Here is a 461,373-nt window from a genome sequence, read left to right as displayed (position 1 = left end):
AGGTATTCATTGCGCTGCCCATCTTGTAAGCGTTATCAGTATCGACCCTGCCCTGATCCGATTCGTTCAACGGTAATAACGATCGAGCGAGGCCAACTTATGAACGGGCTTACAGGCGGGCTTGAAACAGAGCGTGGATCTTGCCGATGACCTGATCGATGTCGAAGGGCTTTTCAATCACCTCATCAAACAAATCCGGCCGCTCGGTCCCCATATAGGCCTGCGCGCCACTCATGAGCATGATCGGCGTCGCCATATGCACCTGACGGGACTTGATCGTCTGGGCAAGTTCCAGACCGGTCATGCCCGGCATCATGAAATCGGTGATGATCAGGTCGGGGCGCTCGCGGTCAAGAATGGCCAGCGCTTTGCTTCCGCTGCCGGCGACGACCGTATGAAAGCCTTCGTCCTCCAGCGCAAAGCTGAGGATGTCGGCAATCAGGTATTCGTCGTCGATGATCAGAATGGTCGGCATCAGAGGGTCACATCCCACGACGTCGCGAGGGTCTGGCGCCTGGTCAGGCAACTCAACGGCTCTGGCCACCCCCACGTTGCGAATCGCATATCTCACACCTTCTTCATGGTGATTCCAGCGTTGCTCATCACGACTTCAAGTGGCGAGGGATCGTAGGCATTGTCTCTGATCTTCAGAATAGAAACCTGCCGCTGAAGTTCAGTCCGATGCTGCACGAATTGGACGAGCAGCAGGTTATCCACCACGCCGGAGACATCCGGTGTCGGGAGGTTTGCACGCTCGTCGAACAACCGATGGGCTTCCCATGCCGCCATCACCGTAACGCCCCGGCCGCGAAGTTCGCTGAGCAAGGTGTCCAGAACGTCCAGCACCCTACTCTGATCGGCGGCCGTGCGGCTCAGGGCATTCAGGCTGTCGATGAACACACGCTTGATCTGCAGTCGCTCTACCCGGTCGAGCAAGTCGTAACAGACCCGATCAATCAGACCCGCCGAGGCCGGCGTCCAGACGATGTGCAGCGCCCCCGACGCTTCCAGCCCGGCGAAGTCCTTTCCGAGAGAACGCGCTTTGCTCATGGCCCGCTGCGGCGACTCGTGAAAGCCGAAGTACAGCCCGGGCTCCTGTGCCGAGCAGCCGCCCAGAAACTGAATGCCCAGGGACGTCTTTCCCGCGCCAGAAGGGCCCATGATCAGGGTCACCGAAGAGCGGACCAGACCGCCACCGATGTGGGCGTCCAGCCCGTCGATGCCGCTGCTCAGTAGGGAATGGGGATGTTCGGGCATGGCGCCGGTGCGGGTGAGCATGCATTCCAGGCGCGGGTAAATGGAAATGCCCTGCTCGTTGATCTCGAATTCATGGGCGCCAGGGATCGCGCCACTGCCTCGGGTCTTGCGCATCTTGATGCGCCGCACCGTGCGCGAGCCGACCATGTCTTCGCCCATCTCGATCACGCCGTCGACCATCGTGTGCTCGGGACTGCCATCGTCGAGTTGCGAACTGGTGAGGAACAGCACCGTGCAACCGGCGAATGCGGCATGCCCCTGCAGCTCGGAGATGAACTGCTTGGTGTCCAGCGGCGTTTCTGCCTTGGAGCGCGCGTTGAGCAGCCCGTCCAGTATCAGCAGGCTGGAATGCTGGCGGCTGATCTCGCGGCGCAGCAACTTGACCACTTCGTGCAGCCCGTCGTTTTCGAGTGTGTCGAACGCGCTGACGAACTGGATACTCTGGCCTACCGCACCGCGATCAAAGAAGCTCAGGGTCGAGAGGAAATGAAACAGCCGGTCGTGGGGTTCGGCGAGCAATGTTGCGAACAGCACGCGGCCGTTTTGCCGGACGTGGTTGAACCCCACTTGGTTGGCGAGAATCGTCTTGCCCGACCCCGGCCGTCCTTGAATGATGTATGACGCGCCCGCAACAAGGCCTCCTTTGAGCACTGCGTCGAAGCCCTTGATCCCGCTTTCAAGGCGTTTTAGCTGATTCAAATCTGCTCCCTCTCCTGATGTGCATCAGGCCTGAAAATACGCATTGCTCACGCGCGAAGGCCAATACAGTGGCGGGTAATCGCGGATCAGTCCAGCCCGTCGCAACGTTGCGGATTGCGCGGCGTGCAGTTGCTGAGCAGGTATCCCATTCGGTCCCCTCGGCAGCGACAAAAAAAAGCCCGCTTTCGCGGGCAAAATCGATGGAGTTATAGCGAGATGGAACCGTCCAGCCAGCGGATGGTTCTGCGAAACCACCCACAGAAACCCCGAGCGTTAATGAAGTCTCTCAACCCCTTTGACGGATTTGGGCAGCAGTCCCGCCTTGAATTGCTGAACAAACAACGCCGTTCTGAACCCGCGCCCCAGCGTTGCCGCTTCTGCTTCAAAACGGGTTACACATGACGTGAAGTCCAGCTCGGCGTTGTCGTTGAACAACTCGCTGGGTTCGTTGAGGGTTGAATCTTCCAATGGCTTGTTCATCAGAGACCTCCATGCTGTACCTGGCATTGATGACACTGTCGGGCTGGGCCGCTACGTACCGGCCCAGCCCGTCTCGGTTTACTCGGCTTTGCCCTGAGCCAGGCCCGACCCGAGGTCAGCACCGGTCATAGGGTCGGCTTCCAGATCGGACTTCAGCCGCTCTTTCATCATGGTCAGCGTCACCGAATCGTCCTCGCTCAACGTGACAGAAGCGGTACCGTCGCCTCCATCGACTGCCGGCTTTGGATTCTCGACGTATTCGAAATCAGCGTCGCTGTTCCACGGCCCACGCACGTTCGGCTCGCCGTTGGACATGCTGAAGTAAGTCCGGGAGAACTCTGGCATGCCTGGCAGCTTGCCTTGGGGGAAGTTCGGCTGAATCGAATGCAGCGCTTTCTCGAAGGAAATCTGATGCGCGATTTCACGGGTCATCAGGAAGCCCAGGGCGTCCTTGATGCCTGGATCGGTGGTCACGTTCATCAGGCGCTCGTAGACGATCTTCGCCCGTGCTTCGGCGGCGATGTTCGAACGGAAGTCCGCCGTCGGTTCACCGATGGTATCGATGTAGGCGGCTGTCCATGGCACGCCCGCGGAGTTGACCAGCGGAGCGCCACCGCCGTACAGCAAGCTGGTGATGTGCGAATCATTGCCGGCACCGTTGATGTCACGGTACAGCTCGCCTTCGGCTTGCACGCCTTCGGCCAGTTTGCCTTTGGCGCCTTTGTTGAGCATCACGATGATCGAGCCAATGATCTCAAGGTGGCTCAATTCCTCGGTGGCGATGTCCAGCAACAGGTCCTTGCGACCTGGATCCTCTTCAGCCAACGCTTGAGTGAAGTAACGAGTGGCCGCGGCCAGCTCGCCCTGGGCGCCACCGAACTGCTCCAGAAGCAGATTGGCCAGACCCGGGTTAGGCTCGGCGACGCGAACCGTGTATTGGAGACGTTTATTGTGCAGGAACATAGTGTTACTCCCTTCTCAGGCTATTTTGATATCAGGATGTTTAACGACAAGTTCAGCTTTTTTAGTACGGCGATCGGTCAACTAAGCAGAACGCACAGATATAAAGAGAGATCGGGGGTGGTGTAATTCAGGAAAGCGAAAATAGGCCCGACCAATGGTGTGGCGCTTAAAGTTTAATAACGGCGGGCGTGTCCCGACAGGTGGTCTGTTATTTAGACGACAGCCGAACGAATTGAATTTCGCGACCCTAAGCGATCTGAATGGAGAGTTGTCAGCAGTTGGATCGACGGCATTGCACCGTCGATGACCATGGGGATTTTTCGTGAGGACATGGCGCGGGTCGCGCAGGTGGATTATCAGCTGATAACGGCGGCTCTCGGTCCACTGGCGATCAGGGCCGCACCACAGGCGGTCTTCATGCCGTCCAGCGCAACCGGGACTCCATCCACGGCGTACGTGCTGCTGCCTTCGGCGATGGGGAAAATTCCCTTGCATAACGGGCAGCTGACGTTGTGCCCTACCCCAGCGATGGGCTTGCCGTTGAGGTTAGTCTGCGGGAAGGCTTCAAGCACCACGCCGCCGTGGGTGGTGAGGTCGCCTAGGCGGATGATGTCTTTCATAGTTGTGAAGTCTCTCGGTTAGTTTAATTCAGTCACTATCTGTTTACGGTGATTGCTTATAAGCGGCTGGGAACTGCTCACTCTTTGGAAGTGCATTCGGGTGTAGGAGCTTGTTTGCTGGCGAACGCGCTGTATCAGGCAACAGAATTGTTGTGCCATTTGACGGCCCGCACGACTCAACTGGAAATTGGCGCACATCGAACTTTGGCAGTTGAAATTACCAACTGCCATACGGAATGCCGTGTTGGTCTATCCAGGCTTGCGCCGCTGGATTTGGTGGTCGGTAAAATAGTGCTTTTCCGTCTTGGTTGGGGCCTAGGGGCTCGACTTTAGCTTGATAACGGCCGACTTCTTTGTATCCCAGACAAGATCCACCCACCCAGACTTTAACAATTCCCCCCGGCGCCATTCCAAGGGTGATCGCGTCGCGATAGTCCTCCTCCCATTTGCCTGCCCATAAGCAAAAGGCTTGCTCTGGCTTGATCATCTGATCGCGCACCCACTGCGGTATCTGAATACTGATCTTGTAGGCTTGCGGCTCGACCAGGGATTGCCAACGCAGAAAGATTCGCTCAGGAAGATCGACGTTGTTGATGGGTTTCGACTTGCCCGCGCCATTTCCCCAGCCCTCCGGCTGACCGGTGTAACTCGCGACCCCACCATGCACACGAAAAAAAACCAGACCCCGCTGATCGATCACATCAACCGTCTCCACCCACACCTCCATATGTTGGGGAGCCGCCAGACCGACATACCATGCTGGATATGGCAGCCTGGGGGGCGATGACATTGAGGGGCTCATTGCGCAGGCAGTCAGACTGATCAGTAACCCAGCCACTAAGAGCAGTCGCTTCATTCTGGGTACCCTTCTTGCGGGCGGTTGAGATGCACAGTCCTACGGTTCAGCGGTGCTGGCTTGCTAAGTAAGAAGGGGCCTCGTGGGTTCCAGTGTGCGGATATGTGGATGTAACGCGCTCGCAGCAACACCTCTTGAGCGGGCTCAAGGCTTACGAGTCGGTACGTCATTACCCGTTGCAAGATTCGCTTGGCAATAGGCACGAGCTCGTCAGGTATCACAAGTTCAGGCCGCTCCTCCAATCCCTTGAATGGAACTCCGTGACGTATCCCCAGCTGACGCATGACACGCAGTGCAATCAGGCTAAGTTCGCCATGCACCGGGCGTTCAAGGATTACGGTTATCCAGTAGTCCTGCGTGACCGGCTCAACTTTGCCGCGAGGGTTAGTTGCTGCAGGCCAGGCTTTCACCGCAATGTAGCCATCGCGGGCCACGCCTGATTCGCGCAATACGTTGGCGTCCGCTTCTGCACGGGCCCAGGCGGCGTGGGATTCAACCCTTTGACCGATTGGAACGCTGGCCTTGCAGGGCTGCGTCATCCACAGCTTTTCTCGCGCGCGTGGCAGGTAGCCCCCGCCGACATCGGAGTGAGCGCCGCACTGGATTCTGAGACGTTCATTTGTGCGGTGGCGCGATGGGTGCGGGGCCGCAGCAGCATTACCAGCTGCCATAGGGAATGCCGTGCTGGTCGATGTAGGCTTTGTTTTCAGGTTCGAGTGGGATGTACTTGCCCTTGCTCGCCCCACGATAGGGTCCGAGCGGTTCGATTTCAGCCTGAAAGCGGCCGACCTCCTTATGCTCTAAACACCCCGATCCGACCCAGACCTTTGCGATGCCTCCGGGCGCCATGCCCAGGCTTATGGTGTCCCGATATAGAGTGACAACTTCCTGATCCCAGCTACAAAACTCCCGCTGTGGCTTGATCATTTCATCGCGTACCCATTGGGGTATTTTGATCAAAACTTTATAGGTTTGTGGTTCAACTAAGGATTGCCAGCGCAGAAAAATTTGATCTGGTAAATCGACGTTATTGATGGGCTTGGACTTGCCTCCTCCTTCGTGCCAGCCATCCGGCTGACCCGTGTAGCTGGCGACGCCACCGTGCACGCGAAAAAAAGCAAGGCCGCGCTGATCCAGCACATCAACCGTCTCCACCCACACCTCCATATTTTGGGGCGCTGCCAACCCTACGTACCACGCCGGATACGGCAGCTCGGGCCTCGCTGGAAGTGGAGAGTTCGCTGCGCAGGCACTCAGGCTGATTAGCAATCCCAGTGCATACGCCAAGCGCCTCATTCGGGATAACCTTCTTGCGGACGATTGAGGTGCACGTTCCTACGATTCAGCGGTGCCGGTTTGCTAAGTAAGAAGGGACCTTCAGGGTCCAGTGCGCTGATATGTGGATGTAACGCGATCGTAGCAATGCCTCTTGCGCAGGTTCCAGGCGTACGAGCCGGTCCGTCATTACCTGCTGCAAGATTCGCTTAGCGATAGGCATAAGCTCCTCTGGCACTGCGAGTTCAGGCCGCGCTTCCAGACCCTTGAAGGGAACGCCGTGACGTATCCCCAGTTCACGCATAACACGCAGTGCAATCAAGCTCAGTTCGCCATGTACAGGGCGTTCGAGCAGTACGGTTATCCAGTAGTACTCCATGGCCGACGCAGCTTTGCCGCGAGAGTTAGTTGCTGCAGGCCAGGCTTTCACCGCAACGTAGCCATCGCGAGCCACGCCTGATTCGCGCAATACCTTGGCGTCCGCCTCCGCACGGGCCCAAGCGGCATGGGACTCAACTCTTTGACCCGACGGAACGCTGGCCTTGCAGGGCTGCGTCATCCACAACTTTTCTCGTGCTCGTGGGAGATAGCCCCCGCCGACATCCGAATGCGCGCCCGGCAGTCCGATTTGGAGGTGCGTGTGGTGGACGTTATTAAGAGAAAAGTCGGCGCGGTACTCGTCGAGCGCTTGAAGGTGAATGACCTGCCGCGCGCAGTCGGGTGGCAGATAGAGATTGACGCCCTGATTCAGGTCGTTGCCAGGACTGAAGTCCCCATGTAGAGGGTCTGAGATGGCCGCAACCGTATCGAACAGGCCAATCAGATTGATGCAAACATCAGCGGCGTTATCAAAGCTTTTCAGCAGACCGCCCCTCCCCCTTGCGAACATCTCGCTGAATATCCCGCGTCCGGGTTTAAGGACTTCGTTTGCGCAATGTCGTGCAGCAGCAGCTCCACGGCTGAAACCAAAGACGTCAAATTCGACTTTGCTTATCGCCACACTAGGATTTTTGGTAATGAATGCACGCAGGCGCTGCCTGATTGAGTCGGGTGCTTGTCTCACCCGCGCCACCACCCCAGTTTCACCCTGCCCGAGTCCTTGGCCGATCAGTCTGTCATCTTTGCCGCCACTACGTGTGCCGATGCCTTCCATGTAGACGGATAGGTAGGCGATCTTTTGGTCTTTATTAAGCGGCGTGGTGCTGTTATCCGGATACAAGTCATACAAATACGCCACATTGCTCGGCGCATTCCCATAACTGTTGTTCGGCGCGCTGTTAAACGCACTCCCGTCAAACTCCCCAAACCCATACTGCTTGCACGTCGCCGCAATGCTCTCAAGCTCCTCACGGCTGAAGCTGTCCAGATCCGATTGTCGGCACTGTGCGGTCGCCGCCGCATTGCTCTGGTTATTACCGGTCCCGTCAAAGAACAGCCCGATGCGCAGGGTGATGCCTTCGGTGATTTCTTCTTCCTCTTCTTCTTCCTCAAGTTCAGGTGCGGGACGCGGTGTCAGCCATTCCTCGGGCTCCGGAAAGTCGATCGCGATGTTTCCAGGCAACATCGTGTGGACGGGCATGGTCTTGCCGTCCTTGTCGGTCACGCCGTTGAATACTTCTCCGTCCTGCGTGGTGATCCGGTACCGGACGAAGCGCGCAGCGGCCTTTTGCGCATCGACCAGGGTGTACCCCGCCCCGTAGCCATAAGGTATTGGCGTCACCGGAGTCGTAAGCGTGGTGGCACCGGCCTTCAGCACGTAAGCGGCCCGGTGATAGATATTCCCCGGCGCGCCCAGCTCGATCTCGCCATCCTTGATGCGGATGAATGCGTCGCCGCAATTCAGGAGGAGCTCTTCCGGGGCGCTGATTTCGATCCGGCCGGCCAGGCTTTCAATCTTGATGTCGTTGTTGGCCAGTGCGTGCAGTGCGCCTGTTTGCGCGTGCACTTGCAGGTCGCCCTGAACCGCTTTGAGTTGCAGACCCTTGGTGACGGCGCACAGGCTGATTGCACCTTCGGCAGTGCCGGTGATGTTGCGTCCTGCGCTGATGTCGGTTGAGCGTGACGAGGTGATGGCGACACTTTCGCGACCGGAGGACAGGCAGATGGCCTCGGGGCTGACCATGCCGATGCCGGCCGGCGCGTGGAGTAGCAGCCCGGGCTCGGTGAGGTGAGTCAGCGCATCGTTCAGTTGAGTTTGGCCGTTCGTATCGGCGGGAATGGCGCCCGCACTCTTTGCATCCTGGGCCATGGTGCGGGCCAAGGAAAGCGCGGTTTCAAGCTGGTCGATCGCCGCGTCCATGTCGAGCTGCTGACCGTGGGCTTTGGTCTGTTCATCCGCACTGATCAACAGCCCAGTCCCAGCCCGAATCGCGCCCCAGCCATCCGTGCGCAACTCAAACCCTTCGCCGCGCCTATCCTTCTCGTTGTCGACCAGATGCCCAAGGTTTAGCTGGCTCTTGCCGCTGTGCTCGGTGCTGAGTTTGATGTGTTCCTGGCCGCGGTCGTCTTCCATGCGCAGCTTGTTGTTGGCAGGGGTGCGCAGGACGTTGCGTTTGTAATCGCTGCGCAGCAGCGTCACATGGTCAGAATGGCGATTGTCATGAAGGGCGTGAGCGATGTACGGCCGGTCCGGGTCGTCCTGCTCGAAGGCAATCGCCACCTCGGTGCCACAGATCAGCGGCAGGTGCAGGCCATGGGTATCGCCGGCATAAGGCCGGGCAAGTCTGAGCCAAAGGCTTTCCTCACCCAGCTTCCAGCTGTCGCGGTCAAACAGAAAGCTGACCTTGTAGCGGCCTTCGCGGTCGATGTGGCTGTAGGGATCGTTGGCCAGCGAGCTGGTGACCCGCGCCGGGACGGTCCCGGCAATTTGCGGTTTTGCCAGCAACGGCGGCCGAAAACACACGCTCTCGGAATAGGGTATCGCTTCAAAGCTCAACTCAAAGCTGCGATCCCGTGCGGCCCGCAGCTGCAGTCGAGTGATCACCGCACCCGGTTCAAACGCCTGCGGCGCCCCATCGGAAATCGCCAGCACCTGGGCCAGTCCCAAAGACGCACTGCTGCTAATCCCGGTCAGCCGAGTCTGGTTATTGAGATACCGTTCATGCCGCAACCGGGCAAAGAAAAACCCGCTTTCACCCTCTAAATCTTCATCCTGATCGAGCTTGTCACCCAGCGCTTTGTACGGCTCGGCATAGTGATAAGCCTCCCCATAAGTCGTGGTATCACCGCGAGTCTGATCCACATCCCCATCCAGCCACGCACCGGCGTCACGATGGTGGTAGGCACGAAAGTGAACGCTCTGCTCCACCACCTCATGACTGACCTGCAGCCCCCAAACCCCATCCTGGCCGCTGCTGCCCAACCCCGACTGCGGCCGAAACGGCAAGCTCACACGCGGCCGAACGTAATGCCGCTGATCATCATGAAACTCGACGACCGCAATCCCCAATCGCTCGTCATTGGTAAATCGATACCAGATCCCCACTTCCGCCAGCAGCCGCGAAATAAACGCCAGATCACTCTCGCCGTACTGCATCACCTGCTCACGCTTCGGATACTCCCGCACCAGCGAAAACAGAAAATCCTGCCCCTCAAAATCATGCCGTGTGCGCAGAATGCTCTCGATAATCTGCGGCACGGACTGGTGCTGATAAATCCGAAACTGCCGCCCACGGGCCAGCAACGCCAGGCGCGGCTGCAACGTCACTTCATAACGCGCTTCGTCAGCAGAACCCGACAGCCGCTTGAACCCGGTGATCACACCATGCAGCGTTCGCAACGGTTTAACCGAAGGTACGGGCAACCCAGGAATCGCAATCGGCAACGTATGTGTCGCAGCATGCAGGCTGAACTGAGCGGTCTTGCCCAGCATCCGCTCGGCGCCGATGTCCCGCTCGACGGAGGTAAATTCCACGAGATACAGAAACGGCTGACTCAGCCGCTCCTCGCCCTCGAACGCAAGTACATCGAGCGCTACAGGAAAGCGATGAATAACCAGTTTGTGGCGACTGTGGTCGAAGAAAGGCGGCAACACGGTGAGCATGAATGAGCGTCCCTGGCAGGAAAAATCCCCCCTGAGCAGCGCGTAAAGATCTGATCAACTCGTCCATGAGAGAGGGCTGAGGCCGGCGAAGATGAGGCATTTCAAAGTGTGACTCCAGAGGGCGAGACACGAAGGAGACGGTTCCAGCGGCATTTACGGACTAATCCTACAATCCGTAAATCGACAGCAAACCCGCCCGCCAATCTCTGGCACAATCCCCTCTTTTTTTCGAGCAGGACAGGCCAGCACATGGATCTGAATAACGTTTTTCAGCGCTTGAACACCGGCAGCAAAAAGTGGAGCCAGTACCCCGAGGACGTGCTGCCAATGTGGGTGGCGGACATGGATTTCCCGGTGGCCGCGCCCATTGTGCAGGCGCTGAAGAACCGTCTGGAACATCCGCTGCTGGGCTATTCCGTGCCCCAGCAGGCGCTGCGTGAAACCCTGGTCAAGCATCTCGCCGACTGTTACGGCTGGCAGATCGAGGCGCAGGATCTGGTGTTTCTGCCCGGGGTCGAGCCCGGCGTGAACATGGCGCTCCACGCACTGGTCTCGCCGTCCAGCGCGGTGCTGGTGCAGACGCCCAACTACTCGCCGCTTCTGCACGCGCCGGCCAACTGGAAGCTGCCGCGCATCGATCTGCCCTTCCATGCCAACGCCCAGGGCGAATACCCCACCGACATTGCGACGCTGGAACGCGCCCTGCCTGACCATGGCGCACTGCTGCTGAGCAATCCGCACAACCCGCTGGGCAAGGTCTTCGAACGCGACGAACTGCTCGCCATCGGCGAAGCCTGCGTACGACGGGATGCGCTGATCATTTCCGATGAAATCCACGCCGGCCTGCTGTTCGACGGCCGTCAGCACACGCCGATCGCTTCCCTGAGCCCGGAGATCGCAGCACGCAGCGTGACGCTGATGTCGGCGAGCAAAGCGTGGAACATTGCCGGTCTGAAAACCGCGTTCGCCGTGGTGCAGAACGCCGAACTTCGCCAGCGTTTCAATGCCGGGCGGCTGGGGCTGGTCGACAGCGTGAACGCCCTGGGCCTGGAGGCGACTGAAGTGGCCTATCGCGAGGGCGGCCCGTGGCTGGCACAGGTAGTGGCGTATCTGCAGGACAACCGTGATTACCTCGCCGAGGCGATCAACACCCGTTTTCCGGGGATCACGATGCATTTGCCCCAGAGCACGTATCTGGCGTGGCTGGATTGCTCGGGCCTGGGACTAAAAAATCCACAGCAGTTCTTCCTCGAACACGCCAAAGTCGCGCTCAGCGACGGGCTGGAATTCGGCGACGACTGCGGCCAGTTCGTGCGCCTGAACTTCGGCTGCCCACGGTCGATGCTGAAAGAAGGCCTGGCGCGTATGGAACGCAGCCTGCGCGACATCTGACACCTTCCCGGCTAAAGCCGGTCCTACATGGCCTTGCTCAGAAATACTTCAGCCAGGCGATGTCTCGACGCCGCGCCTTGAGCGCGGCAAACCAGTTCACCGCCGGCCATAGCACAACGGTCAGCACCGCAGCGCAGCCCCACAGGCCCAGTACCGAGGTGAAACCGAAGTACTGGCCTTGGGTGGTGCCCCAGATCGCCACCGCGCCGACATACAGCAGCTTCAGCACGTACAAGTGGAGCAGGTAGAAAAACATCGGCGCCGCGCCAAAGGTCACCAGCGGTCGCAGCCATGCCCGCCCCTGTTGACGCTCAAGCCAGGCCAGCACCAGCAAGCCAACCCCCAGGGTCAGACTGATAAACAGCAACGACGGCGGGTACTTAGTGACGTTGAGGACGCTCATCAGCGTCTGCGCGGTGGTGTCACCCTCCACCCACGGCTTCTCGCCATAGCCGTTGATGCCGCGCAACGCGAGAAACAGCGTCAACGCGCCAAAACCCCAGGCAATCAGGTTGATCTCGCGCTGTTCTCCATTCGCGCCTCGCCCAAACCACGGCCCGGCGGCGTAACCCACGGCGATCACGCCGATCCACGGCAGCAGCGGGTAGGAGGTGCGCAGGCGCAAACTGTCGCCGACCTCGATCCAGCCGCGGTCATGGAGAATCGCCCACGGGATGTGCAAAGCCGAGCCCGCGGCAAAATGCACGTTGTCCAGCAGGTTGTGCCCGGCGATGATTGCCAGCCCCAGCGCCGCCAATACGCCGCGCAGCAATGCGACCATCGCTGACAGCGCGATCATGCTCAGGCCAATCGCCCAGATGACCTGTAAATAGATCACCGTCGGCGGAAACTGGAACGTCCAGGCGAAATTCACCAGCGTCAGTTCCAGCGCGATCAGCACCAGCCCGCGCTTGAACAGAAAGCCCGCCACCGCGCCCTTGCCCGCATGCCGTTCGCCGTACAGCCAGGCGGAAAGCCCCGTCAGAAACACGAACAGCGGCGCGCAGAAATGCGCGAGGGTGCGGCTGATGAACAGGTCAACGCTGGTGTGAGCGACGTCCATCGGATCGCTGACCTGATGGTGCAGAAAGAAGGTCTCGCGCACGTGATCCAGCAGCATGAAGATGATGATCAGCCCACGCAGGGCATCGATCGATTGCAGGCGGCCAGGATGGGCGATGGACGTGGCGGGAGATTGCAGAGGGACAGACAGGGTTTGCATACGCGGTGGACTCTCGAAGCGCGATAACCGACAGGCCCGTGATCGACCTGAAAACCGGGTTATAACATAACACTTCGGAGCGCCCTGTGCGCAACCTGAATCACGCGCAGGGTCTGGCTTGGGAAGCGCTAAACCCTCCCGTCACCGGACAAGAGCACCCTGCCCCGTCCGATGAAGTCCGCTCCCTGGTGAATCAATAGCCCAAGGACAACCCCGTGCTACGACGCGGATCGTTGGCCCCGTAAAACCGGTTATTGCCCACCGGCTTGCCGCCCAGCGAAGGTGCGCCAACGAGGATCGCGGCCAGGTGGTTGGCGTCCTGGGGACCGGCAAACGTGTGACCCCAGCTTTCCAGGATCTTCCGTGTGTCAGGGCTGACGGCGAAGGCTTCCAGGTTGGTGGTTTCCGGCATCCACTGCTGGTGGAAGCGTGGCGCATCGACCGCTTCCTGAATATTCATGCCGTAGTCGATGACGTTGAGCATGGTCAGCAAGGTCGCGGTGATGATGCGGCTACCGCCAGGCGTGCCGACGACCATTACCGTCTTGCCGTCCTTGGTGACGATGGTCGGACTCATCGATGACAACGGCGACTTGCCCGGTGCGATGGCGTTGGCTTCGCCCTGAATCAGGCCGTACATGTTCGGCACGCCGACCTTGGAGGTGAAGTCGTCCATCTCGTCGTTGAGGATCACGCCGGTGCTGCTCGCCATCACGCCAGCGCCGAACCAGTCGTTGAGGGTGTAAGTGACGGATACGGCGTTGCCCCATTTGTCGACGATGGAATAGTGCGTGGTGTTGTTGCCTTCGTGGGGCGCGACGCCGGGTTTGATGTTCTGGGAGATCCCGGCTTTCTGCGGTTCGATGGCGGCGCGCAGCTTGGCCGCGTAGTCGCGGTCGAGCAGATGGCTGATCGGGTTTTTGACGAAATCCGGATCGCCCAGGTAGCTGTTGCGGTCGACGTAGGCGTGACGCATGGCCTCGATCTGGTAATGCAGCCCCTGGGCGGAGTGATAGCCCAGTTCCTGCATCGGGTAGCCTTCGAGGATGTTCATGATCTCGCAAATCACTACCCCGCCGGAGCTCGGCGGCGGCGCCGAGACCACGTGGTAGCCGCGGTAATCACACTCGATCGGCGCCAGTTCCCGGGTCGCGTATTTGTCGAGATCCGCCTGGGTGATGATGCCCTTCCCTGCCTGGCTCGAATCGACGATCGCCTTGGCCACCCAGCCTTTGTAGAAGCCGTCGCGGCCTTTGGCGGAGATTTCCTTGAGGGTTTTGGCCAGGTCTTTCTGCACCAGGGTGTCACCCACTTGCAGCGGCTGGCCCTTGTTCAGAAAGATCGTGCCCAGGTCCTTCGCATCTGCCTTGAACTCGTCGGTGGCGGTGCCGAGCAAGTCGACATCGCCTTGCTCCAGGACGAAACCGCTTTCAGCGAGTTTGATCGCCGGCGCAATGACTTCAACGCGTTTTTGGGTGCCGTATTTGCTGAGCGCCATTTCCATCCCGGACACCGTGCCGGGCACGCCGACGGCCAGGTGCCCCTTGGCACTCAGGTCCGGCACGACGTTGCCGTCCTTGTCCAGGTACATGTTGGCGGTGGCCGCGAGGGGCGCTTTTTCGCGGAAGTCGAGGAAGGTCTTGCGCCCGTCTGCCAGCTGGATGGTCATGAAACCACCGCCGCCCAAGTTGCCGGCGGCCGGATAGACCACGGCCAGCGCGTAGCCCACGGCAACGGCCGCATCCACTGCATTGCCACCGGACTTGAGCACGTCGACACCGACATGGGTCGCCAGGTGCTGGGCGGTAACGACCATGCCGTTTTCAGCGGCGGCCGGGGCCACGGAAGCGGCGTGAGCGCAGGACAGACCAAGGATAAGCGCCGTCGCAACGAGCGGCTGGGCAAAGGGTTCGAACTTCATGGGCGTTTCTCTTTTTCTTGTGAGGGAGGAGCAGCGGTGGGCAGAAGGCGCCCCGCACTAAACTAGCGCATGGGGGGAAAGTTGCCAGTGGGGGTTAAAAACCCGGCATGGAGAATGCCGGGCCCGGTCCGTGTTTAGGCGGACGGCAGAACTGGGTTTGCTTCAGAACCAGCGATCGTTGCGCTTGCGGCCCTTGGTCAGGGACGGCAGGATCAGGCCCAGCAGCAAGCCGGCGCCGGCGATGCTGCCGCCGTACACCATGTAGCGCATCAGCACCTGATTGTTCTCGTCACCCAGCTTTGCCTGGGTGGTGCGCAAATCCGACTGGGCGCTGGCCAACTGCGCGTTCAGGTCCTTGGTCCGGGCTTCGAGCTCGTCGACCAGCTTCTTGCGCGATTCCAGGGTTTCCTGCATGCCCTGAACCTTGGTCTTCCAGTCATCGTCGATGGTCTTGAGTTGCGCGCTGAGGTCCGCGGCTTTCTGGGTCAATTGCGGCAAGCGCTCGGCCTGACCGGGTACTTCCTGCAGGTCAGCGGTGGGAATCCACACGTTGTCGCCGGCGCTGCCACGCACTTGGCTGTAATCGCCCTGGGTGTTGATCAGCTCGACCTTCTGGCCGGATTTCAGCGTGCCGACGATGCGGTAGCCATCGGTGGGGCCGCTGCGCACGTAGGTGCTGAGGTTATCGCTGACCCAGCGATCCTTGCTCGTGGTTTCGGCCAGTGCGAAGGGGCTGGCGCAGCTCGCGGTTAAGACGGCAGTCAGCAGGCCGGCGTTGAGCAAACGGCGTCGAACGCCCGACACGGGGGTAAAGCGAAGGGAGGCATCGGAGGCAGAAATAGGCATGGATAATCTTCGACAAATTGAAAAGAAGGCCGATGGGCGGGCCGCATGCAAGGGAATCACGCCTGATCGGACAGCGACGAACAACGCGCTGCAACGGCTGGAAAAGGCATCTGGCGCGGGCGAAATTCAGCCGGACGCCGAAGGCCGTGACCCGGGCGTACTGCGCGCGCAGTGGTCAACAGACCGTTGAAAAGAGGTCAGGTTCACTGGGGAGGGATGACATTCGTCCGGGAAAGGTCCCACAACGCTTGTCGAAGTGACTGATACAACTGTGGGAGCGGGTCCGCTGGCGAATGCTTCATCAGGCGACGATGTCGACTGATGGAGAGCTATTCGCGAGCAAGCTCGCTCCCACAGGTTTTCCGCTGAGAGACTACTCGGCGAGTGCACCGCGGCTACCCGCGCACAACGCCAGAGCAGGAGGTGTCAGACCTCTTGGTGCAACTGCTCCACGGTCGGCTTGAGGATCACCACACCCAAAGGCGGCAGGTTCAGGGACAGCGAGAACGCCTGGCCATGACTCTTGATCTCGTCGGTGCGCACGCCGCCGCCGTTGCCGAAGTTGGAACCGGCATAGATCCCCGCGTCGCTGTTGAACAGCTCGGCCCACTTGCCGCTGAACGGAACACCGACCCGATAGGCCTCACGCGGCACAGGCGTCAGGTTGGCGACCACCAGCAACGGCTCGCCCTCCTTGCTCCAGCGCAGGTAGGCATAGACGCTGTTGCCGGCATCGTCACCGATGACCCACTGGAAACCCTGGGGCTGGCAGTCTTGCTCGTACAGTGCCTTTTCGGTCCGATACAAACGGTTGAGGTCGCTGACCAGCGTGTGCACACCCTTGTGCTCGGCGTACTGCAGGAAATGCCAGTCCAGCTCGGTGTCGTGGTTCCACTCGCGCCACTGGCCGAACTCGCAGCCCATGAACAGCAGCTTCTTGCCCGGGTGGGTCCACATGAACGACAGGTACGCGCGCAGGTTGGCGAATTTCTGCCAGCGGTCGCCGGGCATCTTGTCGATCAGCGAATGCTTGCCGTGGACCACTTCGTCGTGGGAAATCGGCAGCACGAAACGCTCGGACCAGGCGTACACCAGACCGAAACTGAGACGATCATGGTGATGCTGGCGATTGATCGGGTCCTGCTCGACGTACTTGAGCGTGTCGTGCATCCAGCCCATGTTCCACTTGTAGGAGAAACCCAGCCCGCCCTGTTGGGTCGGCTGGGAAACGCCAGGCCACGAGGTGGATTCCTCGGCGATGACCAGCGCCCCGGGCGCTTCGATCGCGACCACGTCATTGAGGTGACGCAGGAAGTCGATGGCTTCCAGGTTCTCGCGGCCGCCGTAACGGTTCGGCACCCACTCCCCGGCGTTGCGGGAATAGTCGCGGTACAGCATCGACGCCACCGCATCCACGCGCAACGCATCGACGTGGAAGTTCTTCAGCCAGTGCAGCCCGGACGCGATCATGAAACCGTGGACTTCGGTGCGACCCAGGTTGTAGATCAGCGTGTTCCAGTCCTGATGGAAGCCCTCATGGGGGTTGGCGTATTCGTAGAGCGCAGTACCGTCGAATTGAGCCAGACCGTGTGCGTCGGTCGGGAAGTGGGCAGGCACCCAGTCAAGAATCACGCCGATGTCGTTGCGGTGGCACGCGTCAACGAATGCGGCGAAATCCTCCGGTTTGCCGTAACGCGCACTTGGGGCGAATTGCGACAACACCTGATAACCCCACGACCCGCCGAAGGGGTGTTCCATGATCGGCATCAGTTCGATGTGGGTGAAGCCCGTTTCCTTGATGTAAGGAATCAGATGCTCGGCCAGCTCGCGCCAGTTGTAAGGGCGATCGGGCTCATCATCGCCACCGTGGTGCCACTTCCACGACCCAGCGTGCAGCTCGTAGATCGACAGCGGCTGGTGGATGTCATGCTTCTCGCCCCGCGACTGCATCCAGTCGCTGTCCTGCCATTCGAAGGCAAGCGGCGCAGCGACTTTCGACGCCGTGGCCGGCGGCAGCTGGGTCGCCAGGGCCATCGGGTCGGCTTTCAGCGGCAAGACGCCGTGCTGGCCGAGGATCTCGTACTTGTAGGCCTCGCCCGGGCCAATGCGCGGGATGAAGATTTCCCACACCCCGGTCGGGTGACGCAGGCGCATCGGATGACGACGGCCGTCCCAGCTGTTGAAGTCACCTACCACCGAGACGCGGCGGGCGTTCGGTGCCCACACCGAGAAACGCACACCGTCCACGCCGTCGACGTTCTTCACCTGTGCGCCCAGCGCGCTGCTCAGGTCACGGTGGTTACCCTCGGCGAACAGGTACAAATCCATCTCGCCCAGTTGCTCGCCGAAGCTATACGGGTCTTCGGTGATTTGCTCACCGGTGGCCCAGGAAATTTTCAGCAGATAGGGTTCACGCACCGCAAAGTGCCCGGCAAAGAAGCCCGGCTTGTCGGTCATGCTCAGTTCGCCAAGATCACGTTCGCCATCGCGAGCGAGCACGCGCACCGCCAGCGCATTGGGCAGATAGGCGCGGATCACCTGGCCTTCAGCGCCATCGCTGTGGGGGCCCAGCATCGAGAACGGGTCGCGGTGCTCCGCGCGGATCAACGCGTCCATGTCAACGGCGCTTGGCAATGCTGCGTGGTTGCCATTACCGAATTGGTCAGAGGCACTCATTTTCATTCTCCATCAGACAGGTCTAGAAGCCCGCGCAAGCCTTGAAGCGGAACCGACAACCAAGTCGGCCGATTCTCGGCCTCGTAGGCCACTTCATAAGCGGCTTTTTCCAGGGTGAACAGCGCCAGCGCGGCCGCCTCACCTTTGGCATCTTTCCAGTCGTGACCCACCTCGACGGTGGCCTTGCGGTAGCCCTCCAGGAAGGCTTCCCGCGCCTGCAGCAAATACGTCTCGGCCACTTGCTGGCGGGCGGTGTCGGCCTGCACCGAGGTGTCGGCACTCTGCGCGTTGCGCATGGCCATCGCCGCAGCGTAGTCGAACGAACGCAGCACGCCGCTGACATCTTTGAACGGGCTGTACTTGGCCCGACGCTCCTGCAGGGGACGCGCCGGCTCGCCTTCGAAGTCGATCAGGTAAGCATCGCCCTTCACCACCAGCATCTGGCCGAGGTGCAGGTCGCCATGGACACGCATTCTCAACCCGCCGACCGACTGCTTCGCCAGGGTTTTGACCTGAGCCAGCAGCGCTTTGCGCTTGCCCAGCAGTTCGGTGATGAGCTGCTGATCCTGGGCTTCCAGAGAGTCACGGTGCTGTTCGAGCAGCTGCAAGGCACGCTCGATCTGCGCCGAAACGCTCTTCGCCGAGGCCTCGCTGTCCTTGACGCTGGTCACTTCGGTCTTGAAGTCCGGGTTGTCCGTCGGCGCGCCGAGGATCACGTGCATCTCGCCCAGACGCTGGCCCAGCAAGCCGGCGAAGTCTTTCAGCTCGATCAGCGCGTTGGCTTGCTGCTCCAGCGCCGATTGACCATGGGCCATGTGATCACGCACGGCGCGTTCGAGGTTGTTCTGCGTCCATTCCCACGCATCGCCCTGATTGCTCAGGTAACCCTGTGCGATCATCAGCAGGTTCTTCTCGCCCTGCCCGTCGACGCGCACGACTGCGCCCAACAGCGGCGAGATGTGCGGGTAACCGGCTTCGGTGAGGTACGCACCCATTTCCAGCTCGGGGTGAGTACCGGCCGCGACACGGCGGATCATCTTCAAGACGAGTTTTTTGCCGACCACCACCGAGCTGTTGGACTGCTCGGCCGAGAGGTAGCGCACTTCGGCGTCTTCGTTCAGGCCCAGCGGTGCCAGTTGCGAGGTGCTCTGGAATTGCAGCTCGCCATCCGGCGTCGCCAGCACACTGTTTTCCTGCATGCCGCGGATGACGCTGCGAATGAACGGCTCAAGGGTGAACGCATCGGTGATCAAGCCGACCTGACGGCCGCGACGTACGCGGGACAGGGCCAGCTGTTGCGGCAAGGCGCTGCTGATGTCGTCTTCCGGCAACAGGCCGAATGGCAACTGGTAGCGCACCGTTTCGCCGCCGGAAGTGACTTCGATTTCGCTCAACAACACCGGACGCACCGTGGTGCCGAAGCGCACGGCGTAGGCGATGTGGATGTTGTCGATGGCCGTACCTTTGCCAGCGAACCAGCGGCGTTTCGGCAGATAGACCGACAGTGACTGCTGCTCCATGGTCTGGCGCAGGGGTTCTTCGAGCAGTTCTTCCAGGCGCTGCTTGAGCACCAGGGTCGGGAAGTCCGGCATGCTCTGGGCCGGTTCAACGTGCCAACTGGGCATTTGATTCTCCGCGGCCAGCAAGAACCAGTAGAAGCCATAGGGAGGCAACGTCAGCAGGTAATTGAGCTGGCCAATAGGTGGGAAGGCGCTGCCGCCAAGCATCTCGACCGGAACGGTACCGGCGTACGGGGCCAGTTCAAGCTCGGCGGCCTGGGAGGCGGCCGAGACGTTGGCGACGCAGAGGATGATTTCGGTTTTGCCGTCCGGGCCGGTGTACTCGCGGGTGTAGGCCAGGATGCGGCGGTTGCTCGGCGAGAGCATTTTCAGGGTGCCGCGGCCGAAGGCTTTCTGCTGCCGACGCACGGCAAGCATGCGGCGGGTCCAGTTCAGCAACGAGTGCGGGTCATGGTCCTGCGCCTCGACGTTGACCGACTGATAACCGTACAGCGGGTCCATGATCGGCGGCAGCACCAGGCTCGCCGGGTTGGCGCGGGAAAAGCCGCCGTTGCGGTCGATCGACCACTGCATCGGCGTGCGCACACCGTCACGGTCGCCGAGGTAAATGTTGTCGCCCATGCCGATTTCGTCGCCGTAATACAGGGTCGGCGTGCCGGGCATGGACAGCAGCATGCTGTTGAGCAGTTCGACGCGGCGGCGGTCACGTTCCAGCAACGGCGCCAGGCGACGACGGATGCCCAGATTGATCCGCGCGCGACGGTCCGAAGCGTAGTAATTCCACAGGTAATCACGCTCGCGGTCGGTGACCATCTCCAGCGTCAGTTCATCGTGGTTACGCAGGAAGATCGCCCACTGGCAGTTTTCCGGGATTTCCGGGGTCTGGCGCAGGATGTCGGTAATCGGAAAACGGTCTTCCTGGGCCACCGCCATGTACATGCGCGGCATCAGCGGAAAGTGAAACGCCATGTGGCATTCGTCGCCGTCCTTGCCCTTGCGATCACCGAAGTACAGCTGAGTGTCTTCCGGCCACTGGTTGGCTTCGGCCAGCAGCATGCGATCGGGGTAATTGGCATCGATTTCAGCGCGAATCTGCTTGAGGACCTGGTGGGTCTCCGGCAGGTTCTCGTTGTTGGTGCCGTCGCGCTCGATCAGGTACGGAATCGCGTCCAGACGCAGGCCGTCGATGCCCATGTCCAGCCAGTAGCGCATGACCTCGATGACCGCCTTCATCACCTGCGGGTTGTCGAAGTTCAAGTCCGGCTGGTGGGAGTAGAAACGGTGCCAGAAGTACTGCTCGGCGACCGGGTCCCAGGTCCAGTTGGACTTCTCGGTGTCGAGAAAGATAATCCGGGTGCCGTCGTATTTCTGCGGGTCATCGGACCAGACGTAGAAATCCCGCGCCTTGGAGCCTTTTTTGGCATGCCGCGCGCGCTGGAACCACGCGTGCTGGTCCGAGGTGTGGTTGATGACCAGTTCGGTGATCACCCGCAGGCCGCGGTTGTGCGCCTCGGCGATGAATTTCTTGGCATCGGCCATGGTGCCGTAGTCGCTGTGCACACCCCGATATTCGGAGATGTCATAGCCATCGTCGCGGCGGGGCGACGGGTAGAACGGCAGCAGCCAGATGGTGTTGACGCCCAGCTCGGCAATGTAATCGAGCTTGGCGATCAGCCCCGGGAAGTCACCGATGCCATCGTCGTTGGAATCGAAAAACGACTTAACGTGGACCTGGTAAATCACCGCATCCTTGTACCAGAGCGGGTCTTCGATAAAGGCAGCGTTGCGGGGTTTCTTTGCCATGACCACATCCTTTGAATTATTGGTTTGTGGCTTTGATGCGCCAGATGCCGAACGGCTGGTAAGACGGGTCCAGACGCATGAACTGGGTCTTGCCGTACCAGGTCCAGGAATGCCCGGTCATCAAGTCTTCCCCCAACGTCGCGGCGTCATCCGACAGGCCCATTTCCCACAGCGGCAGTTCGAAATGCGCTTCCTGCGCGTTGCGCGGGTCAAGGTTCACGGCCACCAGAATGAAGTTGCTGCCATCCGCCGTGCGTTTGCCGAAGTACAGGATGTTGTCGTTGTACGCGGTGTAGATCTTCAGGCCCAGGTGCGTCTGCAGCGCCGGGTTCTGGCGACGGATGCGGTTGAGCTGAGCGATCTCGGCAATGATGTTGCCAGGCGCGGTGAAGTCCCGGGGACGGATCTCGTACTTCTCGGAATCCAGGTATTCCTCTTTGCCCGGTACCGGCGCCGATTCACACAGCTCAAAGCCCGAGTACATGCCCCACAGGCCCGAACCCATGGTCGCCAGCGCCGCGCGGATCAGGAAACCGGGGCGCCCTGAATCGTGCAGGAACGGCGGATTGATGTCCGGCGTGTTGACGAAGAAGTTCGGCCGGTAGCATTCACGCCACGGCGACTCGTTGAGCTGGGTGAAATACTCGCTCAGCTCGGCCTTGTTATTGCGCCAGGTGAAATAGGTGTAGCTCTGGGAATAACCGACCTTGCCCAGGCGCGCCATCATCGCCGGCTTGGTGAAAGCTTCGGCGAGGAACATGACTTCCGGGTGCTGGCTGCGCACGTCGGCAATCATCCACTGCCAGAACGGCAGCGGTTTGGTGTGCGGGTTGTCGACGCGGAAGATCTTCACGCCCTCTTTCACCCAGCCGAGGATCACGTCACGCAACTCGGTCCACAGGCCTGGAATGGCGTCCGGCGCGTAGAAATCGACGTTGACGATGTCCTGGTATTTCTTCGGCGGGTTTTCCGCATAGCGGATGGTGCCGTCCGGACGCCACGAGAACCAGCCCGGGTGCTCCTTGAGCCACAGGTGATCCTGGGAGCACTGGATGGCGAAATCGAGGGCGATTTCCAGGCCATGCTCGGCTGCAGCGGCGACCAGCTCGCGGAAGTCTTCACGGGTGCCCAGTTGCGGGTGAATGGCGTCATGCCCGCCTTCAGCGCTGCCGATGGCGTAAGGGCTGCCCACATCATCCGGGCCTGCGGTGAGGGAGTTGTTCGGGCCTTTGCGGTGCGCACGGCCAATCGGGTGGATCGGCGGGAAGTACAGCACGTCGAAGCCCATGTCGCGGATCATCGGCAGGCGCGTGTGAACGTCCTTGAAGGTGCCGTGGCGCTTTTTGTCATCGGTGATCGAACGCGGAAACAGCTCGTACCAGCTGGCGAACTGGGCCAGCTCACGTTCAACGTCCAGAGGGAATTCCAGGCTGCGGCTGAGGAACGCGTGGTTGTCCGCCTTGGCCATCACGGCGGCGGTTTCGCTGTTCAGCAGCAGTGCGACTTTGGCCTCGTTTTCGGTGGCCTCGCCCAGGCGCTTGATCAGGCTGTCGAGCTGACCGCGCAATTCCAGGGTGCTGCGCTCGGCGGCGTGCACCAGGTGCAGGCGCCCTTCTTCCAGCTCCAGGTCGATCGTCACGCCCGCGGCGTACTTCTTTTCCAGCTCGTAGCGGTAGCTACCGAACTGATCGATCCAGGCTTCGAGGCGGTAGATATAGCGGGTGAAGGTCGGCGGGGTGAATTCGCCAATCCAGCTGTCGTTGCCCAGCTCGCGCATGGGCACGGACTGCCATTCTTCATCGTCAGCGGCCCGGTAGACGATACGTACGGCCATCTTGTCGTGGCCGTCCGCGTAGATTTTGCTGGTGACCGTGACCGGCTGACCGACAACGGCCTTGGCAGCCAGCTGACCGTTATCGATCACCGGTTGGGTGTCCTCGATCACGATCCGCGGCAGCTGCAAGGCTTGGGTCAGGGGGATAGGGTGGATAGAGTGGAGAACATCGTTGGCCAGGGAATCCGGGCCGTACGGCTGATCAGCAGTATCATTCATCGAGCATCACTCCTCACGCCCAGGGACGCCCGCTGTGGGGCGCCCATTGCTTCAGCGTCTTTGTCCATAACATAAGAGAGAGCCACGGGATCAACGCATCCGGACGTGGCAGCATAGGTTCCGAACGCCAGCCTCGGGCAAAAGTTCAAAGAGCTTGCGTGACGGTTGATCAACTCAGCGCACGGCACGCGGACTGGTTATGCTCAGCACCGGGAAGGCAGCAGCGCAACGGTTGCAGTGAATCATTGGCAACGGGGAGCGGTCGTAACCTGGGAGTGCTGCGGCGTTGATGAACAGCCGCTCGACACGCTTGCCTCGATAACCAAAGGAAGGTAACACCATGAGCATTCCCGTTCCCGCAGAAACGCCCGATCCGAACATCGATGACCCCGAGCTGCCGGTGCCCAAGCCGGAGGAGCCGCCTTCCCCGCTCATGCCCCCGGTGATCGAACCGCCGGCCGGTGACCCGCCGAGCAGCGAGCCGCCGGCGATTCTGGATGAGAAGTTTCCTGAATGATTGAATGCCCTCCCCGGGGAAGCCGGTCCCTGCTGATGCGACACGTTTTGTGGGACCGGCTTTAGCCGGGAAGCTTTTAGCGGGCCAGCTGCGATTTTGAGGGTGCGCCGACTGGTCTCTTCCCGGCTGAAGCCGGTCCTACTGCGCGTGCTTTCCGTAGCACCGACTGCGCATGTTTTCCGTAGGACCGGCTGCGCATGTTTTCCGTAGCACCGACTGCGCATGTTTCCCGTAGGACCGGCTTCAGCCGGGAACGCGTTAGCAGCCACACCATCGAAGTTGCCGAATGACCCCAGGCTCACGGCTCCTGCGCTTCGCCACCTGTGCTGCGGGCCGGGTCTTTGGCGCGTTCTTCCGGCGATTCAAAGCGCCTGACAATCCGCGGCATAAGACTGAAAATCCCCAGCGCCAGCAAGGTACTCAGTACGGCCGTCATTTCCCTGCCCATCCCGGCGGCGATACCAATGGCCGCCGTCATCCATAACCCCGCCGCCGTAGTCAGGCCCTTCACTTGCGTCGCGTTGAGCGCATCGCCCTTGAGGATGGTCCCGGCGCCGAGAAAGCCGATCCCCGCCACAATGCCCTGCACCACCCGACTAAGTGCAGCGTCGTCGGCACCGGCCATACGCGGCACCAGCACAAACAGCGCAGCGCCCATGCACACCAGCATGTGAGTTCGAACCCCGGCCGCCTTGCCTTTGTGTTCCCGCTCGAAGCCCAGAATCCCGCCCAGCAGCGCCGCAATCACCAGGCGTATGGTCACGCGGGTGATCTGCCCGGCATCGGTGATGTCAGAGAACTCGGCCTGCAGTGTTTCCACCACTTCTTCCCACCAGGCATTCATCAGTGCATTCCCCTCATTCAGCGTCAGTGCCGTATGGACCGCAGCAGGGGCCGAGAGTGCGGGAGGAGCCCGACGACCCTCACCCCTGATCCGGTTCTCGGGTGCATATCTGCATCTGTACTAATTCGCAGACGACGCGCATATTCCGCCTGCACCGGGTCACCCGCCCTTCCCGCCAGCCACCCACTGGCGGCTGCGCCCCAGACGCCCCTCAGCACGAGCCCCGCCATGAAGCGTTATGAAAAGTTTGCCGATGACATTGCCGAGCTGATCCGCACCGGGGTGCTTGCTGCGGGGCAGCGTGTGCCGTCGGTGCGCTACGCCAGCCAAACCCACGGCATCAGTCCGTCGACGGTGTTCCAGGCCTACTACTTGCTGGAACGTCGAGGCCTGATCCGGGCGCGGCCGCGTTCCGGCTACTTCGTCAACGACAGCATTCGCCTGCAAGGCCTGAGTGACAACGCCATCGAGCAGGATGCGCGCCCCGCGCCACAGCTGAGCGAATCCACCGAAGTCGACGTCAGCGAACTGGTGTTCTCGGTGCTGGAATCGATCAAGGACCCGAACACCGTGCCATTCGGCTCCGCCTTCCCCAGCGCCGCGCTGTTCCCGTTGCAGCGCCTGGCCCGCTCCCTCGCCAGTGCCACCCGCGACATGGACCCGCGCATGGTCGTCAGCGACCTCTCGCCCGGCAATCCAGCCCTGCGCCGGCAGATCGCCCTGCGTTACATGGTCGCCGGGCAGATGCTGCCCATGGACGAGCTGCTGATCACCAACGGGGCCCTTGAAGCCCTGAACCTGTGCCTGCAAGCGGTGACCGAGCCCGGTGATCTGGTGGCCATCGAGGCACCGGCGTTCTACGCCTGCCTGCAGGTGCTCGAACGGCTGAAGCTCAAGGCGGTGGAAATCCCGGTGCACCCGCAACAGGGCATTGACCTGGCGGTGCTTGAGCAGGCGCTCGAGCGTTACCCGATCAAGGCCTGCTGGAGCATGACCAGCTTCCAGAACCCCACCGGCGCGACGGTGCCTGAGGCGCGCAAACGGGAGCTGGTGCAGCTGCTGCGCAAGCATGAGGTGCCGCTGATCGAGGATGACGTGTACGCCGAGCTGTATTACGGCCAGCACGCGCCGAAACCGGCGAAGGCGTTCGACACCGAAGGCCTGGTCCTGCATTGCGGCTCGTTCGCCAAGAGCCTGGCGCCCGGGTATCGGGTGGGCTGGGTCGCTGCCGGGCGTTATGCGCAGAAGGTCGAGCGGCTGAAGATCATGACCTCGCTGTGCGCCTCGATGCCGGCCCAGGCCGCCATCGCCGATTACCTGCAACACGGTGGCTACGACCGGCACCTGCGCAAGTTGCGCCACAGCCTGGAAGATCAGCAGCGTGCCATGCTCGGCGCCATCGCCCGGTATTTCCCCGCGCAGACCCGCGTCAGCCAGCCCACCGGCGGGTACTTCCTGTGGGTGGAGCTGCCGGAACAGATCGATTCGCTGAAAGTGTTCCAGGCCGCCCTTGCCCAGGGCATCAGCATCGCCCCCGGCCCGATGTTTTCGCCAACGCGGCGCTTCCAGCCCTTCATCCGCCTGAACTACGGCAGCCCGTGGGGTGAAACGCCCGAGCGGGCGATGGAGACACTGGGGAAGATCATTCGCTCGATGATGGGTTAAAAAGTGCCGGGCGAAGGGGCAGCGCTGCAAATCTTAAGTGCCAGGACTGGCCCCTTCCCGGCTAAAGCCGGTCCTACAAAGGACCGCGTGCAGTCAGCGGAATTGACTGTGAACGCGGATGTAGGACCGGCTTCAGCCGGGAAGACGGCGGCACATTCAGCGGTGACTACCGACCGCCGCCCAGATCAATGAACGACCCCGTCGAATAGGACGCCTTGTCCGACAGCAGCCACAGAATCGCTTCCGCCACTTCATCGGCCAGTCCGCCACGGCCCATGGGGATGGTCGGTTCCAGCTTGCTGACGCGGTGAGGGTCGCCGCTCAGGGCGTGGAATTCGGTGAAGATGTAACCGGGGCGCACGGCGTTGACCCGCACCCCCTCGCCCGCCACTTCCTTGGCCAGCCCGACGGTGAAGGTGTCCAGGGCGCCCTTGGACGCCGCGTAGTCGACGTATTCACCGGGTGATCCGAGCCGTGCCGCCACGGACGAGACATTGACGATGCTGCCGCCGCGCCCGCCATGACGGGGCAACATGCGCAGCAGCGCGTGCTTGCTGCAGAGCATGGGCCCGACTACGTTGCTCATCATGATCTTCAGCAGACGAAACTCGGACATCGTGTCCAGCCGCGAAGCCTCGCCCACCGTGCCGGCGTTGTTGACCAGCGCAGTGATTCGGCCCATGTCGGCATCGACCCGGGCAAAAAGACGAATGATCTCATCCTCGTTGCTGACGTCCGCCTGTACCGCAATGGCATGCCCGCCCGCCTCGCGAATCTGCCCGCACAACCGCTCGGCCGAAGCGTGATCGGACAGATAGTTGATGCACACGCGATATCCCTGCGCTGCGGCCAGCACCGCCGTGGCGGCCCCGATACCCCGGGAGCCGCCGGTGATGAGGAGATTTTTATCCATAAACGTTCCCAGTCGATCAATGCGTGGAGGTGGGGTGGGTGTTAACACTCAATCGGTGATTTCGCGGACACGACGCCGGGCAGCTTCAATGTCAGCCATGAAACCCTCGGCCGGCAATGGAGAACCCAGCAGGTTGCCCTGCAACGCGTCGCAGCCCAGCCGCGTCAGGAAACTCTGTTGGCTGGCGGTCTCGACCCCTTCGGCAACGATGCGCAGGTTCAGCGCCTGACCCAGCGCAACGATCGCCGACACGATGGCCGCATCGTCGCTGTCGGGCTCCAGGTCGCGCACGAAACCGCGGTCGATTTTCAATTCGTTGGCCGGCAGGCGTTTGAGGTACATCAGGCTGGAGTAGCCGGTGCCGAAGTCGTCGATGGACAGGTCCACGTCCATGTCCGAGAGCTTGCGCAGCACGGTCATGCTCGCGTCGGCATCGCTCATGGCGGTGGTTTCGGTGATTTCCAGGGTCAGGCAGTTGGCCGGCAGCCCGTGGGTCGTCAACGCATCCGCGACCGCTTCGATCAGCCCGACATGGCTGAATTGCAATGCCGACAGGTTCACGGCAACGCGCCAGTCAGTGTTGCCGGCGTCGTACCAGCACTTCATCTGCCGGCAGGCCTCGCTCATCACCCATTCGCCGACCGGAATGATCAAGCCGGTTTTTTCCGCCAGACCCATGAAGGTATCCGGCATCAGCAGCCCGAGCTGCGGATGGTTCCAGCGCAGCAGTGCTTCGGCACCGACCGGCCGGTGGGAGCTTGTGCTGAACTTGGGCTGATAATGCAGGCAGAATTGCCCGTCACGCAGCGCAAGACGCAGGTCCTGTTGCAACTGCAGCTTGTTGCGCGCATTGGTGTTCATCGACGCGTCGAAGAAGCTGTAGCCGTTCTTGCCGGCGTTCTTGGCGTGGTACATCGCGGCGTCGGCGTTCATCAGCAATTCCTGCTGGGTTCGGCCGTTCCCCGGGTACAGGCTGATGCCGATGCTCACTGTCACCTGCAGATCGTGTTCCTGCACGCTGAACGGCTGGTTCACCAGCGAGACCTGACGCGACGCCACGCTGACCGCCTCTTCGCCATCGTCGAGTTCGACCAGCAACACGAATTCATCGCCGCCGATGCGCGCCAGGGTGTCATGGCGATGGAAGTTCTCGCGCAATCGGAAGGCCACGGCCCGCAAGAGCTGGTCGCCGACGTGATGGCCGAACGCATCGTTCACCGGTTTGAAGCCATCCAGATCCAGAAACATCAGGGCGAACATGCCGCCCTCGGCATCGACCTTGCGCATGGCCTGATCGATACGATCGGCCAGCAACATGCGGTTGGGGAGCCCGGTCAGGTTGTCGTGCAGGGCCAGTTGCGTGAGCTCGCGGTTGGCCTCTTTCAACGACAGTGACAGTTGGGCGGTACGCGCCGCCATGCGCGCGTCCAGCACCGACGTCAGCAAGGTGATGCCCAGCACCGCCAGACTGGTGACCAGGACCACCTTGTCCAGACCGTCGGTGCGCAGGCCATTGGAAAGCGCGCCGCAGAAACTGCCCTGTGGAAAGTTGGCGGCGGTCATGGCGGTGTAGTGCATGCCCAGGATCGCAAACCCCATGACCACCGCCGCGCCCCCGCGTGCCAGGCGAACGTAAGGGGTTTCCTTGCGCAGCCGCACGGCGATGCTCAGCGCGACGGCGGACGCGGTGACGGCAATGACCAACGACAACCCGAACAAGGTGGGGTCGTAGTCTATGCCCGGCTGCATGCGCATCGCCGCCATGCCGGTGTAATGCATGGCGCAGCTGCCCAGGCCCATGACCAGTGCGCCGAACAGCATATTCGACAACGGGACGCGGTCGTGACTGACCAGCCACAAGGCAAAACCCGAGGAGAAAATGGTCATCAGCAACGAGAGCAGTGTCAGCGGTATGTCGTACGCCAGCTCGATGGGCAGCGTGAACGCAAGCATGCCGATGAAGTGCATCGACCAGATGCCGATGCCCATGGAGAGCGCGCCGCCGCACACCCACAGCATCCTCGCCCGACCGCGGGCCGACGCAATGCGACCGGCCAGATCAAGGGTCGTGTAAGACGCGAGAATCGCTACGAGGACTGAAATCAGAACCAGCGAATTGGTGTAATGGCCGATCAACATGGCTGGCTCTTGGCTCAACGGAGTGCGGCCTTTCAGCCCTGATCAATTCGGCCGCGATTGTACCGAAATTCCTGTGAAAGTCCCGTCACTCCGTTGCGAAGGTGGCACATCGCTATTTAATTCACATCAGCGGTCGGAGACTTCGGCGCCCGCTTTCAGCCCGGTGGCAGCGTCCCAACCGCCGCCCAATGCCGCGATCAATTGGGCGCTGGCAACCAACCGGCTTTCCAGCACATTCAGCACACTGCGTTCGTTGCTCAGTGCGGTGGTCTGCACGTTGACCACGTCCAGGTAGCCGATCAGCCCGGCCTTGTACTGGTTGTTGGTCAGGCGCAGGGAGTCGCGCGCCGATTGCAGCGCCTCGTCGCGCACCCCGGATTCCTGCTCATAAACGCGCAACTGCGCCATGTAGTCTTCGACTTCCTTGAAGCCGTCGAGCACGGTCTGGCGGTACTGGGCGACGGTCTGGTCGTAGACCGCTTCGGTGCGGTCCACTTCGGCCGCACGCTGGCCACCGTCGAAGAGGGTCATCGCCAATTGCGGGCCGACCGACCAGAAGCGGTTGGGCAGGGAAATCCAGTTGCTGACGGTGCTGCTGCTGTAACCGCCGCTCATGCTCAGGGTCAGGTCCGGGTAATACGCGGCCTTGGCCACGCCGATATTGGCGTTGGCGGTCATCACCGATCGCTCGGCTGCGGCGATGTCCGGGCGGCGTTCGAGCAATTGCGACGGCAGCTGCGCCGGAATCTGCGGCACCGCCGGAATCGAGGTGGTCGCCGCGAGGCTGAAGTCCGCCGGCGCCTGCCCCATCAGCACGGCAATCGCGTTTTCGAACTGGGCGCGCTGCCATTGAAGGTCGATCAGGTCGGCCTGGGTGCTCTTGAGTTGCGTCTGCGCCTGGGCCGTGGCATCGCGGCCGGAAATCCCGGCGCGGTATTGGTTCTGGGTCATGGTGAGCGAGCGCTGATAGGCGTCGACGGTCGCTTCGAGCAAACGCTTCTGCTCATCGATCACCCGCAGTTGCAGGTAGTTCTGCACCAGCTGCGATTGCAGGCTCAGGCGCATCGACGCCAGGTCGGCGAGGCTGGCCTGGGCGCTGGCCTTGTCGGCTTCCAGCCCGCGGCGCAACTTGCCCCACACGTCGGCCTCCCAGCTCACGCCCAGTTGCGCGTTGTAGGTGTCGCGAATGCCGCTGCTGGAACTGCTCAGGCTGGAACTGCTGCTGCCGGTGCCCTGGCTCGAGCGGTTCTTGCTGGTGGTCAGGTCCAGCGTCGGGAAAAACGCGCCCCGCGCACTGCGCACCAGGGCGGCGGCCTGCCGGTACTGCGCCTCGTACTGCGCCACGGTCTGGTTGGACGTATTGAGTGTTTCCACCAGCGCGTTGAGCTGGGCGTCGCCGTAGATTTCCCACCACGCGCCGCGCGCCATCGCATCGCTCGGGTTGGCCTGGGTCCAGCCTTCGGCCTGCTTGAAGTGCGCCGGGGTCGGCATGTCCGGTGTCTTGTAATCCGGGCCGACGGCGCAGGCACTGAGCAGCAGCGCGCACAAGGCAACGCCGAAGGTCCTGTGAAACGGCAACGTCCGCTGTGGGCCAGGCGCTTTCATCGAGTCGTTCATAGCGGAGTGTCCAGGGCAGCATCCGTCTGCACACCGCGCCATTGGTTGAAACGATGGCGCAGACGGTCGAGATAAAGGTAAACCACGGGCGTGGTGTACAGCGTGAGGATCTGGCTGAGGATCAGGCCGCCGATGATGGTCAGGCCCAGTGGCCGACGCATTTCCGCCCCTTCGGCGCTGCTCAGCAGCAACGGCACGGCGCCGAGAATCGCCGCCAGCGTGGTCATCAGGATCGGTCGCAGGCGCTGCAGACAGGCGTTGCGAATGGATTCCACCGGGGTCATGCCGCCCTGGCGCTCAAGCTGCAGGGCGAGGTCGATCATCAGAATCGCGTTCTTTTTCACCACGCCGATCAGCAGGAACAGCCCCAACAGCGAGATCAGGCTGAATTGCCCGCCGGTGAGGTAGATGCTCAACAGCGCGCCGACCCCCGCCGAGGGCAGCGTCGACAAAATGGTCAGTGGGTGGATGTAGCTTTCGTAGAGAATGCCCAGCACCAGGTACACCGCCACCAGCGCGCCAAGGATCATCCACGGCTGGCTCTTCTGGGTGGCGGCGAAAGCGTCGGAGGTCCCGGCCATCTTGGCGATCACGTCCTCGCGCAGGCCCACCGCCGCGACGGCGCGTTCAATGGCGGCGTTGGCCTGGTCGAGGGTGACGCCGTCGGACAGGTCAAAGGAGATGTTTTCCGAGGCGAACTGACCGTCGTGGCTGACCCGGTCGTCTTCCAGGCTGCGCTCGTAACGGGCAATGGTCGACAGCGGCACCCGCGCGCCGTCGGCAGTGATCACCTGGACCTGCTCCAGGGTGGTCGGGTCGAGGGCATATTTCGGGTTGACCTCCATGACCACCTGATACTGGTTCAACGGGTCATAGATGGTCGACACCTGACGCTGGCTGTAGGCGTTGTTCAACACGGTGGTGACCATGTTCATGTCGATGCCCAGGCGCTTGGCCGCATCGCGGTCGACGATCAGCGTCACCTGCTGGGTGCCGCCGCCATCGTTAGCGTCGATGGCAGTCAGCTCCTTGAGCGACTTCAGTGCCGCGACGACCTTCGGATACCACAGGCGCAGGGTTTCCAGGTCGCCACTTTGCAGGATGTACTGGTATTGCGAGGTGGTCTGCTCGCGGCCGCCGCCTAGTTGCAGGTCCTGATCCGGCTGGAGGAACAGGCGCCCGCCCGGCACCAGCGGCATTTCCTTGCGCAGCCGCTCGACCACTTCCATGGCGCCGATGTTGCGTTCCTTGATCGGCTTCAGGCGCACGATGATGAACGCGTTGCCGGTGCCGCCGTTGCCGCCAATGAAGCCTGCGACGCTCTCCACGGCCGGGTCCTTGAGGATCGCCGAGCGAAACGTGTCCATCTTCGGCTGCATCACGGAAAACGACAGGCCGTCATCCCCCCGTACAAACCCCATCAATTGGCCGGTGTCCTGCTGCGGCAGGAAGGTCTTGGGCACCACGACGTACAGGGCGATGTTGCCGACGATGGTCAGCAGCAGCGTCAGCAGGGTCAGGCGCCGATGGCGCAGCACCCAGCGCAGGCTGCGGTCATAACCGGCAACCATGCGGTCATTGACCCGCTGACTCCAGCGCTGCAGGCGGTTTTCCGAGCCCGGCACATGGGGCTTGAGCCAGCGCGCGCACAGCATCGGCGTCAGGGTCAGCGAAACCACCAGGGAAACGACGATGGACACCGACAAGGTGATGGAAAACTCGCGGAACAGACTCTCCACCAGCCCGCCCATGAACAGGATCGAGATGAACACCGCGACCAGCGACACGTTCATCGACAGCAGCGTAAAGCCGACTTCCTTTGCGCCGAGATAAGCCGCCTCCATGGGGGGCACGCCGTCGTCGATGTGCCGGGAAATGTTCTCCAGCACCACGATGGCATCGTCGACCACCAGGCCGGTGGCGAGAATCAGCGCCATCAGCGACAGGTTGTTCAGCGAGAACCCGTACAGGTACATGATCGCGAAGGTGCCCACCAGCGACACCGGCACGGCCAGGGTCGGGATCAGCGAGGCACGGAAATTCCCGAGAAACAGGAACACCACCAGAATCACCAGCACCACGGCGATCAGCAGGGTCATTTCGGCTTCGTGCAGGGTGGCCTTGATCACCGGCGAGCGGTCCATGGCCAGGTCGAGCTTGACGCTGGCGGGCAGCACGGCCTGCAACGCTGGCAACTGCGCCTTGATCGCCGCTACGGTTTCGATGATGTTGGCGCCGGCCTGGCGGTTGATCACCAGCAGCACGGCGGCCTTGTCATTGAAGAAGCCGCTGTTGTAGCGGTCTTCCACCGAATCCTTGACCTTGGCCACATCTTTGAGCCGCAACGCCGCGCCGTTGGCGTAATGGATGATCAGCGATTCGTAATCCTTGGCCTTCTCCAGCTGGTCGTTGGCCTGCACCTGCCAGTTGTGCTCGCTGTTCTCCACCGAGCCTTTCGGGCGGCGCACATTGGAATTGGAAATGGTCGTGCGCACTTCGTCCAGCGACACGCCGTACTGGGACAGCAGCTTGGGCTCCAGCTCCACGCGCACGGCGGGCAGCGAGCTGCCGCCGATCTGCACTTCGCCGACGCCGTTCACCTGGGACAGGCTCTGGGAAAGGATCGTCGACGCCATGTCGTACAGCTCGCCCTTCTCCAGCACGTCGGAGGTCAGCGACAGCACCATGATCGGCGCCTGGGACGGGTTGACCTTCTTGTAGGTCGGCATGCTGCGCATCCCGCTGGGCAGCAGGCTGCGCGACGCATTGATGGCCGCCTGCACTTCCCGGGCAGCACCGTTGATGTCGCGGTCCATGTCGAACTGCAGAATGATCCGCGTCGAGCCCTGACTCGATCGGCTGCTCATGGTATTGACCCCGGCGATCACCCCGAGGGAGCGCTCCAGCGGCGTCGCCACGCTCGACGCCATGATTTCCGGGCTGGCGCCGGGCAACGAAGCGCTGACCACGATCACCGGAAAATCCATGTTCGGCAGCGGCGACACCGGCAGCAGACCGAAGCTCATCCCGCCCAGCAGCATGATTGCCAGGCTCAAGAGCATGGTCGCTACGGGGCGTTTGATGAAGGGCCCGGACAGATTCATGGGCGGGAGCTCCAAGCGGCGAGCTTCAAGCTGCAAGTGAATCTGCGGCGAACTCCACTCTTGTAGCTTGCCGCTTGAAGCTTGTGGCTGCCGGTCATAGCGCCGCCTCGGTCTTGGGCTGCCGCGCAAACCGGCGCCCCAACCGATCAAAGTACAAATAGATGACCGGCGTGGTGAACAGCGTCAGGACCTGGCTAACCAGCAAGCCGCCGACCATCACCAGACCCAGGGGCTGGCGCAGCTCGGCCCCGGAGCCCGAGGCGAACATCAGCGGGATCGCGCCGAACAGTGCCGCCAGGGTAGTCATCAGAATCGGGCGGAAACGCAGCAGGGCCGCTTCGTAGATCGCGGTCTCCGGGTCGATGCCGCGGTTGCGTTCGGCGTCGAGGGCGAAGTCGATCATCATGATCGCGTTCTTCTTGACGATGCCGATCAGCAGGATGATGCCGATGATGGCGATCATGCCCAGGTCATTGCCGCTGAGGATCAGCGCCAGCAGCGCACCGATGGCCGCCGACGGCAGGGTCGACAGAATGGTGATCGGGTGGATGTAGCTCTCATAGAGCACGCCCAGCACGATGTACATGGTGATCACCGCCGCCAGCACCAGCAGCAGCGTGCTGGACAGCGAGGCCTGGAAGGCTTCGGCTGCGCCCTGGAATTCCGTCTGCACGCCGATCGGCATGCCGATGTCTTTCTGCACCTGCTCGATGACTTCCACGGCCTTGCCCAGCGCGACGCCCGGCGCCAGGTTGAACGACATCATCACCGCCGGAAACTGGCCGATGTGGGCAATCGCCAACTGCGCCTGACGTTGTTCGACCCGGGCCAGGCTCGACAGCTTGACCTGCCCGCCGTCGGTGGTCTTGACGTGAATCTGTTCCAGCGCCTCGGGCCCCAGCTCACTGCGCGAGTCGGCCTGCAACACCACCCGGTACTGGCTGGCCTGGGTGTAGATGGTGGAAATCTGCCGCTGGCCGAAGGCGTCATAGAGCGCGTCGGTGATGTTGGCGACGGTCACGCCCAGCCGACTGGCGGCATCGCGGTCGATGTTGAGAAGCACCTGCAGACCCTTGTCCTGCAAGTCGCTGGCGACATCGGTCAACTCCGGCCGCTGAGCCAGCGCCTCCACCAGTTTGCCGCTCCACAGATTGAGCAGGTCGGCGTCCGGCGAGGACATGCTGAACTGGTACTGGGTGCGGCTGACCCGGTCCTCGATGGTGAGGTCCTGCACCGGCTGCATGAACAGGCGGATGTCTGACAGCTGATCGACTTCGGGCTGCAGGCGCTGGATCACTTCGGACGCCGTCACATCCCGCTCGCTGTGGGGTTTGAGGTTGATCAGCATGCGACCGCTGTTGAGGGTCGCATTGTCGCCGTCGACGCCGATGTACGAAGACAGACTGGCGACCGAAGGGTCCTTCAGGATGATTTTCGCCAGGGCCTGCTGGCGCTGGCTCATGGAAGCGAACGACACCGACTGGGGCGCTTCGGAAATGCCCTGAATCACACCGGTGTCCTGCACCGGAAAGAAGCCCTTGGGCACGGCCAGATACAGCAATACCGTGATTCCAAGGGTGGCGATGGCGACCAGCAGTGTCAGCGGCTGATGCTTGAGCACCCACTGCAACTTGCGCCCGTAGGCGGCCACCAGCCAGTCGATCCACGCGCCGCTGGCCCGGTAGAACCGGCCCTGCTCTTCTTCTTTCGGCTCACGCTTGAGCAAGCGCGCGCACATCATTGGCGTCAGGGTGAGGGACACCACGAGGGAAATCAGGATCGCCACGGCCAGGGTAATGGCGAACTCGCGGAACAACCGCCCGACCACGTCGGCCATGAACAGCAGCGGAATAAGCACGGCAATCAGTGAGATGGTCAGCGAGATCAGCGTGAAACCAATCTGCCGGGCGCCCTTGAGCGCCGCCTGCAACGGCGTCTCGCCCTCCTCCAGGTGCCGGGAAATATTCTCCAGCATGACGATGGCGTCATCGACCACGAAACCGGTGGCAATGGTCATCGCCATCAAGGTCAGGTTATTGACCGAAAAGCCGGCCAGGTACATCACACCAAAGGTGCCGATCAGCGACAGCGGCACGGCCACCGAGGGAATGATCGTCGCGCTGAAGCGTCGCAGAAACAGGAAGGTCACCAGCACCACCAGCACGATGGAAATCATCAGCTCGTGCTGCACGTCGCTGACCGACGCGCGGATGGTCTGGGTGCGGTCGGTGAGCACGGTGACGTCAAGCCCGGCGGGCAGCTTCTCGGTGATGCTGGGCAGCAGCGCCTTGATCCGGTCGACCACGTCGATCACGTTGGCGCCTGGCTGACGCTGGATGTTCAGCAGCACGGCCTGGTTCTCATTGGCCCACGCGGCAAGGCGATCGTTTTCGGCGCCGTCGACGATCTCGGCGACATCCTTGAGCCGCAGCGGGCCGCCGTTGTTGTAAGCCAGAATCAGGTTGGCGTACTCCTCGGGGGACTTGAGCTGGTCATTGCCGTCGAGCATCGACACCCGCGTCGGGCCGTCGAAATTACCCTTGGGCGTGTTGACGTTGGAGGCGCTGACCAGCGTGCGGACGTCCGCGAGGTTCAGGCCGTTGGCCGCCAGTGCGTCGGCGTTGACCTTGATCCGCACCGCCTGACGCTGGCCGCCGGCGATGGTGACCATGCCCACCCCGCTGATCTGCGCGATCTTCTGCGCCATGCGCGTGTCGACCAGATCATTGAGTTTGGGCAGCAGCATGGTTTTCGACGTAATGGCCAGGGTCAGCACCGGCGTGTCGGCCGGGTTGACCTTGTTATACGTCGGGGGCGCCGGCAGGTCGCTCGGCAGCAGGTTGGTTGCGCCGTTGATAGCCGCCTGCACCTCCTGCTCGGCGACGTCCATGTTGATGTCGAGGCTGAAACGCAGGGTGATGACCGAGGCCCCGCCGGAACTGGTCGAGGCCATCTGGGTCAGGCCCGGCATCTGCCCGAACTGGCGCTCAAGGGGCGCGGTCACGGCACTGGTCATCACTTGCGGACTCGCGCCCGGGTACAGCGTCATCACCCGAATGGTCGGGTAATCCACCTGCGGCAGCGCCGACACCGGCAGCAGCGTGTACGCGATCAGACCGGCCAGCACGATGGCGAGCATGCTCAGCGTGGTGGCGACCGGCCTGAGGATGAACAGGCGTGACAGGTTCATACGTTGCCTTTCTTCGCGGTCTCGGTGCCCGCTGACTCACCGGGCTCCTTCGAGGGCTTGCCCTGCAACTGCTGACCCGGCGAGGCCGGCACGTCCTTGCTGTCGTTGACCACGTCCACCGCACTGCCGTCTTTCAGGCGGTCGGTGCCTTCGAGCACCACACGGTCGCCGGCCGTCAGACCTTCGGTAATCACCGTGGAGTTCTCGTCGCTTGGCCCGGTCTTGAGGGCGCGAATGCGCACGGTCTTGTCGCCGTCCATCACGTACACGAAGGTGCCGTTGACGCCGAACTGCACCGCGGCCGACGGCACCAGCACCACGTTTTTCAGGGTATTGGCCAGAAGGCGTGCGTTCACGAACTGATTGGGGAACAGCGCTTCGTTGTCGTTACCAAACCGCGCTTTGAACTTCAACGTGCCGGTGGTGATGTCGATCTGGTTATCGATGCTGGCGAGCACGCCGGTGGCCTGGAGCTTCAGGTCGCCACGGTCCCACGCCTCGACCGGCAACTTGCCGCCGCTGCGGTAACGGCTCAGCACCTCGGCGAGGTCTTTTTCCGGAAGCGTGAAGTTGACAGTGATCGGTTTGGTCTGGGTGATCACCGCCAGGGCGGTGGTGTCGTTGGCGGCGACCAGATTGCCGACGTCCAGCTGGCGCAGGCCGATGCGGCCCGAGATCGGCGCACGGATCTGCGAGAACTCCAGGTTGAGCTTCGCGTCGCCCACGGCTGCCTGATTGGTCTTGATCGTCCCCTGGTACTGGCCGACCAGGGATTCGGCGGTGTCCAGGGTTTGCTTGGCGATGCTGTCTTCTTTGTACAGGCCCCGATAACGCTGTACGTCGAGTTGAGCATTCTTGAGCAGCGCCTGGTTCTGCATCAGCGTGCCTTCCGCCTGTTGCAGCGCGATCTGGTAGCTGCGCGGGTCGATCACCGCCAGCAAATCGCCGGCCTTGACCTGTTGGCCTTCCTGGAAATTGATCTTCATCAATTCGCCTGCCACGCGGCTGCGCACGTTGATCGTGTTCAGCGCGGTCACAGTGCCAAGGGCTTTGTAGTAGATGGGGAAGTCGCCGGTGTTCGCGACTGCGACCCGCACCGGTACCGGGGCGGTGGAGCCGCCGAACCCGGGACGCTTGGCCACCGCCTTGCCGTTGCCGCCGCTGCGGCTTGCGCTGGCCTGGGCCTGATCGCCTTTCTGCGCCGTGGCGTTTGGTTGCGACGCGGATCCCGGCCAGAAGCGCCAGCACAGGCCAGCGACGATCAATAGAACCAACAGGCTTATCAGCCAGCGACGGGAATTACGGGGGCCAGACAATTGCATGGATAAATCAACCAGTGTGCGCGTGAGCGTCTTCGGGAGGCTGAACAATAAGCATAGAGTCCGGCAAGGCAAAGGGGCTTTACCGGCAATTTACCTAGTGCTTACTTGGAATAAGGTGCTGACGTACCCATAAAAAACGGCCTGAGGGTGTCAGGCCGCCTGGATGTTGCCGGGTAATGCCGTCGACTGATGGCAATACGCCGCTTGCCAGCTTACTTCAATACGGCCAGCGCCGCGTCGTAGTTCGGCTCCTGGCCGATTTCCGGTACCAGTTCGCTGTGCAGCACCGTGTCGTTTTCGTCCAGCACCACGACAGCACGGGTGGTCAGCCCCACCATCGGCCCGTCGGCGATGGCAACGCCGTAGTCCTGCATGAACTGCGCGCCGCGCATGGTCGACAGGTTCTTCACGTTTTCCAGACCTTCGGCGCCGCAGAAACGCGCCTGGGCAAACGGCAGGTCGGCGGAGATGCACAGCACAACGGCGTTATTCAGCTCGTTGACCTGGGCATTGAACGTGCGGATGGAGGTGGCGCAGGTCGGGGTGTCTACGCTTGGGAAGATGTTCAGCACCTTGCGCTTGCCGGCGAAGGTTTCCAGGGTTGCGTCGGACAGATCGGCCGCCACCAGTTTGAAGGCCGGCGCCTTGCTGCCGACGGTCGGCAGTTCGCCGCTGATCTGTACCGGAGAGCCTCTACGAGTCACTTGTGGCATGAGCTGAGTCCTTGTTTGAGTGGCATTCAAGGGCGGAAGTTAACCATGAAAAAGCGTGGCAACCTACCGCCAGAAACGATTTTATTGTCAGGAAACGGGGTGCATTACCGGTTTGTCCATCAGCCCCGGGCGGGCGCAGACGTCCACTACCCAGTCGACGAATACCCTCACCCGCCGCGACGTCTGCCGGTGTGCCAGGTACAGCGCAGTTAGGGGCAATAGCGGTTGTTCGACATCGCCCAGCACCTCGATCAGCTCGCCGCGGCGCAACGATTCGGCGACGTGGTAGTACGGCGTCTGCACCAGTCCGTACCCTGCGCTGCACGCCGCGAGGTAGCCATCGGCGCTGTTGGTCGCCAGAGCCTTGGGCAGGTCGGGCGCGTGAACTCGGCCATCAATGACGAACTCAAGCCCATAGCGTTTGTGGGTGGTGGAAGAGAAGTATTCGATGATCTGGTGGTGCTGCAGATCGGCCAGGGAGAGCGGCGTGCCCCTGCGCTGCAGATACCCGGGACTGGCGCACACCACCTGGCGCATGTGAGCCAGCGGTCGGGCCGCCAGGGAGTGATCGAGGGGCTGTCCGCCGCGAATCACGCAGTCGTAGCCCTCCCGGATAAGGTCCACGGGACGATCGTTCATGCCCACTTCCATTGCCAACCGGGGATAACGCTCGGTGAACTCCGGCAGCAGCGGCATGATGATCAATCGGCCGATGCCCGACGGCATGTCGACTCGCAGCACGCCTTCCGGGTCCCGGGCCACCGAAGAGAACAACGATTCGGCCGCTTCAAGCTCGTTCAGCACGCTGACGCAGCGGTGGTAATAGGCCTGACCGTCCGGCGTCGGCGTCACCTGCCGCGTGGTGCGCATCAACAACTGCACGCCCAACCGTGCCTCCAGCTGCTTGATCAGAATGGTCACCGACGCCCGGGGCATGTGCAGGCTGTCGGCGGCCCTGGCGAAACCGCCCAGCTCGACAATGCGCGTGAAGGCCCGCATCGCGTTGAATTTATCCATGGCTTGTCACGGTTCCGCTGAGAGATTGTTTAGAAATTACCAATAGTGAAAGCACTTTTAGCCGGTTTATCCCGACGCTGTCGAGGCGCAAGAATGGTGGTCCTCTTGATCGACAAGGCACCCATCATGCAAACGCGTCAACTTGGCAAAAACGGCCCGCATGTCTCGGCCCTGGGCCTGGGCTGCATGGGCATGACCGACTTCTATACAACGGGCGGCAACGCCGACGAAGCCATCGCCACCCTGCACCGGGCGCTGGAGATGGGCGTCACCCTGCTGGACACCGCCGATATGTACGGCCCCCACACCAATGAGGAACTGCTGGGCAAGGCGCTGGCTGGCAAGCGGGATCAGGCGTTCATCGCCAGCAAGTTCGGCATCGTGCGTACGCCAGGCGACGCCGGCGCGCGCGGGGTCAATGGCAGCCCCGAATACATCCGCGCCGCGATCGATGGCACGTTGCAGCGTCTGAAAATCGACACCCTGGATCTGTATTACCAGCACCGCATTGATCCCGGCGTGGCGATCGAAGAGTCCGTTGGCGCCATGGCCGAGCTGGTCAAGGCAGGCAAGGTGCGCTTTCTCGGCTTGAGCGAGGCGTCGGCAAGCACCCTCGAACGCGCGCACAAGGTTCATCCCATTGCCGCCCTGCAGACCGAATATTCACTGTGGAGCCGCGAGCCGGAAGAAAACGGCGCGCTCGACACGTGCCGCCGGCTGGGCATTGCGTTTGTGCCGTACAGCCCGTTGGGGCGCGGTTTTCTGACCGGCGCACTGAAGAGCCCGGACGACTTCGCCGCCGATGACTATCGCCGCAGCAGTCCGAGGTTCCAGGGCGAGAACTTCGCCAAAAACCTGCTGCTGGTGAAGAAGGTGGAACAACTGGCGGCAGAAAAAGGCATTACCGCCGGCCAGCTGGCGTTGGCCTGGGTCCTCGCCCAGGGCAATGACGTGATTCCGATTCCCGGCACCAAGCAGCGCAAATACCTGGAAGAGAACGTCGCTGCGCTGGACGTGACCCTCAGCGCAGCAGATTTGCAGGCGCTGAAAGACCTGTTCCCGGTTAACGCTGTCGCAGGCGGCCGTTATCCCGATGCGGCGATGAAGCTGGTCAACGGGTAAGCGGGTAACGCTCTCCAATCATCGCTGCGTCTTCGATAAACCCCGGCCTTTTGGCGGCAACACTCCGCCGCCAGCAGGCCCTGTCCCGCCCCGTTTCGCCGGGTTGTCAGAAGTCCCGCTTGTAGAAGATGTCCAGCGAACTCGCCACACCGCCCGCGACCTCCAGGTACACCTTCTTGCTCAGCAGGTAGCGCAAGGTCAGGGTGTTGGCCGGCTCGAACACCCCCACGCCGTAACGCAGGCTGAGCTTGTCGGTGATCTTGCCGCTGGCGACCACCGCCGTCTTGTCGCCGCTGCCCGAGGTGTCCAGATCGAAATCCTGAATCCCCAGCCCGGACGCCAGCTTGCCCGCCGTCGACGAACCGCCCGCCAGGCCCAATGCCAGCGCCGCCTGGGCGACCATGTTGCTATCTTCGCCGTTGGTGCTCAGCGGACGGCCCAGCACCAGATACGAGAGCGCCTGCTCCTGACTCATGGCCGGTTCGGAGAACACCGTGGTGGTCGGCTGTTCGGCGCTGCCGCTCAGGCGAATGCCGGCGATCACGTCGTCGGTCTGGCGGATGGCTTCGATGTCCAGATACGGCTGGTCGACCGGTCCTGCGAACAGCAGGCGCGCCTTGCGAATGGTCAGGCGCTGGCCGTAAGCGCGGTAGCGGCCGTCGTTGAGGTTCAGCTCGCCGCGGGTGTCCATGTTGTCGCCGATGTGCACGTGGCCGACCAGATTCGCAGTCAAACCGAAGCCGCTGAAACTCAAAGTCTCCTGGCCCACTTCGACGTTCACATCCATGGCGATGGCCAAGGGGGTCTTGCCCTGTTCGGTCTGCTGGCCCACGATCACGGTGTCATCAGAGACTTTCACCGTTGAAGGCGGCAGCTGGCGCACCGTGATCTCGCCTTTCGGGATCAGCACCTTGCCGGATACCGCGAGCCTGTCGCCCTGCAGGGTAATCTTCAGGTCCGGCGCCGCTTCCAGCTTGGCGTACGGTTCAACGGTGATCAGCAGGTGCGTGCCCTTCAGGTCAACGTCGACATCCAGCGCATTGGCCCAGGCCACATGCCCGCCAATGCTGCCTTGACCCGTCGTGCCGCTGCGCCAGTTGCCGGTCAGATCAACGCGCTCGCCGGCAATCAGGGCCTGCACATTGAGCTTTTCAAGACTCACCGGCAATTCGGGACCGGAGACTTCGGCGTCGTTGAGCGTCACGTTGCCGTTGACCTGAGGCGCCAGCAGGCCGCCCGAGATCCGCCCGCTGCCGTTGAGCTTGCCGTTGAGCTTTTCCACCATGGGTACAAACGGCCGCGCGACCGACACGTCCAGGCCGCTGAGGGTGAAGTCGCCGGTCACGGGCTTGTTCCTGGCGATCGGATCGATGCTCAGCCGCGCCAGCAGTTCACCGAGCTTGCCGCCACGAAAATTGAGGCTGGTGTCGACTTTCTTCGGGGTCAGGCTGCTGGTCAGCTTCAGCGTGTCGTAGGGGAAGTCCAGCCACTGGTTCTTGTCCTTGATCCGCAGCGTCCCGCCACTGGCGTCAATGACCACCTGGCCATTGGGGCCGGCAGCGGGAACGTCCAGCTGGATGTCGGCATTCAACGCACCCTTCCAGGCGAAATCCTTGGGCAGCCACTGCGCCAGACTTTCCAGCGGGAAGCGCTTGAGGTGGTAGCGCAGGCGCGGTTCGGGCATCAGGCGCTGATCTTCGCCGCACAGGCTCGCAGGCCCCGACACCCAGCAATGGGCACCGAAGTTGACCTTGCCGTCGGCCAGGCGCTCCAGCTTGGCCGGCTGTTGCAGCTTCCAGTCCTGCCCGCCGCTCTGGATGTCGCCGCTGGCAAGACGCCCGCGCCAATTACCTTTGTCCAGATTGCCATCCAGCGCCAGGGCCAGTTTGAGCAGCGGCCCTTTGAGATCGAGTTTGACTTGCTGACGCTTGATGTCGCCCTGGCCATTAACCGTCAGCGCGCCCAGCGCCGTGTCGCCGGCCTGAATGCCGGAGGTCTTCAGGTCAAGGGTGGCGCGCTGGGCGCTGTCGAGCCTGGCGGCCAAGGTCAAGCTCTGCAGCGTGTTCGCCTGGAACGCCAGTTGCGTGCCTTGCAAGGCCAGTTGCCCCTGGGGCGCCTGTACCGTACCGGCGACGTCGAGGCGCCCTTTCATCTGGCCTTGCAGGCCAGGCCATAGCTGACCCAGTCGCGCCAGGTTGATGTCCAGCTGGCCGGCGATTTTCTGCTGAAGGCTTCCTGTGCCCTGAATCCGGTTGTCGCCCAGGCGGATGTCCAGGGCGTTGAGGTTCCATTTGTTGTCGGCGCCATCGGCCTTGGCCTGCAGCACAGCGGGCTGACCGCGCAGGCGCCCCTTCAGGTCCAGATCGGCGTTCAGGGTGAGTTGCTCGTTGCGCATTGAACCCTTGCTGCGCAGCGGACCCGCCAGGGAGCCCGGCAATTCCGCGACCCAGTAAGCGGGATCGATGGCGCTGAGATCCAGTGCCGTGTCCCAGGCGATGCCGTCGGCAAATTGCAGATTCAGGTGACCGCTGGCCTTGCCCTGCCCGGCTGCCAGCTCAAGTTGAGGCAGGAAGATCTCCTGCAAATCGCCGCTGAAGGGGCTCTGCAACGTGAATGGACCCGCCGGGCCCTTGAAGTCGCCGGCGAAATGGCCGAGGTATTTGCCGTCGGTGTAGGACACTTCCCCGGTGAACGTATGCACGCTGACCTGGGGCTCGTCGATCAACGGGTACAGGCGATGCCAGGGAAAGTCGAGCCAGTCGATTTTCGCGTCGGCGCGCAGGCCCTGTTGCCAGTCCAGTTTGCCGCTCGCCTTGAGGCGCTGGTTGTCGCTGGCGGTCAGATCAAGCGCCGTAATGTCCGCGCCCTTGGCGTCGACCCGGCCTTGTAATGCCAGCGCCACCGGGCCTTTTTCCGCCGGAAGGCTGGCGTTGCCGGTGATGGCGTAGCCTTGAGCAAGATCGCCCTTGGCGTTGAGCATCAGATGATCGAGCTGCAACGTGTCCGGCAGATCAGCGCTGGGCTTGAAGTTGTCGCTGGTGATGGCGATGTCCGCCGGCAGGTTCTCCACCAGCGGTTGCAACTGCCCGACGAGCGTGGCGTCGATGTAGCCCTTGCTCTGCGCGTTGAGGGTCAAAGTCTTGAGCAGGTCCCCTTGAATGTTCAGCGCCAGTGACAACGGCTGACCACTGACGTCGGGTAGCTTCAGCTGTCCTTCGGCGGTCAACGGCCAGTTACCCTCGGGTTTGAGCAGGCCCGACAGATCAAGGGCGATGTCATCACGACCGGCGTGCAGCGAATCGATCTTCAACCCCTCAGCGGTCCAGTGCGCCGCCAGCTTCACGTCGCGAACCTGTTCGGTGCCGTCCAGATGAAGACTGCCGATCTGCACGCGCCCTAGTTGCAGGGCCAGCGGCAGCTTGAGGTCCGGCAGCGTGATCGGCCCGCTGGCTGCCTCGTCGCTGGAGGGCGGAAACTGCAGCCTGATGTCGCCCGTCTGCAGGTTGTCGATGCACAGCGTCATGCGCGCGAGGCACGCGGGTGACCAGTCGAAAACCGGTGCGTCGACTTCGACTTTGCTCTGGCCTTGCTGCCAGATCAGGTGATCCGCCTGCCACGCGCCGCCCAGACGACCGGAAAACCCTTCGACCGTCAGGCCCGGCACCCACCCGAGGGCCCAACGGCTGCCGCTTTGCGTACCGAGGAGGATGGCCGCCGTCAGCACCATCAAAATGATCAGCGACAGCAGCGTAATCGCCGTGATTGCCGCGGTGCGTTTCAACAAAGCCAGCTTCGTCACAGTTCAGGTCCCATCGAGAAGTGCAGACGAATACCGCCGTCTTCATCCAGCGCGTGGGCGAGGTCGAGGCGCAGCGGCCCCACCGGCGACACCCAGCGCACGCCAATGCCGACGCCGGTTTTCAGGCTCGGCAGGTCCAGTGAATTGAACGAGTTGCCCTGATCGACGAACGCCGCCACCCGCCATTTTTCGGCGATCGAGTATTGGTACTCGGCGCTTCCGGCGATCATGTAACGGCCGCCGATCTTGTCACCGTCGGAGTTCTCCGGGGACAGCGATTGGTAGTCATAGCCGCGCACGCTCTGGTCGCCACCGGCAAAAAAGCGCAGGGATGGCGGGATCGACTTGTAGCCGTTGCTGGCGCTGCCGCCAACCTGCACACGCCCGAGGAAGCGGTGGTTCTGCGCCACGGTGGTCAGCCCTTTGAGCATCACCGTGCCGTGCAGCAGGTTGGCGTCAGAACCCAGCCCTTCCTTGGCGACCTGGGTGTCGAACCGCAGCCGGTAGCCGTTGTGCGGGTCGATGCGGTTGTCGCTGCGCAGGTACGAATAGCTGACGCCGGGCATGAGCAAGGTGCTGAGGCCTTCGTCGTTGCCCAGCCGGTATTCTTCGCGCTGCCACTTCAGCGATATCACGCGCTCCCAGCCGCTGGGCAGTTTGCTGTGCCATTCGGGCCCAACGGTCAGCAGTTTGCTGAGGCTGTCGGTGTCGGCGATTTCTTCATATTGATAGCCACCGGCAAATCGCAATTTGTCGGTCAGGGGCGGGTCCAGCGGGATGTCGTAGAACAGGCCGACGTTCTGCCGAGGGGCGGAGATTTCCGCCTCGGCGCCATAACTGTGGCCCTGGGGATTGACCCAGTGGCGCGTCCAGTTGGCCTTTACCCGTGGGCCGACGTCGGTCGAATAGCCGACCCCGAGCCCCATGGTCCGCGGCTTGCGGGTCTGCAACTGCACGTCGACCGGAATGACCTGGGCCTGGGCATCGGTGGGCGATGCGTTGACCCGAACGCCTTCGAAATAGCCGCTCGACTGCATGGCCTGATTGAGTTCGGCGATCAGTTCGGAGTCGTAGGGCGTGTCTTGTTTGAACGGCACCATGCGCCGCAGCAAGTCTTCATCGAATGGCGCGTCGCCGCTGAAGGTCACTTTGCCAAGGGAGAAACGCGGCCCGCTGTCATAGACCAGTTCGATGTCGGCGACACCGGCGCGCGGGTCGACGGAAAGGCGCTGGGTCACGAACCGGCCCTTGAAAAAGCCGTAGCGCGCCGCCTGGGTTTCGATCAGGTGCTTGGCGTCCTCGTAGACACCATGGTTGAGCACCGCGCCGGGCTTCAGGGCGTCACCCTTCGGCACCCGGAAGCTTTTAAGCTGGGTCGCCTGCCCGGTCACGCGGATGGACACGTTGCGCAGGTGCACAGGCTCGCCGGCCTGAACCTTCAACAGCAGTTGCAGGTTGTTGTCGACGTGGCGGACTTCGCTGTCAATCTGCGCCTGATAATAGCCAAGGGCCTGAGCGGCCTTTTGCGCCTGCTCGACGGCCCCGACGCTGAAGCGTTCGAGCGCTGGCTCGTCGCGCTCGCCGAGGCTGCCCACATACCCTTCGATGTTGGACTTGAGCGCGGCATTGGACGGCTTGACCCGGACTTCCAGCTGCGCATCGGCAAACGCCGCGCAACTGGACAACATCAGGAGAAAGCCACTGGTGTATCGATGGGGAAACTTCATAGGCGCGAATGCTACACGAGCGACGCGGGCTGCTGGAACCCGCGGAAATGGAGAAGCGTGCGCGGCTCAGGCCACAGAACCCAATGAAACCTGCGGATTTGGGTGGAAAAAGATGTGTTCGCGGACAGGTCCTACTGCCACCTCACCGATTTCCTCATAACCCTGTCGGTTATAGAACTCCAGATAATCGACATTGCCGGTGTCGAGGACGATGCCCTGGGAATTTCTGTCCTGGGCACACCAGTCATGCAACGCCAGGAGCAACCGCTCGCCGTAGTGCCGCCCCTGGAAGTCGGGATGGACGCCGAACAACGGCAGGACATGCACCGCTTCCGAAGGCACGCAGGCCAGCACGGCGTGGTAGTACTCCAGATAGCGCTGGGTGCAGCGCAGGCCGGTGGTCATCAACATGCGAATGCGCCAGGCCCAGCTTTCGGTGATGCCCAGCCGCCGCTGCGGAGGCGCAATCAGGGCAACGCTGACCAGGCGGTCCGCCACGAACAGCCCCAACGCCGGCAGGTCCTGCAGATAGTGCTGTTTGACCAGCGCCCGAATGGTCGCCTTGACCCGATGGTCGTAGCCGGAGCGGCAGGATTCGAAGAGGTAGGCAAAACTCGGCTCCTGGCGGTAGGCGAGGTACAACAGCGCGCGGGTTTCGCGGGAGTAGCCGCTGTCGAGCTGACGGATCTCCGCCGTTTCGCTAGGCAGTTCAGGCATGGTGTGCGTCCTTTGATGAGCCCCGGGGCGGCCGCTCGGGTGCTTGACTTCAAGGCTTCGAGTCGCCGCCCGCCAGCGCAGTTCCCGCGACGTGGCCGCCGATCAGAAATGCACACAGCGCAACCGCCGTCGCACACAGCGCCTCTGACGCTGGCCGTGGCCGGGCAGGTCGGCTAGCATCGCCGTTTGTATTTGTAAGGAGCTGCTAGGAGCGCCGCCCATGAAAATTGTGTCTTTTAATATCAACGGCCTTCGCGCCCGACCGCATCAACTGGCGGCGTTGATCGAGAAACATCAGCCCGACGTCATTGGCCTGCAGGAAACCAAGGTGTCCGACGAGCAGTTTCCCCAGGCCGATATCGAAGCGCTGGGTTACCACGTGCACTTCCACGGTCAGAAAGGTCACTACGGCGTCGCCCTGCTCTCGCGTCAGCCGGCGCTGGCGATCCACAAGGGCTTCGACAACGACGACGAAGAGGCCCAGCGCCGTTTCATCTGGGGCGCATTCGCTGATCGCAACGGCAATCCGGTGACGGTCATGAACGGCTATTTCCCACAAGGCGAAAGCCGTGATCACCCGACCAAGTTCCCGGCCAAGCTGCGCTTCTATGCAGATCTGCAGAACCTGCTGGAAACGAAATTCAGCAACGACCAGCCGCTGGTGGTGATGGGCGACGTCAACATCTCCCCGGAGGACAGCGACATCGGCATTGGCGCCGACAACGCCAAGCGCTGGTTGAAAACCGGCAAGTGCAGCTTCCTTCCGGAAGAGCGCGAGTGGCTCGGCAAGCTGAAGAACTGGGGCCTGGTGGACAGCTTCCGTCACTTGTACCCGGAAGTGGTCGATCAGTTCAGCTGGTTCGACTATCGCAGCCGCGGCTTTGAAGACGAGCCCAAGCGTGGCCTGCGCATCGACCTGATCCTCACGTCCCATGGCCTGCAACCGCGCATCAAGGCGGCGGGCGTGGACTACCATTTGCGGTCGATGGACAAGCCTTCCGACCACGCGCCGATCTGGCTTGAGCTGGAATAACCGAACCATCACAGGTGAGCCGCGCGGCGCCCTGCCCGCGGCTTCATCGTCCGAGGCGCTATAAGCCGCGGGCTGTCATCTGCGCGTCATTGGCCTGTCTTATTCTCCGGCCACCTCCACTCCTATAAAGATGCCGCACATGCTGCGCACCGGTGTTTTCATTTTCCTCGCTTCACTCTTCGCTTTTTCGGTAAATACACACGCCGCTGCCCTGCCCGCGCCCAGTGACGGCTCGCCGGCCTTGCGCATTCAGGGATCGAACACGATTGGCGCGCAACTGGGGCCGGCGCTGGTCAAAGGCCTGCTGGCGCAGCAAGGCGCACAGTCCATTCAGGAACAAGCGGGCGCGCACCCCAACGAGCGGCGTATCACCGCCCAGTTGCCGTCCGGCCAGAATGTCAGCATCGACATTGCGGCACACGGATCGAGCACAGGGTTCGCGGCCCTGAAGGACGGCTTGGCAGATGTAGCAGCCTCCTCGCGCCCCATCAAAAACAGTGAAGCCATGGAGCTGGCAGCCTTGGGCGACTTGCGCAGCCATCAGGTCGAGCAGGTCATCGCCATCGACGGCGTTGCGGTGATTCTCCATCCCGGCAACCCGCTGCGGGAGCTGAGCACAGTGCAACTGGCGAAAATCTTTGCCGGGGAGGTCCGCGATTGGGAGCAATTGGGCGGCACTGCCGGGGCCATTCATTTATATGCGCGGGATCAGCAGTCGGGCACCTTCGACACCTTCAACGAGCTGGTGCTGGCCAAGTCAGGCAAGACGTTGTCGAAGGAGGCCCGGCGGTTCGAGTCCAGCGAGGAATTGTCCGATCAGGTCAGCCAGGACCGCCAGGGCATCGGTTTCATCGGCCTGCCCTACGTCCGGCAGGCCAAGGCCGTGGCGATCATCGATGGCGAGTCCAAACCGATGCTGCCCACGGTCAGCCTGATCGCCACCGAAGACTATCCGCTGTCACGCCGTCTGTATTTCTACCTGCCGCCTGAGGCGAAGCAGCGCTGGGCCAAGGCGCTGGTGCGGTTCGCCCAGAGTCCGCAGGGACAGTCCATCGTGGCGCAAAACGGGTTTGTGGCGCAGACGGTGCAGGCGGTAAAAGTGCGGGCGACGACGCAGATGCCGCTGGCGTATCAAAATCTGGCGCGGGAGGCCGAGCGGCTGTCGGTGAATTTCCGTTTCGCCCAGGGCAGCGCGACCCTCGACACCAAGGCCATGCTTGATCTCAAGCGCGTGGTCGACTACCTGAAGGCCCATGACAAGCTGGATCAGAAGGTCACGCTGGTGGGATTTGGCGATGCCAAGAGCGACCCGGCGCGAGCGCAGTTGCTGTCCAGACTGCGCGCGATGGCAGTGCGCCGGGAGTTGCTGAAACATCAGGTGGTGCTGCGTGAAGTGCGCGGCTTCGGCGACGAAATGCCGGTGGCGACCAATGACGGCGATGAAGGCCGGATCAAGAACCGCCGGGTGGAGGTGTGGGTGGAGTGATGCGGTTCAAGCCCGCCAGCACTGTACGGCTTACTGGCGACGTCGTGGTCGGTCACCGATGTTCGCTGCGCATCATCTCCTTGGGCACGTACTTGCCAATCTCGAATTTGCCGATCGCCGCGCGGTGGACTTCGTCCGGGCCGTCGGCCAGGCGCAGGGTGCGCTGCATGGCGTACATGTAGGCCAGCGGGAAATCGCCGGACACCCCCGCACCGCCATGCATCTGGATCGCCCTGTCGATCACCCGCAGAGCGACGTTCGGCGCGACCACTTTGATCTGCGCGATCTCGCTCTTCGCCACCTTGTTGCCTACGGTGTCCATCATGTAGGCCGCTTTCAGGGTCAGCAGCCGGGCCATGTCGATTTCCATGCGCGAGTCGGCGATCTTGTCGATATTGCCCCCCAGTCGCGCCAGCGGCCGGCCAAACGCAGTGCGCTGCACCGAGCGTTTGCACATCAGTTCCAGCGCGCGCTCCGCCATCCCGACCGAGCGCATGCAATGGTGAATTCTGCCCGGGCCAAGGCGACCCTGGGCGATCTCGAAACCACGTCCTTCACCCAGCAGGACGTTTTCGTAAGGCACGCGCACGTTTTCGAACAGCACTTCGGCGTGACCGTGGGGCGCATCGTCGTAGCCGAACACCGGCAGCGGCCGCAGGATTTTTACCCCTGGCGTGTCAGTCGGCACCAGGATCATCGAATGCTGCTGATGACGCGGGCCGTCCGGGTTGCTCAGGCCCATGAACACCATGATCTTGCAGCGCGGGTCGCAGGCGCCGGAGGTCCACCATTTGCGGCCGTTGATGACCCACTCATCGCCATCACGCACTGCGGTCGCGGCCATATTGGTGGCATCCGAGGACGCCACATCGGGTTCGGTCATCGCAAACGCCGAGCGAATCTCGCCGCGCAGCAAAGGTTCCAGCCACCGTTCCTTCTGCGCCTCACTGGCGTAGCGCACCAGCACCTCCATGTTGCCGGTGTCCGGCGCCGAACAGTTGAACGGCTCCGGGCCGAGCAGCGAGCGGCCCATGATCTCCGCCAGCGGCGCGTACTCGAGATTCGACAGCCCTGCCCCGCATTCGGATTCCGGCAGGAACAGGTTCCACAGCCCCTCGGCCTTTGCCTTCGCCTTGAGCGCCTCCATGATCGCCGTCGGCTGCCAGCGGTCGCCTTCAGCCACTTGGCGCTCGAACACGGGCTCGGCGGGGTACACGTGAGTGTCCATGAAGGCCGTCACGCGCTCGCGCAGTGCCTGAACCTTGGGGGAGTAAGCGAAATCCATGGGGCGGCTGCCTTCTATGAGGTGTTGTCAGGTCGTGAGCCGATGCTAGATCAGCGCCCCCCATTTATCTAACCTATTCTCGGCGTGTATAAACATTCATAACCGATATATGATTCGGCGCATTCCAAACAACAAGAACTGCACGAGGCGCACAGCAATGAACCTGAGCAAGGTCGATCTCAATCTCTTTATTGTGTTTGACGCCATCTACACCGAAGCCAATCTGACCCGCGCCGGTCAGATCGTCGGCATCACCCAGCCTGCGGTGTCCAACGCCCTGTCGCGCCTTCGCGAAACCTTCAACGATCCACTGTTCGTGCGCACCGCCCAGGGCATGGTGCCCACCCCGATGGCGCAGAACATCATCGGCCCGGTGCGCAACGCCCTGTCGCTGCTGCGGGTGTCGGTGCAGGAGAGCCGGATTTTCAATCCGCTGCAGGCCAACAAGAATTACCGCATCAGCATGACCGACCTCACCGAAGCGGTGATTCTGCCGGCACTGTTCCAACGGCTGCGGCGCCTGGCGCCCGCCGTAACCATCGAAAGCTTTCTGTCCAAGCGCCGGGAGACGACCAAGGAACTCGCGGCGGGCCGACTGGATTTCGCCGTAGATGCGCCGTTGAATACCGACCCCCAGGTGCGCCACGTCAAGTTGATGGAAGACCGCTACGTGTGCGCCATGCGCCGTGGCCACCCGCTGGCGAACAAGGAGGCCATCAGCCTGGATGACTACCTCGGCGTCGCGCACATTCATATTTCCAGCCGGCGCAGTGGCTTGGGTTATGTGGATCTGGCGCTCGGAAAAATGGGTATCCAGCGTAAGGTGGCGTTGCGTTCGCAGCATTACCTGATGGCCTCGCAGGTGTTGCAGCAAACCGACATGGTGATGACCGTTCCCGAGCGCTTCGCCCGGCGCAATGACCTGCATTTCGTGTACCTGCCGGTCAACGACGTGCCGACCGTCGAAACCCACCTCTACTGGCACGAAAGCACCGATCAGGACCCCGCCAACCGCTGGATGCGTGAGCAGATCATCGAGCTCTGCCAACTCGTTACCGCCCAGGAACGTAAATTGGGCAAGGCCCTTGAAGCAGTGAAGTGAAGGTTCAGCGGCGCCTGCGGTCAACGTAGGACCGGCTTTAGCCGGGAAGAGGCCCTTGCGGACACCATCCATTTTGCGGTGTCGCTGCTGGCCCTTTCCCGGCTGAAGCCGGTCCTACATTCAAAACGCCATCCTACGATTGGCAAAAGCTGTCCAGTGTTTGATAACACCCTTGACGTTAACGTAAAGCCCCACTTACGTTACGCCCAGGCCTTCCGTATCGAGCACTGCCATGACCGCCACCACCTACAGCATTTCCGACCTCGCCCGCGAGCTGGACATCACCACCCGCACCATCCGTTTCTACGAAGAACAAGGCATGCTCAGCCCCGAACGCCGGGGGATGGAGCGGGTATATTCGGCCCGTGACAAGGTCACCCTCAAACTGATTCTGCGCGGCAAACGCATCGGCTTTTCCCTCGCTGAGTGCCGCGACCTCATCGGTCTGTACGACCCCGACGGCGGCAACCACAAACAATTGAGCACCATGCTGGAAAAAATCGCCGAGCGTCGCGCGCAGCTGGATCAGCAGCTTCTGGACATTCAACACATGCAACTGGAGCTCGACACAGCAGAAGAACGCTGCAAGGCCGCACTGGAAATATCCAGCTGATTCAGTCCCATAGAACAACAACCTAAAGCCAAATCTTTCAGGAACGATGCCGCTATGTCTCTCCCTCAACGTGTGCGTCTGGTTGAAGTCGGCCCTCGGGATGGCCTGCAGAACGAATCCCGCCCGGTCAGCGTCAGCGACAAGCTGCAACTGGTGCACGACCTCGCCGATGCGGGCGTCAGCTATATCGAAGCGGGCAGTTTCGTGTCGCCGAAATGGGTGCCGCAGATGGCCGGCTCCGCTGAACTGTTCGCCGGCATCCAGCCGAAGGAAGGCGTGACCTACGCCGCGCTGGCACCCAACCTGCGCGGATTCGAAGACGCGCTGGCAGCGGGCGTGAAAGAGGTCGCGGTATTCGCCGCCGCCTCGGAATCGTTCTCCCAGCGCAACATCAACTGCTCGATCAGCGAGAGCCTGGACCGGTTTGTGCCGATCATGGAAGCCGCGCGATTGCACGGCATCAGCGTTCGCGGCTACGTGTCGTGCGTGCTGGGTTGCCCCTATGAAGGTGACATTTCACCGAAGCAAGTGGCGTCAGTCGCCAACGAGCTGTTCGCCATGGGCTGCTACGAGGTCTCCCTGGGCGACACCATCGGCACTGGCACGCCGGGCGCCACCCGCACGCTGTTCGACGTGGTCGCCGGACAGATCCCCCGGCGCAAGCTGGCCGGGCATTTCCACGACACCTACGGCCAGGCGCTGGCCAATCTCTACGCCAGCCTGCTGGAAGGCATTCACGTGTTCGACAGCTCCGTGGCCGGCCTCGGCGGGTGCCCCTATGCCAAAGGCGCGACCGGCAACGTGGCCAGCGAGGACGTGGTTTACCTGCTGAACGGCCTCGGCATTGAGACGGGTATCGATCTGGACAAGCTGATTGCAGCCGGTCAGCGCATCAGCGACACCCTCGGTCGGGCAAATGGGTCACGGGTGGCGAAGGCACGTCTGTCGGCCTGATGTGCGACAACTTGTCACACAGTGTTACCCTGCCCGCCATCGTGTTCAGGGAAACGGGTAACACGGAAACACCTGGCGACAGATTCAGTAGTGAATCAAGGCCGGTGAAATCCGCAAAGCCCCGCAAACCGGGAACTCTGAAAAGTTGGCATGGCTTCTGCTATGTCTTACGTACAACAAAAATAACAAATGCAATGACCCAATAAAAACAAGACGTATCGGCTCTGACATAACAAGAACAACACGGACAGAGACGCAGCTAACTGATTTTTTTGGAGTGGATCGCTCTACTTGAGGCTCTGGCCTCACGACCGGACTGAGAACAATAAAACTGCGTTCAGGCAGCTACCAGACGAGTCGGATCGAAAGATCGAAGCGGATCAGCGCTCAAAAAAATACGTTTGCTCTTGGCCCCGCTTGGGGGTCGCTCAGAAAAGAAAAAGAAGCTGGCTGCCAAAAACAACAACAGGCCACTTACTAATAAAAACGAGCATGCAATCGAACTTGAAGGGGAGCCCAGGCTCCCCTTCGTGCTATTCGTCATTCGTAAACCTCCCCTCCCGATTATCCCCAGCGACAGCACTTCATCGTCGTTGACATCACCACGACTGCAGGCTTACGTTAACGTAAAGGTGACGCAGTTTCTTTTCCCCCTGTCAGCCCTCCAATAACAACACGGGATGCAGTCCATGAATTACCCCACGCTCAATTTCGGCCTCGGCGAAACCCTCGACATGCTGCGCGACCAGGTGCGGGCCTTCGTGGCCGCCGAGCTTGCCCCGCGTGCCGCACAGATCGACAAAGACAACCTCTTTCCCGCCGACATGTGGCGCAAGTTCGGCGACATGGGCCTGCTGGGCATCACCGTCGATGAGCAGTACGGCGGCGCAGGCCTGGGCTACCTGGCCCATGTCATCGCCATGGAAGAAATCAGCCGGGGTTCTGCCTCCGCGGCGCTGTCCTACGGCGCCCATTCCAATCTCTGCGTCAACCAGATCAACCGCAACGGCACCCCCGAACAGAAAGCCCGCTACCTGCCCAAGCTGATCAGCGGCGAGCACGTGGGTGCCCTGGCGATGAGCGAACCCAACGCCGGCTCCGACGTGGTCTCGATGAAGCTGCGCGCCGACCGTCGGGGCGACCGCTTCGTGCTCAACGGCAGCAAGACCTGGATCACCAACGGCCCTGACGCCAACACTTACGTGATCTACGCCAAGACCGACCTGGAAAAAGGCGCCCACGGCATCAGCGCGTTCATCGTCGAACGCGACTGGCACGGCTTCTCCCGAGGCAACAAGTTCGACAAGCTCGGCATGCGCGGCTCCAATACCTGCGAGCTGTTCTTCGATGACGTCGAAGTGCCGGAAGAAAACCTGCTCGGCGCGCTCAACGGCGGCGTGAAGGTGCTGATGAGCGGCCTGGATTACGAGCGCGTCGTGCTCTCGGGCGGGCCGGTCGGGATCATGCAGGCGTGCATGGACGTCGTCCTGCCTTACATTCACGACCGCAAACAATTCGGCCAGAGCATCGGCGAGTTCCAGCTGATCCAGGGCAAGGTTGCCGACATGTACACCCAGCTCAACGCCAGCCGCGCCTACCTGTACGCCGTGGCCCAGGCCTGCGAGCGCGGCGAGACCACGCGCAAGGACGCCGCCGGGGTGATCCTCTACGCCGCCGAGCGCGCCACGCAATTTGCCTTGGACACCATCCAGATTCTCGGCGGCAACGGCTACATCAACGAATTCCCCGCCGGACGACTGCTGCGCGACGCCAAGCTCTACGAGATCGGCGCCGGGACCAGCGAAATCCGCCGCATGCTGATCGGGCGTGAGCTGTTCAACGAAACCCGCTGACAGCGCCGGAGGCCCCATGACCACTCTGCACACCCAGATCAACCCGCGCTCGCCGGAATTCGCCACCAACAGCGAGGCCATGCGCAAGCAACTTGACGCCCTGCACGGCCTGCTCGACCACGTACAGCGCGGCGGCGGTGCCAAGGCGCAGGAACGCCACACCTCCCGGGGCAAACTGCTGCCCCGGGAGCGGATCAACCGCCTGCTGGATCTCGGCTCGCCCTTCCTCGAACTCAGCCAGCTCGCCGCCCATGACGTGTACGGCGAAGACGTCCCGGCTGCAGGGCTAATCGCCGGCATTGGCCGGGTCGAAGGCGTCGAATGCATGATCATCGCCAACGACGCCACGGTGAAAGGCGGCACCTACTACCCGCTGACCGTGAAAAAACACCTGCGCGCCCAGACCATCGCCCAACAGAATCGCTTGCCGTGCATTTACCTGGTGGACTCCGGCGGCGCCAACCTGCCCCGCCAGGACGAGGTGTTCCCAGATCGCGAGCACTTCGGCAGGATCTTCTTCAATCAGGCCAACCTGAGCGCCGAGGGCATCGCCCAGATCGCCGTGGTCATGGGTTCCTGCACTGCGGGCGGCGCCTATGTGCCGGCCATGGCCGACGAAACCATCATGGTCCGCGAACAAGCAACCATCTTTCTCGCCGGGCCGCCGCTGGTGAAAGCCGCAACAGGCGAAGTGGTCAGCGCCGAAGACCTCGGCGGGGCCGATGTGCACTGCAAAATCTCCGGTGTGGCCGATCATTACGCCGACAGCGACGACCACGCACTGGCGCTGGCACGGCGCTGCGTGGCCAACCTGAACTGGCGCAAGCTCGGCCAGTTGCAGACCCGCCCGCCTCAGGCGCCGTTATATGGGGATGACGAGCTGTACGGCGTGATCCCGGCAGACGCCAAGCAGCCGTTCGACGTGCGCGAAGTCATCGCGCGGCTGGTGGACGGTTCGGTGTTCGATGAATTCAAGGCGCTGTTCGGCACCACGCTGGTGTGCGGCTTCGCCCATCTGCACGGCTACCCGATCGCCATCCTCGCCAACAACGGCATTCTCTTCGCCGAAGCCGCGCAGAAAGGCGCGCACTTCATCGAACTGGCCTGCCAGCGCGGCATTCCGCTGTTGTTCCTGCAGAACATCACCGGCTTCATGGTCGGCCAGAAGTACGAGGCCGGGGGCATCGCCAAGCACGGCGCCAAGTTGGTGACTGCCGTGGCGTGCGCGAACGTGCCGAAGTTTACGGTGATCATCGGCGGCAGTTTTGGCGCGGGCAACTACGGCATGTGCGGCCGCGCTTATGACCCGCGCTTTCTGTGGATGTGGCCCAACGCGCGCATTGGCGTCATGGGCGGCGAACAGGCCGCCGGCGTGCTGGTGCAGGTCAAACGTGAACAGGCCGAACGCAGCGGCCAGACCTTCAGTGCCGAGGAAGAAGCGGCATTGCGCCAGCCGATCCTCGATCAGTACGAGCATCAGGGCCACCCCTGGTATTCCAGCGCCCGGCTGTGGGACGACGGTGTCATCGACCCCGCCCAGACCCGCGACATTCTCGGCCTTGCCATCAGCGCCTCGCTCAACGCTGCCATCGAACCGACCCGCTTCGGCGTGTTCCGGATGTGACCCGAGAGACTCGCCCCATGAATGATTTCGCCACACTCGACATCGTCCTCGACCCTCGTGGGTTCGCCACGCTCTGGCTCAATCGGCCGGAGAAAAACAACGCCTTCAACGCGCAGATGATTCGCGAGCTGATCATTGCTCTGGATCAGCTGCAGAAGGACGACAGCCTTCGCTTTCTGCTGTTGCGCGGACGCGGCCGACACTTCAGCGCCGGTGCCGACCTGGCCTGGATGCAGGAGTCGGCCAACCTCGACTACAACACCAACCTGGGCGATGCCCGCGAGCTGGGTGAGTTGATGTACAACCTCGCCAAGTTCAAGGCGCCGACCCTCGCCGTCGTGCAAGGCGCGGCCTATGGCGGCGCACTGGGCCTGATCAGTTGCTGCGACATGGCCATCGGCGCCGATGACGCGCAGTTCTGCCTCTCGGAAGTGAAGATCGGCCTTGCTCCGGCGGTGATCAGCCCGTTCGTGGTGCAGGCGATTGGCGAACGTCACGCGCGACGCTACGCGCTGACCGCCGAACGTTTCGACGGTACCCGGGCGCGGGAAATCGGCCTGCTGGCCGAGTGTTACCCCGCTGCCGAGCTGGAACAGCACCTGGAACACTGGATCGCCAACCTGATGCTCAACAGCCCCCAGGCCATGCGCGTCAGCAAAGACCTGCTGCGCGAAGTCGCCGACGGTGAGCTGACCCCTGCCCTGCGCCGCTATTGCGAGAACGCCATCGCGCGCATCCGCGTCAGCGCCGAAGGCCAGGAAGGTCTGCGCGCGTTTCTGCAGAAGCGCGAACCCGCCTGGCGCGGCGAACCCCGCACGCTATCCCAACCGCTGCAAGGCCCGCGGCCCCCACAAGGAGAGTCGCACTGATGAGCGTCCCGCACATGCAACCACTGAATTCGGTGCTGATCGCCAACCGTGGCGAAATCGCCTGCCGCGTCATGCGCACGGCCAAGGCCATGGGCCTGACCACCGTCGCCGTCCACAGCGCCACCGACAGCAACGCGCGGCACGTCCGTGAGGCGGACATCGCGGTGAACCTCGGGGGCAGCAAGCCCAGCGAAAGCTATCTGCAAATCGACAAGCTGATCGAAGCAGCCAAAGCCAGCGGCGCCCAGGCCATCCATCCCGGTTATGGGTTTCTCTCGGAAAACGCAGGTTTTGCCCGCGCGGTGGAACAGGCCGGCCTGATTTTCCTTGGCCCGCCCGCCTCGGCCATTGACGCCATGGGCAGCAAATCAGCGGCCAAGTCGCTGATGGAAACCGCTGGCGTGCCACTGGTGCCCGGCTACCACGGCGAGGCCCAAGACGCCGCGACCTTCCGCGAAGCGTCCGCCCGCATCGGCTACCCGGTGCTGCTCAAGGCCACCGCCGGCGGTGGCGGCAAGGGCATGAAGGTGGTCGAGCGCGACGAGGATCTGGCCGAGGCGCTGGCGTCCGCGCAACGTGAGGCGCAGTCGTCGTTTGGCGACTCGCGCATGCTCGTCGAAAAGTACGTGCTCAAGCCGCGCCACGTGGAGATTCAAGTATTCGCTGACCAGCACGGCCACTGCCTGTACCTCAACGAGCGCGACTGCTCGATTCAGCGCCGGCACCAGAAAGTCGTCGAAGAAGCCCCGGCGCCGGGCCTGACACCGCACATGCGTCAGGCCATGGGCGAAGCGGCGGTGCGCGCGGCACAGGCGATCGGCTACGTCGGCGCCGGCACGGTGGAGTTTCTGCTGGACGCCCGGGGCGATTTCTTCTTCATGGAAATGAACACGCGCCTGCAGGTCGAGCACCCGGTGACCGAGGCAATTACCGGGCTGGACCTGGTGGCCTGGCAGATTCGCGTGGCCCAGGGCGAGCCGCTGCCGATCACCCAGGCGGAAGTGCCGCTGAACGGCCACGCGATTGAAGTGCGGCTGTATGCGGAAGATCCGGCCAACGACTTTTTGCCCGCCACCGGGACGCTGACGCTGTATCGCGAATCATCTGCGGGGCGGGGGCGTCGCGTCGACAGCGGCGTGGCAGAAGGCGACGAGGTCTCGCCGTTCTACGACCCGATGCTCGGCAAACTGATTGCCTGGGGCCAGACCCGCGAAGAAGCGCGCTTGCGATTGCTGGCGATGCTCGACGAATTTGCCATCGGCGGTTTGCGTACCAACCTCGGGTTTTTGCGCCGCATCATCGCCCACCCGGCCTTCGCCGACGCCGAGCTGGACACCGGTTTTATCCCTCGCTATCAAGACGAGCTGCTGCCAGCGGCCGAGGGTTTGACAGAGGAATTCTGGCAGCTGGCGGCACAGGCATACCTGAGCACCGCGCCAGTGACGGTCAGAGCCGACGACGCCCATTCGCCCTGGTCGGCCCGCACCGGGCTGCGCCTGGGCGGCCCGAGCGAAGTGACGTTGCACCTAGCGTGTGGCACAGAGAACCGAAGCATTGTGCTGCGTGGTGACTCGCAGCAGGGCGTTCGGCTGAATGGCGAGCACCTGCTGATCGAGCGGGATGGCGTGCGCCGGCAGACCCTTGCGATCCGCCGGGCTGACACGCTTTACCTGCAATGGCAGGGCGATGTGCATGGGATCCGCCCGGTTGACCCGATTGCCGACGTGGATTCAAACCACGGCCACCACGGCGGCCTCACCGCCCCCATGAACGGCAGCATCGTTCGGGTGTTGGTCGGCGTGGGCGAACAGGTGCAGGTCGGCACTCCGCTTGTGGTCCTGGAAGCGATGAAAATGGAACACAGCATCCGCGCGAACACCGCCGGCACCGTGACAGCGCTGTATTGCAGCGAAGGTGAGATGGTCAAGGAAGGGACAGTGCTGGTGGAACTGGAAGCTGTGGTACAGGCCGAATGATCGGCTGCTGGCCGGCTGCAGTTATGTAGGACCGCGTGCAGCCGGGAAAGCGCCAGCAGTCACGCCGCGCCATTGAGGGTGGACAAACTGGCCTCTTCCCGGCTAAAGCCGGTCCTACTAAGCGATGCATCCAGTGCGATAAAAGGAGGCCTGACCGGCCTCCTCCCTGTCTTTACGCCGCTACTTCATACAACTTCAGCACTTCAACCTCACCACTGACCAGGCTCTGGCGCATCCGTGCCGCCTGCAGTGCCGCCGCTTTCATCGCGCTTTCCTTGACGTGACCATAGCCGCGAATCCGCTCCGGCAGGCGCGCCAGATTCAGCGCGGTGTGCCGATTGCCGGCACTCAGGTGGCCAAGGATCAGCTCGATGTCGCCCACATACGCATCAATCAACTCGCGCTCCTGTCGACGCTCAACGCTGCGGCCGAACGGATCGAGCACCGTGCCGCGCAGGAATTTGAATCGCGCCAAAACATCGAACGCCTTCAGCATCCACGGCCCGAAACTGCGTTTGCGCGGCACGCCGTTCTTCGGGTCACGCTTGGCCAGCCAGGACGGCGCCAGATGAAACTCGATGCGGTAATCGCCTTCGAACTGCGCTTGCAGCTGACGGGTGAAATCGCCGTTGCTGTACAGCCGCGCCACTTCGTACTCGTCCTTGTAGGCCAGCAGCTTGAAGTAGTTAAACGCCACCGCCTCGGTCAACGCAGGCGGCTGGCCCGGAAACAGCCGCGCTTCGGCCTCCCGCACACGGTTCACCAGCGTCAGGTACCGCTCGCTGAGCGCACCATTCTGATAGGCGATCAAACCGTGAACATTGCGCGTGACACGCTCCTCCAGGGTCAGGTGCTCAGGGTCCGGCGTTGGCTGGGTCTGCGGATTGGCGGCCGCTTGCACCGCCGGGAGGTCAAACGCGGCACGACGCCCCCACAGGAACGCTTGCTGGTTCAGATTGACCGCCACGCCGGTGAGCTCGATGGCTTTTTCGATGGCTGCAGAGGTCAGCGGAATCAGTCCCAGCTGGAAGGCATAGCCCAGCATGAAGAGGTTGCTGGCGATGCTGTCACCCATCAGTTTGGTCGCCAGATCCGTCGCTTGCACGAAATGCGTTTTATCAGCGCCGACGGCTTCGCGGATGGTCTGCATCATCGCTTCGGCCGGAAATTCAGCGTCGGGATTGCGGGTGAATTCAGCCGTTGGCGTTTGCTGGCTATTGATCACTGCATGGCTTTTCGCGCTGTTGAGCTTGGCGATGGCATCAGGGCCCGACGCCACCAACAGGTCACAGCCCAGCAGCAGATGCGCCTCACCGGCCGCGATGCGCACGGCGAACAGATCTTCCTGGCGCGCGGCGATACGAATGTGGCTGACCACCGGGCCAAACTTCTGTGCCAGACCGGCCTGGTCGAGCACGCTGCACCCCTTGCCTTCCAGATTGGCCGCGTAACCCAGCATCGCGCCGACAGTGGTCACGCCCGTTCCGCCCACACCCGGCAGCAGAATGTTGTATGGCTGATCGAGGCTCGGCAGCGTCGGCTGCGGCAGCTCCGCGAAGGCCTGGGCCTGCTTGGGCAACTGTGGCTTGCGCAGTTTGCCGCCGTGCACCGTCACGAAGCTGGGGCAAAAGCCCTCGACGCAGCTGAAATCCTTGTTGCACGCGCTCTGATCGATTTCGCGCTTGCGCCCTTCCGGTGTTTCCTTCGGCAGCACCGACAGGCAACCCGATTTGACGCCGCAATCGCCACAGCCTTCGCACACGGCCGGGTTGATGATGGCGCGCTTGTCCAGATCGACCATCGTGCCGCGTTTGCGGCGACGGCGTTTTTCCGTGGCGCAGGTCTGGTCGTAGATGATCACCGACACGCCCTTGAACTCACGCAGTTCGCGCTGCACGGCGTCCAGGTCGCTGCGGTGGTGGAAGGTGGTGATCGGTGCAAACTGCTCGCTGCTCGGGTATTTCTCCGGCTCATCCGAGACCAGCGCAATGCGCTGAACGCCTTCGTTGAACACCTGCCGGCTGAGCTGATCCACCCGCAACACGCCATCGATGGGCTGGCCACCGGTCATGGCGACGGCGTCGTTATAGAGAATCTTGTAGGTGATATTGACCTTCGACGCGACGGCCGCCCGCAGCGCCAGGTGCCCGGAGTGGAAGTACGTGCCGTCGCCAAGGTTCTGGAACACGTGGGGCGTTTCAGTGAAAGGCGCCTGGCCGATCCAGGTCACGCCCTCACCGCCCATCTGGGTGAACGTCTCGGTTTCCCGGTCCATCCAGATGGTCATGTAATGGCAGCCGATACCGGCCAGGGCGCGACTGCCCTCGGGTACGCGGGTCGAGGTGTTGTGGGGGCAGCCGGAGCAGAAATGCGGGGTGCGCTGGGTGTTGAACAGCGGCGCGGCGAGGGCTTTTTCCTTGTCGGCCAGAAACTGCAGGCGTGCCTCGATTTTCGGGCTGCTGTAGATCGGCGCAAGGCGCTTGGCGATGACGCGGGCGATCATTGCCGGCGTCAGTTCAGCCAGGTTGGGCAACAGCGAGCGGCCTTCTTCATCGAACTCACCGACCACGCGAGGGCGCTGATCCACCGGCCAGTTGTACAGCTGACCGGTGAGCTGATCCTCGATCACGCTGCGTTTTTCCTCGACCACCAGGATTTCGTCCAGCCCTTCCGCAAAGCCGTGCACTGACACCGGCTCCAGCGGCCAGCTCATGCCGACCTTGAGCACGCGTATGCCCACCGACGCGCACAGGTCCTCGTCGATACCCAGTTCTTCCAGGGCCTGACGCACGTCGAGGTACGACTTGCCGGTGGTGATGATGCCCAGGCGCGGCTGTGGGGAATCTATCACCACCTTGTTGAGATTGTTGGCCCGGGCGAATGCGCGGGCGGCGTAGATTTTGTAGGTATTAAGCCGGGCTTCCTGAGCCAGCGGCGGGTCGGGCCAGCGAATGTGCAGGCCGCCTTCGGGAATCTGGAAGTCTTCGGGAATCTGGGTCTGGATGCGCAGCGGATCGACTTCGACCACGGCTGAGGAATCGACGTTTTCGGCGATGGTTTTCATCGCCACCCAGCACCCGCTGTAGCGCGACAGCTCCCAGCCGATGATGCCGTAGTCGAGGATTTCCTGGACGTTGCTGGGGTTGAGCACCGGGATCATCGAGGCGATGAACGCGTGTTCGCTCTGGTGCGCGATGGTCGACGATTTGCAGCCATGGTCGTCGCCCGCGAGGATCAGCACGCCGCCCTTTTCGGCGACGCCGGCCGAGTTGCCGTGCTTGAACACGTCGCCGCAGCGGTCAACGCCCGGGCCCTTGCCGTACCAGAGGGCGAAGACGCCATCGTACTTGCCGTGGGGGAACAGATTGACTTGCTGACTGCCCCAGACCGCCGTCGCGGCGAGTTCTTCGTTGACGCCCGGCTGGAAATGAATGGCGTTCTGCTGGAGATAATCCTTGGCGTCCCAAAGGCTCTTGTCGAGGTTGCCCAACGGCGAGCCGCGATAGCCCGAGATAAACCCGGCGGTGTTGAGCCCGCGGGCTTCATCGCGCTGCTTCTGCAGCATCGGCAGGCGGGTCAGCGCCTGGGTTCCGGTCAGGTACAGATTGCCGGTTGCGAGTCGGTACTTATCGTCCAGACGAATATCAGCCAGGGACATTCAGGCACTCCTTTGTTTTTATTAGTGCGTTTTGAATGCGGCGCCAGTGGCGTGTGCAGCCTTGCCAGCGCCTCGCCGTCAGGACGGTTCAGCCCGACGGTCACAGACAAAATACTGCCTGCGCGGCAGAGGCTTTTTCTTCCTAAATCGACGCGAATCTGCTCATATCGTGCATGCCCGTTCCCGTTCAAGAATAAAAAAGGGTCAATTCATGCAGGTCAAGCTCAGCCCCATCGATCGCAAGATCCTCCGTCTGTTGCAGCACGACGCCAATCTGTCCGCCGCCGAGATCGCCGAGCGCGTCGAACTCTCGCAATCGCCCTGCTGGCGGCGCATCAATCGTCTGGAAGAAGAAGGCATCATCGAGCGTAAAGTCGCCCTGCTCAACCCGGCCAAACTCGGGCTGACCATGACCGTGTTCGTCGACGTCAAGCTGTCCGGGCACGGGCGCAAGTACCTGACGGAGTTCGAGGAGGCGATCACCGGGTTTCGAGAGGTGCTGGAGTGCTACACCATGGCCGGCGACATGGATTTCCTGCTCAAGGTGGTGGTGCAGGACATCGCCAGCTACGAGCGTTTTCTGCGCGACCACCTGCTGCAAAGCCCCCATGTGCAGGAAGCGCATTCGAACATCGCGATGAGTGTGGTGAAGCGTACGACAGAATTGCCCATCGACTAGGCTGCCGATTTGCTGAGCTGCAGGCTGACGGAGAGGCGAAGGCAAAAACCGCCCACGGGAAAAACTCTTTTCACAGGGGCGCGAAAAAAGCATTGACTCTCAAATGGGAATGATTATTATTGAGCGCAACCAGTCGCGAGACTGGCTGGTAACCCAGAAGCCTTAGGTCGGCTTCCGGATTATCTCCTCATCAGGCTAATCACGGTTTTTGACCCGGCTTATTGCCGGGTCTTTTTTTTATGCCCTTTTCGGGTCTGGGTTCGGTCGGGTGTTGCGTCTTCAGGCTAATGAAGAGGGTTCGACAGTGATCTGTCTTTTCGATGGCGCGCATCATAGCAAATGGAGCGAGCAATGCACCGTTGCCGCTGTCAAAAACTGACACATTCAGTAAAAAACACCCGTTAAAGATCCGAACGCACTCCCGTTGTTTTCCGCGACCGCCGCTATTCAAACAGTGAGCAATACGCCATGACTCAGCCGTTCGATTCGTTGATGACCGCCTCCACCGTGCCGCCTGCCCTGGGCGCGAGCGCTGAAACCGACCTGTACCGACGCCGTCTTCAGCGGTTGCCGCGCAGGGTTCAGCAGGTGTTTCTGCTGAGCCGCCTCGACGACTTTTCCTACACCGACATCGCCCAACTGCTTGATATCGACGCCACCGCCGTCGAACGCTGCATGACCGCAGCGCTCGAACGTTGTGTCAGCGAATCCGCCGAACATGACCCGGCCCGAGCCATTTTGCTTCAGGCCCTGCGCTGGTACGTGCACCTGCAAAGCCCCCAGGCCACCGCCAGTCAGCGCATCGAATTCCGTCACTGGCTCGACGCCGATCCCCGACACCTGGCAGCCTTTCAAAACAGTGAGCAGTTCTGGCGCACGCTTCATGCACCCGCTGCGATTCTGGGCGCCAGTGGCTGGCATCGGCGCAAGCCCCGCGCCTATGTCGGCTGGTTGCTGATGACGGTGCTGCTGTGCGGTCTGCTGGTGACTGCCGAGGCGTACAGCTGAGTCAGGCTCCGACCCTTTGGCGAACGATTCTGTCGCCGTGCCCCCGCTGGTTGCGTGTAAAGTAATTGTCATAACAGCCCAGTGAGGGAATCAGGCGCGGCCTGCATTACCTCCCGATGGCCTCGTAATGGCAGATCATGCAATCAGGACGCTCCCGTGACTCAAACCGCCCTTAATATCTCCGCCGATTTCGACAGCGGCAACATCGTCGTGCTCGACGCCAGCAACCCGAAAGCGGTGCAACTGGCGATTCGCCCTGACACCAAGAGCGCGCACTTCCAGTGGTTCCATTTCAAGGTCGACGGCCTGCAGATCGGCGAGCCCCACGGTTTCAGCCTGACCAATGCTGGCGCGTCGAGCTACAACGGCGCCTGGACCGGCTACAACGCAGTTGCCTCCTACGATCAGAAAACCTGGTTCCGCGTGCCGAGCCAGTTCGACGGCCGTGCGCTGAACTTCGAGCTGACGCCCAGCGAATCCCAGGTGTGGTTTGCCTACTTCGAACCCTACAGCCGCGAGCGCCACGACTGGCTGGTGAATGAAGCGCTGGACAAGGCCGGCACCGAGCTGCTGGCCACCGGCAAGAGCGTCGAAGGCCGGGACATCCCGCTGCTGCGCAAGGGCGACGGCGCGGCGGGCAAGCGCAATATCTGGATCATCGCCCAACAGCACCCCGGCGAGCACATGGCCGAGTGGTTCATGGAAGGCATCATCGAGCGGCTACAGGAAAACGACCCTGAGTTGCAGGCGTTGCTGGCGTCGGCGAACCTGTACCTGGTGCCGCACATGAACCCGGACGGCTCGTTCCACGGCCATCTGCGCACCAACGCCCAAGGCAAGGACCTCAACCGCGCCTGGCAGGACACGACCCCCGAGCTCAGCCCGGAAGTGTTCTTCGTCAAAACCCAGATGGAAAAATACGGCGTGGACATGTTCCTCGACGTCCACGGCGATGAAGAAATCCCCTATGTCTTCACCGCCGCCTGCGAAGGCAATCCGGGGTACACCGACCAGCAAGCCCGATTGGAAGCGGATTTCCGCGCCCGGTTGGGCGGCTTGACCCGGGACTTCCAGAGCAAATACGGCTATCCGAAATCGGCGCCGGGCCAGGCCAACATGAACCTGGCGTGCAACAGCGTCGGTGAGCGTTACAAGTGCCTGTCGCTGACGCTGGAAATGCCGTTCAAAGACAACGATGACGCACCGGATGTCATCACCGGCTGGTCGGGCCAGCGCTCGAAACAGCTCGCCCGCGATGTGCTGACCACGCTGGGGCAGATGGTGTCAGTGCTGCGCTGAGGCGTGAGCTGACTTTTATTACGGTCCAGAAACGCCATCGCCAGCGGGTTCGCGCCTGCTGGCGATGGCGTCAATCGCGGTGACGACAAGCATTAATCCCGCGATTTCCCCCTCAGCATGCTGTCCAGCACCTCATCCCTCCGCACCCATCCGTGAAACAGTGCGGCAGCCAGATGCGCGAGAATCGTCAGGAAGAACAGGTACGCCAGGTAGGCGTGGGCCTTGCGCAGCAGCGCGAAGGTGTCCGGGTTGGCGGCAACGATGGACGGCAGGCGCACTGAACTGCCGAGCATGACCGGATCCCCGGCGGCGGAAATCATCGCCCAGCCAATCAGCGGCATCGCCAGCATCAGCGCATACAGCACGTAATGCGACAGCTTCGCCGCCAGCGCCTGCACGGCCGGCAAGTCAGCCGGTAACGGCGGCGTCACCGTGGTCACACGCACAATGATCCTGACGATGACCAGCAGCAGAATCGCAATGCCCAAAGGCTTATGCAGGTTCAGGAGCCATTCATGGCGCTCGGACACCGACGCGACCATGCCGGCGCCGATGAACAGCATGGCGATGACCATCAGCGCCATCACCCAGTGCAGCAGGCGCGCCAGTGGGGCGAAATGCTTGACGGGCGTGCTCATGGCTGTTTCTCCAGGGCGGGTTCGGCTTTCAACTGATCGACTTCACTGGTGCGGCGCATGTAGGACGCGGCGTAGGCCGCCGATCGCGCGGCGAGCAACGGGTCATCCGAGCCTTCGATGCCACTGGGCAAAATCAGCGGGTCGTAATTGATGTCGCGGCAGTCGCCGTTCAACTGCGAGCTGTCGGCGTTGACCACCAAGGTCCCGGCGTCCACGGTCTTGTGCTCGCCGGACCAGGCTTTGGATGCGTCGTTGGTCGGGTCCTGGGGGTTGGCCAGGGTCAGCACCAGCTTCCAGCGTTGTGGGCCGCTGGCCAGTCTGTCGTTGAGGTCCTTGTTCAGGTACTCCTTGGCGTCGGGCGCAGGCGATGCATCGGTCGCCTCCGGCACCAGACTCCAGCGCACCGGCTGACGCTTGCCATCGGCGTTCACCAGCACGAAGGCGTTGACGCTGTTGTAGGTCTCGGTGACGAAACTGGCCGACGGCTTGGCGGTCTTGACCCACGCCAGAAACGGCTGGGCTTCCGGGTGCGCGGCGAAGAACGCCGGGGGTTTCGCCGGGTCGGGCTTGCCGGTCTTGGGGTCAGGTCCGGTGGCGATTTGCAGATCGATGAAGGCCTCAGGCGTGCCGACCGGGAACACCGGCATGCTGTTCATGCCCGTGCGCCATTGCTGGCCGTTGGGCTGGGTGAACTGCACGGCGAAACTGCGCAATGGCGCGGCGCTGTCGGGGGAATACGGATTGCCCGTGGGCACGGCCAGACGGCCGATCACCGGGGTGCGCCCGCTGGCGAAGACTTCGGCTTTGGAGAGGCTGGCAGCGGCGCCGTTGCTCTCGAACACGCCGGCGACGCAGATGCCTTTCGGGTGGTTGCGACGGTAACCGGGATGCACACCGTTGTTACGTTCGAAGACGTCAACCACCCGCGCCGGTGTCAGTCGCTGTGGGTCGAGGCTGCCATTGACGTAGGCAAACGCGCCGGCGGCGATCAGCACGATCAGGCCAATGCCGGCCAGACGCGCCAGTTTTTCGGGATTACTCAGCGGGGGTTTACGGGGATACGGTAGCTCACGGTCAATCATCGATAACACTCCGGGCTTCTCGCCTCTGGGGACAGCAACATGCTTGGCACGCTTTGTTTATAGCCGGGTGCTCGAATTTTGCCAGGCCCAAGTCTTTGAGCGCCTGATTGCCGGAGCACGGCCAAAATCGGAGTGTGATCATGCTGGCCCCTTCCCGGCTGAAGCCGGTCCTACGAAGGCAGCTCATCCAGCCAGTGAGACCGCATGCGAACTCGACTGTAGGACTGGCTTTAGCCGGGAAAGCGCCGGATGGCGCGCTGCGAAACCGACGTTGTACCGCTATCAGCCGTTCAGCTTCGACGGATCACTCTGCAACAGGACCTTGGCATGAATCCCGGCCAGGGTGTCTTTCAGGGTCGACGTGCCACGGCCCTGCTTCGCCTCTTTGTCCTGTTGCAAAGCCTGCTGCAGCACGCTGAGGAAATTCTGGGTCTTGGAGGTGGAGATCGGCGTGTGAGTGTCTTTTTCCAGGCGGCCCATCACGTACTTGGCAATGCGCGTCGACTGGCTGGCCGACTGGCTCAACGTCGCATCGACCAGTTCGCCTTTCTTGTAGCCAATGCTGGTTTTGCTACTGGCCTGATCGCTGACCTGGTAATACAGGTAGTTCTGGCTCGCGGGATCGGTGCTCAACGCCAGCTTCTGCCCGCCTGGCAGGGGCTTGTGATAACTGGCGGTGAGCTGAGATTGCTGGTCCTGAACGATGGTCCGGTTCAACTGGTCGCGTCCCTTGGATTGGGTGGTTTGCGACAGGGTGTAGGCGAAGGTGTCCAGTTCGCCGGGGCGTGCCAGGTTGCCTTCGACGTTCTTCTCGCTGACCGAGGCGCTGAAGTCGCCGAGGCCGGTCAACAGGCCGTGATCGGTGTCCGTCAGTTCGATCGAGCTCACCGTCTTCGCCGCCGTGGAGACGCGGGTGTCCGGGTAATTGGAGTGCAGCGTTTTGAACGCGTCCTCGAACATCGACAGCAGTTGCGCGTCGCCGTCACCGCGTTTGCGCGCCGACTCGATCTGGCTGACATAGCCGTCCAGCGCTTTCGCCTGCTGAGCACTGTCGCCCCGAATGGCCGCGTTTTTCAGGTCCACCGACAGCTCAAGATTCCCCAGCGCGCCACTCATGCGCACCGAACGCTGGTCGGCATCGGCGCGTAGTTCAAGGGTCTGGGCGCTGCCGTCTTCGAGTTTAAAACTGGTTTTCAAATCAACGGAAGCAAAGGCCTTCGAGTCGAAATGGGTCAAGGCGTCGAGCTTCAGGGTCGGCGGTTTGGCCGTCAGGCCGTCGATGGCCGACTGAAAACCGTCCGCCATGGCATTCAGCGCGTTGAGCTCGTCGTCGCTGAGGTCGCCCCCGCTCACCTGGGCCTGCACCGCCAGACCGTCGTCCTGACTGGAAAGGCTCAGCTCGATGGTTTTACCGCTGGCGGTTTTCAGCGTCAGGCTGATGCTGTTGGCCGGATTGCTGTGCAGGCGGTCCTGGGCGGCAGCGAGCTCTGCAGGCTCCAATGCTTTGCCGGTCGTCGAGCGCAGCACCGATTGGGAAATGTTCTGGCCGGTCTGCGCCAATTGACTGAGCAGCGTCGCGCCCAGGCCCTGGAAGCGACCGGCTGTGGCGGAAGTGCTGAAATTGCCCATCATCGCCAGCGAGACCTTGTCCTGCCGGGTGTACTCCCAGGCGGGCGGTACGTTGGCATCAGGCATCAGGCCACGGACGTTGTAGACCAACGGGGCGCTGACCTTGTCGTCCTGGCCGAGCATGACGACGGACGACGGCGTGGCGCTGGTGGTGGCAGCAGCGGCGTTGTCATTCAGCGCGACGGTGGCCGCCGGTTTGACCACTGGCATCAACTGGGCGGATGAGGTGACCGAAGCAATCGCTGACATGGCACTTCCCTGTTCAAGTGAGTAATAGACTTCCTGAACAGGGTGTCGGCGCGGGCTTTTGTAACTTGAGCGATACAAACATGGGGCAGTCCGTTAAAAGCGATTACGGCAAGCGCTGCCCTTTCACTATTTTGTTTCCGCTGGTGGGATCTGCGCCGTAACTCGGCCACAATACGCCCCGATCCCAGGCGCCAGGGCTTTATGCCTTTCGGTTCGCCGCACAACCCGCCACCCCAGGACTGAGCAATGCCCCAAGAGCGAATCGCTGCACTTCGGCTTCCCAAACCCATCCAGGGTGCGATTGACGATCTGGTGCGCGCGTTGAATGCCGCCACCACCAAGGAAGACCTCGAACGCGAGGCCTCCATGGAAATCAGTTTCATCCTCAGCCTGGAGACCAGCCGACGTCTTCGCCCGGCCGATGTAGAAACGCTGTACATGATCTTCGACGACGCCGTGCAAGAACGCCTCAGCCAATTGGGTCACGGCTGATCTGCACGCGCGCCGGATTTTTCCAGCGCATAAGCATCCAATGCCGAGACGGCCCCACGGCCCGCACTTCGAATGCTTTCAGCAAAGGACCCCCCATGACGTTTTACATCTTCCTCATCGCTTGCGCCGCGGCGGCCAGCACCGGCATCATTTTCAAACCGGGCAGCTGGTATGAATCGCTGCAAAAGCCACGCTTCACCCCGCCCAACTGGCTGTTTCCGGTGGCCTGGACGACGATTTATCTGCTGCTGGCCTGGGCCGGTTATCGCCTGACCCTGATCCCCGGCAGCGAAACCGTGCTGGCGTTATGGGCCGCTCAGATTGCCTTGAATACCCTGTGGACGCCGGTGTTCTTCGGCGCCCACCGCATCATGGCGGGCCTGATCATCATTTCGCTGCTGTGGTTGGTGGTAGCCGCCATGGTCGTGCTGGGGATCCAGCTGGACCTCATCACCGGGCTGATCCTGTTCCCGTACCTGGTCTGGCTGACCGTCGCTTCGGCGCTGAATTTTTCGATTCTGCGTCATAACCGGTAACGCGGCTCAGGCGGCCCTGGCCCGGCCGGCCTGCTGAATCAGCAGACCGGCCAGCGCCGACACCGCCAGCAAGACTACAACCCCGCCGTAGACATTGGTGGTGGTCACCAAGCCCGCCGTTTTGATCGACGCGCCGGCCAGCAGCGCCGGAATGCAGAACGCCAGATAACTCAAGGCCAGAAAGGCCGCCATCAATGCGCCCCGCTCGTGGGCGTGAGCCAGGGGCAGCAACAGCCGCAGGGCGCCGAGAAAACTCGCACCGAAGCCGATCCCCGCCACCACCGCGCCGGTGAAGAACAGCCACAACCAGCCCAGATTCACTGCCGCCAGAATCACTGAAACCCCGATTGCCAGAAAACTGCAGCCCACCAACAAGGCCAGCCGAGGCGCGCGCAAACGCAGGTTATGAATCGAAATCGCACCACTGATGGTCAGCGCTGCCACGGCAAAGCCGCCGTTGAGCACCGAGGTCGAGCCGGTCGCGGCAGTCAGCAGTGACGGTGCGAGGGACAGGAAAAATCCGCCCAGCGCCCAGGCGGCGATGTCCGCCGGCAGCACCAACAGCAATGTCCCCCTGGCCTGTGCAGGTACGGCGAGCCGCGGTCGCAGGGTTTTCAGCACGCCCGGCTGCGGGGTCACCGTTTCAGCGACCCGCAACAGATACACCGCCTGACCCGCGAACGCCGCGAGGAGCAAGCCATAGGCCAGGCCCATGGGCAGCGGCGCGTACTGCACCAGCGCACTGGTGCCGAGCGCCCCCAGTGCCATGCCGAACATCGGTGTGATGCTGTTGAGCAACGGCCCCTGCTGCGCATCGCTGTCGAGCATCGCGGCACCCAACGCGCTGGTGGCAATGCCGGTCGCCACGCCCTGCAGCACCCGCGCGACAATCAGCCAACTGACGTCGGTGGCGGCGATGAACAGCAGCATCGCGACGATCTCCAGCAGCAGCCCGATGAATATCACCGGGCGGCGGCCGAGGTAATCCGACAGCGAGCCGAACACCAGCAGCGTCGCCAGCAGGCTCATGGCGTAAACGGCAAAAATCACCGTCAACAATACCGATGAGAAGCCCCACGCCTGTTGATAGAGGTGGTAAAGCGGCGTGGGCGCGCTGGACGCGGCGAAGAAACACAGCAGCACGAAAGCCAGAAAACCCAAGTGGCTCCGCCCCCGACCATCGACTTGCGGGTTCTGCAAAGAATCAGACACGAGTACACTCTCCCGAAAAAGCACGCCACAAAAGCTATTAATTAGCTTTAGGAGTGTGCGAGCAACGTCTGCTTAAAGCAAATACTTTGTGTTAGGGTCCGCAGCATGGCTATCAAAGAAGGCATTCGCACCGGCGGCCGCAGTGCCCGGGTGCAGACATCGATTCACGCAGCCGTTCGCGATCTGCTCCAGGAGCAGGAGCGTTCAGCCCTCAGCGTGCCCATGATTGCAGCCCGTGCCGGTGTCACGCCGTCCACCATTTACCGGCGCTGGGGCGACCTGACCTCACTGCTGGCCGATGCCGCTGTCGAGCGTCTGCGCCCCGACGAGCCGGTGGATTGCGGCAACCTGCGCGATGACCTGCGCACCTGGGTCGAGGTCTACCTCGAAGAGACCAACTCGGCCCCCGGCCGCGAGATGATGCGCGACGTGGTTTCCAGCAGCGCGACCCTGTGCTCGGGCAAGTGCCTGAATATGGTTCGCGATCAGCTGCAGATCATCATCGACCGCGCCCGGGACCGCGGCGAACAAAGTCCTTCGGCGGATGAACTGGTGGATGCCGTTGTCGCGCCGATGGTCTACCGCATTCTGTACGCCGAATCGGCGCCGTCCCTCGATCGCATGCACCAATTGCTGGATCGCTGCCTGAGCTGAGCCTCTGCCCATGGTGCTTGCGGCCAAGCGAGCACAGGGCGCAACGACTGGGTATCATGGGCGCCCATTGACCACAGGCGCCCTTCCCCCCATGCACACCCTTGCAGACCTGCGTGCCGGCAAACTGGCAGGCATCACGCGGCTCAATCTCAGCGCCGACCTCGGCGAATTCCCTGAGGAGATTTTCAGCCTCGCCGATTCCCTGGAAGTGCTGGACCTCAGCGGCAACCGTCTGACCGAATTGCCCGCCGACCTGCACCGGCTCAAGCGCCTGAAAATCCTATTCTGCTCCAACAACCCGTTTACCCGCCTGCCGGAATGCCTGGGCCAGTGCGAGAAGCTGTTCTTCGTCGGTTTCAAGGCCTGCAAGATCGCTCATGTCCCGACCATCGCATTGCCGCCCTCGCTGCGCTCACTGGTGCTGACCGACAACCGCATCGAGACTCTGCCTGAAGCCATCGGCGACTGTGCGCAGCTGCAGAAGCTGATGCTCGCGGGCAACCGGCTGCGGCAATTGCCGGCATCACTGGCCCGCTGTCAGCGCCTGGAGCTGGTACGGATCGCGGTCAACGATTTCCATGAACTGCCGCGCTGGCTGCTGGAAATGCCCGCGCTGGCCTGGTTGGCGTTTGCCGGCAACCCGCTGAACGACATCCACACCGAAGAGCCGATCCGGCAGATTCCGTGGCCGCAACTGGCGCTGCAACAGGTGCTGGGCGAAGGCGCCTCCGGAGTGATTCAACAGGCGCAGTGGCGCGCGGATGCCGACGCGTCGGCGCTGGACGTTGCCGTGAAGCTGTACAAAGGCGATGTCACCAGCGACGGCTCGCCGTTGAACGAGATGCAGGCCTGCATTGCGGCCGGGCGGCATGCTCACCTGATTCCTGTGCTCGGGGAGATTCAGGATCACCCGCAGGGCGCTCGCGGTCTGGTGATGGAGCTGATTTCGCCGTCATTCGTGACCCTTGCGCGTCCTCCGACCCTGGAATCCTGCACCCGTGACACCTATGGCGGCACCCGGCTGAGCGTTTCGACCGTGAAGCGCATGGCTGCCGGGATCGCCGCGGCGTGCGCACATTTGCACGCCCACGGCATCAACCACGGCGATCTGTACGCCCACAACATCCTCTGGAACGAGGGTGGGGACAGCCTCCTGGGGGATTTCGGCGCAGCGGCGTTCTATCCGGATGAAGAAACGGGACAAAGGCTGGAACGCATTGAAGTCCGGGCGTTTGGGGTATTGCTGGGGGAGTTGCTGGACTGCTGCGAAGCAAACGATGGGGGGACTGCCGGCCTGCGGGAACTGGAGCAGCGCTGCGTGCAGGCGGATGTGATGCAGCGGCCCGGATTTGCGGAGGTTGAGCGGCAGTTCTGAACGCTGGCGTTTTGCAGTGCGGCCTCTGACGCCTTCCCGGCTAAAGCCGGTCCTACGATGTGCTCGCGATGATTCAGTAGGACCAGCTTCAGCCGGAAATAGAGCTGAAAACCTTACCCCGCCAAACCCACGTAAACGTTTTGCACGTCATCGTGGCTGTCGATCGCTTCGAGGAAGGCTTCGACCTCGGCCATCTGCTCTTCGCTCAGGCCTTCAACCGGGTTTTTCGGGCGGTAGCCGATCTTGGCGGACTCGACGGTGAAGCCGAACTCAGGCAGCGCCTTGCACACGGCGTCGAGGTCGGTGGTGTCGGTGTAAAACGTTGCAACGCCTTCGTCGCCCTGTTCAACGTCTTGAGCACCGGCTTCGATGGCGGCTTCGTCGGCGTCTGCATCGTCTTTGGCGGCGACAGCGTCAATCATGCCCAGGTGGTCGAAATCCCAGGTGATCGAACCCTCGGCACCCAGCTGGCCCTTGCGGAACAGCACGCGGATCTCGGACACGGTACGGTTGATGTTGTCAGTCAGGCACTCGACGATGACCGGGACTTTGTGCGGGGCGAAGCCTTCGTAGGTCAATTTTTCGAAGTGCACGTGCTCGCCGAGCAAACCGGCGCCTTTCTTGATGGCGCGTTCCAGGGTCTCGCGGGGCATGGAGGCTTTCTTGGCCTGCTCGACCACCAGTCGCAGGCGCGCGTTCATGTCGGGGTCAGGGCCGGAGCGCGCGGCAATCATGATTTCCTTGGACAGCTTGCCGAAAATACGCCCCTTGGCGTTGGCTGCCGCTTCTTTGTGTTTGACCTTCCACTGTGCGCCCATGATTGCTCTCTTGTTCCGGTGGCGATGAATCGCTCGGATCCGACGTGTCTTGCACGCCGGGCCCATGACGATAAACGCTGAAAATAGGGTGATCGATAATGACAGGCCGGGGGGTGAACCGCGGCGACCGGCGCATTTTATACACGCTGGCGCCAGAAGACACCCCTGAGACGCGCCGGCGCCCTGACCTGGATCAGCGATGCTTGAACACCGGCTCGCGCTTCTCGATGAACGCCGCCATGCCTTCCTTCTGGTCCTCGCTGGCAAACGCCGCATGGAACACCCGGCGTTCGAAACGAATCCCTTCGGCCAGGCTGACTTCAAAGGCGCGGTTGACGCTTTCCTTGACCATCATGGCTGCCGGCAGCGACTTCGCCGCGATACCGGCCGCGACGTTCATTGCCTCATCCAGCAGTTGGTCCTGCGGCACGATGCGCGCCACCAACCCGGCCCGCTCCGCTTCGACGGCGTCGATCAGGCGCCCGGTCAGGCACATTTCCATGGCCTTGGCCTTGCCCACCGCCCGGGTCAGACGCTGGGTGCCGCCCATGCCCGGCAGCACGCCCAGCTTGATTTCCGGCTGACCGAAGCGCGCGTTGTCGGCCGCCAGAATGAAGTCGCACATTAGCGCCAGTTCGCAGCCGCCACCGAGGGCAAACCCCGAGACGGCGGCGATGATCGGTTTGCGGCGATTGGCCACCCGATCGCTGTCGCTAAACAGGTCATCCAGATAGATCTGCGGGTATTTCAGCTCGGCCATCTCCTTGATATCAGCCCCGGCGGCGAACGCTTTTGCCGAGCCGGTCAGAACAATGCAGCCGATGCCGTGATCGCCCTCCAGCTCGTCGAGGGCGTGGTTGAGTTCGCTGATGAGCTGCGCATTCAAGGCGTTCAGCGCCTGTGGGCGATTGAGGGTCAAGAGGGCAACCCGACCTCGAACCTCTTTGAGGATAGTCATGTAATTCATTGTTTTATCGACCTTTTCTTATCGTGAAATGCAGTCAGCCGCTATCGTAGATTTAACATGCGAAACGCAGCACAAGACATTGATATTAAAGAATAAGCTCCACGGCCATCGCAGTCGCCTCGCCGCCACCGATGCAGATCGCCGCAACCCCTCGCTTCAGTCCACGCTGCTTCAACGCCGACAGCAACGTCACCAGAATCCTCGCCCCTGATGCGCCAATGGGATGGCCCAATGCGCAGGCGCCGCCATGCACGTTGACCTTGTGATGGGGCAGTTCCAAGCGGGCCATGGTGACAAGCGCGACGACCGCGAACGCTTCGTTGATCTCGAACAGGTCCACGTCTGCCAGGGACCAGCCGGTCTTGCTCATCAGCTTGTCGATGGCGCCTACCGGTGCGGTCGGAAACAACCGCGGCTCATTGGCATAAGCGGCGTGGCCATGGATGACCGCCAACGGCGTGATCCCACGTCGTTGTGCTTCGGACTGGCGCATCAGGGTCAGGGCTGCAGCGCCGTCGGAGATCGAGCTTGAGTTGGCTGCTGTCACGGTGCCGCCTTCGCGGAACGCCGGTTTGAGCAGCGGGATCTTGTCCAGCTTCGCTTTGGGTGGCTGCTCGTCCTGGCGAATGGTTTTGCGCTCCTTGCCCACCGTGACCTCCACCGGGACGATTTCAGCGTCGAACCCGCCGCGCGTCATGGCTTCCTGCGCCCGGGTCAGCGAGGCGACCGCAAAACCGTCCTGGGCTTCCCGACTGAAATTTTCCAGCCCGGCGCACTCCTCGGCGAAGGTGCCCATCAGTCGACCACGGTCGTAGGCATCTTCAAGGCCGTCGAGAAACATGTGGTCGATGATCTGGCCGTGGCCCATGCGGTAACCGCTGCGGGCCTTCTCCAGCAGATACGGCGCGTTGGACATGCTCTCCATCCCACCGGCGATGACCACGTCGGCGCTGCCGGCCAGCAGCATGTCGTGGCCAAGGATGGCCGCCTGCATGCCCGACCCGCACATCTTGTTCAAGGTGGTGCAGGTGGTGGCGTCGCTGAGCCCCGCGCCCAATGCCGCCTGACGCGCAGGCGCCTGGCCCAGCCCGGCCGGCAACACACAACCGAAGAGCACTTCATCGACCTGCGCTGCATCAATGCCCGCGCGCTCAACCGCGGCGCGGATGGCAGCGGCGCCCAATTGCGGCGCAGTCAGGCTTTTGAGATCACCCTGAAAGGCGCCCATGGGCGTGCGCGCAGCACTCACGATTACCACAGGGTCGTCGTTCAACGTCTGACGTTTGTTCAAAGACATGATGGAATTTCCTCGATTAGCGAGCCGCCATGCGCAAGGCGCCGTCCAGACGGATCACCTCGCCGTTGAGCATGCTGTTTTCGATGATGTGGCGTGCCAGCGCGGCGTATTCCTCGGGCTTGCCCAGGCGTGGCGGGAATGGCACGCCGGCGGACAGGCTCTCGCGCACCTGGGGGGTCATGCCGGCCATCATCGGCGTTTCGAAAATGCCCGGAGCGATGGTCATGACGCGGATGCCGTAACGCGCCAGTTCGCGGGCGGCGGGCAGGGTCAGGCTGACAATGGCGCCCTTGGAGGCCGCATACGCCGCCTGGCCGATCTGGCCGTCATAGGCGGCGACCGATGCGGTGTTGATGATGACGCCACGCTCGCCGCCGGCGTCGGCCGTGCTTTCGGCGATGGCCACGGCAGCGAGGCGCAGCAGGTTGAAGCTGCCGATGAGGTTGACGTTGATCACCCGGCTGAAACTGTCGAGGCCGTGGGGGCCTTCTTTGCCAAGGATTTTCTCGGCGCCGACGATGCCGGCGCAGTTGATGACGCCATTGATCTGGCCAAACGCACTCAGCGCCGCATCCACTGCGGCCTGAACGTCGCTCTCCCGGGTGATGTCGCTGACGCTGGCCCGGGCCTTGCCGCCCAGTTTTTCCACGTGCGCCGCGAGCGCCTCGGCGTTGACGTCCACCAGCATCACGCTGGCCCCGGCGTCGATGAGCATCTGTGCGCTGGCCGCACCCAGCCCGGACGCGCCGCCACTGACCAGGAATACCTTGCCGTCGATCTGCATGATTGTGTCGTCCTTACACTTTTATTGTTGGAGGGGCGAAATACTCCGCTCTGCCGCGTGGATGGGCAATAGTCAAAGCGCGCAGAACGCGTGGTGGTTTTGGCCAGTGGCGATCAGCGCAGACTGGCGTCGCGGCATCGTTCGGGTCTTCAGGCCGGCGTGGCGTTGAACTCGCCCGTCACGGCAGCAGGTAACGCATCACCGAATCACAGATCATCGCTTTCTGCCGCGCCTTGACCCCTTCGTCCTCCAGGTCGATCTGGAAAATCTCGGCAAACGTGTGACGGTTGGACACGCGGTAGAAACAGAACGAGCTCATCAGCATGTGCAGGTCAACGGCCTGTACGCCTGGCCGGAAAACACCGGCCTGCTCACCGCGCCGCAAGGTTTCGTCCAGCGCCTGCAAGATGTTCCGGCTCAGCTCGCGGATGGTCGCGGACTGTTTGACGTTGGCGCCGTTGTGGATGTTTTCGATGCAGACGATGCGCACGAAATCGACGTTGCGGTCGTGGTGATCGAAGGTGAATTCCACCAGCCGCCTGATCGCTGCTTGCGGTGCGAGCACCTCCAGGTCAAGGCTGCTTTCCGTGGTGCGGATGTCGCCGTAAAGTTTCTCGAGCACCTCGGTGTACAGCTGCTCTTTGCTGTTGAAGTAGTAATAGATCATCCGCTTGGAGGTTTGCGTGCGCTCGGCAATCGCATCGACGCGGGCGCCGGAGAGGCCTTGGGCGACGAACTCGGCGACGGCCGCCAGAAGGATGCCGTCACGGGTTTTTTCCGGATTGTTCTTGCGGGACTTGCGCGGCGACTGAGCGCGTTCATCTGGGCGCGCTTCGGCGAGGCTGTCGTCAACGGTTTTCATGCGGGGCTCACGACCACGGTGGAATCGCGGGATTATGGCCCGCACCGGTGCGTTACGGAAGCGGCTCGTCACCAGGCGCCATGGGCGATCACGCCCGTCCCGAGCCGCTGCGGGCCCGGGCCATCGCCGCCAGGCGTACCGCGGCGTTCGCCTCGCCATTACCCGCATAGCCGTTGCTGCGCTGGAGGATTTCAAAGAAGAAACGCGCGTCGAACGCTTGGGTGTAGGCGTGAAACAGCTCGCCACCGTGGGCGTCACGGTCGTACAGCACGTGGTGCTGCGCCAGTTTGTCGAGGAACCCGTTGTCGAAACCGAAGCGCGCTCCCAGGTCGTCGTAGTAGTTCTGGGGAATATCCAGCCATTGCACGCCTGCCGCTTCGGCGCGGGCGACCTGGACAAAGATGTCGTCGCAGGCAAAGGCGACGTGATCAACGCCTGCGCCGCCGTGGCTCGCCAACCCGCGGGCGATGGCCGTGTCGCCATGATCCGGGGTGTTCAGCGACAGGCGCACGGTGCCGCAACGGCTGCGCAGCGCCCGGGTTTTCACCAGCCCGTAAGGGTCGGGCAGCAGCGCATCGGCATCGGCCTCGAAATCCAGCACGGCTTTGTAGAACAGCACCGCGCTGTCGAGCCTGTCGGCAGGCAAGGCCATGGCAACGTGATCGATGCGCTGCAAACCGCTTGGCGTGAAGGGTGGCGGGCTCAGGGTGAAGTCGCTGTCCCAGCTCGATTGCCCCGGTGCGGCGGCCTCGATCAGATACATCAGGCTGCCGTCCGGCGCGCGCACTGCCGGGACCGCTCGACCATCAGGGCCCACCGGGCCGCCATGGGTATCGGCATTGAGCTGACTCGCCCGCTCCAGCGCAGCAGCGCTGTCGTTCACCCGCAACGCCATGGCGCGCAGCGACGCGCCGGGAGTTTCGAGGGCGGAGTTCATGAAAGAAGGGGCAGCGAAAGAAGCCGCAACGGAAGGCATCGGAGGTGAGGAGAAGCGCTCGGCGTTCAACAGGATCTTGATATCGCCCTGCCCCAGCAGGGTCACGGCTTTGCTGCGGTGCTGACCCAAGGTGCCGAACCCCAGGCCATGCAGCCAGCTGGCCAGCCGCCCACCCTGGGCATCATCCACGGCGAACTCGAGAAACGCCACGCCGTTGCAGGCGCTGGGTGCCGGCGGATGGAACAACAATGACGGTGCAGCGGGTTGAGACTGCTGCTCCAGCAGCGCGCGGGTTTGCTCCTCCAGGTGCAGCAACGAACGCAGGCCATCGGCGGCGTTGGCCCGAGTGGGTGCGGCGCGAAACACGTCATTGAAAATCTCCAGCGACAGCGGGCCGGTGTAACCGCTGCGCAGGACCGCCGCGAGGAAACCCGCGCAATCGAATTCGCCCTGCCCCGGGAAACACCGGAAATGCCGACTCCACTCCAGCACGCCCATGTTCAGCAGCGGCGCGTCGGCCATTTGCACGAAGAAGATCTTGTCGCCGGGAATCTGCGCAATCCCGCTCGGATCCCCCTTGAGCGACAGCGTGTGGAAACTGTCGAGCAGCACGCCGAGGGCCGGATGGTCGACCTGTCGGACCAGATCCCAGACCTGCTGCCAGGTGTTGACGTGACGTCCCCATGCCAGGCCCTCATAGCCCACCCGCAGTTGACGCGCACCTGCCCGCTCGGCGATCGACCCAAGGTCATCGAGCAGAACGTTTCGCTCGCCCAGTGAGTCGCTGGCGGTGTTGCTGCAGACCAGCATCAGGTCAGTGCCGAGTGCCTGCATCAGGTCGAATTTGCGTTCGGCGCGGTCGAGGTTGCGCTGCAGGTGCTCGCGGCGACAGCCTTCGAAGTCACTGAACGGTTGAAACAGGGTGATAGCGATGCCCAGATCTGCGCACAGCTGCCGCACCTGACGCGGGCTGCCGTTGTGATTGAGCAAGTCGTTTTCAAAGATTTCTACGCCATCGAAACCTGCTGCAGCAATGGCTTCGAGCTTTTCCGGCAGGGTGCCGCTCAAGGAAACAGTGGCGATCGAGCGCTGCATGCGGGGGGAATCTCCTGAATAATCACATGGCCACCTGGCGTCGATGAGGCTCGAACCTGGCGGGCGTTCGTGGGATTATTCGCGCCGTTGGACATGACATCAAATGAAATGAACCATACGGTTAGTTGTATGACGCTTTGCAGGGCCACTGCCCTGGCCGCGCGGACACCACCATAACAATTTCAAAACAGGCTTGATGCTTATGCGTTCCCCTTCTGCTTCGCCTGCCCCGGTCGCCTCCCGCCCTGCGCCGCCCCATGCCGGCATGAACGACAAGATTCGCGGCGCCCTGGCCGTCGGCAAAACCCGTTGGGGCATGCTGGCACTGGTGTTCTTCGCCACCACCCTGAACTACATCGACCGCGCGGCACTGGGCGTCATGCAGCCGATTCTGGCGGAGCAGATGAGCTGGACGGCGATGGATTACGCCAACATCAACTTCTGGTTTCAGGTCGGTTACGCCATCGGTTTTCTGCTGCAGGGGCGTTTCATTGATCGGGTCGGCGTCAAGCGCGCGTTCTTCCTCGCGGTGCTGCTGTGGAGTCTCGCCACGGGCGCCCACGGTCTGGCGACATCAGCGGCGGGCTTCATGGTCTGCCGGTTTATTCTGGGCCTGACCGAAGCCGCCAATTACCCGGCCTGCGTCAAGGTCACCCGGGTGTGGTTCCCGGCCGGAGAACGCGCCGTGGCCACCGGTATTTTCAACGCCGGCACCAATGTCGGCGCCATGGTCACGCCTGCGTTGTTGCCGCTGATCCTGACCGTGTGGGGCTGGCAGGCGGCGTTTATCTGCATGGGCTCGCTGGGGCTGGCCTGGGTCATCACCTGGCGGCTGAAGTATTTCAATCCCCACGACCATCCGACGGTACGTGCCAGTGAGCGCGCCTACATCCACAGCGATGCCGACCCTGAAACGGAGCCTGAAGGGGAAAAGGTACCGCTCTCGCGCATCCTGAAAATGCGCGGCACTTGGGCCTTTGCCCTCGCCTACGCCCTCACCGCGCCGGTGTTCTGGTTTTACCTGTACTGGCTGCCGCCGTTTCTGAATCAGCAATACAACCTCGGCATCAGCGTGACGCAGATGGGCATCCCGCTGATGCTGATCTGGCTGACCGCCGACTTCGGCAGTGTCGGGGGCGGGATCCTGTCTTCGTGGCTGATCGGCCGGGGCATGCGGCCGATGACCGCACGCTTTCTGTCGATGCTGGTGTTCGCGCTGACGATCATTGGCGTGGTGTTCGCCGCCAACGCCAGCGGTCTGTGGGTGGCCGTCACGGCGATCGCCCTGGCGGTGGGTGCGCATCAGGCCTGGACGGCGAACATCTGGAGCCTGGTCATGGATTACACGCCCCGGCACATGATCAGCACGGTGTTCGGCTTCGGCGGCATGTGCGCGGCCATCGGCGGCATGTTCATGACGCAGATCGTCGGCGCGGTCCTCACCGCGACGCACAATAACTACAGCGTGCTGTTCACCCTGATCCCGGTGATGTACTTCATTGCGTTGATCTGGATGTATTTCATGGCGCCGCGCAGGTCATGAACCCGCCGTCGTCAACCGCCCTTCTTGCGCTGCTGCCACGCCGCCGCCAGGCCGCTGAGGCAGATGATCGCGATGCCGGCCTGGGCGACAAGGGATGGCGAATGGTTGAACACGATGTAGCCCCACAAGCCGGCGAAGACGATCTGACAGTACCCGAACGGCGCCAGCATGGCCGGTGCAGCGAAGCGGAAGGCCTGGGTCAGCATCAGGTGCGCGACCATGCCGCAGGTGCCCAGCGCCAGCATGAACGGAATGTGCTTCCACTCCGGTGACTGCCAGAAGAACGGCACGATGGCGCTCATCAACAGGCTGTTGAACAGACCGGCGAAGAAGTTACTGGTGGTCGGGCTGTCGTGGGCCGCGACCAGACGGGTCAGCAACTGGTAGCAGGCGAAGCAGAACGCCGAGCCCAGCGGCAGTAACACCGCCGGCCGAAACAGCTCGCCGCCGGGGTGCACGATCACCAGTACCCCGCTGAAACCCACCAGCACCGCGATCCATTGACCGCGACTGACCGTCTCTCTGAGCAGCGGCACCGACAAGGCCGTGACCAGCAGCGGCGCGAGAAAGTTGACCGCCGTCGCTTCGGCGATCGGGATGAACATCAGGCCACTGGTGAACAACAAGCTTGTGCCCAGCAGGCACACCGCGCGCAACGCCTGCAGCCCCGGGCGCTTGGTACGCAGCACGCGCAGGCCCGCCGAGGGCATGAAAATGCACGCCATCAGCCCGGTGTGCACCACATAGCGCACCCAGACCACCATCATGATCGGGTAGATGCCGGAGAGGTATTTGGACAGCGTGTCATGGCTGGAAAACAGAAAGGTCGCAAACAGAATCAGTGCGATGCCCTTCAATGGCTGGTTGACGCCGGAGAGCGGCGTGCTGGTGGTGCTCATCTGCGTTCCTTTGGCCGTGCGTGAATGCGGGTCTGTCCCTTGCCGTGTCGAGCGCCGGCTTTCGTTCGAGGCGTCCAGCGTCAGCAAGAATATAGAAGGCGTCGCCGGAGCACCAAGCAAACATGACCGCCCGGGTGTTTTTCTGACCGTCTGGATCAGGCCTTTCCGCTTGCCCGGATTTGCCGCAGACTGCCGCTCTCGTTGACTCGGAACGGACGCTCAGTGGACCGCATTCAGGAAATGACCCTTTTCGCCGCCGTTGCCGAAGGCCCCAGCTTCGCGGCGGTGTCGCGCAACCTGAACGTGTCCACGGCCACCGTCACCCGGGCCGTCGCGCAGCTGGAAGCACGGCTCGGCACCTTGCTGATCGTGCGCACCACCCGGCAGCTGCGCCTGACCGAAGCCGGCGTGCGTTTCGCCGACGACTGCCGGCGCTTGCTGGCCGATCTGCAGGAGGCCGAGAGCGCCGCCGCCGGCATTCATGGGACGCCGCGTGGGTTGCTGACCGTTACCGCGCCGCAAGTGTTCGGCGACCTGCACGTCACGCCGGTCATGACCGAGTACCTGAACCAGCATCCCCAAGTGCAGATCCGCGGCCTGTTAATGGACCGAATCGCCGGGCAGCTGGAAGAAGGCATCGACGTCTCGGTGCGCATCGGCGAGTTGCCCGACTCCACGATGACCGCCATTCAGGTCGGCAGCGTCCGGCGCATGGTCTGCGCCTCCCCCGCTTACCTCAAGGCCCATGGCACTCCCCGGCATCCCCACGAGCTCATTGAGCGCGAAACCGTTTCCGTGATGATTACCGGCCGCAGCCCCGCGTGGACCTTCCGCATCGACGGCCAGCACCAGGACGTGAAGGTGCAATCGCGGTTGGCAATGACCTCGTTCACGGCGTCCACTCATGCCGCCCTTGATGGCTGGGGCCTGACTCAGGTGCCGTCCTACCAGATTCGCCGACACCTGCAGGCGGGCACGTTGCGCGCCGTGCTCGAAGGCTTCGAGGTCACGCCGATGCCGGTTTACGTGGTCTACGTCGAAGGCCGAAGAGGCTCATCCAAAGTGCGCTCGTTCGTTGATTTCTGCGTTCAGCGTCTGCGCGCGGACCTGGCGTACAGCGCCGGGCGAGTTTGAGTGCGGGCACGGGTCCGCAGCCCAGCCTCGGCCCACCGGCCGAAATAGGGTTAGAGTAGTCACGCTGGCTCCGCCGTCCCTCGCCTGACCGGCAACGGAATCGGGGCGCTTTCCATCAATTGTCTGAAGGAAGATCCGCGTGAATCCATCGTCTCACCCAGCGAACATTGCCCAATTGATCGTCGACGCCATGGGCGCCGGTCAGAAAATCACCGACATCCGCCCTGAGTACGCGCCCGTCGATGCGGCCAGTGCCTACGCGCTGCAACGCGAGATTCTGCGCCTACGCGAGACCTCAGTGGGCGGCTGGAAGGTCGGCGCCAAATCGCCGACCGGGCCTATCAATGGCGCGCTGCTGCCGGATGACGGTATTTTTGCCAGCGGCAGCCAGGTGGAGTGCATCGACTATCCGTCGCCGATTCTGGAACTGGAGATCGCCTTTCGGCTGGGTCGCGAATTCGCACCTCGCGATGAGGCGTATTCGGATGACGAAGTGCTGGGCAGCATCCAGACGATGGGTGCGACCATTGAAGTGGTGTCGAGCCGCTTTGCCGCCTGGCCGAAGATCGAACCGCTGCTGGCGTTGGGCGACCTGCTCAACCACGGCGCGCTGATTGTTGGCGAATTTGTTGATTACGATGCCAGCTTCCCGTTCGTCGAGCCTGCGCTGAGCTTTACCTATGGCGACGAAGACATCGTGCCGGGGGACGGGGCGAATCCGGCCGGTGACCCTCGGCGCTTGCTGCCGTGGCTGGTCAATCACCACACCCAGAACGGGATGAGCGTGACGCCGGAGATGGTGATCACGACCGGTTCCTATACCGGGATGTACAAGACCCGCGGGCCGGGTCTGGCGGTGGGCGAGATTCGCGGGCTGCCGGTGGTGTCGGTGGAGTTGATTTAAGTTCCTGGGTCGCCAATGGCAGGACCGGCTTCAGCCGGGAAGACGTCTGTGCATTCAACCTGGCTTTAGCGCCAGTTACGGCCCCTTCCCGGCGGAAACCGGTCCTACCAGGAATTTGCGTTACGGCACATCGTTGCGTCGGGCGCGGAGGTGTAGGACCGGCTTCAGCCGGGAAGCGTTTGATTGAGGCGCCCAGGGAATCACGGCTCACCCCTGCCGCCAATACCCCGGTCGGTTGTACACCTCTTTGAGAAACGCGATGAAAAACCGCACCTTCGCCGGCAGGTAATGCTGCTGCGGGTAAACGCCCTGGATGTCGTAACTGGGCAAGGCGAATTCATCCAGCACGGTGACCAGCGCGCCGCTCTCCACTGCGTTCTGAATCTCCCACGTCGAGCGCCAGCTCAGGCCCAGCCCGCGCTTGGCCCAGTCATACAACAGCTCACCATCGTTGCAATACAGATTGCCCGCGACCTTGATCGCCACCGGCCTGCCCTCGCGCTGGAAGGTCCAGCCGCGATGCTGCCCGCCCTGCAGGTTGAACGACAGGCAATTGTGCTGCGCCAGGTCCTCAAGCACCCGGGGGAATCCGTGCTCCGCGAAATAGGCCGGTGAGCCACAGACCACGCGTTTGTTGGCGTACAGCTTGATGGCGACGTAGTTGGGGTCGAGCACCTCGCCGATGCGGATGCTCATGTCATAACCCTCACGCACCAGATCCACCACGTTGTCAGTCAGGTTGAAGGACAGCTGCAAATCCGGAAACCGCGCCTGAAATTCCGGCGCATGGGGCGCGACGTGCTGACGGCCAAACCCCGCCGGCGCCGAAACCACCAAGTGGCCCCGCACGCTGCTTTCGTTCTCGCTGATGCTGGCGTCCAGTTCCTCGAATGATTGGAGCACCAGCTTGGCGTTCTCCAGGTACGACTCGCCCGCATCGGTCAGGGTCAGGCCCCGGGTCGAGCGATGAATCAGCTTCACGCCCAGCCGATCCTCCAGCGCACTCAGCCGCCGGCCCATGATCACCGGCGTCACGCCCTCCACCAGCGCAGCGGCGGCGAAACTGCCACGGGTGGCCACCAGGACGTAGCTGCGCAATTCCGTGTAACGATCCATTCGATACTCCAGATACCGATAGAGCGGATAAAAACAGCCATTCACAAAGCATCGGATTCAAATCAGGCTGCTTACGTACAAAAACTATCGAGTTCAGGAGACTAACAAATGACCGTCATGAGAGCCATCGAAGCCGCCGTTCTGGTGATGCGTCGCGAAGGCGTCGACACCGCCTTCGGAATTCCCGGCGCCGCGATCAACCCGCTGTACGCCGCCTTCAAGAAACTCGGCAGCATTGACCACGTGCTGGCGCGCCACGTCGAAGGCGCTTCGCACATGGCCGAGGGTTACACCCGTGCCATCGCCGGCAACATCGGCGTGTGCATCGGTACGTCGGGCCCGGCCGGCACCGACATGATCACCGGTCTCTATTCAGCCTCCGCCGACTCGATTCCGATTCTCTGCATCACCGGCCAGGCACCCCGTGCACGGATGCACAAGGAAGACTTCCAGGCCGTGGACATCGCCAGCATCGCAGCCCCGGTGGCCAAATGGGCAACCACCGTCATGGAACCCGGTCAGGTGCCGTATGTGTTCCAGAAAGCCTTCCAGTTGATGCGCAGCGGCCGGCCCGGCCCGGTATTGATCGACCTGCCCTTCGACGTGCAGATGGCCGAGATCGAATTCGACATCGACGCTTACGAACCGCTGCCGGTGGTCAAACCCCAGGCCAGCCGCAAGCAGATCGAAAAAGCCCTGGCGATGCTCAACGCGTCGGAGCGTCCGCTGATCGTGGCCGGTGGCGGCATCATCAACGCCGATGCGTCGGACGCGCTGGTGGAATTCGCCGAGCTGACCGGCATTCCGGTGATCCCGACGCTGATGGGCTGGGGCACGATCCCCGACGATCACCCGCAGATGGCCGGCATGGTCGGGCTGCAGACCTCCCACCGCTATGGCAACGCGACGCTGCTGGCGTCCGATCTGGTCCTGGGCATCGGCAACCGCTGGGCCAACCGCCACACCGGCACCGTCTCGGTGTACAGCGAAGGGCGTACCTTCATCCACGTTGACATCGAGCCGACGCAGATCGGCCGCGTGCTGACGCCGGATCTGGGCATCGTTTCCGACGCCGGCGCAGCGCTGGCGATGTTCATAGAAGTGGCGCGCGAGTGGCACACCGCCGGCAAACTGAAGGACCGCAGCCACTGGCTCGCCAGCTGCCAGCAACGCAAGCGCACGCTGCAGCGCAAGACCCATTACGAGAACATCCCGGTCAAGCCCCAGCGCGTGTACGAGGAGATGAATCAGTACTTCGGCAAGGACACCTGCTACATCAGCACCATCGGCCTGTCGCAGATTGCCGGCGCGCAATTCCTCCACGTCTACAAGCCGCGTCACTGGATCAATTGCGGACAAGCCGGCCCCCTGGGCTGGACCCTTCCGGCGGCGCTGGGCGTGGTCAAGGCTGACCCGAGCCGCCAGGTTGTCGCGCTGTCAGGGGACTACGACTTTCAGTTCATGATCGAAGAACTGGCCGTGGGTGCGCAGTTCAAGCTGCCGTACATCCATGTGGTGGTGAACAACTCCTACCTGGGCCTCATTCGTCAGGCCCAGCGCAACTTCGACATCGACTACTGCGTTCAGCTGGCGTTCGACAACATCAACGCGCCTGAGCTGGAAGGCTATGGCGTCGATCATGTTGCGGTTGCCGAAGGCCTGGGCTGCAAGGCGATCCGCGTGCTTGACCCGGCGCAGCTGCAGGCCGCCTTCGCCGAAGCGTCGAGCCTGATGCAGCAGCACCGCGTGCCGGTGGTGGTGGAGATCATTCTCGAGCGCGTCACCAACATTGCGATGGGCACCGAGATCAACGCCATCAACGAATTCGAGTCCCTGGCCGAAACCCGCGCCGACGCCCCTACCGCCATCAGCCTGCTGGATTGACCGCACCCGGTTATTCAAGAAACAGAGCCCAGCACTAGAAGGAGTACGTCATGCCACGTTTATGCGCCAACCTGTCGATGCTGTTCACCGAACTTGAGTTTCTGCACCGCTTCGAAGCCGCCGCCGGCGCCGGTTTCAGCGGTGTCGAGTACCTGTTTCCCTATGACTTCAGTTCTGCGCAGATCAAAGCCGAGCTGGACCGCAACCGACTCACCCAAGTGCTGTTCAACCTGCCGGCCGGCGACTGGGCCAAGGGTGAGCGCGGCATCGCCTGTCACCCCGATCGGGTCGAGGAGTTTTACGCCGGCGTTGACCTGGCGATCGCCTACGCCAAGGTCCTCGGCAACACCCAGATCAACTGCCTGGCGGGGATCAAGCCCCAGGGGTTCGACGACGGGCTGATCGAGAAGACTTTCGTCGACAACCTCAAGTACGCCGCCGACCGCCTGCAAGCCCAGGGCATCGATCTGGTCATGGAAATGATCAACACCCTGGACATTCCGGGGTTCTACCTGAACACCACCGCCCAGGCCCTGGCGATTCGCGAGAAGGTCGGCAGCCGCAATCTGTCGCTGCAATATGACATCTACCACATGCAAATCATGGAGGGCGACCTGGCCCGCACCCTCGAAAACCACCTGCCGGCGATCCGCCACGTGCAACTGGCGGACAACCCCGGTCGGCATGAGCCCGGCACCGGCGAGATCAACTACGGCTTTCTGTTCAAGCACCTGGACCGGCTCGGCTATCGCGGCTGGATCGGCTGTGAATACACGCCGCTGACCACCACCGAAGCGGGGCTTGGTTGGCTGAAAACCCATAATTTGATCTGAAGTCAGCGGCAAGCTTCAAGCTTCAAGCTTCACGCATTGCCAGCCGGACGAACGCAGTCAGGCTTCTAGCTTGCGGCTTGAAGCTTGCCGCTTGCTCCCCAACAACAACCAGAGGCACCTTCTATGGCTAACATCGGATTCATCGGCACCGGCATCATGGGCTTGCCCATGGCAGAAAACCTGCAGAAGGCAGGTCATCAATTGATCCTTTCCCGGCATTTCAGTGCCCCGCCCGCGTCACTGGTGGACGGCGGCGCAACGGTGCTGGCCAACCCGCGGGAAGTGGCGCAAGAGGCGGAATTCGTCATCGTCATGCTGCCGGACACACCGCAGGTGAATGACGTGCTGTTCGGCGAAAACGGACTGAGCGAAGGCACCGGAGCCGGCAAGGTGGTCATCGACATGAGCTCGATCTCACCTTCGGCGACCAAAGCGTTTGCCGAGAAAATCAATGTCACCGGCGCGCAGTACCTCGACGCGCCGGTGTCCGGCGGCGAAGTCGGCGCCAGGGCGGCCACGCTGAGTATCATGGTCGGCGGCGAGCAGGCGACCTTCGAACGCGCCCTGCCCCTGTTTCAGGCCATGGGCAAGAACATCACCCTGGTCGGTGGCAACGGTGACGGTCAGACCGCCAAGGTCGCCAACCAGATCATCGTCGCGCTGAACATTCAGGCGGTGGCTGAAGCCCTGCTGTTTGCGTCGAAAAACGGCGCTGATCCGGCCAAGGTGCGCGACGCATTGGTGGGGGGCTTTGCCTCGTCGAAGATTCTGGAAGTCCATGGCGAGCGGATGATCAAAGGCACGTTCAACCCGGGTTTCAGGATTGCGTTGCATCAGAAGGACCTGAACCTGGCCCTGGAAGGCGCGCGGGAATTGGGGCTGAACCTGCCCAACACTGCCAATGCCCAGCAAGTGTTCAGCACCTGCGCGGCGCTGGGTGGGAGTGGCTGGGATCACTCGGGGCTGATCAAGGGCCTGGAGCACATGGCGAATTTTTCGATTCGGGGTGATCACAGGCCTGACTGACTGACTGGCATCGAGAGGTGTGTTGGCCATACCGGCCCCTTCCCGGCTAAAGCCGGTCCTACGACGCACACGCCGCTGACTCTCGTAGGACCGGCTTTAGCCGGGAAGAGGCCCGCCCTGCCGACACCTGTCTCGGCGAATGACACAACCAAAAAAGCCAGGCGTCCTCTCGGACAGCCTGGCTTTCTTCATATAGCGGAGATTCGAATCACCCCGCCACCCGATCAGAAAATATTGATCGGATAATCCGCAATCAAACGAAATTCCTTCACGTCGCCATCGGGCTGATCGCCGTTGGCGGTGTGCCAGGCCTGACGCATGCGCAAGGACAAGTCCTTGGCCGGGCCGGACTGTACGACATACTTCGCCTCCAGGTTGGTTTCGTGGTGGTCGCCGTCATCGCCATAACCGGTGTACGTGCTGTTCGACGGAACGTGGGACCCATCGATGTCATCACCGTGGATATAACGAACCATGAAGCTCAAACCCGGCGCACCGTAACTTGCCATATTCAGATCGTAGCGCGCCTGCCAGGACTTTTCACCCGGCCCGTTGAAGTCCGAGTACTGCACCGAGTTGGCCAACAGTATCGAATCGCCAGTGTCGCCCCCGCCGTTATTACCAAAGGCCACATAGTCGAATGGCGTGTCGCCATGCACTTTCTGATACGCCAGCGTCACGGTATGAGCGGTCAGGAATGAATAGGCAGCCGCCAGCGACCAGGTCGTGTTGTTGATATCCCCCGCCTTGGCGGCACCGCTGTCGTTGGTGCGGTAGATATTGAAATCGACGTTCAACGACTGCTGATCAGAGATCGGCAAGGTGTAGTTGGCATTGGCGTAGTACTGATGCCAGACGTCCTTGAGGTCCGATCCGTAAAGGCTGACCGAAAGATTATCGCTGAGCGCATATTTACCGCCCGCGTAATCAATGCTGCTGGCTTCAACGTTGGCATACGCCGCCCAGATGCCGTGATCATTGTTGGTCGTGACCGGGCCGTTGCTGCTGGTGAAATGACCGGCATCGAGGTCCAGATTGGCGATATCACTGCTCAGCAGGTTAAAACCGGTCGCGGTTTGCGGGAACAGGCGTGACCCCCCTGCGGCAAACACCGGCGCCTCGGGCTGCAGGTTGCCGTAGCGCAATTCGGTCTTCGAGATGCGCATCTTCAGCGCACCGCCGGCGGTGCCGAATTCATCCTGCGGATTACCGTGGCTGTCCACGGGCAGGTTGCCGGTGCCGGTGGTCCCGCCACCGCCATCGAGCTTCAGGCCCCAATAACCGTAGGCGTCAACGCCAAAACCAACGGTGCCCTGGGTGAAGCCGGAACTGAAATTACCCAGCACGCCCTGGGTCCAGTCCTTGCTGTCGTCCTTGCCGTTCTTGTTGTCCCGATTGAAATAGTAGTTCTTGAGATGAACAGTCAGACTGCTGTCGTCGACGAAGCCCTTGGCCTCCGATTGATCACTGACAACCGCTGCCGTTGCCAATTGACTGACACCCAGCGAAACCGCCAGCGTCATCAGATTCCATTTTACGAAAGTCATTGTTGTCCCCTGTCTCGATTAAAGCCCAGCGCGGGCGCCGCCTGGATGCGGGTCGCTGTTTGAAATTCATACGGTTCAGCGCTGGAGCGGGCGTTGCGGCAGATGGAAACGAAACACACATGCCAGTGACTGGACGGCTGTTCCAGCCAAAGGAGCACATTGATTATTGTTGATGCACATTCTACACACGGTAAAACACGCACTTGAAGGCCGAAAATCTTGTAGCACTATCCAACCGGCGGGGTTCCCAACCAGTCTTGATAGTCACTATCAACCTTCGTAATAGTCGAAAACTTTGAACGGATGTTACCGTCGTCGGCGATGAAGAACACGACTCGATTGCCGGATGACTCCGCAGCGTCAGGCAATCGAATCATGCTCCGCTTCATCATTCCTTTGGTAAGACTTTTAGCCACCTCACGCCAGTGCGGTGGCTTTTTTTATTCCTGGCGGGTCGAGCGTTCAAACAATTCGCCGGGAACATGAAGCGGTCGAAAAATTCCCTCTGAAAGTACCAACGGACACTATTGATTCGATAGGTAAATTCTCTAGGCAACGTCGTAGAAAGTCCGATATAAAGCGCACCAAGTAATGGCGTTCCAATATCATTAACGCCCCCTATTTCAGGTGCCTTTTATGTTCAAAAATCTTTCGATCGCCAAGCGCCTGGGATTGGGCTTCGGGCTTGTTCTCGCGCTGATGATTCTGGTCACGCTGGTTGGCGTTAACCGGGTCCGGCTAATGGAATCCGCACTGACCGACGTCAGTGAGGACGCCACCATCAAACAGCGCTACGCGATCAATTTCCGGGGCAGCGTCCATGACCGCGCCATTGCCCTGCGCGACGCCGTGCTGGTGCGCAACGACGCCGGGCTGGCCACGCATTTGCGTGACATCGAGCGCCTCGACGGCCTTTATCAGGCCTCCGCGGCGCCCATGGACCGCATCTACCAGACCAAGGGCGCGTCGCCCCGTGAGCAAGAGCTGCTGGCCAACATCAAAGCGGCCGAACGCACCTCCCTGAGCGCCACTGAAAAACTGCTGAAGCTGCGCCAGCAAGGTGAAATCGACCAGGCCCAGACGCTGCTGATGGAGCAAGTGTCGGGCGCCTACAAGGACTGGCTCGCCCGCATCAACGCACTGATTGACCTCGAAGAAGCGGCCATCAGTGGACACATCACTTCGGTACGGGCCACCGCCTCGCAATTCGCTTCGCTGATGTTGCTGGCGACCGGCATCGCCGTGGTGTTGGGCATCATTGCCTCGCTGCTGATCATCCGCAGCCTCAAATCGACCCTGGGCGCAGAACCCCATCAAGTGGCGGCTTCGATCCGTCGTCTGGCGGCCGGCGAACTGACCGACAAGATCGAAACGGCCTATCCCGACAGCGTCATGGGCGCGCTCAAGGCGACCAATGTGCACCTGTCGGCCACCATCACCGAAGTGCGTTCGGCTGCGGCGGCGTTGAACCACTCTTCCGCACAGCTGCTATCCAGTTCCGACAGCAACAGCGAGCAGATGCGCCTCCAGGCCAGCGAAACCCAGCATATGGCCGCTGCAGTCAATCAGATGGCGACCACCGTAAAAGAAGTGGCGAGCTACGCCAATCAGGCCGCCAATGCTACCCAGACCGCCGATGACGAGGTCGAGAACGGCAAACGCGTGGTCGAAGGCACCGCCCAGGCGATGGACCAACTGGCGCGCAAGCTGGAAAGCGCCGCTGACTCGGTCGGCCAGGTGTCCAGCGACAGCCGCGCCATCGAGAACGTGGTGGCGGTGATCAACTCCATCGCCGAACGCACCAACCTGCTGGCGCTCAACGCTGCCATCGAGGCCGCCCGCGCCGGTGAAGCAGGCCGCGGGTTTGCCGTGGTCGCCGACGAGGTTCGCTCCCTGGCCAACCGCACCCAGGAATCGACCCAGGAAATCCGCGACATGGTCGGTCAATTGCAAAACGGGGCGGTGAAGACCGCCGACCTGATGCGCGAAAGCCGCGAGATGGCCCAGCGCACGGTCGAGCAGACCCACGAAGCGCAAACCGCGCTGGTCAGGATCCGCCACGAAGTGGGCGCGCTCAACGACATGAACGCGCAGATCGCCAGCGCCGCCGCGCAGCAACAGGCGGTGGCCGACGACGTCAGCGTCAACATCAACCGCATCCACGATGCGGCGCTGGAAACCGCCGTCGGCTCCAATCAGGTGGCCCGGTCCAGCCGCGAGCTGTCGACCCTGGCCGACGTGCTCACCGACCGCGTGAGCTTCTTCAAGGTCTGACCGCCCAGGGCTGCGTCGCGCAGGCGGCGCAGCCATTTGCTGCATGATCACTGCATCACTCGGCTCCCTTGCCTGCCCCCCTACAGCGTCTCGATCCTGACGGCGCACCCGGCTTAATCGCTGGAGTCCTTCTGCACTTTCTGGTCTAGTAGCGATCCGGTCATCCCGAGTCGACCGTCGTCGATTCCGTCATCCATTCGCTGCAACTGCCACCAAGCAAAGGTCCCGCCGATGTCTGCCCAACGTTTCAAACACGCCCTCTCCTGCCTGTCCCTGCTGGCCTGTCTGACCTCCACTGCAGCCTTCGCCCACGCCCATCTTGAAAGCCAGCAGCCCGCTGCCGACAGCGAAGTGAGCGCGCCCAAAGAGCTGCGCCTGGTCTTCTCCGAAGGCGTCGAAGCCACATTCACCAAAGTGGTCATCAGCCTGGACGCCCCCGATACGCCGACTGAAATCATCCAGACGCGTAACGTCGAAACCGATCCCAATAACCAGAAAGTTCTGATCGTGACCCCCGCCGTGCCGATGGTCCCGGGCACATACAAGGTGGAATGGCACGCCGTGTCGGTGGACACCCACAAGAGCGAAGGCACCTACCGATTTCAGGTGACGCCATAACCCCATGCACGAAGGACTGATCCTGTGCCGGTTCATCCACTTCGGCGCAGTGCTGTTGCTATTCGGGGCCGGCGCGTTCCGCTGCCTGTTGTTTGGCCGGCATTTGCTGCCTTTTGAGGTAAGCCCGGCGGAACCTCGCCTGAGTCGACCGCTCGGCTGGCTCGCGGCCATCGCGCTGGTGAGCGCGATGGCCTGGTTGATGCTGACGGCTGCTTACCTGAGCAGCGACTGGAGCGGCGCGATCAATCCGTCCACCGTCGGGCTGGTGCTGGGCAATACCTGGTTCGGTCATGTGTGGGTCGTTCATCTGCTGCTGAACGTGCTGGTTGTCAGCCTCAATCGCCGGGTGAACCCGGGCGCGCTGCTGGTCCTCAACACGCTGTTGCTGCTGACCCTGGCGCCGGTGGGTCACGGCGCCATGTTCGACGGTCTGAAAGGCCAGCTGCTGATCCTCAACCAAATGCTGCACCTGCTCGGCGTCGGCACCTGGCTCGGCGGTCTGTTGATGCTGGCCCTGCTGCTGAGGGCTGATGGTGGTGTCGATCTGGCCTTGGTGTTGCGGCGTTTCAGCGGCATCGGCTACGGGCTGGTGGCGGTGATCATCGCCACGGGCCTGATCAACGTTCGTGCCCTCAGCGGCGGGTTCTGGCCTGAACCGGCGTTTGCCGGGTTCGGCCTGGTGCTGGCCGTTAAAGTCACGATGGTTGCGGGGATGCTGGTGCTGGCAGCGCTGAACCGGCAGTTGGCCCAGGCCGCTGATTTGCCGATGGCGCGGCTGCGGCTGAGCGTATTGCTGGAAGGCCTGTTTGGTGCGGGTGCGCTGGCGGCGGTGTCGTTGCTCGGCACCTTGCCGCCGATGCTGGGCTGATTGAACAGGTTGGCCTGAAGGCAAAAGTTTGAACGCAAGACTCGGAGTGTCGCCTTCCATCACTGCGGCTAACGTACAGTCCAGTGAACCGTCAGAGAGCCGCCGAAATGAGCCGCCAGCCGAGTAATCCGTCCACCCAACCCGTCGAGCTCGACCCGCGCTGGAACGCCGTGGTGTCCCGGGACGTCAGCGCCGACGGGCAGTTCGTCTACGGCGTGCGCACGACGGGGGTGTACTGCCGCCCGAGCAGCAGCGCACGCTTGCCACGCCCGGAAAACGTGGTGTTCTTTGACAGTGCCACCGAGGCCGAAGCCGCCGGGTTTCGCCCCAGCAAGCGCGCCGCCGCCGACCGCACCGGCCTTGCTGAGCAGCACGCCGCCGTGGTCGCTGGCGCCTGTCGTCTGATCGCCGACGCGGAGTTGTTGCCGACCCTCGCCGAGCTCGCTGCCCACGCGTCCATGAGCCCCTGGCATTTCCACCGCGTCTTCAAAGCCGTCACCGGCCTGACACCCAAGGGCTACGCCAACGCCTACCGCGCCGACAAGGTACGCCACAAGCTGACCGACAGCGGGCGTATCACCGACGCCCTGTACGACGCCGGTTTCAATTCCAACAGCCGTTTCTACGAGGCCAGCGCCGGACTGCTGGGCATGCGCCCCACCGACTACCGCAAGGGCGGCGCGGCGCTGGAGATCCGTTTTGCCGTCGGCGAGTGCTTTCTCGGTGCGATTCTGGTGGCTCAGAGCGCCAAGGGCGTGTGCGCTATTCTGCTCGGCGATGACCCCAATCGACTGGTGCAAGACCTGCAGGATCAGTTCCACAGCGCCACGCTGATCGGCGGCGACGCGGAGTTCGAGCGGCTGATGGCGGAGGTGGTGGGGTTTATCGAAGCGCCGAAGCTGGGCCTGAACCTGCCGCTGGATTTGCAAGGCACCGCTTTTCAGCAGCGAGTCTGGCAGGCCCTGGCGCAGATCCCGCCGGGCACGACCGCCAGCTACGCGCAGATCGCCCAACGGATCGGCGCGCCGACCGCCAGCCGCGCGGTCGCCTTGGCCTGCGGGGCAAACCGCATTGCCGTGGCGATTCCCTGTCACCGCGTGGTGCGCAGCGATGGCGCGTTGTCGGGCTATCGCTGGGGGGTGGAGCGCAAGCAGGCGTTGCTCACTCGTGAGGGTCAAGAAAAGGAATCACAGTATTCACGCTGAGCTGTTTTGATCGGTTTCAGCGCAGCTCAAACGTCAGTTTCGCTGCTTTCGTAATGCTATCGATCCTCGCGGGTGTGCCACAGACGCAGCAAATAGATTGTGGAATTCGCTATCTCGTAGCGCATCTCGTAACAGCCGATCTGGATTCTGCGCACATCCCTCGGCTCGAATTCTTCCAAGCGTTCGCCTATGCGTGGGTTGGCGAGTAACGTAGTCGGTGCTGTCGTGAGTTGCTGCACGGTTCGTGCGGCGGCTGGCTGATTGACCGCTGCAAGAAACTCATACAGTCGGGCAATGTCGGAAAGCGCTTTGCTTGTCCACTTCAATTCCATCAGCGCGGGACCGGCAACGGCGTGTCGGTGCCAAGGCTATCAGCCCAGGCCTGAACGGCTTGGTGATCAATTACCCGGCCAGCATCAACGTCAGCCAATGCCTCGCGAGTCAGGCGACTCCGCTCTTCTTCCTGATCTATCCAGGCGGAAAGAGCCTGTTTGACGATCCAGTTTTTGGAGCGTTCCAGACGCTCTGCCATCAAATCGACTTTCTGTGCCAACGCCTCAGGAACGTGAGCCGTCACCGATCGGGTCTTTGCGGGGTTTGCCATGTTGGGAGAGTCCTGATTAAAGAGTGATTCAAAGTTAATCATAGTGAGTCATTAAAAGTCGTCAAGAGTAGAGTCAGGTGTCGGAATGCCCTGTACGCCATCCGCTAGAAGCTTCCCGGCTAAAGCCGGTCCTACAAAAGAAGCCAGGCATACAAAAGAAGCCGGGCATGCAAAAGGCGCCCGGCATGCAAACGCCGGTAACAGCTTCTCGCTTGAGAAACCCTGACAGCGGCGTAAGGTCCCTGCACCGGATCTCACAAGGAGCATGGACGTGCCTTCGACTCTTCAAGCAGCGATAACCGACAACGCCCCCTCATTCTGGTTGATCGCCGACCAGCTCAATGCACGCAACGAAACCGAACGACTGGACTACATCCGCTCGGGCTTCCCGCCCGGCTGGGTCAAGGTGCTGCGCAATGCCTTCCGCCTCAGCAACAGTCAGCTCGAAGCCTTGCTGGCGACCTCGGTCTCGACCCTGGAACGCCGCCAGCGTCAGCAACGACCGCTGGACATCGTCGGCTCCGAGCGCCTTGATCGGGTTGCCGCCCTCGCCACCCACGCCGCCGAACTCTTCGAAGACCAGAACACCGCCCGCCGCTGGATGGTTGCCTCCAACCGCGCACTCAACGGCCAGACACCCATCGCCCTCTGCGAAACCGAGATCGGCGCGCGCCAGGCACGTCGCGTGCTCAGCGCACTGCAGCATGGCGGGGTCGTCTGATGCAGGCCTGGAGGATCAGCAAGGACAGTGCCGCGAACGATCTGTCCGGCCTGGGCGCCGCGCAGTTCGGCGGGCGCTGGAATCACGCCGACCAGCCGGCCGTTTACCTGGCGCTGAGCGCGTCAGGCTGCGCCCTGGACACGCTCATTCAATGTGCGAGCCTGCCGCAGCCGGGCTTTCAGCTCGTTCACTTGCAGTTGCCGGATGACCCGGGGCTGTATTGGCAGCCTACCCTCGCCCAGCTGCCGCCCGGTTGGGACGTCACGCCGGCGGACCGCCCCAGCATGGATTTCGGCAGCGCCTGGCTGGAGCGGCGCGAGCAACTTGGTCTGATCGTGCCGTCCGCGACCATCACCCATACGCGCAACCTGCTGCTCAATCCTCGGCACCCCGCCATGGCGCAGGTCAGGGTGCTCGAGGTGCGCCCCTTCACCTGCGGCTGATCAGCGCTGGGTATCGACCACGATGCGCCCGCGCACCTGACCGTCCATGAGCCGGTGCGCGGCCTCAATCACCTCACCCAAGCCGATCTCGCGGCTGATCAGCGGCAGCAGCGACACATCAAGATCCCGGGCCAGACGCGCCCAGGCGTCGATGCGGTCCTGGCGCGGGCGCATGACGCTGTCGATGCCTGCGAGGGTCACGCCGCGCAGAATGAAGGGCGCCACCGACGCCGGAAAGTCCATCCCCTGGGCCAGACCGCAGGTCGCCACCGTGCCCCAATAGCAGGTGCTGGCGCAGATGTTGGCGAGGGTGTGGCTGCCCACCGAATCGATCGCCCCGGCCCAGCGCTCCTTCGCCAACGGGCGGCCGGGCTCGGCAAGGGTGGCGCGGTCGATGATTTCTGCGGCGCCGAGAGAGGTCAGGTAATCGCTCTCGCTCAAGCGGCCGGTAGAGGCCACGACGCGATAACCGAGTTTTGCCAGCAGCGCGATGGCGAAACTGCCGACACCGCCGTTGGCGCCAGTCACCAGCACATCGCCCTTGTCCGGCGTGACGCCGTTTTTCTCCAGCGCCATGATCGCCAGCATCGCCGTATAGCCCGCCGTGCCGATGGCCATGGCCTGTGCCGGCGTGAAGCCGCTTGGCAGCGGGATCAGCCATTTGCCCTGCAAGCGCGCCCTCTGCGCCAGCCCGCCCCAGTGCCCTTCGCCGACGCCCCAGCCATTGAGCAGCACCTGATCGCCCGGCTTGAAGTCCGGGTCGCTGCTGTCCTCGACCGTGCCGGCCAGGTCCACCCCGGGCACCATCGGGAACTGCCGCACGATCGGGCCCTTGCCGGTGATCGCCAGGCCGTCTTTGTAATTCAGCGTGCTGTGACTGACGCGCACGGTGACGTCGCCTTCGGGCAACTGACTGTCGTCGATGTCCGTCAGCTCGGCGCGGTAACCGTTGTCGTCTTTATTGATCAGGATGCCTTTGAACATGCCGCACACTCCTATTTAGACCGCTCGTCTATAACCAGACCTGAAGACATCAGCGCGGCAATCCGCGCAGAAATCCGATGATGAAGGTGTTGAGCGGCTGCTCGTTCTGCACCAGTCGAGCCCGCAGCACGGCGCCCTCCCAGCCGATCCAGAAATACGCCGCCAGCTCTGAACAATCGGTGCGCGCCGGCAGTTCGCCCGCCGCGATCGCCGCTTTGAAGCACACTGTCAGGCGCGCCTGCCAGTCGAGGAAAACCTTCTCCAGCGCCTCACGGAAGCCCGCTGGCAGAACGCTCACTTCCTGGCCCATGTTGCCCACAAGGCAGCCCCGCCGAAAATCGTGGCGGGCGATATTGACCTTCGATTCCTGAACGAAGCCGGCCAGCCGTTCCAGCGGCGAGAGCGATTCATCCAGCAGCCAGCGGTCCAGGCGCCGGGCGAAATAGCCGGCGTAGCTGTCGAGCACTGCGAGGCCGAACACCTCTTTGCTGGCGAAGTAATGATAGAAGGAGCCTTTGGGCACACCGACCCGCTTGAGGATGCCGTCGATGCCCGTGGCCATGAAGCCCTGCTCGGTCAGTAGATCAACGCCGCAGCGGATAAGCGCCTCGCGGGTGTCGAAGTCGTCGGGGCGTGCCACTTTCGGTGGACGGCCGGGGCGTCTGGGTTTTGCAATGATGTCGTTCATGGGGTTGCATATTAGACCGGGCGTCTATTAAATCAACCGCAACTTTGCATGCGCCGCTGTTCAGCGGCCTTTTCGCTACGGAGACTCTGCCGATGATCGCCTGGCCCGACACCCGCCTGCTCAAACTGCTGGACATCGAACTGCCCATCCTGCAAGCGCCCATGGCCGGTGCATCCGGCTCGGCGATGGCCGTCGCGGTGGGCAAAGCCGGCGGCCTGCCCTCGCTGCCCTGCGCCATGCTCACCCGCGCGCAGATTAGAGAGGAAGTCGCGCGGATACGCGCGGGCACCCATGCGCCGCTCAACCTGAATTTCTTCTGCCACTCGACCCCGCCCGCCGACCCGCAGGCCGATGCAGACTGGAAACACCTGCTCAAGCCCTACTACGACGAACTGGGCGCCGACTTCGATGCGCCAACGCCCACGTCCAACCGGGCACCCTTCGACGAGGCCGCTTGCGCGCTGGTGGAGGAATTGAAACCTGAAGTGGTCAGCTTCCACTTCGGTCTGCCCGATCCCGCCTTGCTGGCGCGGGTAAAGGCCACCGGTGCGAAGGTGCTCTCCTCGGCGACCACCGTAGAAGAAGCGGTGTGGCTCGAGGCACGGGGTTGCGACGCGATCATCGCCATGGGCTACGAGGCCGGCGGCCATCGCGGGATGTTCCTCAGCGATCAGTTGCACACCCAGGTCGGGACCATGGCGCTGGTGCCGCAGATCGTCGATGCCGTGACGGTTCCGGTCATCGCCGCCGGCGGCATTGCCGACAGTCGCGGGATTGCCGCCGCGTTCATGCTTGGCGCCTCCGCCGTGCTAGTGGGCACCGCCTACCTGTTCACCCCGGAAGCCAAGGCCTCGGCGCTGCATCAGGCGGCATTGAGCCGCGCTCAGGACAGCCAGACCGCCATCACCAACATTTTCACCGGTCGTCCGGCCCGGGGCATCGTCAATCGCATCATGAGAGAGATCGGACCCATGGCCGCTGCCGCGCCGGCCTTCCCCACCGCGGGCGGCGCACTGATGCCCCTGCGCAGCAAAGCCGAAGCCCGTGGCGACGACGGCTTCATGAATCTTTGGGCGGGTCAGGCGGTGGGCATCAAGCACTCGCTGTCCGCAGAAGAACTCACCCGGACGCTGGCCATCGGCGCCCTTGAGCGGCTGGCCGGGCGCTGAGCCGATGATACAGACGTCGATTTAAAACGGAGCACGGCACGATCCGGCTTCCGCGCGGAGGATAGTCGCTATATATTTCGCTGCATAGCGTTTGACCGGCGTCCGGTTGGCGTTCCTCCTCATTACGTTTGCTAGCCCGGAGCCTCTACATGCGCGCAGTTTCAAACCGCTTCACCCTGACTGCATTGGTCATCGCCTGTGCCGCGCTGTCATCGGGCACAGCGTTCGCCGATGAGGTCCAAGTGGCCGTTGCCGCCAACTTCACGGCGCCGATCCAGGCCATCGCCCAGGACTTCGAAAAAGACACCGGTCACAAGTTGGTCGCTTCTTTCGGCGCGACCGGCCAGTTCTACACCCAGATCAAAAATGGCGCGCCGTTCGAAGTGTTTCTCGCCGCCGATGACACCACCCCGGCCAAACTGGAGAGCGAAAACGAGACGGTGAAAGGCTCGCGCTTTACCTACGCGGTGGGCACTTTGGCGCTGTGGTCGGCCAAAGACGGCTATGTGGACGACAAGGGTCAAGTGCTCAAGGACGGCAAATTCGAACACCTGTCCATTGCCAACCCGAAAGCCGCGCCCTATGGCCTCGCTGCCACCCAGACCCTGGACAAACTGGGCCTGACTGACTCGACCAAAAGCAAGATCGTCGAAGGCCAGAGCATCGCCCAGGCCTATCAGTTCGTGCAGACCGGCAACGCGGAACTGGGTTTCGTCGCCCTCTCCCAGGTGTTCAAGGACGGCAAGCTGACCGGCGGCTCGGCGTGGATCGTGCCCGCCAACCTCCATGAACCCATCAAGCAGGACGCGGTGATCCTCAACAAGGGCAAAGACAACGCCGCCGCCAAGGCGCTGATGGACTACCTCAAAGGCCCGAAAGCCGCCGCCATCATCAAATCCTACGGGTACCAGCTGTAAATGCTGCTGGGCAGTGCCGACCTCGCGGCCATCTGGCTGACGCTGAAACTGGCGTCCCTGACCACTGTGATTCTGCTGATCGTCGGCACGCCCATCGCGCTGTGGCTGGCGCGCACCCGCTCATGGCTGAAAGGCCCCATCGGCGCGATCGTGGCCCTGCCTCTGGTGCTGCCACCCACGGTGATCGGCTTTTATCTGCTGCTGTTGCTCGGGCCGAACGGCGCGGTCGGGGAGCTGACCCAGAGCCTGGGGCTCGGCACGTTGACCTTCAGTTTCAGCGGGTTGGTGATCGGCTCGGTGCTGTATTCCCTGCCGTTCGTGGTGCAGCCCTTGCAGAACGCCTTCGTCGCCATCGGTCCTCGCCCCCTTGAAGTGGCGGCCACGCTGCGCGCTAGTCCCTGGGACACGTTCTTCTCGGTGATCCTGCCGCTGGCGCGCCCCGGCTTTATCACCGGGGCGATTCTGGGCTTCGCCCACACCGTGGGTGAGTTTGGCGTGGTGCTGATGATCGGCGGCAATATCCCGGAGAGAACCCGCGTCGTGTCCACGCAAATCTACAACCATGTCGAAGCCATGGAATACGCCCAGGCCCATTGGCTGGCTGGGGCGATGCTGGTGTTTTCCTTTGTGGTGCTGCTGGTGCTGTATTCCAGCGGCAAGGCGCGTTCGGCGTGGAGCGGCGCATGAGTGCGAAGATTGAAGTGCGGCTGCAGGTGAATTACGCCGAGTTCGTTCTCGACGTCGACCTCCACTTGCCCGGTCGCGGCGTCTCGGCGCTGTATGGCCATTCCGGCTCCGGCAAAACCACCTGCCTGCGTTGCATCGCCGGGCTGGAAAAGGCGGCCGACGGCTATATCCGCGTCAACGGCGAGGTCTGGCAGGACAGCGCCAACAACGTCTTTCTGCCCCCGCACAAACGTCCATTGGGCTACGTGTTTCAGGAAGCCAGCCTTTTTCCGCACCTCGATGTCGAGGGCAATCTGCGCTTTGGCCTCAAGCGCATCCCCGAGCGCGACAGGCGTATTACGTTGCAGCAGGCGACCTCGCTGCTGGGCATCGATCATTTGCTCCAGCGCGCGCCCGATAGGCTGTCCGGCGGCGAGCGTCAACGGGTCGGGATCGCCCGCGCGTTGCTGACCAGCCCGCGCCTGTTGCTGATGGACGAACCCCTGGCGGCGCTGGATGCCCAACGCAAAAACGAAATCCTGCCGTACCTCGAACGCCTCCACGACGAGCTGGATATTCCGGTGATTTACGTGAGTCACGCTCAGGATGAAGTGGCGCGTCTGGCTGATCATCTGGTGCTGCTCAGCGATGGGAAAGCGCTGGCCAGCGGCCCCATCGGCGAAACACTGGCGCGGCTGGATCTGCCGCTGGCGATGGGCGACGACGCGGGCGTGGTGATCGAGGGAAGCGTGCAGGCGTACGATGCGGCCTATCAACTCATCACCGTCCGTTTGCCGCGCAGCGAACTGAGTATCCGCGTCGCCCATTCCGCGTTGCTGCCCGGCAAACCCCTGCGCCTTAAAGTACAGGCGCGGGATGTGAGCCTGAGCCTGCAACCCGATGCTCAAAGCAGCATTCTCAATCGCCTGCCGGTGACCGTCATCGAAGAGATCGCCGCCGACAACACCGCCCATGTGCTGGTCCGCCTGGATGCCGACGGCTCGCCGCTGCTGGCGCGGATCACCCGCTACTCCAGGGATCAGCTGCAGCTGGCGCCTGGGCAGACGCTGTGGGCGCAGATCAAATCAGTCGCGCTGCTGGCGTAGGCGAGCAATCACCCGTCCCATTCATCAGGTATGCAATTAGTCGGCACGACTGCGCAGCGCCACGGTCAATGCAAAAAGACCCGCATTCAGGACTGCCTTTCATGCCGGACACAATCCACAGCGAAGACCTGCCCAAAGATCTGCATTACGTCGACGACAGCCAGCCCGGATTTACCCGCAAGATTCTGCGCGGCAAGTTCGCCTACTTCGACACCGACGGCCAGCGCATCCGCGACGAGGACGTGATCAAACGCATCAACGCGCTGGTGATCCCACCGGCGTACACCGACGTGTGGATCTGTGCCGACCGCCAGGGCCATCTGCAAGCCACCGGCCGCGACGCTCGCGGACGCAAGCAGTACCGCTATCACCCGCGCTGGCGCGAAATCCGCGACGAGAACAAATACTCGCGGATGATCGCCTTCGGCCAGGCGCTGCCCAAAGTGCGCAAGCAGCTGGAAGCGCAGCTGGCCAAACCCGGCATGGGCCGCGAGAAGGTCATGGCGGCGGTGCTGTCGTTGCTCGACCAGACGCTGATCCGTATCGGCAACAGTCAGTACGCCCGGGATAACCGGTCCTACGGCCTGACCACGCTGCGCAACAAACACGTCGACGTGAAGGGCAGCAAGATCTACTTCGAGTTTCGTGGCAAGAGCGGCGTCGAGCACCGGCTCAGCGTCACTGACCGACGCTTGGCGACCATCATCAAGCGCTGCATGGAATTGCCCGGCCAGAACCTGTTCCAGTACCTGGATGACGACGGCCAGCGGCATACCGTTTCCTCCCACGACATTAACCAGTACTTGCACACCCTCACCGGCGCCGACTTCACCGCCAAGGACTACCGCACCTGGGCCGGCAGCGCGATGGCACTGGCGACCCTGCGCAAGCTGCACTGGGAGCCGGAGGCGGACGCGAAGAAACACGTCGTGTCCATGGTTAAGGAGGTCGCGCGGCTGCTGGGCAATACCCCAGCGGTCTGCCGCAAGTGCTACATCCACCCGGCCGTGCTGGAAGCCTTCGCGATGGGCGAACTGTCCAAGCTGCCGCGCATTCGCCAGCGCAAGGGCCTGCGTCTGGAGGAAGTGGCGCTGGCCGGCTTCCTCCAGGGCCTGCAGGCCGCCGAGGTCATTCGTGAAGCATCTGAAGAACTGACAGGAGAAACAGCATGACCACCCACAACGCTCATATTCCCGGCGAAAAACTCAATGACCCGGACGCACGCCCGGCTGACGTGGCCGATGATCGGGAGCGCACCGATGACGTGCGTGAAGACGAGCCGCTGACCGGCGGTGATCACGACGACGCCGGGCACACCCCCAAAGTGCCCCTCGCCGAGTAAACCGCTCCCGCTTTCCAGGATTCAAAGGCCTCACCCATGACCACACCGCCGCACCTGCCAGACGACGACCGCCCTTCTTCCTTCACCGTCGATGCCGACCGCCCCGGATTTGTCCGGGTGCGCGGCGCCCGCGAGCACAACCTCAAGAACGTGGACGTCGATATCCCCCGCGACGCACTGGTGGTGTTCACCGGCGTGTCGGGGTCGGGCAAATCATCGCTGGCCTTCTCCACCCTCTACGCCGAAGCCCAACGCCGCTATTTCGAATCCGTCGCGCCCTACGCCCGACGCCTCATCGATCAGGTGGGCGTGCCCGACGTTGACTCCATCGAAGGCCTACCGCCTGCCGTCGCGCTGCAGCAGCAACGAGGGACGCCGAGCACGCGCTCATCGGTCGGCAGCGTGACCACCCTGTCCAGCCTGATCCGCATGCTCTATTCCCGCGCCGGCACCTATCCGCCGGGGCAACCGATGCTCTATGCCGAAGATTTTTCGCCGAACCTGCCCCAGGGCGCCTGCCCCGAGTGTCACGGCCTGGGCCGGGTCTATGAGATTCCTGAAGAGCTGATGGTCCCGGACGACTCTTTGACCATCCGCCAACGCGCGATCGCCGCATGGCCCCTGGCGTGGGGTGGCCAGAACCAGCGCGACATCCTCGTGACCCTGGGTTACGACGTCGACACCCCGTGGCGTGACCTGCCGAAAAAGGATCGTGACTGGATTCTGTTCACCGACGAACAGCCCAACGTGCCGGTATATGGAGGCCTGACCCCGGAAGAAACCCGTCTGGCGATCAAGCGCAAACTCGAACCCAGTTATCAGGGCACCTTCACCGGTGCCCGCCGCTACGTGCAGCACACCTTTGCCACCACCCAGAGCGCGTTGATGAAAAAACGCGTGTCGCGTTTCATGCGCGGCAGCCCCTGCCCGTTGTGCGATGGCAAACGCCTGAAGCGCGAGGCCCTGTCGGTGACGTTTGCCGGCCTCGATATCGGCGAATTGGCGCAGATGCCGCTGCTGCGGCTGGCTGAAGTGTTGCGTCCGGTGGCTGCGGGCATTTTTGAAAATGAAGATCGCGGCAGCGCTGTGCTGGATCGCGAGCAGATGGCCAAGGCGAAAAAGAAGCGGGTCACTGCAGGCGGCTCGGCCCACGACGCAGCCCCCGATGTGCGCGCGACACCGAACCTGTCTGTCGAGAAGCGCCTCGCCGCCCAACGCATCGCGCAGGACTTGCTGGCGCGGGTCAGCACCCTCACCGAACTGGGGCTCGGCTACCTGGCGCTGGACCGCAGCACGCCGTCGCTGTCATCCGGTGAACTGCAGCGCCTGCGCCTGGCGACGCAATTGGGCTCGCAACTGTTCGGCGTGATCTACGTGCTGGACGAGCCGTCGGCGGGCCTGCACCCGGCCGACAGCGAAGCGCTGTTCACGGCGTTGCAGCAGCTGAAGGCTTCCGGCAACTCGCTGTTCGTCGTCGAGCATGACCTGGAAACCATGCGCCGCGCCGACTGGCTGATCGACGTCGGCCCTGCTGCCGGCGAGCATGGCGGGCACGTGCTGTACAGCGGTCCTCCCGCAGGTTTGGCCGAGATCGAATCCTCGCAAACGGGCCGTCATCTGTTCGCCGAGCATTCCGCACTGAGTTCGGCAAGAAGGCAGCCGACCGACTGGCTGCGCCTGGAAGGCATTACCCGCAACAATCTCAATTCACTGAGCGCTGAATTTCCGCTGGGCTGCTTCACCTCGGTGACCGGCATCTCCGGTTCGGGCAAATCCAGCCTGGTCAGCCAGGCATTGCTGGAGCTGGTGGGCGCCGAATTGGGACGCCCGGTTGTGGAGGCCGAGGCGGAAGAATCCAGCCTGGAAGACGATGCGCCGCAACCCACCGGCGGGCACATCGCCGGCGGAATGAGCGCGGTCAAGCGGCTGGTGCAGGTTGACCAGAAACCCATCGGCCGCACCCCGCGTTCCAACCTGGCGACCTACACCGGGCTGTTCGACAACGTACGCAAACTGTTCGCCGCGACACCCGACGCGCAGAAGGCCGGCTACGACGCCGGGCAGTTCTCGTTCAACGTCGCCAAGGGCCGTTGCCCGGTGTGCGAAGGCGAAGGGTTTGTCAGCGTTGAATTGCTGTTCATGCCCAGCGTCTACGCGCCCTGCCCGACCTGCCATGGTGCGCGCTACAACCCGGACACCTTGGCGATCAAGTGGAATGGGTTGAGTATCGCCGACGTGTTGCAGCTGACGGTTGAACAGGCGGTGGATGTATTCGTCGATCAGCCAGGGATTCTCCGCTCGCTGACGGTGCTGCGTGACATTGGTCTGGGCTATTTGCGTCTGGGTCAGCCTGCGACTGAGTTGTCCGGCGGTGAGGCTCAGCGCATCAAACTGGCGACGGAGCTACAGCGCAGTCAACGCGGCGCCACCTTGTATGTGCTCGATGAGCCGACCACGGGCCTGCACCCCACCGATGTGGATCGGCTGCTGACGCAGTTGAATGCGTTGGTGGATGCAGGGCACAGCGTGGTGGTGGTTGAGCATGAAATGCGCGTGGTGGCGCAGAGTGACTGGGTGATCGACATCGGCCCGGGCGCTGGGGACAAGGGCGGGAATGTTGTGGCGTGTGGGACGCCTGAGCAGGTTGCCGACGTGGAAGAGAGCCGGACGGCGCCGTTTTTGCGCAAGGTATTGAGGGGGTAAGACCAATAGGCACTTGAGTGTTGACCTCAAGTGCTTATTTTTTTATCGGTATCCCGAGCAGGGGTCAAGCCGTCATATCCTTGTTCTTCAATACGTTGAGTAACTTCCGCTTCCTCAGTTTATCTTTTTCTTCGTCCGCGCAGTCCGCTGTTTGCAAGGGGTCTTAGCGAATTGAGGAAAGATTTCCCACCCTGCCTTCTGCTGGATTGACCGCCTCTGCTGTAAGAGAAAAGCATCTGCATACAGTTCTAGGAATACTGTCTGATATAGACTGACGGATTTTTTGAGCTCGGGCTGTATTTTGTCAGCTCGAAAACAATTACAGTCTGTCGATTTCATCGAACTTCACCGCGCCCTCGCCGCCACTAACTTCTGACGTTCGCTATAACCGATGAGTAAGCGCACATACTAGTTTTGATATCTGGCAACACCGCATTAGATAAGACTCAAGCAAGTCAACTCACCCGGGGGCCTCCAGAAGAGGCCCGCAACATGGACGTGTCTACTCTGCTGAACATGCGCACGCTTGGGAAATATAACTATTCTGAGCTTTACGATTTTGAAGGAATCTTTTCTATCAATAACTTAGCTAACTCTTGAAAATTCACCGGATAATTATCTGAAGATGCCGCTACCCCATCTGCCTGCATACCAAATATCTTAGACGCCACCTCTGACTTGATCTTGTTCTGCTCATCGCTTGGCAAGGAAGCAAGATAAGGGGTCATCGCTCTCAAATCCAAAGATATCCGTCTGTTAGAATGTTGTTGAGCCCGGTGTCTCGATGATTCCCTAGCAAGATAGGCTGCGGGTATCGACAGCGCTAACGCAGCAAATGCTTTCAGCAACAACTGCCTCCAATCTAGCTCTCCACTCAACGTCTGATACAGGGCAATGCACACAACTAGCCCCGATGTTGCCATACAGACCAAAGACCACCCACGCATCCTGTCAGCACTTGCTCCTTCCTTTTCCGCAGTGTTTGCATAATCAATGAGTAACACCTTCGACGCGTTTTGGCCCAATAGGTCATTAATTTGCGCATCCACATCATTGCTGCGTTTCGCAGCATCATCCGAAATTTTGGCAGCTTTATTTATCTCCTCCGTCACACTTTTTTTGATAGAGTCCACATAATCGCGCACTGTTTCTAGATCACGAGTGAGATTCAAAAGACTTTCGGAAAAATTGTTGGACTCATTAGAGCTTTTCTTTCTAATATCGCTAATATCTGAGTACCCTTTCTCAATAGATCTCTGGAAGTTCTCGATGTCAGATCGGAGCTTTGCTTCCATTTCTATAACAGCTTTTTCCGAGGTACTGAGAACCTCATGAACTGGATAGCTATCAGCGCCGCCTGTTGCCAGTGTATAAGGTAAAGAGAACTCCGCATCTGTGTCAATTCGCTTAGAAAATTCAGAAGCTGCAGTCAGAATTTGAGTCGCCAAGTCAAGGACTTCTACAGAGTCAGTTCTTTCTGAAAGACCACGCCCTAAACCCTCCGCATGGATGGCTATGGCTTTAGCGCTGGAGACAGCCGACTCAATATCTCTCTGTGCTGCATGCTGTACATAATATTTATAATTTGTTTCTACACCGTTTAGATTTTCACGATCATACCGCGCGATGCTCTTGCCTTTTATTTCGTCCAACAACCTGCCCAATAAGCCTTGGATTTTATTTATGTACTGCTCGCAAATTACTAATGGATCTTTCATTTTAATACCTGTCACGCGCGGATCCGAGGATGTTGATTGATTTGAGGGCCTAAAGCCCCACTCACGCCATACCATAGCATTTCGCCATAAAGCACGCGAAGGACTCTGAGAGTGCAGGTCTTCTGAAGCAGTTTCAATTATGCGCGTAACCGCGAATGTTGTGTCTGACCACCCCCCAAATGTCGAACTAGTCAGCTTTCATGACGAAGCGTTCGGGATACTTACGGTTGACCGAACGCAAAACTGGGCTAATACCCTCGAAGGCGAGATCCTTGACCAGCGGTTGCTGATTGACTACGCCCATGATGACCTGCCCGGCTCTGGCGTCTATCCGCTTGTCCATGATCAGCAAATCACCAAATAGCATGCCCACCCCTTCCATGCTGTCGTACTCAACGTTCCCAAGGTAAGGGAAACGCGTGCGGACCCTCAGGAGCTCATCCAGCAAAATGTCCAAGTGGTCAGCCGCCATGTCGCCACACAAAGCGGCACCACCGAGACTGGAAGTAGGACGCCTCCTCGACCTGCTCGATGCCGGAACAACCCGCTCCTGGGTACCCATGCTCGTCACGCTGGCATCCAAAAGCGTCGGCAGAGCGTCTCGCGCGTGGCCGACGCGGTTCAAGATGAAGGCTTCCGGGGTAATGCGGCCAAGGACGGAGCATTGAGCATCGACGATCTGCACGTCACCTTTGGACGGCGGGATCTTTCTGAGTAGATCTTTCGTTACGGCAACGCCCATCTGGCGGCGCGGTACGCGGGAAGACTTCACTTGCTGATGTTGTATATGCTCACTGTTAACTACGCGCTTCAATTGCGGTCAACACCGGTGCAGCCTGTCGCAGAAGCTTTACGTGCGAGTTTTCGGCATTCAAGTACGAACTCACTCGCCAGCTGCATGCGGCCGACAGGGCTCTATGGTGTGACGGAAACTGCGAGCGCCGGCGCCATCAGCTCCATTGTATGGCTAAGTCGTTCAAGCGTTGGGCAGGTCGACAGTCAGCCGAGTGGTTCACTCAAACAGAAATGCGGGTAACGGCTTCTTGGGATCGCCAAAGGGTCGAGCGCTGGCACACCGCGCCGTCCCGCCGCGTTTGTATATGCACGGAGCCTACCGCCGTCTGTGGCAGTCATGAGCACTTGGAAAGATTCCTCGTCCACATTTGTGGAGTCCTGCCTCGCAGTGATCAGGCGATGTAGTTCGGCTGCTTGCAACCCGCATATTTCTTGCTCCTCGACGAGCACTCAGCAAACGAATACGTGGCGATAATGCTCCTCGGCATTTTCAATGGACCCCATTTGTTCAGATGTGAACGTGAACTGGTATTCACCGGTGTTTTTCGGCTCGCTGCCGTATTTGAGAATGAGGCTTACGTAGGATTGTCTAAGAAGGCGCGGCGATGACCAGCCATCCTCCGCAATGATGCTAGGAAGGCTACGGGCGTGCCAAAGGCTGACTTCCAGATGAGGGATCTTCGCGCCAAAGCAGGCACGGACAAGGCAGAAAGCAGTGGTGACATCCTGCAAGCGAAAGACCAGCTGGGACACACCACCGTCGCCATGACGGAGCATTACATCAGGAAGCGGAGGGGCAAGAAAATCACGCCAACGAAGTGAATTGCGGAAAGAATTCTCGATTGCGGAAATTTAGCGACAAAAAAGGCGCTTCGGATTGCTCCGTAAGCGCCTGATTTTGAATGGTACCCCGAGCCGGAGTCGAACCGGCACATCCTTTCGGACGACGGATTTTAAGTCCAGAGTTAAAACTATAGCTTTCAATAGGTTAGGCTATTTTCCGTTCCTCAATATGCGTTTTTCTTCGTCCGTGCAGCCTTTTGTTTTCAAGGTGTGCAATTGAATTGCGGAACGATGTCTATCTCCTATCTCCTATCTCCTATCTCCACATCCAGCGACCAGATCCACCTTTTCTCAAGGTCAGGCGACGAACCGTAGGCAGTTGGTAGGGCGTTCGGTAAGATTGACGCACCCTCGGTCACGCCTGGAGCGAAATGAACGTCTTCACGGAATTCCCGATACTCCGCAAATTTGAGACCTACTAACCCTATGCATCTACACAGTCTGACGTTGACGAATGTTCGGCAATTCGACCGACGGACATTCGAATTTGAACCCGGCTTCAACTTGCTCGTAGGTGAGAATGGGGCCGGCAAGACAACGATCCTTCGCGGCTTGCTCGCGGCTTTGGGCAGCACACAGCAACTGGGGCGGCGCCCAAGGCTGGAAGACGATGATGTTCGACTGCGTTCAAGTCAGGCTGAAGTGAGCGCGGTGATTTGGTCCGCAAAGAACAAGGTTGAGGAGTTTAAGTTTCAGAAGACGCTTTGGGAGCGTGCTCGTCGCTCAGCTCGGCGAGGGACTCTGCCATTGATTCTGCTCTACTCATCCAACGAAGCGATTTGTTCCGCGATGAAAATAAAACGGAAAAATCCGGTCCGGGAGGTCAAAACTGATCAGTTCCGCAGCAATGAAGAGTTCCTGTACGAAACCGAGAGAGATTTATCTCAGGGGCCAACTGTAGCAAATGAGCGCAAGTTTGGAAACAGCCGGTCAGTCAGAGATTTTGTTAGCAAAGTACTTTCTACATTCTCTCCTGACATGAATACCTTCTATTGGCACTTCGAACCCTATGATTGCTCCTTCGTTTCCTTCGATGGGGTTGAAAAGGGTCCGGCCCTAGATGAGGCAACTCTCAAGCAGGCTAGACTTTTTGCTATGCGTAAATTCCAGGAGGGCTGGGCACGGAAGCGAAACCGACATTTTGATTGGCCAGACCAGGCAAAGATAATTCTTAACACAGAGACTCAGGAGCGCACACGCAACGACATTAATCTGCCCAATTTGCGTGAGATTTGGCAAGGTATGCGAACCTCAGAAGCCACTCGGGAGCTCCTGCGATCATATGCATTGGAGGTTAAGCTTACTCCGCGGATCATGATAAAACGCGAAATCGGCACGATGAGTCTAAAGCAGCTTTCCGACGGTGAACAGCGGCTTTTTTCATTGTTCGTTGACATTGCTAGGCAGCTATCGGTGAGCCACCCCAGCGATGAATTCGGAGAAGGCGAGGCGATTATCCTTATTGATGAAATCGACGTTCATCTTCATCCTAAGTGGCAACGCCGTATCGTCCCAGCTCTGGAAGACCTGTTTTCCAACTGCCAGTTCATTGCTACCACTCACTCGCCGTTTGTCATTCAAGCAGCCAGTCGCCAGCGGATTACATTCATCGAACCGCATTCCTCAGCTGGACTCTTGGGAGGAGGAAATAGCCTCGAAGATATTGCAGAGAATATTCAAGGAGTACCCCAACCTCAACGTAGTGTTCGGGCTGAAACATTAAGCATTGCGGCGAAACGGTACTTTGAACTTCTTGAGATGCGAGCGGATGATGTGGACCAGGTAAATCCAGCTGAGTTGCGCGCGGCTGAGAAGTCATACCGGGAGGCGAGCGAACCATTCACCTCGGACACTGCCTTGCATGCCTTGCTTAAGATCCTCGCGATGGAAGGTAAAGCTCGGTGAGGCCTATAAAACGGGGCACCGCACCTAATTCATATGGCAAGTATCAGGAGGCGATTGGTGATCTAGAAGACAGCTTTGGCTGCTATTGTAGTTATTGCGAACGTCGCTTCCCTGCACTTCTAGCTGTAGAGCATGTATCACCAAAGAGTGCCGACGTTGCGCGCGAGACTGATTGGTCCAACTTTCTTCTTGGTTGCGTTAACTGCAATTCAACGAAGCATGATAAACCAACAAATGATCAGGACTTTCTTTGGCCGGACAAAGACAACACCCTAGCAGCTATCGAATACAGAGCAGGGGGAATAGTGGAACCTTCACTAACTTTAGATGCTAAGATTGCACCAAAAGCGGCTGCTTTGATAGATCTTGTAGGATTGGATCGCCATCCGGGCCAGCCTGCCGAAAAACAGCCTGCCGGCCGAGATAAGCGCTATTTGGAACGGGAGGAGAAGTGGCAGCTTGCTCAGCTCATGCGCGACAGTTTGAAGCGTAACGACAATGGGGATTTTCGAGATTTGTTGGTCATCGCGGCTAAGGAGTCGGGATTCTTCAGTATCTGGATTGCTGCCTTTCATGATGATTCAGATATGCGCCGTCGGCTAGTCGAAGCTCACGTCGGAACTGCTCGAGACTGTTTCGAGAGTGACTGGACTCTCAAAGCTAGAGCTGGCGGCCATGTTTAAGGACCATTAATGTCCGCAATGAGACCTTCTGCGGCGAGATGCTCAAGCAATCTCGCCCACGGAACGTGCGTTCGTCATCGACAGAAGACCCGTAAATAAAAAGGTGCAGCTAACCAAGCTCATCTCCAATACCGAAGTATAAGGGAAATGAAGGTAGGTGGAATAAAGAATCGCGCGACGTACGCGGAGATGGCATGGCTGTTAAAACGGATCCCGAGACAGTCGTTGCCATATCTATCGATAACCCTAGAGCGCTTCCGCCGGGAAACTTACTGTCGGAGCAGGACGTGCAGGGCTGCTTTCAAATTATGAAGCATCCCATCAGAATATTCCAAACTCTTGCTGGGTAACTATCCATCGGGTGTGGCTAGCATTTACCTACCACAGCATTTTTTGAACTTTATCCCGGAGCCGCATGAACAGCGATCATTACGGCCTTGAGCAGTATTTTTTTTGCCTTGGGACTGTAGGAATTCACTCGCCACTAGCTTGCGCTGAGTTAATGATGGCGTTTCGAAGAAATTCCATAGCTTGTTCAACCGTTGATAGTGCGCCTGCATCTCCTCCGTCCAGACCTCGCAAGGCATTAGTATAAAGTCCTCAGCGACAGTGCGAGAGTATTTCGGCGGCTCTACGCCAATGCCTACTATTTTTGTGAAGCCTGGGAATTTATTTTTAGCGGCGCCGCATGCTATTTCTAAAATCGCCTGGCGCTTTTCTCTGACATCGGGCGAATTTATGAAACTGTCAGGGACCTTTATTTGCAAGAACAAATACGCAGTAGTTTTAGTGATAGAGGACATCATCGTTACTTTTCTAGCGCCACCTTCCATTGCAGGGAACGTTTCTATCGCCTCCAGCAAGCGTTGGGCCAAGCATCTGCGCATGAAGCGGGGCTCTTGTACCATTTCGTATATCGCGCTAGGCCCTCGTAGCAAGTCAGCATTGCCCATTAGCTTTTCGTCAATGAAATACTGACAGGTCCTTTGTATTAGCTCGTCCCACATATACGAAACTACATTAGCGGCCTTCGTCGCAGCGTACGTATCGGACTCAATATAGCCCTTCCACTCCCCCTCACTGATCATCACCCCATTCACATCTGGATCGTCGCTTCCTATAAAATGGCGCTGCCTATTCTCATCGAGGTTTCTATAGTAGTGTGCGAGAAGATCCTCTTCGCCGCAGTAACTAAGTACCTTGAGCTTACTGATAGCTGCGGCCTTTTCGTCCAAATAATTAGCAAAATCCGTTACGGTATCCAGCTCTCCGAGTATTATTTCAAGGTTATGGCTATCCAAAATATTTACGGGTCTTTTCTTATCCAGGACCAATGAAAAAGGTTGAGCTGAACCGGCGGGCGCCTTTTCGGTAATATCTGTATAAGTTATCCCCAGACTTCCGTAAATATTTTCAGATGAGGCATTAATGCAAGCATCCCTAGCGCCGTGAGCAACTATTATCTTGTGGAAGATTGCCTTTTCCAAATCGATATTTAAGGGGAAAATTCGAGTCCTTTTTCCATCGAAAAATATTGGCTTACCACTTTTGATATAACGCTCGACTCCATGGGCTGTGACAATCTGCTTATCAATGACTTTCGACTTCCACCGCTCCCAAAGAATCAGGGGGTCCTTATCCGTCGTATGAGGCAAAACGTTATGTCGATCGAAGAATATAAAGACATGAACCCCAAAGACTGCGATAGAGTCACACATCTCCTTCCCATCATCTTTGTATGGGTTTGGGTAAGTCCAAAGCTTAAGGAAAGAATTTTGACAAAACTGAGAAAGCAACCGCTCGGACTCAGTGACTCCACCCGCCATAGACATAATACCGCCTCCACATTCGATAGTTACAGCCATTCCCTCAGAATGTCTGAATACTGGCATTTTCGCACCTCATCTTTTCCCACCGTATTTTTAGCTACCGTACACTCGAGGCCGACGTCCTGGTCGCGGTATAATTTCCCAGTCCGCTAATGCCAGCGAACTAAGGTCATTGGTCCGAGAAACCGATTCGTCGTACCCTGTTTCACAGCCGCGAAATGCATCACTTAGTATGAATCGGTACGAGGACTCCGACCCTGCGGTGGTCAGTTACATCGAAGCGTAATCATGATGGCAACGATTAGGCGGTCTGCCAGTTTCGCTGCAAAAGTGTTTGGCAGACAGATATCGTGCCGCATCGGCGCCCTCTTGCTTTTCCCGCAATTCCCCCTGATCGCTGAAATTGACCGGTCCAAACTTTTGCGTCGCCCAATTATGAATCGCGCCCTCACGTCTCGCTGGGTAGATCGCCGCCGGTTTGTTGTAAAACAATTCCCCGATCCCCGGCGTGCATGATCAATTCCTCGCGTGATCAGGAATGCTGTGCGTGACCACGCCCCAGATATCGAAGTCGTCTCCTTCCATGATGAAGCGGTCGGGGTATTTTCGGTTTGCCGAGCGCAGCACCGTGTGACAGCTCACAAAAGTGAGGTATTTGACCAGCGGCTGCTGATTAACCACGCCGATGATGACCCGCCCTGCCTTGGCATCGATCCCCTTGTCCACGATCAGCAGATCACCACAGAAGATGCCCGCACCCTCCATGCTGTCGCCTTCAACCTTCACCAGGTAAGTGCCCGGCGCGCGAATGTTCAGGAACTCGTCCAGAGAGAGGTCTAGGTGATCAGGCGCCATGTCGTTATTCAAAGCGGCACCACCACGACTGAAAGTAGAACGCCTCCTGGATCTGCTCGATGCCGGAAATAATCAGGCCCTGGGTACCCATGCTCGTCACGCTGGCATCGAGAAGCCTTGGCAAAGCATCCCGCGCGTGCCCGACGCTGTTCAAAATGAAGGCTTCCCGCGTAATTCGGCCTAGGGCGGAGCATTGAGACTCAACGATCTGCACGTCGCCTTTGAAAGGCGGAGTTTTGCTGAGCTGGTCTTTGGGTACGGCGACGCCCATCTGGCGGCGCGGAGTGATGAGGACGTACATGTGAAGGCTTCGCTTTTTTTATACTGTATATACGTACAGCTAACTAAGCGGGACGATTGCGGTCAACACTGTATAAGCCGATTTACGACAGGTGACCTCATGTGCGGACGCTACTCGATCTACTAGCCGATGAACCATTGTCTCGGGACGCTTGCGACAGAGCAGTTGGTCATTAATGGGTACGACATGCGGCTGATCGAGCGTTACAACGTCGCGCCGACGACTGGCGTCGAGATCATCAGAGCGAACGAGGAAGGCTTGAGCGTGGACAAGGTGCGTTGGGGATGGTCGACATTCTCGACCGCCGCCTAGTGAAGTAAAGCCCAATGCACGTCCGGGAATGGGTAGGTCCGAAGTCCATGCCTGAGCGAGCGGACGAGATAGCGAAAGATTGCTGCACGCCAACCGAGCAATTCCCGTAGCACGAGGTGGGAAGGAGGTTGGGAATATCCGGCACCGAGGCCCCCAACTTAGCAACGTTGGCTAACACCAGGACCGCGGTTTCCAACAAGGGTGCTGGCGTGGTACGGTCGATCTCTGGCGGCGCCCGAGAAGGATCACATGAGCGAACTAGTTGAGGGCTGTCCAAGATGTGGCGCGCAAGCAATCACGTTTGATGTGAAAGCAGCGCACCAAACGGGTTTTTTATATGGTTGGCAGTTGAATGCTGAGGTATTTGCGGCCTGTCGTAATTGTCACAAGTCAACTACGTTCTTTTTAGTTCAGAAAAATGACCACATGGAGCTCAAGATCGATGAGAAAGTTCTAGTCGGCTTGAGCGTCACATTAAACAATGTTTTTTTAATTCAGGGCTTTGTCTCTTCCAAAGACAGGGTCGCCAACCCTCCCCCAGATTACCTGCCCCCCAACATAGATAAAGCGTATAGGGAGGGAGCTCTCTGTAGCTCAATTCGTTGCTACAACGCGGCAGCGACGATGTTCCGATTATGCTTGGATCTCGCCACAAGACCAATGCTCCCCGCTCAAGACGTCAATGGTATGAACAACAGGATCCGAAGAAGTTTAGGATTGCGGCTCGAATGGTTGTTCCGTAACAACGTGCTCCCTGCAGCACTGGAAGAACTTTCACACTGCGTTAAAAACGAAGGCAATGACGGTGCCCACGAAGGAACTCTCGAGGAACAAGATGCAGCCGACCTTAACGATTTCGCGCATCTTATGCTTGAGAGAATTTACACAGAGCCACGACGTATTGCCATTGCAAAAGAGCGGATGGACCAGCGGAAAAACAAATCTCCTTAACAAGAAAACTCACCGGAGAAGGTTTTCGTAACTCCGCTCGCACGCTAGTCCAGCTATTCGGGCAGCGTCATAAGCCCCTGCCAGCTCTCCCGCTCTTTTGTCAGCCCGCTTGAACAAGTCGGAGAGCACCATTGCGGCGCGGGTGTCCTCAAAAAGCGTGACTCAGCGCTTGGCGAGATCTCGTCCGGCACGCTTGGTCGGGTCGTGGGCTTCGCACTTCTGCCGGGGCACTTCAATGCCGAATTCTTCTCGGACGGCGGCTGATACCTGCGAGGGGGTGTCGAAGCACGCCAGGGCCTGAACGATAAAGGCCTTCACCTCGTTGTTCAGGGTCGCCATAGGCTGGATTCCGTCTGGGGTCTGTCAGGGGTCTGTCAGGGGTCAGGCAGACTTGAGTAGACAGGTTCCGCAGGCCCTCGAAATATTCAGTTTGCCCACCTCGGCGGGTTTGTTTGCTGCATCGATCTGAGCCTGAACCTCAGTGCTCGCACCATAGCGGCGGACCACACCGACGAACTCTTCGACGTCGTGACCCTGGAGCTTCAGCTTGTGCCCGCCTTCCTGAGTGAATGCAGGCTCGCCGTATTTGTCGGTGGCGTGAGCCAGGTGATACAGCTCATGCTCGGTCAAGGCGCAGAACCCGGTGTCGCTGCAGGTCGAGCAGTAGTCCGCGGCCAGGGTGATGATGAAAGCCGGCACATCGCCGAACCAGTCACGCATCTGTTGCTCCATGCGTGCCTTCTGCCAACCACCGGCGCGGAAGGCGACCTGTTCGGCCTGGCCCAGCACGCGACGACCCGCCTTTTCGAAGCTGGTCGACGCCCACATGACTGCAATGTCAGCGTCGATGAGGTGGGCGTGGTCTGGGTTGTGGATGCTGTCGGTGTCGGCGAGGATCTCCATCTCAACCCAATCCCAGACCCCGGGTGCTGGCGCAAGCTTTATGGTCAAGTCGCGCAGCTCAACCAATGGTCTTGGCGGCAGCGGTCTATCCATGATATTTCGCACTTGAAATAGTGGCTGAATGCCGGTATCTGTGCCTGCTTTTACAGCAGCTTCAGGGTCAAAAGGATTGTATGAAGAAGCCACAAGCAGATTTTGAATACATGCGGGACCTTATCGAGGACTTCTTCAAGCGCCCGGCCATCCGATCGTCCCTCAAGGTCATCGACGAAGCAGGCATAACTGGGTGGGAAGTCTGGTTTCAGATTGAGTTCGCCAGGTTTTTGGCAGCACACGATTCAGAGCCCGACTGGGGCCGTGAATGTGCTATCGAGTTTGATTATCGGCGCGAGAAAAACCGAAATTTTCTCAAGGCCGACTTCATCATCAGGAAGAAGCATTGGGCTGTTGACCGATGGATCGCGCTTGAGGTTAAGCAACACGTCAATGCAGGCAACTGCATTAACAACATGGTGACCGACCTCGCCAAGGTTGCCAAAATGCGTAAGTCCGAGCTGGATATGCGGTCAATCTGGGCCTTGGGTATCTTTTTAGATGACGAGAAAGATATTCCGGAAATGATTAGAGAGAGGTTGATAAACGCCGGCCAGACCTACCACGAAGAGAGAATGGTTACGAAAACAATTTCCCGAACAAGCTTTAGCTATGCCCTGTTTTAGCAGTCCAGCTTACCGTCAGCGGAGTGTCTCCCTAACCTGAGGCCTCGATTTCTTGGTGATAGATTCGGCTATCTCGGATGCTTGCGGCAGTGATCAATCTGACACGGCTGGGTACTCACGCGCGGATCGCGAAGGCAGTGTTCACAGTCCAGCTTGAAGCAGATCCACTTTTTCACTGCTGGCCAGTGCATGACCATAAACATATGATGCAGCCCAGCCAAGCAGAGGGATACGTGAAACGTCAGCCCGGCATTGGTCGCGCCGATGAACAATGTCTGGTTGCGCGTCATCACGACAAACCCGCTGATAGCGATCGCAGAATAGATGATCTTGCCGATGATCCCGTCGCGCACCTTTCCGCTCAACACGCACCAGGTAGCCCACAGCGCGATTAGCCCGCACGCGATGGAGTTGATCAGTTCGAGGTTCATGGTGGATTACCTCCCCCAAACCGCTGACGAATCAGCGCCCAAAGGTCAGCGGCTTTAATGGCTCGGTTGGTCGCCGCCATAAGCGACCCGCCGAACGCGCCGAGCAGAAACGCCACACCCGCTACATCGCTGGGGTCGACCACGCTGAGCTGGTCGCACACGATACTGGTGAGGTAAAACGCGCAAGCGATCCCGGTGACGAGAAAGATCACCCACGACCACAGATCCTTGAGGTCATCCTTGTGCCACCAGCTGGCGACGATTGCGCCCATCAGCCCTGCGATAAGCCAGTCGAGATTGTCGAGCAGGCGGTGTAAAAACTTCATGCGCTCGACTCCATACAGGCATGCATAGCGACATCAGATTTCTGTTCTGGCACCACAAATTTGATATGTAATCCGTTCACCCGATAGGATGCGCTTCCCGCAATAAGCCTCACGGACGAAATAAATGAAAGCCATTCTCATCGCTGCCACAGCCGCGGTTTCTATTGCTGCGGCATCTGCCCAAGCTGCCGACTTCTCACCTGCTGAATTATGCAAAGCCACAATATCGGTAGAGATGGGACGCAAAACAAAATCCATGAAGACGGTGAATGCAGATCCACCTGAAATTTCCTACAAGCGGCCTGACGGCGACAGCTTCAAATATCGCTGCAAGATTGATGGCGACCAAGTGGTATGGCGTACGTTCCTCACCGACACTCGCGAGTGGGGCCGCTGGCGCGAAAACTACGCTGCGGGCGACGCGATGACCACCTACAGCATTGACGGCGGAAATCTGAAAATAACTAACGATCAAGCGAACCCAGCTTCCTTCAAGAAGAGCGACTTCTAACAGGCTCGGGCACAAAAAGCCCGCTCGAATGGCGGGCTTCTGGAGCAACTTGCCTTAGGCAAAATACTCAATGTGACAAAATCAGGAGCCCGGCACTACGCCGGGCTTTTTTCGAATGTCTCTTCGGCATCGGAACTCGTGCTCGCGGGGCCGCACAGACTGAGCCGCTGCGCCCGCTTCGCCTCAATTTGGCGAACAATGGATTCTCTGTGCTGCAAGCTGTGCTTCTGGAAGGCTGTTCGAGGTAAAACCAATCGGATCGGCATTGGCAACAACTCAAAAATCTTTTCAACCGCCATCAGAAAAACCTCGTCGTCCTGAAGTCGGTCGTGGGTGACGGTCAGCAGCCCGTCAACGACGACCCGCTCAATCTCGGTCCAGTGCTGTTCAACGTATCCGATCGTCGCGGACGCGCCCCCACCCACTCCTTCCAAAACGGCGTCTTTAGCAGACACGACCTTTTCTCCAACGGCTTCACCGAACGCTTTTGCTTTGTCTGCGAGAAATCCGAACATGATCCTGTCTTCCCTGAATTGGATATCAGGAGTTATCGGCATGTTTACCAGAATCTTGATTTCGACGACGCAGGCCAAGGGCGGCTCGGATAAAACCGGTAGCAAGCGTCCATGGTGCCTTGGCATTGCAAACCTGAGCATCTCGGACCGGCTGTAACGGAGCTGCTGAATTCCGCGTCATGACTTGCTCAACCTTTCCCAAAAAAAAGGCCAAAAAAAAACTGCTTAAGGCAGGTTTTTGGAGCAAATTGCCGTAGGCAAAATACTCAACGTAACAAAGTGATGCCCTCAGCCGCACATGAAGTCAAGTGGCCGCCTTCATCGAATAGGTCATCGCCCCTACCGGGCTCAACGCCATGCGATCCAGGTCCTCGCAGCAATCAAAAGCCAACCTCACAAAGCACTCTCAATCGCGGTCCCAGTTGCACGATTCAAGTCGCACCCCATACTCCGCCATCAGCCAACCTCGGAACCCCTCCGGTTTGATCAGTGGGTCTTCGTTTGCCGACTGCCCGCCCTGGTGCATGTAGCGGTACCTGGACATCACGCCCTTCACCACGTACTCCAGTTTCTCGCGCTTAGCCGCGGTCATGCGCTTGGACTTCGAGACCACCAAGCCAAACCCGACCACCTCCGCAGCCTCGCGGATATCGTCGTCCCGATTAGCCGCATACATGTATTCTCCGAACACTCGGACCTGCGGATGGAGCTTGGCGATCGCCGATTGGATGTGCCCGGCCAGCGCGCTGTGGATGGCGGGGTTCGCTGTGGGGCCGCGTTTCGTGCTCTGGACGACAACCCCGAGCTGCACCACGTCCGAACTCTGTCCCGGCGCCGGGTTGTAGGTGCAGTCATGCCAGGCCTGACGTGCGGAAAAAATCTTCATGCTGCTCCCCTCTTCAGTGCTCTGGTCAGTTCTCGGTAATGCGCAGTCAGCGCCTTCAGGTCACTGACCGTGTATTTCTTGGGCGCGTGCGGACCTTCCAGCCACGCGACCTTCTCCGCGCCGATGCGCTGCACTAGGCTGATTCGGTAGTTTACGATGTCGCCGGACTTGTGCGTGTTGCAGGGCGAGGGCTGCAGGTGGCAGTGCAGGGGCTCGAAGCGCAGCTCAGGCGCGCTTGCAACGGTGCGGTAGTGACCCGCGTCGTTCTTGCCCTGATGGAAGCGGCCGCAACTGATGCAAGGCTGTCCGGCGTCATCACCGCACACGACGCAGCGACTACACTGCATTACGTCGACCCGCCGTACATGCGCGACACCAGGTACAAAGGCGCATCGACTGGGCGTTATTACCGGCATGAGATGGACGACAAAGAACACCGGAAGCTGCTCGGCGTTTTGCTCGAGCTAGAAGGAATGGTCGTGCTGTCCGGTTACCCAAGCGAGCTGTACAGCGAGCTGCTTGCTGACTGGAGCCACCACAGCACGTCGGCGCGGATATTGGCAGGGCGCGGCACGGCAAGCCGCACGGAATGCATCTGGCTGAACCCGGTCTGTGCGGAGTGAGTGAGTCAGATCGGCTTGGATTTGGGAGCAACTAGCTGACCTGTGCCGGTTCTCGAATCGGCTCCCCGGCGAAACTGGCCGGTAAACAAACCGACTCGATATCTAGTCGCGAATCCTCCTCGCGATATCCAGCATCGGGACGTTGACACAACCCAGCCCCTTCGTCGCAGCCATGATGATCGAATTTGGTGAACTTGAGTCGAGCTCAACCAGCAGCAGACTTGCTACATTTTCCCGAGGCGCTTGGCATCACCGTTTTACCTTTCTTGATCTGATAAATCGGTAGTCGCCGCGCGGATTATGGGTCGCCTGCCGATCCCGCAATGGAGGGGGACGTATGAGGAAGGCTGACGCGGCAGAATTCGTAATTACACCGAAGTTTGCGCGTCAGGTCTGGGCTCGGTCACGCCGAGATATTGCGCGCGATCCTGCGACGAGGTGGATCACCAGACCTCGTCATTCGAAGTGAACGTCCTTAGCCTCATAGTCTTGTAAGATCGAATGCGACTCGGAGGGACAGTCGGAATGGCCAGCCATGCCTTTCCAAAACTCTTCACTGAACCATCCATCCAATCTGAAATACCGGCAGACAAACACTAAATCCATCCGATCCCAGGTAGATCCGGACCTGACATCATAATGATCTTCGAGCTGATAGAAGGAAATCGTCTTGCCTTCTCGCTCAAGATCATCAAGAAACTCAGCAAGCTCATCCACCTGCGTTTTGCGGATTTTGAAGCAAGCCTCATGGGCATCATGCCAGTCGCAACCATGGCTCCCGACCGGAAAAAGATTCTTGTCCCACGCAAAAGCATAGGCAGGAGATACCGTTCTGTTTGCTGAATCATTTGCAAAAAGCGATAGGATTTGAAACTTCTGGATGTTGTAAAGCATCTGCTCAACGGTTGACATCTACATCTCCCTGACCCGGCCCCATGCCGGTCATCACGTATAGCCCACCACTAGCCAATTCGCCACTGAACTATCGGAGGCTTTCGCATGGAACATTGCCATGAGCAAGTTCATAACGCATCAGCACTCCGAGTAGGTAAACGAGATAGCAGGATCCCACGAGCCAAAGACGGCGGTTCTACTCCCTCGCTTCGATGCTGCGCCCTGCTTTCAAGGAGTCGGCGCACACAGCAAAGTCTCGGTCACAGATAGCTACAGCTTGAGATGCGTCTATACCAACGGAACGCCGTCTGTCAATGGCTGTTCATGACGGTGCACTGTGCCAACTAATTAGCGTCGAAAGATGAATTAAAGGCGTTCAATTAGACGGACTATATTTAGACATGAGGCTAGCCCTTATTCGGTGAAACACCTCATTTGACAAGCTGACGAAATCATCCTCTTCCAGAGGATCCAGGCAAGACATCCAGCTCTTGGGGCTATCAACATGCGGCCAGAGCTGTAACAGCTGGCCGGATTTGAAACTTATAGGATAATTCACTCCCTCATACATCACAGCTTGAAAGACTGCTCGACCGAGCCGGACGGTATATATCTGGACTGCAACATGAGCTGCTACGTATCGAGAGGGGTTCCTGTCAATGACGTGATGACTCGTACATTTAGACTCACCCACATCCTTCATTACTCCCACACCTATATACCAATTAGGAGGAAGTGTAAGCCTATTCATCAGAAACTGTCGGTGAGCCAAAGGAATAGAGCGCCTCGTCCGGTCAGGATCTGTAAACTCGTTCATCATGGCCATAAGTAAAATTGCGATCGCCGCTGCTTTAGCATCTGCCTTAGTAAATATAAAGTCTTTCCCGAGGATGAGATTTTTCATCACTGGTATTGATTTCTGCTCGTGTCGCGAAATCCAGCCGCCATTGCAGAAAACGCATACATTCCGAATCTTGACCTGTCCAAACTGGGCATTGTGATTCTTTTCAAAGGGCGTGCCGAGTCTGACAATTGCCTCTTCCTGACCAAGTGCAAACCCGATCGATGTACTGGATACAGTCTGTTTGTACGCCGAAGGTGGCAGATGCTCTGAAATCCAGTCAGGGATCACATGCTGCTTAGAAAGTTTAGGGCCAGAGCAGAATATACATTCACCTTGTTTTTGTATTTTTGGCAGCTTCTTCTGGGGCATTATTTCTCTCACTTTATATAGTCATCTACATGCAAGGATTTTACATGTCTTCACATCAGATGAAACAACCCTTCGAGTTCAAAACCCAATACGGCCTCAGCTTCGACCCGCAAGACGATGAGATCGTCGTAGACTTCTTCTGCTGCGGTGGCGGCGCCGGTGGCTGACGTTCTCAAGATGGACGAGCGAGACATCACCGGTGGCTACCTGTCGATTCGGCAGAATAAAACGGCGGCAATGCAGCGTATGGAGGTAGCCGGACAGCTGGAGGAGGTGTTGACGCGGATATCTGCTCGCAAAGCTGCGCTAAAGGTCAGGTCGACAAAGTTGATCGTCACCGTTGAAGGCGCGGCAATGACCACCGCCATTCTCCGCAAGCGTTTCGATGATGCCAGGGAGGCTGCGGGCGTGCCGAAAGCTGACTTCCAGATGAGGGATCTTCGCGCCAAAGCAGGCACGGACAAGGCAGAAAGCAGTGGTGACATCCTGCAGGCAAAAGACCAGCTGGGACACACCACCGTCGTCATGACGGAGCATTACATCAGGAAGCGGAAAGGCAAGAAAATCACCTCCACAAAGTGAATTGCGGAAAGAATTCTCGATTGCGGAAATCTGGAGAGAAAAAAGGCGCTTCGGATTACTCCGTAAGCGCCTGATTCTGAATGGTGCCCCGAGCCGGAGTCGAACCGGCACATCCTTTCGGACGACGGATTTTAAGTCCGGTGTGTCTACCAATTTCACCATCAGGGCGGTAGCACATATCAACCGCGACCTTCGCGCTTCGTATCGCGAGGCCAGCTGACAAGAGTGGGGAATATATACACCCGCAGCCCTTGAGGCAAGTTCAAAGCTTTCGGATTCAATTGGTTACGTTTGTTTACCGTCGCAACCTCGATGCCTTGTCTATGCTCTCTGCCTGCGAAGGGTGAAACGCTGGCGCAGCTGTCTTGCCCTTCTTTTGACAAACTGAATGAGGTGTCTATGAAATCCGCTTTGTGGCTTGGCCTGATTGGAGCATTTACGGTGAGCGCTCAAGCGGCGTCGCTCAATGTCCCCATGAACCTGGTGAGCGCTGATGGCGCCCCACAGCCCGTTGGCAAGGTGACCATCAACGAGACCGCTTACGGGCTGGTGTTCACCCCAGATCTGAAATCTTTACCCGCCGGGATTCACGGTTTTCATGTTCACGAAAAGGCGAGTTGCGATTCGGGCGTGAAAGACGGCAAAAAGGTCGCGGCATTGGCAGCAGGCGGCCACTTCGACCCAGCGAAAACTGGCAAGCATCTGGGGCCCTATGGCGAAGGCCACTTAGGTGACCTGCCAGCGGTCTACGTCAACGCCGATGGAGTGGCCAATTACCCTGTGCTCGCACCACGCCTGAAGAACATTGCCGACATCAAAGGCCACGCGCTCATGATCCATGTGGGCGGCGACAACCATTCGGATATGCCAATGCCATTGGGCGGCGGCGGTGATCGGATGGCGTGCGGTGTTATCTGACGGCGCGCAAACCTGCCCAGGCTCAGATGAACCGGTGACAGAGATGAGTGGCTTGGTATCTGAGCTCTCGCTTCATCGCGTGTTGCGGAAGCGATAGCCAGAATTGCGGAAGTGATTCATTAAATGCCCTCCACAAAAAAGCCCGTAAGACGTTGATCTTACGGGCTTTAATATTGGAGGCCGAGGTCGGAATCGAACCGGCGTAAGCGGATTTGCAATCCGCGGCATAACCATTTTGCTACTCGGCCTCAAACGCTCAACGATCCAACCACTACCGCTAAACGCATACAAACTGGAGCGGGAAACGAGACTCGAACTCGCGACCCCGACCTTGGCAAGGTCGTGCTCTACCAACTGAGCTATTCCCGCTTTGTGTGGGCGCCATTCTATACACTCAAATGACCCCGTCAACCCCTTGATTTAAAAAAACTTATTTTTCATCTGTGGTCGTGCGCAGATGCGGCCATGCGGCGCGAAGGTATTGCACCATCGACCACAGCGTAAGGCCCGCAGCGATCATCAACAGCACGTAACCCAACACCACCCAGAAGGTAAACGCAGGGGGGTTGGCCAGCAGGATGACCAGCGCGAGCATCTGCGCAGCGGTTTTCCATTTGCCCAGGTTCGAGACGGCGACTTGGGCTCGTGCCCCCAGCTCCGCCATCCACTCGCGCAGCGCCGAGATAACGATCTCTCGACCGATGATCACGGCGGCCGGCAAGGTCAGCCAGAGGTTGGCGTGGGCCTGCACCAGCAACACCAGCGCAACGGCCACCATCAGTTTGTCAGCCACCGGGTCGAGAAAGGCCCCGAACGGTGTGCTTTGCTCCAGGCGTCTTGCCAGATATCCATCCAGCCAGTCGGTCGCGGCTGCCAGGGCGAACACCGAACTGGCGGCCATGTAGCTCCAGTGGTACGGCAGATAGAACAACAGAATGAAGATCGGAATCAGCAGGACACGTAATACGGTGATCAGATTAGGGATATTCATCGGCACAACTGGCTACGAGGTGAGCGAGCATTCTACTCGCTGTGCAGGTTTGCATAAATCGACTCTGCGAGCTTTTTGCTGATTCCCGGCGCCTTGGCGATTTCTTCGATGCTGGCACGGGACAATTCCTGAAGGCCGCCGAAGTGCTTGAGCAGGTCGCGGCGCCGGGTCGGGCCCACCCCTGCGACGCCTTCCAGGGTTGACGTTCGACGGGTTTTACCGCGTCGCGCACGGTGCCCGGTGATGGCAAATCGGTGGGCTTCGTCGCGGATCTGCTGGATCAGGTGCAGCGCCGGAGAGTCTCCCTTGAGGGTGAACTCATGGGCCGCATCGTTCAAGTACAACGTCTCGAAACCGGCCTTGCGCGTAGCGCCCTTGGCGACGCCCAGCAGAATCAGGTCGGGGATGGCCAGTTCGTTCATGACGTCGCGGGCCATGCTCAACTGGCCCTTGCCCCCGTCCACCAGCAAGATGTCCGGCAATTTGCCCTCGCCGTCCTTGATTCGGCTGAAGCGACGTGTCAGTGCCTGGTGCATCGCGGCGTAGTCGTCCCCCGCCGTGATGCCTTCAATGTTGTAGCGGCGGTAATCGGACTTGATCGGGCCCTCGGGACCGAACACCACGCACGACGCCACCGTCGCTTCGCCACTGGAATGGCTGATGTCGTAGCATTCCAGGCGCTGCGGTGGTTCATCCAGCTTGAGCACTTGCGCCAAGGCTTCAAAGCGCGCCGTAACGTGCTGACGGTTGGCGAGCCGCGCCATCAGTGCCTGCTCGGCATTGGTCACGGCCAGTTGCTGCCAGCGCGCACGGGTGCCACGCACCCGATGGCTTATGATGATTTCGCGGCCGCGTGAAGCATCGATCGCGTCGATCAGCGCGGGGAAATCCTCGCTGACCACGTTAACGATGACCTCCCCCGGCAGTTCGCGCTCGCCCCCGCCCAAAAAGTATTGGGCCAGGAAGGCCGACATGACTTCGCCCACCTCCTCCTCGATCCCGACCTGGGGGAAGAAATTCTTGCTGCCCAATACCCGCCCGCCACGCACGCTGATCAAGTGCACGCAAGCGCCGCCCGGATTGACGAACGCCGCCACCACGTCAACGTCGCCGGTGCCGCCGTCCATGCTCTGCTGGTCCTGCACGCGACGCAGCAGACCAATCTGATCACGCAGCTCGGCGGCGTGCTCGAAATCGAGGTTCATCGCCGACTTTTCCATCAGCGCGTTGAGCTCGTCAGTGAGGGCATTGCTGCGCCCCTCGAGGAACATCACCGAGTGACGCACATCCTCGTTGTAGATCTGCGGCTCGACCAAGTTCACACAGGGCGCCTTGCAGCGCTTGATCTGATATTGCAGGCAAGGCCGGGTGCGGTTCTTGTAGAAGCTGTCTTCGCACTGACGAACGTGGAAGGTTTTCTGCAGAATGCTCAGGCTTTCGCGGATCGCACCGGCGCTGGGGTAAGGCCCGAAATAGCGGCCCTTGGCCTTCTTGGCGCCGCGATGAATGCTCAGCCGGGGAAATTCGCCGTCGGACAGGTGCACATACGGGTAGGACTTGTCGTCGCGCAACAGGATGTTGTACGGCGGACGCGACTCCTTGATCAGGGTTTGTTCCAGCAGCAGCGCCTCGGTTTCATTGGCGGTGATGGTGGTTTCAACCTGAGCGATCCGCGCGACCAGCGCACCGGTTTTCGGGGCATGGCCGGTCTTGCGGAAATAGCTGGCGAGGCGCTTCTTTAAATTCTTGGCCTTGCCGACGTACAGCAGCTTGCCGTCGATATCGAACATCCGATAGACGCCGGGGCGGCCACTGCAGGTGGACAGAAAAGCACTGGGATCAAACGGTTGGGTCATTTATGCGCTGGCGTCGACCATGCCATGACGGACGGCCAGCAGGGCCAGCTCCACGTCACTGCTAATCGACAGCTTCTCGAATATGCGGTACCGGTAGGTATTCACGGTTTTGGGGGACAGGCAAAGCTTGTCGGAAATCGTCTGCACTTTCTGGCAGCCGACAATCATAAGGGCAATCTGGATTTCCCGCTCGGACAACAGGTCGAACGGCGAATTGCTGGTCTGGGGCTGGAAGGATTTGAGCGCCAGTTGCTGGGCGATCTGCGGGCTGATGTAGCGCTGCCCGGCGAACACCAGGCGAATGGCCTGAACCATCTCGGTCAGACCGGCGCCTTTGGTCATGTATCCCGCCGCGCCCGCTTGCAGCAGGCGCGTCGGGAACGGGTCTTCTTCGCACACCGTGACCGCCACCACCTTCATGTCGGGATGGCTGCGGATGAGTTTGCGCGTGGCTTCCAGCCCGCCGATGCCAGGCATCTTGACGTCCATCAGCACGACGTCGGGTTTCAGCTCGCGGGCCTTCTGCAACGACTCTTCGCCGGACTCGGCCTGTCCCACCACCTGCAAGCCTTCGATGTCGGCCAACATGCGCGTGATACCTGTCCGAACCAGATCATGGTCATCGACAACCAGCACCCTAATCAAGCAGACACCTCACCGAACAATGCGTGGCGACGACCCGCCACGTTAGCGAAAAGAAAGTAAGCGACCTGCTCTGGAGCACTGCGAGTGCATGTGTACCAGATGATCTACAAAGAGGTTCACACGCTATCATCATCGACCGCAAAACTTGATAAAAATCTTCAAACGCCCGACCGCTGCATCGCCCGGATTGCCTTATAACTTCCTGTCCGGGGCGTAACTGCTCTGATATTCCGCCAGGGTCGTGGTTAACCGGCAGATGGCATCCTGTTCCTCCTTTCCCAGGCTGCGGTAACTCCCCACCATCCATTCTTCGTTTTCGCTCAGGCCGACAATGGGCACCGGAGTGCGGGAACCTGTCAGCACGTACAACACGTCGACACCGCGAGGGGCGACGCGGGCGAGATAATCGGCCTTGGGGGTGCGTTCACCGTTTTCGTACTTGCCCTGCGCGTTGGCTTCCACGCCACCGATCTCACCGAATGCGCGTTGTGAAAGCCCCAAGCGCTCGCGCTCTTCCCTAATTCGGGCACCTATTCCACTCATTTGGATGCATAGCCTTGTTGACATCACTCTTTTGAGTGATAGAATCGAAATAATTTGAACGAACTTGAACGGTTTTGAACTATGCCCGGAATCCGTACCGCCGCACAAGCCAAGGCTTGGCTGGAACAGCAAGGCAAATCGGTTCAAGAGTTTGCCAGGGAGCACAACGTGGACCCGGCGACGACCTATCAAGTGTTGTCCGGGCGAAAGAAGGGCCGCCGGGGCGAGTCCCACAGAGTCGCGGTGCTGCTGGGAATGAAGATCGGCGTGATACCGACCGCCGGATCGTCGGAAGTACCCGAAGACTGATTCATTTTTTTGGCCGTGTTGTGGGTTGCTTAAAAGCGTGTTGTCCCCAATCAGCCTGATTGTAATTTCCAATTGAAGAACCCGATCGGTCTGAAGTAAGCTCGGCGGCATTCCTCGGAGTCAGACCATGTTGCGTTCCCTTTCCTTACAGTTGTTCAGCGCCGCCGACGGTTCACGTCAGGCTGAGCGTGCGGCTGCCTGGAATGCGACGGCGTCTACCGCTCCTGCTTCTTATTTTTATGGGTATTGGTTTAGCCACTGGCGCGCCTGATACCCAAACGGCGCCCTGAACTTCGGGACGCCCACCAGAGATCACTCTCACCCCCGGTCGGCTTCCCGACCGGGGGTTTTGTTTTTCTGGGCCACACATTTCTGACTGATTGATTCAAGGAGCTGCACATGAACCACCACCACTATTACCGCCACGACACCGACTTCGCCTGGCGATTTAGCAACCTCCGTTCGGGACAGCCTGCCGCCTCCGATCGGTCACTGACAGGTGGCATCGCCCTGCTCACAGCCAACCCGGCCAATTGTCGAACACCCCAGTAGGTCCGCGCGGGCAAACCCGCCGACCAGGAAGCCAGCACATGAATTCGCCCGTCGTCAGCAACACCCTCATCGACTTGCCCTCCGGCGTCGTCACTCTGAATGACAGCCGCCCTGCCCCGACACGCTTGCCCACGCCCCTCCAGCTGAAACATCAGCTGCCGCTGGACGCTGCCCTGACCGCCCAGGTCGCCGCCCACCGCCAGTCGATTCGCGCCATTCTCAACGGTGAAGATTCGCGCCTGCTGGTCGTTGTCGGCCCGTGCTCGATCCACGATCCCCACGCCGCTGTGGAGTACGCCGAACGCCTGGCACATCTCGCCGCCGAGGTCAGCGACCAGATGCTGCTGGTGATGCGCGCCTACGTCGAGAAGCCGCGCACTACCGTCGGCTGGAAAGGCCTGGCGTACGATCCCGCGCTGGACGGCAGTGACAACATGGCCGAGGGCCTTGCCCTGTCGCGGCAGTTGATGCGAGAGATGGTCCGGCTCGGCTTGCCGATCGCCACGGAGTTGCTGCAGCCGATGGCGGCGGGTTACTTCGATGATGTGTTGAGCTGGGTGGCCATTGGCGCAAGAACCACCGAATCGCAGATCCATCGGGAAATGGCCAGCGGCCTCGGCGTGCCCACGGGTTTCAAGAACGGCACCGACGGCGGTATCTCCATGGCCTGCGACGCCATTCGCTCGGCGGCCCACGCCCACCGGCATTTCGGTATGGACCCACAGGGCCACCCGGCGATTATTGAGACGTCGGGCAATCCCGACACCCACATCGTGCTGCGCGGCGGCCACGGCGGGCCCAACTATGACGCCGCCAGCGTTGCAGCGGTGAATGCCAGCCTGGCGAAGCACCGCATGGCCGCGCGCATCATGGTCGATTGCAGTCACGCCAACAGCGGCAAGGATCCGCTGCGTCAGCCCGCCGTTTTCAACGACGTACTGCAGCAACGGCTGGCCGGTGACCGGACACTGATCGGCATGATGCTTGAGAGTCACCTGTTCGAAGGCTGCCAGCCATTGAGTGCTCCCCTCAAATACGGCGTGTCGGTGACGGACGCGTGCCTGGCCTGGGAGTCAACGGAACGCCTGCTGCGCGATGGCGTGAACAAACTGCGCTACAGGTAACATCTGCAAACGGGAAGCCGGTAGCAGCCATGCGTCCGGCTTCCCCCAGAAGCGTCGTCGCCGTCAACTGCGGCCCGTGGCAGCGAAGACGCCCCTCGTGGGAAAGCGCCCCGCGCCTTCGGCGTATTTGCAACGCAACGCCCGCGCCTTTTCCAGCCTCTGCGGGACACAAGGTCTGGAGCGATGAAACGCTCGCCACGACCTGCACTAACCGGCGCATGGCCATACTCCGCTGCGCCCTCCGCCCATGACCTTCGCTGGTTAAGCTCGATCCTTCTTTTATATCGAAGGAATGATCGACATGTACAAGGAAGTCACCACCAAATACCCCATCTTGCTGGTCCACGGGCTGTTTGGCTTTGACCGGATCGGCAAGGTTGAAATGTTCCACGCCATCCCCCAGGCGCTGGAGAAAGCCGGATGCAGGGTCCACGTGCCGGCGCTGTCCGGCGTCCACGATAACGAAATTCACGGGGAGCAGTTGATTGATCAGATCGAACGCTTCCTCCGCCGCACCGGTTACCTGAAGGTCAACTTGATCGGGCACAGCCAGGGCGCGCTGACCTCCCGCTATGCCGCTGCGATGCGTCCGGATATCGTGGCGTCGGTCACTTCCGTGAGCGGCCCCAATCACGGATCGGAGGTGGCCGACCGGGTACGTCGGGCGCTGACGCCCGGGCAGATGCCTGAAGCGGTGGCGTCGCGGCTGACCGCAGGTTTTGCCCACTTCCTGGCGCTGCTGAGCGGTAACTCGGACCTTCCACAGGATCCGGTTCAGGCACTGGATGCGCTGACGACCGAGGGCGTCGCGGCCTTTAACCGCAGGTATTCCCAAGGACTGCCCGCAACATGGGGCGGCGAAGGCGCCGAACGGGTCAACGGCGTTCATTATTACTCGTGGAGCGGGTGCATCGACGGCTCGCTGTTTTCCGAGGGCCGCAATGCGCTGGACCCGCTGCACCTGGCGCTGCGCAGTTATGCACTGCTGTTCGAAAAGGAGGCTGCGTCCAATGACGGCCTGGTCGGCCGCTTCAGCTCTCATCTGGGCAAGGTCATCCGCTCCGACTATCCGATGGACCACGTGGATTCGATCAACCAGAGTGCCGGTCTGGTCCGCAAGCAGGTGGACCCGGTGAAGCTGTACGTGGATCACGCCGCTCTGCTGTTCCGCAAGGGGCTTTGACCGGCGATGTCGTCTGTCACGGGCCGTCAAAGGCGCCTGAACTTTCTCGGGAAACGAGGCCCTTATTCCGGTACGCTTCGTTTCTTTTTTTCACAGGAGTCACCCAAAATGGCCAAAGCCACTGCCCGCCACATCCTCGTTTCCAGCGAAGACAAGTGCAACGAACTCAAAACGCAGATCGAAGGCGGCGCTGATTTTGCTGAAGTCGCAAAATCCAATTCCAGCTGCCCGTCCAGCCGTCAAGGCGGCGACCTCGGCTCCTTCGGCCCGGGTCAAATGGTCAAGGAATTCGACACCGTGGTGTTCAGCGCGCCGCTGAACGTTGTTCAGGGCCCGGTGAAAACCCAGTTCGGTTATCACCTGCTGGAAGTGACCAGCCGCCAGGACTGATCCTCCGCGCTGCCGCACCAACGGCCCGCCCTTGAAAGCGGGCCGTTTGTTTATCCGATGCCCGCTCGGCAATGCATTGTCCGGTTACAAAGACGCCGGCTTTGCGGTACCTTGCCTGCGGGGCAATCAATAAAAAACCGGACCGGCCACCCCGCGCCGTCATGACCTTCAACCCAGATATTGCTCGCCGATGTCAGTCAGGATTCGTGCAATGCGTTTTGTTTTGTCATCGCTGATGGTCGCAACACTCGTCCTCGTTTCTGGTTTTCAGGTTTTATCCGCCGCCCCTCAACACGCATTGACCGTTTACGGCGAGGCGCCGCGTTATCCGGCGAACTTCGGGCATTTCGATTACGTGAATGCCGACGCCCCCAAAGGCGGAAGCATGCGCCGCTCGGCCCAGGAAATCGGTCAGTTCGATCACATCATGCCGTACCTCGACAAAGGCACCGGCGTGGCCCAGGTCAACGGCTTGCTGTACTCGCCCCTGGCGGTCAGGTCGCTGGACGAGCCCTACACCGTTTATGGCCTGATCGCAGAGAAAATGGAGCGCGCCCCCGACGGCCTGTCATTGCGTTTCTACCTGAGCCCCAAGGCTAAGTTTTCCGACGGCTCGGCCATCACCGCCGAGGACGTGCGCTTCACCTACAACCTGCTGATGACCCAGGGCAGCCTGTCGTACCGCACCGAGTTTCAAGACGTCAAAGGCGTCGAAGTCGAGTCGCCGACGCAGATCCGCTTTGATTTCAAAAGCAGTGAGAGCCGCACTTTGCCCCTGGATCTGGCCTCGCTGCCGGTGTTTCCCGAGCATTGGTGGAAAGACCGCGACTTCGCCAACGGCGGCGGCTTCGAGATTCCGGTGGGCAGCGGCCCGTATCGCATCGGCAAGGTCGACCCCGGGCGCAGCATCACCTTCGAACGCAACCCGGACTGGTGGGGCAAGGACCTGCCGGTCAATCGCGGCCTGTACAACTTCGATCACTTCAGCGTCGAGTATTTCGGCGACACCGACGTCGCCCGCCAAGTGCTGCGCGGTGGCGGTTATGACTACAACCGCGAATATTCCGCCACGGGTTACTCCATCGGCTACGACAGCCCGGCGTTGACCGAAGGCCGCTTGCAGCGGGCGCACCTGGCCAAGGGCGCGGTGCAGAGCTCTCAGGGTTTCATCTTCAATTTGGACCGTCCGAAATTTCAGGATCGCCGCGTGCGTCAGGCGCTGGCGATGCTGTGGGACTTCGAGTGGACCAACAAGCAGATGATGCGCAACGTTTATGTGCGTCAGAACAGCTACTTCTCCAACAGTGATCTGGCGGCGACGGCGTTGCCCACCGCGTCCGAGCTGAAGATCCTTGAACCGCTGCGCGGTCAGGTGCCGCCGGAAGTATTCACCACCGTCTTCCAGACCCCGAAAACCGATGGCAGCGGCTTCATTCGCGACAAACAGCTGCAAGCCCTGGCGTTGCTCGAAGAAGCAGGCTGGATGCCCCGGGGTGACAAGCTGGTCAACGCCCAGGGCGAACCGTTGAGTTTTACCTTCCTCAACGGGCAGAGCGGCTTCGAGAAAATCCTGTTGCCGTATAAACGCAATCTGGCGCAGATCGGCATCGACTTCGAAATCCGCCGCATCGACTCGGCGCAGTACCTGAACCGGGTCATGGCCCGGGATTACGACATGATCGTCACCGGCTACGGCGTTTCGACCTCCCCGGGCATGGAGCTGTACAACAACTTCGGCTCGAAGGTCGCCAACGATCCGGGGTCCAGCAACTACATGGTCTTGCGCGACCCGGCCGTTGACACCCTGATCGAGGGCCTGGCCAAAGCCGACAGCAAGCCGGCGATGGTGGATTACGCCCATGCCCTGGACCGGGTGCTGCAGTGGGGCTTCTACTGGATTCCCAACTATTACCCGCCCGGCTCGTCCACGGTGTGGTGGAACCGTTTCGGCATTCCCAAGGTGCAGGCCAGCAACAGCGAAGCCATCGATACCTGGTGGGAAGTGAGCCCCCAGGCACTGACCAACGAACAGTTCGCCCAGCAACGGGGCGCTTCGGCCATTCCCTCGGAGGTCAAGTAATGCTCGGCTACCTGATGAGGCGCCTGCTGCTGATCATTCCGACGCTGCTGTGCATTCTGCTGGTCAACTTTTTCATCGTGCAGGCCGCGCCCGGCGGCCCCGTCGAGCAAGCCATCGCCAAGCTTCAGGGCGTGGCCGGCGGCACTATTGGCGCCGGCCACACCGAAACCATGAACGCCGGGCAGTCCCGGGCCAGTCGCGGGCTCGACCCCAAGCTGATCAAGGAAATCGAGCACCAGTACGGTTTTGACAAGCCCCTGCATGAGCGCCTGTGGCTGATGCTGAAGAACTACGCGCAACTGGATTTCGGCAACAGCTTCTTTCGCGGCGCCAAGGTCACGGACCTGATCCTGCAAAAGATGCCTGTCTCCATCTCGCTGGGCCTCTGGGCGACGCTGATCACCTACCTGGTGTCGATCCCCCTGGGCATCCGCAAGGCGGTCAAGCACGGCAGTCACTTTGATATCTGGAGCAGCACGGCCATCATCATCGGTTACGCGATGCCGGCCTTTCTGTTCGCCATGCTGCTGGTGGTGCTGTTTGCCGGCGGCACGTCGCTGAGCTGGTTCCCGGTCCGCGGGCTGGTGTCCGAGAACTTTGATCAACTGAGCACCCTGGGCAAGATCGCCGACTACTTCTGGCACCTGGTGTTACCGGTCACGTCGCTGGTCATTGGCGGTTTTGCAACGCTGACCATTCTGACCAAAAACTCCTTCCTGAACGAAGTCACCCGCCAGTACGTGGTGACCGCCCGGGCCAAGGGGCTGAGTGAGCGACGGGTCCTCTACGGCCACGTGTTCCGCAACGCCATGTTGCTGATCGTGGCGGGCATTCCCCAGGCGTTTATCAGTGTGTTCTTTGCCGGTTCGTTGATGATCGAAGTGATCTTCTCCCTCGATGGCCTCGGCCGCATGAGCTACGAAGCCGCGGTGTCGCGGGATTACCCGGTGGTGTTCGGCTCGCTGTTCATCTTCACGCTGTTCGGGTTGCTGATAAAGCTGGTCGGGGACATCTGCTACACCCTGGTCGACCCCCGGATCGACTTCAGCGCGAGGAATGCGTGATGCGCAGACTGTCTCCGGTGGCACGCCGTCGCTTCGAGCGCTTTCGCAATAACCGCCGGGGCTGGTGGTCGCTGTGGCTGTTTTGCGGTCTGTTCGTGCTCAGCCTGTGCGGCGAGCTGATTGCCAACGACAAACCCCTGGTGCTGAGTTATCAGCATGAGCTGTACTTCCCCGCCTTCAAGCGCCACACCGAGCAGGAATTCGGCGGCCAACTGCCCTTTCAGCCGGACTACCGCAGCGACTACGTGCGCCAGCTGATCAGCAAGGGCGATGGCTGGATGCTGTTTCCGCCGATTCCGTTCAGCGATGACACACCCAACTATGACCTGAACAAACCGGCGCCGAGCCCGCCCTCTTCGATCAACTGGCTGGGCACCGACGATCAGGCCCGGGACGTGCTGGCCCGGGTCATTTTCGGCGCGCGGGTATCGATTCTGTTTGCCCTGGCGCTGACCTTCATCAGTGCGCTGATCGGCATCGCCGCCGGTGCATTGCAGGGCTATTACGGCGGCTGGGTGGATTTGATCGGACAGCGCCTGCTGGAAGTCTGGTCCGGGCTGCCGGTGCTGTACCTGCTGATCATTCTGTCGGGCTTCGTCGAACCAAACTTCTGGTGGCTGCTGGGGATCATGGCGCTGTTTTCATGGCTGGCGCTGGTAGACGTGGTGCGCGCCGAATTCCTGCGCGGGCGCAATCTGGAATACGTCAAAGCGGCGCGGGCGCTGGGGCTGAGTGATCGCAAGGTGATCCTGCGGCACATTCTGCCCAACGCGATGAACGCCACCCTGAGCTATCTGCCGTTCATCCTCACCGGGGCGATTTCCACGCTGACCGCGCTCGACTTCCTCGGCTTCGGCATGCCCGCCGGCAGCGCGTCACTGGGCGAGCTGATTGCCCAGGGCAAACAGAACCTGCAAGCGCCATGGCTCGGTTTCACGGCATTTTTCACACTGGCGCTGATACTGTCGCTGCTGGTGTTTATTGGCGAGGCCCTGCGGGATGCCTTCGACCCGAGGTCCTGAGATGTCCGAAAACCTGATCGAAATCCGCGACCTTTCGGTGTCGTTCAACGGGCACACCGTGGTCAAGCACCTGAGCCTGGACATCCCGGCCGGCGAGTGCCTGGCACTGGTCGGCGAGTCGGGCTCGGGCAAATCGGTGACCGCCCATTCGATCCTGCAACTGCTGCCCCAGGCCGGCACGCTGAGCACCGGCAGCATTCGCTACCGCGGCAAAGAGTTGCTCGGCGCCGATGGCAACGTCATGCGCGAGCTGCGCGGCAATCAGATCGCGATGATCTTTCAGGAGCCAATGACCTCGCTGAACCCTCTGCACACGGTGTCCCGGCAGATCGGCGAGACCTTATTGCTGCACAAGGGCATGGCAGGCAAGGCGGCCCAGGCAAGGATCATCGAGCTGCTGGAGCTGGTCGGCATTCAGCACCCGAAAAAGCGCCTGAAGGCTTACCCCCACGAATTGTCCGGCGGTCAGCGCCAGCGGGTGATGATCGCCATGGCGCTGGCCTGCGAGCCGGAACTGCTGATTGCCGATGAGCCCACCACGGCGCTGGATGTGACGGTGCAGCGCAAGATCCTGCTGCTGCTCAAACAGCTCCAGCAACGGCTGAACATGTCGCTGTTGCTGATCAGCCACGACCTGAATCTGGTCCACAGCATCGCCCAGCGGGTGTGCGTGATGCGCGCCGGGGAAATCGTCGAGCAGTCCAACTGCCAGTCGCTGTTCAAAAACCCGCAACATGCCTACAGCCGCTTGCTGCTGGACGCCGAACCGGCAGGCGAGCCGTTACCCCGGGACACCCGCGAGAAGGTGCTGGAGGTCGATAACCTGCGCGTCTGGTTCTCCCTCGGCGGCGGGATTTTCAACCGGCACCACGAATACCTGAAAGCGGTCGATGACATCAGCCTCAGCATCGAGCGCGGCAAAACCTTAGGGATCGTTGGCGAATCCGGCTCGGGCAAGTCGACACTCGGTCAGGCCATCCTGCGCTTGCTCGAGTCCCGTGGCAGTATCCGCTTCAAGGGTCACGCGCTGGACAGCCTGAATCAAAAGCAGATGCGCCCATGGCGCAAGCAGATGCAGGTGGTTTTCCAGGACCCTTACGGCAGCCTCAGCCCGCGCATGTCGGTGGCACAGATCATCAGCGAAGGGCTGGAAGTCCACAGCGACCTGGACCATGCCAGCTGTGAGGCCGAAGTGATCCGCGCGCTGGAAGAAGTCGGCATCGACCCGTCCAGCCGGCACCGCTACCCTCATGAATTTTCCGGCGGGCAGCGGCAGCGGATCGCCATTGCCCGCGCGCTGGTGCTCAAACCTGCCCTGATACTGCTCGACGAACCGACGTCTGCGCTGGACCGCACCGTGCAGAAGCAGGTCGTCGCGTTGTTGCGGCAATTGCAGGAGCGGCATGGCCTGACCTATCTGTTTATCAGCCACGACCTGGCCGTGGTCAAGGCGCTGGCCCATGACCTGATCGTGGTCAAGGACGGCAAAGTGGTCGAGCGCGGCGCGAGCCACGACGTGTTCGATGCGCCGCAGCACCCTTACACCCGGGAATTGCTGGCGGCGGCGCACCCCGGTTTCAATTGAAGCTCGCCCCAAACAGTAGTCTGTGCGGCCAGATGCCGAGGAACAGGATGGATGGAACCGCACATGAACGACAACGAAAGCCTGAAGGATTACCGGCGCGTTCGGCGGCTGGCGATCCGCTCGCTGTTTGAGATCATCGAGCAGTCCAGCGAGGGCACGGTCATCGTCGACCGCGACGCGCGCATCGTCTGGATCAACGAGCGCTACGCCCGCCGCTTTGGCCTGGAGGACCCGAGCCGCGCGGTGGGCCAGCCCTGTGAGCAGGTGATTCCCGGCAGCCTGCTGCGTCAGGTGGCGAGCAACGGCCAACCGATTCTGCTGGACATGATGGACACGGCGAAGGACCCGCTGGTGGTCATGCGCCTGCCGATCCATGACGACGGCGGCGCGGTGATCGGCGCCATCGGCTTCGCACTGTTCGATGAGCTACAGGCCCTGTCGCCGCTGCTCAAGCGCTATTCGAGCATGCAGCAGGAGCTGGCCTCGACCCGCTCGCTGCTGCGCGCCCGGCAAGCTAAATACACCTTTACCCACTTTATCGGCACCAGCGCCGCCAGCCTGGAAGTCAAACGCCGCGCCCGTCGCAGTGCCAGTACCGATTCCCCGGTGTTGCTGCTCGGTGAGACCGGCACCGGCAAGGAGCTTCTGGCCCACGCCGTGCACAACAGCTCGCCACGGGCGCACAAACCTTTCATCAGCATCAACAGCGCGGCGATTCCCGAGGCGTTGCTGGAGGCGGAATTCTTCGGCACGGCCCCGGGCGCGTTTACCGGCGCCGATCGCAAGGGGCGCCACGGCAAATTGCACCTGGCCGAGGGCGGCACGCTGTTTCTCGACGAAATCGGCGACATGCCCCTGCCATTGCAAAGCAAGTTGCTGCGGGTGCTGCAGGAAAAAGAATACGAGCCGGTGGGCTCCAACGCGATGATCAAAAGCGATGTGCGCGTGATCGCCGCGACCTCCACCGACCTTGAAGCGGCAATCAAGCGCGGCGAGTTTCGCGCCGACCTGTATTACCGGCTGAGCGTACTGCCCATAAAAGTGCCACCGTTGCGCGAACGTCTGGATGACATCCCAGCGCTGGCCGAGGCGATTCTTGAGGACCTTCACAGCCATCACGAACTGGCCCCCGCGGCCTTGGTGGCCCTCGCGCAGCACGCCTGGCCAGGCAATATCCGCGAGCTGCGCAACGTGCTCGAACGTGCCGCGCTGCTCAGCGACGATCTGCAGCTCAGCCCCGGCGACATTCGCGCCGCCATCGGTACGCTGGTGCCGGTCGCCAGCCCGCCGGTGGCAGCGTGGTCCGCGTCCAATGACCAGACCTACAGCGAGGCGCGCCAGCATTTCGACCGTGAGCTGATTCAGGCAAAGCTGGCCCAGTGCGCGGGGAACGTGGTGCTCGCGGCACGGCAGCTAGGGTTGGGCCGTTCGACGCTGTACAAGAAGATGGCCGCGCTGGGCATTGCCGAGTCTCAATAAAGAGACTGGCTGTCTACCTTACGGGATAACGGGCACAGGTTCCCGCACCAGAGCGGCTGCCACCCCGACACGATCGCTTTGGCGGTCCCCGTTCCGGCCTTAACCATCCCATTATCGGGACGCACAGGACCGCCGCCACCACCCATTTCAGCTAAACCTCATAATAATCAGCCACTTAGCGCGATGGCATGAATGTAGCTATACCTCCTGTTGCGCGGCCTCGCCGCACCCAAAACAAAAACAACAGGAGACACTCGATGAGTGTGATCATCGCTTTAGCGGCGCTTACGCTGCTGATGCTGGCTGCCTACCGGGGTTACAGCGTCATCCTCTTTGCCCCCATCGCGGCCCTCGGCGCCGTACTGCTCACCGACCCCTCTGCCGTGGCGCCCGCCTTCACCGGCGTGTTCATGGACAAGATGGTCGGCTTCGTCAAACTCTACTTTCCGGTGTTTCTGCTCGGTGCCGTGTTCGGCAAGCTGATCGAGCTGTCGGGCTTTTCGCGCTCCATCGTGGCCGCCGCCATTCGCTTGCTCGGCACCCGCCAGGCGATGCTGGTGATCGTGCTGGTCTGCGCACTGCTGACTTACGGCGGCGTGTCGCTGTTCGTCGTGGTGTTTGCGGTGTACCCGTTCGCTGCCGAGATGTTCCGCCAGAGCAACATTCCCAAACGGCTGATTCCGGCGACCATCGCCCTGGGTGCGTTTTCGTTCACCATGGACGCCCTGCCCGGCACGCCGCAGATCCAGAACATCATCCCGTCGACCTTCTTCAACACCACGGCGTGGGCGGCGCCGTGGCTGGGGCTGATTGGCACGGCGTTCGTGTTCAGCGTCGGCATGCTGTTTCTGCAGCGCCAGCGCAACAAGGCCCAGCGTGCCGGCGAAGGCTACGGCACCGAGCTGCGCAACGAGCCAGACACCCCGGCCGATATCGCGCTGCCCAACCCGTGGATCGCGCTGGCGCCGCTGTTGCTGGTCGGGATCATGAACCTGCTGTTTACCCAGTGGATTCCCCAGTGGTACGGCAAGACTCACACCCTGGCACTGCCGGGCATGGCCACGCCTGTGCAGACCGACATCGCCAAGATCACCGCGATCTGGGCCGTGGAAGCGGCGTTGCTGGTGGGCATTGTGTTTGTGCTGCTGTTCGCCTTCAGGACGGTGAAATCCAAGCTGGCCGAGGGGAGCAAGGGTGCAGTCAGTGGCGCACTGCTGGCGGCGATGAACACGGCGTCGGAATACGGTTTCGGCGCTGTGATTGCTTCGTTGCCCGGATTCCTCGTGCTGGCCGACGGACTGAAGAGCATTCCCAACCCGCTGGTCAACGAAGCGATTACCGTGACGCTGCTGGCCGGGATCACCGGGTCGGCGTCCGGGGGCATGAGCATTGCCCTGGCGGCGATGTCCGACAGCTTTATCGCGGCGGCCCATGCGGCGAACATTCCGCTGGAGGTGTTGCACCGCGTCGCGGCCATGGCCAGCGGCGGCATGGACACCCTGCCGCACAACGGCGCGGTCATCACCCTGCTGGCGGTCACCGGCCTGACCCACCGCGAGGCCTACAAGGACATCTTCGGCATCACGATTATCAAGACGCTGGCAGTGTTCGTGGTGATCGGCGTTTTCTATGCAACCGGCATCGTATGAGGAATTGAACATGAGTCTGCAAGGCAAAACCGCACTGGTCACCGGCTCTACCAGCGGCATCGGCCTGGGCATCGCGCTGACGCTGGCCAAGGCCGGCGCACATCTGGTGCTCAACGGCTTCGGCGATGCGTCGGCGGTGATCGAGCAGGTCAAGCAGTACGGCGGTAAGGTCGGCCACCACCCGGCGGACGTCAGCGATGTCGCGCAGATCGCCGACATGATCGCCTACGCCGAGCGCGAATTCGGCGGCGTCGACATTCTGGTCAACAACGCGGGGATTCAGCACGTCAACGCGGTGGAGGATTTCCCTGTCGAGAGCTGGGACAAGATTATCGCCATCAACCTGTCGTCGGTCTTTCACAGCACACGGTTGTGCCTGCCAGGCATGCGTGCCAAGGGTTGGGGTCGGATCGTGAACATTGCCTCGGTGCATGGCCTTGTCGGTTCGACGGGCAAGGCGGCGTATGTGGCGGCCAAGCACGGCGTCATTGGCTTGACCAAGGTGGTCGGGCTGGAAACCGCTGCAAGCAATGTCACCTGTAACGCCATCTGCCCGGGCTGGGTGCTGACGCCGCTGGTGCAGAAGCAGATCGATGATCGGGCTGCGCAGACGGGTGATGTGGAGCAGGCCAAGCATGACCTGCTGGCGGAAAAGCAGCCATCGCTGGAATTCGTGACGCCTTCGCAGTTGGGGGAACTGACGTTGTTTCTGTGCAGCGAAGCCGGGGCGCAGGTGCGTGGCGCGGCGTGGAATATCGATGGAGGGTGGCTGGCGCGATAAGGGCGGCAAGCCCTGTAGCACCGGCTTTAGCCGGGAAGACGTCGGTCGCTACACCTCAAATGTGTGGTGTTCATACCGACCTCTTCCCGGCTAAAGCCGGTCCTGCAAGGGAAGGCGTCAGTGATGACACCGCAAAATCCTCGCCGAGGAAACCTCAATTCCCCGGCTCGTCCCGCTCGTCCACCAGCCCCCAATCCTTCACATTCACCTGCGCGGCAGGCTGGGGCGCACGGGGGGAGCTGGCGATGGTCGATGGCCCGTCCTCGCTGTGCAGTTTCAACCGCAGTCGCACGTTGTTGGCCGAATCCGCGTTCTTCAGGGCTTCGTCTTCAGTGATTGCGCCCTCCACCGCCAGGTCATACAGCGCGTTGTCGAAGGTCTGCATGCCGAGGTTGGTGGACTTCTCCATGATGCCCTTAAGCTCGGTCAACTCGTTGCGGTGGATCAGGTCGCGAATCGTCGGCGTGCCCAGCATCACCTCCACCGCCGCGCGGCGCTTACCGTCAGTGGTCTTGACCAACCGCTGGGAGACGAACGCCTTGAGGTTGTTGCCCAGGTCATGGAGCAACTGCGGCCGGCGCTCTTCGGGGAAGAAGTTGATGATGCGGTCCAGCGCCTGGTTGGCGTTGTTGGCGTGCAGCGTCGAGATGGCCAGGTGGCCGGTGTCGGCAAAGGCCAGCGCGTGCTCCATGGTTTCGCGGTCGCGGATCTCGCCGATGAGGATCACGTCCGGCGCCTGACGCAGGGTGTTCTTCAACGCCGCATGAAAGCTGCGCGTGTCGACGCCCACTTCCCGCTGATTGATGATCGAGCGCTTGTGTTTGTGGATGAACTCCACCGGGTCTTCGATGGTAATGATGTGGCCGCTGGCGTGACGGTTGCGGTGGTCGATCAGTGCGGCCAGCGAGGTCGATTTACCCGAACCAGTGGCGCCGACGAACAGCACCAGGCCGTGCTTTTCCATGATCACATCGAGCAGGACCGGCGGCAGATGCAGGTCTTCGAATTTGGGGATGTCGAGTTTGATGTTGCGCGCCACAATCGACACTTCGTTGCGCTGCTTGAAGATGTTGATCCGGAATCGACCTACACCGGACAGGGAAAACGCCAGGTTCATTTCCAGGTCGCGTTCGAAATCCGCGCGCTGCTCGGCGTCCATGATGCCGTTGGCAATCACCGCGACGTCACCGGGCTTGAACGCTTCGGTGCCCAGCGGCTTGAGCACGCCATTGAACTTGGCGCAGGGGGGCGCGCCGGTGGACAGGTAAAGGTCCGATCCATCCTGGGTGGCAAGCACCTTCAACAACGCCGGAAAATCCATAAGGCAACACCGTACATGAGGTTTGAGGAGACTGCAGGCCTACAGGTTGTGGACCTTCGACCGGTTTTAACGTTCGGGCTGTTTGCTGGCCGGGGCAAGGCCCTTGAACAGCCGGGTCAGGGCCGTGTGAAGAGCCGGGTCAGGCCTGTCTCAGCGCCGAGCCACACGTTCGTCCGGTCAAGGTGTGGGAAATTACCCGAAATCGCGCAGCAAAGGCATAATGCGCGGCTTTTTTATCGAGACGTCCGGTACCCCATGAAAGCCCAAGCCCGCCACATTCTGGTCAAGACCGCTGAAGAAGCCGAGCAACTGAAGCAGCGCATTGCCAAGGGCGAAGCGTTTGACGTACTGGCGAAGAAGTATTCGACGTGCCCGAGCGGCAAGCGCGGCGGGGATCTGGGTGAAGTGCGACCGGGCCAGATGGTCGGCGCGATTGACCAGGTGATTTTCAAAAAACCGTTGCGGACCGTGCATGGTCCGGTCAAAAGCAAATTCGGGTATCACCTGGTGCAGGTGTTTTATCGGGATTGAGGGTTGGGGCCGGAATGTGTAGTGGTCGTTCTGGCCCCCTTGCCTTAGCAGGACTGGCTTTAGCCGGGAACAGGCCGGATTGAGCACTCTCGATTTTGCGGTGTGTCGCCTGGCCCCTTCCCGGCTGAAGCCGGCCTACAGGGTGTGCGCGGCCCTACGCAGGGTTCTCGGCCCTGCCTCAAATCGGCATCACACTGCGCGGGATCAACGCCCCCGGGTGCTGAATCACCAGGCTCGCCAACTGATGCCCGGCGTTGGCCGCATCTTTCGGACCGCCGCCGCGCAAACGCCGACCCAGATAGGCCGCGCTGAAGGAATCCCCCGCCGCCGTGGTGTCGATGACTTTCTGCACGGTGTGCGCAGGCACTTCATAACGCCGGTCGTCGACGCTCACGAGACAGCTCTGCGCCCCGCGCTTGACCACCACTTCGCTGACACCCAGGTCGCGGTAGGTCTGCAAAATTTCCTCGCCGTCGGCGTAATCGAACAGCGCCTGCTCGTCCTCCTCGGTCAGCAGGGCCAGATCCACTTCGTGCATGACCGCGCGATACGCCTGCCGCGCTTGCTCGACACTGCGCCAGAGGCGCGGGCGGTAGTTGTTGTCGAACACCACCCGCGCGCCACGGTCCCGGGCATCGCCGAGGGTCGACAGCAGCCGCGCCCGACCCGTCTCCCCCAGCACCGCCAGGGTGATGCCGCTGAAATACAGCACGTCGTAATCCGGCAGCGCGGCCAGCACCGGCTCCGCCGCCGGCGTGGTGAAGCATTCGCGCACTGCCGCCTCGTTGCGCCAGTACAGGAAACGCCGCTCGCCGTTGGCGTCGGTTTGAATGCAATACAGCCCCGGCAGCCGCCCCGGCAGACGCTGGACCCGACTCAGGCCAATGCCCTCCTCCGTCCAGACCTGGCACATGGCGTCGCTGAAACTGTCATCGCCCAGCGCCGTGACGTAATCCACCTGCGCCGCCGAACCCAGCAGCCGCGACAGGTACACCGCCGTATTCAGCGTGTCGCCGCCGAAGCTCTGCTTGAGCGTGCCGTTGGCGTGCTGTTGCAACTCGATCATGCATTCGCCGATCAGGGCGACGCGCGGGTAGCTGTGACTGACCATTTCACTCATTGCAGACTCCTGTCAGAAGCAGGTATCAAAGGATTCGATGACGCGCAGGTCATCGCCGACCAGGCACCCCGTGCGCCATTTGTCGAAGGTCAGGCACGGGTGCGAGGTGCCGAACGAAACGATATCGCCGACCTTCAACTCGCAGCCCGGCGCGACGGTCATGAACGCATGCTGATCCATCACCGCCGTGACGGTGCAGGCGCTGACGTCCTCGCCAGTCGCCGGCACCGCCCCTGGCGCATAGCGCTTGATCGGGTTGGGCATGCCGGCGTCGAACGCCACGTCGCGCTTGCCCATGGCAATCACCGCAAAACCCGGCTCAGGCATCGACTGCACATGGGCCCAGACTTCCATCGCCGGCCGTAAGCCTTCGCTGAGGTCGTGGCGTCGGTCGAGCACGCAGCACTGCGCGTCTTTGTAGATGCCGTGGTCGTGGACCACGTAACTGCCGGGGCGCAGCACGCTGAGGAAACGCTCGCGCACCTGTTGCTTGTCGAATTCCTCGGCAATCAGGTCGTACCAGGCCGAACCCGAGGCTGTGACGATCGGGCGATCGAGGGCAAACGCGCCCTTGTCCTGCAGGGTCACGGCCAGCCGCACCAGCGATGTGGCGAACGCGCGAATGCCGCTCACCGCCTGGTCGCCATGGATCACGCCTTCGTAGCCCTCGATGCCGGTCAGCTTCAGCGCCGGTTGCGCCGCAATGGCGTCGGCCAGGGCCATGACCTCGGCTTCGCTGCGGCAGCCGCAACGCCCACCGACCACGCCGTACTCGATCATCACATTGAGGGTCAGGGCCTTGGCGGCGAAGAACTCGCCCAGCGCCTTGACGTTGTCCGGGTGGTCGACCATGCAGTGAAAGTCGAACATCCCGTCCGTGAGCATCTCGGCGATGAGCGCCATGTTCGGCGCGCCGACCAACTGGTTAGCCATCAGCACCCGACGCACGCCGTGGGCATAGGCCGCGCGGGTCTGCACCGCCGTGGCGAGGGTCATGCCCCAGGCGCCGTGCTGCAACTGCCGCAGAAACAGCGCCGGCACCATGCTGGTCTTGCCGTGGGGCGCCAGTTCGGCGCCGCTGTCGCTGACGAACTTCTGCATCCAGCGCAGGTTGTGCTCCAGCGCCGTGTCGTGGATGACCAGCGCGGGCAGGCTGACGTCCCGCACCAGGTGGTCGCCGGGTTGCGTGGCGCCTTTTTCAATCGCGGCAATGCTCATCTCTGTTCTCCTGAATTTTTTGTTCGTGTGTGCGGCGACGCTATTCGATGACGCGCCGGGCCAGCCCGTTGGCGCTGTCGATCAACACGCACCGGTAATGATCGTAGTGGGCCGTGGCGTCGGCCCGCGGGGCGACGATGCACAGGGTCGCGATGCAGATGCCCTGTTTGTCCCGCACGGGTGCGGCGAAGCAATGGGTGAAGGTGTCGGCGATGCTGTCGAAGGAAAAGAAGCCGTCGTCGTGGGCCTTGCGGATCTCGGCCAGAAACGTCTCGACCGGCAGGCGCATGCCGTCCGGGAGGATGAAGTCCTCGTCGTCGATCAGGTCGATGATCGCCTGATCCGTGAGGTGCCCGAGCAGCAGGCGTCCCGACGCGGTCCACGGGATCGGCGCGTCCTCCCCGATGTCGGACGAAATACGAAAATGCCGCGCGCCCTCCTTCATCAGCGCGACGGTGTATTTGCGACCGTTGAGCAGGCACATCTGCGCGGTTTCCCGGGTCTGCTCGACGATTTCACCCAGGCTGACCTCGGCCTCGCGGGTGAAATCGAAATGGCGCAGATGCGCCTGCCCGAGGAAATACAACTGCCGCCCCAGGTACACGTGGCCGTCCTTGCCGACGGTCTCGAGGATCCTTCGTTCCAGCAGCGAACTGACCAACTCGTACACCGTCGATTTCGGGCTGCCGATGCCGCTGGCGATCTCGTTGGGCCGCATCGGCGTGCCGGTTTCCTTGAGGAAATCGAGAATATCGAACGCTCGGTCTAAACCACGGGCCCGGCGTTTGATGTCTTCGGTCATAAGAGCAACTCCAAGCTAAACGGCGCGGATGCAAAAGCGCCTTCAGCCTTTAAAAATGGGGTAGGCAATTGAGCTGCAAGCTTCAAGAGGCAAGTGTTGCATCAGCGCGATCCCGACTTGCAGCTTGCAGCTTGCAGCTTGCCCCTGCTCCCTACTTCTTCTTGTAGGCAATGCAATCGATCTCGACCTTGCAGTCGACCATCATGCTGGCCTGCACGCAGGCGCGGGCCGGGGCGTGTTCCGGGGAGAAGTACTCGCCGAAGACCTTATTGAAGCTCCAGAAATCACGCGGGTCTTCCAGCCACACGCCGACACGCACCACGTCTTCCAGGCCGTAACCGGCCTCGGTCAGGATCGCCACCAGGTTCTGCAGGGTCTTGTGGGTCTGCTCGACGATCCCGCCGTTGATGATCTCACCGTTTTCGGCCGGCACCTGCCCCGACACATGCAGCCAGCCATCGGCTTCAACGGCGCGGGCGAAAGGACGTGGCTGGCCGCCACCCGCGGTACTGCCGGCACCGTAACGAGTAATGCTCATGAAAATCTCCTTTGAGTGAGCGTCTTAAAAACGAATGTTCTTGAGGAATTCAGCCAGACGCGCTGACTTGGGTTGTTCGAATAATGCCTTGGGTGGGCCCTGCTCTTCGATGCGGCCCTGATTCATGAACACGATCTGATCGGACACCTCGTAGGCGAAGCGCATCTCGTGGGTCACCAGCAGCATGGTCATGCCCTCTTCCGCCAGGCCCTTGATCACGCTGAGCACCTCACCGACCAACTCCGGGTCCAGGGCTGAGGTGACTTCATCGAACAGCATCAGGCTCGGGTTCATCGCAATGGCCCGGGCAATCGCCACGCGCTGCTGCTGACCGCCGGAGAGCTGGCCGGGAAAGTGATTGCGCCGCTCCAGCAGGCCAACGCGGTCCAGCCACTTTTCGGCCAGGGCGATGGCTTGGTCCTTGGGCAGCTTCTTCACTTTGAGCAAGCCGAGGGTGACGTTCTGCAGCGCGGTCAGGTGCGGAAACAGGTTGAACTGCTGAAACGCCATCCCGGTCATCGCGCGGTGCCGGGCGATGAGCTTTTCCGGGTGGCGCACGCGCTTGCCACTGACGTCGCTGTAGCCGATGTCCTGACCTTCGAGACGAATGTGCCCGCCCTGAAACTCTTCCAGCAGATTGACGCAACGCAGCAGCGTGGTTTTGCCCGAGCCGCTGGAGCCGATCAGCGTGACCACGTTGCCCTTGTTCATTTTCAGGTCAACGCCCTTGAGCACTTCAACCGGGCCATAGGATTTGTGCAGCCCTTCGATGCTCAACAGAGCCGGGGCGGCAGGTGCAGTTTGAGTCTGTGTCATGGCAAGGCCACCCGTTTTTCGATTTGCCGCCCAAGAAGCTCGATGGCGTAGTTGATGACGAAGAAGAGAAAGCCGGCGAACAGGTAAAACTCAAGGGTCATGAAATTGCGCGCGATGACCTGCTGGGTGCTGAGCAACAGCTCGGCCACGCCGATCACCGAGAGCAGGGTCGAGGCCTTGACGATCTCCGTCGACGAATTGACCCAAGTCGGCAAGATCTGCCGCAATGCCTGGGGCAGCAACACATAGCTGAGGGACTGGGGGAACGTCAGGCCGATGGCCTTGCCGGCTTCCAGCTGCCCGCGCGGGATGGCCTGCAGGGCACCGCGCACGATCTCGGCGACGTGGGAGCCGCAAAACAGCGTCAACCCCAGCGCACCGGCCTGAAACGCGCCGATCTGCCAGCCCAACGCCCGCGCCATGTAAAAGCAGGCCAGCACCAGCACAAACACGGGCGTGCCGCGAATCAGATCCACGTAGGCGCGAAACGGCAGGCGCGCCCACCATTTGCCGTAGGTCAGGATCAGCCCGGCAAATACGCCGATCACCGTCCCGAACACGATCGCCAGGCCCGCGCACTGCACGCTAGTGAGAAACCCGGCCCACAGCGTCTCCCGCGCGACCCACAATTCATGCAACCAACTGGGTTGTTCGTACATGGTCCGGGCCTCCTAGCGGCGAATCGCCAATCGCTGCTCGAGGTAACGCAGCAGCATGGCAATGAGGTAACAGGCGGCGACGTACAGCGCCGTGGTCACCAGCCAGGTTTCAATCACCCGGTAGCTCTCGACGTTGATCTTGCGCGCGTAATAGGTCAGTTCCGGCACCGCGATGGCAGCGGCCAGCGACGTGTCCTTGAACAGCGAAATGAAGTTGTTCGACAGCGCCGGCAGCACGTTGCGCAACATCACCGGGACGACGATGTACGCGCGCACCTGCCATTCGCCGAGGCCGATCGCCAGCCCCGCTTCGCGCTGGCCCTTGTGGATGCTCAGCAGGCCAGCGCGGAACACTTCGGTCAGATACGCCCCGGCATACAGCGACAGGGTGACGATGAACGACGGGATCTTGTCCAGACGAATGCCCAGGCTGGGCATGGCAAAGTAAATCAACAGGATCAGCACCAGAATCGGCGTGTTGCGCACCACGGTCACGTAAATCGACGCGACGATCCGCAGGGCGCGGTAGCGGGACAGCATCGCGAATGCTGCCAGCATGCCGATGACGCAACCGATGGCGATGGAAATCAGGGCCAGTTCCAGGCCGAGCCCCAGCCCCGCCAGCAGACTGGGGAAATCCCGCCAGACCGCTGCAAAATTCAGCTGATAATTCATGGTCAGCAGTACCTGGGGCGGGACGGCATCACGGCCGTCCCCGCCCCCTTCAGTGGGCGACGCGAGCGGCGTGGGTTATTTGTATTCCATCGGGAAACCGATCGCCGGGGTCGGCAGGTCCACGCCGAACCACTTCTTGAACGACTCGGCGTACATCGGGAATTCAACGCCGGTCATGGCTTCATGCAGGGCGGTATTGACGAAGTTCAGCCAGTCCTGATCGCCACGTTTGACGGCGCACGCGTAGGTTTGCGGGCTCCAGGCGAATGCGGGCGAACGATAGCGACCGGGGTTCTGCACCATCAGGTATTTCACCGACGACTGATCGGTGGCCGCCGCATCGGCGCGACCGGAGTTGATGGCCTGGTACATCAGGTCGACGCTGTCGTACTGGTCGACCTTCGCCTTGGGCAGCGCCTGATGCACCAGCTCTTCGGCGTAGACGTTCTGCAGCACGGCAACGGTGACGCCATCACCCGCGCCTTTCAGGTCGTCGATTTCCTTGTACTTGCTGTTGGTCGGCAGCAGCAGCGCCACGCCTTCGCGGTAATAAGGCAGCGTGAACGCCACCTGCTGGGCGCGGCTGGCAGTCACCGTGATGAACTGGCAGCTCATGTCGACTTTGTCCGTCAGCAGGTTCGGGATTCGCGCGTCGGAGGACTGCACGACAAACTCGACCTTGCTCGGATCATTAAACAAGCCCTTGGCGACGATGCGCGCGATGTCGATATCAAAACCCTGCAACTTGCCGTCCGCACCCTGAAAGTGCCAAGGGGCATTGGTGCTCCCGGTACCCACGATGAGATGGCCGCGCTGCAGGACGTTGTCCAGCTTGCTGTCGGCGGCATAGGCCGTCGTTGCCAACGTTGCTGCCGTTATCAGGGCCAATGCACAAGCTTTCAAAGAAAGGGATCCGCGCCGCATGAGAGAAACTCCGCCGGTTGTATTTATTCCGCTATAGCGGAACCTTGTTTGCCACAACGGAATAGACAGCAGAAAGTGTGCCACAGAGTCAGGCGGTAAAAGAAGCGGCGAGAATCACCGGTGTTTTCAATCACATGGGTTGAAATCCAGGTGCGTGCAGGTCGAAACGCCACGCGGGCTGACCAGACTCCGCGCTACGGATCACCCCACACAGTGCGCACAGGGCCCCATCGGCGTGCACTCCGCGCCAATAACGCGCATCACGGTTCGCGTGCCAAGACCGTTCATCGCGCCAAGGGCACGATCCGCCCGCCAAAGAACCCAATCAGCGCGTTGGTTAAGTAGTGGCATTTTGGTTCATGTTGGCACCCCGCCCATCAGGCTGAACAGGACACCGTCTGGCTGGTTATCCCGACACACCCCTCAATCGAGCTATGGTTTTCTTAATACCGGCCGATTCAGGAGGATGAAGGGAACATTGGCACCGTTACTGCTTCAAACGTCTTTATGAAGCTTTTATGACAGCCGCGTGAATACCCAGGGACGGCGGCACTTTTACGGGTTGTACGGTGGAGGAACCCCAATGAAACAGCGAGCCACAGTCATCTGCCGCAGGGACAACCAGATCCTTTACGTGCGCAAATCCAACGCCCGGTGGAACCTTCCCGGCGGCAAGGTCGAAGCCGATGAATCGCCTGCGCAGGCCGCTGCGCGCGAATTACGTGAAGAGACCGGTCTGATCCTGGAAGACCTGGCGTACATCACTCGCTATGAGGGCGGTGCCGTGTTGCATCACGTGTTCGAAGTGTCGGTGACGATGATCGCCACCCCTGCCCCCCACAACGAAATTGCCGACTGCAAGTGGTTCACCAGCAAAGAGCTGGGCGACCAGAAAGTCAGCCCAGCGGCGAAGTCCATCGTGAAGGCTTTTCTGACCAACGCCATTTATTAAGTGTTGTTGAGAGGCGTTCACAGGTTTTTCACATCGGGGGCGATACTCTTCACTTGCTCCTCCAAGACTGACTTTAAGCCCGCACCCCCCATCGCGGGCTTTTTCTTGCCCAAAATTCCTCCCGCCCCCCTCCTTTTCTCCCTGCCTGATCTATAAACATTCTGACGACCGGGCTTAATTTCGGCATCCGAACGCCGACAGTTAAGTGAGCATATCCAAGGAGCGGCAGATGTTTAATTCCAAAATCAAAAAGCAAATGTCCACTCTGAGCTCGGAGCTGGTCGCGCTGAAAAATTTTCACGACGCCCTCATGCAGCAAATGCTGTCGCTGACCGTGGATGCCGACCTGCGCATCACGGACGCAAACAGCAAATTCTGCGCAGCCATCGGTTACTCCCATGACGAGCTGGTTGGCCAGCCCATGGCGGCGTTCATTCCGACCTACGTCGCAACCATGCCGTGCTTCCGCGACTTCAAATTAGCGGCCGTCAACGGCACTGCGGTCACTGACGACTACCGCTTCATCAGCAAAGGCGGTTCGCTGATCTGGATTCACGCCACGTGGTCGCCGCTGAAGGATGATCAGGGCCGTGTGGCCGCCCTCAAATGTCTGGCCACCAACGTCACCGCCGAAGTCAACAAGGCCCGGGAAAACGAGTCGTTCATCAACGCCCTGCTGCGCTCGACAGCGGTCATCGAATTCGACCTCGGCGGTCACGTGCTGAAGGCTAACCAGTCCTTCCTCCAGGAAATGGGCTACAGCCAGGATCAGATTCTCGGCAAGCACCACAGCCTGTTCTGTGACCCGAAATTCGCCGCCACCGAAGACTACAAAGCGTTCTGGAAACGCCTGAACAACGGCGACTTCGTGGCCGACCGGTTCAAACGCATCAACAGCCGTGGCGAGGACGTGTGGCTGGAAGCGACCTACAACCCGGTCCACGACACCCAGGGCAAGCTTTACAAGGTGGTGAAATTCGCCACTGTCATTACCGATCAGGTACGTCGCGAAGCCGAAATCAGCGTCGCGGCCGGCACGGCCTTCGAGATCTCCCAGCGCACCGACGTCTCGGCGCAGCGCGGGGCAGCGGTGATCAACAACACCGTGGAAACCATGAACGGCATCGCCGACCAGATGCTCTCTGCCTCCCATGGCATGGAAGCGCTGGGCAAGCAGTCGTTGCTGATCAGCACCATCGTGCAAACCATCGGCGGCATCGCCCAACAGACCAACTTGCTCGCCCTCAACGCCGCCATCGAAGCCGCCCGTGCCGGCGAACAGGGCCGGGGGTTCGCCGTGGTGGCCGATGAAGTGCGTCAGCTGGCCGGACGCACCAGCACGGCGACCGAAGAGATTGTCGCGGTGGTGCAGCAGAACCAGAAACTGGTGGATGATGTGGTCAAGGACATGGGCAGCACCCGCGCCCAGGCGGAGCAAGGCCTGTCGCTGGCCAACCAGGCCGGCAGCGTGATCGTTGAGATCCAGGAAGGCGCGCGTCAGGTGGTGGGTGCCGTCCAGCGGTTCAACCACCAGCTCTGACAGCGGCCGCACCCGCCTTTAACTCGGGGTCCCCCATGACAAATGGTCGCAGCGCGCCGAGCGGGAGATACGCTTGCCCTACAAAATGCTAATCTGCGCCACATATGTGGCCCCATCCGGGTATGCCACCCCACGTTGACATGGAGCCGACAATGGCTTTGGATTCCCTGCTCTGCCCGGATTTGCTGACCATCGCAGAGCGTTCGGCGATCGCCGAGGTTGAAGCGACGACGAATATCCTCAGGCTCGTGACGCGGCTCACCGGCATGCGCTTTGCCGGTATTGCCAAGTTCACCGACTCCGAGTGGGTCGCCTGCGCGGTTTATGACGAGATTCACATCGGCATCCAGGAAGGCGAAGTGCTGGAGCTGGAAACCACGCTGTGCAACGAACTGATCGCAAACCCGAAAGCGCTGATCATCCCCAGCATCAGCCAGAGCGAGCGCTATGCGGGTCGCCCGGTGGTCAAGCAATACGCCATCGAGAGCTACATCGGCGTGCCGATCAGCCTGCCCGACGGCCAGCTGTTCGGCGCCTTGTGCCTGCTCGATTCCAAAGCCAGCACCTTCGAAAGCCCGGACCTCGTCGAAACCCTGGGCCTGTTCTCCCGGCTGATCGGCTGCATCGTGTTCTCGCATTACTCCACGGTGAACAAGGTCAGGACGCAGGTCGAGCACGCTTAAGCATGTAAGTGGTTTTTGACGATCCCCGACGCCGGTCAACAGGAGCGGAATTGGCGCTAGGTCCACTCCAGCGCTGTTGAACGTTCAACGTTCACTCCGGTTGCGCGAGCATCGCCATGCGCCCAATTTAAGTCATTGCAAGCAGTACCTATTTAGGTACACTGCGCCGATGAACGACATTCCGCTGATACTACAAGTACGTTTTTTCTGCACGGATGCGGGCAACGAGCCGGTTCGTGCATGGCTTTCCGAGTTACCGCGCGAAGATCGCAAATCCGTCGGGACAGATATCAAAACCGTTCAGATCGGCTGGCCCATCGGCATGCCAGTGGTTCGCAAAATGGGTAATGATCTTTGGGAAGTCAGAACCCACATGAAAGACACCATCGCCCGAGTGCTCTTCACCGTTGAAGGGAGCACCATGGTATTGCTCCACGGATTCATAAAGAAAAGCGACAAAACTCCTGCGTCTGACTTGGACACTGCCAAGAAACGCAAAGCAGCACTAAAGAGGACAAGGTGATGAACCAGCATATCGGTTCTGATTTCGACGATTTCCTTGCAGAGCAAGGTCTTGTGGAAGAGGTGTCTGCCGCCGCCCTGAAGCGTGTCATCGCTTGGCAGATAGCAGAAACCATGAAACTTCAGCGCGTGACGAAGACCGTACTTGCCGAGCGTATGCACACCAGCCGAACAGCCGTAGATCGTGCGCTGGATCAGGACGACCCAGGCATGACACTCGCCACGCTTGCCAGCGCCGCTCGGGCGCTTGGTCAGAGGGTGGAGGTCAGGTTAGTTCCAGAAACAACGATTGAGAGAGCCTAGCTGTCGCATAACGCTCACCGGCGAGCGGCGGTAGGTGGATAACCAAGACGGTGTTACACTGCCGCGCCTTGAATTCGCATGCGCCGCTTGAGCCTTTCACGGGGTCGCGGCGCGCGCCCCAGACCTGTGCGTCTTCCGGCGCACAGCAAGCGTGGTCGATGCAGGTCGGTCACCCGCTGAACCCGTATCGGACGCTGCTCCCGTTCACCCATCTTCATCAGGTCATGTCGCCGTCATCGGTGACGTGCAGGCTGCTGGTTGGATCACGAGCAATCGCCACCAGGCGTCGAAGGCCATCGCCAATCAGCCCCTTGTAAACAATCCAGGATAAGCAATTGATTTCCACAGCTAACATCACCATGCAGTTTGGCGCCAAGCCGCTGTTCGAGAACGTTTCGGTCAAATTCGGCGGTGGCAACCGCTATGGCCTCATCGGCGCCAATGGCTGTGGCAAGTCCACCTTCATGAAGATCCTCGGCGGCGATCTGGAGCCGTCCGGCGGCCAGGTGATGCTCGAGCCGAACGTGCGCCTGGGTAAATTGCGTCAGGACCAGTTCGCCTACGAAGACTTCTCTGTCATCGACACCGTGATCATGGGTCACGAAGAGCTGTGGAAGGTCAAGGCCGAGCGCGATCGCATCTATTCGCTGCCGGAAATGACCGAAGAAGACGGCATGGCCGTGGCCGAGCTGGAAACCGAATTTGCTGAAATGGACGGCTACACCGCCGAATCCCGCGCCGGCGAGCTGTTGCTCGGTCTGGGCATCGGCATCGAGCAGCACTTCGGCCCGATGAGCGAGGTCTCCCCTGGCTGGAAACTGCGCGTATTGCTGGCCCAGGCGCTGTTCTCCGACCCTGAAGTGCTGTTGCTCGACGAACCAACCAACCACCTGGACATCAACACGATTCGCTGGCTGGAAAACATCCTGACCCAGCGCTCCAGCCTGATGATCATCATTTCTCACGACCGTCACTTCCTCAACAGCGTGTGCACCCACATGGCTGACCTGGATTACGGCGAGCTGCGTCTGTTCCCGGGCAACTACGACGAGTACATGACCGTGGCGACCCAGTCCCGCGAGCAGTTGCTGTCGGACAACGCCAAGAAGAAAGCCCAGATTTCCGAGCTGCAGTCGTTCGTCAGCCGCTTCTCGGCCAACGCCTCGAAAGCCAAGCAGGCCACCTCCCGTGCCAAGGCGATCGACAAGATCCAGCTGGCCGAGGTCAAGCCTTCGAGTCGCGTCAGCCCGTTCATCCGCTTTGATCAGAACAAGAAGCTGCACCGTCAGGCGGTCATCATTGACCAAATGGCCAAAGGCTTCGACGGCAAGCCACTGTTCAAGAACTTCAGCTTCCAGGTTGAAGCCGGCGAACGCGTTGCGATCATCGGCCCGAACGGGATCGGTAAAACCACCCTGCTGCGCACCTTGGTCAATGAACTGACCCCGGATGCCGGCACGATCAAGTGGACCGATGCGGCAGAGCTGGGTTACTACGCCCAGGACCACGCCCACGACTTCGAAGACGATGTCACCCTCTTCGACTGGATGGGCCAATGGACTCAAGGTGAACAAGTCATTCGTGGCACCCTGGGCCGGATGCTGTTCTCCAACGACGAGATCCTCAAGTCGGTCAAGGTGATCTCCGGTGGTGAGCAAGGCCGCATGCTGTTCGGCAAACTGATCCTGCAGAAGCCGAACGTGCTGATCATGGACGAGCCGACCAACCACCTGGACATGGAGTCGATCGAGGCGCTGAACCTGGCGCTGGAGAACTACCCGGGCACGCTGATCTTCGTCAGCCACGACCGCGAGTTCGTGTCGTCCCTGGCCACCCGCATCATCGAGTTGAGTCCAAGTGGCGTGACCGACTTCAGCGGCACCTACGACGATTACCTGCGCAGCCAGGGCGTCGCGTTCTGATCAGGGCAATCCGCTGACAGAGTGAAGCTGACACCAAGGAGCCCCGTCCACCGTGACGGGGCTTTTTTGTGACAGTGGGACCGGCGTTGGCCGGGAGGACGCCAAGCCAGGCGCCGCCAATCCTGCGGTGTGACCTCCGACGCGTTCCCGGCTAAAGCCGGTCCTACGAAGGCAAATGCGAACACTCGTAGGACCGGCTTTAGCCGGGAACGGGCAAGTCCGGCCGCCGTCTGACCCCGGATAAAAACCGTTAGCCAGCTTTCATTTCCCGACCCCACGGGCGATGATGCGGCACTCCCACCGCTCCAGCGAAGAGTCCCCATGTCTGCCGCCCAGCCGCCTGTTTCGCCTGTCAACACGCCTGCCAGCGACGCCAGTTCGATGGCGATCACCCTGCAAATCATCTCCATCGTCGTCTACACCTTCATTGCCTTCCTGTGCATCGGTCTGCCCATCGCGGTGATGCCCGGTTACGTGCACAACCAGCTGGGTTTCAGCGCGGTGGTCGCGGGGCTGGTGATCGGTGCGCAGTACCTGGCGACGCTGTTGAGTCGCCCGGTGGCCGGGCGTATCTGCGACACCATCGGCACCAAGCGCGCCATCGTTTACGGGCTGTCCGGCATCGCGTTGAGCGGCGTGCTGACCCTGGCGGCGATCCTCCTGGAGCGTTTCGCAGACGTCAGCCTGACAATCCTGATCATCGCCCGCCTGTTTCTCGGCGCGTCCCAGGGCTTGATCGGCGTGGGCACCATCAGCTGGTGCATCGGCCAGGTCGGTTCGGAGCACACCGCCCGCTCGATTTCCTGGAATGGCATTGCGTCATACGGCGCCATCGCCATTGGCGCTCCCCTTGGCGTGGTGATGGTAGGCGCGCTGGGCTTTGCCAGCCTGGGGTTGGTGCTGTTCGTCCTGGCGGCCGGGGCGTTGCTGTTGATCCGCAACAAAACGGCGATCCCGGTGGTGCGCGGCGAGCGCCTGCCGTTCTTCTCGGTGTTCGGCCGGGTGGCGCCGTTTGGCCTGAGCCTGACCCTGTCCTCCATCGGCTACGGCACGCTGACGACGTTCATCACGTTGTTTTACGTGGCCCGTGGCTGGGAAGGCGCGGCCTGGTGCCTGACGGTGTTCGGCATCTGTTTCATCGTCGCGCGTTTGCTGTTCATCAACGCGATCAACCGCTTTGGCGGCTTTCGCTCGGCGATCGTCTGTATCACCGTGGAAACCCTGGGTCTGTTGCTGCTCTGGCTGGCACCCGACACCACCTTCGCCCTGATCGGCGCAGGGCTGACCGGTTTTGGTCTGTCGCTGGTCTATCCCGCGCTGGGCGTCGAAGCCATCAAGCAGGTGCCCAACAGCAGTCGCGGTGCCGGGCTCAGCGCTTACGCGGTGTTCTTCGACCTGGCGCTGGCCATTGCCGGACCGCTGATGGGTGCCGTGGCGCTGGGCATGGGCTATAGCTGGATTTTCTTCTTTGCGGCGTTGTTGTCGGTGGCGGCATTGACACTGGCAGTGGTGCTGTCACGCAGGGCGCCGATCGATACGCGGGTGTAGAGGACGCGCGGTATAAAGGCTTCCCGGCTAAAGCCGGTCCTACAGAGGGAAGCAGCCGGCGATCATGCCACAAAATGGCTGTTGAAATCCCCCGGCTAGAGCCGGTCCCACCTAAAAGCTGAACTGCCGCCTCGCGCCCCGGTCGGAATAGCACATCCCCCGAACAGGAGTGAGGGCGTGACCCACGACCCCTCTGGCTCGAACGCTACCCCTCCGGACCCGGCCACGTTGCGCGAAGTCCACAAACTGCGCGTGCTGACCGTGAACACCCACAAGGGCTTCACTGCACTGAACCGGCGTTTCATCCTGCCGGAATTGCGTGAGGCCGTGCGCAGCACCGGTGCCGATCTGGTGTTTCTCCAGGAAGTCCTCGGCGGCCATGACCGCCATGCCGCCAAGTACGAAGACTGGCCCGACACGCCGCACTACGAATTTCTCGCCGACAGCATGTGGACGGACTTCGCCTATGGCCGCAACGCGGTCTACCCCGACGGTCATCACGGCAACGCGCTGCTGTCCAAATACCCGATTCTGCATTACCGCAATCTGGACATTTCCATCACCGGGCCGGAGCGCCGCGGCCTCTTGCATTGCGTGCTGCAGGTGCCGGGGCATGCGGAAGTCCATGCGATTTGTGTGCACCTCAGCCTGTTGGAGAGCCATCGGCAATTGCAGCTGAACCTGCTCTGCGACCTGCTCGACTCCCTGCCCGAGGACGCCCCGGTGGTCATCGCCGGCGATTTCAACGACTGGCAGCTGCAGGGCAACAAGCGCCTGCAGCGCTGCGGCTACCTCCACGAAGCCTTCGAGCGCAGTCAGGGGCGGTTGGCGAAAACGTACCCCGCGCGCTTTCCGATCCTGCGCCTTGACCGTATCTATTTGCGCAACGCCACCAGCCACCACCCGAAAATCCTCGGCACGCGGCCGTGGACGCATTTGTCCGATCACCTGCCGCTGGCGGTCGAAGTGCATCTGTAATGAGCTACGCCGTCATTTATCCGGATCAATCAGGGGAACCGTGGCGTCGCGATCAAACTGGGAGCCCGGGTCTTCGTTACCCGGATCCATATCGGCATCGAGTTCCGTTTCCGGCTCATCGGGCTGATGCCCAGGGTGCGGTGCAAGCGGCGCAGCATCGGGGGAGTGAGATTGCATGGCAGTTTCCTCGTTTCGGTAGGTTTGCTGAAGACTCTATTCAATGCGTGGAGCTTAGCAGGCGCCTCAGGTGCAACAAGACCGGTCGACACTATCAAGAACACCTATGGCAATCAGCAGTCAGTAAACAAGCCTCGCCGCTTTCGTCGCGCTGTTCCTTATCGGGCGAAGACGGCGTCATGAGCCGCGCATCCAGACACGCCTCACCGCACAGGAAAAAATCCCCATGAGTCTGCACGACAAGATCATCGGCCGCCTCGGCTTTGGCTCCGCGCCCTTGGGCAATATGTTTCGGACCATTGACGAAGACGAAGCGGCAGCCACCGTCCAATCCGCCTGGGACCAGGGCATCCGCTATTTCGACACCGCACCCATCTACGGCGCCGGCCTGTCCGAGCAGCGGGTGGGCAAGGCACTGGCGGGCATCCCCCGCGACCAATACACCTTGAGCACCAAAGTCGGCCGGCTGATTTCCGATGAGATCGACACCGAAACGCGCAGTGGTCCGTTCGCCGAAGGCCTGAAAAACAAGATTGTCACCGACTACTCCGCCGACGCCACGTTGCGTTCCATTGAAGCGAGCCTGATACGGCTGAACACTGACCGACTGGATATCGTGTTTGTCCACGACGTCGCTCAGGACGCCCATGGCGATGCCTGGATCGAGCATTTCAACATCGCTCGCACCGGCGCTTTCCGCGCCCTCACCCGCCTGCGCGAAGAAGGCGTGATCAAGGCCTGGGGCCTGGGCGTCAACCGCGTCGAGCCGTGCGAACTGACCCTGGACCTGGAAGAAGCCCAGCCCGATGGCTTTCTGCTCGCCGGTCGTTATTCCCTGCTCGACCATGACCAGCCGCTGCAACGGCTGTTCGACAAGGCCCGCCAGCACAACGCCGAGTTCGTCGTCGGCGGGCCTTACAGCTCCGGCGTGCTGGTGGGCGGCAAGCATTTCGAATACCAGGAAGCGTCCCAGGCGATGCTCGACAAAGTGGCGCACATCCAGGAAATCGCTCGGCAGTATCAGGTCGACATCAAGTCCGCAGCGCTGCAGTTCGTTCTCGCCAACCCCCTGGTGGCGGCGGTGATTCCGGGCGCGAGCCGGCCGTCGCGGATCATCGAAGACGTTACTGCGCTCAACGCACAGGTGCCGGATGGTTTCTGGCAAGCCATGCGCGATCAGGGCTTCATTGCCCTGCAGGCGCCAGTCCCCGGCAAAGACTGATATCGTGCCCAATGACGCCGGGCCAGACGCCCGGCTTTGTTCCCTGCGCGAGATCTGTCCATGCGAATTCTGATCGTCAACGTCAACACCACTGAATCCATGACCGAGACCATCGCCGAGCAGGCCCGCAGCGTGGCCTCGCCCGGCACCGAGATCATTGGTCTGACCCCACGCTTCGGCGCCGAGTCGGTGGAAGGCAATTTTGAAAGTTACCTGGCGGCCATCGCAGTGATGGACCGGGTCATGTCCTACGAAGGGCCTTATGACGCGGTGATTCAGGCCGGTTATGGCGAGCATGGCCGCGAAGGTTTGCAGGAGCTGCTCGACGTGCCGGTGGTCGACATCACCGAAGCGGCGGCCAGCCTGGCGATGCTGCTGGGGCATAAATACGCGGTGGTCACCACGCTGGACCGCACCGTGCCGCTGATCGAAGACCGCCTGAAGCTGGCAGGGGTGTACGAGCGCTGCGCCTCGGTGCGGGCCAGCGGCATGAGCGTGCTGGAGCTGGAGGAATCGCCGGAGCGTGCGGTCGAGGCCATCGTCGAGCAGGCCATCGAAGCGGTGAACCGGGACAAGGCCGAGGTGATCTGCCTGGGCTGTGGCGGCATGGCCGGGCTGGATCAACTCATCCGCGAACGCGCGGGCGTGCCGGTGGTCGATGGCGTTACCGCAGCGGTGGCGCTGGCGGAATCGCTGGTGCGTCTGGGGTTGAAGACTTCGAAAGTGCGGACCTACGCCACGCCACGGCCGAAGAAGATCATCGGTTGGCCGTTTAAGCTCTAAGCCGGTGGTGTTGAGCTCACGCCGATGGCGCTGCAAACACATACCTTGTGGGAGCGAGCTTGCTCGCGAAGACGGCATTCCAGCCGCTGAACATTTAGCGAAAGGTCGGGCCTCTTCGCGAGCAAGCTCACTCCTACAGGTATTAGCCTCTGGCGCACCACCACTGCATTCGCCTCCACCCGCCGAATCGTTTAGTATCCCCGCCGCCGGTTTCCACTCGGAATTAATAGGGAATCCCGGGCGCGTCATCGCGCTTAAACGGAACTGTCCCCGCAACTGTAGGCGCCGAGCCCTGCTTCCTGTTTGCCACTGGGTCACCCCGGGAAGGCCGAAGCATGGCAATGAAGCGCCAGTCAGGAGACCTGCCGGCCAGCATATTCATTCACCGGCGGGGTGTCCGGGGAAGGACTCCCGTTCGTGCGTCGTTTCGCGCACGCTGTGCGCGCCCCCACTTTCAGGGCGCCTGCCGGGATGGACTTTCCAGCGCCTGCTTCGCCAAGCAATCAGGCTTTCTGGAGATCGCTGTTCATGCCGCTGCGCCGCCTCGCCGCCCTGTTCGTCACGCTGACCTTGCCCACCGCCGCGCTCGCGGCGTCGACGGCCTACCCCTTGACCGTGGACAACTGTGGCGAAGCGCTGACGTTCAACCACGCGCCGCAGAAAACCGTGACCATCGGCCAGGCCGCCACCGAAATGCTCTATGCCCTTGGCCTGGGCCCGAAGGTCGTGGGCACGTCACTGTGGTTCAACCCCGTCCTGCCCCAGTACCAAACCCTCAACGACGGCATCGAGCGCCTGGCCGACAATGCGCCGAGCTTCGAATCGGTGATCGGCAAACGCCCGGATTTCGTCCCGGTGCAGTTTGAGTGGATGGTCGGCCCACAGGGCGCGGTCGGCACCCGCGAGCAGTTTCGCGATTTAGGCATTCCCACCTACATCCTGCCCTCCGATTGCGAGGGCAAGAACAACCGGGTCGGCGCCGACGGCACGCGCCTCGAAGCCTTCCGCATCGAAACGCTGTACAAAAGCCTCGGTCAGCTGGCGCAGATCTTCGATGTGCAAGACCGTGGCGAGCACCTGATCGCGGATTATCAGGGGCGGCTGGCCAAAGCTGTGGCGCAGGCAAAAGCCCATGCCAACCCACCCGTCTCGGCGGTGTTCTGGTTTTCCAGCCCTGACATCAACGTCGATCCGTACGTGGCCGGGCGCAAGGGCATTCCCAACTTCATGCTCGACACCCTCGGCATGCGCAACGTCATCGACTCCGATGAGGAATGGCCGACCGTGGGCTGGGAAACCATCGCCAAGGCCAACCCGACCGTGCTGGTCATCGCGCGCATGGACCGCCGCCGCTTCCCGGCTGACGATCACGAGAAGAAGCTGGCCTTCCTCCGCTCTGATCCGGTCACCCGCAATATGGATGCAGTGAAAAACAATCGCATCGTGATCATGGACGCCAGCGCCATGGAGTCCAGCGTGCGGCTGTTTGACGGTATCGAACAGCTGGCCGGGGCCACTCTCGCGCCATGACGTCTGTCGGCATGCTCCGGTCGAGCGTCGTCCGCATCTTCGGGCATGGCGCCTGGGCCATCGCACTACTGGCGTTGGCGTTGGCGGTGCTCGCGGGCGTGGCGATCGGCGAGACGTCGATCAGCCTGCCGGTGATCGTTCAGGTGCTGGCGAACAAGCTGTGGGCCGCGGGTTTTCCCCTCGACCCGATCGACGAGGGCATCGTCTGGAATTACCGCCTGACCCGGGCCATCGTTGCCGCCACCTGCGGTGCAGGGCTGGCGGTGTCGGGCGTAGTTTTGCAATCGCTGCTGCGCAACCCCTTGGCCGACCCCTACTTGCTGGGCATTTCTGCCGGTGCTTCAACAGGCGCGGTCTTGGTGGCGATCATCGGCATCGGTGCCGGGACGATCTCCCTGTCCACCGGCGCCTTTGCCGGGGCGATTGCCGCCTTTGCGCTGGTCGCCCTGCTCGCCCGCTCCTCTCGGGGGCAGACCGCTGCCGGCCAGATCATCCTGGCAGGCATCGCCGGGTCCCAGCTGTTCAACGCCCTGACGTCCTTCCTGATCACCAAGTCGGCCAATGCCGAGCAGGCCCGCGGGATCATGTTCTGGCTGCTGGGCAATCTCAGCGGCGTGCGCTGGTCGTCGGTGGCGCTGTCGGTGCCGGTCGTGGTCCTCGGTTTGCTGGTGTGCCTGTGGCATCGGCGCGCGCTGGATGCGTTCACGTTTGGCAGCGATTCGGCCGCGTCCCTGGGCATTCCGGTGCGCCGGGTGCAGGCGGTGCTGATCCTCACCGCCGCACTGATGACGGCGGTGATGGTGTCGATTGTCGGCTCCATCGGCTTCGTCGGTCTGGTGATTCCCCATGCGGTGCGCCTGGTGGCGGGCGTGCGTCATGCACGGTTGCTGCCCTTGAGCGCCCTGATCGGCGCGCTGTTCATGATTGCCGCCGATGTGCTGTCGCGCACCTTGATCAAGGGTCAGGTGTTGCCGATCGGGGTCATCACGGCGCTGGTGGGCGCGCCGGTGTTTGCCATGATTCTGGTCCGTGGGAACCGTGCTAGATGAACGCCCGCCAGGAGGTGTCCGGCGCCATGCTGGAAGGCAGTGACCTGAGTTACTCGGTCAAGGGCGCGCTACTGCTCAGCGGGGTGAGCCTGGCGATTCGGCCGGGGGAAAACCTGGGGGTCGTCGGGCCGAATGGCTCGGGCAAGTCGACGCTGCTGAAGTTGCTGGCGGGGATTCAAAAGCCGTCCCAGGGCGACGTTCGCCTGGGTGGGCAGCGCTTGTCGGCGTTGAACCGGCGAGACATTGCGCGGCAGGTGGCGGTGGTGGAGCAGCATGCGCAGACGGGTGATTCGATCAGTCTGTTGCAGGCGGTTGAGCTGGGCCGTACGCCGTGGCTGTCGGCGCTGGCGCCGTGGGGTGAGGTTGATGACCGGATCGTGGCGCAGGCGTTGGCGGATGTGAGTTTGCAGCATCTGGCGCATCGGGCGTGGCATACGTTGTCGGGCGGGGAGCAGCAGCGCGGGCATATTGCGCGGGCGCTGGCGCAGCGGCCGCAGGTGTTGTTGCTGGATGAGCCGACGAATCATTTGGATATTCAGCAGCAGTTGTCGATTTTGCGGTTGGTTCAGCAGTTGCCGGTGACGACGGTGGTGGCGTTGCATGATTTGAATCAGGCGTTGGGGTGTGATCGTCTGGCCGTGATGGACGGGGGGCGTTTGGTGGCGCTGGGTTCGCCGTTTGATGTGTTGTCGCCGGAGCTGTTGAGTGACGTGTTTGGGGTGCGGGGGCATTGGTTGGTTGATCCGTTTGACGGGGCTCGTCTGCTAAGGCTGAGGGCGCCAGAATCACAAGCGTCTGCCTAGGGGCAGACTGTTTCGCCTTCGGCGAGTTACTTTTAAAAAGCACTAAAAGTAACCAAAAGTGCCTGCTCTCGGCTTGGCCCGACTTCGTCGGGTTCCCTCACTCCGACGACGCTCCGTGGGCCCGCGCCGAACGGACATCCATGTCCTGACGGCGCTCTCGCCGCATCCATGCGGCTCGGCCCACTCCGCGTCGTCTACGTTCGGCCTGCACCAAAGTCGCGATTGGCGGTGTCTGGACCTTCTGCGCAGGAAGATCAAAAGCAGATCAAAAGCAAAGCAAAAGCTTCCCGGCTGAAGGCGGTCCTACGGGCGCGTGCGGTCTGTTAGTGGGACCGGCTTTAGCCGGGAAGAGGCCGGTGACGGCAACGGAAATTTCGCTGCCCAACGCTGATCGTTCCCACGCTCTGCGTGGGGATACATCCGGCACTGGAGGATCTTCGGGTTTTTCCAAAGGGGACTTTCCAAAGGGGACTGATTTATTTACAACGCTTCACCGTAAATTAATCTGTCCCCGGTCTGTCTGTGTCTGGTCTCGCTTCCGACCCGCCCTGGTAATGACTCCCTCCAACCTCAATACCGTGGCTTCACCGCCTTCCACTCCGGTTTGTATTTCTGCATTTGCCGCACGTCGTCACGCTGGCGAATGCCGCACGTTAGATATTGGTCGTTGAGTTTGCCCAGCTGGTCGTAGTCCAGCTCCAGTCCCAACCCGGGCTCGCGGGTGAGGTGGACGCAGCCGTCGATGATGGGGAGTTTGCCGCCTTTGATGACCTCTTCGTCCGGTTCTTGCCACGGGTAGTGGGTGTCGCAGGCGAAGTCGAGGTTGGGGACGGCGGCGGCGACGTGGGTCATGGCCATGAGGCTAATGCCCAGGTGGGAGTTGGAGTGCATGGAGACGCCGAGGCCGAAGGTGTCGCACATTTTTGCCAGCGCCTGGGTGTCGCGCAGGCCGCCCCAGTAATGGTGGTCGGCGAGGACGATCTGCACGCTGTTCAGCGCGACGCTGCGGCGGAATTCGTCGAAGTCGGTGACGACCATGTTGGTCGCCAGCGGCAGGCCGGTACGTTTATGCAGTTCGGCCATGCCGTCCAGCCCGGGCGTCGGGTCTTCGTAGTATTGCAGGTCGTCGCCGAGCAGTTCGGCCATGCGGATCGAGGTGTCCAGGGACCAGTTACCGTTCGGGTCGATGCGAAGCGGATAGCCGGGAAAGGCCTTTTTCAGCGCCTTGATGCACGACACTTCGTGTTCCGGGTCCAGCGCGCCGGCTTTCAGCTTGATGCTCTTGAAGCCGTAGGCGTCGATCATCCGCCGCGCCTGGGCGACGATCTGTTCTTCACTTAGCGCTTCTCCCCAGCTGTCTGGCGCGTAGGGCGAATCGGCGTGTTGGGCGTATTTGAAGAACAGGTACGCGCTGAACAGCACGCGGTCGCGAACGGCACCGCCCAGCAGGTCAACCAGCGGCAGATTCATTGAACGTGCCTGCACATCGAGAAACGCCACTTCGAACGCCGAATAGGCATTGCTCACCGCTTTGCTGGCGTGAGAACCCGGCGCCAGCTCGGCACCCGCCATTGAAGCAGGTTTGTTAGCCGCCACCGTAGCGTTGACCACCGCCCGCAAGTGGTTGAGGTTGAACGGGTCCATGCCGATCAACTGGCTTTGCAACTGCTGTTGAATCGCCAGGGCCGGCGCATCGCCGTAGCTTTCGCCGAGGCCGAGGTAGCCGTTGTCGGTTTCGACTTCGATGATCGAGCGCAGGGCGAAGGGCTCGTGGATGCCGCTGGCGTTGAGCAACGGCGGATCGCGGAAGGCAATCGGGGTGACGGTGACGCGTGTGATTTTCAAATGACTTCTCCCGGTCAATCAGGGTTCGAGGCTAGGGTTTAAGACTGGTATGGGGGCTGAGCGCGCTGGCTGCAGGCCGTGGCGCAGCGTCTTCAAGCTTTGGGCGGTGTGGGTCGCTCTTCGGCGTGGTGCGGACGAAGAAGATCACCACGGCCGCTACCAGCGAGGTCAGCGCCAGGCCGTACATGCCGCCTTGAATAGAGCCGGTTTTCTGCTCCAGAAAGCCGAACGCGGTGGGCGCCACGAAGCCGCCGAGGTTGCCGATGGAATTGATCAGCGCGATCACGGCCGCAGCGATGCGCGCGTCCAGATAGCCTTGGGGAATGGGCCAGAACAGCGCCGACGCCGCCTTGAAACCGATGGCCGCAAAGCAGATGGCGACGAAGGCGAAGATCGGCCCGCCGACGGTGGACATGAACATCCCGCACGCGGCAATCACCAGGGTGACCGCGACCCACGCCTGTTGATGCTTGAAGCGTGCGGCCAGCGCCGCGAAGCCATACATGGCGATGATCGAGATGATCCACGGGATCGAGTTGAACAGGCCGACTTCGAAATCGCTGAGGCTGCCCATCTTCTTGATCATGCTCGGCAGCCAGAAGGTCGCGCCGTAGATGGTCAGGGCCACGGAGAAGTAGATGAAGCAAAACAGCATGATCTGCCGGTCGGCGAGCAGCTTGAAGATCGACGGCTTGACCACTTGCGCCGCCTCCCGGACGCGCTGTTCGGCGTCGATGGCACTGATCAGTGCGCCCTTCTCTTCTTCGCTCAGCCACTTGGCGTCGCGGATATGGGACTGCAGCCAGAACCAGACGAAGCCGCACAAGGCGATGGAAGCAAAGCCTTCGATGATGAACATCCACTGCCAGCCGTGCAGGTTCAGACCGCTGACGCCGAGCAACGCGCCGGACACCGGCCCGGAAATCACCGACGCAATGGCCGAGCCGCTGAGAAAGATGGCCATGGCCTTGCCGCGTTCGCTGGAAGGCAGCCATTGGGTGAAGTAATAAATGATGCCGGGAAAGAACCCCGCTTCCGCCGCGCCGAGGATGAAGCGCAACACGTAGAAACTGGTTTCGCCACGGACGAAGGCCATGGCCATTGCCGCAGCGCCCCAGGTGAACATGATGCGCGTCAGCCAGGCGCGGGCGCCGAAGCGTTGCAGGAGCATGTTCGAGGGGACTTCGAACAGCGCGTAGCCGACGAAAAACAGACCGGCGCCGAGCCCGTAGGCGGCGGCGCCGATGCCCAGGTCGGTTTCCATGTGGCTGCGTACGAAGCCGATGTTGACCCGGTCGATGTAGTTGACGATGAACATGATCACGAACAACGGCAACACATGACGCTTCACCTTCGTGGCCGCACGGGCCAGCACGGTGGAATCGGCGCTGCTGAGGGGTGCAGGGGTGGGAACGGTGCGGTTCAAGGTGCGACTCCCGGTCTTTGTATTTTTTGTGGGATAGCGTGGAATGAACCGATCATGGACCGAGGCATTGTTCCCGTCTAATCTAGATTGACTGTTGATTGATACCTGGATTAGATCAATGTTCGAGCTCGCCCAGCTGCGCTGCTTCACCACCGTTGCCACCGAACTCAACTTCCGCCGGGCGGCCGAGCGGCTGAACATGACCCAGCCGCCCCTCAGTCGGCAGATCCAGTTGCTTGAGCATTCGCTGGGGGTTCAGCTGTTCAACCGCAACACCCGCAGCGTTGCGTTGACCGCGGCGGGCCGGGCGTTTTTCATCGAAGCGCAGACGCTGCTGGAGCGGGCGCATCAGGCGGCCATCGCGGCGCGGCGCTTTGCCGAAGGCGATATTGGCTCGGTAACCATCAGTTTCGTCGGCAGCGCGGTGTACGAGTTTCTGCCACGGGTCATCGCCGAAGCGCGGCAGAACCAGCCCCACGTGAAAATCTCCCTGACTGAACTCAACACGTACCAGCAACACGAAGCCCTGCGCGCCCGGCGCATCGACCTGGGTATCGTGCGGGCGCCGCTGCTGCAGCCCGGTTACGAGACCGAATGCCTGGTCCGCGAGCCGTTCGTGCTGGCGGTGCCCAGCAGTCATCCGCTGGCGAACGCACGGAACATCAGCGTGCAGGACCTCGACGCCCAGCCCTTCCTCATGTACTCGCACTCGGCCTACCCGCCGTTTAACGAACTGCTCACCGGCATGTTTCGCTCGGCGCAAGTGGCGCCCGAGTACGTGCAGTGGCTGGGTTCGTCGCTGACCATCCTGGCGCTGGTGAACGCCGGCATGGGCCTGGCGTTGGTGCCACGCTGCGCCACCAACGTGGTGTTCAAGGGCGTGACGTTCCGCGACATCGATCTGGGTGAAGGGGTGCAGAGCGAGCTGCATCTGGTGTGGCGCTCGGACAACGACAACCCGGCGTGTCAGATGCTGCTGGAAGCGATTCGCGCCGCGGTGAAAGCCGAAGGGCGCACCGCGCAGTAGGACCGGCTAGAACGCCGACTTGTGGGACCGGCTTTAGCCGGGAAAGCGTCAGTGGGCACCCCGCAGAAGTGGTGCCCGCATCTGTTTCAACATTCAGGTGCGCTGGGCGACCGCCGACGCGTCCAGCGGCGCGGCATCCTCCGGCGTCGTGGAAAACGGCTCGATCTTGCCGACAATGAACAAATAGCTGAACGCCCCCAACAGGGCAAACGCCCCGGCGGTCATCAGCGGCGCGGTGAACGAGCCGTTGCCGATCACCAGCATGAAGCCGGTGAAGGTGGTGATGAAGATCCCGGCGGTGTTCGACGCGAAGTTCTGGATGCCGCCGATCGACGCTACGTGGGCAGGCGACGGCGCCACATCAGCCGGCAGGCACCAGATGCTCGCGCCGGCGAACGCCAGGCTGGCATAGGCCAGACTGAAAAAGCCGAGCATCGCCCAGGTGCTGTCAACGAACACCGACAGCGAAATGCTTGACGACATCAGCATGCCGCCGACGATGCAGGTCTTGCGCGCGGCGGTCAGGCTCCAGCCCCGGCGGTACAGCGCGTCGGACGTCAGTCCGCCGATCCAGCCACCGACGATGGACGCCACCGCCGGGATGGTGCCCAGCGTACCGAGGGATTTCAGCGAGAAACCGCGCTCGGTGACCAGGTAGGTCGGGAACCAGGTGATGAAGAAATAGATCACGAAGTTCAGGCAGAAGAAGCCCAGCATCATCCCCCACAGGGTGCGGTGGCGAAACAGCGAGGCCCATTTCACTTTCGGCCGCGCGGCGAGGGTTGCCGCCTTGCCTGCCTCATGCTGCGCGATGGCCGCAACGGCTTGGGGCTCTTTGTAGATCAGAAACCAGCCCACGACCCAGATCAGGCCCACCGCGCCGGTGATGATGAACGACGCGCGCCAGCCCCACAGCTCGATGATCAGCGCCACCAGCGGGATCGACAGCGCCGAGCCGACCCGCGAACCGCTGTCGAAGATGCTGGTGGCAAAGCCGCGCTCCTTGACGTCGAACCACTGGCTGACGATTTTCGCGCAGGACGGATACGCCCCCGCCTCGCCCACGCCGAGCATCAGCCGGCAACCGAACATCGACGCCAGGCTGCTGGCCGCCGCCGTGGCCGCCGTGAACAGCGACCACCAGGCCACCGCGAGGGGCAGCGCGATGCGCGCGCCGACCTTGTCGACGAACCAGCCAAACGGCATTTGCATGAGTGCGTAGGTCCAGAAGAAGCCGCTGAGCAGCAGGCCCATTTGCCCTGAGCCCAAGGCGAGTTCTTTCTGGATGTAAGGGGCGGCAACCGCGAGGTTGGCCCTGTCGATGTAGTTGATGGCCACCGCGAGGAAGCACAGAAAAATTACCAACCAGCGCCCTTTCTGCATGGCGAGTCCTCCTAATTATTTTTATGAGTAAGACGTCGTTTGAGCTTCGCATAGCGCCCTGGCCTTGATTCAAACGCTGCTCACCGAGGGATAAAGCACCCGTCGAGAACCGCGGAATTGGCCTGACCAAATATCCGAATGCAGCGGATACTAGACCCGGAAACCAAGTTATGGAAATTGAAAAGGCGATTTATTTGCGGTTTTGTAGCTGGACGGTCGGTATTTGCATAATTTGGCCTGACCAATCTATTCTGCTGCGCAAGCCACCTCGGGCCGCTGGCGGCGAGGCACTGGCGGTCTTGAGCGGACTGCCCCCATAACAACAAGGACTGCGCAATGAAGATGACCTTCCGTTGGTACGGCGACAGCGATCCCGTCACCCTGCCCTACATCCGCCAGATCCCCGGCATGACCGGCGTGGTCTCGGCCATCTACGACATCCCGGTGGGCGAGGTCTGGCCGCTGGACAAGATCGCCGCCCTCAAGGCCACGGTGAATGCCCACGGCCTGGAGCTGGAGGTCATCGAGAGCGTGCCGGTCCACGAAGACATCAAGCGTGGCCTACCTTCCCGCGATCAACTGATCGACAATTACGGCCAGACCTTGCGCAACCTGGCGGCCTGCGGGATCAAGGTGGTCTGCTACAACTTCATGCCGGTGTTCGACTGGACCCGCTCGACCCTGGCCATGGAGCTGCCCGACGGTTCGACCACCCTGGCGTTCGACGTGGCGGTGATCGAGCAGGCGAACCTGGACAACGGCATCAGCCTGCCTGGCTGGGACGTCAGCTATGAGCCGGAGGTCCTGCGCGCGTTGATCAACGAATACGCCCATGTCGACGAAGCCACCCTGCGCGAACGGCTCGCATACTTTCTGGAGCGCATCATCCCGGTTGCAAAAGACGCCGGCATCAAGATGGCCCTGCACCCGGACGACCCGCCGCGCTCGATGTTCGGCATGCCGCGGGTGGTGAAGAATCGCGAAGACCTGGCGCACATCCTGGCCATGGTCGATGACCCGGCCAACGGCTTGACCCTGTGTTCAGGCTCCCTCGGCGCCGATCTGGGCAATGACATCCCCTCGCTGGTGCGAGAATTCGGCGGTCAGGGTCGCATTCACTTCGCCCATCTGCGCAATGTGAAGGTCAACGAAGCCGGTGATTTTTTTGAGACCGCACACCGCTCCGAAGACGGCTCGCTGGACATGGCCGAGATCGTCAAGGCTTACGTCGAGACCGGCTTCGAGGGCTATTACCGCCCCGACCACGGACGGATGATCTGGGGCGAAACCGGCAAGCCGGGCTACGGCCTGTACGACCGGGCGCTGGGTGCGGTGTACCTGAATGGCTTGTGGGAAGGGATCCGCAAAACGATGGCGTGAGGCTGAGGATTTTTGAACAGCACCGCCTTGCGGCGGGCGCCTGTTAACGCAGCTCCGCATCCATGCCATCGAGCCAGCGCGCTTCGGAGCGGCGCAGGTGTTCGCGCATGGCGGTCTGGGCGCCAATCAGGTCGCGGGTCTGGACGGCGTGCAGAATGGCTTCGTGTTCGGCCACGGCCATGGCCCAGGTTTCGGTGGTTTCGGAGTGTTCGCTGACATGGGCGGTCAGCGGGCTGTACCGCTCTTCGAACAATGAGGTGATGATGCGCACCAGGGTCGAGTTGCCGCTCATTTTCGCCAGCCGCTGATGGAACTTGCGGTCGTCATCCAGCGCCGGCACGCCTTTGAGCGCCCCCTCGCGCATCTTGTCGATGCAACCTTGCAGGTAGCGAAAATCAGCCTTGCTGCCGTGCAGACAGGCCAGCATCACGCTCTCACCTTCGATCAGTGCTCTGGCCTGCATCAGCTCGGACGGGCTCTCGCCCAGCGTGCGGGTTTTGCCTTTGACCCCGAGCAGGTGCTCACAGACGTAGATGCCGGAACCCATGCGGATTTCGACGCTGCCTTCGATTTCCAAGGCGATCAGGGCTTCGCGAAGGGATGGCCGGGAGACGCCGAGCAACTGCGCCAGATCGCGCTCGGGGGGCAGGCGCGCGCCAGGGGCGATGCCATGCTTGCGAATGTGCTCGCGCAATCGGTCGGCGGTGATCTGGTACAAGCGGCGTTCGGGGGCAGGGCTTGGCGCGGTCATCAATCACGTTCCATCAAGATGCGCCGGAGGATATCACAGGCGTCGGGGCGCCTTGTGGCGGGACCATGGACGCGGTCATCACTGGATGCACGCGATCTTTTAGTGGGACCGGCTTCAGCCGGGAAGAAGCCGGTGCGTTCACGCTCAATCTTGCGGTATGCCCACTGACGCCTTCCCGGCTGAAGCCGGGCCTACAGCTGCATGCGGTCAGTAGGACCGGCTTTAGTCGGGAAGAGGCCGGTGCGTTCACCCTCGATTTTGCGGTGTGCTAATTGACGCCTTCCCGGCTGAAGCCGGTCCCACTATGGAATCTTGGTGTGTCAGGCGGAAATCAATCGGCCAACGCGCCCTTGAGCAGCGGCTGCTCCAATCCCACAATCCCCCGTCCCATTTCAACCACCGGCAAGAACCTGCGGCGTTTCTTCTCTTCGTGGTTTTGCGCGATGTCGGCAATCCGGTGCTGCAAGAACGGGTTGAGAAAACGGTCGCGGACGCTGGCCAGATAGTTGTGCGCCTGATCCCCTTGGCCCTTCGCCGCAAACACGGGTAGCACCTCCCGCTCCCACAGATCCTCCAGGCTCCCGCGCAGCAGCGGGTCGTTCATGGCCTCAAACACCGTCTCGCCCTCAGGCCGGCCATCTTTCGACCAACGTTCGGCCAGCCAGGTGTGCCCCAAATTCAGCATGAACAGCTTGAACTGCTCGTACTGCTCCAGCTCATCCGTCACCACCACACAAGGATGCCTACACGGCACCACCAGCCCAGGCTGACGCTCAATCGCCCAGATCGCGTACGGCTCGGCAATGGCGCCCACCGGCTGGATGGGCTGCGAGACGATGCGATCCACCAGGGAATTCGCCCAGCGGCAGGTGTCGCGCAGGTAGTGCGCAAACCCGGCGTCGATGCCCCACGCCACCGCCAGTTGAATGATCAGGTCGCGCAGCACATCGCCATTGCGTGACACCAGCTCACAGGGAAACAGCGACAGCGGCGCATCAGGATTCTCCAGCCAGCGGTCATGGAGCAACACCAGCAGTTTCGCCGGAAAACTCCGGGGCGTCGGCGCATCGGCGGCCAGGCAAGACGCCGTGTCCGCCGCCTCCAGCACATAGCCTTTGTCGCCAGTGTTAGAGATCACCACCTGCACGTCGTGCCGAATCGCCTGACGAATCACCGGCCAGTCAGGGCCGGCTTGCAGCGCGCCGGCAATGGAAGTGGACCAAAACTCCTCGTTCACCGTGCGACCGTTTTCTGCGCCCTGAATGCGCACCGGATAACCCGTACCACCGGCCAGCGCCTGCACCCGCTGCGCGCTGTCGGCGCTGCCAGTGGTTTGCACGACGGTGATTCTGCCCAGCGCTTGGCCCTTCTCCAGGGCCTGGGAAATGAACAGATCGGCATGGGCCTGAAGAAAACGGCTGGTGCCGAACTGCAGGATGGGGGTGAACGGGGTTGCCTGCATGCCCGCGCCTCCTAGCATTCGACGATGGCTTTGACGACCCGCTGCGCAGGGTCGAGCAGCGTAGTGAAGCGCTCGGTCACTTCGCTCAGGGCCATGCGGTGGGTATTGAGCGCGGCGTCCGGGATCAAGCCGTCGCGCAGGCATTGCTCGACGTAGCGGAAGTCTTCGACGGTGGCGTTGCGACTGCCCATGAGCGTCGCTTCGCGCTTGTGAAATTCAGGGTCGGAGAAGCTGATGGTGTCGCGGACGATGGACACCAGCACGTATTTGCCGCCGTGGGCGATGAATTCGAAACCGCGCTCCATGGCCTTGGCGTTGCCGGTGGCGTCGTACACCACATCGAAGAATTCACCCTCGGTCAGTTGCTCCAGTTGCTGCTTGTCGTCTTCGCCGATCAGCACGGCCGAGTCAATCTGCAGGTGCTGCTTGCAGAAGGTCAGGCGGTCCTCACGGGTGTCGAGCACCGTGACTTTCGCGCCCCGCAGACGGGAGAAAATTGCCACCGCCATGCCAATCGGGCCGGTGCCGACCACCAGCGCGCGCTGGCCGGCTTGCACGTCCGAACGACGCACCGCATGGGCGCCAATGGACAGAAATTCGATCATGGCCGCCTGATCCAGCGTGACCCCGTCCGCCTTGAGCACGAAGCCGTGGGGCAGGCTCAGGTATTCGGTGAATGCGCCGTCGCGATGGACGCCCAGCACTTGAATGCGCACGCAGCAATTGGTCTTGCCCTGGCGGCAGGCAACGCAGTCGCCACAGGACAAGTACGGCATCACATAGACCACGTCGCCCGGCTCAAGCCCGCTGCCCGCCTCGCTTTGCTCGACGATGCCGGAAAATTCGTGGCCCATGACCCGGGGGTATTCGAGGAACGGCTGGTTGCCGTTGAAGATATGCAGATCAGTGCCACAGACCCCGACCCGCTTGATGCGGACCAGCGTCTCGCCGGGTGCCCGTTCGGGTTTCGGACGGTCAAGGGCCAGCAGGGAACCGGGTTTTTCGCAGACGACGGTGAGCATCTTCTCTCTCCAGACCAGGCACGCCGGCATCGCTGAAACGGCCAGAGCCGCAGGTTACCGGGCAGTGATCTTGTTGTTGTGAGGTGGCGGATGGATTCTGGAAGCGCGGGCCGCAGGTGCAGTGGCTGCAGCCATGACAAGCGCGGCGCTGCAGGAAAAAATGACACAGCCGCCTGACCATTGGCAAGACCAATTAATCTATTTAGGTATTGGCCTTACCAAATCAGCCATTTGAGTTTTCAGCGCGATCACCAGCGCTACGGCTGTAAATCCCAATAGCCCATGGTTATGATCGGAGCCCATGACTTCCCCATTGCCGATCCGCTCGCCCTGCCCGCCCGGCGCCTGTAAATGCGACCGCGACCGACTGTTGGAGCTGGAGGGCGCGGACGTGCGCATCCTTCGCCTGACCCGTCAGGAAGAGAAACGTCTGCTTGAGCGTCTGGAAAATATCGCCACGCTGGAAGATCTGCAGCGCCTGCAAACGCGGATGTTCGACCAGTTGGGCATCCGCCTGGACATCGGCCCCGGCTTCAATGAAGTGCGCAGCATGCGCGGCATGGTCATCGACATCGCCGAACTGCCCGGCATGTGCCGCAAGACCCGCGCCGCCATTCCTGCCGCCATCCGCCGCGGCCTGGAAAAGAACCCCGAAATCGCCTGGCGCCTGCTCGACGCCCACGACTTGTTTCGGGATGCGTGAATGCGGTGAGGACCTGGTATTAGAAATACCAGACTCAGCGCGGCCTTACTCCTCCCAGTCCGCCTTGTCGATCTTCAACCCGTGCAGACCGTTGTACGCCGCCCGTTTGGGCTGCTCCCAGCCTTGCAGCAACGCCGCATCAATGTCGTAGATTTCTACACCCAGCGGCCTGCAAACGGTCAGCGGGTCCTGGGCATCCGGGCCCCACATCGGGAGGGAAAGGTCGCCGCCGGGACACGTCGACAGCGCGCAGAGCAGGTCGATTTCGGCGAAGAATTCCAGGTAATCCCCCTGTTTGGCCGGGCAGGCTTTCATGAAGTACAGGTCGTCGTGATTCAAGCCGGTGCACTGGAAGATATTCAGCACGTCGTGCACGTCAAATTCAGTCAGGCCATGGGGCAACACGGCGCGGGTCAGATTCGAATGGCAGTGGTGGTGAAAGTCTTCGCCGGTGAGCATCTTGTTCACGTAGGGATCGCAGCGGGTGCCGAGCAGGTCATGGAGCCGACCGCCGTGCTCGTCGATGCCGTAACTGGCGAGGCTGTCGTCGGTGATGGTGACCATCGGCCGCAGGAACGGCAGGTTCGACCACAACCGGTCGTGGGTCGTGACATGGGCGCCCTGCAATTGCCGGGTGCGCGCCGCCCACAGGCGCTCGCGGGGATCATCGGCGCTCCAGACGTTGAAGTCGCCCACTTGCGGGCCCACCGGGGTGGTAACGCGGAACACCTGACCGGCCTTGACCTTCCACGCCCGCCCGGTGCGGATCGGCACTTCGAACTGCTCGACCAAGGTGCGACTGTCCTGCGCCTCGCGGATGCGTTGATAAAACGCCGTGTCGACTTGCAGCGCCGAGCCTTTGCTGACCTGATAAGCAGCGGGATAGTCTTTGAACATGGGTGCTCCTGGCGAATGATGGGGGTCGGACACACTGGCCACAGCACAGCCCGTGCCAAATGCGTTGAGTCGTTGAACACGCAAAACCACGACGATTATTTGGAATTTAATTTCCATCTGTACAAGCAATAGAACTGCGATTAGCATTGCGACAGCCTCACCGAGGCCCCGAATCGACCTCAACAAGACCTCATCGAGAGGCTTCAGGGGATTCACATGCTCGACCGCGCCAGACGTTTTTCCATCAAGCAGATCGCGACTCAAGCCGGCGTGAGCAAGGCGACGGTCGATCGCGTGCTGCATCAGCGCGGCAGCGTGCATTACCAGACCCACCGCCGCATCCATCAAGCCCTCGAAGAACTCGAAGCCCAGGAAAAGTCCGGGCCTGCGGTGGGCCGCACCTTTCATATCGACGTCATCCTGCACACGCCCAAGCGTTTCAGCGATGCCGTGCAAGAGGCGGTTCTCGCCCAGCTCGGCAGTCTGGCGCCGTTTCGTATCTTTCCGCGCTTTCACCTCCATCAGGCCATCGGCCCGCAGCAGATGCACGACCTGATTCTGCGTTGCGTCGGCAAAGGCAGTCAGGGCCTGGTCATCAAGGCCGCGGACGAGTTGCCGATCAACGAAGCGGTGAATCAGGCAACGGCGGCGGGTGTGCCGGTGGTGACGTTTGTTTCCGACCTGCCCCAGAGTGAGCGCATCGGTTACATCGGCATGGACAATCGCACGGCCGGGCAAACGGCGGCGTATCTGATGTCGCGCTGGCTGGCCGACGAGGCGCAAGACGTGGCCGTGGTGATCAGCAGCGAGCTGTTTCGTGGCGAGGAAGAGCGCGAGATGGGTTTTCGCACCTGGCTGCGCAGCCGTGCCGCCCATCTGCGCGTCGTTGACGTCACCGGAGGGTTCGGCGTGCATGAGCCGACCTTTGAAAAAGTGACCCGGGCGCTGCAGGACAATCCGTCGATCAAAGCCATTTATAGCGTCGGCGGCGGTAACCGCGCCATCGTCGAAGCCTTCGCCGCCCTGGACCGCCCCCTGGAGGTGTTCATCGGCCACGACCTCGATCAGGAAAACCGGCAACTGCTGGCGGAAGAAAAGATTGCCGCGATCATCGATCACAACCTGCACGTGGATGCCCGCAATGCGTTTCTGCACATCCTGCAGTTCCATCGCCTGTGGAAGGCGGTGCCGATTCCCGTGTCCCACGTGCAGGTCGTCACGCCGTTCAACCTGACGCACTGATGTGCAGCCGCACCCGTTACGCCGATCACCCCATAACAACAATCCCGGAGATCCACCCATGCTACGCATTGCTGTCCTCGGCGCAGGCCGTATCGCCAACATCCACGCGGCCAACGTGGCCGCCAATCCCGACGTGAAACTGGTGCTGATCGCGGACCCATGGCGCGAAGGCGTCGACGCCCTGGCCGGCAAGCTGGGTTGCGCCGCGGCCTACGATTGCGCCGAGGCCATTGCCCGTGACGATGTGGACGCGATTGTCATCGGCACGCCGACCGACACCCACATCGACCTGATGCTGCGGGCGGTGAAACTGGGCAAACCGGTACTGTGCGAAAAGCCCATTGATCTGGATTTCGCCAAAGCCGCCCGCGCAGTGGAAGAGATCGAGCGCCTGAACGGCAAGGTGATGCTTGGGTTCAACCGCCGTTTTGACCCGGACACCCTGCAGATGCGCAAAGCCATTGCCCGTGGGGACGTCGGTGAGGTCCGCCAGGTGGTGATCACCAGCCGCGATCCAGGGCTGGCGCCGGTGGAATACCTGACCCACTCCGGCGGCATCTTTCGCGACATGACCATCCATGATTTCGACACCGCACGGACGTTGCTCGGCGAAGAACCCATCGAAGTCATCGCCATCGCCAGCCGCCTCGTGGAGCCCGCACTGGCGCAGATCGACGACTACGACAGCGTGATGGTGCTGCTGCGCACCGCCTCCGGTAAACAGTGCCACATCAACTGCTGCCGCGAGGCCGTGTACGGCTATGACCAGCGCCTGGAAGTGTTCGGCTCCAAGGGCATGATCCTCAACGACAACCATCGCCCGAGCACCGTGCGCAGCTACAGCGCCACGCAGACCGAAGTGCGCGAGCCGCTGGAGAACTTCTTCCTCGAGCGCTACGCCGCTTCCTACCGCATCGAGCTGAACCAGTTCATTGACGCGGTGCGCGGCAACCAGACCCTGCCGACCAACGCCCGGGATGGCTTGAGAGCGCTGCATCTGGCCAACTGCGCCATCGAGTCGATCAAGACCGGGCGAGCGGTGAAAGTGGACATGTGAATCCTGCGGTGCCCATCGCCCGTACTTGGGTGCGGGCATGATGAACGCCCGGCGGATCACTTGAAATCGCGACTGCGCACGTCGAGCCCGGTGAGCATCGGCGTGAGGTCGAACAATCGCTGGGCGATGACGTGGCGTACGCCCTTCTGGAATTCGAACTTGCCGAACACCTGCATCAACTGCGACCCTACCAGCACTTTGCGCTGACGCTCGGCCAGATCACGCCAGACCACCACGTTGATCATGCCGTGTTCGTCTTCCAGAGTGACAAATGTCACGCCGCTGGCGGTGCCGGGCCGTTGTCTACCGACGACAAGCCCGGCGACGCTGAAGCTGCGGCCGTGTTCTTCATCCAGCAAATCCTTTGAACTGCGAAAACGCTTCGCCGCCAGCTTATGGCGCAGCAGGGCCAGCGGGTGCGGGCCGAGTGTGGTGCCGAGGGTGTCGTAATCGGCAGCAAGGTCCTGGGCGACACTGGGCAGCGGCAGCGCGACCTGGGCCTCTTCGCCAAAACAGTCGTCGCCGAACAACGGACGCTGCATCTCGACGCCGGCGATCTCCCAGCGCGCCCGGTGCCGGTGACCCACCAGACCCCGCAGCGCACCGGAATCGGCCAGTGCAGCACGGGCGCGATTGTCCAGCTCGGCGCGGATGCACAGGTCGGCCACGTCCTTGAAAGCACGTAAGCCGCGCGCCTGTTCAATACGCCTGGCGTCCTCCTCGCGAAAGCCGCGGATCATGCGCAGGCCCATGCGGATCGCCAGGTTCTGGTTGTATTCCCGCCCGGCCACCGGTTCCAGTGAACAGCCCCAGTCGCTGTATCGCACGTCCACCGGGTGCACGTCGATCTGGTGGCGCCGGGCGTCCTGCAGCAATTGATCCGGGCTGTAAAAGCCCATGGGCCAGCTGTTGATCAGCGCGCAGGTAAAGGCCGCCGGCTCGTGGCATTTGAGCCAGCAACTGGCGTAGGTCAGCAAGGCGAAGCTGGCGGCGTGGGATTCCGGGAAGCCGTAACTGCCGAAGCCCTTGATCTGCTCGAAAATCCGCTGGATGAACTCGTCGGGGTAGCCCTTTTCCTTCATGCGCTCGCTGAGGCGAATGCGATGGGGCTCGAGACCGCCATGGCGTTTCCAGGCCGCCATGGAACGGCGCAACTGGTCCGCCTCCCCGGGCGAGTAATCCGCGGCGACAATCGCCAGTTGCATGACCTGCTCTTGAAACAGTGGCACGCCCAACGTGCGCTCGAACACCGCTTTCAGTTCTTCGGACGGGTACGTCACGGCCTCTTCGCCGTTCTTGCGGCGCAAGTACGGATGCACCATGCCGCCCTGAATGGGCCCGGGGCGGACGATGGCCACCTCAATCACCAGGTCATAGAAGGTGTTGGGCTTCAGGCGCGGGAGCATGGACATCTGCGCCCGGGACTCGATCTGGAACACGCCGATGGTGTCGGCGCGGGTGATCATGTCGTAGGTCGGTTTGTCCTCGGCGGGGATGGTCGCGAGGGTCAGGTCGTAACCGCGGTAACCCCTGACCAGGTCGAAGGTCCGGCGCAGCGCGCTAAGCATGCCCAAGGCCAGAATATCGACCTTGAGCAGGCCCACCAGATCGAGGTCATCCTTGTCCCACTGAATGATGGTGCGGTCCACCATGGCGGCGTTTTCCACGGGCACCAGGGTTTCCAGCGGATGCTCGGAAATCACAAAACCGCCGGGGTGCTGGGACAGATGCCGGGGGAAGCCGATCAGTTCGCCGGTCAACGTCAGCACACGTCGCAGAATCGGGCTGTCAGGCTCGAAACCGCATTCCCGGAGCCGTTCGGCGGGCGGCATGTTGTCGCTCCAGCGGCTGAAACAATCGGCCAACGCATTGATCTGGTCGGGCGGCAAACCGAGGACCCGCGCCACATCCCGGACGGCCCCCGCACCGTGGTAGGTACTGGCAACGGCGGTGAGCGCCGCCCTGCCCCGGCCGTATCGACGGAAGAGGTATTGCAGCACTTCCTCGCGCCGTTCGTGCTCGAAATCCACGTCGATGTCCGGGGGCTCGTCGCGCTCTTCGGAGATGAAACGCTCGAACAGCAGGTTGCTTTTTGACGGGTCCAGCTCGGTGATGCCCAGGGCGAAACACACTGTGGAGTTAGCCGCCGAGCCACGGCCCTGGCAGAGGATGTGCTGACCGCGGGCGAAGCTGACGATGTCGTGCACCGTGAGGAAGTAACTCTCGTACCGCTTGGCCGCGATGACCTTCAGCTCTTTTTCGATGTTGCTGCGGGCGACCTCCGGCACGCCTTGAGGCCAGCGCCGACTGGCGCCCTGCTCGGTCAGGTGCCGCAACCAGCTGCTGGGGGACTGGTCAGGCGGCACCAGTTCATGGGGGTATTCGTAGCGCAATTCACTGAGGTCGAAGGTGCAGCGCCGGGCGATATTCACGGTTTCAATCAGCAGGCTCGCCGGGTAAACCTCGCTCAGTGACGACAACGGCCGCAGATGCCGCTCGCCATTGGCAAACAGTCGATGCCCCGCCTCCGCCACCGTGGTGTGGTGGCGGACGGCGCTCATGGTGTCCTGCAACGCCCGACGACCGCGGGCGTGCATGTGCACGTCTCCACTGGCGACGGCAGGAATCGCCATGGCACGCGCCATACCGAGCAAGGTGTTGAGGCGCTTTCGGTCATCCGGACCGCAATGCAGTTCGACGCTCAGCCACAGATTCTGCTGAAAGATCCCCCGCAGCCATTCGCCTTGCTCCCGTCGGGTCGGGATGTCCTGATCAAGATCCGGCAGCCACAGCGCCAGAAGCCCTGGGACCGGCTGCTGAAAGTCCGCGTGCAGCAGCCGGTATTCGCCTTTCTTGCTGCGGCGCCGCCCCTGGGTGATCAAGCGACACAAGGCCTGGTAGCCGGCGAGATTCTCCACCAGCAAGACGATTTTCGGCCCGTTCTCGATGGTGATTTCGCTGCCGATGATCAGTGGCAGCTCACATTCCTTTGCGGCCTGCCACCCACGCACGATGCCCGCCAGGGTGCATTCATCGGTGATCGCCAGCGCTTGATACCCATGCAGCTTTGCCCGCTCGAACAGCTCCTTTGCACTCGACGCCCCGCGCTGAAAGCTGAAATTCGACAGGCAATGCAGCTCGGCGTATCCCCCGCTCATGCGAACCAGCCGTGCAGCAACAGACTGCTGTCGCCGACGCTGCGGTACGCCCAGCCGCGCTGGCCGTTGCGGGTTTCGACGAGGTAATAGTCGCGGCGTACGTCGCCACCGTCCCACCAGCCCGACTCGATGCGCTCCGGCCCCGCCAGCACACGCAGGCCGGGCTCGGTCAGTAACTCGGGCTCCGGCAATAGCCAGCCGGGGCGCGGCACTTTGTGGAGCAGCGCCGGCGGTTTGCCCGGGCACGCGGGCAACGAAGCACACTCGGGGCGATGGTCGGCTTGAAAGCCCAGACCGGCGACCGCTTCGTCCCCAAGCCGTGCGCGCAGGCGCTCGCGCAGCTGCTCCCAGGGCATGGTCTGCTGCGGACGGTCGTCGAACAGCTCGCGGTGGGTCGGCACGAACGCCGGCAGGTCCTTGGCCTGCAATCGCAACGCGCGGACCGGAGACGGCACTTCAATTTGTTCCAGACGACCCCGTGCCAGCTCGAACAGCATGTTGGCTTCGCGCTCGGCACTGAGCAGGCCGACGGGAATCTGCGTATCCGGCGCAACGCTGCCGACGCTTGGCACATGCTCCAGATGAATCACGAAACGTTGCACGCCGCTGTCGCGCCCGGCCAGAAACACCGCCAGATCGGCAATCATGCGCTTGAGCGGGAACAGCAGCGCCTGATGGGATTCGACGTCGAAGTTGAGCTCGATGCGGGTATCGAAACGGTCAGGCGGCACATAACACTCCAGCCCCATGGGCCTGCGCCCGAACAGCGTATCGAGGTGTTGCAGCACGGCCGCCGGAAAACGCCGGGCCAGGGTGTCACGGGGCAAGCCATGAACCTGGCGCACGCGATGCAGGCCCATGCGCGCCAGTGCAGTGGCGACTTCGGCTGGCAGGCCGATGCGGTTGACCGGCATCTGTGCCAGCACCTCCTGCAGCGTGTCGGCATCGGTCACGGCCAGACCGTCATGGGCGTTGGCGAGCATGCGGGCCGCCAGCGGATTGGGCGCCGCGACGATGCGATGGGTGAAGCCCAGCTCGGTCAGCTCCTGACGCAGTCGCGCCTCGAACACCGGCCACGGACCGAACAGGCCGAAGCTGGATTCCACCTCCATCAACAGCACGCGCGGGTACTTGAGGCTGACATGGGAACTGAAACGGTAGGCCCAGGCCGCGAGCAAACGGTGCCAGCGCTCGGTTTCGTCCGGGTCGTATTCGACGGTGGCGAATTCCCGGGTCATGGCGTGGGCTGCGGTCAGAGACTGGCCGGCACGCAAGCCCATCGCGCGGGCGGCCGGGTTGACCGTCTGCAGCACCCGGCGCTGGGCCGTGCCGCTGATCAGCGCCAGCGGTTCTTCAGGGTTTTCGCGACGGCGCATGACGCCGTCCAGCGCCAGCTGCGGCAGGAGGACACAGGCCCAGAGCATGGCAACCTCAAGCGTCAGCGATGAACGGAACGGGGGAAGAAGGCGCCAGCCCGCCGCGACACTTGAGCACCCGCAACTGACTGGGGCGCGCGTCGATGGCAATGCGCAGCGCGGCCGGAGACGGATTGGCTGCCGCCTCATGCCCACGGCAGGCAAAGGCCAGGGTTTCACCGGTTTCGGCGGCCACCTGCAACCGACGCAAGGCACGGTCGTCGACCTTGGTCGGCCAGCACAGCACTGCGCCGCAACTGCCCGAACGCAGGCATTGCTCCACCGCCCACAGGGCATCGCGCTCGTTGGCGTGAATAATCGACAACTGCCTCAGGTCGATGCCCGCCATCTGCCACGCCTGGGCATAGGGCAAAAAAGGAGGCGCAACCAGCACGATGCGCTCGCCGCTGTCCGCCAGTCGCGCCAGGGTCGGCCACATCAGACGCAACTCGCCACTGCCGTTGGCCGCCACCAGCACTTCAGTCATTGCTGCAGGCGGCCAGCCTCCCATGGGCAACGCCGCATCGAGGGCGGCATGGCCGGTAGGCTGGACGGCAACCGAGGCAACCTGCTGACGCCCCTTCCAGACGCGTCGCTCGTCCAGCAGCGCGTCGAGGCTGACCACCGCGCCCATCATTCCCGGCGCACCAGGCCACAGAACACGCCTTCGATGGCGAAGTCCTGGTCGGGCCGCACGATAATCGGTTGATACGCAGGGTTACGCGGTAGCAAGCGAAGCTGATCATCGCCGCGCTCAAGGCGCTTGATGGTCACTTCGCCGTCGAGCCGGGCGACGATGATCTGACCGTCGCGGGCCTCGGCGCTTTGCAGGATGCCCACCAGATCACCGTCGAAGATGCCGTCGTCGATCATTGAGTCCCCGCTCACCCGCAACAGGTAATCCGGGACGCGCATGAAGGTGCGGCTGTCGAGCGTGAAGGTGTCGTGATTGTCGAGGTCGGGCCCGATGGGCGCGCCGGCGGCCACCCGACCGAGTACGGGAATGTCGAGCATCTGCGGCCGTGGCCCAGTGTCCAGCAGGCGGATGCCGCGGGCCTGATTGGCGACGACTTCGATCAAGCCGGCGTCGGTCAGGGCCACGATGTGCTTGCGCGCGACACTGCGGGAAGCAAAACCGAAGGCTTCGGAAATTTCAGCCAGGCTGGGAGGCTGGCCATTCTGGGCGATGCGATCTCGTATGAACGTGAGGATGGCAGCGCGTTTGGGGGATAGGGTCGTCATGGAGCACATTTGTACTCTTTTCGACTAATCCTGACCAGCGCCTCCTGTCGATCCCTTGGCAATTTTTGTAACAGAGCGGCGAATCCAGAAAATCGCCACCCTTGTTTCATTTATTGCGATGGGTGCTATCTAGCGCTCAAACAACGCCTGGATCTGCGGGTAGGTCAGGCTGCCTTCGGTGACCGCTTCCGATCGCCCTTCCTGCAGAAAGCCCCGCGCCAGTTGCTCGGCCTGTCCCCATAAGGTCTGCGTGATGGTGGACCCGGCGCTCAAACGGCGCACGCCCAGCTGCGCCAGCGCGTCGGCGGCGGGCAGCCCCTGTCGCGCCAACAGATTGATGGGCAGGTCGATGCCTGCAACGACGGTCTTGATGTGCTCGACATCCACCAATGCCGCCACGAACAGGCCGTCTGCACCCGCTTCCCTGTAAAGCTGGCCGCGCTTCAGTGTTTCCTCCAGACGCAACTCTTCAGCGACCAGACTCGCCAGGTAAACGTCGGTGCGGGCGTTGATAAAGACGTCCAGCCCGTTGCGGGCCGCCATGCTTTTGATCGCCTCGATCTTGCGGGCCAGCAGCGCCGGCGCGTCGGAAGCGTCCTCGATATTGATGCCGATCGCGCCGACGTCCAGCACCCGCTTGACGTTTTCCGCCACGGTTTGCGGGTCGTCCGAGTAGCCGTTTTCCATGTCCACCGACAGCGGCACGTTGATCAGCCGCGCGATGCTGGCCGCGACGGTTACCGCGATGTCCACCGGAAACACACGGCCATCGGCATAGCCCTGGGCCCAGGCGACCCCGGCGCTGGTGGTCGCGATGGCGGTGGCGCCGAGGCTTTCGAACAGCCGAGCGCTGCCCGCATCCCAGGCATTGGGCAGGCGCAAAACGGTGGACTGGTGGTGCAGTGAGCGAAACGTCTGAGCGGAACCGGGCATGATCATCTCCATTGATTCGGTTTCTGTGCGGGTTTTTACTGACAGGGTGTGCGTGTGTGTATGTGTGGGGGCCAGTCTAGAACAGTGACGCCTGGGTCAAAGCCGCCGCCGTAATGCCCTTGCCACGCGACGCGGGCTGATACCCCTCAAGCGTCAGTAGCAGGTGCTTGGCGTCGAGGCCACCGGCAAAACCGGTGAGCGCGCCGGAGCTGCCGATCACCCGGTGGCACGGGGCGATGATGGAAATCGGGTTCTTGCCATTGGCGGCACCGACGGCGCGCACGGCGGCGGGGTTGCCGATCTGCAGGGCAATGTCGAGATAACTGCGGGTTTCGCCGAAAGGAATATTCAACAAGGCCTGCCAGACTTTCTGCTGAAATGCGGTGCCATGGAATTCGAGCTCAAGGTCGAAGCGCTGTCGGCGACCGGCAAAGTATTCGCCGAGCTGGCGCTCGGTCCGGTCAAGGATATCGCTGCCGGCATCTTCGCTCATCGGCCCGAGCAGCACGCGGTTGGGGCGGTCGTTTTCCCAGAGCACGGCGGCCAGACGCGGGCCCTTGGCGATCAACTTCAACTGACCGACCGGGGAATCGATGAAGCGGTAGGTGAAAATCATCGTCTGGCTCCTGCTCTGACTTGTGGCCTGGCTTGCGGTATTGCGCGTGTTGCGGATTTCGCACTGGATCGTGGTGCGCCTTGGTCATCCGCAATGACCCGACATGATCCGTGATCATGCGGCATGACCCAGACCGTCCGGGCGCCGGGTCGAATGCCGACATACTACTCGCGCGCCCGGTTCGAACCACCCGCTTCTTGCGCTCGAACTCACAGGTCAGCCGCCCTTCTGCTTGCCCGCCGCGTCCGCCGCGGAATTCCAGATGTGAATCGCGGCGTAGGCGCGCCAGGGTTTCCAGGCTTCGGCCCGCGCCTTGTGCTGCGGCAGGCGCAGCAGGGTCGGCTCCTGCAGGGTAATCAGATTCATCAGCACCAGATCGGCGGCAGGCCAGGCGTCCGGGTCACGCCAGGCGCGCATGGCGATGTATTCCACGGTCCAGGGGCCGATGCCGGGCATGGCCAGCAACTGTCGCCGTAAATCGCCAATGCCGCCATGACGAACGTCAAGGCACAGCTCGCCACTGGCCACCGCCGCCGCGAGACGCTGCAGGGTCTCGACGCGCTTGCCGGGCATGCCGATCTTGTCCAGGTTGGCCTGCGCCAGGGCCTCAGGCGTCGGGAAGCGCCAGGCCAATTGTTCATGCTGCCCATCGTGGACCTGAACCCCGGCGCGCTGCACGAGGCGACCGACAATCGTCGTCGCACCCTTGACGCTGACCTGCTGCCCGACAATCGTGCGCACCGCCAGCTCGAACCCGGAAAACGCCCCCGGCACGCGCAGCCCCGGGCGACGCTGCACCAGCGAGGCCAGCCACGGGTCTTGCGAGAGGGCCTTGTCGATGATGGGCGGTTCGGCGTACAGATCGAACATGTGCGATACCGGCACGATCAGCTCATCAATGTGCTGGCTGACCTCGCCATGGACGGTCGCCAGCAATTGCTGCCCGTCCGGCGCCAGTGCGACCGACAAGGCACCTTGGCTGCCCTTGAAGTCGATAGTGCGCATGTACACCCCATCGACCACCGCCTCCACGCCCGCCGTCATCCGCGCCGCAAAGAAATCGAGCATGCGCTGCCAGTCGAACGGCGGGTTGAAGGGGATCAGGCGCGAGGCGTGGGGCTGGAGAGGTCGAAGCATGGGGGAATCGCCGGCAGTCAGGTCGGCTGACGCTAGCCTAATCGATGAAGGCGTACAAATTTTTTGGGCTCGAACACATCAGGCGGTGTCGACCCCAGGACCGGATCGCGCCCCGACTGTAGGACCGGCTTCAGCCGGTAACATGTCAGGTGTCACACCGCAGAATTGAGAGTGGATACACCGGCCTCTTCCCGGCTGAAGCCGGTCCTACAAGGGATCGCGTCCTACGAGGGGATCCCATGCATTCCCGTCAGCTCGGGCAGCCCACTGCGCCGCCGTTGAGGTTCTGCTTGTAGTTTTCGTACTGCAGCGTGGCTTTGCCGTCGTTCCACTTGAGCGTCAGCACCAGCACGGAATCGAAGTCCTCGGCCACCCAGTCGTCGACCAGTCTGAGTTTCTCGCCCGACGCCTCCTCGGCGACTTTGTTGATCAGCTCCGGCAGGTAACCGTGGGACCAAGCCGTGTAGATAGTGGCGTCGTGGTATTTGTCGCGCATCAACTCATCGGCCAGATCACCGGTGTCGTTGGCAGCGAAGTCGATGTTCACCGGCAGGCCCAGCTTGATCGCGCTGGGGCCAACGGTCATGAGCGGGCGAAGGTAACTGTAGGAATGATCATGTTCGCCCTCTTCTACATGGCGGCTGGGGTTCGCCGCGAAGATGAAGTCGGCCTTGCCGAAGGTGTTCGGCAGCACTGTGGACAGGTCGATAGCGCGATTAAGACCCTGACAATTGAGCTGACCCAGGCCGGTTTCGGGCTTCTCGGCGTGGCGTAGAAACACCAGCGTCTGAGTGCCGTTCTTGGACTCGGCGTGCACGCCTTTACCGGCGGCGAACCAGAAAATGGCGGACGCGATCAGCAGGGTCGGCAACAGAAAATAGGTCATGCGCTGCATTGCGCGGGACAACAGAGGAGGCGTTGAAAGGCTCATATCGGCATGGAATTCTGATGGTTCGTGATGGGCGTGACGCCCGATGCAACGTCCTTGTCAGCGTGTGGCTCGGCGCAGTATGGCGAGCGAATGTTTCCGTATAACGAATGCCCATCAGATGAGTAAATGCTCAAGAGGTTGCACGCAACCACCTGATTTCCCGAATTAATCGCCGAACGGTCAAATGGCGTTGTTTTGAGTCAACGGTGTGTAGCCGCTGCGGACCACCGCGCTGAGCAGTACAGCGACCTCTGCGGAGGTGCCAATTACCTTTGTTCGCCCAGCAACAGTCAATCAACAGACTGTTGTTTCAGAAACCACGCTGCCTCTGTTCTGCCCCGCAAATACGGCAAAACGGCGGCCTCTGGCCAATGGCACAAAGCCTGCAATATTCCAATCAAGCAGACCGATTCGCTCCGACTGCTGATTTCGTCATAAGCAGCCGTGCGCAGCTTCCGCCCCTTGATTGGACACTTACCCATGACCGCATTTTCCCGTCTGCCCACTTCCTTCAAACTGCTCGCCGTTGCTCTTGCCCTGACGCTACTGCCGCACGCCCAGGCTGCCGAGGCGCCACCTGCCGAGGTGCATCTCGATTACGCCTACTACTCGCCGGTCAGTCTGGTGCTCAAGCATTTTGGCTGGCTGGAAAAGGCGCTGCCACAGAGCAACGTCAGCTGGGTGTTCAGCCAGGGCAGCAACCGCTCGCTGGAGTACCTCAACAGCGGTGGCGTCGACTTCGCTTCCTCCGCCAGTCTTTCAGCGGTACTGGCGCGGGCCAATGGCAGCCCGATCAAATCGGTTTATGTCTACAGCCGCGCCGAATGGACCGCCCTGGTGGTGCGCAAGGACTCGACGCTGCAGAGCGTTGCCGATCTCAAGGGCAAGAAAATCGCCGCCACCAAAGGCACCGACCCTTACCTGTTCACCCTGCGCGCCTTGCAGCAGGCGAAGCTGACCAAGGACGACGTCGAACTCTTGCATCTGCAGCACCCGGATGGCCGCATTGCGCTGGAGAAAGGCGACGTCGATGCCTGGGCGGGGCTCGATCCGCACATGGCGGCAAGCGAAATTCAGTCCGGCTCGCGCTTGCTGTACCGCAACAAGGACTTCAACAGCTTTGGCGTCGTCAGCGTGACCGAGCGCTATGCGAAGGAGCACCCGGAAGCGATCAAAACCGTCCTTGGCGCGTACGAAAAAGCCCGGGAGTGGTCGCTGAAACATCCGGACGAGCTGGCGCAATTGCTCGCCACCGAGTCAGGCCTGCCGCTGGATGTCGCCAAACTGCAATTGACCCGCACTGACCTCGGCAGCCCCCTGCTGACCGACAAGGACGTCACCGCCTCGAAGGCCGCCGCGCCGATTCTGGTTTCCGAAGGGCTGGTGCGCAAAGGCACGAACGTCGACCAGGTCATCGACCAATTGATCGACCCTAGTTTCGGCAACGCGATCGACGTCCAGCCATGAGCAACACGCGGGGCAGCCAAGCCAGTGGCAGCAGTATCGGAAACAGCGCCAGCCCCAGGGCTCAGGCGTTGAAGGACGAGGCATCTGACGCGCCACCGGTTGTGCGGCAAGCCCATGGGAATTGGCGGACCCGCTTGAAGGGCCTTGCCGTGCCGGTGGCTATTTTGCTCTTGCTGGAAGTCGCCGTACGGGTGGGCTGGGTGCAGTCCTACCAGATGCCGGCCCCCAGCGAGATTGCAACGACCCTGACTGATCTGGCCGACGGCGCGCTGTGGAAACACATCGGCGCCAGCCTGACGCGGGTGCTGTCGGGGTTCGCGATCGGCGCGGGGCTGGGGCTGGTGTTTGCGGCGTGGGTCGGACTCAGCCGCGAGGCGGAAGCGTATCTGGAGCCGACGTTCGCCGGCCTGCGCTCCATCCCGAGCCTGGCCTGGGTGCCACTGTTGCTGTTGTGGCTGGGGATCGGCGAGACCTCCAAGATTGTGTTGATTGCCATTGGGGCGTTTTTCCCGGTGTACCTGAACGGCGTTGCGGCCATTCGCAATATCGATCGCAAGCTGGTGGAGGTGGGGACGTTGTATCGCTTCAGTCGGCGGCAGATGATCGTGCATGTGTTTTTGCCCGCCGCGCTGCCCGGTTTGTTCACCGGTTTGCGTTCGGGGTTGAGTCTGGCGTGGATGTTTCTGGTGGCGGCGGAATTGATCGCCGCGACGAAAGGGTTGGGTTATTTGCTGAGTGACGGGCGCGAGACGTCACGGCCCGATATTGTGCTGGCGGCGATCATTGTGTTGGCGGTGTTGGGCAAGCTGACCGATGGGGTGTTGGCGATGCTGGAACGGCGGTTCCTGGCCTGGCGGGATGCTTTTACAGGTTGAGATCAAGATCAAAATCTAAAGCGTCGGCCTAACGGCCTCGGTTTCGCCTTCGGCGAGTTACTTGGAAAAGCACCCCAAGTAACCAAGGGTGCTTGCTCTCGGTTGGGCCCTTCGTTCCTCAGGGTTCCTTCACTCCGGTCTCGCTCCGTGGGCCCGCTGCCATCCGCCATCCATGGCGGGGGGCAGCTCTCGCCGCATCCATGCGGCTCGGCCCACTCCACGAGACCTCCGTTCAGCCTGCACCAAAGTCGCGTTATGCGGTGCCTGAACTATCTCGGTTGAAGATCAAGATCAACAGCTTCCCGGCTGAAGCCGGTCCTACGTTTGGACCGCATACTCTCGCGCAATGAACGTGCCCACGCTCCGCGTGGGTATGCATCCCAGGACGCTCTGCGTCCATTCCCGGCTAAAGCCGGTCCCACTAAAGGCACCGCATACAACCTGTGGAATCGCCTCCAACGGTAGGACCGGCTTCAGCCGGGAAGCCCTTGATCTGCTTTTGATGTGCTTTTGATCTTCGTACACAAAATGCCCAGACACCGCGAATCGCGACTTGGGTGCAGGCTGAACGGAGGTCTCGTGGAGTGGGCCGAGCCGCATGGATGCGGCGAGAGCGCCGTCAGGACATGGATGTCCGTTCGGCGCGGGCCCACGGAGCGAGACCGGAGTGAAGGAACCCTGAGGAACGAAGGGCCAAACCGAGAGCAAGCACCCTTGGTTACTTGGGGTGCTTTTCCAAGTAACTCGCCGAAGGCGAAAAGTCTGCCCCCAGGCAGACGCTCTAGATCTAAAAACCACCAAAGGCGAAATATCTGCCGTTAGGCAGATGCCTTTAACAGCGTATTGACGCCAACCCCGAATCTGGTGTCTCCTGAAACCGGTTTCAGAGCCAAAGAGCTCTCCCCATAAGCCTGCTGATAAATCCAATAAGGTCCAGGCCGTGAACAGCATCTCCACCCCGACGCGCACCCGCGTCACCATGAACGACGTCGCCGACCTCGCCGGCGTCTCCAAGGCCAGCGTCTCGCGCTTCATCGGCGATGACCGCCAACTGCTGTCCGACGCCATCGCCAAACGCATCGAACAGGCCATCGACACCCTCGGCTATCGCCCCAACCAAATGGCCCGCGGCCTCAAACGCGGCCGCACCCGCCTGATCGGCATGCTCGTCGCCGACATCCGCAACCCCTACTCCATCGCCGTCATGCACGGCGTCGAAACCGCCTGCCGCAAGCACGGCTACAGCCTCGTCGTCTGCAACACCGACCGCGACGACGAACAGGAACGCCTGCACCTCGCGGCACTGCGCTCCTACAACATCGAAGGCCTGATCGTGAACACCCTCGGCCATCACCTCGACGAACTGCGCGAACTGCACCGCGAACTGCCGATGGTGCTGGTGGACCGCAAAGTCGATGAACTGCACAGCGATCTCGTCGGCCTCGACAACGTCGCGGCAGTCCGGCAAGCGCTGGATCATCTGCATGAAGCCGGATACCGCGACGTACTCATGGTCACCGAACCCCAGGACGGCACCAGTTCGCGGATCGAGCGGGTCGACGCCTTCAAACACCAAATCACTCAGCGCGCCGGCATGCGTGGCCAGGTCTGCGAAACCGGCGAACCACTGCGCGACCGATTGCGCGACTTCCTCGCGCAGCAAGGCCCCGGCCCAAAGGCCCTGTTCACTGCCAACGGCGTCGCCACCCTGATCACCACCCGTCAACTGCATGAGCTGGGCTGCCACCTGTTCAACGACATCGGCCTGATCGCCCTCGACGAGCTGGACTGGTACCCACTCGTCGGCAGCGGCATCACCTCCCTGGCGCAGCCCACCCACGAAATGGGCATCACCGCCTTCGAGTGCCTGCTGAACCGACTGCGTGGCGACCAGGAGCCGGTGCGGCTGTACGACTTCCCTGCACAGTTGGTCGCCCGCGGCTCGACCCGACGACAGACCTGACCGACCCAAACAGATACCGCAGGTCAACCCCTGCACGCCGACGCGAACTTTTACTCGGTTCGCTCGTTCGAACAAAAATGTAACCGGTTTCAGAGGACAATAATAATGACCCTACCATCCGTTGCCATCAGCCTCGGCGCCTTCGGTGCCGATCATGTACGCGGCCAAGGCCAGGCCAGTTTCATCCCGTTGCTGGTCAACGCTGGCGTCACGCGCATCGAGCTGCGGGAAGAGCTGTTCAGCCCCAGCGTCGACGACCAAGACCTCCCTGCCCTCGCCCGCGCCATCCAGACTCAAGGCCTGGAATGCCTGTACTCCGCTCCCCTTGAGTTGTGGCTCGAAGGCGACAGTCAGCCGAACCCCGGACTCATCCCGACCCTCGAACGCGCCACGGCGTGCGGTGCGTTCTGGCTCAAAGTATCGCTGGGGCATTTTGGCGAGCACTGCGACGTGGCGGCGCTGGCCTATCGTCTTGCACCCTTTGACGTTCACTTGCTGGTGGAAAACGATCAGACCGAGCAAGGCGGCCGCATCGAGCCCTTCGTTCGGTTCTTCGCGCAGATCACCGCGCTGCAAATGCCCATCGGCATGACCTTCGACATCGGCAACTGGCGCTGGCAGGAACAGTCCGCCCGCGACGCCGCACAGCAGCTGGGGCGTTACGTCGAGTACCTGCACTGCAAGGCAATCACCCGGAACGGGGCAGACAAGCTCATCGCCGTACCGCCAGCGCCGGCCGATCTGCAAGCGTGGGAACAGCTCATCCAGTACATGCCGGTAAACCTGCCCCGCGCCGTCGAATACCCGCTGCAAGGCGATGACCTGCTGCAAGTGACCCGCGATCAGGTTGCCCTGCTCGCCCGCCTTGGCCAGTCGCAGCCCACTCACTCCAACGCGAAGGAAACGGAGGCGCTGAGTCATGTCTGAGATCGATATTCTCTCGTTCGGTGAGACCATGACCATGCTGGTGGCCGCGCAAACCGGTGACCTGGCGCAGGTTCGCCACTTCGAGAAACGCATCGCCGGCGCCGACAGCAATGTGGCGATCGGGCTGTCTCGACTGGGCTTCAAAGTGGCGTGGCTAAGCCGGGTCGGCAACGATTCCATGGGCCGCTTCGTCACCGACAGCCTGCAACAGGAAGGCGTCGATTGCGGCCACGTCACCGTGGACGCCGCGCACCCCACCGGCTTTCAGTTCAAATCCCTGGAGCTGGAAGGCGCGGACCCTGTGGTCGAGTACTTCCGCCGCGGCTCGGCGGCCAGCCATCTGTCAGTCAACGACATCGTCCCCGAGCTGCTCAAGGCCCGGCATCTGCACGCCACGGGCATCCCGGCGGCGCTGTCCGACACCTGTCGGGAGCTTTCCCACGTGCTGATGACGCAAATGCGCGAGGCCGGCCGCAGCGTGTCGTTCGACCCCAATCTGCGGCCTTCGCTGTGGTCGAGCCAGGCGACGATGATCCGCGAAGTCAACCACCTTGCCAGCCACGCCCACTGGGTCATGCCGGGGCTGGCCGAGGGTGAATTGCTCACCGGTTTCGACACCCCGGCGGACATCGCCCGTTTCTACCTGGACATGGGCGTCGAGGCGGTGATCATCAAACTCGGCGCCAAGGGTGCGTATTACCGCACCCAACTCAATGAGGCGTTCCTGCCCGGAGTAACGGTGCCAAAGGTGGTCGACACCGTGGGCGCAGGCGACGGTTTTGCCGTCGGCGTGATCAGCGCGCTGCTCGAAAACCTCGGCTTCGAACAAGCCACTGCCCGGGGCAACTGGGTCGGCAGCCAGGCCGTGCAAAGCCGTGGCGACATGGAAGGCCTGCCCACCCGCGCCGCCCTCGATGCCGCCAACGTCTCGGCAGGCGCGCGACGACAGAGCGCCTGAACCTCGCGTTTACACATACCGAATCTCCATCACCTGCTGCGACAAAAACAACATGCTCAGGGAGCCTGAAATGGACAAGCTGCTCGAATCCGTGAAACACGCCGGCCTCAAACGTCGCTGGCTATTGATCATGCCCATCGTCTTCATCACCTACAGCCTGGCGTACCTGGACCGCGCCAACTATGGCTTCGCCGCTGCTTCGGGGATGGCCGAAGACCTGAATATCACCCCGGGCATGTCGTCCCTGCTGGGTGCGTTGTTTTTCCTCGGTTACTTCTTCTTCCAGGTGCCCGGCGCCATCTATGCGCAGAAGAAAAGCGTCAAGAAACTCATCTTCGTCAGCCTGATTCTGTGGGGCGGCCTGGCCACCCTGACCGGCATCGTCTCCAACGCCTACATGCTGATCGGCATCCGCTTCATGCTCGGTGTGGTCGAAGCGGCCGTCATGCCGGCGATGCTGGTGTACCTCTGCTACTGGTTCACCAAGGCCGAACGCTCGCGGGCCAATACCGTGCTGATTCTCGGCAACCCGGTGACGATGCTGTGGATGTCGGTGGTGTCCGGCTATCTGGTGGCGCACTTCAGCTGGCGCTGGATGTTCATCGTTGAAGGCCTGCCGGCGGTGATCTGGGCGTTTATCTGGTGGCGTCTGGTGGACGAGCGTCCGGCCCAGGCCAAGTGGCTGACCGCTGAAGAAAAGACCGAACTGCAAGCGCGCCTCGACGCCGAACAGGTCGGCATCAAGCCGGTGAAGAACTACGCCGAAGCCTTCCGCTCGCCACGCGTGCTGCTGCTGGCCGCGCAGTATTTCTGCTGGAGCATCGGCGTTTACGGCTTTGTGCTGTGGCTGCCGACGATCATCAAGAAAGGCATGCAGATGGACATGGTCGAAGCCGGCTGGCTTTCTGCCTTGCCGTATCTGGCGGCGGTGATCGGCATGGTGCTGGTGTCGTGGGCGTCCGATAAAACCCAGAAGCGCAAAGCGTTTGTCTGGCCGCCGCTGCTGCTGGCCGCCGTTGCGTTCTACGGCTCGTATGCGCTGGGCACCGAGCATTTCTGGTGGTCGTACTCGCTGCTGGTCATTGCCGGTGCCTGCATGTACGCGCCCTACGGTCCGTTCTTCGCCATCGTCCCGGAAATCCTCCCGGCCAACGTCGCGGGCGGCGCCATGGCCTTGATCAACAGCCTCGGCGCGCTGGGTTCCTTCGCCGGTTCCTACCTCGTCGGCTACCTCAACGGCGTCACCGGCACCTTGAGCGCGTCGTACCTGTTCATGAGCGGCGCGCTGCTGGTGTCGGTGGTGCTGACGCTGCTGCTCAAGCCGGACAGCAAGCCCCGGCCGCTGAGCGACAAGCCTGGCGTCGGTCCTGCGCCTGCCCATTCCTGATCCGGAGCCCTTCGATGACTCACCATGTTGTGCTGTACAAAAAACTCTCGGCGCCTTTGATGGAGCGCCTGCAAGCCCAGGCCGAGGTCACGCTGATCGACGATCCGAAATCCAGCGACGGCCTGGCCCGCCTGCGCGACGCCCTGCCCCGCGCCGATGCCCTGCTCGGCGCGAGCGTGAAGCTGGATGCCGAGCTGCTGGACCTGGCGCCGAAGCTCAAGGCGGTGTCCAGCGTCTCGGTGGGCGTCGACAACTACGACATCGAGTACCTGACCCGGCGCGGCATTCTGCTCACCAACACCCCGGACGTGCTGACTGAAACCACCGCTGACACCGGTTTCGCGCTGATCATGGCCACGGCCCGTCGGGTGGTGGAGCTGGCCAATATGGTTCGCGACGGCCAGTGGAAACAGAACGTCGGACCGAAGCATTTCGGCTCAGATGTGCATGGCAAGACGTTGGGGATCATCGGTATGGGCCGGATTGGCGAAGCGGTCGCGCAACGGGGCCATTTCGGTTTCGGGATGCCGGTGATCTATCACAGTCACTCACCGAAGCCGGCGGTGGAAGCGCGCTTTGAGGCCCGCTATCGCAGCCTGGAGGACCTGTTGCGCGAAGCTGATTTTGTCTGCCTGACCGTGCCGCTGACCGCTGAAACCGAGGGACTGATTGGCACGGAACAATTTGCGCAGATGCGCCCGGAGACGATCTTCATCAACATCGCCCGGGGCAAAGTGGTGGACGAGCAGGCGATGATTGCCGCGCTGCAGAACGGCCAGATCCGCGCGGCAGGTCTGGACGTCTTTGAACAGGAGCCCGTGAGCCCGGACTCGCCGCTACTGAGGATGGACAACGTGGTGGCAACCCCCCACATGGGCTCGGCGACCCACGAGACCCGCGAGGCCATGGCCCGCTGTGCCGTGGACAACCTGCTGGCGGCCCTGGCAGGCGAGCGACCGAAGGATCTGGTCAATCCTGCTGCGTGGCATGGCTGACATCTACCCGGTGGGATCAGGTAATGCTCGCGAACTTAGCCCGTGCGCAGAAACGCGGCGTTGCGACCCTATTCGCGAGCAAGCTCGCTCCCACACGATTCCGCCGGTCCTTGAGACCTGTGACCTTCACCAAATCAGCCGCTTAGACCACAAACTTCGCCACCATTGCTTTCAGGTCCACCGCCAGTCGTGACAGTTCCTGGCTGGCCGCGCTGGTCTGGTTCGCGCCGGCCGCCGTCTGCGCTGCGAGGTCGCGGATGTTGACCAGATTGCGGTCGACTTCCCTCGACACCTGCGCCTGTTCTTCCGATGCGCTGGCGATCACCAGGTTGCGTTCGTTGATCTGCGCAATGGCTTCGGTGATCAGCTCCAGTGCATCACCCGCCGAACTGGCCAGGCTGAGCGTGGTGCGGGTGCTCTCGGTGTTGCGCGACATGGATTGCACGGCGTCGCCGGTGCGGGTCTGAATGCCGGCGACCATCTGTTCGATTTCCGTGGTCGATTGCGCGGTGCGGTGGGCCAGCGCGCGGACTTCGTCGGCGACCACGGCAAACCCGCGACCCGCCTCCCCCGCACGCGCGGCCTCGATGGCCGCGTTGAGGGCCAGCAGGTTGGTCTGCTCGGCAATCGAGCGAATCACGTCCAGCACCTTACCGATGTCACGCCCCTGGGCAGCAAGCCCCTCGACCAGCCCGGAGGTGGCCTGTATCTGCTGGGCCATGTCCTGAATCGACCTAACCGTCTCGATGACCCGTTCACGCCCTTGACGCGCGGTCTGGTTGGACTGCTGTGACGCTTCGGACGTCGACACCGCGTTGCGCGCGACCTCCTCGACGGCGGCCGTCATCTCGTTGACCGCCGTTGCCGCCTGCTCGATCTCGTTGTTCTGCTGTTGCAAACCGCGCGAGGACTCTTCTGTCACCGCGCTCAGTTCCTCGGCCGCCGAGGCCAGTTGCGTGGACGAGCCGGAAATCAGCTCGATGGTCTGGCGCAGATTGCGCTGCATTGTTGCCAGGGCGCGCAACAGCAGGGTCGCTTCGTCCTTGCCGTCGACTTCGATGGACCGGGTCAGATCGCCCGATGAAATTTCTTCTGCGGCACGAACCGCTCGGCTCATCGGGTTGACGATACTTCGGGTGAGCACCCACGCCAACAGGATGGTGAGCAGGACGGCGACCGCTGACACCGCAATCATGCTCAGGTTGGCGCTTTCATATTCCTGTCTGGAAATCTCTCCCGCTTCCGTGGCGCTCTTCGTGTTGATGGCGATCAACTGATTGATCTGCGCACCCATGAGATCAGTGGCTTCCTTCATGCGGGTGTTGATCAACGCGCGCATGTCATCAACCTTGTCTTGATGGGACAAATCCAGCACGTTGGCCTGAATGCCAAGGAACGTCGCCAGCGTGGCTTCAAACTGGTTGTAAAGCGCCAGCTCATCCGCCTCGGCCGGCAGTGCGGCGTAGGCTTTTTTGGCAGCCTGCAACTTACCGATCAGTTCAGCGATCCGTGCATCGGTTTCACGCAGCGACGCCGGTTCCCGGTTGACCAGCGTGCGAAACGAGGTGATGCGCAAGCGCAGGCTGTTCTCCAGCATCCCGGTTAAATGGCCGATACTCGGCAGTTGGTTGGACTCCATGTCAATGGTGGCCTGGCGAATCTGCGCCATCCGGTGGACCGAGAAAACGCTCAAGCCAATGACCAGCGCGGCAATGAAAGCGAATCCCAGGAATGCGCGAGGCGCAATGTTCATGTTTCTTATCGACATGGATGATCTCTCTGGAAGGCTGATACTGCATGGCGTCTTTTATTGTCACTCGTCCTGTTATCGGCAGCCCCTTAACTTTCATGCGAAGGCTTTAAACGTTTAGAGAGATATATTTATGGTAGCCAACTTTGTACGAGAGTTTTTAGATAGCTATAACGATTCAGCCTTTGTTTAAACATGCGCCTGGATATAAGCGTCACATGACAAAGATCAACTAAAGATGAAATTTCCCATCGGCCGGGATTTATTTACCGACACGGTCTAAACGCGGTGCTACCTTTACCTGACCCTTGGTCTGGGTGCCGGGCTTGGCCAAGCGACGTGTCGATCGCTACCGAAGCCTGGACAGACCTGCCGTTTTCCTACCCTGCGGAGCTTGTGAAGTGCTCGATTGAACGAGGTGGGTCCATGAACAAAGTCACGTTCCCGAACGCCTGCCAGCTGATGCGCTGGCATTTTCATCCGGTGGGCTTCGAAGCCAACATGGATGCACCCGGCAGTATGGTGGCCCGCCTGTTCGACAGGGCCAGCGGCGAGACGGTGATCGCCATCGCCGCCATCCCCTGCGCCACCGTGATGAATGCGACGGATGTCGAGCGCATCATCGAGGCCATCGAACTGGAGATCGAAACCTTCATTCCGAGACGCTCGCTGTACATCAATCGGGCCTGAAGGCCTGGGCGTCATGCTCTATTCGACTGAAGTGCCGAGTGACGTGCTCAACGAAGTGCTGAGTGAAGCAGCGCCTCGGCGATCATCGAAAAACGGCTTGTCCCCTGCAACCCTCGCCGACGCGCGCGGGATGCTTGCATCGTCGTTACCCGCGGGGTCGATAAACCAGTAGCAGTGACGAACCGCGCGGGTGATGGCGACATAGGCCAGACGCAACACTTCATCTTTCTGCGCGTTGTCGAACGCTTCCAGATCCCCTTCCCGGCCCAGCCCCGCCAGCTGATAGACCTGATTCTTGTACGGCGACTGCGTCAGATGCTGACAATCGCCGAGCAGAAACACCGCGTCGGCCTGCAGGCCCTTGGCGCTGTGGTAGGTCAGTTGCTTCAGGCGACGTTCCTGGGGCGGCAACCGGTAATCGGCATCGGCGAGGGCCTGCAAGGCTTCCGGCAAGCGGCTGCGTTCACTGCCTTTGCGGTACAGCAGCAGCACCGAGTCGCCGGCATTGTAATGTTCCGTCAGGCTGGCGAGCAGCCGGTCATCGTCGCGGTCCAGTACGGTCACCGGCAGCAGCGCCTGCTCGGCGCCGCTCGCGCGGGCCTTCTTGCCGCTGATGGCCGGCGCGGCGCGTACGATGTGTTCGGCGGCGTCGATGATGTGCTGGTGGCTGCGGAAGTTGTCGCTGAGCATGACCTTGGTGGTCGCGGGGGAGGAAAACTCCTTGGCAAACTCCATGAAGAATTTCGGCGAACTGCCGCGCCAGCCGTAGATCGATTGCCAGTCATCGCCCACGCACAGCAGCGATGAACGCTGGGCGCCACGCCCGACATGCAGCGCCGGGCCACGACTGCGGATCTCGCGCAGGCTGGCGCGGATCCACGAGACGATCTGCGGCGAGACGTCCTGGAACTCATCGATCATCAAATGCGACAGCGGTCGCAGCCCCGCGTCGCTGACCAGCTTGAGGTTTTCGGGCGAGTTTTCACCGAACAGCGAGAACATCCGGTTGTAGGTCATTACCGGCGGCGATTGATCCAGCAGGTGATTCTCGAAGGCCTTCCAGAACAGGCTGAGCGCCTCGAAGAAAAACCGGTCGGGGTCCTTATCCGAGAAGCTCATCTGCGCCACGGCGTCCGGCACGTCCAGCCCGAGGTTCTCGATGAAGCTGGCAGCGGCGACAAAACAGTCCAGCAGCGGCGCCGTGCTCAGCTCGCCTTTGACCTTGTAATCGAAGCCCGGCCCCGCCACGGCCGCGCCGGACAACGACTGCATCATGCCCCGCGAGGCCTGGTAGTTTTCCAGCCAGATGACCGGCTTGCGGCAAAACGCCTGAAACAGCGTGCGCTTGATCACCCACTCGGCCCACACCGGCAGCTTGGCGTCCGGGCGGCGCAGGTGCTGGTCTTCGCTGGGGTCGAAACCGAGGACGATCCAGGCATCCAGCTCGGCGGCATACCCGTGGACGTGGAAGGTCAGGCCGCTGACTTCGACGGTCTGGCGCATCGGCTCGACGCCCTGGATCGGCCAGGCGCCAGCGCGAATCCACAGGTCTTCAATGACGTCGCACAGTTCCTCGTCGCGCTTGGACGACAGGCCCATCACGGTGATGCGCTTCTGCACGTCCGGGTGATCGCGGTCCAGCTCCTTGAGTTGCAGGGACTGCCGGTACAGGGGCGCCATGACGTCACGAAAGCGTGAATTGGCGGCGTACAGATCGCGGTAACACAGGTTCAACTGCTGGCGCTGGGCGTCATTAATACGCAGGTCGAATGGGTTGCTGTCGGCGCTGTCGTCGAAGAGCTGGCCGGACTGGCTGCTGAGGTTCTCGAAGGCCTGCAACTGCTCGAAACCCGGCAGGCTGCGCACCAGCGGCAGGATGCGCGAATGGAACGTGCGCACCACCTCGCGGGCCTGACGCAGGGTCAGGTCATGGCCCCACAGCGCCATGATCTCGATGAGTTTGTGGATGAAATCCTTGCGCGACTCGCGGGTGAAGGTGACCACGGTCATGGCGTCCAGCTCGAAGCCCAGGTAGTGATTGAGCAGCAGCACGCGCAACACCAGCGAGGTCGATTTGCCTGCCCCGGCACCGGCAATCACGTAGGTCGACGGCGTGTCGCTGAAAATCATCTTCCACTGGGCGGCGGTCGGTTGCGCGTGAGCGGGCAGCTTCTCGGCGACGTCAGCCTTGATGCGCTTTTTCAACTCGTTGGTCAGTGGCAGGCGCCAGTCGTCGAACAGGTGATCGTCAACCCGCGGACCGCGGTGCTCAAGGGGCCGGGTGTCGCGAATCACCAGCACCTGCCGGCCTTCTTCGATGCCATCCAGATGCCCCTCGGCGTAACCCTCGTTCATGCCCTCGGCATGGCCGTTGAGGTAGCCATCGGCGTGGCCCTGGTGCCACGACGGCACGTGCTGCGCCTGCATGCGCGACAGACCGCCGCCCATCATGCGGGCCATGAGCCGTTTGAAGAACGGCAGGCGTTCGGGGGTGTTGAGGTCAGGCGGCAGTGAGTTGGGCTCGTTGGGTAGCTCGGCGGAAAAATCGTGCGGCACGCGGGCTCCGGGTATCGGGTTATCGACAGGGCACCTATGGTCGCCCCATTCGTCTTTCAGAACCAGTGAAATGCTTTGCCGTCAGGGAGTTAGCCGATAAAGGGCAACGGGTTTATAGCGTGTAAGAACGGCTAAATATCTAATTAACCGATTGCATTCATGCAGAACTTACGCTTTTTATCGATAATTAGCTGATAGATCATGGCCCCATCGACTAACAAGTCATCACCAGCGGCGCCCTGCCACAGGCCCGGCCCTGCTACGGAGGAAGTGATCATGCTGCAACTTCGACCTTTCAAATCCCTTGGCGGCGCCGACCACGGCTGGCTGAACGCCCATCACCATTTTTCGTTCGCCAGTTACTACGACGAGAGCCGCATGAACTGGGGCCAGCTGCGGGTGTGGAACGATGATGTGATCGAAGCCGGGACGGGCTTCCCGCGTCACCCGCACCGGGACATGGAGATCATCACGTATGTTCGTGAGGGCGCCATTACTCACGAGGACAGCCTGGGCAACCGTGGCCGTACCGAGGGGGGTGATGTGCAGGTGATGAGTGCCGGCACGGGGGTGGCGCACAGTGAATACAATCTGGAGTCGAAGGAGACGCGGATTTTCCAGATCTGGATCATGCCGGACGAGGTCGGTGCTCCGCCGTCCTGGGGCGCCAAGCCATTCCCGAAAGGCGACCGCGAGGGCTTTGTGACGCTGGCGAGCGGCAAGGCGGACGATGATATCGAGCTGCGGATTCGGGCCAATGCCCGGTTGGTGGCGGCGAATCTGAAGGCCGGGGAGTCGGCTGAGTATGTGCTGGATGCTGGCCGCCGGGCGTATCTGGTGCCTGCGACGGGTGTTATTGAGGTCAATGGTCTCCGTGCCGAAGCGCGAGATGGTGTGGCGGTTGAGGATGAGCGTGTGTTGCGGGTGACGGCCCTCGAAGACAGCGAAATCGTCCTCGTGGATGTCGCTTGAAAAGCGGTAGATCAAGATCAAGGGCGTCTGCCTAAGGGCAGACTGTTTCGCCTTCGGCGAGTTACTTGGAAAAGCACCCCAAGTAACCAAGGGTGCTTGCTCCTGGTTGGGCTCCTCCTTCGTCGGAGTACCCTCACTCCGGTCCCGCTCCGTGGGCCCGCGCCGAACGGACATCCCTGTCCTGACGGCGCTCTCGCCGCATCCATGCGGCTCGACCCACTCCGCGAAACCTGCGTTCAGCCTGCACCCAAGTCGCGATTGGCGGTGTTTGGGATTTTTGTGTAAGAAGATCAAGAGCAGATCAAGGGCAGATGCAGGTCAAAAGCTTCCCGGCTGAAGCCGGTCATACAGGACACCGCGTGTATTCAGTGGAACCGGCTTTAGCCGGGAATGGACGCGGAGCGTCCCGAGATGCATGCCCACGCGGAGCGTGGGCACGATCAACAAAGCAACGCGTGCAATCGATGGAATTGGCGCGGACTGTAGGACCGGCTTTAGCCGGGAAGCTTTTGATCTGTACTTGATCTTGATTTGATCTTCTTCCGCGATGGCTCAAACACCACAAATCGCGACTTGGGTGCAGGCCGAACGCAGACGGCGCGCAGTGGGCCGAGCGGCATGGATGCCGCGAGAGCGCTGCTAGGACATGGATGTCCGTTCGGCGCGGGCCCACGGAGCGTCGTCGGAGTGAGGGAACTCCGACGAAGGAGGAGCCCAACCGGGAGCACTAGCCCTTGGTTACTTGGGGCTTTATCAAGTAACTCGCCGAAGGCGAAACGTCTGCCCTTAGGCAGACGCTCTTGATCTTCGTACGCCACAGCGCAGGTTTAACCGGGGACAGATTTATTTACGGTGGAGCGCTGTAAATAAATCAGTCCCCTACACACTTTCAAGGCGCTATAGCGCCGTCAACGAGCACTTGCGCCTCAGCCACCAGACGCTTGAGGTGATCCTCGCCCTTGAAGCTCTCGGCATAGATCTTGTAAATATCCTCAGTCCCCGACGGCCGCGCAGCAAACCAGCCATTCTCGGTAATGACCTTCAGGCCACCGATCGCCTGATCATTGCCCGGCGCCTTGCTCAGGATGCTTTCGATCTTCTCCCCCGCCAGCTCCGTCGATGTCACCTGCTCCGGCGACAGCTTGCTCAACAGCGCCTTCTGCTCGAAGTTCGCCTTCGCCTCAAAGCGGGTCGAGACCGGCTCGCCCAACTCATCGGTCAACGCCTTGTACATCTCGCTCGGATCGCGCCCTTTGCGCGCGCGGATTTCCGCGGCCAGCAATGCCGGAATCAAACCATCCTTGTCCGTCGTCCAGACCGTCCCGTCGCGGCGCAGGAACGACGCACCGGCGCTTTCTTCACCGCCAAAGCCCAGCGAACCCTCGTACAAACCTTCGGCGAAGAACTTGAAGCCCACCGGCACTTCATACAGGCGGCGGCCCAGACGCTGGGTCACGCGATCAATCATCCCGCTACTGACCACGGTCTTGCCGACGGCCGCGTCTGCGCGCCAATCGGGACGGTTCTGGAACAGGTAATCGATGGACACCGCCAGGTAATTGTTCGGCGCCAGCAAGCCACCGGTTGGCGTCACGATGCCGTGGCGGTCATGGTCCGGGTCGCAGGCGAAGGCCACCTGGAAGCGATCTTTCAGGCCGATCAGGCTCTGCATGGCGAAATTGGACGACGGGTCCATGCGGATCTTGCCGTCCCAGTCCACGCTCATGAAGCGGAAGGTCGGATCAACGAATTTGTTCACCACGTCCAGATTCAGGCCGTAATGCTCACCGATCGCCGACCAGTAACGCACGCCCGCGCCACCCAGGGGATCAACGCCCAAGCGCAGGTTGGCGCCACGAATGGCGTCCATGTCGATGACGTTTTTCAGGTCCGCCACGTAGGTGTTGATGTAGTCATGGCGATGGGTGGTGTCGGCGCGCAGGGCTTTTTCGTGGGTGATGCGCTGGACGTTGACGATGCGCTCGGCCAGCAATTCGTTGGCTTTGTTCTCGATCCACTTGGTGATGTGCGAGTCAGCCGGGCCGCCGTTGGTGGGGTTGTACTTGAAGCCGCCGCTTTCCGGCGGGTTGTGCGAAGGGGTGATGACGATGCCGTCGGCCAGACCGGTCGTGCGCCCGCGGTTGTAGCAGATGATGGCGTGGGAAATCGCCGGCGTCGGGGTGTATTCGTCGCCCTCGGAAATCATCACGTTGACGCCGTTGGCCGCCAGCACTTCCAGCGCCGAAGCGGCCGCCGGGGTCGACAGGGCGTGGGTGTCGGCGCCGAGGAACAGCGGGCCGTCGATGCCGTTGGCCTGACGGTACAGGCAGATCGCCTGACTGATGGCCAGCACGTGCCACTCGTTGAAGCTCAATTCGAAAGAGCTGCCGCGGTGCCCGGAGGTACCGAAGGCAACACGCTGGGTCGCCACCGACGCATCGGGCTGGCCGGTGTAATAGGCCGTCACCAGACGAGGAAGATCGACCAGCAATTCTGCAGGCGCCAATTTGCCCGCGAATGGACTGATACTCATGCGAAACCTCCGTGGATGAAAAATAGGGAAATGACAAAAAGAAATGGTCCCGACGAGGCGGGAAACAACCATAACCGCCGCCTGAAACGCCATTAGCGCGGCAGTTTACTGGCAGTTGGACCGTGGCGCTCGGCTATTGATCCGTAACGTCCTGAGACAATTAACAGAGGCTGATCAGAGTTGCCACCACGCCGGCAACAGCTGCTGAATCTTGCGCTCGGCGAAGCGATCGTCGATCAGCACCACCACGCCGCGATCGTCCAGACCCCGAATCACCCGGCCGGCGGCCTGTACCACTTTCTGCATGCCGGGGTAGAGATAGGTGTAGTCGTAACCGGCGCCAAACAACAGACTCATCCGCTGCTTGAGTTGCTCGTTGACCGGGTTGATCTGCGCCAGGCCCAAGGTGGCAATGAACGCGCCGATCAACCGCGCCCCCGGCAGGTCGATGCCCTCGCCGAACGTGCCGCCCAGCACCGCAAAACCGATGCCCTGACTGGCTGGCGTAAAGCGCTCGAGAAACGCCTGCCGTTCCGCCTCGGCCATACCCCGGGACTGTTTCCACACCGGCACATCAGGGTGGCTGCGTTCCATCAGCTCGGCGACTTGCTGGAGGTAATCGAAGCTGCTGAAAAACGCCAGATAATTGCCGGGCCGCGCCTCGAACTGCCGCGCCATCAGCTCGACGATAGGCGCCAGCGAGGCCTGCCGATGGGAGTAGCGGGTGGAAATGCGGCTGACGATTTCCACGTCCAGCTGCGAGCGCTGAAACGGCGACTCGACGTCGACCCACGCCGTGGTGTCGGGCAGGCCCAGCAAGTCACGGTAGAAATGCCGTGGATTGAGGGTCGCGGAGAACAGCACCGCACTGATCGCAGCGGTCAGGCGCGGACGCACGAAACCGGCCGGCACAACGTTGCGCAGGCACAGGCGCGACAGCGACTTGCTGCCCAGCTCACGCTTGCTGATGTCGAACAGGAAGTGTTCGTCAAACAGCTCGGCAATACGACCGAACTGGATCGCCTCGAAATAGAAGCTCTGCAGCTCGCCGTTGGCCGCGTGGGGGTGCTCATTGAAGTAGTCGCCGAACGCTGTGATGCACAGATTGAGGCTGTTCAGAAACTTGGCGGGCGTGGCGGCGTAGGCCTGATACGGCGCGACTTGCTCCTTGTGCAGGGCGTTCCAGTCACGATTGAGCCGCTGCAGGGCTTTTTTCACCGGCTCCGGCGCGCTCTGTCGCACCTGATTCATGCTGTGCTGATCCAGGGTCGCGCTGTACATCGACCGCGTCCGCTCCACCATGTTATGGGCCTCGTCCACCAGCACCGCGACCCGCCACTGATTGAACTGACTGAGCCCGAACAGCATGCCGCTGAGGTCGAAATAGTAGTTGTAGTCGGCGATCACCACGTCCGACCAGCGCGCCAGCTCCTGGCTCAGGTAATACGGGCAAACCTGATGGCCCAGCGCAACCTCACGCACGCCTGCCTGATCGAGCCACGGCTTGATCATCGCCTCGCTCCGCGCCGCCGGCAGTCGGTCGTAAAAACCTTTGGCGAGGGGGCATGAATCCCCATTGCACGCCTTGTCCGGGTATTCGCAGGCCTTGTCCCGCGCGACCATTTCCAGCACGCGGAGGTTCAGCTCCGGCGCACTTCGGCCAATCACGCTCAGCGCATCCAGCGCCAGCTTGCGGCCCGGGGTCTTGGCGGTCAGGAAAAACACCTTGTCCAGCTTGCGCGTCGGCGCGGCCTTGAGCATCGGAAACACCGTGCCGATGGTCTTGCCGATGCCGGTGGGCGCCTGGGCCATCAAACAGCGCCCGGTGCTCACCGCCTTGTACACCGACTCGGCCAACGCCCGCTGCCCGGTACGGAAATCGGCGTGGGGAAACTTCAGAACGCTGAGCCCATGGTCGCGGGCATCGCGGTGGGCCAGCTCCTGCCGCGCCCACTGCAGAAAGATGCCTGCCTGAGCTTCGAAAAATGCCTGCAACTCGGCCGCGGTGAAACACTGCTGAATGAGGGTTTCCTGCTCACTGATGATGTTGAAGTACACCAGCGCCAGATTGACCTCGGCCAGCTGCAACTGCTGGCAGAGCAGCCAGCCATATACCTTCGCCTGGGCCCAGTGCAGCTGCCGATGGTTCGCGGGCATGCTGCTCAGGTCGCCGCGATAGGTCTTGATCTCCTCGAGCTGGTTCAGCGCAGCGTCGTAACCATCCGCCCTGCCCCGAATCTTCAGCTCATGAAACACCCCCCTCAACGCCACTTCGGTCTGATACTGCGGCCCACGCCGCGCCGCCACCGTCCGATGCCCGGCAATCCCCTCCTGCGCCGTGGGCGACGGCGTAAACCGCAAATCCAAATCCCCCGCCTTCGCCGTAAACTCACACAACTCCCGCACTGCGACCCGATACCCCGTTTCCGGATCGACAGCCGCCACCGCCACAGGCTCGACAGAAACTGCGCGGGTATCGGGGGAAATGCTGGAAATGGAAGTCACTGAAAAGGCTGGCCGTCGATCGGAACACTGGACGGACGTACAGATAACAGCTCAATGCGGTCGAGGCAAACGGAAATGGATTGGCGGACAGGTTTCAGCGCAGAGCGCCAGGGGATACATTCCCACGCAGAGCGTGGGAACGATCAACCAAGCCGGTTTCAGGATCAAAATCGATGCTGTATGAACTGGCCTCTTCCCGGCTAAAGCCAGTCCTACAAAGGCATCGCATGCGTACAGTGGGATTTGCGGCGACCTCGACCGTAGGACCGGCTTCAGCCGGGAAGCTCTTGATCTGCGCAACGCTTTTGATCTTGATCTTCCTACGCAAAACGCCCAAACGACACCAAACGCGACTTTGGTGCAGGCCGAACGTAGACGACGCGCAGTGGGCCGAGCCGCATGGATGCGGCGAGAGCGCCGTCAGGACATGGATGTCCGTTCGGCGCGGGCCCACGGAGCGTCGTCGGAGTGAGGGTATTCCAACGAAGGAGGAACCCAACCGAGAGCAAGCACCCTTGGTTACTTGGGGATGGTGCGACTTTCGACTTTTCCAAGTAACTCGCCGAAGGCGAAACAGTCTGCCCCCAGGCAGACGCTCTTGATCTTAAGGATCTTGATCTGAAAGGGACCTATCCCATCCGCTCTTGCACCAGCGCATTACGAATAATCACCAGCATCGACTCAATATTCTGATCCCAATCCACCGTCGCGCTGACCCGCACACACTGCTGATGCAACCCCCGCACACTGAACAACTCCCCCGGCGCCACCACGATCCGCTGCTCCAGCAACCGATTGAACACCCGCGCTGTATCCACCCGATGCACACTCTCCAGCCAGATCGACGCCCCACCCAGAGGACGCACAAACGCCACCTCATCCCCCAGATATTGCTCCACCCCACTCACCAACTCCCCGACCCGCCGCTCAAGACAACCCCGCAACTCACCCATGTGTCGATCCAGCTGCCCCGACGCGTACAACCGCGCAATCGCCTTCTGCCGAACCGGCGGCAAACGGAACGAACGCAACACCCACTGCTGATGCAACAGCGCCCGCGAATGCCGACTCAACAGATACCCGAACGGCGCCTCCAGTCCGATCATCTTGTCGAACGCCCCCAGCACAAGCAGCCGCTGCGGATCAATCAAATCCCGAAACGGCGAACGGCCCTCCTCGAAACATAAGCCGCCATGGGTATCGTTCTCCAGCACCCACAATCCCTGCAGGTTCAACCCCTCCGCCATCCGCACACGCTGGGCGGAAGGCATCAATTGCCCGCGAACCGGGTCCATCCGCGACGACACAATCGCCATTTTCACGCCTTCCTGCTGGATCAGCGCACCCAGCTCATCGACGTCGATGCCCCCTTGCGCGTCGGTGCAGACTTCAATCACCCGAATCCCGTAGGCCTGCAGTGTGCGCAGAATGCTCCAGCCGCACGGCGACTCCACCAGCACGGCGCAATCACGCAGTTGCAACGCTTCAATGACCGTCTTCAGCACGCCGGTCTTGTCAGGCCCGATGAACACGTTGTCCGGGTGCCAGCAATGCTCGGTGGAAGAGGTGTAGTGGCCCGCCAGGGCCGTGCGCAGCTCGACATCGCCGAAGGGCTGAAAACGCGGGTCGGGCTGGCAAGGGTAGTGACGCATGAGGTCGCGCTCAACGCTTAGCAGCGCACCGTGAAGCGACACCAACAGCGTCGGCTCATCGGCGCCGAAGACGAACATGTCCGGGCGCCGGGCGCTGGCATGGAAACGCGTGAACACGTCATCGCCTTCCAGCGGCATATCGTTACAGGGATTGGGCAGCGCGAAATAGCCGGACTTGGGCACGGAACAGATTCGTCCTTCCTTTTCGAGCAGGCTGTAGGCGTTCTGCACCGTGGAAATCGAAACGCGCAGCCTTCGCGCCAGCAGCCGCAACGAAGGCAGACGTACAGCCGGCCCGGACGACATTTCGTTGGTCAGCCTGAGCAGGTAGCGGTACACCCTCTGGTAGGCAAAGTCGGTCTTGTTGTGATTCATCGAACACCCCATCCATGCGCCAGGCGCAGGGTCATTGAGAAAGAACCCCGTCGACCGCCCGAGGCTCGTCGCATCACTTCGCATCAGTTCATAAAACAGCCTTCAGCGCCCCGAGATCAGTTCCGTGGTCCGTGCGCCGGTGAGCGGATCGACCGTCGCCACCCGGCGTTTGTCAGGGTCGCTGGCGCGTACCCGGGTGATGATCGACTGGTCGTCGTTGAAGTCCACGTGGCGCTTGGCGTACAGCGATTGCAGTCCCTTCAGACTGAGGCCGCTGACTTCCACCAGCCAGTGCGGCACCAGGTCCGGGACGATCTCACCGGCGAGGGTCTTGTGCAGATCGCTGAGCCCTACCAGCATGCCGGGGTGATACCGACGCAGGAAATCCTCGAGCCGGGCGCCGGCGTCGACGAAGGGCGAGAACAGCAGGCACACCCATTGCGTCTCGCCCAGGCCAAATGCCTCCTGACCGTAGCCTTCGGCCAGCTGACGGCGGTCGTCGATTTTTTCCGGGCTGTCGTAGGCGGCCAGCGCCTGGGCGATCAATCGAGCGGGCATGCGTTTGCGGCGCATCATGGCGCCCGCCAGCTGCAGGTACTCGGCGATGCCCTCGCTGTACGCCCTCCCCTCAATGAATTCGGCCTTTAGCCCGCGCAGGTGGGCCATCAGCAGCGGGTTGGCGCAGTCCGATTCGCTGAAGCTGAACGCCAGGTCATCAAAGCGGAAGCCCAGAAAGTCAGTGAGCAGCCCCCAGTGTTCCTCCGTGCGAAAGCCGATGAGGTCCGCGGCAGTCAGCAACGTCGGGGCGATGTTGCGGTGCGGGTATACCGGTGGCCGGCCGTAGCCCGTCCCGTCTGCCGCCTCGCCGTACAGCTCCTCGTAATAGGCGCGCCCGACCCTGTCGATGACGCTCAATGCTCCGCTGAAACCCAAGGTGTGCCAGGGGTCGACTTTTCGACCGCCATGGCGCGCCAGACGCATGATCCAGGTCGCGTACTGTTTCTGCTCCTTGAGCGAGTCGCCGCTGATTACCGCGTGGACGCCGTCACCCCAGCTGGCAGCGCGGACCAGGAAATCCGCCATGCCCAGATAACAGCTGTTGCAGAAGGTGGTTCGCGCATCGCCAGCGGTCAGGTGGCCGCCCAGCAGCAGGTCGGAGCGATTCTGTTCACGACCCGCCGTCGAAAAGGGCAAATCGGGCTCGAAGATCTGCACGTACTGATGATCGATCACCAGCAGCTCGACCCTCGGGTCGTCGTGGAGAAACAGCGCCGAATAGCAGCGGTCGATGTTGCCCATTACCGCCGAGGTAATGCCCGCATGACGCATGTTGGCAACCTGCAGCCTGAACGTTGCCGGCCCGCGTGCGGCGATGGTCAGTTGCGCAGCACGCAACATGGCCACGGTATAGGCGCTGTCTTTGCCGCCGCTAAATGCCACCAACACTTTATAGCCGCCAATCCTGTCAATTCCGCCTGCGGCGACAATCAAACGCTGGATCAACAACTGCAGCGCTGTTCGTTCGTTGCGATTCAAATAACCTGAAAGACGCTGCAGCACTTGCTGATAGACATAGTTCATGGCTTGTTCGTGCATTGAACTCATGGCTTCACTACCCGACTGATCTGCCTGGCGACACTGTTGGCCATAAGAAGCTTGATATCCCTGCAGGAGGCTGGCCCAACCGTTATGGCCGCGGCGGACCGATTACCAGGCAAAGCAGAGGGCGGCAGGTCAATAGGCATCGACTCGTTCCTTGAGCATTTAATTATTGAAACTATTATCGACGCCTACAGAACAATTACAAGCCAGTCACTGCCGACACGTGAATGTTCTCCTTTCGACAAATCCGAATCGGAATTAAACAGGACTGTTTAAAGCTGTGTTTAGTAAAACGGGCAATGTATTGATTCGACTGCATTTAAAATACTTGTCAACGCCACGCATGACGCGCGTTGATCAATATATTAAACACTCCATAAACAAAAAGCCTTCCAGAAGATTCGGGAAGGCTTGAGTGATACAACATGACCCGTGACTGACAGGGCGGATACCTTCAAATCGGTCTCCGACACCTCAATCCCGACGCCGGATCAAAAGCGTCGAGCATTCAATGAGCGCGATGGTCTGCACTCAGGATGGATCGACCTCAACCACCACACGACCGCCTACCGGGCAACCGTCCATCAAACGGTGGGCCTCGACCAGTTGATCGAAGGGAAACACTTTGGTGATCTGCGGCACCAGCATGCCATCCGCTGTCATCTGGTTGATGTCGCGCAACGCCCGCTTGATCGCCTCTTCGTCCTGCTTGATGCCCAACTCCGGCTTGCCGGTGAAGTTGCCCACGCAGTGCACGAAGAACTGAATGTTCTTCTGAAACGCTGCACACGCCGGGAACGGCGTCTGGTTGCCGCCTTGCAGGCCATAGAGAATCAGACTGCCACGTGGCGCCAGCACATCACCCAGGATCGACATCTGCGGACCACCCAGACCGTCGAGGACAATGTCCACGCCGCGGTTGTCGGTGTAGCGGTTGATCGTCAGAAGCAAATCCTCTTCTTCGGTGACGATCACCTTGTCCGCGCCCATTTTCAGCAGGTATTCGCGGCACGCGTCGGTCTTGGTCGCCGCGATCACCTTGACGCCGAGCGCCTTGCCCAGCTGCAGGAACGCAGGCCCCGCGCAATGGCTGGCATCGGTCACCAGCGCCGTTTGCCCGGGTTTGGCCCGTGCCAGTTCAACGAACGCAAAGTACGCCACCAGCATCGGCGTGTAGTGAACGGCCGCCTGATTGGGCGTCAACACGTCCGGGTAATGGGTCACGGAAGTGCGCGGCAACAGGATCAGCTCGCCATAGACCGGGTACACATTGACGTCAGCCGAAGGGAAGCTGGCCACCTTGTCGCCCACTTTCAGGTCGGTCACGCCATCGCCGATGGCAGTAATGACGCCCGCCATTTCGGAACCCAGACCGGCCGGCAGGCGAGCCTGGGATGAAGCCAGATTTTGTCGCCACAGCACGTCGTACCAGGTGACGCCGATCGCCTGGACGCGCACTTGCACCTCACCGGGTGCAGGCAACGCGACCGGCAGCTCTTCTACTTTGAGCACCTCGGCCGGACCGAACTGATGAAAACGGATCGTGCGGGACATTTCGAACCTCGCCTTATGAACCTTGATGCCCTGAACTCTATCCGGACGCCGCCGGTAACACTATCAGTGGCTATTAATAGTCAACATGCCTGCTGTCGATTCTGATGGGGCAAGCGGTCGCCGAATCTGTAGCAGCCGTCCCGGGCCTGCAGGGCGCACATTGTTGGGTGCTCACGGCGACATTGCAACCCGGTGGCCCAATATCGATGAATCCCGGGCGCCACGCTGGCTGCATCGACGCAGATTACAAAGGGCCAGTACATAGGGATTGGTGTGTTTCTGCCCGTCAAGGTTTCATCGGCGCCTATCGGCGGCAGCGCACGAAGCGCATTTCCAGACACGCCGGAAAATTCAACGATGCAGACAACCGGTATTTACCCGTAATATCCCTGCCTGAGTTGAACACGTGGCGTGCGTCTGGGCCGCCGCTGCTGTTTTGAACCTGTATCGACCCATGTCCCCGAGACCCCCGTCATGAATCGCAACGACCTGCGTCGCGTCGACCTCAATCTGCTCATCGTTTTCGAAACACTGATGCATGAACGCAGCGTCACCCGCGCGGCCGAGAAGCTGTTCCTCGGTCAGCCGGCGATCAGTGCGGCGTTGTCGCGGTTGCGCGGGCTGTTCGACGATCCGCTGTTCGTGCGCACCGGCCGCAGCATGGAACCCACCGCGCGGGCCATCGAGATCTTTGGTCTGCTGTCCCCTGCCCTGGACTCCATTTCCACCGCCGTCAGCCGCGCCGCCGACTTCGACCCGGCCACCAGCACCGCCGTGTTCCGCATCGGCCTGTCCGATGAAGTCGAGTTCGCCCTGCTGCCCTCACTGCTCAAGCGCCTGCGCTCGGAGGCCCCGGGCATCGTGCTGGTGGTGCGTCGCACCAACTACATCCTGATGCCCGCACTGCTGTCCTCCGGCGAAATCTCCATCGGCGTCAGCTACACCGACGACCTCCCCGCCAACGCCAAGCGCAAAGTGCTGCGCCGCAGCAAACCCAAACTGCTGCGCGCCGACACCATGCCGGGGCCGATCACCCTGGACGACTTCTGCGCCCGCCCTCACGCACTGGTGTCGTTTGCCGGCGACCTGGGCGGTTTCATCGACGAACACCTGGAAAAAATCGGCCGCAAACGCCACGTCGTGCTGGCGGTTCCGCAGTTCAACGGGCTGGCGACGCTGATTGCCGGGACTGACATTGTGGCGACCGTGCCGGATTACGCGGCTGCCGTGCTGACGGCTGCGGGTGGTGTGCGCTCGGAGGAGTTGCCGATTGAATCGCGTACGTTCGAGCTGCACATGGCTTGGCGCGGGTCGCAGGACAATGATCCGGGGGAGAGATGGTTGCGGTCGCGGATTCAGATGTTTTTTGGGGATCCGGACAGCCTTTGAAATGTATCGCTTTCGTCGAGAGCAGCTGAATTGATATGAAGATTAGCTAGCGTCATCAATTTCGCCCAAACGTATTATCGGTTTGGGTTGCAAGCCCGGCCTCGTTAACATTTTCGAGGTCAGGTTAAGGGTTTCGACTGCAGGTCGCATCAGCCAGTCCATCCTCCCAACGGCAACTCAACGCCGCTCCCCGCTTCGCCCCAAAACGCCTCCGCCGCCTGACTCAGTTGCGCCTTCGGCCGGGTCAGGTGAATCTCCAGCGGAATGTCCCAGCTCTCGTCCAACGCTCTAACCAGTCGCCCTTCCAGCACTTCCTGCTCAGTCAGGCTCTTCGGCAGCCACGCCACGCCTTTGCTCTCCAGCGCCATAGACATCAGCACCGCCGCAAGGTGGCTGCTGAACAGGGGTTTGAGGTGAAGGTAATCTTCCTTGCCCCGCAGCCTGTGGGCAACGATACGTCCCAGCCCGGATTCGTGGGTGTACGCCAGATACGGCAACGCCGCCGGCGCGGTACCGAATCGGGTCGATGTGCTCGCCAAAGGCACCAGCACGTCCTCGCCCACCTTCTTGCTGATGAACTGATCAGGCGCCAGCAGCGGCGGCACGTCGGGGTGGCGATGGCAGAGCATGAACTGCACCTGACCGTGGATCAGCATCTGCTCGCAGACGGCCATGCTGTCGGAATGCAGCTGCACGGCTTCGATGAGCGCGGCGTTTTCCGAGCTTCGCAGCCACTTGGGAAAGAAGGTGAACGACAGGGAATGAGTCGCCGCGAATTTCAGTGACCGCGCTGCCATCCCGGCCACTTCCTGGGCCTCGTTGCGCATCCGGTACAGGTGACGGGCCGCCTCCTGAGCACTGGGCAGAATTTGCCTTCCCGCCTCGGTGAGTGTTGCGCCTTGGGGTGTGCGCACGAACAACTCCACCCCCATCCAGCTCTCCAGCGAGCGGACGCGGCGGCTGAAGGCCGGCTGGGTCACGTGTCGGGCTTCAGCGGCGCGGACAAAGCTGCCGTACTCCGCCAGCGCTGAAAGGTCTTCGAGCCAGACGAGTTCCAAGGGGCCATGCCTCCTGTGCATAGGGTGCGGCATTAATAGCATTGGGCGGGCGACGTCGCAAAGCCTAACGTGGGGCCACGAACAACAGCACGAAAAACAAGAGTAACCTGCCATGCGCATCGTCGACATTCGTGAGAAAACCGTCTCCATCGCCTCGCCCATCGCCAACGCCTACATCGATTTTTCCAAGATGACCTGCTCGGTCGTTGCGGTGATCACTGATGTGATTCGTGACGGTAAACCTGTCATCGGCTACGGCTTCAATTCCAACGGTCGCTACGGCCAGGGCGCGCTGATGCGTGACCGCTTTCTGGCGCGCATCACCGAAGCGGACCCCGACACCCTTGTCGATCACGAGAACAATAACCTGGACCCGTTCGCCATCTGGAAAGCCCTGATGACCAACGAAAAGCCGGGCGGCCACGGTGAACGCTCGGTCGCGGTGGGCACCATCGACATGGCCGTGTGGGATGCGGTCGCCAAGATCGAAGGCAAACCCCTGTATCGCCTGCTGGCTGACCGTTACCGTAACGGCGTGGCCGATCACAAAGTCTGGGTCTATGCCGCGGGCGGCTATTACTACCCCGGCAAAGACCAGACCAAGCTCAAAGCAGAGATGCAGAGCTACCTGAATCGCGGTTATGACGTCGTCAAAATGAAGATCGGTGCCGTGCCGCTGGACGATGACATCCGTCGCATCGAAGCGGTGCTTGAGGTGGTGGGTGACGGGCGTCGTCTGGCGGTCGATGCCAACGGCCGTTTTGATCTGGAAACCGGCATTGCGTATGCCGAAGCCATCAAGCCGTACAACCTTTTCTGGTACGAAGAAGTCGGTGACCCGCTGGACTACGCCCTCCAGGCCGAGCTCGCCAATCATTACGAATTGCCCATGGCGACGGGTGAAAACCTGTTCTCCCACCAGGACGCGCGCAACCTGCTGCGCCACGGAGGTATGCGCCCTGATCGCGACTTTCTGCAGTTCGACTGCGCGTTGTCCTACGGACTGGTGGAATACATGCGCACCCTGAAAGTGATGGAAGACATGGGCTGGTCGTCACGCCGAGTGGTGCCCCACGGTGGTCACCAGATGTCGCTGAACATCGCCGCCGGCCTGCACTTGGGCGGGAATGAGTCGTACCCGGACGTCTTCCAGCCCTTCGGCGGTTTCGCCGACGGGATCAAGGTGGAAAACAGCTACGTCGGCCTACCGGATATTCCTGGCGTTGGCTTTGAAGCGAAGTCCGCCTTGTACGCCGTGATGCGCGAGTTGGGTGAGGGCTGAACGACGATGGTGTCGGCACTCCGCTCACCGAATTCGATGCCGCCGCCCAGAGGACGAAACAGCGTTTGCTGCTTCACTGGATCAGGGAACGCGTTGACGAGAATCCTGCCTTGGTGATGGAAGACGCAGATGGCGAGGTGGCGACATGTGTGCTCCAGTATGTGAATGCTGAATTCGGATGCAGGACCGGCATTAGCCCGGAAGGCATCGGGCGTCACGCTGCAAATGTACGGGTGTTCATGCCGGCCACTTCCCGGCTGAAGCCGGCCCCACTCACAGCACCGCGTATCCCGGTAGTCGGGGCAGTCAACTGCATTCAAAAACCGATGGTCGCGGACAGCAGATAGGTCCTGGGAGTTGCCAGTGTCAAGCCGGGCTCGCTGTCATCCGACGCGCCGGCGGAGGCCCAGTAACGCTTGTCCATGACGTTTTCGACATTGGCGCGCAGCGTGATGTCCTTCTGGTCGACTTTGAAGGCATAACGCGCACCTACATCGAACCGCTCGGACGAATCGATGCTTTTGCTGTTGGCCTGGTCCAGATACTGCGAACTGGTGTAGATGCCCCGTCCGGTAAGGGTCAGGCCCTTGACCTGCGGCACGTCCCACTCGGCACTCAGGTTGACGTTGTATTCGGGCGTGGCAGGTGCCCGGTTGCCATCGAACTGACCGTTGACGGTGTGGGTGAGTTCGCTGTCGATGTACATCACCCCGCCCAGCAGGCGGAAGCCCTTGAGGGGTTCGCCGAACATCGTCAGCTCGACACCGTCATTCTGACGCTTGCCATTGGGGCCGAAGACCCGCGACGTGGCGTTGGTCTCGTAAGCCGGCTGCTTGATACGGAACACACTGGCGGTGAACGCATACGATCCCAGGTCATACTTGGCACCGACTTCGACCTGACGACTGACGAACGGCGGGAATATCTCGTCCTCATTAATCGAGGTAGACGGCGCGATTTTGCCCTGGCTCAGGCCTTCCATGTAGTTGGCGTACACCGACAAGTCATCAGTCACCTTGTACAGAATGCCACCTGACGGCGAAACCTTCTCCTCGTCGTAGGCGGTGTCACCCCTGACGTTGTCAGTCCAGTCATCAACCTTGACCCGCTGCCAGCGGGCACCGAGTGTCAGCAGCAGGCGGTCATCGAAAAAACCCAGTGTGTCGGTCAAGGCCAGGCCGCTGAAACGGTTTTCGGTATAGACCTTGGCGTCGGATCGAGTCGGGTTGACGGGAGTCGGCGTCTCGACCGGGTCGTACAGGTTGCTGGGCGAGGACGCATAGCGCGCGCCGCCGTTCTCGAAGTCCATGTAGAAATAGCTGGCAGCCAGATTGACCTCGTGGCTGACCGGACCGGTGTGGAACCAGTTGCGCACCCCGGCGTTGGCCGTCCGGACATTTTCGTCACGGGTAAAGTCGCGGGGCTGCACGCTGAAGTCGCCCGCATTGTTGGTCACCGACACCGCGTGGCGCAGGAACTCATGGTTGCTTTTGCGCGCACCGACGCCGCCGTAGAGCATGACCGAATCATTGACGTCGTACTCGGCATTCACCGCCCCGAAGGTGTCACGGGTGCGCGCCTTGCTCCAGGCCTGCGCATAGTTGTCGCGCACATCGCTGGCGTTGGGCACTTTGGCATTGGCACCGACCTGCACGCGCTCCTGGGGTGCGTCGGTGTCACGTTCGGTGTGACCGATATCGGTCGACAGGCGCAAGCGCTCGCCCCGGAAGTCCAGCCCCAGCACCGCCATCTCGCGGTCGACGCTCTGGTGGTCCCACTCGGTATCGCCAGACTGTTTGACGCCGTTGAAGCGGATACCGAATTTGTCGTCTTCACCGAACCGGCGAGCCACGTCCACAGCGGTGCCGACTTGTCCCTTGGAGGCATAGCTGGTAGTGAATTCGGTGATAGGTTTGTCGGTTGCCCGTTTCGGCACCACGTTGATGCCCCCGCCGACGCTGCCACGGGGCGAGATGCCGTTGATCATCTGGCTGGGGCCTTTAAGGATGTCGACCCGCTCGGCCATCTCCATGTCGATGGTGTAGGTGGGCAGGATGCCGTAAAGACCGTTGTAGGAAACGTCACTGTTGAACAGGCTGAGACCACGAATGGTGAACTGTTCGTACCGTCCGCCCGCCGGGTTGGTGGAGCGCACCGACGGGTCACTGGCAATCAGGTCGCCCAACGTGCGGGCCTGCTGGTTTTTCACCGCCTCCTGGGTGTAGGTGGTCATGCTGAACGGCGTTTCCATGAAATCCCGCGAGCCGAGCATGCCTTGCGAGCCTTTGCGCGCCACCTGACCGCCTGCATATTCCTGACCGTCTGTGGAGCCTACGTCGCCGACAATCGACGTCGGCGCCAGTTGCAGGCTCGTGCTTTGAACGGCAGGAATCAGCGTGTACGCCTGATCGCCGACGGACACCAGTTGCAGGCCAGTGCCCTGCAACAGTCGCGTGAAGCCTTCTTCGACTGCGAAGTCGCCCGACAGCCCGGCGCTGTTACGTCCGTTCACCAGCGCAGGGTCTACCGACAGGTTGACGCCGGCCTGTCCGGCAAACCGGGTGAGCGCGGCACTCAGCGTGCCAGCAGGCACTTCGTAGGCGCGCCTGTTCGCGGTGTCGGCCCAGCTGGTCGAGATGAACAGAGGACTGGAATTCAGGGTCAGCAACAGACTGAAATGCAACAGCGGGCGCAAACGGTGGGGAGACACTGCGGACATAAAGGAAAGCTCTCGTCATTTTTTTTCACTACCTGGAATGACCGGCGGGACGAAAAAAAGGGACAGGCTTCACGCACTATTTTTTGCGGGTGTGTTTTTTCGGGGCGCCAGGGTGACCCAGTAGCGGGTGCGCATATGAATGTCTACCGGCAGACTGGCTGCCAGCAGCGACAGAACCCGGTCAGTGTTATCGAGCTTGAAACTGCCGGTGACCCGTAATGCTTCAAGCTCGGGCTCCCAACGCAGCAGGCCGGGGCGGTATCGACCGAGCTCTCGCAGAAAATCGCCCAACGGCTGATTCTGCGCAGTCAGCACGCCGTCTCGCCAGCCGGGCAGCATGGCGTCGAACGCGGTGACCGGCCCTGCGCCGTCTGCGCGCAGGCTGATCTGCTGTTGCGCCTGCAAAACCAGCGCAGGGCCCTGCAACGGATGGACCTGCACCGAACCGCGGACCACCGAGACCCGGCAGCCGTTCGGGTCAAGACGCACGCAGACCTCACCCTGACTGACCCTGACACGACCGTAGGGACCGTCGATGGACAACGGCGCGCTACCCGGCACGTTGAGTGCGATTTCCCCGCGTATCAGCGTGATCTGCCGGGCACCGAGATCGACGTTGACGGCGCTGTCGGTGTTCAGTTGCAGGACACTGCCATCGGCCAGTGTCAGTCGCTGGTGTTCACCAATGGCGGTGTGCAGGTCGGCGCGCCAGACCTCCAGCGGTAACTGACGCGCCAGCAGCCAAACCGCCGGAGCCAGTGCGACAACGCCCAATGCCCTTTTCAGCGCGGCACGTCGAGCCGGGTCGGGACGGTCCAGCGTCGCCATTGCCAGATTGGCCGGCAAGGTCGAAAAACGCTGGCGCAGTTGCTGAGCCTTTTGCCAGGCGCGCTCGTTGTCGACCGCACTGTCGCGCCAGTGCTGCAGCATGAGGTGATCTTCTTCACTGGCACTGCCGGACTCGAGCAGCGCCAGCCATCGTGCAGCGCTGCGAATCACCTCGCGCTCTTCGTTCGAAGGTGACGACCGAATCACCAATCCACCAGCAGGCAGTGCTCATAGGCTTGCGCCATGTAGCGTTTGACGGTGCGCTCCGACACTTCAAGGCGCTGCGCAATGTCGCGGTAGCCCAGGCCTTCGAGCTGACTCCAGAGAAATGCCCGACGTACCGCCGCCGGCAGACCGTCCAGCAACTCGTCGAGTGCTTGCAGGGTTTCCAGCAGCAGCCAGCGCTGTTCGGGAGACGGCACGCTGTCCTCAGGCAACCGGGCCAACGCCTCCAGATAGGCCTGCTCAAGACTGCGCCGCGTGTAGAAATTGCTGAGCAGGCGCTTGCCCACGGTCAGCAAAAATGCCCGTGGTTCCCGCATATCGGCGATCTGTTGCGAGCTGGACAGCACCCGTAAAAAGGTGTCCTGGCTCAGGTCCGCCGCATCCCAGGCATTGCCCATTCGCTTGCGCAGCCAGTTTTCAAGCCAGCCGTGATGGTCGCGGTACAGGGAATGCAGGGTCTGCGGAGGGAGCGTCGCTGTGTCAATCATGACAGGAGCCTTGAGCGATGGATGCGCCAAATGCGAATGATTCTAATCAGTGCGCTATGCCGAGTCCATGCTCTTTTATTAAAAGGCCCGAGCAAGCGCCTCAGCGCATCACCGCTTGATGACGCCGAAACACAGGCGTTCTCACGCCTTCAGCTTGCGCGCCAGGAAATCGCGAATGTACTGCGCTATCTCGGGCGCATGGGTCTCCAGCGCAAAGTGTCCGGCGTCCAGAAGATGGACCTCGGCGTTGGGGATGTCCTTGCGAAACGCCAGCGCACCCGGCGGGATGAAGGCCGGGTCGTGCTCGCCCCATACGGCGAGCAACGGCGGTTGGTGCGTGCGCAGATACGCCTGGAACGCGGGATAGGCGGCGACGTTGGTGCGGTAGTCGAGAATCAGGTCCAGCTGGATGTCCTCCGCGCCGGGCCGGGCCATGTAAAAAATGTCCAGGTTGTAGCCGTCGGGCGAGAGCTTCTCGGGATCGGCACCGGTGCCGTATTGCCAATCACGAATGGTCTTCGGCGACAGCGACGGGCGACAGGCTTCGCGGTTGGCCGCCGAAGGATCACGCCAATAGGCTTGCCACGGATCCCACTGATCGCTGAAGCCTTCAAGGTAGGCGTTGCCGTTCTGGCTGATGATGGCCGTCACCTTTTCCGGGTTGGCGGCGGCGAGGCGCAGGCCGGTGGGCGCCCCGTAGTCGAACAGGTACAGCGCGTACTGAGTCAGCCCCAGCGCCTCGGTGAACCCTTCGACCACCTTGTAGAGGTTGTCGAAGGTGTAATCGAACTGGCCCCGCGGCGGCGCTTGGGTGTTGCCGAAACCGGGCAAATCCGGCGCGATCAGGCGGTACTGGCTGGCCAGCAACGGCATCAAGGTGCGGAACATGTGGCTTGCGCTCGGGAAGCCGTGGAGCAGCAAAAGCACAGGAGCGTCTTTGGCGCCGACTTCGCGGTAGAACACCTCGACGTTGCCGACCTTTTGCGTGTGGAACCTGACATCGAATGCACCATCGACCTCGATGCTGCCCTGCTGAGCGGATGGGAGTGAGCTGGCGGATGCAGCGCCCACGAATGAAGCAGCGACCGCGGACGCTGCGCCCACCGCGGACGCTTGCAAGATGCCGCGGCGACTGACGCCAGGCTTGATGTTCGAGGAGGTGGCCGAATCGATGGTAGTCATTGGGAGACCTGCATGAGTGGATTCATGCTGAAGCCTATTGCCGGCAGTGACCGTCGTGAATCACCAGAAAACTCAACTCACCATTGCGGTTTTTGCAACGTTGCCAGGCCTCATGTGAGCAGCGATAGCAACTCGGACCCGCTCAGAGCCCGCGTGCATTCAGTAGGACCGGCTTTAGCCGGGAATGCATCAGTGGTCACGCTGCAAATGTGTGGTGTTGATGCCGGCCTCTTCCCGGCTGAAGCCGATCCCACTAAAGGCACCGTGGCATCCCGGTACGACCGGCTTGGAATTTCATTGGGGCTTAGGGTGGATCAACGCAATAAGCCCTCAAATAATGGAGGTATAGAAAGACGCTGCAGGGCGGTGCAGCCTATCAATTGCAGACCTTTTATGACGCCGAACATCATTACCACTGATAGTTACCTTCGTGTCATTCGATTCGTGCAATAACACCCCCGAGAACATTATCCGCCCATCTCAATAACATCGGCGGATTCTCCCATGCTTCAGTCTTTAACTCCTTTGCGCTATCCCCTCGCCGCGTTGACCCTTGTGGTCATCAGCGCGTGCGGCCGGACGCCTGAAGCGACGGTTGCGCCGGCGGCGGCGAAAGTCAACGTGGCCAAGGTGATCGAGCAACCGGTCAACGAGTGGGACGAAGTCACCGCCCGCCTGGAATCGCCGGAGACCGTTCAGGTTCGTCCGCGTGTTTCCGGCCAGATCGATTCGGTTGCCTTCACTGATGGCGCGTTGGTGAAGAAAGGCGACCTGCTGTTCCAGATCGACCCCCGCCCGTTCGAAGCGGAAGTGCATCGTCTGGAAGCGCAACTGCAGCAGTCCAAGGCCGCTGCCCAGCGCAGTACCAATGAAGCCCAGCGTGGCGAACGTCTGCGCATCAACAATGCGATCTCCGCCGAACTCGCCGACTCACGCACCACCACCGCCCAGGAATCCAAAGCCGCCGTTGCCGCCATCCAGGCACAGCTTGATCTGGCGCGCCTGAACCTGAGTTTCACCCGCGTTACGGCACCCATCACCGGCCGCGTCAGCCGTGCGGAAATCACCGCCGGCAACATCGTGACCGCCGATCAGACCATCCTCACCAGCCTGGTCTCCACCGACAAGGTCTACGCCTACTTCGACGCCGACGAGCGCGTGTTCCTCAAATACAACCAGCTGGCCCGCGACGGCAAGCGCGGCGCAACGACGCCGGTGTACATGGGCCTGTCCAACGAAGCGGAAAACCCGCACCTGGGTCAGATGAACTTCGTCGACAACCAGGTCAATCCGCGCACCGGCACCATCCGTGGCCGGGCCGTGTTCGACAACAGCAAGGGCGAATACACCCCGGGCCTGTACGCACGCCTGAAGCTGGTTGGCAGCGGCACCTACTCGGCCATGCTGATCAAGGACGAAGCGGTCGGCACCGACCTGGGCAAGAAATTCGTGCTGGTGGTCGACAAGGACAACAAGGCGATCTACCGCAGCGTTGATCTGGGGCCGAAGCTTGAAGGCTTGCGCATCGTGCGCAGCGGTCTGAGCAAAGACGACCGCATCGTCGTCACCGGCCTGCAGCGCGTGCGTCCGGGTTCACCGGTTGACCCCCAGGACACGCCGATGGCCAGCGACGAAACACTCACCGCACTGCAACAACAACGCCAGGCGCTCGAAGCCAGCAACGCACCCAAGGCCCAGCCCAAGCTGGACGCCAAGGTCGCTGCTTCCGCCACGCCACGCGGTTAAGGGACACACACGATGAATTTCTCCAAGTTCTTTATCACGCGGCCGATCTTCGCGGCGGTGCTCTCGCTGCTGATCCTGATCGCCGGCGCGATCTCGCTGTTCCAGCTGCCGATCAGTGAATACCCGGAAGTCGTGCCGCCGACCGTTGTCGTGCGCGCCAACTTCCCCGGCGCCAACCCGAAAGTGATCGGCGAAACCGTCGCTGCGCCACTGGAACAGGCGATCACCGGCGTCGAGAACATGCTCTACATGTCCTCCCAGGCCACGGCCGACGGCAAGCTGACCCTGACCATCACCTTTGCGCTGGGGACCAACCTCGACACCGCGCAAGTGCAGGTGCAGAACCGGGTCACCCGGACCGAGCCGAAGCTGCCGGAAGAAGTAACGCGCATCGGTATCACCGTGGACAAGGCCTCGCCTGACCTGACGATGGTGGTCCACCTGACCTCGCCGGATCAGCGTTACGACATGCTGTACCTGTCCAACTACGCGGTCCTCAACATCAAGGACGAGCTGGCGCGCCTGAACGGTGTCGGCGACGTGCAGCTGTTCGGCATGGGCGACTACTCGCTGCGTGTCTGGCTCGACCCGAACAAAACCGCTTCGCGCAACATCACGGCGACCGACGTGGTCAACGCCATTCGCGAGCAGAACCGCCAGGTGGCCGCCGGTCAACTGGGCGCACCGCCCTCCCCGAGCCCCACCAGCTTCCAGATGTCGATCAACACCCAGGGCCGTCTGGTTTCTGAGGAAGAGTTCGAGAACATCATCGTGCGCGCCGGCGACAACGGCGAAATCACCCGGGTCAAAGATATCGCTCGCGTCGAACTGGGCTCCAGCCAGTACGCCTTGCGCTCGTTGCTGAACAACCAGCCGGCGGTGGCGATCCCGATCTTCCAGCGCCCGGGCTCCAACGCCATCGACATTTCCAACGAAGTGCGCGGCGAGATGGAACAGCTGAAGAAAAACTTCCCGGAAGGCATGGACTACAGCATCGTCTATGATCCTACGATCTTCGTGCGCGGCTCCATCGAGGCGGTGGTTCACACGCTCTTCGAAGCGCTGATCCTCGTCGTACTCGTGGTGATTCTGTTCCTGCAGACCTGGCGCGCTTCGATCATCCCGCTGGCCGCCGTGCCGGTGTCGCTGATCGGTACCTTCGCGGTCATGCACCTGTTCGGCTTCTCCCTCAACGCGCTGTCGCTGTTTGGGCTGGTACTGGCGATCGGTATCGTCGTGGACGACGCCATCGTGGTGGTGGAGAACGTCGAGCGGAACATCGAGCTGGGTCATGAACCGATGGAGGCCACACAGATCGCCATGCGTGAAGTGACCGGCCCGATCATCGCCACGGCCCTGGTGCTGTGTGCGGTGTTCATTCCGGCGGCGTTCATCTCCGGGCTGACCGGGCAATTCTATAAACAGTTTGCGCTGACGATTGCCATCTCGACGGTGATCTCGGCCTTTAACTCCCTGACCCTGTCACCTGCCCTGGCGGCCGTGCTGCTGCGCGCTCACGATGCACCGAAGGATGGCTTCTCGCGCTTCCTCGACAAGCTGTTCGGCGCCTGGCTGTTCCGGCCATTCAACCGATTCTTCGTCAAGGCCAGTAACGGTTATGTGAGCACGGTGGGTCGGGTGATCCGCGTCAGCGGTGTGGCGCTGGTGGTGTACGCCGGCCTGATCGTCATGACCTGGCTGGGTTTCTCCACCACGCCAACCGGTTTCGTGCCGGCGCAGGATAAACAGTACCTGGTGGCGTTCGCGCAATTGCCGGACGCCGCGAGCCTGGACCGCACCGAAGACGTGATCAAGCGCATGTCCGACATCGCGCTGAAGCAACCGGGCGTTGAAAGCGCCGTGGCCTTCCCGGGCTTGTCCATCAACGGTTTCACCAACAGCCCGAACTCCGGCATCGTGTTCGTCACGCTCAAACCGTTCGAAGATCGCACGGCAGCCGACCAGTCGGCCGGTGCCATCGCCGGCGCCCTCAACGGCAAATATGCGGGGATTCAGGAAGCCTACATGGCGATCTTCCCGCCGCCGCCGGTACAAGGCCTGGGCACGATCGGCGGTTTCCGCCTGCAGATCGAAGACCGTGGCAACCTGGGTTACGACGAGCTGTACAAAGAGACGATGAACATCATCGGCAAGAGCCGCAGCGTGCCGGAACTGGCGGCGCTGTTCACCAGCTACACGGTGAACGTGCCCCAGGTCGATGCCGCCATCGACCGCGAGAAGGCCAAGACCCTCGGCGTGCCGATCAGCGACATCTTCGACACCCTGCAGGTCTACCTCGGCTCGCTGTACGCCAACGACTTCAACCGTTTCGGCCGGACCTATCAGGTCAACGTGCAGGCTGAGCAGCAGTTCCGTCAGGACGCTGAACAGATCGGTCAGCTGAAAGTGCGCAACAACCGTGGCGAAATGATCCCGTTGGCGACACTGCTGAAAGTCACCAACACCTCGGGCCCGGACCGCGTCATGCACTACAACGGCTTCATCACCGCCGAGATCAACGGCGCAGCCGGTCCGGGTTTCAGCTCGGGTCAGGCGCAGGTGGCGATGGAAAAACTGCTCAAGGAAGAACTGCCCAACGGCATGACCTACGAGTGGACCGACCTGACCTACCAACAGATCCTGTCGGGCAACACCGCGTTGCTGGTCTTCCCGCTCTGCGTGCTGCTGGCGTTCCTGGTACTGGCCGCGCTGTATGAAAGCTGGAGCCTGCCGCTGGCGGTGATCCTGATCGTCCCGATGACCCTGCTGTCGGCCATTGCCGGTGTGATCATCGCCGGGAGCGACAACAACATCTTCACCCAGATCGGCCTGATCGTACTGGTGGGCCTGGCGTGCAAGAACGCGATTCTGATCGTCGAGTTCGCCAAGGATGAGCAGGACAAGGGCAAGACCCCGCTGGAAGCTGTGCTTGAAGCCTGCCGCCTGCGTCTGCGGCCGATCCTGATGACCTCCTTCGCGTTCATCATGGGTGTGGTGCCGCTGGTGCTGTCCAGCGGCGCCGGTGCCGAGATGCGTCATGCCATGGGCGTGGCGGTGTTCTCCGGGATGCTCGGTGTGACCTTCTTCGGTCTGCTGTTGACGCCGGTCTTCTATGTACTGATCCGTAACTACGTTGGACGCAAAGAGGCGCGCAAGGCGGCCAAGGCACAACGCATTCAGACCACCGCCCCGGAGGCTCATTGATGAAGGCTGCAAAACTCTTCCTGCCGAGCCTGTTGGTGCTGGCGCTGGCGGCCTGCGCCGTCGGCCCGGACTACAAGAAGCCGGAAACCGCGGCGGCCAACATCCAGGCCGCCACCCAGCGGGCCTATGACCGCAGCCACATCGAGACCATCTGGTGGCAGCAGTTCGACGACCCGACGCTGAACAAGCTGGTCGCCGAATCGCTGCAGGGCAACCGCGAGTTACGCGTCGCCTTCGCCCGCCTGAAGGCGTCCCGTGCGATTCGGGACGACATCAGCAACGACGCCATGCCGGTGGTGACCAGCCGCGCGAGCAGCCAGGTCGGCCGCGGTCAGGTGCCCGGGCAGACTGAACAGCGCATCAATCAGGAACGTTACGACCTGGGCCTGGACATGGCCTGGGAACTGGACCTGTTCGGCCGTATCCAGCGCGAGCTGGAAGCCAGCGATGCCGACCAGCAGGCTGCCGAAGCAAACCTCTACCAGCTGCAGGTGACGATGATTGCCGAGCTGGTCGACGCCTACGGCCAACTGCGTGGCGCCCAACTGCGCGAGAACATCGCCCGGGACAACCTGAAAAACCAGCAGGAATCCCGCCGCGTGACTGCCCAACTGCGAGATGAAGGCGTGGGCAACGAGCTCGACGTGGTGCGTTCCGACGCGCGCCTGGCGGCAGTGGAAGCGACCATTCCGCAGCTTCAGGCGGAACAGGTGCGCGAACGCAACCGCATCGCCACCCTCCTCGGCGAACGGCCGGACGCCATGACCGTCACGCTGGCCCCGGCCAAACTGCCGGCGATCTCCAAGGCGCTGCCGATCGGTGACCCGACCAAGCTGCTGGAAAACCGTCCGGACGTGCGCAGTGCCGAACGGCAACTGGCGGCGCAAACCGCGCGGATTGGCGTGCAGACCGCCGACCTGTTCCCACGGGTCAGCCTCAGCGGTTTCCTCGGCTTCACGGCCAGCCGCGGTTCGCAGATTGGTTCCGGCGCAGCTCAAGCGTGGGGCCTTGGCCCAAGCATCACCTGGGCGGCGTTTGACCTGGGCAGCGTGAGGGCGCGGATTCGCGGCGCCAACGCCGATGCCGAAGGCGCACTGGCCAATTACGAGCAGCAAGTGCTGTTGGCCCTGGAAGAAACCGAAAACGCGTTCAGCGACTACGACAAGCGTCAGCGGCGTCTGGTGTCGCTGGTGCGGCAGAGTGAAGCCAGCCGATCGGCGGCCAATCTGGCGAACATTCAGTACCGCGAAGGCACGGCCGACTTCCTCGTGCTGCTGGACGCCGAACGTGAGCGTCTGGCCGCCGAAGACAGCCAGGCCCTGGCCGAAATCGATCTGTATCGCGGCATCGTGGCCATCTACAAGGCTCTCGGCGGTGGCTGGCAGCCGAACGCCTGAGGTCACGGGATGAACGGCGGGATCGCTCAACCGGCAGCAGATCTGCAGCGCTGATCTGCCGCTCTCGAAGGCCCCGGACCCACCAGGTTCGGGGCTTTTTTCTGGACCGTGGATAAACACCGCACGAGCGCGCGAGGAAGGCACCCTTCCCTACAGGGTTTGACACTCGGCGGTCTCTCCCCGAAGCTGCTGCACACGCACACACGGAAACCGATATGTCTGAGTCGTCTTCCCGGCGCACACCTGCCCAGCTCAAGGCTCGACGTCGCTGGCAGGTGGCAATTGCGCTGGCGCTGTTGCTGCTGATCATCGCCATGGCGATGCTGGTGCGAAACTGGCACGCGCCGCCGGCCGCACCCCAGGTCAATCACAGCTACGCCGAAGCACTGGAGCAGGCCCACGGCGGCAAGCCCGGCGCCGCGCGCGTGCTGTATCAGCAATTCACCCGCACCGACCTGTCGGACATTCGCCGCGCCGGCCTGCTCGCCGAATTGGTGAATTACCCCAGCGCCCAGGCGATGAAAATTCTGCGCGGCGATCTCAAGCGCCCCGCTGCGCTGGTTCAACAGGCGGCCATTCAGACCGTGACCGCCATGCTGCCGGAAGATCAACGCACCACGCTGATCGGCCCCCTGCTGGACGATGCCGATGATCAGGTGCGCTTCAGCGCGGTGCGCGCCTTGCTACCGCTGAGCCCGGATGAGCTGGGCCTGTATTACGGCGCGCTGCAGGAAGCCGCTCAACAGTATGAACAGGCACTGAGCGCCGAACCGCCAAGCGGGCAACGTCAGCTCGCGCTCGCCCAGCTGTACCTCAACAACGGCACCCCGCAAAAGGCGATCGATGCGCTGGAACTGGCCGCAAAGCTGGAACCGGACAACCTGGAGGCGGGGCTGGCACTGGTTCAGGTGCTCGACCGTCAGGGTCAGGCCGATCGTTCACGCCAGTTGCTCGCCCAGTGGCTGGAAAAACAGCCCCAGTCGGCCCTGGCGCAACACGCACTCGGCCAATGGCTGCTGCGGCATAAACAGAATGAGTACGCGCTGCTTCCGCTGACCCGGGCCATTGAGCTGGAACCGGACAACACCGGTTACCGTTATGACCTCGCCGTGGCGCTTCACGATCTTGATCAGCTCGAAGCGGCGCAGCGGCAGCTGGAAGACATTCTCCAGCGCGCACCCGCCGATCGCCGCGCGAGGATTCTGCTGATTCGTTACTGGACGGAGGCCGGGCAGCTACAGAAAGTGCAGGTGCTGCTGGCTGAACTGGAGCAGCTCAACGCCGATGATCCTGCCCTGCAGCAGGGGCTTTAGCACGTCATTACGCGCCCCCGACAGGCGGAAGTACGCTGTCCATCCCATCCAGGAAACGATTCATATTGATGAGTGCGTCGCGCCGGCTTGATCGGGTTAACCTTGTCCGTGATCCGGCACGTCAGGGCTTCAAGCGACGAACGCGTGCTTGCAGCAGCGTGCACTACTCAGAAGAGAATCCCCATCATGGCAGTGCAGAAACCAACGCCGATCATCGTCTTCGACGTGAACGAAACCTTACTCGACATCACCACCCTTGAGCCGCTGTTTGAGCGGGTGTTCGGTGATCGAGCCCTGTTGCGCGAGTGGTTCGCCAACCTGATCCTCTATTCGCAAACGATGACCCTGTGCGGCCGTTACACCCCGTTTGGCAAACTGGCCGCAGGCACGCTGCGCATGCTCGCGTCTATCCATAAGGTCGCCCTGGCCGCCAGTGATATCGATGACTTGCAGGCACGGATGGGTAACATGCCAGCACACCCTGATGTGCTGCCGGCACTCAACGGCTTGCGTGACGCCGGCTTTCGGCTGGTGACGCTGAGTAACTCGGCCAGCGGTGCATCCCCTTCGGCCCTTGAGCGCGCCGGGTTAGCGACATTCTTCGAGCGCAGCTTCAGCGTAGAGACCGTTAAAAAATTCAAACCTGCTGCGCAGACCTACCAGATGGTTTCCCGGGAGCTGAATGTCGAACTGGCGGACCTGCTTGTGGTGGCGTGTCATTTTTGGGACACGGCGGGCGCCCAGGCGGCAGGGTGCCTCGGCGCCCTGCTGACCCGGCCGTACAACGCACCGCTCCTGATAGACGAAATGCCGCTTCCCGACCTGATGGCCCCCGACTTGGGCGGCCTGGCCGAGCAGATCATTCAACGCTGGGGCGGGCCGGCGTAGCCCGAGGCCTCATTGGCTGACGTGGGTTGCTCTGTGCAGGTACGCGGCTGTTTGCCGCCGCGTTTGAGATGGCACAGTTTCCAATGGCGCTAAAGTATAAGAAATTACTTACAACGTTTAGCGCCCATTATTGTTTTTTTGTCAGACCCGCTTATCGTCGCCCGGATGTTTCACTTAACAATCAGTCATCCGCTATTTTACAACGCGTAAAAAACGTGCATTATTTACTCGCGCCACAACTGAACTACCCCGTCGCGAGACCAACGTTCATTCCCATGAAGTTAATGTCGACGGCTGATCCTGATGCCAGGGACACGGTAGAAAGTGGTGAAAACTAAAGCAGCAGACCCGGATGCGCGTCGTGCTGCTTGCATTGTTGCTTGCATTGAGCTGACAACAGCCATTAATTGCCGGAGTATCATTTTGTCCAGACTTGCCGAATTTCGCGCAGCAGAAAAAGCCCTTCAGGAGCAGCTGGCCCAGCTGGAGTATCTGAAGAACGACGTCGGATTGAAGAAGGAAATCGAGTTCGAGCAGCAGCTCCAGGCCCTGATGAGCACGTACGACAAGACCTTGCGGGACATCATCGCCATTCTCGACCCTCACACTGGCGCGTCCAATGCCACGCCAGCGGCCCCGAAACGCCGTCGTCCGCGGGTGGTCAAGGTCTATCAGAACCCCCACACGGGCGAAGTCATCGAGACCAAGGGCGGCAACCATCGCGGTTTGAAAAACTGGAAATTACAATACGGCGCTGAATCCGTTGACTCCTGGTTGCGCGGTCGCTAATCCCCTGCTCCCTAGAACATTGGCCTGCAACATTGGTCTGCAACATCGAGAGGAAGCTCTGCCCGCGGGGCTTCTCTGCAAGTGCAGGGAAAAGGACATGAAACAAGTGCTTTAAACGCACATGATCGCGACCCGCGCCCTGCGTATTTTAAATAATGCGTGCGAGTGCGGGATGGGTGTTGAATATTGAACCTGACAATTAGCTGAACAGATTCGTATTAATGGCATATATCGCTTTCAATACTCGGCAGGCTTATAGCATGCTCAACCGTTGAGTCTCTTAAGCGTTATTAATCCCGTCAAACAGCACTGAGTGAGTGTTAAAGCTGGCCATGAGCCTTCATGCAGCCACAGATGAATTTTCCCTCTGCAGCTGAATGGCTCGTGAGCTTCACATTTTTTTCACACCGGTTTGTAGAGGATAGAGGCTGCTAAAGGATTAGCGCCCCAATGCCCGCTTCGGCGGGCTTCTTTATGCCCGCGATTTGTCCAGACCCCGCCTTGATCTACGGCGCCGCTCCCAGGCGCAGACCATTCCTGATCTGCAACACCTCCTCTTTATGGGCCGCGTAGCCTTCCGCCGAGCCGGCATACGACAACGACCACGCCAACTCGGGATTGGCCGCCGCCACCAGCGTCTGGGTCATGACGTGATTGCCGTTCTGGGTGATGGTGCACGTGGTTTCCATGGCTGGAATGTCGCTCAGCGTGCTGTCCTTCATCCGCGTGCAGACACTCTGAAAACCGCCGCGGGCAAAATTGACCTGAACCGCCTTGCGCATGGCCAGCAGCACGCCCTGTACGTTGACCGAATGGCCGGGCTGCAGCTGCGTCTGGGTCAGCTCCACGACCATGGCCGGATCACCGTTCTGATCGTTTTTGACCGCACGCTGTCGTAGTTGCACGGCGGGCTGGCCTTCGCTTGCCGGCGGCTGGGGCAAGGCTTCAACGTCCCAGCCTTCGGGCCAGATGATCATGGCGTCAGTTGAAGACGCGACGCCCGGAATCATCAGCACGAAACAGAAAGCAACGCGGGCGCATGAGCGCAATAAGAGATGCATGGGCGGTACCTGAAGGTCGAGCCGCAAAGTGTGGGCTGGTCATGCAGTGTCTACAAGCCGGAGGCCGCGTTTTATGCGCCTTCGGTTTGGCGCGTCAGCCATGAGCCCGTATCATTACGCAACATTTTAGCGTTAACCCGGAGACAACCATGAGTCTGCACGACCTGAACACTTTCCCCGGCGTCACGGCCACCCCGGACGCCTCGACCGCACAATTCGTGTTCAACCACACCATGTTACGGGTCAAGGACGCCACCGCTTCCCTGGACTTCTATACCCGCGTGCTGGGCTTCAGCCTGGTGGAAAAGCGCCACTTCGCGGAAGCCGAATTCAGCCTTTACTTCTTGGCGCTGGTCGACAAAGCACAGATCCCGCAGGACGACGCCGAGCGTAACGTCTGGATGAAAGGCATTCCCGGTGTCCTCGAGCTGACCCACAACCACGGCACCGAGAAAGACCCTGAGTTTTCCTATCACAACGGCAACACCGACCCGCGCGGCTTCGGTCATATCTGCATCTCGGTGCCGGACATACACGCCGCCTGTGCGCGCTTCGAAGAACTGGGCGTGGACTTTCAGAAACGCCTGACCGACGGCCGCATGAAAAGCCTGGCCTTCATCAAGGACCCGGATGGCTACTGGGTCGAAATCATCCAGCCAACGCCGGTAACGGGCGAGTAATCACGCTCGATCAGTGGGACCGGCCTTGATAGGGACAGGACTGGCGTTGACGCCGACCGCGGGACAGGCGTTAACGCCGACCGTAGGACCGGCTTTAGCCGGGAAGTCGTTAGACGTCACACCGCAAAAGTGTGGGTGTTCACGCTGGCCTCTTCCCGGCTAAAACCGGTCCTGCAATGGAAACCCGGCCAGCGTCACGCCGCTTCTATCACCTGATCCGTATCACCCAGATCCGCATAAATCTGCGCGTTCGACGGTTCAGGGGTAAACGTCAGCGCAATGTTCTGGCACTGCTGCTTAAGCTGTTGCAGCTTCAGCGGCCGGCTCAGGAAATAGCCCTGGGCTTCTTCGCAGCCGAAATCACGGACCAGGCTCATGCAGCGAAAGGTTTCGACGCCTTCCGCGACGGTGCGATAACCCAGTTCACTGGCCAGGTGCAGCACGGACCGGGCGATGATGCGGTTGCGCGGGTTGCTCTCCAGGTCCGTCACCAGGGATTTGTCCAGCTTGAGGATATTGGCCGGGATCTCGTGCAGATAGGCAAAGTTGCTGTAGCCCGCGCCGAAATCGTCGATGGCCACGTCAACGCCCAGCTCTCGAATGCGGGTGAGCTGCGCGATGACGCGTTTGTCGGCACGAATCCACTCGCCTTCGGTGATCTCGACTTCCAGCCGTGCGGGTGCAACGCCGTGTTTTTCGCAGGCGCTCTGCAACGTCAGGGCGATGTCCAGGTCGGAGAAGTCCAGCGGCGACAGGTTGAGCGACAGCCGCACTTCATCGTCGATCCAGCCGCTGAGGTCGGTCAGCGCCCGGTCGATGACCCAGCGGGTCACGGTGCTGATCCTGCCGGCGCCCTCGATCAACGGAATGAACTCATCCGGCCCGATCTTGCCGAGCATCGGATGGGTCCAGCGAATCAGCGCCTCGACGCTGAGCAGGCGGCCATCCTGCAAGCTGAAACGTGGCTGGTACTCCAGGAAGATGTCGCCACTGACCAGCGCCTCGGCGAGTTCATTGAGCAGGGTCAAGGCGCGACGCTGGGCGCAATCCTCCGCCTCGTCATACGCCGCCCACGGCACCTGCCGATAGACGGCCCTGCCCGCCGCGTGGGTCGCTTTGCCCATGAGCGCAGCGGCGGAGTTCTGACCATCGTCACAGCACGCCAGCCCCACGGCCACCTGCTGATGGGTGAAAGGCTCGGTGATCACCGCCAACAGCATGCGAACCAGGTCATCCCGGCGAGAGCGCTCGCAGCTCATCTGCAGGCAGAAATCCAGGTCGCTGACGTGATACAGCTCGGCAATCCCATCCAGACGGCGACGCAGGCAGTTGGCCATATCGCGGCGCGTCTGTTGTGCATCCAGGTTGCTGTTCACGCTGACATCCGCAGCGCTCGCCATCGGCTGGGTGCGGATCACCACCATCAGCCGCACCTGACTCCCGGTCACCGCAACGTCCTGAGTGTCCAGCAAGAATTGCTGCAAATTCGGCAGGCGGCTGACCGGGTGGCGGTAGCGCATCGCCTGGCATTGTTCGACCTGGCCCATGACCAGTTGCGCAAAATCTTCGAGGACAGCCACTTCGTCGGGCTGCAGCGTGCGCGGGACAGTGTCGATCAGGCAAAAGCTGCCGAGCACATCACCGTGGTGATTGCACAGCGGGGCTCCGGCGTAGAAACGGATGCCATCAGGCTGGGTGACCAGCGCGTTGTCGACAAAGCGCGGATCCAGGCGAGCGTCATTGACCACCATGACTTCGGCGTTCTGGATGGTGTAGCGGCAGAATGACTGCTCTATGGGCGTCTGACTCGCGTCAAACCCCACACGGCCCGGAAACCACTGCCGATCTTTTTCCACCAGGGACACCAGCACCGTCGGCACGCGAAAGTGCGCGGCAGCCAGGCGGCACAGGCGGTCGAAATCCTCGCTGTGAGCGGTTTCGAGCCATTGCAAAGCGTGAACCGCGGACAGGCGCTTCTGCTCAATTTCCAGCGAACAGTTCATGGCGTGCGCCCTCCGTTCTAAAAATACGGGTTAGATGATATCTCATGGCCATCATTGCCCGCTCAGGATCATGACGGGTGGTCGATGACCGACGATCACCGGCAAAACAGACTTCGGCTGAGCTGAGAAAGACTGATATCACAAAGACATCACATAATCGGTTCAGTTCCAAAGCTGTACAAATATATATTGTTGTATAAGTTTTTATAAAGTTAATACGATACCGGCCGACAGATGGACTGGAGCGAGGCGCAATCAACCATAGCGCCTTCTCCTCCCAGAGACGTCGTCACCGCACTCCGACCCGAGAAAAAGGACCGTTCTCACCGACAACAACCCAATCGCCCCGCTTCGGGGCTTTGAGAACAGTATGAATATTCTTTCCCCTGCCGTGTACCTGACCAACCGACTGCGCTTTCCTGCCAAATTCGCACTGCTCGCCATCATCGTTTTGCTCCCCCTGGGGCTGTTGGGCGCGCGCCTGCTGCATCAGCTCAACGCCAGCATTGATAACATCCACTCCGAAGAAGTCGGCCAGCGTTACCTGATGGACGTCACCCCCGTACTGCGCCTGTCGATGCTGCAGCGGGCATTGACCAACCGCCTGCTCAGCGGGGATGAGACAGCCCAGGCTGACCTCGCCGCCAATCAGACCAAACTCCTGGATGCCTACACCAAGCTGGAAGCCACGGACCGCCAGTTCACCGTCGAGCTGGAAACAGCCGACCGCGTGCAGCGCCTGCGCTCCGGCGCAGAAGGGCTGATCAGCCAGACTAAAGCCGGTGCCGATCAAGCGACCCTGTTCGATGCATGGAGCGATCAGATGACCCAGACGCTGAACTTCATCTACTTCATCTCCGCCACCTCCGGGATGGTGCTGGACGAAGACTACGCCTCGCTGTTCCTGATCGATCAGAGCACCCTGCGACTGCCACGCCAGATCAACGTCGTCGGCCAGTTGCGCGGTCTGGCCAGTGGTCTGCATGAAGGGCAACCGCTGACCGACGCCACCCGAGGCACGATCAAATCGCTGCTCAAGCAAGAAACCCAGATTCGCCAGGAGCTGCTGCAGAGCCTCAACCTGCTGCGCCGTAAGGAAACAGCCCTCGCCGATCGCATCCAGTCCCCCGTCAGCAGCGGGCTGTCCAGCCTGGACAGCTTTCGCAGTGACCTGCAAACCTTGATCACCTCACCACAGAACACCATCACCGGGATGCAGGGCCTGCCGACCAAAGGCAACGCCGTGGTGGCCGAGCTGTATAAGGCGCAGGACGCCTTGCAGGCAGCGCTGTCGGCGGTGCTGGAACAACGGGTTCACGACAAGTCGGCCGAACGCACCGCCATGCTGGCGATGTTCGCCATCGCCGGTCTGCTGCTGATTTATGCGTTCAGCGGTATCTATAGCGCGATGCGCCAAGCCATGGAAGCCATGTTGAGCGCCACCCGTCGTATCGCCCAAGGCGACCTCACCGCCCGTGTCAACGTGGCGGGCAAAGACGAAATGGCCGACATCGGCACCGGCTTGAATCACATGGTCCAGGCGTTTGGTGAATCCCTTGCCCAGGTCGAGCGCAGTTCGCGCTCGGTATCCGACGCCGCGACCCGCCTGAGTGCGTCCATCGACCGCGCCAAAGTGTCGATGAACGCCCAGCAAGGCGAAACCGAACAGGTTGCCACCGCCATCAACGAAATGACCGCCAGTGTCGCCGACGTCGCCCAGAACACCGAAGGCGCGGCGCGTGCAGCGGAACAGGCCAGCCAGGCATCCGGCAAAGGCCTGGGCGTCATGCAGCAGACCCGCCAGACCATCGAAGCACTGGCCGGCGAAGTCGACCTCAGCGCGCAAAAGGTCGCGGCCCTCGCGCTGCACAGCCAGGAGATCGGCGGGGTCATTGAAGTGATCCGCAACATCGCCGACCAGACCAACCTGCTTGCCCTCAATGCCGCCATCGAAGCCGCCCGCGCCGGTGAGCAGGGCCGTGGCTTTGCTGTGGTCGCGGATGAAGTGAGAACCCTGGCTTCACGCACGCAGAACTCCACCGCGGAAATCCAGCGGATCATCCAGCAGCTGCAACTGGCGACCAACGCGGCCGTTGACCAGATGAAAGCGGGCAAGGACCGGGCGCAGGATTGCCTGAGCTCGGCCGATCAGACGTCCTCTAGCCTGAACGCGATCAACGAAGGCGTCGAGTCGATCGTCGGCATGAACACCCAGATTGCCAGCGCTGCCGTGCAGCAGCACGCCGTGTCCGAAGACATCAACCGCAACGTCACCGAGATCCGCAACGGCACCTTCGTGTTGATGGAAGGCATCGAGGACAACGCGGTAACGGCGGACGAACTGTCGCTGCTGGCCGGCGAACTGCGCACCGTGGTCGGCCGTTTCAAGCTCTGAGAACAGGGCGCGCGGCGTAAATCCCGCGCGCCCTGCCCTGTCATCGCTCAAGGCATCTGGGCTCCCGCCACCCCTACGTACACCGAATACAACGACGTATTGGCGGTGATGAACAGGCGGTTGCGCCGCGGGCCGCCGAAGGTCAGGTTGGCGACCTTCTCCGGCAGGCGGATCTTGCCCAGTAACGTCCCGTCGGCGGCGAAGCACTGAACGCCGTCGCCGGCACTGGTCCAGACATTGCCCTGCACATCCACGCGCATGCCGTCCGGCACGCCCGGCTCAATCACCGCAAAAACCCTCGACTGCCCCAGCTCCCGCCCATTGATCACCTCGAACGCGCGGATGTGGTGGGGGCCATCGGGGTCGTGGGAGCGACCGGAATCGGCGATGTACAGGGTCCGCCCGTCCGGGGAGAAGGCCAGGCCGTTGGGCTGCACGAAATCATTGGCCATGCAGGCGATCTCGCCGCTGTCCGGGTCGATGCGATACACATGGCGGCCCGGCTGCTCTTCGTCGGCCTGATAGCCCTCGTAATCGGTGAGGATGCCGTAGCTGGGATCGGTGAACCACACCGCGCCATCGCGATGCACCACCACGTCATTCGGCGAGTTCAGACGCTTACCTTCGAATCGCTCGGCCAGCACCGTGATCGACCCGTCCGGTTCGGTGCGGGTGACGCTGCGGGTGCCGTGCTCGCAGGTAATCAGCCGGCCCAGCAGGTCGCGGGTGTTGCCGTTGGCAAAATTCGACGGCGTGCGGAAAGTCGACACCCCCTGCTCCGGGGTCCAGCGCAGCATGCGCTGGTTGGGAATGTCGCTCCACAGCAGGTACCCGCCGTCGTTGAACCACACCGGCCCTTCGGCCCAGCGGCATTGGTCGTACAGGCGTTCGAGCTGGGTGTTGGGCAGAATCAGGCGATGGAAACGCTTGTCATGGCATTCGTAGAGGTCGTCGGACACGGGGTCGATCCTTAATTCAGGCGCGGGCATTTTTGCGTCCGCTGACAGCGGTAATCACCGCGATGATGATCAGGCCGGTGAGGATCAGCCGCACCCCGGCACTGGCGCCGAAGGTGTTGAGCATGCTCACCAGCAGGTAGAGAAACAGCGACGCGCCCCAGATGCCCGGCACGTTGGAAAACCCGCCGGCCACCGAGGTCCCGCCGATCACCACCACGGCGATGGACGCCAGCAGGTATTCCTCGCCCATGCCCAGCGACGCGCCCCCGGAAAACCCGGCCAGGGTCAGGCCGCACAAGCTGCCGAACAGCGCGCAGAGCACGTAGGTGGCGAAGCGCATGCGGCCGACCCGAATCCCCGCCAGTTCAGCGGCGCGGGCGTTCTGCCCGATGGCCAGCACCGAACGGCCGTAACGGGTGCGGGTCAGCACGTACCCCATCAGCACCGCCGCGGCGATCACCACGAGGGCCAGATAAGGCACGCCGAACACACGGCCGGTGGCGAAGGTGTAGAAACTGTCAGGCGGCGGGACCCGCACGCTGCGGCCATAGGCAATGGCCAGGGATTGCAGGATGAAGCTGGCCGACAGCGTCGCGATGATCGGCGGAATGCGCAGCAGGCGGATCAACGCGAAATTGCCACAACCCACCAGCACGCCGATGCCCAGCACGCCGATCACGCCCAGCCAGATGTTCGCGTCCTGGCCGTCCATCAGTTTCATGCCCAGCGCACCGCTGAGGGCGATGTTGGCCGGGATCGACAGGTCGATGTTGCCCGGCCCGGTGCTGATGACGAACATCTGGCCGATGCCGACAATTGCGAAGAACGTCGAGAACGCCAGCGCGCCAGACAGCAAAGCGCCTGCGCCCTGCCCGCCGGTGAACACCAGGGTCGCCACCCAGATCAATAACGCCGCGAGAAATGACCAGAGCCACGGCTTGCCGCGCAGCGCTGCAAGGGATGAAGTGCTCATAGCGGACGTACCTCCAGACGATTGACCGCCGCACGCAGCGCCAGCACGAAAATCAGAATCGCGCCCTGGGCGCCGATCTGCCAGTCAGGCGAGATGCGGATGAACGACAGCAGCGAACCGGCCAGCACCAGGGTCAGCGCGCCGAGCACAGCGCCCATGGGTGACACGCGCCCGCCAACGAATTCGCCGCCGCCAAGAATCACTCCGGCGATGGACAGCAGGGTATAACGCAGGGCGACGTTGGCGTCGGCCGAGGTGGTCAGCCCCACCAGAAACAGCCCCGACAGCACACCGAAGCTGCCGGCCATGGCGTACATCGCCACTTTGATGCGAAGCAGCGACCAGCCGGCCTTGGCGATCGCCAGCGGATTGCCGCCGGCGCCGCGCAGCACCACGCCGACGGTGGAGCGCATCAGGAAAAAGTGCATCGCCAGCCCGAGCACAATGCAGACGATGATCGCCAGCGGAATCAGCGGCGGCTTGATCCGCACCAGCGCCTGCAGCCATTGCGGCGCCGTGCCGCCGGGCGACGGCAGCAGCAGAATCGCGCCGCCGACCCAGATGAACGACATGCCCAGGGTGACGACAATCGACGGCAGGTTGCGGCTGTGGATCAACGCGCCGAGCAAGGCGTACACGCCCACGCACCCGGCCAGCGCCAGCCAGCCGAGGAACGGGTGCTGATCGAGCAGCGTCACCGCCACGCAGGCGACGAAGCTGATGAAACTGCCCATGGACAGGTCGAGGTCGTTGACGCTGATGATCAGCATCTGCGCGATGGTTGCCAAGGCGATCGGCACCGCCAGGTTGAGCATCAGGTTCAGGCCCATGTAGCTCATGGCCCGGGGCTGCATGATGAAGATGGTCGCCAGCAACACCACCAGCGACACCGCCGGCAAGGCGGCGCGGAGCATGCGGGCACGGCGCGCGGCGTTGTTGCGCGTCGCGACGGGGGCGCGGGCAACGGAATTCAACGGGGCATTCATGGGGTTTCCTCGGCGAAGGAGCTGCGCAGGATGCGCTCCTCGCTCAATTCACTGCGCGGCATGTCGAGCACGGCCTGGCCGTCGCGGAAGACATACACGTGGTCGCAATAGGTCAGCTCTTCCAGCTCGGTGGTGTACCAAATGAACGTGCGGCCGCGGGCCGCCTCCTCCATCAGAATCGAATACACCTCGCGCTTGGTGCCGACGTCGACGCCGCGCATGGGGTCGTCCATCAGGATGATCTGGCTGTCGGACGCCAGGGCCCGGGCAAACAACGCCTTTTGCTGGTTACCGCCGGACAGCGACAGGATCGGATTGCGCATGTCAGGGGTGCGGATGCCCATGCGCTTCATCCAGTCGTCGGCCATGGTTTGCTCGGCATCGGGGTCCAGCAGCACGCCGCGCTTGAGCTGGTTGAGTGAGCCGATGGTGATGTTTTCGCCGATGGACCACAGCGCAAACACGCCGTCGGTCTGGCGGTCGCCGGCGACGAAACTGGCGCCGGTACCGTGCTTGACGCAGTCGCGCAGCACCTGGGTCAGTAACTGGCTCTGGCCGTGCCCGGCCAGCCCGGACAGCCCGACGATCTCGCCGGCAAACGCCTGCACCGAGCGGCCATCGGCCTGACGCGCCGGGCGCTGTTGCACGCGGGGAATGCCCTGCTCACGTCGGGAGGCGAAAGCTTGTACTGCCTGCTGCTGTTCGCGGGCCGTGCCGCCCATGACTTCCACCAGCGAATCATGGGTGAAGTCTCGGGCCGCACGGGTTTCAACGATCCTGCCGTCACGCATCACCGCGATGCGGTCACAGGTGCCGAGCATTTCGCCGAGGATGTGACTGATCAGCACGATGCTGCCGCCGCCCTCGACGAACCGCCGCACATGGCGCAACAGCTGCTCGGCGACACGGGCGTCGAGGGATGAGGTGGGTTCGTCGAGGATAATCAAATCGAGGCGCTCATCGACATTGATGAACGCCCGGGCGATCTCCACCATCTGCCGCTTGCCGATGGACAGGTCAGCGACGATGTCATCGGCTTCGATGCCGTGGCCGGGGAAAATCTGCTCCAGCATCGCTTCGATCAGCGCACCGGCCCGACGCCGCCAGCCGAAGCCGCGCAGGGCCGGTGACATCAGCCGGGTGTTCTCAGCCACGTTGAGGTTCGGGCACAGCGACAGCTCCTGAAACACGCAGCGAATGCCGTGCTGCCGCGCCACTTGCACCGAATAGCCTTCGCGCAGGTCGCGACCTTCGATCAACAGCTGCCCGCAGTCGGCGGCCAGGGTACCGGCGAGCACTTGCATCAGGGTCGACTTGCCCGCGCCATTATGGCCGATCAGGCCCAGGCATTCGCCGGCGCGCACGCTCAGGTCGACGTCACTCAGGGCGCGCACGGCGCCGAACGATTTGCCGGCGCCCGCGAAGGCCACCCGCACAGGTCCATTTGCGTTCATGGTCGGAATTCCTTGGCGGGCCGCAGGCAGCGCGGCCTGCTTTGCTTACATGGACAGGCTCACAGGGGAAAGCTCACTGGGACGCGGCGGGCTTGAGCCTGGCGACGTCGTCGACGCTGTAGGTCTCGCTGACGATCCCGCCCTTGGGCAGGTCCTTCAGGCTGGCATCGAGGGTCTGCTGAGTGACGGTGACCGCAGGCGACAATAGGTCATGGGGCATCTGCTTGCCGTCGAGCAACTGCTGCGCGACATAGAACGCCAGGCTGGAAATACTCGGTCCGCTGCTGATGGAGAAGCTCTGATAGCCCTGGGCGTCGCTTTGCTTTTTCCACCAGCTCAGCTCTTCTTCGCGGTTGCCAAAGATGATCGCCGGCAACGGACGGCCTGCCGCGACAAAGGCCTGGGCAATGCCGACGCCTTCGCCGCCCTGGGTCACCACGGCGTCGACTTTCGGCAGGCTGGGCAGCACGCCGGAAACGGCTTTCTGCGCCACGGTCGGTGACCAGTTGCCGTTCACCTCGCCGACTACTTTCAGGTTCGGGTGTTTCTGCGCGCCGGCGGTGATGCCGGAGTGAATGCGCTCGTCCACCGACACGCCTGCCAGCCCGCGCACTTCCAGCACATTGGCGCCCTGAGGGAAGCGCCCGGCGAGGTAGTCCATCTGCTCGATGCCGGTCTGCTTGAAGTCCATGGAGATGCGGTACGCGCAGGGTTCGGAAACGGTGCCGTCGAAGGACACGACAATGATCCCGGCGTCACAGGCCTGCTTCACCGCGCCGTTGAGGGCGGTTGGCGACGAGGCATTGATCACGATGGCGTCATAACCCTGAAGGATCAGGTTCTGGATTTGCGCGGCCTGCTCGGTGGCCTGGTTTTCCGCCGTGGTGAAACTGTCAGCCGACGCGATCAGGCCATCCTTGACGGCTTTGTCGGTGGTCTGCTGCCAGCTGGCGAGCATCAGTTGGCGCCAGGAGTTGCCGGCGTAGTTGTTGGAGAGCGCGATCTTCTTGTCGGCCGTATCGGCGTGGGAGGCGACGGGCAGAGCCATCAGGGGCGCCACAGCCAGTGCGGCACACAGCAATGAACGGCGTAGCGGATGACGACGACTTTTCATAGTTGAACCCTTGTTATTTTTATGGGGGCTGCAGGGTGGCCGACGGCGTCGGTCGCACCTTATTACGAACAGTACGCGGCGAGTCTGCACTGGCCGGTGAAGAGCGTCAGTGGTCAATCGTGCAGACCTGATGCGGGATCCCGCAAGCGACCTGCAGGATCCAGCGTTCTTTTTGCTGCACAGGGGCCATAATGCCCGGACTGCATCCCTGTTCGTTTACAAAAAGTGTTCTATCCAGACAATAAAAACAGGTTGGAGCCCATGGCACAGCGACCGCACACCCTTGCCGAAGACGTACTGCATCATTTTCTCGGTATTTCCCGCGCCCTCGCCGGCCAGCTGGATTTCCAGTCGATGATCGACGCCGTCTCTCGGGAAATCAGCCCGATTCTGCCCCACGACCACCTCGACGTGTGCCTGTTCGTGCTCAATGGCCGCGAGCACATCACCTATGAAAGCGGCGTGCACACCCTGTGGGGCGATGTCGCCCAGCCGATGCCGGTGCACACCAGCCCGATCCGCGCCGTGCTGTTGGGCGAGCAGGCGTTTCTGTTGACCCACGACGCCATGAACGACGCACGCTTCGCCTTCCCCGGCGCCGTCAACCACCCGATTTTCGACGCCCGCCTGCGCAGCCGCTTGCACGTGCCTCTGCGCGCGCGGGGCGAAATCATCGGCGCGCTGAGCTGCTCGAAACACACCGAGCATTTCTACACCCTGGACGACGTGCGCCACACCCAGCACGTCGCCGATCTCCTGGCCTCCTACGTGTACGCCCTGCGCCAGACCGAGCAGGCCAAGCAACTGGCAATCGCCGAAGCCCAAGTGCGTGCGCGGGAGGAAGGTCTGCGCCAGGGCGCGCTGCGTCTGACCGAAGAGCTGGAGCGCGAACGGCAGCGGGTGGGCATGGACTTGCATGACCAGACCCTCGCCGACATGACCCGCCTGCACCGGCGCATTGCCCGCCTGCAAACCCTGCCCAGCGTGCCGGGCGAGGACTTGCGCGGGATTGCCCGGGCCCTCAAGGACAGCATGCAGGAGCTGCGACAGCTCATTGATGCGGTCAAGCCGACGGTGCTGCAGCTGTTCGGCTTTGAAGAAGGCGTTGAAGACCTGTTGCGGCGCAGCGTGCGCGACAGCGGCCTGAGCATCGAAACGCGCCTGCAGGACAGCACCGACGGCATGGGCGACCGCTTGCCGGAGTCGGTGAAAGTCGCGGTGTTCCGCATCATTCAGGAAGCGGTGAATAACGCGATCAGGCACGCGATGCCGGACAGTATCGTCATCCACATCAGCCACACAGGCAGCCTGTTGCAACTGACGATTGACGATGACGGCCTTGGGTTGGACGTGGGCAGTGGTTTCAAAAGCGGCGGCATTCAGAACATGCAGGTGCGCGCGCAACTGATGGCGGCGCAGTTGTTTATCGAAAGCGGGCCCGACGGGCGAGGCACCCGGGTAAGGGTGTGCCTGCCGCTGGCTGATCTCGCCATCGTTGATGAGGCGGCAGCTGTTTGCGCGCCTGCGTTTTTAACGGAGACGCCATGCAAGTCCTGCTGATTGAAGACGACCCGGTGCACCGGGCGTTCCTGCGCGAAGTGATCGAAGTGGCCCTGCCGGAATGCACGCGCTTGCTGGAGGCCGAAGACGGCCGGATCGGCGAGCAAATGTTCAGTCAGAGCCCGGTGGACGCGGTGGTGATGGACCTGCAGATGCCCTGCCGCACCGGCGTCGAAGCGGCCAAGACCATTTGGCGGCAGCAGCCGGACACGTCGATTCTGTTCTGGTCGAATTACTCCGACGAGGCCTACGTGCGGGGCATCGCGCGGATCGTGCCCCAGGGCGCGGCCTACGGTTACATCCTCAAGACCGCTTCGGAAGAACGCTTGCGTCTGGCGTTGCGGGGATTGTTCATCGAGCAGCAGTGCGTGATCGACCGCGAGATTCGCGGCGTGCAACTCAAGGCCCACGATCAGTTGTCCGGGCTGAGTGATGGCGAATACGAGGTGCTGCAAGACATCGCCCTCGGCCTGACCGACCGCACCATCGCCACCCGCCGCAACCTGTCGCTGCGCAGCGTGCAGAACCGGCTCCAGCAGCTGTACGAAAAGCTCGGCGTCTATCAGCCCGATGCGGCGGGTGAGCGCAGCACCGCCTTCAACCTCCGCGCCCGCGCCGTCAACGTCGCCCTGCTCCGCCGCCTGCTCAACCGCACCGCGCTGGAACAGGCCGAGGCCGAACTGCAACTGTGGCTGAAGAACCCGGCGCGGCATCGGGTTGGAGGGGACTGATTTATTTACAGCGCTTCACCGTAAATTAATCTGTCCCCGGAGTGCGCGGTGCGGCTGAGAGAAGATCAAGGGCGTCTGCCTGGGGGCAGACTGTTTCGCCTTCGGCGAGTTACTTGGAAAAGCACCCCAAGTAACCAAGGGTGCTTGCTCTCGGTTGGGCCCTTCCTTCGTCAGGGTTCCTTCACTCCGGTCTCGCTCCGTGGGCCCGCGCCGAACGGACATCCATGTCCTGACGGCGCTCTCGCCGCATCCATGCGGCTCGACCCACTCCACGAGACCTCCGTTCAGCCTGCACCAAAGTCGCGTTTTGCGGTGCTTGAACTACCGCGGAGAAGATCAAAAGCAGATCAAAGGCTTCCCGGCTGAAGCCGGTCCCACTAACGGTGCGCGTTGATCGTTCCCACGCTCCGCGTGGGAATGCATCCTGTGACGCTCCGCGTCACCTCCCCCGGCCTGAATGCGCGTTGTCTTCGGGACGCGGAACGTCCCGGGCTGCGTTACCACGCGGAGCGTGGGAACGATCATGTCGGCGCCTGAGCTGGCCTCTTCCCGGCTGAAGCCGGTCCCACTAAAAGCACCGCGTATACCCGGTAGGACCGGCTTTAGCCGGGAAGCTTTTGATCCACCTAACGCGCTGTTGATCTTGATCTTCATACGCAAAAAGTCCAGTCACCGCCAATCGCGACTTGGGTGCAGGCTGAACGCAGGTCTCGTGGAGTGGGCCGAGCCGCATGGATGCGGCGAGAGCTGCCCCCCGCCATGGATGGCGGATGGCAGCGGGCCCACGGAGCGAGACCGAAGTGAAGGAACCCTGACGAAGGAAGGGCCAAACCAGGAGCAAGCACCCTTGGTTACTTGGGGTGCTTTTCCAAGTAACTCGCCGAAGGCGAAACAGTCTGCCCCCAGGCAGACGCTCTTGACCTCGGGGAACGCAAGATCAACCGCGCTTGTCGATTAAAGCGAGACCGCGACGCCTCGCTCAACTGAACGATGTCACTCAGGAGCATTGCCCATGTGCAGGAACCACACGCGTAACCCCATTCTTTGCCTCATCCCGCCCTACCTGCTCGACCAGATAGCCCGCAACGGCAACAAAGCCCAGCGGGAAGCGGCCCTGCGCACCCGGGCCAAAGACAACACCTTTCGCTCCCTGCGCCTCAGCGCACAACCCGACCGACGCCTCGTGCACCTGGCCGCAGCCCCCCTCACCGGCAAACGCCGTTCGATCTACACCGCCGACGGCGGCGAAACCCTGCCCGGCACCCTTGTACGCGGCGAAGGCCAACCCGCCAGCGGCGACATTGCCGTCGACGAAGCCTACGACGGCCTCGGCGCCACCTTCGACTTCTTCTTCGACGTGTTCGACCGCAACTCCATCGACGATGCCGGCATGGCCCTCGACGCCACCGTGCACTTCGGCAAAGGCTACAACAACGCCTTCTGGAACTCCGCCCAGATGGTCTTCGGCGACGGCGATCAGTCACTGTTCAACCGCTTCACCATCGCCCTCGACGTGATCGGCCACGAACTGGCCCACGGCGTCACCGAAGACGAAGCCGGGCTCGTCTACTTCAACCAGGCCGGCGCGCTGAACGAGTCCATGTCTGACGTATTCGGCTCGCTGATCAAGCAGTACGCCCTGAAACAAACCGCCAAACAAGCCAGCTGGCTGATCGGTGAAGGGCTGTTCACCGACCAGATCACCGGCACCGCCCTGCGCTCGATGAAAGCCCCCGGCACCGCCTTCGATGACGCGGTGCTGGGCAAGGACCCGCAACCCGGCCACATGGACGACTTCGTCCACACCTACGACGACAACGGTGGCGTGCACATCAACTCGGGCATTCCCAACCACGCGTTCTATCAAGTGGCGACGCGCATCGGCGGTCATGCCTGGGAAAAGGCCGGGCGCATCTGGTATGACGCGCTGCGCGATTCACGTCTGCGCCCCAATGCCGGCTTCGTGCGGTTTGCGCGGATCACCCATGACGTTGCCGGCCGGCTGTACGGTGTAGGCGAAGCGGCCCAAATCGCGGTACAAGAAGGCTGGGCGGCCGTGGGCATTAACGCGCAATGATCCGCCATGACGAGGAACCACCCACATGCGTATCTCATTCAGCGAAAGCGGCGGGGTCGCCTTTTTTCCCGGGCTGAACAAGCCCAACACCATCGAAGTGGACGCCCTGCCCGAACCCGACCAGCGAGAGCTGCGGCAGTTGGTCGACGCGTCCGAGTTCTTCGCGTTGCCGGAAGGTCGGCGCCCGGCCCGTGCGTTGCGCGGCATGCAGCATTACACGCTGACCATCAGCGAAGGCGACCGGGAGCGCACCGTCTGCGTCCCCGCGCCGGTGGAGTCCGGTCCGTTGCAAGGCCTGATGCAGTGCGTCAGGCGCCACGTGTCCGGATAGCCCCCTGACCGCCTGGACCCCTGACTGCGCGCCGGGCAGAACGCTCTGCTCGGCGCTTCACTCCCTTCCCTGCCATCATTTGCCGCCATTCAGGAATCCCTTGCCCTACCTTCACTCGCCCCCTGCCCCTCACGCCCAGGCAAAGCCGATGCCCGGCAAACCGTCCTTGTCACCCGAGACCTGCCCATGATGCCTGTCCGCCGTCTGTGCCTGGTCCTCGGCGACCAGTTGTCGTTCGACCTGGCTTCCCTCGCCGAACTGGACCCCGCACGCGATGCCGTGCTGATGGTCGAGGTCATGGAAGAAGCGACCCATGTCCCCCATCACCCGCAAAAAATCGCCCTGATCTTCAGCGCCATGCGCCATTTCGCCCAGGCGCTGCAGGAGCGCGGCATCATCGTCCAGTACGTGACGCTGGACGATGCGCTGAACACCGGCTCGGTGCCGACCGAATTGCAGCGCTGGTACGCGTCATTGCAAGCCGAGGAAGTCCACGTCACCGAGTGCGGTGACTGGCGTCTGGAGCACTCGGTCAGAGCATGCGGCCTGCCGCTGGTCTGGCACAGCGACACGCGCTTTCTGTGCTCACGCGAAGCGTTCGCCCAATGGGCCAGCGGCAAGGTTCAGCTGCGCATGGAGTTCTTCTACCGCGAAATGCGCCGCAAGCAGGGGCTGCTGCTCAACAGCGACGGTACGCCGGTGGGCGGTGCCTGGAACTTCGACGCCGAAAACCGCAAGGCGCTGCCGAAGAAGGTCTCCGCGCCCTACCCAGCGCGTTTCGCCCCGGACGCCATCACCCGCGACGTGCTGGAACTGGTGGGTGAACGGTTCTCCGGCCACTACGGCTCGCTGGACAATTTCGACTACCCGGTGACCCACGCCGACGCCCAGGCCCTGTGGCAGTACTTCCTCGATTACGGATTGGCGGCGTTTGGCGACTATCAGGACGCCATGGCCATCGATGAGCCTTTCCTCTTCCACGCGCGCATCAGCGCGGCGCTGAACATCGGCTTGCTCGACCTGCGCCAGCTGTGCAGCGACGTGGAGTCGGCGTACTGGTCGGGCGGCGTCGCGCTGAACGCCGCCGAGGGGTTCATCCGCCAACTGATCGGCTGGCGGGAGTACGTGCGTGGGGTTTACTGGCTGAAGATGCCGGACTACGCCGACGGCAACGCATTCGGCAACACCCGCGCGCTGCCAGAGTTCTACTGGACCGGCCAGACCAAAATGAACTGCATGAGCCAGGCCATCGGCCAGAGTCTTGAACACGCCTACGCCCATCACATTCAGCGGTTGATGGTCACCGGCAACTTCGCCTTGCTGGCCGGCATCGCGCCCACGCAAATTTGCGAGTGGTACCTGGCGATCTACATGGACGCCTTCGAATGGGTGGAGCTGCCCAACACCCTCGGCATGGTCATGCACGCCGATGGCGGCTATTTGGGTTCCAAGCCCTATTGCGCCAGCGGCCAGTACATCAAGCGCATGTCCGACTACTGCGGCACCTGCGCCTACAAGGTCAAGGAAAGCACCACGGAAGACGCTTGCCCGTTCAATTCGCTGTACTGGCATTTCGTGATGCGCCACAGCAACCTGCTGCGTGCCAATCAGCGCATGGGCATGGTCTACAAGAATCTTGATCGGATGACCGAGGCGAAGCAGGACGCGCTGTGGCAAAGGGGCGAGTCGCTGCTGGGCAAACTCGACGCCGGAGAGGCGATTTGAAGAAGAGCGAGCTGCCCGTGAAAACCTGCGTGGTCTGCGGACTGCCGTTCACCTGGCGGAAAAAATGGGCGCGCTGCTGGGATGAGGTGCGTTACTGCTCGGAGCGCTGCCGGCGGGGCAAGCGCTCCGAGTCGTGAAAGGGTTCAATCGGCGTCAGTGGGCCCACCTGGGGTGCCCCGCCTGATCAGTGGACCTGTGCGCGACTGGCTCGGCCGATCAGTCTGATCAACAATTGCTGCTTGGGGCCGGCCGTGGTCTCGCGTGCCACCTTGATCAAGTATTCCTGGGGAACGAGCCCGCCCGCTTCGGCCAGGGCTTCGTAAATGGCAAACAGCCGCGAATCGATCGTCGTCTCCTGGGCACATTCGATCAGATAGGCGATTCCGGGATTGGCTTGTTCGTTCACAGTGGATCCTCCTTGTGGGTCAGTTACTTCAAAGGAGAGGCACGCGCGACGGGAGTTCCCACTTTCTGGAAGGGCCTCACCCGAACGGTGGTGCCCGCCCGCCGACAGTCCTGAATATCAGTTTTCGCTTGCCAAAATCCGGTTGCGCCCTTAAACAGAGCGTGCCGTTTCAGCCGCCGCGACGACTTGCCGCGCCCGTTTTGCCTTTTGCGCCTCGCAATCCGGCGACGGGAAAGGCCTGCTGAATCGCCCAGACACCTGCAAATCATGGAGACGCCAGGTAAACCCGATGACAGGAAATACGTCAGACACACTCCCCCGCACCCGTCGCGCACCCAAGGGTGAAAAGCGCCGCGAAGAACTTCTCGACGCCGCGCTGCAACTGTTTTCGCTGGAGGGCTACACCGGTTCCTCCATTGCCCGCATCGCCGACATCGCCGGCATCTCGGTGGCGGGCGTGCTGCACCACTTTCCGAACAAGGTCGCCTTGCTGATGGGCGTGCTCGCGCGCCGCGACGAGGTCAACCACAAGGTGATCAGCAGCCTGCACAGCGAGCCGACGCTGCAGGGCTTCGTCAGCGGCCTGCGGCAGATCAACCGTTCCAGCGCGACGGCGCCCGGCGTGATTCGCGCGTTCAGCATGCTCAATGCCGAAAGCCTGGTGGAGAGTCATCCGGGGTGGGAGTGGTTTCAGTCTCGCTACGTGACGATTCACGGGCGCATGCGGGCACGGCTCGACCATCTGGTGGCCACCGGCGAGGTGCGTGGGGATGTGGACCTGGATGCGCTCATCCACCAGATACTGGCGATGATGGACGGGTTGCAGCTGCAGTGGCTGCGCTTCCCGGACAAAGTGGATCTGGTGCAGCGTTTCGACAGTTACATGGCCCAGGTCGAGCGCGCTATCCGCGCCTAAAAAAAATGAGGCGATCCGGGCTGGCCGGATCGCCTCACTCTCTGTCACTCGAGCTCAAGTTGCCACGCGGGTTCAGGCCTCAGCCAGCACCGGGATCAGATCCCGACACCGGCCAGTGTTTCAGCCCTTTCCCGTTGTGATCACTCAGTACTCGGTGTTGCCGTCGTAGTCGCTGTTGCCATCGGCTGCGTCGGTGCCTTCGGCCTGATCAAGCACACCGCCGGTCTTCACCGCTGGCAGGGTCACTTTGACCGAGTTCAGCGCCGAACGTGGCAGCGGGTTGCTGGTGGTGGTCGACAGTTCCTGGCGGAACGAGTTGACCAGCTTGGCGTTCAGACGGATGTCGTCCGAGGCCGCGCCCAGGCTGATGTTGAAGGTGTCGGCATCGATCACCCACTGCTTGCTTGCCTCGTCGAAGTACGCCAGCGAACGATCGTTGAGTTCGATGGTGACGTGACGGGTTTCGCCCGGCTGCAGGAAGACCTTCTTGTAGCCTTTCAGCTCTTTGACGGCGCGCTCGACGGTCGGGTTCTGCTGGCCGACGTACAGCTCGGCGACTTCGGAACCGGCACGCTTGCCGCTGTTGGTCAGGTCGAACGAGACCTTGATCGGCGTGTTGCCCACTGCAACGCCCGGGGTGACCGAGATGTTGTTGTAGGTGAACTGGGTGTACGACAGGCCGTGACCGAACGCGAACAGCGGTTTGGTGTTGGTCTTGTCGTAGCCACGGTAGCCGAGCATGGTCAGGTCGTGGGCGTAGGTGATTTCCTTGACCTTGGTGCGTGTGTTGTCGAAGGCCGGGAAATCCTTATACAGCGGATTGTCTTCGATGTTGCGCTCGATACTGATCGGCAGCTTGCCCGACGGGTTGACCTTGCCGAACAGGATCTCGGCCAGGGCCTGACCACCGTTCTGACCTGGGTAGAACGCGTGAAGCGCAGCCGGAACCTGGTCGATCCAGTCGCTCATTTTCAGCGCGGTACCGCCGTGCATGGTCACCACGGTGTTCGGGTTGGCCTTGGCGATGTTCTGGATCAGTTCGTTCTGGTATTCAGGCAGATCGAAGCTGTGGTCGAAACCTTCACCTTCGTATTCAGCGCTGTTACCGACGGCAACCACGACCGCGTCGTATTGCGACAGGTCGGAAGGTGCGGTCAGCGAAGCGGTCGACATCTGCACGCCCACCAGGCCGCCCATGGTCGACAGGTAGCCGTCACGGCGCGAGTACTCAAGCTTCACGTCGTAGGCCTTGCCGGCTTCCAGCTTGATCTTGCCGGAAACAGGGATGGTCGGCGGAATGCTCTTGTTGGTGATGTTCTCACCGTCGCCGTTGTCGATGACCTTCTCGCCGTTGACCCACAGACGCACAGCGCCGTCGGCACGGATTTTGAAGACCTGGTCGCCGCTGATGGTCGGGGTGACCTGACCGCTCCAGCGAATCGAGGTGTTGGCGGTGTCGCCGTTGCTCGGCACGCTGTCGGTGGACCAGTCCAGGTTGACGTAAGTGTCAATCTGGGTGGCCGAAGGATCGCCGGACCAAGTGGCGTTGTTGAAGTACTCGGTCTTCATGCCCGCAACGCTGTTGCCTTTGCTGTCGGTGGTGGTCCAGTGCATCGCTGTCGGGTCGAGGGACAGGCTGTCGAGGAACTCCACCTGAGCACCCGGTGCGATCTGGCGCAGACCGCTCAGCTCGCTGATGTAACGGGTGGCGTCAACGTGAGCACTGCCGAAACCGGTCGGCGGCGCGTACTTGGCCAGGTCGCCAACGACGGCGATGCGCTTGACCTTGTTCTTGTCCAGCGGCAGCACGTCGCCCTGGTTTTTCAGCAGCACGATACCTTCGCGAGCGATGTTCAGGGCGACCTTGTTGCTGGTAGCGCTGTTCATGTTGTGCGTGGTCAGCGGTGCGAACTTGTCGAACTGGTACAGGTAGATGTTCTTCAGGATGCGGCGGACCTTGTCGTCGATGGTCGCCATGTCCAGCTCGCCACTGTCCAGGTAAGGCTTGAGCACCTTGCTGTTCATCTGGCCGCCCATCATGTCCAGGTCGGTGCCGGCTTGTGCCGCTGGCAGACCGTGGACGACGGCGTTGTAGTCACTCTGTACCAGACCCTTGAAGCCCCATTCCTTTTTCAGGATGTCGGCGATCAGGTGCTTGTTCTCGCATGCGTACTCGCCGTTCACTTTCTGGAACGAGCACATCATCATCGCCACGGTGCTGTTCTTGGTGGCGGATTCGAACGGCGGCAGGGTCATCTCGCGCAGGACGCGCTCAGGCATGACCTGATTCAGGATGAAGCGGTTGGTTTCCTGGTCGTTACCGGCGTAGTGCTTGGCTTCCGCCCAGACGCGACGCTGCTGGATACCGTTGATCACCGCAGGACCCAGGCTGGCGCCGAGGAACGGGTCTTCACCGGAGAGGTATTCGAAGGCACGGCCGCTCCACGGCATGCGGTACAGGTTCATGCCCGGGCCGGTGACGAACTGGTAGCCGCCGCTGGCGGTGTCGTAGCCCAGGGCGCGGCCGAAATCGATGGCGCGGCGCGGGTTGAAGGTGGACGCCAGGTTCGGGCCGGACGGATAAACCACGCCCGGATCGTTGCCTTCGCTGGTGTAACGGATGCCTGCGCCGCCGTCAGCGCCGTGGATCTGTGGCACGCCGTACTGGCTGAGCGGTTTGACGTCCCAGCCGCCGATGCCGCCGATGTAGGCCAGCTTTTCTTCCTGAGTCATGTTCGCCAGGGTTTTTTCTGCGGCTTTGTCCGCGCGCAGTTCCTTGGCAGCGAGTTGCTCTTGGGTGGTGGTGTCGGCTGCGTTGGCGTGGCAGATGGCCAGACTCAACAAAGCCAGTGCCGAGTGGGCACCGAAAGTTTTACGGTTTCGCATAGGGGACGCTCTCCAAGTACCACCCGCGCTCATTTGTCGCAGTTGACACGCCACAAGCCTTTGTTTTCAGGCAATACGCTGCCTATACCGATATTTCTCGAAAGAACATCGGCGAACGGAAAGTGGCGTTATAACAGGACGATGAGTAAGGGCAATATGATCTTCTGTAACTTATGTTAATGGCGATGAGCCACCCAACTGCACGAGCATTGCCCGAGACGTTTAAATTAAGGCAATTGTTTTCAATTGATGTCAAACAAAATAATCAATCTCGAACAAACTCGACATTTTTTGATACATCATCTGAACTCTTGCTAAACCTACAGGTCTGTAGGTTTAGCAATTTTCACCGCTCACCCCCTGAAACCCCGTAAATGCTGGGGTTCGCTCTCCGAGCGAGTGATGAACCTGCGCTGCGAGCCAGCGTTTCGATCATTTCAAACACATGACAAACATTGGAGAAACAACACATGAAACTGCCAGTACTGGGCGCCATCGCCGCACTGACCCTGTCGTTCGCAACTGCAACTATGGCCGCTGATTCCGACACTCAGGAAACTATCTCCGGCGCAGCAGATTCTACCGTCATGACCCAGACGCAAGATGCAAAAGCCGTGAAAAAAGCCACCAAACAGAATCAGGCTGATGAAAACAAGCGTGGCCGTCCGTCCGCTAACACTTCATCTGCGACAAACTAACGCACTGCCGTTCAGTTGCTGTTAAGCAGCATACTGTTATGCACGTTATGTAATTGATCCCCCCGAGGTCTCGTCAGAGGCCTCTCTTATTTGAACCGGTGCTGTGTCCATTCCTCTGTCCCCTATCAATAGCCAGCAACTCACCGCGCACTCGGCCGAAGCGCTGTGTGCCTGGCTGTTGGCCAATGCCGGGCTCAAGACAGGTGATCTTGAACGGGCACAGCGACTGGCCCAGGAATCGGAAGGCAGTTCGCTGACCGAATTGCTGACCCGCTTGGGGCTGGTGTCCGAACTAGACTTGGCCAAGGCGTGGGCCTCAACGCTGCAGGCGCCGCTGCTGCTGGCGGAAAACGTGACGCTGTCCGGCGAGCCGTTGCCAGAGTTGAGCGAACGCTTTCTGCGCCACTATCGCCTGCTGCCCATCGGCGCCCACGCCGATGGGGTGCACGTGCTGGCCGCCAACCCGGGCAATGCCTATGGGCTGGACGCCGTGGCCTACGCCTGCCAGGCGCCGGTGTACGTGTCGGTCGGTGCCGGCAGCGAGGTCGACGGGCTGATCGAGCGATATTACGGCCAGGGCCGCTCAGCCATGGGCTCGCTGATCGAAACCCTCGACGAGCACGACGGCGCCAAAGAAGACATCGAGCACCTCAAGGACCTCGCGTCCGAGGCGCCGGTGATTCGGCTGGTCAACCTGATCCTGCAGCGGGCCGTCGAGCAACGTGCTTCCGACATTCATATCGAGCCCTTCGAGAGCCAGCTGAAAGTGCGCTACCGCATCGACGGCGTCCTCCACGAAGCGGAAGCACCGCCCTCCAGTTCTTCAGCTGCCATTATTTCGCGACTGAAGATCATGGCGCGGCTGGACATTGCCGAGCGGCGCCTGCCCCAGGACGGCCGCATCATGCTGCGCATCCAGGGTAAAGAGCTGGATTTGCGGGTGAGCACGGTGCCCACCAGTTTCGGCGAGTCAGTGGTGATGCGTCTGCTGGATCGGCAGACCGTCAGCTTTGACTTCCCCAGCCTGGGCATGGACGGCGAGCGCCTGCAGAACTTCCTCGACGTGCTGGAAAACCCCCACGGCATCCTGCTGGTCACCGGCCCCACCGGTTCCGGCAAGACCACTACGCTGTACACCGCGCTGTCACGGCTCAACACCGCCGAGCGCAAGATCATCACCGTGGAAGATCCGGTCGAGTATCAGCTCGAGGGCATCAACCAGATTCAGGTCAAGCCGGCCATCGGCCTGGACTTCGCCGGCGCCCTGCGCTCCATCGTCCGGCAAGACCCGGACGTGATCATGATCGGCGAGATGCGTGACCTGGAAACCTGCCGCATCGCCATCCAGTCGTCCCTGACCGGTCACCTCGTGTTGTCGACCCTGCACACCAATAGTGCCGCCGCGAGTATCACGCGGCTGCTGGACATGGGCGTCGAAAGCTACCTGATCGCCTCCACCGTCAAAGGCATTCTGGCCCAGCGGCTGGTGCGCAGGCTCGATCCGCTCACGCGCATCGCCTTCGAAGCACCGCCGGAACTGGTCGCCGAGCACGGCCTGGACCGCTTCACCGATCAGCGTCCCATCACCCTGTATCGCCCCGCCAGCGAATTGCCCGGCGGCGGTTATCACGGCCGCAGCGCCATCACCGAATTGCTGGTAATGAACGAAGAACTGCGCGGCCTGCTGATGCGTCAGGCCGATGCCTCGACGCTGGAACAGGCGGCCCGCCGTGGTGGCCTGCGCACCCTGTATGAAGAAGGCCTGCGCCAGGCGGTGGCCGGCGTGACCTCCCTTGAAGAGGTGCTGCGCGTTACGCGTGGCGACTGACCATGGCCCATTTCAAATACCGCGCCCTGGATGCCGACGGCGTCGCCCAACACGGCACCCTCGAAGCCGCCGATCAGACCGCGGCAACAGCCGTCCTGCACAAACGCGGCCTGTTGCTGCTCAGCCTTGAGGCCAGTACCAACAGCGGCCTGCGTGCGGCCATGCGCCGGGGCGCCATGAACGGCGCGGCGCTGGTGAGTTTCACCCAGCAACTGGCGACCCTGCTCGGCGCCGGCCAGCCGCTGGAACGCGCCCTGACCATCCTCCTCAAGCAGACCCACGAGCCCAAGCGCCAGGCGCTGCTCGAACGCATTCGCGAACAGGTCAAGGCCGGTAAACCCTTGAGCCAGGCGCTGGAAGAAGAGCACGGCCAGTTTTCCAGCCTGTACATCAGCATGGTTCGCGCAGGCGAGGCCGGCGGCTCTCTGGAAAACACCCTGCGTCAGCTCAGCGAGTACCTGGAGCGCAGCCAGATGCTGCGCGGCGAAGTCATCAATGCGCTGATCTACCCGATCTTTCTGGTGGTCGGCGTGCTCGGTTCGCTGGCCCTGCTGCTGGCCTACGTGGTGCCGCAGTTCGTGCCGATCTTTCGTGACCTGGGCGTGCCGATTCCCTTCATAACCCAGGCGATCCTGTGGCTGGGGGAGTTCCTCAGCGCTTACGGGTTGCTGCTGCTCGGTGCGATCGTCGGGCTGATCTGGACGGTTGCCGTGCTGCGCCGCGATCCCCAACGGCGCCAGCGTCATGACCGACGCCTGCTGTTTATAAAAGTCATCGGCCCGCTGTTGCAGCGGATCGAAGCCGCGCGTCTGGCGCGCACCCTCGGCACGCTGCTGAGCAACGGCGTCGCGCTGTTGCAGGCGATGACCATCGTCCGTCAGGTGTGCGGCAACTACGCCCTGCGCGCCCAGGTCGAGCAGGCCACCGAGTGGGTCAAGGGTGGCGGCACGCTGGCCCAGGCATTCGGCGAGCAACCGCTGCTGCCGGAACTGGCCCTGCAGATGATCGAAGTCGGCGAACAGGCCGGCAACCTCGACGGCATGCTGCTCAAGGTTGCCGACGTCTTCGACGTCGAAGCCAAGCGCGGCATCGACCGTCTGCTCGCGGCGCTGGTGCCGAGCCTGACCGTTGTCATGGCGGTGATGGTGGCGGTGATCATGCTCGCCATCATGCTGCCGCTGATGAGCCTTACCAGTAACATTTGAGGAAATACACATGTCCCGATTCAACGCTGCCCAAGGCCGTCGCCAGGGCGGTTTCACCCTGCTGGAAATGCTCGCCGTGATCGTGCTGCTGGGCATTGTCGCCACCATCGTCGTGCGTCAGGTCGGCGGCAACGTCGACAAGGGCAAGTACGGCGCAGGCAAGGCGCAACTCGCCAGCCTCGGCATGAAGGTCGAAAGCTACGGCCTGGACGTCGGCACGCCGCCGGCCAATCTGCAGCAACTGGTCACCAAGCCGGCCAACGCCACTGGCTGGGCCGGCCCGTACGCCAAGCCTTCGGACCTGAAAGATCCGTTCGGCCACGCGTTCGGCTACCGCTACCCGGGCGAGCACGGCAGCTTTGACCTGATCTTCTTTGGTCAGGACGGCCAGCCTGGCGGTGACGGCTACAAGGCCGACATCGGTAACTGGGAATAACATGCGCGCCCTGCCCCGCGCCCGCGGCTTCACCCTGTTCGAATTGCTGGTGGTGATCGTTCTGATCGGCATCAGCGTCGGCCTGGTGAGCTTTGGCGTGGGTCGGGGCTTGCACGCGGCCGGTGAGCGTCGGGCGTTGAGCGAAGTGGTGCAATCCCTGCGCGCGGCGCGGGTGCAGGCGATCGTCAGCGGGCAACCGGCGCAGACACGCTTTGACCTGCGCCACGGGCGCCTTCAGGGCCCGCACCTGAAGCCGGTGCAACTGCCCGACGACATGCGCGTGCAATTGCAGACCGCCGACGGCCTGGGCCCGGCGTTCGAGTTCTACCCCGACGGCGGCTCCAGCGGTGGCCATCTGCTGCTGGCCCGGGGCGACAAACACTGGCGCGTCGACATCAACTGGCTGACCGGCGACGTTCAGTTGCGCACGCTCAATTGACGCGTCAGCGCGGTTTCACATTGCTGGAGATGCTTGCTGCCCTGGCGGTGCTGGCGGTGTGCAGCAGCGTGCTGGTGGTGGCGTTCGGGCAGAGCGCCCGGGCCTTGCAGCAGGCGCAACGCAGCGACCGGCTGAGTCTGGCCGCGCGTTCGCTGATTGATGAGGCCAGCGCCGGCCGCTTGCAGCCGGGGCGGACCGAGGGGCGCTGGAGCGGCGTGACCTGGCAGATGGATGTCAGCGCACTGCCCCGCGGCAATGCACCGGCGACGGCCTGGCGCCTGGACCTTGAGGTGAGCGACGGCGCGCGGCGCGCCCATTACAGCAGCCTGCAAGTGCGCAGCTCAGACTCGGGTGCCGGGCAATGAGGCGCCGTTCAATGACGTGCCAATGCCAGGGTTTCACCTTGCTCGAAGTGCTGGTGGTGTTGAGCCTGCTCGGCGTGCTGCTGACCATGGTTGGCGCCGCGATCACCGGTGCCAACCGCGCCATGGCCAAGGCCGAGCGCTACAGCACGCGGCTCGATGAAATACGGTCGACCCAGAATTTTCTGCGCCACGCCATCGGCCAGGCGCTGCCACTGGCGGCCGGCGGGTCCGAGCCCGGCCAGGCGCCGGTGTTCGAGGGCGATGCCCAGGCCATGCGTTTCTATGGGCCGCTGCCCGCCACCCTGGGCGGCGGTTTGTACCGGCACAGCGTAACGCTGGCGGCCGGTCAGCGTTTGCAGATCAGTCTGGAGCGGTTGAGGGGCCAGGCCTTGCTGCCGGCCGAAGAGCCCCAAGTGCTGTTGCACGACGTGCGCTCGCTGCAACTGAGTTATCGCGGCGTGTCGCCCACCGGTGAATCGACTGCATGGCTGGATCACTGGCCTTGGCCGGGGCGCCTGCCGATCAGCGTGCGCATCGACGCGCAACTGGGCGGCCCCGTGCCGTGGCCATTACAGAGCATCAACCTGCGCCTGGACCTGTCCGGCGAGGCGCACACGTTATGAATGAACGTCGGCAAAAAGGCGTCGCGTTGCTGCTGGTGTTGTGGGTGCTGGCGCTGCTCAGTACCCTGCTGGCCGGTTTGCTCGGCTGGGTGCATTTGCAGAACCGCCAGGCCCTGTGGCAACGCCAGCACACCCAAGGGGTGCTCGCCGCTGAAGCCGGCATCGGCATGGCGGTGCTGGCGCAGCTGGACCGCGACCCGGTGCGGCACTGGAAAGCCGACAACCAGCCCCATGAATTGCGTTTCGATGACGCCGCGCTGGCGGTGAGCCTGGGCAGCGAGACCGGCAAGCTCGACCTCAACGCGGCGCCGGCGGAATCCTTTACCCGCCTGCTGGTGGCGTGCGGCGCGAATCCGGATCTGGCGCGGCAGGTGGCGCAGGGCCTGGAACAGCGTCGTGGCGGTGGCCGGGCACCGCTGCGAATGGTCGAAGAAGTGCGCGAACTGCCGGGCATCGGCCAGCCGCTGTACCAGTGCGCCAGCCCGCACGTCACGTTATGGAGCGGCCTGAGCGCGCCGGATCCGCGCATGACGTCGCCCTGGCTGCGGCAAGCGCTGGGGCTGCCCCAGGCCGGGCCCGCAACCGAAGACGCAGGACCGGTCATCAGTATTCGAAGCCAGGCGACATTGCCCGGCGGTTACACCACGACGCTCAACGTCACGTTGTTATTGAACCCATCGAAGGAGGGAGCGCGACCGTATCGCGTTCTGCGTTGGCAAGAATGAAGCAATCACTTTTACAGCAACTGGCGCCCTTGCAGGCCCGGGTGCGCAGTCAGTGGCGCGACAGCCCGGCGCAGCATCTGTGGCAGGCGTGGCTGGACGAGTTGCAGGCGATGCTGCCCGCCAGCGTCCGCGCGCGGCTGATACCCCAGGTGCGCGAGCGGCTGATCGACTGGCCCCTGCCCGAGCACATTGCCCACGAGACCGGCGAGCGGCTGATCCTGATGCTCCCTGCCGGCATGGTGCTGGCGCAACCGTTGCAATTGCCGCTGGCAGCGCTGCGCGACCTGCACAGCGTGGTCGGTTTCGAGCTGGACAAGTACACGCCCTACCCCCGCGAGCAGATGCATTACGTCGCCCGCGTCACCAGCAAAGGCAAAACCCTGGCGCAGGTGCTGCTGGTGGCGGTGCTGCGCGAGCGTTTGCAGCCGATCATCGACAGCTGCAAGGACCGTGGCCTGTCGCTCTATGCCGTGGATGCGCGCAACGCCAAGGGCGAACGGCTGAATGTCGATCTGCTGCCGGCCGAGCTGAAGCCAGCGACCGCAGGTTCCGCACGCCTGCCGCGCTTCCTTGCCGTGGTCTGTGGCGCCTTGCTGCTGACCTGCATGGTGCTCTGGCTGGATGCGCGCACGGTGCAGGTCGAAGCGATGCAACAGCACGTCGACGAGCAACGCAGCCAGGTGCAAGCCGTACAGAACCTGCGCCGCGAACTGATCAACACCCAAGGCGCCGCACGCTACCTGGCCCAGCAAAAGGCCGCGCAACCCACCACCTCCAGCGTGCTCGCTGACCTCACCGGTTGCCTGGGCGCTGACACGTGGGTCGAGCAGCTGGAGATTTCCGACGGCGGCAGCGTGTCGATCACCGGCCAGAGCGCCAAGGCCAGTGCCCTCATCAGCCGCATGAAAGACTGCCGCACCCTGACCGACGCGCAGTTCCAGGGGATCATTCAGCCCGATGCGCAGACCGGCAAAGAGCGCTTCTCCCTGCGCGCCCAGCTGCCCAAGGAGGCCGCCGATGCGCCGTGAACTGACCGCGCGCGAACGTCGCGGTGCCGCGCTGATCGCCCTGGCCCTTGTGCTGTGGGCGGCCTGGTGGCTGCTGGTGCAGAGCTGGTTTCTTGATCCGTTGAGCGACCTTCGGGAACAGGCCGAGACCCTGCGCCATCAAGAGCAACGCTATGCCGGCGCACTCGCTCAACGCGACAGCCTTGAGCAGCAGTTGCAGGCCGCCCGCCGCGACCCGTCGAGCCGCAGCAGTCTGTTGCCCGGCGAAGACCCCAGCGCCGTGGCCGCCGACCTGATGCAGCGCAGTCTCGATCTGGTCAAGGCCCACGCCGATCAGGGCCCCGGTTGCCAGGTCACCCAGCGCATGCCGATCACCCCCGAGCGCGACAGTGCCGAGCCCTATCGTCAGGTCAAGGTCAGCCTGACCCTGGACTGCGCCATGGAGCCGCTGGTGGGTTTGCTCCACGAGCTGGAATACGGCCAGCCGTTCCTGTTCATCGACAACCTGAGCATTCGCCGCGCCACCTCGGCCCCGGCCAGTGGTGGCGCCGGCCGCTTGCAGGTGCATCTGCTGTTGCGCGGGTATCTGCAACAGGCCGCGCCGCACAAGGCGCTGCCGTCCAAAGCCCCCGCCGTCGAGCCAGGGACCGACTCCCGGCAGCAGCCTGATCCCGCCGAGCAGGCCGATCTGGATGATCAACCCCAACCACTGACACCGTCCGAGGAGCCTGACGCATGAAGTTCGACTCCCTTACCCTCGCGCTCGGCGCTGTCACGGTCGCCCTCGCCGCCGTTGCCGTCAGCCTGAGCATGGGCGCCGGTCAGGAGATCGACTGGTTGCCGGCCGGCGAAGCCCGTGAAGCGGCACCAACCGCCGGGCCCGCGGCGTTGCCCTCGCTGCCGGCTCAAGCGCTCACGCTGACCTGGCAGCAGTCGATGTTCAGCCCGGACCGCAAGCCTGATCTGGTTACCGGCAAATCCCAGGCCTCGTCCCTGGACGGCATCAGCCTGAGCGGCGTGATCATCGATGGCGCTTCACAGTGGGTGCTGCTGCAACTGCCGCAGAAGCGCCGCCTCAAGCTGGCCGTCGGCAGCACGCTGGACAATGGCTGGACCCTGGATTCGGTCACGCCGCAACACGCCACTTTCAGCCATCAGGGCCAGACCCGCGAACTGCGACTGCCCCTGCTGCGCCTTCCGCCGCCGTCGAAAGTCCCCCCTATTACTCTTCCAAACGTACCCACACCATGAACAATCGCACCCCTGAGTTTTCCCGTCTGCGCAGCCCGTTGTTGTGCCTGGCCACCGCCGTGGCCCTGGCTGGATGCGCGTCCACCCCGGAACGTTTTGAAAACGATCCGGCCCTGATGCAGGAAGCACTCAATGGCACCGGCTCGCAGCGAGGCCCGGTCAGCGATCCGGTTGAAGCGCCGAGCCCGAACAATCCTGGCGCCAGGCCTGCGCCTGCGCGCCAGCAGATCATTCGTGGCAACCAGACCTTCGTGCGCGGTGCCGGTCCGGCCCAGAGTGGCGCGGGTGGAAGAGGCGCGTCGGCGGCGGCTGGTGATATCACCTTCAACTTCGCCAATCAGCCCATCGAAGCGGTGATCAACACCGTGCTGGGGGATTTGCTGCACGAGAACTACAGCATCAATCAGGGCGTGAAAGGCGACGTCAGCTTCTCCACCTCGCAACCGGTGAACAAGCAGCAGGCGCTGTCGATTCTCGAAACGCTGCTGTCGTGGACCGACAACGCGATGATCCGCCAGGGCGACCGTTACGTGATCCTCCCGGCCAACCAGGCCGTGGCCGGCAAGCTGGTGCCGGAGATGCCGGTGGCGCGCCCGGCTACCGGGCTGTCGGCGCGGTTGTTCCCGCTGCACTTTATCTCGGCCACCGAGATGCAGAAGCTGCTCAAACCCTTTGCCCGTGACAACGCGTTCTTGCTGGTCGATCCGGCGCGCAACGTCTTGAGCCTCGCCGGTACGCCGGATGAACTGGCCAACTATCAGGACACCATCGACACCTTCGACGTCGACTGGCTCAAGGGCATGTCTATCGCCGTGTATGGCTTGCAGCGCGCCAGCGTCAGCGAACTGATGCCGGAGCTGCAGAAGATGTTCGGCCCGGACAGCGGCATGCCGTTGGCCGGCATGGTCAAGTTTCTGCCCATCGAGCGGACCAATTCGGTGGTGGCGATTTCTTCCCAGCCGCGTTACTTGAGCGAAGTCGGTGACTGGATTCACACCATCGACGAAGGCGGCGGCAACGAGCCGCAGATGTACGTCTACGACGTGCGCAACATGAAAGCCACGGACCTGGCCAAATACCTGCGGCAGATTTACGGCAACGGCCAGATCAAGGACGACAGCGCGGCCAAGGTCGCGCCGGGCCTGCGCACCCGTTCGCTGTCCTCGCTCAACGGCAGTGGCACCGGCAGCAGCGGCGGATTGAGCGGCAGTGGTCAGGGCCTGAATGGCAGCTCCGGGATGGGCGGCGGCCTGGGCTCGGGCATGGGTGGCGCCAATGGCGGTTTGCAGAACGGCACTCAGCAAGGTGAAGAAGAGCAGGACGGCGAAACCTCCGAGGACAGCGCCGACAGCAGCGGACAGAGCGACAGTTCGGACGCCGCCTCGAGTGGCTCTGGCGCCAGCAAGCGCCTGGACGACAGCACGCGCATCACCGCGCAGCAGAGCAGCAACCAGTTGCTGATCCGCACGCGTCCGGCCCAGTGGGCCGAGATCGAGTCGGCCATCAAGCGACTGGACAACGCGCCGATGCAGGTGCAGATCGAAACGCGGATTCTGGAAGTGAACCTGACCGGCGAGCTGGACCTCGGCGTGCAGTGGTACCTCGGTCGTCTGGCCGGCAATTCCGCCAGCACTACTGTCGCGAACACCGCCGGCAGTCAGGGCGCTCTGGGCGGCGGCGGTGCTGGGCTCGGTGCCACCGATTCGCTGTTCTATTCCTTCGTCAGCAACAACCTGCAGATCGCCCTTCACGCGCTGGAACAGAGTGGCCGCACGCAAGTGCTGTCGGCGCCTTCGCTGGTGGTGATGAACAACCAGCAGGCGCAGATTCAGGTTGGTGACAACATCCCGATCAGCCAGACCACGGTCAACACCTCGACCACCACCGCCACCCTGAGCAGCGTTGAATACGTGCAGACCGGGGTCATCCTCGACGTCGTGCCGCGCATCAATCCGGGCGGCCTGGTGTACATGGACATTCAGCAGCAGGTCAGCGACGCCAACGACACGGCCACTGACGCCAACGGCAACCCACGGATCTCGACGCGTTCGGTGTCGACCCAGGTGGCGGTGCAGAGTGGTCAGACCGTGTTGCTTGGCGGCCTGATCAAACAGGACAACGCCGACACCGTGTCTGCCGTGCCGTACCTGAGCAGCATCCCCGGCCTGCGCTGGCTGTTCGGCAACACCGTCAAGAGCAAGAAACGCACCGAGCTGGTCGTGCTGATCACCCCACGGGTCATCACCAGCAACAGCCAGGCGCGGCAAGTGACCGATGATTATCGTCAGCAACTGCAGTTGATCAAGCCGACGCCGCCGATGAGCACCCGGTAGTTTATTGATTGTGGTTTATCGTTCCCACGCTCCGCGTGGGAACGATCCGATCAAATCCACCGAGGGCACCTTGGCGCCGTCGCTTCTGCCTCGGGGGCCTGAAATTGCTTTACTCCCGCGCGTGAAACTCTCGGCCTCGGGCGAAGACCAAGACAGTACCCATGACTGGCGGGTTTGAGCCCGAGAGAGCGCACGCAATTGGACAGCAAGGACGGTTTGCATTTTCACGACGACGAACTGGCGCAGGCGCGGCGGTTCAACAAGAAGCTGGCCTGGCTGCCGCGGTTTCGTATCCGCAATCGCTTCACGCCCCTTTTGATCCAATCACTGTTGCGCGTTGGCCAGCTCAATGGCGCGGCCAAGCTGGCCCGCCATGGCTTGCACGCTGAAACCACCACGGCGAGTGTCGACGGTCATCGCGTGCCGGTGCGGATCATTCGGCCCAGGGGCAAGGCCAAAGGTGTGGTGCTGGACATTCATGGTGGCGGCTGGGTCATCGGCAATGCGCAGATGAATGACGACCTCAATATGGCGATGGTGCGGGCGTGCGAAGTGGCGGTGGTCTCGGTTGACTATCGGCTCGCTGGCTCAACGCCGGTGGAAGGGCTGATGGAGGATTGCCTCGTCGCCGCGCGCTGGTTGCTGGGTGATGGCTGCCCGGAATTCGCCGGGCTGCCGGTGATCGTCGTCGGAGAATCGGCGGGCGGGCATCTGGCCGGGACGACGCTGCTGCAGCTCAAGGCCTGGCCCGAGTTGTTCAAGCGCGTGTGCGGCGCCCTGCTCTACTACGGCGTCTACGACCTGACCGGTACGCCGAGCGTGCGCACGGCAGGCCCCGATACGCTGGTGCTGGACGGCCCGGGAATGGTCGAGGCCCTGCGCATGCTCACGCCCGACATCAGCGACGCCCAGCGTCAGGCGCCGCCTTTGTCGCCGTTATATGGGGATTTCTCCGGTTTCCCGCCCGCGTTGATGTGGGTCGGCGAGTTGGACCCGCTGCGCGATGACACCCTGCAACTGGCGGATCGCTGGGGCAAAACCGCAGGGGTCGAAGTGCACCTGCTGCCGGAAGCGCCCCACGGCTTCATCCACTTCCCCACCCTGATGGCCGACCGTGTGCTGGAGCATAGCCGCGCCTGGATTCGTCAGCGCATTCAATCTACGGCGGGTTGACCGAATTCGACTGACTGCACGCCGCTTTCTAGCGGGACCTGGCCGTGACGCGGACCTGTGGGACCGGCTTTAGCCGGGAAGGCGTCAGCAGCCACAACGCAAAATTGAGGGTGTTCACACCGCCCTCTTCCCGGCTGAAGCCGGTCCCACCAAAAGCAATCGCAGGGCCCTCCCGCTAAACCCGATCGAACCCCTCGTGCCGTCTCGGGTCTGCTGATCAATCGCTTTCCCGGAGAACCTTCGATGTCCCCGCATCACACCCTCGTCCTGCTCGCACGAGCGGGATATGCCGCACGCGGCGTTATGTACCTGATCATCGGCATTTTCGCCTTGCTCGCCGCCCGCGATTCGTCACGCCCCAAGGACAGCCACAGCAGCCTCGAAGCCCTGTTCAGCCAGCCCTTCGGTCACTTTCTGGTCGGGCTGGTGGTGGCAGGTCTGCTGGCATTCGCGGCCTGGCGGGTGTTGCAAGCCACTCGCGACGTCGACCATCACGGCAGGGAGTTCAAGGGCCTGGTCATTCGCGGCGGCCTGCTCGCCGGCGGTCTGGTCAACGGTGCGCTGGCGTTCTTTGCCCTGGGCCTGTTGATCGACGGCCTGCGCAGTTCCGGCGGTGGTGGCGGAGGTCAAACCGAAGACCTGCTGGCCTACCTGCTGTCGTGGAAACACTCCAATCTGGTCGTCTACCTGGTTGCGCTGGTGCCGTTCGGCGTCGGCATTGCGCATTTCTTCAAGGGCTGGAAAGCGTCCTTCGAGAAGTATTTCGAGGCCGACGATGAAGTCATGAAATACGTGACCCCGGTGTCCCGCTTCGGCCTGATCGCGCGCGGCGTGGCGTTCGTCGAAATCGGCGTGCTGCTGGCCATCAGCGGCTCGAGCTATCAGGCGATGCACCCGCCCGGGCTGAAAGATGCACTCAATGCGCTGCAAAACCTGCCGGCAGGCGGCGTGGTGTTGATGGTCATGGCGCTGGGTCTGATCGCGTTTTCGGCGTACAGCTTTGCCGAAGCCGCCTGGCGCCGGATCAACATGGACGTGCCCGGCATGGCCCAGGCCTGAGCGTCCGCGGGATCAGGCGGTTCAGAGCACCTGCAGATTGACTGATTGCGGAGTCATCGATCCACGGTGATCGGAACCCCAGCCTGTTTTTCCTCGCGCCCTCGCTCCCTAGCATGGCTCCACTCATTACGGTGGAGCTTTCCCCATGCACGACTTGCCCGTTGTTTCGACCCACGTGACGCCCATGTCCTCGGCGTCCCCCTCCTGGCGCGAGTGGCTGTCGGTGTATTCCGTGGCCTTGGGCGCGTTTGCCTTTGTCACTGCCGAATACCTGCCGGTGGGCGTTCTGCCGCAGATCGCCGAAAGCCTTGACGTCACCGATGGGGTGGCGGGGCTGATGGTCACCGTACCGGGCATCGTCGCGGCGATCTCCGCGCCAGCGATCATCCTGGGTGCCGGACGCATGAACCGCCGGCATCTGTTGCTGTTCCTCAGCCTGCTACTGGTGCTGTCGAACCTGATCTGCGCGGTGTCACCGTCGCTGCCGATCATGCTGCTGGGTCGCGGGCTATTAGGGATTTCCCTCGGCGGCTTCTGGGCCGTGGCGATTGCGGCGGCCGGGCGTCTGGTCAGCGAGTCGAGGGCGGCTAAAGCCACGGCGCTGATCTTCGCCGGTATCACCCTGGCGACGGTGTTCGGGGTGCCCTTCGGGACTTTCGTCAGCACGGTCTTTTCATGGCGCATGTCCTTCGTCGTCACCGCCGGATTGGGCCTGATCGCTCTGGCAGCGCAGGCCATCACCCTGCCCTCGCTGCCTTCCAGCGAAGGACTCAAAGCCCGTGCGCTGCGGGCATTTCTGTCCCGGGGCACAGCGCGGCGCAGCATGCTTTTGCTCGGAACGGTGGTCGCCGCGCACTTCACCGGCTACACCTACGTCGCGCCGTTTCTCGGCCAGTACGCCGGGTTCTCGCCCAACGCGATTACTGGGGTGCTGCTGGGTTTCGGGCTGGTGGGCATGCTGGCGAACTTCGCCATGGCCGGGACCCTAACCACGCATTTGCGCGCGTCGCTGGGCGCCGTGATTGTGCTGATGGTGCTGGCGCAACTGGCGTTGCCGCATTTGCAAGGCGTCGGCGTGATACTGGCGGTGCTGGTGTGGGGGGTGGCCTATGGCGCGATTCCGCTGGGCGTCAGCAGCTGGATGCAACTGACCTCGCCGCAGTTGCCGGAAGCCAGTTCGGCGATGCTGGTGACCATGTTTCAGGTGGCGATCGCCTCGGGCTCGCTGTTCGGCGGGCTGATGGTCGATCACCAGGGCGTGTCGGCGGCGCTGTGGCTGGGCGCGGGTTTGGGGCTGCTGGGCCTGGCGGTGATGCTCAGCTTCGGTGTCGCCCGGGCGCCTATCGCTCAAGCGTTGCAGCGCTGAGTCAGCCCTTGAGAATGTTGTCCTTGAAATAGTCGATCAACACCCGCAGCCGAGGGGCGGTCTGCTTCGACGCAGGCCAGAGCATCCACAGGTTGCCGGTGTGGTCGGTGTAATCCCCGAGCACCACCTGCAGCCTGCCGTCGGCCAGCGGCGCGCGGATGGAAAAATCCGGCAGGCAGGCAATCCCGACGCCATCGATCGCCAGATGCGCCAGCGGGTCCGTCGTCGTGCAGGTCAATGCCCGCGAAAGGTTCGGCTGAATGTGCGTGTCGCCGACGCGCAACGGCCAGCGCTCGATCATCCCGGTGGCCGGAAACTTGTGCAGCAGGCAGGTGTGGTGAATCAGCTCGTCGGGGTGCGCCGGCTCACCGCAGCGCTCCAGGTACGCGGGCGATGCCACCAGTTGCAGCTGGAAGCCGCCGAGCTTGCGCGCGGTCAGCCGCGAGTCCTGGGGCGCACCGGTGCGGATCACGGCATCGAAACCTTCCTCGATCACGTCCACCATACGGTCGGACATGTCCACTTCCAGCTCGATGTCCGGGTAGGCGCGCATGAACTCGGCCAGCACCGGCATGATCAGTACGTTCTGAATCGGCACGCTGATGCGCACTTTGCCGCGTGGGGTGGCGGACAGCTCATGCAGTTCCAGTTCGGCCGCTTCGACCTCGCTGACGATGCGCTTGCAGCGATCGAGAAACAGCTCGCCTTCGGTGGTCAGCCTCACGCTGCGGGTACTGCGATGGAACAGCCGCACGCCGAGGCGCTCCTCCATGCGCACCACGCTCTTGCCCACGGCGGACGACGAGATTTCCAGCAGACGCCCCGCTTCGGTAAAGCTGCGGGTTTCGGCCGCGGTGATGAACGCCGTGATGCCGCTGAGACTGTCCATCATGGGTGGTGTGCTCTTGGATGGATGAAAGTGATGCATCGTTGGGTGAGACGGGTTGTAGCACTGACTGTGGGGCTGACTCCAGACCGGATTGCGGGACCGGCGATGATCACGACCGTGGGGCGGGTTGTGACCTCGACTGCAGGGGCGGCTTTAGCCGGGAAGGCGTCGGATATCGCACTCCGAAACTGAGGGTAAATGCGATGGCCTCTTCCCGGCTGAGGCCGGTCCTGCGAACAGCATTGCGTGTGTCCAGTGCGGTGAGCTGCAGCCTCGCCAAAGCATGCTTCATGTTCAGCTCCGATTAAGTATCCGGGCGCTAACTTATGAAAACGGCCACCCAGCCTGTCAAAAAAGTTCAACGGAGGAATTAAAGCAGATCCGCAGTTCGGCTGCTTATAACACCCTACCGATAACTGCCGGCATGCTGAACCCGAGCTGTCTGAGCACGAAATAACAGTCAGATGTTTAAACATGACGCTTCTAACCACGGCAATGCACGAACAACCGTCATATCCAGCTGATAGCCCCGTATTCATTGGCTATCACTGCCTGACGAACACACGGAAATGTTACGCGTCACGAACGTTATTTTCATATGTGTGAGATTAATCTCCAGATCAGGTGATAGCGGAACAACGTAATCAGATCTCATCATCTGATGACTCAGTTACATAAATGACACGATGCCCGCAACGGCACCGTTATGAATACCTGCACGTGTTTTAAATAACTTCCCAGGCGGTGCATGTTAGCGCCAGCGGACGGGTGTGTTCAAAACTTGAACTTCAGTGGGACGTTCTCATTATGAATGAGGCTTTTCTTCCTTTTTCCCGGCCCAGTATCGGCGATGAAGAAGTGGCGGCCGTAACCCGCGTGCTGCGCTCCGGCTGGATCACCACGGGCCCCGAATGCCAGCAGCTCGAAGCGCAGTTCGCCGAACGGGTCGGTGCCCGGCATGCCATCGCTGTTTCCTCCGCAACAGGCGCCATGCACATCGCCTTGCTCGTCCTGGGCGTCGGCCCCGGCGATGAAGTGATCACGCCTTCGCAGACCTGGGTCTCGACCGCCAACATGATCTGCCTGCTGGGCGCCACCCCGGTGTTTGTCGACGTTGACCGGGACACGCTGATGACCGACGCCGATTTGATCGAACAGGCCATCACCCCGCGCACCAAAGCCATTGTGCCGGTGCATTACGCCGGCGCCGCCTGCGACCTCGACCCGATTTACGCCCTGGCGGACCGCCACGGCATCGCGGTCGTCGAAGACGCCGCCCACGCGGCGGGCACGGGCTACAAGGGCATGCCGGTAGGCAGCCGCGGCACGGCGATCTTTTCCTTCCATGCCATCAAAAACATGACCTGCGCAGAGGGCGCGATGGTCGTCACCGACGATGCCGTGCTGGCCGATCGCGTGCGCCAGCTGAAATTCCACGGCCTCGGCGTCGATGCCTACGACCGCCTGACCCTGGGCCGCAAACCCCAGGCTGAAGTCATCGAGCCGGGCTTCAAATACAACCTGGCGGACATCAACGCCAGCATCGCCCTCGTGCAATTGCACCGGCTGGATCACATCAACGAGCAACGCCGCCGGCTGGCCAGCCACTACCTGGACCGCCTGGCAGGCAGCCCGGTCATGCCACTGGCGCAACCCGTGTACCCGCAACAGCACGCCTGGCACCTGTTCATCCTGCGCATCGACCCCGAGCGCTGCGGCCTGGACCGCGACGGGTTCATGAAGGCCCTGCAAGAGCAGCGCATCGGCACCGGCATTCACTTCATCGCCACGCACCTGCACCGCTATTACCGACAGCGTTTCCCGAACGTGCACCTGCCGAACACCGAGTGGAATTCGTCGCGGCTGTGTTCGATCCCGCTGTTCCCGGACATGACCCGCGACGATGTCGAGCGGGTGGTCGGGGCCATTGAATCCATCGTGGAAGCGCGCCCTTGAAAGCCTATCCCGTCCGTTATGTGTCCATCGTCATCCCGGTCTACAACGAGGAACGAAGCCTGCCCGAATTACTGCGCCGCACCGAGGCCGCCTGCGCCCTGATCGGTCACGCTTTCGAAATCGTGCTGGTGGACGACGGCAGCCGCGACGCCTCGGCCGAGCTGCTTCAACAGGCCGCCGAGCGACCAGGCAGCCACGTCGTGGCGGTCATTCTCAACCGCAATTACGGCCAGCACGCGGCGATCATGGCCGGCTTCGAGCAGTGCAAGGGCGACGTGGTCATCACCCTGGACGCTGACCTGCAGAACCCGCCGGAAGAGATTCCGCGCCTAGTGCGCCTCGCCGAACAGGGTTACGACGTCGTCGGCACGGTGCGCAACCATCGGCAGGATTCCGCCTGGCGGCGCTGGCCGTCGAAACTCATCAACCTCGCCGTGCAGCGCTCCACTGGCGTGGCGATGAACGACTACGGCTGCATGCTCCGCGCGTACCGGCGCAGCATCGTCGACGCCATGCTCGCCTGCCGGGAGCGCAGCACCTTCATCCCGATCCTGGCCAACAGCTTCGCCCGGCACACCACGGAAATTCGGGTCGAGCACGCCGAACGCGAACACGGCGATTCCAAATACAGCCCCATGCGCCTGATCAACTTGATGTTCGACCTCATCACCTGCATGACCACCACGCCCCTGCGGCTGCTGAGCATCGTGGGTTTTGGCATGGCGATACTCGGCGTGCTGTTCGCCCTGGCGCTGGTGGTTCTGCGGCTGATCTTCGGCGCGCCCTGGGCCGGGCACGGCACCTTCGTCCTTTTTGCCGTGCTGTTCGTGTTCACCGGCGGCCAGTTCATCGGCATGGGCCTGCTCGGTGAATACCTCGGACGCATGTACAGCGACGTGCGCGCACGGCCGCGTTTCTTCATTGAAAAGGTCGTGCGCCGCACCGCTGTTTCCAGCGCCTACCCGGTCAACACCTCCCCCTCTGCTGATGCCCACAAGGTCGCACCATGAACAAGAAAGCGGTTGTTTTTGCTTACCACGATATTGGCTGCGTTGGCCTGCAGGCCCTGCTCGCCGCCGGGTATGACATCGCAGCGGTGTTCACCCACGCCGATGACCCCAAGGAAACCACCTTCTTCGGCTCGGTGGCGCAGCTGTGCGCGCTGCACGGGATCGCCGTGTACGCGCCGGAAGACCCCAATCACCCGCTGTGGGTTGAGCGCATCGCCCGGCTCGAACCCGATTTCATCTTCTCCTTCTACTACCGCCAGCTGCTCGGCGAACCGTTGCTGGCCTGCGCGAAAGACGGTGCGTTCAACCTGCACGGCTCACTGCTGCCCAAATACCGTGGCCGGGCGCCGGCCAACTGGGTCCTGGTGAACGGCGAAAGCGAGACAGGCGTGACTTTGCACCAGATGGTCAAACGCGCCGACGCAGGCCCCATCGTCGCCCAGCAGCGGATCCCGATCAGTCCGACTGAAACGGCCCTGACCCTGCACGGCAAGTTACGTGAAACCGCCGCAGACCTGCTCTCGGACACCCTGCCATTGCTCGCCCAGGGCCGGTTGCCGGGCACACCCCAGGATGAATCCGCCGCCACCTGTTACGGCCGGCGCAGCGCTGCCGACGGTCTGATCGACTGGTCGCTGCCGGCCACCCGGCTGGGCAATCTGGTCCGCGCGGTGACCCAGCCCTACCCCGGCGCGTTCTGCCCGGTGGGTGAGCACAAACTGATTGTCTGGGTCGCCCGCGCAGAGACCGCTTATACCGGCGAAGCCCCCGGCACGGTGCTCGGTTGCGAGCCGTTGCGCATTGCCTGCGGCGAAGGCTCGCTGGTGATCAGCGCCGGCCAGCGTGGCGACAACGGCCTGTACCTGAGCGGCGCGCAACTGGCCCGTGAGTTCGGTCTGGTGGAGGGCTCGCGCTTGCAGGGCATGGACCCGCGCCGCCCGGTCCGACGCACCCGCGTGCTGATCCTCGGGGTCAACGGCTTCATCGGCAATCACTTGTCCGAACGTTTGCTGCAAGACGACCGCTATGAAATCTATGGCATGGACATCGGCTCGGACGCCATCGAACGCCTGCGGACCAGGCCGAATTTCCACTTCATCGAAGGCGACATCAGCATCCACTCCGAGTGGATCGAGTACCACATCAAGAAGTGCGACGTGGTGCTGCCGCTGGTGGCCATCGCCACGCCCATCGAATACACGCGCAACCCGCTGCGGGTGTTCGAGCTGGACTTCGAAGAGAACCTGAAAATCGTCCGCTACTGCGTCAAGTACAACAAGCGCGTGATCTTCCCGTCGACCTCGGAGGTGTATGGCATGTGCCAGGACGCCAGCTTTGACGAGGACACCTCGAATCTGGTGGTCGGCCCGATCAACAAGCAGCGCTGGATCTACTCGGTGTCCAAGCAGTTGCTCGACAGGGTGATCTGGGCCTACGGGCAGAAAGGTTTGCAGTTCACCCTGTTTCGCCCGTTCAACTGGATGGGGCCACGGCTGGATCGCCTGGACTCCGCGCGCATCGGCAGCTCACGGGCCATTACCCAGCTGATTCTGCACCTGGTCGAGGGCACGCCGATCCGGCTGGTGGACGGCGGCGCGCAAAAGCGCTGCTTCACCGACGTGGTCGACGGCATCGAAGCCCTGGCGCGGATCATCGAAAACAAGGGCGGGCTCTGCAACGGCCAGATCATCAACATCGGCAACCCCGACAACGAAGCCAGCATTCGTCAGCTGGGCGCCGAGTTGCTGCGTCAGTTCGAGGCCCATCCGCTGCGCGACAACTTCCCGCCGTTTGCCGGTTTCCGTGAGGTCGAGAGCCAGTCGTTCTACGGCAAGGGCTATCAGGACGTCAGCCACCGCAAGCCGAGCATCGACAACGCCCAGCGGCTGATCGCCTGGACACCGACCATCGAGCTGAGCGAAACCATCGGCAAGACCCTGGACTTCTTCCTCCGGGAAGCCATGGCCGAGAAGGCCGAACCGACTGTCAGCACCGGCGCACGCAGCTGATGAAGGCCGGTCTGCGCATCGACGTCGACACCTGGCGCGGCACCCGCGACGGCGTGCCGCGACTGCTGGACCTGCTCGACGAAGCGCAGGTCAAGGCGACGTTTTTCTTCAGCGTCGGCCCGGACAACATGGGGCGCCATCTGTGGCGTCTCGCGCGGCCACAGTTCCTCTGGAAAATGCTGCGCTCCCGGGCGGCCAGTCTGTACGGCTGGGACATTCTGCTGGCGGGCACCGCGTGGCCCGGCAAACCCATCGGTCGCGATCTCGGGCCGCTGATGCGCCGCGCTCAGGAGGCCGGTCATGAAGTGGGCTTGCACGCCTGGGATCACCACGGCTGGCAGGCCAATGCCGGGCGCTGGAGCGAGGCCGAGCTGAGGGATCAGATCCAGCGCGGCGTTGACGTTCTCAGCGATATTCTCGGCCACCCGGTGACCTGCTCCGCCGCCGCCGGCTGGCGTGCCGACGAGCGGGTGGTGCAGGCGAAAGAGGCATTCGGTTTTCGCTACAACAGCGACTGTCGGGGCACCTCGATATTCCGTCCGCTTCTGGCCGATGGCGCGCAGGGCACACCGCAGATTCCGGTGGACCTGCCGACTTACGACGAACTGATTTCGCCGCAACTCGACGCCCAGGCCTTCAACGACGACATCCTCGGGCGGTTTGCGGCCTGGAAGCTGAACGTCTACACCGTCCACGCCGAGGTCGAAGGCATCGTCATGGCCCCGGCTTTTCGCGCGCTGTTGAGCGAGGCGAAAAACCATGGCGTCGACTTTCAGCCCCTTGGCGCGCTGTTGCCGGACAGACTGGATCACTTGCCCGCGGGCCAATTGGTCCGCGGGGCGTTGCGCGGTCGCGAAGGCTGGCTGGGGGTGCAGCGATGATCAAAGCCGAACATCGCAACATCGCCCTGCTGGTGCTGGCCTTCGCCGCGTTCTATCTGCTGCCGCTGGGGTCCCACGGGTTGTGGATTCCCGATGAGACCCGCTACGCCCAGATCAGTCAGGAAATGCTCCACAGCGGTCACTGGGCCGCGCCACATTTCATGGGCCTGCGCTATTTCGAGAAACCCGCTGCGGGCTATTGGCTGATCGCCGTGGGGCAAGCCATCTTTGGTGAAAACCTGTTTGGCGTGCGCATCGCCTCAGCGCTGAGCAGTGGTTTGAGCGTGATGCTCGCTTACTGGCTTGCCGCGCGGATGTGGAACGACCCGCGCAAGAGTTTCGCCAGTGCGCTGCTGTTCATGAGTTTCGCCTTTATTGCCGGGCAAGCTGGTTATGCCAACCTCGATCCTCAGTTCACCCTGTGGGCCAACCTGACGCTGGTCGGGTTCTGGTGCGCCGTTCACCGCAGCGGGCGTGCGCGACTCGGCGCCTGGACGTTGATCGGTCTGGCCTGCAGCATCGGCTTCATGACCAAGGGTTTTCTGGCCTGGGCGCTGCCGGTGATGATCACCCTGCCCTACATGCTCTGGCAGCGGCGCCTCGGCGAGCTGCTTCGCTATGGGCCGCTGGCGGTGTTGATCGCCATCGTCGTGAGCCTGCCGTGGGTGCTCACGGTGCATGTTGAGGAACCGGACTTCTGGCGATTCTTCTTCTGGCATGAGCATGTGCGACGCTTTGCCGGAGCCGATGCCCAGCACGCCGAACCCTGGTGGTTTTACCTGCCACTGTTGGTGGTGTCGTGCCTGCCGTGGGCTGTGTTGCTGCCGGTCACGTTCCGCCAGGCCTGGCAGCGCAGGCGTCGACCCGACATCGGCTTTCTGCTGCTGTGGCTGCTGGTGCCGCTGGCGTTTCTCAGCGTCAGCAACGGCAAGCTGCCGACGTACATTCTGCCGTGCCTGCTGCCGGTGGCGCTGTTGATGGCGGATGGGCTGATCGAACGCCTCAAGCAAGGTCAACTCACCGCGTTGCGCGTCAACGGCTGGCTGAACGCGGCCGCCGGCTTGATCGGGTTGGGCGTGCTGCTCTGGCTGCAACTCCAACAGCCGGTGTACGTCCACGAACCGCTGAACCTGCTGCTGGCGATCATCGTGTTGATCGGCTGGTGCGCGAGCAATGCGCTGCAAGGCCTGCGCCCGATGAAGTTTTGGGCGGCACCGGCGCTGGGCAGCTGGCTGCTGGTGGCGCTGGTGCCCGCGGCCCTTCCCTATGACGTGGTGCATAACAAGACGCCTGACCAGTTTGTGCTTGCCCATCAAGCGCAACTGGCAGCGAGCACGCACTTACTGAGCAATGATCTGGGCGCTGCGTCAGCACTGGCGTGGCGGCTTAACAGAACCGACGTGTCGTTTTTCAACACCTGGAACGAACTGGATTACGGGCTGGGCTATCCCGACGTCACAGGGCGCGAAGTCACCCTTAAGGGGATTGATGAGTGGATGACCCAGGCCCGCCGCGAGGGTCAGGTCGGGGTGGTCATGCGTGGCAGAAGTGACGAGGAGCTGCGCGAGCTCGAACTGCTGCCCAAGGACGCCAAGCGCTATGACGAAGGCAATCTGATCATCCTCATTTACGGGAAGTCAGCGCCATGACCTGGCTGCTGTTGTTGGGCACCTGCGGGCTGACCTGCCTGGGCCAGGTCGCGCAGAAGTGCGCGGTGGAGCGCTGGGGCGGCACGTTCCCCGGCGTGCTCGCGGCCGCGCGCTCGTTCTGGTTGTGGCTGGCCGTGGGCTGTCTGGGACTGGGCCTCGTCGGCTGGCTGCTGGTGTTGCAACGCCTGGAAGTCGGCATCGCTTACCCGATGCTGGGGCTGAATGTGGTGCTGATCACCCTCGCCAGCCGGTTCGTTTTCAAGGAATCCATCGACGCCGTGCACTGGTTGGGCGTCGCGTTGATTCTGGCGGGCGTCGTGCTGCTGGGGCGTCAGGCATGAGCCGGTCAAGTCTTTGCCAATCGGGCAGGCAGCGCGGGGCGACCGCGTGGGCGATGGGCAGCGTGGCGCTGGTGAGTTCGGCGCAGCTGGGCATGCGCTGGGGCATGAGCCGTCTGCCCTCCCCTGATGCCTGGCCGGGTTTGCGCGGGCTGACACAACTGAGCCCTTTCGCCGTGCTGGTGATCGGCGCCGCGATCATTGCCTATGGGCTGTCGATGCTCGCCTGGCTGCTGGCGCTGCGCGACTTTCCGCTGAGTCGCGCCTATTCGCTGCTCAGCGTCAGCTACGGGCTGGTGTACGCCCTCGCCGCGGCGCTGCCATTTTTCCATGAGACGTTCACGGTATCGAAAACTTTGGGCGTCATCCTGATCGTGATGGGCGTGCTGACCATCAACCTTCGGCGCATTTCCAGCACTCCTCCACAGGGCTTTTCTTCATGAGAATCAGCGTTTTCGGTAGCGGGTATGTCGGGCTGGTGCAAGCCACCGTGCTTGCTGAAGTGGGCCACGACGTGGTCTGCATGGACATCGACCAGGCCAAGGTCGAGCAGTTGCGGCAGGGTCAGGTGCATATTTTCGAACCGGGGCTGGCCGGCCTGGTGCGCGAAAACCTGGAGAACAAACGCCTGCAGTTCACCACCGACGCGCAACGCGCGGTCGAGCACGCCGAGGTGCTGTTTATCGCCGTCGGCACGCCGTCCCGCGATGACGGCTCGGCAGACCTGACGGGTTTTTTCGCCGTCGGTGATGCCATCGCGACGTACCGCTCGGAGCCGCTGATCATCGTCGAGAAGTCAACGGTGCCGGTGGGCAGTGGCGACGCATTGCGCGGTCATATCGACAAGGCGCTGCGCCAGGCCGGTCGCTTGTTGCAGTTCGATATCGTCTCCAATCCGGAGTTTCTCAAAGAGGGTTCGGCGGTCAACGACTGCCGGCGCCCGGACCGCATCGTCATCGGCTGCGACAGCGATGCCGTGCGCAAAGTCATGCGCGAGCTGTACGCGCCGTTCAACCGCAACCACGACCGGATCATGTTCATGGACCTGCGCAGCGCCGAGCTGACCAAGTACGCGGCCAATTGCATGCTGGCGACCAAGATCAGCTTCATCAACCAGATCGCCGAACTGGCCGAACACCTGGGCGCGGACGTTGAATCCGTCCGGCTGGGCATCGGCGCGGATTCGCGGATCGGCTACGACTTCATCTACCCCGGCTGCGGTTACGGCGGCTCGTGCTTCGGCAAGGACATTCGCGCGCTGATCCACAGCGCCCGGGAAGCCCATTGCTCCAACGACCTGTTAGCGGTGGTCGAGGCCATCAACGAGCGGCAGAAGAACAAGCTGTTCGAGCGGGTGAACGCCTTTTACGAAGGGGATCTGCGCGGCAAGACGTTCGCGCTATGGGGCTTGGCGTTCAAGCCAAACACCGACGACATGCGCGACGCGCCGAGCCGGGTGCTGATGGAAGCGTTGTGGGACGCCGGCGCCACCGTCCGCGCGTTCGACCCCGAGGCCATGCAGGAGACGCAACGGATTTACGGCCACCGCAGGGATCTGATTCTGATGGGCACGCCGGAATCCACGCTGAACGATGCCGATGCGTTGATCGTTTGCACCGAGTGGCAGCAGTTCAAGGCCCCGGATTTCGAGCTGATCCAGCAGCGGCTTGCCGCGCCGGTGATCTTCGACGGCCGCAACCTGTACGACACCGAACGCCTGGCCCAGAGCGGGTTTCACTACTTCCCGATCGGGCGCGGGGAATCCTGCGAGCTGCCGATCCCGCAAAAGCAGTGGATGCCGTACAAAAGTGTGGCGGGTGGTTCGATGGTGTAGCAGCCGACGCCTTCCCGGCTAAAGCCGGTCCCACAATTGGGATCGGCGCCGGCCCCGCTGGATGCACTCGATGCTTTTTAGTGGGACCGGCTTCAGCCGGGAAGAGGCCAGTGTGTACGACATCGATTTCGCGGTGTGATGCCTGACGCCTTCCCGGCTAAAGCCGGTCCCACAATTGGGATCGGCGCCGGCCCCGCTGGATGCACTCGATGCTTTTTAGTAGGACCGGCTTCAGCCGGGAAGAGGCCAGTGTGTACAACATCAATTTCGCAGTGTGATGCCTGACGCCTTCCCGGCTAAAGCCGGTCCCACAATAAGGGCCCGGCGCCAGCCCCACGAGTTCTTCACACCCCTCAAACCAATTTTTGACAATCGCGGCCCTACTATCCCGTCACTGTCGCGAGGGTGGAATCATTACGATGCTGGTTGTTGAAGATCTGGTGCTGGACACCGGAAAATATAGGGCCTTCCGCGCCGACAAACGCTTGAAACTTAACCCGACCAACATCGACATACTGGCGCTGCTGATGCTAAGAAGTCCCGCTATTGTCAGCAAGGAAGAGATCGCCAAAATGCTCTGGGGCGAACAAGGTACTGACAAGAGCACCGGCCTCGGCACCCGCGTCCATCAAATCAGAAAAGTTGTCGATGACGGTTTTGCCTATCCGCTGGTTCATACGGTGTATGGCGTCGGTTATCAACTGTGCAAGTAAACCGCTCAATACCTTATGTTGTTTCAGTCACCCCCTCCCTCTCCAGTTGCTTCCAGTCTTGTGGATTGATGACGCCCCTGATCACTGGCCTGTTGCGCTTGTCCAGCGAGATAAATACCGCCCCGTCGTATTCGCTGGTTTCGGCACTGGGATAACCCTGCTGACTTTCCAGCTGACCGATGCATTCGCTGTGGGTCACCAGGACCAGATTCCGGTTGATCGCCTTGTGCGCCATGACCCGACCGAGGTTCATGTTCTCGCAATCAACCAACCAGTCCTGGGATGCCACCGGATGGCCAAACAGGGATTGGGCGGTCTGCGCCGTGCGTGTGGACGGGCTGGCGAGGATATCGGTCTGCGCTAACCCCAGCTGACTGAGCGAACGTCCCACCTGGGCAGACACTTGGCTGCCGTTGCGGGTGATGCCGTCCTTTGGACCCAGGCACTCATTATCCGACCGATCGCAGCGCTCCCCGTGTCGCACCAGCACCACCACTTCGCCTTTCTTCCAGCTCTCGTAAAGACCCGCCCTGCTCATGTTTTGCCCCCTGACGAGGTCAATCGGCGAACGGGGCCAACAGGTATACCCCGTTAACAGCAGCAGCGACACGACGATGCCCGAGGCGGTCAGCAGTACACGGCATTTATTGGCGCTGTTGAGCAACTTACCCGCTACCAGTGCGGGCGGTACATTGACGTGTTCGCGCATCGTGTTGCTCCGACTGTTCAGTCCATGGCAGATGGAAATCTGCGTCATTGAATGGCAACAAGCGTAAACAGCGATGCATGGTTATTTGGTTAAGGGCTCGTGAAAAATACAGTGATGATCAAGCGTGACCACTTTCAACAGGAGAACAAGACACGCGACTAAACGATCATGGGTACGACGTTTCATACCCACAGCGTCATCTTGTGATTAAAACCCTTAGCACGCCGTATCTATCAACGCCGTTTTCACATCGTCTTCACCGCGAGCTGACCCGGTCACCCGTAATTTCCGTCAGCGCCGAATTATTTCCCGGCGAAGTTATGAACCCCACTTATCGGGACACTCAGCGTGCGAAACCAACGATCACGATTTTATGCCTGGAACCTGGGTTTACCGATCGCCATTGCCCTGGCGATATTCGTGGTCTTCGACCTGACTTCGCTGGACGAGGTCATCAGCAACTGGCTGTATGACCCGAATCACGAATTCCCGTTTGGCCACAATCGCCTGTTTGAAAACCTGACCCACCGCTGGCCGCGGATCATTCCCGACCTCACGGGGGAAGCCGCGATCATCGGCTCGCTCCTGTCATTCCTCTGGCCGCTGTTGAAACCGGGGCGACACGACCGGCTTATCAGGTCGCTGGAGAGGTTGCGCATCGCCCCGCTGCTGCGCTTCACCGCCCGCCACCGGCGGGACTTCCTGTTCATCGTTGTCTCGTTCGCCGTGACCACCGGCATGATCCACTTCTTCAAAAGCCACACCAGCATCTACTGCCCGGTCGAAACGACGCTGTACGGCGGGACGATGGAGAAGAAGGAGTGGTTCGAGAATTTCAGCCTGCTCCATGAAGCCGGCGCCGGTCGCTGCTGGCCGGGTGGGCATGCCTCCGGCGGCTTCACCATGGTCGCGCTGTACTTCGTCGCGCGCCGGTATCAATGGCGCCACGCCCGCGCGATCCTGTATGCCTCGATGATTCTAGGGGCGATCTACGGCACCACGCGCGTCCTGCAAGGCTGGCATTTCATGTCGCACACGTTCTGGGCCGGGGTGATCGTGTGGATCGGTGCGCTGCTCACTGCCCTCGCCTTCTATGGCTGGCGACAGCTTGCCCCTGGGCCCGTCGAGGAGGCCAGTCCCGCGCTACGGAAGCGGTCGGTGTCCGGGCCCAACGGAGTCACCGATCTGTAAATGTGGCATGAGCGGGTCAGCCATCCAGGCGTCGATCCAGCCGCGAATCAGCGTCGCCGGCATTGGCTCGGCGATGCCGAAACCCTGGCCGATCTCACAACCGAGCTGCAACAGGCGTGACGCCTGGGCGGGGCTGTTGACGCCCTCGGCGATGACTTCGCGACCGAACGCGCTGGCCAGCCCCAGTATCGCCTGCAGGATCGAGATATCGCCGGGGGCGTCGAGCATGCCGTGAATGAACGTCTGATCGATCTTCAGTTGCGCCACCGGCAAGCGCTTCAAGTAGCTGAGGGACGAATACCCTGTGCCGAAATCGTCCAGGGCAAAGCGCACGCCCAGTTGCTCGCACGCACGCAACGTGCGCGAGACGCCTTCGACGTCTTCCAGCGCGCTGGTTTCGAGGATCTCGATCATCAGCATTTCCGGCCCGACATCAGGGTGTGCTGCGAGTCGCTCGGTCAGGTTCGCCACAAAATCAGGGTGCTGAAGTTGCCGTGCCCCGACATTGATACTCACCGCCAGATGCAGCCCTTCCCGTTGCCAGCGCTCGATCTGGCTCAAGGCACTTTCGAGCACCCACTCACCCACCACCTCCGCCAGTGAGCTGCTTTCGATCAGCGGCAGAAAACTGCCCGGCAACAGCAGTCCGCGCTCCGGATGCTCCCAGCGCAGCAGGGCTTCCGCACCGACGACCGCGCCCGTGCGCAGGTTGACCTTGGGCTGAAAATACAGGCGCAGTTCCCCCTCGCGAATGGCCTGATCGATACGGTCCAGACGCGCGTTGTGCCCACGCATCTCCTGGTCATGCTGTGCATCGAACACGTGGAAACGGTTCTTGCCCTCGAGTTTCGCCTGGTACATCGCCTGATCGGCCTGGCGCAGCAGTTGATCGGCGCTGATCTCGTTATCCTGCGGGTAGTAGCTGACGCCGATGCTCGCCGACAGCGTCAGGTTCAGCGCGCCCACCTGCACCACCTCGCTGGCGGCCGTGAGCAGACGTTCAAGGATCGGCGCGCTGTCGCAGAGCTGGTCAAGATCGACGATCAGCGCCACAAATTCGTCTCCCCCCAGACGCGCCAGCGTGCAGGCCTCGTTCAGGACGTTCTGCATGCGCCGGGACACGCTGGACAGTACCCGGTCCCCCACGTCATGGCCGTGCAGGTCATTTATCGCCTTGAAGCCGTCCAGGTCCAGGTAACCCAATGCCAGCCGGGTGCCGTTGCCCAAGGCATCGGCCATCGCCTGTTGCATGCGCGAGGCGAGCAAAACGCGGTTGGGCAAGTGGGTCAGCGGGTCGTAGTGGGCCACGTATTCCAGCTGCCGCTGGTAGCTGTGCAGTTCGGTGACGTCGGTGAACAGCGAGACGTAATGCTGGGTGACGCCGTGGGCGTCGACGATGGCGGTAATGGTCTGTCGCGCGGCATAGGCCGAGCCGTCGCGCCGGCGGTTCCACAAGTCGCCCTGCCAGTAATGCTCGGTCAGCAGGCTGCGCCAGAGGCTGACGTACTCGGCACGCGGGGTCATGCCGGAGGCAAGAAAGCGCGGGTTCTTGCCCGTCGACTCATCGCGTTCATAGCCGGTGATGGTGGTGAACGCGTCGTTGACCTCGATGATCGCGCCGGTCGGGTCAGTGATCATGATGCCCTCCCGCGCGTGGGTGAATACGCTGGCAGCGAGGTTGAGGCGATGTTCGATCTGCCGGCGCGCGGTGAGGTCGGTCAGGGTCACACGGATGCCGCTCGTCTCGCCGCCGTGGCGCACGCAGTTCAGCCGGGCCTGCCAGTGCGTGCCGTCGGTGCGCTCCAGGCTGAGATCGCACTCCTCCGCTTGCCCGGTGCGACAGACTCGGGCGAATACCTGCTGCCAGTGGTCGCGGTCCCGGCTGACGACGCGGCCGGCAAAGCGCCGTTGCAACAGGCGGTGGCGCGGGTAGGTCAGCAGCGTCTCGCCGGTGCGGTTGACGGCTTCAATGACCCCTTGGCGCGTCAGCGTGAGGTAACCCACCGGCGCGTTTTCGTACAAATCCAGGTAGAGGTCGCGGGAGGCCTCCAGTGCGGACTGGGCAACGCGCAGTTCCTCGTTCTGCATCTGCAACTCGGCCTGGTGCAATTGCAGGTCATGCAGCAGCCGGGCGTTGTCGTCCGGGTCCGGGATGTCGGGAGGGTTCGCCGGATGAACGATATGGGGCTCGAAAGGCGGGGTTTTCATGGTCGTCCCGCACCTCAGGCGTGTGAAGTGTCAGGCTGCATCGCCAGAAGAATCAGGTGCGGCCGCGTCGCGTCTCCCACCACCCGACGGGCGTTCAGGGTGATCGCCCGCGGGCCTGCATCGGTCAGTTCATGTTCCACGACGAAGCCGTCGAAACTGGTGTCGTTCTCCAGCAGGGTGCCGAGCTTTTGCCGCAGCGCCGGGATGTCCCACAGGCGGTTGTTGAGTTCAAAGAGTGTGCGACCGGTGGTCAGCGGCTCGGTCGTCGGAAAGGTGCGGTAGTAGGACCGACTGGCGGACACGACGCACAGGTCTTCGTCCAGCACCAGCAGCGGCTCGATGACCGTGTCGACGATGGCTTCGGCCAACTCGCGCGCCGCCTGCACGGCCTTCTGGTTGGCGATGCGGCTGTTGATGTCGTGAAAGGTCATGACCACGCCGTCAATGACGTTGTCCAGCGTGCGGTACGGTGCCAGCCGCGCCAGGAACCAGTTGCCCGACACAGTGCACAGTTCGATCTCTTGCGGGATCAACATGTCGAGCACCTCCTGTGCGGGGACCAGCAGGTCCATGGAGTGAATGTACGAAGAGATATCGGCCAGTGGCCGCCCCACATCCTTGGGGATCAGGCGGTAGATCTTCACGGCGTCGCGCGTGAAGCGGCGAATGATCAGCTTTGTGTCAAGAAATATAGTCCCGATATTGATGCTGTCGAGGAGGTTCTTCATGTCATTTTGCATGTCGCCGAGCTGTTCGATCTTCGTTTGAAGCTCGGCATTGACCGTGACCAGCTCCTCGTTGACCGATTGCAGCTCTTCACGGGAGGTTTCCAGCTCCTCGTTGGACGACTGCAATTCTTCGTTGGTCGATTGCATCTCTTCGTTGGCCGCGCCCAGCTCCTCGTTCAGGTGCTGCAACTCATCAATGGTCGCCTGCAGGTTCTCCCGCGTGTACGCCAGGTCGTGCTCCAGCAGCCTGACCCGATCGGGCGCCAGATGTGCGGCGGTATCCGGTACCGCGTCGGGCGGAATGTCCGCGCCGCTGGCCGGTTCCTGGAACGTGATCAGGAGCAACTGCTCGCCCTGAGCCGTGTTGCCCATCCGGCGCACGCTGAGGCTGACCCAGCGCGTCGCGCCGTCACCGCTGACCGGCAGCGGCCGGGTGGCAGTCGGCTCGGCGCTGAGGGCGGCACGCTGCACCGCACTGCGCAGGTCCAGCTGCAGGCCTTCGCGGGCCATTTCGACGACGTTGAGGCTGGGTTGCCCCGGCGCAGGGCGCAGGTAGCGGCCGGTGTCGCCGTGGACATACAGAATGTTGCCGGTCAGATCAGTGACCACCGAGGCAGGGCCAAAGTCCTGCAGCAGCGCCCGACGGGTCAGTTCGGCAATGTTGGTTTCCTTGGTCATGGTCGCGGGGCGGTCCGGGGGTCGGCTGATGGGGCTGGGCAGCCACGACAGCGTGCTGTCCATCGGCATGGATTTAGGGGTTCGAGTCTTCACGGCCCGGTAGAACTTCCATTTGCGCTGCAACGGCGTGAACAGTGTGGCATGCCCGCCGATGCTCTCGGAAGGCGAGAGAAACAGCACGCCGTCAGGCTTGAGCGCGTAATGAAAGGTCGGGATCAGGCGGTTCTGCAGCGCATGCCCCAGGTAGATCATCAGGTTGCGGCAGCACAGCAGATCGATACGGGTGAAGGGCGGATCCTTGATCACGTTCTGCACCGCGAACACGATCATCTCGCGGATTTCCTTCTTCACCCGGTAACCGCCTTCGACGCGACTGAAATAGCGCTCCAGGCGCTCGGCGCCGACGTCACGGGCGACGGAAAGCGGGTAGAACCCGGCGCGGGCGATGCTGATGGCATCGGCGTCCAGGTCGGTGGCGAACACCTGAATGCCCGGCGCCACGCCGGCAGCCTGACCCTGCGGATGCAGGAGCTCGTGCAGAACGATGGCCACCGAGTAGGCCTCTTCACCCGTGGCGCAACCGGCAATCCACACCCGCAGCGGCTCATCGCCCGCCTTGGCGTCGATCATCGGCTGGAGGATCTGCCGCTGCATGACCGTGAACGCGGCCGGGTCACGAAAGAACTGGGTGACGTTGATCAGCAATTCGCTGAACAGCGACTTGCATTCCTCCGCCGAGCCCTGCAGCAGCCGCAGGTAGTCGTCCTGACTGGCGAGGTGCATGATCTGCAGCCGTCGCTCGATGCGCCGCGCGATGGTGCTCTTCTTGTACTGGGTGAAGTCGTGGCCGGTCATGGTGCGCAGGTGCAGCAGAATCTGCTCGATGGCGTCGCCCTGCGTCGTCGACGGTGCCGGGCCGTCCGGGTCCGTGCCGCCGGTCAGTACGCCGGGCATTTGCTCGACGCTCATCACATGACTGGCGTTGCCCGCCTGGATCGCGCTGTCGGGCATGCCGCTGTAGGTCGCCTCCTCCGGCCACTGCACCAGGGTTCTGCCGCCGTGATCGAGGATCGCCCGGCAGCCGGCGGTGCCGTCCGCACCGGTACCGGACAGAATCACGCCGACCGCCCTCGTCCCATGGTGCTCGGCCATTGAGGCGAAGCAGGCGTCGATGGGCAGAGGGTGACCGCGCTCGCCCTCGTAGCGGGTCAGGACCAGCGTGTCGGCCGTCACGCTCAAGCCATAGTGCGGCGGGATCACATACACGGTGTCGGCGTCGAGCGGCGCGCCATGGGTGGCCTCGACGACCCTCATGCCGGTCGAACGGGCGAGGATTTCGGTGAGCAGGCTGGGCGTGGTCGGTGCAAGGTGCTGGATCACCAGAAAGCTCATGCCCGAATCGCTCGGCATCAGGCTCAGGAAGCGCTGCAGCACTTCCAGACCGCCCGCGGACGCGCCAAGGCCGACGAGCAGTCGGCCCTGGGGGCGGTGGTGCTGCGCGATGTCGGACACGGGATCCCTCATGTGGCAAATGGACGCGGATGATGCCCGCTGCCGGCCGGTCGGGCAATGGCGGATAGGCCGCCAGGCCTCGCCGATGAGTCGCCCCGACGGGTCAACAAGCCAGACAGGCGCCTGCATTAATGTCACACTGACGCCCGGCCTGTCCCTGATAGCGCTGTGCCATACTCTACATATGCCGGGTCACAGCGTCGCGCGTCAATGCCGTTCATCCAGAAGCGGAAATCTCTTCCCGCGCCCCCAGTCCATCCCTTTCTCTGAACCACTGTGTCGAGATGTCGCCCATGAAGTCGGACAACGTACAAATTGGCCCGCTGGATTTCCTGCTGGGTGGGGGTGAGATGGGGCAGTTGATCCGGGATTTCGACTGGGCGTCGACGTCACTGGGGGATCCGGCAGCGTGGCCGCAGTCTCTGCGCTCGGCCATCAGCATCTGCCTGCACTCCAGCTTCCCGACCGCGATCTACTGGGGCGAAGACTTCTGCCTGCTGTACAACGACGCCTGGGCACCGATCCCGGCGGATCGTCACCCGGCGGTACTGGGCCACCCGGCGCGGGAGGTCTGGCCGATTATCTGGGACGTCGTCGGGCCGCAGCTCGAAGCCGCCGTCCGGGATGCCGAGGGCTTTTCGGCGTTCGACCAGCGGTTGATGATGGAGCGTGGCGGGAGCTTGGTGGAGACGTGGTGGAACTACAGTTTCACGCCGATCCGCGGGGAAAACGGGCGCATCGCGGGCATCCTCAATCAGGGCCACGAGGTCACTGACCGGATTCTCGCCGAGCGTCGCCGTACGGACCAACTCGTCCGTCAACGCAAGATGTTCGAGCAGGCGCCCGGCTTCATCACGGTGCTCCATGGCCCCGAGCACCGCTTCGAATTCGTCAACCAGTCCTACACCCGGCTGTTCGGCGAGCGCGATTACGTCGGCAAAACCATCTACGAGGCATTCCCGGAGCTTGCAGGCCAGGGCTTTTATGAGTGGCTCGACGGGGTTTACCGCACCGGCGAGCGCCTGGTTCAACAACACACCCCGATCCAGCTCAGTCACCCGGACGCCCCGTGCGAAGTGCGCTACCTGGATTTTATCTATGAGCCGCTGCTCGATGATGCCGGCCAGGTGACGGGTATTTTCTGCGAAGGCCACGACGTCACCGAGGCGCATATCTCCCGGGCGGCGCTGGAGGCCAGTGAGGCGGCACTGCGCGAGGAAACCCGCACGCTGGAGACACTGAATCGGGTGAACGCCGAGCTGGCCCTCGACCTGGACCTCAAACGACTGGTACAGACCGTGACCGATGCCGGACGAGAGATGACCGGCGCACACATCGGCGGCTACTTTCACAACGTCGCGGGCGATCACTTCGATCTCTTTACGCTGTCTGGCGCGCCGCCCACGGAATTGGCCCGGTTGCCAGGCCCGCGGGCGAGCCCGGTGTTCGCGCCGGCGTTCCTCACCGAGGGCGTGATGCGCTCCGACGACATTTTGCCGGACCCACGCTATGGCGGCATCACGCCGCATTTCGGCTTGCCGGCCGGCCATGCGCCGGTGCGCAGCTACCTGGCAGTCTCGGTGGTGTCGCGCTCGGGGGAGGTGCTCGGCGGACTGTTCTACGGGCACTCGGAGCCGGCGCAGTTCAGCGCGCGTCACGAAGCACTGATGTCGGCGCTCGCCGCTCAGGCCGCCATCGCCATCGATAACGCGACGCTGTTCCAGCAGGTGCAGAGCGCCAACGAAACCCTCGAACAGCGGGTGCTGGCCCGTACCCGGGAATTGTCTGAAGCCCACTCGGCCCTGCGCCAGGCGCAGAAGATGGAAGCCGTGGGACAACTCACCGGCGGCATCGCCCACGACTTCAACAACTTGCTCGCCGGGATTCTCGGCAGCCTGGAAATGATCGAGCGGCGCATCGCCAACGGCCGGGTGGACGGCCTGGACCGCTACGTCAGCGCGGCCCATGACTCGGCCAATCGCGCCGCCCAGCTCACCCAGCGGCTGCTGGCGTTTTCCCGTCGCCAGACCCTCGACCCCAAGCCGACCGACGTCAACCGCCTGGTGGCGGGGATGGGTCAGCTGATCTCTTCGACCCTCGGCCCCTCCATCGGCACGCGGACGATCGCCAGCGGTGACCTGTGGCTGAGCAAGATCGACGCGCCGCAGCTGGAAAGCGCGCTGGTCAACCTCACCCTCAACGCCCGCGACGCCATGCCGGAAGGCGGCGAACTCACGGTGCAGACCCGCAACGTGTCCTCAGACAGCGCCGCGGGAGTGGCCGCGCAGCTGCCCGAAGGCGACTTCGTGGAAATCAGTGTCAGCGACACCGGCATGGGGATCGCCCCGGAGATTCTCGATCGGATTTTCGACCCGTTCTTCACCACCAAACCCATCGGCCAGGGCACGGGCCTGGGGCTGTCAATGATTCACGGCTTCGTGCACCAGTCCGGCGGGACGATTCAGGCGCGTTCCACCCACGGCGCAGGCACGACGGTTTCGCTGTATTTGCCGCGTTACCTGGGAGACAGCCATTTGGCCCCAGCCCGCAGCGCACCCCAGAACCGCAGCAGTGGCGAATCCGTTCTGGTGATTGACGACGAACCCCACGTGCGGATGCTGATGTGCGACGCCCTGCGCGAGCGCGGTTATGCCGTCACCGAAGCCATGGACGGACCGTCGGGCCTGCAGATGCTGCGGTCGATGACCTCGATCGATCTGCTGGTGACCGATGTCGGGCTGCCCGGCGGCATGAATGGCCGGCAGGTCGCCGATGCCGCCCGTGCGCTGCTGCCTTCGCTGAATGTGCTGTTTGTCACCGGCTACGCGGAAAATTCGGCGGTGGGCGGTGACCAGCTCGAAGCCGGAATGGCCGTACTGCTCAAGCCTTTCGGCATGGACAGCTTCACGCGGAAGGTCAGCGACATACTCACGGCGTCACCCCCCTCGCCCCCTGCGGAGCGCGACGGCCGCGGGGTGGATGACTGATCAGTCAGCTTTTTTACACCGACCCATGGAACTCACAGGGCCGGCATGCCCCTAACCACGACGTCAGCGAACCGGCATAACGCCCGTTCCACGAGAGGTTTAGGTTTCCATGTCTTCCAGCACCCCATCCGCCGCCATAGGCCAACCAGACGAGCAGCGCACGTCGCCGCGTCGTCTGATTTTCATCTCGGTCCTTGTCGCCACCATGGGCGCACTCGCTTTCGGTTACGACACGGGCATCATCGCGGGCGCTCTGCCCTTCATGACCTTGCCCCTCGATCAGGGCGGTCTTGGCCTGAACCCGGTCAGCGAAGGGCTGATTACCGCGTCGCTGATCGTCGGCGCCGCCTTCGGCTCACTGGCCAGCGGCTACCTCTCCGACCGTTTTGGCCGACGCGTGACCCTGCGCATGCTGTCGCTGTTGTTCATCGTCGGTGCACTCGGCACGGCCACGGCGCCCTCGGTGCCGTTCATGGTCGCCGCGCGTTTTCTGCTGGGTATCGCGGTTGGCGGGGGCTCGGCGACGGTGCCGGTGTTCATCGCCGAGATCGCAGGGCCTTCTCGTCGCGCCCGACTGGTCAGCCGCAACGAGCTGATGATCGTCAGCGGCCAGTTGCTGGCCTACGTGCTCAGCGCCGTGCTCGCGGCGTTGCTGCACACCCCCGGTATCTGGCGCTACATGCTGGCCATCGCGATGGTCCCGGGCGTGTTGCTGCTGATCGGTACGTTCTTCGTGCCGCCGTCGCCGCGCTGGCTGGCCTCCAAAGGCCGCTTCGATGAAGCGCAAGACGTGCTCGAACAACTGCGTGACACCAAAGACGCCGCCAAGCGCGAAGTCGAGGAAATGAAAGCCCAGGAAAAAGAAGCCCACAAGCGCGTCGCCGCTCGCGATCTGCTGCGTCAGCCGTGGGTGTTGAAGCTGTTGCTGATCGGTGTCGGGCTGGGCTTTACCGCGCAGTTCACCGGCGTCAACGCGTTCATGTACTACACGCCGATCATCCTCAAACACACCGGCATGGGCACCAACGCTGCACTGACCGCGACCATCGGCAACGGCATCGTGTCGGTCATCGCCACGCTGCTGGGGATCTGGGCCATCGGCCGTTACGGGCGTCGGCACTTGCTGATGACCGGTCTGGTCATCGTGATCATGATGCAGGCGGCGCTGGGTTGCGTGCTGATGTTCATGCCGCAGAACCTGACCCAGAGCTATGCCGCGCTGGCGTGCATTCTGGTGTTCCTGCTGTTCATGCAGATGTGCATCTCGCCGGTCTACTGGCTGCTGATGTCCGAGCTGTTCCCGATGCAGGTGCGCGGGCTGCTGACCGGTACGGCGGTGTCGATGCAGTGGCTGTTCAACGCCACGGTCGCGTTCCTCTTCCCGATCGCGGTGGACACGATCGGCAACCCGACCTTCTTCGTGTTTGCGGCGATCAACATCGGCTCGCTGATCTTCGTCTTCCTGTGCCTGCCGGAAACCAAGGGCAAGTCCCTGGAGCAGATCGAGAAGCACATGAAGAAGGAGCTTTAAGACGGGGTTTCGCGTCCCGGGCCTTGGGTCCGGGACTTTGAAACCGAGGGGCTGAGACCGGGCTCGTTCAGCCGAGCAATTCGGTGATCCAGCGCACTTGCTGCGCGGTGTCGTGCAACGTGTGTTCCGAGACTCCCTGCCGCGCCCGCTGCAAGCCGACCAGGGTGCGCTGCTTGTTACGCAGCCGCCGCTGCCATTTGTCGATGAACGCCGGGCTGCGTTCGAGCATCAACAGCGGGCCGAAGTATAGGGCTTCAGGGCTGTAGACCACCGGTCCGCTGGGTTCGGCGACGATGATTTCGTAGTCGAAGCGGTTCTCCCGCAGCACGTCCTCGTGGACGATGCGATACGCGTTGTCCATCAGCCACTGGCGCAGCTCAGGCTCGCCGCCGTTGGGCTGCAGAATCAGCCGCTCCCTTCCGTTGAGCCGCGCTTTGCCGGCCTCAAAAATGTCTCGAATCGTCTCGCCCCCCATGCCGCAGAGGCTGATCGTGTCGATACCGTCTTCCACCTCAACCGCTGCAAGGCCGTCAGCCAGACGCACGCGAATGTGCGCCTCGAAACCGTTCTCGCGCACCGTCCGTTGCGCGGCGCTGAAAGGCGTCGTCGCCACCTCCCCCGCCACGGCCATCGCAATGAGCCCTCGGCGCATTAAGGCCACCGGCAGATACGCGTGATCGGAGCCGATGTCGGCCAGTCGCGCGTCGGCAGGCACCAGCGCCGCCACGCGCTCCAGGCGCCTGGACAATGTGTGTTCGTTCAACCTTGCCGCCCCTATTCTCGCCACCGCCCGGCACGACCTGCCGAAACGGGGCGTGAGTCTGTCCGGCCATGGCGCGGATTTCAACTGCGTTAACGCGGGGCCGGCGGATTGAGCGTCGGGTACTAAGGCAGCTTGGCGATGACCTTGATCTCGAAATCGAAGCCATACAGCCAGGTCACGCCCACGGCTGTAATGGTCGGATGCGGCGCTTCGCCCCAGAACTCCGGCACCACCTCCCAGGCGGTTTCGAAGGTCGACTGCGGATCGACCATGAACACGGTGACGTCAATCACGTCATCGAAGGTGCAGCCGGCGGCGTTGAGAATGGCATTGAGGTGAGTGAAGGCCAGGCGGACCTGGGCGCGCAGATCGGGTTCGGGCGAGCCATCTTCGCGGCTGCCGACCTGCCCGGAGACAAAGAGCAAGCCGGCGGATTTGATTGCCGGCGAGTAGCGATTGCGCTCGTACAGCGCGTGGCGGCCAGGGGGGAATACAACGTCACGAACAGTCATGGGCTTTCTCCTTCAGCGGAGCGGGAGGCTCCGTGGTTTCGGTGGGCAGACTGTAGGGCCGCGGATTCGCTGGATAAACCAGCAGCGTTGATCAAGACTGTTTGCTTTCCCCAAACAATCAGGTGGCGCGATGGACCGTTTCGACGCGATGCAGGCGTTCGTTCGAGTCGTGGAAACCGGCAGCTTCACCAAGGCCGCCGGTACCTTGCACATGAGCAAGACCACGGTGACGCAATTGGTGCAGCAGCTCGAAGCGCGGCTGCGGGTCAAGCTGCTCAACCGCACCACGCGCAAGGTCAATGTCACGGCCGACGGCGCGGTGTTCTACGAACGGGCGCTGCGCGTGCTGGCGGATCTGGACGATGCGGAAACCGGTCTGTCCGCTGCCTCCGCCTTGCCCCGAGGACGACTGCGTGTTGATGTGCCCAGCCCATTCGCGCGCATGGTGCTGATCCCGGCGCTGCCGGACTTCAACGCCCGCTACCCCGACATCCAGATCGACCTGGGCGTGAGCGACCGGATGATCGACCTCATCGGCGAGAACGTCGACTGCGTGGTCCGCGGCGGCGAGCTGACCGACCAATCGCTGATGGCCCGGCACATCACCGACCTGAAGCTGGGCGTCTACGCGTCGCCTGCTTATCTGCAGCGCGCGGGCACCCCGGATTACCCCCGTGACCTCGAAGACCCGCAGCACCGCATCGTCGGTTATCGCTGGGCGCGCACCGGGCAGCTGTTCCCGATGGTGCTGCAACGGGACGGCGAAAGGGTTCAGGTGCAAAGCCGCTACCTGCTCACGGTGGACGACGGCAATGCGTACCTCGCGGCAGGCCTTGCCGGCATGGGTGCCCTCTGGCTGCCGGAGTACATGGCCGAGCCGTCAGTGCGCAGTGGTGAATTAGTGTCGCTGTTCAAAGACTGGCAGCTGGAATCGATGCCGATGTACGTGGCCTTCCCGCCCAACCGGCACATCAGCCTCAAGCTGCGGGTGTTCATCGACTGGGTTGTGGAGTTGATGGGCGACGGGTACAACAGCCGATCTCACGATTAAACAAGGATGAAGGTGCGATGGACGAAGTGATCAGCTACCGAGAGGCGACGGTTGAGGACGTGGCAGTGATCTGCGAGCTGGGGCAGTTGCTCAACGCCATTCACCATGCAGAACGTCCTGATATTTATGCGGCTGAAACCCGGGATTACCTGCGCGATGCCCCTCACTGGAGCGGGTTTCTGAACAATCCGGAGCAGGTTATTTTCCTGGCGTTTGTCGGGGTTCGGGCGGCGGGGTTTGTCAGCGCGGGGATGTTTTCAGCGGGTGGGCCATTGCTGCAGCCGATGGCGTTCGCGCGGATCGGCTCGGTATGCGTGGCCCAGGTTTTCTGGGGCAAAGGCCTGGGGCGTGGGCTTATTGAGCGAGTGCAAGGGTGGGCGCAGGAGCGCGGCGCCCAGGACATTCGCTTGTCAGTGTGGGGCTTCAACACCCATGCGCGGCGGTTGTATGAAGAGCTTGGCTTCGACACTCGGGCGTTTGAAATGGGGATGCGCCTGACATGAGCACCGTTCATCGCGGGCACCTGCCAATTTGTAGACGACCGGTCAGTTTTGTTTTAAGGTGCTGCGCATTATGAAGAAACCCAATCTGGAAATGCGCCAACACATCATCGACGTGGCCAAGTCGTTGATGACCCATAAGGGCTACACCGCCGTGGGCCTGGCAGAAGTGGTGAGCGCGGCGGGCGTGCCCAAGGGCTCGTTCTACTACTACTTCAAATCGAAGGAAGAGTTCGGCGCCGCGTTGCTCGATGAGTACTTCTCCGAGTACCTGGGCCGCGTCGACACCGTCATGACGCGATCAGGCAGCGGCGCTGAAAAGCTGCTGGCCTACTTCGACTACTGGATCGAAACCCAGGGCACCGATCATCCGGAAGGCAAATGCCTGGTGGTCAAGCTGGGTCCGGAAGTCTGCGACCTGTCCGAAGACATGCGCAGGGTGCTGGAGGCTGGCACGGCGAAGATCATCAAGCGCATCACCGCCTGCGTCGACATGGGCGTGGCAGACGGCAGTCTGCACATCGAAGAAGGCAGCGAAGCCTTCGCCGAAACCCTGTACCAACTGTGGCTGGGCGCTTCCCTTTTGGTGAAGGTGAACAAGTCCACTACGTCCTTCGACACGGCCATGCGCCTGACCCAACGCCTGCTGCGGTAGCAGGCGCTTTTTTTTCAAAGATTGGTAGACGACCGGTCAAATATGCGAGTAATTCTCAATGATTGATATCAGTAATAGCACCGACTTGTTTTCCCCCGTGCAGATGGGCGCCATCGAAATGGCCAACCGCATTGTCATGGCACCCGTCACCCGCAGCCGCTATGAAGAAGACGGCGTGCCCGGTGAACTCCACGCCACCTATTACGCCCAGCGCGCCACCGCCGGAATGATCGTGGCCGAAGCCACCAACATCTCGGCCCAGGGACGCGGCTATGCAGCGACGCCCGGGATCTGGAGCAACGCGCAGGTCGCCGGCTGGCGCACAGTCACCGACGCCGTGCACGCGGCCGGCGGCAAGATCGTCAGCCAGCTCTGGCATGTGGGCCGATTCTCCAGCGTCGACCTGCAGCCCAACGGCGAAGCCCCGGTCGCGCCGTCCGCCATTCAGGCCGAGGGCAACACCTACACGGTCGACGGCTTTGTGCCGGTGTCGATGCCCCGTGCACTGGAAACCGACGAAATCCCCGGCATCATCGAGCAGTACAAACACGCGGCCGAGAACGCCAAGCGCGCAGGGTTCGACGGCGTCGAGGTCCACTCGGCGAACAGCTATTTGCTCGACCAGTTCCTGCGCGACTCCACCAATCAGCGCACCGATCAATATGGCGGCTCCATCGAAAACCGTGCCCGGCTGACGCTGGAAGTCACCCAGGCCATCGTCGACATCTGGGGCAACGACCGCGTCGGGATTCGCCTGTCGCCCGTCACGCCGGATGCGGGTAACACGCCGCCGGACAGCAACGTCATGGCGTTGCACGGTTACCTGATTCAGCAGTTGAACCGTTTCAATCTGGCGTACCTGCACTTTGTCGAAGGCGCGACCGCCACCTCCCGTGAAGTGCCGGCAGGCGTCGACATGGATGCGCTGAGTGCCCAGTTCAACGGTCCGTTCATTGGCAACAACAACTACGACCTGGACATGGCCGTCGAACGCCGCGCCGAGGGCAAGATCGACGCCGTCGCGTTCGGTCGCCTGTTCATCTCCAACCCGGACCTGGTCGCGCGTCTGCGCCACGGCGCCGAACTGACCATCGCTCCGCGCGAAAGCTATTACGGCGGCGGCGCCAGGGGCTACACCGACTGGCCGCTGGGCACTTACTAACAGCGCTGGCGACCGCAGCGTTTTCTAGCACCGCATTCACTAACGGCTGAACGGCAAGGCTTTCCCAGGAAAGCCGACGCTGCCCGCACGCCTTGAATTTAAGGAAACATGATCATGAATTATCTGGACAAGAAAACCGCCATCGTCACCGGTGCGTCTTCAGGCATCGGCGCTGCAACCGCCCGAGCATTGGCCGCCCAAGGGGTTAACGTTGTGGCTGCTGCGCTGGATGAGAAAGGCCTCGCCGCGTTGGTCAGCGAACTCCGCGGAGCGGGCTTTGAGGCGTCCAGCTTCGTCACCGACGTGACCGACGCTGAACAGACTCGCGCACTGGCGCAGTTCGCCAAAGACACTTACGGCTCCGTCGACATCCTCGTCAACAACGCCGGCCTGATGCTGTTCTCCCACTGGGTTGACCTCGTGACCCAGGACTGGAACGCCATGATCGACGTCAACATCAAGGGTTACCTGAACACCATCGCCGCCGCCCTGCCCTTCATGCTCGAACAGAAATCCGGGCAGATCCTCAACATGGATTCGGTGGCCGGGCATCAAGTCGGCCCCGGCGCCGGCGTCTACAGCGCGACCAAATTCTTCGTGCAGGCCATGACCGAATCCATGCGCAAGGAGCTGGGCGTGCACCACGGCATCCGCGTCAACACCGTCAGCCCCGGCGTCATCAACACCGGTTGGGCCGACAAAGTCACCGACCCCGCCGGCCGCAAAGCCGCACAAGCGCTCAACGAGATCGCCATCGCGCCGGAAGACATCAGCCGCGCCGTGATCTACGCGCTGAATCAGCCGGCCAACGTCACCGTTAACGACCTGATCATTTCACCCACCCGACAGGACTGGTGATGGCGCGGCTGTTGGTCATTGAAGCTATCGCTTATCTAACTCAAACCCTGGAGTCATAAACATGAGCAAGAACATCAAAGCCGTTGCCACCCACGACTACAACGCCGTCATCACCACCGCCAGCCGCTACGTTGAAGGGCTGCGTGAAGGCAGTGTTGCGACCATCAAACAGGCCTTTCATGAAAAGGCGGTGATGTACGGTTTCACCAACGGCCAATTGCTGGGCGGGCCGATCAGCAACTTGTATGACTTCGTTGAGAGCAACGGTAAAGCGGCGGACATCACGACGCGTCTGGATGTGCTGGCTATTACCCCGACTACGGCTGTGGTGCGAGTGGACATGGAGAAGGACGCGATTGGCGCGGATTACAACGACTACCTGACGCTGATCAAGATCAATGGGGACTGGAAGGTGATTGCGAAGGTTTATCACCAGTTTGAGGGGTAGGTTTTCGAGCGGTGAGTTGTAAGTGAATTGGGTGGATGGGCCAGCCGGAGCCCAATCCAGGCAAGGCGCGCCGGGTTCCGATCCCCATTGGGGATCGAATGTGACTCGCCAAGCTGGCGCCTGACTAGCGGCGTCTGGAGGCAAGCCAGTTGAACAGCCTGCCCAGCCACCAGCGGCTGCGTGCTTCGCGTATTTCATCAATCTGCATGAACGTGTAAGGCGTGAGCCTGTTCTTTTCTCTCATGCGCAGTGTGCGTAACCCCCTGATACGGTCGCGAGCGTGGATCAGCATGCAAACGGTGGCAAACAGGAAAATCAGAATGATCAAAATGCCCGTGGTGAACGGAGTGACTGATTTAATCACTGCACCTGCGGCCAAGGTCCCAACACCGGCAATCAACCCTTCCGCTCCCGCGGATGTGGAAGATACGGAAAATGAAACCCTGTTATCGGATACGTCGAACGCGAACCCTCGAGGAGGCGTTAGATAAAGGCCAGCATACAGCGTCGCGATGAAACCCAATATCAACCCGGCGGTTATACGTCCCTCAGTCGGAGATCCTCCCAAGTCATCCGTGACCACGGTGTAACTGACCCACGCGGGGGCAAGGGCCAAGAGAAAAATCATCAAAGTGAGGTAACTCAGGGCGAATGTCGTATAACGCTCACACCAATATCTCATGTAAAGCGTATAACCTGAGAGCAAGAAAAACAGCAGCCCGTACACCCATCCGTCTGTGGCTGAGCGCAAGAGACCAACGGCACCCAAGCCCATGACAACTATGAAAAGCGTCCGTGTCAGGGCGTTGACAGTACGGGCGTCAGGATCGTAGATAGTGGACATTTAGACGCTAGCTCCTTGCATGGGCTACCGGGGTGTGTACCTATCGCACATCGCGCGGCGGGCTAATCTTCCCACACCCACTCTAACGATTTTTTCTTCGATGCGGATACACAGAACCATCATGACCAGCGGCCTACGAATGAGGCAGCACGCCGTGCGCGTATCCTCTCCACCTCCATGAACGTGTAGCTCACCCGCTCCTTGAGCTCCTGCTCCTTCAAACTGCGAAGAGAGGCAATACTGACCCGATGGTAAAAGAGCATGAACAGTGAGATTGCGAAAAAGATAAAGGCAAGCAATAAAGCGGGAGAGTCGTAGGAATTGACCATAGGGTAGATCATGCTCGACAGTGCCGCCCCTATTCCGCCCTGCAGCGACTGGTTTCGGAAAGGAGGTGCGGTCACCTCGACCCGATTTCCCCGGGCAACCAGTACCGTCGTTCGGCTTCTCCACCTGTACAGCGCTAAGTAGATGACGAATGCGATGAGCAGCGGAATGCAAGCCAATGAAAGTGATGTGAGTGGTCCTAATCTCAATTGCTTATAGGCGGCGATCAATACCAGGAGAAATGTAAAACCTGGTGCAAAGGCGAGATTCAGAAAAAGTCTGAGATTGGCATATCGGGTGAATTTTTCGGTGCGGTAAGCGCAATCGAAACACCACCAACTCAGCCACACCTCCGCCGCGCACATTGGGAAAAATAAAAGGCTGGGCAAAATACCTGCAGAAAACACCGCTTGCATCGTGAACAACAGCCAGGTGCTGAAGATGATGGACATGAAACGGTGTGGATCTGTGTCAAACATCAGTAATTCCCTACTGCTTATTTGAGCGTCACTGGTCGGCCCATTCACTCACTTATGACGAACCGAGCTCGGCACCTCAAGCCTGCAGTCTACTGCTGAGGGCGCTGGAGGGTAGCCGTCATCCCCCAAGTGCGGGATCTCATCCGGGGTAAGCGGTTAGATTTTGGTGTGCTGCATGGTGGGCATCCTTTCCTGTCTTCGGCGTGACAACGCAAGTGTCGCACAACCTATAGCTGCTGCGCCCGAAGTGGGGGTATCGGCCAATGCGACCGACTGCCCGAGTCTAAGCAGTGAGTGTTGGGCTGCGCTCGGGACTTGTGGCCTGGGTCTTTGTGTCAGTGCAGTCACAACCCTGAGCACCTACCTCAGGTGTCACTCCATGAAATCATCATTCTCGCGATAATAAATAAGCCCTGCCAGATAGTCGTCGGCGTCAGGACGCACTGATCTTTGATCAAGGACGGAAATGGTTATTTACCATGGAAACTTTCCGGATCTGTAAACCTTGAGGAGCCACTCAATCCACTCGCTGAGACAACCTTTGGAGACAGCTTCACCGATCAGCCCAAAGTCGTCCGAGACATACCCAGCTGCTTCTGCATTGGAGGTCAGTCGAAACACGGCCTTGAATACTGACTCACGGAGATTCGTAACCTCGATCTCGTCAGCATGATGTAGATAATGCTTGCTGCTTAATGCTCGTTGACTCTCGGTCCATGCATTATCAAATTCCGCCTGACCCCGTTGACCAAGGGCTTCGTCCCAATTGTCGACAGCGGATAATCCCTCGAAGAAACGGGTCTCGCTTATTTCGCGATGCAATTTATCTAGATTTGGCGACGCCATTTAACACCACTCTCTTTTAATCAGGCAAAGATAGGCTGCCTGCCTGCTGCTTAGGCCCTGGCCATTGATTTAATAAAAATCGTCGTTCTCAAGATAATAGTTGAGAGCAAAGACGTAATCATCAACACGGGATGCGGAGTTCTTTTCGCGCTGCAATTCAATAACACTTTGAAATATCTCAACATCAATAAAATATCGGGCATTTCTTCGTGCTGCCAATAAGGGCGTGCCTTCATCATTCAGGTCCTCAAGCTCGTCATCGCCGATCAGAAGCATGATCTCTACCTGCGTAGGGTCTACGCGCCACCTTTCCCGCTGGACATAGAGAGTGCCAAGCTTATCAAGCATTTCAGTTTCCGCGATCAACGCGGCTAAATGTTCATAGACGATCATAGTTTCCCTGTCTTTGAAAACTACTATAAGTAGCATGGTCCCATATAACGTTGGTCGTCGATGCAGCCGGGCTGTGCCTAAGACCTAGCTCTGTAGAGTGAAGTTACGATCATCAACAGCGATTTTATCATCGACACCAGGCAAATTGTCCGTGGGCTTAAACTCCAGCCCGTATCCCAATGGATTGAATGGAGCTTCCAATCCGGTATACCCACGCACGGTTACGTCAAACAGACCGCATGTGACATCCAGGTAATCATTGCTGGCCACCCTGGTGGCATAGGTAGATTTATAATTTAAAAAGAAACCAGGATCCCAATCACACAGAGCACTTAGATCTGAAATCACCGTAGGCCCGGAGACGATTCTAAGTGGAAAGCTGTTGTAGTCAAATATCGCGGGCGATCTCTCAGAGCCCGCAGATGAGTTTTCCATAAAAACAGAATACTCATCCTCTGGTATTGGGTACATAGGAAGAAGTACACCTTGCTCTATCGCTGACCGTCCAAGCACTTTGTCATTCAGGAACAGTCGGAATATATTCGAATCGAGGACATTGTTGTACCTGAGGAACTCGTAAAACACCGCAGGATCGAAAATAACGATCCCCGGTGAGTACAGTTCGACCTTCGCAATCGTTTTACCCATTACACATACCTCATGAACATGATTACCCGACTAGTCTCGACTCCACTCATCTCTAAATAAGCACCAAACCTTTCTGCCAATAACCTACTGGCCAGCGACCAGCGTAGTACATACTGACTGTCATTTCCCAACGATCACCTGCAGCGAAGTATTGCTCAGTTGCGTACTGCCTGAATGCATAGCAAATGCCATTTCGCGCAGCGGTGCTGAAGTCATGTCGCCCCGACTTAAACGGACAGGTATCAATGCCACGTGTGGCCGCCATCACGGCTTTATTTATCCGTAGCCGGATAGCCACTAACTCATCCGGAAACTCGGGAAACTTATAAAAAGGGTCATGCTGTGTTGCAGAGGTGGGCAGCCATTCAATGTCTTTATACTTTCCTATGAAATCACTGTCAGTGGGAGCCACAAACGCTTCCCCCACATTAGCTAAAAAAATGAGACCTTCTGAAGTATTGCCTTGCTGTCCCATTTCTTTAAAGAATACACAACTGCTAATTCGCTCAATTTCCGTATCAACATTAAACATGATCACCTCCAAATGATTGATGGTTCGCGGGAGGCAGGGCTTTCTCGCTCCTCTCACTCATGGGTCTTGGTGAGCCTGCGGCGCAGTGCGGGGTTCCTCCCAGGCAGTGTCACCGCGTCATCGGGCTGCCTTCAACAAAACAAGATGAGTGAGTAAAGCCGTAGACCAATGGAAGGTTAAAGCCTTATTGATTGACTACGGGTGTTCCTACGGTTCAGTGATTTTGAAAAGGATAGCAGTATGGTTTTGTTAATTTTCTTGACCTTGATTGTATAAATGCCTGGCTCAATAGCCATTATTCTGCCCTGGATAGCGGCTGAACCGTCAGGTTCCAGCCCGCCTCCAGTGGTATCTTCTCCAACGCCGATGAAAATTTGGCCTGAAGGGAAATAAATATTTAATGCGTACTTTTCATCTTGTAAGTCTTCGGAAATCCTAATATCAAATTCTCCATCTTCTCCTAAACCCAGGAAAGCAATAGTTCCTTGATTTACTTCTAGAATCTCATCCTCAGCAATACTCCACCAATCAGGTGCGTCAGCCATCCTATGCCGTATGGCTTCGAGATCAAATACCGCAATGGCGGCAGTATCTGTCACAACTGAAAACTCTTCTACCATTGACTGCCTCACTTGAGGATTAGCGAGTTTATTCGCCCCCATCGCCTTGACTCGCGGCTCGGCTGCCTTAGAGCGAACTCTAAGCCGAAAACCTAGGCACCGTTAAATAAATCATGCAAGTCCGAATCAGCATTTAGCTTGACGCTACATACCCCCTCATATAACAAAGAGAGGGATCCTTTATCAGATCCGTTAGCAATCGCTCTAACGCCATCTAGAACGCACAAGAACCCAAACACCGCCGTTTCAACTGACATTTTAACTACCTGTTCAATTTGTCTTTTATCATCAAGGCTCATTTCGTTATAAGAATTTGAAAGTTTCACAAGCGCCTCATTTGGCTTTCTTCCGGGAGGCGCATCCAGAATCGACAATACATCTGCAACGGCTGCATCCCTGAGCACAAGCTTTACTACATTTACAAATTCTTGAGAGTTCATCATCACTCCTACAGAGATAGCCCGTTAGGCCCTCGACTAGTTATTAGAGGACATCGACGGCTTCTCAACGTATTTTGCAGCTTAAGGCCAACACCTTGCTATCGGCCCCGGAAAAGATACCTATCAAAAACTATCCATATATATTAAGATCCTGGACTTTATCGATGAAAATATCCTGTAGATCTCCCTGAATCTCTTCCCCTTCCAGGGAGAGCGAAAAGTCGCCTGAGATATTGTCGGGAAAGTGCACCCCATCCAAAGTTCCTAACAAGACCGAAGCAGTGTCGGCGATAACAACCTTTAGAAAACCCAACACATCTGCACGCTCAGCTTCATTGAGCCTGCTCAGCGCAATCCTGGCCTTCGCATACGGATCTGTGTCGCAGTTTATCGCTTTACTCAAAGACGAAACGTATTGCTCATAATTCTTGTTAAAAAGCTCGTTGAATAATGCACCAACAAACTCGCTGTCACGCCTCATGCATTGCATCCTTTTATCAAACCTTCGAATTTGTAGATCTGTTCATACTTATAAATTTATGTTACTTAATTGCTGGCCCCCATGATGCCAACACCAATGTCTTGCACCTGTCGATTAATGGAGAACTATCGTGCGTTCGCTTCGCCAGGCGTATGATCCCTACCTTGAACAACTAGGCCACCGGGTACGTCCGGGCAACGAATTCGCAATTTAAACCTATCAACACCGTGTGAGGCTTGACTTAAACGTACGCCATCAACCGCTTGTAGAGATAATCTACGAAGCAGGTCGCATAAAGATCCACGCTATCTCCAACTGCTAAAAATACAGGACCAATATGGTTAATTTTAAAAAAGAACTCTTCACCGAAATCGGTATTCGACAGGACAACCTTACCCATATAGGCGTTGTCACTGGCAATGGTATTTCGATGTACAACGTCCCCACCTACCGCTTCCTCAAGGGGCACGCCGTAGATACTATAAATCTCCTCCCCGCAAATTTCTCCACCTCCAAACGTGCGTAAGAACCACTTGTACTCTTCCGGGAGTCTGACACCGAGACGCTGTTCAGCAGCGGAAATGCAATCTTCAGAGGGCGCGTCTGCGCTGGTACCTAGGTTCACGATAGGCGCACGTTTATTTAGCTCGATAATAAGTTGGTCTTTGGTCATAGAAAACCACTCGCTCTATAGGGGCCTACCGCTGCACTTGGCCGTTGACTATCTTGTCCGAAACCACAGGCCCACATTTGCAACGATACACAATCGTCTGCCGCTTGCTCAAGCCTGTCCCCTTCGCAATCAGCTCGCCCCATGCGGCGCATGGTTTGTTCCTGATCGCGCCAGCATTCCAGATCGTCGGTGTGCAAACCAATGTGCGTAAATCCAAAATACGCCTCTGCTCACTAACCAAGCAGGTTCACAAAATACTCAGCACCACAAGCACGAAAATCTAAATCACCACAAAAGCATCGTTTTCACAATAAAATTTTAACGCGTTGAAATAGTCTTCGGTTGTGGCGTCAGATCTTTGCTGATCCAGATTAGATATTACGTCTTCAATCGACGCCTTATCTAACGCTTCCCTCCATCCTTCGCTAATAACCTGAGGGGGTAAATGATCCGTAGAGTCGGGCGCAAACTCCCAACTATTCAGTGAGAATGCACCTTTGGTTTCAAGCTCCCAATCAATGGGAGGCAGATAAAACCAAGAGTCAGGCATATGTATGATATTTTCTAAAACTTCTCTAATAGTATAAAGCTTCATAATCCTCACCTCACTCAACATCCAAAGCAGTCTGGACAAAAAACAACCCATCGCCTGGGCGATCTTTCTTAAAAAAAGGTAGTCGATCACAAGGCCGACAACTCCACCTACCACAAACCACGCCAAGGCGCTGGTGTATTTAAGTTCGTCGTTCCATCGAGCGGCTTCGAACATGGTTATTGCTGCCCGGTGGTTTCGGCAGGCAAATCCTGAGGTTGGCCGGGTTGGACACGGACGAGCAGTTTCGGCCAGCTTTCAGTCTGTGCGGCGCAATCCCAAAGAATCGTTGAACTAGTTGGTTCACGACACGGGAAGACGCTCATCAGCGAAAGACTGATGATTATCAAAAGTAGCGTTAGCTTTATGTCTAAGCACCGCGTCTGACCGAATTGTTGGATTGGTTATCTAAACCTGTTAAAGAGCCGTGCTGCATTAGTACTCGCCAGTCCCACTACCTGCATCGCAGCTCGATAGTGATTTCCTAGTACTTAGGTTCTTCTTCAAGCTCTGCTATGAATTGGTCAAAGGACTTAGCGACCATTCTTTGGGCAGCAATTTGATTCGCCGCCATGCTTACATCCTCACGAAACGTATCCACAGCGTAAAAAACAACGCAACCATTGAGCATATCAAGACAGAAGAAGTTACCGCCATCATCTGTCGCGAAAGGTAAAAGAGTGTACGGAATTACATGCTGCTCACACATCAGCTTGTAACACCCCTCAATAAATCCCGTATCGCTTGCGTTTTCTGCGCCTTCAAAGAAAATAGTTTTGAAATCCGAGATTTGCATCGGCTCATATCCATCCTCTGTAACAACCCAACTCCTACTGGGGATACCTCCATTAGACTTTAGGTATAGTTGGACAAATGAAACCGGCAGTTTGAATCCGACAAGCTCTTCTAATCCCGCTATGGATGACCGTTCAATTTCTTTCTCAGGTTGCATTAGCACAAACTCTTGCATCTGCCCTCCACTTTTAACAGGTTGTTCCTGAACCCGCGATTTAGGTTGCCGATAAGCTTCTCTTCGATCAGACGATCCGAGGCATCTTATGCAAAGCGATAAGCCGCGTTGTTTTCGTTGACCAGCGCGCTCAGGCAAATCATTTTGTCATATTCGTAACTTATGCGCTGGGGCTTGGCGTCCTGGCGGCTCGCCGGGAGTCTGTAAGCCTTGCGCACCACCCCGTAATCTGGCTTTTGCCATTGGTGTGCCTCAGCATTTGCCACTCCCATCAATTTGCGCATGCCAGCCAGGGACGGCGTTCTTGAAAAGCTCTAAACACTGATACGTCACGTCTGACTTCTTCTACACCAAATCTATTTTTAGAGACCTACCAGAATTTACTGGTTCCTTAAGTAAAAGCTTGTTATCTCTAAGAAACCGCATTAACACTGTGTATCTAGACACAATTGATCATGGTAGGTCATGCTGCTATTTCTAGATATCAGCATCGGGATTCTGCACAGCGTGAAATCTAAATCTGTCCTAAAGTCCTCTTCATCTGGCACCAATCACCCTAGATATATCATTCGCTTCCACAAGGTTGTTCGTCCACGGCTGATGAACAAATTTTTCATCATTCATGAAGTAACCGCTGCCCCAATGAGTTATCTCCGAGCCTACCTATGTCCTGAACGTGTCGTTCTCCCGGTAATAATTTATTTCATCAACAAGCCAACCCGTGTCATGCCCTCCCGCCACTTTATTAGCCAATACATACAAGAGGGAGCTTACTAGCATCCAGCTGCGCAAACCAAAGCCATGGACCTGCAGCGGAAACTCCATATCCTGATCATCTAAATATATCTGATCATCATCTAGACTTTGAAGATAATCCCACGGAATGTAATAGAACTTAGTATCCTCAGGTTTTCGGCACCAGGATTCTGTGTTTGCATATATCCATTCCCCCGATTCTAAGTTGGGGAGGTCGATGATCATTTGACATAACGAATTATATGATCTCATTTACTTGCTCCGTTATTTCACCGCAACTTGAACCATCGCCCCACGTTTTTCTTCCTCCATGACCTTTAGGATGATAGTCCAAATGTTTGGAGTTATGGTCTGGGCCATCCAGCAACAGTAATAAACCGCCGACTGTTTCATGGTCATGCCAAGTTGTCTCCCACCCAAGATCAGTCGGCACCTTTCTTGGAAAGGCGCCGCGCTTACCTGGTGATACTGCTTCACTAACACCGGGATACTTGGTTTCTAGTGTGGCCTTCAACAGCAGCTCATTTTTTCATTCAGTAATATAGCTGCCGATTAGCTTCCTGAAACTTTTTTCCATCACTCATCCGATACATATCGGCGGGCAATCGGGATTCTGCATGAACGTCATAAATAACAGGGTTGTTGAAACTTGCAAGGCCCAGCGGATCTAGCCAGATCAATGGATTTGACGCGTTAAAGTATTGACCCTGAAACCGAAGATTTTGCTCAACCTCACTCACGGCGAGCGTTTCGACCTCTCCCCACGACTTGTATGTCGCTAGCCAAACGATCTGGCCGTCCACATCCGTCATCTCAAGCGTCGTGCCGATTTAGTCGGTATGAAAGTAATAAGCCTTCCGCTCTGCCTCACCTTCGCTCTGGTCAATCCTGGCGAGAGGCGTGTCGCTTCCTGGCTCGTAAATATAGAGGCTGCTCTGCCCTGGCGTTTCCTCACGCAGCATCCGCAGGCCTGGCCATAGGAACTTCTTGTGCTCGGTTTGCCCTGCAATCTCGGATGTCCTCGCGACCCGACAACCCAAGCTGTGATACCGGTAGGTGCCAACACTGTGAACGTCTGCAGCTTGGTTAGCCCTGACCGTTTTTCAATCAGGTTACCCCACGCATCATAGGCATATTCCTGATCGCGCCATTGCTTGATGCGGTTGTCATTCACCTGATCAAACTGGCTGGTGTTGAAGTTCAGGCGGTTCGCCGCAGCGTCGTACCTGAACTCTCCGCCGTCGACGAGATTGCCTGTGTCGCGACGGCGCAACTGCCCGTTGGCTTCATATTCGTACTTGATTTCGCCGCGCAGCTTGTCCAGGGTGCGGGTCAATTCGCCGGCTGGGTCGTATTCGTAGGGGTGGTGGATCGGGTTTTGGGCGTGTTCGACCAGCAGACTGTTGTCGACGCGGTTGAGGATCTGCGGAAGCTTTTCCAGCAGAAGCTTACGTCCGGTAGTCATTTGGACAGGATTGCCGAGCAGGCCGCCAGTGACTTTGGCGGCCATCGACGAAATTTCGAAACGCATAATGGCGTCACCAACCACGAGGGACGTGCAGAGAGCCGCGACCTTCAAACCTATAATGCCAATCCTGTAGATGCCTACCAGACCCTTGGCGCCATCGGTCGACATCAGAATGTTGACGTTGTAGCTCAATCAATTTTATACCGCATCGTTGACCAGCAATTGGTCGGTGTAGTGCCGATCAAATTGCTGGCGCTAATATTTACAACCCATAAATGCTATCAGCTTCTTTATTCATAGTTAACGACCCTAAAGCTCCCAAATCCAAGCTATAGACTTCATCCTCTCCTCTTAAACTTAAAAAATATCCTAAATCTCCATCCTGGCCGATTAGAAAATAGCCAGACTCATAGAATTGCACTTCATACGCTGCATTTCTTTCAAGCAACTTTGCACAACCATAAATACATACCTGGCCTCCTGACACAAGCTTCAGCTCATAAACACCATCCCCCTGTATCACTTCAGCAGAGAACTTTTTATAATTTTGAGAAATCTTACCCCCAAGACCAACTTCAATTTCTTTGAGTTTTTTCAGCACCTGACTTTCGCCCATATTCAAAGCCCTCATTCGGGAGTTAGCAATTAGATATCAAAAAAAGAATTTTTCATACTTTTCTCTCCAAAACCATCAAATACTTACCCGCTTCCTCCAGTTCTTTTCCACCAGAGATATTACGTTTTGTAGGTAGCGTCGATAATGATGTGCGGCAGGCCGTCGTCGCTGTTGAGGTATTCGGTCTTGTGCCCCAGCGGAACGGTTTCAGGGATCAGGTTGCCTTTGTCGTCATAACGGGCTTTCCAGACGCTGCTGTCCGGGAAGGCGGTTTCGGTGATCAAGGTGGTACTGTAGGTGATGCTGTAGGTGATGCTTCGACCGAGCGGGTCGGTCTCTTCGATCAGGCGTGAAAAATCATCGTACTTGAACGTCAGACGATTCCCGTCGGGCAGGCTGATGGCGGTCGTATTGCCCGCTTCGTCGAGGTCGATACCGTAACGCTCACCGCCGAAGTCGCGGCTGGCGATGACCCGTTTGTCCTCGTTGTACTGCACTTCGAGCTCGCGGCCGAGCACGTCGACGGCCCAGGACGTTCTGTTCTTGAAGTCATAACGAAAATGAAAGTGTTCGCCGTCACTGGTCCAATGCTCAACCACCCGCGGCTGGCCATCAATGGTTTCCCAGCGGTAGTTACAGCTCAAACCCAATGCGTTGCTGTGGCTGACCATCACGCCTTCGGCGTAGCTGAACCGGCGCATGCAATCGCCATTGCGATTGATCACCTCGAGGAGCTGACCGTTGTCGTCGTAGCGGTACTGGACGAGGGTTTCAACGGCCAGGTTGTCGACTATGCGTTTGACGTCGCTCAGGCGACCCAGCGGGTTGTCGTAATGCAGGTGAATCCGCACGCCGCCCGGCGCGCTGATATCGGTGAGCGTGCCTTCGACGGTGCGGGTGAAATGCAGGTAATGACCCAGCGCATTTTCCAGGCGCTGCAACGGCACCGAGGTGTTGTCGTCCGGCACTTCGCCGAAGTAGAAAAACACGTTGTCCAGGGTTTGCAGCGGGTAGTGGCCGCCCAGGGTGCGAACCAGGTGGATCTGCTCGTAGGGGTTGTAGATGCGTTCGCCGGGCTCGATGTCGACAAAGGGCACGCTGCGGCCCTGGTTGTCGGTGAGGTAAACGAAGCTGCCGCTGCGGCGCAGGCTCTGCTCCCAGGGCAAGACCCAGCCCTGACCCAACACGCTGTCGACGGTCAGGTCGCTGGCATAGAAGCGGGACCATTCAATCGGCATCAGGCCGGGCAGCACGAAGTCGGTTTCGCTTGAGTCCAGCAACAGCTTGCGGCCTGCTTTGAGATCGACGGGATTGCCAACCTGCCCCGAAGACTGTCCCGAGCGCAGGCCAGTCCGAGAGCTGGCTGCGAGATAGCTGCCTTCGCTTGGAATTGCCGCATCCTGACATCCGGTGAGTGGCTATCTGAAATCTAAGCGCACCGACGCTATGAGCCTAACTAGTCGCTCCGCTTAGGCGCAATAATCCACCTTTGGCAATACCACTTAACCGCCGCTACGCCAACTTGACGTTACGGCTCTTCGATCACATATTCCAAGTGTCAAAAATATAACGCCGGCGGTAAGCGTATTCCGGATAGTTAGAACTCCGCTATTGAGTTGCGCACAGTGTCGCAGAAAAACGCTTCAAAACTTTCGTACATAACTTCTTTGGCACCATCTCGCTTGAAAGCCAGCTCCGTCAATACTACTACCGCCTCGCCCGACGGGCTAAGCTGAGAAGTATCGATGGAAAATAAAGGACCGTAGCCCGATGCCTTAACTACGATCATTTTCGGATCCGCATCTCCCGCATCTCGAGCAAACCTTGCTGCAAAACACACGCAGGGCACCTCCGCGGCTGTGAGCCCGCTTTTGGTAATACCATAATATGTGTTACCACCAAAAGATAACGCACCAAATTTTTTAAGGAACAGCTTATAGGAGGGAGGAAACTGAACCCGTAATGCTTTTTCGAACTCAGCTATAACTTCATCACTCGCGCCTCCGGAAAATGCAGGCTCGTCACTGCTCAAATTCATTTCGTTTTCAATAACATCTATATAAGTCATGATCAACTCTGAAAAAAATCTAAAGACCGCTCTTTCAAAAAGGTCTTTTTCCAAGCATTAAAAGGACCGCGATTCGACGTTGCGGTTGATCATTTCGCCCAACTGGCCCCGGTGGTGTAACGATACTGGACGAGGGTTTCGACGGCTTCATTGCCCACTATGCGCTTGACGTCGGTTAGGCGGTCCAAAGGATTGTCGTAGTGCAAATACACACGCACGCCGCCGGGTGCGCTGATTTCGGTAAGCGTACCGTCGGCCGTTCGGGAGAAATGCAGATAATGCCCGAGCGCATTTTCCAGACGTTGCAACGGCACCAGCGACTGGCAACTTCGCCCGCAACGAACCCTGCGGTGGAGTTCATGACGCACGGCATGATGGCTTTCATTCCCATCTGGCGGCCGGCCTTGATTAGTCGAGGGGATAACCCTTCTCGCAGTGATACTATAGGAAAGTGGAACCGGACTCATCTTCATCTTGTTGAACCATTTTTACGACGAGTTCCCAATCCTCCCCCCCGATAAAATTTCTTCCAAAAAAGACATACGTCATGACTCCACCAAAATAATCATCCCCTCCAGCCTCGACAGAGAACTGGTGTACAAATGACATTGGCACACCATCTAAAAATCGCCAACTTGGTTGGTGGAGCCAACGAGGGCGTTGCCCGTAACTAGCGAACCTACCCTCTAGTTCATCTGCAACCCAAGCTTTTGCTGACCTGGGCGTTGCCGATATCCACGTCAAATCCGGCTGCGGCAGATTCAAACCAATATATTTTTCATACAGCGCTTTTACAAACGGCTCAGCTTCCTCATGACTGACTCCGGCATTAAACTTTTTCGATGCAATCTCGATGACCACTGAACTGAATAAAATATACCTCTTATCCACATCTACCATGAGCTCACTCCCTTAATCACTTCCAACAACTCGGAACCTGCGCGCCTAAAACTTGTCCACAGCGGCATGCTGCCAGCGATCAATCCCAGTCAGGTTAGAACTACTGTGCACGCTTTCGCCGCAAACACGTTGTGGGACGTCCGTGTGATGCAGTTCATAGTGCAAGTATTTAACACTTACTTTGCCTGTCTTCAGGCTTCTTAGTTTTGCAGTGAAGCCTAGTTAAACGCGCTGCAGTCGTCGAATGCGGGCCAGCGCTGATGAATCAATTTAAAACAGGGACTTTCACACCGTTAACGGCGCGCTCTAATGGGGCTTGACAACTTGTAAAGACATGCATCCGTCAATTTCGCAAATCGTAACATTGACGATAAAAATCAGCATACTTTTGTGGATTTTCATCGCTACCCAAGCCCGCTTATCAGAATTATCTTTGCCTCTCAGAGATTGCAGACACTTTGTCGCACCGTTGAGCACGTGCCGCTGAGATTTTAGGTTATTAGCGCGAAACTCTATTATGGAACGAATTGCCGGCAACTCCTCTTCGTTGTAGCCATCTACATCTAAGGGAATAAGAAGCCAGCTATTTACAATTTTTTTAGCTAGCACCTCAGCAGTTCGGCGATCAAAGTAGCCAGATTTAATGAATCCTTCAAAGTCTGCGTTTTCTAATAAATATCTAGAGTTCATTTGGATCAAACACCTTTAGGCCAGATCGACTCCCTTGCGGTTGATATCTACAAACGGCCCCGTTCGGGCCTGATTATCGGTCGAATACACGAAACCGTTGTAGCAGCGTAATTTCATCGACACGCGTTAGGTGACCACCGACGTTGTGGCTGAACTGGCGCATAAAGTTGTCGATAAGCTTCTCTTCGGTCAGTCGTTCGGAGGCATGATATTCGAAGTTGTACGTGACGTTTTTTTAGTTGTACAGTGCGGTGAAGCGAATTGCTTTGTCGTACCCATAATTGATGCGCTGGCCCTTGGCGTCCTGCCGGCAGGACGCCAATCCGCGTGCCGTAGGCACCAGCCGCGTGGTCTGAGCTCTGCCATAGGTGCGCGTGAGGACTTGGCCAATTGCTTTGGGTGTGAATGGCTAGGCAACGCTGTCCAGACACACGATGCGCAAGACTAAACTGTCGGGATTACGATCAAGTCTACTCGTAGACTTCAGGGTATCGATCGTTCCAAGATGCTAGCATTGTCCATCGCTGTCGCTAGACGCCGTCGCGCATAGAGGTGAACCCACTCAATCTGAAAGAGTCCACGACGGCGGTAGCAATTTAATATCCAGGCCCTGCCTCCACGCTCTCGATGTCTACGGCAAGAAGCGGTGCGATCTCTGGATCAGCATCTGTTCGCTGAACTGTAATCACCGCAAGTAATGGTCCAAATTCGCCCGGGATGGGATCAAAACCCCTCAAGTGCACATCTACTGACACACCTTCGCCACTACCTGGCAGCGCTATTTTCGGCCATTCTTGCGTCCGACATAATGGCCAGTTCAGCAATTGCTCGCCGGGGACTATGCTAAGCTCCTGGATATCGTCCCTAACCTTATATCTACCATTGAACTGAGGTAAAGGCACATTCGGAACGAGATCAACATCCTCGCACTTGGCAAGCCCGTGAATATAGTAGTGCCACGGCGTCATACCCCATACCAAAACTAGCAGACCTGCTTCAAATAGATAATTAGCGATTTCCGTCTCACAAAACTCTTTCTGCAGATCAATTATCTCACCAGAAAGGTTTTGTTTAATGAAGGCATCCATTTTATCTATGTCAGCGAGAAAAAAACCCAGCCGCGCAGCGCCATCGTACACGGGCCCCGGATAACGCTCAATTTCTGACGAAGCCTTACCTAGTTCAGAAAGCACTGCAGTTACGTTGACGATCTCACTGTATTCAAGCATGGGCTTAATATGATCGGGCACATCACCTAGCGCCTCCAATGGCCTATCCAAGTAAATAGCCAAATCTAGGTGATAGATGCCCGCGGGTAATGGTGCCGAGTCGAGAGTAACTCGCTCACCGGCAACCTCAATAGAAATAGTTTCGGCTGTAGACGACAGATTTATGACAACTTGTTTTTTTGATAATAACGTGGACTTGAATGTCGGACCGTAATCGAAACAACCCACATTTCTGGTCCATCGAAAAATGACTTTACGCTGCTCCTCTGAAAATCGTGAGAAGTCATAATCGCGAAGATCTATTGAAGTAGCACCTAAACTTATAGTCGCACTCGCGACAACCCTTGAATCGTTCAATGTAAGATACTTACTCTCGAAGCTTAACATCAACTACATCCCCCCATGGCAAATCCTTTACTTCTCGCCCATTGTTTTGTTGCTTCCCAAGCTTGGGATGGCGAGACGTTAGACGCGAGAATCTTACCGGGCCGCCCATTTTCGATAACTCTTACATCACCTCTAAGGTGCGCAATTTCTGGATTGTTATAATGAGTCTCCAACGACTTGAGCCAACCCTCGTTCGTTAACCCTTTCGCCCTCACAGCATCTGCGGTGACGAGCGGCCTAGTATTAGCTCCCATGTTATTGTAGCCATGCATACCACTGTGCTCGACCTTGTTCCATTGCCCCGGTTGCAACCAATACATTGAGGGCACGTTATGGAGAGAGTTGAAAGGAGCGATTCCCAGCTTGGTCGCGACAGCGTGCGGAACCATATGGTGCCCCAATAACACAGGATTGCCCAACGGCATCAATCCCAAAGGATCAACCCACGTGATCGCATTTGGGGCGTAACGGTAAAGATTGTCGCCGCCAACCAACCCAACCGGATCCTGCGTAATGAACCGTCCAACTTCCGCGTCGTAGTACCTAAACGTGTTGTAGTGCAGCCCCGTTTCATCGTCGAAGTACTGACCCTGAAACCGCAGGTTCTGCTCAACCTCGCTCACGGCAAGCGTTTCGACCTCGCCCCAAGCCTTGTACGTCGCTTGCCAAACGATCTGGCCGTTGACATCAGTCATCTCAAGCGGCGTGCCTATCTGGTCGGTATGGAAGTAGTAAAGCTTCCGCTCTGCCTGACCTTCGTTATGGTCAACCCGGGCAAGTGGCGCATAGCTGCCTGGCTCGTAGATGTAGAGGCTGCTCTGTTCCGGCGACTCCGCGCGCAACATGCGCAGGCCTTGCCAGAGGAAATGCTTGTGCTCGGTTCGCCCTTGAATCTCAGACGTCTTTCCAACCCGACGGCCCAGGCTGTCATACCGATACGTGCCAACGCTATGCGTCTGGCTGTTGACCATTGTCTCCGCGCGCACGAGCCGGTTTTCGCAGTCATATGTAAACGTCTGAAGCTTGCCCAGCCCTACCCGCTTCTCAATCAGGTTGCCCCACGCGTCGTAGGCATATTCTTGGTCGCGCCAGCGTTTTATGCGGTTGTCTTTAACCTGGTCAAACTGGCTGGTGTTGAAGTTCAGGCGGTTGGCCGCAGCGTCGTAGCGGAACTCTTCGCTATCGACCAAACGACCGGTATCACGACTGTGCAGTTGGCCGTTGGCTTCGTATTCGTATTTGATCTCGCCGCGTAGCTTATCGAGCGTCCGGGTCAGCTCTCCCGCCGGGTCGTACTCATATCGCCGGTGAATCGGGTTGTACGCATGATCGACCAGCAACGAGGTGTTGATCCCCGGATTCTGAATCTGCGACAGCTTGTCGGCAGGCAAGGTCGACGCGAACTGCCAGCTCTTGCGCCCCATGGCGTCGTAGCCAAAGCAACTGGTCAGCTTGCCCTGCGATCGGTAGACCTCACGATGCAGATCATCGCGCTCCATGTCACTGATGAGTAGCCCGTCGAGGTTGAGTTGGTGCAGGTGGCCGCTGCCGTAGTACAGATGATTCAGGTGCTGACCAGTCGGCAATGTCAGCGTGGTCAGGTTGCTGAGCGGATCGTATTCGTAGGAAAGCGCACCTTGCGGCGTCGTTTCTTTGATCAAGCGGCCCAGTATGTCGTAGGCAAATTCCAGTTTCTCTTCGCCGATGCCAAGTTTCTTACCAATCGAGGTCGGCAATCGCGCAATCGACAGCAGCCGATCGCCTTCGTCGTAACCATAGTCCTGCCGTGTATCCTGGTTGACCTTCGCCAGCAGGCGACCAATCACATCACGCTCAAATTCCGTACTACGCTGTGGCCGCTCGGCCCTATCGCCGTAGCCGATTTCATCCAGCCGCGTCAGATGCCCACCCTGGTTGTAGCTGAACCGACGCGTCAGGTTGTCGATGCGTTTTTCTTCGATCAAGCGATCCGAAACGTCATAAGCAAATTCATAAGTCGCATTGTTTTCGTTGACCAGCGCTGTCAGGCGAATCGCCTTGTCGTACTCGTAACTGATGCGCTGGCCCTTGGCGTCCTGGCTGCTGGCTGGGAGTCCGCGCGCCGTGCGCAGCAGACGCGTAATCTGGCCCTTGCCATCGGTATGCGTCAGGACTTGGCCGAGTGCGTTGTAGGTAAACGACTCGGCTGTGCCATCGGGGTGCTCAATGCGCACCACTTCGCCGTCGGGTTTGCGCTCAAGTCTTGTCGTCTGGTTCAGCGCGTCGGTGACGGCGACTAGATGGGACCGATCATCGTAGGTGTAGAAGGTGTTTTTGCCCGAGCAATCCTGAAACCGCTCCACCTGCGCCAACTCGTTCCACCACAGGTATTTGGATTTGTATGTGGCGTCGATGATGGTGTGCGGTAAGCCGTCGTCGCTGTTGAGGTACTCCGTCTTGTGGCCGAGTGCATCAACTTCAGCGATAAGGTTGCCTTTATCGTCGTATCGGGCTTTCCAGACGCTGCCATCAGGATAAGTCGCTTCGGTCACCAACCTCGTACCAAGGTGGTGTTTGTAGCGGATCTTGCGGCCCAGCGGATCGGTTTCTTCGATCAAGCGAGAGAAGTCGTCGTACTTGAACGCCAGCTTATTGCCATCGGGTAGCGTAATGCCGGTCAGGTTACTGAATTCGTCCAGGTCCATGGCGTAGCGCTCACCGCCGTAATCGCGGCTGGCGATGACAAGGCGATCCTCGTTGTAATGCACCTCAAGCTCGCGCCCGAGCACGTCAACTGCCCAGGACGTGCGCTTTTGGAAGTCGTAGCGAAAATGAAAGTGCTCGCCGTCACTGGTCCAATGCTCCACTACGCGCGGCTGACCGTCGATGGTTTCCCAGCGGTAGTTGCAGCTCAGGCCCAAGGCATTGCTGTGGCTGATCATCACGCCTTCGGCATAACTGAAACGGCGCATCGTATCGCCGTTACGGTTGATCACTTCGCTCACCTGGCCGTCGTGGGTGTAGCGATACTGAACGAGGGTTTCGACGGCCTCATTGCCAACTATGCGCTTGACGTCAGTCAGGCGACCAAGCTGATCGTCGTAATGCAGGTGAATACGCACGCCGCCGGGGGCGCTGATGTCGGTAAGCGTACCGTCGGCGGTTCGGGTGAAATGCAGATAATGCCCCAGCGCATTTTCCAGACGCTGCAAGGGCACCTGTGTGTTGTCGTCCGGCACTTCGCCGAAGTAGAAGAAGGTGTTATCGAGGGTTTGCAGGAGGTAGTGGCCGCCGGGCGATCGGACCAGATAGATCTGCTCGTAGGGGTTGTAGACGCTTTCGCCAGGCTCGATGTCGACAAAGGGCACGCTGCGGCCCTGATTGTCGGTGAGGTACACAAAGCTGCCGCTTCTGCGCAGGCTTTGTTCCCAAGGCAGCACCCAGCCTCGGCCTAGGACGCTTTCAACGGCAAGATCGCTGGCATAGAAGCGGGACCACTCGATAGGCATCAGACCCGGTAACACAAAATCGGTTTCGCCTGACTCAAACAGTAATTTACGGCCGGTGGTGAGGTCGACGGGATTGCCGGTCGCAGCACCTATCGCACCTCCAATCGCTGGCCCGGCGACAAAGCGACCGAACAGGTATGTACCCGTCACCCCGGCGATGAATTTTAGTGCGCAGGGCCCAGCCGCTTTAAGCCCTGCGGTCAGGCCGAGGCTAAAAACTTTGCCGAGTGCCCGCCACCCGCCCGCTACGATGATCGCTATATCAACGCCAAAGCGCAGCTCGTCAGAAATCTCCTCGTCCACGTGAAGATAACGCGTGGTACCGCCACCGATAAAAACGTCGCTTGACCCGGTTGCGATTCTTGCATCACAGGTCACCTTATCGCCCTTGCGCGAAGCCGCGACGTTGTTGATGAAAATGTTGCTAGAACCTTCAGCGACTTTCACTGGAGGCGGATGCTTGTCGCAGGTGGCCATGCTCAATATGGCATGAGCGGCATTGCGGCTATTGATAAACACATCCGCTGAACATCCTGCCAACAGGATGCCCCCGGCCGGAGAGGCTCGCGAAGAGCCCCATGCCTCTCCCACAGCAGGCATGACACCGGATCCTACTGAAAGTACACCTATGAGGAGAATAGTGCCTAGGCCCAACGTGCACGCAAATAAAGCGCCAGCAGCAACTGCCATTGCAATCCCAATGACCGCACCCGCTAGAAAACCGCCCAGAGCCCAGGTGTGTTCTATTCCGTCTCCCCAACGCGCCGCTTCGAACATCGGTTATTCCTGTTCGGAGTTGGTTGAGGCGACGATGCCCTCACGCGGCTGAAAGCTCGTTAGAAGCTTCAGCCAGTCTTCATCCTGCACAGAGCTGAAGTCGGCTTGGCTGGTCGTTGAAAACACCAGAATGCGCCCTGGCTGAATCTCGAACGCTGCCTGCCGCTGGTACACCGGCCGACTATCGTTCATGTAGTAAGCGTCAACCTGGATTCCGGCAAATGTCTGGCCCGTAGAGAGCACCGCCGCCTTCTTGCCCAGTAGCGTGTAGCCGCGCAGTTTCGACGTAATGAGCTTGATCTGACGGCTGATGTAGGCGTTCAGATCCTCGGCTGGAAGCATGTTGTCACGGCCGACCGTGATGTTCAGCGGAGCAGGAACGCTGTTACCGACCACGAACATATTTACGGTGCGGTCCTGAACGCCTTCCGGCAACGTGATCGATCCTTCTTGAAGCTGATAGTCCATTGAGGTGTGTCCGTAAAATAATAAAGAAGGGATTCAGAAAGCCGCGATGTTCTCGAGCATTTCGTCGAACTCGATCAGCCAGCTCGCCAGCGCGGCATGTTCTGGATTGATCACAGTCGACACGCTAAACCACTGGCGCTCGTTGCCGTGGGCAGGCGCGATGATGGCGCTGGTCGCACGACCATGGCGGCGCTCCTCTCCTGCCATGAACGCATAATCCAGCGAAATCGCCGGGCTGCCCGCCAACAGGCAGTCGCTTTGGCGCACGACGGTGACATCGCCATGATGCTTGCGCAGGTTGTCCACGTAGAGCTCGGCGGACCGCTGCAATGTCAGGCCCTCCGGCGCCGGGCGACGTTTCGCGCTGAACGTCACAGGTTGACCCTCTCTGTCGAGGGTCATGTCAAGGTCGCGAAACGTGAGCGCGTGAGGCATCAACAACACCAAGCCGGCGATCTTCAACTCGTTGCGCGAAGGTTGCAGCGGCAACAGCGGTTCGGGTTCAGGCTCTATAACGATCGCTGCAGCACTGGCCGCTTCCTCCGCCTGCTGGCGAGCCAATGCCTCGGCGGCCAGGCGCTTCTCCGAGATGCGGTCGTACATGCTGATTCTGGTGCTGGGAATCGACGAATTTCTCATTTGTTGATATCGACCCGCTTGCCGTGAACGAATGTGTCGTTCTTGCCAAAAATATCGACCGAATTACTCGTGATTTCGATACGGCCATCCATGATTTTGATGCTGCTCTCACCGACCGTGAGAACGATTTCGGTCTTGGCAGTGATATGAACGAACTGGTTGTCGACCTGAATCGTCAACGAGCCGTCTAGAACCTTCATCCGGGTATCGTTCTTGATCGTTTCGGTGTGGGTGCCGCCTACGGTGATGGTCCTGTTATTCCCCACCTCGTGCTTTTCATCCACCTCGATCTCGGTGTCCAAGTTGCGCTCGGCGTGCATATGGATCTGCTCGACGCCGGACTTGTCCTCAAAGCGGAAGAAGTTCGCCGTGGCCGCACTGCCCTTGGTCGAGCGCGTCAGAAAACCACTCTGCGTCTTATTCGCCGGCAACGACCATGGCGGGGTGTTCTTGCTGTTATAGACGCTGCCCATGATCAGCGGGCGGTCGGGGTTGCCGTCCAGGAAAACCACGACAACTTCATCGCCCACGCGCGGAATCTGAATGCTGCCGAAACCGCCACTGGCGCCGGATTGGGCGACGCGGACCCAGCAGGAGCTGTGGTCGTTGTACTTGCCGTTGCGGTCCCAGTGGAACTGGACTTTCACGCGACCGAGTTCGTCTGTGAAGATTTCTTCGCCCGGCGGGCCAACGATGATGGCGGTCTGTGGCCCGGAGATCGTCGGGCGTGGCGTGGACAGTTGCGGGCGGAAGGGAATCTTTTTGCGCACGCAGGAGAAGGTGTTGTAGTAGCTGGCCTGATGGCCGTTGAGGTAGTTGTTGTGGCCTTCGCTTTCGACGCCCATCAGCAGGAACTGACGATCGTCGGCCGAGCCTTGATCGTGGTCGTAGTGCTGCACCAGCTCGAAGGTATAACCAGGCTTCATCGCGCGGCAGTTGCTCGCCCCGTCGAACTTCTTGCCGCGGATTTCCAGGGCTTCCATGCGCAGGCGCAACAGCGTTTCGCCCTCGTCGTAAGTGCCGTGGGTGTACTGGCCGGGGAAGTCGTAGATCTCGAACGTCTCGACGTCGCCCTGCTTGTTCAGGCTGTTCATGCCGACGGGCAGACGGTTGTTGGGCTGACGGTAGTCGAAGGTCTGCACGGCCATCTTGCCCGCCTGCAACTGGCGGTTGCCGCTCCATTTGGTGATGGAGTCTGCGGTTTCGGTGACGGACGCGGTGTGGAACCGGATCTGCGGTTGCTCGGGCAACGGCTGCAGCATGCTGGAGTCGTCGCAGATGATCATGGTGTGGGCTTCGGCGGTGTGCTCGAAGTAGTAAAACATCCCTTCTTCTTCAAGCAGACGCTGGACGAAGCTGAAGTCGGTTTCACGGTACTGGTGATGTAGGTGTAGCGCTTTTGCGATATGTCAGCTTAAGTGGAACGATGACAAAATTCCGCCAGCGCCCTCGCTTGAAAATAAGTAAAGGACATCTAAACCAACTTCGGAGATCAAGCATTCAGCATATTTGAATAAAGGCATTAACATTCCGACTGGACGATCAGGCGACAGCAGCCGAGCTAAATATTCGACCCATACAAACAGCATCGGAACGCATAAATTCGCACCCAACGCTTACTACCAGATATGAGCAACTTTATTTATAAGGATGTTTGGCCGCTTAGACTCAGCAAAACGACCAAATGTTCAAAATTTTATATAATCCCAACGAACGACGACATCATAGATGCCCATTAGCAAGAGACACAATTGAACACATGAGATCAATCAAACTTCACTGGTAGCCTTTGAGCATCCAAGGTATTGATCTCCTGCTCGGAAAGCAAGTCATCAAACGCATCACCACCAAATTTTTCGATGAATACTCTTTCAACCTCAGAAATCGCGATGCACTGTAACCAATTAATCTTTAAATTTTTAAAGCTTAACTCTGGAAAGTGAGCATCATTCCAAATATAGGGCACAGTTAAATAGATGTGAGGCATAATAGGATCGGGCAGATAGTCCTGAAATATGTTCGGAACTACATCTCCAGGCATCACAGCTTCTTTGCGCTTTTGAATGAAGAAAGCGGCTGAAGCGACAGCGTTCTCCCAATATATTTCGGGGATTAGTGCCGCAGCACATAATTCCACGCGAGTTCCAAACTCGTCGCCGTCTGCATCAAGCAACGAAATTTCAGAAAGGCCGATGGACCCAATTGACTTGACACCCTTATGCACTGAATCAAGCGTCGTGAGCAACTCGACTGACAACACTCTATTGTCGTCGTGGTAGACTTGAACTTTTAGCTCACCTTTGAAAACTTGAAGAGTATGTTTAGCTACTGCGCGACGCTGTTCACTTGGAGTAGACATCTTGAGGCCCTAACTATGTGATTGCTTTCGAATCAGAAAAATGGCTTAGTGAAAAAGTAAACCCTGTAGCCATGCAGTGCAGTGCACTGCTCACATGCGCATTAAGAAACTTAACAGGTTCATTAACCCTTCTGCACTAAAATCAAATAACATATAAAACGCTGGCATTTTGACAAGTGGAAGCGCGAGCCTAGCTCGACCAGTTTCAGTCGAATAGCAACTCACCACATTCGTGGCGAGCTGAATTCTCACGGAGCAGCGGATAATGAATGCATACACGCGTCGTTAATATATTAAATTTTACTCTAGTTCCCCAATTCACTCCAAGGGTCATACTTAAAATGCTCGTCAATAGGTATAAAGTTAAGCCCCTTTAACCCTTGCTTTGTAGACTCATCAATGAATCTTTGGCTACACGCATGTTCCATTAATTCTGAGCACCAGAAGAAATCCCTATCTATACCACTTCTAACTGAGAACTTTTTTATCCAGTTATAGCAATGCGCTCCAGGATAAAATTTGTTGACAGCAACCTCCCCAGTGGAAAGATCTTTCTCTAATGAAAACTCAGACTTCTCCTCATCCAGCAATGCAACCCACTCTGCCGCCAGGTAAAAGAAATAATCTTTACTTGGTTTTCCTCCATTAGCCAGACGGACTTCAACAGGAACTGCTCTATATTTAACACCTAGAACATCACATACCGCGATAAATTTATCAGAAACAAAGCCTCTCGGAGATCCGATATAGTCAAAATCCAAATCTACATCTTCTAAGTCAGTGCACTTAAAAATATGCGTGTTTTTGATCACGTATTTGTCCGGATCCGGATCATAAGCCTCCCATTCCCAGTCACAATTCTCTTCCCCAGCTAAATAGATAGGGCAACCCCTAGAACCGCCTGCATATTCTACTATGTAAAATTCGTGACCCATCTACTTTAATCCCCCTGTGATTGCATTAACCGCATATTTCCCGTTCTCTAAGCCCTCCCGAGCTATTCGTTGGATGTTACCAATACCCAGCGCAAGCTGGGTATCACTTAGTGCGCCCCGTCCAAACAGCTTGTTTAGCTTATCTAATTCCGGGCGAATGGCTGCGGTGTATTCTTTATGACTTGTCCAGTGGCCCGGTAGATCGAGAATTTTTGCAAGCGACGGATTGTCAGGTAGAAACATGCCATTCGACGGCCCGTCGTTTCTGAAACCGATGCTTTTCAATTTGGAGAACATACCGGCGTAGAGTTTATCCTTCATTAACTGCTCCGGGATCAGATGGTGATTCGCCATATCATCACCAACTTTATGACCCATCGCTTGACCGAGCTTTGTAGAACACAGTCCCAAAACGTCTACCTCGCCCAGCGGGCTTAGTACGTACTGGTAAAGATTTATGCCCCCTAGTAGCCCTATCGGATCTTGTGTGATGAACCGCCCCACACCCGGATCGTAATACCTGAACGTGTTGTAGTGCAGGCCCGTCTCATCGTCGAAATACTGGCCCTGGAAACGCAGATTTTGCTCAACTTCACTCACGGCAAGCGATTCGACCTCACCCCATGCCTTGTACGTCGCCTGCCACACGATCTGGCCGTCCACATCAGTCATGTCCAACGGCGTGCCTATCTGGTCTGTATGGAAGTAGTAAAGCTTCTGCTCTGCCTCACCTTCGTTTTGGTCGACACGTGCTAGCGGCGCGTAGCTTCTAGGCTCGTAGATATAAAGGCTGCTCTGCCACGGTGTTTCTTCGCGCAGCATCTGCAGGCCTTGCCAGAGGAAATGCTTGTGCTCGGTCTGGCCATCGATCTCGGACGTCTTGCTAACGCGGCGACCCAAACTGTCATACCGATACGTGCCAATGCTGTGCACCTGGCTGTTAACCATCGTTTCCGCACGCACGAGCCGGTTTTCGCAGTCGTAGGTGAATGTCTGCAGCTTGGATAAGCCCGACCGTTTCTCAATCAGGTTGCCCCAGGCATCGTAGGTATATTCTTGGTCGCGCCACTGCTTGATGCGGTTGTCTTTCACCTGATCAAATTGGCTGGTATTGAAGTTCAGCCGGTTGGCCGCAGCGTCGTATCGAAACTCTTCGCTATCAACCAAGCGACCTGTGTCGCGGCTGTGCAGCTGCCCGTTGGCTTCGTATTCGTACTTGATCTCCCCGCGCAGTTTGTCGAGCGTGCGGGTCAGTTCGCCTGCAGGGTCGTACTCGTAGCGCCGATGAATCGGGTTGTATGCATGATCGACCAACAGCGAGGTGTTGATGCCTGGGTTCTGGATCTGCGACAGCTTTTCAGCCGGAATAGTGGACGCAAACTGCCAGCTCTTGCGTCCCATGGCGTCATAGCCAAAACAACTGGTGAGCTTGCCCTGGGACCGATAAACCTCTCGATGCAGGTCGTCGCGTTCCATGTCGCTGATCAACAATCCATCGAGGTTAAGTTGGTGCAGGTGGCCGCTCCCGTAGTACAGGTGATTCAGGTGTTGGCCAGTCGGCAACGTCAGCGTGGTCAGGTTGCTAAGCGGATCGTACTCGTAGGCCAACGCCCCTTGCGGCGTCGTTTCTTTTACCAAGCGACCCAGCAGGTCATAACTGAAGTCGAGGGTCTCTTCAGCAACACCGAGCTTCTTGCGAATGCTTGAAGGCCGGCGGTGGATGCTGAGCAACCGGTCTGCTTCGTCGTAACTGATGCGTTGGCCCTTGGCGTCCTGACGGCTGGCAGGCAGTCCGTGCGCCGTGCGCAGCAGAAGCGTAATCTGGCCTCTGCCGTCGGTGTCTGATTCAACGCGTCGGTGACGGCCAGTCGTTGCAACGGTATGGAGGTGTTGCCGTCCGGGATTTCGCCGAAGTAGAAAAAAACGTTGTTCAGAGTTTGTAGCAGGTAGTGCCCGGCAAGGGTCTGGACCAGATAAATCTGCTCGTAGGCGTTGTAAATGCGCTCCCCGGCTCGACGTCGACAAAGGGCACGCTGCGGCCCTGGTTGTCGGTGAGGTAAACGAACCTGCCGCTGCGGCCCAGGCTCTGTGCCCACGGCAAGACCCAGCCTCGGCCCAGAACGGGATCTCTTTTTGCTCTATCGGTCCTTACCTCACTCTTGAGAAAAATATTCCGAACGCACCAGCTTGACCAGGCAGACGGCTAAAATGATTTCCACACTACAGAGCGGAGACACCATTGGAAACGGGAACTGTAATGCAACGCAACTGTGCAATAACCTTTCAATGCCCACATCCAGAGTTTATAAATTGTCGAACCTCATAAGCCATTTAAAAGCTCCAGATCAAAATCTTTATTTTTTATTATTTTTTTGTTGGATTTGATCTGCTCCAATTTTTCATTAGTGACAAGCCCTGGACTAGAAGCGAGAGCGCAATGAATAAATACAGCGGGATACGCGTAGTCAGACGGTGATTCTATAACGCCCTCTATAGTTAGAGCGCTTGGTATGATGCAAGAAATTACTTTCGGCACATAGTAATCAACCAGCGAATCTATTATTTTCTTGCAAACTTCGGTAGCTGCATCAGGCTTTGGCGTTTTGATTGCGCCGCCGATATCGCTGCTAAATCTCTTATCTGAACGACCTGAAGTCACAAATGAAAAACATGAATCATTAAAAAGATTACTTTTGTAAGGCGGCTCATACTTTCGAGAGCACTCAAATATAACACCACCATATACAAAACCACCTAGAACATACGCATCAGCCTTTGCTAAATGCTGAAAAAAAATATCGGCAACTACGATTTTATCCAAGCGGAATTTCAGTTTATTTTTTGAGGCTGCAACAGTGACTCCCTGCGAGCCTGTTATTTCTTTCAGCTCCTTTAATAACATGCTCTCAAAAAAAACTCTATTTTCTAAGCTCATAAGTCACCGGTACTTGAGAATATTAAACGTAGCATCATGAATCGCCCCCTTACCACCCAACTTTCTACCTATATCACTTTTGGTATCGACTTTAAAAGTCCCAGCAATCCCCTGTGATGGTTTGATACTCCCCCCGCCCAAATGCTGAGTCGTATTGGCGGGACTTGACATATTGTATACACCCGCAGCCTTCTGATTTTTTGTCAGCCCGCCTGAACCATGCTTGACTTCGAAGACGTGCATATTCCCACGCGCATCCTCAGCTACTAAGTCAGCGCGAATCCTGCTTCCATTAACTTTCATGGTTACCTCCTCGGCTACGACCTTGTACCCATTTTGCTCAATATCATGGGCGGCCTTAGCCCTGCCTTTATCCCCACTCACTGAGCTTTTGCATAGGCCAAAGGGGTCAATCCAGCCAGTGGTATTCGGCCCGTATTGGTAGAGGTTAGATCCACCCAACAATCCAATCGGATCCTGAGTGATGAACCGCCCCACCTCCGGATCGTAGTACCTAAACGTGTTGTAGTGCAGCCCCGTTTCATCGTCGAAGTACTGACCCTGAAACCGCAGATTTTGCTCAACCTCACTCACGGCAAGCGTTTCAATTTCACCCCATGCCTTGTAAGTCGCCTGCCAAACGATCTGACCATCCACATCCGTCATCTCAAGCGGTGTCCCGATCTGGTCGGTGTGGAAATAGTAAAGCTTCTGCTCTGGCTCACCTTCGGCTTGATCGACACGGGCTAGCGGCGCGTAGCTGCCCGGCTCGTAAATATAGAGGCTACTCTGCGCCGGTGTTTCCTCACGCAGCATCCGCAGGCCTTGCCAGAGGAACTTCTTGTGCTCGGTTCGCCCTGCGATCTCTGACGCCTTCCCAACCCGCCGACCCAGGCTGTCATACCGATACGTGCCAACGCTATGCGTCTGGCTGTTGACCATTGTCTCCGCGCGAACAAGCTGGTTTTCGCAGTCATACGTAAACGTCTGCAGCTTGCTCAAGCCCGACCGTTTTTCAATCAGGTTGCCCCACGCGTCGTAGGTATATTGCTGATCCCGCCATTGCTTAATGCGGTTGTCCTTTACCTGATCGAACTTGCTGGTGTTGAAGTTCAGACGGTTAGCCGCAGCGTCGTACCGGAACTCTTCGCTATCCACCAGTCGACCAGTGTCGCGACTGTGCAACTGCCCGTTGGCTTCATATTCGTACTTGATCTCACCGCGCAGCTTGTCCAGCGTCCGAACTAGTTCGCCCGCCGGGTCGTACTCGTAGCGCCGATGCATCGGGTTGTAAGCATGATCCACCAGCAGCGAAGTGTTGATACCCGGGTTCTGGATCTGCGACAACTTGTCCGCAGGCAACGTTGACGCGAACTGCCAACTCTTGCGGCCCATGGCGTCATAACCGAAACAACTGGTGAGCTTGCCTTGGGACCGATAGACCTCACGATGCAGGTCATCGCGCTCCATGTCGCTGATCAGCATTCCATCAAGGTTGAGCTGGTGGAGGTGGCCGCTGCCGTAATACAAGTGATTCAGGTGTTGGCCAGTCGGCAACGTCAGCGTGGTCAGGTTACTCAGCGGATCGTACTCGTAGGCCAGCGCACCCTGCGGTGTGGTTTCTTTTACCAGACGACCCAACAGGTCGTAGCTGAAGTCGAGCGTCTCTTCCGCCACGCCCAGCTTTTTGCCAATGCTTGAAGGCAGCCGGTGAATGCTGAGCAACCGGTCCGCTTCGTCGTAGCCATAATCCTGCCGCGCATCCTGATTGACCTTGGCCAGCAAGCGGCCAATCACATCCCGTTCAAACTCCGTGCTGCGCTGCGGCCGCTCTGCCCTGTCGCCGTAGCCGATTTCATCCAACCGCGTCAGATGCCCACCCACGTTGTAGGTGAATCGACGTGTCAGATTGTCGATGCGCTTCTCTTCGATCAGACGATCCGACGCATCGTAGGCAAATCGGTAAGCAGCGTTGTTTTCGTTAACCAGCGCGGTGAGGCGAATCGCCTTGTCGTACTCGTAACTGATGCGCTGGCCCTTGGCGTCCTGACGGCTGGCAGGCAATCCGCGTGCAGTACGCAGCAGACGCGTAATCTGACCTTTGCCATCGGTGTGCGTCAGAACCTGGCCAAGCGCGTTGTAGGTAAAGGACTCGGCGGTGCCGTCCGGGTGCTCGATGCGCACCACTTCGCCGTCGGGTTTGCGCTCAAGTCGCGTTGTCTGATTCAACGCGTCGGTGACGGCGACCAGATGAGACCGATCGTCGTAGGTATAAAACGTACTTTTGCCCGAGCAATCCTGAAAGCGCTCGACCTGCGCCAGCGCGTTCCACCACAGGTATTTGGATTTGTGGGTGGCGTCGATGATGGTGTGCGGCACGCCGTCGTCGCTGTTGAGGTACTCGGTCTTGTGGCCGAGTGCATCGATTTCAGCGATCAGGTTACCTTTATCGTCGTATCGGGCTTTCCAGACACTACCGTCGGGGAACGTGGTTTCAGTCACCAGCGTCGTACCGAGGTGGTGTTTGTAGCGGATCTTGCGGCCCAGCGGATCGGTCTCTTCGATCAGGCGGGAGAAGTCGTCGTAGTTGAACGCGAGCTTGTTGCCATCGGGCAGCGTGATGCCGGTCAGGTTACTGAGTTCGTCCAGGTCCATGGCGTAGCGCTCACCGCCGTAATCGCGGCTGGCGGTGACAAGACGGTCCTCGTTGTAATGCACTTCAAGCTCACGGCCAAGCACGTCGACCGCCCAGGACTTGCGCTGCGCGAAGTCGTAGCGGAAATGAAAGTGCTCGCCATCGCTGGTCCAGTGCTCGACCACACGCGGCTGACCGTCGATGGTTTCCCAGCGGTAGTTACAACTCAAGCCCAGGGCATTGCTGTGGCTGATCATCACGCCTTCGGCATAACTGAAGCGGCGCATCGTATCGCCGTTGCGGTTGATCACTTCGCTTAACTGGCCGTTGTCTGTGTAACGATACTGGACGAGGGTTTCGACGGCCTCATTGCCCACTATGCGCTTGACGTCAGTCAGGCGGCCCAAAGGATTGTCGTAGTGCAAATGCACCCGCACGCCGCCGGGGGCGCTGATGTCGGTAAGCGTACCGTCGGCGGTTCGGGAGAAATGCAGGTAATGCCCGAGCGCATTTTCCAGACGTTGCAAGGGCACCGGCGTGTTGTCGTCAGAAACCTCGCCGAAGTAGAAGAAGGTGTTATCGAGGGTTTGCAGGAGGTAGTGACCGCCGGGCGATCGGACCAGGTAAATCTGTTCGTAGGGGTTGTAGATGCTTTCGCCAGGCTCGATGTCGACGAAGGGCACGCTGCGGCCCTGGTTGTCGGTGAGGTAAATAAAGCTGCCACTGCGGCGCAGGCTTTGCTCCCACGGCAGGACCCATCCGCGACCCAGCACGCTGTCGACGGTCAGGTCGCTTGCGTAGAAGCGGGACCACTCGATTGGCATCAGGCCCGGCAACACAAAATCGGTTTCACCGGATTCAAACAGCAACTTGCGACCGCTGGTAAGGTCCACGGGGTTGCCGGTCACTGCACCTATCGCCGCTTCAATCACTGGCGGGGCGGCATAACGACCGACCAAGTAACTGCCCGTCAGCAATGCCACAGCTTTCAATGCGCAGGGCCCAGCGGCCTTGAGGCCTTTGGATAGACCTAGGGAGACAACCTTGCCCAATCCCCGCCACGAACCGGCCACGAGAATCGCAACATCGACCCCAAAGCGCAGCTCATCAGAGATTTCCTCATTCACATGAAGATAGCGCTTGGTGCCGCCACCTATAAAAACGTCGCTCGACCCTGTTGCGATATTCGCGTCACAGGTCACCTTGTCGCCTTTGCGCGAAGCCGCTACGTTATTAATGAAAACGTTGGTCGAGCCTTCAGCGACCTTCACCGGGGGCGGATGTTTATCGCAGGTGGCCATGCTTAATTTGGCATGAGCCGCGTTGCGGCTATTGATGAACACATCCGTGGAGCAACCTGCTAACAGGATGCCCCCGGCCGCCGAAGTTAGCGAAGATCCCCACGCCTCTCCCAAAGCGGGCGCGATGCCAGACCCCACTGAAAGTACGACGGCCAGAAGGACAGTGGCGAGCCCTCCCGAGCAAATGATCGCGCCAGCAGCCACTGCCAGCGCAATCCCAAGGACTGCACCCGCCAGAAACCCGCCCAAAGCCCCGGTGTGTTCTATTCCGTCCCCCCAACGCGCCGCTTCGAACATGGGTTATTCCTGTTCGGTGTTGGTTGAGGCGACAATGCCCTCACGTGGCTGAAAGCTCGTTAGAAGCTTCAGCCAGTCTTCATTCTGCACAGAGCTGAAGTCGGCTTGGCTGGTCGTTGAAAACACCAGAATGCGCCCTGGCTGAATCTCGAACGCTGCCTGCCGCTGGTACACCGGCCGACCATCGTTCATGTAATAAGCGTCAACCTGAATTCCGGCAAATGTCTGACCAGTCGATAACACCGCCGCCTTCTTGCCCAGTAAGGTGTAGCCGCGCAGTTTCGACGTGATGAGCTTGATCTGACGGCTGATGTAAGCGTTCAAATCCTCGGCTGGAAGCATGTTGTCACGGCCGACCGTGATGTTCAGCGGAGCGGGAACGCTGTTACCGACCACGAACATATTGACGGTGCGGTCCTGAACGCCTTCCGGCAACGTGATCGATCCTTCCTGAAGCTGATAGTCCATTGAGGTGTGTCCATAAAATAGTAAAGAAGGGATTCAGAAAGCCGCGATGTTCTCGAGCATTTCGTCGAACTCGATCAGCCAGCTCGCCAGCGCGGCATTTTCTGGATTGATCACAGTCGACACGCTAAACCACTGGCGCTCGTTGCCGTGGGCAGGCGCGATGATGGCGCTGGTCGCACGACCATGGCGGCGCTCCTCTCCTGCCATGAACGCATAATCCAGCGAAATCGCCGGGCTGCCCGCCAACAGGCAGTCGCTTTGGCGCACGACGGTGACATCGCCATGATGCTTGCGCAGGTTGTCCACGTAGAGCTCGGCGGACCGCTGCAATGTCAGGCCCTCCGGCGCCGGGCGACGTTTCGCGGTGAACGTGACAGGTTGCCCCTCTCTGTCGAGGGTCATGTCAAGGTCGCGAAACGTCAGCGCGTGAGGCATCAATAACGCCAGGCCGGCGATCTTCAACTCGTTGCGCGAAGGTTGCAGCGGTACCACCGCTGCGGGTTCAGGCTCTACCACAATCGCTGGAGCACCGGCCGCCTCCTCCGCCTGCTGCCGGGCAAGTGCCTCGGCGGCCAGGCGCTTTTCCGAGATGCGGTCGTACATGCTGGTTCTGGTGCTGGGAATCAACGGATTTCTCATTTGTTGATATCCACCCGCTTGCCGTGAATGAAGGTGTCGTTTTTGCCAAAAATATCGACCGAGTTACTCGTGATCTCGATACGGCCATCCATGATCTTGATGCTGCTCTCACCGACCGTTAGAACGATTTCAGTATTGGCAGTGATATGAACGAACTGCTTGTCGACCTCAATCGCCAACGACCCCTCTAAAACCTTCATCCGGGTGTCGTTCTTGATCGTTTCGGTGTGGGTGCCGCCTACGGTGATGGTCCTGTTATTCCCCACCTCGTGCTTTTCATCCACCTCGATCTCGGTGTCCAAGTTGCGCTCGGCGTGCATATGGATCTGCTCGGCGCCTGACTTGTCCTCAAAGCGGAAGAAGTTCGCCGTGGCCGCACTGCCCTTGGTCGAGCGCGTCAGGAAACCACTCTGCGTCTTGTTCGCCGGCAACGACCACGGCGGGGTGTTCTTGCTGTTATAAACGCTGCCCATGATCAGCGGGCGGTCGGGGTTGCCATCCAGGAAAACCACCACCACTTCATCGCCCACGCGCGGGATCTGAATGCTGCCGAAGCCGCCGCTGGCACCCGACTGGGCGACGCGCACCCAGCACGAGCTGTGGTCGTTGTACTTGCCGTTGCGGTCCCAATGGAACTGAACTTTCACGCGGCCGAGTTCGTCGGTAAAGATTTCTTCGCCCGGCGGGCCAACGATGATGGCGGTCTGTGGCCCGGCAATGGTTGGGCGTGGCGTGGACAGTTGCGGGCGGAAGGGAATCTTTTTGCGCACGCAGGAGAAGGTGTTGTAGTAGCTCGCCTGATGGCCGTTCAGGTAGTTGTTGTGGCCTTCGCTTTCGACGCCCATGAGCAAGAACTGACGATCGTCGGCGGAACCTTGATCGTGATCGTAGTGCTGCACCAGCTCGAAAGTGTAGCCGGGCTTCATCGCGCGGCAGTTGCTCGCGCCTTCGAACTTCTTGCCGCGGATTTCCAGGGCTTCCATGCGCAGACGCAACAGCGTTTCGCCCTCGTCGTAGGTGCCGTGGGTGTACTGGCCGGGGAAGTCGTAGATCTCGAATGTCTCGACGTCGCCCTGTTTGTTCAGGCTATTCATCCCAACGGGCAGACGGTTGTTGGGCTGACGGTAGTCGAACGTCTGCACGGCCATCTTGCCCGCCTGCAACTGGCGGTTGCCGCTCCACTGAGTGATGGAGTCTGCGGTCTCGGTGACGGACGCGGTGTGGAAGCGGATCTGCGGTTGTTCTGGCAACGGCTGCAGCATGCTGGAGTCGTCGCAGATGATCATGGTGTGGCCTTCGGCGGTGTGCTCGAAGTAGTAAAACATCCCTTCTTCTTCAAGCAGGCGCTGGACGAAGTTGAAGTCGGTTTCACGGTATTGAGTGATGTAGGTATAGCGCTTTTGCGGCTTGGTCAGGCGGAATTCATGGCGGGAGAATGCCGGGCACAGGGCGAACACCTGGGTCACCACTTCCTCGACGGTATTGCCCTGAAAGATCCGCGTGTCGAAGCGGTTTTTCAGCATCGAGAACCAGGGGTTGAGCGTCGCGGTGTAGCGGGCCATCCCGCCGTCGCTGCCGGTGCTGGCAAAGCGCGTGAGGTAGCCGGCGATGTAGCGCGGCGTGCTGTCGGCCAGTTCGATTTCGATAGTGACCAACTGCCCCATCATCGACTTGAGCTCGACGCCGGAGTCTTCGCAGATCAGCAGCAGCTCGAAGCTATACGCCTGGGACAGCGCTTCCCGACCTTTGAAGGACTCGAGCAGCAATTGCTGTTCCGGGTTGGCGAGGTTATTGAACTTGAACAGGCGCCGGTTCTGGGGCGAGAGCAACGCGGCAAGGTCCATCATCATGAAAATCTCCTGGATGGCACGGGGTAGAACGCTACCGCCATGCTCAGCAACAACAGGTTACGAGCCGACAAGGGGGCCGGAGCCCTTGTTGCATCGTCGCTAACGGGTCAATGACGCGCCACCGGGCGCGTTCGCCACCGGCCGTGGGGGCATTCCTACAATCACGTAGGACCCGAGCTACAGACGCTTCTTTAAAACAACAGTCTCGGAATCGACGGTCGGGTCCGCGCACATGTGCGCAATCGGCAGCGCCGCCAGCAGGTTCCTGGTAAAAACTCAATTGCTGGACACTGCGACCGCGCTGCAATGCGAAAGTGCCATCAGGCACTGGAATTCGCGAACGACACCACATTCTCAGAATCGTTACAGATGTTTCACAGCGGCAAAGGAGACACTTATGCGCCTCCCCCTGTCAACCCGGTGAATCGATTTTGCGGAGCGTCGCGCAACATGGTGGATCCCGTTTGAAATTTCTTAACCGGCGGGTGAATGTGTCGAAGTGCCCGTAGTCACAGGCGCTGGCCGAGGGCTATAGCGATCAGTTGGGTGAGTGACGGTGTTCTGCCATCATTGCCGAGTGTAAAAAACCTGAGAAAAATGCGCATCGCCGGAAATTAAATCGTACGTTAGCGGTCGATAGCGGACTTGACGTCTACTGCTGGCGACTTGCTAGCCATAACGGTCAGCCGCGACAGACACGCCCATCGGGACGCTGTCCAGCGCTTCCCCCTCAAGGACTGTGATGTGTAAATGGACCTATTAACCAACGTGCCAAGCTGGGACGAGATCGAGCGAAACCTCGACGAACAATTTAACGCCCTCAACCAAGGCGTCAGCAGCGGTTTGCAGAGCGCGAACGACAGTTGGGACGGTATGGGCCGCCGGCTGAGTAACGGCGTCAGCCAGGCGTACGGCTACATGGGCGGAGCCCGTATCGATCACGTCCGGCAGGCGATGGCCCTCTCCTACCCGATCATGCAGTCCGATCTCACCCGCAAATGGGCGTCGATCAACATCAAGGAAATTCTGCCGGTACTGATCAAGCTGGTGCAGCAAGTGGTGATGATCCTTGGGGGCAGCGTCGCAGTGGGTGGCGCTCTTGGCGGCGCTGCAGGCGCGTGGGCTTTTGGTATTGGCGCAGCACCAGGGGCCGTGGCTGGCGCGGGGATCGGCCTGCAAGTGGGCAACGTGATTCTCATGGCACTGGGTCTGTCGGCCATTGCGGAGTATTTCTACAAGGGCCTGCCTGCATGCTTGTCGACATTGCAGGAAGGGCTCGCCACCGCCTGGCACGCGGAAGATGGCTTGAAACCCGCAGGCCTTGACCCGACTGGCGGCTCCGCTGCGCAGGTCCAGGAACGCACCGAACGCGCCGCTCGGCAATTGGCTCGCGGGCAAGAGCAACTGGTGATGCTGCTGCTAACGGCCATCGTGACTTATCTGACGCGCGGGCAGATGAAGGCCGGCGTGATGAACAGTCTGGAGAGCATCGCTACCCGCAGCGCCAAGCTACAGGCCGACATTTCGAACAAGGAATTCGCGGCGTGGTTAGCGCGCAATGAACAGAAGATTCTGGCTCAGCCGGAATTGCAGGCGAAAGATGTGACGCCATTGAAAAAGGCTGAGCCTGAACCACCGCTGCCCAACGAGAGCTCCAAATCTACCAAACCACCCAAAACACGCCCAACCTTCGAAGAAATCTATGCAAAAGCCGGTGCAGCCAAGGCCGAGATAGACGCCGTGGCTGATGAGATCGCTGCCAAGTACGGCGGCACGGTTGCAAAAGCACCGATCAAATCAAGGGCGCGAGCATTGGAAAAGATCGCCAATGACTACGGCGGTGACCCTACAAAGATCAAGGACCTGGCACGTAACACGATCATTGTGCCCGCAGACAAAATTGCGTCAGTTACTCAGGAGTTGGCGCAACGCGGTGCCAAGGTGAAAATCATCGATGGTGCTGCAGACCCACTTGGCTACAGTGGGGTCAATTCATCGTTCATGACCAAAGCCGGCATACCCGGTGAAATTCAAGTGAACTCTCCCCAAATGATTTTTGCTAAAGAGCCTGAGGCGTTGGCCAGAAACCTGTTGGGGAGCGACACCTATGACGCCGTGGCCTCCAAGGCCGGTGTGCCGGGCGGTCTTGGACATGCTTACTATGAGGATTGGCGAACAATGAATCCAACTTCCAGCGGTGCCGAGGCTATTGCCACGAAAAGCAAGGCTTACTACGACACAGTGAGGGGATTGTAATGGGCATCAACAAGGGGGAGCGCTTTGCTAAAGAAGATGTTTACGTCGATTACCCATTCGAGGATGTCACTTATCGATGGGATCACGCTTCCCAGCAGGTATTTGTGCGGTTCTATGGAGAGCAGGAAAGCCGCGAGCCCGTTCCGCACGAGAACCGTCTTTTCAATGACGCTCTTCGCTACGGTGAGGAGATGACTAAAGCTGAGTACGATCGAGGTAAGTAAGTCAACGGCACGCGGAATGGTTCACAGTAATCGCCGTTGTGAGCCACCAGTCATCCTGTGCCTGATTCACAATACAGACCTCCATGCAGAAAGATTTATGCCTGAATCACCAATCGTGTAAACGACAACAAGGAACGTTATTTTGACCCGCTTAATCCGATGCTTGATTGCCTCAGCGATAGCCTTCTGCGGCATAACACCGACCTACGCTCAGGACAGTGAGCAAGCGCTTGAAGCCGTGATTGCCGAGCAACAGAAACAGCTTCCCATCATGCTCGACCCTATGACCCGCATCGACAATATCAGCTATGCCGATCACACCGTGCTCTACAAGATCACGCTTTCTGTTTATGCAAATCGCCCAGGTGAACGGGTGTACTACGAGAGTTACCTGACTCAACAGATCCAGAAGGCGCTGTGCAGCCAGACTGCCTATTTGCTCATGCTAGCGCTGGGAAACAAGATCACTTACAGCTACTCCAGCAGCCAGGCCGAGCCTATTACTGAAATCACCTTCGGACCAGGGACTTGCCGGTAAACGTAGCCTGTAATCCCTGGTAGTTGAGTTGAGCTGGCGTAATCGGATCAGGGCCTCTGGGATGACAAACAGCATTTCGATAAGTGCGACGATGACCCGCATGTCCGCGTTGCTACGTGCCGGGAACAAAGACGGATGGGCTGAGCACCTTGATGATTATCGAGCAAATCTGCCTCACGACTATGATTTCGCACTCTCGCAAATAATCGGACTGTATGGAGGAATGGGGTCCCTGACCGACATCGTTTTGTACTGTAACGGACAGCCCTTGATCGACGAAAACAATGAGTTCGCCGAATTGCGCACCCGGTTATATGAGCTCTGCATGCAACATTAGCTGTCTCTGTACCCCATCGCTGTCGCATCCGCCGCCGACCAGCAAGGTTGGGGAGCAGCTCAACAAAACAGCATGGGCACAGGAAGCGTTGATAGTAATCACGCCGGGCATGCCATGAATCCAGCTACACCGCTCCACTCCCTAGAAAAAAAGCACCATCTACCCTGCCCCGCGCCTAAGGCCGCGCACCCATTCAAAGACAAGGACGCAAACACTCATGCAACCAAACAACTCCCACACTTCTTCCGACGCCGGCGAGCTGATCGCGACGTTCCGCCAAGGCAAGGCCTTTTTGGTTTTCGGCCTGATATTGGCCGTTGTGTTTTTGGGTCTCGCCGCATTCGTCTTCTATCTGTCTACGATTGTGCCGATGGGCGACAACGCCCCGGTCACGCTTCACACGTCCCGCGGGATGACCCTCAATTTCGCCAGCCAGCAGATGGTGTTTAGTTTCACCACCGGCTTGTTGGCCCTTGTAGGCCTATGCCTATTGGGTACCACCGTTTGGCAAAAAAAGCTGCGTAGTACCCACTACGAAGTTTATGGAAACGGCATCGTGCGCATCACTAAAGACCAGCGCGACTACACGGCGTTTGCCGAGATAGAAGACCTGTACCTGTTCAGCTCCGGGCAAACTGTATTGACCGGCCTGATCACAAACCTTGCCTACCGCCGCAATGCCTCAGAACCCTTTCATCGAGTGGTCGATACTCTGAAAGGCTTCCAGGCATTTCAGGAGCTGGTCCGTGACTTACACGTACGGGCGCGGCTGCCGGGTGCGGCCGAAGCGCTGGAGTCGGGCCGTTCGGTCACCTTCAACTGCATCAGCTCAAAGCAGGTCTGGGGCAAGCGAGTGACCGGCAACTTCCTCAAAGTCACCACGGCGCCGATTGTTGTGCACCGCGATTTCCTCGAGTACCAAGGCGACAAAGTGCCGATGTCGTCGCTGCGCATGGTGGATCTAGGCACTTGGACCGAAAACGTGGTGATCAGGGACGACAACGGCAAGCCCGTATTGTCGACCATCGCCACCGGCATTCTGAGCCATGACCTGTTCCTTAATACGCTCGATATCGTACTGGCGGTTGAAGAGCAGGCACGCGAGCCAGCGTCTACTGTCTTCGAAATGAACATCCAACGATGATCTATCGCGGCGCAGGCTGGATGACTTTATTGACACCAGCCATGTGCTGTTAATGATGTGGTTATGGCCGGCCACTACCGTTAAGCCCGGCAATACATCGCTCATGCAATTCTTGCTGGCAGTGGGCGTTGGTCCAGCCATCAACGTCGTGCTGAGCTTTGCGTTGAATCGCGAGCTTCACCCCTATGGTGTTCGCCACCACTTCTTTTTCATACCGATGCAGTGGCCGGCGCTGTTGATCATCCTTGTCTGAACGGCTTATTTAAACTAATTTCATTTGGTGATTAATGAAACTTAACACTCCTCTGGAATATATCGAAAGAGCTCTTCGCTTGACGAAGGAACGCCGCGCTAGAATTCCGTCACTTCCAGTTTACACAGTGGTCATAGATCAACTCGAGTATATAAAGTCTGTATTTAATGGCACTGAAAAAGATAAATCAAAGCTTCACCGCCTCACTATTGGAGCTATCGCCGCGAAAGAATTCGAAACTACCGACAGTGAACTCTCAGAAGCTCTTATGGACGTGTTTTTCATTGCTGAGCAGTCAGCTAATGGCTTAAAGATACGATTGCCAGATTAAGCGAAGCGTGCTCGATATAGCTCGGATTACTGCCCCGTGTCACGAACTGGCGCTCCTTTAGACGCGCGGGGCAGCAGGGGCTTTATCAAGAGCGCAGCCTGCTTGCGACTTGAACGCTAAGAGGCGCAAAACTACACTACGGGCATTATCTCGATCTATCGGTTGGTGGGCGAAGGACAAGCATGGTGCTGCAACAGCGGCTATGAAGTCCGCTAATTACGTTCAATTTTGTGGAGCACAACTCCGGACTCAGGCGTCGTCCCAAGACAGCTCAGCAAAGCACTGCAGGTTTTAAAGCATGAAATTTATCGACACTTACGTAAACCGAGAAGAAAGGTTCTGTCTTGGCATCGAGGAAACCTCAGGCTAGTTCTTTGTGGCTTTCCCTGTATTCAACGGCTTGATCGAGTACGAAGAATATTACGCAATAGACCAACAGATGTTCGAACGCTTCCAGCACGACCTCGCCTCAGCGATTGAATTCGTCAACCGTTGCCGGCGGCGCGAGATGGACGAGTTGCTCATGCAGAAACCAGGCTCGAACCAAGGCTTCGCTTGCTAGCAGACACCCACTAGCTGTCTCTGTACCCCATCGCTCACGCTCAATAAAAGCACCATTACCCCCACCCCCCGCGCCTAAGACCGCGCATCCATTCCAAAGACAAGGACGCAAACACTCATGCAATCAACCACCCCCCACGCTCCTTCCGACACCGGCGAGCTGATCGCGACGTTCCGCCAGGGCAAGGCCTTTTTGATTTTCGGCCTGATATTGGCCGTAGTGTTTTTGGGCCTCGCCGCATTCGTGTTCTATCTGAGCACGATTGTGCCAATGGGCGATAACGGCCCGGTCACGCTTCACACGTCCCGCGGGATGACCATGAATTTCGCCAGCCAGGACGTCGTATTTAGTTTCACGACCGGCTTGTTGGCCCTTATCGGTCTATGCCTGTTGGGTACCACCGCTTGGCACAAGAAGCTGCGTAATACCGACTACGAAGTTTATGGAAACGGCATCGTGCGCATCACTAAAGACCAGCGCGACTACACGGCGTTTGCCGAGATAGAGGATCTGTATCTGTTCAGCTCCGGGCAGACCGTATTGACGGGCCTGATCACAAACCTGGCCTACCGTCGCGATGCCTCAGAACCCTTTCATAGAGTGGTCGATACTCTGAAAGGCTTCCAGGCATTTCAGGAACTGGTCCGTGACTTACACGTCCGCGCACGCCTGCCGGCTGTGGCCGAAGCGCTGGAGGCGGGCCAGTCGGTCACCTTCAACTGCATCAGTTCAAAGCAGGTCTGGGGCAAGCGAGTGACCGGCAACTTCCTCAAAGTCACTACGGCGCCGATTGTTGTGCACCGCGACTTCCTCGAGTACCAAGGCACCAAAGTGCCGATGTCGTCGCTGCGCACGGTGAATCTAGGCACTTGGACCGAAAACGTGGTGATCAAGGACGAGAACGGCAAGCCGGTATTGTCGACCATCGCCACCGGCATTCTGAGCCATGACCTGTTCCTCAATACCCTCGATATCGTATTGGGGGTTGAAGAGCAGGCACGCGAGCCAGCGTCCAATGTCTTCGAAATGAACATCCAACGATGATCTATCGCGGCGCAGGCTGGATGACTCTGTTAACACCACTGGCCATGGTGCTGTTACTGAGCTGGTTGTTGATGGACCCCAGCGCTAAATCCAGTGATTTATCGCTGATGCAATTCTTGCTGGCAGTGGGTATTGGTTCAGCCATCAACGTTGTGCTGGGCTTTGTGTTAAATCGCGAGCTTCACCCCGATGGCGTTCGCCACCACTTCTTTTTCGTGCCGATGCAGTGGCCGGCGCTGGCGATCATGCTTGCCTGCGCAGTGGTTGCTTTACTGAAATAAGCTCACCGGCCGCTCGGCAAGGGCGGTCGGGTTTCGACTTGTTCAAGGCTTACACGGTAAGTCGTGTAAGTGTTCCCGTCTTTCAGGTAAAGGTCGCTGCTGTAATCCGAGATGGCGCCTTTCAACTTGATATGCAGGCCGTTGGGGACACGCTGGATTTCCACGTCTTTCAAGTCAGTGTCCGAGACCAGGAAGGGCGGGGTCTTGCCCAAATACACCTTCATGGTTTCGTCAGTCGATTCACGATGATCCATGTAGAACCTTAACCGCTTGGGCTCTGAACGGTCCCTCGCCTCCTCCACGATATAAAGCCACTCTCCCGGTATGAAGTTTTGCTTCAGGACTATTTGCGGAGGAAGTTCAGGTTCGTGCACGTAGCCATAGGTAAGCGCCCCTACCAGGCAGATCAGGAAGAAAATCGCGACGTACTTTTTAAGCCTGAGCTTGAGGGCTTGCCATTCGGTTTTATTCATAGCCTTCAACGTTGGGCGTCAATGGTTGTCTTGATAAGCGCCTAGCGTGGCGCAGTGGCGACATTTGAAGAGGTAAGCCGTAGGGCCATGATCTTTATCCAACGCGGTGAGGAACGCTTGCCACTGAGGTCCCTCCTCCAACCCTGTTGAGTCCTGAACGGCGGCGATGGCTGCCGGCCCCATTTCAAGCAACTCTGCACGGCCGGCCTTACCGATGAATTCGGCCGCGTCGTCGCAGTGAGTGAACCAGCATTCTTGCTGCCAGCCATTAAAACCAGGCGTGCGCTGACAGATTTCGGCGATCTGCGCCTCGTTAAGCGTGTGTTCGCCATCCAGGCCAACGCTCTCGTCATCGGCAAACGTCGCGCCCAGACGCTGGTGCGCACTCCCGTCGGCAATGCACCAAGGGCAGATGCAGTTTTCGTATTCCTCGACGGCGTATACCGGCCCCACGTAGATGTAGCCGCGCGCCTGGTTGCACCTCACGCACGTGGCGGAAGAGGATTGCACCGAACCGGTACCGACGGGATCGGGATGGTAGATAAAGCGGGGCAGTGTCATAAACGCATCCTTGGTGATTGCTTAATCGCATTCTTACACGCTAATTGAATCGAGCAAAAAAATGGCGGATTGCTCATCCAGGTGACCATAAATCGGCACATCTCCATGGCGATCAGCGAACACGCGCTTGGCTTGGAAACACAGCTGCGTGCGGAGCAAATTCACCATAGCTAATATCTAGCTTCAAGCTGAGGAGCTCATCCTACCCAGCCGGTACGCATCACCGGTATGCTAGCGGGAGTATGGTCACGTGCCCCGGGTAGGCCTTGGGCCCTGGAAACGAAAGGATTAATCATGCCAGATGCCACCCCCGCTATGAACCGCAGGGAAACCGCCAACAAAAAACAGATGGCCATCCGTGCAATTGACTGCGCAAGGACGTGAACCCAATGACAGATAACCTGGACAATGTGTTGCTGATCGCACTAGCGGACGGCGCACTCGACAAATTTATCGTCGGCGAGCCTTTCTATTTTCAAGAAGCCAAGGTAGACACCCAAGAACCACAAAACGTGATGGCTGCCTTCGACTTGTTAGTGCTCGACTATTGGACAAAGACTAAAGATGAGACGTTTCCGCGGAAATTTGCAACAGCAATGTTGAAGGCTCTGGGAACCTATCCAGACAAAAACCGAGCGATTGATGTTGTAGCTGTCTGGATCTGGTATTACCGACATTGTCTAGCCCAGAAGAAGTCAAATCCAGATGGCATGTATGGTGATCTTTTTGAAATGAATACCGCCGGCGTCGCCGGTGCGCTCAAGTATGAACTTGAGGTCAACAAAGCTGAATTGATTAACGATACGAGGTGGGCAGGCGAGTCGTGGAACAGTAAGCAAGGTCTGTGGGAGCCGTTGATGCGCGTGGCGGTAGGCGTTCGGGATAAGCTCGGAGGTCCGGACTTCGTGCCTGATAATCTCTAGCGGGACCTTGGTCTATTGGCATTTGTGCCGACTCGAAGCGTGTTTCTATGAATCCGCATCACCCTCAGATCACAGCCTGCGGACTGCGGCCCGAACGCCACGAAGGTGCGGTTACCGAACCATCAGCAGAGCCGTGGCAGTCTCAGCTTCAACGCCACTTGACTAGCCATGTCACAACACGTTCGGGACACACTTAACGGCCCTGGCTACGCTCCTGACGGCGCGTAATAATTTAAAGGATCAGCACCGAGTCATTTGGTCAGGAGCGGCAACATGAGAGCGATCAGCAAAAGACTGTCTGAAGTACTCGGCGCTCATTGCGCACATCCGACTCCTCACCAGATTCACGAACCTCTGCCGGAGGGGTGCGTCATTGAGATTGACGAGTTATTGCTGGATCTCGTAACCGATCTAGGCGGAGCAGTCGTCTTCACCCGAGGTGCACAACTGGCGACCCCGGCCGGGACCTACAGCCTTGATATCATCTATGGCCTATCAGCCGACGGACACAACATCCTCCACAGGAACAACATGTATTCCGGCCGAATCCCCGAGAACACCTACACCTTCGGCGAATCGCCCGCGGGCGACCAGTTTTGCATTGCTAAAGCAATTGGGGCCGTTCATTACTGGGCACATGACGCGGCGGATGTCGACCGGGGATATGTCTTGATTTCTTCCAGTCTGGAAGACTTCCTGAACCGGTTAACGCCAGACGAGACAAGCGATAGCGAAGCGTTGGATAAGAGTAAAAAGATCGTCAGCATCGATTTGTCCTTCTGAGATATCGCTCTCTAGAATGGATCGTCAAGGTGGCAAGCTCAGAACATATTCATCATCATCAGCGCAGCAGCTTCACGATAAGACGCCGCTCACAGACGACTTCACAATCTGTAGGTTCTTCAGCATGAAATTCAATGACACTTATGTAAACCGTGAAGAAAGGTTTTCTCTGGGCATCGAGGAAACCTCAGGCCAGTTCTTTGCGTCATTCCCTGTATTCAACGGCTTGATTGAGTACGATGAATATTACGCAATAGACCAACAGATGTTCGAGCGCTTCCAGAACGACCTCGACTCAGCGCTTCAATTCGTTAACCGTTGCCGCCGCCGAGAGCTGGACGAATTGCTGATGCAAAAGCCAGGCTCGAAACGAGGCTTCGCTTGCTAGCAATGCGGCGCATCCACAAACCATCGTTAGGTACCTCAGCATGAAATTCAGCCGAATCTACGTGAATCGAGAAGAAATGTTCTCCCTGGGAGTCGAAGAAACCTCAGGCCAGTTCTACGTATCATTCCCCGTAAGCAGCGGCTTTGTGGACTACGCAGAATATTACGCAATTGACGCGGACATGTTCGAACGCTTCCACCACGATCTCGCCTCAGCGCTTGAGTTCGTCAACCGTTGCCGTCGGCGAGAGATGGACGAGTTGCTGATGCAAAAGCCAGGCTCGAACCGAGGCAGCGCGATCTAGCAAACGCCGCCGCAACTGAGGGAAACGAGCAGTTGAAAAAAGCCATCGACTACATCGACGAAGCCATTGCGATCACCCGCCTGAGGGAGGCATCGTGTCCAACGTTTCCCCTTTACGCAAGCTCGCTGATCCAACTCGACTTCATCAGAAACATTTTGTTGGGCACCGAAAAAGATAAGAGCCGCCTGCACAAATTGACCATTGGCGCGTGGGCCGGGAAGGAGTTCGAGGAGACGGATCCTGAGCTTGCCCATGCACTCGGCATCGCTTACTACATCGGCATCCAGATCGGTCGCGGTTTAAAAATCAAGCTCCCCGACGGCCAGCCCCTGGAAAGCCTTCACCGCCCATCTCCCCCATCTCAGGAGTGAATTGATTGACGTCCACCGACCTGCAGCATCTCTACAACAAAGCCTGGCTGTTCGCTTCTCACGCCCACGTCGGGCAGATGATGAAGGGATCGAATCTGCCGTACACCACCCATGTTGCGATGGTCGCCAACGAGCTGATTTTCGCGGACCGGGAAAGTGACATCGGTGATCTGGCCATCGCGATGCCTGCCGCGCTGCTGCACGACGTGATCGAGGACACCGCGATCTCGGAGGAGGCATTGGCTGAAGTGTTCGGCGCCGCTGTCGCATCGACCGTCGCCTGCCTGAGCAAGAACCTGATCGTGCCCTTCTCGGATGAGAGCTATTTCCAGGCGATCGCCGCGCATTCCCGGGAAGCGGCAGCGATCAAGTTATGCGACCGGATCACCAATCTCCAATCCGCGCCATCGACGTGGTCGTTGGAAAAGCGCGCCTCCTATCACGAGGAATCTGCGCAGATTCTGGCGGCGCTTGGGCATACCAATGATTACCTGAATCGCCGTCTCACGGATGCCATGGCGCGGTACAAATCTTTGTACGTTGAAGGGCAGTGAGGGAGTCAGAGGTCCTCATCGCGAGCAACCTCTCACAGTTCTTGCGTCCAACGCGCCTCTTAGGTGGCCTCGAACTCACTGTAGGAGCGCGCTTGCCCGCGAACGCGGTGTGTCAGGCTAGACATTCGGCACAGGCAGATTGCGTTCGCGGGCAAGCGCGCTCCTACAGGGGATTTTCGCAAAGCACACCACTGTCAGCGTTCACATGATCCGTAGGAGCCGGCTTGCTGGCGAACGCGGTGTGTCAGGCTAGACATTCGTCACAGGCAGATTGCCTTCGCGGGCAAGCGCGCTCCTACAGGGGATTTTGGAAACGCACACAATCTTCGGCATGCACACAATCCGAAGGGGATCTTGGTAACGCACACAATCGTCGGCGTTAACGCGATCCGTAGGAGCCGGCTTGCTGGCGAACACGATGGGTCTGAAACGAACATATCGACTGACACACTGCCTTCGTGAGCAAGCTCACTCCCACAGAAACCAGTCAGTCAGTCACTAAATATCCGCCCCGAGCCGTGCGCCAGACGCAATCACGCTCACATACTCATCAAACAACCGCACCTGACCGCCCACCCGGCTCCATCCCCGATACGATTCCGCGTCCCTCCTGTAGCGGGCAAAGGCTTCCGATTCCGGCCCGTCCGCATAAAGTGAAGCGATGGCTGCGCTCTGGAAGTACCAGTAAATCCCGTCACATTGCTCGGTGGCTTTGGCGTTGGAAAGGTCGATCGCCCTGGACCGCCATTGCGCTGCAAGCTGACGTCCCTCTTCCCGAGAAGCGTCTGGCAGCGCTCGCCAGCCAATCTTCTCGGCGTCGTCCACATAGGCGTGATACCGGGCGAGTAATGCCTTATCTCTTTCCCAGACCGAAGGACAAACGGGCGGCGGCGTCGCGAACGCACCAGGCGCCTGACAAACCGGCAACCCGCTGAGAAGTTGCTGCACCCGCGACGACGGCTCCTCCTGCCCCCGCTCCTCGCCGCCGACAGAAGCTGACGCCGAATTCGAACTCGGCACGCTCTTCTCCACCCGCCCCTCGCGCCCCAGCACTGCCCTCAACCAACCTCGCACTCCCATCACCCGCTCCCTTGATACATCCCTTCCACAACAACGACGCTCAACCCAAGCCATCGACCCAAGCCACGCCCCGGCAAACTACACCACCCCGCGCCCGAGAAAATCCAGACGCCGCACAAAAAACCACAGATTCGTCACCGCTCCAGCAAAGCGCTCTTGCATCGGTTTTCCTTAGTTGCCCGCTTAGTTCAGATCAGTAGCTGAACCGGTTCACCTTTCCGCCCTTTTCTTTACACGCGCCAAAGGGATCCAATAAATCCCTGCAGCCCTTTAACCATAAGGCCTGGAGCCATTTCCAAGCCCACCGCAGCGCCCGTAGTGGCCATAAAGCATCATTGCGGCCTGTATCAAATCTGAGAAAAACTTCGCGTCTGTAGGAACTTTCCCACACAATTAACTGCCTGAGCTGACACTGCTGGCTACTAGCTATCGGTGTTCGGCCACGTTTAACGCGCCTAATCTTCGCAGCGAGTTTTCGGGATGACGTTCATCCGGACTGCTTCTCGAGAAGGTGTGCCAGCCGGGCAACGCGTATCTCTTCACGCTGTCTCGTCGCATTCGCCGCATTGTTGAGAAAGGTTCAGGGACGATGTACCCATGACTCAAACGTTTGACGTAGAAGCACTCATAAAGCTGCGCAGCCAGACCCGGGCTATTTCCGACGTGCTCAAAGCACAGGCGTCCGATTACCTGGCCACGCTGGCGCTGTTGATTCGCCCTCAGAATCTGTTCGGTGAGTACCTGCAGGGTGCCCAGCGCAGTAGCGGCCGGGAGACGCAGCATCACTTCAAGGAACTCAAAGAGCTGTACGACAGGATTGGTTCGGCGTCTCCGTTCCAGTTGGTCAATGAGATGGAAGTGCCGCTGAACCTGATCAGCACCACGCCCGAGCTGTTTCCGCTGGAATACGACAAGGTCCTGGCCGACAGCGGTCAGACCATCCGCATCACCAGCCCGACCCGCTGGGTGATCGGCTTCAACTCCTTTGATCTGGCACGCTTTCGCAGCGTCATCAAAGACCCTAATCGCAGCAGCGCCGAGCTATATCGCTTCGTCGTGCACTACCTAGTGCTGTTTTACTGCGTGAGCAAATCACCGGGCCTGGGGCGTTTGTTTGACGGCCTGCGTTTTCCAGTGAGCTTTGAACGACTGAAAGATTTTGGCGACCTGCCGTTTTGCGTGATCAGCTCGCCGGTGCGCTCGACGCTGCCGGACGACTCGGTCATTCGCAGCAGCACGCAGATTGCCGGGAATGCCAGTTTTGAAGAACTGGTGGGCCAGGAGAGCATCATGGACATGAAAGATGAGATTCGTCAGCGCCTGCTGATGACGATCGAAGGACTGTAAAGCACTCGGCTCAACGTCGAGCCGACACGCAAAATGACTTGCAGCGAGTTGCTCGCACAGGAGAACACGATGGCGAAGAAGGAAAGTACCCAGCACAAACTCGACCGCGTTCGCGCCCCTCGGGTTCACATCACTTACGACGTCGACATCGGCGATGCTCAGGAAAAGAAAGAGCTGCCCTTTGTCGTCGGCGTGCTGGGCGATTTTTCCGGCAACCCCCTTGAGCCGCTCCCCAAGCTCAAGGATCGCAAATTCATCTTCATTGACCGCGACAACTTCAATGGCGTGCTCAAAGGCATCAAGCCGCGCCTGGCCTATCGCGTCGATAACACGCTGGCCAAGAACGGCACGCAGCTGGGCGTCGAGCTCAACTTCAACGCCCTCGAAGACTTCGAACCGCAGAACGTCGTCAAGCAAGTCGAGCCGCTGCGCAAGCTGCTGGAAGTGCGCAACAAGCTCGCCGACCTGCGCAACAAGATGGGCGGCAACGACAAGCTGGAAGAGCTGTTGATGGACGTGTTGCAGAACACCGAGAAGCTGAAAACGCTGGGCAAGGAATTCGGTCGTGAAGCCGCCGTTCCCGCCACCGACGCCAAAGAGTAAGCAGGAGCACGACCATGAACGACAAACAAACCGTGGCCCAGCAGGACACTGATCTGGTTGAAGTGGAAAACTTTGCCCCGCAGTCCTCGCTGCTCGACAGCATCATTTCCGAAAGCCGTGTCGCCCGCTCCGAGACCGAACGCACCCGCACCCGTGATCTGATCGGCGAGCTGGTGGGTCAGGTGCTCGAAGGCGAAATGACGCCGAGCAAAGACCTGATCGCCGTGCTCGATGCGCGCATCGCCGAGATCGATTCGATGCTCTCCGAGCAAATGAACGAGATCATGCACGCTCGCGAATTTCAGCAATTGGAAGCTTCCTGGCGTGGCCTGAAATACCAGGTCGACCAGACCGAGACCAGCACCACGCTGAAGATTCACCTGCTCAACGCCTCGAAGAAAGACCTGGTCCGCGACCTCAAGGCCTCCTCGGAATTCGACCAGAGCGCGCTGTTCAAGAAGATCTACGAAGAAGAGTACGGCACTTTCGGTGGCGCTCCGTTCGGCATGCTGCTGGGTGATTACGAGTTCAACCGTAACCCGGAAGACATGTACCTGCTCGAAGAGATCTCCCACGTCGCCGCCGCTGCCCACGCGCCGTTCATTTCGGCCGCGTCCCCCGAGCTGTTCGGCTGGGACTCGTTCACCGACATGTCCGGCCCGCGCGACCTGGCGAAGATCTTCGACACCGTCGAATACGCCAAGTGGAAATCCTTCCGTAACTCCGAAGACTCCCGCTACGTCGGCCTGACCCTGCCCCACGTGCTGGGTCGGCTGCCGTATGGCCCGGATACCACGCCGGTCGAAGAATTCAACTTCGTCGAAAGCGTCGATGGCCGCGACCACAACAAATACCTGTGGATGAACGCTGCCTACGCACTCGGCACCCGCGTGACTGACGCGTTCTCCCGCTACGGCTGGTGCGTGGCGATTCGTGGTGTTGAAGGCGGCGGTCTGGTGGAAGGTCTGCCGACCCACACGTTCAAGACCGATGACGGCGAAATCGCCCTCAAGTGCCCGACTGAAATCGCGATCACCGACCGCCGCGAGAAAGAACTCTCCGACCTCGGTTTCATCCCGCTGGTGCACTGCAAGGGCACCGACTACGCGGCGTTCTTCGGCACCCAGTCGACCCAGAAACAGAAGCAGTACAACACCGACATTGCCAACGCCAACGCCCGTCTTTCGGCGCAGTTGCAGTACATCTTCGCCACCTCGCGTATCGCTCACTACATGAAAGCGATCATGCGCGACAAGGTCGGCAGCTTTGCCTCGCGCAAAGACGTCGAGATGTTCCTCAACAAGTGGCTGTCCAGCTACGTGCTGCTCGACGACACCGCCAGCCAGGAAGCCAAGGCCAAGTTCCCGCTGCGTGAAGCCCGCGCCGAAGTCTTCGAAGTGCCGGGCAAGCCGGGCGTGTACAAAGCGGTGACGTACCTGCGTCCGCACTACCAACTGGATGAACTGACGGCGTCGCTGCGACTGGTCGCAGAACTGCCGCAATCCACACGCGGTTAACCGGTCCGGGTCTGCCAGGGAGGCAACATGAGTAGCCAACACAAGTTGTTGCCGTCACTGCTGGACCGGTTGCTGGACGACCGTCCGCACCAGTCCGTTGAAGCCTCGGCGCAACGCTTGTGTTCGCTGGCCGATTACAAGGCCAGCATCGTGCGTGACCTGGAGATCCTGGTGAACACCCGTCAGTCCCTGGTGGCTGGCGAGCTCGCCGGTTTCCCGCAACTGCCCGGCACGATCCTCGATTACGGCATGCCCGATTTCACCAGCAAAAGCGTGCTCGACCCCCAGGACCGTTACCTGATTCAGCAGCAGCTGGAGAAGGCGATTTCCGACGGCGACCGCCGCTTTCGCAGCGTCAAGGTACAACTGCTCGCACAACAAACCGGCCAACGCATGCTGACCTTTCGCGTGGACGCCGTACTGCGCCTGCAAGACATCTCCCGTCAGGTTTCATTTGACGCGGTGTTGCAGGTCAATACCCAGGAATACACAGTACAGAACCTCAACTGATGCTCGACGACCTGCTCCCCTATTACGAAAAGGAACTGTCGCACCTGCGCTTTCTGGGCCAGGAGTTCGCGAGCCAGTACCCGAAAATCGCCTCGCGGTTGCTCATCGAGGGCGATAACTGCGAGGACCCTCACACCGAGCGCTTGATCGAGGCGTTTTCGTTTCTCGCGGCACGGGTGCACAAGAAGCTCGATGACGAGTTTCCGGAAATTGTCGAGTCGTTCCTTGAGGTGCTGTACCCGCACTACCTGCGCCCTACCCCGTCGATGTCCATCGTCGAGTTCACGCTGGGCAAGAACGAGAAGGTCACCGAGGCCTATCGCGTTGCGCGTCACACCGAGATCCACGCCACGCCCATCGACAGCGTGGTGTGCAAGTTCCGTACGTGCTACCCGGTCGACCTGTGGCCGATCAGCGTGCAGCAGGCTTCGTTCGTCGAAATGGAACGCTCGGCGTTCAACGGCCACAGTGCTGATCTGGTGGCGCGTCTGCGCATCGGCCTGACGGCGACCTCCGACGTGCTGTTCGGGCAGATGGAGCTGGACTCGCTGCGCTTCTTCCTCGACGGCGAAAGCACACTGATGCTGCAGCTGTACGAATTGCTCTTCAACAACCTGGCCAAGGCCACGCTGACCTTCGAAGACGAAGGCCGTATGCGCGAAGTGGCCCTGCCGGCCAATGCGCTGAAGGCGGTCGGCTATGGTCTGGATGAGGGGCTGGTGGATTACTCGGAGCGTTCGTTCCTTGGCTACCGGCTGCTGCACGAATATTTCACCTTTCCGGACAAGTTCATGTTCTTCGACCTGTCCGGTTTCGGTCGCATTCTGGCGGGCAAGGCGCTGGGCAAAGTCGAGATCAATTTCTACTTCTCCGACTACGACCTGCACGACCGCCTGGCGCGCCTGACCCAGAACATCGGCCGCGCCAACTTCAAGCTCAACTGCACGCCGATCATCAACCTGTTCCGCCAGCAGGCCGAGCCAATCACCCTGACCCATGCTCGGCATGAATACGCCATCATTCCGGACGTGCGCATGCAAAACACGGCCGAGGTGGTGTCCATCGACAAGGTGCGCCGGGTCAAGAAAGTCGGCGGGCTGGAGCAGGTCACCAGCTGCCATCCGTTCTTCGAGCCGCGCGCCGATCAGGGGCCGGGCAACAGCTTCTGGATCGCCCGCCGACGCCCCTCCCAGAGCCGGCAACGGGACGGCACCGACATGTTCATTCGGGTGGTTGACCGGGACCTGGAGCTGATCAACTCGGCCAGCGATACCTTGAGTATCCGCCTGACCTGCAGCAACCGCGACCTGCCTTCACTGCTGCCCTTCGGCGGCGCGCGCGGGGACTTCAGTGTCCCGGCAGGCTCGGTCATTGACGACATCCGCTGCCTGCGCAAACCGACCGCATCGGTGCGCGTGCCACTGGGCAACGGGGTCATCTGGCGCCTGGTCTCGCACCTGTCGCTGAACCACATGTCGCTGGTGAGCAAAGGCCGCGACGTGCTGCTGGAATTGCTGTCGCTCTACAACTACCGCAACACCTCGGCGATCCGTAAGCAGATCAACGGCATTGTCTCGGTGAGCAGCGAGCCGGTGGTGGCGCGGATCGGCCACCCGCGTCCGAACTTCGTGCGCGGCGTGGGCATCACCCTCAAATTCGATGAAAGCCAATACACCGGCAGCGGCGTGTTTCTGTTCGGCATGGTGCTCGACCATTTCTTCGGCCAGTACTGCTCGATCAACAGCTTTACCCAATTAACCCTGCGCACCTTGCAGCGCGAAAAGAGAGTGGTCCAATGGCCCCCGCGAACCGGCGATCAACCCCTGGTCTGATCGACCAGGCACGGGCTGAGCCGCACCGATTCGAATTCTTTCAGTTGGTGCGTTTGCTCCGCCTGCACTACAGCAGGAACGGGCGAATGGACCTGCAGACGCGGCCCCATGAAGACCCGTTGCGCTTTCGCTCGCAGCTGTCGCTGAATTTTCCGGCGAGCGAAGTCAGCGACCTGAAGTTTGAGCGCGAGGGCAAGGTGTCTGCGGCCGGGCTGCCGCTGACCGAAGTGCAGGTGACGTTCATGGGTCTGGTCGGGCCGTCCGGCGTATTGCCGCGCCCGTACACCGAGCTGTTGCTGGAACGCCATATTCAGTACCGGGACGACGCCGCCCACGCGTTTCTCGACGTGTTCTCGCACCGCATGACCACGCTGTTCTACGAGGCCTGGCAGAAGTACAAGTTTTACATCGAGTACGAGCGCAACGGCACGTCGGACTTCGATCGCTACCTGCTTCATCTGGTGGGCCTAGGCCCGCAGGCGCAGAAGCAAAAGTTCGCCCCTGAAGGCTCGCCCCTGCGTCGTGAGCTGTTCAGCTATTTCTCGGGGATGTTCGCGCAGAAGCCGCGCAACGCGCTGAACCTGCAGGTGATGCTGAGCTTTTATTTCTCGCTGCCGTTCAAGGTCCGGCAATTCGCCGGGCGCTGGCTGAAGCTCGACGTCAGCCAATGCACGCAGCTGGGCCGCAAGAACGCCGCCCTCGGGCAGAGCGCCGTGGTCGGCAACCGGGTCTGGGATTACCAGTCCACCGTACGCCTCGACATCGGCCCGTTGGCGCTGGCCGATTACCAGCGTTTTCAGCCCGGCACCGAGGACTACCAGAAGCTGGTGGAGTTGGTGCGTTTTTACATCGGCGCGCACCTGGATTTCCAGATCGCGCCGACCCTCAAGCGCGAGGCGGTGCCGCTGGCGAAGATCGGCCGTCAGGGCAACGTCGCGCTGGGGTGGCTGGGCTGGTTGAAACGTCCGGGCGCCGATGTCGAGCCGGCCCGTTGTGCTCTTTTCCATATTCCTTTTGATGGGGTCTCACTGTGAACCTGAAGTCGCTGTTCGCCAAACTGAACGAAACCAGTCGCACAGCCACAGAAGGCGCTGCCGCCCTGTGCTTGTCAGAAAACCATTACGACGTTGAAGTCGAGCACTTGCTGCTGCAGTTGCTGGAAAACAACGACAACGACTTGCCAGCGATCCTTCGTCACTACGACGTGGTCCCCGAGCGCTTGCAGGCGCAGTTGGTCACCGCCCTCGGCACCTTCAAGAAAGGCAACACGCGCACGCCGGCTTTGTCGCCGCACATCACCCGGATGATCGAGCAGGCCTGGGTCCTGGCGTCCATCGAGTTTGGCCAGAGCCAGATCCGCACCGGTTACCTGATTCAGGCGTTGCTGGACGATGACGAGCTGCACCGCGTCGTTATTGCTTCCGCGCCGGAGCTGGAAAAAATCAACGCCGACGACCTGCGGGTCAACCTCGCCGCGCTGGTCGAAGGCAGCCCGGAGTCGGGCCTGGCCAGCCCGCTGGAGAGCCCGAAAGGCGCGAGCGGCCGCGCCGTTCAGGGCAACGGCAAAACGCCGGGGCTGGATCAATACACCATCAACCTGACCCAGAGCGCCCGCGACGGCCGCATCGATCCGGTGCTGGGCCGCGAGTTCGAAGTGCGGCAGATGGTCGACATTCTGACCCGTCGCCGGCAGAACAATCCGATCCTCACCGGTGAAGCCGGCGTCGGTAAAACCGCCGTGGTCGAAGGCCTGGCGTTGCGCATCGTCCAGGGCGACGTGCCATCGGTGCTCAAAGACGTGGCGATTCACACCCTCGATCTGGGCCTGTTGCAAGCAGGCGCCGGGGTCAAGGGCGAGTTCGAAAATCGCCTGAAGTCGGTTATCGAAGAAACCAAGCGCAGCCTGCACCCGATCATTCTGTTCATCGACGAAGCCCACACCCTGATCGGCTCCGGTGGCCAGGCCGGGCAGAACGATGCCGCGAACCTGCTGAAGCCGGCGCTGGCCCGGGGCGAGCTGCGCACTATCGCGGCGACCACTTGGGCTGAATACAAAAAGTACTTCGAGAAAGACGCCGCCCTCGCCCGCCGCTTCCAGGTGGTCAAGGTCGAGGAGCCGGACGAAGACAAAGCCATCTACATGCTCCGTGGCCTGCTCGGCAAAATGCAGGAGCACCACAAGGTCACGGTGATGGACGAAGCATTGGTGCAGGCCGTGCGCCTGTCCAACCGCTACATCACCGGGCGTCAGTTGCCGGACAAAGCCGTCAGCGTGCTCGACACCGCCTGTGCTCGCGTTGCCCTCGCGCAGTCGGCACAGCCCGGCCCGCTGGAAGACTGCAAGCGCCAGATCGACAACGTTCAGGCCGAGATCGCCGTGCTGGAGCAGGAAGCCGCCAAAGGCAGCGACCACTCACGCCGCCTGGCTGCGCTGAACGAGGAATTGCAGAGCGTTCAGAACACTCGGGAAACCCTGGAGCAGCAGTGGCAGCGTGAGCTGGATCTGGTGAAAAAACTCGCGGACCTGGGCAGCGTCGAGGCCCCCGATGTGAGCGAGATTTCCGCCGTCCGTGCCGAGCTGTCAGACGTTCAGGGCGAGCAGCCATTGGTCCACGCACTGGTCGACGGCGGCACCATCGGCGAGGTGATTTCCGGCTGGACCGGCATCCCGCTGGGCAAGATGCTGCGCAACGAAATCGACACCGTTCAGCGCCTGCCGGCACTGCTGGGGGAGCGCGTATTGGGTCAGGATCACGCCCTGGCGGAGATCGGCAAACGCATCAAGATCTCCCGCGCGCGCATGGAAGACCCGAACAAGCCCATCGGCGTGTTCCTGCTGCTGGGCCCGAGCGGCGTCGGCAAGACCGAAACCGCTCTGGCGCTGGCCGACACGCTGTACGGCGGTGAGCGTAACGTCATCACTATCAATATGTCCGAGTACCAGGAAGCCCACACCGTTTCCAGCCTCAAGGGTTCCCCTCCCGGTTATGTCGGTTACGGCGAAGGCGGCGTGCTGACCGAAGCGGTGCGGCGCAAACCCTACAGCGTGGTGTTGCTGGACGAAGTGGAAAAAGCCCACCCGGACGTGCTTGAGCTGTTCTTCCAAGTCTTCGACAAGGGCGTGCTGGATGACGGCGAAGGTCGCGAGATCAACTTCCGTAACACGGTGATCATCCTCACCTCCAACACCGGTACCGATCGCATCATGCAGCGCTGCCTGAACACCACCGAGCAGCCGACCCCGGACGAGATCGTCGAGGACCTGCGCGACGAGCTGAACCAGGTGTTCAAGCCCGCCTTCCTCGGGCGGCTGACCATCGTGCCGTACTACCCGGTCCAGGACGAGATTCTGGAGCGCATCGTTGCCCTGAAGCTGGAGCGTATTCGCAAGCGTTTCGAGCGCAATCATCAAGCCGTGCTCGGTTACGACGAGGCGCTGGTCAAGGCCATCGCGGCGCGCTGCACCGAGGTCGACAGCGGCGCACGCAACATCGACAACATTCTGTCCAAGACCCTCATGCCGGAACTGTCCCAGCACGTGCTGGAACGCATGGCCCAGGACAAACCGATTCAGAGCCTGCACATCGAACTGGGCAGCGACGGCGGTTTCGCCTACCGCCTGCTTTGATTGGGTTGGAAGGGAGTTGGCTGGATTGATCAAGCATTCATAGGTATGCAGTCATGAATATGCAGAACAGGGAACGTCTTTACGCCGGCGCTGGCTGGGCCACCCGCGTGACCCTTTTGACCGTCCTGATGGCGCTCACCGCCTGCGGCATCACCGACCGCGCCAGCAAGCGCGTCGATGACACCTGGGCCGGTGACATGCTGTTCGGCGACAAGGAAAAAGTCATTCTGACGGCCGACGGCGGCAACCAGCTCAACCCCGATGAAAGCGGCCGGCCGCTGTCGGTCGTGCTGCGGGTCTATCAGCTCACGGCGCTGGAGCGTTTTGCGTCCATCGACGCCGATTCGCTGTGGGACAACCCGCAGCAGGCCCTTGGCAACACGCTCATCGACAGCCAGGAAATCACCCTGCTGCCGGGCATGGGCCAGATCGACCAGTGGCCGCTGAACACGGCCACTGGTTATGTCGGCATCGCCGCGTTCTTCCGCTCCGACGAGAAGAGCCACTGGAAAGTCGCCTTCGATGCCAACTCCCTGCGCAAGGACGGCATCTGGTTTTCCTCGGACGGCCTGCGCGTGCTGGTCGACAACAACCACGTGCTGGCGGTGCGCGGCAATGACGTGCTGAACAAGCCGCAGACCGAAGCGCAGTTCGCCAAAAGCAATGTCATGCCCACGGCCGCGCCCGCCGCCAATGCAGGCAATCCGTCCCTGACTCAACAGGTGCAGGACGCGGCGGTGCAAAAGGCCCAGGACACGGCGGTCGACTCCGCTCAGAAAGGCGCGCAATCAAAATTCGATTCATTAGTGGAAGGCGTTCATGAGTAAGCAGAGCCGCGTGATGTGGTCCGAAGGCATGTTTCTTCTGCCACAGCACTTCCAGTACCAGGATGAATTCCACCAGCACCAGCTGAGCGAATCGACGCTGCGCGCCACGCCCTTTCATTGGGGCGTGCAGGCCATGCAGATCGACGAAGAAGCGCTGGCCAGCGGTTCGCTGCAATTCAAGCGGCTGAAGCTGGTGTTTCCGGACGGCAGCCTGTTCGATGCGCCGGGCCACGATCCGCTGCCGGCGGCGCGGGATTTGCGCGAGTTGCTCAAAGGCAATGACTTCAAGGTCTACGCCGCCCTGAAACTGCCTGAGCCGTTCGGCCTCAATTACGTTGAAGACGGCCAGGAGCAGAAAAGCGCGCGCCGATATCGCAAGCAGTTCGACACCCTGCCCGACCTCAACGAAGGCGATCTGGAAAACGAGATCACCAGCCTGCGCCTGAACGTGGTCATGCTGATCGACGGCGACACGCTGGACGGCTACAGCTATTGCCCGATCGCGCGGCTGTCGCGCAACAACATCGGCGGTTTCAGTCTCGACACCCACTTCGTGCATCCGACCTTGCACCTGGGCACCCACGAAACCCTGATCGGCCTGGGCAAGCGTCTGCTCGGCGCCCTGCACTCGAAGAGCAAGGCGCTCTCCGGCCGCCGCCGGGAACGTGCTGATCAGATCGCCGAGTTCGGTTCCAGCGACGTCACGCTGTTCTGGTTGCTCAACACGGTCAACCGCGCGTACCCGAATCTGGCGCACTTGCTGGCCCACCCGCGCCTGCACCCGGAGCGTCTGTACCTGTTCCTGGCAGAACTGGCCGGTGGTTTGCTGACCTTCTCGCTGGACGTCGAGCTCAACGACATCCCCGAGTACAACCATCACGACCCGGCGGCGTCGCTGGTCACGCTGGACCAGATGATCCGCACGCTGCTGGACAACGTGATCCCGAACCAGTGCATCGTCATCAACCTGACCCAGACCAAGCCCTCGTACTGGCAGGGTCAGCTGCACGACCCACGACTGGTCGATGCCGATTTCTATATTTCCGTGCACGCCGACATGCCCGGCTCCAGCCTGCTGGAACTGGTGCCACGGGCGGTCAAGGTCGGCTCCCCGGAAGACATCGAAGTGGTGGTCAACAGCGCCATGCCCGGCGCCACGCTCAACCATTCGACACGGCTGCCCAACGCCATTCCAGTGCGTCTGGACAACCACTACTTCTCGATCGAACCCCATGGCCGGGTCTACGAACGCATGATGAGCGCCCAGGCGATCTCGTTCTACGCACCCAGCGCTTTCACCAACCTCAAGCTTGAACTGATGGCAGTACTCAAATGAGCGAAGCCGTAATGCAAGGCGCCATGGCCGCCGACCAGCCAAAACCGACCCTCAAAGACCTGGTGCAGGACTTCATCAGCATGGCGCTGATCCTGCGTCGTGGCCGTCAAGTGACCTCGGTCCGCGCGTTCGAGGAGAGCGTCGACAGTTTCTTCGCCACCCTGGAGCGAGAAGCCCGCGCCTCCAATTACAGCGTCGAGCAGGTCAAGGACACGCAATACGCGTTGTGCGCGTTTCTCGACGAAAGCGTGCTGCGGGCCAAAATGCCCGAGGCGCCGGTCGTGGCAAACGCCGAGGCTTCGCCCACTTCAGCCCATGCTGCACTGGCGGCGCCGGCCGAGAAAGTCAACGAACTGCGCCGGCACATCGAAGTGTCGCCGCTGCAGTTCCGCCACTTTGGCGTGCACCTGGCCGGCGAAGGTTTCTTCGACAAGATCGAAACCCTGCGCGCCGACGTCAAGCGCAACCTCGACGTGCTAGAGGTGTATCACCTGTGCCTGGCCCTGGGGTTCGAAGGCAAATTCAGCGTCGGTGAAGGCAAGGATCAGCTGCGCTATCTGGCCAACACCCTCGGCCAGGACATCGCCCGTTATCGCAAGACGCCCAAAGCGCTGTCGCCGGACTGGGCACTGCCGGATCAGGTCTCGCAGATGCTGCGCCACGAGGTGCCGGTGTGGGTCTACCTGGCGCTCATCGCGCTGGTCTGTCTGGCGGTTTACCTGACGCTGGACTGGCTGCTGGGCAAGGACGTCGCCTTATTGTCCGAACACATCAGCCAATTGTTCAGTGCCTGAGCACTGCTCGGGTAAGCGAGTCAGGAAGACATGAAAACACTACTTCGCGCTCTAAAAAGTTTCTGGTTCATCCTCATCGCGCTGTGGCTGGCGAGTCTCGTTGCGTGCGTGGTCGTTGCGGCGCGCAGCCAATGGTCGCGGGAATACCTGCTTCAAGTCATGCTGGTGGTCAGCGCGTTCTACGTCTTCGTGGGCGTATTGCGCCAGCTGCGGCGCATGTCCGCGGAGCGCAATCTCGAGCGTCTGGTGCACCATGAAGTCGACCGCTCATTGCCGGCCGACGGCGATTTCCGCGACCAGCAGGTACTGCGCGACCGCCTCAAGCACGCGATCACCATGCTCCGCGCCGATCGCTCGGCAGGCGGCGGCGGTTCGTCGGCACTGTATGAGCTGCCGTGGTACCTGGTGATCGGTCAGTCAGCGGCCGGCAAGACGTCGCTGCTGACCCGCTCGGGGCTGTCGGCCACCACCGCCGGAGGCCAGAGCAGTGGCGAAAGCGGCACCCGCCACTGCGACTGGTACTTCAGCCCTGAAGCGGTGCTGATCGACACGGCCGGCCGTTACCTGAACGACGACCAGTCGGCGAGCGAATTCACCGCATTCCTGCAACTGCTGAAAAAGCAGCGCAAGAAAACCGCCATCAATGGTCTGGTGCTGGTGGTCAGCCTGCCTGAACTGCTGGCGGCAACGGCCCATGAACGTGCGGAAATGGCGATCCAGCTGGTCGCGCGGATCGAGGAATACAGCCGCAGCCTCGACACCCACCCGCCGATCTACCTGATGCTGAGCAAGACCGACCAGTTGCCGGGCTTTAATCAGGCTTTCGACGGCTTGGACCTGAACGAGCGTCAGCAACCGCTGGGCATGACGTTTGCGCTGTCGGAAATCCGCAGCCAGGGCTTGAAGACGGTCCTCGACGGCAAGCTGAAGAATCTGCACAACGGCGTGCAGCGTCACGTCGATGCGCAGATGATCAGGCTCGGTTCCGACGCCAACAGCGCGTTGCTCAACTTCCCCAATTACTTCGCCGATCTGTCGGGCGTGCTGGTGCCGTTCCTCGAACACTTCACCCAGCCGGCCAGCCACGGCAGCCCGTTGCTGCTGCGCGGCCTGTATTTCACCAGCGCGTTGCAGACCGCTCAGCAGCTGAGCCAGGTGTTCGACGACGATCTCGCCGAGGCCTTTGCCCTGCAGCCGGCACACGAAGGCGCCCATCTAGCGCAAGCGGGCGGCAGGAAGACCGGCGACCGCAGCTACTTCATCACCGACACCTTCCGCCGGGTGATCTTCCCCGATCGCGCGCTGACCTCGTACCAGTCCCGCGATGGCCGCGACACGTCAATGACCCCGGTGGTCCTCGCCGCTGCGGTCCTCGCCGGCCTGGGTTTCATCGGCTGGCAAGCGCTGTCGTTTCAGCACAACCGCGAATGGATCGCTGCCCTGCAAGACAAGCTGACCGAGCTGAGCGATGCCCCCGATCGTGCCCAGCGCATGGCGGCAGGCGAAGGCCTGGAGCTGCTGCGCAATGAGCTGGCGCTGATCGAAAAACACCGCGCCAAAGGCGTGCCGCTGCAACTGAGTGCCGGCCTGTACCGCGGTGACGAGATCTTTGCCGCCGCGCAAACGGCCTATCTCCAGCAACTGCGCAGCCAGGCCCTTGAGCCGGTGGCGCTGAAGCTGCAAATGCAGATGCGGGCGTTCAATGAGTTCACCAAATCCGTGGACCCTCAGAACGAACTCGCTGCCACGGCCAGCAAATCAGGTGGCAAGCCGGGCAGCAAAAACGATAAGGGCCAGAAGCTGGCCGATCGCGGCGTGCGCAGTTTTGCCGCCAACACCGGCAAACCCAGTTTGAGCAGCATTCCGCGCAGCGTCGGTGATGTCGGCAGTCGTCTGAAAGGCGCCGTGCGCAGCAACGTGACCAAGACCCGCGAGGCGGCGCTTGCCGATCTGCGCAATCCGGCCACGGCCAGTGACGCGGCAGAACTGTCGGCCACCACCGGCGGGCTGTCGTTGTCCGAAGAAATGCTTGGCCGCCTGGATGAGCAGCAAGTCGCCTCGATCATCGAGTCCTACAACTCGCTCAAGCTGTACCTGATGCTGACCCAACCGAGTGTCCACTCGGACCCGGAATTCGTCAGCGCCGCCTTGCCCGTCGCCTGGAGCAACACCGCTTCGGCAGAGAGCCCGGTCAGCGATGAGGTCATCGCCGACAACGTGCCGATGTACGTGCAGTTACTCAAGACCGGACAGGCCCCTGCCCTGCCCCGCAACGATCAACTGGTCGAAGAAACCCGCAAGAGCCTCAAGTCGTTCATGATTTCCAGCTCGCTGGTGGACCGTGAATACCTGCGCCTGCAATTGGAAGCCAGTCGCCAGTTCCCGGCCGTGGGCCTCAACGAGCTGGTGCCGCTGCCCGGCCGCCAGTTGCTTTACGGCAGCGAAGCGGTGCCGGCGATCTTCACCCGCCAGGGTTGGGACGGCTTCGTCAAACCCGAGCTGATCAAACTGATGTCGAGCAACCTGCGCAACGAGTCCGACTGGGTTCTGGACGGCGACGGCGGCGACAGCATCATTCAGAAAGCCAACTTCATGCGCGAGTTCATGGCCCGCTACAAGCGTGACTACGCGCAGTCCTGGTACACCTTGCTGAGCAGCGTTGGCGTGCGCCACTTCACCGACATGGCCAACGCCACGCAACAGCTGTCGTTGTTGAGCGACGTGCAGAACTCGCCGGTGAAAATCCTGCTGTCCGGGGTCAACGACAACACCCAGTGGGACGTACCCGCGCCCCAGGCCAATCAACAGGCCGGCACGCCGAAGCCCGATGATTTCTGGAGCAAGGTCACCGGACTGGTCAGCGGCCCGCAAGTGCCGACCGCTGCCATGCTCTCGCCGCTGCCGCCGGTGGACGACGGCAGCCTGGCCCAGCGCTTCGAGCCGGTGTCGCGGGTCTTCGCGACGCAGAACGCCGAAGGCGCCGACAGCACCATCATGGATCGTTACCTGGCGGCGCTGCGCAAACTGAAAGTGCGGATGAACAACATTCAGCGCTCCCAGGACGTCGGCAAGAGCAGCAAGCAACTGATCAGCGAAACCCTCGAAGGTCAGCCGAGCGAAGTCACCAACGTGCGCAACTACGTCGAGACAACGGTGGACACCAGCCGGGGCAGCCTGTCGGAATCGCTGCAGGGCCTGTTCAGCCTGCCGATCCAGTTCGCCTGGGAAACCCTGCGCGACCCGGCCGGCCAGCAGATCGCCAAGGCCTGGGCACAGCAGATCGCCAAGCCGTGGGAGCAAGTCATGGCGCACCGTTATCCGATCGCTGCCGGCAGCCGCAACGAAGCGTCGGTGAAAGACCTGCAGCGTTTCGTCGACCCCGAATCCGGCCTGCTGCCGAACTTCAAGCGCAACGAAATCGGTAACCTGTCCGGCGGTGAAGGCCTGGGCATGAGCAGCGGCGCCAAGGCCGCACCGTTGGTGAACCCGAACATGGTCACCAGCATCGACAAGGCCAGCTCCCTGGGCCAAGTCATCGCCAGCCTGTCGGACAAGGAAAACGGCTTCGAAATCATGCTGGAGCCGTCGGCGTTCTTCACCGACATCATCTTCACCCTCGACGGTCAGGTGCAGCATTACCGCAACGGCAAAACCAGCTGGAGCCGTTTCTCCTGGCCGGGCACCACCACCGCACCGGGCGCACGTCTTGACGTGGTGACGCTGACTGGCGAACGCATCACCGTGTTCGACTACCCCGGTCGCTGGGGCCTGTTGCGCATGAACGACAGCGCGCGGGTTGATGACCTCGACGGCATCCAGCAACGCTTCAGCTGGAACACCGCCAATGGTCAGGTCAGCCTCGCGGTGCGCAACTACGGCGGCGTCAAGCTGACCGACCTGGCCAACGTCAAATCCCTGAGCGCGCTGAACTCGCCGTCCAAGTTCGTGGCGGAAGGATCGGCCAAGTGATGAGGGTTGCGCGGGTGGTTGAACGCGGCCCTGAAGGCGGGGTTGAGGGCGGGCTGGTGAACGGTCGGGAGCGCCGTCGATGATCGGCTGCTTCGGCAAGCTGCCGTCGAGCGCGGACTTCGTCAGCCTGCACGGCGCCGCGGATGACGTGTGCGAATTCGACGGCTGGCTGCAGGCGTCGCTCGCGGCGATTCATTCGCAGGAAGACTGGCAGGCGCGATTCGATCGCCTGCCGGTGTGCTTCTTCTCGTACCGCGCGCGCTCGGGCAACTGGCTGCTGGGCGGTCTGGTCAGTTCGATGGACTCCAGCCAGCGGCGCTACCCGCTGTTCATCTTCCAGACTGTGAAGGCAGGCGATGGCGAGCCGCTGGTCAACCCGTTCACCTTGAGCGAGTTGTTCTGCGCGCAGATCAAACCGTTGCTGCACCTCGGTGCCCAGGGCGAGCAGGCGGCGGTGCTGTTCGAACGGATCAAGGCCCTGCGCCCGTTGCAGGGTCAGGACTTCGCGTTGTTCCGCCAAGTGCACGAGAAGTTCCTGCGCAACTTCAACCTGCGGGACATCGCCACGGCGCTGGAACAGGCCTACCCGGAGTTCGTCACCAACGCCGTACTGACCCGATTGAATGCATTGCGCCGCCCGCTGAACCACGCTCAAGCGCTGGGCATCAGCCTGCCGCTGCCCGCTGAACGCGGCTTGAAAAACCCGACGGCGGACCTCTGGATCGACTGGCTGACGCGGATGAAAACCGGCCGTGTGTCGCCCCAGGTCAGCGTGCTGGCCGACGACTTTATGCGGCCCAAACTGTTGTGCTTCCCGTCCCGCAGCAACACCGGCCTGTACACGGTGCTGGCCGACCCGACCGAGCGGCCTGAGCATTACGACGTACTGGCGGACTTCGCGGCATTCGACGAACACCACCGGCCGCCTGAGTTTCCTGACACCGATCGCCCCCTTTTTGACGTCATCGACCGTTGTGTCGACGCGCTGGATGTGAAGTCCGTATGAACAAGCTCAAGTATTACCTGCTGCGCTACCAACCCTACATTCTGGGGATCTGTTTCTTCCTGACGATCTTCATTGTCTGGGGGCTGGGCCGCGCGCTGGACTTCAGTTCCCTGGGCAGCCTGCTGACCGGCATCGCTGTCTTTCTGCTGCTCTCGATCGGCTACGTGCTGTATCTCTACAGGAGCAACTCGCGGCAGCACAACCTCGAAGGCGTGCTGCGCGACGACGCCGATCAAGCGGTGTTGAACGCAAGCCCGGCGGACCGTGAAGAGGTCAGTCTGCTACGCGAACGCCTGCTGCAAAGCATCGATCGCCTGCGCAGCAACACCCCCAACGGCACCCGTGCCAAGGACGCGCTGTACGCCCTGCCGTGGTATCTGGTGGTCGGTCAGCCCGCCGCCGGCAAGAGCACCATGCTTTATCAATCCGGCCTGAACTTCCCGTACGCCGAGCGTGAAGGCGTTCGGGTCGCCGGGCTGGGCGGCACGCGCAATTGCGACTGGTTCTTCAGTTCCGAAGCGGTGCTGCTGGACACCGCCGGGCGCTACATGACCGATCAGGAAGAAGCCGGCAAATGGCGCGGTTTCCTGCAGCTGCTGCGCCAGCACCGCCAGCGTCGTCCGCTCAACGGGCTGATCGTGACGGTGAGCATCCACGACATCCTCCAGGCCTCGCTGGAAGATCAGGAACGTCTGGCCAAGCGCCTGCGTGAACGCCTTCAGGAAACCTATTCGCTGCTGGAAGTGCGCCTGCCGATTTACCTGGTCTTTACCAAATGCGACCTGGTGCCGGGCTTCGCGCCGTTTTATCGCCAGCTCGACGAGGTGGCCCGTGGCGAAGTGATGGGCAAGACCTTCACCCACAAAGACTATGAAAAAACCGACTGGGCCCAGCGTTTCGGCGTGGCCATGGACGAGCTGGTCCACTACTGGAAGGAAGTCGCCAGCCAGCAACTGGTGTTGCAGGACATTCAGATCACCCGCCGGGATTCGGCGGTGTATCGGTTCCCTCTGGAACTCGCCGCGCTCAAGCCGCGGCTGCAACTGTTCGTCGATGCCCTGCTGCGCGCCAATCCGTACCAGCATGCCGAGCTGCTGCGCGGCTTCTACTTCACCAGCGCGCTGGATGCCGATGCGCCCGAGTTGGGCGGCCACACCCGTCAGGTCAGCGAGCGCTTCTCCCTGGAGGCCGAGCAGTCCGCTGCCAGCGGCCACGCCCAGCCGCAGCCGCTGTTCATCAACAGCCTGTTCCGCAAGGTGATCATCCCGGACCAGCATCTGGTCGCGCTGTACACCAGCAACGTCCGTGAACGCCGTCGCAAGGCCGCGTGGGTCGGCGGCGCCAGCCTGATTGCGCTGCTGCTGTGCGGCGCGTGGGGCTGGTCGTACTGGAACAACAAAAGCGAGATACAGACGCTGTCGTCTGAACTGACCGCCGCTGCGGCCCAGGACGATCGGACGCCGGCGCAGTACACCGACTGGCAAACCCTTGACCGTCTGCGTCTCCAGACCGCCGATTACTACGCCAGGCACCACGATCAGGGTGTGCCGCTGCGCCTGGGTCTGGGCCTTTATCAGGGCTATAACGTCGAGCCGCTGGTGCGCGCGCGTTACTTCAACCGGCTGGAAACGGTCATGCTCAAGCCGACCGCCGACAACCTCACCCGCTCGCTGTACCTGCTGACCACGATCAAGGTCTATCAGCGCAACGCCAAGGACCTGATGCCGGTAACTGGCGTTGACAGCGTCGAGCCGCGTGCCCTGCCCAACGACAACCGCGCGCAGTCGATCGCCGACTTTGGCAAGGCCACCCTGGAGACCTACGTTCAGCTCTCGCGCTCCCAGCGAGAGAAAGCCGACCCGGCCTTCCTCAAGGCGAAGATCCCGGACTACTGGTACCCGGCCATCGCCAAACAGACCGGCAAAACCATCGGCGCGACGGGCGCTGCGACGAACTCGGGCACGGACTACGAGCTCGCCAGCCGCCAGGTCAACTTCTACAGCGACCAGATCCACGAACCGGACGTGCCGAGGATTCTCGACAACGCCTTCCTGACGTCCAGTTCGCGCAACTACATCAACAGCCTGCTCTCGCAATCGCTGCGCTCCATCGAGACCATCACCCTGGAATCGGACACCCTGTTCGCCTTCGGCCGTGCCGATTTCCAGAGCCTGAAAACCGAGGGTCAGAGTCAGCTGAGCGCCATTGCCGGCAAGCTGCTGAGCACGCCGAACATCGGCAAGATCGTCATCGCCGGTCACGCCGACCAGCTCGGCGACCGACAGGGCAATCTGCAGGTGTCCAGGCAGCGGGCGCAAACCATCAAGACCTACCTGGTCGGCAAGGGCGTGCCCGCCGAGCTGGTGGAAGCCGTCGGCGAAGGCAGCGAGAAGCCGCTGGTCAAGTGCGACATGCAGCAGCCGCGTGCGCAGTTGATCCAGTGCCTGGAGCCGAACCGACGCGTAGAAATCGAGGTGCGTGCGCTCAACTGATTGCGCGCAGGCACCTGAAGAACCCGGCGCCCGGGCCTGTTGTATGAAGGCCCGGGCAGCGGCAACCGATCCTTTTGAATCTTCAAAGGGGTCAAATCAAGGGGCGTGATCCGGCCGCTGGACGGCTGGCCCCAACCTGCAAGAAAGGAGAATCAAGAAATGGCATTTGACGCATATATTCAGATCGACGGCATTCCAGGCGAAGTTCTGGATGACAAGCACAAGGACTGGATTGAAGTACTCGGCTACGAGTACGGCGCCACCCAAGCGACGTCGGCGACTGCCAGCTCTTCGGGCGGTGCGTCCTCCGAGCGCGTTGCACTGAGCGATTTCAGCATCCGCAAAGCGGTCGACAAGGCCTCTGCGAAGCTGTTCGAAGCGTGCTGCAAAGGCACTCACATCGCCAAGATCCAGCTGAACGTCAACCGTGCGGGCGGCGACAAGCTGACCTACCTGACCATCAACCTGGAAGAGGTTGTAGTGTCGTCGGTCAAGGCCGTTGCCGGTGGCAGTCAGGATGGCGAAGACAAAGCCGTCAGCGACCTCCCGATCGAAGAAATCAGCTTCAACTTCGCTCGCATCAAAACCACCTACACCCAACAAAGCCGTGCCGATGGCCAGGGTGGCGGTAACGTCACCGGCGGTTGGGACCGTACGGCCAACAAGGTTTTCGCTTGATCGAGTAGTCACAGCGGTCCGTTGCCTGGGGCAGCGGACCGTATTCAACACCGCGTCGGCTGGATCGACGCGGTGTTCTTTTTTCTTATCCCGAGTTGACCATGTCTGAATTTCTCAACGACCTTTCACTGACCGAACTGACAGCGCCGATCAATGGAGGAAGCGGCGAAGACCTGAGCTTTTCCACGCTGTTCGACAACGTCAAGGAAGCTCGTCGAGCGGACCCTGATTACTTGACCCAGGGTGACTGGCAGACCGATCTGAAATCCTCGGATTGGGACCTGACGATCACCCTGGCTGCACAAGGCCTTGCTCAGCAGAGCAAGGACCTGATGCTGGTCGCCTGGCTCAGTGAAGCCCTGGCGCACAAATACCACTTCGTCGGCATCACCTTCGGCCTGACCCTGGCCGAGCGGATTCTCGAACGCTTCTGGGATGACCTGTTCCCGGCGCTGGACGAAGGCCTGGAAGAGCGCGCCGCGCGCCTGGCCTGGCTGAAGACCACCCTGGCCGATGTTGTGGGGGGACTGCCGATCACCCAGGGCGATCAGTTCGGTCTGCTGCGCTACGACGAGTCCCGGCACATCGAGAACCTGGCGCTGCAAAACCCGCAGGCCATGCGCATCGCGCTGGACGAAGGCAAGATCAACGCGGAGATCTTTCAGCGTTCCGTGGTGCTGACCGACACCGAGCACTTCCTGCGCAAGGCCTCGGAAATCACCGACAGCCTGCAGGCCTGCCGGCAGTTGCAGGACACAGCCGATCGCCTGTTCGGCAGTGAAGCACCGAGCTTTGCCGGCCTGAGCGAGATCCTTTCCCGCGCCGCGCAACTGGCTGAAAAACTGCTCAAGGACCGCGGCGTGGAAATCAATCCCGCGCCTGCCCAACCGACCGCCGAGCCTGTCGCCGAACCGGCCGATCAACCCGCTGCGGGGCCTGCCATGACCATCACCGTGAAAGACACCGCGTCAGCGCCCTTGCGCACCACGCCGCTGACCCGCGACGAAGCCTTTACGATGCTCGCCGGCGTCGCCCAGTTCTTCAAACAGACCGAGCCGCAAAGCCCGGTGCCGTACCTGATCGAACGCGCGATCAAATGGGGCAACATGCCCCTGGAAGGCTGGCTCAGCGACGTCATCAAGGACAGCAACGTGGTCGACAGCGTCCGCGACGTGCTGGGCACGAAAGAGCCGAAGGGCTGACACAAAACCCTGACGGGCAACCGCGCCCTCCTCAAAACTGACTCCGCCGCAGTGGTTACAGGCAGACGCGGATCCTGAGAGAGCGAACAGCACTGTCAGCCCATCAATTCGGAAATCTCGATCAAGTTGAGATCGGGATCACGCACGTAAACCGACCGAATCGGCCCTGTCGCGCCGGTGCGCTGAACCGGCCCTTCGACGATGGGCCACGCCTCGGCCTGCAACTGCGCAATCACCGCGTCGAGGCCCTGGCTGGCGATGAAGCACAGGTCCAGCGCGCCGGGCACCGGCAGGTGGGCCTTGGGTTCGAACTCGTGACCGCGCTCGTGAACGTTGATCTTCTGGTTGCCAAAGCGGAACGCCAGGCGGCCGCTGCCGAAGGTTTCCAGCTGCATGCCCATGACGCGAACGTAGAAATCCTTGCAGGCCTCCACGTCGACAGTGGTCAGAACCAGATGGTCGAGGTGATCAATCATTGCGTGCGCTCCGTGGGCTAATGAGGTCGACCGTCAGGCAGTCCTGGGGCACGGACCTCAGTGGTCGTTCTTGTCCAGCGTTCTCAGCTTCTGCGGCAATGCCCACAGTAACAGGCCCGCCGCGATCAGGCTGCTGACGCCGATGACGTAGAGCGCAGGCGTCGTCGTGCCGGTGAGGTCCTTGATCCCGCCGACCATCACCGGGCTGACGATGCCGCCGAACTGCCCCAGGGTGTTGATCAGCGCAATGCCGCCCGCCGCGCCGGCACCTGCGCCCGCCAACAGCTTGGGCGGCAGGGTCCAGAAGGCCGGAATGGCGGCGACAATCCCGCCGCCGAGCATGGCCAGGGAGACGATCAACAGGCTGGTGTGCTGGGCAAAGAAACCGGCGCTAAAGAAGCCGATGGCCCCAAGCACCATCAGCCCGCAGACGAATTTGCGGCGTTCACCGCTGGCGTCCGACAGGCGTCCGACCACGATCATGCTGATGGCGCCGAAGATGTACGGGATGGCCGTGAGCAGCCCGATGATCACCGGGCTTTCGACGCCCGCGCTGCGAATCAGCTGCGGCGCCCAGAAGTTCAGGCCATAGGACGCCACCTGAATCAGGAAATAAATCAGCCCGAGCATGAGGAAGCCCGGCATTTTCAGCGCGGTCAGCAGCGAGCCGCCATGCTTGTTCGGCTCATGCCGGGCGATGCGGCTCGACAGATACGTTTTCTCGGCGTCGGTCAGCCAGTGCGCGTCCGCGACACGGTCCTTGAGCAGCTTCAGCACCGCAAACCCCAGGGCAATACACGGCAGCCCGCCGAGCAGGAACAGCCAGTGCCAGCCGCGCAACTGCATCACGCCGTCCATATGACCGAGCACCAGCCCCGAGACCGGTGCGCCCAGCAGCCCCGCGAACGCCGAGGCCAGGAACAGAATTGACGTGATGCGGCCCCGGTAGGTCTGCGGGAACCACAGCGTCAGGTAAAACAGCACCCCCGGTGCGAAACCCGCTTCCATGGCGCCGATGATGAAACGCAGCACATAGAACTGCCATTCGGCGGTGACGAAGACCATCAGCGCCGTGGCGATGCCCCACGACATCATGATGCGGGCAATCCAGCGCCGCGCCCCGACCTTGTAAAGCATGATGTTGCTCGGCACTTCGAACAGCACGTAGCCGATCACGAACAGGCTCGCACCCAGCCCGTACGCGGTGTCGCTCAGGCTCAAATCGGTTTGCAACTGGAACTTGGCGAAGCTGATGTTGATGCGATCAAAAAACGCGAACAGGTAGCAGACCATGATCAACGGCATCAGGCGCCACGCGACTTTGCGGATCAATGCCTTTTCGGCGCTCACAACCTCGGCGAGGCTGCTGTTCGGGGTCAGAACAGAGACGGTCATTGCGATACTCCAGATCGACTCTCTGAGAGAGCCCTATTGTTTTTGTTGTCTGGACGCGCACGCAGCGGAGCGTGCGCGTTTGTCGGGGAAACCGGTACGGGTGGCGCGCTAACCGGGCAGGTTTTCCGGCGCCGGGTGCAGATCACGGTTGCGTCCGGCCTTGGCGACCTGCCCCGGCATTTCATGGCCCAGCAGGGCCGGTAAACGGCGGGACAGCGTGAGCAGATGTGGCAAATCGATGCCCGTCTCGATGCCCATTTCATCGCACAGATTCACCAGGTCCTCGGTGCAGATATTGCCCGAGGCGCCCGGTGCAAACGGGCAGCCACCGAGCCCGCCCAGCGATGCATCAAACCGCCGCGCCCCCGCTTCGTAAGCCGCCAGCACATTGCTCAGCCCCAGCCCGCGAGTGTTGTGAAAATGCAGCGTGAGCGCCGATGCCGGGACACGGCTCAGCACCCGCTGCACCAGCGCAAACACCTGACGGGGGTTGGCCATGCCGGTGGTGTCGGCCAGGGAGATGCCGTGCATGCCCAACGCCAGATAGGCGTCGACAATTTCCAGCACCCGGTCTTCATCAATACGGCCCTCGAACGGGCAACCGAACGTGGTGGCGATGGAGCCGTTCAGGCTCAGGCCAGTGCCCGACGCCAGCGAGACCACGTCGGCAAAGGCCGCCAGGGACTGTTCGCAGCCCATGCGCATGTTCGCCCGGTTGTGGGTCTGGCTGGCGGACATCACCAGATTCAGCTCATCGGCACCTGCGTCGAGGGCCCGCTGGGCACCGCGCAGGTTGGGAATCAAGGCGACGTAGGTCACGCCGGGCTGGCGCCGGATGCCACGGAACACCTCATCCCCGTCACGCAAGGCAGGAATGGCTTTGGGGGAAACAAAGGAACCGGCTTCGATGCGGCTGAAACCGGCGAGAGAAAGTTGGTCGATCAAGGCGATCTTGTCAGCGGTGTCCACCCACGTCCGCTCGATCTGTAAACCGTCGCGCGGCGACACTTCCTGCACGATCAGGCGCTGGGAGAAGTCGGTGATCATTGCACCACCCCGCTGTGCTTGAGTTGGGCAATGTCGGCGGCGCTGATGCCCAGCTCGCCGAGCACGCTGTCGGTGTGCTGCCCGAGCGCAGGGCCTTGCCAGTTCACCGAGCCTGGGGTTTCCGAGAGTTTCGGCACGATGCCTGGCATCTTCACCGTGGCCCCGCCCGGCAAATCGGCGTCGAGAATCATCCCGCGCGCCTGGTAATGCGGGTCGGCGACGATGTCCGCGACGTTATAGATCCGTCCCGCCGGCACCTCCGCCTGCTCCAGCGCCTTGAGCACCGCGTCAATGGGCAAGGCCGACGACCACGCGCTGATCGCCCCATCGAGCCTGTCGCTCTGGGCGGCGCGGCCGTCGTTGTGGGCGAACTCGGGGGCCTCGGCCAGATCGGCGCGGCCAATGGTCTGCATCAGGCGTTTGAAGATCGGATCGCTGTTGCCGGCGATGACCACGTAGGCGCCGTCGGCGGTCGGGTAGGTGTTGGACGGTGCAATGCCCGGCAGCGCGCCGCCACTGCGTTCACGGACGTGGCCGAGCATGTCGTATTCCGGCACCAGGCTTTCCATGACGTTGAACACGCTTTCGGCCAGGGACACATCGACCACCTGGCCGTCGCCCTGGCCGGTCTTGACCCGCAACAGCGACATCAGCGCGCCCATCACCGCGTGCATCGAGGCCAGCGAATCGCCCAAACTGACCCCGACCCGCGCCGGCGGCGACCCGGGGGTGCCGGTGGTGTAGCGGATGCCGCCCATGGCTTCGCCGATGGCGCCGAAGCCGGGGCGATCGCGGTAGGGCCCGGACTGACCGTAGCCGGAAATGCGCACGAGGGTGAGTTTGGGGTTCAACGCGTGGAGCACGTCCCAGCCCAGCCCCAGTTTTTCCAGCGCGCCGGGCCGCAGGTTTTCGATCAACACGTCCGCGCTTTCAGCCAGCCGCTTGACGATGTCGATGCCTTCGGGCGATTTGAGGTTCAGCGAAAGGGATTTCTTGTTGCGCGACTGCAGGTACCACCACAGCGAAGTGCCTTCGTGCAGCTTTCGCCATTTACGAAGCGGATCGCCCTGCCCCATGGATTCGATTTTGATCACTTCGGCACCGAACTCGCCCAGCAGGCGGGCGGCGAAGGGAGCAGCGATCAGCGTGCCGATTTCAATGACGCGCACGCCTTGAAGGGGGCCTGTCATAGCGGTTACCTCGAGTCTTTCTTGGAATTTGTCGCCCAGACTAGAGGAACGCGGTTCAGCAAATCCAACCGTCAGTTGGCAACGGCCGTTCGCGAAACGCGAAGGCTTAGCGGTCCTGGCTGTGCAGGTGCTCGAACAGCAACTGGCTGACCGGCGACAGCGCCGCGGTGTCGCGGACCACCAGAATCAGTGTGCGCCGGGCCCAGGCATCGCTCAGGCCCACGGCCTTGAGGCCCAGGGACGGGCCGAGCAGGTCGAACGCCTTGCGCGGCAGCACGCCGATGCCCATGTCGGCCTGGACCATCCGGCACATGGCGTCGAAGCCCGGCACATGGATGCGCACCCGCAGCGGTCGGCCGTGAGCGCGCGCAGCGTTCTGGGTGCGCATGTTGATGGAGCTGGCGGCGTGCAGACCGATGTAGTCGCTGCCGAGGGTGTCTTCGAAGGCCACCTGCTGCAGCCCGGCGAGCGGGTGATCGTCACGCATCACGACGACCAGTTCGTCGCGGCGATAGGGTGCGCTGTGGAGCCCCTGAACATCGGTGTCTTCAGAGCAGATGCCGATGTCCGCGACACCGTCGACCAAGCCCTGCACGACGCCGTTGCTGGGCCGCTCTTCAAGATCGACTTTGACCAGCTCATGGCTGGCGACAAAGGCGTGCAGGTCTTCCGGCAAGAACTGAATGATGGCCGAGAGGTTGGCCAGCATGCGCACATAACCGCGCATGCCCTGGAGGTGCTCGTCGAGTTCAAGGCCCATTTTTTCCAGATCGGAGAGCATGCGCCGGGCGTGGTGCAGCATCGTCTCGCCGGCGGCCGTCAACAGCATGCCTTTGGCATTGCGCAGGAACAGGCCGATGCCGAGCACTTCTTCCAGCTCCATCAGCCGCTTGCTGGCGGCCGACACGGCAATCGCCTCGCGCGCCGCCGCCCGGGTCAGCGTGCCTTCTTCGTACACCGCCACGAACAGCTTCAGGGTGATCAGGTCGAGACGACGGATGAGGTTTTTGTGGAGCATGGGACGTACTCGATCAAGGTCCGGCCGAAAGAATACACGGGTTGGCGAGCGGGCATGGCTGAAGCCGGTGCTACTGGATGCGCGCGTCGTCTGTGGGACTGGCTTTAGCCGGGAAGTGGCCAGCACGTTCGCCATCCATTTTGCGGTGTGACGTCCGACGCCTTCGCGGCTAAAACCAGTCCTACCAGGGATCCGTGGTGTGCCAGTAGTAATCCACTATCAAGCTGAACCGATTCAGGTCGATATACCGGTGATTTCTATTTTTATGGACAGCCCCGACATGAACCTCAGACGCCTCAACATCGCTCCCCGCTCCCTGATCTGCTTCGGCTTTTTCGCCGTGTTGATCTCCGCCGTCGGACTGTTCTCACTGATGCAATCGTCCAAGCTCAAAGATGCCCGGGACGCACTGCAGGACAACGTACTCCCCACCCTCCTCGCCATCGCCGATATCAAAAATGATCTGCTGACCATCCGCCTCGGCAACACCAGCCTGCGCGCTGCGCAGAGCGCCGCCAGCACCGACTCGGCCATGAAACGCGTCAGCCAGGGCCGCGCTGACCTCGAGCGCGATACCAAACGCCTGAAAACCCTCTTGATCAGTGAGCGTGGTTTGAGTGCCTACGCGCAGATGGAGCGCGACATGCAGGCCTACCTCGCCGTGCACGCGCGCTTTCTCGACGCCGTGGCGCAGAAGCGTGATGACGTTGTCGCCTCGCTGACCGAGCCGTCCGGGGAACAGACCCGCGCGGCAGACGCACTCGCCAAGGACATCGCGACCATCGCCGACCTCGGCAACCAGAAAATGCAGGACTCAAATGTCGCGGCAAATGAAAGTTACGCCCAGGCCCGCGAGGTCATCATCGCCGCCATCGTGGTCGCGCTGGTCGCCACCCTTGCCCTGGCGGCACTGTTCACCCGCAGCCTGGTTGCGCCGATCGCCAAAGCCCTGGCCGTCGCGGAAAACATCGCTGCCAATGACCTGAGCAAGCCGATTCAAGTGGACGGTTCCGACGAGCCGGGCCGCCTGCTGCAAGCACTGTCGGTGATGCAGCAGAACCTGCGCCACACGCTTTCGGAGCTGGGCCACTCGTCCAATCAGCTGGCGTCGACCTCGGAAGAAATGACCGCGGTGACCGAAGAATCCCTGCGCGGGGTTCAGCGTCAGAACGACGAAATCAATCAGGCCGCCACGGCCATCAATCAGATGAGCGCGGCGGTGGAAGAAGTCGCCCACAACGCCTCCCTGGCCTCGACAGCCGCGCGGGATTCCAGCGACTCGGCGGAACAGGGCCGCCTGCGGGTCAACGAAACCATTTCGGCGATCAACGCGCTGCACGACTCGGTCGGCAGCACAGCGGACGAGATCAATGGGCTGGCCGGCCAGGTGCAGAACATCAGCGGCGTGCTGGACGTGATTCGCGGCATCGCCGATCAGACCAACCTGCTCGCCCTCAACGCGGCCATCGAAGCCGCCCGTGCAGGCGAAGCCGGACGCGGTTTCGCGGTGGTGGCCGACGAAGTCCGCGCCTTGGCGCACCGCACCCAGCAGTCCACCGCCGAGATCGAAAAGATGATCGACTCGATTCAGGGCGGCACCCACAAGGCGGTCACCGCCATGGGTCAGAGCAGCGAGCGCGCCCGGGTCAGCCTGGACGTCGCCGGTGCCGCCGGTCGTGCCCTCGCCGACATCAAAACCGCCATCGTGTTGATCAACGAGCGCAACGTCAGCATTGCGACGGCCACGGAACAACAGGCCCAGGTCGCGCGGGAAGTCGATCGCAACCTGACCAGCATCCGCGACCTGTCGCTGCAGACGTCTGCCGGCGCCCATCAGACCTCGGCGGCGAGCAACGAGCTGTCGCAACTGGCGGTGGGCCTGAACGGTCTGGTGATGCAATTCAGAACTTAATGGCACCGACGGAATCGCACCACTGAGCCGCCTGTTTGCGGCATCAGACGATTTCGGAGGTAAAGCATGAAGTTTGTGAAGCTGGGTTCCACGGGACTGGACGTGTCGAGGCTGTGCCTGGGGTGCATGACGTTTGGCGAGCCAGACGCCGGCACGCACCCGTGGACGCTGGATGAGAACGCCAGCCGGCCGATCATCAAGCACGCGGTCGAGCAAGGCATCAACTTCTTCGACACGGCCAACAGCTATTCGGCAGGCACCTCGGAAGTCATCGTCGGCAAGCTGTTGAAAGAATTCACCCGTCGCGAAGAAACCGTCATCGCGACCAAGGTGTTTTTTCCGGCCAACATGTGGGAAGGCTCCAAGCGGCCCAACGAACAGGGCCTGTCGAGGAAAGCCATCATGGCCAACATCGACGCCAGCCTGACGCGGCTGGGCACCGACTACGTTGACCTGTACCAGATTCATCGCTGGGATTATCACACCCCCATCGAAGAAACCATGGAAGCGCTGCATGACGTGGTGCGGGCCGGCAAGGCGCGTTACATCGGCGCGTCGTCGATGTTCGCCTGGCAGTTCGCCAAGGCTCAGCAGGTGGCGACGGCCCATGGCTGGAGCCGCTTTGTGTCGATGCAGAACTACCTGAATCTGGTGTATCGCGAAGAACAGCGCGAGATGATTCCGCTGTGCCTGGATCAGGGCGTCGGGCTGATGCCGTGGAGCCCGATGGCCCGCGGCAGGCTCACCCGGCCCCACGGCCAGCAGACTGAACGCACCAAGACCGACATCTCCGGCCAGTCGTTTTACGAGGCAACGGAAGCCGAAGATGGCCGCGTCATCGATGTGGTCGAGCAGATTGCCGGCGAGCGCGGCGTGCCCATGGCGCAAGTCGCGTTGGCGTGGGTGTTGGCCCAGCGTGGCGTGTCGGCACCGATCGTCGGCGCCTCCAAGCCGGACCATCTGGACGATGCGATCGCGGCATTGGACCTGATGCTCAGCGACGAGGAAGTCAAACGCCTTGAAGCGCCCTACGTTCCCCACGCTGTCACGGGCTTCGCGTGAAGCCCAACGGCAGTTCCGGGCTTGCCACCGGCCGGGCCGTCGTGCTGTTCGACGGCACCTGCAAGCTGTGCAATGGCTGGGCGACCTTCATCATCAGCCAGGACCACGAGCAGCGGCTGACGCTCGCGGCGGTGCAGTCGCCCGAGGGTCAGGCGCTGCTGAAATGGGCGGGGTTGCCCCAGGATCAGTTCAACACCATCGTGCTGGTGGAGAATGACCGTTTTTACGTCCGCTCGGACGCAATGTTCAAGATCCTCGCCCACCTCCCCGCCCGATGGCACTGGCTGCTCGTCGCGCGGGTTTTCCCGAGGGTGCTGCGCGACTGGCTGTACGACAAGATCGCGCTGAACCGCTACAAACTGTTTGGCCGTTATGACGCCTGTCGCTTGCCTGCCGCGGATCATCCCGGCCGTTTCTTGAACCAGAACGCCCTCAACGACCGCTAACTCTTCAGCGGCTGAAATGCCGTCTTCGTGAGCAAGCTCACTCCCACACGTCTTGGGCATGGCTCTAGAGGTCTAGTCAGTCTCATACCGAAAAGTTCCACTATATGGGACAGACAATCACATATTGAGATCTCGGGGTATGTCGTCTATGGTGAAACCTCTCCGCTCCTCATAGCCACTATAAAAACAACAGGAAGTCCCATGCCCACGCCATCTCTGGATTCGGGCCTGCACGCCAGCACCATGAAGCGCCTCAACCTCAAGTTGATCCCCTTCCTGATGCTGCTGTACATGGTCGCGTACATCGACAAGTCGAACATTTCCGTCGCCGCGTTGCAGATGAATGCCGAGCTGGGCCTGACCGCTCGCATGTATGGCATCGGCGTAGGCCTGTTCTTTCTGACGTACATCCTTCTTGAAGTCCCCAGTAGCGTCATCCTCACGCGGGTCGGCGCGCGGCGCTGGATTGCGCGGATCATGATCACCTGGGGCATCGTCGCGGCGGGCATGGCGTTTGTGCAGAGCGCCAATCAGCTGTACGGCATGCGCCTGTTGCTGGGCGCTGCGGAGGCCGGTTTCACGCCGGGGATCATTTACTACCTGTCGCAGTGGTACCCGAAGACCGATCGGGCCAAAGCCATGTCGTTCTTCTACATTGGCGCCGCGCTGGCGTCGGTGATCGGCCTGCCGCTGTCGGGCGCGTTTCTGCACCTGGACGGGTATTTCGGTGTGAGTGGCTGGCGCTGGCTGTTTCTGCTGGAGGGCCTGCCGGCGGTGATCCTCGGGATTGTCGTGTTGCGCTACCTGCCTGACTCGCCGCAGACCACCCACTGGCTGCAAGACGATCAGAAAGACTGGCTGAGCCGCACCATCGCGGCCGAGCAAGCGAACTCGCCGATCTCCCACCACGCCGCCTGGCAGACCGCATTCCGCAGCCGTCAGGTCTGGCTGCTGAGCCTGTTCTGGCTGTTGCAGGCGTTCGGCACCATCGGCATCACGCTGTTCCTGCCGCTGATCGTCAAATCGGTGTCCGGCCAGGAATCGTTCACCGTCAGCGTCATGTCCGCGCTGCCCTTCCTGTTCGCCTGCGTGTTCATGTACTTCAATGGCACCCATTCCGACCGCAAGGGCGAGCGCGGCTGGCACTTGGCGCTGCCGCTGATGGCCGCCGGGGTGCTGCTGGCGCTGGCGGTGTGGACCAGCAACCCGTGGCTGGCGTACGCCTTGCTGGTGCTGGCGGTCGGTCTGAACTGGGCCGCCACGCCGGTGTTCTGGGCGACCACCACCGAATACCTGTCGGGCGCTGCGGCCGCGGCGTCCATCGCACTGATCAACTCCATCGCCAACATCGCCGGCCTTGGCCTGCCGCCCGTCATGGGCTGGATAAAGGACGCCACGCAAAGCTACGACTACGCCCTGCTGCTGGTCTCTGCAGCCTTGTTGGCCGGCGGTGTGCTGGGACTGTTCCTGGCCCGTTCGCCCCGTGCCGCACCTGTCACCGCCCGCGCAACTCCCCCCGCTGCTGCTCCTGTCCCAAGAGGTTTAAATGAAGCCAAGGCTCCTTAAAATCGCCCGCTTGCCGGCCATGCTCGATGACGCGCTGAACGCGACCTACGACGTGGTGGACGCCGATCAAAACGGCACCGGCGTCGGCGAATCGACCGCCGACATCCGCGCCATGGTCGCCAATGGCGAATCCACGGTCAGCCGTCAGTTGATCGCCAGCCTCCCTGCGCTGGAAGTCATCGTTGTGTTTGGCGTGGGCTACGACGGCGTTGATGTGTCGGCGGCGCGGGAGCGTGGCATCCGCGTCACCCACACCCCCGACGTGCTCACCGAAGACGTCGCCGATTTCGCCATGGCCTTGATGCTGGGCATCGCCCGCAACCTGCGGGTGGCCGACCGTTTCACCCGCTCGGGCGCCTGGGCAAATGGCCCCATCGCATTCAGCCGCAAGGTCAGCCGGGCGCGCCTGGGCATCATTGGCCTCGGTCGCATTGGCGCCGCCATCGCCCGCCGCGCCCAAGGCTTCGATATGTCGATCGCCTACACCGGGCGGCGGCCTCAGGACGTCGGGGTCACGTACTACCCGTCAGCCCTCGAACTGGCCGCTGCGGTGGATTTTCTCGTCGTCGCGGTCGGCGGCGGCGCCAGCACCCATCATCTGGTGGACGCCAAGGTGCTGGAGGCGCTGGGCCCCAAGGGCTATCTGATCAACGTCGGCCGTGGCAGCGTGGTCGATGAAACCGCCCTCGCCCGGGTCCTCGCCGAGGGTCGTCTGGCCGGCGCGGCGCTGGACGTCTACGAAGACGAGCCGCACCCCATCGCTGCGCTTCTGAATTTGGATAACACCTTACTCACCCCGCACATGGCCAGCGCCACCTGGGACACCCGGCAGGCGATGTCCGATCTGGTCATGGCCAACCTCCACGCCTGGCACAGCGGCGCAGACTTGCCCACGCCCGTGCCGGAATAAGCCGATGCTGCCTGCGCCTGGCTGAATGAAAGAACCGAGTCGCAGAAGACGGAATTCGTTGCCTGTTGGCAGTGAGGATTTGGAGGTATGGTGTGGCTTTCCCCTGCCAAGGAAGATCCATGGCCACGCACCCCTCCAGCCACGCTCAAAAGCACCTCGCCGTTCTCATTGATGCGGACAACGCCCCCGCCGCCATCGTCGAAGGTCTGTTCGAAGAAATCGCCAAATATGGCGTCGCCAGCGTCAAGCGCATCTACGGCGACTGGACCGGGCCGCAGCTCGGCGGCTGGAAGAAGGTCCTGCTGGATCATTCAATCCAGCCCATCCAGCAATTCGCCTACACCAAAGGCAAGAACGCCACCGACAGCTCGCTGATCATCGACGCCATGGACCTGCTGTACACGCGGCGCTTCGACGGCTTTTGCCTGGTCTCCAGTGACAGCGACTTCACCCGCCTGGCCTCGCGACTGCGCGAAGAAGGCCTGACCGTGATTGGCTTCGGAGAAGAGAAAACGCCCCGGCCGTTCGTGGCGGCCTGCGACAAATTCATCTACATCGAACTGCTCCGCGAAGAGGTCATCGCTGCCGCCAGCACAGAGCAGACGCTCGGTGCCCCCGCGCAGTCAGACGTGGCAAAACCCGTTGCGGTCGAGGCACCGAAACGACCCAAAGCGCCCATCAGTTTCATCGCGAAAATCCTCGACGACATCGCCGACGAAGACGGCTGGGTGCAGCTCGGCGCCCTCGGCACCAACATCACCAAGCTGCGACCGGAATTCGACCCGCGCACCCATGGGTACAGAAAGCTCAGCGACCTGATCAAGGGCTACCCGCAAGCCTTCGAGCTGCAGGCCAGACCCGCGTCCAGTGGCACGGCGGTGATGTACGTCCGGCACAGACAAAACGGTAAATAACCCATCAGCCTGTTTCATTTATGGAGCCCTCCATGCCCGTTTTCTCAGTTGACTATCGCTTCAAAGACCAACACCGCACCCATCGCTTCGAGCTGAATCAGCCAGCGTTGTCAGCGTCCGACGCCGCGATGCACCTGCTTGAGCTGCATTTCGGCGACAGCGAAAACAGCCTGATCATGCCCAATGCCGATGCCGAACCGGATGAAATCATCGAACAGGCCAGCCAGCTCGGGCTGACGGACATTCGCGTCACCCAGGCGGCGAGCGATGACGTCCGGTAAAACGCGTTGAACCCTGCGGCGGCACCTGCATCCGATCACTACGACTGAACATTTCCCGACTGACAGGTGCCCCATGATCGAGATCAACAGCTACACGACCGTCAAACGCCGAGAGCGCGTGCCCCACGACGTATTCGCTCATTACTGGCGTGACGTCCACGGCCCGCTGTGCTCGCGGCTTCCGGGCCTTGGCTTGTACATCCAGCACCACTTTTCCCGGCAGCAGGATGCGCACCTGTGGCCCCTCGCCGATGGCATCAGCGAGATCCAGGATTACGAACTGGACGGTGGCGTGGAGATCGGTTTCGAGTCCGCCGCTGACCAGAAGCTGTTTCAGGAGGCCAGCCCGATTCTGTTCTCGGACGAGCAGAACATGTTCGACGAAACCCTGGCCTACGCCCTGCCTGACGGCTCGCTGACCCTGACCAACGCGCTGGCGGATGAGCGGTTCAACGGCACCGACACCTTTGACCGGATTCACATCCACTTCAGCCCGCGGGAGACCCTGGCGCAGCTGCACGCGTACCTGAAGTCAGACCTGGGGCCGCTGCTGGCGGCGGCCGACGACGTGGTCAAGGTTTGTCTGCACCTGTGCGACCCCTTCGAAAACGACGGCCAGCACCCACCTGCGCCCAACGTCGCGCACTTCGCCAACCCGGCGCGTGCCGAATTGGCCGTGCTGGAAATCGCGTTCACCTCGCCACTGGCGCGTCGTCGTTTCTTCCAGAGCGACGTGTTCCAGAACACCCTGCCTGAACAGTCGAAGCACATCGCCCAGCTCAAGACGTTCGCCGTCTCGGGGCTCTACACCTACGTGCGCGACAAGTCCCTGACCACCGCCGGACTGCGCGGCAGTCGGGCGGCCGAGTTGATTGAGTACCTCGGCGCGGTGAATCAGGTTCAGCCGGACGTGAAGGCGCTGATGCTCAAAGGCACCCAAGCCAGCTAGCGGTTTCTGTTGGCGGCCGTGGCTCACGGCTGCCGACGTTTCCATGGCCTGTCGGGAAACGCCACCGCCTCTTGATTGATCTGATCCATGCATCAAAGGATGAAAAAATAACGATTATCGTCGTCTGAAAATTGCCACAGAATCTCCAGTTACAAGCGCTTACAAACTCAAAAAAAACGCTGGAGAACAACATGCATCAGCCGCCAAGCCAGACCTCCTCCGGGAAGTCCAGGGCAGGAATGGTCTTCCGGGTCACCTCCGGAAACTTTCTTGAACAGTTCGACTTCTTCCTCTTCGGCTTCTACGCCACCCAGATCGCCTCCGCCTTCTTTCCCGCCAGCAACGAATTCGCCTCGTTGATGATGACCTTCGCTGTGTTCGGTGCAGGCTTCCTGATGCGACCCCTGGGCGCCGTGCTGCTGGGCGCGTACATCGATGATGTCGGCCGCCGTCGCGGCCTGATCGTGACGCTGGCGATCATGGCCAGCGGCACGTTGCTGATTGTCCTGGTGCCGGGTTATGCCACGATCGGCCTCTGGGCACCGGCGCTGGTCTTGCTCGGACGGCTGCTGCAGGGATTCTCCGCCGGCGCAGAGATGGGCGGCGTGTCCGTCTACCTCGCCGAAATGGCAACGCCGGGGCGCAAGGGTTTCTACGCCAGTTGGCAATCGGCCAGTCAGCAGGTGGCCATCGTCGTCGCCGCCGCCCTGGGTTACGGGCTCAATCAATGGCTTGCCCCGGCCGAACTGTCGGCGTGGGGCTGGCGCATTCCGTTTGCCGTCGGCTGCCTGATCATCCCGTTCATTTTCCTGCTGCGCCGCAGCCTTGAAGAAACCGCAGAATTCACCACGCGCAAACACCGCCCGACGATGAAGGAGGTGTTCGCCACCCTCCTCGGCAACGCCAGTGTGGTGATCCTCGGCATGCTGATGGTGGCAATGACGACCACCGCCTTTTACATGATCACCGTGTACGCACCGACCTTCGGCCGCTCGGTGCTGCAGCTCAGCACCAGTGACGCCCTGATCGTGACCCTGCTGGTGGGGGTCTCGAACTTCTTCTGGCTGCCCATCGGCGGCGCCCTGAGTGACCGACTGGGACGCAAGCCGCTGCTGCTGGCGATGTCATTGCTGACGCTGGTCACGGCGTATCCGGCGCTGTCATTCCTGGCCCAGGCGCCGACCTTTGCCCACATGCTCGAAGTGCTGCTGTGGTTCTCGTTTCTCTACGGTATTTACAACGGCGCGATGATTCCGGCGCTCACCGAAATGATGCCCGTCGAGGTGCGCGTCGCGGGTTTCTCCCTCGCCTACAGCCTGGCGACAGCGATCTTCGGTGGCTTCACGCCGGCGGTTTCGACCTGGCTCATTCACCTGACCGGGGACAAGGCAGCGCCGGCTTACTGGATGATCTTCGCCGCCCTGTGCGCCTTTACCGCGACGCTGGTGCTGTACCGCCGTCTCGCCACTCAGTCACTCGCCACTGCTTGAAGGACCCTGTCATGAATTCTTTACTTAAACCCCTCTGCGTTATGGCGCTGACCAGCTGCGCCTACGGCAATCTTGCGCACGCCGAAGAGCTGACCGTCATGACCTCGGGCGGCTTTACTGCGGCCTATCAGCACCTCGGGCCGGAGTACGCCGAACACAGCGGCAACACGCTTAAAACCGTGCTTGGCCCGTCGATGGGTAAAGCGGCGGAAGCCATCCCCAACCGGTTGAGTCGCGGCGAGCACGCGGATGTGGTGATCATGGTGGGCTACGCCCTGGATGACTTGATCAAACAGGGCAAGGTCGACGCCGGCTCGCGTGTGGAACTGGCGGACTCGCGCATCGGCATGGTGGTGAAGGCCGGCGCCGACAAACCGGCCATCGGCACCGATGCCGAGCTGAAACAAACCTTGCTGGCGGCCAAGTCAGTGGCTTATTCAGACAGCGCAAGCGGCGTCTACATCGAGAAAGAGCTGTTCAAGAAGCTTGGCGTTGAGCCGCAGCTGGCGCCCAAAGGCAAAATGATCGAGCGCATTCCGGTGGCCTCCGTCGTGGCCAAGGGTGACTACCAGCTCGGCTTCCAGCAGGTCGCAGAATTGTTGCCGATCCCGGGCGTAACCTTCGTCGGCAAGATTCCGGAAGACGTGCAGTCGGTGACCCGCTATGCCGCCGGCATTCCGAAAAATGCCGATCACCCCGTGGAAGCGAAGGCACTGCTCAAGTTCCTGTCGTCCCCCGACGCGCAGGCCAGCATCCGCGAAACCGGCCTGGACTCAGTCCCGCGGTAACGTCCCGGGCAGCGCGCGAATTCGCTGCTCCAGTTCCAGTGCCGCGGGCGTCAATGTGCGTCCGCGGCGTTTTAGCACCCCCATCTGCCTGACCACCTCCGGCTCCACCAGCCTCACTTTCGCCAGAATCGGGTGGGCGGAGATTGGCATGGCAATGGACGGAACCACCGCAATGCCCAGCCCCGCCTCGACCAGCCCCAGCACCGTGGTCACGTGCCGCGCTTCGCAAACGCTGTTCCTGCCCGGCTGCAATCCGGAAAGCGCGCGATCCAGCACCAGGCGATTGCCCGAAGATTTATCCAGCGTAATGCACTCGTGCTCACACGCCTGAGCCCAGGTGACGGTGTCGAGGGTGGACAGCGGATGGTCGCGGCGGCAGGCAACGACGTAGTGCTCTTCGAGCAGCGGACTGAACTCGATTTCCGGCGCCAGGTTGCCGGTGAAACTCACCCCGAAATCGGCTTCGCCGGACGCCACCGCCGCGCTCACTTCATTGGCCGACACGTCGATCAGTCTGATGTTGATCAGCGGGTATTGCGCGTGAAAGCTGCGGATCGCATGGGGCAGGAAGTAGTACGCCGCAGACGGCACGCAGGCCACGGTCAGGGTGCCCCTGCGGTTGGCGCCGCCATCGCCGATGCTGAGCAGGGCCAGGTCCAGGTCATCCAGTAGCCGTTCGACCTGTGGCAAGAACGCCCGCCCGACGTTGGTCAGCGAGACCTTTCGCGTGGTCCGCTCAAACAGTTTGACCCCCAGGGCGGACTCAAGCTTTTCGATGCGACGGCTCAGCGCCGACTGGGTGATGCGGATGGACTCGGCCGCCCGGCGAAAGCCCTGCTTTTCAACCACCGCGCGAAAAGCCTGGAGGTCATTGAGGTCGAAGTGGATGTTCACGGCATGTCGTCGCTTTGATCGTAGACGGGCATCAATGGTAAAGCGGAACCTGTCGGCGAGCTATCCCGGGGCAAGTCGCGCGGCTCGCCCCGGGCTCGACGGAATGACTTAGTAAAGCGTGTCGGCGATTCGGCCCGGCAGCGCCTGGTCATACGCATCACCGTCGATGGCCGCCTGGGACACCTCTTTGAGAATCTGCCCCGCTGTCGGCAACGCGCTGCGCGGCACCTGCTTTGAGGCATCCCACAGCCCTGCCCTGATCACCGCTCGGCTGCACTGGAAATAGACGCTAGTGACGGTGATGCGCAGCACCGATTTCGGCGGCTTCCCGTCCACGGCAAAACGCTCCAGCAGCTCCGGCGAGATGGAGATCTGCGCCGTGCCGTTGACGCGCAGGGTTTCGCCGACGCCCGGGACGATAAACAGCAGTGCGACGCGCGGGTCTTCGACGATGTTGCGCAGGGTGTCGATGCGGTTGTTGCCGCGCCGGTCCGGCAGATACAGCGTTTTGCTGTCTTCGATGTGTACGAAGCCCGGCTGATCGCCCCGCGGCGAAGCATCCAGGCCGCCTGCACCCGACGAGGCGAGGATCACGAAGGACGCCGCTTCGATGAACGGCCGGTAGACCGGGTGGATGTGGTCGACTTCCTTGACCAGGGACGGCGGCGCGATCGGGCCATACACCGCTTCCAGTGCCTGTACGGTGGTCAGGTATGAGCTGTCTTCAAGGTCCATTGTGGGCTCTCTACAATTTCTTCGTGGCTGGACAGGTTCAGCATGCTGTGACGTTTCATACCCGTTCGGGGCAATAGTGCCAGACGCATGTGGCAGATTGACCGGCGATCTGATTCACTGCCTGCCTTTTCACCGTCCAGCATCTGCACACCGGGTAAACAGGCATGAACCGTCGCAAGAAACTCAACCAGATACTCAAAGCCAACGCAAAAAAGGCAAGTGCCAAACTGGCGCCGAAGAACAAAGACATATACATCAGCAAGGCCGACCGGTTGAAGCTGGCGGCGGAGGCGAATGCTGAAGCCGCTTCAGATCCCACGACCGAATCCGCGCCTGGAGCGGCCAGCCCTTCCGAGCCGGTTTGAACGCCCTCAGTTTGCAGCGCCACTGCCGACGCCTTCCCGTTGTAGGACCGGCTTCAGCCGGGAACAGGCCAGCGGCGACGCCCTCAATTTTGCAGCGTGATTGCCGACGCTTTCCCGGCTAAAGCCGGTCCCACGGAAAGCGCACGGTGTCAGTGGGACCGGCTTCAGCCAGGAAGAGGCCAGTGCGTACGCCATCAATTTTGCAGTGCGACTGCCGACGCCTTCCCGGCTAAAGCCGGTCCCACGGAAAGCGCCGGCTTTAGCCGGGCAGCGTCTTCGATCACCGCCCGTACACGATCGGCATCGGCGGCGGTGACCGGGCTATACACGATCATCGACAGGTCCAGTCGTCCGTCCACCGCAAAATTGGAGTATTCCAGCTCAATGACTCCGTGGGGATCGTGGCGCAGGCGCTTGGTGCCTTCGCCCTGAAGCCTCACGTCGTTGTCCTGCCACAGCGCCGCAAACTCGGGGCTCAGGGTGCACAGTTCTTCAGCCAACTGGGTGACCTCGGAAGCAGCACCGGCGCGGGTCGCGTCCGCCCGAAACGCCGCGACGATGAAACGCGCGACAGCGTTCCAGTCTGCCTGCCGGGCCTGGGCGCGCGGGTTGCAGAACATCAGGCGCAAGATGTTCCGCTGCCCAACCGGCAGCAGGCTGTAGTCGGTGAAGACCGCCGCTGCTGCGGTGTTCCAAGCCAGCACGTCCCACGTCGCCGTCTTGATAAACGCGGGGCTGAACGCCAGGGTATCGAGGACGCGTTGCAGGCGCGGCGTCACCCCGTCAGGCGCGCTGTAGACCACTTCCGGCGGATGGCCGAAGGCGAGCATGAAAGCGTGCTCGCGCTCGGGTGCGGTCATCAACAGACTTTCGGCAATCCGGTTCAGCACTTGGGCGAGGGTGCACCGCCCCGCCCCTGCTCCAGCCACGTGTACCAGGTCGCGCTGATATTGGCGCGCTGCGCGACTTCTTCCCGGCGCAAACCCGGTGTACGTCGTCGGCCGGAAAAACCGAAACTGGCCGGATCCAGACGCGCCCGGCAATCCTTCAGATACGTGCCCAGCAAATGAACAGACGGGTTGGCCATGATGATCCTGTTAGTTCGTATACCCTGATAACGTCACGTCTTTTAAGCGGATAAACGTTACGCGCATCCTGCCGGCTTCAGCAAAAGGAGTTTTCAGCAATGCGCGTATTTCTTACCGGCTCCACAGGTTTTATCGGTTCCCGGGTTGCTCGGGAATTACTCACCGCAGGTCATCAGGTGATGGGGATGACGCGTTCCCAGGCCGGCGCCGACGCACTGCGGGCCATCGGTGCCGAACCCTGTCGCGGCACCCTTGAAGACCTCGCCAGCCTCAGACGGGGCGCTGATCTGTGCGACGCGGTCATTCACACCGCGTTCGATCACGACTTCGCCCACTTCATTGACAACTGCCAGAAAGACGCCTGTGCCATTGCCGCGCTGGGCGAGGCGCTGAACGGCTCGCAACGCCCGCTGCTGATCACTTCGGCGACGCCGATGGGCTCGTCGGCACCGGGCGAGCCTGCCGATGAGGATCATTTCAATCCCGAGCATCCCAACCCCCGGGCCGCCTCGGAACTGGCCGCAGAGGCGCTTTTACAACGCGGCCTCAACGTCGTGGTGATGCGCCTGTCGCAAATCCACGACACGGCCAAACAGGGCCTGGCCACCGAACTCATCAGACACGCGCGGCAGACAGGCGTCTCGGCTTACGTCGATGAAGGTCTGAATCACTGGTCCGCCGCGCACATTTCAGACACTGCCCAGCTGTATCGTCTCGCGCTGGAAAAATACCAGCCCGGCGCTCGCTATCATGCAACCGCCGAAAGCCACATCCCATTCCGCCTCATTGCCCAAACCTTGGGCGAAGGCCTTGGCCTGCCCGTTGCGTCGGTGCCGGCGGACGAGGCGATGGCAAGGTTCGGCTGGCTGTCGAGCTTTGTCGGGCGAGACATGGCGAGCCATAGCAACAAAACCCGCGAACGGTTGGACTGGGTGCCGACCGGGCCGGGGCTGATCGAGGATCTCAAAGGGTGTTTTCAGCAGCGGTGAATGATTCGTGGAGACAGAGCTGCCGCGTCTAACGAAAGGCCCGTGCGCGCCACGGGCTACAACGCGTCAGAACCCCAGGAGAAGCGATAAGCGCGAACAGGCGCCGGCGGCTGGCAGCGACCATCATCCGCGTCGGGCCCGACGATCAACCACTCGGCCCTCGACGTTGATCCCAACTGGCGAGCCTTGGCCGCTACAAAACAGCGCTCAACCTCGGCGGCGGGCACCAGGGCAAAGGCGGATGGATGGGTGCGCAACCAGAGCGCGGCGTGCTCGACGGCGGATTGATCGGCAAACCCGAAATGCACCACCGGCTGGCGCGCGAACAGCCAGTGCCCTTCTCGCCAGCCGACCAACACCAGTTCGGCGCCGTCAGTCAGCCGGTCCGCTTCGACCATGAGGGCCTTGTGGGGATTAGGCCCGTCGGTGTATGGCTCGACGAAGCCACGGGCGAACCACAGACAAAACCAGGCCACCACCGCCACGCCAAACACGGCGCGGGCTTTCGGGCGATCGCCAAACCAGCGTCGGAGCAGCCACGGAATCAGCGGCGCGGCGGCCAGCACCAGGCCGGGTAGCGCAGGGAAGATATAGATTTTGCGCTTGCCAGTGCTCAGGCAGAAAAACAGCACCACCAAGACCACCCAACCCAGCAACAGCAGTATTCGGGCGTCGCGCTTTTGCAGTTGCCGACGCCAGGCGGGAACCAGCCACGGCAACGCCAGCACCAACGGCAGCCAGTACTGCGGGATGACGGTCAGGAAATACCAGAACGGTTCGCGGTGATCCCATGCCGACGCGTAGCGGCCACCGGTCTGGCGAAACAGGATCTCCTTCAGGTACCCCACTTCGTCAGCGCCACCCTTGAGCCAGACCGTGGCAAGCAGCGGGACAACCCAGACCGCACACCCGGCCAGCACCAGCAGAAAACCGGTCGCCCAGCGAAGCCCCTGCCCCGGCATGACCGCCACACCCGGCCATCGCTTGCGCACGGCGTAGCCGTAGGGCACCAGCATCAGCGCCGGCAGAAAACCGACCCCCTTGCTGATGATCCCCAGGCCCATCGCCAGACACCCCAGGTAGAACCAGCCCCACGCCGGCCCCAGCAGAAGATGCCGAACCGTGCCGTAGAAGCCCAGCGCGACCCACAGGCACAGGAAGCTGTCGATCTGGCCGGTGCGCAGGATGCTGTAGGTCTGGTAAGTCGCCAGAAACAGCAGCGCGGCAATGCGCCCCACCCTGCGGCACCAAAGGCGCCGGCCCAAATCGTACAACACCGCCGTGGCGGTGCCCGCCGAGAGCAGGCCCGGGATGAAAAGAGCCAGCGACGGCGAACCGGTGAGCCAGGTGAAAAACGCCACTGTCCACATGAACAACGGCGGCTTGTCACCATAGATTTCCCCGGCCCGATGGGGGATCAGCCAACTGCCGCTGTGGAGCATCTCCAGCGCTACGCCCAGAAAACGTTCTTCGTCGACATTCAGCGGCTGCCTGATGCCAAAGCCGGCGCCGACCAGCAGCAGCGACAGCACCACCAGCGCCAGGCATTGCCACGCGGGAGAATGAACACGTCCCACCGGCTATTCCTTCAGGTCTTTGTGTTTGGCAATCAGCTGCAGGTTGCGCAGGTAAACCACGAAGCCAAATGACTGACCGATGATGAATACCGGGTCTTCGCGGTAGATCGCATAGGCCAGCAACAACGCGCTGCCAAGCATGCTCAGGTACCAGAAACCCACCGGAATCACGCTGCGTTTCTTGATTTCGCTGTACAGCCACTGCAAAACGAAACGGCCGGTGAAGACCGCTTGGCCGAGAAAGCCCACCGTGAGCCAAAGCGCTTCGCGGGTGAAATTCATCCGTTCATCTCCTCGGGCCGGGTATTGAGTCGCGTGCGGCGCACCAGCCACCAGACGCCGAACAGGTCGAGGATGCCGACCAGCGCCCGGTCCAGATTGCCGTAGTTGGAAACGCCGGCCTGTCGGTGCCGGTGGTGAACCGGATGAACGATCATTCGGCCATGATGGCGCTGGATCAACGCGGGGATGAAGCGGTGCATGTGATCGAAATAAGGCAGTCGCAGAAACGCCGCTCGATGGATCAGCTTCAGCCCGCAGCCTGTGTCCGGCGTGGCGTCCCTGAGCAGGCGGCTGCGCAAGGCATTGGCGAAACGGGACGCCCAGCGCTTGCTCGCAGTGTCTCGCCGGTTGACGCGGTGCCCGGCCACCAAGGTCAGTGGCTCAAGTGGGTTCTGGTCGTTGCCCTGCCCTGCATCGCGCACCAGCGCCAGCATGCCGGGCAAATCGGCAGGGTCGTTCTGGCCGTCGCCGTCCAGCGTTGCCAGCCACTCACCGCGCGCGGCGTGGGCGGCATGCCAGATCGACGTGCTCTGGCCGAGGGAAACCCGGTTGTGCAGGATTCGCAAAGGCTCGTACCCTTCGGCCTTGATCTGCTGCAGGACGCGCAGCGTGTCGTCGGTGCTGCCGTCGTCGACCACCCACACCTCATAGCGCACCCCGGCCAGCGCGGCGCGTACTTCATTGAGCAATGAAGGCAAATTCTGCGCCTCATTTTTTGCCGGGATCAACACCGACACGAACACCGATTCACTCATCACGCCCACCGCGTCGCTTGTTTTGATTGTCTGGCCGGTTGTGCCTGTCTGGCCGGTTGGCCCTGTTTGCCGGGGTAGAAATCGCGATACCAGCGCACGAATTCGGCGACGCCCTGCTCCACCCCTGCCTGCGGGCTGAAGTCGATCCATTTCTCCAGGCCGGACACATCGGCCCAGGTCTGCAGCACGTCCCCCGGCTGAAGCGGCAAATAGTTGCGCTTGGCCTGAATCCCCAGCGCCGACTCCAGGCAGTGAATGAAGTCCAGAAGCTTCACCGGCGCGCCTCGCCCGATGTTGAACAGCTGACACGAGGCGATCCCGTCCACGAGCGGCGGCGGTCTGGGCAGCAGCCGGCTCATCGACTCAGTGATGTCGTCGACGTAAGTGAAATCCCGCGCCATCTCGCCGCCGTTATAAATATCGATGGGCTCGCCATTGAGGATGGCCTGGGTGAATTTGAACAGCGCCATGTCCGGCCGTCCCCAGGGACCGTAGACGGTGAAAAACCGCAGGCCTGTCGCCGGAATCCGGTACAGATGGGAATAGCTGTAGGCCATGAGCTCGTTGGCGCGCTTGGTCGCGGCATACAGGGAAACGGGCTGATCAACGGCGTCTTCCACCGCGAACGGCATCTTGGTGTTGGCGCCGTACACCGAGCTGCTGGACGCGTACACAAGATGCTTCACGGGGTAGGCCCGGCAGGCTTCAAGGACGTTGAGAAACCCGACCAGATTGGCGTCGGCGTATACGCTCGGGTGGTCGATGGAATACCGAACACCGGCCTGCGCCGCGAGATGAATCACCTCGCTGAAGCCGTACGCGCTGAAAAGGCCACGCAATGCGCCTTGGTCGATGATGTCGATTTGCTGAAAGTGAAAGCCTGGGAGGTGTTCAAGCTGTGCGAGCCGGGCACGCTTGAGGTCGACGCTGTAGTAATCGTTGAGGTTGTCGATGCCCACCACGTGAACGCCCTGGCGGCACAGTTTTCTGGCCATGTGAAAGCCGATAAACCCAGCCACCCCTGTGATCAGAACCGTCATTGCGCTGTCGCCCAGCGGCGGCATCGAGCCTGGGTAAGTGCTGCGTATCCTGCGCGTGAGACCGTGACATTCATTTCATGAGTCCTTTTACAGAGCCAGCCCACCGCCCGTAATCACCGGGACGGCTGTCTGACGCTGTCGGATGCTTGATCAAGCGACATGAAACTGTGTCACAGCAATATTTAAGCAATGTGAATGAGGTGAGCGGCACATCGGGTGATGCGATCGAGACGTTGACCGAGTGAAGCGCACAGCCGTTGGGCCATCGGCTCTAGCGCAGCCCTGACGGTTTTTGTCGCCGACAGGCAGCCTCGATCGCATTTATTGACGCCCACACGGTCAACTCGAGAGCCTTATTCCCATCAAGTTCCATGTCAAAAGGACAATGTCATGGCTTCAACCGACCGCAAGCCCACCATCGATTACACCGTAAGAACCGGCCCGGGGACCGTGCAGGTGGACCCCTCCACGGGGGGCGATCAAACCTGGAGCGTCATTCTCCAGCCTGACGGCAAGATCATCGTCGGCGGCGAAAGCTTCCAGACCGCCATTGGTTATCCGGGCTCGCCCGGCGATGAAAGCTACGGCACGCGCGGCAGCTTCACGTCGGTGCGCCTCAACAGCGACGGCAGCCTGGACAACAGTTTCGGCCAGGACGGGATTGCCCTTGTGCCCGCCAGTCTGGATCCGGAAGACGAGGCTTACTACGTGATGGCGGTCCAGGCCGACGGCAAAGTCCTGTCGGCGCAGCCCGGGCTTGGCGGTTTGAAAGTCGAACGCTTCAACGTGGATGGCACCCTGGACACCACGTTCGGCAAAGGCGGCGCCGCAGCACTTGATGTACCGATCAGCACCGATGGAATGGCGATTTACGCCACAGCCGACGGTTCGGTGTACGTCAGCGCTCGCGGCACCTCGCAAGCAGCGGTGTTCAAGCTGGACAGCAGCGGGGCTCCGGCAGAGGATTTCGGTACCGAAGGCGCGCTTATCCTCAACCCTGCCGGACGTTACGGCACCGGCAATATCGCCACCGTTGTGCAGCCCGACGGCAGCGTATTGCTCGGCAGTTGGCTGTACGTGGGTTCCGACGGACCCCACGACCCGGGCGATCCGGTTTATGCCGTTCAGCGACTTGCAGCCGACGGCAACCTCGATAACGCGTTTGGCGTGGACGGCGTGGTGTACTTCGATACCGCGCTGGGGCTGGACTACCGTTCTGCGATGACCGTGCAAGCCGATGGCAAGATCATCATTGCCGGCGAGAGCAATGACAACACCGCCTTCAACGTACTGCGGCTGAATGCCGATGGTTCCTTCGACACTTCCTTTAGCGACGATGGCAAACTCACGATTCGGGTGCCTCAAGGCGAGAAGAACTATGCCCACTCTGTGGTTGTTCAGCCCGATGGCAAAATCCTGATCGCCGGCGACGTCATCACTCGACTGAACGCCGATGGCAGCCTGGACACCACCTTTGGCAGCCAGGACGGTCAATTCCATGTGGATGGCTCCAGCGAGGCCAATCACCTGCTTGGCAACGACACGGCCGAGATCATCCGCGGTCTGGGCGGTGACGATCTGCTGCAAGGCGGGGGTGGCCGTGACGTGCTGGCAGGCGGGACCGGCGCAGACATTTTCCGCTTCAGCCAGATCAGCGACAGCTACCGTACCGCTACGGAAACCGGCAGCGACCGAATTCTGGACTTCGACGCTTCCCAAGACCGTGTAGACCTGATTGCATTGGGTTTCACCGGCATTGGCGACGGCCACAATGGCACGCTGGCCATCCAGGCCAACGCTGAGGGCACCCGCACCTACCTGAAAAGTTTCGATGCCAACGCTGACGGGCAGCGCTTTGAACTGGCGTTGGAAGGCAACCTGACAGGGCAATTGAACAGCACCAATCTGGTGTTCACCGCCCCCACCGTCGAAGGAACGGCTGGAAGGGACGTGATCACGGGGAGCGCCATGTCGGAGGTCATCTACGGCCTGGCCGGTAACGACCGCATCGATGGCGGCAGAGGCTCGGATGTGATTATCGGCGGCGCGGGTGCCGACCTGTTGAGCGGCGGCGACGACCCGAACCTTTCGGTCTACGGCCGCAACGGCATCAATGACGCTGACGTGTTCCGCTACACGGCAGCCACTGACAGCTACCGCACCGACACCCAGAGCTTCGTGGACCTGATTGACCGGTTCGCCAACAACAACGACAAAATCGACGTGTCGGCATTGGGCTACACGGGTTTCGGAGACGGCACCGGGACGACGCTGAAGATGGTCTATAACCACGATCTGGACCGCACCTACCTGAAGGATGTGGAAGCGGACGCTCAGGGCCATCGGTTCGAAATCGCCCTCACCGGCGACTGGACCCAGGACTTGGGCAATACTGAAATGATCTTTGCGCAGGCCGAGGAAGTGACCCTGGTGGGCATGACCAGCGAGGTTGCCCTCGGCTGACAGGCTGGGTGCATCGAGGGGAACGGCTGATGCGCGTTCCCCTCTTTCAACGCTTAGAGCCGGTCACCTGCATCGACCAACTCGTCATAGGACCTCAAGATCCGCATCGGTGCCGCCTTGGCTGACTCGTCCAACAGCGCGCCGTAGGCGTCGATCGCTTTCGAGGCCTCGACGAGTTGCACAGCAGACAGCGGGTCGTTTTCTTTCCCCAGTTCGGCATCAACAGGCCTCCGCCCTTGCGGTAGCACGGGGCACAGCGCATGATGCCGGACTACTTTTTCCAGCACCGGTTTATCGATGGCCCACCATCCTGCCCCCTTTCCTTTCAACGAGGAAGAGCGTGTCCTCTCGCTCGAACACCTGGACGTGCTGGACAGTGCCAACGAGAAGGCATTCGACGACATCGTTCTATTGGCGACCACTTTGTGCGACGCGCCCATTGCGCTGGTGTCGCTGGTCGATCGGGATCGTCAGTGGTTCAAAGCCTGCATCGGCCTTGAGGTGCAGGAAACCCACCGGGATCTGGCGTTCTGCGGCCACGCGATCCTGGACCCCGCGCAGGTGCTGGTCGTCGAAGATGCGGCCGTTGACCCTCGCTTCGCTTCCAGCCCGCTGGTGCTCGGTCCTCCCTATATTCGTTTCTACGCCGGTGCGCCTATTGTCACGGACAGCGGCGCGGCGCTGGGCACTGTCTGCGTGATCGACACACAACCCCGGCAACTGAGCGAACGCCATTCCCTTGCCTTGCAGGCACTGGCCCGGCAGGCCGCTGCCTTGCTCGAGGCCCGCTGGCTGGGCACGCAACGGGCGAAGCAACTGACGAAACTTCAGGACCAATTCAAACACGCCGAGCAGAACCAGAACGAAGTCACCCCGCTGCTGGATAACGCGAGGGGCATTTCATCTCTGGGAATGCTGACGGCGAGCATCGCCCATGACTTCAATAATTTGCTGCAGAGCGTGAGCGCTGCGTTTCAATTGATCCGCCTGCGCTCCCGACGGCCAGTGGACGTGGAGCGCTTCGCCGAAACCGGACTGCAAGCCGTTGAGCAAGGTCGGCAGTTGATCGGCTATTTGATGACCAGCGTGCGCGGTGACGGGCCTGAACTGATCTGCATCGATGTGACCGCTCGCCTTCACGGTGCGCAGTCGCTGATGCGTCACTCGATGAGCGAAACCATCGACCTCACGTTCGATCTCGCCGAATGGGGCTGGGGCGTTCTCTGTCTGGAAGCTCAACTCCATGCGGTCGTCATGAACCTGCTGGCCAATGCACGTGATGCCCTGAAGGGTAGCGGTCAGGTGCATCTGTCCACGCGCTGGGTGCATGTGGAGGATGATTTATCGCTGCAACAGGGCGACTACCTGGTCGTGAGCGTACGGGACAACGGTCCCGGCATGGCCCCTGAAATAGCAGGCCGCGTGTTCGAGCCTCTTTTCACGACCAAGGCGACCGGCCAGGGCACGGGGCTGGGGTTGGCGCAGGCAAAGGATTTTGCGATCAAGTCGGGCGGTGACGCGCGCATCGACACGGCTCCGGGAGCGGGTACGACGGTGAGTCTGTATCTGAGAATCCTGGGCTGTATTGCGACGTCGGAAGCGGTTCAAGCCGTGTGATGGTTCGCTGAACTGAACGTCACGCGTCGACATTTCTTTCACATTCACGCGGTATAGTGGCGGCCCTTGTTGGGGAGTAGCCTGCTCTGGACTCATTGTCACAGAGCGTTCGTGTCAACATTCTCGGCGGCCTGCCGTGGCACGAACACCTTCGGGTTGGCGAGACCAACGATGCATCCATGCCTAAAGTCGGGCGTGTGGTTGCGTCGTTGACTCACAGCCCGACTGGAACATAACCGTGAACCCGATTTCCCTCATCCTTCTTGCTTTGGCCATGTCCACGGACGCTTTCGCAGCGGCCATCGGTAAAGGCGCGAGCCTGCACAAGCCTCGCTTGATAGAAGCGCTGCGCACCGGCATTATCTTTGGTGTGATTGAAGGCATTACGCCCTTGATCGGCTGGCTGATCGGCCAGGCGGCCACGTCTTATGTCGAGAACTGGGATCACTGGATTGCCTTCACGCTCCTCTTGGTGCTCGGCGTACACATGATCTACAACGGCCTCAAGCACGAAGAAGCCGAAGAAGAAAAGCCCAACCAGCACTCCTTCCTGATATTGGCCGTGACGGCCTTCGCCACCAGCATCGATGCGCTGGCCGTGGGCGTTGGCCTGGCCTTCGTCAACGTGAATATCCTGGTGGCCGCCGCCGCCATCGGTGTCGCGACAACGGTCATGGTCACCCTCGGCGTGATGCTGGGCCGCGTGCTGGGCACGGTGGTGGGCACGGTGGTGGGCAAACGCGCTGAAATCATCGGCGGCATTGTGCTGATGCTGGTCGGCGCGACGATTCTTTACGAGCATTTGTCGGCGGCGTAAACGACGATATGAGCGCACATGAACCGTGCGCTTCAGCCGTCAAGCCAATGGTTCAATATCCCACGCCGCGCACCCCGCCGGATGCCCTGATGGATTCGCCGGTGACCCAATGGGAATCGCCGGAAGCCAGAAACACGGCCAGAGGGGCAATGTCCTCTGGCTCTCCAAAACGCCCCAGAGGTGTGCCCGCCAGTATTTTCTCTCCCAGCTCGCCTGCGAAGTGCCCGGCCGTTGCGGGTGTGTTGGTGTGGCCCGGCAGGATCGAATTGACCCGGATGCCCCGCGGCCCCAGCTCCCTGGCCAGCGCAAAGCTCAAGGTGTCGACCGCGCCCTTGGTGGCCGAGTAGACACTGGAGGCCAGGTAGGGGTCGGTGCTCAGAATCGAGCTGATGTTGATGATGCTTGCCCCAGGCGCCATCAGCTTGACTGCTTCTCGCACCGCAAGCAGGTAGCCGAGGACGTTCAGGTTGAATTGTGTGTGGAAGGCTTCCTCAGTGAGGTCGTCAATCATCTGGAACACCGCCACCCCTGCGTTATTGACCAGCACATCCAGCGTCCCGTACTGCTCGCGAACCGTGTCGAACAGGCGCGTGACCTCAGCCCCCTGACTCATGTCCGCTTGCACGGCGACGGCGGAGCCGCCCTGGGCGGTGATGTGAGTGACCACCGCCTCGGCGTCGGCGCTGCTGGAGGCATAGTTGATAATGACCGTTGCGCCCTGGGCGGCCAGCGCCTTGGCGATTCCGGCGCCGATACCTTTCGAGGCACCCGTGACTACCGCGATTTTTCCGTTGAGTTTCATACCGTGGCCTTTTGAAATGAGGAGTTGTTGAGCGTCGTTACTGTCCGTGGTGAGCACCGGTCGTGAGCTCCGGACCTGGAACGAGCCGCGTGCCTCCAGTATTCGGCCAACCACCGGGCTAGCGTTTGCCGGTTGTTCGCACATCCTTGCCTGATCTTCTCAAATGCCTTGCCAGGCACCGCGGTGTAGCCCACGGTGGGGTATGGAAAATCCAATCGCAGAACTGCGCCGCATCGTGATGAGCGCCCAAAACACCTGGACGGACACCGGTCTGCCCCGCGTTGCAATGGTCTGCGCCGAGGCCTGCGCAGATCAGGTCTACCAGCCGATGCTGCATCTGGTACTCCAGGGCACAAAAAGCCTGTCGATAGGCCATGAGGTTTTTCGCTACAGCGCAGGCCATTATTTTCTGGTGCCGGTCGACGTGCCCGCCACGGGCCAGATTCACGCCGCAGCGGCCGATCAACCCTATCTGGCGGTCAGCCTGACCCTTGATCTGGATGTGATTGCGACGCTGCTGATGGAGGTGAACACGGCACCAGGGGCAGCACAAAGCGCGTGCTTTCAGGCCGTGTGCGCGTCGGATGAGATGCTGGACGCTTGGGTGCGGATGATGCGGCTGGTCGATCGTCCCCATGACGCTGGAGTCCTCGCCCCGATGATCGAACGCGAGATTTTGTATCGTGCGTTGCAGGGGCCACTGGGCGGCATCCTTCGTGACATGGCGCGCCCGGATGGGCGGATGACACAGATCCGCCGTGTGACGCAGTGGATTCGCGAGCATTACACCGAGCCTTTCCGCGTCGAGCCCCTCGCACTGATGTCCGAGATGAGCGTTGCTGCCTTTTATCGGCATTTCAAGTCGGTCACAGCCATGACACCCATTCAGTATCAAAAACGCCTGCGCCTGTTACGCGCCCGGTGGTTGCTGCTGTTCGATTCGCTGGACGCCACGTCCATCGCTTACAAGGTCGGCTACGAAAGCGCTTCGCAATTCAATCGCGAATACGCCCGGCTGTTCGGCCTGCCTCCCCTGCGGGACGCCGCGCGGTTCAAGTCGCCCCTCGCCCCAAGCGGCGAGACCACTGCCCCACCGGCAGCCCCCTGACCGGAACTACCTGGCTGACAGGTCGGTAATGACCGTGCCCGCGATGCTCAGCGCAAACCCGCCGCCGAACACCTGCGAAGGGGCTGTGAACCCCCGCCGCCGCTCACCGCCCAACACACGGCGGGCAGCTTCAACCGCAGCGAGTGGTGTGTAGGTGTAGCCGTTCACGGTTTCGATGACCGACCGCGCAATCGAGCCATCTGCCCCGGTGATCTCAACCGCCGCGCGGGCCCTATGGGCATCACGCGCTGCAGCGTCGGGGCCATCGGGAAGCAGTGAGAGGTCGCCCTCTGGAAACGCTTCGCCCGAGAGGTGGACATACATCCTGATGTCGGGAATGGCGGTTGCATGCCACGCGGTCACGAGATCCCCGAACGAGAGCGGCACACAGAGCATCGGTCCCTGGCCGAAATCAAACTGACGCGGCGGGGCATCAGGTGTCGCGACAAGTTCACCCGCCACCCTGGCGAGCACACCGGCGCCGATGATTTCGCTGACGCTCTTGGCCGAGCCCCGAGACATCGACCCCGGCACTTGCAGCGCGATGCGTAGCGATCGCGGTTGATCAACGCGCCTGACGACATGCAGTGCCAGCGCGTCGGTAGGCACCACGTCCCAGCCCACGCCCGGCAGCAACATGACGCCCTGTGCAAAGGCTTCAGCGCCCAATCGTTCGGCCAATCGGTACACGTTGATTTCGGCGGTGATGTCCAGATAGTCCACGCCGGCGTGGATGCAGGCGCGCATCAAAGGCTCGGCGGTGTGCGCAAACGGACCGGCAAAGTTGAGCAGCACAGAGATCCCCGACAACGAAGCGGCAGCAATCCCGTCGGCATCGAACACCCGATAGGGCACGCCCAGTTGCGCAGCGAGTGCCTCGAGTTGATGACGATTGCGCCCGGCGATTTCGAACACCAGCCCCTGGGCTTTGGCGCGTTCTGCTGCCATGCGCCCGGTGTAGCCCGTGGCGCCGTAGATCAGCAGCGGGCTCATTGGCCGTGCTGCCATTTTTTGCAGACGAATTCCAGGCTGTAGCCGTCCGGGTCCAGCACATTGGCGGCGTAGTAATCAGGGTCGTAGTGCAAGCGTGGCCCCGGCGCGCCGTTGTCCACGGCTCCGTGATCCATGGCGGCGGCGTAAGCGGCATCCACTTCGGCCTTGCTGTTGGCGACGAAGCCGACATGGACAGCACGTCCTTCGACTACTCCCTCGCGCAGCCAGAAAAACACCCGACCGTTGGCGCCGAAGCCTTTGAGGTCCGGATGACCCGGCGGGCCGTCCTTGCCGTCGTAGTCCAGCCGAGCCGTGATCCCGAGAGGCCTTAGCACATGCTCGTAGAAGCGAACGGAACGTGGGATGTTGCTCACTGACAGAAAAATATGATCCAGCATTCTCGAAATCCTCCCGTGGTCAGATGTTGTAGCCGCCGGCGACTTCAAGGGTCTGGGCATTGATCCAGCCGCTTTCGTCGGACAGCAACATGGCAATCACTCGGCCGACGTCTTCCGGTTCGCCCACTCTGCCGAGCGCGGTCTGCGCCGCCAGCATCGCTTCGAACGCATCGTTGAGGCCGCCGCCCAGCTCTGTGCGGATGGCGCCCGGTGATACCGCATTGGCGCGTATTCGCCGGTCGGCAAATTCTTTGGCCATGTAGCGGGTCAGCACTTCAAGGCCACCCTTGAACGCGGCGTAGGGAGCAACGCCGGCCGTGGCCACTCGCGTCGTGGCACTGGTGAGATTGACGATGCTGGCGTTGTCCGCGAGTAACGGCAGCAGCGCCTGAGTCAGAAAAAACGGGCCTTTGAGGTGCACGTTGAACAGACCGTCGAACTGCGCTTCGCTGACCGTTGCCAAGGGGTTGAACAGGCCATAGCCGGCGTTGTTGACCAGGCCAGTCAACGTGGCGGTCGCCCAGGTTTCGCGAAGTGCCGTGACCACGGATTCGCGAAACGCCGCGAAGCTGCCGACGTCGGACACGTCGAGTTTCAGCGCAACGGCCTTCCCACCGGCCTGTGCAATGCGCTCGACGACCAAAGCCGCTGCCTGAGGGTTGGCGTTGTACGTCAGGATGACACCCATACCCCGTTTCGCCGCGTGTTCGGCCGCACTGGCGCCGATCCCGCGGCTGCCGCCTGTGATAACGATAACGCCCATGTCGTGTTCCTCTGTGATTCAAACGTGGCTCCACAGTACTCATCACAGAGACCGAGGACGTGTCCGTTCCTGCTCGGAACCTGCCCGTTTCTGCTTTTCCCTTGCGCGGCATGACGCTCAGCCCTCAGCATGCTGCCCATGGAAAAACAACTGAATGAACTCCGATTGCTTGCTGCCGGTGCTGAAAACCGTCGCACCGAAACGGGCATCCCCCGGGTAGCCATGGTGCAGGGCAAAATCCCCGAGCACCTGCTCGCGGCGGTGTATGACCCGATGATCAACGTGATTCTGCAGGGCAGCAAAAGCATGACCGTGGGGGACCTGACCCTCAGCTACGACCCGGCGACCTACTTCGTCATGTCCATCGATCTGCCTGCGGTGGGTTCGGTGCACCCGGCGCCTGCAGGCGAGCCTTATCTGGCAGTCAGCCTGACGCTGGACCCGGCGGTGCTGGCGACGCTGTTCGCCGACCTGCCCAAACCTGCCAGCCGCGCTGAACAGGATTCGGGGTTTTCCGTCGCATTGATGACAGATGAACTGATGGATGCCTGGGTGCGAATGCTGCGACTGATGGGCGACCCCGAAGCGATCGCCGCCCTCGCCCCGGTCTATGAACGGGAAATTATTTTCCGCGTGCTCCAGGGCCCGCTCGGCTGGATGTTGCGCGAAATTGCCGTGCCGGACAGCGCCATGGCGCGGGTCAACATGGCCATTCAGTGGATCCGTCGTGACTTCGCTCAACCCCTGGGCGTGGAGCGCCTGGCCGAGCGCGCTTCGATGAGCGTCTCGGCGTTCCATCGGCATTTCAAGGCGGTCACTCACCTGAGCCCTTTGCAGTACCAGAAGCGGGTTCGCCTGTTGCAGGCCAGAACGCTGATGGTTGCCCATGCCAGGAGCGTCATGGCAGCCGCGTTCGAGGTCGGCTACGAGAGCGCCACCCAGTTCAGTCGTGATTACGCCCGGGTGTTCGGGCTCCCTCCCGCCCGGGATGCCGGCAGGATTCTCAGGGCTACGGGGGTGGTCGCGCGGTCCTAGGAGTAAGACGGGATGCATCAAGTTAAGAAAAAATCAGGATAATTGGTCGAACTGAAGATTTTCTGAGTGCACTGAAGAAAAACTGCATGGGATCGTCGTGAATCAAGGAATTGCGCTATGAATACGGCAATGGTCGCCTCTCCCGTTTTTTGATCCACCACACTCTGTGCCGCGCCGGCGCGCTGGGAAATGGTTTGCTGCTGCCGGTATCTGTGGCCATGAAACGCGAGGAGCGCCTGTATCTGGAGACGTTGCAGTCGTTCTCTCGCCCGGCGCGTTATTTCTGGGATGTCCGGTGGATTGATCAGGGTCAGTACTCGTTCGAATTCACGGGTGATCACTCGATCTATCGCTTCTGGGATGCCACTTCAGCGGTACGGTTCACTCTGGAAATGGCGAAGCGTGCGTTAGAAGTGGAACTTCGTGAAGAGACAATCTTTCTTGAAAACTATGACAAGGTCGTGCGGACGGTAAATGAGGTCTACGACGTGCGCGGCAGCGACTTGGCCAACCTCGTGATGATGTGCCTGACGAATAACGGGAAAGTTTCCAACAACCGTCGCAAGCAGTACCAATACTCGGTCCAGCCTGAGGTGTTCGACTACATTGAGCAGGTCACACAAATGCTGCTTGATCAGCAGGCGCAGCAACGGCCACAAGATGAAAACGACCAGTAAATGAAAGGGGATTATCGGCGTGTGCTGCTCACCCGGTATTCAGATAACCGCGCGCGGACACAAGGACCACAGCCACATGAACTGCCATATCCGCAAGGCAACGGATAATGACGCCACCGCGATCAGCCGCGTCATCGTGGCCGCCTTAGGCGAGTCCAATCGCCAGGATTATTCCGCCGCCGTGATCGCCCAGGTGACGCTGAGTTTTTCCCCGTCGGCGATCCTGCGCTTGCTGGTGCAGCGGCAGGTGTACGTGGCGACCCTCGACAAAGAAGTTATTGCCACGGCGAGCCTCGACCAAGCCACCATCCGCAGCGTATTCGTCGCGCCGACATACCAGGGCCAGGGCGCCGGGCGCGCCTTGATGGCGGCTGTTGAATCAACCGCCCACTCCCACGGCATCCGTCGGTTACGCGTGCCCTCCTCCATCACGGCCGAGGGCTTCTACCAGTCCCTGGGCTATTCGACCGTTCGGGATGAATACCACGGCGAGGAACGGACGATCATCATGGAGAAGTCACTGACGTCTCTGGCCTAGTCAGCGACGCCACACCCGCCCTTCGGGGCTGACCACCCAGGGCAAGGGGTCCGCAATAATCTGCACACCGCCGACCCAACGCTCTGCGGGCTCAAGATCAAGCCAGTTCACTTCCCCGCGCAGGACGCGCTCACCCAGGGCCGTCAGCCGGACGAGTCGCTTGGGCCATTCGCTGCCCGATTGTTCGTGCAGCAGCGGGTGCGGTGCGTCGATGAGCGGTCTCAGCAGCGCGTTGAACATCATGTCGCCCAGATACGGCAGCGGCTCATAGGTCAGCATCAAATGACCGAACACCTTCCCCGCCGGCATCTCGCCTTTCTCCGCGAGAATGCGCAGGGTCAGCCGCTGGGTCAGGCTCAAGCCATCCTCTGCGCCGGGCAGCTCCTGCAGTTGTCTTGCCAGCGCGGGACCGAGCAGCGGCAGCGCCGAATGGTGCTGTGCCGCGAGTTCGGCCCAGCGAGTCGGGTCCGCTGCGGTGTAGGCGGCCCATACTTGCCGGGCCAGTGCCAGCGCGTCTTCACCGATGGCGCGCCGCTGGGGCCAAAGCCAGGCGAGCACGTCCGGGTCCAGTTGCCCGATACCAATGAATCGCTCGACGCCGGGCACGCGGTTGATCTCGATCAGCTCCAGCCTGCGCGGGACGCAGGGCAAACTCGCCAGCAGCCGAACCAGAAACAGCTGATCGTAGGCATCGGCTTCGCACCACAGGACCAGTTCACTGTCGGCATTCAGGCGTGCCAAAGCCCCGCGCTGAGTCGCCTGCCGTTGCTGAGCATCAGGGGCCGACAAGCCGAAGGCCTGCTGGGCAAAGACTGCCCTCACCGCCCAATAGTCGTCGTCAGGCAGCGCCGGTACCGGTCCCATGACCATGGGGTCGTCGAACATCTGGAACGCACCTGCGAAGCCGACAACGCGCAGGCTGCGCTCGATGTCGTTGCCGCAGCGCCAGTGCTGAACCTGTGCTTCACCCGTCGCCGCAAAATCCGGATGGCGGGCGGCAAATCCGACGGCATCGGCATGGGCGATCAATTTGGGCCAACTGGCGAACCCTGCCTCCCGGGCCACCAGCCATTGGGTGTCGGCGAGCCGATAGGCCGGGCCCGGCAGGCCCATCGCGCGCAATTGCGCCCGGGCGTCATCCGCTTCGTGGGTGTTCAGGGCTTTGAGAAGACGTTTTGCGTGCTTACGCAGCGCAGGTACATCGAGCAGACCGTGTTGACGGGACGCATTCGTGGCAGGCATGCCAACTCCTTTGGGGCTCGGTCCGCCGACAAGCCGGGAGCTGGAATGAATGAGGGTGCAACGCTTGCCTTGGGAAACCCCTTCGCGCGGACCGCAGGCGCAGCAGACGCCCGAAGGCGGACTTTAGCCGGAAGGCCGGCAGGATGCAAAGGTGGGGGCGGAAATGGGGGCGGGAGTTGTATGGGATCACGCCGTGAGTATGACCTCACGGCGCGGGCCTACCTCGGTCCACTCCCCGTGCCAGCGCGCAGGGGCAAGACGGGCCTGCCGTTACGTCACACGAGGGCAATCTCCGGATGATCCTGAGCCACGCCTACCAGCTCCACCGACACGGCATCCGCTGGGGTTGATGTACTGGCCAGCGACGTCGGGGCGTCGGCAAATACCATGGATTTTGAAGGAAGAGCGGCCTTGAAATCACCGTCCAGAATCAGTTCGAAGCGATGCCCTTGCACGTCGGCGTTCAGGTCTTTCAGGTAGACCCGGGTGTGCTCGGCGTTGGTGGTGAACTTCAGGGTGCCGTCGTGGCCGTCGCCAAATCCGGTGAAGCCCAAGCCCGAGACATCGATGGTGTCATGGGCGGCATCGAAGTCGCCGATGCGGTCTGCATGGCTGGCAGTCGCCGTTCTGTAGCTGTCGGACACCGAGGCAAACCGGAACAGGTCCGAGCCTGCGCCGCCAAACAGCACGTCGGCATCGGCGCCGCCGATCAGGGTGTCGTTGCCGCTGCCGCCCAGCAACCGGTCATGGCCAGCGCCGCCCCAGAGCAGGTCCGCGCCGGATCCGCCACTCAGGGTGTCTGCCCCGTCCTTGCCGTTGATCGAGTCGGCCTTCGCGGTTCCGACGATGGCATCGCCGCCATTGCCGCCGTCGATGGCATTCAGCACGGGGTTGGTCCCGACGTGGTCACCCGCGCCCTGCAGCGATACGGTGTCCTGCAGGTGCGCGAAGGTGTTGCCGTACACCGAGTTGCTGCCGGACTGCCCGCTCTCCTCTGCCACCCCGAAGGTGCTTTTGTCGCCGCCGGTAATGATGTTGTCCGCGAAGGTGTTGTGGTCAGACGGATGAAGCTTCCCGGAGACGCCGCCGCGGTCGTCGAACGGCTGGATCAGCACTTCAGGGATGCCGGCTTTCTGTGCGTTCTCGTGAATCAGATTGCCGCGAACCTCAACGTCCGTGCTGCCGTAGACACGCACGCCGGAGGTGCCGTTGTGGTGAATGTCCACGCCGCTGATATCAACGCCGTTGGACAGTTTCACCAACACGCCTTCAGCCGCATTGCCGTACACCTCGCCACCCTCGATGGTGATGTGATACGGCGAGGGGATGTTTTCGCTGCCGCGCTGGACGACGATGCCGCCGCCGCCATTGTCGTGGGAGACGTTGTTCAGCAGCGCCAGATCGTGGGTGGTGGTGACGATGTTGAAACCGTGACGGTCATTGTCGTAGGCCAGGTTGTTGCGAAACGTGCTGTCGATCAGGTAGTCGGCGACGAAGCCGTCGAGCCCGTTGCCGTGGGACACGCTGTTTTCGATGAGCATGTTCGCCGTGCGCTCGTGGGGGTCGAAGCCGTAGCCCGAGCAATCGCGGATCTCGACGCCGGACAGCGTGACATTGGAGTCCTGACCCGGCTGGCCCGGCAGAAAGCCGTTGTACCAGCCATCCACCTTGCCGCTGGTGGCATCGCGGTTGCCGTCGAGGGTGAGGTTGCTGACGCCGAAATCGTGGGTTGCCTCGCCGCTCGCCGAGCGGATGATGCCGGTGACAGCCTGGTCGGTGCCATCGGCCAGCTTGAGCACCGTGACGCCCATGCCCTCGCCCTTGATGAACACATTGCTTTTTAGCATCAGCGCGCCGTCGGCAGGCTTTCCGCCCGGGGTCAGGGTCCAGGTGCCGGCAGGAATATACACATCGCCGCCGCCGGCTTTCGCCGCCGCATCGATAGCGGCTTGAATGGCCGCTGTGTCGGACGTATGCCCATCACCGACTGCGCCAAAATCCCGGACATTGAATTGCAGTGTCATAACATGCTCCGTTTCGAATGAAGAGACGGGAGCAGTATGGGCATGCTGTGTGAAAGCTGGGTCATCTGACGGGATAGATGACGGGCGGTGGGGAATCCCGTCCTCAGTCTTTCCCCGTTCAGCGCAGGTATCGGATCGAAGTCTGCGCGACTAAAGCAGGTCCCCGGGTCGCGTGCGTTTCGTAGGACCGGCTTTAGCCGGGAAGGCGTCAGGCTTCACACCGCGACATTTGCAGTAGTCAAACCGGCCTCTTCCCGGCTAAAGCCGGTCCTACTATTCAAAATCCCGGTGTATCCGAATTTCGCTCCAACCTGGCCTCATCTACCCAGCCTTCGATTCCTCTTCCTGCTCAAACCGTTGCTGCAGCAAATGCCCTGCGGCGCCGGCGTTGACGTAGTTCCCGATCAGTTCGGCCAGCTCGGGGAGCTTGAGCTTTTTGTTATCGCGGCAGAATTTGCTCATCGGCAACATCAGCCACCGTTTCTTCTTATTCAGCGCCACATCCGGTGCGAAGAACGACCGGGAGGTCAGCTCCGGCAGGGGTGCGTTGTCTTCGAGCAGGATCGTCAGCATGACGACATTCCCCACCTGCAGGTTGAAGTCGGCGATGTCGCGAATCGGCAGCGGCGCCTTGAGGTTGGCGAACACGAAGTGATCCGGCGTCAGCAGCAGCGCGGTTTTATGCGCACGTCTGAACAGGCGCACGCCAAAGGGCAACATGCACAGCATGATGAACAGAGCGATGCCGGCACCGACGAAAAATGGCTGCGGATCACGTCCCGCAGCACCTGGAAACAGCACCGGTGCCAGTAGCAGGATCAGCCCCGCCACGGCCAGCAGGCCACTGAACCCGATCAGGATTTGCCCCCGCAAGCGCGCGCCTTCGTGCAGCGCAACGTCCCCGGTCACATTGCCGGCGTGGGTGCGCAATGTCTCGACGAGGACGGCGTCCTGCTGGACGTGATGGCTCAGATAATCGTCCGTCAGGCGAGCGCGCAACACGTCGGGCTGGGCGAAGTAGCGATCCATCGCCGCACAGGCTTGCGTTGCATCCAGCGGCCGCGTGCCACTGCGCACGGCATCGTCGATCGACACCTTGAGAGAAGCCACGCGCTCGCCGTTCGAAGGATGGGTGTCTGACGGATGCGGCAGCTGGGTGGCCATTTCCTCTTCCGGCAAGGTCAGGGGCAAGGCCGCGATTTCGCGCAGAACCGTGGTCGGCAGATCACTGACCGGCATGTGCTCGGACGTCGGCCGGGTTGCCTGGGTGATGTGGGCGACCAGACGCTCTTGCAGCATCGGGTCGATGGCGGAAATGCGCACCAGCGCCGACGCGGCCGCCAGATTGCCCGCCAGCTGCGCACCGGCGGCGTCGGCTTCCAGCTCACGCACACGGCTCCAGTGCATCACCGCGTGGTCGAAACTTTCCATGAAGTAGGCGCCCAGCATGAACGCCGGGTGCAGGGTCGCGCGCTGCAGCCATTCACTGTCGACCAGGGTCTGCCCGATCACCACCAGGCTACGCTCGATGCCGTGGTAGATCGGCACGAAACGCATACTGAACTCGGTATCCGCGCCTGCAAAATGCCCCAGCTCGTGGCCGATGACCGCGGTGGTTTCGGCTTCATCCAGGATGCCGAGATAGGCCAGCGGCACATGCAGGGTGCGGCCCGTCAAGGTGGTGTTGGCCGGCGCGAGGGCGATGTCGCCGGAGGTGACGTAAAAGCCGGCGGCCATGCCCAGCACGATGTGATCGGGCGGCAGTGCGCCCAGTTTCAGGGCCAGATCGTTCACGTAAGCCCAGAGCACCGGCGCCTGCTCGACGGTGACCGCCTCGCCCATCACGTCCATCGGCGTGGGCTGGAACATGTTGAGCATGACGCGCAGTTGCGTGCCCATCTGCCAGATGGAATACAGGCAGCCTGCGACGAGCACCATGCCGAAGAACATGAACTTCATTTCGCCGGCCGACAGCCGCCCGGCGTGCCACGCGCCCAGCGCCTCGAACGCGACGATGGCGGCAATCGCCGCCCCCATCACCACCACGTGCCCGACCAGAACGTAGGGCAGCAGTTTGGTCACACGGGTGAAGCTGTGCAGCAGTTGCTCCCGCGAATGCATGGCGCGCCGGCCTGCCCAGTTAAGGGCGAGCAAGCCGAGCCCGCCCACCAGAGCCGCCAGCAAACCGAGGGTAATGGTGCCCTTTGCCACCCACGCCATCACGTTGGTCAACGGCAGCAAGGTGTCCAGCTCGTCCTGCATCTCAGTGACGCGGGACAGCGCCATTTTCACTTCCATTTTCTCGCCGTCGCCCACATCGACCATAACGGGTCGCGAGCCGCTGTTGTCGGCGATGGCCTGGAGCTCTGGACGAAATTCGGCAAGGTCGGCCTGGTAGGCCGCGTATTCGGCGTGGTCGTCGGTGCCGCGTTGCAGCTCCCAGACCCCAACCAGATTCAACCCAAGGGGAAATAAAACCAGTACGGCAATCAGCTTCAGCTTTTTGATGTCCATCGGACGGCCCTCTTCTGCGCCGCCGAGTGCCCTCCCTGGCGCGCGCCTGCTTCCTTGAGCAACGGTCAGATGACCGTTGCGTGCGTGTCAAAAGCGACGCCTTCGACGCTGTGGCTCAACGCGGTGAGCCACGCAGCCATCGGCGTCTGGATCAGCGACCCAGCAACACCGTTTGCATGCGCACCTGCGCTTCCTGAACCACCCTGGCTTTGGCATTCAGGTCCTGCAGCAGCGTGTTCAACTCAGTCTGCACCTTGGGGTCCGTCACTTGAACCACGGAGCCATTGATCTGGATCTGCGCTTTGTGGGCGTCGACGTAGTCAGCCACTTTCAGGCCCGAATCAATGGTGCCGTTGACTTGCGGCATCACGGTCAGGAGCGTGTTGGCCGGTAGGGTCACGGTGCGGTCATAGGCGCTGTCATACACCGTCTTCAGATCGTCAGGCTGCTTGAGCTGGGCATGGGCGGCATCGGCTTTTGCCAACTCTTGCTTGAGCTGCACGACCAGGTCATTCAAGCCGGTCTGCGCAGTCTTGATATCGTCACGGCGTTCGATCACGTCGCTCAATGAACGGAACGCGCCTTTCTGCACGAAGCCGTTCAGGGGTTTGATGCTCGCGTCCATCCCGCTGTTGAAGTCAGTGATCACGGCATAGTGCTGGCTGTAATCGCCGAACGATTTCGATTCATCCGGGGTCAGCTTGGGCACGTGCACGCCGGGCTTGTCGATGATCCGGGTCTGCAGGAACTGCTTGAACGCGGCACGCTGGTCAGGTTCGCTGCTGCCACAGGCGGTCAGTAGCAGAGGCAGTGCAAGGGCGAGTAACCAGTGGCGGGTGAGTGAGACGGTCATGGTCGGAGAATCTCCAGAAGTGATACGCCCGCGGCAGAGGGGCCTGCCGAAGGCTGTGAATGTCGACGCTTAGAGGCCCGGGGCAACCCCTGAACAGCCGTGAGCGAAGACGCGGTGGGTTGAGCAGCGTTCAGGCAAACGTCGGCGCAGTGGCTGGCCGATCATTCGCCAGTGTTTCCATGAGCAGCCCAAGGGTGCTGAGAAACAGATCATGACTGAGGATGCCGGTCGCCAGGGTCGACAGCACGACCTTGCCCGCCCCATCCCGAATCTCGATGGTCTCGTTCCAGCTGCTGTGATCCATGCTGCGCAGCGCGGACATCGGCACCACGCTGTTCTGAATCAGCACGGCGTCGCGGGAGACCACGATCGGCTGGGTGTCGACGTTGAGGAAATCGCCGCCCATGCGCTTGCGCCAGACCTGGGCGCCGTTGAGGCAGTTGAAGGTAACGCTGCCACCGGCGTGCAGGGTATCGAGGACCACGGGCTGACGCGCGTTGAGGTACAGCTCGCGGAAGGTTTCCATGAAGGTGTAGAAGCCCTTCAACGAGGGCAGCACCCGGTGGAAGGGTTCGCTGGCAGTGCGACGGAACGCCAGATTGGTGATCAACCCGGTGTAGGCCACCTGCCCCGAACTGAACAGGTAAAGGTCCTGAATCTCGGCGAACGGCACGTAGGTGCGGGCGCCCCGGGTCGTGTGCGCAACGCCGTGTTCATACAGCTCATAACGCGTCTGGCGCTGCTTGTTCTGCCACCCATAAAGCCCCAGTACGATCAGCCCGAGCACTGCCAGGAAAGCGCTGGTGGCATAAATCATCATGGCGGGGCTGGAGACGTTCAGGGGGGTGCCACGGGAAGTGTTCAGTTCGACAGGGCCGGCAGCGCTGTGGGGCAGGATCGTGCCCAGGTACAGAACAAACCCGGCCAGGCCCAACAGGACCACGCCGAAAATCAGTAGAAAAACCAGAAAGCCTTTGCCGTAGCTGAAGCTGGCGACGCGCTCGCCAGTGGCGGGTGCCGCAGTGGAGGCTGTTTGCATGGCGAGTGTGCGTCCCTGTCAGAAAATATGGATCAGCGCCGTCCGATGTGGCTTGGCGGTGGGTTGACTGGCGCCGGATGAACGAGGCTGGCGCAAATGAAACCGTCTGTAACCGTCATGCTAGATAGCTTAAGCAGAAATAAATTCCCTTTGGATCCCATTATTTTGTAATTTTGCGGCATGTTACGCCGTCCGCGCAGTGAAGGCGCACACAAGGCGCAGGGAGGCTTGAACCCCTCCCGCCGATCATTCTCAAATCTGCGCACCCAACCTCCAGGCTCAGGGAAGACACCGCTTATGAACGATAAAACGCACACAGGGTTTCGCCCATGATTGTCGGGATTGACCTTGGCACGACCAACAGCCTGGTTGCGGTCTGGAAAGACGATGCCAGCCTACTGGTGCCGAACGCCCTGGGCGAGGTGCTCACCCCGTCCGTGGTCGGACTGGACGATGAGGGTCGGATTCTGGTCGGGCAAGCCGCTCGCGAACGCCTGCACACCCACCCTTGCGTGACCACTGCGCTGTTCAAACGCCACATGGGCAGCGCCCACACGATCAACCTGGGCGATCACGCCTTTCGCCCCGAAGAGCTTTCCGCGCTGGTGCTCCGCAGCCTCAAGGAAGACGTCGAGCGTGCCTATGGCGAAACCGTTGTCGAGGCGGTCATCAGCGTCCCGGCCTACTTCAGCGACGCCCAGCGCAAAGCCACGCGCATCGCAGGGGAGCTGGCCGGCCTCAAGGTCGACAAGCTGATCAACGAACCCACTGCTGCCGCGCTGGCATTCGGACTGCCGCAACACGGAAACGAATGCTCGTTTCTGGTGTTCGACCTGGGGGGCGGCACGTTTGACGTGTCGATCCTCGAGCTGTTCGAGGGGGTGATGGAAGTGCGCGCCAGTGCCGGTGACAACTTCCTCGGTGGCGAAGATTTCGACCGGCTGCTGGCCGAGGCTTTCGTTCGCACCCAAGCCGACCAGCCAGGCTTTCCCGCCCCTGAATCGATCGCTCACGCGCTGCACCGCGAAGCCCAACGCCTGCGCATTGCCCTGGGCCAGGCGCGCAGTGACGCGTTCGTGCTGCGCGTGGACGGCCGGCAGTGGCAGCAGACCTTCACCCAGGAGGACATGGCCGCGCTGTATGCGCCGCTGCTCGAACGGCTGCGCAATCCGGTGGAACGCGCGATGCGCGATGCCAGGCTGCTGGTCGGCGATCTGGACGAAATCCTGTTGGTCGGCGGCACCACGCGTATGCCGCTGGTGCGCAAACTGGCGGCGGGCATGTTCGGGCGCTTCCCCTCCATCCAGCTCAACCCGGATGAAGCCGTGGCCCACGGCGCGGCGATTCAGGCGGCGCTGAAATCCCGGAATGCCGCCCTCGAAGAAGTGGTGCTGACCGACGTCTGCTCCTACACCCTGGGTATCGAGGTCGCGGAACGGGTCGGCCGGCACCGTGAGCATGGCCACTATTTGCCGATCATCGAGCGCAACACCACGGTACCGGTCAGCCGGGTCAGGACCGTTTACTCCGCCGAAGCGGGGCAAACCGGCGTGACGGTGAGCATCTTCCAGGGCGAAAGTCGCCTGGTGCGCGACAACATTCCCCTGGGCGAACTGGCGATTCCCCTCCCCCCGCACAATGAAGGCAACGTCAGTCTCGACGTGCGCTTTACGTACGACAACAACGGCATTCTCGAATGTCAGGTCACCCTCCCCAGCACGGGCGAGGCGTTCGCACTGGTCATCGAAAACAACCCCGGCGTGCTCAGCCCTGAAGAAATCGCCGAGCGCCTGCAAGCCCTGGCCGCGCTCAAGATTCATCCGCGCGATCAGCAGGTCAACACGCTGCTGGTTGCGCGCCTGGAGCATCTCTACCAGGAGAGCCTGGGCGACCGCCGCGAACTGATCGGTGACTGGGCAAGCGTGTTCCAGCGTGCCCTCGACAGTCAGGACGAACGCCTCATCCGGCAGACGCGCACGGAGCTGAACGAGCGGCTCAAACAGCTGGAACGCGGCGGGTGGCACTGACCCATGGACGCGACGTTCGATTGCTGGACAATTCTCGGCCTCCCTGCCCGCTCCGATGAGCGCAGCGTCAAACGCCAATACGCCAGACTGCTGAAGGTCACACGCCCGGACGAAGACCCCATCGCGTTTCAGCAACTGCGTGAAGCCTACGAACGCGCGTTGCAGCTGGCCCGCGAGGGCGACGATGGCGTTGGTGGTGACGCTTCGTTTGTACAGGCTTCGGCAGCACCTCTGGTGCAAAGGCCTGCGCCGGTCACTCGGCCAGTGGTGCGTTCCGCTCAGGAGCAGGCCGTCGAGCTGCTCGAACATTTCGACGACGATGCCGTTGACCACTGCTGGACTGAAGCCGTCGCAAAAGGCATCGAAGCGACCGTCGAAGCCTTGCTGTTCGTGCGTTGCGTGCAAGCGCCAGACGCCAGCCCGAACCTCTTGCGATGGGGCCTGGAAACCCGCCAGTGGCTGACACCCTGGCAGCAGGTTCGTCCTCGGCAATCCGATCAGGAGCGGCTGGGCCATTTGCTCTCCCTGGGGCTGTACCACAGGCTGGAGCAGTACATGGCCGCCGGCGAGGAAACCCGCCTCATCGACTGCCTCGAGCACCACTGTCGACAAGGATGGCTGGGCGATCTAGCCCGCCGTCAGACGCTTCACGTGCAGGTGCTGGACCTGTTTTTCAACCACGGAAACTGGTCGCCTGGGTTGTTTGAAAGGGTCCGGCAGCTGTTCGGTTGGGACACCGAATCAGCGGTTGTTCCCGTCGTCGATGAGCAATGGCACACCCTGCTCGCCCGCAATGAAGAGAAGAAATGGCTCGGCGAACTGCGGGCGCTGGCGCGTCTGGGCGAGCAGCATCCGGCCCCCTCTGCCAATGCGGCTTCGCTGTTCCTGACCGGTTCGTCTGCGGAACGCCTTCAGGCGCGCGCCGCGACATTCACCGAGGCTGACTGGCAGGCTTGCGAACAATTATCCCAGGCATTCATCACGCGGTTTCCCGACTGGCCAAAGCGGTTCCCGGACCACAATCCGTGGTTCTGGAAAGCACTGGTAGGGCACGAACGTCCTCAGCACGTCATGAAGCGGGCCTGCGCCGCCATGACGATTACCCTCGCCCTCGGCATGAATGGCCTGCACCCCGCCGAGCTCCCGGTCATGGTGATCATGTCGCCGATCCTGATATTGCTTGGGGTGCTCAGCGCGTATATGGGCAAATGGTTGCTTGAGCATTGGGTCACCTTCACGGAATCCTTCTACGACCTTGATCAAAGCGTCAGCGCCTGGTGCGCACGCCACCAACTGACGCGGGATCGGCGGCATCTGGTGATCCGCAACAGCGTACCCATGCTGGCCGTGGCCTTCATTCTCTGGAAATGGCTGGGACTGCTGGGCGTGGTCACCTTTGTGGTCACCGGCCTGATCGGCAAACTGCAACCTGGACGCGCGGCGCCGGTGGATCGCCAATACCGCTGGCGCCGGCCCTTGCAGGCGATCTACCGGATCGCCGGGATCAGTGTGCTGCAGTGGCTGTTCTGCCTCTTCATGGTGGGTCTGATCCTGTATGTGCAACAGAACATGCCCGGCACGCTGTTGACCCAAGGCGCCTGAGAGCCGGGCGCTGCGCCAGGTCGCCCGGCTGAACGTTGCGCTGAAAGGCCTCGGCGCAAAGGCCCGAGGCCCCGTGGCCAATAAAGCCGCAGCGTCAACCTAAAGCCGAATGTCCTCCGGCCGCTGGATCAGTGCCTCGATGCGGGTGCCGGTGAGCTGTTCTTCATTGGAAAACCCGTCATACCGCGCCAGCTCACCGAAGCTGATGCCGGTGAGCTGCTCGATCTGCACGACGCTGCGTCGATAGGTCCTCAGTGCACCAAAGACCAGTTCCAGCTTGCCCAGCTCGCGGGTCTGGTCGATCAGGTACGCGCTGGCCGAAGGTGTGCCGTCATCGCCGAGGAACGCGACGACTTTCCAGAAGGCTCTGGGAATTTGCACGCCCCGGTACAGCGGGTCGTCACTGCGCAGGACCGGTCCGGTAAACACCGTGGCGCGCTCCTTCCAGCGGCGGGTGTTTTCCAGCATGAAGTCTTCGAGCTCCAACCAGGTTTTCTGGTTGAAGGCAGACATCTGCGGCGAGCAGTTGGTGAAATGGAAGGTGTCCTGATTGGCGGTCTGCGCCTCGGCGCCCCAGTTGGGGTCCTGCCGGCGAACCAGATGGCCGCGATCCAGCAGGTTGTCGCGGTACAGATCGTCTCCAATCTGCGCCTCGACCGGCAGCCGGCCGTCGTAGGCCCAGGCGTCCTGACTCCGCACGATCTCGACGCTGCTGCCCCCCTCGATGTTCACGCCGACGTACAGCGCGATGCGCCGGCTGCGCGACATGCTGATGGAGAAGTGGGTGTAATCCAGACGATTGCCCGGGTTGCCCAGGGGGTAGACATCGTCAGGCATGGATACCGTTGGCCACGGCACCACGAACTCCCCGAGAAATTCATCGCTGTAGCCTGAACGGCCTTCCAGTTGCGACGCCGGCGTGACCCGCCCCTGAGGGCTTGATCGCAGCGCGGTGGCATGGGATGACGGGCCGGCCGTGATGGGCTGAAGATCAGCAAGACGGGGGCGATGGGCGAGATTCACCTGAGCGTTATGTGTCGGCATCCTGCTACCTCTTGATTGATGAGGCCCAATCGGCGGGCCTTGTTGATACAACGCACACGATCATGTACCGCACAGTGTGAATATCACATGACCTGAAGGGGCGGTGGGTATCGGTTAGCCGTGGTACTTGAAAGGGCCCCTTCCCGGCTGAAGCCGGTCCCACTAACAGCCGCGGGTGAATCCAGTGGGACCGGCTCTGTCTGTGGGACCGGCTTTAGCCGGGAAGCTTTTGATCTGCTTTTGATTTTCCTACGCAAAAATCCCAGACACCGCCAAACGCGACGTGGGTGCAGGCTGAACGCAGACGACGCGCAGTGGGCCGAGCCGTCCTGACCCAATACTTGCTATGATCCGCCCCCGCGCGCACGAACGTGTCGAGAGCCCCTGCCTGCCGTTCAAGACCTGCGCCAGACGATCAGATCGTAAAACCGGTTAACGCCCCAAAGGAACCCGAATGCAACACGCCACGTTGAACCGTTTCTACGCCGGGGTGCTCGCGCTGCTGCTGTGCATCACCGTGCCAGCTTTCGCACAGGCTGCGGCGGCGCAGGTCGCGCCGCAAGCCACAACACAGCCCGCCAGCCAAGCCAATGCGACGCCGGAAGCCGAGGCCCCGAGCCTGGATGACCTGAGCGAGCAGCTCGACCAGATCCGGCAAAAAGTCACCGTCAGCGCCAATGACGATTTGCTTTCGGGCCTGCGTCAGGCCGCGCTGCAGGTGCAGAAGCAAGCCGATGACCTGATCGCCAAGCAGGCGGTCGACATTGAGCACCTCAACGATCAGCTGAACATCCTCGGCCCGGTGCAACCGGACGAAGCGCCCACCCTGACCAGCCAGCGCAAGACCTTGACCGCCCAGAAAAACGCGCTGGTCAGCGACGAGCGGCAGACCAATACCTTGAGTCAGTCGGCACGGGACCTCGCCACACAGATCTTCAGCCTGCGCCGCAGCCTGTTCGATTCGCAGATCAGCACCCGCACGGCAAGCCCCCTCAGTTCGGCATTCTGGTCGACCCTGATTCGCCCGACCGATGACGATCTGAGGCGCATGAACGGCCTGCTGGACGACGTCCGCAGCGTCTTCACCAGCGCCCTGGCCCCCGGCAACCGCATGCTGTTTGCCAGCGTGGTGATTGGCGCGCTGTTGATCTGGGTGGTGGTGCGCCGCCTGCTGGAGAGCCTGTTGATCCGCCTGATGGTGCGCTGGCTGCCCGAAGGCCGTCTGCGCCGCAGCGCCCTGGCACTGGCCGTCGGGCTGTCGACAGTGGTGACCATCACCGCCGCTACGTCCTTGCTGCGGTGGGGCATCGTCAGTAATGCGGTGCTCAGCAACGACGTGGTCAACCTGCTCGACCAGCTGCAAACGCTGATCACCTTCTGCGCCTTCATCGTCGGCCTGGGCCGCGCGTTGTTGATGCTGCCGCACCCCTCGTGGCGCCTGCCCAACATTCCTGACGAAATCGCCACCGCCATGGGCCGTTTCCCGGCCGTGCTGGCCCTGGCGTTGATGATCATCGGCACCCAGGAACGCATCAACAGTGTCATTGCCAGCAGCCTCGCGCTGACCGTGGCGGTCAACGGCCTGACCGCACTGGCCGTTTCGCTGGTGTTTTTCTTCGGCCTGGTGCGCTACCGCCGCACCCGTCGCCGGTGTGCCATCGAACGTCCGGGCGGCCTCGCCGGGTTGATTCCCTTCGTGGTCGCCGTCTGGGTCGGCTTGAGCCTGCTGGCGCTGCTGAGCGGCTACCTGACCCTGGCCTACTTCCTCGCCGTCAAGCTGTTGTGGATGAGCGTGGTGGCGTCAACCGCCTACCTGCTGGTGGCGTTCTTCGGCGACGTCTGCGAAACCCTGCTGTCGCCCAAGCAACCCGGCGGCATGGCGCTGGGTTCGGCACTTGGCCTGTCCCCTCGCCACCAGGCCCAGGCGAGCACCGTTCTGGCGGGCGTTGGCCGGAGTTTGCTGTTGCTGGCCGCGGTGCTGCTGGCCTTCCTGCCGTCGGGCTCAAGTCCCGGTGAGCTGCTCGAAAGCTTCACCCGCATGGAAGTCACCGACAAATCCCTGGGCGCCCTGAACATCGTTCCAAGCGACATCCTCATGGCACTGGGCTGCCTGGTCGCCGGCCTGTTTGGCGTGCGCGTGCTCAAGGACTGGTTCGGCGAACGCCTGCTGCCGGAAACCAACATGGACGCCGGCATGCAGGCCTCCCTGGTGACCCTGATCGGCTATATCGGCTTTGTGCTGGTGATTGCGGTGGTGATGTCCACCCTGCACATCAGCCTGACGAACCTGACGTGGGTCGTGAGTGCGCTGTCGGTGGGGATCGGTTTTGGTCTGCAGGCCATCGTGCAGAACTTCATCTCGGGCTTGATTCTGCTGACCGAGCGGCCAGTCAAGGTCGGAGACTGGGTGAGCCTGGCGGGGGTCGAGGGCGATATCCGCCGGATCAACGTGCGTGCCACCGAAATTCAGATGTCCGACCGCTCCACGGTGATTGTGCCGAACTCACAGTTCATTACCCAGAACGTGCGCAACGTGACCATGGGCAATGCATTGGGCGTGGTCGGGATTTCCCTGACGCTGCCGCTGGAAACGGATGTCTTGCAGATCCGCGAATTGCTGTTGCAGGCCTTCACCGAGCACGAAGCCATACTCGATACACCAGCGCCGTCGGTCACCTTCAAAGACTTGACCAACACGGGCCTGATCATCAGCGCGAGCGGTTTCGTCAACAGCCCGCGTTCGGTGGGCGGTGCGCGTAGCGATCTGTTGTTTACCGTGCTGGGCCGCTTGCGGGAGATGGGCATTGCGCTGTCTGCACCGCAGAGCATGGTGTTGATTAATGACGGCCTGGGCAAGGAGCAGCCGCCGGCAGTCGTCGATTGATTCGTCTGCCGCGCTGAGGTGCGCGGCGCGTCAGCCGAGCCCTTCATGACTGACGCGCGGCGCGCCCACCGGAATCAGCTCACGTCTTTGTTCGGGTCTTCCGCATGGGCCCACCGATAATCCAGACGCGGCGCGAACACTTTGATGCGGCGCTTGATCTTGATCAGGATCGGGTCATGCACAGGCTCCGGATCTTTCAGGAATGCGGTCATCACGGCGCTCAGCGCGTATAAGCCGCAGAATGCCCAGACCACGCCTTCAATGCCGTAACTCTCATTGAAAATCGCGACCACCGCCGGGCCTACCCACGTCGACGCACCTGCACCCAGGCTCAGCACCGACAACGCAGCGGCCTTGTTATTAGGCGCCAACGCCGGTGCAAGCGCCGACAGCGGCACAAAACACGCCAACGTCAGGCCGTAGAACGCACCGAAGATGGAAGCGATCAGGAAGTCGTGGGGAAACGCTTGTGGCATGAAGAAGAACAACGGCGTGCTGATCGTGCTGCCCACCGCGCCAAACCACAGGATCGTATTGCGATAGCCGATCTTCGTGCTGATCACGCTGGAGCTCAGATTGCCGATGATGTTGAACACAAAGACGATGGTCAGCAGGCGTAGCCACTCTTCCAGGGTGAAGCCCACGGTGTGCATGAAGAAGCCGGGCATGACCACCAGAAAACCGAACATCGACGAGGTGTTGATCACCCGGACAAGGGCGGCCAGTGACACTTTCGGACGCGTCCACATGATGGTGATGTTTTTGGCCATCGACACCATCGGCCGCTCACCCTCGGGGGCGAGTCGACGCATGCCGTGGGCTTCGCGCATCCCGATCAAACCAATCGCACCGCCGATGACCACCAGGGCAAAGGACAACCAGAAAGTTTGCAGCGCGCCGATCAGCGGGATCGCGGCGCTCGCCACCAGAGAGCCGAGCATCGGCAAGCCTGCAGCGTAAGCGACCCAGAACCAACCCACGGCCATGCCCATTTTGCGGGATGGCGTGGAAGCGGCGATCCAGACCAGGAAGCCGTAAGCGAACAGCGGATAACCGAAGCCGCGCAGACCGTAGGTCAGCAGAATCATCGAGTAGCTCAACTCCTGCAGACCGTAGATCAGGAAGAGCACTTCAAACACGCTCCAGATGATCAGCCCCAGGAACATCACCCGTTTCGGGCCCCACAGGTTGGAAAGCGCACCGGCGAGCCACGATGAAATGCCGACCGTGATGCCGTAGGTGGTGAAGATCATGGCGATTTCGTCATCGGGCATGCCGCGATCACTGAGGAAGGGCGAGAGGTAGCCGAGTTCTACGCCATCGCCGATCATGAAGATCAGCAGGCCGACAAAGCCCCAGAACATAGGATAGGGAATACCCACTTTGTCGCAGAATCGTGAGAGTGGAGTGTTCGGAGTGGATTGATCGCTCAATTTTCCGTTCCTTTTTTGATGCATGACGCTTGGGCGCGCCGAATGAATGGCCTCGATGAGGTTGGAAGGCAGGTGGGGTGCACAGATTTCCGCTTCGGGCAGCGAGCAAAACTGGCTTATGGGTAGCGCGCGGGGGTCGGACGTGAAAGCCGCTATCGTCGACCCATTAATCTATGTTTTTCTAGATTTTCGAGCCCGTAGCCCCTCTTTTATGACAGATGAAACGATTAAGCTCAACCGCGTGACAGGGGCCTGGGTGCGACAACATGCCCGGTTGTATCGCCTGAGGGGCAGAAGGACCGGGCGGTCAGGGGTTGCGGTTTATTCATGAAAATAAATCTGCTTTTTTTTGTGGAAAGGGCTCTATTTCGGCATTCTCGGCGGGTTTTGATCTGATCAGTGGAGAAGTGCGTCGCCTAAATCCGCTTCCTTGGTCGTGGCATTGTCCGGGAATATCGTTTTCTAAAATTCATAACTCTAGATACATCTTCGACCTTGATTTAACATCGACCGACTTTCACCATGGCCCCCACACTTCAAAGGGAGCTGCTGGTGAAAAGCAGGGAATTGATGGCAGAGTTGGAGGCAGCAGGCTGGACCTTGGCCCGAATCAGAGGCAGCCATCACATTTACACGCATCCGTGCAGCCGTGACACCATTCCGGTCCCGCACCCGAAGAAGGACCTTCCCATCGGGACGATAAAAAGCATCAGGAGGCGGGCATGCCTATCACCTCTGGCACCCAATTGAGCCTAGCGCAGGAGCACACCATGCAATATCCAATCGCCATTGAATGGGGCGACGAAACGACGGCTGTCGGCATACAGATTCCGGACATTCCCGGCGCGGTGACGGCTGGCGACACGTTTGAAGACGCTTACAACGCTGCGGTCGAAGTCGCCCAAATCTGTCTTGAAGAGTTGGTCGCCGACGGCCATCCCGTGCCTATGCCGTCGTCGGCCAGGGCGCATCACGATCATGACGACTACGCAAACATGGGCTGGGGTATGGTCGAGATCGACATTACTCCTTATCTGGGCAAGACCGAGAAGGTCAATGTCACCTTGCCGGGGTTTGTCATACAGCGTATCGACCGTTACGTCCGCGACCACAATGTCAAAAGCCGATCTTCATTCCTGGCGGATGCGGCGCTGGAAAAGCTCGGGCGGATTTGATTCCCCAGTGACCGCGACAACACCACACGTTTTTCACAGGACCGGCTTTAGCCGCGAAGGCGTCGGGCGCCACACCGCGAAATTGAGAGCGTTCAAACCGGCCCCTTCCCGGCTGAAGCCGGTCCTACTACACCGCGCGCCTTGCAGGTAGAATGCTGAGCTTGCGGGCAGCCATTCTGCCCATCTGCCCGATAAGCGCCTTCCCATGCCGTTCGAACTCACCGTTGAACCCATTACCCTTCTGGTGCTGGCTGTCGTTGCCTTTGCCGCTGGTTTCATCGACGCCATCGCAGGCGGCGGCGGGCTGTTGACCACGCCCGCCCTGCTCACTGCCGGCCTGCCGCCGCATCTGGTGCTGGGCACCAACAAGCTCAGCTCGACCTTTGGCTCGGCCACTGCCAGCTACACCTTTTACCGGCGCAAGCTGTTCAATCCGGGGCAGTGGAAACGCGCCCTGATCGGCACGGCGGTGGGTGCGCTGATCGGTGCCGTAGTCGCGCATTATCTGCCGGCCGAACTGCTGAACCAGATGCTCCCGGTGATCGTGTTCGGCTGCGGCCTTTACCTTCTGTTCGGCGGCACGCCCAAGGCGCCGCTGGACAGCAATGCGCCGATCAAGACCAAATGGCAGCTGCCCCAAGGCCTCGGGCTGGGCTTTTACGACGGCGTGGCCGGGCCCGGCACCGGGGCGTTCTGGACGGTCAGCACGCTGTTGATGTACCCGGTCGATCTGGTGAAAGCCAGCGGCGTCGCGCGCAGCATGAACTTCGTCAGCAACGCCGCCGCGCTGATGATCTTCGCCATCAACGGCTCGGTGGACTGGGTCATTGGTCTGTCGATGGGCCTGGCGCTGATGGTCGGCGCCTTTCTCGGCGCCAGAACCGCGATCAAGGGCGGCGCGAAGTTCATCCGCCCTGTCTTCATTACCGTGGTGCTGGGCTTAACCGTCCGCCTGGCCTGGCAGCACTGGTTCAACTGAGCCCGAGCGCTGGGCCAGATACAGATCGATCAGGTAGCGCGCAATCGAGCGACTGGCCGGCAACGGCGGCAGGTCATGGATGCTGAACCACTGGGCGTCTTCGATTTCGTCTGCCTGGGGCACGATCTCGCCGCTGTCGTATTCGGCGTGGAAGCCGAGCATCATCGAGTGCGGGAACGGCCAGCACTGGCTGCCCTTGTACTGGATATTCTTGACGGTGACCCGGACCTCTTCCATCACCTCGCGCCGTACACAGTCCTCTGCAGACTCGCCCGGTTCGGCGAACCCGGCCAGGGTGCTGTAGACCCCCGACACAAAACGCGGCGAGCGCGCCAGCAGCACTTCATCGCCGCGGGTGATCAGCACGATCATGCTCGGCGAAATCCGCGGATACGCGCGCAGATCGCAGTGCGGGCAATACATCGCCCGCTCCCCCGGCACTTGCTGCGCCGCCTGACCGCAACGCCCACAAAAACGATGTTCACGGGCCCAAGTGCTGATCTGCGCCGCGTAGCCAAGCATCTGGAACACATCGGCGTCGTCGGCGAGCATGAACTGACGGAGGGTCTGCCACTGCGAACCCTCAGCCTCCAACGCCAGATCCGACCCCGGCGAATGTTGGAGGGTCTGCACGTACACCGGCTCGCCGTCAAAATGGCCAATGCCATGCTCGTGCAGTAACGGGAGAGCCTGGCGCTTCAGCCATTCGCGGGGGAACAGCACGCCGTTGCTGTCTTTCAAAAAGCCCTGGTCACTCTGAACCACGGCCCAGCCGCCGGGTGCCTGAACATCAAGCACGGCGGTGGTCCAACGCTTCGGGGGCGTCATGCCTCAACTCCTCTGAGCACCGACGGGCCCGTCTGCAGCCCGGTAGGGAGACTCACAGGCAGGCGTCGGTGATGCATTCAAATAGGTCAGTCAATTGTCGAAGACCGGCTTCTGTTTGCTCATGTGAGCGACCATCGCCAGCTTCAGGTCGGCCGATTGCAACATGGCAGCGTTCCAGGTGGCAACGTATTCGAGACCGTCGTCCACGCTGTGATCGCGCATGTAGCCGATCATGCGCTTGCTGCCGCTGATGGCGATGGGTGATTTACCGGCGATGTCCCGGGCGATGGCGAACACGCCTTCGAGCAACTGCGGCAGGTCAGTGAATGTGCGATTGACCAGGCCAATGCGCAGGGCTTCTTCGGCGCCGACGTTACGGCCGGTGTAGGCCATTTCGCGCATCATGCCGTCGCCGATCAAGCGCGGCAGTCGCTGCAGGGTGCCGACGTCCGCCGCCATGCCCATGTCGATTTCGCGAATGGAAAACAGCGCATCGTCCGCGGCATAACGCATGTCACAGGCGCTGATCAGATCGATGGCGCCGCCGATGCAATAGCCCTGAATGGCGGCGAGCACCGGCTTGCTGCATCGATCAACCACGCTGAAGGATTCCTGCATCTGCAGGATCTTGCGCCGCAGCAGGCGGGCGTTGCGGCCCACGTCCTTGCCCAGCTCGCTGGCCACCGAGGCGAGCAGCGTCAGGTCGATGCCGGAAGAAAAGTGTTTGCCGGCGCCACTGAGCACCACCACGCGGACGTCGTCGGTGTCCTCGACCCAACGGAAAATCTCGATGATTTCCTGCCAGAACGCAGCGTTCATCGCGTTGATTTTCTCCGGACGATTGATTTGCATGTGGGCAATGTGGTCGACCAGTTCGACCTTGAACGCACTGTAGTCAGACACGGCTTCAGATCCTTTTATGGGCCATATGGGGGTTTATTCCTCGACGCCGAATCATAGCAAGTCAATCTGTGCGCCCGCAGGCCACGGTTGCGCCATTTGCAGGACCGCGAATCTGCTGCCCCCCGTCTCGCAAACCCGTCGGTCGGCCCGCAATAAACTGAACGCTCCCAGCCGGTAACGGTCCAGAGTGATGGCGGCATGTAATCGGGGTTCCCGGCCATGTCTGCCTGGGTAGCCGGCCTGTTTCGGCGCCCGACCTTTTCTCAGGTCGCAAGAGGGCGATTCTTGACTACATCAAAAGCGGCAACCGGTATCGTGGGCCTGGATGACATCCTTGCGGGTGGCCTTTCGCGCAGCCACGTTTTTCTCCTGGAAGGAGAGCCCGGCACCGGCAAGACCACCGTCGCGCTGCAGTTTCTGCTGGCAGGCTCGGCGGCGGGCGAACGTGGTCTGTACATCACGCTGTCTGAAACCGAACGCGAATTGCGCGATGGCGCACGCTCCCATGGTTGGGAGCTGGACGAGAACATCTCGGTATTCGAGCTCACCCCCCCTGAAGATTTGTTGAATGCGGCCCATCAGCAGAGCTTGCTGTACTCCTCTGACCTTGAGCTGGGCGAGGCCACCAAGCAGATTTTCGAAATTGTCGAGCAGGTCAAACCTTCGCGGGTGATCATCGACAGCCTCTCGGAAATCCGCCTGCTGGCGCAGAGTTCACTGCGCTATCGCCGGCAGATCCTGGCGATCAAGCATTACTTCGCGCGCTACGACACCACCGTCGTACTGCTCGACGACCTCACCACTGAATCCCTGGACAAAACCGTGCACAGCGTGGCCCACGGCGTGATCCGACTCGAAGGTCAGACGCCTACCTACGGCGCCGAACGCCGACGCCTTCGGGTGGTGAAGTACCGCGGCCAGAAGTACCGCGGCGGCTATCACGACTTCAACATCATGGACGACGGCATTCAGGTGTTCCCGCGTCTGGTAGCGGCCGAGCACCGGGCTGGCTACGTCAGCCGCCAGCTGAGCAGCGGCATCAAGGAAGTCGACGCCCTGCTCGGTGGGGGTCTGGACAGCGGTTCGAGCACGGTGATCCTGGGGCCTGCGGGCACCGGCAAATCGCTGATCGCGTTGAAATTCGCCGCCGCGGCGGTGGAGCGCGGCGAGAAGGCCGCGCTGTTTATCTTCGATGAAGAACTTGGCCTGCTGTACACCCGGATGAGCAAACTCGGCATTGATCTTCACGCACTTGAAGAGACCGGCAACCTGCTCATCGAGCAAGTCGACGCCGCTGAATTGTCGCCGGGCGAATTTGCCCACCGCGTTCGCCGCTGCGTCGACGAAATGGGCATCCAGACCGTGGTGATCGACAGCCTCAACGGCTACCAGGCCGCGATGCCTGAGGAGAACGCGCTGGTCCTGCACGTCCATGAGTTGCTGCTCTACCTCAACCGTCACGGCGCCTCGACGTTCATGACCGTCGCCCAGCACGGCCTGGTCGGCGACATGCAGACGCCAGTGGACATTACCTATCTCGCCGATTCGGTGATCCTGCTGCGTTATTTCGAAGCACTGGGTCAGGTCCGTCGGGCCATTTCCGTCATCAAAAAACGCACAGGCACCCATGAGTCAACCATTCGTGAATACCGCATCAGTGCGTCCGGCATGACCATCGGCGAACCGCTGGAAGCCTTTCAGGGCGTGTTGAGGGGTATCCCGCAATACCTCGGTGATCGCAGCCCGCTGCTGCAGGACACCGACGCGTGAGCACTCCGGGACAGTTATCGGAGCGGGCCATTATCCTGGCCCCTCTCGGACGCGACAGCCAGATCGCGCTGACCATGCTGCAGGAAGCCGGCTATCCGGCGATCATCACCCACGACCTGACGCAGCTGTGCAGTGAGCTGATGTCCGGTGCCGGCCTGGCGATCATCGCCGATGAGGCGTTGCGCAGCGCGGACATCAACCCGCTGCTCAGCCTGCTGGCCAATCAACCGGCCTGGTCGGACTTCCCCATCGTGTTGCTGACCCACCACGGCGGCCCGAAACAGAACCCCTCGGCGCACCTGGGCAAGATGCTCGGCAACGTCACGTTCCTGGAGCGGCCGTTCCACCCTGCCACGCTGATCAGCCTGGTGAGCACCGCCGTCCGCGGGCGTCGACGACAATATGAAGCCCGCAGCCGCCTGGAAGAATTGCTGGAAAGCGAGCAGCGCCTGCAACATGCGTTGAAAGCCGGGCGACTGGGTTCCTGGCAGCTCGACACTGAATTCCTCGCGCTGGAATGCTCGGACATCACCAAAGCGCACTTTGGCTGGGACGAGCGCGACACGCTCTCCTATGAAGACTGGCTAAGCGCGGTGCACCCCGAAGACCAGCCGCGCATGCAGTCGGTGCTTCAGCACACCCTGGACACCGGGGCCGATTTCATCATCGAGTTCCGCAACGTCTGGCCGGACGGCTCGGTCCACTGGATGGACATCAGGGCTCGGGCGATCCGCGCGCGCAATGGTCGCGTCAGCCTGCTCTCCGGCGTCACCTCGGACATCACCGAACGCAAGCTGGCCGAGCAGCAGCTACGCCGGCTCAACGAAACCCTCGAGCAGCAAGTCGAGGAACGCACTTCACAGCTGCGCCACAACGAAGAAGTCCTGCGTCAGTCGCAGAAAATGGAAGCAGTGGGCCAGCTCACCGGCGGTATCGCCCACGACTTCAACAACATGCTCACCGGCATCATCGGCAGCCTCGAACTGCTCAGGCGCCGTCTGGCACGGGGGCGCACCGACGACCTTGATGGCCTGATTGACCTGGGTGTGACCTCGGCCAATCGCGCCGCCGCCCTGACCCACCGCTTGCTGGCGTTCTCGCGCCGTCAGTCGCTGGACCCCAAGCCGGTCCTGATGAATGACCTGGTCAACTCCATGGGTGAACTGCTGAATCGCAGCGTCAACGAGAGCATCCGCCTGGACATGTGCCTGGACCCGGAACTGTGGACCGCCGAGGCCGACCCGAACCAGCTTGAAAGCGCCCTGCTCAACCTGGTGCTCAACGCCCGCGACGCCATGCCCGAGGGCGGCATGCTGATGATCGAGACCTTCAACCGCCGCCTCGACCGCGACTTCACCAACGCTTACGAGAACCTGCTGCCAGGTGACTACGTGGTGCTCAGTGTGCGCGACACGGGCTGCGGGATGCCGGAGAACGTCATCAGCCGGGCCTTCGATCCGTTTTTCACCACCAAGCCGATCGGCCAGGGCACCGGCCTCGGCCTGTCAATGATCTACGGCTTCAGCAAGCAATCTCACGGCCACGTCGCGATCGAGAGCCAGGTCGGCGACGGCACCACGGTGCAGCTGTTCCTGCCGCGTTATCAGGGCGCGGCGCAGCAGGAGGGCCCCGCCCTGCCCAACGACACACCGCAGGCCCGTGAGGGCGAGACCATTCTGCTGGTTGAGGACGATCCGGCCGTGCGCGCGCTGGTCAGCCAGGTGCTGAGCGAACTGGGTTATGCGTACGTCGAAGCCGGTGATGCGGTCGGCGCGATTCCGATTCTGGAATCGAGCCAGCGCATTGACCTGATGATCAGCGACGTCGGCCTGCCGGGCATGAATGGGCGGCAGTTGGCGGACATTGGCCGGCAGCTGCGCGCGGACCTGAAAGTACTGTTCATCACCGGTTATGCGGAAAACGCCAGTGCCCGCTCGGGGTTCCTGGAAGAAGGCATGCAGATGATCACCAAGCCTTTTGCCTTTGACCAACTGACGGCCAAGGTACGGGAAATGATCGAGGGCTGACGCGAGAGGGGTTGACACAAAAGCCGGCGATTGCCGGCTTTGTTGTTTGTATCTAAGGGGCAGCAGAATCAGTTGAGCAGGGTCTGGATCTTCGAGTGCAGCGTTTCCATGGTGAACGGTTTGGCGAGGATGGGCGCTTTTTTGGTGATCGGGCTGCCGCAATCAACGATCTCAGCCGGGTAGCCGCTGATGAAGATGACCTTGAGTTCCGGTCGCAGCTTGACGGCGGGCTCGGCGATCATGACGCCGGACACGCCGCCGGGCAGGCGGTAATCGGTGATCATCAAATCGAGGTGGGGTTTGGTGGCAAGAATTTCGAACGCCTGCTCCCCGTTCTCCGCCTGCAACACCCGATAGCCTTCGCCCGAAAGGTAGTCGGAGAGCAGCATCAGAATGAGCGGCTCGTCTTCGACGATGAGTACGACATTTTCTGCATCAGAGCTCATTTGAACGCCTTTGATCTTATAGATAGCTGCCATTACGACCATGGCCCGCGCTGGAGGTTGCGCAGGGTGTTCAGTTATTTGATTGAAGGCCAGATGGGTCGGCCTAACGGCCTCCTGTTTCGCCTTCGGCGAGTTACTTGGAAAAGCACCCCAAGTAACCAAGGGTGCTTGCTCTCGGTTGGGCCCGACTGCGTCGGGTTCCTTCACTCCGACGACGCTCCGTGGGCCCGCGCCGAACGGACATCCATGTCCTGACGGCGCTCTCGCGGCATCCATGCCGCTCGACCCACTGCGCGTCGTCTGCGTTCAGCCTGCACCCAAGTCGCGATTGTCGTCGTCTGAGATATTTGTGTATGAAGATCCAGAGCACAGCAACAGCAACAGCATTCGCGAGCAAGCTCGCTCCCACAGGTAGGGGGTGCTATCAGCAAAATTGTTGGCGCTTGGGCTGGCTTTTTTCCGGCTGAAGCCGGTCCCACTAAACAGCAGCGCGTTCAGTCAGTGGGACTGGCTCCGACTGTAGGACCGGCTTTAGCCGGGAAGCTTTTGCTGTTGATCTTCTACGCGATAGACCAGACACCGCAGAACGCGACTTGGGTGCAGGCTGAACGCAGGTCTTGCGGAGTGGGCCGAGCCGCATGGATGCGGCGAGAGCTGCCCCCCGCCATGGATGGCGGATGGCAGCGGGCCCACGGAGCGGGACCGGAGTGAAGGAACCCTGACGAAGGAAGGGCCCAACCAGAAGCAGGCACCCTTGGTTACTTGGGGTGCTTTTACAAGTAACTCGCCGAAGGCGAAACAGTCTGCCCCCAGGCAGACGCTTGTGATCTTGATCTTAGATATCTTGATCAGAGCGGCAATGAAACCCGAAACATCGACCCCGCCCCTTCCTCGCTCTCGACACTGATCCGCCCGCCATGGGCGCCCACTATCTGGTCGGAAATAAACAACCCAAGGCCAAGCCCCGCCACCGCATGACTGGCCGCGACCCGCTCGAACTGCTGAAAAATACGCTTCTGATTTTCCGGACTGATCCCGATCCCGTGATCGCGCACCTCCACCCGCGCCTCACCGGCCTCGCTGTAAACGCGCAACTCAATCGGCTTATGCGCGCCGTAGCGCAACGCATTGGTCAACAGATTCGCCACCACCTGCTCGATGCGAAACTCATCCCACACCCCAATCACCGGCGTCGTCGCATGCAGCGTCACCGCGCTGCCGGCGGCGGCGATCTGCGCGGAATAACTCTCCACCAGATTGACCACCAACTCCGACAAATCAAAAGGACTGGTCCGAATCGACAGCTTGCCCGTACGAATCCGCGACACATCGAGCATGTCCTCGATCAAGCGAATCAGGCTCTGGATCTGCCGCTCATCACGATCCACCATGGCCCGCAGTTTCTCCATGGTGAACGCCGACGCATTGTCCTTGGCCAAGTGCAGCTTGCGCAGCTGGGTCTCCAGAATCAGCCCGTTGAGCGGCGTGCGCACCTCGTGGGAGACGATCGACATAAAGTCATCACGCATGCGAATCGCACGTTCCAGCTCGCTCTGCGTCGACTTCAGCTCGCGCATCAGGGCTTCCTGTTCCTGACGGCTGTGCTCAAGCTCTTCGAGCTGCTGCTTCAGGGCCTTGCGCTGGCGATACAGGTCGACGAACACATTGACCTTGCTCTTCACCGCGTGAATATCGAGGGGCTTGTGCAGGAAATCCACGGCACCGCTTTCATAGCCCTTGAACGCGTAATTCAGCTCGCGCCCGGCGGCACTGACGAAGACGATGGGGATGTTCTTGGTCTTCTCCGTGCCGCGCATCAGCTCGGCGAGTTCGAAGCCGTTCATCCCTGGCATCTGCACGTCGAGAATCGCCATCGCAAACTCGTGTTCGAGCAGCAACGACAACGCCTCGTCCGCAGACAACGCCTTGAACACCTGACGATCCTCGCGCTTGATCAGCGCTTCGAGGGCGAGCAGGTTTTCCGGCAGATCGTCGACGATCAGCAGTTTGGCTTTGATTTCACTCAGCATGCAATTCGTTCCAGCTCGACAAGCAGGGACCCAATGTCGGGCAAAGGCAATAGAAAATCCGGCGTATGAAGGGCAAGCGCCGCCTCGGGCATGGTTCGCACGAGCGCTTGTGCCGGGTCCTGGACCACGGTGAGGCCACCGTACTCTTTGATTTTTGCGGTACCGCGCGCGCCGTCGCTGCTGGCGCCGGTCAGCAGCACCCCTGCCAGCCGCTTACCGTACGCGTCAGCAGCCGATTCGAACAGTACGTCGATGCTCGGGCGCGAATGATGTACCCGTTCTTCCTGACTCAATGACAGACTGAAATCATTCTCCACCGACAGGTGATACCCGGGCGCGGCGAAGTAAAGCGTGCCCGGCGCGATGGTTTCCTTGTCGTCGGCCTCCTTGACCGGCATGGCCACGCTCATGGCGAAGACCTCGGCCAGGTGGCTGCGGCGCTGGTCCGGCACGTGGAGCACCGCAACGATCGGCAACCGGTAGCCCTTGGGCAGCATGCGGAAAATCTTCAACAGCGCTTCGACACCGCCGGCCGATGCGCCGACCACAATCGCGTCCACCGCCGGCAGCGCGGGCTGGTCGGGGGACGGGCAAGGAAACGACGTTCTCATGATTTGCGGTAGATCCGCTCGAGTTTGACCAGAGGGTCGAACTGGTTTTTGTACCCGGAGAAATCCAGGGTTTCCTTGCTGCCCAGCACGAGGAATCCGCGGTGGCACAGGGACTCGTGAAACAGCCCGAAGGCGCGGTCCTGCAGCTTCTTGTTGAAGTAGATCAGCACATTGCGGCAGGAGATCAACTGTGTTTCGGAGAACACGCTGTCTGTCGCCAGGCTGTGATCGGCGAAGGTGACGTTCTCCCGCAGGGTCTTGTCGAAGATCGCGTAATCGTAGGCGGCCGTGTAGTACTCCGAAAACAGCCGCTTGCCGCCGGCCTTGATGTAGTTCTCGTTGTAGGCGCGCATGTTTTCCATGGAGAAGATGCCTTGCTTGGCCTTCTCCAGCGAATTGGGATTGATGTCGGTGGCGTAGATGATGGTGCGATCGAGCAGACCTTCCTCGCGCAGCAGGATCGCCATCGAGTAAACCTCCTCCCCGGTGCTGCACCCGGCAATCCAGACTTTGACCGACGGGTAGGTCTTGAGCAGCGGCACGACTTCTTCGCGGATCGCCAGGAAGTGCGTCGGATCGCGGAACATCTCGCTGACCGGGATCGTCAGGAATTGCAGCAGCTGCATGAACGCAGAAGGGTCATGCAGCACCCGCTCCTGCAACGCGGAAATGGTCTTCAGTTCAAATTGACGCAACGCGTGGGCCACACGTCGTTTCACCGACGCACCCGAGTAATCGCGGAAATCGTAGCTGTACTTCAAGTAAATCGCTTCAATGAGCAAGCGTAACTCGATATCGGCGTCTCGTTCTTGGTGCATCGGCAACACTCTGGATCGGGCAAAAAGGCGGTCAATTGATCCGGTTCATTCAGATACGTTCCATCTTGGGCAACCACACGCGAATCAGCGAGAACAGCCGGTCCAGGTCAATCGGTTTCGCCAGGTAGTCGTTGGAACCGGCCTGCAGGCAGCGATCCTGATCGTCTTTCATCGCTTTGGCGGTGACGGCAATGATCGGCAGCTTGCGCCAGCGCGGGTTCTTGCGAATCTCGATGGTGGCTTCGTAGCCGTCCATCTCCGGCATCATCACGTCCATCAGCACCAGATCGATGTCCTCGACGGTATTGAGCTTCTCGATCGCCTCCAGCCCATTGCGCCCCACCTCGACGATGGCGCCTTTGTGCTCCAGCGCGCTGGTCAGGGCGAAGATGTTGCGTACGTCGTCGTCGACCACGAGGATCTTGCGCCCTTCGAACACACGGTCGCGACTGCGCGCGGTCTTCAGCATCTTCTGGCGCTCGTTCGACATCTGCGACTCGACCTTGTGCAGGAACAGCGTCACCTCGTCAAGCAACCGCTCCGGCGAGCGCGCGCCTTTGATGATGATGGTGCGCGAGTACTTCAGCAGCTCGGCTTCTTCGTCACGGGTCAGGTTGCGGCCGGTGTAGACGATGACCGGCGGGAACGCGCAGATCTCGTCGATGGACATGCGCTTGAGCAACTCGTTGCCGAGCATGTCCGGCAGCTTCAGGTCGATGATCATGCAGTCGTAGGCGTTGTCGCGCAGCAGATCAAGGGCGTCCTGAGCGAAGCCGACTGCCGTGATCTCGATGTCATCGTCGCCGATCAGGCGCGCGATGCTGTCACGCTGCAAGGCATCGTCTTCGACCAGCAGGATGCGTTTGACCTTCTGGGTGAGCTTGGCTTCGAGGCGGGCGAAGACATCCTTGAGCTCTTCGCGGGTGGTCGGTTTGACCGCGTAGCCGATGGCGCCCATTTGCAGCGCCGCTTCCTGACGGTCTTCGACGGAAATGACGTGCACCGGGATGTGGCGGGTGCTTGGCAGCTCTTTCAGACGTTGCAGGACCGTCAGACCGGAATGGTCCGGCAGGCGCATGTCCAGCAGCACAGCGTCCGGAATAAACGAAGAGGCCAGGTCGAAGCCTTCGTCGGCGGCATGGGCCACCAGGCAGTTGTAGCCCAGTTCATGGGCCAGATCGTAGAGGATGTGGGCAAAGCGCACTTCGTCTTCGATGACCAGGATGCAGCGATTGCTGAACGGCGCCTTCTCGCGGTCATCAGCGAAGCGCGGAATGGGTGTTGCCGCCGCCGCAGGCTTGGCAGCGACAGGCGCAGGCGGCGTGATGCGGGCTGGAACCGGCGCAGGCTGCACAGCCGCTGCTGGCCCCTCGACGTACTGTGAAGGCTCGACTTCGACGTACTCTTCCGGCATGACCAGGGTGAAAATACTGCCCTGCCCCGGCGCGCTGGTCACGCTGATCGAACCGCCCAGCAGGCGGGCCAGATCGCGGGAAATCGACAGCCCCAGGCCCGTGCCGCCGTAACGGCGATTGGTGGTGCCGTCGGCCTGACGGAACGCTTCGAAGATGCTCTCCTGCTGCTCCTCGGCGATGCCGATCCCGGAGTCGCGAACGGTGAAGGCCACGCCCTCTCCCGGCTGACGGGACACGGTCAGGCTGACGGTGCCGCTTTCGGTGAACTTGACGGCGTTGGACAGCAGGTTCTTGAGGATCTGCTCCAGGCGCTGGCGATCGGTGTACAGCGAGACCGGCGTGCCTGACTGGATCTCCACCGAGAACTCCAGCTTCTTCTCGGCCGCCAACGGTTCGAAGGTCATGCGCAGGCCTTCAACCAAGCGGCTGACGCTGCTGTTTTCCGGTCGCATGTCGAGCTTGCCGGCCTCGACTTTGGAGATGTCCAGGATGTCATTGATCAGGTTGAGCAAGTCATTGCCGGCGGAGTAGATCGATTCGGCAAACTTGACCTGCTCGGCGGTGAGGTTGTCCTGCGGGTTTTCCGCCAGCAGCTTGGCCAGAATCAACGAGCTGTTCAGCGGCGTGCGCAGCTCGTGGGACATGTTGGCCAGGAACTCGGATTTGTACTTGCTTGAGCGCTGCAACTCGTCGGCGCGGGCTTCCAGTTCAATCTGTGCGATGTGCAGTTCTTCATTATTGCGGTCCAGCGCATCACGCTGATCGCCCAGCGCCTTGCTCTGCTCGGCCAACTGTTCGTTGGTCTGCTCAAGCTCCGCCTGCTGGATTTCCAGGTGCGCCTGGGACTCCTTGAGAATCCGCGACTGTTCTTCCAGCTCTTCATTGGCGGTGCGCAGTTCTTCCTGCTGCACTTGAAGCTCTTCGTTGAGCTGCTGGGTTTCGGCGAGCACTTCCTGCAAACGTTGACGGTAGCGGGCTGCCTCGATAGAGGTGCCCACGTTCTCGGCCACCAGCTCAAGGAACTCCAGGTCACGGGGCGTCAGCTCGCGAAGAAAGCCCAGCTCGATCACGCCGTTGACGTGGTCATCGTTGCTGGTCGGCACCACCACGACGCTGCGCGGTGAGCCTTCACCCAGGCCGGAGGTGACTTTGAAATAGTCCTGAGGGACGTTGTCCAGGGTGATGATCTGATCCTGCTCGGCCGCCTTTCCGACCACGCCTTCACCGCTGTAGATCGACTGCTCGTGCTGTTCCTGCTCGCGGGAGAAACCATAGGACGCCACGCGCACCAGACCGCCATGCTCCTGGCGTACGTACACCGCCGCCACGACCGCACCCAGGTACTGGGCGAAGAAATGCAGCACGTTGCGGCCCAGCAGATTGAGGGTGAGCTGGCCGATCACCTGCTCGGCCAGTTCGCTCTGACCGTTGCGCAGCCAGGCGACATGGGACAATCGATCAGCGTCCAGCTGTTGCGCCCGCAGGTTGGCGGCGTAGGTGTTGGACAGCGTGGTCATGTCACGGCGACCGACCCAGGCGAGAATCCCGCTGACGATCAGAATGAACGTGACGTACAGCGAGACCGACATCACGGTGGTGTGGGTCACGTCGGTGTTGCGTGTCAGACGCAGCTGGTGCTCGACGTTGGCCGCCTGCTCGTATTGATCACGCATCTCGTCGGCCAGGCGCTTGCCGCGACGGTCCTTGATCGGCGTCTGATAGTCGCCACCGGCGCGGCGCAGATTAATCATCTCCTGGGCGAAGTCGTTCCAGGATGATTGCAGCGCGGCCAGTCGCTTGAAGCGGTCGACCTGATCCGGGTTATCGGCGACCAGTTCTTCAAGGCCCTGGAGCTCGCTCATGATGGCCGGCTTGGCCACTTCGTAGGGGTCGAGGAAACGCTCATCGCCGGTCAGCAGAAAGCCGCGCATGCCGGTTTCCATGTCCACCGAGAGCTTGAGCGAGCGATTGAGGTTGTTGATGACCCGGTCGGTGTGTTCGACCCACTGAATGGCCGACAACAGATAAGAGATGAGAATGACGAAGAAGGCCGCACTCAGCACGCCGACGGCCAAAGGTAAACTGACGTTGCGGCTTAACAGTTTGCGGAAACGTTGCTCATCGACTGCAGAGTTGGTGATCATCGCGAGGGCTCAGGCGGATTCGTCTAAACGACGGAGTTTGCCGCAAACCTCGGCAAAAACTCCAGCGTACGACGTAGAAGATTGAATTTTCTGACATTAGATCGGGAACAATCAGGCCGGCACTGTACATTTGAGTGCAGCCAAAAAGCCATTACACTCAATTGAATCGTGTTGTTGCGGCTCAGAACTTGGCACAATTGCGCCCCCAGCGAAACGCTGTAAGCCCCGATGCCGTGCGATGCGCTCCCTGCCCAATTAAGGAAATTGCCATGTCCGATTCACCCCGCACGATTCTGGTGGTCGAAGATGACAACATCGTCAGGATGTTGATTGTCGACGTCCTCGAGGAGCTTGAGTACACCGTGCTGGAAGCAGCAGATGCCGCCGAGGCCCTTGCGGTCTTGCACAACGCTGGCCAGACCATCGACTTGATGATGACCGACCTGGGCCTGCCGGACATGAACGGCAAGGACCTCGCCGTCAAGGCACGTGAGGCCCGCCCGGATATCCCGGTGCTGTTCGCCAGCGGCTACGCGGATTCCGTTGATGTGCCTGAGGGCATGCACAATATCGGCAAGCCGTTTTCCATCGACCAGCTGCGTGACAAGGTAAAGGGCATCCTTGGCGACTGAGCAACTGGCGCAGCGATCCCCGATCCATGTGCTGATCATTGGCTACGTCTGGCCCGAGCCGCGATCGTCTGCGGCCAGCGGGCATGTCATGCAACTCATCGACTGTTTTCTCGAACAGGGCTGGCAGATCACCTTCGCCAGCGCCGCCACTGAAGGCGAGCACAAGGCCGACCTGGCCGCGCTGGGCATCACGGAAGTCGCCATCGCCCTCAACCACAGCAGCTTTGACGCCTTCATCCATGAGCTGCAGCCCGACGTGGTGTTGTTCGACCAGTTTCTGATGGAGGAGCAGTTCGGCTGGCGGGTGGAGAAGCACTGCCCGAACGCCCTTCGCTTGCTTGAGAGCTCCGACTTGCAGAGCCTGCGCCATGCCCGTCATCAGGCGGTCAAGGAACGCCTCGACGGCAAGCCCGACGCTGACCTGACTGACTATTTCCAGACACCCCGGGATCAGTTGTTCACCCGGATGGCGACCACTGACCTGGCCCAGCGCGAGATCGCCGCGATCCACCGCAGTGACCTGAGCCTAATGGTGTCCGACGTCGAAATCGGGCTGCTGACCCAGGCATTTTCGGTGCCCGCGGCTCAGCTCCATTGGGTCCCGCTGCTGGTAAGAGAGCCGCGCGAGGCGCCCCTTGGCCCACGAAGCTTTGAAGACCGGGCGCATTTCATCACCATCGGCAATTTCCGCCACGCCCCGAACTGGGATGCCGTGCTATGGCTGAAAAACACCGTCTGGCCGCTGATTCGCGCGCAACTGCCCACTGCTCAGGTTCATGTGTATGGCGCCTACACGCCGCCAAAGGCTGCGGCATTGCATAACGCCGCCCAGGGGTTTCACATCATGAACTGGGCCGAAGACGCGCTGGAAGTGATGGGCGCTGCGCGGGTGTCCCTGGCGCCGTTGCGATTCGGCGCGGGAATCAAGGGCAAGATCATCGATGCCATGGTCTGCGGCACGCCCACCGTGACGACGCCCATCGGCGCCGAGGCCATGCACGGCGAGCTGGCATTTCCTGGCGCCGTCGCCTGTGATGCGCAAGGGCTGGCAGACGCGGCGGTCAGTCTTTACAGCGATCAGGCGCGCTGGGAACAGGCACAACAGGACGGCTGGCAATTGCTGCCGGCGCGCTTTGGCCATGACCGCCATTGCGCCGTGCTGATCGACCGTATCCTGGCGCTGAGGGACACGCTGCAGGCCCATCGCGCGGCCCACTTCACCGGCGCCATGCTTCGCCATCATCAGCACAAGAGCACGCAGTACATGTCCCAATGGATCGAAGCCAAGAACAAGAACGCCTGAAGCGTTATCTAGCGGACGGCGCGGCGCAACAGGTAGGTGTCCATGATCCAGCCTTTCTCTGCCCGCGCGGTTTCACGCGCCTGACGTATCTGCGCGCTGACCTCGTGCAGCGGGCCTGAAATGAGCATCTCGTCAGGGGTGCCGAGGTAGGCGCCCCAATAGATATGCAAATCCTGATCGACGAACCGCTCGAAGGTGCAATGGGCGTCGAGCATCACCACACTGTTGCTGATGTATTCGCCCTGCTCCGCTGCAAGCTCCCGGCCGGTGGTGATGTGGATCGGCTCGCCGATGCGGTTCAGGCCGATGCGGTGCCCGGCGGCGAGCGCCTGCACGCTGGTGATGCCGGGAATGACCTCGTAGGCAAATGACTCACGGCCGCGGGCGAGCACCTGATCGAGAATCTTCAGGGTGCCGTCATACAGCGCCGGGTCGCCCCACACCAGAAACCCGCCGGTCTCGCCCGCCTTTACTTCATCGGCGATCAGTTGCTCGAACAACACGGCCCGCTGCTCGTGCCAGTGTTCGACCCCGCTGCGGTAAGACGGCGAATCGTCCTTGCGCCGGGGATCGCTCACCTGCACCAAACGATAGTCATGGCCCTCGATGTAGCGCTCGCAAATCTCCCGGCGCAACGCCAGCAGGTCGTCATTGGCGTAGCCCTTGTCGAGCATGAAAAACACCTGGGTGCGGTTCAGCGCCTTGATCGCCTGAATGGTGATGTGCTCGGGATTGCCTGCGCCGATGCCGATCAAGAGGATTTTTTTCATGGGGTGGCGGTTCTCTGAAGGCGTTCGCAGAAGGTGCTCCCAATACGCAGGGAAGCGGCATTCCGAGCATCTATTCGTGCAGCTCGCGCAACGCAGCTGTTGCCAGAAAGCCCGAGCGCGATCGGTAACGTTGATCGCTCCTGACACGGGCATCGATGCGCTCCAGCAGCACTTCCGGCAGTGTCGCATTGAACCGCACTGAGCGACCGAAATACGGTGTCACGTCAAATTCGACCACAGCCCACACGCCGCCTTGATAGTCCGGATTATGGATATGCGCGTCGATGTCCATCGGCTGCGGCAGCGCCTCGCCATCAGCGACCAGCCCTTCAAAATGCAGCGCCAGGGCTTCTTTCACATTGTCCAGCGCTTGGCCAATGGTCGCGCCAGCGGAAAAACAGCCCGGAATATCAGGCACGGTGACGCCGTACACCGAGTCGGGATCCTTATGTAAAACGACGGGTAATTTCATGTTTTTATCCTTCCGAGCCGATTTGCTTCGAGACATTCATTTGAGGCCGGCCTGCTTCAACATGCTGTGAACCGTCCCTTTTGGCAGGTCATCTTTGGGATGAGGGACCGTGACACGTCCCTGTTTTATCGGGTGCTTGTATTGACGATGACTGCCTTTGACCTCGACCACATACCAACCGTCGTCCTCGACCCTTCTGATCATGTCCCTGCTCCGCATCAGCCTATCCCTTTGTTGACTGATGTGGATAGTACACACCGCACTTTGTTGCGCCACCGCTTGGGAAATTGTTTAAGCGACGGTATGTAACGTGATCCCGAGACGATCCCGCTGCGCGCCCCTCTCTTGCTAAAGTCGGTCCCTCTGAAGTCGTGGGTTCATCTGCCTCTGTTTAACGCCTGTATCTGTATTCCGCCCGACAAATAGTGCACATTAACCTCACGCCATTCTCCAGACCGGCACACGCATGACCAAAACAACAAGAGTCACCGACCCCGCCTATGAGCTGATGGATGACCATAACGGTCTGTCGATCATCTACCGTGAGCACGGCTTTCCCTGTCCGCTGGTGCGCTGGCATTTCCACAAGGAATACGAGCTGCACCTGATCGTTGCGAGTTCCGGGAAGGTCTTCGTCGGCGATTACATCGGCAATTTCTACCCCGAGACGCTGTTCCTCACCGGCCCCAATCTGCCCCATAACTGGATCAGTCAGATCGCGGAAGACGAGGTCGTGCCCAAACGCGACATGCTGGTGAACTTCACCGAAGAGTTGCTCGAAAGCGGCAATCAGGTGTTTGCAGAACTCAAGGCCCTGGCGCCGTTGCTCGAGCGCGCCCGGTACGGCATTGAATTCCGCTGCAAGCGGACCGTCCGCCAGGCCACCAAGCTGATGCAGAAAATCGCCGACACCACGGGCATGACCCGGCTGGGGCACTTTTTCATTTTGCTGGAAGTGCTGGCGGCCAGTGATGATTTCCAGTTGCTGTCGGGCACCACCGCGTCCCAGCTGTCCGACGATCACGCCGTGGAGCGCACCAACAAAGCCGTGGAATACATCTTCACCCACTACGCACGCGAACTGCCGCTGGAAGAAGTGGCCGAATACCTGGGCATGAAGCCGACCTATTTTTCCCGTGTGTTCAAGCAGGCCACCGGGCGCTGCTTTGTGGAATTCGTCAACCGGCTGCGGATCAGCAAGTCCTGTGAATTGCTCGCCGATGGCGACCGGCCGGTGACCGACGTCTGCTTCGAGTCAGGTTTCAATAACATCTCCAACTTCAATCGACGCTTCCAGAAACTCAAAGGCATGACCCCCTCGCACTACCGACGCCTCGCTGTACAGCGCCTGACCGAACAAAACCTGTACTGATTCGTTGCCCCGTCGCACCCATCAACTACGCTGGCACTGCTCCGCCCCACGCACTGGCGCAGTTGTGCAGCGCGCCCGTCGGAAACCCCAGTGCAAAAAAGTATCATTTCAAGTGCGCCGCAGGATTTGTCAACCAGCGCGCACAAGGCTGTAATCAGCTGACATTCTTCCTGGCCTCCGGAAGAAACAAAAACAATAACCAAACTTCTGACGTCCGCCTGGGCGCAGAAGAGGAGTGATAAATGAAGACCTCTGCAAATGTTCTCCTCGCCGGTACCTGTCTGACCCTCCTGTCCCTCTGCACCACCGCCACGGCGGGTGATGTGACCATCGCCACGGTCAACAACAGCGACATGATCCGCATGCAGCGGCTGTCCAAGACCTTCGAAGAACAGCACAAAGACATCAAGCTCAAGTGGGTGGTGCTGGAAGAGAACGTGCTGCGTCAGCGCCTGACCACCGACATCGCCACCAAAGGCGGCCAGTTCGACGTGTTGACCATCGGCATGTACGAAGCCTCACTCTGGGGTGCCAAGGGCTGGCTCAAGGAAATGAATGACCTGCCGGCGTCCTACGCGCTGGACGACGTGTTTCCTTCGGTACGCGACGGCTTGTCGGTTGACGGCAAACTCTTCGCCCTGCCGTTCTACGCAGAAAGCTCGATCACCTACTACCGCAAAGACCTGTTCAAAGCCGCCGGCCTGACCATGCCGGAGCGTCCAACCTGGACGCAGATCTCCGAATTCGCCGACAAACTCACCGACAAGTCCAAGGAACAGTACGGCATCTGCCTGCGCGGCAAGGCCGGCTGGGGCGAGAACATGGCGCTGATCACCACCATCGCCAACTCGTTTGGCGCGCGCTGGTTCGACGAACAGTGGAAGCCGCAATTCGACCAGCCTGAATGGAAGAACGCGCTGACCTTCTACACCAACGTCATGAAGAAGGACGGCCCACCCGGCGCCTCCAGCAACGGCTTCAACGAAAACCTTGCCCTGTTCAACAGCGGCAAGTGCGCAATCTGGGTCGATGCCAGCGTGGCCGGCTCGTTCGTCACCGACAAATCACAGAGTAAAGTCGCCGACAGCGTAGGTTTCACCTATGCGCCGCACGAAGTCACCGACAAAGGCTCGGCATGGCTGTATTCGTGGGCTCTGGCGATTCCGACCAGCGCCAAGAACGACAAGGACGCCCGCGCCTTCACCGAATGGGCCACGTCCAAAGAGTACGCCGCGCTGGTCGCCGAGAAAGACGGCGTGTCCAACGTGCCGCCAGGCACCCGCGCATCGACCTACACCGATGCCTACAAACAGGCTGCGCCGTTCGCCAACATCACCCTGGAATCCCTCAAGGCCGTCACGCCGAAGGCGCCGACCCTAAAGCCGGTGCCGTATGTGGGCATCCAGTTGGTGACCATTCCCGAGTTCCAGTCGATCGGCACCTCCGTCGGCCAACAGTTCTCGGCAGCACTGGTGGGGACCTCCAGCGTGGATCAGGCATTGACCAGCGCGCAAAGCGTGGCGGAGCGTGAAATGAAGCGCGCGGGTTACCCGAAAAAGGGCTGACACCCGCTGCTTGACGGCGGCAGGCGCTGATTGCCTGCCGCCCACGTTCACGCTCACGCTTCTGCCCGGTCCGGAGTCAACATGAACACCTCAACCCTCACCCCGCGCACCGCCGCGGCTGACGATAAGTCGTCTGCCAAGGGCAGCGTCACCAAGCCCGGCTGGTTTCTGGTCAGCCCCTCGGTGCTGTTGCTGCTGGTCTGGATGATTGTGCCGCTGGGCATGACCATCTACTTTTCGCTGATCCGCTACAACCTGCTCAACCCTGGCGAAAACGAATTCGTCGGGCTTGAGAACTTCGAATTCTTCGTCACCGACGCAGGCTTTCTGCCCGGCGCCATGAACACGCTGTTGCTGGTCGGCAGTGTGCTGGCCATCAGCGTGATCCTCGGCGTGCTGATCTCGGCGTTGCTGGAAGCCAGTGAGTTTCTCGGTCGCGGCATCGTGCGCGTGCTGCTGATCTCGCCGTTTTTCATCATGCCGACGGTCAGCGCGCTGATCTGGAAGAACCTGATTTTCCACCCGGTGTCCGGGATTCTCGCCTGGGTCTGGAAGCTGTTCGGTGCCCAGCCGGTGGACTGGCTGGCGAATTACCCGATGCTGTCGATCATCATCATTGTGTCGTGGCAGTGGCTGCCCTTCGCGATCCTGATTCTGATGACCGCCATGCAGTCCCTGGATCAGGAACAGAAAGAAGCGGCGCGTCTGGATGGCGCCGGCCCGATCGCCATCTTCTGGCACCTGACCCTGCCGCACCTGGCGCGCCCAATCGCCGTGGTGGTGATGATCGAAACGATCTTCCTGCTCTCGGTGTTCGCCGAAATCTTCACCACCACCAACGGCGGCCCGGGCTTCGCTTCCACCAATCTGGCGTACCTGATCTACAACCAGGCACTGCTGCAATTCGACGTGGGCATGGCATCGGCGGGCGGCTTGATTGCCGTCGTGATTGCCAACATTGCCGCGATCATCCTGGTACGGATGATCGGCAAAAACCTCACCGACAAGTCTTGAGGGCAAGGCCATGATGACGCTCAAACAATCCCGTCGCCTGCAAAGTGCCCTGCTCGGCACCTTGTCGTGGCTGATCGCGGCGCTGATTTTCTTCCCGATCTTCTGGATGGTCCTGACCAGCTTCAAGACCGAGATCGACGCGTTCGCCACGCCGCCGCAGTTCATCTTCACACCGACCCTGGAAAACTACCTGCACATCCAGGAGCGCAGTGACTACTTCCACTTCGCCTGGAACTCGATCCTGATCTCTTTCAGCGCGACGATCCTGTGCCTGCTGATCGCGGTGCCGGCGGCCTACTCCATGGCGTTTTTCGAAACCAAACGGACCAAGGGCACGCTGCTGTGGATGCTCTCGACCAAAATGCTGCCGCCAGTGGGCGTGCTGATGCCGATCTACCTGCTGGCCAAGACCTTCGGCCTGCTGGATTCGCGCATTGCGCTGATCGTGATCTACACGCTGATCAACCTGCCGATCGTGGTCTGGATGATTTACACCTACTTCAAGGACATCCCCGGGGAGATTCTCGAAGCGTCGCGGCTGGACGGTGCCACCACGCGCCAGGAAATCTTTCGCGTGCTGATCCCGATCTGCAAGGGCGGGCTGGCATCGACGGCGCTGCTGTCGCTGATCCTGTGCTGGAACGAAGCGTTCTGGTCGCTGAACCTGACATCTTCGAATGCCGCCCCGCTGACCGCGTTGATCGCCTCGTATTCCAGCCCTGAAGGGTTGTTCTGGGCCAAATTGTCGGCGGTGTCGACCCTGGCCTGCGCGCCAATCCTGATCTTCGGCTGGATCAGCCAGAAACAATTGGTCCGCGGGCTGTCGTTTGGTGCGGTGAAATGATCGAAACATGATGGTTCCCACGCTCCGCGTGGTAACGATCCCGGGCAGATTTTTAGCCTCTGAACTTTGAAGAATAAAACTGGAGCCCCTCATGGCTAACCTGACAATCAGAAATCTGCAAAAAGGCTTCGACGGCCACCAGATCATCAAAGGCATCGACCTGGACGTGAAAGACCGTGAATTCGTGGTCTTCGTCGGTCCGTCGGGCTGTGGCAAATCCACCCTGCTGCGCCTGATCGCGGGCCTTGAAGACGTTACCAGCGGCAGCATTGAACTGGATGGCCGCGAAATCACTCAAGTCACCCCGGCCAAGCGCGACCTGGCGATGGTGTTTCAGACCTACGCGCTGTACCCCCACATGACCGTCGGCAAAAACCTGTCGTTCGCCCTGGATCTGGCTGGCACGCCGAAGGCCGAGGTCAAGAAAAAAGTCGATGAAGCCGCGCGTATCCTCGAGCTGGGCCCGCTGCTGGAACGCAAGCCCAAGCAGCTGTCGGGCGGTCAGCGCCAGCGCGTTGCAATCGGTCGCGCCATCGTGCGCAACCCGAAAATCTTCCTGTTCGACGAACCGCTGTCCAACCTCGACGCCGCCCTGCGCGTCCAGACCCGGCTGGAGTTGTCGCGCCTGCACAAAGAGCTGCAGGCAACGATGATCTACGTGACCCACGATCAGGTCGAAGCCATGACCCTGGCCGACAAAGTGGTCGTGCTCAACGGCGGTCGCGTCGAACAGGTCGGCTCGCCGCTGGAGCTGTACCACCACCCGGCCAACCTGTTCGTCGCAGGTTTTCTGGGCACGCCGAAGATGGGCTTCCTCAAGGGCATCATCAGCGGCGTCGAGGCCTCCGCCTGTGAAGTCACCCTGGACGCCGGGACAAAAGTCCTGCTGCCCTTCACCAACGCGCAACAGAGCGTCGGCGACTCGGTGACCCTGGGGATTCGCCCCGAGCACCTGGAGCTGGCCAACGAAGGCGACTGCCAGCTGACCGTCATCGCCGACGTCAGCGAACGCCTGGGCAGCGACACCTATTGCCACGTGCGCACCACCTCCGGCGAGCCGCTGACCATGCGCATTCGCGGGGACCTGGCCAGCCAGTACGGCGAAACCCTGAAACTGCACCTCAACAGCGCCCATTGCCACCTGTTCGACGCCCAGGGCCAGGTCATCCGCCGCGCCCTGCAGGCCGCAGCCTGATCCCTCGCACTCCACCGCATTCGGGAACACCGTCATGAAACTGAACAAGCAGAACCTCTCCAACCTGGGCGCCGGCATCGCCATCCCGGCCTACGCCCTCGACGAGCGTCGTCAGGGTATCGCGCACATCGGCGTCGGTGGTTTTCACCGCGCCCATCAGGCGTTTTACACCGACGCGCTGATGTCCCTCGGCACCAATGAAGGCAGCGGCGAAGGCCTGGACTGGGGCATTTGCGGGGTCAGCCTGCGCGAGGAAGACCGCGGCAATTTCGAAGCGCTGAAGGGCCAAGACTTCCTCTACACGCTGTTCGAACTGGGCGACACCCCGGACACCGAAACCCGGGTGATCGGCGCCATGAGTCAGATGCTCATGTCCACCGACAGCGACCTGGCGCTGATCGACAAACTCGCCAGCCCGGGCATCCGCATTGTCTCGCTGACCATCACCGAAGGCGGCTACTGCATCGACGACAGCACCGGCGAATTCATGAGCCACCTGCCGCAGATCCAGTACGACCTCGAACACCCCGCCACACCGAAAACCGTGTTCGGTTATCTGTGCGCCGCCTTGACCCGCCGCCGCGCGGAGGGCACACCGGCGTTCACCCTGATGTCCTGCGATAACCTGCCGCACAACGGCGCGGTGACACGCAAGGCCCTGCTGGCCTTCGCCCAACAGCGCGACCCGGAACTGCATGACTGGATCGCTGAACACGTCAGCTTCCCCAACGCCATGGTCGATCGCATCACGCCGATGACCAGCACCGCCCACCGCCTGCAACTGCACGACCAGAAAGGCATCGACGACGCCTGGCCGGTGGTCTGCGAACCCTTCGTGCAGTGGGTACTGGAAGACAAGTTCGTCAACGGCCGTCCGGCCTGGGAAAAGGTCGGCGTGCAGTTCACCGACGACGTAACCCCGTACGAAGAAATGAAGATCAAGCTGCTCAACGGCAGCCACCTGGCGCTGACCTACCTCGGCGCGCTGAAGGGCTATCGCTTCGTCCACGAAACCATGAACGACCCACTGTTCGTCGAGTACATCCGCACCTACATGGACCTGGACGTCACCCCGCAACTGGCGCCGGTGCCGGGCATCGACCTGACCGAGTACAAACAGACCCTGATCGACCGCTTCTCCAACCAAGCGATCGCCGACCAGCTTGAGCGGGTGTGCTCCGACGGCTCGTCGAAATTCCCGAAATTCACCGTGCCGACCATCAACCGTCTGATCGTCGACAGCGGCAACATGGACCGAGCCACGCTGGTGGTTGCGGCCTGGGCGCTGTACCTGCAGGGCAATCGCAACGGCGACTTCACCGGCGAGAACGGCGTGCCGTACACCGTCGTCGACCCGCGCGCAGACTTCTGCAAGGCGCTGGTGGCCGATGACGTGCTGGTGACCCAGCGCCTGCTGGAGGTGGAAGAAATCTTCGGTGCGGCGATTCCACAGTCCGCCGAGTTCGTGGCATCGTTCGAACACAACCTGAACAGCCTGAAGCAATTGGGCGTCAGCAAAACCCTGGAAAACCTGTTAGCGAAAACCGCCTGAGCTTCATAGGGGAAGAGGTGAATATGTTTCTCGGCATCGATTGCGGTACCCAAGGCACCAAAGCGATTGTTCTGGATGCGGTCAGCGGCAAGGTTCTGGGCGAAGGCTCGGGTGCGCACCACATGATCAGTGGCGCGAACGGTCGCCGTGAGCAGGATGTGCAGGAATGGCTCGATGCGTTCGAGCAAGCCACGGCCGCGGCCCTGCAGCAGGCCGGGGTGTCCGGCGCGGACATCCAGGCCATCGGCGTGTCCGGGCAGCAACATGGCCTGGTCATGCTTGACGAAACAGGCCAGGTGCTGCGCCCCGCCAAGCTGTGGTGCGACACGGAATCCGCGCCTGAAAATGATCGGCTGCTGACGTATCTGGGCGGTGAAGCCGGGTCGCTGGAGCGCCTGGGTATCGCCATCGCGCCGGGCTACACGGTCTCGAAACTGCTGTGGAGCAAAGAGCAGTTTCCCGAGCTGTTTGCCCGCATCGACAAAATTCTGCTGCCCCACGACTACCTCAATTACTGGCTCACCGGCCGCAGTTGCAGCGAGTTCGGCGATGCATCCGGCACCGGTTATTTCAACGTGCGCAGCCGCGCATGGGACCTGGACATCCTTCAGCACATCGATCCCAGTGGCCGGCTGGTCAAGGCGCTGCCGGAGCTGCTCGAGGCGCATCAGCCGGTCGGCACAATTCTCCCCGCGATCGCCGAGCGACTGAGCCTCAACCCGAAGGCCATCGTCTCCAGCGGCGGTGGCGACAACATGATGGGCGCCATCGGCACCGGCAATATCGCACCGGGCTCGATCACCATGAGCCTGGGTTCGTCGGGCACGGTCTACGCCTTCGCCGACGCCGGCAACGTCAGCGCTCAGCCATCGGTGGCGACCTTCTGCTCTTCATCGGGCGGCTGGCTGCCACTGATCTGCACCATGAACCTGACGAACGCCACCAGTGCCTTCCGCGAGCTGTTCGCGCTGGACATCGGCGCGTTCAACGCAGCCGTGGCGTCCTCGCCGATTGGCGCCCAGGGCGTGCTCGTGCTGCCCTTCCTCAACGGCGAACGCGTGCCCGCCCTGCCCCACGCCACCGGCAGCATCCTCGGGCTGGACAGTACCAACCTGACCCAGGCCAACCTGTGCCGGGCGGTGGTCGAGGGCACCACCTTCGGCCTGCGTTACGGCCTGGACCTGTTGCGCGACAGCGGCATTAAGAGCGATAACATCCGCCTGATCGGCGGCGGCGCGAAAAGCGCGGTCTGGCGGCAGATTGTGGCCGACATCATGGACACGCCGGTCATCTGCACCACCGGCACCGAAGCGGCAGCCCTGGGCGCAGCGATCCAGGCGGCGTGGTGTCATTCACACCTCGATGCCGGTGGTGACGGCGACGGCGAGTCGCTGCAGGCGCTGACCGAGCGTTGCGTCAGCCTCGACCCGGCCAGCGAAACCCGGCCGGTTGCCGAACACGTTGCGGCGTACCAAGCGGTTTATCAGCACTATCGCACTCAATTGCAGGGCCTCTGACGGACAGCCCCGTCGGCCTTTATGGAGCAACTATGTATCTGGTCTGTGGCGAAGCACTGTTCGACTTTTTCTGTCAGCCGGACAGCGGACAACGCAACAAAGTGGGGTATCAGGCCATCGCCGGCGGTTCGCCGTTCAACGTCGCGGTGGGGCTGCGCAGGCTGGGCATCGATGCCGGTTTTTTTGCCGGGATTTCCAGCGATTACCTGGGCAAGCGCCTGACGACCGTGCTCGCGGAAGAAGGCGTGCGCGATGACTTTCTGGTGCCTGTCGACGCACCCACCACCCTGTCGATGGTCGCCGTGGGCGCTGACGGCTCGCCGCAGTACAGTTTTCGCGGCGAAGGCTGCGCTGACCGGATGCTGAGCGTCGAGCATCTGCCGACGCTGGACGAGAGCGTGCGTGGCTTGCACGTGGGTTCGTTCTCGCTGGTGGTGCAGCCGGTCGCCGACGCGCTGCTGACGCTGGTGCGGCGGGAAAGCGGCAAGCGCTTGATCACGTTCGATCCCAATGTGCGCCTGAATCCGGCGCCGAGCATCGAGCTGTGGCGCAGTCAGGTGGCGAAGTTCGCCGAGCACGCGCACATCATCAAGGTCAGTGATGAGGACCTGGAGCTGTTGTATCCGGACAAAGAGGCGGCAGCGGTGACCGAGGGTTGGCTGAAGGACAATTGCCAGTGGGTGATCATGACCCGCGGCCGTCAGGGCGCCACGGTGTTTACGCGGGATTTGGGCACGTGGTCGGTGGCGGCGCGCAAGGTGGAGACGGTGGATACAGTGGGTGCCGGGGATACGTTTCAGGCGGCGTTGATTGCGTTTCTGACGGAGCGGGGTCTGGACGAACCCGCCGCGCTGGCGGGGGTAGATAAGCCAACGCTGACGAAGATGCTTGAGTTTGCGGTGGCTGCGGCGGCGGTGACCTGCACGCGCGAGGGGCCGGATTTGCCCTATCGGGCGGAGGTGGTCTAGGCGACTGGCCCTTCTCAGATCAAGATCAACAGCGTCTGCCTGGGGGCAGACTGTTTCGCCTTCGGCGCCTTACTTTTGAAAAGCACCAAAAGTAAGCAAAAGTGCCTGCTCTCGGTTTGGCCCTTCCTTCGTCAGGGTTCCTTCACTCCGGTCCCGCTCCGTGGGCCCGCCGCCATCCGCCATCCATGGCGGGGGGCGGCTCTCGCGGCATCCATGCCGCTCGGCCCACTCCACGAGACCTGCGTTCAGCCTGCACCCAAGTCGCGATTGGCGGTGACTGAGCCTTTTGCGTAGGAAGATCAAAAGCGCGCTTACGCTTAGTAGGACCGGCTTTAGCCGGGAAGAGGCCACCTCAAGCGCCGGCATTTTTGCTGATAGCCCCCCTCCCTGTAGGAGTGAGCTTGCTCGCGAATGCTTTATCCAAAACACCCGATATCGGAGGGATGTACCGGCCCCTTCGTGAGCAAGCTGACTCCCACAAGTCCTCAACGCCTGACCCGCCCTCGATCTGCCTTTGATCTGCTTTTGATCTTCGTACACAAAAAGTCCAGTCACCGCAAAACGCGACTTGGGTGCAGGCTGAACGGAGGTTTCGCGGAGTGGGTCGAGCCGCATGGATGCGGCGAGAGCGCCGTCAGGACATGGATGTCCGTTCGGCGCGGGCCCACGGAGCGGGACCGGAGTGAGGGTACTCCGACGAAGGAGGAGCCCAACCAGGAGCAGGCACCCTTGGTTACTTGGGGTGCTTTTCCAAGTAACTCGCCGAAGGCGAAATGTCTGCCGTTAGGCAGACGCCCTTGATCTAAACACAAACAATCAGGCCATTTCCGCCTTTGCCATGGCGATCCTGGTCTTCACCTCCCGCTCAGCGACCTGCTGATCCGTCATCTGCTTCTGCAGCTCAGTCACCTGCTTGTCCACCGCCGCCTGCTCCTGCGGCGTCATGGCGTCGTATTCCGCCTTGCTGACGCCCGTCAACCGCTGCCGCACCTTCTCCGCGTCGGTCTGGTTCATGTAGGACTGAAACTGATCCTTCACCGAACCCACGCCATCAGAACCCGCGCCATCACTGGCCGCCAGATCATCAGAGACCGTCTTGCTGACACTGTCAGACGACGCGACCTGCTTGTCAGCGCTGGACACAAACGCCGCAGCGGCGGCTGCCTTGTCATCGTCCGTCACCGACGACGCCGTGTTGGCCGCCGCTGCCTTCAGGTTCACCATCATCTTGGCAAACGACTCGTCGTAGCCCTGCTTGCCCTCGTTGCTGCTTTGCGCCGCGCCTTCGCCATTGCTCGCAATCGCCGCCACGGGTGTGGCGGCGCCGGCCATGGCGCTGGTGTAAGCGTCCGTGTCCGTCGTGGCGTAATGGGTGTGGCTCACGGCTTTTGACACGAACTGCTGGATAGCACTGTTGCCGATCAACATCTTTCACCTCCTGTTCAGGTTGTCCGATGTACCCCGACAGCAGCAAAACCGATGCCATCCAGCCTGCCCTCCCTGAAAGACCCGTCAACACGGGCCTGCGGACCCAGCGTCAAGCCATGAAGTGCCGCCATTATCGACAATGCTTGCCGTCTGCGGCAGATCCTCGCCGCCGGCTTGCCGTACCGGCCAGCGCGCTGCTGACAATCCGGAGCCGCCGCCCTATTTGAGAAACGCCTTCACCGCCTCATTCACCTGGCCCGCCTCACACGCCGGCGCCATGTGTCCGCAATCGCTGTTGAGTACCAGCAACTGCGCGCGCTTTTGGGCGGCCAGCGCCTTGGAAGGCGCCGGGTCGACCATGCGGTCCTGCTCGGAGGTGATGATCAACAGCCGCGCCTTGATTTTCCCGGCCAGTGCGGCCATGTCGCCGTGACGCAACAGATCGAACGACGTCATCGCCTGCAATTGCCGGTACCAGTCGACCGTGCTGAAGGACTGATTGCTCGCGGTGGCGGGCAACGTGCCGGCAGGTGAGGGACCGGTGCCGACGGTCTTGGCCGCCCTGTGTCCCGGCGTCCATAGATAACCGTTGTGTGTCGCCGCGAGCTGTTTGAAAGCCGTGCCCGGCGCATAGTTGCCGTCGTTCCAGCCGGGCGCGCGTTCGATGGCGGCCAGTTCTGCATTCCAGGCCTGCAGGTCGCGTTCGGTCGGGTGAGGCGTGCCGACGATGGTCACCACCTTGCTGGCGAAGTCCGGGTACATCACCGCCCACTGCAACGCCTGCATGCCACCCATGGAAATGCCGACGATGGCGTGGGCGTGATCAATGCCCAGGTACATGGCCAGCAACCGATGCTGCGCCTTGACCATGTCGCGGATGCCGAACTGCGGAAACTTCAGGCGCGGCGCAATCGGGCTGTTGGACGGCGAGCACGACACGCCATTGCCGATGGCGTCCATCGCCACCACATACCAGCGATTGGTGTCGACCAACTTGCCGGGGCCGATCATGTCGGCCTGGTCGGACGTCCGCCCGGCCAGCCAGGTAGTCACCAGCACGACGTTATTGCGATCTTCTGCCAGCGTGCCGTAGGTGCGATAACCCAAGTCGCAACGCGAGATCTTGCCGCCGGTCATGTTCAACGAGCCAATGTTCACCCGTTGCTGCTCTGCCGCCTGGCAGATGCCCACACTCATCATGACCAGCAACGCACACAGCGTCCGGTCAGCGTAATGACGCAGTTTCATGGAATTCCTTAGTGATAACGCCCGGCCGTGATAGCGCCTGAAAGATTTGCGGCTCCGGAAAACCATGTACGTCAACACCATGCCGTCGCGCTGCGCCATCAGCGTAGACGGTTATGCCGTATGAGCGAGGCCGGTTCACGACTATTTTTTCAGGCCATTCAATAGCCTGAGTCATTTACGGTTGTGCGCCGCTTTCACCCGTCAAGGCGACAGATATCAGCATGAGGACTCCCCCTGCTCCACCGGCGATGGTAGCGTGCGGTGGTTTCTGATCGAAGGATCAGACCTTTCTCTCAACATGCCTGCCAAGGAATGCCCCACCCAATGGACTTTTCGCTCAAGCACCTCACCGCCGCTACATTGATGTTCGCCGGCGTCTGCGCCTTCACACCGGCGGCCTTCGCCAACCTCACCGCGCAACAGAGCAGCACGATTGTCGGCACCTTCAAGGAAAACGCCGTCACTGATTTCCGCCAGTTCCTCAAGACCGTCAGCACCACCGACGTGGTCAAGGCGGCGGGCATCGAGCCGGCGATCAGCGCCTTCCTCGCCAATAAAAAACTGTCCGCCGATGAGCAGAACGATATCCATCGCCTGTTGGGGGTTTATGCGCGGGTGAAATACGGCAGCGCCGCCACCGAAACCCTGCGCGAACTGGTCGCCATTCCCACGTTCCAGACCGCTGGCGTCGCGCAACACGACAACCCCGCGTTCATCAAGATTGCCGAGAAAATCAAAACCCTCGCCCAGTCGTTCAACCTGACCTTCCGCAATATCGACAACCGCGTGTACGAGGTTTCCCTTGAGGGTTCAAGCCCTGAAGTGGTGGGGATTCATGCCCACGCCGACGTCGTTCCGGTCACCCTGGAAAACTGGGTGCTGGCTGACGGCACCCGCCTCGATCCGTTCAAAGTGACCCTGATCGGCGACCGCATGTACGGCCGCGGCACCGAGGATGACAAGAACGGTATCGTCGTCGCGCTGTACGCCATGAAGGTGATCAAGGAAGAGAAGCTGCCACTGGCGCGCAATTTCAAGCTGCTGATCGACACCACCGAAGAAACCTCCGGCGACGCCATTCCCTACTACTTCGAGCGCAACCCGACGCCGGCCTACAACCTGGCACTCGATGGCAGCTACCCGGTGGTGATCGCGGAAAAGGGCTACGGCACGGTCATGGCCAGCTTCCCCCGTCGCACCGCCGAAGGCACGGGCGCGGAAATCACTTCGATGACCGGCGGCATGGCGACCAACCAGATCCCGTCAAAATCAGTCGTCACGCTGGTGAGCGATCAGCCCGCTGAACTCGCCGCCGAGCTGCAGAAAGCCGGCGCTGAGTACGCCCAGCGCAACGGCGGCAACTTCAAGGTCGACGCAGAAGTCGCCGGCAAGGAGGTCAAGCTGACGGTCACCGGCGTCTCGGCGCACTCCTCCGAGCCTGAATCGGGGGTCAACCCGGTGGCGCGGATGCTCGATTTCATCAACGGTCTGGATGGCAAGGTCGCGCTCAAGCACAACGCGATCACCGACGCCGCGCGCTATGCCGCTGACAACTGGGGCCTTGATTACCTGGGCAGCAAACTGGGCGTCGGCTTCAGCGACGAGTTCATGGGCCCGCTGACGGCCTCACTGACCTACGTGGCGATGGACGACAAGGCCTTCAAGCTGGCCGTCAATCTGCGCGTGCCAAGGGGCAAATCGCCGGAAGCACTGAAAGCGGAAATCGCCCAGAAGCTGACCGCCTGGACCCAGCAGAGCCACATCACGCCGGGCTTCGATTACTCGATTGCCGAGCCGATGTACCGCAATCCCGAAGGCGAGTGGGTCAAGGCGCTGTTGGCCGTGGCCACCGAGAACCTGGGCATGGAGCACAGGTTCGGCACTTCGGCCGGCGCCACGTCAGTGCATGAGCTGCCCAACGGCGTGCAGTTCGGCCTGGCCAAACCCGACGTCAAATACACCGGTCACACCGACGCCGAGTTCAAGACCACCGAGCAGTTCCTGCTGGACTTGCAGATCGTCACCGAGATGATGGGCCGCATCGGTCAACTGCCGAAACTCTGACCGCCCTGCCCCGGGCCCGCTGCAATGGCGGGCCTGATTCGCGCCGCTGAATATGCAGTCATCAGGCTCTCAGTTTTGAAGCTTTGAGCCTGTCCGACGCACGATCTTGATCGAGTGTTTGAGGTTGGGCTTGCGGGTCACGCTGATCGCCCGTTGGGTGACCGTGTCCAGCGTGATGTTCCAGAAGCCGGTGCTGGGCACCACGATTTTCGCCGGGAAGCGGTCGAAGGCGCCGCCGTGATAGGTGTGCCGACCGCCGTTCTTGAAACTGCGGAAGTTGGCATCACTCATGAGGCGGATATTGCAGGCGTTCGAGGACTCGATCACCACAATGTCGCCTTCATTCAGGTGTTCGCGTTGGTGGATGAATTTCACGGGGATCCCACGGCAGTGATGAAAACGGGCGCGAGAATATCATGGAGGCCTGCCCCCACAAGGCGGGTCCCTGAATGACAGCGCAAAAAAAACCTCGTGATCGCTCATGAGGTTTTTTTGTTTCTGGCCCTTGGTTCAGAGATATGGCGACCGACGCCTTCCCGGCTGAAGCCGGTCCTACGACACCGCATGAGCCAGTAGGACCAGTTTTAGCGAGGTATCACGCCGGGGCGCTGGTGCGGATCAGGTGGTCGAAGGCGCTGAGGGAGGCTTTGGCGCCCTCGCCCACCGCGATCACGATCTGCTTGTACGGCACGGTGGTCACGTCACCGGCAGCGAAGATGCCCGGGATCGACGTCTCACCGCGTGGGTCGATGATGATCTCGCCCCGTGGCGACAGCTCGATGGTGCCCTTCAGCCATTCGGTGTTCGGGAGCAGGCCGATCTGCACAAAGATACCTTCCAGCTCGATGGTGATGTCTTCACCGGTAAGGCGGTTCTTGTAGCGCAGGCCGTTGACCTTCTGGCCGTCGCCGGTGACTTCGCTGGTCAACGCGCTGGTCAGCACCGTCACGTTGGGCAGGCTGTGCAGCTTGCGTTGCAGGACCGCATCGGCGCGCAGATTGGCGTCGAATTCCAGCAAGGTGACGTGGGACACGATACCCGCCAGGTCGATGGCCGCTTCGACACCGGAGTTGCCGCCGCCGATCACCGCCACGCGCTTGCCCTTGAACAACGGACCGTCGCAGTGCGGGCAGTACGCCACGCCTTTGTTGCGGTACTGCTGCTCACCCGGCACATTCATTTCGCGCCAGCGTGCGCCGGTCGCCAGAATCACCGTCTTGCTCTTGAGCACGCCGCCGCTGGCGAACTTCACCTGATGCAGCTCACCGTTCTTGCCCGGAATCAGTTGCTCGCCGCGCTGCAGGTTGATGACGTCCACTTCGTACTGCTTGACGTGTTCTTCGAGGGCGACCACCAGCTTCGGCCCTTCGGTGTGCTGCATCGAGATGAAGTTCTCGATCGCCATGGTGTCGAGCACCTGGCCACCGAAACGCTCGGCCGCCACAGCGGTGCGGATGCCTTTACGGGCAGCGTAGATCGCTGCCGACGAACCGGCCGGGCCACCGCCGACGACGAGCACGTCGAACGCTTCTTTGCCATTGAGCTTGTCGGCCTGACGATCGCCGGCGCTGGTGTCGATCTTCGCCAGAATCTCTTCCAGGTTCATGCGGCCCTGACCAAACAGCTCGCCGTTCAGGTAGATGCTTGGCACGGACATGATCTGGCGGTCGGTGACTTCCTGCTGAAACAGGCTGCCTTCGATGGCGACGTGTTCCACGTTCGGGTTAAGAACAGCCAGCAGGTTCAGCGCCTGGACCACGTCCGGGCAGTTCTGGCAGGTCAGCGAGAAGTAGGTTTCAAACTTGAACTCACCGGTCAGGCCGCGGGCCTGTTCAATGGTGTCCTCGGAGGATTTGGACGGGTAGCCGCCGACTTGCAGCAGCGCCAGCACCAGCGAGGTGAATTCGTGACCCATTGGCAGACCGGCGAAACGCAGCTTGATGTCCTGGCCCGGGCTGTTCAGGGCGAAGGACGGCGTGCGTGCATCGCTGCCATTGGTGTCCAGGGTGATCTTGTCGGAGCTGCTGACGATGTCATTGAGCAGGGCCAGCATTTCCTGGGATTTTGCGCCGTCATCAAGGGACGCAACGATCTCGATCGGGCGAGTGATCCGCTCCAGGTAAGATTTCAACTGAGCTTTAAGATTGGCGTCCAACATGGTTCGGCTTCCTTCTTCACTTTCAGGTCTGGATACGTTCAAGATCTAGCGGGTTCTACAAAAAAAAACGCCCAGGCGATGACCGCCCGGGCGTTTTTTGGGGGCGATGCGGTTTACGTGCTCATGGGCTCATCGCCCCCGATCCGGTCATGACGACTTAGATCTTGCCAACCAGGTCCAGCGAAGGAGCCAGGGTGGCCTCGCCTTCTTTCCACTTGGCTGGGCAGACTTCGCCCGGGTGGGCAGCAACATACTGAGCCGCCTTGATTTTGCGCAGCAGCTCGGAAGCGTCACGGCCAACACCGCCGTCGTTCAGTTCGACGATTTTGATTTCGCCTTCCGGGTTGATCACGAAAGTACCGCGGTCAGCCAGACCTGCTTCTTCGATCAGGACGTCGAAGTTGCGGGAGATTTTCAGGGTCGGGTCACCGATCATGGTGTACTGGATTTTGCCGATGGCTGGCGAAGTGTTGTGCCAGGCAGCGTGGGCAAAATGGGTATCGGTGGAAACGCTGTAGATTTCGACGCCCAGTTTCTGGAACTCGGCGTAGTTGTCCGCCAGGTCTTCCAGCTCGGTTGGGCAAACGAAGGTGAAGTCAGCCGGGTAGAAGAACACCACAGACCATTTGCCTTTCAGGTCGGCGTCCGACACTTCTACGAAGTTGCCGTTCTTGAAAGCAGTTGCCGTGAACGGTTTGACTTGGCTGTTGATGATAGGCATCAGTGAATCTCCTGAGGGTTGTGAAAATGGGGTGTTACAAATTCGATGGGGAGGATACTACGCAAAATCGTCAGCAGGGACTCATTGGCAAAGCTCATGCTTATGATTGGTTTTGACTATAAGGATGCTTTATTAATAGAAGACGTTGTTGGGCGGGTGCGGTTGGGTCACCCGCACTGTCGACCGGAAAGCTTCCCGGCTAAAGCCGGTCCTACGGATCCAGCCAGTCCTGGTGATCCAGCCAGTCCTGGTGATCCAGCCAGTCCTAGGCTACCGACTCGATCAGGCTTCGCACCCGCACGGCAAGTTCGTCGATGCTGAAAGGTTTGGTGAGCAAATCCATGCCATCGTCGAGGAAGTCACCACGCACCTCAGCCTCCCGCGCATAGCCGGTCATGAACAAAACCTTCAGCCCCGGGCGATGCTGGCGCGCCACCTCTGCCAACTGGCGACCATTCAGCCCCGGCAGTCCCACATCCGTGACCAGCAGATCAACGGGCTCGGCTCCCTGCAAAACCACCAGTGCCTCATGGCTGTCGCAGGCTACGTTCACGCGATAACCCAGCTCCTTCAGCACATCCACCACCAGCATGCGCACCTCAGCCTCGTCCTCCACCACCAGCACGCGCTCGCCCAGGCCGGCACGAGGTGGTTCGAAGCTGCGAGGGACGGCGGGGGGAAGCTCGGCAACCTCATGGTGACACGGCAACAGCAAGTCGATGCGCGTACCACGCCCTTCTTCGCTGGAAATGCTGACCCGGCCGCCGGTCTGGTTGATGAAGCCGTAGACCATCGACAGGCCCAGGCCAGTGCCCTGCCCGATCGGCTTGGTGGTGAAGAACGGATCAAAGGCCCGTGCGATAACCTCGCTGGACATGCCCAGCCCGGTGTCCTGCACACGAAGGCGCACGTAGTCGCCCGGCGCCAGCGCGTCCTGCAGCAGGGCAATGTGGGTCAGTTCGGTCTGGATCAATAACCGACCGCCATCGGGCATCGCGTCGCGGGCGTTGATGACCAGATTAAGCAACGCATTCTCGAGCTGATGCTCATCGGTGTTGGTCAGGCACGAGATCGTGTGCAGGTCGACTTCCAGCTCGATGCTTTCACCAATGGTCCGGCGCAGCAGCTCTTCCATCGACGTCACCATGTGGTTGACGTCCACCGGCCGCTGGTTCAGTGACTGGCGACGGGCGAACGCAAGCAGGCGATGGGTGAGCGACGCAGCGCGGTTGGCCGAGCCCATGGCGGCCTCGATGTAACGATCGATCTCCGACACGCGCCCTGCGGCGACCCGACGCTGAATCAGGTCCAGTGCGCCGAGCACGCCGGTGAGCATGTTGTTGAAGTCGTGGGCGATGCCGCCAGTCAGCTGGCCGATGGCGTCCATTTTCTGCGCGTGGCGCAAGGCCTCTTCAGCCTGGGCACGCTCACTGATTTCGACCTGCAGGCGCTCGTTGCTTTCGGCCAGTTCGCGGGTGCGCTCGGCGACGCGCTGTTCGAGGCTCTCATTCAGCTCGCGCAGCGCGTCCTCGGCACTGACCTGGGCCGTGATGTCCGTGCTCGTGCTCAACCAGTGGATGATGCTGCCGCGCTCATCGCGGATCGGCAATGCGCGGGAGAGGAACCAGCGGTACTGGCCGTCCTTGCCGCGCAGCGGGAAGGTGTCCTCCCACAACGAGCCGGTGGCGAAGCAGCGCTGCAGACGTGATTCGACCCGCTGCCCATGGTCAGGGTGATGCAACGACCGCCAGCCCAGCGCCATCATCGCTTCGTATGAGGTGCCGGTGTAGCTGTACCAGCGTTCGTTGTACCAATGGATGTGACCGGCGGGGTCAGCGATCCAGGCCAACTGACTCATGTTATCGGCGAGGCTGCGAAACTGCCGCTCACTCTCATCAAGCGCTTCGGTTCTGGAAAGCGCCTGGTCATCAGGTCCTGCTGGATTCAAGGGCATGGCTGCCGAAAAACTCGTGCTGGTCAAAGAGTGGGTCCGTCCCTAAAAACAATGGCTGGCCCGGCTCCCTCCATGGAGGCCGGACCGTTCACGTGTGCCGCGCGAGGCTTAACAACACGTGCCGGGTGATGCTTAGCGTGTCGGTGTGCGCATGGTGACGAATTCTTCCGCCGCCGTCGGGTGCACACCGATGGTGTCGTCGAAAATCTGCTTGGTGGCGCCGGCCTTGAGGGCGATCGCCAGGCTCTGAATGATCTCGCCGGCGTCCGGGCCGACCATGTGGCAACCCAGCACGCGGTCGGTTTTGGCATCGACCACCAGTTTCATCAGGGTGCGCTCCTGATTATCGGTCAGCGACAGCTTCATCGGCCGGAACGTGCTTTCGAACACCTGCACCTCATACCCGTCCTTCATGGCTTCGGCCTCGGTGAGACCGACCGTGCCGATGTTCGGCAGGCTGAACACGGCAGTGGGAATGTGGCGGTAATCCACAGGGCGGTACTGCTCGGGCTTGAACAGGCGCCGCGCGACGGCCATGCCCTCGGCCAGCGCCACCGGCGTCAACTGCACGCGGCCGATGATGTCGCCGACGGCGATGATCGACGGCTCGGTGGTCTGGTAATCACCGTTGACCTTGATGAAGCCCTTGTCATCCAGCTCGACGTTGACGGTGTCCATGCCCAGGTTGTCCAGCATCGGGCGGCGCCCGGTGGCGTAGAACACGCAGTCGGTGTTGAAACGGCTGCCGTCGTTCAGGCTCAGTTGCAAGGTGCCGTCGGCCAGCTTCTCGATGCTGCTGATCTCGGTCTTGAAGCGAATGTCCATCTCGCGCTTGGCGAGTTCTTCGTGCAGATGGGTGCGCACGCTCTCATCGAAGCCGCGCAGGAACAACTCGCCGCGGTACATCAGCGAAACGTCAGCGCCCAGGCCGTTGAAGATCGAGGCGAACTCCACCGCGATGTAGCCGCCGCCGACCACGACGACGCGCTTGGGCATCTGCTCGAGGAAGAACACTTCGTTGGAGGTGATGGCGTGCTCGCGGCCCGGAATGTCCGGCACCTGTGGCCAGCCACCGGTGGCAATCATGATGTGCTCGGCCGTGTGAACCTGGCCGTTGATTTCGACTTCGTGGGGGCCGCGCAGGCGTGCATGGCCTTCCATCAGTGACACGCCGCTGCTGTCCAGCAGCTTGCGGTAGACGCCATTGAGGCGGCTGATTTCGCGGTTCTTGTTGGCGATCAGGGTGGGCCAGTCGAAATGCGCCTCGCCACTGCTCCAGCCATAGCCTTTCGCCTGTTCGAAGTCTTCCGAATAGTGCGCGCCATAGACCATCAGCTTCTTCGGTACGCAACCGACGTTGACGCACGTGCCGCCCAGATAACGGCTCTCGGCCACGGCCACGCGCGCACCGAAGCCGGCGGAAAACCGCGCCGCCCGGACGCCCGCCGAGCCTGCGCCGATTACAAAAAGGTCAAAGTCGTAGCTCATCTGTCTCTCCTAAGCGATGCGCTAGCATAACCGCTTGAGCGCGCTCGGCAAGTTCCGCAGGGCAGAAACGACAAAGCCACCCGAAGGTGGCTTTGTCTTACATACAGCGGCGTGGCAAAAGCCAGTTCAACCGCTGTCATGTGCTGATTACAGTTCTTTGTAGAAATGCTCGAAGCAGAAGTTGGTGGCTTCGACGTAACCGGCCGCACCGCCGCAATCGAAACGCGTGCCCTGGAATTTGTAGGCCAGTACGTTGCCTTCAGCAGCTTGCTTCATCAAAGCGTCAGTGATCTGGATTTCACCGCCTTTGCCCGGCTCGGTCTGCTCGATTTTCTCGAAAATGTCCGGCGTGAGGATATAACGACCAATGATCGCCAGATTCGAAGGAGCATCTTCAGGCTTTGGCTTCTCGACCATGTCGGTCACGCGGAACAGGCCAGCCTTGATCTCTTCACCCGCGATCACGCCGTACTTGTGAGTCTGATCGGCAGGCACTTCCTGAATGGCGACGATCGAGCATTTGTACTGCTTGTGCAGCTTGACCATCTGCTCCAGGACACCGTCACCGCCGGGGTTGACACACAAGTCATCTGCCAGAACCACGGCAAATGCTTCGTTGCCAATCAGAGGCCGGCCGCTGAGAATTGCGTGGCCCAGACCTTTCATTTCGGTTTGACGGGTGTAGGAGAAGCTGCATTCGTCGATCAGTTTGCGGATGCCGACCAGGTATTTCTCTTTGTCGGTGCCTTTGATCTGGTGTTCGAGCTCGTAGCTGATGTCGAAGTGGTCTTCCAGCGCGCGCTTGCCGCGGCCAGTAACGATGGAGATTTCGGTCAAACCGGCCTCCAAGGCCTCTTCTACGCCGTATTGGATCAGTGGCTTGTTAACAACTGCCAGCATCTCTTTGGGCATGGCCTTGGTCGCTGGCAAAAAGCGAGTGCCGTATCCGGCTGCAGGGAACAAGCATTTCTTGATCATATAAATCCTTGATGAGCTGGGGGTGTTGCGGCGCAGTCTAATGAGGCGGCGATAACCTTACAATGCCGCTACTGGCCGTTCGCTGCCTAGGTAGAGGAACGCTGACGCAGATAGTTCCGCAAATAGTTCCGCAGATAGTTCCGCAAATAGCTCAGTAACCCGCTGCCTCGCCACGCTTCACCCACTGATTACTGGAATTCCATGCTGTCCGTCAGACGAGGGCATCCAGCGCCGCGTAACCGCCGTTCGGTGACCTTCGCAAGCGTAGCCCTGTTCGCCCTCGCCCGTGGGAAATTGTGCGATTGCCCTTTGGCATTTGCCGATTATCATGGGCGCCTGAATCACTAATCGAGACAAGTCGATGTCTGAAGTCAAAAGCGTGAACGGGTACCAGATCAAGAAGCTCCAGGACGGCCAATGGTGGCTGGTCGGCCACGACGGTGAAGCCGTGGCAGGCCCGTTCTCCAGCGAGAGCAGCGCCATTGAAGTCGCCGCCGTATTCGAAGACACGCCAGCCCCGCGTCGTCGGGCTGACAAGAAAGACTGATCCCCTGGCCCGGCCAGCCCCGCAATGGGGCATGGCCCGGGCGCAGGTCGGGTCCAGCAGTGCTCATGCGCGGTTAACTCAGCGCGCGCACCCTGCAAAAAATGTCGGGTGATGCCGGAACGATGGCACCCACCCCAAGTCTGAGACTAGCAATCCCAAAGCAGCACATCCCACACCGGCCCTCATCGCGA

At 60.9% G+C, this 461,373-nt stretch carries 390 protein-coding genes, 3 tRNA genes, 21 pseudogenes and 1 riboswitch (1 of these 415 cut by a window edge); of the genes and pseudogenes, 213 read left to right on the top strand and 201 right to left on the bottom strand.

Annotated features, from left to right (window positions below; all coding sequences use genetic code 11):
- The 10 genes and pseudogenes from SLW75_RS03460 to SLW75_RS03415 form a co-directional block, all read right to left on the bottom strand.
- Nucleotides 1-10, bottom strand: partial view of a hypothetical protein gene (locus tag SLW75_RS03460; protein WP_296308123.1) — the beginning only. 320 nt of this gene lie to the left of the window's left edge; only the first 10 of its 330 coding nucleotides appear in the window; the start codon lies at nt 8-10; the stop codon falls past the left edge of the window.
- 99 nt (nt 11-109) lie between these two features.
- A complete protein-coding gene (locus SLW75_RS03455; RefSeq protein ID WP_065990774.1) occupies nt 110-475 on the bottom strand; it encodes a response regulator transcription factor in 366 nt (121 codons plus the stop codon).
- A 92-nt stretch (nt 476-567) separates the two neighbouring features.
- Nucleotides 568-1,956: an RAD55 family ATPase gene (locus SLW75_RS03450; protein WP_410933547.1), complete on the bottom strand. Its 1,389-nt coding sequence runs from the start codon at nt 1,954-1,956 to the stop codon at nt 568-570.
- A gap of 273 nt (nt 1,957-2,229) precedes the next feature.
- A complete protein-coding gene (locus SLW75_RS03445; RefSeq protein ID WP_410933546.1) occupies nt 2,230-2,436 on the bottom strand; it encodes a hypothetical protein in 207 nt (68 codons plus the stop codon).
- A gap of 78 nt (nt 2,437-2,514) precedes the next feature.
- Nucleotides 2,515-3,399: a manganese catalase family protein gene (locus SLW75_RS03440; RefSeq protein WP_192131726.1), complete on the bottom strand. Its 885-nt coding sequence runs from the start codon at nt 3,397-3,399 to the stop codon at nt 2,515-2,517.
- Between the two features lie 356 nt (nt 3,400-3,755).
- Entirely contained in the window at nt 3,756-4,019 is a 264-nt protein-coding gene (locus tag SLW75_RS03435; RefSeq protein ID WP_369317858.1) for a PAAR domain-containing protein, read from the bottom strand.
- A 217-nt stretch (nt 4,020-4,236) separates the two neighbouring features.
- Entirely contained in the window at nt 4,237-4,809 is a 573-nt protein-coding gene (locus tag SLW75_RS03430; RefSeq protein WP_410933545.1) for a DUF2931 family protein, read from the bottom strand.
- A gap of 723 nt (nt 4,810-5,532) precedes the next feature.
- Complete coding sequence (locus SLW75_RS03425) at nt 5,533-6,171, bottom strand: DUF2931 family protein (protein ID WP_065986138.1); 639 nt, start codon at nt 6,169-6,171, stop codon at nt 5,533-5,535.
- A 46-nt stretch (nt 6,172-6,217) separates the two neighbouring features.
- A pseudogene (locus tag SLW75_RS03420) lies at nt 6,218-6,988 on the bottom strand (phospholipase effector Tle1 domain-containing protein); the annotation flags it as partial.
- 867 nt (nt 6,989-7,855) lie between these two features.
- Nucleotides 7,856-10,192: pseudogene (locus SLW75_RS03415) on the bottom strand (type VI secretion system Vgr family protein); the annotation flags it as partial.
- Nucleotides 10,193-10,441: 249 nt separating this feature from the next.
- Here SLW75_RS03415 and SLW75_RS03410 point away from each other — a divergent pair.
- On the top strand, nt 10,442-11,584 hold the full coding sequence (locus SLW75_RS03410; RefSeq protein WP_410933544.1) for a MalY/PatB family protein: 1,143 nt from the start codon (nt 10,442-10,444) through the stop codon (nt 11,582-11,584).
- Nucleotides 11,585-11,621: 37 nt separating this feature from the next.
- Here the strand turns inward: SLW75_RS03410 and SLW75_RS03405 are convergent, their stop codons facing one another.
- From SLW75_RS03405 to SLW75_RS03395, 3 genes are all read right to left on the bottom strand, one after another.
- The gene (locus tag SLW75_RS03405; RefSeq protein WP_410933543.1) at nt 11,622-12,806 is read right to left on the bottom strand and encodes a DUF1624 domain-containing protein; all 1,185 of its coding nucleotides are present in this window, start codon (nt 12,804-12,806) and stop codon (nt 11,622-11,624) included.
- Nucleotides 12,807-12,999: 193 nt separating this feature from the next.
- Nucleotides 13,000-14,727 carry a gamma-glutamyltransferase gene (gene ggt, locus SLW75_RS03400; RefSeq protein WP_410933542.1) on the bottom strand — a complete coding sequence of 576 codons (1,728 nt, stop codon included), beginning with the start codon at nt 14,725-14,727 and terminating at the stop codon, nt 13,000-13,002.
- Between the two features lie 162 nt (nt 14,728-14,889).
- Nucleotides 14,890-15,573, bottom strand: coding sequence for a TIGR04211 family SH3 domain-containing protein (locus tag SLW75_RS03395; protein WP_410933541.1), 684 nt, complete (start codon nt 15,571-15,573; stop codon nt 14,890-14,892).
- On the opposite strand from SLW75_RS03395, the gene SLW75_RS03390 reads away from it, so the two are divergent.
- Complete coding sequence (locus tag SLW75_RS03390) at nt 15,572-15,763, top strand: hypothetical protein (protein ID WP_065990625.1); 192 nt, start codon at nt 15,572-15,574, stop codon at nt 15,761-15,763. The genes SLW75_RS03395 and SLW75_RS03390 overlap by 2 nt on opposite strands.
- 236 nt (nt 15,764-15,999) lie before the next feature.
- Here SLW75_RS03390 and glgB read toward each other — a convergent pair whose 3' ends face one another.
- The 4 genes from glgB to SLW75_RS03370 form a co-directional block, all read right to left on the bottom strand.
- On the bottom strand, nt 16,000-18,249 hold the full coding sequence (gene glgB / locus SLW75_RS03385) for a 1,4-alpha-glucan branching protein GlgB (RefSeq protein WP_410933540.1): 2,250 nt from the start codon (nt 18,247-18,249) through the stop codon (nt 16,000-16,002).
- Between the two features lie 2 nt (nt 18,250-18,251).
- Nucleotides 18,252-21,572, bottom strand: a complete 3,321-nt coding sequence (gene treS, locus SLW75_RS03380) for a maltose alpha-D-glucosyltransferase (RefSeq protein WP_410933539.1) — start codon at nt 21,570-21,572, stop codon at nt 18,252-18,254.
- 16 nt (nt 21,573-21,588) lie between these two features.
- Nucleotides 21,589-23,625 carry an alpha-1,4-glucan--maltose-1-phosphate maltosyltransferase gene (locus SLW75_RS03375; protein ID WP_410930142.1) on the bottom strand — a complete coding sequence of 679 codons (2,037 nt, stop codon included), beginning with the start codon at nt 23,623-23,625 and terminating at the stop codon, nt 21,589-21,591.
- A 174-nt stretch (nt 23,626-23,799) separates the two neighbouring features.
- Nucleotides 23,800-23,967 carry a hypothetical protein gene (locus SLW75_RS03370; RefSeq protein WP_410933538.1) on the bottom strand — a complete coding sequence of 56 codons (168 nt, stop codon included), beginning with the start codon at nt 23,965-23,967 and terminating at the stop codon, nt 23,800-23,802.
- Here SLW75_RS03370 and SLW75_RS03365 point away from each other — a divergent pair.
- Nucleotides 23,966-24,142, top strand: a complete 177-nt coding sequence (locus SLW75_RS03365) for a hypothetical protein (RefSeq protein ID WP_167355807.1) — start codon at nt 23,966-23,968, stop codon at nt 24,140-24,142. The genes SLW75_RS03370 and SLW75_RS03365 overlap by 2 nt on opposite strands.
- A 298-nt stretch (nt 24,143-24,440) precedes the next feature.
- Here SLW75_RS03365 and SLW75_RS03360 read toward each other — a convergent pair whose 3' ends face one another.
- Nucleotides 24,441-24,986 (bottom strand): MgtC/SapB family protein, encoded by a 546-nt coding sequence (locus tag SLW75_RS03360; protein ID WP_410933537.1) that lies wholly within the window; start codon nt 24,984-24,986, stop codon nt 24,441-24,443.
- 228 nt (nt 24,987-25,214) lie between these two features.
- On the opposite strand from SLW75_RS03360, the gene mapR reads away from it, so the two are divergent.
- Nucleotides 25,215-26,651 carry a GntR family transcriptional regulator MpaR gene (gene mapR, locus SLW75_RS03355; RefSeq protein ID WP_296306348.1) on the top strand — a complete coding sequence of 479 codons (1,437 nt, stop codon included), beginning with the start codon at nt 25,215-25,217 and terminating at the stop codon, nt 26,649-26,651.
- A 166-nt stretch (nt 26,652-26,817) separates the two neighbouring features.
- Here the strand turns inward: mapR and SLW75_RS03350 are convergent, their stop codons facing one another.
- The 8 genes from SLW75_RS03350 to SLW75_RS03315 form a co-directional block, all read right to left on the bottom strand.
- On the bottom strand, nt 26,818-27,564 hold the full coding sequence (locus tag SLW75_RS03350; protein WP_065990613.1) for an SDR family oxidoreductase: 747 nt from the start codon (nt 27,562-27,564) through the stop codon (nt 26,818-26,820).
- Between the two features lie 48 nt (nt 27,565-27,612).
- Complete coding sequence (locus tag SLW75_RS03345; protein WP_410933536.1) at nt 27,613-29,703, bottom strand: putative bifunctional diguanylate cyclase/phosphodiesterase; 2,091 nt, start codon at nt 29,701-29,703, stop codon at nt 27,613-27,615.
- Nucleotides 29,704-29,829: 126 nt separating this feature from the next.
- Nucleotides 29,830-31,308: an efflux transporter outer membrane subunit gene (locus tag SLW75_RS03340; protein ID WP_296306357.1), complete on the bottom strand. Its 1,479-nt coding sequence runs from the start codon at nt 31,306-31,308 to the stop codon at nt 29,830-29,832.
- Between the two features lie 8 nt (nt 31,309-31,316).
- The gene (locus tag SLW75_RS03335; protein WP_410933535.1) at nt 31,317-34,424 is read right to left on the bottom strand and encodes an efflux RND transporter permease subunit; all 3,108 of its coding nucleotides are present in this window, start codon (nt 34,422-34,424) and stop codon (nt 31,317-31,319) included.
- 94 nt (nt 34,425-34,518) lie between these two features.
- The gene (locus SLW75_RS03330; RefSeq protein ID WP_410933534.1) at nt 34,519-37,614 is read right to left on the bottom strand and encodes an MdtB/MuxB family multidrug efflux RND transporter permease subunit; all 3,096 of its coding nucleotides are present in this window, start codon (nt 37,612-37,614) and stop codon (nt 34,519-34,521) included.
- Entirely contained in the window at nt 37,611-38,951 is a 1,341-nt protein-coding gene (locus SLW75_RS03325; RefSeq protein WP_410933802.1) for an MdtA/MuxA family multidrug efflux RND transporter periplasmic adaptor subunit, read from the bottom strand. The genes SLW75_RS03330 and SLW75_RS03325 overlap by 4 nt, the downstream gene beginning before the upstream one ends.
- Nucleotides 38,952-39,148: 197 nt before the next feature.
- Nucleotides 39,149-39,649, bottom strand: a complete 501-nt coding sequence (gene tpx / locus SLW75_RS03320) for a thiol peroxidase (RefSeq protein ID WP_410933533.1) — start codon at nt 39,647-39,649, stop codon at nt 39,149-39,151.
- 87 nt (nt 39,650-39,736) lie between these two features.
- Nucleotides 39,737-40,666: a LysR family transcriptional regulator gene (locus SLW75_RS03315; RefSeq protein ID WP_410933532.1), complete on the bottom strand. Its 930-nt coding sequence runs from the start codon at nt 40,664-40,666 to the stop codon at nt 39,737-39,739.
- A gap of 126 nt (nt 40,667-40,792) precedes the next feature.
- Between SLW75_RS03315 and SLW75_RS03310 the strand changes: the two genes are divergently transcribed.
- The gene (locus SLW75_RS03310; RefSeq protein WP_410933531.1) at nt 40,793-41,788 is read left to right on the top strand and encodes an aldo/keto reductase; all 996 of its coding nucleotides are present in this window, start codon (nt 40,793-40,795) and stop codon (nt 41,786-41,788) included.
- A gap of 106 nt (nt 41,789-41,894) precedes the next feature.
- On the opposite strand, the gene SLW75_RS03305 is transcribed toward SLW75_RS03310, so the two are convergent.
- The 3 genes from SLW75_RS03305 to SLW75_RS03295 form a co-directional block, all read right to left on the bottom strand.
- The gene (locus tag SLW75_RS03305; RefSeq protein ID WP_410933801.1) at nt 41,895-45,515 is read right to left on the bottom strand and encodes a translocation/assembly module TamB domain-containing protein; all 3,621 of its coding nucleotides are present in this window, start codon (nt 45,513-45,515) and stop codon (nt 41,895-41,897) included.
- 68 nt (nt 45,516-45,583) lie between these two features.
- Entirely contained in the window at nt 45,584-47,314 is a 1,731-nt protein-coding gene (locus SLW75_RS03300) for an autotransporter assembly complex protein TamA (protein WP_192131762.1), read from the bottom strand.
- Between the two features lie 66 nt (nt 47,315-47,380).
- Nucleotides 47,381-48,031, bottom strand: a complete 651-nt coding sequence (locus SLW75_RS03295; protein ID WP_410933530.1) for a GNAT family N-acetyltransferase — start codon at nt 48,029-48,031, stop codon at nt 47,381-47,383.
- Between the two features lie 220 nt (nt 48,032-48,251).
- Here SLW75_RS03295 and xthA point away from each other — a divergent pair, with 220 nt between their 5' ends.
- Complete coding sequence (xthA, locus tag SLW75_RS03290; RefSeq protein WP_296312121.1) at nt 48,252-49,064, top strand: exodeoxyribonuclease III; 813 nt, start codon at nt 48,252-48,254, stop codon at nt 49,062-49,064.
- Nucleotides 49,065-49,194: 130 nt separating this feature from the next.
- Nucleotides 49,195-50,550, top strand: coding sequence for a substrate-binding domain-containing protein (locus SLW75_RS03285; RefSeq protein ID WP_410933529.1), 1,356 nt, complete (start codon nt 49,195-49,197; stop codon nt 50,548-50,550).
- Nucleotides 50,551-50,602: 52 nt separating this feature from the next.
- On the opposite strand, the gene SLW75_RS03280 is transcribed toward SLW75_RS03285, so the two are convergent.
- Complete coding sequence (locus tag SLW75_RS03280) at nt 50,603-51,835, bottom strand: acyl-CoA dehydrogenase (protein ID WP_369317843.1); 1,233 nt, start codon at nt 51,833-51,835, stop codon at nt 50,603-50,605.
- 157 nt (nt 51,836-51,992) lie between these two features.
- Between SLW75_RS03280 and SLW75_RS03275 the strand changes: the two genes are divergently transcribed.
- From SLW75_RS03275 to SLW75_RS03245, 7 genes are all read left to right on the top strand, one after another.
- Nucleotides 51,993-52,937 carry a LysR family transcriptional regulator gene (locus SLW75_RS03275; protein WP_192131770.1) on the top strand — a complete coding sequence of 315 codons (945 nt, stop codon included), beginning with the start codon at nt 51,993-51,995 and terminating at the stop codon, nt 52,935-52,937.
- 232 nt (nt 52,938-53,169) lie between these two features.
- Nucleotides 53,170-53,550 carry a MerR family transcriptional regulator gene (locus SLW75_RS03270; protein WP_410930152.1) on the top strand — a complete coding sequence of 127 codons (381 nt, stop codon included), beginning with the start codon at nt 53,170-53,172 and terminating at the stop codon, nt 53,548-53,550.
- A gap of 54 nt (nt 53,551-53,604) precedes the next feature.
- A complete protein-coding gene (locus SLW75_RS03265) occupies nt 53,605-54,504 on the top strand; it encodes a hydroxymethylglutaryl-CoA lyase (RefSeq protein ID WP_410933528.1) in 900 nt (299 codons plus the stop codon).
- A 689-nt stretch (nt 54,505-55,193) separates the two neighbouring features.
- On the top strand, nt 55,194-56,357 hold the full coding sequence (locus tag SLW75_RS03260) for an isovaleryl-CoA dehydrogenase (RefSeq protein ID WP_065990591.1): 1,164 nt from the start codon (nt 55,194-55,196) through the stop codon (nt 56,355-56,357).
- A gap of 16 nt (nt 56,358-56,373) precedes the next feature.
- On the top strand, nt 56,374-57,981 hold the full coding sequence (locus tag SLW75_RS03255; RefSeq protein ID WP_410933527.1) for a carboxyl transferase domain-containing protein: 1,608 nt from the start codon (nt 56,374-56,376) through the stop codon (nt 57,979-57,981).
- Nucleotides 57,982-57,998: 17 nt separating this feature from the next.
- Nucleotides 57,999-58,850 (top strand): gamma-carboxygeranoyl-CoA hydratase, encoded by an 852-nt coding sequence (locus SLW75_RS03250; protein WP_410933526.1) that lies wholly within the window; start codon nt 57,999-58,001, stop codon nt 58,848-58,850.
- Nucleotides 58,850-60,826 (top strand): acetyl/propionyl/methylcrotonyl-CoA carboxylase subunit alpha, encoded by a 1,977-nt coding sequence (locus tag SLW75_RS03245; protein ID WP_410933525.1) that lies wholly within the window; start codon nt 58,850-58,852, stop codon nt 60,824-60,826. The genes SLW75_RS03250 and SLW75_RS03245 overlap by 1 nt, the downstream gene beginning before the upstream one ends.
- 172 nt (nt 60,827-60,998) lie before the next feature.
- Here SLW75_RS03245 and SLW75_RS03240 read toward each other — a convergent pair whose 3' ends face one another.
- Complete coding sequence (locus SLW75_RS03240) at nt 60,999-64,484, bottom strand: indolepyruvate ferredoxin oxidoreductase family protein (protein WP_410933524.1); 3,486 nt, start codon at nt 64,482-64,484, stop codon at nt 60,999-61,001.
- A gap of 211 nt (nt 64,485-64,695) precedes the next feature.
- On the opposite strand from SLW75_RS03240, the gene SLW75_RS03235 reads away from it, so the two are divergent.
- The 3 genes from SLW75_RS03235 to SLW75_RS03225 all read left to right on the top strand — a co-directional run bounded on the left by SLW75_RS03235 (nt 64,696) and on the right by SLW75_RS03225 (nt 67,470).
- Complete coding sequence (locus SLW75_RS03235; RefSeq protein WP_065990584.1) at nt 64,696-65,163, top strand: Lrp/AsnC family transcriptional regulator; 468 nt, start codon at nt 64,696-64,698, stop codon at nt 65,161-65,163.
- A 468-nt stretch (nt 65,164-65,631) separates the two neighbouring features.
- Nucleotides 65,632-66,171 carry a DUF4880 domain-containing protein gene (locus tag SLW75_RS03230; RefSeq protein ID WP_083233157.1) on the top strand — a complete coding sequence of 180 codons (540 nt, stop codon included), beginning with the start codon at nt 65,632-65,634 and terminating at the stop codon, nt 66,169-66,171.
- Nucleotides 66,172-66,327: 156 nt separating this feature from the next.
- The gene (locus SLW75_RS03225; RefSeq protein WP_410933523.1) at nt 66,328-67,470 is read left to right on the top strand and encodes a M14-type cytosolic carboxypeptidase; all 1,143 of its coding nucleotides are present in this window, start codon (nt 66,328-66,330) and stop codon (nt 67,468-67,470) included.
- A gap of 92 nt (nt 67,471-67,562) precedes the next feature.
- On the opposite strand, the gene SLW75_RS03220 is transcribed toward SLW75_RS03225, so the two are convergent.
- The 3 genes from SLW75_RS03220 to SLW75_RS03210 form a co-directional block, all read right to left on the bottom strand.
- Nucleotides 67,563-68,108: a cytochrome b gene (locus SLW75_RS03220; protein WP_410933522.1), complete on the bottom strand. Its 546-nt coding sequence runs from the start codon at nt 68,106-68,108 to the stop codon at nt 67,563-67,565.
- Nucleotides 68,105-69,190: a catalase family peroxidase gene (locus SLW75_RS03215; protein ID WP_410933521.1), complete on the bottom strand. Its 1,086-nt coding sequence runs from the start codon at nt 69,188-69,190 to the stop codon at nt 68,105-68,107. Before SLW75_RS03215 ends, SLW75_RS03220 begins: the two co-directional genes overlap by 4 nt.
- 282 nt (nt 69,191-69,472) lie before the next feature.
- A complete protein-coding gene (locus SLW75_RS03210; RefSeq protein ID WP_410933520.1) occupies nt 69,473-71,068 on the bottom strand; it encodes a lactate dehydrogenase in 1,596 nt (531 codons plus the stop codon).
- A 246-nt stretch (nt 71,069-71,314) separates the two neighbouring features.
- Here SLW75_RS03210 and SLW75_RS03205 point away from each other — a divergent pair, with 246 nt between their 5' ends.
- Nucleotides 71,315-71,560, top strand: coding sequence for a hypothetical protein (locus SLW75_RS03205; RefSeq protein WP_065990575.1), 246 nt, complete (start codon nt 71,315-71,317; stop codon nt 71,558-71,560).
- Between the two features lie 95 nt (nt 71,561-71,655).
- Nucleotides 71,656-72,096 (top strand): tryptophan-rich sensory protein TspO, encoded by a 441-nt coding sequence (gene tspO, locus SLW75_RS03200; RefSeq protein ID WP_065990573.1) that lies wholly within the window; start codon nt 71,656-71,658, stop codon nt 72,094-72,096.
- Nucleotides 72,097-72,102: 6 nt separating this feature from the next.
- Here the strand turns inward: tspO and SLW75_RS03195 are convergent, their stop codons facing one another.
- A complete protein-coding gene (locus SLW75_RS03195; protein WP_410933519.1) occupies nt 72,103-73,308 on the bottom strand; it encodes an MFS transporter in 1,206 nt (401 codons plus the stop codon).
- Between the two features lie 105 nt (nt 73,309-73,413).
- On the opposite strand from SLW75_RS03195, the gene SLW75_RS03190 reads away from it, so the two are divergent.
- Both SLW75_RS03190 and SLW75_RS03185 read left to right on the top strand, forming a co-directional pair.
- Nucleotides 73,414-73,962 (top strand): TetR/AcrR family transcriptional regulator, encoded by a 549-nt coding sequence (locus SLW75_RS03190; protein ID WP_192131794.1) that lies wholly within the window; start codon nt 73,414-73,416, stop codon nt 73,960-73,962.
- Between the two features lie 91 nt (nt 73,963-74,053).
- Nucleotides 74,054-75,337, top strand: coding sequence for a leucine-rich repeat-containing protein kinase family protein (locus tag SLW75_RS03185; RefSeq protein WP_410933518.1), 1,284 nt, complete (start codon nt 74,054-74,056; stop codon nt 75,335-75,337).
- Nucleotides 75,338-75,450: 113 nt separating this feature from the next.
- On the opposite strand, the gene SLW75_RS03180 is transcribed toward SLW75_RS03185, so the two are convergent.
- The 6 genes from SLW75_RS03180 to SLW75_RS03155 form a co-directional block, all read right to left on the bottom strand.
- On the bottom strand, nt 75,451-76,155 hold the full coding sequence (locus tag SLW75_RS03180) for a YebC/PmpR family DNA-binding transcriptional regulator (protein WP_065990568.1): 705 nt from the start codon (nt 76,153-76,155) through the stop codon (nt 75,451-75,453).
- A 193-nt stretch (nt 76,156-76,348) separates the two neighbouring features.
- Nucleotides 76,349-77,122, bottom strand: coding sequence for an enoyl-CoA hydratase (locus SLW75_RS03175; RefSeq protein WP_410933517.1), 774 nt, complete (start codon nt 77,120-77,122; stop codon nt 76,349-76,351).
- A gap of 85 nt (nt 77,123-77,207) precedes the next feature.
- Nucleotides 77,208-78,419, bottom strand: coding sequence for an acetyl-CoA C-acyltransferase (locus tag SLW75_RS03170; RefSeq protein ID WP_410933516.1), 1,212 nt, complete (start codon nt 78,417-78,419; stop codon nt 77,208-77,210).
- 16 nt (nt 78,420-78,435) lie between these two features.
- Complete coding sequence (locus SLW75_RS03165) at nt 78,436-79,203, bottom strand: 3-hydroxyacyl-CoA dehydrogenase (RefSeq protein ID WP_296310062.1); 768 nt, start codon at nt 79,201-79,203, stop codon at nt 78,436-78,438.
- A 178-nt stretch (nt 79,204-79,381) separates the two neighbouring features.
- Nucleotides 79,382-80,065, bottom strand: a complete 684-nt coding sequence (locus tag SLW75_RS03160; RefSeq protein WP_410933515.1) for a TetR/AcrR family transcriptional regulator — start codon at nt 80,063-80,065, stop codon at nt 79,382-79,384.
- Nucleotides 80,066-80,153: 88 nt separating this feature from the next.
- On the bottom strand, nt 80,154-82,097 hold the full coding sequence (locus tag SLW75_RS03155; RefSeq protein WP_410933514.1) for a bifunctional sugar phosphate isomerase/epimerase/4-hydroxyphenylpyruvate dioxygenase family protein: 1,944 nt from the start codon (nt 82,095-82,097) through the stop codon (nt 80,154-80,156).
- Between the two features lie 265 nt (nt 82,098-82,362).
- Between SLW75_RS03155 and SLW75_RS03150 the strand changes: the two genes are divergently transcribed.
- Nucleotides 82,363-83,640 (top strand): MFS transporter, encoded by a 1,278-nt coding sequence (locus SLW75_RS03150; protein WP_410933800.1) that lies wholly within the window; start codon nt 82,363-82,365, stop codon nt 83,638-83,640.
- Between the two features lie 11 nt (nt 83,641-83,651).
- On the opposite strand, the gene SLW75_RS03145 is transcribed toward SLW75_RS03150, so the two are convergent.
- Complete coding sequence (locus tag SLW75_RS03145) at nt 83,652-84,539, bottom strand: DMT family transporter (RefSeq protein WP_410933513.1); 888 nt, start codon at nt 84,537-84,539, stop codon at nt 83,652-83,654.
- 222 nt (nt 84,540-84,761) lie between these two features.
- Here SLW75_RS03145 and SLW75_RS03140 point away from each other — a divergent pair, with 222 nt between their 5' ends.
- Nucleotides 84,762-85,673 carry a LysR family transcriptional regulator gene (locus tag SLW75_RS03140; RefSeq protein WP_410933512.1) on the top strand — a complete coding sequence of 304 codons (912 nt, stop codon included), beginning with the start codon at nt 84,762-84,764 and terminating at the stop codon, nt 85,671-85,673.
- Nucleotides 85,674-85,812: 139 nt separating this feature from the next.
- The gene (locus SLW75_RS03135) at nt 85,813-86,577 is read left to right on the top strand and encodes a 2-keto-4-pentenoate hydratase (protein WP_410933511.1); all 765 of its coding nucleotides are present in this window, start codon (nt 85,813-85,815) and stop codon (nt 86,575-86,577) included.
- Between the two features lie 207 nt (nt 86,578-86,784).
- Here the strand turns inward: SLW75_RS03135 and SLW75_RS03130 are convergent, their stop codons facing one another.
- On the bottom strand, nt 86,785-87,693 hold the full coding sequence (locus tag SLW75_RS03130) for a LysR family transcriptional regulator (protein ID WP_410933510.1): 909 nt from the start codon (nt 87,691-87,693) through the stop codon (nt 86,785-86,787).
- Nucleotides 87,694-87,801: 108 nt separating this feature from the next.
- Here SLW75_RS03130 and gcl point away from each other — a divergent pair, with 108 nt between their 5' ends.
- From gcl to SLW75_RS03115, 3 genes are all read left to right on the top strand, one after another.
- Complete coding sequence (gene gcl, locus SLW75_RS03125; RefSeq protein WP_410933509.1) at nt 87,802-89,577, top strand: glyoxylate carboligase; 1,776 nt, start codon at nt 87,802-87,804, stop codon at nt 89,575-89,577.
- 50 nt (nt 89,578-89,627) lie between these two features.
- On the top strand, nt 89,628-90,410 hold the full coding sequence (hyi, locus tag SLW75_RS03120) for a hydroxypyruvate isomerase (RefSeq protein WP_410933508.1): 783 nt from the start codon (nt 89,628-89,630) through the stop codon (nt 90,408-90,410).
- A 123-nt stretch (nt 90,411-90,533) separates the two neighbouring features.
- Complete coding sequence (locus SLW75_RS03115; protein WP_410933507.1) at nt 90,534-91,436, top strand: 2-hydroxy-3-oxopropionate reductase; 903 nt, start codon at nt 90,534-90,536, stop codon at nt 91,434-91,436.
- Between the two features lie 224 nt (nt 91,437-91,660).
- Here the strand turns inward: SLW75_RS03115 and SLW75_RS03110 are convergent, their stop codons facing one another.
- Complete coding sequence (locus SLW75_RS03110) at nt 91,661-92,983, bottom strand: OprD family porin (RefSeq protein WP_410933506.1); 1,323 nt, start codon at nt 92,981-92,983, stop codon at nt 91,661-91,663.
- A gap of 636 nt (nt 92,984-93,619) precedes the next feature.
- Here SLW75_RS03110 and SLW75_RS03105 point away from each other — a divergent pair.
- The 5 genes and pseudogenes from SLW75_RS03105 to ada form a co-directional block, all read left to right on the top strand.
- Nucleotides 93,620-94,129 (top strand): annotated as a pseudogene (locus SLW75_RS03105) (MCP four helix bundle domain-containing protein); the annotation flags it as partial.
- Between the two features lie 72 nt (nt 94,130-94,201).
- Nucleotides 94,202-95,257, top strand: a complete 1,056-nt coding sequence (locus SLW75_RS03100) for a methyl-accepting chemotaxis protein (protein ID WP_410933799.1) — start codon at nt 94,202-94,204, stop codon at nt 95,255-95,257.
- Between the two features lie 231 nt (nt 95,258-95,488).
- Nucleotides 95,489-95,875: a copper homeostasis periplasmic binding protein CopC gene (copC, locus tag SLW75_RS03095; protein WP_369319047.1), complete on the top strand. Its 387-nt coding sequence runs from the start codon at nt 95,489-95,491 to the stop codon at nt 95,873-95,875.
- 4 nt (nt 95,876-95,879) lie between these two features.
- A complete protein-coding gene (copD, locus tag SLW75_RS03090; protein WP_410933505.1) occupies nt 95,880-96,743 on the top strand; it encodes a copper homeostasis membrane protein CopD in 864 nt (287 codons plus the stop codon).
- A gap of 107 nt (nt 96,744-96,850) precedes the next feature.
- Nucleotides 96,851-97,948, top strand: a complete 1,098-nt coding sequence (gene ada / locus SLW75_RS03085) for a bifunctional DNA-binding transcriptional regulator/O6-methylguanine-DNA methyltransferase Ada (RefSeq protein WP_410933504.1) — start codon at nt 96,851-96,853, stop codon at nt 97,946-97,948.
- 56 nt (nt 97,949-98,004) lie between these two features.
- On the opposite strand, the gene SLW75_RS03080 is transcribed toward ada, so the two are convergent.
- On the bottom strand, nt 98,005-98,280 hold the full coding sequence (locus SLW75_RS03080; RefSeq protein ID WP_065990514.1) for a type II toxin-antitoxin system RelE/ParE family toxin: 276 nt from the start codon (nt 98,278-98,280) through the stop codon (nt 98,005-98,007).
- Entirely contained in the window at nt 98,280-98,552 is a 273-nt protein-coding gene (locus tag SLW75_RS03075) for a CopG family ribbon-helix-helix protein (protein WP_065990867.1), read from the bottom strand. Before SLW75_RS03075 ends, SLW75_RS03080 begins: the two co-directional genes overlap by 1 nt.
- 271 nt (nt 98,553-98,823) lie before the next feature.
- Here SLW75_RS03075 and SLW75_RS03070 point away from each other — a divergent pair, with 271 nt between their 5' ends.
- Both SLW75_RS03070 and SLW75_RS03065 read left to right on the top strand, forming a co-directional pair.
- Nucleotides 98,824-99,273 (top strand): antitoxin Xre/MbcA/ParS toxin-binding domain-containing protein, encoded by a 450-nt coding sequence (locus tag SLW75_RS03070; RefSeq protein ID WP_244160384.1) that lies wholly within the window; start codon nt 98,824-98,826, stop codon nt 99,271-99,273.
- Nucleotides 99,273-99,716 (top strand): RES family NAD+ phosphorylase, encoded by a 444-nt coding sequence (locus tag SLW75_RS03065; RefSeq protein WP_410933503.1) that lies wholly within the window; start codon nt 99,273-99,275, stop codon nt 99,714-99,716. Before SLW75_RS03070 ends, SLW75_RS03065 begins: the two co-directional genes overlap by 1 nt.
- On the opposite strand, the gene SLW75_RS03060 is transcribed toward SLW75_RS03065, so the two are convergent.
- Both SLW75_RS03060 and SLW75_RS03055 read right to left on the bottom strand, forming a co-directional pair.
- Nucleotides 99,717-100,700, bottom strand: a complete 984-nt coding sequence (locus SLW75_RS03060; RefSeq protein WP_410933502.1) for an MDR family oxidoreductase — start codon at nt 100,698-100,700, stop codon at nt 99,717-99,719. It abuts the gene before it with no gap.
- Nucleotides 100,701-100,749: 49 nt separating this feature from the next.
- Complete coding sequence (locus SLW75_RS03055; protein ID WP_410933501.1) at nt 100,750-101,388, bottom strand: TetR/AcrR family transcriptional regulator; 639 nt, start codon at nt 101,386-101,388, stop codon at nt 100,750-100,752.
- Nucleotides 101,389-101,480: 92 nt separating this feature from the next.
- Here SLW75_RS03055 and SLW75_RS03050 point away from each other — a divergent pair, with 92 nt between their 5' ends.
- From SLW75_RS03050 to SLW75_RS03020, 7 genes are all read left to right on the top strand, one after another.
- Nucleotides 101,481-102,557 (top strand): NAD(P)H-dependent flavin oxidoreductase, encoded by a 1,077-nt coding sequence (locus tag SLW75_RS03050; protein WP_410933500.1) that lies wholly within the window; start codon nt 101,481-101,483, stop codon nt 102,555-102,557.
- A gap of 149 nt (nt 102,558-102,706) precedes the next feature.
- Nucleotides 102,707-103,474, top strand: coding sequence for a molybdate ABC transporter substrate-binding protein (gene modA / locus SLW75_RS03045; protein WP_410933499.1), 768 nt, complete (start codon nt 102,707-102,709; stop codon nt 103,472-103,474).
- Entirely contained in the window at nt 103,475-104,161 is a 687-nt protein-coding gene (gene modB, locus SLW75_RS03040) for a molybdate ABC transporter permease subunit (RefSeq protein ID WP_410933498.1), read from the top strand. It abuts the gene before it with no gap.
- A complete protein-coding gene (gene modC, locus SLW75_RS03035) occupies nt 104,158-105,246 on the top strand; it encodes a molybdenum ABC transporter ATP-binding protein (RefSeq protein ID WP_410933497.1) in 1,089 nt (362 codons plus the stop codon). The genes modB and modC overlap by 4 nt, the downstream gene beginning before the upstream one ends.
- Before the next feature lie 101 nt (nt 105,247-105,347).
- Nucleotides 105,348-106,418, top strand: coding sequence for a DNA topoisomerase IB (locus SLW75_RS03030; protein WP_065990497.1), 1,071 nt, complete (start codon nt 105,348-105,350; stop codon nt 106,416-106,418).
- Entirely contained in the window at nt 106,415-106,588 is a 174-nt protein-coding gene (locus SLW75_RS03025; RefSeq protein ID WP_167355806.1) for a hypothetical protein, read from the top strand. Before SLW75_RS03030 ends, SLW75_RS03025 begins: the two co-directional genes overlap by 4 nt.
- 36 nt (nt 106,589-106,624) lie before the next feature.
- Nucleotides 106,625-109,291 carry an excinuclease ABC subunit A gene (locus tag SLW75_RS03020; protein ID WP_410933496.1) on the top strand — a complete coding sequence of 889 codons (2,667 nt, stop codon included), beginning with the start codon at nt 106,625-106,627 and terminating at the stop codon, nt 109,289-109,291.
- A 551-nt stretch (nt 109,292-109,842) separates the two neighbouring features.
- Here SLW75_RS03020 and SLW75_RS03015 read toward each other — a convergent pair.
- Both SLW75_RS03015 and SLW75_RS03010 read right to left on the bottom strand, forming a co-directional pair.
- Nucleotides 109,843-111,009: a hypothetical protein gene (locus tag SLW75_RS03015; protein ID WP_410933495.1), complete on the bottom strand. Its 1,167-nt coding sequence runs from the start codon at nt 111,007-111,009 to the stop codon at nt 109,843-109,845.
- 187 nt (nt 111,010-111,196) lie between these two features.
- Complete coding sequence (locus tag SLW75_RS03010; RefSeq protein ID WP_410933494.1) at nt 111,197-111,751, bottom strand: S24 family peptidase; 555 nt, start codon at nt 111,749-111,751, stop codon at nt 111,197-111,199.
- A 683-nt stretch (nt 111,752-112,434) separates the two neighbouring features.
- On the opposite strand from SLW75_RS03010, the pseudogene SLW75_RS03005 reads away from it, so the two are divergent.
- The 3 genes and pseudogenes from SLW75_RS03005 to SLW75_RS02995 all read left to right on the top strand — a co-directional run.
- Nucleotides 112,435-112,626 (top strand): annotated as a pseudogene (locus SLW75_RS03005) (integrase); the annotation flags it as partial.
- Nucleotides 112,627-113,073: 447 nt separating this feature from the next.
- Nucleotides 113,074-114,552 (top strand): AAA family ATPase, encoded by a 1,479-nt coding sequence (locus SLW75_RS03000; protein ID WP_410933493.1) that lies wholly within the window; start codon nt 113,074-113,076, stop codon nt 114,550-114,552.
- Entirely contained in the window at nt 114,549-115,235 is a 687-nt protein-coding gene (locus SLW75_RS02995) for an HNH endonuclease (RefSeq protein WP_410933492.1), read from the top strand. The genes SLW75_RS03000 and SLW75_RS02995 overlap by 4 nt, the downstream gene beginning before the upstream one ends.
- Nucleotides 115,236-115,609: 374 nt before the next feature.
- On the opposite strand, the gene SLW75_RS02990 is transcribed toward SLW75_RS02995, so the two are convergent.
- The 3 genes from SLW75_RS02990 to SLW75_RS02980 form a co-directional block, all read right to left on the bottom strand.
- Nucleotides 115,610-117,127, bottom strand: coding sequence for a YecA family protein (locus tag SLW75_RS02990; protein ID WP_410933491.1), 1,518 nt, complete (start codon nt 117,125-117,127; stop codon nt 115,610-115,612).
- Nucleotides 117,128-117,580: 453 nt separating this feature from the next.
- A complete protein-coding gene (locus tag SLW75_RS02985; protein WP_410933490.1) occupies nt 117,581-117,931 on the bottom strand; it encodes a LexA family protein in 351 nt (116 codons plus the stop codon).
- Nucleotides 117,924-118,220, bottom strand: coding sequence for a hypothetical protein (locus SLW75_RS02980; protein ID WP_410933489.1), 297 nt, complete (start codon nt 118,218-118,220; stop codon nt 117,924-117,926). The genes SLW75_RS02985 and SLW75_RS02980 overlap by 8 nt, the downstream gene beginning before the upstream one ends.
- Nucleotides 118,221-118,349: 129 nt before the next feature.
- Here SLW75_RS02980 and SLW75_RS02975 point away from each other — a divergent pair, with 129 nt between their 5' ends.
- Nucleotides 118,350-118,532 (top strand): hypothetical protein, encoded by a 183-nt coding sequence (locus tag SLW75_RS02975; protein ID WP_410933830.1) that lies wholly within the window; start codon nt 118,350-118,352, stop codon nt 118,530-118,532.
- Between the two features lie 249 nt (nt 118,533-118,781).
- Entirely contained in the window at nt 118,782-119,483 is a 702-nt protein-coding gene (locus SLW75_RS02970; RefSeq protein ID WP_410933488.1) for a DUF4145 domain-containing protein, read from the top strand.
- A 9-nt stretch (nt 119,484-119,492) separates the two neighbouring features.
- On the opposite strand, the pseudogene SLW75_RS02965 reads toward SLW75_RS02970, so the two are convergent.
- From SLW75_RS02965 to SLW75_RS02955, 3 genes and pseudogenes are all read right to left on the bottom strand, one after another.
- Nucleotides 119,493-119,627, bottom strand: a pseudogene (locus tag SLW75_RS02965) (DUF2514 family protein); the annotation flags it as partial.
- Nucleotides 119,628-119,648: 21 nt separating this feature from the next.
- Nucleotides 119,649-119,822: pseudogene (locus SLW75_RS02960) on the bottom strand (DUF2280 domain-containing protein); the annotation flags it as partial.
- A 42-nt stretch (nt 119,823-119,864) separates the two neighbouring features.
- Entirely contained in the window at nt 119,865-120,479 is a 615-nt protein-coding gene (locus SLW75_RS02955) for a putative metallopeptidase (RefSeq protein ID WP_410933487.1), read from the bottom strand.
- 80 nt (nt 120,480-120,559) lie between these two features.
- Between SLW75_RS02955 and SLW75_RS02950 the strand changes: the two genes are divergently transcribed.
- Complete coding sequence (locus SLW75_RS02950) at nt 120,560-121,105, top strand: hypothetical protein (protein ID WP_410933486.1); 546 nt, start codon at nt 120,560-120,562, stop codon at nt 121,103-121,105.
- A 68-nt stretch (nt 121,106-121,173) separates the two neighbouring features.
- Here SLW75_RS02950 and SLW75_RS02945 read toward each other — a convergent pair whose 3' ends face one another.
- Both SLW75_RS02945 and SLW75_RS02940 read right to left on the bottom strand, forming a co-directional pair.
- Nucleotides 121,174-121,536 (bottom strand): hypothetical protein, encoded by a 363-nt coding sequence (locus tag SLW75_RS02945; protein WP_410933485.1) that lies wholly within the window; start codon nt 121,534-121,536, stop codon nt 121,174-121,176.
- Complete coding sequence (locus SLW75_RS02940; RefSeq protein ID WP_410933484.1) at nt 121,533-121,862, bottom strand: MFS transporter; 330 nt, start codon at nt 121,860-121,862, stop codon at nt 121,533-121,535. Before SLW75_RS02940 ends, SLW75_RS02945 begins: the two co-directional genes overlap by 4 nt.
- A gap of 124 nt (nt 121,863-121,986) precedes the next feature.
- On the opposite strand from SLW75_RS02940, the gene SLW75_RS02935 reads away from it, so the two are divergent.
- Nucleotides 121,987-122,373 (top strand): hypothetical protein, encoded by a 387-nt coding sequence (locus SLW75_RS02935; protein WP_410933483.1) that lies wholly within the window; start codon nt 121,987-121,989, stop codon nt 122,371-122,373.
- Between the two features lie 95 nt (nt 122,374-122,468).
- Here the strand turns inward: SLW75_RS02935 and SLW75_RS02930 are convergent, their stop codons facing one another.
- The 3 genes and pseudogenes from SLW75_RS02930 to SLW75_RS02920 all read right to left on the bottom strand — a co-directional run.
- Nucleotides 122,469-122,888: a hypothetical protein gene (locus tag SLW75_RS02930; RefSeq protein WP_410933482.1), complete on the bottom strand. Its 420-nt coding sequence runs from the start codon at nt 122,886-122,888 to the stop codon at nt 122,469-122,471.
- A gap of 304 nt (nt 122,889-123,192) precedes the next feature.
- Nucleotides 123,193-123,774, bottom strand: a pseudogene (locus tag SLW75_RS02925) (hypothetical protein).
- Nucleotides 123,771-124,088 (bottom strand): annotated as a pseudogene (locus tag SLW75_RS02920) (recombination protein NinG); the annotation flags it as partial. The pseudogenes SLW75_RS02920 and SLW75_RS02925, both read right to left, overlap by 4 nt.
- On the opposite strand from SLW75_RS02920, the gene SLW75_RS02915 reads away from it, so the two are divergent.
- Nucleotides 124,026-124,397 carry a hypothetical protein gene (locus SLW75_RS02915; protein WP_410933829.1) on the top strand — a complete coding sequence of 124 codons (372 nt, stop codon included), beginning with the start codon at nt 124,026-124,028 and terminating at the stop codon, nt 124,395-124,397. The pseudogene SLW75_RS02920 and the gene SLW75_RS02915 sit on opposite strands and share 63 nt — an antisense overlap.
- 456 nt (nt 124,398-124,853) lie before the next feature.
- On the opposite strand, the gene SLW75_RS02910 is transcribed toward SLW75_RS02915, so the two are convergent.
- On the bottom strand, nt 124,854-125,309 hold the full coding sequence (locus SLW75_RS02910; RefSeq protein WP_410933481.1) for a hypothetical protein: 456 nt from the start codon (nt 125,307-125,309) through the stop codon (nt 124,854-124,856).
- 358 nt (nt 125,310-125,667) lie between these two features.
- Nucleotides 125,668-126,504: a hypothetical protein gene (locus SLW75_RS02905; RefSeq protein WP_410933480.1), complete on the bottom strand. Its 837-nt coding sequence runs from the start codon at nt 126,502-126,504 to the stop codon at nt 125,668-125,670.
- A gap of 44 nt (nt 126,505-126,548) precedes the next feature.
- Here SLW75_RS02905 and SLW75_RS02900 point away from each other — a divergent pair, with 44 nt between their 5' ends.
- Together SLW75_RS02900 and SLW75_RS02895 are read left to right on the top strand one after the other, a co-directional pair.
- On the top strand, nt 126,549-126,671 hold the full coding sequence (locus SLW75_RS02900) for a hypothetical protein (RefSeq protein ID WP_410933828.1): 123 nt from the start codon (nt 126,549-126,551) through the stop codon (nt 126,669-126,671).
- Nucleotides 126,664-127,086, top strand: a pseudogene (locus SLW75_RS02895) (tyrosine-type recombinase/integrase); the annotation flags it as partial. The gene SLW75_RS02900 and the pseudogene SLW75_RS02895, both read left to right, overlap by 8 nt.
- Before the next feature lie 81 nt (nt 127,087-127,167).
- Here SLW75_RS02895 and SLW75_RS02890 read toward each other — a convergent pair.
- Nucleotides 127,168-127,254: transfer RNA gene (locus SLW75_RS02890), tRNA-Leu, on the bottom strand.
- Between the two features lie 231 nt (nt 127,255-127,485).
- Between SLW75_RS02890 and sodC the strand changes: the two genes are divergently transcribed.
- Complete coding sequence (sodC, locus tag SLW75_RS02885) at nt 127,486-128,004, top strand: superoxide dismutase [Cu-Zn] SodC (protein WP_410933798.1); 519 nt, start codon at nt 127,486-127,488, stop codon at nt 128,002-128,004.
- 174 nt (nt 128,005-128,178) lie between these two features.
- Here the strand turns inward: sodC and SLW75_RS02880 are convergent.
- The 6 genes from SLW75_RS02880 to SLW75_RS02855 form a co-directional block, all read right to left on the bottom strand.
- Nucleotides 128,179-128,252, bottom strand: a tRNA-Cys gene (locus SLW75_RS02880).
- A 45-nt stretch (nt 128,253-128,297) separates the two neighbouring features.
- A tRNA-Gly gene (locus tag SLW75_RS02875) sits at nt 128,298-128,373 on the bottom strand.
- 61 nt (nt 128,374-128,434) lie between these two features.
- Entirely contained in the window at nt 128,435-128,995 is a 561-nt protein-coding gene (gene pgsA / locus SLW75_RS02870; protein WP_065990459.1) for a CDP-diacylglycerol--glycerol-3-phosphate 3-phosphatidyltransferase, read from the bottom strand.
- 32 nt (nt 128,996-129,027) lie between these two features.
- On the bottom strand, nt 129,028-130,851 hold the full coding sequence (gene uvrC, locus SLW75_RS02865; RefSeq protein WP_296309801.1) for an excinuclease ABC subunit UvrC: 1,824 nt from the start codon (nt 130,849-130,851) through the stop codon (nt 129,028-129,030).
- The gene (gene uvrY / locus SLW75_RS02860; protein WP_065990451.1) at nt 130,852-131,496 is read right to left on the bottom strand and encodes a UvrY/SirA/GacA family response regulator transcription factor; all 645 of its coding nucleotides are present in this window, start codon (nt 131,494-131,496) and stop codon (nt 130,852-130,854) included.
- Between the two features lie 192 nt (nt 131,497-131,688).
- Complete coding sequence (locus tag SLW75_RS02855; protein WP_065990449.1) at nt 131,689-132,039, bottom strand: helix-turn-helix domain-containing protein; 351 nt, start codon at nt 132,037-132,039, stop codon at nt 131,689-131,691.
- A gap of 81 nt (nt 132,040-132,120) precedes the next feature.
- On the opposite strand from SLW75_RS02855, the gene SLW75_RS02850 reads away from it, so the two are divergent.
- The 12 genes from SLW75_RS02850 to SLW75_RS02795 all read left to right on the top strand — a co-directional run bounded on the left by SLW75_RS02850 (nt 132,121) and on the right by SLW75_RS02795 (nt 145,257).
- A complete protein-coding gene (locus tag SLW75_RS02850) occupies nt 132,121-132,348 on the top strand; it encodes a DNA-binding protein (protein WP_192131880.1) in 228 nt (75 codons plus the stop codon).
- A 399-nt stretch (nt 132,349-132,747) separates the two neighbouring features.
- Nucleotides 132,748-132,900: a hypothetical protein gene (locus tag SLW75_RS02845; protein ID WP_410933479.1), complete on the top strand. Its 153-nt coding sequence runs from the start codon at nt 132,748-132,750 to the stop codon at nt 132,898-132,900.
- Between the two features lie 38 nt (nt 132,901-132,938).
- Nucleotides 132,939-134,024: a 3-deoxy-7-phosphoheptulonate synthase gene (locus SLW75_RS02840; protein WP_410933478.1), complete on the top strand. Its 1,086-nt coding sequence runs from the start codon at nt 132,939-132,941 to the stop codon at nt 134,022-134,024.
- A 301-nt stretch (nt 134,025-134,325) separates the two neighbouring features.
- Nucleotides 134,326-135,207, top strand: a complete 882-nt coding sequence (locus SLW75_RS02835) for an esterase/lipase family protein (RefSeq protein WP_410933477.1) — start codon at nt 134,326-134,328, stop codon at nt 135,205-135,207.
- Nucleotides 135,208-135,315: 108 nt separating this feature from the next.
- On the top strand, nt 135,316-135,597 hold the full coding sequence (locus SLW75_RS02830; protein WP_065990442.1) for a peptidylprolyl isomerase: 282 nt from the start codon (nt 135,316-135,318) through the stop codon (nt 135,595-135,597).
- Between the two features lie 211 nt (nt 135,598-135,808).
- Nucleotides 135,809-137,677, top strand: coding sequence for an extracellular solute-binding protein (locus tag SLW75_RS02825; protein ID WP_410933476.1), 1,869 nt, complete (start codon nt 135,809-135,811; stop codon nt 137,675-137,677).
- Complete coding sequence (locus SLW75_RS02820) at nt 137,677-138,741, top strand: microcin C ABC transporter permease YejB (protein ID WP_192131888.1); 1,065 nt, start codon at nt 137,677-137,679, stop codon at nt 138,739-138,741. Before SLW75_RS02825 ends, SLW75_RS02820 begins: the two co-directional genes overlap by 1 nt.
- Entirely contained in the window at nt 138,741-139,763 is a 1,023-nt protein-coding gene (locus SLW75_RS02815; RefSeq protein ID WP_065990436.1) for an ABC transporter permease, read from the top strand. The genes SLW75_RS02820 and SLW75_RS02815 overlap by 1 nt, the downstream gene beginning before the upstream one ends.
- A gap of 1 nt (nt 139,764) precedes the next feature.
- Entirely contained in the window at nt 139,765-141,348 is a 1,584-nt protein-coding gene (locus tag SLW75_RS02810; protein ID WP_410933475.1) for an ABC transporter ATP-binding protein, read from the top strand.
- Between the two features lie 63 nt (nt 141,349-141,411).
- Entirely contained in the window at nt 141,412-142,827 is a 1,416-nt protein-coding gene (locus SLW75_RS02805; protein WP_296315185.1) for a sigma-54 interaction domain-containing protein, read from the top strand.
- A 257-nt stretch (nt 142,828-143,084) separates the two neighbouring features.
- Nucleotides 143,085-144,476, top strand: a complete 1,392-nt coding sequence (locus tag SLW75_RS02800) for a GntP family permease (protein ID WP_410933474.1) — start codon at nt 143,085-143,087, stop codon at nt 144,474-144,476.
- Nucleotides 144,477-144,486: 10 nt separating this feature from the next.
- Entirely contained in the window at nt 144,487-145,257 is a 771-nt protein-coding gene (locus SLW75_RS02795; RefSeq protein WP_410933473.1) for a 3-hydroxybutyrate dehydrogenase, read from the top strand.
- Nucleotides 145,258-145,411: 154 nt separating this feature from the next.
- Here the strand turns inward: SLW75_RS02795 and SLW75_RS02790 are convergent, their stop codons facing one another.
- A complete protein-coding gene (locus SLW75_RS02790) occupies nt 145,412-146,578 on the bottom strand; it encodes a PilT/PilU family type 4a pilus ATPase (RefSeq protein ID WP_410933472.1) in 1,167 nt (388 codons plus the stop codon).
- A 255-nt stretch (nt 146,579-146,833) separates the two neighbouring features.
- On the opposite strand from SLW75_RS02790, the gene SLW75_RS02785 reads away from it, so the two are divergent.
- On the top strand, nt 146,834-147,109 hold the full coding sequence (locus SLW75_RS02785) for a peptidylprolyl isomerase (protein ID WP_037009819.1): 276 nt from the start codon (nt 146,834-146,836) through the stop codon (nt 147,107-147,109).
- 178 nt (nt 147,110-147,287) lie between these two features.
- On the opposite strand, the gene SLW75_RS02780 is transcribed toward SLW75_RS02785, so the two are convergent.
- From SLW75_RS02780 to SLW75_RS02745, 8 genes are all read right to left on the bottom strand, one after another.
- A complete protein-coding gene (locus SLW75_RS02780; protein ID WP_410933471.1) occupies nt 147,288-148,229 on the bottom strand; it encodes a sugar kinase in 942 nt (313 codons plus the stop codon).
- Between the two features lie 12 nt (nt 148,230-148,241).
- Nucleotides 148,242-149,447 carry an amino acid deaminase gene (locus SLW75_RS02775; protein ID WP_410933470.1) on the bottom strand — a complete coding sequence of 402 codons (1,206 nt, stop codon included), beginning with the start codon at nt 149,445-149,447 and terminating at the stop codon, nt 148,242-148,244.
- Between the two features lie 40 nt (nt 149,448-149,487).
- Complete coding sequence (locus SLW75_RS02770) at nt 149,488-150,249, bottom strand: IclR family transcriptional regulator (protein WP_410933469.1); 762 nt, start codon at nt 150,247-150,249, stop codon at nt 149,488-149,490.
- Between the two features lie 151 nt (nt 150,250-150,400).
- Nucleotides 150,401-150,787 (bottom strand): RidA family protein, encoded by a 387-nt coding sequence (locus tag SLW75_RS02765; RefSeq protein WP_065990419.1) that lies wholly within the window; start codon nt 150,785-150,787, stop codon nt 150,401-150,403.
- Between the two features lie 24 nt (nt 150,788-150,811).
- Nucleotides 150,812-151,603 carry an amino acid ABC transporter ATP-binding protein gene (locus tag SLW75_RS02760; protein ID WP_065990418.1) on the bottom strand — a complete coding sequence of 264 codons (792 nt, stop codon included), beginning with the start codon at nt 151,601-151,603 and terminating at the stop codon, nt 150,812-150,814.
- A complete protein-coding gene (locus SLW75_RS02755; protein ID WP_410933468.1) occupies nt 151,600-152,262 on the bottom strand; it encodes an amino acid ABC transporter permease in 663 nt (220 codons plus the stop codon). Before SLW75_RS02755 ends, SLW75_RS02760 begins: the two co-directional genes overlap by 4 nt.
- A gap of 12 nt (nt 152,263-152,274) precedes the next feature.
- On the bottom strand, nt 152,275-152,937 hold the full coding sequence (locus SLW75_RS02750; RefSeq protein WP_065990414.1) for an amino acid ABC transporter permease: 663 nt from the start codon (nt 152,935-152,937) through the stop codon (nt 152,275-152,277).
- A 75-nt stretch (nt 152,938-153,012) separates the two neighbouring features.
- Nucleotides 153,013-153,861, bottom strand: coding sequence for a transporter substrate-binding domain-containing protein (locus tag SLW75_RS02745; RefSeq protein WP_410933467.1), 849 nt, complete (start codon nt 153,859-153,861; stop codon nt 153,013-153,015).
- A 583-nt stretch (nt 153,862-154,444) separates the two neighbouring features.
- Here SLW75_RS02745 and SLW75_RS02740 point away from each other — a divergent pair.
- The 9 genes and pseudogenes from SLW75_RS02740 to SLW75_RS02700 all read left to right on the top strand — a co-directional run bounded on the left by SLW75_RS02740 (nt 154,445) and on the right by SLW75_RS02700 (nt 162,309).
- Nucleotides 154,445-154,813: an NUDIX hydrolase gene (locus tag SLW75_RS02740; RefSeq protein WP_065990412.1), complete on the top strand. Its 369-nt coding sequence runs from the start codon at nt 154,445-154,447 to the stop codon at nt 154,811-154,813.
- Between the two features lie 229 nt (nt 154,814-155,042).
- Nucleotides 155,043-155,819: pseudogene (locus SLW75_RS02735) on the top strand (PAS domain-containing protein); the annotation flags it as partial.
- An 84-nt stretch (nt 155,820-155,903) separates the two neighbouring features.
- The gene (locus SLW75_RS02730; protein WP_410933797.1) at nt 155,904-156,353 is read left to right on the top strand and encodes a methyl-accepting chemotaxis protein; all 450 of its coding nucleotides are present in this window, start codon (nt 155,904-155,906) and stop codon (nt 156,351-156,353) included.
- 152 nt (nt 156,354-156,505) lie between these two features.
- Complete coding sequence (locus SLW75_RS02725; RefSeq protein WP_065990408.1) at nt 156,506-157,036, top strand: GAF domain-containing protein; 531 nt, start codon at nt 156,506-156,508, stop codon at nt 157,034-157,036.
- A 169-nt stretch (nt 157,037-157,205) separates the two neighbouring features.
- Nucleotides 157,206-157,559, top strand: coding sequence for a type II toxin-antitoxin system RelE/ParE family toxin (locus SLW75_RS02720; RefSeq protein ID WP_369319030.1), 354 nt, complete (start codon nt 157,206-157,208; stop codon nt 157,557-157,559).
- Nucleotides 157,559-157,861, top strand: coding sequence for a Fis family transcriptional regulator (locus SLW75_RS02715; RefSeq protein WP_369319029.1), 303 nt, complete (start codon nt 157,559-157,561; stop codon nt 157,859-157,861). Before SLW75_RS02720 ends, SLW75_RS02715 begins: the two co-directional genes overlap by 1 nt.
- 335 nt (nt 157,862-158,196) lie before the next feature.
- Nucleotides 158,197-159,783 (top strand): ABC-F family ATPase, encoded by a 1,587-nt coding sequence (locus SLW75_RS02710; protein WP_074883050.1) that lies wholly within the window; start codon nt 158,197-158,199, stop codon nt 159,781-159,783.
- A 321-nt stretch (nt 159,784-160,104) separates the two neighbouring features.
- Entirely contained in the window at nt 160,105-161,331 is a 1,227-nt protein-coding gene (locus SLW75_RS02705; protein WP_410933466.1) for an MFS transporter, read from the top strand.
- Between the two features lie 228 nt (nt 161,332-161,559).
- Nucleotides 161,560-162,309, top strand: a complete 750-nt coding sequence (locus SLW75_RS02700) for an endonuclease/exonuclease/phosphatase family protein (protein WP_410933796.1) — start codon at nt 161,560-161,562, stop codon at nt 162,307-162,309.
- Between the two features lie 12 nt (nt 162,310-162,321).
- On the opposite strand, the gene SLW75_RS02695 is transcribed toward SLW75_RS02700, so the two are convergent.
- Nucleotides 162,322-162,486 carry a hypothetical protein gene (locus tag SLW75_RS02695; protein ID WP_167355805.1) on the bottom strand — a complete coding sequence of 55 codons (165 nt, stop codon included), beginning with the start codon at nt 162,484-162,486 and terminating at the stop codon, nt 162,322-162,324.
- A 226-nt stretch (nt 162,487-162,712) separates the two neighbouring features.
- Here SLW75_RS02695 and SLW75_RS02690 point away from each other — a divergent pair, with 226 nt between their 5' ends.
- The 5 genes from SLW75_RS02690 (at nt 162,713) to SLW75_RS02670 (ending at nt 167,873) form a co-directional block, all read left to right on the top strand.
- Nucleotides 162,713-163,708 carry an aldo/keto reductase gene (locus SLW75_RS02690; protein WP_410933465.1) on the top strand — a complete coding sequence of 332 codons (996 nt, stop codon included), beginning with the start codon at nt 162,713-162,715 and terminating at the stop codon, nt 163,706-163,708.
- A 60-nt stretch (nt 163,709-163,768) separates the two neighbouring features.
- Complete coding sequence (locus SLW75_RS02685) at nt 163,769-164,491, top strand: aspartate/glutamate racemase family protein (protein ID WP_410933464.1); 723 nt, start codon at nt 163,769-163,771, stop codon at nt 164,489-164,491.
- Nucleotides 164,492-164,681: 190 nt separating this feature from the next.
- Nucleotides 164,682-164,876: riboswitch (cobalamin riboswitch) on the top strand.
- Nucleotides 164,877-165,019: 143 nt separating this feature from the next.
- Complete coding sequence (locus tag SLW75_RS02680) at nt 165,020-166,021, top strand: ABC transporter substrate-binding protein (RefSeq protein ID WP_296310045.1); 1,002 nt, start codon at nt 165,020-165,022, stop codon at nt 166,019-166,021.
- An 11-nt stretch (nt 166,022-166,032) separates the two neighbouring features.
- Nucleotides 166,033-167,070: a FecCD family ABC transporter permease gene (locus tag SLW75_RS02675; RefSeq protein ID WP_410933463.1), complete on the top strand. Its 1,038-nt coding sequence runs from the start codon at nt 166,033-166,035 to the stop codon at nt 167,068-167,070.
- Nucleotides 167,067-167,873, top strand: a complete 807-nt coding sequence (locus SLW75_RS02670) for an ABC transporter ATP-binding protein (RefSeq protein WP_410933462.1) — start codon at nt 167,067-167,069, stop codon at nt 167,871-167,873. The genes SLW75_RS02675 and SLW75_RS02670 overlap by 4 nt, the downstream gene beginning before the upstream one ends.
- 570 nt (nt 167,874-168,443) lie before the next feature.
- Here the strand turns inward: SLW75_RS02670 and SLW75_RS02665 are convergent.
- Entirely contained in the window at nt 168,444-169,718 is a 1,275-nt protein-coding gene (locus SLW75_RS02665; RefSeq protein ID WP_410933461.1) for a glucarate dehydratase family protein, read from the bottom strand.
- A 31-nt stretch (nt 169,719-169,749) separates the two neighbouring features.
- Nucleotides 169,750-171,093 (bottom strand): MFS transporter, encoded by a 1,344-nt coding sequence (locus SLW75_RS02660; RefSeq protein ID WP_410933795.1) that lies wholly within the window; start codon nt 171,091-171,093, stop codon nt 169,750-169,752.
- A gap of 169 nt (nt 171,094-171,262) precedes the next feature.
- Here SLW75_RS02660 and SLW75_RS02655 point away from each other — a divergent pair, with 169 nt between their 5' ends.
- Nucleotides 171,263-172,171 carry a LysR substrate-binding domain-containing protein gene (locus SLW75_RS02655; RefSeq protein WP_192136053.1) on the top strand — a complete coding sequence of 303 codons (909 nt, stop codon included), beginning with the start codon at nt 171,263-171,265 and terminating at the stop codon, nt 172,169-172,171.
- 93 nt (nt 172,172-172,264) lie between these two features.
- Here the strand turns inward: SLW75_RS02655 and SLW75_RS02650 are convergent, their stop codons facing one another.
- On the bottom strand, nt 172,265-173,554 hold the full coding sequence (locus SLW75_RS02650; protein WP_410933460.1) for an MFS transporter: 1,290 nt from the start codon (nt 173,552-173,554) through the stop codon (nt 172,265-172,267).
- A 336-nt stretch (nt 173,555-173,890) separates the two neighbouring features.
- Here SLW75_RS02650 and uxuA point away from each other — a divergent pair, with 336 nt between their 5' ends.
- Nucleotides 173,891-174,934: a mannonate dehydratase gene (uxuA, locus tag SLW75_RS02645; RefSeq protein WP_410933459.1), complete on the top strand. Its 1,044-nt coding sequence runs from the start codon at nt 173,891-173,893 to the stop codon at nt 174,932-174,934.
- A 43-nt stretch (nt 174,935-174,977) separates the two neighbouring features.
- Here uxuA and SLW75_RS02640 read toward each other — a convergent pair whose 3' ends face one another.
- The 3 genes from SLW75_RS02640 to SLW75_RS02630 all read right to left on the bottom strand — a co-directional run bounded on the left by SLW75_RS02640 (nt 174,978) and on the right by SLW75_RS02630 (nt 178,169).
- The gene (locus SLW75_RS02640; RefSeq protein ID WP_065990381.1) at nt 174,978-175,685 is read right to left on the bottom strand and encodes a FadR/GntR family transcriptional regulator; all 708 of its coding nucleotides are present in this window, start codon (nt 175,683-175,685) and stop codon (nt 174,978-174,980) included.
- Nucleotides 175,686-176,016: 331 nt separating this feature from the next.
- On the bottom strand, nt 176,017-177,147 hold the full coding sequence (locus SLW75_RS02635) for a mannitol dehydrogenase family protein (protein ID WP_410933458.1): 1,131 nt from the start codon (nt 177,145-177,147) through the stop codon (nt 176,017-176,019).
- Nucleotides 177,148-177,158: 11 nt separating this feature from the next.
- Nucleotides 177,159-178,169 carry a zinc-binding alcohol dehydrogenase family protein gene (locus tag SLW75_RS02630; protein WP_192136045.1) on the bottom strand — a complete coding sequence of 337 codons (1,011 nt, stop codon included), beginning with the start codon at nt 178,167-178,169 and terminating at the stop codon, nt 177,159-177,161.
- Nucleotides 178,170-178,470: 301 nt separating this feature from the next.
- On the opposite strand from SLW75_RS02630, the gene SLW75_RS02625 reads away from it, so the two are divergent.
- The gene (locus SLW75_RS02625; RefSeq protein WP_083233153.1) at nt 178,471-178,872 is read left to right on the top strand and encodes a hypothetical protein; all 402 of its coding nucleotides are present in this window, start codon (nt 178,471-178,473) and stop codon (nt 178,870-178,872) included.
- Between the two features lie 45 nt (nt 178,873-178,917).
- Here the strand turns inward: SLW75_RS02625 and SLW75_RS02620 are convergent, their stop codons facing one another.
- A complete protein-coding gene (locus SLW75_RS02620) occupies nt 178,918-179,769 on the bottom strand; it encodes an urea carboxylase-associated family protein (protein WP_192136041.1) in 852 nt (283 codons plus the stop codon).
- 216 nt (nt 179,770-179,985) lie between these two features.
- Between SLW75_RS02620 and SLW75_RS02615 the strand changes: the two genes are divergently transcribed.
- Nucleotides 179,986-181,011: a LacI family DNA-binding transcriptional regulator gene (locus tag SLW75_RS02615; RefSeq protein ID WP_410933457.1), complete on the top strand. Its 1,026-nt coding sequence runs from the start codon at nt 179,986-179,988 to the stop codon at nt 181,009-181,011.
- A gap of 58 nt (nt 181,012-181,069) precedes the next feature.
- Complete coding sequence (gene iolG, locus SLW75_RS02610) at nt 181,070-182,068, top strand: inositol 2-dehydrogenase (protein ID WP_065990369.1); 999 nt, start codon at nt 181,070-181,072, stop codon at nt 182,066-182,068.
- 56 nt (nt 182,069-182,124) lie between these two features.
- Here iolG and SLW75_RS02605 read toward each other — a convergent pair whose 3' ends face one another.
- From SLW75_RS02605 to SLW75_RS02570, 8 genes are all read right to left on the bottom strand, one after another.
- A complete protein-coding gene (locus tag SLW75_RS02605; protein WP_410933456.1) occupies nt 182,125-185,226 on the bottom strand; it encodes an error-prone DNA polymerase in 3,102 nt (1,033 codons plus the stop codon).
- Nucleotides 185,223-186,650 carry a Y-family DNA polymerase gene (locus SLW75_RS02600; RefSeq protein WP_410933455.1) on the bottom strand — a complete coding sequence of 476 codons (1,428 nt, stop codon included), beginning with the start codon at nt 186,648-186,650 and terminating at the stop codon, nt 185,223-185,225. The genes SLW75_RS02605 and SLW75_RS02600 overlap by 4 nt, the downstream gene beginning before the upstream one ends.
- 7 nt (nt 186,651-186,657) lie before the next feature.
- Complete coding sequence (gene imuA, locus SLW75_RS02595) at nt 186,658-187,275, bottom strand: translesion DNA synthesis-associated protein ImuA (RefSeq protein ID WP_410933794.1); 618 nt, start codon at nt 187,273-187,275, stop codon at nt 186,658-186,660.
- Complete coding sequence (lexA, locus tag SLW75_RS02590; protein ID WP_192136031.1) at nt 187,275-187,892, bottom strand: transcriptional repressor LexA; 618 nt, start codon at nt 187,890-187,892, stop codon at nt 187,275-187,277. Before lexA ends, imuA begins: the two co-directional genes overlap by 1 nt.
- A gap of 120 nt (nt 187,893-188,012) precedes the next feature.
- The gene (locus SLW75_RS02585; RefSeq protein WP_065990862.1) at nt 188,013-188,816 is read right to left on the bottom strand and encodes an isocitrate lyase/phosphoenolpyruvate mutase family protein; all 804 of its coding nucleotides are present in this window, start codon (nt 188,814-188,816) and stop codon (nt 188,013-188,015) included.
- A gap of 76 nt (nt 188,817-188,892) precedes the next feature.
- On the bottom strand, nt 188,893-189,432 hold the full coding sequence (locus tag SLW75_RS02580) for a methylated-DNA--[protein]-cysteine S-methyltransferase (RefSeq protein WP_410933454.1): 540 nt from the start codon (nt 189,430-189,432) through the stop codon (nt 188,893-188,895).
- A 216-nt stretch (nt 189,433-189,648) separates the two neighbouring features.
- A complete protein-coding gene (locus tag SLW75_RS02575) occupies nt 189,649-190,569 on the bottom strand; it encodes a DNA-3-methyladenine glycosylase family protein (protein ID WP_410933453.1) in 921 nt (306 codons plus the stop codon).
- A gap of 250 nt (nt 190,570-190,819) precedes the next feature.
- Nucleotides 190,820-191,464, bottom strand: coding sequence for a hypothetical protein (locus SLW75_RS02570; RefSeq protein WP_410933793.1), 645 nt, complete (start codon nt 191,462-191,464; stop codon nt 190,820-190,822).
- 516 nt (nt 191,465-191,980) lie between these two features.
- On the opposite strand from SLW75_RS02570, the gene SLW75_RS02565 reads away from it, so the two are divergent.
- The 7 genes from SLW75_RS02565 (at nt 191,981) to SLW75_RS02535 (ending at nt 200,072) form a co-directional block, all read left to right on the top strand.
- Nucleotides 191,981-192,967: an aliphatic sulfonate ABC transporter substrate-binding protein gene (locus SLW75_RS02565; protein ID WP_410933452.1), complete on the top strand. Its 987-nt coding sequence runs from the start codon at nt 191,981-191,983 to the stop codon at nt 192,965-192,967.
- A complete protein-coding gene (locus SLW75_RS02560; RefSeq protein ID WP_410933451.1) occupies nt 192,964-193,842 on the top strand; it encodes an ABC transporter permease in 879 nt (292 codons plus the stop codon). Before SLW75_RS02565 ends, SLW75_RS02560 begins: the two co-directional genes overlap by 4 nt.
- A gap of 979 nt (nt 193,843-194,821) precedes the next feature.
- A complete protein-coding gene (locus tag SLW75_RS02555; protein ID WP_410933792.1) occupies nt 194,822-195,805 on the top strand; it encodes a LacI family DNA-binding transcriptional regulator in 984 nt (327 codons plus the stop codon).
- 105 nt (nt 195,806-195,910) lie between these two features.
- On the top strand, nt 195,911-196,732 hold the full coding sequence (locus tag SLW75_RS02550) for a sugar phosphate isomerase/epimerase family protein (protein ID WP_410933450.1): 822 nt from the start codon (nt 195,911-195,913) through the stop codon (nt 196,730-196,732).
- The gene (locus tag SLW75_RS02545) at nt 196,725-197,690 is read left to right on the top strand and encodes a sugar kinase (protein WP_410933449.1); all 966 of its coding nucleotides are present in this window, start codon (nt 196,725-196,727) and stop codon (nt 197,688-197,690) included. The genes SLW75_RS02550 and SLW75_RS02545 overlap by 8 nt, the downstream gene beginning before the upstream one ends.
- A 70-nt stretch (nt 197,691-197,760) precedes the next feature.
- A complete protein-coding gene (locus tag SLW75_RS02540; RefSeq protein WP_065990347.1) occupies nt 197,761-199,077 on the top strand; it encodes an MFS transporter in 1,317 nt (438 codons plus the stop codon).
- A 14-nt stretch (nt 199,078-199,091) separates the two neighbouring features.
- Nucleotides 199,092-200,072: a 2-hydroxyacid dehydrogenase gene (locus SLW75_RS02535; protein WP_410933448.1), complete on the top strand. Its 981-nt coding sequence runs from the start codon at nt 199,092-199,094 to the stop codon at nt 200,070-200,072.
- 142 nt (nt 200,073-200,214) lie between these two features.
- Here SLW75_RS02535 and SLW75_RS02530 read toward each other — a convergent pair whose 3' ends face one another.
- On the bottom strand, nt 200,215-201,840 hold the full coding sequence (locus SLW75_RS02530) for a methyl-accepting chemotaxis protein (protein ID WP_410933447.1): 1,626 nt from the start codon (nt 201,838-201,840) through the stop codon (nt 200,215-200,217).
- 408 nt (nt 201,841-202,248) lie between these two features.
- On the opposite strand from SLW75_RS02530, the gene SLW75_RS02525 reads away from it, so the two are divergent.
- Nucleotides 202,249-202,512: a DUF1652 domain-containing protein gene (locus tag SLW75_RS02525; protein WP_410933446.1), complete on the top strand. Its 264-nt coding sequence runs from the start codon at nt 202,249-202,251 to the stop codon at nt 202,510-202,512.
- Between the two features lie 18 nt (nt 202,513-202,530).
- Here the strand turns inward: SLW75_RS02525 and SLW75_RS02520 are convergent, their stop codons facing one another.
- Nucleotides 202,531-204,972, bottom strand: a complete 2,442-nt coding sequence (locus tag SLW75_RS02520) for a UvrD-helicase domain-containing protein (protein ID WP_410933791.1) — start codon at nt 204,970-204,972, stop codon at nt 202,531-202,533.
- Between the two features lie 372 nt (nt 204,973-205,344).
- On the opposite strand from SLW75_RS02520, the gene SLW75_RS02515 reads away from it, so the two are divergent.
- Complete coding sequence (locus tag SLW75_RS02515; protein WP_410933445.1) at nt 205,345-206,040, top strand: pirin family protein; 696 nt, start codon at nt 205,345-205,347, stop codon at nt 206,038-206,040.
- Nucleotides 206,041-206,929: 889 nt separating this feature from the next.
- Here the strand turns inward: SLW75_RS02515 and pgm are convergent.
- From pgm to SLW75_RS02490, 5 genes are all read right to left on the bottom strand, one after another.
- Nucleotides 206,930-208,573 carry a phosphoglucomutase (alpha-D-glucose-1,6-bisphosphate-dependent) gene (pgm, locus tag SLW75_RS02510; protein WP_410933444.1) on the bottom strand — a complete coding sequence of 548 codons (1,644 nt, stop codon included), beginning with the start codon at nt 208,571-208,573 and terminating at the stop codon, nt 206,930-206,932.
- Nucleotides 208,574-208,747: 174 nt separating this feature from the next.
- Nucleotides 208,748-211,018 (bottom strand): ATP-dependent DNA helicase, encoded by a 2,271-nt coding sequence (locus tag SLW75_RS02505; protein ID WP_410933790.1) that lies wholly within the window; start codon nt 211,016-211,018, stop codon nt 208,748-208,750.
- 689 nt (nt 211,019-211,707) lie between these two features.
- Nucleotides 211,708-213,105: a GntR family transcriptional regulator gene (locus SLW75_RS02500; RefSeq protein WP_410933443.1), complete on the bottom strand. Its 1,398-nt coding sequence runs from the start codon at nt 213,103-213,105 to the stop codon at nt 211,708-211,710.
- A gap of 102 nt (nt 213,106-213,207) precedes the next feature.
- Nucleotides 213,208-214,710 carry a hypothetical protein gene (locus SLW75_RS02495; protein WP_410933442.1) on the bottom strand — a complete coding sequence of 501 codons (1,503 nt, stop codon included), beginning with the start codon at nt 214,708-214,710 and terminating at the stop codon, nt 213,208-213,210.
- A 528-nt stretch (nt 214,711-215,238) separates the two neighbouring features.
- A complete protein-coding gene (locus SLW75_RS02490; RefSeq protein WP_192130475.1) occupies nt 215,239-216,261 on the bottom strand; it encodes a zinc-dependent alcohol dehydrogenase family protein in 1,023 nt (340 codons plus the stop codon).
- Between the two features lie 474 nt (nt 216,262-216,735).
- On the opposite strand from SLW75_RS02490, the gene SLW75_RS02485 reads away from it, so the two are divergent.
- A complete protein-coding gene (locus SLW75_RS02485) occupies nt 216,736-217,650 on the top strand; it encodes a LysR family transcriptional regulator (RefSeq protein WP_065990323.1) in 915 nt (304 codons plus the stop codon).
- Between the two features lie 149 nt (nt 217,651-217,799).
- Here SLW75_RS02485 and SLW75_RS02480 read toward each other — a convergent pair whose 3' ends face one another.
- Complete coding sequence (locus SLW75_RS02480) at nt 217,800-218,708, bottom strand: LysR family transcriptional regulator (RefSeq protein ID WP_410933441.1); 909 nt, start codon at nt 218,706-218,708, stop codon at nt 217,800-217,802.
- 112 nt (nt 218,709-218,820) lie between these two features.
- On the opposite strand from SLW75_RS02480, the gene SLW75_RS02475 reads away from it, so the two are divergent.
- Entirely contained in the window at nt 218,821-219,990 is a 1,170-nt protein-coding gene (locus SLW75_RS02475) for a mandelate racemase/muconate lactonizing enzyme family protein (RefSeq protein ID WP_410933440.1), read from the top strand.
- A gap of 2 nt (nt 219,991-219,992) precedes the next feature.
- Here SLW75_RS02475 and SLW75_RS02470 read toward each other — a convergent pair.
- The 5 genes and pseudogenes from SLW75_RS02470 to SLW75_RS02450 form a co-directional block, all read right to left on the bottom strand.
- A pseudogene (locus SLW75_RS02470) lies at nt 219,993-220,151 on the bottom strand (NUDIX hydrolase); the annotation flags it as partial.
- Nucleotides 220,152-220,306: 155 nt separating this feature from the next.
- A complete protein-coding gene (locus tag SLW75_RS02465; RefSeq protein ID WP_410933439.1) occupies nt 220,307-222,709 on the bottom strand; it encodes a TonB-dependent siderophore receptor in 2,403 nt (800 codons plus the stop codon).
- A gap of 69 nt (nt 222,710-222,778) precedes the next feature.
- A complete protein-coding gene (locus SLW75_RS02460) occupies nt 222,779-223,744 on the bottom strand; it encodes a FecR domain-containing protein (RefSeq protein ID WP_410933438.1) in 966 nt (321 codons plus the stop codon).
- Nucleotides 223,741-224,250, bottom strand: coding sequence for a sigma-70 family RNA polymerase sigma factor (locus SLW75_RS02455; RefSeq protein WP_192130458.1), 510 nt, complete (start codon nt 224,248-224,250; stop codon nt 223,741-223,743). The genes SLW75_RS02460 and SLW75_RS02455 overlap by 4 nt, the downstream gene beginning before the upstream one ends.
- A gap of 141 nt (nt 224,251-224,391) precedes the next feature.
- Nucleotides 224,392-225,273 (bottom strand): alpha/beta fold hydrolase, encoded by an 882-nt coding sequence (locus SLW75_RS02450; RefSeq protein ID WP_410933789.1) that lies wholly within the window; start codon nt 225,271-225,273, stop codon nt 224,392-224,394.
- Between the two features lie 663 nt (nt 225,274-225,936).
- Here SLW75_RS02450 and mexE point away from each other — a divergent pair.
- The 6 genes from mexE (at nt 225,937) to SLW75_RS02420 (ending at nt 234,769) form a co-directional block, all read left to right on the top strand.
- A complete protein-coding gene (gene mexE, locus SLW75_RS02445; protein ID WP_410933437.1) occupies nt 225,937-227,178 on the top strand; it encodes a multidrug efflux RND transporter periplasmic adaptor subunit MexE in 1,242 nt (413 codons plus the stop codon).
- A gap of 12 nt (nt 227,179-227,190) precedes the next feature.
- Nucleotides 227,191-230,382 carry an efflux RND transporter permease subunit gene (locus SLW75_RS02440; protein ID WP_410933436.1) on the top strand — a complete coding sequence of 1,064 codons (3,192 nt, stop codon included), beginning with the start codon at nt 227,191-227,193 and terminating at the stop codon, nt 230,380-230,382.
- Nucleotides 230,382-231,779: an efflux transporter outer membrane subunit gene (locus tag SLW75_RS02435; RefSeq protein ID WP_410933435.1), complete on the top strand. Its 1,398-nt coding sequence runs from the start codon at nt 230,382-230,384 to the stop codon at nt 231,777-231,779. Before SLW75_RS02440 ends, SLW75_RS02435 begins: the two co-directional genes overlap by 1 nt.
- 215 nt (nt 231,780-231,994) lie before the next feature.
- On the top strand, nt 231,995-233,092 hold the full coding sequence (locus SLW75_RS02430) for a tetratricopeptide repeat protein (RefSeq protein WP_410933434.1): 1,098 nt from the start codon (nt 231,995-231,997) through the stop codon (nt 233,090-233,092).
- Between the two features lie 186 nt (nt 233,093-233,278).
- A complete protein-coding gene (locus SLW75_RS02425) occupies nt 233,279-233,980 on the top strand; it encodes a haloacid dehalogenase type II (protein WP_410933433.1) in 702 nt (233 codons plus the stop codon).
- Nucleotides 233,981-234,403: 423 nt separating this feature from the next.
- Nucleotides 234,404-234,769 carry a histone-like nucleoid-structuring protein, MvaT/MvaU family gene (locus SLW75_RS02420; RefSeq protein ID WP_065990300.1) on the top strand — a complete coding sequence of 122 codons (366 nt, stop codon included), beginning with the start codon at nt 234,404-234,406 and terminating at the stop codon, nt 234,767-234,769.
- A gap of 506 nt (nt 234,770-235,275) precedes the next feature.
- Here SLW75_RS02420 and SLW75_RS02415 read toward each other — a convergent pair.
- A complete protein-coding gene (locus tag SLW75_RS02415) occupies nt 235,276-235,779 on the bottom strand; it encodes a DUF4946 domain-containing protein (protein ID WP_410933788.1) in 504 nt (167 codons plus the stop codon).
- Nucleotides 235,780-235,979: 200 nt separating this feature from the next.
- On the opposite strand from SLW75_RS02415, the gene gloA reads away from it, so the two are divergent.
- Nucleotides 235,980-236,510, top strand: coding sequence for a lactoylglutathione lyase (gene gloA, locus SLW75_RS02410; protein ID WP_065990298.1), 531 nt, complete (start codon nt 235,980-235,982; stop codon nt 236,508-236,510).
- A gap of 194 nt (nt 236,511-236,704) precedes the next feature.
- On the opposite strand, the gene SLW75_RS02405 is transcribed toward gloA, so the two are convergent.
- Nucleotides 236,705-238,513 carry an EAL domain-containing protein gene (locus tag SLW75_RS02405; RefSeq protein ID WP_410933432.1) on the bottom strand — a complete coding sequence of 603 codons (1,809 nt, stop codon included), beginning with the start codon at nt 238,511-238,513 and terminating at the stop codon, nt 236,705-236,707.
- A 370-nt stretch (nt 238,514-238,883) separates the two neighbouring features.
- On the opposite strand from SLW75_RS02405, the gene SLW75_RS02400 reads away from it, so the two are divergent.
- Nucleotides 238,884-240,908 carry a methyl-accepting chemotaxis protein gene (locus tag SLW75_RS02400; RefSeq protein WP_192130451.1) on the top strand — a complete coding sequence of 675 codons (2,025 nt, stop codon included), beginning with the start codon at nt 238,884-238,886 and terminating at the stop codon, nt 240,906-240,908.
- Between the two features lie 47 nt (nt 240,909-240,955).
- Here SLW75_RS02400 and SLW75_RS02395 read toward each other — a convergent pair whose 3' ends face one another.
- The 5 genes from SLW75_RS02395 to SLW75_RS02375 form a co-directional block, all read right to left on the bottom strand.
- Nucleotides 240,956-241,867 (bottom strand): SMP-30/gluconolactonase/LRE family protein, encoded by a 912-nt coding sequence (locus tag SLW75_RS02395; RefSeq protein WP_410933431.1) that lies wholly within the window; start codon nt 241,865-241,867, stop codon nt 240,956-240,958.
- A gap of 16 nt (nt 241,868-241,883) precedes the next feature.
- On the bottom strand, nt 241,884-242,840 hold the full coding sequence (locus SLW75_RS02390) for an ABC transporter permease (RefSeq protein ID WP_410933430.1): 957 nt from the start codon (nt 242,838-242,840) through the stop codon (nt 241,884-241,886).
- Nucleotides 242,837-243,826, bottom strand: a complete 990-nt coding sequence (locus SLW75_RS02385; protein WP_369319000.1) for an ABC transporter permease — start codon at nt 243,824-243,826, stop codon at nt 242,837-242,839. Before SLW75_RS02385 ends, SLW75_RS02390 begins: the two co-directional genes overlap by 4 nt.
- Complete coding sequence (locus SLW75_RS02380) at nt 243,823-245,280, bottom strand: sugar ABC transporter ATP-binding protein (RefSeq protein WP_410933429.1); 1,458 nt, start codon at nt 245,278-245,280, stop codon at nt 243,823-243,825. Before SLW75_RS02380 ends, SLW75_RS02385 begins: the two co-directional genes overlap by 4 nt.
- Before the next feature lie 73 nt (nt 245,281-245,353).
- Nucleotides 245,354-246,328: an ABC transporter substrate-binding protein gene (locus SLW75_RS02375; protein WP_296314975.1), complete on the bottom strand. Its 975-nt coding sequence runs from the start codon at nt 246,326-246,328 to the stop codon at nt 245,354-245,356.
- 327 nt (nt 246,329-246,655) lie between these two features.
- Between SLW75_RS02375 and SLW75_RS02370 the strand changes: the two genes are divergently transcribed.
- The 6 genes from SLW75_RS02370 to SLW75_RS02345 all read left to right on the top strand — a co-directional run bounded on the left by SLW75_RS02370 (nt 246,656) and on the right by SLW75_RS02345 (nt 252,955).
- Nucleotides 246,656-247,954, top strand: coding sequence for a GAF domain-containing sensor histidine kinase (locus SLW75_RS02370; protein ID WP_410933428.1), 1,299 nt, complete (start codon nt 246,656-246,658; stop codon nt 247,952-247,954).
- A complete protein-coding gene (locus SLW75_RS02365; protein ID WP_410933427.1) occupies nt 247,939-248,685 on the top strand; it encodes a response regulator in 747 nt (248 codons plus the stop codon). The genes SLW75_RS02370 and SLW75_RS02365 overlap by 16 nt, the downstream gene beginning before the upstream one ends.
- A 1,012-nt stretch (nt 248,686-249,697) precedes the next feature.
- A complete protein-coding gene (locus SLW75_RS02360) occupies nt 249,698-250,762 on the top strand; it encodes a M4 family metallopeptidase (RefSeq protein ID WP_065989054.1) in 1,065 nt (354 codons plus the stop codon).
- 25 nt (nt 250,763-250,787) lie between these two features.
- Nucleotides 250,788-251,093 carry a protealysin inhibitor emfourin gene (locus tag SLW75_RS02355; protein WP_065989052.1) on the top strand — a complete coding sequence of 102 codons (306 nt, stop codon included), beginning with the start codon at nt 250,788-250,790 and terminating at the stop codon, nt 251,091-251,093.
- 186 nt (nt 251,094-251,279) lie between these two features.
- Nucleotides 251,280-252,818, top strand: coding sequence for a cryptochrome/photolyase family protein (locus tag SLW75_RS02350; protein ID WP_410933426.1), 1,539 nt, complete (start codon nt 251,280-251,282; stop codon nt 252,816-252,818).
- Nucleotides 252,815-252,955: a DUF2256 domain-containing protein gene (locus tag SLW75_RS02345; protein ID WP_065989039.1), complete on the top strand. Its 141-nt coding sequence runs from the start codon at nt 252,815-252,817 to the stop codon at nt 252,953-252,955. Before SLW75_RS02350 ends, SLW75_RS02345 begins: the two co-directional genes overlap by 4 nt.
- A 47-nt stretch (nt 252,956-253,002) precedes the next feature.
- Here SLW75_RS02345 and SLW75_RS02340 read toward each other — a convergent pair whose 3' ends face one another.
- On the bottom strand, nt 253,003-253,224 hold the full coding sequence (locus tag SLW75_RS02340) for a hypothetical protein (protein ID WP_192130441.1): 222 nt from the start codon (nt 253,222-253,224) through the stop codon (nt 253,003-253,005).
- A gap of 289 nt (nt 253,225-253,513) precedes the next feature.
- Between SLW75_RS02340 and SLW75_RS02335 the strand changes: the two genes are divergently transcribed.
- Nucleotides 253,514-254,140, top strand: a complete 627-nt coding sequence (locus tag SLW75_RS02335; protein WP_296308254.1) for a TetR/AcrR family transcriptional regulator — start codon at nt 253,514-253,516, stop codon at nt 254,138-254,140.
- 144 nt (nt 254,141-254,284) lie between these two features.
- On the opposite strand, the gene SLW75_RS02330 is transcribed toward SLW75_RS02335, so the two are convergent.
- On the bottom strand, nt 254,285-257,026 hold the full coding sequence (locus tag SLW75_RS02330; RefSeq protein WP_410933425.1) for a glycoside hydrolase family 3 C-terminal domain-containing protein: 2,742 nt from the start codon (nt 257,024-257,026) through the stop codon (nt 254,285-254,287).
- 470 nt (nt 257,027-257,496) lie between these two features.
- Here SLW75_RS02330 and SLW75_RS02325 point away from each other — a divergent pair, with 470 nt between their 5' ends.
- The 15 genes and pseudogenes from SLW75_RS02325 to SLW75_RS02255 all read left to right on the top strand — a co-directional run bounded on the left by SLW75_RS02325 (nt 257,497) and on the right by SLW75_RS02255 (nt 271,534).
- On the top strand, nt 257,497-257,724 hold the full coding sequence (locus tag SLW75_RS02325) for a hypothetical protein (protein WP_065989026.1): 228 nt from the start codon (nt 257,497-257,499) through the stop codon (nt 257,722-257,724).
- 109 nt (nt 257,725-257,833) lie between these two features.
- Nucleotides 257,834-259,552, top strand: a complete 1,719-nt coding sequence (gene gspE / locus SLW75_RS02320) for a type II secretion system ATPase GspE (RefSeq protein ID WP_065989098.1) — start codon at nt 257,834-257,836, stop codon at nt 259,550-259,552.
- 2 nt (nt 259,553-259,554) lie between these two features.
- Complete coding sequence (gspF, locus tag SLW75_RS02315) at nt 259,555-260,757, top strand: type II secretion system inner membrane protein GspF (RefSeq protein ID WP_192130437.1); 1,203 nt, start codon at nt 259,555-259,557, stop codon at nt 260,755-260,757.
- 10 nt (nt 260,758-260,767) lie between these two features.
- Complete coding sequence (gspG, locus tag SLW75_RS02310; RefSeq protein ID WP_065989019.1) at nt 260,768-261,193, top strand: type II secretion system major pseudopilin GspG; 426 nt, start codon at nt 260,768-260,770, stop codon at nt 261,191-261,193.
- A 1-nt stretch (nt 261,194) separates the two neighbouring features.
- Nucleotides 261,195-261,632, top strand: a complete 438-nt coding sequence (locus SLW75_RS02305) for a Tfp pilus assembly protein FimT/FimU (RefSeq protein WP_410933424.1) — start codon at nt 261,195-261,197, stop codon at nt 261,630-261,632.
- Nucleotides 261,629-261,997: a type II secretion system protein gene (locus SLW75_RS02300; RefSeq protein WP_410933423.1), complete on the top strand. Its 369-nt coding sequence runs from the start codon at nt 261,629-261,631 to the stop codon at nt 261,995-261,997. The genes SLW75_RS02305 and SLW75_RS02300 overlap by 4 nt, the downstream gene beginning before the upstream one ends.
- A gap of 11 nt (nt 261,998-262,008) precedes the next feature.
- Nucleotides 262,009-262,620, top strand: coding sequence for a prepilin-type N-terminal cleavage/methylation domain-containing protein (locus SLW75_RS02295; protein WP_410933422.1), 612 nt, complete (start codon nt 262,009-262,011; stop codon nt 262,618-262,620).
- Nucleotides 262,617-263,345, top strand: a complete 729-nt coding sequence (locus SLW75_RS02290) for a type II secretion system protein GspK (RefSeq protein WP_065989014.1) — start codon at nt 262,617-262,619, stop codon at nt 263,343-263,345. The genes SLW75_RS02295 and SLW75_RS02290 overlap by 4 nt, the downstream gene beginning before the upstream one ends.
- Complete coding sequence (locus SLW75_RS02285; protein ID WP_410933421.1) at nt 263,342-264,373, top strand: PilN domain-containing protein; 1,032 nt, start codon at nt 263,342-263,344, stop codon at nt 264,371-264,373. Before SLW75_RS02290 ends, SLW75_RS02285 begins: the two co-directional genes overlap by 4 nt.
- A pseudogene (gspM, locus tag SLW75_RS02280) lies at nt 264,363-264,953 on the top strand (type II secretion system protein GspM); the annotation flags it as partial. The gene SLW75_RS02285 and the pseudogene gspM, both read left to right, overlap by 11 nt.
- 134 nt (nt 264,954-265,087) lie before the next feature.
- Nucleotides 265,088-265,603, top strand: coding sequence for a general secretion pathway protein GspN (locus SLW75_RS02275; protein WP_296308242.1), 516 nt, complete (start codon nt 265,088-265,090; stop codon nt 265,601-265,603).
- Nucleotides 265,600-267,936: a type II secretion system secretin GspD gene (gspD, locus tag SLW75_RS02270; protein ID WP_410933420.1), complete on the top strand. Its 2,337-nt coding sequence runs from the start codon at nt 265,600-265,602 to the stop codon at nt 267,934-267,936. The genes SLW75_RS02275 and gspD overlap by 4 nt, the downstream gene beginning before the upstream one ends.
- Nucleotides 267,937-268,134: 198 nt before the next feature.
- Nucleotides 268,135-269,109 carry an alpha/beta hydrolase gene (locus SLW75_RS02265; protein ID WP_410933787.1) on the top strand — a complete coding sequence of 325 codons (975 nt, stop codon included), beginning with the start codon at nt 268,135-268,137 and terminating at the stop codon, nt 269,107-269,109.
- 243 nt (nt 269,110-269,352) lie between these two features.
- Entirely contained in the window at nt 269,353-270,168 is an 816-nt protein-coding gene (locus tag SLW75_RS02260; protein WP_410929015.1) for a DUF1206 domain-containing protein, read from the top strand.
- Nucleotides 270,169-270,313: 145 nt separating this feature from the next.
- Nucleotides 270,314-271,534: an MFS transporter gene (locus SLW75_RS02255; RefSeq protein ID WP_410933419.1), complete on the top strand. Its 1,221-nt coding sequence runs from the start codon at nt 270,314-270,316 to the stop codon at nt 271,532-271,534.
- A 1-nt stretch (nt 271,535) separates the two neighbouring features.
- Here SLW75_RS02255 and SLW75_RS02250 read toward each other — a convergent pair whose 3' ends face one another.
- Nucleotides 271,536-272,423: a LysR family transcriptional regulator gene (locus SLW75_RS02250; protein WP_410933786.1), complete on the bottom strand. Its 888-nt coding sequence runs from the start codon at nt 272,421-272,423 to the stop codon at nt 271,536-271,538.
- Between the two features lie 807 nt (nt 272,424-273,230).
- On the opposite strand from SLW75_RS02250, the gene arnB reads away from it, so the two are divergent.
- From arnB to SLW75_RS02205, 9 genes and pseudogenes are all read left to right on the top strand, one after another.
- On the top strand, nt 273,231-274,379 hold the full coding sequence (gene arnB / locus SLW75_RS02245; protein WP_410933418.1) for a UDP-4-amino-4-deoxy-L-arabinose aminotransferase: 1,149 nt from the start codon (nt 273,231-273,233) through the stop codon (nt 274,377-274,379).
- Complete coding sequence (gene arnC, locus SLW75_RS02240; protein ID WP_410933417.1) at nt 274,376-275,389, top strand: undecaprenyl-phosphate 4-deoxy-4-formamido-L-arabinose transferase; 1,014 nt, start codon at nt 274,376-274,378, stop codon at nt 275,387-275,389. Before arnB ends, arnC begins: the two co-directional genes overlap by 4 nt.
- The gene (arnA, locus tag SLW75_RS02235; protein WP_410933416.1) at nt 275,386-277,398 is read left to right on the top strand and encodes a bifunctional UDP-4-amino-4-deoxy-L-arabinose formyltransferase/UDP-glucuronic acid oxidase ArnA; all 2,013 of its coding nucleotides are present in this window, start codon (nt 275,386-275,388) and stop codon (nt 277,396-277,398) included. Before arnC ends, arnA begins: the two co-directional genes overlap by 4 nt.
- On the top strand, nt 277,398-278,279 hold the full coding sequence (gene arnD, locus SLW75_RS02230) for a 4-deoxy-4-formamido-L-arabinose-phosphoundecaprenol deformylase (RefSeq protein WP_410933415.1): 882 nt from the start codon (nt 277,398-277,400) through the stop codon (nt 278,277-278,279). Before arnA ends, arnD begins: the two co-directional genes overlap by 1 nt.
- A complete protein-coding gene (arnT, locus tag SLW75_RS02225) occupies nt 278,276-279,928 on the top strand; it encodes a lipid IV(A) 4-amino-4-deoxy-L-arabinosyltransferase (RefSeq protein WP_410933414.1) in 1,653 nt (550 codons plus the stop codon). Before arnD ends, arnT begins: the two co-directional genes overlap by 4 nt.
- A complete protein-coding gene (locus SLW75_RS02220) occupies nt 279,925-280,269 on the top strand; it encodes an EamA family transporter (RefSeq protein ID WP_065989001.1) in 345 nt (114 codons plus the stop codon). Before arnT ends, SLW75_RS02220 begins: the two co-directional genes overlap by 4 nt.
- 53 nt (nt 280,270-280,322) lie before the next feature.
- A pseudogene (gene arnF, locus SLW75_RS02215) lies at nt 280,323-280,728 on the top strand (4-amino-4-deoxy-L-arabinose-phosphoundecaprenol flippase subunit ArnF).
- The gene (locus SLW75_RS02210; RefSeq protein WP_065989000.1) at nt 280,706-282,100 is read left to right on the top strand and encodes a UDP-glucose dehydrogenase family protein; all 1,395 of its coding nucleotides are present in this window, start codon (nt 280,706-280,708) and stop codon (nt 282,098-282,100) included. The pseudogene arnF and the gene SLW75_RS02210 overlap by 23 nt, the downstream one beginning before the upstream one ends.
- Before the next feature lie 419 nt (nt 282,101-282,519).
- Nucleotides 282,520-282,813 (top strand): winged helix-turn-helix domain-containing protein, encoded by a 294-nt coding sequence (locus tag SLW75_RS02205; RefSeq protein ID WP_296309061.1) that lies wholly within the window; start codon nt 282,520-282,522, stop codon nt 282,811-282,813.
- 13 nt (nt 282,814-282,826) lie between these two features.
- Here the strand turns inward: SLW75_RS02205 and SLW75_RS02200 are convergent, their stop codons facing one another.
- On the bottom strand, nt 282,827-283,522 hold the full coding sequence (locus SLW75_RS02200) for a histidine phosphatase family protein (RefSeq protein WP_410933413.1): 696 nt from the start codon (nt 283,520-283,522) through the stop codon (nt 282,827-282,829).
- A 348-nt stretch (nt 283,523-283,870) separates the two neighbouring features.
- Between SLW75_RS02200 and SLW75_RS02195 the strand changes: the two genes are divergently transcribed.
- Nucleotides 283,871-284,713, top strand: coding sequence for a phosphatase PAP2 family protein (locus tag SLW75_RS02195; RefSeq protein ID WP_410933412.1), 843 nt, complete (start codon nt 283,871-283,873; stop codon nt 284,711-284,713).
- On the opposite strand, the gene SLW75_RS02190 is transcribed toward SLW75_RS02195, so the two are convergent.
- Both SLW75_RS02190 and SLW75_RS02185 read right to left on the bottom strand, forming a co-directional pair.
- Nucleotides 284,666-286,921, bottom strand: a complete 2,256-nt coding sequence (locus SLW75_RS02190; protein ID WP_065988995.1) for a putative bifunctional diguanylate cyclase/phosphodiesterase — start codon at nt 286,919-286,921, stop codon at nt 284,666-284,668. The two genes, SLW75_RS02195 and SLW75_RS02190, sit on opposite strands and share 48 nt — an antisense overlap.
- Nucleotides 286,922-286,935: 14 nt before the next feature.
- Entirely contained in the window at nt 286,936-289,839 is a 2,904-nt protein-coding gene (locus SLW75_RS02185) for a chemotaxis protein CheB (protein ID WP_410933411.1), read from the bottom strand.
- A 293-nt stretch (nt 289,840-290,132) separates the two neighbouring features.
- On the opposite strand from SLW75_RS02185, the gene SLW75_RS02180 reads away from it, so the two are divergent.
- Complete coding sequence (locus SLW75_RS02180) at nt 290,133-292,826, top strand: ATP-binding protein (RefSeq protein ID WP_410933410.1); 2,694 nt, start codon at nt 290,133-290,135, stop codon at nt 292,824-292,826.
- Nucleotides 292,827-292,935: 109 nt separating this feature from the next.
- The gene (locus tag SLW75_RS02175) at nt 292,936-294,357 is read left to right on the top strand and encodes a sugar porter family MFS transporter (RefSeq protein ID WP_065988991.1); all 1,422 of its coding nucleotides are present in this window, start codon (nt 292,936-292,938) and stop codon (nt 294,355-294,357) included.
- A gap of 67 nt (nt 294,358-294,424) precedes the next feature.
- Here the strand turns inward: SLW75_RS02175 and SLW75_RS02170 are convergent, their stop codons facing one another.
- Together SLW75_RS02170 and SLW75_RS02165 are read right to left on the bottom strand one after the other, a co-directional pair.
- The gene (locus tag SLW75_RS02170; RefSeq protein ID WP_410933409.1) at nt 294,425-295,120 is read right to left on the bottom strand and encodes a tRNA (adenine(22)-N(1))-methyltransferase; all 696 of its coding nucleotides are present in this window, start codon (nt 295,118-295,120) and stop codon (nt 294,425-294,427) included.
- A gap of 122 nt (nt 295,121-295,242) precedes the next feature.
- The gene (locus tag SLW75_RS02165) at nt 295,243-295,632 is read right to left on the bottom strand and encodes a RidA family protein (protein ID WP_065988989.1); all 390 of its coding nucleotides are present in this window, start codon (nt 295,630-295,632) and stop codon (nt 295,243-295,245) included.
- A 130-nt stretch (nt 295,633-295,762) separates the two neighbouring features.
- Between SLW75_RS02165 and SLW75_RS02160 the strand changes: the two genes are divergently transcribed.
- From SLW75_RS02160 to SLW75_RS02135, 6 genes are all read left to right on the top strand, one after another.
- Entirely contained in the window at nt 295,763-296,683 is a 921-nt protein-coding gene (locus SLW75_RS02160; protein ID WP_410933408.1) for a LysR substrate-binding domain-containing protein, read from the top strand.
- Between the two features lie 17 nt (nt 296,684-296,700).
- Complete coding sequence (locus SLW75_RS02155) at nt 296,701-297,186, top strand: GNAT family N-acetyltransferase (protein ID WP_410933407.1); 486 nt, start codon at nt 296,701-296,703, stop codon at nt 297,184-297,186.
- Nucleotides 297,187-297,256: 70 nt separating this feature from the next.
- Entirely contained in the window at nt 297,257-297,838 is a 582-nt protein-coding gene (locus SLW75_RS02150) for a TetR/AcrR family transcriptional regulator (RefSeq protein WP_410933406.1), read from the top strand.
- Between the two features lie 58 nt (nt 297,839-297,896).
- A complete protein-coding gene (locus SLW75_RS02145) occupies nt 297,897-299,000 on the top strand; it encodes an alkene reductase (protein ID WP_410933405.1) in 1,104 nt (367 codons plus the stop codon).
- Nucleotides 299,001-299,114: 114 nt separating this feature from the next.
- Nucleotides 299,115-299,858 (top strand): SDR family oxidoreductase, encoded by a 744-nt coding sequence (locus SLW75_RS02140; protein WP_410933404.1) that lies wholly within the window; start codon nt 299,115-299,117, stop codon nt 299,856-299,858.
- Nucleotides 299,859-299,919: 61 nt separating this feature from the next.
- Entirely contained in the window at nt 299,920-300,306 is a 387-nt protein-coding gene (locus tag SLW75_RS02135) for a nuclear transport factor 2 family protein (protein ID WP_410933403.1), read from the top strand.
- A gap of 124 nt (nt 300,307-300,430) precedes the next feature.
- On the opposite strand, the gene SLW75_RS02130 is transcribed toward SLW75_RS02135, so the two are convergent.
- The 33 genes and pseudogenes from SLW75_RS02130 to tssI (SLW75_RS01970) all read right to left on the bottom strand — a co-directional run bounded on the left by SLW75_RS02130 (nt 300,431) and on the right by tssI (SLW75_RS01970) (nt 335,056).
- Entirely contained in the window at nt 300,431-301,150 is a 720-nt protein-coding gene (locus SLW75_RS02130; RefSeq protein ID WP_410933402.1) for a hypothetical protein, read from the bottom strand.
- Between the two features lie 119 nt (nt 301,151-301,269).
- Complete coding sequence (locus SLW75_RS02125) at nt 301,270-301,956, bottom strand: hypothetical protein (RefSeq protein ID WP_410933401.1); 687 nt, start codon at nt 301,954-301,956, stop codon at nt 301,270-301,272.
- 474 nt (nt 301,957-302,430) lie between these two features.
- Complete coding sequence (locus SLW75_RS02120; RefSeq protein WP_410933400.1) at nt 302,431-302,802, bottom strand: hypothetical protein; 372 nt, start codon at nt 302,800-302,802, stop codon at nt 302,431-302,433.
- A gap of 69 nt (nt 302,803-302,871) precedes the next feature.
- The gene (locus SLW75_RS02115) at nt 302,872-303,195 is read right to left on the bottom strand and encodes a hypothetical protein (RefSeq protein ID WP_410933399.1); all 324 of its coding nucleotides are present in this window, start codon (nt 303,193-303,195) and stop codon (nt 302,872-302,874) included.
- An 84-nt stretch (nt 303,196-303,279) separates the two neighbouring features.
- Nucleotides 303,280-303,843: a hypothetical protein gene (locus SLW75_RS02110; protein WP_410933398.1), complete on the bottom strand. Its 564-nt coding sequence runs from the start codon at nt 303,841-303,843 to the stop codon at nt 303,280-303,282.
- A 52-nt stretch (nt 303,844-303,895) separates the two neighbouring features.
- The gene (locus SLW75_RS02105; protein WP_410933397.1) at nt 303,896-304,375 is read right to left on the bottom strand and encodes a hypothetical protein; all 480 of its coding nucleotides are present in this window, start codon (nt 304,373-304,375) and stop codon (nt 303,896-303,898) included.
- Nucleotides 304,376-304,551: 176 nt separating this feature from the next.
- Nucleotides 304,552-304,995 (bottom strand): DUF6386 family protein, encoded by a 444-nt coding sequence (locus tag SLW75_RS02100; protein ID WP_410933396.1) that lies wholly within the window; start codon nt 304,993-304,995, stop codon nt 304,552-304,554.
- 92 nt (nt 304,996-305,087) lie between these two features.
- Entirely contained in the window at nt 305,088-305,435 is a 348-nt protein-coding gene (locus SLW75_RS02095; protein WP_410933395.1) for a hypothetical protein, read from the bottom strand.
- Nucleotides 305,436-305,565: 130 nt separating this feature from the next.
- Nucleotides 305,566-305,916 (bottom strand): hypothetical protein, encoded by a 351-nt coding sequence (locus SLW75_RS02090; RefSeq protein WP_410933394.1) that lies wholly within the window; start codon nt 305,914-305,916, stop codon nt 305,566-305,568.
- A 241-nt stretch (nt 305,917-306,157) separates the two neighbouring features.
- Nucleotides 306,158-306,589 carry an SMI1/KNR4 family protein gene (locus SLW75_RS02085; RefSeq protein ID WP_410933393.1) on the bottom strand — a complete coding sequence of 144 codons (432 nt, stop codon included), beginning with the start codon at nt 306,587-306,589 and terminating at the stop codon, nt 306,158-306,160.
- A gap of 280 nt (nt 306,590-306,869) precedes the next feature.
- Nucleotides 306,870-307,358: a hypothetical protein gene (locus SLW75_RS02080; protein ID WP_410933392.1), complete on the bottom strand. Its 489-nt coding sequence runs from the start codon at nt 307,356-307,358 to the stop codon at nt 306,870-306,872.
- Nucleotides 307,359-307,665: 307 nt separating this feature from the next.
- Nucleotides 307,666-308,151, bottom strand: coding sequence for an SMI1/KNR4 family protein (locus SLW75_RS02075; protein ID WP_410933391.1), 486 nt, complete (start codon nt 308,149-308,151; stop codon nt 307,666-307,668).
- A 994-nt stretch (nt 308,152-309,145) separates the two neighbouring features.
- Complete coding sequence (locus SLW75_RS02070) at nt 309,146-309,421, bottom strand: hypothetical protein (protein ID WP_410933390.1); 276 nt, start codon at nt 309,419-309,421, stop codon at nt 309,146-309,148.
- A 19-nt stretch (nt 309,422-309,440) separates the two neighbouring features.
- Nucleotides 309,441-310,345: pseudogene (locus tag SLW75_RS02065) on the bottom strand (RHS repeat domain-containing protein); the annotation flags it as partial.
- Nucleotides 310,346-310,637: 292 nt separating this feature from the next.
- Nucleotides 310,638-310,991, bottom strand: a complete 354-nt coding sequence (locus SLW75_RS02060) for a hypothetical protein (protein WP_410933389.1) — start codon at nt 310,989-310,991, stop codon at nt 310,638-310,640.
- Between the two features lie 122 nt (nt 310,992-311,113).
- Nucleotides 311,114-312,316 (bottom strand): annotated as a pseudogene (locus SLW75_RS02055) (DUF6531 domain-containing protein); the annotation flags it as partial.
- A 272-nt stretch (nt 312,317-312,588) separates the two neighbouring features.
- A complete protein-coding gene (locus SLW75_RS02050) occupies nt 312,589-313,059 on the bottom strand; it encodes an SMI1/KNR4 family protein (RefSeq protein WP_410933388.1) in 471 nt (156 codons plus the stop codon).
- A gap of 60 nt (nt 313,060-313,119) precedes the next feature.
- Nucleotides 313,120-313,373 (bottom strand): annotated as a pseudogene (locus SLW75_RS02045) (hypothetical protein); the annotation flags it as partial.
- Between the two features lie 127 nt (nt 313,374-313,500).
- The gene (locus SLW75_RS02040) at nt 313,501-313,959 is read right to left on the bottom strand and encodes a hypothetical protein (RefSeq protein ID WP_410933387.1); all 459 of its coding nucleotides are present in this window, start codon (nt 313,957-313,959) and stop codon (nt 313,501-313,503) included.
- Nucleotides 313,960-314,265: 306 nt separating this feature from the next.
- Nucleotides 314,266-314,649: a hypothetical protein gene (locus tag SLW75_RS02035; RefSeq protein WP_410933386.1), complete on the bottom strand. Its 384-nt coding sequence runs from the start codon at nt 314,647-314,649 to the stop codon at nt 314,266-314,268.
- Between the two features lie 596 nt (nt 314,650-315,245).
- Entirely contained in the window at nt 315,246-316,265 is a 1,020-nt protein-coding gene (locus SLW75_RS02030) for a hypothetical protein (RefSeq protein WP_410933385.1), read from the bottom strand.
- Entirely contained in the window at nt 316,265-320,530 is a 4,266-nt protein-coding gene (locus SLW75_RS02025; protein WP_410933384.1) for an RHS repeat-associated core domain-containing protein, read from the bottom strand. The genes SLW75_RS02030 and SLW75_RS02025 overlap by 1 nt, the downstream gene beginning before the upstream one ends.
- A 3-nt stretch (nt 320,531-320,533) precedes the next feature.
- The gene (locus SLW75_RS02020) at nt 320,534-320,998 is read right to left on the bottom strand and encodes a DcrB-related protein (protein WP_410933383.1); all 465 of its coding nucleotides are present in this window, start codon (nt 320,996-320,998) and stop codon (nt 320,534-320,536) included.
- A gap of 33 nt (nt 320,999-321,031) precedes the next feature.
- Nucleotides 321,032-321,601, bottom strand: a complete 570-nt coding sequence (locus SLW75_RS02015; protein WP_410933382.1) for a hypothetical protein — start codon at nt 321,599-321,601, stop codon at nt 321,032-321,034.
- Nucleotides 321,602-321,633: 32 nt separating this feature from the next.
- Nucleotides 321,634-323,036 (bottom strand): annotated as a pseudogene (tssI, locus tag SLW75_RS02010) (type VI secretion system tip protein TssI/VgrG); the annotation flags it as partial.
- 366 nt (nt 323,037-323,402) lie between these two features.
- A complete protein-coding gene (locus SLW75_RS02005; protein ID WP_410933381.1) occupies nt 323,403-323,996 on the bottom strand; it encodes a suppressor of fused domain protein in 594 nt (197 codons plus the stop codon).
- 305 nt (nt 323,997-324,301) lie between these two features.
- Nucleotides 324,302-324,931 (bottom strand): hypothetical protein, encoded by a 630-nt coding sequence (locus SLW75_RS02000; RefSeq protein ID WP_410933380.1) that lies wholly within the window; start codon nt 324,929-324,931, stop codon nt 324,302-324,304.
- Nucleotides 324,932-326,785 (bottom strand): annotated as a pseudogene (locus tag SLW75_RS01995) (RHS repeat-associated core domain-containing protein); the annotation flags it as partial.
- Nucleotides 326,786-327,251: 466 nt separating this feature from the next.
- Complete coding sequence (locus SLW75_RS01990) at nt 327,252-327,866, bottom strand: hypothetical protein (protein WP_083233103.1); 615 nt, start codon at nt 327,864-327,866, stop codon at nt 327,252-327,254.
- 3 nt (nt 327,867-327,869) lie between these two features.
- On the bottom strand, nt 327,870-332,099 hold the full coding sequence (locus tag SLW75_RS01985; protein ID WP_410933379.1) for an RHS repeat-associated core domain-containing protein: 4,230 nt from the start codon (nt 332,097-332,099) through the stop codon (nt 327,870-327,872).
- A 3-nt stretch (nt 332,100-332,102) separates the two neighbouring features.
- Nucleotides 332,103-332,567, bottom strand: coding sequence for a DUF1795 domain-containing protein (locus SLW75_RS01980; protein WP_296312572.1), 465 nt, complete (start codon nt 332,565-332,567; stop codon nt 332,103-332,105).
- Between the two features lie 33 nt (nt 332,568-332,600).
- The gene (locus tag SLW75_RS01975; protein ID WP_296312569.1) at nt 332,601-333,206 is read right to left on the bottom strand and encodes a hypothetical protein; all 606 of its coding nucleotides are present in this window, start codon (nt 333,204-333,206) and stop codon (nt 332,601-332,603) included.
- Nucleotides 333,203-335,056, bottom strand: coding sequence for a type VI secretion system tip protein TssI/VgrG (gene tssI / locus SLW75_RS01970; RefSeq protein ID WP_410933378.1), 1,854 nt, complete (start codon nt 335,054-335,056; stop codon nt 333,203-333,205). The genes SLW75_RS01975 and tssI (SLW75_RS01970) overlap by 4 nt, the downstream gene beginning before the upstream one ends.
- Nucleotides 335,057-335,806: 750 nt before the next feature.
- On the opposite strand from tssI (SLW75_RS01970), the gene SLW75_RS01965 reads away from it, so the two are divergent.
- The 10 genes from SLW75_RS01965 to SLW75_RS01920 all read left to right on the top strand — a co-directional run bounded on the left by SLW75_RS01965 (nt 335,807) and on the right by SLW75_RS01920 (nt 342,026).
- A complete protein-coding gene (locus SLW75_RS01965; RefSeq protein ID WP_410933377.1) occupies nt 335,807-337,312 on the top strand; it encodes a DUF6861 domain-containing protein in 1,506 nt (501 codons plus the stop codon).
- Nucleotides 337,312-337,536 (top strand): hypothetical protein, encoded by a 225-nt coding sequence (locus tag SLW75_RS01960; RefSeq protein ID WP_192173546.1) that lies wholly within the window; start codon nt 337,312-337,314, stop codon nt 337,534-337,536. The genes SLW75_RS01965 and SLW75_RS01960 overlap by 1 nt, the downstream gene beginning before the upstream one ends.
- A 142-nt stretch (nt 337,537-337,678) precedes the next feature.
- Nucleotides 337,679-338,074, top strand: a complete 396-nt coding sequence (locus SLW75_RS01955) for a hypothetical protein (protein ID WP_410933376.1) — start codon at nt 337,679-337,681, stop codon at nt 338,072-338,074.
- 61 nt (nt 338,075-338,135) lie between these two features.
- Nucleotides 338,136-338,411, top strand: a complete 276-nt coding sequence (locus SLW75_RS01950) for a DUF6966 domain-containing protein (protein WP_410928980.1) — start codon at nt 338,136-338,138, stop codon at nt 338,409-338,411.
- Between the two features lie 217 nt (nt 338,412-338,628).
- Nucleotides 338,629-339,555: a hypothetical protein gene (locus tag SLW75_RS01945; RefSeq protein ID WP_410933375.1), complete on the top strand. Its 927-nt coding sequence runs from the start codon at nt 338,629-338,631 to the stop codon at nt 339,553-339,555.
- Nucleotides 339,556-339,607: 52 nt separating this feature from the next.
- The gene (locus SLW75_RS01940; protein ID WP_410933374.1) at nt 339,608-339,808 is read left to right on the top strand and encodes a hypothetical protein; all 201 of its coding nucleotides are present in this window, start codon (nt 339,608-339,610) and stop codon (nt 339,806-339,808) included.
- A 34-nt stretch (nt 339,809-339,842) separates the two neighbouring features.
- On the top strand, nt 339,843-340,139 hold the full coding sequence (locus SLW75_RS01935) for an immunity protein Tsi6 family protein (RefSeq protein WP_410933373.1): 297 nt from the start codon (nt 339,843-339,845) through the stop codon (nt 340,137-340,139).
- A 376-nt stretch (nt 340,140-340,515) separates the two neighbouring features.
- A complete protein-coding gene (locus tag SLW75_RS01930; RefSeq protein ID WP_410933372.1) occupies nt 340,516-340,701 on the top strand; it encodes a hypothetical protein in 186 nt (61 codons plus the stop codon).
- 117 nt (nt 340,702-340,818) lie between these two features.
- A complete protein-coding gene (locus SLW75_RS01925; protein ID WP_410933371.1) occupies nt 340,819-341,745 on the top strand; it encodes a hypothetical protein in 927 nt (308 codons plus the stop codon).
- Nucleotides 341,742-342,026 carry a hypothetical protein gene (locus tag SLW75_RS01920; RefSeq protein ID WP_065988961.1) on the top strand — a complete coding sequence of 95 codons (285 nt, stop codon included), beginning with the start codon at nt 341,742-341,744 and terminating at the stop codon, nt 342,024-342,026. The genes SLW75_RS01925 and SLW75_RS01920 overlap by 4 nt, the downstream gene beginning before the upstream one ends.
- A 2-nt stretch (nt 342,027-342,028) precedes the next feature.
- Here SLW75_RS01920 and SLW75_RS01915 read toward each other — a convergent pair whose 3' ends face one another.
- Both SLW75_RS01915 and SLW75_RS01910 read right to left on the bottom strand, forming a co-directional pair.
- On the bottom strand, nt 342,029-342,499 hold the full coding sequence (locus SLW75_RS01915; RefSeq protein WP_410933370.1) for a hypothetical protein: 471 nt from the start codon (nt 342,497-342,499) through the stop codon (nt 342,029-342,031).
- Nucleotides 342,500-342,517: 18 nt separating this feature from the next.
- On the bottom strand, nt 342,518-343,060 hold the full coding sequence (locus tag SLW75_RS01910) for a CbrC family protein (protein WP_410933369.1): 543 nt from the start codon (nt 343,058-343,060) through the stop codon (nt 342,518-342,520).
- 389 nt (nt 343,061-343,449) lie between these two features.
- On the opposite strand from SLW75_RS01910, the gene SLW75_RS01905 reads away from it, so the two are divergent.
- From SLW75_RS01905 to SLW75_RS01880, 6 genes are all read left to right on the top strand, one after another.
- Nucleotides 343,450-343,983, top strand: coding sequence for a hypothetical protein (locus tag SLW75_RS01905; RefSeq protein WP_410933368.1), 534 nt, complete (start codon nt 343,450-343,452; stop codon nt 343,981-343,983).
- Between the two features lie 273 nt (nt 343,984-344,256).
- Nucleotides 344,257-344,766 (top strand): SMI1/KNR4 family protein, encoded by a 510-nt coding sequence (locus tag SLW75_RS01900; RefSeq protein WP_410933367.1) that lies wholly within the window; start codon nt 344,257-344,259, stop codon nt 344,764-344,766.
- A 124-nt stretch (nt 344,767-344,890) separates the two neighbouring features.
- Complete coding sequence (locus SLW75_RS01895; RefSeq protein WP_410933366.1) at nt 344,891-345,154, top strand: hypothetical protein; 264 nt, start codon at nt 344,891-344,893, stop codon at nt 345,152-345,154.
- A 40-nt stretch (nt 345,155-345,194) separates the two neighbouring features.
- A complete protein-coding gene (locus SLW75_RS01890; RefSeq protein ID WP_410933365.1) occupies nt 345,195-345,458 on the top strand; it encodes a hypothetical protein in 264 nt (87 codons plus the stop codon).
- 32 nt (nt 345,459-345,490) lie between these two features.
- Nucleotides 345,491-345,829, top strand: coding sequence for an immunity protein Tsi6 family protein (locus tag SLW75_RS01885; RefSeq protein ID WP_410933364.1), 339 nt, complete (start codon nt 345,491-345,493; stop codon nt 345,827-345,829).
- Nucleotides 345,830-345,834: 5 nt separating this feature from the next.
- The gene (locus SLW75_RS01880; protein WP_410933363.1) at nt 345,835-346,383 is read left to right on the top strand and encodes an HD domain-containing protein; all 549 of its coding nucleotides are present in this window, start codon (nt 345,835-345,837) and stop codon (nt 346,381-346,383) included.
- Nucleotides 346,384-346,881: 498 nt separating this feature from the next.
- Here the strand turns inward: SLW75_RS01880 and SLW75_RS01875 are convergent, their stop codons facing one another.
- Nucleotides 346,882-347,403, bottom strand: coding sequence for a hypothetical protein (locus SLW75_RS01875; protein WP_410933362.1), 522 nt, complete (start codon nt 347,401-347,403; stop codon nt 346,882-346,884).
- Between the two features lie 657 nt (nt 347,404-348,060).
- Here SLW75_RS01875 and SLW75_RS01870 point away from each other — a divergent pair.
- From SLW75_RS01870 to tssA, 15 genes are all read left to right on the top strand, one after another.
- On the top strand, nt 348,061-348,810 hold the full coding sequence (locus SLW75_RS01870; RefSeq protein WP_410933361.1) for a hypothetical protein: 750 nt from the start codon (nt 348,061-348,063) through the stop codon (nt 348,808-348,810).
- Nucleotides 348,811-348,879: 69 nt separating this feature from the next.
- Nucleotides 348,880-349,413: a type VI secretion system contractile sheath small subunit gene (tssB, locus tag SLW75_RS01865; RefSeq protein WP_062387737.1), complete on the top strand. Its 534-nt coding sequence runs from the start codon at nt 348,880-348,882 to the stop codon at nt 349,411-349,413.
- A gap of 14 nt (nt 349,414-349,427) precedes the next feature.
- Complete coding sequence (tssC, locus tag SLW75_RS01860) at nt 349,428-350,930, top strand: type VI secretion system contractile sheath large subunit (RefSeq protein WP_065988946.1); 1,503 nt, start codon at nt 349,428-349,430, stop codon at nt 350,928-350,930.
- A gap of 27 nt (nt 350,931-350,957) precedes the next feature.
- Nucleotides 350,958-351,440, top strand: a complete 483-nt coding sequence (tssE, locus tag SLW75_RS01855; protein ID WP_065988945.1) for a type VI secretion system baseplate subunit TssE — start codon at nt 350,958-350,960, stop codon at nt 351,438-351,440.
- Nucleotides 351,440-353,272, top strand: a complete 1,833-nt coding sequence (gene tssF, locus SLW75_RS01850) for a type VI secretion system baseplate subunit TssF (RefSeq protein ID WP_410933360.1) — start codon at nt 351,440-351,442, stop codon at nt 353,270-353,272. The genes tssE and tssF overlap by 1 nt, the downstream gene beginning before the upstream one ends.
- A complete protein-coding gene (gene tssG / locus SLW75_RS01845; protein ID WP_192130388.1) occupies nt 353,236-354,306 on the top strand; it encodes a type VI secretion system baseplate subunit TssG in 1,071 nt (356 codons plus the stop codon). The genes tssF and tssG overlap by 37 nt, the downstream gene beginning before the upstream one ends.
- Nucleotides 354,303-356,900 (top strand): type VI secretion system ATPase TssH, encoded by a 2,598-nt coding sequence (gene tssH / locus SLW75_RS01840; RefSeq protein ID WP_410933359.1) that lies wholly within the window; start codon nt 354,303-354,305, stop codon nt 356,898-356,900. The genes tssG and tssH overlap by 4 nt, the downstream gene beginning before the upstream one ends.
- 53 nt (nt 356,901-356,953) lie before the next feature.
- The gene (gene tssJ / locus SLW75_RS01835) at nt 356,954-357,727 is read left to right on the top strand and encodes a type VI secretion system lipoprotein TssJ (protein ID WP_410933358.1); all 774 of its coding nucleotides are present in this window, start codon (nt 356,954-356,956) and stop codon (nt 357,725-357,727) included.
- Complete coding sequence (gene tssK, locus SLW75_RS01830) at nt 357,720-359,063, top strand: type VI secretion system baseplate subunit TssK (protein WP_065988940.1); 1,344 nt, start codon at nt 357,720-357,722, stop codon at nt 359,061-359,063. The genes tssJ and tssK overlap by 8 nt, the downstream gene beginning before the upstream one ends.
- Entirely contained in the window at nt 359,060-359,857 is a 798-nt protein-coding gene (gene icmH, locus SLW75_RS01825) for a type IVB secretion system protein IcmH/DotU (RefSeq protein ID WP_065988939.1), read from the top strand. Before tssK ends, icmH begins: the two co-directional genes overlap by 4 nt.
- Before the next feature lie 30 nt (nt 359,858-359,887).
- Nucleotides 359,888-363,826, top strand: coding sequence for a type VI secretion protein IcmF/TssM N-terminal domain-containing protein (locus SLW75_RS01820; RefSeq protein ID WP_410933357.1), 3,939 nt, complete (start codon nt 359,888-359,890; stop codon nt 363,824-363,826).
- 79 nt (nt 363,827-363,905) lie between these two features.
- Complete coding sequence (gene tagF, locus SLW75_RS01815) at nt 363,906-364,832, top strand: type VI secretion system-associated protein TagF (RefSeq protein ID WP_410933356.1); 927 nt, start codon at nt 363,906-363,908, stop codon at nt 364,830-364,832.
- Nucleotides 364,829-367,324, top strand: coding sequence for a type VI secretion system membrane subunit TssM (gene tssM / locus SLW75_RS01810; protein WP_410933355.1), 2,496 nt, complete (start codon nt 364,829-364,831; stop codon nt 367,322-367,324). Before tagF ends, tssM begins: the two co-directional genes overlap by 4 nt.
- A 159-nt stretch (nt 367,325-367,483) precedes the next feature.
- Nucleotides 367,484-368,002, top strand: a complete 519-nt coding sequence (locus tag SLW75_RS01805) for an Hcp family type VI secretion system effector (RefSeq protein WP_065988935.1) — start codon at nt 367,484-367,486, stop codon at nt 368,000-368,002.
- Between the two features lie 101 nt (nt 368,003-368,103).
- Nucleotides 368,104-369,204 (top strand): type VI secretion system protein TssA, encoded by a 1,101-nt coding sequence (gene tssA / locus SLW75_RS01800; RefSeq protein WP_410933354.1) that lies wholly within the window; start codon nt 368,104-368,106, stop codon nt 369,202-369,204.
- A gap of 95 nt (nt 369,205-369,299) precedes the next feature.
- Here tssA and SLW75_RS01795 read toward each other — a convergent pair whose 3' ends face one another.
- From SLW75_RS01795 to SLW75_RS01775, 5 genes are all read right to left on the bottom strand, one after another.
- Nucleotides 369,300-369,680, bottom strand: coding sequence for a VOC family protein (locus SLW75_RS01795; RefSeq protein WP_410928953.1), 381 nt, complete (start codon nt 369,678-369,680; stop codon nt 369,300-369,302).
- 57 nt (nt 369,681-369,737) lie between these two features.
- Nucleotides 369,738-371,075, bottom strand: a complete 1,338-nt coding sequence (locus SLW75_RS01790) for an MFS transporter (RefSeq protein ID WP_296306487.1) — start codon at nt 371,073-371,075, stop codon at nt 369,738-369,740.
- 108 nt (nt 371,076-371,183) lie between these two features.
- A complete protein-coding gene (locus SLW75_RS01785; RefSeq protein ID WP_410933353.1) occupies nt 371,184-372,122 on the bottom strand; it encodes a hydroxymethylglutaryl-CoA lyase in 939 nt (312 codons plus the stop codon).
- On the bottom strand, nt 372,119-373,312 hold the full coding sequence (locus tag SLW75_RS01780; protein ID WP_065988930.1) for a CaiB/BaiF CoA transferase family protein: 1,194 nt from the start codon (nt 373,310-373,312) through the stop codon (nt 372,119-372,121). The genes SLW75_RS01785 and SLW75_RS01780 overlap by 4 nt, the downstream gene beginning before the upstream one ends.
- A 106-nt stretch (nt 373,313-373,418) precedes the next feature.
- Nucleotides 373,419-374,330, bottom strand: a complete 912-nt coding sequence (locus SLW75_RS01775) for a LysR family transcriptional regulator (RefSeq protein ID WP_192130379.1) — start codon at nt 374,328-374,330, stop codon at nt 373,419-373,421.
- 265 nt (nt 374,331-374,595) lie between these two features.
- Between SLW75_RS01775 and SLW75_RS01770 the strand changes: the two genes are divergently transcribed.
- The 10 genes from SLW75_RS01770 (at nt 374,596) to SLW75_RS01725 (ending at nt 384,648) form a co-directional block, all read left to right on the top strand.
- Nucleotides 374,596-376,242, top strand: a complete 1,647-nt coding sequence (locus SLW75_RS01770; RefSeq protein ID WP_410933785.1) for a methyl-accepting chemotaxis protein — start codon at nt 374,596-374,598, stop codon at nt 376,240-376,242.
- Between the two features lie 66 nt (nt 376,243-376,308).
- Nucleotides 376,309-377,304: an aldo/keto reductase gene (locus SLW75_RS01765; protein ID WP_369319835.1), complete on the top strand. Its 996-nt coding sequence runs from the start codon at nt 376,309-376,311 to the stop codon at nt 377,302-377,304.
- Nucleotides 377,301-377,750: a thiol-disulfide oxidoreductase DCC family protein gene (locus SLW75_RS01760; RefSeq protein WP_369319834.1), complete on the top strand. Its 450-nt coding sequence runs from the start codon at nt 377,301-377,303 to the stop codon at nt 377,748-377,750. The genes SLW75_RS01765 and SLW75_RS01760 overlap by 4 nt, the downstream gene beginning before the upstream one ends.
- 201 nt (nt 377,751-377,951) lie before the next feature.
- Nucleotides 377,952-379,316, top strand: coding sequence for an MFS transporter (locus SLW75_RS01755; RefSeq protein ID WP_065988925.1), 1,365 nt, complete (start codon nt 377,952-377,954; stop codon nt 379,314-379,316).
- Complete coding sequence (locus SLW75_RS01750; protein WP_410933352.1) at nt 379,297-380,226, top strand: 2-hydroxyacid dehydrogenase; 930 nt, start codon at nt 379,297-379,299, stop codon at nt 380,224-380,226. The genes SLW75_RS01755 and SLW75_RS01750 overlap by 20 nt, the downstream gene beginning before the upstream one ends.
- Nucleotides 380,227-380,345: 119 nt before the next feature.
- Nucleotides 380,346-381,140 (top strand): NYN domain-containing protein, encoded by a 795-nt coding sequence (locus SLW75_RS01745; protein ID WP_410933351.1) that lies wholly within the window; start codon nt 380,346-380,348, stop codon nt 381,138-381,140.
- Nucleotides 381,141-381,172: 32 nt separating this feature from the next.
- The gene (locus tag SLW75_RS01740; protein ID WP_296310855.1) at nt 381,173-381,421 is read left to right on the top strand and encodes a hypothetical protein; all 249 of its coding nucleotides are present in this window, start codon (nt 381,173-381,175) and stop codon (nt 381,419-381,421) included.
- Between the two features lie 73 nt (nt 381,422-381,494).
- On the top strand, nt 381,495-382,370 hold the full coding sequence (locus tag SLW75_RS01735) for a hypothetical protein (protein WP_410933350.1): 876 nt from the start codon (nt 381,495-381,497) through the stop codon (nt 382,368-382,370).
- Nucleotides 382,371-382,561: 191 nt separating this feature from the next.
- A complete protein-coding gene (locus tag SLW75_RS01730; RefSeq protein WP_296310856.1) occupies nt 382,562-383,860 on the top strand; it encodes an MFS transporter in 1,299 nt (432 codons plus the stop codon).
- Between the two features lie 41 nt (nt 383,861-383,901).
- Nucleotides 383,902-384,648 (top strand): substrate-binding domain-containing protein, encoded by a 747-nt coding sequence (locus tag SLW75_RS01725; protein ID WP_410933784.1) that lies wholly within the window; start codon nt 383,902-383,904, stop codon nt 384,646-384,648.
- Here SLW75_RS01725 and SLW75_RS01720 read toward each other — a convergent pair.
- Nucleotides 384,634-385,542 carry a LysR family transcriptional regulator gene (locus SLW75_RS01720; protein ID WP_065988918.1) on the bottom strand — a complete coding sequence of 303 codons (909 nt, stop codon included), beginning with the start codon at nt 385,540-385,542 and terminating at the stop codon, nt 384,634-384,636. The genes SLW75_RS01725 and SLW75_RS01720 overlap by 15 nt on opposite strands.
- Nucleotides 385,543-385,650: 108 nt before the next feature.
- Nucleotides 385,651-386,277: a pyridoxamine 5'-phosphate oxidase family protein gene (locus SLW75_RS01715; RefSeq protein ID WP_410933349.1), complete on the bottom strand. Its 627-nt coding sequence runs from the start codon at nt 386,275-386,277 to the stop codon at nt 385,651-385,653.
- Between the two features lie 164 nt (nt 386,278-386,441).
- On the opposite strand from SLW75_RS01715, the gene SLW75_RS01710 reads away from it, so the two are divergent.
- The gene (locus tag SLW75_RS01710; protein ID WP_065988916.1) at nt 386,442-386,642 is read left to right on the top strand and encodes a DUF2986 domain-containing protein; all 201 of its coding nucleotides are present in this window, start codon (nt 386,442-386,444) and stop codon (nt 386,640-386,642) included.
- Nucleotides 386,643-386,836: 194 nt separating this feature from the next.
- Here the strand turns inward: SLW75_RS01710 and SLW75_RS01705 are convergent.
- Nucleotides 386,837-387,729, bottom strand: a pseudogene (locus SLW75_RS01705) (helix-turn-helix transcriptional regulator).
- Between the two features lie 99 nt (nt 387,730-387,828).
- Here SLW75_RS01705 and SLW75_RS01700 point away from each other — a divergent pair.
- Complete coding sequence (locus tag SLW75_RS01700; RefSeq protein ID WP_065988914.1) at nt 387,829-388,719, top strand: SDR family oxidoreductase; 891 nt, start codon at nt 387,829-387,831, stop codon at nt 388,717-388,719.
- Nucleotides 388,720-388,775: 56 nt separating this feature from the next.
- Here SLW75_RS01700 and SLW75_RS01695 read toward each other — a convergent pair whose 3' ends face one another.
- From SLW75_RS01695 to SLW75_RS01680, 4 genes are read right to left on the bottom strand one after another with little or no spacing between them, the layout of a single operon-like run.
- On the bottom strand, nt 388,776-390,296 hold the full coding sequence (locus tag SLW75_RS01695) for an ArnT family glycosyltransferase (protein ID WP_410933348.1): 1,521 nt from the start codon (nt 390,294-390,296) through the stop codon (nt 388,776-388,778).
- Nucleotides 390,297-390,299: 3 nt separating this feature from the next.
- Complete coding sequence (locus tag SLW75_RS01690; RefSeq protein WP_410933347.1) at nt 390,300-390,578, bottom strand: lipid-A-disaccharide synthase N-terminal domain-containing protein; 279 nt, start codon at nt 390,576-390,578, stop codon at nt 390,300-390,302.
- The gene (locus tag SLW75_RS01685; protein ID WP_410933346.1) at nt 390,575-391,333 is read right to left on the bottom strand and encodes a glycosyltransferase family 2 protein; all 759 of its coding nucleotides are present in this window, start codon (nt 391,331-391,333) and stop codon (nt 390,575-390,577) included. The genes SLW75_RS01690 and SLW75_RS01685 overlap by 4 nt, the downstream gene beginning before the upstream one ends.
- Nucleotides 391,333-392,373 (bottom strand): NAD-dependent epimerase, encoded by a 1,041-nt coding sequence (locus SLW75_RS01680; RefSeq protein WP_410933345.1) that lies wholly within the window; start codon nt 392,371-392,373, stop codon nt 391,333-391,335. Before SLW75_RS01680 ends, SLW75_RS01685 begins: the two co-directional genes overlap by 1 nt.
- A gap of 390 nt (nt 392,374-392,763) precedes the next feature.
- Here SLW75_RS01680 and SLW75_RS01675 point away from each other — a divergent pair, with 390 nt between their 5' ends.
- The gene (locus SLW75_RS01675) at nt 392,764-394,836 is read left to right on the top strand and encodes a calcium-binding protein (RefSeq protein WP_410933344.1); all 2,073 of its coding nucleotides are present in this window, start codon (nt 392,764-392,766) and stop codon (nt 394,834-394,836) included.
- Between the two features lie 53 nt (nt 394,837-394,889).
- Here SLW75_RS01675 and SLW75_RS01670 read toward each other — a convergent pair whose 3' ends face one another.
- Nucleotides 394,890-395,123 (bottom strand): hypothetical protein, encoded by a 234-nt coding sequence (locus SLW75_RS01670; RefSeq protein WP_410933343.1) that lies wholly within the window; start codon nt 395,121-395,123, stop codon nt 394,890-394,892.
- A 10-nt stretch (nt 395,124-395,133) separates the two neighbouring features.
- Between SLW75_RS01670 and SLW75_RS01665 the strand changes: the two genes are divergently transcribed.
- Together SLW75_RS01665 and mntP are read left to right on the top strand one after the other, a co-directional pair.
- Nucleotides 395,134-396,453 carry an ATP-binding protein gene (locus tag SLW75_RS01665; RefSeq protein WP_410933342.1) on the top strand — a complete coding sequence of 440 codons (1,320 nt, stop codon included), beginning with the start codon at nt 395,134-395,136 and terminating at the stop codon, nt 396,451-396,453.
- Between the two features lie 238 nt (nt 396,454-396,691).
- Nucleotides 396,692-397,270 carry a manganese efflux pump MntP gene (gene mntP / locus SLW75_RS01660; protein ID WP_410933341.1) on the top strand — a complete coding sequence of 193 codons (579 nt, stop codon included), beginning with the start codon at nt 396,692-396,694 and terminating at the stop codon, nt 397,268-397,270.
- Between the two features lie 52 nt (nt 397,271-397,322).
- Here mntP and SLW75_RS01655 read toward each other — a convergent pair whose 3' ends face one another.
- Entirely contained in the window at nt 397,323-398,072 is a 750-nt protein-coding gene (locus SLW75_RS01655) for a glucose 1-dehydrogenase (RefSeq protein ID WP_410933340.1), read from the bottom strand.
- A 202-nt stretch (nt 398,073-398,274) separates the two neighbouring features.
- On the opposite strand from SLW75_RS01655, the gene SLW75_RS01650 reads away from it, so the two are divergent.
- The gene (locus tag SLW75_RS01650; protein ID WP_410933339.1) at nt 398,275-399,180 is read left to right on the top strand and encodes an AraC family transcriptional regulator N-terminal domain-containing protein; all 906 of its coding nucleotides are present in this window, start codon (nt 398,275-398,277) and stop codon (nt 399,178-399,180) included.
- A 6-nt stretch (nt 399,181-399,186) separates the two neighbouring features.
- Here the strand turns inward: SLW75_RS01650 and SLW75_RS01645 are convergent, their stop codons facing one another.
- The 3 genes from SLW75_RS01645 to SLW75_RS01635 are packed head-to-tail and all read right to left on the bottom strand — an operon-like array spanning nt 399,187 to nt 401,334.
- Complete coding sequence (locus tag SLW75_RS01645; protein ID WP_410933338.1) at nt 399,187-400,173, bottom strand: saccharopine dehydrogenase family protein; 987 nt, start codon at nt 400,171-400,173, stop codon at nt 399,187-399,189.
- A complete protein-coding gene (locus SLW75_RS01640) occupies nt 400,170-400,571 on the bottom strand; it encodes a VOC family protein (protein WP_410933337.1) in 402 nt (133 codons plus the stop codon). Before SLW75_RS01640 ends, SLW75_RS01645 begins: the two co-directional genes overlap by 4 nt.
- A 19-nt stretch (nt 400,572-400,590) precedes the next feature.
- Nucleotides 400,591-401,334, bottom strand: coding sequence for an SDR family NAD(P)-dependent oxidoreductase (locus SLW75_RS01635; protein WP_410933336.1), 744 nt, complete (start codon nt 401,332-401,334; stop codon nt 400,591-400,593).
- A 138-nt stretch (nt 401,335-401,472) separates the two neighbouring features.
- On the opposite strand from SLW75_RS01635, the gene SLW75_RS01630 reads away from it, so the two are divergent.
- From SLW75_RS01630 to SLW75_RS01620, 3 genes and pseudogenes are all read left to right on the top strand, one after another.
- Complete coding sequence (locus SLW75_RS01630; RefSeq protein WP_410933335.1) at nt 401,473-402,369, top strand: AraC family transcriptional regulator N-terminal domain-containing protein; 897 nt, start codon at nt 401,473-401,475, stop codon at nt 402,367-402,369.
- Nucleotides 402,370-402,494: 125 nt separating this feature from the next.
- Nucleotides 402,495-403,046 (top strand): annotated as a pseudogene (locus SLW75_RS01625) (cell filamentation protein Fic); the annotation flags it as partial.
- 76 nt (nt 403,047-403,122) lie between these two features.
- Complete coding sequence (locus SLW75_RS01620; protein WP_410933334.1) at nt 403,123-403,584, top strand: GNAT family N-acetyltransferase; 462 nt, start codon at nt 403,123-403,125, stop codon at nt 403,582-403,584.
- Here SLW75_RS01620 and SLW75_RS01615 read toward each other — a convergent pair whose 3' ends face one another.
- The 5 genes from SLW75_RS01615 to SLW75_RS01595 form a co-directional block, all read right to left on the bottom strand.
- Nucleotides 403,585-404,826: a DUF1835 domain-containing protein gene (locus tag SLW75_RS01615; RefSeq protein ID WP_410933333.1), complete on the bottom strand. Its 1,242-nt coding sequence runs from the start codon at nt 404,824-404,826 to the stop codon at nt 403,585-403,587.
- A 275-nt stretch (nt 404,827-405,101) separates the two neighbouring features.
- The gene (locus SLW75_RS01610) at nt 405,102-406,850 is read right to left on the bottom strand and encodes a right-handed parallel beta-helix repeat-containing protein (RefSeq protein WP_410933332.1); all 1,749 of its coding nucleotides are present in this window, start codon (nt 406,848-406,850) and stop codon (nt 405,102-405,104) included.
- 321 nt (nt 406,851-407,171) lie between these two features.
- Entirely contained in the window at nt 407,172-409,358 is a 2,187-nt protein-coding gene (locus SLW75_RS01605; RefSeq protein WP_410933783.1) for a M48 family metalloprotease, read from the bottom strand.
- Nucleotides 409,359-409,515: 157 nt separating this feature from the next.
- Nucleotides 409,516-410,217: a DUF3053 domain-containing protein gene (locus SLW75_RS01600; RefSeq protein ID WP_192130353.1), complete on the bottom strand. Its 702-nt coding sequence runs from the start codon at nt 410,215-410,217 to the stop codon at nt 409,516-409,518.
- 130 nt (nt 410,218-410,347) lie between these two features.
- Nucleotides 410,348-411,256 carry a hypothetical protein gene (locus SLW75_RS01595; protein WP_410933331.1) on the bottom strand — a complete coding sequence of 303 codons (909 nt, stop codon included), beginning with the start codon at nt 411,254-411,256 and terminating at the stop codon, nt 410,348-410,350.
- A gap of 329 nt (nt 411,257-411,585) precedes the next feature.
- On the opposite strand from SLW75_RS01595, the gene SLW75_RS01590 reads away from it, so the two are divergent.
- Together SLW75_RS01590 and SLW75_RS01585 are read left to right on the top strand one after the other, a co-directional pair.
- On the top strand, nt 411,586-413,283 hold the full coding sequence (locus SLW75_RS01590; protein ID WP_410933330.1) for an Hsp70 family protein: 1,698 nt from the start codon (nt 411,586-411,588) through the stop codon (nt 413,281-413,283).
- A gap of 3 nt (nt 413,284-413,286) precedes the next feature.
- Entirely contained in the window at nt 413,287-414,885 is a 1,599-nt protein-coding gene (locus tag SLW75_RS01585) for a hypothetical protein (protein ID WP_410933329.1), read from the top strand.
- A gap of 99 nt (nt 414,886-414,984) precedes the next feature.
- Here SLW75_RS01585 and SLW75_RS01580 read toward each other — a convergent pair whose 3' ends face one another.
- Nucleotides 414,985-415,929: a DNA/RNA non-specific endonuclease gene (locus SLW75_RS01580; protein ID WP_410933328.1), complete on the bottom strand. Its 945-nt coding sequence runs from the start codon at nt 415,927-415,929 to the stop codon at nt 414,985-414,987.
- Between the two features lie 454 nt (nt 415,930-416,383).
- Here SLW75_RS01580 and SLW75_RS01575 point away from each other — a divergent pair, with 454 nt between their 5' ends.
- Complete coding sequence (locus SLW75_RS01575) at nt 416,384-418,813, top strand: DUF3772 domain-containing protein (protein WP_410933327.1); 2,430 nt, start codon at nt 416,384-416,386, stop codon at nt 418,811-418,813.
- 74 nt (nt 418,814-418,887) lie between these two features.
- Here SLW75_RS01575 and SLW75_RS01570 read toward each other — a convergent pair whose 3' ends face one another.
- Nucleotides 418,888-420,246: an MFS transporter gene (locus tag SLW75_RS01570; RefSeq protein ID WP_141695171.1), complete on the bottom strand. Its 1,359-nt coding sequence runs from the start codon at nt 420,244-420,246 to the stop codon at nt 418,888-418,890.
- Nucleotides 420,247-420,798: 552 nt separating this feature from the next.
- On the opposite strand from SLW75_RS01570, the gene SLW75_RS01565 reads away from it, so the two are divergent.
- The 3 genes from SLW75_RS01565 (at nt 420,799) to SLW75_RS01555 (ending at nt 422,400) form a co-directional block, all read left to right on the top strand.
- A complete protein-coding gene (locus SLW75_RS01565) occupies nt 420,799-420,996 on the top strand; it encodes a type II toxin-antitoxin system HicA family toxin (RefSeq protein WP_410933782.1) in 198 nt (65 codons plus the stop codon).
- 20 nt (nt 420,997-421,016) lie between these two features.
- Nucleotides 421,017-421,421, top strand: a complete 405-nt coding sequence (locus SLW75_RS01560; protein ID WP_410933326.1) for a type II toxin-antitoxin system HicB family antitoxin — start codon at nt 421,017-421,019, stop codon at nt 421,419-421,421.
- A 205-nt stretch (nt 421,422-421,626) separates the two neighbouring features.
- Nucleotides 421,627-422,400, top strand: a complete 774-nt coding sequence (locus tag SLW75_RS01555) for a TSUP family transporter (RefSeq protein ID WP_065991406.1) — start codon at nt 421,627-421,629, stop codon at nt 422,398-422,400.
- On the opposite strand, the gene nudC is transcribed toward SLW75_RS01555, so the two are convergent.
- Entirely contained in the window at nt 422,362-423,228 is an 867-nt protein-coding gene (gene nudC / locus SLW75_RS01550; protein ID WP_065991405.1) for an NAD(+) diphosphatase, read from the bottom strand. The genes SLW75_RS01555 and nudC overlap by 39 nt on opposite strands.
- A gap of 90 nt (nt 423,229-423,318) precedes the next feature.
- Nucleotides 423,319-424,131: a crotonase/enoyl-CoA hydratase family protein gene (locus tag SLW75_RS01545; RefSeq protein ID WP_410933325.1), complete on the bottom strand. Its 813-nt coding sequence runs from the start codon at nt 424,129-424,131 to the stop codon at nt 423,319-423,321.
- Nucleotides 424,132-424,416: 285 nt separating this feature from the next.
- Between SLW75_RS01545 and SLW75_RS01540 the strand changes: the two genes are divergently transcribed.
- Both SLW75_RS01540 and SLW75_RS01535 read left to right on the top strand, forming a co-directional pair.
- Nucleotides 424,417-425,901, top strand: a complete 1,485-nt coding sequence (locus tag SLW75_RS01540) for an ATPase domain-containing protein (RefSeq protein ID WP_296308434.1) — start codon at nt 424,417-424,419, stop codon at nt 425,899-425,901.
- The gene (locus SLW75_RS01535; RefSeq protein WP_410933324.1) at nt 425,898-427,928 is read left to right on the top strand and encodes a response regulator; all 2,031 of its coding nucleotides are present in this window, start codon (nt 425,898-425,900) and stop codon (nt 427,926-427,928) included. The genes SLW75_RS01540 and SLW75_RS01535 overlap by 4 nt, the downstream gene beginning before the upstream one ends.
- Before the next feature lie 68 nt (nt 427,929-427,996).
- On the opposite strand, the gene SLW75_RS01530 is transcribed toward SLW75_RS01535, so the two are convergent.
- The 5 genes from SLW75_RS01530 to SLW75_RS01510 all read right to left on the bottom strand — a co-directional run bounded on the left by SLW75_RS01530 (nt 427,997) and on the right by SLW75_RS01510 (nt 435,392).
- Complete coding sequence (locus tag SLW75_RS01530; protein WP_065991401.1) at nt 427,997-428,374, bottom strand: response regulator; 378 nt, start codon at nt 428,372-428,374, stop codon at nt 427,997-427,999.
- Between the two features lie 848 nt (nt 428,375-429,222).
- Nucleotides 429,223-430,404 (bottom strand): hybrid sensor histidine kinase/response regulator, encoded by a 1,182-nt coding sequence (locus SLW75_RS01525; RefSeq protein ID WP_065991400.1) that lies wholly within the window; start codon nt 430,402-430,404, stop codon nt 429,223-429,225.
- Nucleotides 430,398-431,015, bottom strand: coding sequence for a chemotaxis protein CheB (locus SLW75_RS01520; protein ID WP_410933323.1), 618 nt, complete (start codon nt 431,013-431,015; stop codon nt 430,398-430,400). Before SLW75_RS01520 ends, SLW75_RS01525 begins: the two co-directional genes overlap by 7 nt.
- Complete coding sequence (locus SLW75_RS01515) at nt 431,012-431,833, bottom strand: CheR family methyltransferase (RefSeq protein ID WP_065991398.1); 822 nt, start codon at nt 431,831-431,833, stop codon at nt 431,012-431,014. The genes SLW75_RS01520 and SLW75_RS01515 overlap by 4 nt, the downstream gene beginning before the upstream one ends.
- A 49-nt stretch (nt 431,834-431,882) precedes the next feature.
- A complete protein-coding gene (locus SLW75_RS01510; RefSeq protein WP_410933322.1) occupies nt 431,883-435,392 on the bottom strand; it encodes a response regulator in 3,510 nt (1,169 codons plus the stop codon).
- A 269-nt stretch (nt 435,393-435,661) separates the two neighbouring features.
- On the opposite strand from SLW75_RS01510, the gene SLW75_RS01505 reads away from it, so the two are divergent.
- Both SLW75_RS01505 and SLW75_RS01500 read left to right on the top strand, forming a co-directional pair.
- Nucleotides 435,662-436,024 carry a response regulator gene (locus SLW75_RS01505; protein ID WP_369318135.1) on the top strand — a complete coding sequence of 121 codons (363 nt, stop codon included), beginning with the start codon at nt 435,662-435,664 and terminating at the stop codon, nt 436,022-436,024.
- Nucleotides 436,014-437,327, top strand: a complete 1,314-nt coding sequence (locus SLW75_RS01500) for a glycosyltransferase (protein ID WP_410933321.1) — start codon at nt 436,014-436,016, stop codon at nt 437,325-437,327. Before SLW75_RS01505 ends, SLW75_RS01500 begins: the two co-directional genes overlap by 11 nt.
- Nucleotides 437,328-437,335: 8 nt before the next feature.
- Here SLW75_RS01500 and cobF read toward each other — a convergent pair whose 3' ends face one another.
- The 3 genes from cobF to SLW75_RS01485 form a co-directional block, all read right to left on the bottom strand.
- Nucleotides 437,336-438,097, bottom strand: coding sequence for a precorrin-6A synthase (deacetylating) (cobF, locus tag SLW75_RS01495; RefSeq protein WP_410933320.1), 762 nt, complete (start codon nt 438,095-438,097; stop codon nt 437,336-437,338).
- 70 nt (nt 438,098-438,167) lie between these two features.
- On the bottom strand, nt 438,168-438,569 hold the full coding sequence (locus SLW75_RS01490; protein WP_296313292.1) for a type II toxin-antitoxin system HicB family antitoxin: 402 nt from the start codon (nt 438,567-438,569) through the stop codon (nt 438,168-438,170).
- Between the two features lie 36 nt (nt 438,570-438,605).
- On the bottom strand, nt 438,606-438,788 hold the full coding sequence (locus SLW75_RS01485; protein ID WP_410933319.1) for a type II toxin-antitoxin system HicA family toxin: 183 nt from the start codon (nt 438,786-438,788) through the stop codon (nt 438,606-438,608).
- A 247-nt stretch (nt 438,789-439,035) separates the two neighbouring features.
- Here SLW75_RS01485 and SLW75_RS01480 point away from each other — a divergent pair, with 247 nt between their 5' ends.
- The 8 genes from SLW75_RS01480 to SLW75_RS01445 all read left to right on the top strand — a co-directional run bounded on the left by SLW75_RS01480 (nt 439,036) and on the right by SLW75_RS01445 (nt 448,596).
- Nucleotides 439,036-439,941, top strand: a complete 906-nt coding sequence (locus SLW75_RS01480) for an AraC family transcriptional regulator (RefSeq protein ID WP_065991394.1) — start codon at nt 439,036-439,038, stop codon at nt 439,939-439,941.
- A 242-nt stretch (nt 439,942-440,183) separates the two neighbouring features.
- The gene (locus tag SLW75_RS01475; RefSeq protein ID WP_192135728.1) at nt 440,184-441,506 is read left to right on the top strand and encodes an ABC transporter substrate-binding protein; all 1,323 of its coding nucleotides are present in this window, start codon (nt 440,184-440,186) and stop codon (nt 441,504-441,506) included.
- Between the two features lie 81 nt (nt 441,507-441,587).
- Entirely contained in the window at nt 441,588-442,520 is a 933-nt protein-coding gene (locus tag SLW75_RS01470) for a carbohydrate ABC transporter permease (protein WP_065991392.1), read from the top strand.
- Nucleotides 442,521-442,530: 10 nt separating this feature from the next.
- Nucleotides 442,531-443,364 (top strand): carbohydrate ABC transporter permease, encoded by an 834-nt coding sequence (locus SLW75_RS01465; protein WP_065991391.1) that lies wholly within the window; start codon nt 442,531-442,533, stop codon nt 443,362-443,364.
- Nucleotides 443,365-443,455: 91 nt separating this feature from the next.
- Nucleotides 443,456-444,559: an ABC transporter ATP-binding protein gene (locus SLW75_RS01460; RefSeq protein ID WP_074885476.1), complete on the top strand. Its 1,104-nt coding sequence runs from the start codon at nt 443,456-443,458 to the stop codon at nt 444,557-444,559.
- A gap of 34 nt (nt 444,560-444,593) precedes the next feature.
- Nucleotides 444,594-446,111, top strand: coding sequence for a mannitol dehydrogenase family protein (locus SLW75_RS01455; protein WP_410933318.1), 1,518 nt, complete (start codon nt 444,594-444,596; stop codon nt 446,109-446,111).
- A gap of 23 nt (nt 446,112-446,134) precedes the next feature.
- Entirely contained in the window at nt 446,135-447,628 is a 1,494-nt protein-coding gene (xylB, locus tag SLW75_RS01450) for a xylulokinase (protein ID WP_410930250.1), read from the top strand.
- Nucleotides 447,629-447,660: 32 nt separating this feature from the next.
- Nucleotides 447,661-448,596 (top strand): carbohydrate kinase family protein, encoded by a 936-nt coding sequence (locus SLW75_RS01445; RefSeq protein ID WP_410933317.1) that lies wholly within the window; start codon nt 447,661-447,663, stop codon nt 448,594-448,596.
- An 816-nt stretch (nt 448,597-449,412) separates the two neighbouring features.
- Here the strand turns inward: SLW75_RS01445 and SLW75_RS01440 are convergent.
- Complete coding sequence (locus SLW75_RS01440; RefSeq protein WP_410933316.1) at nt 449,413-450,024, bottom strand: hypothetical protein; 612 nt, start codon at nt 450,022-450,024, stop codon at nt 449,413-449,415.
- Nucleotides 450,025-450,243: 219 nt separating this feature from the next.
- Nucleotides 450,244-451,272, bottom strand: coding sequence for an alpha/beta fold hydrolase (locus tag SLW75_RS01435; protein WP_410933315.1), 1,029 nt, complete (start codon nt 451,270-451,272; stop codon nt 450,244-450,246).
- Nucleotides 451,273-451,596: 324 nt separating this feature from the next.
- Here SLW75_RS01435 and SLW75_RS01430 point away from each other — a divergent pair, with 324 nt between their 5' ends.
- On the top strand, nt 451,597-453,336 hold the full coding sequence (locus SLW75_RS01430) for a dipeptidase (RefSeq protein ID WP_410933314.1): 1,740 nt from the start codon (nt 451,597-451,599) through the stop codon (nt 453,334-453,336).
- Nucleotides 453,337-453,405: 69 nt separating this feature from the next.
- Here SLW75_RS01430 and SLW75_RS01425 read toward each other — a convergent pair whose 3' ends face one another.
- The 6 genes and pseudogenes from SLW75_RS01425 to galU form a co-directional block, all read right to left on the bottom strand.
- Nucleotides 453,406-453,711 carry a DUF1883 domain-containing protein gene (locus tag SLW75_RS01425; protein ID WP_282373314.1) on the bottom strand — a complete coding sequence of 102 codons (306 nt, stop codon included), beginning with the start codon at nt 453,709-453,711 and terminating at the stop codon, nt 453,406-453,408.
- A gap of 220 nt (nt 453,712-453,931) precedes the next feature.
- A complete protein-coding gene (gene ahpF / locus SLW75_RS01420; RefSeq protein ID WP_296310009.1) occupies nt 453,932-455,494 on the bottom strand; it encodes an alkyl hydroperoxide reductase subunit F in 1,563 nt (520 codons plus the stop codon).
- Nucleotides 455,495-455,651: 157 nt separating this feature from the next.
- Entirely contained in the window at nt 455,652-456,215 is a 564-nt protein-coding gene (gene ahpC / locus SLW75_RS01415) for an alkyl hydroperoxide reductase subunit C (protein ID WP_065987199.1), read from the bottom strand.
- 265 nt (nt 456,216-456,480) lie between these two features.
- Nucleotides 456,481-458,142 (bottom strand): annotated as a pseudogene (locus SLW75_RS01410) (ATP-binding protein); the annotation flags it as partial.
- Nucleotides 458,143-458,301: 159 nt separating this feature from the next.
- A complete protein-coding gene (gene gorA / locus SLW75_RS01405; RefSeq protein WP_065987197.1) occupies nt 458,302-459,657 on the bottom strand; it encodes a glutathione-disulfide reductase in 1,356 nt (451 codons plus the stop codon).
- A gap of 147 nt (nt 459,658-459,804) precedes the next feature.
- Nucleotides 459,805-460,635, bottom strand: a complete 831-nt coding sequence (gene galU, locus SLW75_RS01400) for a UTP--glucose-1-phosphate uridylyltransferase GalU (protein ID WP_410933313.1) — start codon at nt 460,633-460,635, stop codon at nt 459,805-459,807.
- Between the two features lie 361 nt (nt 460,636-460,996).
- On the opposite strand from galU, the gene SLW75_RS01395 reads away from it, so the two are divergent.
- Nucleotides 460,997-461,182 (top strand): hypothetical protein, encoded by a 186-nt coding sequence (locus SLW75_RS01395; protein ID WP_065987194.1) that lies wholly within the window; start codon nt 460,997-460,999, stop codon nt 461,180-461,182.
- Nucleotides 461,183-461,373 lie beyond the last annotated feature (191 nt).

This window comes from Pseudomonas sp. W5-01, assembly GCF_046540435.1.
Taxonomy (GTDB): Bacteria; Pseudomonadota; Gammaproteobacteria; order Pseudomonadales; family Pseudomonadaceae; genus Aquipseudomonas; species Aquipseudomonas graminis_B.
The sequence above is the reverse complement of the archived record's forward strand: the minus strand, read 5'-3'. Positions and strand labels throughout refer to the sequence as shown.

Coding starts and splice junctions, on each gene's coding strand:
- SLW75_RS02120 (WP_410933400.1), bottom strand. CDS start 302,802: ATGGCGTCGCCAAATCTAGATAAATTGCATCGCGAAATAAGCGAGACC.
- SLW75_RS02180 (WP_410933410.1), top strand. CDS start 290,133: ATGAAGTCGGACAACGTACAAATTGGCCCGCTGGATTTCCTGCTGGGT.
- SLW75_RS02400 (WP_192130451.1), top strand. CDS start 238,884: ATGAATATTCTTTCCCCTGCCGTGTACCTGACCAACCGACTGCGCTTT.
- arnD (WP_410933415.1), top strand. CDS start 277,398: ATGAAGGCCGGTCTGCGCATCGACGTCGACACCTGGCGCGGCACCCGC.
- SLW75_RS03055 (WP_410933501.1), bottom strand. CDS start 101,388: ATGAACGACATCATTGCAAAACCCAGACGCCCCGGCCGTCCACCGAAA.
- SLW75_RS01610 (WP_410933332.1), bottom strand. CDS start 406,850: ATGACACTGCAATTCAATGTCCGGGATTTTGGCGCAGTCGGTGATGGG.
- SLW75_RS03455 (WP_065990774.1), bottom strand. CDS start 475: ATGCCGACCATTCTGATCATCGACGACGAATACCTGATTGCCGACATC.
- SLW75_RS01980 (WP_296312572.1), bottom strand. CDS start 332,567: ATGGACTATCAGCTTCAGGAAGGATCGATCACGTTGCCGGAAGGCGTT.
- SLW75_RS01520 (WP_410933323.1), bottom strand. CDS start 431,015: ATGAGAACGTCGTTTCCTTGCCCGTCCCCCGACCAGCCCGCGCTGCCG.
- SLW75_RS02670 (WP_410933462.1), top strand. CDS start 167,067: ATGAACGCCCGCCAGGAGGTGTCCGGCGCCATGCTGGAAGGCAGTGAC.
- tssF (WP_410933360.1), top strand. CDS start 351,440: ATGCTCGACGACCTGCTCCCCTATTACGAAAAGGAACTGTCGCACCTG.
- SLW75_RS02330 (WP_410933425.1), bottom strand. CDS start 257,026: ATGCGAAACCGTAAAACTTTCGGTGCCCACTCGGCACTGGCTTTGTTG.
- SLW75_RS01890 (WP_410933365.1), top strand. CDS start 345,195: ATGAAATTCAGCCGAATCTACGTGAATCGAGAAGAAATGTTCTCCCTG.
- SLW75_RS02825 (WP_410933476.1), top strand. CDS start 135,809: ATGCGTTTTGTTTTGTCATCGCTGATGGTCGCAACACTCGTCCTCGTT.
- SLW75_RS03205 (WP_065990575.1), top strand. CDS start 71,315: ATGCCCCAAGAGCGAATCGCTGCACTTCGGCTTCCCAAACCCATCCAG.
- SLW75_RS03395 (WP_410933541.1), bottom strand. CDS start 15,573: ATGCCTATTTCTGCCTCCGATGCCTCCCTTCGCTTTACCCCCGTGTCG.
- SLW75_RS01975 (WP_296312569.1), bottom strand. CDS start 333,206: ATGAGAAATCCGTTGATTCCCAGCACCAGAACCAGCATGTACGACCGC.
- SLW75_RS02190 (WP_065988995.1), bottom strand. CDS start 286,921: ATGAAAACCCCGCCTTTCGAGCCCCATATCGTTCATCCGGCGAACCCT.
- SLW75_RS02770 (WP_410933469.1), bottom strand. CDS start 150,249: ATGACCGAAGACATCAAACGCCGGGCCCGTGGTTTAGACCGAGCGTTC.
- SLW75_RS02535 (WP_410933448.1), top strand. CDS start 199,092: ATGACTCACCATGTTGTGCTGTACAAAAAACTCTCGGCGCCTTTGATG.
- SLW75_RS01805 (WP_065988935.1), top strand. CDS start 367,484: ATGGCATTTGACGCATATATTCAGATCGACGGCATTCCAGGCGAAGTT.
- SLW75_RS01910 (WP_410933369.1), bottom strand. CDS start 343,060: ATGACACTGCCCCGCTTTATCTACCATCCCGATCCCGTCGGTACCGGT.
- gloA (WP_065990298.1), top strand. CDS start 235,980: ATGAGTCTGCACGACCTGAACACTTTCCCCGGCGTCACGGCCACCCCG.
- SLW75_RS02205 (WP_296309061.1), top strand. CDS start 282,520: ATGCTGGTTGTTGAAGATCTGGTGCTGGACACCGGAAAATATAGGGCC.
- SLW75_RS01775 (WP_192130379.1), bottom strand. CDS start 374,330: ATGCTCCACAAAAACCTCATCCGTCGTCTCGACCTGATCACCCTGAAG.
- SLW75_RS01515 (WP_065991398.1), bottom strand. CDS start 431,833: ATGCACCAAGAACGAGACGCCGATATCGAGTTACGCTTGCTCATTGAA.
- SLW75_RS02100 (WP_410933396.1), bottom strand. CDS start 304,995: ATGGTAGAAGAGTTTTCAGTTGTGACAGATACTGCCGCCATTGCGGTA.
- SLW75_RS02780 (WP_410933471.1), bottom strand. CDS start 148,229: ATGAGTGAAATGGTCAGTCACAGCTACCCGCGCGTCGCCCTGATCGGC.
- SLW75_RS02975 (WP_410933830.1), top strand. CDS start 118,350: ATGAACCATTGTCTCGGGACGCTTGCGACAGAGCAGTTGGTCATTAAT.
- SLW75_RS02810 (WP_410933475.1), top strand. CDS start 139,765: ATGTCCGAAAACCTGATCGAAATCCGCGACCTTTCGGTGTCGTTCAAC.
- SLW75_RS02685 (WP_410933464.1), top strand. CDS start 163,769: ATGCGAATTCTGATCGTCAACGTCAACACCACTGAATCCATGACCGAG.
- SLW75_RS02050 (WP_410933388.1), bottom strand. CDS start 313,059: ATGACTTATATAGATGTTATTGAAAACGAAATGAATTTGAGCAGTGAC.
- SLW75_RS02175 (WP_065988991.1), top strand. CDS start 292,936: ATGTCTTCCAGCACCCCATCCGCCGCCATAGGCCAACCAGACGAGCAG.
- SLW75_RS02110 (WP_410933398.1), bottom strand. CDS start 303,843: ATGGGTAAAACGATTGCGAAGGTCGAACTGTACTCACCGGGGATCGTT.
- SLW75_RS03075 (WP_065990867.1), bottom strand. CDS start 98,552: ATGGCAAACCCCGCAAAGACCCGATCGGTGACGGCTCACGTTCCTGAG.
- SLW75_RS01950 (WP_410928980.1), top strand. CDS start 338,136: ATGACAAACAGCATTTCGATAAGTGCGACGATGACCCGCATGTCCGCG.
- SLW75_RS03080 (WP_065990514.1), bottom strand. CDS start 98,280: ATGGAATTGAAGTGGACAAGCAAAGCGCTTTCCGACATTGCCCGACTG.
- SLW75_RS02790 (WP_410933472.1), bottom strand. CDS start 146,578: ATGGATTTTCCGGCGTTGTTGAAGGTGCTTGCCACCCAGGATGGATCG.
- SLW75_RS02830 (WP_065990442.1), top strand. CDS start 135,316: ATGGCCAAAGCCACTGCCCGCCACATCCTCGTTTCCAGCGAAGACAAG.
- gspF (WP_192130437.1), top strand. CDS start 259,555: ATGGCCCATTTCAAATACCGCGCCCTGGATGCCGACGGCGTCGCCCAA.
- SLW75_RS02490 (WP_192130475.1), bottom strand. CDS start 216,261: ATGTCCCGCACGATCCGTTTTCATCAGTTCGGTCCGGCCGAGGTGCTC.
- SLW75_RS03230 (WP_083233157.1), top strand. CDS start 65,632: ATGACTCAGCCGTTCGATTCGTTGATGACCGCCTCCACCGTGCCGCCT.
- SLW75_RS02390 (WP_410933430.1), bottom strand. CDS start 242,840: ATGAGCACTTCATCCCTTGCAGCGCTGCGCGGCAAGCCGTGGCTCTGG.
- SLW75_RS03275 (WP_192131770.1), top strand. CDS start 51,993: ATGAACCTGAGCAAGGTCGATCTCAATCTCTTTATTGTGTTTGACGCC.
- sodC (WP_410933798.1), top strand. CDS start 127,486: ATGAAATCCGCTTTGTGGCTTGGCCTGATTGGAGCATTTACGGTGAGC.
- SLW75_RS01435 (WP_410933315.1), bottom strand. CDS start 451,272: ATGAAACTGCGTCATTACGCTGACCGGACGCTGTGTGCGTTGCTGGTC.
- SLW75_RS01590 (WP_410933330.1), top strand. CDS start 411,586: ATGATTGTCGGGATTGACCTTGGCACGACCAACAGCCTGGTTGCGGTC.
- pgsA (WP_065990459.1), bottom strand. CDS start 128,995: ATGAATATCCCTAATCTGATCACCGTATTACGTGTCCTGCTGATTCCG.
- SLW75_RS03110 (WP_410933506.1), bottom strand. CDS start 92,983: ATGACTTTCGTAAAATGGAATCTGATGACGCTGGCGGTTTCGCTGGGT.
- tssJ (WP_410933358.1), top strand. CDS start 356,954: ATGAATATGCAGAACAGGGAACGTCTTTACGCCGGCGCTGGCTGGGCC.
- SLW75_RS01790 (WP_296306487.1), bottom strand. CDS start 371,075: ATGACCGTCTCTGTTCTGACCCCGAACAGCAGCCTCGCCGAGGTTGTG.
- SLW75_RS03010 (WP_410933494.1), bottom strand. CDS start 111,751: ATGGGCGTTGCCGTAACGAAAGATCTACTCAGAAAGATCCCGCCGTCC.
- hyi (WP_410933508.1), top strand. CDS start 89,628: ATGCCACGTTTATGCGCCAACCTGTCGATGCTGTTCACCGAACTTGAG.
- SLW75_RS03150 (WP_410933800.1), top strand. CDS start 82,363: ATGAACGACAAGATTCGCGGCGCCCTGGCCGTCGGCAAAACCCGTTGG.
- SLW75_RS02155 (WP_410933407.1), top strand. CDS start 296,701: ATGGACGAAGTGATCAGCTACCGAGAGGCGACGGTTGAGGACGTGGCA.
- SLW75_RS01630 (WP_410933335.1), top strand. CDS start 401,473: ATGGAAAAACAACTGAATGAACTCCGATTGCTTGCTGCCGGTGCTGAA.
- tssA (WP_410933354.1), top strand. CDS start 368,104: ATGTCTGAATTTCTCAACGACCTTTCACTGACCGAACTGACAGCGCCG.
- SLW75_RS01655 (WP_410933340.1), bottom strand. CDS start 398,072: ATGAAACTCAACGGAAAAATCGCGGTAGTCACGGGTGCCTCGAAAGGT.
- SLW75_RS01440 (WP_410933316.1), bottom strand. CDS start 450,024: ATGTTGATCGGCAACAGTGCTATCCAGCAGTTCGTGTCAAAAGCCGTG.
- SLW75_RS02530 (WP_410933447.1), bottom strand. CDS start 201,840: ATGTCGATAAGAAACATGAACATTGCGCCTCGCGCATTCCTGGGATTC.
- SLW75_RS02900 (WP_410933828.1), top strand. CDS start 126,549: ATGTCTTCACATCAGATGAAACAACCCTTCGAGTTCAAAACCCAATAC.
- SLW75_RS01920 (WP_065988961.1), top strand. CDS start 341,742: ATGATCTATCGCGGCGCAGGCTGGATGACTCTGTTAACACCACTGGCC.
- SLW75_RS01395 (WP_065987194.1), top strand. CDS start 460,997: ATGTCTGAAGTCAAAAGCGTGAACGGGTACCAGATCAAGAAGCTCCAG.
- SLW75_RS02570 (WP_410933793.1), bottom strand. CDS start 191,464: ATGCAGCGCATGACCTATTTTCTGTTGCCGACCCTGCTGATCGCGTCC.
- SLW75_RS02695 (WP_167355805.1), bottom strand. CDS start 162,486: ATGCAATCTCACTCCCCCGATGCTGCGCCGCTTGCACCGCACCCTGGG.
- SLW75_RS03065 (WP_410933503.1), top strand. CDS start 99,273: ATGCAGGCCTGGAGGATCAGCAAGGACAGTGCCGCGAACGATCTGTCC.
- SLW75_RS02380 (WP_410933429.1), bottom strand. CDS start 245,280: ATGAACGCAAATGGACCTGTGCGGGTGGCCTTCGCGGGCGCCGGCAAA.
- SLW75_RS02580 (WP_410933454.1), bottom strand. CDS start 189,432: ATGATTTTCACCTACCGCTTCATCGATTCCCCGGTCGGTCAGTTGAAG.
- SLW75_RS01615 (WP_410933333.1), bottom strand. CDS start 404,826: ATGCCTGCCACGAATGCGTCCCGTCAACACGGTCTGCTCGATGTACCT.
- SLW75_RS02575 (WP_410933453.1), bottom strand. CDS start 190,569: ATGCTTCGACCTCTCCAGCCCCACGCCTCGCGCCTGATCCCCTTCAAC.
- SLW75_RS01765 (WP_369319835.1), top strand. CDS start 376,309: ATGAAGTTTGTGAAGCTGGGTTCCACGGGACTGGACGTGTCGAGGCTG.
- SLW75_RS02430 (WP_410933434.1), top strand. CDS start 231,995: ATGTCTGAGTCGTCTTCCCGGCGCACACCTGCCCAGCTCAAGGCTCGA.
- SLW75_RS01730 (WP_296310856.1), top strand. CDS start 382,562: ATGCATCAGCCGCCAAGCCAGACCTCCTCCGGGAAGTCCAGGGCAGGA.
- SLW75_RS02800 (WP_410933474.1), top strand. CDS start 143,085: ATGAGTGTGATCATCGCTTTAGCGGCGCTTACGCTGCTGATGCTGGCT.
- SLW75_RS03015 (WP_410933495.1), bottom strand. CDS start 111,009: ATGAAAGATCCATTAGTAATTTGCGAGCAGTACATAAATAAAATCCAA.
- SLW75_RS02435 (WP_410933435.1), top strand. CDS start 230,382: ATGAAGGCTGCAAAACTCTTCCTGCCGAGCCTGTTGGTGCTGGCGCTG.
- SLW75_RS02760 (WP_065990418.1), bottom strand. CDS start 151,603: ATGACACAGACTCAAACTGCACCTGCCGCCCCGGCTCTGTTGAGCATC.
- copD (WP_410933505.1), top strand. CDS start 95,880: ATGCACGAAGGACTGATCCTGTGCCGGTTCATCCACTTCGGCGCAGTG.
- SLW75_RS02970 (WP_410933488.1), top strand. CDS start 118,782: ATGAGCGAACTAGTTGAGGGCTGTCCAAGATGTGGCGCGCAAGCAATC.
- SLW75_RS03285 (WP_410933529.1), top strand. CDS start 49,195: ATGCCGCACATGCTGCGCACCGGTGTTTTCATTTTCCTCGCTTCACTC.
- nudC (WP_065991405.1), bottom strand. CDS start 423,228: ATGACGCCCCCGAAGCGTTGGACCACCGCCGTGCTTGATGTTCAGGCA.
- SLW75_RS02980 (WP_410933489.1), bottom strand. CDS start 118,220: ATGTACGTCCTCATCACTCCGCGCCGCCAGATGGGCGTCGCCGTACCC.
- SLW75_RS02030 (WP_410933385.1), bottom strand. CDS start 316,265: ATGTTAAGCTTCGAGAGTAAGTATCTTACATTGAACGATTCAAGGGTT.
- SLW75_RS02675 (WP_410933463.1), top strand. CDS start 166,033: ATGCTCCGGTCGAGCGTCGTCCGCATCTTCGGGCATGGCGCCTGGGCC.
- SLW75_RS02085 (WP_410933393.1), bottom strand. CDS start 306,589: ATGACCAAAGACCAACTTATTATCGAGCTAAATAAACGTGCGCCTATC.
- SLW75_RS02565 (WP_410933452.1), top strand. CDS start 191,981: ATGACCGCATTTTCCCGTCTGCCCACTTCCTTCAAACTGCTCGCCGTT.
- SLW75_RS01740 (WP_296310855.1), top strand. CDS start 381,173: ATGCCCGTTTTCTCAGTTGACTATCGCTTCAAAGACCAACACCGCACC.
- SLW75_RS02745 (WP_410933467.1), bottom strand. CDS start 153,861: ATGCGGCGCGGATCCCTTTCTTTGAAAGCTTGTGCATTGGCCCTGATA.
- ada (WP_410933504.1), top strand. CDS start 96,851: ATGAGCCGCCAGCCGAGTAATCCGTCCACCCAACCCGTCGAGCTCGAC.
- SLW75_RS01925 (WP_410933371.1), top strand. CDS start 340,819: ATGCAATCAACCACCCCCCACGCTCCTTCCGACACCGGCGAGCTGATC.
- SLW75_RS02210 (WP_065989000.1), top strand. CDS start 280,706: ATGAGAATCAGCGTTTTCGGTAGCGGGTATGTCGGGCTGGTGCAAGCC.
- SLW75_RS01710 (WP_065988916.1), top strand. CDS start 386,442: ATGAACCGTCGCAAGAAACTCAACCAGATACTCAAAGCCAACGCAAAA.
- SLW75_RS03305 (WP_410933801.1), bottom strand. CDS start 45,515: ATGGTGCTGACGGCGGCCATCCTCCTCGGTACGCAAAGCGGCAGCCGT.
- SLW75_RS01965 (WP_410933377.1), top strand. CDS start 335,807: ATGGACCTATTAACCAACGTGCCAAGCTGGGACGAGATCGAGCGAAAC.
- SLW75_RS03250 (WP_410933526.1), top strand. CDS start 57,999: ATGAATGATTTCGCCACACTCGACATCGTCCTCGACCCTCGTGGGTTC.
- SLW75_RS03405 (WP_410933543.1), bottom strand. CDS start 12,806: ATGCAAACCCTGTCTGTCCCTCTGCAATCTCCCGCCACGTCCATCGCC.
- tspO (WP_065990573.1), top strand. CDS start 71,656: ATGACGTTTTACATCTTCCTCATCGCTTGCGCCGCGGCGGCCAGCACC.
- SLW75_RS02560 (WP_410933451.1), top strand. CDS start 192,964: ATGAGCAACACGCGGGGCAGCCAAGCCAGTGGCAGCAGTATCGGAAAC.
- SLW75_RS02625 (WP_083233153.1), top strand. CDS start 178,471: ATGACTTCCCCATTGCCGATCCGCTCGCCCTGCCCGCCCGGCGCCTGT.
- SLW75_RS01445 (WP_410933317.1), top strand. CDS start 447,661: ATGTATCTGGTCTGTGGCGAAGCACTGTTCGACTTTTTCTGTCAGCCG.
- SLW75_RS02295 (WP_410933422.1), top strand. CDS start 262,009: ATGACGTGCCAATGCCAGGGTTTCACCTTGCTCGAAGTGCTGGTGGTG.
- SLW75_RS02150 (WP_410933406.1), top strand. CDS start 297,257: ATGAAGAAACCCAATCTGGAAATGCGCCAACACATCATCGACGTGGCC.
- cobF (WP_410933320.1), bottom strand. CDS start 438,097: ATGAAAAAAATCCTCTTGATCGGCATCGGCGCAGGCAATCCCGAGCAC.
- SLW75_RS03050 (WP_410933500.1), top strand. CDS start 101,481: ATGATCGCCTGGCCCGACACCCGCCTGCTCAAACTGCTGGACATCGAA.
- SLW75_RS01595 (WP_410933331.1), bottom strand. CDS start 411,256: ATGCAAACAGCCTCCACTGCGGCACCCGCCACTGGCGAGCGCGTCGCC.
- gorA (WP_065987197.1), bottom strand. CDS start 459,657: ATGAGCTACGACTTTGACCTTTTTGTAATCGGCGCAGGCTCGGCGGGC.
- imuA (WP_410933794.1), bottom strand. CDS start 187,275: ATGGGCGCGGTGGTCAGCCTCGACGCGCTGCTGGACGAGCGACGCGTC.
- SLW75_RS02935 (WP_410933483.1), top strand. CDS start 121,987: ATGAAAGCCATTCTCATCGCTGCCACAGCCGCGGTTTCTATTGCTGCG.
- SLW75_RS03130 (WP_410933510.1), bottom strand. CDS start 87,693: ATGGATCGTTACACGGAATTGCGCAGCTACGTCCTGGTGGCCACCCGT.
- SLW75_RS02095 (WP_410933395.1), bottom strand. CDS start 305,435: ATGAACTCTCAAGAATTTGTAAATGTAGTAAAGCTTGTGCTCAGGGAT.
- SLW75_RS02125 (WP_410933401.1), bottom strand. CDS start 301,956: ATGTTTGACACAGATCCACACCGTTTCATGTCCATCATCTTCAGCACC.
- SLW75_RS02425 (WP_410933433.1), top strand. CDS start 233,279: ATGGCAGTGCAGAAACCAACGCCGATCATCGTCTTCGACGTGAACGAA.
- tagF (WP_410933356.1), top strand. CDS start 363,906: ATGATCGGCTGCTTCGGCAAGCTGCCGTCGAGCGCGGACTTCGTCAGC.
- SLW75_RS02360 (WP_065989054.1), top strand. CDS start 249,698: ATGTGCAGGAACCACACGCGTAACCCCATTCTTTGCCTCATCCCGCCC.
- SLW75_RS02775 (WP_410933470.1), bottom strand. CDS start 149,447: ATGAGCATTGCCGCGATTGAAAAAGGCGCCACGCAACCCGGCGACCAC.
- SLW75_RS02385 (WP_369319000.1), bottom strand. CDS start 243,826: ATGAATGCCCCGTTGAATTCCGTTGCCCGCGCCCCCGTCGCGACGCGC.
- ggt (WP_410933542.1), bottom strand. CDS start 14,727: ATGAAGTTCGAACCCTTTGCCCAGCCGCTCGTTGCGACGGCGCTTATC.
- SLW75_RS01525 (WP_065991400.1), bottom strand. CDS start 430,404: ATGCTGAGTGAAATCAAAGCCAAACTGCTGATCGTCGACGATCTGCCG.
- SLW75_RS02005 (WP_410933381.1), bottom strand. CDS start 323,996: ATGTCTACTCCAAGTGAACAGCGTCGCGCAGTAGCTAAACATACTCTT.
- tpx (WP_410933533.1), bottom strand. CDS start 39,649: ATGCCACAAGTGACTCGTAGAGGCTCTCCGGTACAGATCAGCGGCGAA.
- SLW75_RS01480 (WP_065991394.1), top strand. CDS start 439,036: ATGACCAAAACAACAAGAGTCACCGACCCCGCCTATGAGCTGATGGAT.
- SLW75_RS03030 (WP_065990497.1), top strand. CDS start 105,348: ATGCCGGACACAATCCACAGCGAAGACCTGCCCAAAGATCTGCATTAC.
- tssI (WP_410933378.1), bottom strand. CDS start 335,056: ATGATGATGGACCTTGCCGCGTTGCTCTCGCCCCAGAACCGGCGCCTG.
- SLW75_RS01650 (WP_410933339.1), top strand. CDS start 398,275: ATGGAAAATCCAATCGCAGAACTGCGCCGCATCGTGATGAGCGCCCAA.
- SLW75_RS03215 (WP_410933521.1), bottom strand. CDS start 69,190: ATGATTGACCGTGAGCTACCGTATCCCCGTAAACCCCCGCTGAGTAAT.
- SLW75_RS03220 (WP_410933522.1), bottom strand. CDS start 68,108: ATGAGCACGCCCGTCAAGCATTTCGCCCCACTGGCGCGCCTGCTGCAC.
- SLW75_RS03060 (WP_410933502.1), bottom strand. CDS start 100,700: ATGTTCAAAGGCATCCTGATCAATAAAGACGACAACGGTTACCGCGCC.
- SLW75_RS03185 (WP_410933518.1), top strand. CDS start 74,054: ATGCACACCCTTGCAGACCTGCGTGCCGGCAAACTGGCAGGCATCACG.
- ahpC (WP_065987199.1), bottom strand. CDS start 456,215: ATGCCTATCATCAACAGCCAAGTCAAACCGTTCACGGCAACTGCTTTC.
- SLW75_RS02365 (WP_410933427.1), top strand. CDS start 247,939: ATGCAAGTCCTGCTGATTGAAGACGACCCGGTGCACCGGGCGTTCCTG.
- SLW75_RS01465 (WP_065991391.1), top strand. CDS start 442,531: ATGATGACGCTCAAACAATCCCGTCGCCTGCAAAGTGCCCTGCTCGGC.
- SLW75_RS02545 (WP_410933449.1), top strand. CDS start 196,725: ATGTCTGAGATCGATATTCTCTCGTTCGGTGAGACCATGACCATGCTG.
- SLW75_RS01455 (WP_410933318.1), top strand. CDS start 444,594: ATGAAACTGAACAAGCAGAACCTCTCCAACCTGGGCGCCGGCATCGCC.
- SLW75_RS03145 (WP_410933513.1), bottom strand. CDS start 84,539: ATGAGCACCACCAGCACGCCGCTCTCCGGCGTCAACCAGCCATTGAAG.
- copC (WP_369319047.1), top strand. CDS start 95,489: ATGTCTGCCCAACGTTTCAAACACGCCCTCTCCTGCCTGTCCCTGCTG.
- SLW75_RS01470 (WP_065991392.1), top strand. CDS start 441,588: ATGAACACCTCAACCCTCACCCCGCGCACCGCCGCGGCTGACGATAAG.
- SLW75_RS02620 (WP_192136041.1), bottom strand. CDS start 179,769: ATGTTCAAAGACTATCCCGCTGCTTATCAGGTCAGCAAAGGCTCGGCG.
- SLW75_RS02615 (WP_410933457.1), top strand. CDS start 179,986: ATGCTCGACCGCGCCAGACGTTTTTCCATCAAGCAGATCGCGACTCAA.
- SLW75_RS01780 (WP_065988930.1), bottom strand. CDS start 373,312: ATGACAGGCCCCCTTCAAGGCGTGCGCGTCATTGAAATCGGCACGCTG.
- SLW75_RS03370 (WP_410933538.1), bottom strand. CDS start 23,967: ATGGTGTTACCTTCCTTTGGTTATCGAGGCAAGCGTGTCGAGCGGCTG.
- SLW75_RS02020 (WP_410933383.1), bottom strand. CDS start 320,998: ATGGACTATCAGCTTCAAGAAGGATCGATCACGTTGCCGGAAGGCGTT.
- SLW75_RS03350 (WP_065990613.1), bottom strand. CDS start 27,564: ATGGATAAAAATCTCCTCATCACCGGCGGCTCCCGGGGTATCGGGGCC.
- SLW75_RS02655 (WP_192136053.1), top strand. CDS start 171,263: ATGTTCGAGCTCGCCCAGCTGCGCTGCTTCACCACCGTTGCCACCGAA.
- SLW75_RS01600 (WP_192130353.1), bottom strand. CDS start 410,217: ATGACCGTCTCACTCACCCGCCACTGGTTACTCGCCCTTGCACTGCCT.
- SLW75_RS03340 (WP_296306357.1), bottom strand. CDS start 31,308: ATGAAAGCGCCTGGCCCACAGCGGACGTTGCCGTTTCACAGGACCTTC.
- SLW75_RS01895 (WP_410933366.1), top strand. CDS start 344,891: ATGAAATTCAATGACACTTATGTAAACCGTGAAGAAAGGTTTTCTCTG.
- SLW75_RS03430 (WP_410933545.1), bottom strand. CDS start 4,809: ATGTCATCGCCCCCCAGGCTGCCATATCCAGCATGGTATGTCGGTCTG.
- SLW75_RS01905 (WP_410933368.1), top strand. CDS start 343,450: ATGACAGATAACCTGGACAATGTGTTGCTGATCGCACTAGCGGACGGC.
- SLW75_RS03295 (WP_410933530.1), bottom strand. CDS start 48,031: ATGCCTGAACTGCCTAGCGAAACGGCGGAGATCCGTCAGCTCGACAGC.
- SLW75_RS01870 (WP_410933361.1), top strand. CDS start 348,061: ATGACTCAAACGTTTGACGTAGAAGCACTCATAAAGCTGCGCAGCCAG.
- SLW75_RS02035 (WP_410933386.1), bottom strand. CDS start 314,649: ATGAACTCTAGATATTTATTAGAAAACGCAGACTTTGAAGGATTCATT.
- SLW75_RS02285 (WP_410933421.1), top strand. CDS start 263,342: ATGAAGCAATCACTTTTACAGCAACTGGCGCCCTTGCAGGCCCGGGTG.
- SLW75_RS03255 (WP_410933527.1), top strand. CDS start 56,374: ATGACCACTCTGCACACCCAGATCAACCCGCGCTCGCCGGAATTCGCC.
- arnB (WP_410933418.1), top strand. CDS start 273,231: ATGAATGAGGCTTTTCTTCCTTTTTCCCGGCCCAGTATCGGCGATGAA.
- SLW75_RS01700 (WP_065988914.1), top strand. CDS start 387,829: ATGCGCGTATTTCTTACCGGCTCCACAGGTTTTATCGGTTCCCGGGTT.
- SLW75_RS02820 (WP_192131888.1), top strand. CDS start 137,677: ATGCTCGGCTACCTGATGAGGCGCCTGCTGCTGATCATTCCGACGCTG.
- SLW75_RS02850 (WP_192131880.1), top strand. CDS start 132,121: ATGCCCGGAATCCGTACCGCCGCACAAGCCAAGGCTTGGCTGGAACAG.
- SLW75_RS02370 (WP_410933428.1), top strand. CDS start 246,656: ATGGCACAGCGACCGCACACCCTTGCCGAAGACGTACTGCATCATTTT.
- SLW75_RS01555 (WP_065991406.1), top strand. CDS start 421,627: ATGCCGTTCGAACTCACCGTTGAACCCATTACCCTTCTGGTGCTGGCT.
- SLW75_RS03410 (WP_410933544.1), top strand. CDS start 10,442: ATGGATCTGAATAACGTTTTTCAGCGCTTGAACACCGGCAGCAAAAAG.
- SLW75_RS03335 (WP_410933535.1), bottom strand. CDS start 34,424: ATGAATCTGTCCGGGCCCTTCATCAAACGCCCCGTAGCGACCATGCTC.
- SLW75_RS03100 (WP_410933799.1), top strand. CDS start 94,202: ATGTTGCTGGCGACCGGCATCGCCGTGGTGTTGGGCATCATTGCCTCG.
- SLW75_RS02415 (WP_410933788.1), bottom strand. CDS start 235,779: ATGATTCCGGGCGTCGCGTCTTCAACTGACGCCATGATCATCTGGCCC.
- mapR (WP_296306348.1), top strand. CDS start 25,215: ATGAAGCGTTATGAAAAGTTTGCCGATGACATTGCCGAGCTGATCCGC.
- SLW75_RS02835 (WP_410933477.1), top strand. CDS start 134,326: ATGTACAAGGAAGTCACCACCAAATACCCCATCTTGCTGGTCCACGGG.
- SLW75_RS03280 (WP_369317843.1), bottom strand. CDS start 51,835: ATGGATTTCGCTTACTCCCCCAAGGTTCAGGCACTGCGCGAGCGCGTG.
- SLW75_RS02025 (WP_410933384.1), bottom strand. CDS start 320,530: ATGTTCGAAGCGGCGCGTTGGGGAGACGGAATAGAACACACCTGGGCT.
- SLW75_RS02485 (WP_065990323.1), top strand. CDS start 216,736: ATGAATCGCAACGACCTGCGTCGCGTCGACCTCAATCTGCTCATCGTT.
- SLW75_RS01490 (WP_296313292.1), bottom strand. CDS start 438,569: ATGAAATTACCCGTCGTTTTACATAAGGATCCCGACTCGGTGTACGGC.
- SLW75_RS01750 (WP_410933352.1), top strand. CDS start 379,297: ATGAAGCCAAGGCTCCTTAAAATCGCCCGCTTGCCGGCCATGCTCGAT.
- mexE (WP_410933437.1), top strand. CDS start 225,937: ATGCTTCAGTCTTTAACTCCTTTGCGCTATCCCCTCGCCGCGTTGACC.
- SLW75_RS02640 (WP_065990381.1), bottom strand. CDS start 175,685: ATGACCGCGCCAAGCCCTGCCCCCGAACGCCGCTTGTACCAGATCACC.
- SLW75_RS01735 (WP_410933350.1), top strand. CDS start 381,495: ATGATCGAGATCAACAGCTACACGACCGTCAAACGCCGAGAGCGCGTG.
- SLW75_RS02060 (WP_410933389.1), bottom strand. CDS start 310,991: ATGGGCGAAAGTCAGGTGCTGAAAAAACTCAAAGAAATTGAAGTTGGT.
- SLW75_RS03365 (WP_167355807.1), top strand. CDS start 23,966: ATGAGCATTCCCGTTCCCGCAGAAACGCCCGATCCGAACATCGATGAC.
- modC (WP_410933497.1), top strand. CDS start 104,158: ATGAGTGCGAAGATTGAAGTGCGGCTGCAGGTGAATTACGCCGAGTTC.
- SLW75_RS01620 (WP_410933334.1), top strand. CDS start 403,123: ATGAACTGCCATATCCGCAAGGCAACGGATAATGACGCCACCGCGATC.
- SLW75_RS02140 (WP_410933404.1), top strand. CDS start 299,115: ATGAATTATCTGGACAAGAAAACCGCCATCGTCACCGGTGCGTCTTCA.
- SLW75_RS01635 (WP_410933336.1), bottom strand. CDS start 401,334: ATGGGCGTTATCGTTATCACAGGCGGCAGCCGCGGGATCGGCGCCAGT.
- arnA (WP_410933416.1), top strand. CDS start 275,386: ATGAACAAGAAAGCGGTTGTTTTTGCTTACCACGATATTGGCTGCGTT.
- SLW75_RS02795 (WP_410933473.1), top strand. CDS start 144,487: ATGAGTCTGCAAGGCAAAACCGCACTGGTCACCGGCTCTACCAGCGGC.
- SLW75_RS02495 (WP_410933442.1), bottom strand. CDS start 214,710: ATGAGTTCAATGCACGAACAAGCCATGAACTATGTCTATCAGCAAGTG.
- SLW75_RS01685 (WP_410933346.1), bottom strand. CDS start 391,333: ATGAGTGAATCGGTGTTCGTGTCGGTGTTGATCCCGGCAAAAAATGAG.
- SLW75_RS02405 (WP_410933432.1), bottom strand. CDS start 238,513: ATGAACTGTTCGCTGGAAATTGAGCAGAAGCGCCTGTCCGCGGTTCAC.
- SLW75_RS01945 (WP_410933375.1), top strand. CDS start 338,629: ATGCAACCAAACAACTCCCACACTTCTTCCGACGCCGGCGAGCTGATC.
- SLW75_RS01560 (WP_410933326.1), top strand. CDS start 421,017: ATGCAATATCCAATCGCCATTGAATGGGGCGACGAAACGACGGCTGTC.
- SLW75_RS02930 (WP_410933482.1), bottom strand. CDS start 122,888: ATGTTCGGATTTCTCGCAGACAAAGCAAAAGCGTTCGGTGAAGCCGTT.
- SLW75_RS01585 (WP_410933329.1), top strand. CDS start 413,287: ATGGACGCGACGTTCGATTGCTGGACAATTCTCGGCCTCCCTGCCCGC.
- SLW75_RS03440 (WP_192131726.1), bottom strand. CDS start 3,399: ATGTTCCTGCACAATAAACGTCTCCAATACACGGTTCGCGTCGCCGAG.
- glgB (WP_410933540.1), bottom strand. CDS start 18,249: ATGAGTGCCTCTGACCAATTCGGTAATGGCAACCACGCAGCATTGCCA.
- SLW75_RS01485 (WP_410933319.1), bottom strand. CDS start 438,788: ATGCGGAGCAGGGACATGATCAGAAGGGTCGAGGACGACGGTTGGTAT.
- SLW75_RS01430 (WP_410933314.1), top strand. CDS start 451,597: ATGGACTTTTCGCTCAAGCACCTCACCGCCGCTACATTGATGTTCGCC.
- iolG (WP_065990369.1), top strand. CDS start 181,070: ATGCTACGCATTGCTGTCCTCGGCGCAGGCCGTATCGCCAACATCCAC.
- SLW75_RS01505 (WP_369318135.1), top strand. CDS start 435,662: ATGTCCGATTCACCCCGCACGATTCTGGTGGTCGAAGATGACAACATC.
- gspD (WP_410933420.1), top strand. CDS start 265,600: ATGAACAATCGCACCCCTGAGTTTTCCCGTCTGCGCAGCCCGTTGTTG.
- SLW75_RS02325 (WP_065989026.1), top strand. CDS start 257,497: ATGAAACTGCCAGTACTGGGCGCCATCGCCGCACTGACCCTGTCGTTC.
- SLW75_RS02220 (WP_065989001.1), top strand. CDS start 279,925: ATGACCTGGCTGCTGTTGTTGGGCACCTGCGGGCTGACCTGCCTGGGC.
- SLW75_RS02630 (WP_192136045.1), bottom strand. CDS start 178,169: ATGCTCACCGTCGTCTGCGAAAAACCCGGTTCCCTGCTGGCCCTTGAC.
- SLW75_RS02815 (WP_065990436.1), top strand. CDS start 138,741: ATGCGCAGACTGTCTCCGGTGGCACGCCGTCGCTTCGAGCGCTTTCGC.
- SLW75_RS01960 (WP_192173546.1), top strand. CDS start 337,312: ATGGGCATCAACAAGGGGGAGCGCTTTGCTAAAGAAGATGTTTACGTC.
- SLW75_RS02720 (WP_369319030.1), top strand. CDS start 157,206: ATGAACGACATTCCGCTGATACTACAAGTACGTTTTTTCTGCACGGAT.
- SLW75_RS01580 (WP_410933328.1), bottom strand. CDS start 415,929: ATGCCGACACATAACGCTCAGGTGAATCTCGCCCATCGCCCCCGTCTT.
- SLW75_RS01900 (WP_410933367.1), top strand. CDS start 344,257: ATGAGAGCGATCAGCAAAAGACTGTCTGAAGTACTCGGCGCTCATTGC.
- SLW75_RS03310 (WP_410933531.1), top strand. CDS start 40,793: ATGCAAACGCGTCAACTTGGCAAAAACGGCCCGCATGTCTCGGCCCTG.
- SLW75_RS03345 (WP_410933536.1), bottom strand. CDS start 29,703: ATGTTGATCGGCCATTACACCAATTCGCTGGTTCTGATTTCAGTCCTC.
- SLW75_RS02145 (WP_410933405.1), top strand. CDS start 297,897: ATGATTGATATCAGTAATAGCACCGACTTGTTTTCCCCCGTGCAGATG.
- uxuA (WP_410933459.1), top strand. CDS start 173,891: ATGAAGATGACCTTCCGTTGGTACGGCGACAGCGATCCCGTCACCCTG.
- SLW75_RS02765 (WP_065990419.1), bottom strand. CDS start 150,787: ATGAGCATTACTCGTTACGGTGCCGGCAGTACCGCGGGTGGCGGCCAG.
- SLW75_RS01510 (WP_410933322.1), bottom strand. CDS start 435,392: ATGATCACCAACTCTGCAGTCGATGAGCAACGTTTCCGCAAACTGTTA.
- SLW75_RS02840 (WP_410933478.1), top strand. CDS start 132,939: ATGAATTCGCCCGTCGTCAGCAACACCCTCATCGACTTGCCCTCCGGC.
- SLW75_RS03260 (WP_065990591.1), top strand. CDS start 55,194: ATGAATTACCCCACGCTCAATTTCGGCCTCGGCGAAACCCTCGACATG.
- gspG (WP_065989019.1), top strand. CDS start 260,768: ATGTCCCGATTCAACGCTGCCCAAGGCCGTCGCCAGGGCGGTTTCACC.
- SLW75_RS03165 (WP_296310062.1), bottom strand. CDS start 79,203: ATGCAGATCGACGGCAAGGTATTCCTGGTCAGTGGCGGCGCGTCCGGG.
- SLW75_RS03155 (WP_410933514.1), bottom strand. CDS start 82,097: ATGCAGCGCTCGATCGCCACTGTTTCCTTGAGCGGCACCCTGCCGGAA.
- SLW75_RS02635 (WP_410933458.1), bottom strand. CDS start 177,147: ATGCAGGCAACCCCGTTCACCCCCATCCTGCAGTTCGGCACCAGCCGT.
- SLW75_RS02945 (WP_410933485.1), bottom strand. CDS start 121,536: ATGAACCTCGAACTGATCAACTCCATCGCGTGCGGGCTAATCGCGCTG.
- SLW75_RS02305 (WP_410933424.1), top strand. CDS start 261,195: ATGCGCGCCCTGCCCCGCGCCCGCGGCTTCACCCTGTTCGAATTGCTG.
- gcl (WP_410933509.1), top strand. CDS start 87,802: ATGACCGTCATGAGAGCCATCGAAGCCGCCGTTCTGGTGATGCGTCGC.
- SLW75_RS01795 (WP_410928953.1), bottom strand. CDS start 369,680: ATGATTGATCACCTCGACCATCTGGTTCTGACCACTGTCGACGTGGAG.
- SLW75_RS03170 (WP_410933516.1), bottom strand. CDS start 78,419: ATGTCTTTGAACAAACGTCAGACGTTGAACGACGACCCTGTGGTAATC.
- tssE (WP_065988945.1), top strand. CDS start 350,958: ATGAGTAGCCAACACAAGTTGTTGCCGTCACTGCTGGACCGGTTGCTG.
- SLW75_RS02200 (WP_410933413.1), bottom strand. CDS start 283,522: ATGCGCGAACACGTCAATGTACCGCCCGCACTGGTAGCGGGTAAGTTG.
- tssB (WP_062387737.1), top strand. CDS start 348,880: ATGGCGAAGAAGGAAAGTACCCAGCACAAACTCGACCGCGTTCGCGCC.
- uvrC (WP_296309801.1), bottom strand. CDS start 130,851: ATGACCCAACCGTTTGATCCCAGTGCTTTTCTGTCCACCTGCAGTGGC.
- tssM (WP_410933355.1), top strand. CDS start 364,829: ATGAACAAGCTCAAGTATTACCTGCTGCGCTACCAACCCTACATTCTG.
- SLW75_RS02555 (WP_410933792.1), top strand. CDS start 194,822: ATGAACGACGTCGCCGACCTCGCCGGCGTCTCCAAGGCCAGCGTCTCG.
- SLW75_RS02165 (WP_065988989.1), bottom strand. CDS start 295,632: ATGACTGTTCGTGACGTTGTATTCCCCCCTGGCCGCCACGCGCTGTAC.
- SLW75_RS02755 (WP_410933468.1), bottom strand. CDS start 152,262: ATGTACGAACAACCCAGTTGGTTGCATGAATTGTGGGTCGCGCGGGAG.
- SLW75_RS02440 (WP_410933436.1), top strand. CDS start 227,191: ATGAATTTCTCCAAGTTCTTTATCACGCGGCCGATCTTCGCGGCGGTG.
- galU (WP_410933313.1), bottom strand. CDS start 460,635: ATGATCAAGAAATGCTTGTTCCCTGCAGCCGGATACGGCACTCGCTTT.
- SLW75_RS03435 (WP_369317858.1), bottom strand. CDS start 4,019: ATGAAAGACATCATCCGCCTAGGCGACCTCACCACCCACGGCGGCGTG.
- SLW75_RS02115 (WP_410933399.1), bottom strand. CDS start 303,195: ATGATCGTCTATGAACATTTAGCCGCGTTGATCGCGGAAACTGAAATG.
- SLW75_RS01755 (WP_065988925.1), top strand. CDS start 377,952: ATGCCCACGCCATCTCTGGATTCGGGCCTGCACGCCAGCACCATGAAG.
- SLW75_RS02540 (WP_065990347.1), top strand. CDS start 197,761: ATGGACAAGCTGCTCGAATCCGTGAAACACGCCGGCCTCAAACGTCGC.
- SLW75_RS02500 (WP_410933443.1), bottom strand. CDS start 213,105: ATGAATCACAACAAGACCGACTTTGCCTACCAGAGGGTGTACCGCTAC.
- treS (WP_410933539.1), bottom strand. CDS start 21,572: ATGGCAAAGAAACCCCGCAACGCTGCCTTTATCGAAGACCCGCTCTGG.
- tssC (WP_065988946.1), top strand. CDS start 349,428: ATGAACGACAAACAAACCGTGGCCCAGCAGGACACTGATCTGGTTGAA.
- pgm (WP_410933444.1), bottom strand. CDS start 208,573: ATGAGTATCAGTCCATTCGCGGGCAAATTGGCGCCTGCAGAATTGCTG.
- SLW75_RS02805 (WP_296315185.1), top strand. CDS start 141,412: ATGAACGACAACGAAAGCCTGAAGGATTACCGGCGCGTTCGGCGGCTG.
- tssG (WP_192130388.1), top strand. CDS start 353,236: ATGGCCCCCGCGAACCGGCGATCAACCCCTGGTCTGATCGACCAGGCA.
- SLW75_RS02275 (WP_296308242.1), top strand. CDS start 265,088: ATGAAGTTCGACTCCCTTACCCTCGCGCTCGGCGCTGTCACGGTCGCC.
- SLW75_RS02250 (WP_410933786.1), bottom strand. CDS start 272,423: ATGGACAGTCTCAGCGGCATCACGGCGTTCATCACCGCGGCCGAAACC.
- SLW75_RS02130 (WP_410933402.1), bottom strand. CDS start 301,150: ATGTCCACTATCTACGATCCTGACGCCCGTACTGTCAACGCCCTGACA.
- SLW75_RS03025 (WP_167355806.1), top strand. CDS start 106,415: ATGACCACCCACAACGCTCATATTCCCGGCGAAAAACTCAATGACCCG.
- SLW75_RS02550 (WP_410933450.1), top strand. CDS start 195,911: ATGACCCTACCATCCGTTGCCATCAGCCTCGGCGCCTTCGGTGCCGAT.
- SLW75_RS01460 (WP_074885476.1), top strand. CDS start 443,456: ATGGCTAACCTGACAATCAGAAATCTGCAAAAAGGCTTCGACGGCCAC.
- SLW75_RS01640 (WP_410933337.1), bottom strand. CDS start 400,571: ATGCTGGATCATATTTTTCTGTCAGTGAGCAACATCCCACGTTCCGTT.
- SLW75_RS01715 (WP_410933349.1), bottom strand. CDS start 386,277: ATGGACCTTGAAGACAGCTCATACCTGACCACCGTACAGGCACTGGAA.
- xylB (WP_410930250.1), top strand. CDS start 446,135: ATGTTTCTCGGCATCGATTGCGGTACCCAAGGCACCAAAGCGATTGTT.
- SLW75_RS03390 (WP_065990625.1), top strand. CDS start 15,572: ATGGATAATCTTCGACAAATTGAAAAGAAGGCCGATGGGCGGGCCGCA.
- SLW75_RS02605 (WP_410933456.1), bottom strand. CDS start 185,226: ATGAGCGGGGGATACGCCGAGCTGCATTGCCTGTCGAATTTCAGCTTT.
- SLW75_RS03265 (WP_410933528.1), top strand. CDS start 53,605: ATGTCTCTCCCTCAACGTGTGCGTCTGGTTGAAGTCGGCCCTCGGGAT.
- SLW75_RS02080 (WP_410933392.1), bottom strand. CDS start 307,358: ATGTTCGAAGCCGCTCGATGGAACGACGAACTTAAATACACCAGCGCC.
- SLW75_RS03300 (WP_192131762.1), bottom strand. CDS start 47,314: ATGAAGTTTCCCCATCGATACACCAGTGGCTTTCTCCTGATGTTGTCC.
- SLW75_RS02855 (WP_065990449.1), bottom strand. CDS start 132,039: ATGAGTGGAATAGGTGCCCGAATTAGGGAAGAGCGCGAGCGCTTGGGG.
- SLW75_RS02715 (WP_369319029.1), top strand. CDS start 157,559: ATGAACCAGCATATCGGTTCTGATTTCGACGATTTCCTTGCAGAGCAA.
- SLW75_RS01475 (WP_192135728.1), top strand. CDS start 440,184: ATGAAGACCTCTGCAAATGTTCTCCTCGCCGGTACCTGTCTGACCCTC.
- SLW75_RS02015 (WP_410933382.1), bottom strand. CDS start 321,601: ATGTACGACCGCATCTCGGAGAAGCGCCTGGCCGCCGAGGCATTGGCT.
- SLW75_RS02725 (WP_065990408.1), top strand. CDS start 156,506: ATGGCTTTGGATTCCCTGCTCTGCCCGGATTTGCTGACCATCGCAGAG.
- SLW75_RS02520 (WP_410933791.1), bottom strand. CDS start 204,972: ATGGCCCGCATGATGGGCGGCGGTCTGTCGCGCATGCAGGCGCAGCAC.
- SLW75_RS02585 (WP_065990862.1), bottom strand. CDS start 188,816: ATGCCCGGTTCCGCTCAGACGTTTCGCTCACTGCACCACCAGTCCACC.
- SLW75_RS02955 (WP_410933487.1), bottom strand. CDS start 120,479: ATGGATAGACCGCTGCCGCCAAGACCATTGGTTGAGCTGCGCGACTTG.
- SLW75_RS03020 (WP_410933496.1), top strand. CDS start 106,625: ATGACCACACCGCCGCACCTGCCAGACGACGACCGCCCTTCTTCCTTC.
- SLW75_RS02090 (WP_410933394.1), bottom strand. CDS start 305,916: ATGAGGCGTGACAGCGAGTTTGTTGGTGCATTATTCAACGAGCTTTTT.
- SLW75_RS02515 (WP_410933445.1), top strand. CDS start 205,345: ATGCTGCAACTTCGACCTTTCAAATCCCTTGGCGGCGCCGACCACGGC.
- SLW75_RS01985 (WP_410933379.1), bottom strand. CDS start 332,099: ATGTTCGAAGCGGCGCGTTGGGGGGACGGAATAGAACACACCGGGGCT.
- SLW75_RS03180 (WP_065990568.1), bottom strand. CDS start 76,155: ATGGGCGCACAGTGGAAGGTCAAACACAAAGAAGCGGCAGCCAACGCC.
- SLW75_RS02475 (WP_410933440.1), top strand. CDS start 218,821: ATGCGCATCGTCGACATTCGTGAGAAAACCGTCTCCATCGCCTCGCCC.
- ahpF (WP_296310009.1), bottom strand. CDS start 455,494: ATGTTGGACGCCAATCTTAAAGCTCAGTTGAAATCTTACCTGGAGCGG.
- SLW75_RS01990 (WP_083233103.1), bottom strand. CDS start 327,866: ATGAGCTTAGAAAATAGAGTTTTTTTTGAGAGCATGTTATTAAAGGAG.
- SLW75_RS03175 (WP_410933517.1), bottom strand. CDS start 77,122: ATGAATTACATGACTATCCTCAAAGAGGTTCGAGGTCGGGTTGCCCTC.
- SLW75_RS02950 (WP_410933486.1), top strand. CDS start 120,560: ATGAAGAAGCCACAAGCAGATTTTGAATACATGCGGGACCTTATCGAG.
- SLW75_RS02075 (WP_410933391.1), bottom strand. CDS start 308,151: ATGCAAGAGTTTGTGCTAATGCAACCTGAGAAAGAAATTGAACGGTCA.
- SLW75_RS02650 (WP_410933460.1), bottom strand. CDS start 173,554: ATGCAGAAAGGGCGCTGGTTGGTAATTTTTCTGTGCTTCCTCGCGGTG.
- lexA (WP_192136031.1), bottom strand. CDS start 187,892: ATGTGCTCCATGACGACCCTATCCCCCAAACGCGCTGCCATCCTCACG.
- SLW75_RS02750 (WP_065990414.1), bottom strand. CDS start 152,937: ATGAATTATCAGCTGAATTTTGCAGCGGTCTGGCGGGATTTCCCCAGT.
- SLW75_RS02740 (WP_065990412.1), top strand. CDS start 154,445: ATGAAACAGCGAGCCACAGTCATCTGCCGCAGGGACAACCAGATCCTT.
- SLW75_RS02905 (WP_410933480.1), bottom strand. CDS start 126,504: ATGCCCCAGAAGAAGCTGCCAAAAATACAAAAACAAGGTGAATGTATA.
- xthA (WP_296312121.1), top strand. CDS start 48,252: ATGAAAATTGTGTCTTTTAATATCAACGGCCTTCGCGCCCGACCGCAT.
- SLW75_RS02680 (WP_296310045.1), top strand. CDS start 165,020: ATGCCGCTGCGCCGCCTCGCCGCCCTGTTCGTCACGCTGACCTTGCCC.
- SLW75_RS03240 (WP_410933524.1), bottom strand. CDS start 64,484: ATGTCCCTGGCTGATATTCGTCTGGACGATAAGTACCGACTCGCAACC.
- SLW75_RS02990 (WP_410933491.1), bottom strand. CDS start 117,127: ATGCCAGTATTCAGACATTCTGAGGGAATGGCTGTAACTATCGAATGT.
- SLW75_RS02290 (WP_065989014.1), top strand. CDS start 262,617: ATGAATGAACGTCGGCAAAAAGGCGTCGCGTTGCTGCTGGTGTTGTGG.
- SLW75_RS03235 (WP_065990584.1), top strand. CDS start 64,696: ATGCAGGTCAAGCTCAGCCCCATCGATCGCAAGATCCTCCGTCTGTTG.
- SLW75_RS03000 (WP_410933493.1), top strand. CDS start 113,074: ATGCATCTACACAGTCTGACGTTGACGAATGTTCGGCAATTCGACCGA.
- SLW75_RS02910 (WP_410933481.1), bottom strand. CDS start 125,309: ATGTCAACCGTTGAGCAGATGCTTTACAACATCCAGAAGTTTCAAATC.
- modA (WP_410933499.1), top strand. CDS start 102,707: ATGCGCGCAGTTTCAAACCGCTTCACCCTGACTGCATTGGTCATCGCC.
- SLW75_RS01645 (WP_410933338.1), bottom strand. CDS start 400,173: ATGAGCCCGCTGCTGATCTACGGCGCCACGGGCTACACCGGGCGCATG.
- SLW75_RS02260 (WP_410929015.1), top strand. CDS start 269,353: ATGTCCCCGCATCACACCCTCGTCCTGCTCGCACGAGCGGGATATGCC.
- SLW75_RS03245 (WP_410933525.1), top strand. CDS start 58,850: ATGAGCGTCCCGCACATGCAACCACTGAATTCGGTGCTGATCGCCAAC.
- SLW75_RS02600 (WP_410933455.1), bottom strand. CDS start 186,650: ATGCTCTGGGCCTGTGTCCTCCTGCCGCAGCTGGCGCTGGACGGCGTC.
- SLW75_RS02465 (WP_410933439.1), bottom strand. CDS start 222,709: ATGTCCGCAGTGTCTCCCCACCGTTTGCGCCCGCTGTTGCATTTCAGT.
- SLW75_RS02335 (WP_296308254.1), top strand. CDS start 253,514: ATGACAGGAAATACGTCAGACACACTCCCCCGCACCCGTCGCGCACCC.
- SLW75_RS02785 (WP_037009819.1), top strand. CDS start 146,834: ATGAAAGCCCAAGCCCGCCACATTCTGGTCAAGACCGCTGAAGAAGCC.
- SLW75_RS01785 (WP_410933353.1), bottom strand. CDS start 372,122: ATGATCACCGACTTCTCCCAGCGCCTGATCGTGCAGGAAGTGTCGCCG.
- SLW75_RS03115 (WP_410933507.1), top strand. CDS start 90,534: ATGGCTAACATCGGATTCATCGGCACCGGCATCATGGGCTTGCCCATG.
- SLW75_RS01725 (WP_410933784.1), top strand. CDS start 383,902: ATGGCGCTGACCAGCTGCGCCTACGGCAATCTTGCGCACGCCGAAGAG.
- SLW75_RS02455 (WP_192130458.1), bottom strand. CDS start 224,250: ATGATTGACACAGCGACGCTCCCTCCGCAGACCCTGCATTCCCTGTAC.
- SLW75_RS02160 (WP_410933408.1), top strand. CDS start 295,763: ATGGACCGTTTCGACGCGATGCAGGCGTTCGTTCGAGTCGTGGAAACC.
- arnT (WP_410933414.1), top strand. CDS start 278,276: ATGATCAAAGCCGAACATCGCAACATCGCCCTGCTGGTGCTGGCCTTC.
- SLW75_RS03315 (WP_410933532.1), bottom strand. CDS start 40,666: ATGGATAAATTCAACGCGATGCGGGCCTTCACGCGCATTGTCGAGCTG.
- SLW75_RS01915 (WP_410933370.1), bottom strand. CDS start 342,499: ATGAATAAAACCGAATGGCAAGCCCTCAAGCTCAGGCTTAAAAAGTAC.
- SLW75_RS02940 (WP_410933484.1), bottom strand. CDS start 121,862: ATGAAGTTTTTACACCGCCTGCTCGACAATCTCGACTGGCTTATCGCA.
- SLW75_RS02375 (WP_296314975.1), bottom strand. CDS start 246,328: ATGGCTCTGCCCGTCGCCTCCCACGCCGATACGGCCGACAAGAAGATC.
- SLW75_RS01940 (WP_410933374.1), top strand. CDS start 339,608: ATGATGTGGTTATGGCCGGCCACTACCGTTAAGCCCGGCAATACATCG.
- SLW75_RS02000 (WP_410933380.1), bottom strand. CDS start 324,931: ATGGGTCACGAATTTTACATAGTAGAATATGCAGGCGGTTCTAGGGGT.
- SLW75_RS02350 (WP_410933426.1), top strand. CDS start 251,280: ATGATGCCTGTCCGCCGTCTGTGCCTGGTCCTCGGCGACCAGTTGTCG.
- SLW75_RS01820 (WP_410933357.1), top strand. CDS start 359,888: ATGAAAACACTACTTCGCGCTCTAAAAAGTTTCTGGTTCATCCTCATC.
- SLW75_RS01530 (WP_065991401.1), bottom strand. CDS start 428,374: ATGAGCTCTGATGCAGAAAATGTCGTACTCATCGTCGAAGACGAGCCG.
- SLW75_RS02255 (WP_410933419.1), top strand. CDS start 270,314: ATGCACGACTTGCCCGTTGTTTCGACCCACGTGACGCCCATGTCCTCG.
- SLW75_RS02135 (WP_410933403.1), top strand. CDS start 299,920: ATGAGCAAGAACATCAAAGCCGTTGCCACCCACGACTACAACGCCGTC.
- SLW75_RS01575 (WP_410933327.1), top strand. CDS start 416,384: ATGCAACACGCCACGTTGAACCGTTTCTACGCCGGGGTGCTCGCGCTG.
- SLW75_RS03445 (WP_410933546.1), bottom strand. CDS start 2,436: ATGAACAAGCCATTGGAAGATTCAACCCTCAACGAACCCAGCGAGTTG.
- SLW75_RS02845 (WP_410933479.1), top strand. CDS start 132,748: ATGAACCACCACCACTATTACCGCCACGACACCGACTTCGCCTGGCGA.
- SLW75_RS01770 (WP_410933785.1), top strand. CDS start 374,596: ATGGACAGCCCCGACATGAACCTCAGACGCCTCAACATCGCTCCCCGC.
- SLW75_RS01935 (WP_410933373.1), top strand. CDS start 339,843: ATGAAACTTAACACTCCTCTGGAATATATCGAAAGAGCTCTTCGCTTG.
- SLW75_RS01745 (WP_410933351.1), top strand. CDS start 380,346: ATGGCCACGCACCCCTCCAGCCACGCTCAAAAGCACCTCGCCGTTCTC.
- SLW75_RS03360 (WP_410933537.1), bottom strand. CDS start 24,986: ATGAATGCCTGGTGGGAAGAAGTGGTGGAAACACTGCAGGCCGAGTTC.
- icmH (WP_065988939.1), top strand. CDS start 359,060: ATGAGCGAAGCCGTAATGCAAGGCGCCATGGCCGCCGACCAGCCAAAA.
- SLW75_RS03330 (WP_410933534.1), bottom strand. CDS start 37,614: ATGAACCTGTCACGCCTGTTCATCCTCAGGCCGGTCGCCACCACGCTG.
- SLW75_RS02690 (WP_410933465.1), top strand. CDS start 162,713: ATGAGTCTGCACGACAAGATCATCGGCCGCCTCGGCTTTGGCTCCGCG.
- SLW75_RS03425 (WP_065986138.1), bottom strand. CDS start 6,171: ATGAGGCGCTTGGCGTATGCACTGGGATTGCTAATCAGCCTGAGTGCC.
- SLW75_RS02355 (WP_065989052.1), top strand. CDS start 250,788: ATGCGTATCTCATTCAGCGAAAGCGGCGGGGTCGCCTTTTTTCCCGGG.
- SLW75_RS01665 (WP_410933342.1), top strand. CDS start 395,134: ATGGCCCACCATCCTGCCCCCTTTCCTTTCAACGAGGAAGAGCGTGTC.
- SLW75_RS03210 (WP_410933520.1), bottom strand. CDS start 71,068: ATGTCAGCGATTGCTTCGGTCACCTCATCCGCCCAGTTGATGCCAGTG.
- SLW75_RS02105 (WP_410933397.1), bottom strand. CDS start 304,375: ATGTTTAATGTTGATACGGAAATTGAGCGAATTAGCAGTTGTGTATTC.
- SLW75_RS03375 (WP_410930142.1), bottom strand. CDS start 23,625: ATGAATGATACTGCTGATCAGCCGTACGGCCCGGATTCCCTGGCCAAC.
- SLW75_RS03190 (WP_192131794.1), top strand. CDS start 73,414: ATGGCTATCAAAGAAGGCATTCGCACCGGCGGCCGCAGTGCCCGGGTG.
- SLW75_RS01690 (WP_410933347.1), bottom strand. CDS start 390,578: ATGAATTTCACCCGCGAAGCGCTTTGGCTCACGGTGGGCTTTCTCGGC.
- SLW75_RS02525 (WP_410933446.1), top strand. CDS start 202,249: ATGAACAAAGTCACGTTCCCGAACGCCTGCCAGCTGATGCGCTGGCAT.
- SLW75_RS03270 (WP_410930152.1), top strand. CDS start 53,170: ATGACCGCCACCACCTACAGCATTTCCGACCTCGCCCGCGAGCTGGAC.
- SLW75_RS02040 (WP_410933387.1), bottom strand. CDS start 313,959: ATGGTAGATGTGGATAAGAGGTATATTTTATTCAGTTCAGTGGTCATC.
- SLW75_RS03160 (WP_410933515.1), bottom strand. CDS start 80,065: ATGAAAACCGTTGACGACAGCCTCGCCGAAGCGCGCCCAGATGAACGC.
- SLW75_RS02705 (WP_410933466.1), top strand. CDS start 160,105: ATGTCTGCCGCCCAGCCGCCTGTTTCGCCTGTCAACACGCCTGCCAGC.
- SLW75_RS01680 (WP_410933345.1), bottom strand. CDS start 392,373: ATGACGGTTCTGATCACAGGGGTGGCTGGGTTTATCGGCTTTCACATG.
- SLW75_RS01675 (WP_410933344.1), top strand. CDS start 392,764: ATGGCTTCAACCGACCGCAAGCCCACCATCGATTACACCGTAAGAACC.
- modB (WP_410933498.1), top strand. CDS start 103,475: ATGCTGCTGGGCAGTGCCGACCTCGCGGCCATCTGGCTGACGCTGAAA.
- tssK (WP_065988940.1), top strand. CDS start 357,720: ATGAGTAAGCAGAGCCGCGTGATGTGGTCCGAAGGCATGTTTCTTCTG.